Annotated in this window: 413 protein-coding genes, 9 tRNA genes, 3 rRNA genes, 7 pseudogenes and 4 riboswitches (1 of these 436 only partly in view); of the genes and pseudogenes, 277 read left to right on the forward strand and 155 right to left on the reverse strand. The window is 66.1% G+C overall.

Features of this window, described 5'->3' with window-relative positions; translation table 11 throughout:
- From JYG37_RS02385 to JYG37_RS02455, 15 genes are all read right to left on the reverse strand, one after another.
- A protein-coding gene (locus JYG37_RS02385) for a porin (protein ID WP_089488004.1) crosses the window boundary here: on the reverse strand, positions 1-638 show its 5' portion. Its footprint begins 493 nt before the window's first position; only the first 638 of its 1,131 coding nucleotides appear in the window; the start codon lies at positions 636-638; its stop codon lies beyond the left edge, outside the window.
- A 282-nt stretch (positions 639-920) separates the two neighbouring features.
- Entirely contained in the window at positions 921-1,598 is a 678-nt protein-coding gene (locus JYG37_RS02390; RefSeq protein ID WP_089488005.1) for a response regulator, read from the reverse strand.
- A 13-nt stretch (positions 1,599-1,611) separates the two neighbouring features.
- The gene (locus JYG37_RS02395; protein WP_089488068.1) at positions 1,612-2,979 is read right to left on the reverse strand and encodes a sensor histidine kinase; all 1,368 of its coding nucleotides are present in this window, start codon (positions 2,977-2,979) and stop codon (positions 1,612-1,614) included.
- An 88-nt stretch (positions 2,980-3,067) separates the two neighbouring features.
- Entirely contained in the window at positions 3,068-3,916 is an 849-nt protein-coding gene (locus JYG37_RS02400) for an ABC transporter permease (protein WP_179233118.1), read from the reverse strand.
- Between the two features lie 58 nt (positions 3,917-3,974).
- Positions 3,975-4,772 (reverse strand): ABC transporter ATP-binding protein, encoded by a 798-nt coding sequence (locus JYG37_RS02405; RefSeq protein ID WP_089488007.1) that lies wholly within the window; start codon positions 4,770-4,772, stop codon positions 3,975-3,977.
- Positions 4,773-4,891: 119 nt separating this feature from the next.
- A complete protein-coding gene (locus tag JYG37_RS02410; protein WP_089488008.1) occupies positions 4,892-5,896 on the reverse strand; it encodes an ABC transporter substrate-binding protein in 1,005 nt (334 codons plus the stop codon).
- A 187-nt stretch (positions 5,897-6,083) separates the two neighbouring features.
- Positions 6,084-6,866 (reverse strand): flagellar biosynthetic protein FliR, encoded by a 783-nt coding sequence (fliR, locus tag JYG37_RS02415; RefSeq protein ID WP_089488009.1) that lies wholly within the window; start codon positions 6,864-6,866, stop codon positions 6,084-6,086.
- A 23-nt stretch (positions 6,867-6,889) separates the two neighbouring features.
- Positions 6,890-7,162, reverse strand: coding sequence for a flagellar biosynthesis protein FliQ (fliQ, locus tag JYG37_RS02420; protein ID WP_006401718.1), 273 nt, complete (start codon positions 7,160-7,162; stop codon positions 6,890-6,892).
- Positions 7,163-7,178: 16 nt separating this feature from the next.
- Complete coding sequence (fliP, locus tag JYG37_RS02425; RefSeq protein ID WP_089488010.1) at positions 7,179-7,940, reverse strand: flagellar type III secretion system pore protein FliP; 762 nt, start codon at positions 7,938-7,940, stop codon at positions 7,179-7,181.
- Positions 7,941-7,976: 36 nt separating this feature from the next.
- Positions 7,977-8,552: a flagellar biosynthetic protein FliO gene (fliO, locus tag JYG37_RS02430; protein ID WP_213345858.1), complete on the reverse strand. Its 576-nt coding sequence runs from the start codon at positions 8,550-8,552 to the stop codon at positions 7,977-7,979.
- A complete protein-coding gene (fliN, locus tag JYG37_RS02435) occupies positions 8,549-9,052 on the reverse strand; it encodes a flagellar motor switch protein FliN (protein WP_213345859.1) in 504 nt (167 codons plus the stop codon). Before fliN ends, fliO begins: the two co-directional genes overlap by 4 nt.
- On the reverse strand, positions 9,045-10,043 hold the full coding sequence (fliM, locus tag JYG37_RS02440) for a flagellar motor switch protein FliM (RefSeq protein WP_050015744.1): 999 nt from the start codon (positions 10,041-10,043) through the stop codon (positions 9,045-9,047). The genes fliN and fliM overlap by 8 nt, the downstream gene beginning before the upstream one ends.
- 22 nt (positions 10,044-10,065) lie before the next feature.
- Complete coding sequence (fliL, locus tag JYG37_RS02445; protein ID WP_179233119.1) at positions 10,066-10,566, reverse strand: flagellar basal body-associated protein FliL; 501 nt, start codon at positions 10,564-10,566, stop codon at positions 10,066-10,068.
- 246 nt (positions 10,567-10,812) lie between these two features.
- Positions 10,813-11,535 carry an LrgB family protein gene (locus JYG37_RS02450; protein WP_050015748.1) on the reverse strand — a complete coding sequence of 241 codons (723 nt, stop codon included), beginning with the start codon at positions 11,533-11,535 and terminating at the stop codon, positions 10,813-10,815.
- Between the two features lie 13 nt (positions 11,536-11,548).
- Positions 11,549-12,022: a CidA/LrgA family protein gene (locus tag JYG37_RS02455; protein ID WP_050015750.1), complete on the reverse strand. Its 474-nt coding sequence runs from the start codon at positions 12,020-12,022 to the stop codon at positions 11,549-11,551.
- A gap of 142 nt (positions 12,023-12,164) precedes the next feature.
- Here JYG37_RS02455 and JYG37_RS02460 point away from each other — a divergent pair, with 142 nt between their 5' ends.
- A complete protein-coding gene (locus JYG37_RS02460) occupies positions 12,165-13,091 on the forward strand; it encodes a LysR family transcriptional regulator (protein WP_089488012.1) in 927 nt (308 codons plus the stop codon).
- Positions 13,092-13,109: 18 nt separating this feature from the next.
- Here JYG37_RS02460 and JYG37_RS02465 read toward each other — a convergent pair whose 3' ends face one another.
- From JYG37_RS02465 to JYG37_RS02480, 4 genes are all read right to left on the reverse strand, one after another.
- A complete protein-coding gene (locus tag JYG37_RS02465) occupies positions 13,110-13,496 on the reverse strand; it encodes a type II toxin-antitoxin system VapC family toxin (protein WP_176016544.1) in 387 nt (128 codons plus the stop codon).
- The gene (locus JYG37_RS02470; RefSeq protein ID WP_089488013.1) at positions 13,493-13,741 is read right to left on the reverse strand and encodes a type II toxin-antitoxin system Phd/YefM family antitoxin; all 249 of its coding nucleotides are present in this window, start codon (positions 13,739-13,741) and stop codon (positions 13,493-13,495) included. Before JYG37_RS02470 ends, JYG37_RS02465 begins: the two co-directional genes overlap by 4 nt.
- Positions 13,742-13,850: 109 nt before the next feature.
- Positions 13,851-15,407, reverse strand: coding sequence for a DHA2 family efflux MFS transporter permease subunit (locus tag JYG37_RS02475; protein ID WP_050015755.1), 1,557 nt, complete (start codon positions 15,405-15,407; stop codon positions 13,851-13,853).
- 178 nt (positions 15,408-15,585) lie between these two features.
- Positions 15,586-16,074 carry a MarR family winged helix-turn-helix transcriptional regulator gene (locus JYG37_RS02480; RefSeq protein WP_213345860.1) on the reverse strand — a complete coding sequence of 163 codons (489 nt, stop codon included), beginning with the start codon at positions 16,072-16,074 and terminating at the stop codon, positions 15,586-15,588.
- Positions 16,075-16,249: 175 nt separating this feature from the next.
- Between JYG37_RS02480 and JYG37_RS02485 the strand changes: the two genes are divergently transcribed.
- Both JYG37_RS02485 and JYG37_RS02490 read left to right on the forward strand, forming a co-directional pair.
- Positions 16,250-16,534 (forward strand): multidrug ABC transporter ATPase, encoded by a 285-nt coding sequence (locus JYG37_RS02485; RefSeq protein WP_089488069.1) that lies wholly within the window; start codon positions 16,250-16,252, stop codon positions 16,532-16,534.
- A 281-nt stretch (positions 16,535-16,815) separates the two neighbouring features.
- Positions 16,816-18,381: an efflux transporter outer membrane subunit gene (locus tag JYG37_RS02490; RefSeq protein WP_050015760.1), complete on the forward strand. Its 1,566-nt coding sequence runs from the start codon at positions 16,816-16,818 to the stop codon at positions 18,379-18,381.
- A gap of 25 nt (positions 18,382-18,406) precedes the next feature.
- Here JYG37_RS02490 and JYG37_RS02495 read toward each other — a convergent pair whose 3' ends face one another.
- The 9 genes from JYG37_RS02495 to gspG all read right to left on the reverse strand — a co-directional run bounded on the left by JYG37_RS02495 (position 18,407) and on the right by gspG (position 24,389).
- Positions 18,407-19,195: a type II secretion system protein N gene (locus JYG37_RS02495; protein WP_213346078.1), complete on the reverse strand. Its 789-nt coding sequence runs from the start codon at positions 19,193-19,195 to the stop codon at positions 18,407-18,409.
- 36 nt (positions 19,196-19,231) lie between these two features.
- Entirely contained in the window at positions 19,232-19,738 is a 507-nt protein-coding gene (locus tag JYG37_RS02500) for a type II secretion system protein M (protein ID WP_050015768.1), read from the reverse strand.
- Positions 19,735-20,304, reverse strand: a complete 570-nt coding sequence (gene gspL / locus JYG37_RS34725) for a type II secretion system protein GspL (protein WP_502775442.1) — start codon at positions 20,302-20,304, stop codon at positions 19,735-19,737. The genes JYG37_RS02500 and gspL (JYG37_RS34725) overlap by 4 nt, the downstream gene beginning before the upstream one ends.
- Entirely contained in the window at positions 20,250-21,062 is an 813-nt protein-coding gene (gene gspL / locus JYG37_RS34730; protein WP_502775014.1) for a type II secretion system protein GspL, read from the reverse strand. The genes gspL (JYG37_RS34725) and gspL (JYG37_RS34730) overlap by 55 nt, the downstream gene beginning before the upstream one ends.
- A gap of 74 nt (positions 21,063-21,136) precedes the next feature.
- Positions 21,137-22,246: a type II secretion system minor pseudopilin GspK gene (gene gspK, locus JYG37_RS02510; RefSeq protein ID WP_050016009.1), complete on the reverse strand. Its 1,110-nt coding sequence runs from the start codon at positions 22,244-22,246 to the stop codon at positions 21,137-21,139.
- Between the two features lie 2 nt (positions 22,247-22,248).
- The gene (locus JYG37_RS02515; protein WP_089488015.1) at positions 22,249-22,947 is read right to left on the reverse strand and encodes a PulJ/GspJ family protein; all 699 of its coding nucleotides are present in this window, start codon (positions 22,945-22,947) and stop codon (positions 22,249-22,251) included.
- Positions 22,925-23,332 carry a type II secretion system minor pseudopilin GspI gene (gene gspI, locus JYG37_RS02520; RefSeq protein ID WP_050015771.1) on the reverse strand — a complete coding sequence of 136 codons (408 nt, stop codon included), beginning with the start codon at positions 23,330-23,332 and terminating at the stop codon, positions 22,925-22,927. The genes JYG37_RS02515 and gspI overlap by 23 nt, the downstream gene beginning before the upstream one ends.
- Positions 23,329-23,898, reverse strand: coding sequence for a GspH/FimT family pseudopilin (locus JYG37_RS02525; protein WP_050015773.1), 570 nt, complete (start codon positions 23,896-23,898; stop codon positions 23,329-23,331). The genes gspI and JYG37_RS02525 overlap by 4 nt, the downstream gene beginning before the upstream one ends.
- 38 nt (positions 23,899-23,936) lie before the next feature.
- Positions 23,937-24,389 carry a type II secretion system major pseudopilin GspG gene (gspG, locus tag JYG37_RS02530; protein WP_012492990.1) on the reverse strand — a complete coding sequence of 151 codons (453 nt, stop codon included), beginning with the start codon at positions 24,387-24,389 and terminating at the stop codon, positions 23,937-23,939.
- 175 nt (positions 24,390-24,564) lie between these two features.
- Here gspG and JYG37_RS02535 point away from each other — a divergent pair, with 175 nt between their 5' ends.
- Positions 24,565-24,975 (forward strand): type II secretion system protein N, encoded by a 411-nt coding sequence (locus tag JYG37_RS02535; RefSeq protein ID WP_006477247.1) that lies wholly within the window; start codon positions 24,565-24,567, stop codon positions 24,973-24,975.
- A 37-nt stretch (positions 24,976-25,012) separates the two neighbouring features.
- Here the strand turns inward: JYG37_RS02535 and gspF are convergent, their stop codons facing one another.
- From gspF to gspD, 3 genes are read right to left on the reverse strand one after another with little or no spacing between them, the layout of a single operon-like run.
- Positions 25,013-26,230, reverse strand: coding sequence for a type II secretion system inner membrane protein GspF (gspF, locus tag JYG37_RS02540; RefSeq protein WP_050015775.1), 1,218 nt, complete (start codon positions 26,228-26,230; stop codon positions 25,013-25,015).
- Between the two features lie 4 nt (positions 26,231-26,234).
- Positions 26,235-27,734 (reverse strand): type II secretion system ATPase GspE, encoded by a 1,500-nt coding sequence (gene gspE / locus JYG37_RS02545; protein ID WP_050015776.1) that lies wholly within the window; start codon positions 27,732-27,734, stop codon positions 26,235-26,237.
- Positions 27,731-30,076, reverse strand: a complete 2,346-nt coding sequence (gspD, locus tag JYG37_RS02550; protein ID WP_050015777.1) for a type II secretion system secretin GspD — start codon at positions 30,074-30,076, stop codon at positions 27,731-27,733. Before gspD ends, gspE begins: the two co-directional genes overlap by 4 nt.
- A 367-nt stretch (positions 30,077-30,443) precedes the next feature.
- Between gspD and JYG37_RS02555 the strand changes: the two genes are divergently transcribed.
- A complete protein-coding gene (locus tag JYG37_RS02555; protein ID WP_050015778.1) occupies positions 30,444-30,929 on the forward strand; it encodes a lytic transglycosylase domain-containing protein in 486 nt (161 codons plus the stop codon).
- Between the two features lie 153 nt (positions 30,930-31,082).
- Positions 31,083-32,396, forward strand: a complete 1,314-nt coding sequence (locus tag JYG37_RS02560; RefSeq protein ID WP_050016011.1) for a GTP-binding protein — start codon at positions 31,083-31,085, stop codon at positions 32,394-32,396.
- A gap of 129 nt (positions 32,397-32,525) precedes the next feature.
- Here the strand turns inward: JYG37_RS02560 and JYG37_RS02565 are convergent, their stop codons facing one another.
- Positions 32,526-32,804: an HU family DNA-binding protein gene (locus JYG37_RS02565; RefSeq protein WP_006401505.1), complete on the reverse strand. Its 279-nt coding sequence runs from the start codon at positions 32,802-32,804 to the stop codon at positions 32,526-32,528.
- A 388-nt stretch (positions 32,805-33,192) separates the two neighbouring features.
- Between JYG37_RS02565 and mnmC the strand changes: the two genes are divergently transcribed.
- The 7 genes from mnmC to JYG37_RS02600 all read left to right on the forward strand — a co-directional run bounded on the left by mnmC (position 33,193) and on the right by JYG37_RS02600 (position 42,028).
- Complete coding sequence (gene mnmC, locus JYG37_RS02570) at positions 33,193-35,124, forward strand: bifunctional tRNA (5-methylaminomethyl-2-thiouridine)(34)-methyltransferase MnmC2/FAD-dependent 5-carboxymethylaminomethyl-2-thiouridine(34) oxidoreductase MnmC1 (RefSeq protein WP_213345861.1); 1,932 nt, start codon at positions 33,193-33,195, stop codon at positions 35,122-35,124.
- A gap of 672 nt (positions 35,125-35,796) precedes the next feature.
- A complete protein-coding gene (locus JYG37_RS02575; protein WP_050015784.1) occupies positions 35,797-37,011 on the forward strand; it encodes a cation:proton antiporter in 1,215 nt (404 codons plus the stop codon).
- Positions 37,012-37,025: 14 nt separating this feature from the next.
- Positions 37,026-38,141, forward strand: a complete 1,116-nt coding sequence (locus JYG37_RS02580; RefSeq protein ID WP_006490006.1) for a YbdK family carboxylate-amine ligase — start codon at positions 37,026-37,028, stop codon at positions 38,139-38,141.
- A 505-nt stretch (positions 38,142-38,646) separates the two neighbouring features.
- Positions 38,647-39,285: a MarR family winged helix-turn-helix transcriptional regulator gene (locus JYG37_RS02585; RefSeq protein WP_050015785.1), complete on the forward strand. Its 639-nt coding sequence runs from the start codon at positions 38,647-38,649 to the stop codon at positions 39,283-39,285.
- Between the two features lie 28 nt (positions 39,286-39,313).
- Complete coding sequence (locus JYG37_RS02590) at positions 39,314-40,024, forward strand: glutamine amidotransferase (protein WP_124555741.1); 711 nt, start codon at positions 39,314-39,316, stop codon at positions 40,022-40,024.
- Between the two features lie 219 nt (positions 40,025-40,243).
- Positions 40,244-41,356, forward strand: a complete 1,113-nt coding sequence (locus tag JYG37_RS02595; protein WP_089488016.1) for an NADH:flavin oxidoreductase/NADH oxidase — start codon at positions 40,244-40,246, stop codon at positions 41,354-41,356.
- A 177-nt stretch (positions 41,357-41,533) separates the two neighbouring features.
- Positions 41,534-42,028, forward strand: coding sequence for an SET domain-containing protein (locus JYG37_RS02600; RefSeq protein WP_124653723.1), 495 nt, complete (start codon positions 41,534-41,536; stop codon positions 42,026-42,028).
- 145 nt (positions 42,029-42,173) lie between these two features.
- On the opposite strand, the gene JYG37_RS02605 is transcribed toward JYG37_RS02600, so the two are convergent.
- Together JYG37_RS02605 and JYG37_RS02610 are read right to left on the reverse strand one after the other, a co-directional pair.
- Positions 42,174-43,658 carry a sensor histidine kinase gene (locus tag JYG37_RS02605; protein ID WP_089488017.1) on the reverse strand — a complete coding sequence of 495 codons (1,485 nt, stop codon included), beginning with the start codon at positions 43,656-43,658 and terminating at the stop codon, positions 42,174-42,176.
- A gap of 120 nt (positions 43,659-43,778) precedes the next feature.
- Complete coding sequence (locus JYG37_RS02610; protein WP_006401494.1) at positions 43,779-44,471, reverse strand: response regulator; 693 nt, start codon at positions 44,469-44,471, stop codon at positions 43,779-43,781.
- 122 nt (positions 44,472-44,593) lie between these two features.
- Between JYG37_RS02610 and JYG37_RS02615 the strand changes: the two genes are divergently transcribed.
- A complete protein-coding gene (locus tag JYG37_RS02615; RefSeq protein WP_006401493.1) occupies positions 44,594-44,824 on the forward strand; it encodes a DUF3717 domain-containing protein in 231 nt (76 codons plus the stop codon).
- A gap of 91 nt (positions 44,825-44,915) precedes the next feature.
- Here the strand turns inward: JYG37_RS02615 and JYG37_RS02620 are convergent, their stop codons facing one another.
- Together JYG37_RS02620 and phhA are read right to left on the reverse strand one after the other, a co-directional pair.
- Positions 44,916-45,293, reverse strand: a complete 378-nt coding sequence (locus JYG37_RS02620; RefSeq protein ID WP_256122001.1) for a 4a-hydroxytetrahydrobiopterin dehydratase — start codon at positions 45,291-45,293, stop codon at positions 44,916-44,918.
- 61 nt (positions 45,294-45,354) lie between these two features.
- Complete coding sequence (gene phhA / locus JYG37_RS02625; RefSeq protein ID WP_249746023.1) at positions 45,355-46,254, reverse strand: phenylalanine 4-monooxygenase; 900 nt, start codon at positions 46,252-46,254, stop codon at positions 45,355-45,357.
- Positions 46,255-46,391: 137 nt separating this feature from the next.
- On the opposite strand from phhA, the gene JYG37_RS02630 reads away from it, so the two are divergent.
- Positions 46,392-46,877 (forward strand): Lrp/AsnC family transcriptional regulator, encoded by a 486-nt coding sequence (locus tag JYG37_RS02630; protein ID WP_050016018.1) that lies wholly within the window; start codon positions 46,392-46,394, stop codon positions 46,875-46,877.
- A gap of 66 nt (positions 46,878-46,943) precedes the next feature.
- On the opposite strand, the gene JYG37_RS02635 is transcribed toward JYG37_RS02630, so the two are convergent.
- A complete protein-coding gene (locus JYG37_RS02635; RefSeq protein ID WP_050015796.1) occupies positions 46,944-47,477 on the reverse strand; it encodes a class IV adenylate cyclase in 534 nt (177 codons plus the stop codon).
- Positions 47,478-47,659: 182 nt separating this feature from the next.
- A complete protein-coding gene (locus tag JYG37_RS02640) occupies positions 47,660-48,559 on the reverse strand; it encodes a LysR family transcriptional regulator (RefSeq protein ID WP_089488019.1) in 900 nt (299 codons plus the stop codon).
- Between the two features lie 182 nt (positions 48,560-48,741).
- Here JYG37_RS02640 and JYG37_RS02645 point away from each other — a divergent pair, with 182 nt between their 5' ends.
- The 25 genes from JYG37_RS02645 to JYG37_RS02765 all read left to right on the forward strand — a co-directional run bounded on the left by JYG37_RS02645 (position 48,742) and on the right by JYG37_RS02765 (position 77,853).
- Complete coding sequence (locus JYG37_RS02645; protein WP_124631495.1) at positions 48,742-50,427, forward strand: GMC family oxidoreductase; 1,686 nt, start codon at positions 48,742-48,744, stop codon at positions 50,425-50,427.
- A gap of 434 nt (positions 50,428-50,861) precedes the next feature.
- Positions 50,862-51,641 carry an ABC transporter ATP-binding protein gene (locus JYG37_RS02650; RefSeq protein WP_213345863.1) on the forward strand — a complete coding sequence of 260 codons (780 nt, stop codon included), beginning with the start codon at positions 50,862-50,864 and terminating at the stop codon, positions 51,639-51,641.
- Entirely contained in the window at positions 51,638-52,393 is a 756-nt protein-coding gene (locus tag JYG37_RS02655; protein ID WP_050015804.1) for an ABC transporter ATP-binding protein, read from the forward strand. Before JYG37_RS02650 ends, JYG37_RS02655 begins: the two co-directional genes overlap by 4 nt.
- Before the next feature lie 77 nt (positions 52,394-52,470).
- Positions 52,471-53,670 (forward strand): ABC transporter substrate-binding protein, encoded by a 1,200-nt coding sequence (locus JYG37_RS02660; RefSeq protein WP_050015806.1) that lies wholly within the window; start codon positions 52,471-52,473, stop codon positions 53,668-53,670.
- 128 nt (positions 53,671-53,798) lie between these two features.
- On the forward strand, positions 53,799-54,683 hold the full coding sequence (locus JYG37_RS02665; RefSeq protein WP_050015808.1) for a branched-chain amino acid ABC transporter permease: 885 nt from the start codon (positions 53,799-53,801) through the stop codon (positions 54,681-54,683).
- A complete protein-coding gene (locus JYG37_RS02670) occupies positions 54,683-55,660 on the forward strand; it encodes a branched-chain amino acid ABC transporter permease (RefSeq protein WP_213345864.1) in 978 nt (325 codons plus the stop codon). The genes JYG37_RS02665 and JYG37_RS02670 overlap by 1 nt, the downstream gene beginning before the upstream one ends.
- 1,061 nt (positions 55,661-56,721) lie before the next feature.
- Positions 56,722-57,879, forward strand: coding sequence for an ABC transporter substrate-binding protein (locus JYG37_RS02675; protein WP_124594456.1), 1,158 nt, complete (start codon positions 56,722-56,724; stop codon positions 57,877-57,879).
- A gap of 170 nt (positions 57,880-58,049) precedes the next feature.
- Complete coding sequence (locus JYG37_RS02680) at positions 58,050-59,105, forward strand: branched-chain amino acid ABC transporter permease (RefSeq protein ID WP_124653714.1); 1,056 nt, start codon at positions 58,050-58,052, stop codon at positions 59,103-59,105.
- 4 nt (positions 59,106-59,109) lie between these two features.
- Positions 59,110-60,894, forward strand: coding sequence for a branched-chain amino acid ABC transporter ATP-binding protein/permease (locus tag JYG37_RS02685; protein WP_050015816.1), 1,785 nt, complete (start codon positions 59,110-59,112; stop codon positions 60,892-60,894).
- The gene (locus JYG37_RS02690) at positions 60,894-61,649 is read left to right on the forward strand and encodes an ABC transporter ATP-binding protein (protein ID WP_050015818.1); all 756 of its coding nucleotides are present in this window, start codon (positions 60,894-60,896) and stop codon (positions 61,647-61,649) included. Before JYG37_RS02685 ends, JYG37_RS02690 begins: the two co-directional genes overlap by 1 nt.
- A gap of 511 nt (positions 61,650-62,160) precedes the next feature.
- Positions 62,161-64,140, forward strand: a complete 1,980-nt coding sequence (mnmG, locus tag JYG37_RS02695; protein ID WP_213345865.1) for a tRNA uridine-5-carboxymethylaminomethyl(34) synthesis enzyme MnmG — start codon at positions 62,161-62,163, stop codon at positions 64,138-64,140.
- Positions 64,137-64,823 (forward strand): 16S rRNA (guanine(527)-N(7))-methyltransferase RsmG, encoded by a 687-nt coding sequence (rsmG, locus tag JYG37_RS02700; protein ID WP_213345866.1) that lies wholly within the window; start codon positions 64,137-64,139, stop codon positions 64,821-64,823. The genes mnmG and rsmG overlap by 4 nt, the downstream gene beginning before the upstream one ends.
- A gap of 51 nt (positions 64,824-64,874) precedes the next feature.
- Entirely contained in the window at positions 64,875-65,654 is a 780-nt protein-coding gene (locus JYG37_RS02705) for a ParA family protein (protein ID WP_050015824.1), read from the forward strand.
- A 31-nt stretch (positions 65,655-65,685) separates the two neighbouring features.
- Positions 65,686-66,579 carry a ParB/RepB/Spo0J family partition protein gene (locus tag JYG37_RS02710; protein ID WP_011546803.1) on the forward strand — a complete coding sequence of 298 codons (894 nt, stop codon included), beginning with the start codon at positions 65,686-65,688 and terminating at the stop codon, positions 66,577-66,579.
- Between the two features lie 10 nt (positions 66,580-66,589).
- Entirely contained in the window at positions 66,590-67,720 is a 1,131-nt protein-coding gene (locus tag JYG37_RS02715; RefSeq protein ID WP_050015826.1) for an SLC13 family permease, read from the forward strand.
- Between the two features lie 569 nt (positions 67,721-68,289).
- Positions 68,290-68,814: an ATP synthase subunit I gene (locus JYG37_RS02720; protein ID WP_213345867.1), complete on the forward strand. Its 525-nt coding sequence runs from the start codon at positions 68,290-68,292 to the stop codon at positions 68,812-68,814.
- Between the two features lie 110 nt (positions 68,815-68,924).
- On the forward strand, positions 68,925-69,776 hold the full coding sequence (atpB, locus tag JYG37_RS02725; protein WP_213345868.1) for a F0F1 ATP synthase subunit A: 852 nt from the start codon (positions 68,925-68,927) through the stop codon (positions 69,774-69,776).
- Between the two features lie 75 nt (positions 69,777-69,851).
- Complete coding sequence (gene atpE / locus JYG37_RS02730) at positions 69,852-70,121, forward strand: F0F1 ATP synthase subunit C (protein ID WP_006482730.1); 270 nt, start codon at positions 69,852-69,854, stop codon at positions 70,119-70,121.
- A gap of 129 nt (positions 70,122-70,250) precedes the next feature.
- Entirely contained in the window at positions 70,251-70,721 is a 471-nt protein-coding gene (locus JYG37_RS02735; RefSeq protein ID WP_006477283.1) for a F0F1 ATP synthase subunit B, read from the forward strand.
- Positions 70,722-70,723: 2 nt separating this feature from the next.
- Positions 70,724-71,263, forward strand: coding sequence for a F0F1 ATP synthase subunit delta (locus tag JYG37_RS02740; RefSeq protein WP_006477284.1), 540 nt, complete (start codon positions 70,724-70,726; stop codon positions 71,261-71,263).
- Positions 71,264-71,307: 44 nt separating this feature from the next.
- Positions 71,308-72,849, forward strand: coding sequence for a F0F1 ATP synthase subunit alpha (gene atpA / locus JYG37_RS02745; RefSeq protein ID WP_006756467.1), 1,542 nt, complete (start codon positions 71,308-71,310; stop codon positions 72,847-72,849).
- Positions 72,850-72,971: 122 nt separating this feature from the next.
- The gene (gene atpG / locus JYG37_RS02750) at positions 72,972-73,847 is read left to right on the forward strand and encodes a F0F1 ATP synthase subunit gamma (protein ID WP_034209645.1); all 876 of its coding nucleotides are present in this window, start codon (positions 72,972-72,974) and stop codon (positions 73,845-73,847) included.
- A gap of 66 nt (positions 73,848-73,913) precedes the next feature.
- Positions 73,914-75,308 carry a F0F1 ATP synthase subunit beta gene (atpD, locus tag JYG37_RS02755; RefSeq protein WP_031397079.1) on the forward strand — a complete coding sequence of 465 codons (1,395 nt, stop codon included), beginning with the start codon at positions 73,914-73,916 and terminating at the stop codon, positions 75,306-75,308.
- A gap of 121 nt (positions 75,309-75,429) precedes the next feature.
- Positions 75,430-75,855, forward strand: coding sequence for a F0F1 ATP synthase subunit epsilon (locus JYG37_RS02760; protein ID WP_006477288.1), 426 nt, complete (start codon positions 75,430-75,432; stop codon positions 75,853-75,855).
- Positions 75,856-76,125: 270 nt separating this feature from the next.
- Positions 76,126-77,853, forward strand: a complete 1,728-nt coding sequence (locus JYG37_RS02765; protein WP_176016535.1) for an AMP-binding protein — start codon at positions 76,126-76,128, stop codon at positions 77,851-77,853.
- Positions 77,854-78,577: 724 nt separating this feature from the next.
- On the opposite strand, the gene JYG37_RS02770 is transcribed toward JYG37_RS02765, so the two are convergent.
- The gene (locus tag JYG37_RS02770) at positions 78,578-79,396 is read right to left on the reverse strand and encodes a transporter substrate-binding domain-containing protein (protein WP_213345869.1); all 819 of its coding nucleotides are present in this window, start codon (positions 79,394-79,396) and stop codon (positions 78,578-78,580) included.
- A gap of 148 nt (positions 79,397-79,544) precedes the next feature.
- On the opposite strand from JYG37_RS02770, the gene hemE reads away from it, so the two are divergent.
- The 4 genes from hemE (at position 79,545) to JYG37_RS02790 (ending at position 88,887) form a co-directional block, all read left to right on the forward strand.
- Entirely contained in the window at positions 79,545-80,639 is a 1,095-nt protein-coding gene (gene hemE / locus JYG37_RS02775) for a uroporphyrinogen decarboxylase (protein WP_279612901.1), read from the forward strand.
- 451 nt (positions 80,640-81,090) lie between these two features.
- The gene (locus JYG37_RS02780) at positions 81,091-83,352 is read left to right on the forward strand and encodes a primosomal protein N' (protein WP_213345870.1); all 2,262 of its coding nucleotides are present in this window, start codon (positions 81,091-81,093) and stop codon (positions 83,350-83,352) included.
- Positions 83,353-83,730: 378 nt separating this feature from the next.
- A complete protein-coding gene (putA, locus tag JYG37_RS02785; RefSeq protein WP_213345871.1) occupies positions 83,731-87,663 on the forward strand; it encodes a trifunctional transcriptional regulator/proline dehydrogenase/L-glutamate gamma-semialdehyde dehydrogenase in 3,933 nt (1,310 codons plus the stop codon).
- Between the two features lie 84 nt (positions 87,664-87,747).
- Positions 87,748-88,887 carry a branched-chain amino acid ABC transporter substrate-binding protein gene (locus JYG37_RS02790; RefSeq protein WP_050015844.1) on the forward strand — a complete coding sequence of 380 codons (1,140 nt, stop codon included), beginning with the start codon at positions 87,748-87,750 and terminating at the stop codon, positions 88,885-88,887.
- Positions 88,888-89,112: 225 nt separating this feature from the next.
- On the opposite strand, the gene JYG37_RS02795 is transcribed toward JYG37_RS02790, so the two are convergent.
- The 7 genes from JYG37_RS02795 to JYG37_RS02825 form a co-directional block, all read right to left on the reverse strand.
- Positions 89,113-89,520, reverse strand: a complete 408-nt coding sequence (locus JYG37_RS02795; protein WP_080334331.1) for a hypothetical protein — start codon at positions 89,518-89,520, stop codon at positions 89,113-89,115.
- On the reverse strand, positions 89,517-89,996 hold the full coding sequence (locus JYG37_RS02800) for a hypothetical protein (RefSeq protein WP_124631498.1): 480 nt from the start codon (positions 89,994-89,996) through the stop codon (positions 89,517-89,519). The genes JYG37_RS02795 and JYG37_RS02800 overlap by 4 nt, the downstream gene beginning before the upstream one ends.
- Positions 89,997-90,000: 4 nt before the next feature.
- Complete coding sequence (locus tag JYG37_RS02805; protein ID WP_080334332.1) at positions 90,001-90,726, reverse strand: M35 family metalloendopeptidase; 726 nt, start codon at positions 90,724-90,726, stop codon at positions 90,001-90,003.
- 4 nt (positions 90,727-90,730) lie between these two features.
- A complete protein-coding gene (locus tag JYG37_RS02810; protein WP_089488025.1) occupies positions 90,731-91,276 on the reverse strand; it encodes a PAAR domain-containing protein in 546 nt (181 codons plus the stop codon).
- A gap of 10 nt (positions 91,277-91,286) precedes the next feature.
- A complete protein-coding gene (locus tag JYG37_RS02815; protein ID WP_050015848.1) occupies positions 91,287-91,946 on the reverse strand; it encodes a PAAR domain-containing protein in 660 nt (219 codons plus the stop codon).
- Positions 91,947-92,118: 172 nt separating this feature from the next.
- Complete coding sequence (locus JYG37_RS02820) at positions 92,119-93,627, reverse strand: class I adenylate-forming enzyme family protein (RefSeq protein ID WP_213345872.1); 1,509 nt, start codon at positions 93,625-93,627, stop codon at positions 92,119-92,121.
- Between the two features lie 50 nt (positions 93,628-93,677).
- Positions 93,678-95,330: an acyl-CoA dehydrogenase family protein gene (locus JYG37_RS02825; RefSeq protein ID WP_213345873.1), complete on the reverse strand. Its 1,653-nt coding sequence runs from the start codon at positions 95,328-95,330 to the stop codon at positions 93,678-93,680.
- Between the two features lie 120 nt (positions 95,331-95,450).
- Between JYG37_RS02825 and JYG37_RS02830 the strand changes: the two genes are divergently transcribed.
- From JYG37_RS02830 to JYG37_RS02845, 4 genes are all read left to right on the forward strand, one after another.
- A complete protein-coding gene (locus tag JYG37_RS02830) occupies positions 95,451-96,119 on the forward strand; it encodes a TetR/AcrR family transcriptional regulator (RefSeq protein ID WP_050015853.1) in 669 nt (222 codons plus the stop codon).
- Positions 96,120-96,325: 206 nt separating this feature from the next.
- Complete coding sequence (locus JYG37_RS02835; protein ID WP_011694020.1) at positions 96,326-97,480, forward strand: pyridoxal phosphate-dependent aminotransferase; 1,155 nt, start codon at positions 96,326-96,328, stop codon at positions 97,478-97,480.
- A 49-nt stretch (positions 97,481-97,529) separates the two neighbouring features.
- Entirely contained in the window at positions 97,530-98,318 is a 789-nt protein-coding gene (locus JYG37_RS02840; RefSeq protein ID WP_006477297.1) for an ABC transporter substrate-binding protein, read from the forward strand.
- Between the two features lie 15 nt (positions 98,319-98,333).
- A complete protein-coding gene (locus JYG37_RS02845) occupies positions 98,334-99,770 on the forward strand; it encodes an FAD-binding oxidoreductase (protein ID WP_213345874.1) in 1,437 nt (478 codons plus the stop codon).
- A 45-nt stretch (positions 99,771-99,815) separates the two neighbouring features.
- Here JYG37_RS02845 and JYG37_RS02850 read toward each other — a convergent pair whose 3' ends face one another.
- Together JYG37_RS02850 and cadR are read right to left on the reverse strand one after the other, a co-directional pair.
- Positions 99,816-100,388: a PadR family transcriptional regulator gene (locus tag JYG37_RS02850; protein ID WP_089488028.1), complete on the reverse strand. Its 573-nt coding sequence runs from the start codon at positions 100,386-100,388 to the stop codon at positions 99,816-99,818.
- A gap of 68 nt (positions 100,389-100,456) precedes the next feature.
- Positions 100,457-100,888: a Cd(II)/Pb(II)-responsive transcriptional regulator gene (cadR, locus tag JYG37_RS02855; protein ID WP_050015860.1), complete on the reverse strand. Its 432-nt coding sequence runs from the start codon at positions 100,886-100,888 to the stop codon at positions 100,457-100,459.
- An 82-nt stretch (positions 100,889-100,970) separates the two neighbouring features.
- Between cadR and JYG37_RS02860 the strand changes: the two genes are divergently transcribed.
- Both JYG37_RS02860 and JYG37_RS02865 read left to right on the forward strand, forming a co-directional pair.
- On the forward strand, positions 100,971-103,493 hold the full coding sequence (locus JYG37_RS02860) for a heavy metal translocating P-type ATPase (RefSeq protein WP_213345875.1): 2,523 nt from the start codon (positions 100,971-100,973) through the stop codon (positions 103,491-103,493).
- 10 nt (positions 103,494-103,503) lie between these two features.
- On the forward strand, positions 103,504-103,881 hold the full coding sequence (locus JYG37_RS02865; protein ID WP_124594443.1) for a zinc ribbon domain-containing protein: 378 nt from the start codon (positions 103,504-103,506) through the stop codon (positions 103,879-103,881).
- A 159-nt stretch (positions 103,882-104,040) separates the two neighbouring features.
- Here JYG37_RS02865 and JYG37_RS02870 read toward each other — a convergent pair whose 3' ends face one another.
- Complete coding sequence (locus tag JYG37_RS02870; RefSeq protein ID WP_050015865.1) at positions 104,041-104,922, reverse strand: AraC family transcriptional regulator; 882 nt, start codon at positions 104,920-104,922, stop codon at positions 104,041-104,043.
- Between the two features lie 275 nt (positions 104,923-105,197).
- On the opposite strand from JYG37_RS02870, the gene JYG37_RS02875 reads away from it, so the two are divergent.
- The 9 genes from JYG37_RS02875 to JYG37_RS02915 all read left to right on the forward strand — a co-directional run bounded on the left by JYG37_RS02875 (position 105,198) and on the right by JYG37_RS02915 (position 118,476).
- Positions 105,198-106,661, forward strand: coding sequence for a mechanosensitive ion channel (locus JYG37_RS02875; protein ID WP_050015867.1), 1,464 nt, complete (start codon positions 105,198-105,200; stop codon positions 106,659-106,661).
- A 218-nt stretch (positions 106,662-106,879) separates the two neighbouring features.
- Positions 106,880-108,292 (forward strand): ethanolamine permease, encoded by a 1,413-nt coding sequence (gene eat, locus JYG37_RS02880; RefSeq protein WP_050015869.1) that lies wholly within the window; start codon positions 106,880-106,882, stop codon positions 108,290-108,292.
- A gap of 100 nt (positions 108,293-108,392) precedes the next feature.
- Positions 108,393-109,790: an ethanolamine ammonia-lyase subunit EutB gene (locus tag JYG37_RS02885; protein ID WP_050015870.1), complete on the forward strand. Its 1,398-nt coding sequence runs from the start codon at positions 108,393-108,395 to the stop codon at positions 109,788-109,790.
- Positions 109,787-110,581 carry an ethanolamine ammonia-lyase subunit EutC gene (eutC, locus tag JYG37_RS02890; protein WP_050015872.1) on the forward strand — a complete coding sequence of 265 codons (795 nt, stop codon included), beginning with the start codon at positions 109,787-109,789 and terminating at the stop codon, positions 110,579-110,581. The genes JYG37_RS02885 and eutC overlap by 4 nt, the downstream gene beginning before the upstream one ends.
- Before the next feature lie 636 nt (positions 110,582-111,217).
- Positions 111,218-114,775, forward strand: coding sequence for a type VI secretion system Vgr family protein (locus tag JYG37_RS02895; protein WP_213345876.1), 3,558 nt, complete (start codon positions 111,218-111,220; stop codon positions 114,773-114,775).
- Entirely contained in the window at positions 114,750-116,279 is a 1,530-nt protein-coding gene (locus JYG37_RS02900; RefSeq protein ID WP_143328857.1) for a hypothetical protein, read from the forward strand. The genes JYG37_RS02895 and JYG37_RS02900 overlap by 26 nt, the downstream gene beginning before the upstream one ends.
- 1 nt (position 116,280) lies before the next feature.
- Entirely contained in the window at positions 116,281-116,568 is a 288-nt protein-coding gene (locus JYG37_RS02905; RefSeq protein ID WP_046547487.1) for a PAAR domain-containing protein, read from the forward strand.
- 21 nt (positions 116,569-116,589) lie between these two features.
- Positions 116,590-118,029: a KPHS_23130 family T6SS system protein gene (locus tag JYG37_RS02910; protein ID WP_089488031.1), complete on the forward strand. Its 1,440-nt coding sequence runs from the start codon at positions 116,590-116,592 to the stop codon at positions 118,027-118,029.
- 135 nt (positions 118,030-118,164) lie between these two features.
- Positions 118,165-118,476, forward strand: coding sequence for a hypothetical protein (locus JYG37_RS02915; RefSeq protein WP_124631507.1), 312 nt, complete (start codon positions 118,165-118,167; stop codon positions 118,474-118,476).
- A gap of 42 nt (positions 118,477-118,518) precedes the next feature.
- Here JYG37_RS02915 and JYG37_RS02920 read toward each other — a convergent pair whose 3' ends face one another.
- Positions 118,519-119,403 carry a LysR family transcriptional regulator gene (locus JYG37_RS02920; RefSeq protein WP_050015880.1) on the reverse strand — a complete coding sequence of 295 codons (885 nt, stop codon included), beginning with the start codon at positions 119,401-119,403 and terminating at the stop codon, positions 118,519-118,521.
- A gap of 155 nt (positions 119,404-119,558) precedes the next feature.
- Here JYG37_RS02920 and JYG37_RS02925 point away from each other — a divergent pair, with 155 nt between their 5' ends.
- The gene (locus JYG37_RS02925) at positions 119,559-121,148 is read left to right on the forward strand and encodes an MFS transporter (protein WP_050015882.1); all 1,590 of its coding nucleotides are present in this window, start codon (positions 119,559-119,561) and stop codon (positions 121,146-121,148) included.
- A gap of 18 nt (positions 121,149-121,166) precedes the next feature.
- Here the strand turns inward: JYG37_RS02925 and JYG37_RS02930 are convergent, their stop codons facing one another.
- Positions 121,167-121,595 (reverse strand): pyridoxamine 5'-phosphate oxidase family protein, encoded by a 429-nt coding sequence (locus JYG37_RS02930; protein ID WP_050016022.1) that lies wholly within the window; start codon positions 121,593-121,595, stop codon positions 121,167-121,169.
- Positions 121,596-121,926: 331 nt separating this feature from the next.
- Between JYG37_RS02930 and exaC the strand changes: the two genes are divergently transcribed.
- The 3 genes from exaC to JYG37_RS02945 all read left to right on the forward strand — a co-directional run bounded on the left by exaC (position 121,927) and on the right by JYG37_RS02945 (position 125,415).
- Positions 121,927-123,453, forward strand: coding sequence for an acetaldehyde dehydrogenase ExaC (exaC, locus tag JYG37_RS02935; protein ID WP_050015884.1), 1,527 nt, complete (start codon positions 121,927-121,929; stop codon positions 123,451-123,453).
- A 178-nt stretch (positions 123,454-123,631) separates the two neighbouring features.
- Positions 123,632-124,180 (forward strand): hypothetical protein, encoded by a 549-nt coding sequence (locus JYG37_RS02940; protein WP_050015887.1) that lies wholly within the window; start codon positions 123,632-123,634, stop codon positions 124,178-124,180.
- Between the two features lie 218 nt (positions 124,181-124,398).
- Positions 124,399-125,415 carry a helix-turn-helix domain-containing protein gene (locus tag JYG37_RS02945; protein WP_089488032.1) on the forward strand — a complete coding sequence of 339 codons (1,017 nt, stop codon included), beginning with the start codon at positions 124,399-124,401 and terminating at the stop codon, positions 125,413-125,415.
- A gap of 111 nt (positions 125,416-125,526) precedes the next feature.
- Here the strand turns inward: JYG37_RS02945 and JYG37_RS02950 are convergent, their stop codons facing one another.
- On the reverse strand, positions 125,527-126,624 hold the full coding sequence (locus JYG37_RS02950; protein ID WP_050015890.1) for a glycosyltransferase family protein: 1,098 nt from the start codon (positions 126,622-126,624) through the stop codon (positions 125,527-125,529).
- Positions 126,621-128,324, reverse strand: coding sequence for a thiamine pyrophosphate-binding protein (locus JYG37_RS02955; protein WP_050015891.1), 1,704 nt, complete (start codon positions 128,322-128,324; stop codon positions 126,621-126,623). The genes JYG37_RS02950 and JYG37_RS02955 overlap by 4 nt, the downstream gene beginning before the upstream one ends.
- A 203-nt stretch (positions 128,325-128,527) precedes the next feature.
- Between JYG37_RS02955 and JYG37_RS02960 the strand changes: the two are divergent.
- The 3 genes and pseudogenes from JYG37_RS02960 to JYG37_RS02970 form a co-directional block, all read left to right on the forward strand.
- A pseudogene (locus JYG37_RS02960) lies at positions 128,528-128,797 on the forward strand (antitoxin PaaA2 family protein); the annotation flags it as partial.
- Entirely contained in the window at positions 128,794-129,078 is a 285-nt protein-coding gene (locus JYG37_RS02965) for a type II toxin-antitoxin system RelE/ParE family toxin (RefSeq protein WP_176016526.1), read from the forward strand. The pseudogene JYG37_RS02960 and the gene JYG37_RS02965, both read left to right, overlap by 4 nt.
- A 96-nt stretch (positions 129,079-129,174) precedes the next feature.
- Positions 129,175-129,414, forward strand: a complete 240-nt coding sequence (locus JYG37_RS02970) for an antitoxin (RefSeq protein ID WP_050015894.1) — start codon at positions 129,175-129,177, stop codon at positions 129,412-129,414.
- A 59-nt stretch (positions 129,415-129,473) separates the two neighbouring features.
- On the opposite strand, the gene JYG37_RS02975 is transcribed toward JYG37_RS02970, so the two are convergent.
- The 8 genes from JYG37_RS02975 to JYG37_RS03010 form a co-directional block, all read right to left on the reverse strand.
- Complete coding sequence (locus JYG37_RS02975) at positions 129,474-130,862, reverse strand: L-serine ammonia-lyase (protein WP_050015896.1); 1,389 nt, start codon at positions 130,860-130,862, stop codon at positions 129,474-129,476.
- A gap of 30 nt (positions 130,863-130,892) precedes the next feature.
- The gene (locus JYG37_RS02980; RefSeq protein WP_124631509.1) at positions 130,893-132,035 is read right to left on the reverse strand and encodes an alginate lyase family protein; all 1,143 of its coding nucleotides are present in this window, start codon (positions 132,033-132,035) and stop codon (positions 130,893-130,895) included.
- A 153-nt stretch (positions 132,036-132,188) separates the two neighbouring features.
- Positions 132,189-135,116, reverse strand: a complete 2,928-nt coding sequence (gene gcvP, locus JYG37_RS02985) for an aminomethyl-transferring glycine dehydrogenase (RefSeq protein WP_050015900.1) — start codon at positions 135,114-135,116, stop codon at positions 132,189-132,191.
- Between the two features lie 61 nt (positions 135,117-135,177).
- Positions 135,178-135,558, reverse strand: a complete 381-nt coding sequence (gcvH, locus tag JYG37_RS02990; protein ID WP_089488033.1) for a glycine cleavage system protein GcvH — start codon at positions 135,556-135,558, stop codon at positions 135,178-135,180.
- Positions 135,559-135,681: 123 nt separating this feature from the next.
- Entirely contained in the window at positions 135,682-136,800 is a 1,119-nt protein-coding gene (gene gcvT / locus JYG37_RS02995) for a glycine cleavage system aminomethyltransferase GcvT (protein WP_050015904.1), read from the reverse strand.
- A gap of 83 nt (positions 136,801-136,883) precedes the next feature.
- Positions 136,884-137,017: riboswitch (glycine riboswitch) on the reverse strand.
- A 32-nt stretch (positions 137,018-137,049) separates the two neighbouring features.
- Positions 137,050-137,152: riboswitch (glycine riboswitch) on the reverse strand.
- Positions 137,153-137,266: 114 nt separating this feature from the next.
- Positions 137,267-137,632, reverse strand: a complete 366-nt coding sequence (locus JYG37_RS03000; protein WP_050015906.1) for a hypothetical protein — start codon at positions 137,630-137,632, stop codon at positions 137,267-137,269.
- Between the two features lie 209 nt (positions 137,633-137,841).
- The gene (locus JYG37_RS03005) at positions 137,842-138,894 is read right to left on the reverse strand and encodes an oxidoreductase (protein ID WP_124555781.1); all 1,053 of its coding nucleotides are present in this window, start codon (positions 138,892-138,894) and stop codon (positions 137,842-137,844) included.
- 294 nt (positions 138,895-139,188) lie between these two features.
- Entirely contained in the window at positions 139,189-139,896 is a 708-nt protein-coding gene (locus JYG37_RS03010) for an SGNH/GDSL hydrolase family protein (RefSeq protein WP_050015910.1), read from the reverse strand.
- Positions 139,897-140,205: 309 nt separating this feature from the next.
- On the opposite strand from JYG37_RS03010, the gene JYG37_RS03015 reads away from it, so the two are divergent.
- Complete coding sequence (locus JYG37_RS03015) at positions 140,206-142,293, forward strand: UvrD-helicase domain-containing protein (protein WP_124631511.1); 2,088 nt, start codon at positions 140,206-140,208, stop codon at positions 142,291-142,293.
- Between the two features lie 110 nt (positions 142,294-142,403).
- On the opposite strand, the gene JYG37_RS03020 is transcribed toward JYG37_RS03015, so the two are convergent.
- Positions 142,404-143,291: a c-type cytochrome gene (locus JYG37_RS03020; RefSeq protein ID WP_089488035.1), complete on the reverse strand. Its 888-nt coding sequence runs from the start codon at positions 143,289-143,291 to the stop codon at positions 142,404-142,406.
- Positions 143,292-143,542: 251 nt separating this feature from the next.
- On the opposite strand from JYG37_RS03020, the gene JYG37_RS03025 reads away from it, so the two are divergent.
- A tRNA-Arg gene (locus JYG37_RS03025) sits at positions 143,543-143,618 on the forward strand.
- A 54-nt stretch (positions 143,619-143,672) separates the two neighbouring features.
- Here JYG37_RS03025 and JYG37_RS03030 read toward each other — a convergent pair.
- Positions 143,673-143,900 (reverse strand): annotated as a pseudogene (locus JYG37_RS03030) (tyrosine-type recombinase/integrase); the annotation flags it as partial.
- Positions 143,901-144,342: 442 nt separating this feature from the next.
- Between JYG37_RS03030 and JYG37_RS03035 the strand changes: the two are divergent.
- Positions 144,343-144,828, forward strand: a complete 486-nt coding sequence (locus JYG37_RS03035; RefSeq protein WP_050015937.1) for a ricin-type beta-trefoil lectin domain protein — start codon at positions 144,343-144,345, stop codon at positions 144,826-144,828.
- 270 nt (positions 144,829-145,098) lie between these two features.
- Positions 145,099-146,607: a TIGR04222 domain-containing membrane protein gene (locus tag JYG37_RS03040; RefSeq protein WP_213345877.1), complete on the forward strand. Its 1,509-nt coding sequence runs from the start codon at positions 145,099-145,101 to the stop codon at positions 146,605-146,607.
- Between the two features lie 70 nt (positions 146,608-146,677).
- Here the strand turns inward: JYG37_RS03040 and JYG37_RS03045 are convergent, their stop codons facing one another.
- From JYG37_RS03045 to JYG37_RS03075, 7 genes are all read right to left on the reverse strand, one after another.
- A complete protein-coding gene (locus JYG37_RS03045; protein WP_213345878.1) occupies positions 146,678-150,046 on the reverse strand; it encodes a glycosyltransferase family protein in 3,369 nt (1,122 codons plus the stop codon).
- Positions 150,047-150,048: 2 nt separating this feature from the next.
- Complete coding sequence (gene rffA / locus JYG37_RS03050) at positions 150,049-151,206, reverse strand: dTDP-4-amino-4,6-dideoxygalactose transaminase (RefSeq protein ID WP_050015942.1); 1,158 nt, start codon at positions 151,204-151,206, stop codon at positions 150,049-150,051.
- Positions 151,207-151,263: 57 nt separating this feature from the next.
- Positions 151,264-151,911 (reverse strand): class I SAM-dependent methyltransferase, encoded by a 648-nt coding sequence (locus tag JYG37_RS03055; protein WP_050015944.1) that lies wholly within the window; start codon positions 151,909-151,911, stop codon positions 151,264-151,266.
- Between the two features lie 10 nt (positions 151,912-151,921).
- On the reverse strand, positions 151,922-152,644 hold the full coding sequence (locus JYG37_RS03060; RefSeq protein ID WP_089488038.1) for a WbqC family protein: 723 nt from the start codon (positions 152,642-152,644) through the stop codon (positions 151,922-151,924).
- Positions 152,641-154,026 (reverse strand): NAD(P)/FAD-dependent oxidoreductase, encoded by a 1,386-nt coding sequence (locus JYG37_RS03065; protein ID WP_213345879.1) that lies wholly within the window; start codon positions 154,024-154,026, stop codon positions 152,641-152,643. Before JYG37_RS03065 ends, JYG37_RS03060 begins: the two co-directional genes overlap by 4 nt.
- Complete coding sequence (locus tag JYG37_RS03070; RefSeq protein ID WP_014722216.1) at positions 154,023-154,808, reverse strand: class I SAM-dependent methyltransferase; 786 nt, start codon at positions 154,806-154,808, stop codon at positions 154,023-154,025. The genes JYG37_RS03065 and JYG37_RS03070 overlap by 4 nt, the downstream gene beginning before the upstream one ends.
- Positions 154,809-154,952: 144 nt before the next feature.
- On the reverse strand, positions 154,953-155,216 hold the full coding sequence (locus tag JYG37_RS03075; protein ID WP_060733872.1) for a hypothetical protein: 264 nt from the start codon (positions 155,214-155,216) through the stop codon (positions 154,953-154,955).
- Between JYG37_RS03075 and JYG37_RS03080 the strand changes: the two genes are divergently transcribed.
- From JYG37_RS03080 to JYG37_RS03090, 3 genes are all read left to right on the forward strand, one after another.
- Positions 155,215-157,002, forward strand: a complete 1,788-nt coding sequence (locus JYG37_RS03080; protein ID WP_089488040.1) for an O-linked N-acetylglucosamine transferase, SPINDLY family protein — start codon at positions 155,215-155,217, stop codon at positions 157,000-157,002. The two genes, JYG37_RS03075 and JYG37_RS03080, sit on opposite strands and share 2 nt — an antisense overlap.
- A gap of 241 nt (positions 157,003-157,243) precedes the next feature.
- Positions 157,244-159,442, forward strand: a complete 2,199-nt coding sequence (locus tag JYG37_RS03085; RefSeq protein WP_050015959.1) for an O-linked N-acetylglucosamine transferase family protein — start codon at positions 157,244-157,246, stop codon at positions 159,440-159,442.
- Positions 159,439-161,925 carry a tetratricopeptide repeat protein gene (locus JYG37_RS03090; RefSeq protein ID WP_213345880.1) on the forward strand — a complete coding sequence of 829 codons (2,487 nt, stop codon included), beginning with the start codon at positions 159,439-159,441 and terminating at the stop codon, positions 161,923-161,925. Before JYG37_RS03085 ends, JYG37_RS03090 begins: the two co-directional genes overlap by 4 nt.
- Before the next feature lie 241 nt (positions 161,926-162,166).
- Here the strand turns inward: JYG37_RS03090 and JYG37_RS03095 are convergent, their stop codons facing one another.
- The 3 genes from JYG37_RS03095 to JYG37_RS03105 form a co-directional block, all read right to left on the reverse strand.
- Positions 162,167-162,463, reverse strand: a complete 297-nt coding sequence (locus JYG37_RS03095; protein WP_050015963.1) for a flagellar protein FliT — start codon at positions 162,461-162,463, stop codon at positions 162,167-162,169.
- A gap of 31 nt (positions 162,464-162,494) precedes the next feature.
- Positions 162,495-163,910: a flagellar filament capping protein FliD gene (gene fliD / locus JYG37_RS03100; RefSeq protein WP_089488043.1), complete on the reverse strand. Its 1,416-nt coding sequence runs from the start codon at positions 163,908-163,910 to the stop codon at positions 162,495-162,497.
- Positions 163,911-164,103: 193 nt separating this feature from the next.
- Entirely contained in the window at positions 164,104-164,922 is an 819-nt protein-coding gene (locus tag JYG37_RS03105) for a flagellin domain-containing protein (protein ID WP_027783219.1), read from the reverse strand.
- 521 nt (positions 164,923-165,443) lie between these two features.
- Between JYG37_RS03105 and rpsU the strand changes: the two genes are divergently transcribed.
- Positions 165,444-165,656: a 30S ribosomal protein S21 gene (rpsU, locus tag JYG37_RS03110; RefSeq protein ID WP_006401410.1), complete on the forward strand. Its 213-nt coding sequence runs from the start codon at positions 165,444-165,446 to the stop codon at positions 165,654-165,656.
- A 386-nt stretch (positions 165,657-166,042) separates the two neighbouring features.
- Positions 166,043-167,284: a PepSY-associated TM helix domain-containing protein gene (locus JYG37_RS03115; protein ID WP_050015969.1), complete on the forward strand. Its 1,242-nt coding sequence runs from the start codon at positions 166,043-166,045 to the stop codon at positions 167,282-167,284.
- An 81-nt stretch (positions 167,285-167,365) separates the two neighbouring features.
- Here JYG37_RS03115 and JYG37_RS03120 read toward each other — a convergent pair whose 3' ends face one another.
- Entirely contained in the window at positions 167,366-167,968 is a 603-nt protein-coding gene (locus tag JYG37_RS03120) for a DNA-3-methyladenine glycosylase I (RefSeq protein WP_124595638.1), read from the reverse strand.
- A gap of 142 nt (positions 167,969-168,110) precedes the next feature.
- Here JYG37_RS03120 and JYG37_RS03125 point away from each other — a divergent pair, with 142 nt between their 5' ends.
- Complete coding sequence (locus tag JYG37_RS03125; RefSeq protein ID WP_124556824.1) at positions 168,111-168,992, forward strand: glucosamine kinase nucleotide-binding domain-containing protein; 882 nt, start codon at positions 168,111-168,113, stop codon at positions 168,990-168,992.
- 136 nt (positions 168,993-169,128) lie between these two features.
- Positions 169,129-169,953 carry a Cof-type HAD-IIB family hydrolase gene (locus JYG37_RS03130; protein WP_050015975.1) on the forward strand — a complete coding sequence of 275 codons (825 nt, stop codon included), beginning with the start codon at positions 169,129-169,131 and terminating at the stop codon, positions 169,951-169,953.
- A gap of 131 nt (positions 169,954-170,084) precedes the next feature.
- Here the strand turns inward: JYG37_RS03130 and aqpZ are convergent, their stop codons facing one another.
- Positions 170,085-170,825: an aquaporin Z gene (gene aqpZ / locus JYG37_RS03135; protein WP_050015977.1), complete on the reverse strand. Its 741-nt coding sequence runs from the start codon at positions 170,823-170,825 to the stop codon at positions 170,085-170,087.
- A gap of 299 nt (positions 170,826-171,124) precedes the next feature.
- Between aqpZ and JYG37_RS03140 the strand changes: the two genes are divergently transcribed.
- Positions 171,125-171,421 (forward strand): H-NS histone family protein, encoded by a 297-nt coding sequence (locus tag JYG37_RS03140; protein WP_006489320.1) that lies wholly within the window; start codon positions 171,125-171,127, stop codon positions 171,419-171,421.
- A gap of 102 nt (positions 171,422-171,523) precedes the next feature.
- On the opposite strand, the gene JYG37_RS03145 is transcribed toward JYG37_RS03140, so the two are convergent.
- Complete coding sequence (locus JYG37_RS03145; RefSeq protein WP_050015987.1) at positions 171,524-172,588, reverse strand: glycosyltransferase family 4 protein; 1,065 nt, start codon at positions 172,586-172,588, stop codon at positions 171,524-171,526.
- A gap of 666 nt (positions 172,589-173,254) precedes the next feature.
- On the opposite strand from JYG37_RS03145, the gene flhD reads away from it, so the two are divergent.
- From flhD to metF, 25 genes and pseudogenes are all read left to right on the forward strand, one after another.
- Positions 173,255-173,575: a flagellar transcriptional regulator FlhD gene (flhD, locus tag JYG37_RS03150; RefSeq protein WP_011350590.1), complete on the forward strand. Its 321-nt coding sequence runs from the start codon at positions 173,255-173,257 to the stop codon at positions 173,573-173,575.
- Between the two features lie 92 nt (positions 173,576-173,667).
- The gene (gene flhC / locus JYG37_RS03155) at positions 173,668-174,222 is read left to right on the forward strand and encodes a flagellar transcriptional regulator FlhC (RefSeq protein WP_050015993.1); all 555 of its coding nucleotides are present in this window, start codon (positions 173,668-173,670) and stop codon (positions 174,220-174,222) included.
- Between the two features lie 168 nt (positions 174,223-174,390).
- Positions 174,391-175,251: a flagellar motor stator protein MotA gene (gene motA / locus JYG37_RS03160; RefSeq protein ID WP_050015994.1), complete on the forward strand. Its 861-nt coding sequence runs from the start codon at positions 174,391-174,393 to the stop codon at positions 175,249-175,251.
- 13 nt (positions 175,252-175,264) lie between these two features.
- Complete coding sequence (gene motB / locus JYG37_RS03165) at positions 175,265-176,284, forward strand: flagellar motor protein MotB (RefSeq protein WP_050015998.1); 1,020 nt, start codon at positions 175,265-175,267, stop codon at positions 176,282-176,284.
- A gap of 16 nt (positions 176,285-176,300) precedes the next feature.
- The gene (locus JYG37_RS03170) at positions 176,301-176,678 is read left to right on the forward strand and encodes a response regulator (RefSeq protein WP_050016002.1); all 378 of its coding nucleotides are present in this window, start codon (positions 176,301-176,303) and stop codon (positions 176,676-176,678) included.
- Between the two features lie 33 nt (positions 176,679-176,711).
- Positions 176,712-178,974: pseudogene (gene cheA, locus JYG37_RS03175) on the forward strand (chemotaxis protein CheA).
- 48 nt (positions 178,975-179,022) lie between these two features.
- Entirely contained in the window at positions 179,023-179,541 is a 519-nt protein-coding gene (gene cheW / locus JYG37_RS03180) for a chemotaxis protein CheW (protein WP_050016005.1), read from the forward strand.
- 37 nt (positions 179,542-179,578) lie between these two features.
- Positions 179,579-181,546 (forward strand): methyl-accepting chemotaxis protein, encoded by a 1,968-nt coding sequence (locus JYG37_RS03185; RefSeq protein WP_060733873.1) that lies wholly within the window; start codon positions 179,579-179,581, stop codon positions 181,544-181,546.
- A 3-nt stretch (positions 181,547-181,549) separates the two neighbouring features.
- Entirely contained in the window at positions 181,550-182,542 is a 993-nt protein-coding gene (locus JYG37_RS03190; RefSeq protein WP_050011815.1) for a CheR family methyltransferase, read from the forward strand.
- Positions 182,539-183,278, forward strand: a pseudogene (gene cheD, locus JYG37_RS03195) (chemoreceptor glutamine deamidase CheD). The gene JYG37_RS03190 and the pseudogene cheD overlap by 4 nt, the downstream one beginning before the upstream one ends.
- Complete coding sequence (locus tag JYG37_RS03200; protein ID WP_050011817.1) at positions 183,275-184,366, forward strand: protein-glutamate methylesterase/protein-glutamine glutaminase; 1,092 nt, start codon at positions 183,275-183,277, stop codon at positions 184,364-184,366. Before cheD ends, JYG37_RS03200 begins: the two are co-directional and overlap by 4 nt.
- 67 nt (positions 184,367-184,433) lie before the next feature.
- On the forward strand, positions 184,434-184,829 hold the full coding sequence (cheY, locus tag JYG37_RS03205) for a chemotaxis response regulator CheY (RefSeq protein WP_006754880.1): 396 nt from the start codon (positions 184,434-184,436) through the stop codon (positions 184,827-184,829).
- A 2-nt stretch (positions 184,830-184,831) separates the two neighbouring features.
- Positions 184,832-185,563 (forward strand): protein phosphatase CheZ, encoded by a 732-nt coding sequence (gene cheZ / locus JYG37_RS03210; protein ID WP_069618698.1) that lies wholly within the window; start codon positions 184,832-184,834, stop codon positions 185,561-185,563.
- A gap of 274 nt (positions 185,564-185,837) precedes the next feature.
- Positions 185,838-186,341 (forward strand): DUF2844 domain-containing protein, encoded by a 504-nt coding sequence (locus JYG37_RS03215; RefSeq protein ID WP_050012090.1) that lies wholly within the window; start codon positions 185,838-185,840, stop codon positions 186,339-186,341.
- A gap of 16 nt (positions 186,342-186,357) precedes the next feature.
- Entirely contained in the window at positions 186,358-187,587 is a 1,230-nt protein-coding gene (locus tag JYG37_RS03220) for a DUF3443 family protein (protein ID WP_089488048.1), read from the forward strand.
- A gap of 164 nt (positions 187,588-187,751) precedes the next feature.
- Positions 187,752-188,249, forward strand: coding sequence for a VOC family protein (locus JYG37_RS03225; RefSeq protein ID WP_050011820.1), 498 nt, complete (start codon positions 187,752-187,754; stop codon positions 188,247-188,249).
- Positions 188,250-188,688: 439 nt separating this feature from the next.
- A complete protein-coding gene (locus tag JYG37_RS03230) occupies positions 188,689-189,069 on the forward strand; it encodes a DUF805 domain-containing protein (RefSeq protein WP_050011821.1) in 381 nt (126 codons plus the stop codon).
- Between the two features lie 365 nt (positions 189,070-189,434).
- Positions 189,435-190,634: a flagellar biosynthesis protein FlhB gene (gene flhB, locus JYG37_RS03235; RefSeq protein ID WP_089488049.1), complete on the forward strand. Its 1,200-nt coding sequence runs from the start codon at positions 189,435-189,437 to the stop codon at positions 190,632-190,634.
- A complete protein-coding gene (flhA, locus tag JYG37_RS03240) occupies positions 190,631-192,733 on the forward strand; it encodes a flagellar biosynthesis protein FlhA (RefSeq protein WP_050011823.1) in 2,103 nt (700 codons plus the stop codon). The genes flhB and flhA overlap by 4 nt, the downstream gene beginning before the upstream one ends.
- Positions 192,730-194,521, forward strand: a pseudogene (flhF, locus tag JYG37_RS03245) (flagellar biosynthesis GTPase FlhF). Before flhA ends, flhF begins: the two are co-directional and overlap by 4 nt.
- Positions 194,514-195,332 carry a nucleotide-binding protein gene (locus tag JYG37_RS03250; protein WP_050011825.1) on the forward strand — a complete coding sequence of 273 codons (819 nt, stop codon included), beginning with the start codon at positions 194,514-194,516 and terminating at the stop codon, positions 195,330-195,332. Before flhF ends, JYG37_RS03250 begins: the two are co-directional and overlap by 8 nt.
- Before the next feature lie 22 nt (positions 195,333-195,354).
- The gene (locus tag JYG37_RS03255; RefSeq protein ID WP_006484033.1) at positions 195,355-196,089 is read left to right on the forward strand and encodes an RNA polymerase sigma factor FliA; all 735 of its coding nucleotides are present in this window, start codon (positions 195,355-195,357) and stop codon (positions 196,087-196,089) included.
- A 112-nt stretch (positions 196,090-196,201) separates the two neighbouring features.
- Positions 196,202-196,330: riboswitch (S-adenosyl-L-homocysteine riboswitch) on the forward strand.
- A gap of 32 nt (positions 196,331-196,362) precedes the next feature.
- Complete coding sequence (gene ahcY, locus JYG37_RS03260; RefSeq protein WP_050011826.1) at positions 196,363-197,781, forward strand: adenosylhomocysteinase; 1,419 nt, start codon at positions 196,363-196,365, stop codon at positions 197,779-197,781.
- A gap of 96 nt (positions 197,782-197,877) precedes the next feature.
- Complete coding sequence (locus JYG37_RS03265) at positions 197,878-198,231, forward strand: phage holin family protein (protein WP_011882923.1); 354 nt, start codon at positions 197,878-197,880, stop codon at positions 198,229-198,231.
- Positions 198,232-198,265: 34 nt separating this feature from the next.
- Entirely contained in the window at positions 198,266-199,096 is an 831-nt protein-coding gene (gene metF, locus JYG37_RS03270; protein WP_050011827.1) for a methylenetetrahydrofolate reductase [NAD(P)H], read from the forward strand.
- A gap of 105 nt (positions 199,097-199,201) precedes the next feature.
- Here the strand turns inward: metF and JYG37_RS03275 are convergent, their stop codons facing one another.
- Positions 199,202-200,680, reverse strand: coding sequence for an amidase (locus JYG37_RS03275; protein WP_050012091.1), 1,479 nt, complete (start codon positions 200,678-200,680; stop codon positions 199,202-199,204).
- 81 nt (positions 200,681-200,761) lie between these two features.
- Positions 200,762-201,454 carry a dienelactone hydrolase family protein gene (locus JYG37_RS03280; protein WP_050011828.1) on the reverse strand — a complete coding sequence of 231 codons (693 nt, stop codon included), beginning with the start codon at positions 201,452-201,454 and terminating at the stop codon, positions 200,762-200,764.
- Positions 201,455-201,677: 223 nt separating this feature from the next.
- Between JYG37_RS03280 and JYG37_RS03285 the strand changes: the two genes are divergently transcribed.
- Both JYG37_RS03285 and JYG37_RS03290 read left to right on the forward strand, forming a co-directional pair.
- The gene (locus tag JYG37_RS03285; RefSeq protein WP_124556833.1) at positions 201,678-202,760 is read left to right on the forward strand and encodes an NAD(P)H-dependent flavin oxidoreductase; all 1,083 of its coding nucleotides are present in this window, start codon (positions 201,678-201,680) and stop codon (positions 202,758-202,760) included.
- A gap of 437 nt (positions 202,761-203,197) precedes the next feature.
- Positions 203,198-204,340 carry a branched-chain amino acid ABC transporter substrate-binding protein gene (locus JYG37_RS03290; protein WP_050011830.1) on the forward strand — a complete coding sequence of 381 codons (1,143 nt, stop codon included), beginning with the start codon at positions 203,198-203,200 and terminating at the stop codon, positions 204,338-204,340.
- Positions 204,341-204,428: 88 nt separating this feature from the next.
- On the opposite strand, the gene JYG37_RS03295 is transcribed toward JYG37_RS03290, so the two are convergent.
- On the reverse strand, positions 204,429-205,541 hold the full coding sequence (locus tag JYG37_RS03295; RefSeq protein WP_502775445.1) for an MFS transporter: 1,113 nt from the start codon (positions 205,539-205,541) through the stop codon (positions 204,429-204,431).
- Between the two features lie 345 nt (positions 205,542-205,886).
- On the opposite strand from JYG37_RS03295, the gene JYG37_RS03300 reads away from it, so the two are divergent.
- The 3 genes from JYG37_RS03300 (at position 205,887) to JYG37_RS03310 (ending at position 208,599) form a co-directional block, all read left to right on the forward strand.
- Positions 205,887-206,546: a HugZ family pyridoxamine 5'-phosphate oxidase gene (locus JYG37_RS03300; protein ID WP_124631749.1), complete on the forward strand. Its 660-nt coding sequence runs from the start codon at positions 205,887-205,889 to the stop codon at positions 206,544-206,546.
- A 359-nt stretch (positions 206,547-206,905) separates the two neighbouring features.
- The gene (locus tag JYG37_RS03305) at positions 206,906-207,199 is read left to right on the forward strand and encodes an H-NS histone family protein (protein ID WP_006491875.1); all 294 of its coding nucleotides are present in this window, start codon (positions 206,906-206,908) and stop codon (positions 207,197-207,199) included.
- A 242-nt stretch (positions 207,200-207,441) separates the two neighbouring features.
- Positions 207,442-208,599, forward strand: coding sequence for a cation diffusion facilitator family transporter (locus JYG37_RS03310; RefSeq protein ID WP_089488053.1), 1,158 nt, complete (start codon positions 207,442-207,444; stop codon positions 208,597-208,599).
- A gap of 57 nt (positions 208,600-208,656) precedes the next feature.
- Here JYG37_RS03310 and JYG37_RS03315 read toward each other — a convergent pair whose 3' ends face one another.
- The 4 genes from JYG37_RS03315 to JYG37_RS03330 all read right to left on the reverse strand — a co-directional run bounded on the left by JYG37_RS03315 (position 208,657) and on the right by JYG37_RS03330 (position 211,283).
- Positions 208,657-209,127 carry an Lrp/AsnC family transcriptional regulator gene (locus tag JYG37_RS03315; RefSeq protein ID WP_006477376.1) on the reverse strand — a complete coding sequence of 157 codons (471 nt, stop codon included), beginning with the start codon at positions 209,125-209,127 and terminating at the stop codon, positions 208,657-208,659.
- 79 nt (positions 209,128-209,206) lie between these two features.
- On the reverse strand, positions 209,207-209,866 hold the full coding sequence (locus JYG37_RS03320) for a 3'-5' exonuclease family protein (protein ID WP_050011833.1): 660 nt from the start codon (positions 209,864-209,866) through the stop codon (positions 209,207-209,209).
- The gene (locus JYG37_RS03325) at positions 209,863-210,507 is read right to left on the reverse strand and encodes an MBL fold metallo-hydrolase (protein WP_213345882.1); all 645 of its coding nucleotides are present in this window, start codon (positions 210,505-210,507) and stop codon (positions 209,863-209,865) included. The genes JYG37_RS03320 and JYG37_RS03325 overlap by 4 nt, the downstream gene beginning before the upstream one ends.
- 461 nt (positions 210,508-210,968) lie before the next feature.
- Complete coding sequence (locus JYG37_RS03330) at positions 210,969-211,283, reverse strand: hypothetical protein (protein ID WP_162484451.1); 315 nt, start codon at positions 211,281-211,283, stop codon at positions 210,969-210,971.
- On the opposite strand from JYG37_RS03330, the gene JYG37_RS03335 reads away from it, so the two are divergent.
- The gene (locus JYG37_RS03335) at positions 211,165-211,776 is read left to right on the forward strand and encodes a septal ring lytic transglycosylase RlpA family protein (RefSeq protein WP_050011835.1); all 612 of its coding nucleotides are present in this window, start codon (positions 211,165-211,167) and stop codon (positions 211,774-211,776) included. The two genes, JYG37_RS03330 and JYG37_RS03335, sit on opposite strands and share 119 nt — an antisense overlap.
- 90 nt (positions 211,777-211,866) lie before the next feature.
- Here the strand turns inward: JYG37_RS03335 and rsmI are convergent, their stop codons facing one another.
- Positions 211,867-212,754 (reverse strand): 16S rRNA (cytidine(1402)-2'-O)-methyltransferase, encoded by an 888-nt coding sequence (gene rsmI, locus JYG37_RS03340; RefSeq protein ID WP_124556836.1) that lies wholly within the window; start codon positions 212,752-212,754, stop codon positions 211,867-211,869.
- A gap of 46 nt (positions 212,755-212,800) precedes the next feature.
- Between rsmI and JYG37_RS03345 the strand changes: the two genes are divergently transcribed.
- From JYG37_RS03345 to JYG37_RS03365, 5 genes are all read left to right on the forward strand, one after another.
- On the forward strand, positions 212,801-213,229 hold the full coding sequence (locus JYG37_RS03345; RefSeq protein ID WP_176016556.1) for a YraN family protein: 429 nt from the start codon (positions 212,801-212,803) through the stop codon (positions 213,227-213,229).
- A 126-nt stretch (positions 213,230-213,355) separates the two neighbouring features.
- Positions 213,356-213,940 (forward strand): SIS domain-containing protein, encoded by a 585-nt coding sequence (locus tag JYG37_RS03350; RefSeq protein ID WP_209926131.1) that lies wholly within the window; start codon positions 213,356-213,358, stop codon positions 213,938-213,940.
- Positions 213,941-213,957: 17 nt separating this feature from the next.
- A complete protein-coding gene (locus JYG37_RS03355) occupies positions 213,958-214,758 on the forward strand; it encodes a BON domain-containing protein (protein WP_050011839.1) in 801 nt (266 codons plus the stop codon).
- Positions 214,755-215,117, forward strand: coding sequence for a c-type cytochrome (locus tag JYG37_RS03360; protein ID WP_050011840.1), 363 nt, complete (start codon positions 214,755-214,757; stop codon positions 215,115-215,117). Before JYG37_RS03355 ends, JYG37_RS03360 begins: the two co-directional genes overlap by 4 nt.
- A gap of 66 nt (positions 215,118-215,183) precedes the next feature.
- A tRNA-Ala gene (locus JYG37_RS03365) sits at positions 215,184-215,259 on the forward strand.
- Between the two features lie 68 nt (positions 215,260-215,327).
- On the opposite strand, the gene JYG37_RS03370 is transcribed toward JYG37_RS03365, so the two are convergent.
- The 3 genes from JYG37_RS03370 to JYG37_RS03380 all read right to left on the reverse strand — a co-directional run bounded on the left by JYG37_RS03370 (position 215,328) and on the right by JYG37_RS03380 (position 218,588).
- Positions 215,328-215,639, reverse strand: a complete 312-nt coding sequence (locus JYG37_RS03370) for a hypothetical protein (RefSeq protein WP_089488054.1) — start codon at positions 215,637-215,639, stop codon at positions 215,328-215,330.
- A gap of 142 nt (positions 215,640-215,781) precedes the next feature.
- Positions 215,782-217,185: an enolase C-terminal domain-like protein gene (locus tag JYG37_RS03375; RefSeq protein ID WP_050012093.1), complete on the reverse strand. Its 1,404-nt coding sequence runs from the start codon at positions 217,183-217,185 to the stop codon at positions 215,782-215,784.
- A 62-nt stretch (positions 217,186-217,247) separates the two neighbouring features.
- Positions 217,248-218,588, reverse strand: coding sequence for an MFS transporter (locus tag JYG37_RS03380; protein WP_213345883.1), 1,341 nt, complete (start codon positions 218,586-218,588; stop codon positions 217,248-217,250).
- Positions 218,589-219,051: 463 nt separating this feature from the next.
- Between JYG37_RS03380 and JYG37_RS03385 the strand changes: the two genes are divergently transcribed.
- Positions 219,052-219,684 carry a DUF2239 family protein gene (locus tag JYG37_RS03385; protein WP_124638006.1) on the forward strand — a complete coding sequence of 211 codons (633 nt, stop codon included), beginning with the start codon at positions 219,052-219,054 and terminating at the stop codon, positions 219,682-219,684.
- A gap of 15 nt (positions 219,685-219,699) precedes the next feature.
- The gene (locus JYG37_RS03390; protein WP_213345884.1) at positions 219,700-221,031 is read left to right on the forward strand and encodes a carotenoid oxygenase family protein; all 1,332 of its coding nucleotides are present in this window, start codon (positions 219,700-219,702) and stop codon (positions 221,029-221,031) included.
- A gap of 22 nt (positions 221,032-221,053) precedes the next feature.
- Here the strand turns inward: JYG37_RS03390 and JYG37_RS03395 are convergent, their stop codons facing one another.
- The 4 genes from JYG37_RS03395 to JYG37_RS03410 are packed head-to-tail and all read right to left on the reverse strand — an operon-like array spanning position 221,054 to position 225,309.
- On the reverse strand, positions 221,054-222,220 hold the full coding sequence (locus JYG37_RS03395; protein ID WP_213345885.1) for an ABC transporter permease: 1,167 nt from the start codon (positions 222,218-222,220) through the stop codon (positions 221,054-221,056).
- Positions 222,221-222,228: 8 nt separating this feature from the next.
- On the reverse strand, positions 222,229-223,383 hold the full coding sequence (locus JYG37_RS03400) for an ABC transporter permease (RefSeq protein ID WP_050011848.1): 1,155 nt from the start codon (positions 223,381-223,383) through the stop codon (positions 222,229-222,231).
- Positions 223,384-223,401: 18 nt separating this feature from the next.
- Positions 223,402-224,100: an ABC transporter ATP-binding protein gene (locus JYG37_RS03405; protein ID WP_050011849.1), complete on the reverse strand. Its 699-nt coding sequence runs from the start codon at positions 224,098-224,100 to the stop codon at positions 223,402-223,404.
- Between the two features lie 3 nt (positions 224,101-224,103).
- Positions 224,104-225,309, reverse strand: a complete 1,206-nt coding sequence (locus JYG37_RS03410; RefSeq protein ID WP_204383556.1) for an efflux RND transporter periplasmic adaptor subunit — start codon at positions 225,307-225,309, stop codon at positions 224,104-224,106.
- Positions 225,310-225,668: 359 nt separating this feature from the next.
- On the opposite strand from JYG37_RS03410, the gene JYG37_RS03415 reads away from it, so the two are divergent.
- The 3 genes from JYG37_RS03415 (at position 225,669) to JYG37_RS03425 (ending at position 227,666) form a co-directional block, all read left to right on the forward strand.
- Entirely contained in the window at positions 225,669-225,902 is a 234-nt protein-coding gene (locus tag JYG37_RS03415) for a hypothetical protein (protein WP_012327737.1), read from the forward strand.
- A gap of 62 nt (positions 225,903-225,964) precedes the next feature.
- Entirely contained in the window at positions 225,965-226,951 is a 987-nt protein-coding gene (locus JYG37_RS03420) for an NAD(P)-dependent oxidoreductase (protein ID WP_280920983.1), read from the forward strand.
- Positions 226,952-227,027: 76 nt separating this feature from the next.
- The gene (locus tag JYG37_RS03425) at positions 227,028-227,666 is read left to right on the forward strand and encodes a LysE family translocator (RefSeq protein WP_050011852.1); all 639 of its coding nucleotides are present in this window, start codon (positions 227,028-227,030) and stop codon (positions 227,664-227,666) included.
- An 89-nt stretch (positions 227,667-227,755) separates the two neighbouring features.
- Here JYG37_RS03425 and JYG37_RS03430 read toward each other — a convergent pair whose 3' ends face one another.
- Entirely contained in the window at positions 227,756-229,045 is a 1,290-nt protein-coding gene (locus JYG37_RS03430; protein WP_213345886.1) for an MFS transporter, read from the reverse strand.
- Positions 229,046-229,139: 94 nt separating this feature from the next.
- On the opposite strand from JYG37_RS03430, the gene JYG37_RS03435 reads away from it, so the two are divergent.
- Positions 229,140-230,069, forward strand: a complete 930-nt coding sequence (locus JYG37_RS03435) for a LysR family transcriptional regulator (protein ID WP_213345887.1) — start codon at positions 229,140-229,142, stop codon at positions 230,067-230,069.
- Between the two features lie 190 nt (positions 230,070-230,259).
- Here the strand turns inward: JYG37_RS03435 and JYG37_RS03440 are convergent, their stop codons facing one another.
- From JYG37_RS03440 to JYG37_RS03470, 7 genes are all read right to left on the reverse strand, one after another.
- Positions 230,260-231,093, reverse strand: a complete 834-nt coding sequence (locus tag JYG37_RS03440; RefSeq protein ID WP_089488059.1) for an OmpW/AlkL family protein — start codon at positions 231,091-231,093, stop codon at positions 230,260-230,262.
- Between the two features lie 18 nt (positions 231,094-231,111).
- Entirely contained in the window at positions 231,112-232,353 is a 1,242-nt protein-coding gene (locus JYG37_RS03445; protein WP_213345888.1) for a DUF2957 domain-containing protein, read from the reverse strand.
- A 147-nt stretch (positions 232,354-232,500) separates the two neighbouring features.
- Complete coding sequence (locus JYG37_RS03450) at positions 232,501-233,922, reverse strand: DUF2957 domain-containing protein (protein ID WP_124631743.1); 1,422 nt, start codon at positions 233,920-233,922, stop codon at positions 232,501-232,503.
- 434 nt (positions 233,923-234,356) lie between these two features.
- On the reverse strand, positions 234,357-235,307 hold the full coding sequence (argC, locus tag JYG37_RS03455) for an N-acetyl-gamma-glutamyl-phosphate reductase (protein WP_089466425.1): 951 nt from the start codon (positions 235,305-235,307) through the stop codon (positions 234,357-234,359).
- A 178-nt stretch (positions 235,308-235,485) separates the two neighbouring features.
- A complete protein-coding gene (locus JYG37_RS03460) occupies positions 235,486-236,058 on the reverse strand; it encodes a flavodoxin family protein (RefSeq protein WP_050011859.1) in 573 nt (190 codons plus the stop codon).
- A gap of 216 nt (positions 236,059-236,274) precedes the next feature.
- On the reverse strand, positions 236,275-236,871 hold the full coding sequence (locus JYG37_RS03465; RefSeq protein WP_050011860.1) for a YbhB/YbcL family Raf kinase inhibitor-like protein: 597 nt from the start codon (positions 236,869-236,871) through the stop codon (positions 236,275-236,277).
- 239 nt (positions 236,872-237,110) lie between these two features.
- Positions 237,111-237,797 (reverse strand): orotate phosphoribosyltransferase, encoded by a 687-nt coding sequence (locus JYG37_RS03470; RefSeq protein WP_011546659.1) that lies wholly within the window; start codon positions 237,795-237,797, stop codon positions 237,111-237,113.
- Between the two features lie 459 nt (positions 237,798-238,256).
- Between JYG37_RS03470 and JYG37_RS03475 the strand changes: the two genes are divergently transcribed.
- Positions 238,257-240,527: an NADP-dependent malic enzyme gene (locus JYG37_RS03475; RefSeq protein WP_050011862.1), complete on the forward strand. Its 2,271-nt coding sequence runs from the start codon at positions 238,257-238,259 to the stop codon at positions 240,525-240,527.
- 151 nt (positions 240,528-240,678) lie between these two features.
- Here JYG37_RS03475 and JYG37_RS03480 read toward each other — a convergent pair whose 3' ends face one another.
- The gene (locus tag JYG37_RS03480; protein WP_213345889.1) at positions 240,679-244,269 is read right to left on the reverse strand and encodes an indolepyruvate ferredoxin oxidoreductase family protein; all 3,591 of its coding nucleotides are present in this window, start codon (positions 244,267-244,269) and stop codon (positions 240,679-240,681) included.
- Positions 244,270-244,599: 330 nt separating this feature from the next.
- On the opposite strand from JYG37_RS03480, the gene JYG37_RS03485 reads away from it, so the two are divergent.
- Positions 244,600-244,794, forward strand: a complete 195-nt coding sequence (locus JYG37_RS03485) for a hypothetical protein (protein WP_050011864.1) — start codon at positions 244,600-244,602, stop codon at positions 244,792-244,794.
- Between the two features lie 133 nt (positions 244,795-244,927).
- Here the strand turns inward: JYG37_RS03485 and hppD are convergent, their stop codons facing one another.
- Entirely contained in the window at positions 244,928-246,025 is a 1,098-nt protein-coding gene (gene hppD, locus JYG37_RS03490; RefSeq protein WP_050011865.1) for a 4-hydroxyphenylpyruvate dioxygenase, read from the reverse strand.
- A gap of 215 nt (positions 246,026-246,240) precedes the next feature.
- Here hppD and JYG37_RS03495 point away from each other — a divergent pair, with 215 nt between their 5' ends.
- Entirely contained in the window at positions 246,241-246,765 is a 525-nt protein-coding gene (locus tag JYG37_RS03495; protein WP_040143005.1) for an Lrp/AsnC family transcriptional regulator, read from the forward strand.
- Between the two features lie 57 nt (positions 246,766-246,822).
- Here the strand turns inward: JYG37_RS03495 and JYG37_RS03500 are convergent, their stop codons facing one another.
- The 8 genes from JYG37_RS03500 to paaA form a co-directional block, all read right to left on the reverse strand.
- On the reverse strand, positions 246,823-247,470 hold the full coding sequence (locus tag JYG37_RS03500; protein WP_124556854.1) for a GNAT family N-acetyltransferase: 648 nt from the start codon (positions 247,468-247,470) through the stop codon (positions 246,823-246,825).
- Between the two features lie 232 nt (positions 247,471-247,702).
- Positions 247,703-248,308 (reverse strand): TetR/AcrR family transcriptional regulator, encoded by a 606-nt coding sequence (locus JYG37_RS03505; RefSeq protein ID WP_006482923.1) that lies wholly within the window; start codon positions 248,306-248,308, stop codon positions 247,703-247,705.
- A 16-nt stretch (positions 248,309-248,324) separates the two neighbouring features.
- Positions 248,325-249,137: a DUF1835 domain-containing protein gene (locus JYG37_RS03510; protein ID WP_213345890.1), complete on the reverse strand. Its 813-nt coding sequence runs from the start codon at positions 249,135-249,137 to the stop codon at positions 248,325-248,327.
- Between the two features lie 439 nt (positions 249,138-249,576).
- Positions 249,577-250,665: a 1,2-phenylacetyl-CoA epoxidase subunit PaaE gene (gene paaE, locus JYG37_RS03515; protein WP_124631740.1), complete on the reverse strand. Its 1,089-nt coding sequence runs from the start codon at positions 250,663-250,665 to the stop codon at positions 249,577-249,579.
- A gap of 2 nt (positions 250,666-250,667) precedes the next feature.
- Positions 250,668-251,222 carry a 1,2-phenylacetyl-CoA epoxidase subunit PaaD gene (gene paaD / locus JYG37_RS03520; protein ID WP_050018277.1) on the reverse strand — a complete coding sequence of 185 codons (555 nt, stop codon included), beginning with the start codon at positions 251,220-251,222 and terminating at the stop codon, positions 250,668-250,670.
- Positions 251,223-251,247: 25 nt separating this feature from the next.
- Positions 251,248-252,051, reverse strand: a complete 804-nt coding sequence (gene paaC, locus JYG37_RS03525; protein WP_050018276.1) for a 1,2-phenylacetyl-CoA epoxidase subunit PaaC — start codon at positions 252,049-252,051, stop codon at positions 251,248-251,250.
- 10 nt (positions 252,052-252,061) lie between these two features.
- On the reverse strand, positions 252,062-252,346 hold the full coding sequence (gene paaB / locus JYG37_RS03530; protein WP_006482881.1) for a 1,2-phenylacetyl-CoA epoxidase subunit PaaB: 285 nt from the start codon (positions 252,344-252,346) through the stop codon (positions 252,062-252,064).
- Positions 252,347-252,382: 36 nt separating this feature from the next.
- A complete protein-coding gene (gene paaA / locus JYG37_RS03535) occupies positions 252,383-253,381 on the reverse strand; it encodes a 1,2-phenylacetyl-CoA epoxidase subunit PaaA (RefSeq protein WP_050018275.1) in 999 nt (332 codons plus the stop codon).
- A gap of 200 nt (positions 253,382-253,581) precedes the next feature.
- Here paaA and JYG37_RS03540 point away from each other — a divergent pair, with 200 nt between their 5' ends.
- From JYG37_RS03540 to dsbD, 55 genes are all read left to right on the forward strand, one after another.
- On the forward strand, positions 253,582-254,856 hold the full coding sequence (locus tag JYG37_RS03540; protein WP_050018274.1) for an SGNH/GDSL hydrolase family protein: 1,275 nt from the start codon (positions 253,582-253,584) through the stop codon (positions 254,854-254,856).
- A 564-nt stretch (positions 254,857-255,420) separates the two neighbouring features.
- A 16S ribosomal RNA gene (locus tag JYG37_RS03545) occupies positions 255,421-256,953 on the forward strand.
- 63 nt (positions 256,954-257,016) lie between these two features.
- Positions 257,017-257,093: transfer RNA gene (locus JYG37_RS03550), tRNA-Ile, on the forward strand.
- A gap of 91 nt (positions 257,094-257,184) precedes the next feature.
- Positions 257,185-257,260, forward strand: a tRNA-Ala gene (locus tag JYG37_RS03555).
- Positions 257,261-257,548: 288 nt separating this feature from the next.
- Positions 257,549-260,429 (forward strand): 23S ribosomal RNA (locus tag JYG37_RS03560).
- A 186-nt stretch (positions 260,430-260,615) separates the two neighbouring features.
- Positions 260,616-260,728: ribosomal RNA gene (gene rrf / locus JYG37_RS03565) — 5S ribosomal RNA — on the forward strand.
- Together the 16S, 23S and 5S rRNA genes with 2 tRNA genes alongside form the textbook arrangement of a ribosomal RNA operon.
- A 1,755-nt stretch (positions 260,729-262,483) precedes the next feature.
- Positions 262,484-262,569: transfer RNA gene (locus tag JYG37_RS03570), tRNA-Tyr, on the forward strand.
- A gap of 43 nt (positions 262,570-262,612) precedes the next feature.
- A tRNA-Gly gene (locus JYG37_RS03575) sits at positions 262,613-262,686 on the forward strand.
- A 22-nt stretch (positions 262,687-262,708) separates the two neighbouring features.
- Positions 262,709-262,783 (forward strand) — tRNA-Thr (locus tag JYG37_RS03580).
- A 66-nt stretch (positions 262,784-262,849) separates the two neighbouring features.
- Positions 262,850-264,040, forward strand: a complete 1,191-nt coding sequence (tuf, locus tag JYG37_RS03585; protein ID WP_011350666.1) for an elongation factor Tu — start codon at positions 262,850-262,852, stop codon at positions 264,038-264,040.
- A gap of 59 nt (positions 264,041-264,099) precedes the next feature.
- A tRNA-Trp gene (locus JYG37_RS03590) sits at positions 264,100-264,175 on the forward strand.
- Between the two features lie 42 nt (positions 264,176-264,217).
- Positions 264,218-264,598, forward strand: coding sequence for a preprotein translocase subunit SecE (gene secE / locus JYG37_RS03595; RefSeq protein WP_006482892.1), 381 nt, complete (start codon positions 264,218-264,220; stop codon positions 264,596-264,598).
- A gap of 1 nt (position 264,599) precedes the next feature.
- Positions 264,600-265,157: a transcription termination/antitermination protein NusG gene (gene nusG, locus JYG37_RS03600; protein WP_006400672.1), complete on the forward strand. Its 558-nt coding sequence runs from the start codon at positions 264,600-264,602 to the stop codon at positions 265,155-265,157.
- A 141-nt stretch (positions 265,158-265,298) separates the two neighbouring features.
- Positions 265,299-265,730, forward strand: a complete 432-nt coding sequence (rplK, locus tag JYG37_RS03605; protein WP_006477201.1) for a 50S ribosomal protein L11 — start codon at positions 265,299-265,301, stop codon at positions 265,728-265,730.
- Positions 265,731-266,429 (forward strand): 50S ribosomal protein L1, encoded by a 699-nt coding sequence (rplA, locus tag JYG37_RS03610; protein WP_006482906.1) that lies wholly within the window; start codon positions 265,731-265,733, stop codon positions 266,427-266,429.
- A gap of 308 nt (positions 266,430-266,737) precedes the next feature.
- The gene (gene rplJ, locus JYG37_RS03615; protein WP_011546647.1) at positions 266,738-267,235 is read left to right on the forward strand and encodes a 50S ribosomal protein L10; all 498 of its coding nucleotides are present in this window, start codon (positions 266,738-266,740) and stop codon (positions 267,233-267,235) included.
- Between the two features lie 63 nt (positions 267,236-267,298).
- A complete protein-coding gene (gene rplL, locus JYG37_RS03620) occupies positions 267,299-267,673 on the forward strand; it encodes a 50S ribosomal protein L7/L12 (protein WP_006477198.1) in 375 nt (124 codons plus the stop codon).
- Positions 267,674-268,054: 381 nt separating this feature from the next.
- Positions 268,055-272,161, forward strand: coding sequence for a DNA-directed RNA polymerase subunit beta (rpoB, locus tag JYG37_RS03625; protein WP_050013170.1), 4,107 nt, complete (start codon positions 268,055-268,057; stop codon positions 272,159-272,161).
- 21 nt (positions 272,162-272,182) lie between these two features.
- Entirely contained in the window at positions 272,183-276,424 is a 4,242-nt protein-coding gene (gene rpoC, locus JYG37_RS03630; protein ID WP_050013169.1) for a DNA-directed RNA polymerase subunit beta', read from the forward strand.
- Between the two features lie 277 nt (positions 276,425-276,701).
- Complete coding sequence (gene recQ, locus JYG37_RS03635) at positions 276,702-278,549, forward strand: DNA helicase RecQ (protein WP_050013168.1); 1,848 nt, start codon at positions 276,702-276,704, stop codon at positions 278,547-278,549.
- Positions 278,550-278,775: 226 nt separating this feature from the next.
- Positions 278,776-279,156, forward strand: a complete 381-nt coding sequence (rpsL, locus tag JYG37_RS03640; RefSeq protein WP_006400662.1) for a 30S ribosomal protein S12 — start codon at positions 278,776-278,778, stop codon at positions 279,154-279,156.
- Positions 279,157-279,328: 172 nt separating this feature from the next.
- The gene (rpsG, locus tag JYG37_RS03645) at positions 279,329-279,799 is read left to right on the forward strand and encodes a 30S ribosomal protein S7 (protein ID WP_006477195.1); all 471 of its coding nucleotides are present in this window, start codon (positions 279,329-279,331) and stop codon (positions 279,797-279,799) included.
- Between the two features lie 123 nt (positions 279,800-279,922).
- On the forward strand, positions 279,923-282,025 hold the full coding sequence (gene fusA / locus JYG37_RS03650) for an elongation factor G (protein ID WP_044849034.1): 2,103 nt from the start codon (positions 279,923-279,925) through the stop codon (positions 282,023-282,025).
- Between the two features lie 41 nt (positions 282,026-282,066).
- Positions 282,067-283,257, forward strand: a complete 1,191-nt coding sequence (gene tuf, locus JYG37_RS03655; protein WP_011350666.1) for an elongation factor Tu — start codon at positions 282,067-282,069, stop codon at positions 283,255-283,257.
- Between the two features lie 284 nt (positions 283,258-283,541).
- Positions 283,542-283,853, forward strand: a complete 312-nt coding sequence (gene rpsJ, locus JYG37_RS03660; RefSeq protein WP_004199280.1) for a 30S ribosomal protein S10 — start codon at positions 283,542-283,544, stop codon at positions 283,851-283,853.
- Between the two features lie 178 nt (positions 283,854-284,031).
- A complete protein-coding gene (gene rplC / locus JYG37_RS03665; RefSeq protein WP_006482922.1) occupies positions 284,032-284,682 on the forward strand; it encodes a 50S ribosomal protein L3 in 651 nt (216 codons plus the stop codon).
- On the forward strand, positions 284,682-285,302 hold the full coding sequence (gene rplD, locus JYG37_RS03670; RefSeq protein ID WP_006477192.1) for a 50S ribosomal protein L4: 621 nt from the start codon (positions 284,682-284,684) through the stop codon (positions 285,300-285,302). The genes rplC and rplD overlap by 1 nt, the downstream gene beginning before the upstream one ends.
- Positions 285,299-285,613: a 50S ribosomal protein L23 gene (gene rplW / locus JYG37_RS03675; protein ID WP_004199275.1), complete on the forward strand. Its 315-nt coding sequence runs from the start codon at positions 285,299-285,301 to the stop codon at positions 285,611-285,613. The genes rplD and rplW overlap by 4 nt, the downstream gene beginning before the upstream one ends.
- Before the next feature lie 2 nt (positions 285,614-285,615).
- Positions 285,616-286,443 carry a 50S ribosomal protein L2 gene (gene rplB / locus JYG37_RS03680; RefSeq protein WP_006482900.1) on the forward strand — a complete coding sequence of 276 codons (828 nt, stop codon included), beginning with the start codon at positions 285,616-285,618 and terminating at the stop codon, positions 286,441-286,443.
- 10 nt (positions 286,444-286,453) lie between these two features.
- A complete protein-coding gene (rpsS, locus tag JYG37_RS03685; RefSeq protein WP_004199273.1) occupies positions 286,454-286,729 on the forward strand; it encodes a 30S ribosomal protein S19 in 276 nt (91 codons plus the stop codon).
- Positions 286,730-286,741: 12 nt separating this feature from the next.
- Positions 286,742-287,071 carry a 50S ribosomal protein L22 gene (gene rplV / locus JYG37_RS03690; protein WP_004199272.1) on the forward strand — a complete coding sequence of 110 codons (330 nt, stop codon included), beginning with the start codon at positions 286,742-286,744 and terminating at the stop codon, positions 287,069-287,071.
- Between the two features lie 11 nt (positions 287,072-287,082).
- Positions 287,083-287,883, forward strand: coding sequence for a 30S ribosomal protein S3 (gene rpsC, locus JYG37_RS03695; protein WP_006482899.1), 801 nt, complete (start codon positions 287,083-287,085; stop codon positions 287,881-287,883).
- Between the two features lie 2 nt (positions 287,884-287,885).
- Positions 287,886-288,302, forward strand: a complete 417-nt coding sequence (rplP, locus tag JYG37_RS03700; RefSeq protein WP_006482873.1) for a 50S ribosomal protein L16 — start codon at positions 287,886-287,888, stop codon at positions 288,300-288,302.
- A 9-nt stretch (positions 288,303-288,311) separates the two neighbouring features.
- Complete coding sequence (gene rpmC / locus JYG37_RS03705) at positions 288,312-288,506, forward strand: 50S ribosomal protein L29 (protein WP_006400652.1); 195 nt, start codon at positions 288,312-288,314, stop codon at positions 288,504-288,506.
- Complete coding sequence (rpsQ, locus tag JYG37_RS03710; protein WP_006477189.1) at positions 288,503-288,775, forward strand: 30S ribosomal protein S17; 273 nt, start codon at positions 288,503-288,505, stop codon at positions 288,773-288,775. The genes rpmC and rpsQ overlap by 4 nt, the downstream gene beginning before the upstream one ends.
- 309 nt (positions 288,776-289,084) lie before the next feature.
- Positions 289,085-289,453, forward strand: coding sequence for a 50S ribosomal protein L14 (rplN, locus tag JYG37_RS03715; protein WP_006482918.1), 369 nt, complete (start codon positions 289,085-289,087; stop codon positions 289,451-289,453).
- A gap of 9 nt (positions 289,454-289,462) precedes the next feature.
- A complete protein-coding gene (gene rplX, locus JYG37_RS03720) occupies positions 289,463-289,771 on the forward strand; it encodes a 50S ribosomal protein L24 (RefSeq protein WP_006477187.1) in 309 nt (102 codons plus the stop codon).
- Between the two features lie 16 nt (positions 289,772-289,787).
- The gene (rplE, locus tag JYG37_RS03725) at positions 289,788-290,327 is read left to right on the forward strand and encodes a 50S ribosomal protein L5 (protein ID WP_006477186.1); all 540 of its coding nucleotides are present in this window, start codon (positions 289,788-289,790) and stop codon (positions 290,325-290,327) included.
- Between the two features lie 7 nt (positions 290,328-290,334).
- Positions 290,335-290,640, forward strand: coding sequence for a 30S ribosomal protein S14 (gene rpsN / locus JYG37_RS03730; protein WP_006482884.1), 306 nt, complete (start codon positions 290,335-290,337; stop codon positions 290,638-290,640).
- A 14-nt stretch (positions 290,641-290,654) separates the two neighbouring features.
- Positions 290,655-291,050 (forward strand): 30S ribosomal protein S8, encoded by a 396-nt coding sequence (gene rpsH / locus JYG37_RS03735; RefSeq protein ID WP_006477185.1) that lies wholly within the window; start codon positions 290,655-290,657, stop codon positions 291,048-291,050.
- 18 nt (positions 291,051-291,068) lie between these two features.
- Positions 291,069-291,599 (forward strand): 50S ribosomal protein L6, encoded by a 531-nt coding sequence (gene rplF, locus JYG37_RS03740; protein WP_006477184.1) that lies wholly within the window; start codon positions 291,069-291,071, stop codon positions 291,597-291,599.
- A gap of 12 nt (positions 291,600-291,611) precedes the next feature.
- Positions 291,612-291,977, forward strand: coding sequence for a 50S ribosomal protein L18 (rplR, locus tag JYG37_RS03745; protein ID WP_006477183.1), 366 nt, complete (start codon positions 291,612-291,614; stop codon positions 291,975-291,977).
- A gap of 14 nt (positions 291,978-291,991) precedes the next feature.
- Positions 291,992-292,510, forward strand: coding sequence for a 30S ribosomal protein S5 (rpsE, locus tag JYG37_RS03750; protein ID WP_006752931.1), 519 nt, complete (start codon positions 291,992-291,994; stop codon positions 292,508-292,510).
- 15 nt (positions 292,511-292,525) lie between these two features.
- Positions 292,526-292,708 (forward strand): 50S ribosomal protein L30, encoded by a 183-nt coding sequence (gene rpmD / locus JYG37_RS03755; RefSeq protein ID WP_006400644.1) that lies wholly within the window; start codon positions 292,526-292,528, stop codon positions 292,706-292,708.
- 26 nt (positions 292,709-292,734) lie between these two features.
- A complete protein-coding gene (gene rplO / locus JYG37_RS03760) occupies positions 292,735-293,169 on the forward strand; it encodes a 50S ribosomal protein L15 (protein ID WP_006482880.1) in 435 nt (144 codons plus the stop codon).
- Between the two features lie 42 nt (positions 293,170-293,211).
- A complete protein-coding gene (secY, locus tag JYG37_RS03765) occupies positions 293,212-294,561 on the forward strand; it encodes a preprotein translocase subunit SecY (protein ID WP_050013167.1) in 1,350 nt (449 codons plus the stop codon).
- Between the two features lie 7 nt (positions 294,562-294,568).
- The gene (infA, locus tag JYG37_RS03770) at positions 294,569-294,787 is read left to right on the forward strand and encodes a translation initiation factor IF-1 (RefSeq protein ID WP_004521905.1); all 219 of its coding nucleotides are present in this window, start codon (positions 294,569-294,571) and stop codon (positions 294,785-294,787) included.
- A gap of 20 nt (positions 294,788-294,807) precedes the next feature.
- Positions 294,808-294,924 (forward strand): 50S ribosomal protein L36, encoded by a 117-nt coding sequence (gene rpmJ, locus JYG37_RS03775; RefSeq protein ID WP_004199844.1) that lies wholly within the window; start codon positions 294,808-294,810, stop codon positions 294,922-294,924.
- 38 nt (positions 294,925-294,962) lie between these two features.
- Positions 294,963-295,328, forward strand: a complete 366-nt coding sequence (gene rpsM / locus JYG37_RS03780) for a 30S ribosomal protein S13 (protein WP_006477178.1) — start codon at positions 294,963-294,965, stop codon at positions 295,326-295,328.
- 28 nt (positions 295,329-295,356) lie between these two features.
- The gene (gene rpsK, locus JYG37_RS03785) at positions 295,357-295,758 is read left to right on the forward strand and encodes a 30S ribosomal protein S11 (RefSeq protein ID WP_004197937.1); all 402 of its coding nucleotides are present in this window, start codon (positions 295,357-295,359) and stop codon (positions 295,756-295,758) included.
- A 154-nt stretch (positions 295,759-295,912) separates the two neighbouring features.
- Complete coding sequence (gene rpsD, locus JYG37_RS03790; RefSeq protein ID WP_006477177.1) at positions 295,913-296,536, forward strand: 30S ribosomal protein S4; 624 nt, start codon at positions 295,913-295,915, stop codon at positions 296,534-296,536.
- Positions 296,537-296,660: 124 nt separating this feature from the next.
- Complete coding sequence (locus JYG37_RS03795) at positions 296,661-297,638, forward strand: DNA-directed RNA polymerase subunit alpha (RefSeq protein ID WP_006477176.1); 978 nt, start codon at positions 296,661-296,663, stop codon at positions 297,636-297,638.
- Between the two features lie 148 nt (positions 297,639-297,786).
- Positions 297,787-298,182: a 50S ribosomal protein L17 gene (gene rplQ, locus JYG37_RS03800; protein ID WP_006477175.1), complete on the forward strand. Its 396-nt coding sequence runs from the start codon at positions 297,787-297,789 to the stop codon at positions 298,180-298,182.
- Positions 298,183-298,381: 199 nt separating this feature from the next.
- On the forward strand, positions 298,382-298,708 hold the full coding sequence (cutA, locus tag JYG37_RS03805) for a divalent-cation tolerance protein CutA (protein ID WP_050013166.1): 327 nt from the start codon (positions 298,382-298,384) through the stop codon (positions 298,706-298,708).
- Positions 298,701-300,554: a protein-disulfide reductase DsbD gene (gene dsbD, locus JYG37_RS03810; protein WP_124631184.1), complete on the forward strand. Its 1,854-nt coding sequence runs from the start codon at positions 298,701-298,703 to the stop codon at positions 300,552-300,554. The genes cutA and dsbD overlap by 8 nt, the downstream gene beginning before the upstream one ends.
- A 129-nt stretch (positions 300,555-300,683) precedes the next feature.
- Here the strand turns inward: dsbD and hemB are convergent, their stop codons facing one another.
- The gene (gene hemB, locus JYG37_RS03815) at positions 300,684-301,682 is read right to left on the reverse strand and encodes a porphobilinogen synthase (protein ID WP_050013164.1); all 999 of its coding nucleotides are present in this window, start codon (positions 301,680-301,682) and stop codon (positions 300,684-300,686) included.
- 253 nt (positions 301,683-301,935) lie between these two features.
- A complete protein-coding gene (yihA, locus tag JYG37_RS03820) occupies positions 301,936-302,595 on the reverse strand; it encodes a ribosome biogenesis GTP-binding protein YihA/YsxC (RefSeq protein ID WP_050013163.1) in 660 nt (219 codons plus the stop codon).
- A gap of 214 nt (positions 302,596-302,809) precedes the next feature.
- Between yihA and JYG37_RS03825 the strand changes: the two genes are divergently transcribed.
- From JYG37_RS03825 to msrQ, 5 genes are all read left to right on the forward strand, one after another.
- Positions 302,810-303,478, forward strand: coding sequence for a c-type cytochrome (locus tag JYG37_RS03825; RefSeq protein ID WP_213346079.1), 669 nt, complete (start codon positions 302,810-302,812; stop codon positions 303,476-303,478).
- A gap of 191 nt (positions 303,479-303,669) precedes the next feature.
- Positions 303,670-305,883 carry a cytochrome c biogenesis protein ResB gene (locus JYG37_RS03830; protein WP_050013161.1) on the forward strand — a complete coding sequence of 738 codons (2,214 nt, stop codon included), beginning with the start codon at positions 303,670-303,672 and terminating at the stop codon, positions 305,881-305,883.
- A 4-nt stretch (positions 305,884-305,887) separates the two neighbouring features.
- Positions 305,888-307,066 (forward strand): c-type cytochrome biogenesis protein CcsB, encoded by a 1,179-nt coding sequence (gene ccsB, locus JYG37_RS03835; protein ID WP_050013160.1) that lies wholly within the window; start codon positions 305,888-305,890, stop codon positions 307,064-307,066.
- 160 nt (positions 307,067-307,226) lie between these two features.
- Positions 307,227-308,222, forward strand: coding sequence for a protein-methionine-sulfoxide reductase catalytic subunit MsrP (gene msrP / locus JYG37_RS03840; RefSeq protein ID WP_124631185.1), 996 nt, complete (start codon positions 307,227-307,229; stop codon positions 308,220-308,222).
- Between the two features lie 20 nt (positions 308,223-308,242).
- On the forward strand, positions 308,243-308,929 hold the full coding sequence (gene msrQ / locus JYG37_RS03845) for a protein-methionine-sulfoxide reductase heme-binding subunit MsrQ (protein ID WP_176015605.1): 687 nt from the start codon (positions 308,243-308,245) through the stop codon (positions 308,927-308,929).
- 81 nt (positions 308,930-309,010) lie between these two features.
- Here msrQ and lptM read toward each other — a convergent pair whose 3' ends face one another.
- Positions 309,011-309,289: an LPS translocon maturation chaperone LptM gene (gene lptM / locus JYG37_RS03850; RefSeq protein ID WP_050013157.1), complete on the reverse strand. Its 279-nt coding sequence runs from the start codon at positions 309,287-309,289 to the stop codon at positions 309,011-309,013.
- A gap of 36 nt (positions 309,290-309,325) precedes the next feature.
- Here lptM and cyaY point away from each other — a divergent pair, with 36 nt between their 5' ends.
- Positions 309,326-309,652: an iron donor protein CyaY gene (gene cyaY, locus JYG37_RS03855; RefSeq protein WP_050013156.1), complete on the forward strand. Its 327-nt coding sequence runs from the start codon at positions 309,326-309,328 to the stop codon at positions 309,650-309,652.
- Positions 309,653-309,733: 81 nt separating this feature from the next.
- Here cyaY and JYG37_RS03860 read toward each other — a convergent pair.
- A pseudogene (locus JYG37_RS03860) lies at positions 309,734-312,161 on the reverse strand (penicillin-binding protein 1A).
- Between the two features lie 226 nt (positions 312,162-312,387).
- Here JYG37_RS03860 and JYG37_RS03865 point away from each other — a divergent pair.
- The 12 genes from JYG37_RS03865 (at position 312,388) to ugpQ (ending at position 324,535) form a co-directional block, all read left to right on the forward strand.
- On the forward strand, positions 312,388-313,311 hold the full coding sequence (locus JYG37_RS03865; protein ID WP_050013154.1) for a type IV pilus biogenesis protein PilM: 924 nt from the start codon (positions 312,388-312,390) through the stop codon (positions 313,309-313,311).
- Positions 313,308-313,961, forward strand: a complete 654-nt coding sequence (locus tag JYG37_RS03870; protein WP_050013153.1) for a hypothetical protein — start codon at positions 313,308-313,310, stop codon at positions 313,959-313,961. The genes JYG37_RS03865 and JYG37_RS03870 overlap by 4 nt, the downstream gene beginning before the upstream one ends.
- A complete protein-coding gene (locus JYG37_RS03875; protein WP_050013152.1) occupies positions 313,958-314,824 on the forward strand; it encodes a hypothetical protein in 867 nt (288 codons plus the stop codon). Before JYG37_RS03870 ends, JYG37_RS03875 begins: the two co-directional genes overlap by 4 nt.
- Positions 314,821-316,452: a type IV pilus secretin PilQ gene (locus tag JYG37_RS03880; RefSeq protein ID WP_089488076.1), complete on the forward strand. Its 1,632-nt coding sequence runs from the start codon at positions 314,821-314,823 to the stop codon at positions 316,450-316,452. The genes JYG37_RS03875 and JYG37_RS03880 overlap by 4 nt, the downstream gene beginning before the upstream one ends.
- Before the next feature lie 40 nt (positions 316,453-316,492).
- Entirely contained in the window at positions 316,493-317,047 is a 555-nt protein-coding gene (gene aroK / locus JYG37_RS03885) for a shikimate kinase AroK (RefSeq protein WP_050013150.1), read from the forward strand.
- On the forward strand, positions 317,044-318,123 hold the full coding sequence (gene aroB / locus JYG37_RS03890) for a 3-dehydroquinate synthase (RefSeq protein WP_050013149.1): 1,080 nt from the start codon (positions 317,044-317,046) through the stop codon (positions 318,121-318,123). The genes aroK and aroB overlap by 4 nt, the downstream gene beginning before the upstream one ends.
- 40 nt (positions 318,124-318,163) lie before the next feature.
- A complete protein-coding gene (locus JYG37_RS03895; protein WP_050013148.1) occupies positions 318,164-319,372 on the forward strand; it encodes a deoxyguanosinetriphosphate triphosphohydrolase in 1,209 nt (402 codons plus the stop codon).
- 88 nt (positions 319,373-319,460) lie between these two features.
- Positions 319,461-320,795, forward strand: a complete 1,335-nt coding sequence (gene ugpB / locus JYG37_RS03900; protein WP_050013147.1) for a sn-glycerol-3-phosphate ABC transporter substrate-binding protein UgpB — start codon at positions 319,461-319,463, stop codon at positions 320,793-320,795.
- Positions 320,796-320,891: 96 nt separating this feature from the next.
- Positions 320,892-321,776, forward strand: coding sequence for a sn-glycerol-3-phosphate ABC transporter permease UgpA (gene ugpA / locus JYG37_RS03905; protein ID WP_027783324.1), 885 nt, complete (start codon positions 320,892-320,894; stop codon positions 321,774-321,776).
- On the forward strand, positions 321,773-322,618 hold the full coding sequence (gene ugpE, locus JYG37_RS03910; protein WP_089488078.1) for a sn-glycerol-3-phosphate ABC transporter permease UgpE: 846 nt from the start codon (positions 321,773-321,775) through the stop codon (positions 322,616-322,618). The genes ugpA and ugpE overlap by 4 nt, the downstream gene beginning before the upstream one ends.
- A gap of 32 nt (positions 322,619-322,650) precedes the next feature.
- Entirely contained in the window at positions 322,651-323,736 is a 1,086-nt protein-coding gene (locus JYG37_RS03915) for a sn-glycerol-3-phosphate import ATP-binding protein UgpC (RefSeq protein ID WP_089488079.1), read from the forward strand.
- Positions 323,737-323,764: 28 nt separating this feature from the next.
- Positions 323,765-324,535, forward strand: coding sequence for a glycerophosphodiester phosphodiesterase (gene ugpQ, locus JYG37_RS03920; protein WP_050013144.1), 771 nt, complete (start codon positions 323,765-323,767; stop codon positions 324,533-324,535).
- A 187-nt stretch (positions 324,536-324,722) separates the two neighbouring features.
- On the opposite strand, the gene JYG37_RS03925 is transcribed toward ugpQ, so the two are convergent.
- Positions 324,723-325,454: an OmpW/AlkL family protein gene (locus JYG37_RS03925; RefSeq protein WP_050013143.1), complete on the reverse strand. Its 732-nt coding sequence runs from the start codon at positions 325,452-325,454 to the stop codon at positions 324,723-324,725.
- A gap of 193 nt (positions 325,455-325,647) precedes the next feature.
- On the opposite strand from JYG37_RS03925, the gene JYG37_RS03930 reads away from it, so the two are divergent.
- From JYG37_RS03930 to JYG37_RS03940, 3 genes are all read left to right on the forward strand, one after another.
- Positions 325,648-326,361, forward strand: a complete 714-nt coding sequence (locus tag JYG37_RS03930; RefSeq protein WP_027783329.1) for a transposase — start codon at positions 325,648-325,650, stop codon at positions 326,359-326,361.
- A 288-nt stretch (positions 326,362-326,649) separates the two neighbouring features.
- A complete protein-coding gene (locus tag JYG37_RS03935; protein ID WP_050013142.1) occupies positions 326,650-331,353 on the forward strand; it encodes a glutamate synthase-related protein in 4,704 nt (1,567 codons plus the stop codon).
- 85 nt (positions 331,354-331,438) lie between these two features.
- Entirely contained in the window at positions 331,439-332,905 is a 1,467-nt protein-coding gene (locus JYG37_RS03940) for a glutamate synthase subunit beta (protein ID WP_050013141.1), read from the forward strand.
- A 60-nt stretch (positions 332,906-332,965) separates the two neighbouring features.
- Here the strand turns inward: JYG37_RS03940 and JYG37_RS03945 are convergent, their stop codons facing one another.
- Positions 332,966-333,364, reverse strand: coding sequence for a hypothetical protein (locus tag JYG37_RS03945; protein ID WP_124631187.1), 399 nt, complete (start codon positions 333,362-333,364; stop codon positions 332,966-332,968).
- Positions 333,365-333,440: 76 nt separating this feature from the next.
- Positions 333,441-334,574, reverse strand: a complete 1,134-nt coding sequence (locus JYG37_RS03950) for a lipid II-degrading bacteriocin (RefSeq protein ID WP_124631188.1) — start codon at positions 334,572-334,574, stop codon at positions 333,441-333,443.
- A 922-nt stretch (positions 334,575-335,496) separates the two neighbouring features.
- Between JYG37_RS03950 and JYG37_RS03955 the strand changes: the two genes are divergently transcribed.
- On the forward strand, positions 335,497-336,987 hold the full coding sequence (locus JYG37_RS03955) for an alanine/glycine:cation symporter family protein (protein ID WP_124631189.1): 1,491 nt from the start codon (positions 335,497-335,499) through the stop codon (positions 336,985-336,987).
- Positions 336,984-337,553, forward strand: a complete 570-nt coding sequence (thpR, locus tag JYG37_RS03960) for an RNA 2',3'-cyclic phosphodiesterase (protein ID WP_050013140.1) — start codon at positions 336,984-336,986, stop codon at positions 337,551-337,553. The genes JYG37_RS03955 and thpR overlap by 4 nt, the downstream gene beginning before the upstream one ends.
- Before the next feature lie 78 nt (positions 337,554-337,631).
- Here the strand turns inward: thpR and JYG37_RS03965 are convergent, their stop codons facing one another.
- The 4 genes from JYG37_RS03965 to JYG37_RS03980 form a co-directional block, all read right to left on the reverse strand.
- The gene (locus JYG37_RS03965) at positions 337,632-338,915 is read right to left on the reverse strand and encodes a D-amino acid dehydrogenase (protein ID WP_050013139.1); all 1,284 of its coding nucleotides are present in this window, start codon (positions 338,913-338,915) and stop codon (positions 337,632-337,634) included.
- A gap of 25 nt (positions 338,916-338,940) precedes the next feature.
- On the reverse strand, positions 338,941-340,203 hold the full coding sequence (locus tag JYG37_RS03970) for an MFS transporter (protein WP_050013138.1): 1,263 nt from the start codon (positions 340,201-340,203) through the stop codon (positions 338,941-338,943).
- A 125-nt stretch (positions 340,204-340,328) separates the two neighbouring features.
- The gene (locus JYG37_RS03975) at positions 340,329-341,105 is read right to left on the reverse strand and encodes an SDR family NAD(P)-dependent oxidoreductase (protein WP_050013137.1); all 777 of its coding nucleotides are present in this window, start codon (positions 341,103-341,105) and stop codon (positions 340,329-340,331) included.
- Positions 341,102-342,871: an ABC transporter ATP-binding protein/permease gene (locus JYG37_RS03980; RefSeq protein ID WP_213345891.1), complete on the reverse strand. Its 1,770-nt coding sequence runs from the start codon at positions 342,869-342,871 to the stop codon at positions 341,102-341,104. Before JYG37_RS03980 ends, JYG37_RS03975 begins: the two co-directional genes overlap by 4 nt.
- 270 nt (positions 342,872-343,141) lie before the next feature.
- A riboswitch (TPP riboswitch) is annotated at positions 343,142-343,265 on the forward strand.
- 225 nt (positions 343,266-343,490) lie between these two features.
- On the opposite strand from JYG37_RS03980, the gene JYG37_RS03985 reads away from it, so the two are divergent.
- The 29 genes from JYG37_RS03985 to tatC all read left to right on the forward strand — a co-directional run bounded on the left by JYG37_RS03985 (position 343,491) and on the right by tatC (position 365,016).
- Entirely contained in the window at positions 343,491-344,627 is a 1,137-nt protein-coding gene (locus tag JYG37_RS03985; RefSeq protein WP_213345892.1) for an FAD-dependent oxidoreductase, read from the forward strand.
- Positions 344,628-344,659: 32 nt separating this feature from the next.
- A complete protein-coding gene (gene thiS / locus JYG37_RS03990; RefSeq protein WP_027783340.1) occupies positions 344,660-344,857 on the forward strand; it encodes a sulfur carrier protein ThiS in 198 nt (65 codons plus the stop codon).
- Positions 344,858-344,895: 38 nt separating this feature from the next.
- A complete protein-coding gene (locus tag JYG37_RS03995) occupies positions 344,896-345,711 on the forward strand; it encodes a thiazole synthase (RefSeq protein ID WP_011546614.1) in 816 nt (271 codons plus the stop codon).
- Entirely contained in the window at positions 345,708-346,832 is a 1,125-nt protein-coding gene (gene thiE / locus JYG37_RS04000; protein ID WP_213345893.1) for a thiamine phosphate synthase, read from the forward strand. Before JYG37_RS03995 ends, thiE begins: the two co-directional genes overlap by 4 nt.
- An 84-nt stretch (positions 346,833-346,916) precedes the next feature.
- The gene (locus tag JYG37_RS04005) at positions 346,917-347,738 is read left to right on the forward strand and encodes an ABC transporter ATP-binding protein (protein WP_050013134.1); all 822 of its coding nucleotides are present in this window, start codon (positions 346,917-346,919) and stop codon (positions 347,736-347,738) included.
- Positions 347,735-348,502: a lipid asymmetry maintenance ABC transporter permease subunit MlaE gene (gene mlaE / locus JYG37_RS04010; protein WP_050013133.1), complete on the forward strand. Its 768-nt coding sequence runs from the start codon at positions 347,735-347,737 to the stop codon at positions 348,500-348,502. The genes JYG37_RS04005 and mlaE overlap by 4 nt, the downstream gene beginning before the upstream one ends.
- 24 nt (positions 348,503-348,526) lie before the next feature.
- Positions 348,527-349,087 carry an outer membrane lipid asymmetry maintenance protein MlaD gene (mlaD, locus tag JYG37_RS04015; RefSeq protein WP_050013132.1) on the forward strand — a complete coding sequence of 187 codons (561 nt, stop codon included), beginning with the start codon at positions 348,527-348,529 and terminating at the stop codon, positions 349,085-349,087.
- Positions 349,088-349,117: 30 nt separating this feature from the next.
- Positions 349,118-350,080, forward strand: a complete 963-nt coding sequence (locus tag JYG37_RS04020) for an MlaA family lipoprotein (protein WP_050013178.1) — start codon at positions 349,118-349,120, stop codon at positions 350,078-350,080.
- A gap of 111 nt (positions 350,081-350,191) precedes the next feature.
- Positions 350,192-350,821 carry an MlaC/ttg2D family ABC transporter substrate-binding protein gene (locus JYG37_RS04025; protein ID WP_050013177.1) on the forward strand — a complete coding sequence of 210 codons (630 nt, stop codon included), beginning with the start codon at positions 350,192-350,194 and terminating at the stop codon, positions 350,819-350,821.
- Positions 350,818-351,093, forward strand: a complete 276-nt coding sequence (locus tag JYG37_RS04030) for an STAS domain-containing protein (protein ID WP_050013131.1) — start codon at positions 350,818-350,820, stop codon at positions 351,091-351,093. Before JYG37_RS04025 ends, JYG37_RS04030 begins: the two co-directional genes overlap by 4 nt.
- Positions 351,094-351,285: 192 nt before the next feature.
- Positions 351,286-352,212: an ABC transporter ATP-binding protein gene (locus tag JYG37_RS04035; protein ID WP_050013130.1), complete on the forward strand. Its 927-nt coding sequence runs from the start codon at positions 351,286-351,288 to the stop codon at positions 352,210-352,212.
- On the forward strand, positions 352,209-353,030 hold the full coding sequence (locus JYG37_RS04040; RefSeq protein ID WP_235356186.1) for an ABC transporter permease: 822 nt from the start codon (positions 352,209-352,211) through the stop codon (positions 353,028-353,030). Before JYG37_RS04035 ends, JYG37_RS04040 begins: the two co-directional genes overlap by 4 nt.
- 55 nt (positions 353,031-353,085) lie before the next feature.
- Positions 353,086-353,325 (forward strand): BolA family protein, encoded by a 240-nt coding sequence (locus JYG37_RS04045; protein WP_006477131.1) that lies wholly within the window; start codon positions 353,086-353,088, stop codon positions 353,323-353,325.
- Between the two features lie 101 nt (positions 353,326-353,426).
- Entirely contained in the window at positions 353,427-354,689 is a 1,263-nt protein-coding gene (gene murA, locus JYG37_RS04050) for a UDP-N-acetylglucosamine 1-carboxyvinyltransferase (protein WP_486195637.1), read from the forward strand.
- Positions 354,686-355,339, forward strand: coding sequence for an ATP phosphoribosyltransferase (hisG, locus tag JYG37_RS04055; protein WP_050013128.1), 654 nt, complete (start codon positions 354,686-354,688; stop codon positions 355,337-355,339). The genes murA and hisG overlap by 4 nt, the downstream gene beginning before the upstream one ends.
- A gap of 24 nt (positions 355,340-355,363) precedes the next feature.
- Positions 355,364-356,680, forward strand: coding sequence for a histidinol dehydrogenase (hisD, locus tag JYG37_RS04060; protein WP_050013127.1), 1,317 nt, complete (start codon positions 355,364-355,366; stop codon positions 356,678-356,680).
- A gap of 140 nt (positions 356,681-356,820) precedes the next feature.
- Positions 356,821-357,894 (forward strand): histidinol-phosphate transaminase, encoded by a 1,074-nt coding sequence (hisC, locus tag JYG37_RS04065; RefSeq protein WP_124638832.1) that lies wholly within the window; start codon positions 356,821-356,823, stop codon positions 357,892-357,894.
- Positions 357,895-357,958: 64 nt separating this feature from the next.
- On the forward strand, positions 357,959-358,546 hold the full coding sequence (gene hisB, locus JYG37_RS04070; protein WP_011546606.1) for an imidazoleglycerol-phosphate dehydratase HisB: 588 nt from the start codon (positions 357,959-357,961) through the stop codon (positions 358,544-358,546).
- A 60-nt stretch (positions 358,547-358,606) separates the two neighbouring features.
- Positions 358,607-359,227 (forward strand): YchE family NAAT transporter, encoded by a 621-nt coding sequence (locus tag JYG37_RS04075; RefSeq protein WP_050013125.1) that lies wholly within the window; start codon positions 358,607-358,609, stop codon positions 359,225-359,227.
- On the forward strand, positions 359,224-359,865 hold the full coding sequence (gene hisH, locus JYG37_RS04080) for an imidazole glycerol phosphate synthase subunit HisH (protein WP_050013124.1): 642 nt from the start codon (positions 359,224-359,226) through the stop codon (positions 359,863-359,865). Before JYG37_RS04075 ends, hisH begins: the two co-directional genes overlap by 4 nt.
- Positions 359,866-360,029: 164 nt before the next feature.
- Positions 360,030-360,785 (forward strand): 1-(5-phosphoribosyl)-5-[(5-phosphoribosylamino)methylideneamino]imidazole-4-carboxamide isomerase, encoded by a 756-nt coding sequence (gene hisA, locus JYG37_RS04085; RefSeq protein WP_006477123.1) that lies wholly within the window; start codon positions 360,030-360,032, stop codon positions 360,783-360,785.
- A gap of 106 nt (positions 360,786-360,891) precedes the next feature.
- Complete coding sequence (gene hisF / locus JYG37_RS04090) at positions 360,892-361,665, forward strand: imidazole glycerol phosphate synthase subunit HisF (protein ID WP_027783356.1); 774 nt, start codon at positions 360,892-360,894, stop codon at positions 361,663-361,665.
- Positions 361,665-362,081, forward strand: coding sequence for a phosphoribosyl-AMP cyclohydrolase (gene hisI, locus JYG37_RS04095; protein WP_011546604.1), 417 nt, complete (start codon positions 361,665-361,667; stop codon positions 362,079-362,081). Before hisF ends, hisI begins: the two co-directional genes overlap by 1 nt.
- The gene (locus JYG37_RS04100) at positions 362,078-362,443 is read left to right on the forward strand and encodes a phosphoribosyl-ATP diphosphatase (protein ID WP_011546603.1); all 366 of its coding nucleotides are present in this window, start codon (positions 362,078-362,080) and stop codon (positions 362,441-362,443) included. Before hisI ends, JYG37_RS04100 begins: the two co-directional genes overlap by 4 nt.
- Before the next feature lie 70 nt (positions 362,444-362,513).
- Positions 362,514-362,906, forward strand: a complete 393-nt coding sequence (locus tag JYG37_RS04105) for a DUF4870 family protein (RefSeq protein ID WP_050013122.1) — start codon at positions 362,514-362,516, stop codon at positions 362,904-362,906.
- A 31-nt stretch (positions 362,907-362,937) separates the two neighbouring features.
- Positions 362,938-363,303 carry a histidine triad nucleotide-binding protein gene (locus JYG37_RS04110; protein ID WP_050013121.1) on the forward strand — a complete coding sequence of 122 codons (366 nt, stop codon included), beginning with the start codon at positions 362,938-362,940 and terminating at the stop codon, positions 363,301-363,303.
- A 94-nt stretch (positions 363,304-363,397) separates the two neighbouring features.
- Entirely contained in the window at positions 363,398-363,628 is a 231-nt protein-coding gene (tatA, locus tag JYG37_RS04115) for a Sec-independent protein translocase subunit TatA (RefSeq protein ID WP_006477115.1), read from the forward strand.
- A 24-nt stretch (positions 363,629-363,652) separates the two neighbouring features.
- The gene (tatB, locus tag JYG37_RS04120) at positions 363,653-364,186 is read left to right on the forward strand and encodes a Sec-independent protein translocase protein TatB (RefSeq protein ID WP_089488091.1); all 534 of its coding nucleotides are present in this window, start codon (positions 363,653-363,655) and stop codon (positions 364,184-364,186) included.
- 41 nt (positions 364,187-364,227) lie between these two features.
- Complete coding sequence (tatC, locus tag JYG37_RS04125; protein WP_050013119.1) at positions 364,228-365,016, forward strand: twin-arginine translocase subunit TatC; 789 nt, start codon at positions 364,228-364,230, stop codon at positions 365,014-365,016.
- Positions 365,017-365,212: 196 nt separating this feature from the next.
- Here the strand turns inward: tatC and JYG37_RS04130 are convergent, their stop codons facing one another.
- On the reverse strand, positions 365,213-366,418 hold the full coding sequence (locus tag JYG37_RS04130; RefSeq protein ID WP_050013118.1) for a Do family serine endopeptidase: 1,206 nt from the start codon (positions 366,416-366,418) through the stop codon (positions 365,213-365,215).
- 21 nt (positions 366,419-366,439) lie between these two features.
- On the opposite strand from JYG37_RS04130, the gene JYG37_RS04135 reads away from it, so the two are divergent.
- The 10 genes from JYG37_RS04135 (at position 366,440) to JYG37_RS04180 (ending at position 373,355) form a co-directional block, all read left to right on the forward strand.
- Positions 366,440-367,186, forward strand: coding sequence for a Nif3-like dinuclear metal center hexameric protein (locus JYG37_RS04135; RefSeq protein ID WP_050013117.1), 747 nt, complete (start codon positions 366,440-366,442; stop codon positions 367,184-367,186).
- 218 nt (positions 367,187-367,404) lie between these two features.
- Positions 367,405-368,025 (forward strand): ubiquinol-cytochrome c reductase iron-sulfur subunit, encoded by a 621-nt coding sequence (gene petA, locus JYG37_RS04140; RefSeq protein ID WP_050013116.1) that lies wholly within the window; start codon positions 367,405-367,407, stop codon positions 368,023-368,025.
- A complete protein-coding gene (locus JYG37_RS04145; RefSeq protein ID WP_050013115.1) occupies positions 368,025-369,407 on the forward strand; it encodes a cytochrome b in 1,383 nt (460 codons plus the stop codon). Before petA ends, JYG37_RS04145 begins: the two co-directional genes overlap by 1 nt.
- A gap of 21 nt (positions 369,408-369,428) precedes the next feature.
- Entirely contained in the window at positions 369,429-370,187 is a 759-nt protein-coding gene (locus JYG37_RS04150; protein WP_050013114.1) for a cytochrome c1, read from the forward strand.
- Between the two features lie 94 nt (positions 370,188-370,281).
- The gene (locus JYG37_RS04155; protein ID WP_006400565.1) at positions 370,282-370,893 is read left to right on the forward strand and encodes a glutathione S-transferase N-terminal domain-containing protein; all 612 of its coding nucleotides are present in this window, start codon (positions 370,282-370,284) and stop codon (positions 370,891-370,893) included.
- A gap of 69 nt (positions 370,894-370,962) precedes the next feature.
- Complete coding sequence (locus JYG37_RS04160; RefSeq protein WP_089488092.1) at positions 370,963-371,484, forward strand: ClpXP protease specificity-enhancing factor; 522 nt, start codon at positions 370,963-370,965, stop codon at positions 371,482-371,484.
- 18 nt (positions 371,485-371,502) lie between these two features.
- Positions 371,503-371,578: transfer RNA gene (locus tag JYG37_RS04165), tRNA-Thr, on the forward strand.
- A gap of 535 nt (positions 371,579-372,113) precedes the next feature.
- Positions 372,114-372,614 carry a hypothetical protein gene (locus JYG37_RS04170; RefSeq protein ID WP_213345894.1) on the forward strand — a complete coding sequence of 167 codons (501 nt, stop codon included), beginning with the start codon at positions 372,114-372,116 and terminating at the stop codon, positions 372,612-372,614.
- Positions 372,615-372,649: 35 nt separating this feature from the next.
- Complete coding sequence (locus JYG37_RS04175; protein ID WP_213345895.1) at positions 372,650-373,096, forward strand: hypothetical protein; 447 nt, start codon at positions 372,650-372,652, stop codon at positions 373,094-373,096.
- A gap of 10 nt (positions 373,097-373,106) precedes the next feature.
- Positions 373,107-373,355, forward strand: coding sequence for a hypothetical protein (locus JYG37_RS04180; protein WP_213345896.1), 249 nt, complete (start codon positions 373,107-373,109; stop codon positions 373,353-373,355).
- A 131-nt stretch (positions 373,356-373,486) separates the two neighbouring features.
- On the opposite strand, the gene JYG37_RS04185 is transcribed toward JYG37_RS04180, so the two are convergent.
- The 4 genes from JYG37_RS04185 to JYG37_RS04200 all read right to left on the reverse strand — a co-directional run bounded on the left by JYG37_RS04185 (position 373,487) and on the right by JYG37_RS04200 (position 380,130).
- Positions 373,487-376,639, reverse strand: a complete 3,153-nt coding sequence (locus JYG37_RS04185) for a BPTD_3080 family restriction endonuclease (protein ID WP_213345897.1) — start codon at positions 376,637-376,639, stop codon at positions 373,487-373,489.
- A gap of 12 nt (positions 376,640-376,651) precedes the next feature.
- The gene (locus JYG37_RS04190; RefSeq protein ID WP_249746024.1) at positions 376,652-379,384 is read right to left on the reverse strand and encodes a site-specific DNA-methyltransferase; all 2,733 of its coding nucleotides are present in this window, start codon (positions 379,382-379,384) and stop codon (positions 376,652-376,654) included.
- A gap of 114 nt (positions 379,385-379,498) precedes the next feature.
- Entirely contained in the window at positions 379,499-379,657 is a 159-nt protein-coding gene (locus tag JYG37_RS04195) for a hypothetical protein (protein ID WP_213345898.1), read from the reverse strand.
- A 59-nt stretch (positions 379,658-379,716) separates the two neighbouring features.
- On the reverse strand, positions 379,717-380,130 hold the full coding sequence (locus tag JYG37_RS04200) for a DUF6573 family protein (RefSeq protein ID WP_213345899.1): 414 nt from the start codon (positions 380,128-380,130) through the stop codon (positions 379,717-379,719).
- A gap of 907 nt (positions 380,131-381,037) precedes the next feature.
- On the opposite strand from JYG37_RS04200, the gene JYG37_RS04205 reads away from it, so the two are divergent.
- On the forward strand, positions 381,038-381,838 hold the full coding sequence (locus JYG37_RS04205; RefSeq protein WP_213345900.1) for a replication-relaxation family protein: 801 nt from the start codon (positions 381,038-381,040) through the stop codon (positions 381,836-381,838).
- 811 nt (positions 381,839-382,649) lie between these two features.
- On the opposite strand, the gene JYG37_RS04210 is transcribed toward JYG37_RS04205, so the two are convergent.
- From JYG37_RS04210 to JYG37_RS04230, 5 genes are all read right to left on the reverse strand, one after another.
- Entirely contained in the window at positions 382,650-383,753 is a 1,104-nt protein-coding gene (locus JYG37_RS04210) for a helicase RepA family protein (RefSeq protein ID WP_213345901.1), read from the reverse strand.
- Positions 383,750-383,968 carry a DNA-binding protein gene (locus tag JYG37_RS04215; protein WP_213346081.1) on the reverse strand — a complete coding sequence of 73 codons (219 nt, stop codon included), beginning with the start codon at positions 383,966-383,968 and terminating at the stop codon, positions 383,750-383,752. Before JYG37_RS04215 ends, JYG37_RS04210 begins: the two co-directional genes overlap by 4 nt.
- Before the next feature lie 351 nt (positions 383,969-384,319).
- Complete coding sequence (locus JYG37_RS04220) at positions 384,320-385,327, reverse strand: hypothetical protein (RefSeq protein ID WP_213345902.1); 1,008 nt, start codon at positions 385,325-385,327, stop codon at positions 384,320-384,322.
- Positions 385,328-385,361: 34 nt separating this feature from the next.
- The gene (locus JYG37_RS04225) at positions 385,362-386,756 is read right to left on the reverse strand and encodes a tyrosine-type recombinase/integrase (RefSeq protein WP_213345903.1); all 1,395 of its coding nucleotides are present in this window, start codon (positions 386,754-386,756) and stop codon (positions 385,362-385,364) included.
- Between the two features lie 131 nt (positions 386,757-386,887).
- Complete coding sequence (locus JYG37_RS04230) at positions 386,888-387,259, reverse strand: hypothetical protein (protein WP_213345904.1); 372 nt, start codon at positions 387,257-387,259, stop codon at positions 386,888-386,890.
- A 25-nt stretch (positions 387,260-387,284) separates the two neighbouring features.
- Here JYG37_RS04230 and JYG37_RS04235 point away from each other — a divergent pair, with 25 nt between their 5' ends.
- Entirely contained in the window at positions 387,285-387,488 is a 204-nt protein-coding gene (locus tag JYG37_RS04235) for a hypothetical protein (protein ID WP_050013112.1), read from the forward strand.
- 102 nt (positions 387,489-387,590) lie between these two features.
- Here the strand turns inward: JYG37_RS04235 and JYG37_RS04240 are convergent, their stop codons facing one another.
- The gene (locus JYG37_RS04240; protein ID WP_050013111.1) at positions 387,591-388,391 is read right to left on the reverse strand and encodes a cystine ABC transporter substrate-binding protein; all 801 of its coding nucleotides are present in this window, start codon (positions 388,389-388,391) and stop codon (positions 387,591-387,593) included.
- Between the two features lie 366 nt (positions 388,392-388,757).
- Between JYG37_RS04240 and JYG37_RS04245 the strand changes: the two genes are divergently transcribed.
- The 4 genes from JYG37_RS04245 to JYG37_RS04260 all read left to right on the forward strand — a co-directional run bounded on the left by JYG37_RS04245 (position 388,758) and on the right by JYG37_RS04260 (position 398,026).
- Positions 388,758-391,937 carry a type VI secretion system Vgr family protein gene (locus JYG37_RS04245; protein WP_213345905.1) on the forward strand — a complete coding sequence of 1,060 codons (3,180 nt, stop codon included), beginning with the start codon at positions 388,758-388,760 and terminating at the stop codon, positions 391,935-391,937.
- A 52-nt stretch (positions 391,938-391,989) separates the two neighbouring features.
- Positions 391,990-396,597, forward strand: coding sequence for an RHS repeat-associated core domain-containing protein (locus JYG37_RS04250; protein WP_213345906.1), 4,608 nt, complete (start codon positions 391,990-391,992; stop codon positions 396,595-396,597).
- A complete protein-coding gene (locus tag JYG37_RS04255; RefSeq protein WP_124631200.1) occupies positions 396,594-396,989 on the forward strand; it encodes an immunity 50 family protein in 396 nt (131 codons plus the stop codon). Before JYG37_RS04250 ends, JYG37_RS04255 begins: the two co-directional genes overlap by 4 nt.
- 722 nt (positions 396,990-397,711) lie before the next feature.
- Complete coding sequence (locus JYG37_RS04260; RefSeq protein ID WP_124631201.1) at positions 397,712-398,026, forward strand: DUF7716 domain-containing protein; 315 nt, start codon at positions 397,712-397,714, stop codon at positions 398,024-398,026.
- Positions 398,027-398,107: 81 nt separating this feature from the next.
- Here the strand turns inward: JYG37_RS04260 and icmH are convergent, their stop codons facing one another.
- The 3 genes from icmH to tssJ all read right to left on the reverse strand — a co-directional run bounded on the left by icmH (position 398,108) and on the right by tssJ (position 400,947).
- The gene (gene icmH, locus JYG37_RS04265; RefSeq protein WP_050013105.1) at positions 398,108-398,890 is read right to left on the reverse strand and encodes a type IVB secretion system protein IcmH/DotU; all 783 of its coding nucleotides are present in this window, start codon (positions 398,888-398,890) and stop codon (positions 398,108-398,110) included.
- On the reverse strand, positions 398,887-400,233 hold the full coding sequence (gene tssK / locus JYG37_RS04270; protein WP_006477098.1) for a type VI secretion system baseplate subunit TssK: 1,347 nt from the start codon (positions 400,231-400,233) through the stop codon (positions 398,887-398,889). The genes icmH and tssK overlap by 4 nt, the downstream gene beginning before the upstream one ends.
- Before the next feature lie 102 nt (positions 400,234-400,335).
- Complete coding sequence (tssJ, locus tag JYG37_RS04275) at positions 400,336-400,947, reverse strand: type VI secretion system lipoprotein TssJ (protein ID WP_089488118.1); 612 nt, start codon at positions 400,945-400,947, stop codon at positions 400,336-400,338.
- A 373-nt stretch (positions 400,948-401,320) separates the two neighbouring features.
- Between tssJ and JYG37_RS04280 the strand changes: the two genes are divergently transcribed.
- The 9 genes from JYG37_RS04280 to tssA all read left to right on the forward strand — a co-directional run bounded on the left by JYG37_RS04280 (position 401,321) and on the right by tssA (position 412,000).
- Complete coding sequence (locus tag JYG37_RS04280) at positions 401,321-401,962, forward strand: tetratricopeptide repeat protein (protein ID WP_050013103.1); 642 nt, start codon at positions 401,321-401,323, stop codon at positions 401,960-401,962.
- A gap of 46 nt (positions 401,963-402,008) precedes the next feature.
- Complete coding sequence (gene tssB / locus JYG37_RS04285) at positions 402,009-402,524, forward strand: type VI secretion system contractile sheath small subunit (RefSeq protein WP_027783377.1); 516 nt, start codon at positions 402,009-402,011, stop codon at positions 402,522-402,524.
- A gap of 15 nt (positions 402,525-402,539) precedes the next feature.
- The gene (gene tssC, locus JYG37_RS04290; RefSeq protein ID WP_006477094.1) at positions 402,540-404,030 is read left to right on the forward strand and encodes a type VI secretion system contractile sheath large subunit; all 1,491 of its coding nucleotides are present in this window, start codon (positions 402,540-402,542) and stop codon (positions 404,028-404,030) included.
- A gap of 70 nt (positions 404,031-404,100) precedes the next feature.
- Entirely contained in the window at positions 404,101-404,604 is a 504-nt protein-coding gene (locus JYG37_RS04295; RefSeq protein ID WP_006477093.1) for an Hcp family type VI secretion system effector, read from the forward strand.
- Positions 404,605-404,666: 62 nt separating this feature from the next.
- Entirely contained in the window at positions 404,667-405,152 is a 486-nt protein-coding gene (gene tssE / locus JYG37_RS04300) for a type VI secretion system baseplate subunit TssE (RefSeq protein ID WP_089488119.1), read from the forward strand.
- A 75-nt stretch (positions 405,153-405,227) separates the two neighbouring features.
- Complete coding sequence (tssF, locus tag JYG37_RS04305) at positions 405,228-407,063, forward strand: type VI secretion system baseplate subunit TssF (RefSeq protein WP_050013101.1); 1,836 nt, start codon at positions 405,228-405,230, stop codon at positions 407,061-407,063.
- Positions 407,027-408,127, forward strand: coding sequence for a type VI secretion system baseplate subunit TssG (gene tssG / locus JYG37_RS04310; protein ID WP_050013100.1), 1,101 nt, complete (start codon positions 407,027-407,029; stop codon positions 408,125-408,127). Before tssF ends, tssG begins: the two co-directional genes overlap by 37 nt.
- 38 nt (positions 408,128-408,165) lie before the next feature.
- Complete coding sequence (tssH, locus tag JYG37_RS04315) at positions 408,166-410,835, forward strand: type VI secretion system ATPase TssH (RefSeq protein ID WP_204383634.1); 2,670 nt, start codon at positions 408,166-408,168, stop codon at positions 410,833-410,835.
- A gap of 43 nt (positions 410,836-410,878) precedes the next feature.
- On the forward strand, positions 410,879-412,000 hold the full coding sequence (gene tssA, locus JYG37_RS04320; RefSeq protein WP_050013098.1) for a type VI secretion system protein TssA: 1,122 nt from the start codon (positions 410,879-410,881) through the stop codon (positions 411,998-412,000).
- 85 nt (positions 412,001-412,085) lie between these two features.
- Here the strand turns inward: tssA and JYG37_RS04325 are convergent, their stop codons facing one another.
- The 4 genes from JYG37_RS04325 to JYG37_RS04340 all read right to left on the reverse strand — a co-directional run bounded on the left by JYG37_RS04325 (position 412,086) and on the right by JYG37_RS04340 (position 419,121).
- A complete protein-coding gene (locus tag JYG37_RS04325) occupies positions 412,086-413,039 on the reverse strand; it encodes an OmpA family protein (protein ID WP_050013097.1) in 954 nt (317 codons plus the stop codon).
- A gap of 4 nt (positions 413,040-413,043) precedes the next feature.
- On the reverse strand, positions 413,044-414,033 hold the full coding sequence (gene tagF / locus JYG37_RS04330; RefSeq protein ID WP_050013096.1) for a type VI secretion system-associated protein TagF: 990 nt from the start codon (positions 414,031-414,033) through the stop codon (positions 413,044-413,046).
- Complete coding sequence (gene tssM / locus JYG37_RS04335; protein ID WP_124680775.1) at positions 414,030-417,974, reverse strand: type VI secretion system membrane subunit TssM; 3,945 nt, start codon at positions 417,972-417,974, stop codon at positions 414,030-414,032. Before tssM ends, tagF begins: the two co-directional genes overlap by 4 nt.
- A 301-nt stretch (positions 417,975-418,275) precedes the next feature.
- A complete protein-coding gene (locus JYG37_RS04340) occupies positions 418,276-419,121 on the reverse strand; it encodes a M15 family metallopeptidase (RefSeq protein WP_050013094.1) in 846 nt (281 codons plus the stop codon).
- Positions 419,122-419,242: 121 nt separating this feature from the next.
- Between JYG37_RS04340 and JYG37_RS04345 the strand changes: the two genes are divergently transcribed.
- The gene (locus JYG37_RS04345; protein WP_050013093.1) at positions 419,243-420,214 is read left to right on the forward strand and encodes a cell envelope integrity TolA family protein; all 972 of its coding nucleotides are present in this window, start codon (positions 419,243-419,245) and stop codon (positions 420,212-420,214) included.
- Positions 420,215-420,426: 212 nt separating this feature from the next.
- Positions 420,427-421,455, forward strand: coding sequence for a transporter (locus JYG37_RS04350; RefSeq protein WP_050013092.1), 1,029 nt, complete (start codon positions 420,427-420,429; stop codon positions 421,453-421,455).
- Positions 421,456-421,474: 19 nt separating this feature from the next.
- Here JYG37_RS04350 and JYG37_RS04355 read toward each other — a convergent pair whose 3' ends face one another.
- Positions 421,475-421,627 carry a DUF1427 family protein gene (locus JYG37_RS04355; protein WP_080334215.1) on the reverse strand — a complete coding sequence of 51 codons (153 nt, stop codon included), beginning with the start codon at positions 421,625-421,627 and terminating at the stop codon, positions 421,475-421,477.
- 23 nt (positions 421,628-421,650) lie between these two features.
- A complete protein-coding gene (locus JYG37_RS04360) occupies positions 421,651-422,628 on the reverse strand; it encodes a quinone oxidoreductase family protein (RefSeq protein WP_050013091.1) in 978 nt (325 codons plus the stop codon).
- Positions 422,629-422,789: 161 nt separating this feature from the next.
- On the opposite strand from JYG37_RS04360, the gene JYG37_RS04365 reads away from it, so the two are divergent.
- A complete protein-coding gene (locus JYG37_RS04365) occupies positions 422,790-423,710 on the forward strand; it encodes a LysR family transcriptional regulator (RefSeq protein ID WP_050013090.1) in 921 nt (306 codons plus the stop codon).
- A 122-nt stretch (positions 423,711-423,832) separates the two neighbouring features.
- On the opposite strand, the gene JYG37_RS04370 is transcribed toward JYG37_RS04365, so the two are convergent.
- Positions 423,833-426,001: a M1 family metallopeptidase gene (locus JYG37_RS04370; protein WP_124594063.1), complete on the reverse strand. Its 2,169-nt coding sequence runs from the start codon at positions 425,999-426,001 to the stop codon at positions 423,833-423,835.
- A 17-nt stretch (positions 426,002-426,018) separates the two neighbouring features.
- Between JYG37_RS04370 and JYG37_RS04375 the strand changes: the two genes are divergently transcribed.
- From JYG37_RS04375 to JYG37_RS04395, 5 genes are all read left to right on the forward strand, one after another.
- Positions 426,019-426,228: a hypothetical protein gene (locus tag JYG37_RS04375; RefSeq protein WP_160300508.1), complete on the forward strand. Its 210-nt coding sequence runs from the start codon at positions 426,019-426,021 to the stop codon at positions 426,226-426,228.
- Positions 426,229-426,661: 433 nt separating this feature from the next.
- Positions 426,662-427,156, forward strand: coding sequence for an LEA/WHy family protein (locus JYG37_RS04380; RefSeq protein WP_089488124.1), 495 nt, complete (start codon positions 426,662-426,664; stop codon positions 427,154-427,156).
- A gap of 154 nt (positions 427,157-427,310) precedes the next feature.
- Positions 427,311-427,643 carry a YegP family protein gene (locus JYG37_RS04385; RefSeq protein ID WP_124557592.1) on the forward strand — a complete coding sequence of 111 codons (333 nt, stop codon included), beginning with the start codon at positions 427,311-427,313 and terminating at the stop codon, positions 427,641-427,643.
- Positions 427,644-427,777: 134 nt separating this feature from the next.
- Positions 427,778-428,911, forward strand: coding sequence for a methyltransferase (locus JYG37_RS04390; protein WP_176015593.1), 1,134 nt, complete (start codon positions 427,778-427,780; stop codon positions 428,909-428,911).
- Between the two features lie 89 nt (positions 428,912-429,000).
- The gene (locus JYG37_RS04395) at positions 429,001-429,891 is read left to right on the forward strand and encodes a class I SAM-dependent methyltransferase (protein ID WP_050013175.1); all 891 of its coding nucleotides are present in this window, start codon (positions 429,001-429,003) and stop codon (positions 429,889-429,891) included.
- Between the two features lie 46 nt (positions 429,892-429,937).
- Here JYG37_RS04395 and JYG37_RS04400 read toward each other — a convergent pair whose 3' ends face one another.
- Together JYG37_RS04400 and JYG37_RS04405 are read right to left on the reverse strand one after the other, a co-directional pair.
- Positions 429,938-430,510: a DUF1415 domain-containing protein gene (locus tag JYG37_RS04400; RefSeq protein WP_050013085.1), complete on the reverse strand. Its 573-nt coding sequence runs from the start codon at positions 430,508-430,510 to the stop codon at positions 429,938-429,940.
- A gap of 76 nt (positions 430,511-430,586) precedes the next feature.
- Positions 430,587-431,207, reverse strand: coding sequence for a TetR/AcrR family transcriptional regulator (locus JYG37_RS04405; RefSeq protein WP_050013084.1), 621 nt, complete (start codon positions 431,205-431,207; stop codon positions 430,587-430,589).
- Between the two features lie 218 nt (positions 431,208-431,425).
- Between JYG37_RS04405 and JYG37_RS04410 the strand changes: the two genes are divergently transcribed.
- The 3 genes from JYG37_RS04410 (at position 431,426) to JYG37_RS04420 (ending at position 434,909) form a co-directional block, all read left to right on the forward strand.
- Positions 431,426-432,709 carry an MFS transporter gene (locus tag JYG37_RS04410; protein WP_089434493.1) on the forward strand — a complete coding sequence of 428 codons (1,284 nt, stop codon included), beginning with the start codon at positions 431,426-431,428 and terminating at the stop codon, positions 432,707-432,709.
- 156 nt (positions 432,710-432,865) lie between these two features.
- Positions 432,866-433,471, forward strand: a complete 606-nt coding sequence (locus JYG37_RS04415) for a nitroreductase family protein (RefSeq protein ID WP_069619473.1) — start codon at positions 432,866-432,868, stop codon at positions 433,469-433,471.
- Between the two features lie 187 nt (positions 433,472-433,658).
- Complete coding sequence (locus JYG37_RS04420; RefSeq protein ID WP_213345907.1) at positions 433,659-434,909, forward strand: Hsp70 family protein; 1,251 nt, start codon at positions 433,659-433,661, stop codon at positions 434,907-434,909.
- Between the two features lie 109 nt (positions 434,910-435,018).
- Here the strand turns inward: JYG37_RS04420 and JYG37_RS04425 are convergent, their stop codons facing one another.
- Positions 435,019-435,222: a cold-shock protein gene (locus tag JYG37_RS04425; protein ID WP_006477070.1), complete on the reverse strand. Its 204-nt coding sequence runs from the start codon at positions 435,220-435,222 to the stop codon at positions 435,019-435,021.
- A gap of 420 nt (positions 435,223-435,642) precedes the next feature.
- Between JYG37_RS04425 and JYG37_RS04430 the strand changes: the two genes are divergently transcribed.
- Complete coding sequence (locus tag JYG37_RS04430; protein ID WP_050013080.1) at positions 435,643-437,241, forward strand: APC family permease; 1,599 nt, start codon at positions 435,643-435,645, stop codon at positions 437,239-437,241.
- A 118-nt stretch (positions 437,242-437,359) separates the two neighbouring features.
- On the opposite strand, the gene JYG37_RS04435 is transcribed toward JYG37_RS04430, so the two are convergent.
- The 7 genes from JYG37_RS04435 to JYG37_RS04465 form a co-directional block, all read right to left on the reverse strand.
- Positions 437,360-438,151 (reverse strand): DODA-type extradiol aromatic ring-opening family dioxygenase, encoded by a 792-nt coding sequence (locus tag JYG37_RS04435; protein WP_050013079.1) that lies wholly within the window; start codon positions 438,149-438,151, stop codon positions 437,360-437,362.
- A 199-nt stretch (positions 438,152-438,350) separates the two neighbouring features.
- Entirely contained in the window at positions 438,351-438,947 is a 597-nt protein-coding gene (locus JYG37_RS04440) for a UbiX family flavin prenyltransferase (RefSeq protein WP_050013078.1), read from the reverse strand.
- A gap of 24 nt (positions 438,948-438,971) precedes the next feature.
- Positions 438,972-439,283 (reverse strand): Grx4 family monothiol glutaredoxin, encoded by a 312-nt coding sequence (gene grxD / locus JYG37_RS04445; RefSeq protein WP_006477066.1) that lies wholly within the window; start codon positions 439,281-439,283, stop codon positions 438,972-438,974.
- A 67-nt stretch (positions 439,284-439,350) separates the two neighbouring features.
- Positions 439,351-440,193 carry a peptide chain release factor N(5)-glutamine methyltransferase gene (gene prmC, locus JYG37_RS04450; RefSeq protein ID WP_050013077.1) on the reverse strand — a complete coding sequence of 281 codons (843 nt, stop codon included), beginning with the start codon at positions 440,191-440,193 and terminating at the stop codon, positions 439,351-439,353.
- A 7-nt stretch (positions 440,194-440,200) separates the two neighbouring features.
- Positions 440,201-441,283, reverse strand: coding sequence for a peptide chain release factor 1 (gene prfA / locus JYG37_RS04455; RefSeq protein WP_006494405.1), 1,083 nt, complete (start codon positions 441,281-441,283; stop codon positions 440,201-440,203).
- 93 nt (positions 441,284-441,376) lie between these two features.
- Positions 441,377-442,675, reverse strand: a complete 1,299-nt coding sequence (gene hemA, locus JYG37_RS04460) for a glutamyl-tRNA reductase (protein WP_050013076.1) — start codon at positions 442,673-442,675, stop codon at positions 441,377-441,379.
- Positions 442,676-442,701: 26 nt separating this feature from the next.
- The gene (locus JYG37_RS04465; protein ID WP_050013075.1) at positions 442,702-443,466 is read right to left on the reverse strand and encodes a response regulator transcription factor; all 765 of its coding nucleotides are present in this window, start codon (positions 443,464-443,466) and stop codon (positions 442,702-442,704) included.
- Positions 443,467-443,637: 171 nt separating this feature from the next.
- On the opposite strand from JYG37_RS04465, the gene JYG37_RS04470 reads away from it, so the two are divergent.
- From JYG37_RS04470 to JYG37_RS04485, 4 genes are all read left to right on the forward strand, one after another.
- Positions 443,638-443,892, forward strand: a complete 255-nt coding sequence (locus JYG37_RS04470; RefSeq protein WP_089488127.1) for a DUF1129 domain-containing protein — start codon at positions 443,638-443,640, stop codon at positions 443,890-443,892.
- 18 nt (positions 443,893-443,910) lie between these two features.
- The gene (locus tag JYG37_RS04475) at positions 443,911-445,725 is read left to right on the forward strand and encodes an aminopeptidase P family protein (RefSeq protein WP_050013073.1); all 1,815 of its coding nucleotides are present in this window, start codon (positions 443,911-443,913) and stop codon (positions 445,723-445,725) included.
- A 77-nt stretch (positions 445,726-445,802) separates the two neighbouring features.
- Complete coding sequence (locus JYG37_RS04480; protein ID WP_050013072.1) at positions 445,803-446,354, forward strand: cysteine hydrolase family protein; 552 nt, start codon at positions 445,803-445,805, stop codon at positions 446,352-446,354.
- Positions 446,351-446,974: an HAD family hydrolase gene (locus JYG37_RS04485; RefSeq protein ID WP_050013071.1), complete on the forward strand. Its 624-nt coding sequence runs from the start codon at positions 446,351-446,353 to the stop codon at positions 446,972-446,974. The genes JYG37_RS04480 and JYG37_RS04485 overlap by 4 nt, the downstream gene beginning before the upstream one ends.
- A 131-nt stretch (positions 446,975-447,105) precedes the next feature.
- Here JYG37_RS04485 and ettA read toward each other — a convergent pair whose 3' ends face one another.
- The 3 genes from ettA to gcvA form a co-directional block, all read right to left on the reverse strand.
- Positions 447,106-448,773, reverse strand: coding sequence for an energy-dependent translational throttle protein EttA (gene ettA / locus JYG37_RS04490; RefSeq protein ID WP_124594075.1), 1,668 nt, complete (start codon positions 448,771-448,773; stop codon positions 447,106-447,108).
- 167 nt (positions 448,774-448,940) lie between these two features.
- Complete coding sequence (locus tag JYG37_RS04495) at positions 448,941-449,249, reverse strand: DUF3761 domain-containing protein (RefSeq protein WP_050013069.1); 309 nt, start codon at positions 449,247-449,249, stop codon at positions 448,941-448,943.
- 99 nt (positions 449,250-449,348) lie between these two features.
- On the reverse strand, positions 449,349-450,266 hold the full coding sequence (gcvA, locus tag JYG37_RS04500) for a transcriptional regulator GcvA (RefSeq protein ID WP_050013068.1): 918 nt from the start codon (positions 450,264-450,266) through the stop codon (positions 449,349-449,351).
- A 193-nt stretch (positions 450,267-450,459) separates the two neighbouring features.
- On the opposite strand from gcvA, the gene JYG37_RS04505 reads away from it, so the two are divergent.
- The 6 genes and pseudogenes from JYG37_RS04505 (at position 450,460) to JYG37_RS04525 (ending at position 456,210) form a co-directional block, all read left to right on the forward strand.
- Positions 450,460-451,731, forward strand: a complete 1,272-nt coding sequence (locus tag JYG37_RS04505) for an MFS transporter (RefSeq protein ID WP_050013067.1) — start codon at positions 450,460-450,462, stop codon at positions 451,729-451,731.
- Between the two features lie 81 nt (positions 451,732-451,812).
- A complete protein-coding gene (locus JYG37_RS04510; protein ID WP_050013066.1) occupies positions 451,813-452,157 on the forward strand; it encodes an MmcQ/YjbR family DNA-binding protein in 345 nt (114 codons plus the stop codon).
- A gap of 375 nt (positions 452,158-452,532) precedes the next feature.
- Positions 452,533-453,924, forward strand: coding sequence for a GABA permease (gene gabP, locus JYG37_RS04515; protein ID WP_050013065.1), 1,392 nt, complete (start codon positions 452,533-452,535; stop codon positions 453,922-453,924).
- Positions 453,925-454,316: 392 nt separating this feature from the next.
- Positions 454,317-454,397 (forward strand): annotated as a pseudogene (locus JYG37_RS34735) (lysozyme inhibitor LprI family protein); the annotation flags it as partial.
- Between the two features lie 71 nt (positions 454,398-454,468).
- The gene (locus JYG37_RS34740; protein ID WP_249746041.1) at positions 454,469-454,729 is read left to right on the forward strand and encodes a lysozyme inhibitor LprI family protein; all 261 of its coding nucleotides are present in this window, start codon (positions 454,469-454,471) and stop codon (positions 454,727-454,729) included.
- Positions 454,730-454,998: 269 nt separating this feature from the next.
- The gene (locus JYG37_RS04525) at positions 454,999-456,210 is read left to right on the forward strand and encodes an MBL fold metallo-hydrolase (RefSeq protein ID WP_089488130.1); all 1,212 of its coding nucleotides are present in this window, start codon (positions 454,999-455,001) and stop codon (positions 456,208-456,210) included.
- A 74-nt stretch (positions 456,211-456,284) separates the two neighbouring features.
- On the opposite strand, the gene ychF is transcribed toward JYG37_RS04525, so the two are convergent.
- Positions 456,285-457,379: a redox-regulated ATPase YchF gene (gene ychF, locus JYG37_RS04530; RefSeq protein WP_050013056.1), complete on the reverse strand. Its 1,095-nt coding sequence runs from the start codon at positions 457,377-457,379 to the stop codon at positions 456,285-456,287.
- Positions 457,380-457,592 lie beyond the last annotated feature (213 nt).

Here is a 457,592-nt window from a genome sequence, read left to right on the forward strand (position 1 = left end):
TTGTAGCCGAGCGCGGCCTGGTACGCGGAGCCGGTCGCGAATTGCGTCGAGTTGCTGAACTGGTAACCGGCGCTCGCGAAGATGCCGTTGCTGAACAGCTTCTTCCACGCGACGCCGTTGTTGTAGCGCGTGCCGGTCGGGCCGGCCGCGTAGAAGATCATCTGCTTGAAGTTGTTCGAGTTGGTCCAGCCGCCTTCCTCGGTCGTCAGCTTCGAGGAACCGTACGCATCGCCGTAGATCGTGGCCGCGTCGCGCGCGATCGTGTTCTGGAAGCCGGCCGTCAGCTTGCCGAAGCGCTCGTCCTCGACGCCCACCCACGCGTCGCGGTCGAAGATCTGGCCTTCGTCTTCCATCTGGCCGTTCGCGACCACGAATTCGCTTTCGAGGCGGAAGATGATCTTCGTGCCGCCGCCGATGTCTTCAGCGCCGCGCAGGCCCCAGCGGCTGCCGCTGAACCACGGTTCGCCTTCGTTGCCCATGCCGATCACGTGTTTGCCGTTCGCGTCGGCGTGGGTCCGGTAGGTCGGAAAGCTCAGGTCCATCAGGCCGTAGAGCTGCACGCTCGACTGCGCATGCGCCTGGGTGCCGGCGCACAGGCCAGCCGCCGCGATGGAAAGGGCAAGGGTTTTTCGTTTCAAGATCGTCTCCTCCGAGCTGCCGCATTGAAATCCGGTCGTTGGCAGTACGTAATGTATGCCGACTCTTGCCGGCCACAGCGAGAGGGCCGACGCATGGCATCGTAGAGGGGGCAATCCTTCACGACGCTTTCCCGGAGGAAAGAATCGGATCGGTGAAAACACCGAACGCGCAATAATCGCGGATCGGGCAGGCCTGCGGAAGCGGTCCTGCGGGGCGTCCGGCAGGCCGCAATGATGATTCGTGCTACGAATTGATGTGTGGAAGGCGGGAAGCGCGCCGCGTCAATCGTGCGCGCTCTTCATGCGCAGGATGTAACCGAGCCCGCGCAGCGTGATGATCTCGGCCGTGCTGCTGGCGAGATGCTTGCGCAGCCGGTGGATGTAGATGTCGATCGCGTCGGCGCTGGGCTCGTCGTCGAGCGCGAACACGCTGTCCATCAGCCGCGCCTTCGAGACCGTCTTGTTCTGCTGCAGCATCAGCGTTTCGAGGATCGCGTGCTCGCGGCGCCGCAGCGCGAGCACCGCGTCGCCGCAGCGGAATTCGCGCGTGCCGAACGCGTAGACGAGATCGCCGCACACGAGCTGCGTCGTGCCGACGCCGGCCTGCCGGCGGATCAGCGCGCGGATGCGCGCCACCAGCTCGCGCGATTCGAACGGCTTCACGACGTAATCGTCGGCGCCCGCGCCGAAGCAGTCGACCTTGTCGTCGACCGAGCCGTGCGCGGTCAGCATCAGCACCGGCACGTTGTCGTTGCGGCGCCGTAGCCGCGCGAGCACTTCCTTGCCGCTGATGCCGGGCAGGCGCATGTCGAGCAGCACCGCATCGTAGCGTTCGGTCTTGAGCACCGTGTCGGCCCGTTCGCCGTCGCCGACGCAGTCGACCGCGAAATCCTCGCCGCGCAGCAGGTTCACGATCCAGTGCGCGAGCTCGGCGTTGTCTTCGACCAGCAAAAGTTTCATGACGGCGTTCTCTTCAGTCGAAAGCGGGCAACCGCACGGTCACGACGATACCGCGATTGCCGGGCCCCGGCGCGAGCGACGCGCTGCCGCCGTGCGCCTGCGCGATCTCGCGGACGATCGCGAGTCCGAGGCCCGAGCCCTCGGTATCGGCCGACACGCGGTAGAACCGCTTGAATACGTGCGGCCGCGCTTCGGCCGGGATGCCGGGGCCGTCGTCGACCACGTCGAGCACGATCGCGTCGCCGTCGCGCCGCGCGCAGACCGTCACGCAGCCGCCCGGCTGCGTGTAGCGCACCGCGTTGTCGACGAGGTTCATCACCAGCGCGGTGAGCAGGCTATCGCTGCCCGCGACGTCGAGCTGCTCGCCGAGATCGGCGCCGAGGTCGATGTCGCGCCGCTGCGCGAGCACGATCGTCTCCTCCAGCACGCTCGACACCACCGCGGCCAGGTCGACGCGGTGGGTCAGGAGCGTGGACGGCGTCGCTTCCGCATGTGCGAGCAGCAGCAGCTTGTCGGTCACGTCGGCCATCTTGCGGCTGCTGCGCTGCATGCTGTCGAGCACCGCCGCGAGTTCACGATCGTCGTTGCCGCGCTGCTGCGCGTACTGGATCTGTGTGTCGAGCACCGCGATCGGCGTGCGCAACTGGTGCGCGGCATCCGCGATGAAGCGGCGCTGCGTGGCCGTATGCGTGTTCAGGCGCGCGATGCACTGGTTGATCGCGTCGACGATCGGCCGCAGTTCGTGCTGCAGTCGCTCCGGGCGGATCGGCTCCAGTTCCATCGGCCCGCGGTCGGCCACGTCGTCCTTCAGCTTCATCAGCGGGCGCAGCTCGAAGGTGAGCCCGAGATAGACGAGCACCACCGCGAGCACCAGCATCAGCGACAGGCGCACCAACTGCGGCCGCCAGATCGTCGCGACCATCGCGCCGTACGAGCGCGTCGTCTTCGCGACGACCACGGTGACCGTCTCGACCTGCCCCTCGTCGTACAGCTGGCGGTCGTAGGCCACCGCGCGCAGCGGCACGCCGTCGAGCGACGTGTCGTACAACGTCGGTTCGATGCCGTGCCGCGCGGGCAGGTCGAGCACCGGATTGCCGGCGAGCAGGCGGTCGTGGCCGTCGATCACCTTGTAGAACACCGAGTCGCCCGACGGCGATTCGAAGATCTCCAGCGCGGCGGGCGGCACGTCGGCCGCCGGCCGGCCGTTGCGCCATTCGACGTCCTCGCCGATCGTGCGAGCGGACGCGACGAGCGCGCTGTCCTGCACGAGCCCGGCCGTGGTCCGCGCGGTGTCGTACGACATCGCGCCCGCGATCAGCACGAACACCGCGAGCGGCAGCAGCAGCCACCACAGCAGCCGCCCGCGCAGGCTGTGCGCCATCCTGTTGCGCTCCTTCTCGGAAAAGCCGAACCGCGCCGGGGTCGCCGGCGCGGTCGGATGAGTCATGTCAGGCGTCGATCGGCAGCGTTCAGAACGCCGCGGGGCGCCACTTCAGCAGCCGCTTCTCGATCCGCGTCAGCAGGTAGTCGGCGGCCAGCGCGACCACGGCCAGCACGATCATCGCCGCGAACACGCCGCTCGCGTTGAACGCGCCCTGGGCGGTGGAGATTAACAGCCCGATCCCTTGCTTGGAACCCAGGAATTCGCCGACCACCGCACCGACCAGCGCGAAGCCGAAGCTCACGTGCAGGCTCGCGAGGATCCAGCTCAACGCGGACGGGATCACGACCGACGTGGTGATCTGCCGGCGCGACGCGCCGAGGATCTGCGCGTTCGCGATCAGGTAGCGATCCGCTTCGCGCACGCCCTGGAACGCGTTGCCGAACACGACGAAGAACACCATCACGACGGCCAGCGCGATCTTCGACGCCATCCCGAGGCCGAGCGCGATCACGAACACCGAGCCGAGCACGACGCGCGGAATCGAGTTCGCGATCTGGATGTACAGGCCGAACACGTCGGCCATCAGTTTGTTGCGGCCGAGCACGATCCCGCAGATCACGCCGGCCACCGAGCCGATCAGGAAGCCGATCGCGGTTTCCTCGAGCGTGACCCACACCTGCGTGAGCAGCGGGCCCTGCGACGTGCCGTTCACGAACCAGTCCTGGATCTGCTCGAAGATCAGCGACGGCATCGAGAAGAAGAACGGATCGATCCATTTCAGCCGGGCGGCGAGTTCCCACCCGCCCAGCACGATCACGAGTACGGCGATCCGCAGCGTGACGATCAGGTTGCGCCGGCGGCGCAGCCGGCGTTGCGCGGCGCGCTCGTCGTCCTCGAGCGTGGTCGCCGGAAGGGCGGTGGTGGGAAGCGTCATGTCGGTCATGCTCCTGTCCTTGCTGTTTCTTGCCGGTGCTTGTCGTGCGGCGTATGCGTCAGCCGATCTGCACTTCTTCGCGCAGGTCGTGCCAGATGTCCTTGGAAATTTCGATGAAGCGCGGGTCGTAGCGCACTTCCGACATGACGCGCGGGCGCGGCAGGTCGATTTCGTATACGCGCTTGAGCGTCGCGGGGCGTGCGGTCAGCACGAATACGCGGTCGGCGAGCGCGATCGCTTCCTCGAGATCGTGCGTGACGAACACGACCGAGCCCTTGTTCGCGGACCACAGCTGCAGCAGCTCGTCCTGCATCAGCGTGCGGGTCTGCATGTCGAGCGCGGAAAACGGCTCGTCCATCAGCAGGATTTCCGGCTGGTTGATGAAGGTCTGCGCGAGCGCGACGCGCTTTCTCATCCCGCCGGAGAGCTGGTGCGGATAGTGCTTCGCGAACTTGTCGAGGCCGACCTTGCGGATCCATTCCTCGGCCTGCGCGTACGCGACGTCCTTCGAGCGGCCGCGAAACAGCGGGCCCGCCGCGACGTTGTCGATCACGTTGCGCCACGGGAACACGGCGTCGGCCTGGAACACGAAGCCGATGCGCGGGTCGATCCCGTCGACCGGGCGGCCCATCACGCGGACTTCGCCCGACACGGGCTTGAGCAGCCCGGTGATCAGGTTCAGCGTCGTCGACTTGCCGCAGCCGGTCGGGCCGACGATCGCGATGAATTCGCCGCGCGCGACGCTCATGCTGAAGTCGCGCAACGCGACGGTGGCCTTGCCTTCCGGCGAAATGAAGCGGCACGACACATTGCGAAACTCGATCGCCGGTGTGCTCGGGGAGACTGCCTGATTCATCGCATTGATCCTGCGGGTGAGGAGGGCGTCGCAGTGGCGGCGCCGGGCCGGTCAACCGGGCCGGAACGGGGAACGCACGGCGGCGGGATCGCCGCCGCAGGCGCCTTTGCCGGGATTGGTTACTTCGCGTTCACGAAATCGTTCGTATAGGTGCGCGCCAGGTCGATGTGCTTGCCCTTCACCGACGGGTTGAATGCCGACAGCACCTTCAGCACGGTCGCCGGGCCGTCGGCCGGCATCTTGCCGTCCGCGGTGTACATCGGCAGCGACGCCTTCAGCGCGGCCACGTACAGCGCCTTGTCCTTCTGGTAGTCGGCCGGCATCTTCGCGGCGATTTCCTCGGCGCTGTGCGTGTGGATGAACTGCATCGTCTTCGCGAACGCGTGAGCGAGCTTGGTCGCCTCCGCCTTGTGCGCATCGACCCACGCCGACTGCACGTACAGGCTCGCGGCCGGGTAGGTGCCGCCGAGCGCGGCGCGCGTGCCTTCCAGCGTGCGCAGGTCGACCAGCACCTTCGCGTCGCCCATCTTCTCGAGCGCGGACACCGTCGGCTCGGTCGTCATCCCGGCGTCGATGCGGCCCTGCTTGATCGCGGCGATGAAGCTCGCGTCCGCGCCGACCGGCAGCATCGTGTACTGCGTCGACGGCACGCCGTGCTGCAGCGCGAGATACTGGGTGAGGAAGCTCGTCGACGAGCCGAGGCCCGTGACGCCGAGCGTCTTGCCCTTCGCGTCGGCCATCGACTTGAAGGTCGGCGCGGCCTTGGTCGACACCATCTCGACCTCGCCCGGCACCTGGCCGAACACGGCGATCGCCTTCACGTCCTTGCCCTTGCTCTGCAGGTCGATGGTGTGATCGTAGAAGCCGACGACGCCCTGCACGGCGCCCGCGAGCAGCTCGTTCTCGGCGTCGACGCCGGCCGGCTGCGACAGCAGCTCGACGTCGAGCCCTTCGGCCTTGAAATTGCCAAGCTCCTGCGTGAGCCGCGCGGGCAGGTAGATCAGCTTCGCGATCCCGCCGACCATGATCGTGATCTTGCCGCCGTCGTCGGCGAAAGCGGGGTGAGCGGCGAGCGCGCAGCTCAGGCTGGCTGCCACGGCGAGGGTGCGCAGGATGGGTCGCATCGGGTCGTCTCCTTCGTTGTATTCGTATGGCGCGATGCTTGCTGCATCGTCTTAACGAGTATAGGGAGGCGAAACCTTCTGCAACCTTTCGCGGGGGGGCGGATCCTTTAGGGGTTTTCCAGAAAACAGCGGGGCGGCATGCGGGCGGCGGTCGCCGACGCAAGCCGAAAGCGACGCGGCAGCGCGCCTACCGCCACCCGATCAACACCCGCCCCATCGCATCGACCCCCATGTCGAACAGGTGCGACACGAACGGCACGAGGTTCGGGATCATCAGTTGCACGAGCAACAGCCCGACGATCAGCGTGACGGGAAAGCCGATCTGGTACATGCCGATCTGCGGCGCCGCGCGGTTCAGGATGCCAAGCGCGAGGTTCGCGATCAGCAGCGCCACGACCACCGGCAGCGACAGCAGCAGCCCCATCTCGAACACGGTCGCGCCGAACGCGGCAAGCGTGCGCCAGCCCGGCGCGTGCAGCAGCTCGCCCGACACCGGCAGCGACTGGAACGACGCGGCGAGCGCGGCGAATACCTGCAGGTGGCCGTCCACGGCGAGGAACGCGAGCATCGCGACCGCGTTCAGGAACCGCCCCATCGCGGGCGTCGCGCCGTTCGAATGCGGATCGAAGAAGGTCGCGAAGCCCAGCCCCATCGACAGCCCGATGAAGTCGCCGGCCGCTTCGACGGCCGCGAACACGAGCTGCATCGTGAAACCCATCGCGACGCCGATCAGGAATTGGTTGACGAGGATCCAGATGCCCAGCGCGGAGAACACGGTGACGTCCGGCATCGCGCCGAGCGTCGGCGCGACGACGAGCGCCATGAACGCGGCGACGCCGATCTTCACGCGCACCGGCACGGCCGCGTGGCCGACCATGGGCGCCGTCGCGACGAGCGCGAGCATCCGCACGAACGGCCACAGGAAAGCCGTCAGCCAGCCGTTGAGCTGCGCATAGGTGACCGAGAACATCGTCGCCGGGTGCTGCGCGCGGCTCAGCCGGCGCCGAGCGTCGCGACGTGCAGCAGCGTCTGCCGCAGGTAGTCGAGCATCGTCGTCAGCATCCACGGGCCGGCTATCACGAGCGTTGCGGCGACCGCGAGCAGCTTCGGGATGAACGACAGCGTCGCTTCGTTGATCTGCGTCGCGGCCTGGAACAGGCTCACGACGAGGCCGACCGCGAGCGCGACCAGCAGCAGCGGGGCCGCGAGCAGCAGGCCGACCATCATCGCCTGGTGCGCGAGCGTCATCACTTGTTCAGGCGTCATCGCGTGGATCCTCCGCTTACGTGAAGCTCTGCGCGAGCGAGCCGATCAGCAGTTGCCAGCCGTCGACGAGCACGAACAGCATCAGCTTGAACGGCAGCGACACGGTGGACGGCGACACCATCATCATCCCCATCGACATCAGCACGCTCGCGACGACCATGTCGATGATCAGGAACGGGATGAACACCGTGAAGCCGATCTGGAAGCCGGTTTTCAGTTCGCTCGTGACGAACGCGGGCACCAGCAGCGACAGCGGCACGTCCTCGGGGCCCTGCATCGGCGCGGCCTTCGAGATCTTCGCGAACAGCGCGAGATCGGTCTCGCGGGTCTGCTTCAGCATGAAGGTCTTGAACGGCGCGACGCCGCGCTGCACGGCCTGCTCCATCGGCATCGAGCCGTCGGAGAACGGCTTGTAGCCGTCGTTGTACGCGCGGTCGAGCACCGGCGACATCACGAAGAAGGTCAGGAACATCGCGAGGCCGACGAGCACCTGGTTCGGCGGCGTCGTCGCGGTGCCGAGCGCCTGGCGCAGCAGCGACAGCACGATGATGATGCGCGTGAAGCTCGTCATCATCAGCAGCATCGCCGGCAGGAACGACAGCATCGTGAGCAGCAGCATCGTCTGCACGCTCAGCGAATAGGTGGTGCCGCCGTGCGGGCCCGGGCTCGCATTGAACGCGGGCAGGCCGTTCGCCTGCGCGCACGCAAGCGCGGGCGCGAGACAGAGGATCAGCACGGGCGCGACACGCGCCGCGTGATGCAGGAATGCGTGTTTCATCGGAGTGCGGAGACGGAAAGAGGGCGCGGCGCCATGTCAGCGGTCCTTGCCGCGACCGAGGCGTTTCGCGGCTTCGCCCGCGAGCGCGTCGCGAAACCGCGCGCCGAACGTGCCGGGCAGGGTGCCGTCGGACGGGTTGCCGCCGGCGGGCGCGTCGGCCGAGGTCGACCCCGCGGTCGCGGCGGCCGCCACCGAACCGGCCGGCAGCGTATGCAGCAGCCGCACGTTGCCCGGCGCGACGCCGAGCACGAGCCAGGTGTCGCCGATCTCGACGATCGTCGCGCTTTCCTTCGCGCCGAGCCCGACGCTCGACACGACCTTCAGCGGGCCGCCGCGTCGCGCGGGCTGGAAGCCGAAGCGGCGCGCGAGCCATGCGCACGCGAATACGAGGCCGATCACGACCGCGAGCCCGACGAGCGTCTGCAGCACCGCGCCGATGCCGAGCGACGGCACGGCCGAGCCGACCGTCACGCTCGACGCGATCGAACCGGCGTGGTTGACCGCGTTCATGTCGGCGGCGCCGGCCGGCGCGCACGCGAGCGACGCGGCGGCGGCCAGCACCGCCGCTGCGATCGCGCGGCACACGCGCCAGCCGGGCTTCACGACGTTCATCGATTCAGCTTCCGGATGCGTTCGGCGGGCGTGATGATGTCGGTGAGGCGAATACCGAACTTGTCGTTGACGACCACGACTTCGCCCTGTGCGATCAGGCAGCCGTTCACGAGCACGTCCATCGGCTCGCCGGCCATGCCGTCGAGCTCGACGACCGAGCCCTGCGCGAGCTGCAGCAGGTTGCGGATCGCGATCTTCGTGCGGCCGAGCTCCACCGTCATCTTGACCGGGATGTCGAGGATCATCTCGATGTCGTTGTGCGTCGAGCTCGCCGCGGCCTTCGACAGCGGCTGGAACACGCCGGCGCCCGTGGCGCCCACCTGCACCGGCTGCTCGTTCTGCTCGGCGAGCGCGGCCGCCCAGTCGTCGAGGCCCTGCTCTTCGTCGGCCGCGGCCGGCGCCTTCGCGTCGGCGGCCGATGCCGCGGCGGCCGACGCCGCGAGGGCCGCATCGGCCATCGCCTGCACGTCGTCGTCGGGCGTCTGGTTCAGCTCACTCATATCCACCTTCCTTCATCGAATCGCTCGCGCCGATCATCTTCTGCACGCGCAACGCATATTGACCATTGAAAATTCCGTAGCCGCATTCCATCACCGGCACGCCGTCGACCTTCGCGGTGATCGTGTCCTCGATCTCCAGCGGCAGCACGTCGCCCGCGCGCAGGTTCAGGATCTTCTCGAACGTCGCCGAGATCTCGGCGAGATTCGCGGTCAGCTCGACCTCGGCGGCCTGCACCTGCTGCGACAGCACGCGCACCCAGCGGCGGTCGACTTCGAGCGCCTCGCCCTGGATCGGCGAGCTGAGCACGTCGCGGATCGGCTCGACCATCGAGTACGGCATGCAGATGTGCAGCGTGCCGCCCGTCGGCCCGAACTCGATCGAGAACTGCGTGACGATCACGATCTCGTTCGGCGTCGCGACGTTCGCGAACTGCGTGTGCATCTCCGAGCGCACGAATTCGAACTGCAGCGGCCGCACGCTCTTCCACGCGGTCGTGTAGTGCTCGAACACGAGGTTCAGCAGCTTGCCGATGATCCGCTGCTCGGTGGCCGTGAAATCGCGGCCCTCGACGCGCGTGTGGAAGCGCCCGTCGCCGCCGAACAGGTTGTCGACGACGAAGAACACGAGGTTCGGGTCGAACACGAACAGCGACGTGCCGCGCAGCGGCTTCACGTGCACCAGGTTCAGGTTCGTCGGGATCGGCAGGTTGCGGGTGAATTCGCTGTACTTCTGCACCTTCACCTGGCTGACGGAGATTTCCGCCGTGCGCCGCATGAAGTTGAAGATGCCGATCCGCAGCAGGCGCGCGAAGCGGTCGTTGATGATCTCGAGGCCGGGCATCCGGCCGCGGACGATCCGCTCCTGCGTCGCGATGTTGTAGGGGCGGACGCCCGATGTGTCGCGCTGCTCGTCGACCGAATCGGTTTCGCCCGTGACGCCCTTGAGGAGGGCATCGACCTCCTCCTGGGACATGAACTCCTGGTGACCCATACGCGCTCCTTTTGCGGCCGCGTTACTGGACGACGAACTCGGTGAACAGCACGTCGTCGACCTTCGCGCGCTGGTTGCCCGGCTGGGTCGGCTGCTCGATCAGCTCCCGCAGCTCCTTCGCGAGCGAACGTTTGCCGTCCGGCGTCGCGAGCTCCTCGGGATGCTTGTTCGACAGCGCGAGCAGGATCCGGCTGCGGATTTCCGGCATCCGCGCGGTCAGTTGCTCCTGCGCCTTCGGGTCGGTGAGCTTCAGCGACAGGCCGACGCGCAGGTAGTGCTGCGCGCCGTCGTCGGACTGCAGGTTCACGGTCAGCGGGTCGAGCGCGAAGAACACCGGCGCGGCAAGCGGCGCCGGCTCGGCGGGCGCGCTCGGATGGCCGACGCCTGCCTTGCCCAGGAACACGTACATGCCGCCGGCGGCGGCGGCAGCCGCGCCCAGCGCGATGACGGCGATGAGCGCGATGCGCTTGAACTTGCCGGAGGAAGCCGGCTTGTCGGCGGTCGGGGTTGCAGTCGTGGCCATGTGAATGCGTGCGTGATGTCTCGTAGCATGCATTGTTCGGCATCCGGGCCGAGGCCGATGGGCGGAAAAGAGGGGGGAATTGCGGCTATCTCAGCCGATTGTCGGCCGGGCGTCGGCGCGATGCGGGGCAGGAACGGCGGGGGGAAACGATCGGGCGGGAGCGGGACGGCGTGCGGCCGGCGGGAACCGGGCTTTCGGGCAAGGAGTGCGGCCGGCGGGCAGCGGTGCCCGCCCGCGCATCCATCGTCAGATCGGCAGCAGCGACAGCAGCGGCGCGATCAGCACCATCGCGACACCCGCGATCATCATCGTCAGGCTCGACACGACGCCTTCCTCGCTGCCGATCTCGCGCGCCTTCGCGGTGCCCACCCCGTGAGCGGCCGCGCCGAACAGCGCGCCGCGCGCGAGCCGCGTGCGCATCGGCACGAGCGCGAGCACCAGTTCGCCGAGCAGCATCCCGCAGATGCCGGTCGCGATCACGAACAGGGCCGTGAGGTCCTTCGGCGCGTGGATCTTGTCCGACACGGCGAGCGCGAACGGCGTCGACACCGAGCGCGTCATCAGCGAGCGTTGCAGCTCGGGCGACAGGTGCAGCAGCTTCGCGAGCAGCAGCGATCCGCACACGCCCGCGCCGATCCCGACCGCGACGCCGACCGACAGCGACAGCCAGTGGCGGCGGATCAGGTCGCGATAGTCGTAGATCGGCACCGCGAACGCGATCGTCGCCGGGCCGAGCAGCCACATCAGCCAGCGCGTGTCGCGGAAATAGACCGAATACGGGATGCCGGTCAGCAGCACGAGCAGCACCAGCACGCCCGGCACGAACACGAGCGGCGAGAACAGCAGCGTCTTCTTGTACGCATAGAGGCGCTTCGACGCGAAATACAGCACGATCGTCAGCACGAAGCAGCCGACGGAGATGGCGGTATTCACCCGGTCGGCGGGCAGGTTCGATAGCGCGGCGAGCATGGAAGGCTCCGGCTCAGTGCGCGATGGCGCTCAGGCGCGCGCGGCGGCGTTCGGCGAACACGCGCTGCACGGCGAGCCGGCGTTCGAGCTTCGCGGCGAGATCGACGGCGACGGCCACCGCGACCATCACGAACGCGGTGCCGGCGAGCATCACCAGCGCGATGCGCCAGCCGTCCTCGCGGAACAGCCCGCCGTACTGCACGGCCGCGACGGCGGCCGGCACGAAGAACAGCAGCATGTCGGACAGCAGCCAGTTCGCGCCGTCCTTCACCCACGCCGGTGCGACGCGGCCCGAGAACAGCAGCACGAGCAGCACCGCGAGGCCGATCACACCGGACGGAATCGGCAGCCCGACCTTGCGCACGGCCCAGTCGACCGCCATCCACAACACGCCGAGCGCGGTGGCCTGCAGCACGATCCGGCCCGTGTGCGCGAGGCTGCCCGAAGCGGCGGGGCGGGCGGCGGCAGTGGCGGTCGGCTTGTTCATGGCGGGCTCCCTACAGATGTTTCTGTCAATGGAGCAAGTATAGGGTTTCCCCTAACCATAAATAAAATGACTTGTCTCTATCCTTGTCATTCCAATTCGGAATTCGCTTTGAATTCAGCTGCACCAATCTGGGGAGTGATCGATGGAATTGCGCGCGCTGCGGTACTTCGTCGAGGTGGTTCGCCAGCAGAGCTTCACCGCGGCGGCCGACAAGCTGTTCGTCACGCAGCCGACCATCAGCAAGATGGTGAAGGCGCTGGAAGACGAGATCGGTTCGCCGCTGCTGCTGCGCGACGGCCGGCAGATGGTGCTGACCGACGCCGGGCGGATCGTGTTCCAGCGCGGCCAGGATGTGCTCGCCGCGCAGGCGCAGCTGCAGTCGGAACTGAACGATCTCGGCACGCTCGGACGCGGCGAGCTGACGATCGGCATCCCGCCGCTCGGCGGTTCGCTGTTCACGCCGATCATCGCCGCGTACAAGCAGCGCTACCCGAACATCGAGCTGAAGCTGTTCGAGCAGGGCGCGCGGATGATCGAGGCGGCGCTGATGTCGGGCGAGCTGGAACTCGGCGGGCTGCTGGAGCCGGTCGATCCCGGCACGTTCGAGCGACTGCCGATGGTGCGCGCGCCGCTGTGGCTCGTCGCGCCCCGCGAGTCGCGCTGGGAGGACCACGCGGCCGTGCCGCTCGCCGATCTCGCGCGGGAATCGTTCGTGTTCTATGCGGAAAGCCTCGCGCTGCACGACGCGGTGCTGGATGCGTGCCGGCAAGCCGGTTTCACGCCGTCGATCGTGAGCCGCAGCGGCCACTGGGATTTCATGGCCGCGCTCGTGCATGCGGGCGTCGGCATCGCGCTGCTGCCCGAGCCGTATTGCCGGCGGCTCGACGCGAGCCAGTTCACGTGCCGGCCGATCGTCGAGCCGGAAATCACGTGGGCGATCGCGCTCGGCTGGCTGAAGAAGGGCTACCTGTCGCACGCGGCGCGCGCGTGGCTCGACGTCGCGCGGGCGACGCTGCCGCTCGCGCCGGCCGACGATCTGGCGTTTGGAGGATTGCGGGCGCGGGAGTGAGGCCGATGCCCGACGCAATCAGACGTGTGTGATCGGGCCCGGATAGCGCGCGACGGTTTGGTCGTGCGTGAGCAGCGTGACGCCCTCCGAGATCGCCTGGGCGACCAGAAGACGGTCAAACGGATCGCGATGGATCGACGGCAGTTGTTCGACCGCGAGTGCATGCGCGCTCGTGATCGGCAATTCCACGTAGCCGGCATCAAGAAGATTGCGGCGGAGCACGTTTGGGTCCACCTGGAAATCGTCGCGATCCAATCCACGCCTGATGACGATCTCCCAGAGGCTCGCAACGCTGAAAAGCGGTGTATAGGCGGGATCGTTGATCAGTGTGCTGGCGCGGGCGGGCAGCTCGGCTGCACCGGCTGCCGCCCACAGAAGCAAGTGTGTGTCGAGCAGCAACTTCATGCGTCACCCTCGAACAGCTTGCCGATTTCGTCGCCGCCCATTGTGTCGAAATCGTCCGGGACGCGGATCTGCCCCTTCATGAAACCGATCCGGCTCGGCCGGACCGGCTCCGGCGCATTGATCGGAACCACCTTGACGAGCGGCTTGCCGGCTTTTGCGATTACGAACGGTTCGCCGGCATGCACGGCTTCGTCGATCAGACGCGACAGATTCGTTTTTGCGTCATGCATGTTATAGGTATGCATCACGTCCCCCAATTGAACTAAGTTCACTGAAATTATTAGCTTAGTTCAATCCGACAATCCACGCAAGGCGAGCACGTAGCCCGAAAGTACCGTCTCCAGTCCTGCGCCCTCAATGCCCCATCGCCGGCCCCGCGCCCTTCTTCGGCTTCGTGATCCACACGAGCGCCGCGAGCGCGATGAACATCACCGCCGACAGGTGGAAGAAGTCGTTGGTCGCCATCATGAAGCCCTGCTGCGTGACGAGCTGGTTCAGCTGCGCATTGGCCGTCTGCCCGACGATGCCGAGCTGTGCGAGCGCGCCCTGGTAGTCGGTCGTGTTCTGCGCGTAGACGCTCACCGATTCCGACAGCCGCGCATGATGGTAGATCGCGTCGTTCTCCCAGAACGTCGAGCTGGCCGCGGTGCCGATCGCGCCGGACAGCGTGCGCAGGAAGTTCGACAGCCCCGACGCGCTCGCGAGCCGCTCGTCGGAGATGCTCGACAGCGTGATCGTCGTCATCGGCACGAAGAAGCACGCGACGCCGATGCCCTGCACGAGCCGCGGCAGGATCACGTGGTTGAACGGCACGTCGAGCGTAAACGTCGCGTTCCACAGCGACACGCCCGCGAACACGATGAACGCGAAGCTCGCGACCATCCGCAGGTCGAGCCGGTGCATGTTGCGCCCGATCAACGGCGACAGCACGAGCGCGAGCAGCCCGACCGGCGCGGTCGCGAGGCCGGCCTTGCCGGCCGTGTAGCCCATCACCGTCTGCAGCCACAGCGGGAAGATCACGACCGAGCCGAAAAACGCCATGAAGCCGAACGAGATGATCAGCGCGCCGAGCGCGAAGTTGCGGTCCTTGAAGAGCGTGAGGTCGACCACCGGCTCCTTCTCGGTCGCCTCCCACACGAGCATGAACGCGAGCGACACGACCGCGATCAGCGCGAGCGCGACGATGAACGACGAGTTGAACCAGTCGCGGTCCTTGCCGAGGTCGAGCATCATCTGCAGGCACGACACGCCGATCACGAGCAGCGCGAGGCCGATCGCGTCGATCCGCTGCTTCGACGTCTTCGTCTCGCGGCCGCGCAGCAGGAAGTACGCGCAGGTCGCCGAGAACACGCCGATCGGCAGGTTGATGTAGAAGATCCACGGCCACGTGTAGTTGTCGCTGATCCAGCCGCCCAGCAACGGGCCGAAGATCGGCGCGACGATCACCGTCATCGCCCATAGCCCGAGCGCGAGCCCGCGTTTCGCGGGCGGGTAGCTGCGCATCAGGATCGTTTGCGACAGCGGCACCATCGGCCCCGACACGAGGCCCTGCAGCAGCCGGAACGCGATCAGCGTCTCGAAGTTGGTCGCGAGGCCGCACAGCGCGGACGCAATCGTGAACGCGAGCACCGACAGCGTGAACAGCCGCACCTCGCCGACCCGCCGCGCGAGCCAGCCGGTCAGCGGCACCGCGATCGCGGATGCGACCGAGTACGACGAAATCACCCACGTGCCTTCGCTCGTCGCGACGCCGAGGCTGCCCGAGATGGTCGGCACCGCGACGTTCGCGATCGACGTGTCGAGCACTTCCATGAAGGTGCCGAGCGCGAGCCCGACGGTCAGCAGCGCGAGCGCGCCGCCGGTCAGCGGCGCCGGTTCGGCGGCGGGGGCGGATGCCGTGGTGGCGGACATCGGGATCTCCTAGACGCGGCGCGCGCAACGCGCCGGCGCAACGCACGGGCGCGCGACGCAGCGCGGCCCGGCCGGGTGGAATGAAAAAGGGGAAAAGCGGAGCGCGTGCCTCGTCATCTTCTGCCCAGACAGAGAAATAAGCGACTGTTTAAACCTGGACATGGGGTCTCCGCACGCATCAGCAGTCGGGTTCGTCGGGCGTCGGGCAGCCGGTCGAACCGGGCCCGTTGGCGATGAAGCGTTGCAGCAGGCCGATGAGCGTCGCGAGTTCGTCGGCCGAGAAGCCTTCGAGCTGCGCGTTCAGCACGGTCGCGACCAGCGACGGCAGCGCGCGGGCGGCTTCGATGCCGCGCTCGGTCAGCGTCAGCTCGATCATCCGGCGGTCCTGCTCGCTGCGCGCACGCGCGATCAGCCCCTTGCGTTCGAGCCGATCGAGCATGCGCGTCATCGACCCGCTGTCGTACGCCATCTTGCGCGACAGCTCGAACGGCGTACGCGCGTAGCCGCGCGACAGCAGCAGGATCACGCCGATCTGCTGCGCGGTGAGGTCGAGCGGCTCGAGCGCGCGATCCATCCGCTCGACGAGCGCCTGCTTCGCCTTCGACAGGTAATAGCCGAGGCTCGTTTCCAGCGCGATGTTCTCGGGATCGTAGAGGCCGCCGGTCATACGATTGCGCGCGCAGCAATAGTGCGTTTCGGGTTTGAACGCGCCCAGTATCTTGAAAAATGATTGCTTAGTCAATATTATTTGAGTCAACCAGTTACGACGTGCATGTTGCACTGCCGGAGACGATGTTCTGACCGATTGGCCCGCGCTGCCGGGCACCCCGAGGATGTTCGCGATGCTGTTCCTGAAAAATGCCGCCGGCGCGCTGCGCCGCAACCTGACCGATACCGCTCATCATGTGTTCTCCGGGCCGCACCGCGGCTGGAAGATCGCGCTGTACGTGACGATGCTGGTCGTGCCTGGCGGCTCGCTCGCGGCGCTCGGGTTCGCATGGTTCGATCATCGCCGGCAGCGCAACGCGAAGGGCGGCGCCCGCCGCACGAGCCAGCCGGCCGCAACCGAGCCGTCGACATGGCGGGCCGCCGCCGAGCCCGTCCCGGTGCCCGCGCGCTGCCACTGACGTCGCAGCGCTCTCACGCTCCACACTATCCCGCCTGATCGCCGGCCGCGTCACGCGTGACCGGCGTCGTATGCCCGGTCGCACGTCCGTTTTCCCGCAAGCGAGCCGTAATGGCCGGTAAACCGGCCGGCCGCGCCGGTAACACATCCGGGCCGCCGTGCACCGTACCCTTGGGGCTGCGCAGCTTTCCCGCCGTCAGTTACCATTTGTCCGCCAGCGGCACGACGACCGCATCGCGCGACGCCGCTCGCCGGCCGTCACGCCCAGACAGGAAAACCACCATGCCGTACGCCCCCCTCCCGCGCGCCGTTCGCCCGCTGAGCGCCGCCGTCGCCATTGCGACGGCCGTGCTGCTCGCCGGCTGCGCCGTCGGGCCCGACTATCACCGGCCCGACACGTCGATCCCCGCCGCCTTCAAGGAAGCGCCGGCCGGCTGGAAAGTCGCGCAGCCCGCCGATCGTGCCGACCGCGGCGCCTGGTGGACGGTCTACAACGATCGGCAGCTCGATGCGCTGATCGGCAAGCTCAACGCGTCGAACCAGACCATCGCGCAATCGGCGGCCGCCTACCGGCAGGCGCGCGCGCTCGTCACCGAGGCGCGCGCCGCGTATTTCCCGACCGTCGGGCTGACTGCATCGGGCTCGCGCGCGCGGTCGCCGCGCACGTCGCTGTCGTCGGGTTCGTCGTCGAATTTCGGCAGCGGGTCGACCGGGTCGATCAACAACAGCTACAGCGTCGGCCTCGACGCCAGTTGGGAACCCGACCTGTGGGGCAAGGTGAGCCGCACCGTCAGCGCGCAGCGCGCCGGCGAAGCGGCCGCCGCGGCCGATCTCGCGAACGCGCGGCTGTCGCAGCAGGCGCTGCTCGCGCAGACCTATTTCCAGTTGCGCACGTCCGATGCGCTGCAACAGCTGCTCGACGACACCGTGAAGTCGTACGAACGCTCGCTGCAGCTCACGCAGAACCAGTACGCGCAGGGCGTCGCCGCGCGCGCGGACGTGATCCAGGCGCAGACGCAACTGCAGAGCGCGCAGGCCGCGCAGATCGACAACGGCGTCGCCCGCGCGCAGTACGAGCATGCGATCGCGACGCTGATCGGCGAGCCCGCGTCGACCTTCTCGCTGCCGCCGACCCCGCTCGCGGCCGAGCCGCCGATCACGCCGGTCGACGTGCCGTCCACGATCCTCGAGCGCCGGCCCGACGTCGCGGCGGCCGAGCGCCGCGCGGCGGCCGCGAACGAGCAGATCGGCGTCGCGATCGCCGCGTTCTTCCCCACGCTGACGCTGTCGGCCACCGGCGGCTTCCAGAGCTCGGTGTGGTCGCAGCTGTTCACGCTGCCGGCGCGCTTCTGGACGGTCGGCCCGCAGCTCGCGGCCACGCTGTTCGACGCGGGGCTGCGCGCCGCGCAGACCGACGCCGCGCGCGCGACCTACGACCAGGACGTCGCCGCCTATCGCCTCGCGGTGCTGACCGCGTTTCAGGACGTCGAGGACAACCTTGCGTCGCAGCGGATCCTCGCGCAGGAAATCGACGTGCAGCGGCAGGCCGTCGACAGCGCCGAGCACGCGCTCGCGATCGTCACGAACCAGTACAAGGCGGGCACGGTCGCGTATCTGAACGTACTGAACGCGCAAACCACCGCGTTCACCGCGCAGCAGAAGCTCGCGACGATCGCCGGGCAGCGGATGGTATCGTCGGTCGGGCTCGTGAAGGCGCTCGGCGGCGGCTGGGACGTGTCGGCGATGGCGCGCGAGAACGGCGACATGGCGGCGCCGGTGCCGGCGTCCGGTGCGGCCGCGCCCGCGGCTACCGCACCGTCGGTCGCTGCGCCGCTCGCGCAGAAGTAGGCAGGGAAGCGGGCGACGCGCGCAATCAGCGCTGCGCGTCGCCGAAGATCAGCGAAACCTGGTTGTTGCCGATCGGGTGGCCGAGCAGATTCAGCAGCCCGGCGAGGTTCGCCTGCTGCTCGGGCGCCGCATGCGCGGTCCCGCGAAACGATCCCTGGCCGGGGCCGAAGCTGCCGTGCCCGTCGAGAAACAGCGGGCCCTGCGTCGTCGACAGGTCGAGATCGGCGCCCGCGCCCTTCGCCTGCAATACCGCGCGGTACGAACCGAGCGGCTTCACGCGCGACACGCGCGAACTCATCGAATCGATCGTCACCGTCAACTGGCCGAACGCGTTGTTGCCGATGAGCCGCCAGTCGCTCCAGCCGAGCCGCACGTCGCCCTGCAGGTCGAGCGTGTTGAACGGCGTGCCGAGCCCCGCGAGCAGCGACGCGGGCACCGCCATCGTGCCCGCCGACAGCACCGCGCCGCGCCACGTCGCATCGAGCGTGACCGCATCGGGCATCGCTTCCGTCTGCCGCAGGCGCATCTGCACGCGCCCGGTCAGCAGCGGCCAGAAGCGCGTGGTCCATTCGACCCGTCCCGGCAGCAGCGTCGCCGCGCTCTGGTCGGCGCCCGGCGCGAGCATCAGCGTGCCCGAGCCGTGCCACAGCGACCCGTCCGGATCGACGAGATTCACGTGACCGCCGGTCGCCCGCGCGAACTGCGGCGCGATCCACGCGGCCGGCGCGAGCGCGACGAGCGTCACCGCCGTCGCCACGCCGCCCGCCAGCACCCATGGCAACACGGCGACGAGCCGTCTCACCCACGGCCGCATCGGCCGGCCTTCGTTTGCGTCATCCACTGCGGTCATCTATTTCTGGACGGAAGGCTGCATCACGGCCGTCAGGTCCACCTGGCCGTCTTCCTTCAGCGCCGTGGCATGCGCTTCGCCGACCTGCACCTTGAACTGCCGGCGCGCATCGTCGAGCCACTGGGTCCATGCCGGGAACGACACGTTCTTCATCTGGATCTGCACGCCATTGCCGACGATCTGCACCTGCGCGCCCTGCAGCCCGTGATCGGACAGCGACGCGGTCAGCGCATCCTTGAGCGCGAGGCCGGTCGGCGCGACGCCCTGCGCGGCAGCCGACAGCGATTTCGCCTCGTTCGCCTGCGCGGTCATCTGCGCGAGTTCGTGACGCATCGTCGGCAGCGCGCGCTGGATTCGCGCACGGCCTTCCTGCGCGGGCGACCACAGCACCGAATACGCGATCGCGACGGCCAGCACGGCGCCGCCCCAGCCGAGCAGCATCTTCTCGCGCGGCGAGCGCTCGCCCCAGAACTGGGCCAGCGTCTGGTTCAGTTGTTCGGTTTTCATGAGCGGCTCCGGATCGTCCATTTGCCCGTGTTGCTGTCGACTTCGCCGGACAGTCCGTTACGCGCGAGGCGCTGCGTGAAATCGGGATCGACCTTGACCTCCGGCTTGAAGCCGACGTCGAGCCGCCGGTCGTGATAGTCGAGCGACGCGATGCCATTCAGCGGCAGCGCACCCATCGAGCGCGCCAGGCCGCTCGACAGCGCGAGGAAATCATTCGGCGACAGCTCGCCGGCAGCCAGCCGAAGCTGGTCGAGCTGGCGTTGCATCTGCGCGGGCGGGTCGAGCACGGTGGTCGTCTTCGGAAAGGCAGACAGCAGCGTCTCGGTGATCTGCGCGGACAGCGCATCGCGCTCGCGCGACAGCTTCCACCAGTGCACGTTCATCCCGATCACCGCGACGCCGAGCGTCGCCGCGGCGAGCGCGATCGGCACGCGCAGGCGCTTGAGCGTCGCGCGGTCGAAGCGCCACGGCTGCGATTCGAACTCGAATTGGCACAGATCGAATTTCTCGGTCAGCGCCCGGCGCGCGAACGTATCGAACGACAGCGGCGCGGCGCCCGGCAGCAGCGGCGCGTCCGTGCGGCCGACCGACGCGAGCCGCGGCTCCGCGCCCGGCTCACCGAGTTCGTACAGCTCGATGTCGCCGCCGCCCGCGAGCGCGGCCAGCGTGCCGGCGGCGCGCGACGCGGGCGCCGCGAAGCCTTCGCCGAGCGCACCGCGCGCGACCGCCAGCTCGAGGCGCGGCGCACCGGCCGCGGCCGGCAGCGCGCCGGCTTCGACGAGCACCGGCTCGACCGCCGTCGCGAGCCCGAGCACCGCGGCGACCGTCGCCGGGCGGGGGCAGCCGGCTCGGCGACGTCCGCGACGAGGGCGGCGGCGTCGGCGGGCTCGCCGTCGGCCGGCACGGCGGATGCGGCGTCGGCCGACGCGCGCGGCGCCGGCAGGCAGCGGGTCGCGGGCACCGCGCTCAGGTGCCGGTGGCCGGCCGCGGTAAACGCGTCGCAGATCGTGCGGAACCACGCGCGATCGACGACGGCCAGCACGCGGCGCCCGTCGGGCAGCGGGGCCGGATCGAGCGCGATATGGCAGCCGAGCGGATCCTGGATCAGCTGATCCTCGACGATGTTGGGCAGCGCCTGGCGCAGCTTCGGCCCCTTCAGCGGCGGCACGGTCGCGGCCAGCAGCAGCACGTCGCGCGCGGCGACGATCAGCACCGTCGCGTTCGCGCGCGGCAGCAGCGCGAGTGCGGCGCGGCCCGCGCGCTGCACGTGGCTGGCCTTGTCGACGAGCGTGAACGGCAGCTCGGGCCACTGCCATTCCTGCAACGGCACGGCAGGCTCGCGCGGCGGCAAAGAAACAATCAACGTGCTCACAAGAGCTCCTCTCCCGATTGGCGTCGTTATAGCTGGTCGCGGATGCGCACGACCCGCGTCGAGTGCGTGGTCGGATCACGATACACGAGCGAGGTGCGATCGACCTCCGCGCGTTCGTGCTGGATCCGGCCATGCACGATGAAATAGCTCGAATTGACGTCGACGAGGCTCGAGTCGATCGTCACGTTCGGCGGCGCGCCGGCGCCGCGCAGCGCGAGCTGCACGTCGCCGACGTTGCGGAAAAACACCGTCTCGCGGCGCGCCACGAGCGCCTGCGCGGACGACACGCTCATCCCCGGTATCAGCGCGGCGATCACTTCGGCCGGCGCGGTGTTCATGTTCACGGGCGTCGTGGTCGGCAGCACGGTGACGAACGGGCGCAGCCGCGCGACCATCTCCGGCGTCACGCCGTCGACGTCGAGCAGGCTGTCGACGCGCGTCATCATCAGCGGCGCGGGCCCGCGGTCGCCGCCGGCCATCCCCGGATCGTCGGTGAAGCCGCTGCCCTGCATGTCGCCGCTCGTCACCGGTGCGGTCGCGGCGGTCGCGGCGGTCCCGCCGCCGCCGGGCAGGTTCGGCATCTGGAACCGCGTGGCCGAATGCAGCAGCCCCGCACGCACCTGCAGCGCGATGCGCTTCGCGAATGCGCTGTCGTAGCCGAGCGTCGTCAGCAGGCGCTGGAACGCCTGCATCTGCGTGACGTTCAGCTGCAGCACGCCGGGCGCCGGCGACGACACGAGGTTGCGCAGGTTGAACTTCGCCTGCGCATCCTCGATCGAGCCGGACAGATAGGTGTCTTCGGCGTCCGTGTCGTTGGGCGCGCCGATGCGGCCGAGGAAATCCGACAGCTTCGTCTTCGCGATCGGCACGCCCCAGATCCCGCCGAGATACGTGATGCCGGGCGCCGTATCGCCTTCGGAGCGCAGGATCATCCGCGTCCAGTCGAGCGCGCCGCGCGCGACCCACTGTGCCTGCGCGATTACCCGCTGGTTCTCGATGCGGCGAATCTGCACCTGCTGGCGCCACAGCATCCCCGACACGAGGATCGCCGACAGCGCGACCACGAGCAGCGCGGTGATGATCGCGGCGCCGCGCTGGCGGCGGGCCCGGATTCGACGGGAAGGGCGCGCACGCATCGTCATTCCCCGACGAGGAAGATGCGCGTGACCGGCACGCGCAGCGACGTCGCGCCGATGCTGACCTGCAGCCCGGTCACCGCGCGCGCCGGCGGCGCGTTGCCGATCTGCGGCACCTTCAGCGCGTCGTTGTTCTGTGCGAGCGCTTCGTCGGCCGTCTGCAGGTTGGTGGTCCAGCCCACGCGCGGCACGTACAGCTTCGCGTCGATCGCGCCGACGCCGCCCATCAGCGCGACCCAGCTCCAGCCGTCGACGCTGCTGTCCTTCAGCAGGGTGCGCAGCCGGTTCGTGTCGTCGATCGGCGGCGATGCATAGCGCACGACGCGCCCGCCGGCGATCCGGTAGCGGACCACCTGCAGCCGCGGCGCGACGCCCGGCACGTCGAGTTCGCGCACGATCTGCAGCGTATTGCCGGCGACGCCGATCGCCGGCTGGCCGGCCTCGTCGTCGGTCGCGGCGAGCCGCGCGTCGATGCGCATCTGGTCGAACATCTGCGCGAACACGCGCTCGTCTTCCATCGCGGCCGCGACCTTGTCGCGACCGCGCATGATCTGGTCGAGCCCGCGCCATGCGAGGATCGCGACCACCGCGAGAATCGCGATCGCGATCATCAGCTCGATCAGCGTGAAGCCGCGGGCGAGGCGGGCGGCACGGGTGGACGGGCGTCGCATCGGCGCGTCAGAGCGGACGGCTGGTTTCATTCGCGACCACCGTCACCATCTGCGCGAGCACGCCGGCACGGCCGGGCGTACTCACCGAAATCCGCACGCGCCGGAACACCGGGTTCGGCGTGGTGCTCACGCGCTGCGTGCAGACGAGCTGCACGTTGCCTTGCGAGCAGTCGAAGCTCTGCTCCCCGACTTCCGGCCACGCATGCGTGAGCCGCAGCTGCGCAAGCGCGTTGTCGGCGCTCCAGCCGGCGAGCAGCCGGCGATGCAGGTCGGACGCGTTGCTCGCCATCGTGCCGACCGCGCGGATCGACGCGGCGAGCGCGACCGCGATGATCGCGAGCGCGACCAGCACCTCGATCATCGTGAAGCCGCGGGCGGAGGAAACGGGGAAGGGCAGGCGACGACGCATCGTCATTGCACCTCGTAGCGACCGTTGCCGGTGCCGACGATCGTCGCGCTGCCGGCGGCCGAATGCAGCGTCACGCGCACCGGCGTGTCGATGCTCTCGGTGCCGAACACGACGCGGTTCGCGCGCGTGTCCGACCCCGGGTAATCGATGTCCGCGCCGGTGACGCCGCCGTCCCAGTCGCGCGGGCGCAGCAGGTCGTCGCGCAGCGTGCGCCAGCCGTCGGGCGAGCTCACGTCGAACTGGAAACCGTGCGCGGTTGGTTGCCACGCGATCGGCCGCGCGCGCACCTGCGCTTCGTCGCCGGCCGTCTCGAACAGCAGCGCGATCCGCTGCGCTTCCTCGCGCAGGTCGGTGCGCGGATTGCGCGTCAACGACAGCGACGCGAGCGACACGAGCAACCCGGCGATCACGAGCACGACCAGCATTTCGAGCAGCGTGAAGCCGCGCCCGCGACGGCGCGCCGCGCGGGGCTTCATCAAGCCGCCATCGGCACCTGCCGGTACGGACGGCACCGCACCGCGACGCACGCGGCAATCGCGGCCGCAGCGGGAGGTCGTGCGAATGGCGAGCATGAAGAACGGAATGAAACGTCGGGCCGATCAGCGCCGGCTTACTGCCACGAGCCGATGTCGGAGTCGTTGCTTTCGCCGCCTTCCTTGCCGTCGGCGCCGTAGCTGAACACGTCGATCTCGCCGTGCACGCCCGGGTTCAGGTACTTGTACCCGTTGCCCCACGGATCGTTCGGCAGGCGCTCGAGATAGCCGCCGTCCTTCCAGTTGTTCGGGATCGGATCGTTGGTCGGCTTCTGGATCAGCGCGTTCAGGCCCTGCTCCTGGGTCGGATAGCGGCCGTTGTCCAGGCGGTACAGCTTGAGCGCCTGCATGATCGTGCCGATGTCCTGCTTCGCGGCGATGCGGCGCGCCTCGTCGGGGCGGCTCATGATCTTCGGCACGATCAGCGCCGCCAGGATCCCGAGGATCGCGACCACCACCATGATCTCGATCAGCGTGAAACCGCGCTGACGACGCACGGCCGCGTTGCGGCGAGTGATCCACGTTTGCATGACTGACTACCTCTTTCCAAAAAATGTCGTCGATTGAGTGACGCACCCGGCGCACCGGACGATTGCCTGACAGCAACCTTCCGGACCGGCGGGCGCGGAGCACGCATTGTAAGGCGCGCATCGCCGAGGGCTTTCACCCAACGCAAATTTCATATACATCCGTACAATAGCGCGCATGAACGCGCTCTCGATCCGGATCCTTTCCCTCGCCCTCTTCGCGGGTTTGTGCGCGACGGCCACCTACTGGGTCGTCACGCTGTCGGCCCGCGAAGCGCCGCTGCCCGCCGCCGCCGCGCGGCTGCCGATCCGCACCGAGGACGCCGCGGCGCTCTTCGGCGGCCAGCTCGACAAGAATCCCGTCCAGGACATCCACCTGTTCGGCATTCTCGCGCTCGATCATGGCGGCGCCGCGATCGTCGGCGTCGGCGGCGAACCGCCGCGCGCCGTATCGCTCGGCGCGGAGGTCACGTCCGGCGCGAAGCTCGCCGAAGTCCGGCCGCGCTCGATCATCGTCGACCGCAACGGCGCCCGCGCCGAAATCCAGCTCCCGGCGAACACGCCGTCCCCCGCGATCTACATGCGCTGAACGGTAGCGGCCCATCCGTCGGAATCGGGCCGCACCGTCACTGCACCATGTTGTTCAGCTCGATGATCGGCAGCATCACGGCCAGCACGATCACGAGCACGATGCCGCCCATCGCGAGGATCAGCAGCGGCTCCAGCAGGCTCGTCAGGAACATCGTGCGGCGCTCGAGTTCGCGCGCTTCGCCTTCGGCCGCGCGATCCAGCATCGTCGTCACGTCGCCCGTCGCCTCGCCCGAACGAATCAGGTGCACGAGCACCGGCGGAAACGTCTTCACGTTGTTCAGCGCGCGCGACAGCGCGGAGCCTTCGCGCACGCGCACGATCGCATCGTCGATGTTCGCGCGCATCGCGCGGTTCGACAGCGTCTCGCCGGCCGCCTGCAGCGCGCGCAGGATCGGCACGCCGGCCGCGGTGAGAATCCCGAGCGTGCTCGCGAAGCGCACCGTGTTGTAGCCGCGCACGAGCTTGCCGGCGAGCGGCGCGGTCAGCACCCAGCGATCGAACGCGAGCCTGGGCCCGGCGCGCGACAGCGTCGCCTTCACGAACCACACGACGAGCGCGACCGCGATCAGGATCGCCCACCACCAGTGCCGCACGAATTCCGACAGCGCCATCATCACGACCGTGAGGATCGGCAACTGCTGCTTCGTGCTCGCGAACACGTTGACGACCTGCGGCACGACGTAGCTCAGCAGGAACGTGACGATGCCGAACGCGATCAGCGTGACGATGCCCGGATACGTGAACGCCAGCAGGATCTTCTGCTTCAGCGCATTGCTTTGCTCGATGTAGTCGGCGAGGCGCGACAGCACGATGCCGAGCTTGCCGGTGTGCTCGCCCGCGGCAACGAGTGCGCGGTAGATTTCCGGAAAATCGCGCGGATGCTGGCCCAGCGCATTCGCGAGCGAATGGCCGCCGAGCACTTCCGCGCGGATCGCGGCCATCAGTTCGCGGATGTAGTCGCGTTCGGCCTGCTCGGTCAGCACGCCGAGCGCCTCGTCGAGCGGCAGCCCCGCGATCAGCAGGCTCGCAAGCTGGCGCGTGAGGATCGCCTGCTCGCGCTGCGACAGCTTGCGGCCGAACGCGAGCCGCTGCGAACGCGCGCCGCGCGTCGCGCTGGCGGCCGGCTCGACGACGAGCGGCGTCAGCCCCTGCGTGCGCAGCTGGCCGCGCGCGGCTCGCGCGCTGTCGGCATCGATCACGCCTTTCTGCGCGCGCCCCGCCGAATCGATTGCTTCGAAACGGAATGCCGGCATCGCGCTATGCGCCTCCCGTCACGCGCAGCACTTCCTCGAGCGACGTTGCGCCGGACGCGAGCCAGCGCTCCGCGTCGTCGCGCAATGTGCGCATCCCTTCCGCGCGGCCGGCGGCCAGGATCTCGGCATCGGCCGCGTTGCGGTGGATCAGCGTGCGGATCGACTCGTCGACGAGCAGCAGTTCGTACACGCCGCGCCGGCCCGCATAGCCCGAATGCCCGCACTTGTCGCAGCCGACCGGATGCCACACGGTGCGGCCGTCCTCGTGCCGCTCTTCCTTGCAGACGGGGCAGAGCTGGCGCACGAGGCGCTGCGCGAGCACGCCGAGCAGCGACGACGCGAGCAGGTACGGCTCGACACCCATGTCGGTCAGACGGGTGACGGCGGACGCCGCATCGTTCGTGTGCAGCGTCGCGAGCACGAGGTGGCCCGTCAGCGACGCCTGCACCGCGATCTGCGCGGTTTCGAGGTCGCGGATTTCGCCGATCATGATCACGTCCGGGTCCTGGCGCAGGATCGAGCGCAGCGCGCGGGCGAAGGTCATCCCGATCCGCTCGTTCACCTGCGTCTGGCCGATGCCGGACAGGTCGTATTCGATCGGATCCTCGACGGTCATGATATTGGTCGTCGCGGTTTCGAGCCGCGACATCGACGCGTACAGCGTGGTCGTCTTGCCGGAACCGGTCGGGCCGGTGACGAGCACGATGCCGTGCGGACGGGCGATCAGCTTGTCGAACTGGACGAGCGTGTCGCGACCCATCCCGAGCGCTTCGAGGTTCAGCCGCTGCGCGTCCTTTTCCAGGAGACGCAGCACCGCGCGCTCGCCATGCCCGGTCGGCAGCGTCGACACCCGCACGTCGACCGGCCGGCCGCCGACGCGCAGCGTGATGCGGCCGTCCTGCGGCAGCCGTTTCTCGGCGATGTCGAGCTGCGCCATGATCTTGATCCGCGAGATCAGCGCGCCGTGCAGCGCCTTCTTCGGGCGCACGACGTCGCGCAGCGTGCCGTCGACGCGAAAGCGCACGACCGACGCATTCTCGAACGGCTCGATGTGGATGTCCGACGCCTGTTCGCGCGCCGCTTGCGTGAGCAGCGCGTTGATCATCCGGATGATCGGCGCGTCGTCTTCCGATTCGAGCAGATCCTCGACTTCGGGGATGTCCTGCATCAGCCGCGACAGGTCGACTTCGCCTTCGACCTCGCCGACCACCTGCGCGGCGCTGCCGTCCTGGCGTGCGTAGGCCTGGTTGATCGCCTGCGCGAGCTCGTCGGCCGGCACGCGATGCACGGAAATCGAACCGAAGTTGCGCGCGATTTCCGCGAGCGCGGCGTCGCTCGTGCGTTCGCTGATCCACACCTCGAGCGTGTCGTCGAGCTGATGCGCGATCAGCACCTGGCCGCTCTTCGCGAAACCGTACGGCAGCAGGCGAGCGGCGAGCGGCGACGGCGGCTGGCGCTCGCCCGGCGCGCCGTCGTGGGCGGATGACGCGAGCACGTCGCTCACTGCGACGCTCCCGGCGCGGTGGTCAGCGGCTGTTGCGGCACCGCCTGCTGCGGCACGCTCTGCGGCTGCGCGGGCGTTGCTTCCGGCAGCGGCTGGGCCGGTACCGGCGCGACCTGGCGCTGCAACTGCTGGCGGCGCATCTTGTCGAGATCGAACAGGTTGCCGGCCGGCGTGCCGCCCTGGCTCGGACCCAGCGGCATCGGCGGGACGACCGGGTCGTCCTTGTCGCGGATCACGTTGTTGTCCGACTTGTAGGCGCCCGTCACGCCCTGGATGTAGTCGTAGCGGTTCGCGGTGACTTCCTGCGCGGTGCTGCGATCGGAAATGATCACCGGACGCAGGAACACCATCAGGTTGGTTTTCGCGCGCTGCTTCGATTCCGAACGGAACAGCTGGCCGATCCACGGGATGTCGCCGAGCAGCGGCACCTTGCTGTTCGACACCTGGTAGTTGTCCTGCATCAGGCCGCCGAGCACGATGATCTCGCCGTTGTCGGCCAGGATCGTCGACTGGATCGAGCGTTTCGTGAAGGTCGGGCCGGTCTGCGCGTTCGTGGTCCCGCTGACGACCGCCGAATCCTCCGTGTAGAGCTGCAGCTTCAGGATCCCGCCGTCGGTGATCTGCGGCTTCACGTGCAGCGTCAGGCCGACGTCGCGGCGATCGTAGGTATTGAACGCATTGCTCGTCGTGCCGCTCGTCAGGTTCGAGTATGAACCGGTCGCGATCGGCACGTTCTGGCCGACGACGATCTTCGCTTCCTCGTTGTCGAGCGTGATCAGGTTCGGCGTCGACAGCACGTTCGCGTCGCTCACGCCCGAGAAATACTGCAGCAACGCGCCGAGCCCCTGCACGCCGAACATGTTATGCAGCCAGCCGATGTTGAGGCCCTGGGACAACTGCCCGAGATTGGACGCCAGCCCGCCGCCGGTGACCCCGCCGGCCGCGTTGGTCAAGCCGCCCGCCGTCAGGTTGATGATGCTGTTGCCGAGCCCCAGCCCGGGGTTCAGGTTCGTGCCGCCGAGAAACTGGCCGCTCGCGACCTGCCACTGGATGCCCAGGTTGCCCTGCGTCGTCGAGTTCAGCTCGACGATCAGCGCTTCGATATAGACCTGCGCGCGCCGCGCGTCGAGCTGGTCGATCACCGAGCGCAGGTTCCGGTAAACCGGATCGGACGCGGTGATGATCAGCGAGTTGGTCGCCGAGTCGGCCTGGATCATCCCGCCCGGCTGGTTGTCGTCACCGCTCTTGTCCTTGTCGCCGCCGAGCAGGCCGCCCGTACCGAGGCCACCGCCGGACGAGCCGCCGCCATACCCGGACGAGGACGACGAACCGCCGAGGCCGCCCGACGGCAGCGGCGGGGTGCCCGACGTGCCGGTCGAGAAGTTGCCGCTCGCCGACGAACCGCCGTTCTGGTTGAAGCTGTTCGCATCGTTGGACGACGCCGACGCGCCGCTGTCATTGCCGCCGCCCTTGCCGAGCATCCCGCGCAGCGTCTTCGCGAGCTTCACCGCATCGGCGTTGCGCAGCGGCACGACGTGCATGTTGCCGGGCACCGCGCTCGGCGCGTCGAGCTGCAGCGCGAGGCGTTTCGCGGCCGCGAGGCGCGAGCCGTTCGATGCGCGCAGCAGCAGCGAGTTGGTGCGCGGGTCGGCCGTGACCGACACCTTCAACGTCGCGTCGCTGTTGCCGATCGCACCCGGGTCGAGCATCTTCTGCATCTGCGCGGCGAGGTCGATCGCGTTCGCGTTGCGCAGCGTCACGACCTGCACCTGCGCACCCGCGGCGCTGTCGATACCGGAGATGATCTGCGCGATGCGGCGCACGTTGTCCGCATAGTCGGTCACGACGATCGTGTTGTTCGCCGGGTAGGCCGTCACCGTGTTGTTCGGCGAGATCAGCGGCCGCAGCACGGGCAGCAGGTTGTTCGCCGATTCGTTGTGCAGCTCGAACACCTGCGTGATCACCTGGTCGCCACGCGCCTGCGGCGCATTGCCGACGTAGGTCGGCACGCCCTGCAGCTTCGCGTCGGCTTCCGGCACGACCTTCAGCACGCCGTGATCCTGCACGAGCGCGAAGCCCTGCATGCGCAGCGCCGACTGCAGCGTCTTCAACGCCTGGTCTTCCGGCACCGGCCGTTCGGCGACGAGATTGAGCTGCCCCTTCACGCGGGGGTCGACGATGATGGTCTTGCCGGTCGCGGCGCCGATCGCTTTCGCGACCTGGTCGATGTCCGCATTCACGAAGTTGAGCGTGACCTGAGCGTAGGCAGCCTGCGAGACGATGATACCGGCCACGAGCAGGGTCGTGGCGATACGCCGCATAACGAAGCGATTTCTTGTCATGGATGAATGGGTCGATGCCGGCTCAGGCCACTTCCGGCGGTAGTGCTGGGATCCAAGTCCGAAAGAGGCGACATTAGCAGTTTTTCATGTCCGAAATATCACATTGATCCGAAGACTGTCTCACATACGACATGTGTCCGGCGAATCGTATGCGATATGTAAGGATCGGCGTCACCCTCCGCATGCCGGCCGTCGCCCCGATTTCGAGATGAATCGACACGGAAATGCGGTATAACCGGGCTGCCGTATTCCTGCCTGTCGCAATTGGACGGTCTGCCGGTATGATACGGGCGGCGCGTTTCTCGTCGCATTAATAACAGGCACGGGTTTTCCCGAGCTTCGCGCAATTCCTTTCCGTTTCCGCACGATGAACAGACGGTTCGCTTCGATCGCGTTGATCGCCGCCGGCGCGTGGTTCGCCAGCGGCAACGCACGCGCGGATTGTTTCGACGAAGCGGCCAAATATCAGCAGGTCAATCCGCTGATCCTGCGCGCGATCGCATGGCAGGAATCGCGCAACCGGCCCGGTGCGCTGAACAAGAATACGAACGGCTCGGTCGACTACGGCCTGATGCAGATCAATTCGATCCACCTGCCCACGCTGTCGCGTTACGGGATCGGCCGCGACACGCTGATGGAGCCGTGCAAGAACGTGTACATCGCCGCGTGGCATCTCAAACAGAAGATGAACCGCTACGGCAACACGTGGCAGGCGGTCGGCGCCTATCATTCGGAAACGCCGTCGCTGCGCGACAAGTACGCGCGGCAGATCGCCGGCATCCTGACGCAATGGAAGCTGCTGCCGTCCGCGCAGACTGCCCAGGCCGCGCAGCCAGCGCAGCCCGCTCAGTGATTCGGCGCCGCGTCGCCGGTTGACGCAGGGCCGGCCGCGCGCGTTTGATGCACAATGCGGGCTGACGCCGCCGTTTCGCCCGCGTGCGGGCCGATCGCGCCCCGGCAGGGCGCCGCGGCCGCTTTTTCATCTTTTCCGTTGGTGCATATCATCATGAATCCGGCAATGAAACAGCCGTTGCCCGTCACCGTGCTGTCCGGTTTCCTCGGCGCCGGCAAGACCACGCTGCTCAACCACGTGCTCGCGAACCGCGCGGGCCTGAAAGTCGCGGTGATCGTCAACGATCTCGCGGCGGTCAACATCGACGCGTCGCTCGTGCGCGACGCGCAGGCGCTGTCGCACGTCGAGGAACGCCTCGTCGAGATGTCGAACGGCTGCATCTGCTGCACGCTGCGCGACGATCTGCTCGTCGAAATCCGCAACCTCGCGTCCGAAGGCCGCTTCGACGCGATCATGATCGAATCGACCGGTATCGCGGAGCCGATGCCGATCGCCGAAACGTTCACGTTCGTCGACGACGACGGCGCGTCGCTGTCGTCGATCGCGCGGCTCGACACGCTCGTCACCGTGGTCGACGCGTACAACTTCCTGCGCGACTACGGCTCCGACGATGCGCTCGCGACGCGCGGCATCGCCGCGTCGGAAGACGACGACCGCACGCTCGTCGAGCTGCTGATCGAGCAGATCGAATTCTGCGACGTGCTGGTGATCAACAAGGCCGATCTGGTCGGCGCGGACGATCTCGCACGCCTGCAGCACATCCTCGCGCGTCTCAATCCGCGCGCGCATCAGGTCGTATCGACGTTCGGCAACGTGCCGCTCGACGAAGTGCTGAACACCGGCCGCTTCGATTTCGACGAAGCCGCGAACGCACCGGGCTGGCTCGCATCGCTCGACCACGATCACACGCATTGCGACGACCCCGACTGCCATGACGACCATCATGCGCACGTGCACGGCGAAGCCGACGAATTCGGGATCGGCAATTTCGTTTACCGCGCGCGCCGGCCGTTTCACCCGGCACGGCTGTGGGCGCTGCTGCATCAGGAGTGGCCGGGCGTGCTGCGCAGCAAGGGTTTCTTCTGGCTCGCGACGCGCAACGACATCGCGGGCTCGCTGTCGCAGGCGGGCGGCGTATGCCGGCACGGGCCGGCGGGTTTGTGGTGGGCGGCGCAGGATCGCGCTGAATGGCCCGACGACGACGAGCTGCTCGCTGAAATCCGCACCGAATGGCTCGGCGATCTCGACGATCGCACGGTCGGAGATCGCCGGCAGGAACTCGTGCTGATCGGCATCGCGCTCGACGCCGATGCGTGGCGCACGAAACTCGACGCGTGTCTGCTGACGGATGCGGAGTTCGCACTCGGCGCGGCGGGATGGGCCGCGTTCGACGATCCGTTCCCGGCGTGGGACGTCGATTCGCACGACGACGACGATCACGGCGACACGCAGATCGTGCACGCGTGATCGCGTGGTAACGGCTTGTAAAAACAACCGTTAACTTTTGCAAGGGCGGCGCGAACTGTGGCGAAAATGCCGCGCGCGCCCAACAAAAAACCCGCCGAGAGGCGGGTTTTTTCTGGAACAGGCGCGGGTTTAACGCTTGTTGACGGCATCCTTGAACGCCTTGCCAGCCGTGAACTTGACCGTCTTGGCTGCCGGGATCTTGATGGTTTCGCCCGTCTTCGGGTTGCGGCCCGTACGTGCTGCGCGCTTGCCCGAACCGAAGCTGCCGAAGCCGATCAGCTGAACCGCATCACCCTTCGACACGGCCTTCTTGATGACTTCGAGCAGCGTGTCCAGCGTTTCGCCGGTTTGAGCCTTGCTGGCGCCCGTTTGGGCGGCGACGGCGTCGATCAGTTCCTGTTTGTTCATTAAGGTTCCTTTATCAGGTTAGGTTGACACGAACAGCGCGAACGCGCCGATTATACGTGCGCGAACCGTGCCGTCGAGAGTCAGACTCCGACGACACAGCGCCGAATCCTGGCCCGCGCGACGCGCCCTCCGGCTTGCCGGCGGCCACCCCGCGGTACGGCGTTGCTATGATAGCGCAGCGCAAACCCAATAACGACAAGGGTTTCAAAGATTTTCATCGGTATTTCGCCGAATGAATCGTCGATTGCCCGTTTTTTGACCTGCGCCAACCGGACAGGATACGCAGCGTGGTCCGCCCGCCCGTCGCCCCGTTGCCCTTTTCCAACGGCCGATCGGACGGCCTGCCGCAATCCCTTGCCAGGCTTGGCTGCCACGTTTTTTGTTTCGCATGCCCGACCGACTTGTTTACGCCTCGCTCGCGCTTCGCGACGACGGCACGCTCGTCTCGCCCGAGTTCGGCGAGCTTCATCGCGGCGCATCCGGCACGCTCGCGCACGCACATCGCGCGTTCGTCTCCGGCAACGGGCTGCCCACGCGCTGGCAGCGCCGCCGGACGTTTACGATCGTCGCGACCGAATTCGGCGCGGGCGCCGGCTTCCTCGCGGCGTGGGCCGCGTGGCGCGACGATCCCGCGCGCTGCGAACGGTTGCATGTCGTTGCAGTCGAGTCGCATCCGTTCTCGCGCGACGACCTGCGCCGCGCGGTTTCGCATATGGTTGCGGACACAACCATATCGGCAGACACCGATGCATTGATCGACGCATGGCAGATGCTCGTGCCGGGCGTGCACCGGCTCGAATTCGACGAAGGACGCGTGGTGCTCACGCTCGCGTTCGGCGATCCGATCGACCTGCTGAAGAAGCTCGTCGCGCGCGCCGATGCGTTTTTTCTCGACGGCGCCGCGGCGTCGAGCGACGGGATCCGCGCACTCGCGAAACTCGCCGGCGAACACGCGACGTTTGCGACCCATGCAAAGTCCGACGACGTGAAGTACGCGCTCGGCGAAACAGGTTTCACGTTCCGCGAAGTCGACGATCGTCTCGTCGGCGACTATGCGCCGCGCTGGCGCGCGCGCCGGCACGAGCCGCCGCGTGCGCTGCCCGTTGCAGCGCGCCGTGCGATCGTGATCGGCGCGGGCCTCGCCGGCTGCGCGGTCGTCGAACGTCTGGCCGCGCGCGGCTGGGACGTCACGCTGATCGAGCGGCACGAACGGATCGCGAGCGAAGCGTCGGGCAATCCGGCCGGGGTGTTCCACCCGTTGATGACGCGCGACGACAACGTCGCGAGCCGCCTCACGCGCGGCGGCTTCCTGCACGCGCTCGCACGCTGGCGTGCGCTCGAACACGCAGGGCATGCATTCGCACGCAGCACGCACGGGATGATCCATCTTGCCGAATCGGCCGACGATTTCGCGCGGATGCGCGACGCCTTCGATGCGTTCGGCGCGCCGTCCGACTACGTGACGCTGCTCGATGCCGATGCCGCACGCGCACATCTGAATCTGCCGGTCGCGCACGGCGGCCTGCTGTTCCCGCACGGCGGCGCCGTCTGGTCGGCCGGGCTGTGCGCCGCGCAATATGCGGCGGCCGGCGAGCGCGTGCGCCTGCTCGCGTCCACCGGCGTCGCACGGCTCGAACGGCGGGGCGACGCGTGGCATGCGCTCGACGATACGGGCGCCACGCTCGCCGATGCACCTGTCGTCGTGCTCGCGAACGCGGGCGACGCCGCGCGTCTTGCCGGGCTCAAGCATGTCGCGCTGCAACCGGTACGCGGCCAGCTCACGCTGCTGCCGCCGGGCACGACGGCGCCGCTGCCGTGCCCGGCGATCGGCGACGGTTACGCGGTGCCGCTCGACGACGGCACGCTGCTGATCGGCGCCACGTTCGAACCCGACGACACCGATCCCGCGATGCGCGCGGCCGGCCACGCCGAAAACCTCGACCGCGTGCGGCGCCTGCTGCCGGGCCTGATCGGCGAACTGCCAGATCCGGCCACGCTGCACGGCCGCGTGGCGTTCCGCTGGGTCGTCGGCGACCGTCTGCCGCTCGTCGGCCCGCTCGCCGACGAGGCGCAGGCCACCGCGAACGCACGCGCGCTGGGCGGTGCGCAGGCGCGCGACCTGCCGCGCACGCCGGGCCTCTACGGCACATTCGGCTTCGGTTCGCGCGGCCTCGTATGGGCTGCGCTCGGCGCCGAACTGATCGCGTCGCAACTCGAAGGCGAGCCGTGGCCGCTCGAGCGCGAACTCGCCGACGCGATCGATCCCGCCCGCTTCCTGATCCGCGCACTGCGCGCCCGCCGCGTCGGTTCGGCCGGCTGACTGGCCGCCCGCAGCCGTCACAGTTTCCCGATTTTTCCGCGCAAGGTTATCCACGCGACGCTGTGGATAACCGCGCGGAATCCGCGTGCACTCCGTGTGCAATCACAGTGGACGTAAACTGGGCAACTCGGCACAGCTGTGATGCGGCCCGAAAGTTGCTCAACTCAAACTGCTGTGCGCGAACAGCCTGTGCAACCGGTTATGGTTTCGCCAACACCTTGATCTGTCAGCGTAAACCGGAGTTATCCACAGAACTGTGCGTCCTTTGTTAACTTCTACTACGTATATATACAAGTAAACCTTTGAAACCAAAGACCTGCGGCGGCGCACAGCCCCGCGCGTCGATTCAATCGGTTCCGGAGCGAAAAACCTGTGGCACAATCGGTTTCCTTCGCGTTCGTTCGGCCAAGCGCCGGACATGCTTCAATGGAACGGTCGGCACGATTTCGAATCTGAATCTTCGAGACTGCGCAGTCCGTTCACACACCAGGCCGACAATCCAGATCGGCAACCTGAACGACGTTCCGCCTTGTGGCGGAACAGGCGGACCCCATGTACCGCCATCGTCGAGCACAACAATCACATTCGGGGCAATACCCAGCCGGCGCGCATCCATTCCTGTCGCTTGACCCCGCGTCGCTGGCGGTTGCTTCCAAAGGAGAAGTCACCACGATGAAGTCGGCGTTCTCATTCCTGCCCAACTGGCCGCTCGCGCCGGATGCCGTGTTCTGGGCCGGGCTCGCGCTGTTCGCAGCCGGCCTGTGCGGCGAGCTGTGCTATCGCGCGTGGCGCCTGCCGCGCATCACCGGCTATGCCGTGATCGGCCTGATCGCCGGTTCGTTCGGATTCGGCGTGATCGACACCAGCACCGACGAAACCTCGCGGCTCCTGATGGACGTCGCGCTCGGCCTGCTGCTGTTCGAACTCGGCAGCCGCCTCGACCTGCGCTGGATCCGGCGCAATCCGTGGCTCGTCGCGTCGAGTCTCGCGGAGGCCACGCTCACGTTCGTGCTCGTGCTGTTCGTGATGCTCGCGCTCGGCGTATCGGGGATGGTCGCGCTGGTGCTGTCGGCGATCGCGATCGCGACGTCGCCGTCGATGGTGATCCAGCTGAAGACCGAACTGCGCGCGGAAGGGCAGGTGTCGCAACGCCTGATCACGCTCACCGCGCTCAACAGCGTGTACGCGATCGTGCTGACCAAGCTCGTGACGAGCTGGCTGCACCAGGAAGCGTACGGCAACGTTTTCGCGACGATCCTGCAGCCGCTCTACCTGCTAGCCGGCTCGTTCATCGTCGCGTATCTCGTCGCGCGTTCGTGCAACTACCTGTTCCGTCACATGACCGCGACGATGCGCGACGAGCATTCGTTCGTCGCGCTGTTCGGGCTCGTGATGCTCGCGATCGCCGTCGCGCAGGCGTTGAAGCTGTCGACGCTGCTCACGCTGCTGCTCGCCGGCATCATCGTGAAGAACCTCGAAGCGCGGCCGCAGCTGTGGCCCGAGCACTTCGGCACGGCCGGCTGGCTGCTGACGGTGGTGCTGTTCGTGCTGACGCTCACGTCGTTCACGTGGGGCGACATCGCGCTCGGCGGGCTGCTCGCGATCGTGCTGATCGTCACGCGGCTCGCCGCGAAGCTGGCCGGCGTCGTCGCGTTCGCGAAGCCGAGCGGCCTCGGGATGAAGCAGGGCATCGCGCTCGGCATCGCGCTCACGCCGATGTCCGCGCTGTCGTACCTGCTCGTCGACGATACCTACCAGCTTTATCCCAATTTCGACCCGCACCTGCGCGCGATCGTGATGTGCTCGATCGTGATCCTGCAGCTCGTCAGCCCGTTCGTCGTCTATCGCTGCCTGTCGGCGGTCGGCGAACGCAGCGACGGCAACTGATTCCGGAAACTGCCATGGCACTCGAAACCTTCGTCAATTCCGAACCGTTCACGTTCGGCGTCGAACTGGAGATCCAGGTCGTCAACACGCACAACTACGACCTGACCAAAGCGGCGTCCGACCTGATGCGCCTGATCCAGGGCGAGACCTTTCCCGGCAACATCACGCCGGAAATCACCGAAAGCATGATCGAGCTGTCGACCGGCATCTGCCATTCGCACGAGCAGGCCGTCAGCGAGCTGCATGCGATCCGCGACGTGCTCGTGAAGGCGGCCGACCAGCTCAACGTCGGGCTGGCCGGCGGCGGCACGCATGCGTTCCAGCAATGGAGCGACCGGCAGATCTACGATGCGCCGCGCTTCCAGTACATCTCCGAGCTGTACGGCTATCTCGCGAAGCAGTTCACCGTGTTCGGCCAGCACGTGCACATCGGCTGCCCCGATCCCGACAGCGCGCTGTTCCTGCTGCACTCGATGTCGCGCTTCATTCCGCACTTCATCGCGCTGTCCGCGTCGTCGCCGTTCGTGCAGAACGTCGACACGGGCTTCCATTCGGCACGCCTGAATTCGGTATTCGCGTTCCCGCTGTCGGGCCGCGCGCCGTTCGTGCTGACCTGGGACTCGTTCGAGGAGTACTTCACGAAGATGGTGAACACGGGCGTCGTCAACTCGATGAAGGACTTCTACTGGGACATCCGGCCGAAGCCCGGCTACGGCACGATCGAAGTGCGCGTGATGGACACGCCGCTGTCGGTCGACCGCGCGGCGGCGATCGCCTGCTACATCCAGACGCTCGCACGCTACCTGCTGACCGACCGGCCGCTGAAGCTGTCGGAGGACGATTACCTGGTCTACACGTTCAACCGTTTCGAAGCGTGCCGCTTCGGGCTCGAGGGCACCTGCGTGAATCCTCAGACGGGCGAGCGCCGCACGATCGCGGAAGACATCCTCGACACGCTCGACCGGATCGCGCCGCATGCGGCCGCGCTCGGTTCGCGCGCGGCGCTCGACGAGATCGGTGCGCTCGCAAAGGCGCGCGTGAACGATGCATCGTGGTTGAGAACCGTTTTCAAACAGGAAAAATCGCTGAACGAGACGGTCCGGCAGCAGTGCTTACGTTGGCGCGAGTGAAAATATGTTTTGCAGATTGCAGAATCGACCGCGCCGCGATTCGCTGAACGGTTATCGGTGCCCTGTCGCGCCGAAATCGTTGCCGGGCACCGTCGCAATCTGTGGATAACCCGATATTCCGCTGCAAAGTCAATGCTCTGTGGGTGGGATAACCCGGTGGATCATGACCGCGCGGCCGATGGCCGATCCGAACAGGAAAATGCCGGCGCGCCCCGTTTCGCGGGCGCGCGACATCGCGCGCACAACGAAAAAATCCGGTTATCCAGCGATTTTCCACAGCATGCAGGGGATAACTTAGCTGTGCGATTTTCCGCTCTCGCTTAGAATGTCGGCTTTGCGGACACCGGAACGATGCGTGTCTCTCCGGTCGCCGCGAACGCGACCGCCGCGTGTGCCTCGCGACGGCCGTGCTGACGCACTCGAGAGAGGGCGTCTGTTTTGAGATGGATTCGATCTCCACACTACGGCCGCTCGGCCATCCGGGCGGCGGCAAAGCGAAAAGACTATGAGCGAAGGCGTTTACGGGAACCAGGCTGCGGGACGTGTGACCCACAGCCTGCTGCGGTTGAGCACGGCCATGCGGAGCGAGGCATGGGATTGGGCGGAAGGCGCTGGCCTGACGCCGACGCAAGGCGAGATTCTCGTGCTGCTGCTGCAGCGCAAGGGCCCGATGCGGCTCGGCGAGATCGCGCGCGAGACGCAGCTGACCGCGGCCACCACGAGCGATGCGGTCAGCACGCTCGAGACGAAGGGGCTCGTCGAGAAGCGTCGTGCGCTGGACGACGGCCGGGCATTGGCCGTACGCCTGTCGGCGCGTGGCCGCACGGCCGCGAAGAAGGCGCTGCAATGGCCTGAATTCCTGACGAAAGCAGTCGGCAAGCTCGGCGCGGACGAGCAGGGCACGTTGTACCGCGCGCTGCTGAAGACGCTGCGCGAGCTGCAGGTGGCCGGTGCGACGCCGCCGCAGCGCATGTGCCTCACGTGCACGTACTTTCAGCCGGGCAAACCGTCGAAGAAGACGGTGCATCACTGCGCGACGCTCGACCTCGACATGTCCGACAGCGATCTGCGTCTCGACTGCTCGGTGCAGGAAGAAGCCGACGCGGCGACGCAGAAGAAGACCTGGAAGATTTTCGCAGGCTGACGTCCGTCGATCGACCGGGAGGCCGATGATGAACGCTGAAGTCGTGGCGATCCGCCACGTGCATTTCGAGGATCTCGGGAGCTTCGAGCAGGTGCTCGGCGAACGCGGTCGACGGGTGCGCTATGTCGATGTCGGATCGTCGCGGGTCGAGGTGCTCGACGTGCTCGAGCCGTCGCTGCTCGTCGTGCTCGGCGGGCCGCTCAGCGTGTACGACGACGCGCAGTATCCGACGATCGCGCCGCTGCTGGCGCTCGTGCGCCAGCGCATCGACGCGGGGCTGCCGATCCTCGGCATCTGCCTCGGCGCGCAGTTCATCGCGCGGGCGCTCGGGGCGCGCGTCTATCCGGCCGCGCAGCACGAGCTCGGCTGGGCGCCGCTGACGCTCACCGATGCCGGCCGCGCGTCGCCGCTGCGCCATCTCGACGGCGCGACGACATCGATGCTGCACTGGCATGGCGATACGTTCGACCTGCCGGGCGGTGCGATCCATCTCGCGTCGACGCCGGCCTGCCGCCACCAGGCATTCGCATGGGGGCAGCACGTGCTGGCGCTGCAATGTCATCCCGAGATCCGTACCGATCGCTTCGAACCGTGGCTGATCGCGAACGCCGGCGAAATCGCCGCGACGCCCGGCATCGACGCGCGTCAGTTGCGCGCCGATACCGCGCAGCACGGCCCCGCGCTCGAGACGGCCGCACGGCATATGTTCGCGGAGTGGCTCGGTAGCGTCGGCCTCTGACGTCGCGGGCGGTCCCGTCCGCCGGAAAGGATTGGCCCGGCCTGCATCCGTTGAGGGCCGGCGCATCGCCTTCCATCGCCTATTCCGTTTGTTCCACGCCCCGCCGGCGTCCGGCCGGCCATACCTGACCATCCGCTTACTGCGGAGCGCGCTGTCTGCACGCTTCAGGCGTGCGTGCTACGCTCGTCCGCTCTTTCCCTTTCCTGGCGAGCGGCTTCCATGACTGCGCTGTTTTCCCCGTTCACGCTGCGCGGCGTGACCCTTCCGAACCGGATCGTGATCTCCCCGATGTGCCAGTACTCGGCCGAACGCGGCGAAGCGACCGACTGGCACATGATTCACCTCGGCCATCTCGCGCTGTCGGGCGCCGGGCTGCTGTGCATCGAAGCGACCGCGGTGGAACCCGACGGACGCATCACCCATGGCGACCTCGGCCTGTGGGACGACGTGACCGAAGCCGCGCTGAAGCCGGTGCTGGCCGCGATCCGCAAGCATTCGCCGATCCGCATCGCGATGCAGTTGTCGCATGCGGGGCGCAAGGCGTCGAGTGCGGCGCCGTGGGAGGGGGGCCAGCTCGTGCCGGTCGCCGACGGCGGCTGGCTGCCGCATGGCCCGTCGGCCGTTCCGCACAAGGACGGCGAGACGCCGCCGCTCGCGCTCGACGCGGCGGGCCTGAACCGCATCCGCGAAGCGTTCGCGGCGTCGGCCCGGCGGGCCGCGCGGCTCGGCATCGATGCGATCGAAGTGCACGCGGCGCACGGCTACCTGCTGCATCAGTTCCTGTCGCCGCTCGCGAACCGGCGCACCGACGAATACGGCGGCTCGCGCGAAAACCGGATGCGGTTTCCGCTCGAGATCTTCGAGATCGTGCGCGCCGCGTTTCCGGACGATCGGCCGGTCGGCGTGCGCGTGTCCGCGACCGACTGGGTCGAAGGCGGCTGGGAACTCGACGATACGATTGCGTTCGCGCACGAACTGCAGCGCCGCGGCTGCGACTGGATCGACGTGTCGTCCGGCGGCGTGTCGCCGCTGCAGAAGATTCCGCTGTCGCCCGGCTATCAGGTGCCGTTCGCGCAGGCCGTGAAGCGGGCGGTCGGCATGCCGACGATCGCGGTCGGCCTGATCAACGAACCCGAGCATGCGAACCGGCTGATCGAGGCCGGCGATGCCGATTTCGTCGCGATGGCGCGCGCGATGCTGTACGACCCGCGCTGGCCGTGGCATGCGGCGGCCGAGCTCGGCGCGCAGGTGACGGCGCCGCCGCAGTACTGGCGCTCGCAGCCGCGCGAGCACAAGGCGCTGTTCGGCGACGTCGCGTTCGGCCAGCGCTGAGCGCATCGCGCAATATTGCGCGCGATGTTGAACGAAGCAATATCGAACGTGTAGGATGCGGATGATTCGCCGCATGCCCCGACGCGGCACCGACCGGTGCCGCGTTTTCGTTTGGCGCGGCGCCCGGCCGCGATCGCGGTCGCTTCCGTTCAAGTCGTCTTCACAAGGATTGGTTCGATGAGTTCACGCAGGATCGCGGTGCGCCGCTCGGGAGTACACGGCAAGGGCGTGTTCGCCGTGGCGCCGATCAAGGCCGGCGAACGCGTAGTGGAATACAAGGGCGAGCGAATCTCGTGGAAGGAAGCGCTGCGCCGTCATCCGCACGACCCGAGCGAGCCGAATCATACGTTCTACTTCGCACTCGACGAAGGCGGCGTGATCGACGGCAAGGTCGACGGCAACAGCGCGCGCTGGATCAATCATTCGTGCGCGCCGAACTGCGAAGCCGAGGAAGTCAAAGGCCGCGTGTATATCCACGCGCTGCGCGATATCGGCCCGGAAGAGGAGCTGTTCTACGACTACGGCCTCGTGATCGACGCGAAGCTGACGAAGAAGCTCAAGCGCGAATACGCGTGCCACTGCGGTGCGGAATCGTGCCGCGGCACGTTGCTCGCGACGTCCGACGAAGGCGGGAAGAAGAAAAAGAAGAAGGACAAGAAGAACAGGAAGTGATGCAGGCGGCAGCGCATCGCGCGCTGCCGCGGTCGTTTCAGCCCGCGGCTGCCGCGTCGTGGCGGCCCGGCGTTCGCTTTCCTTTTCCGGCGGGCCGCCCGGTCGACGGGCCAGCGGTTGCCCGCCGCGACTCGCTGGTGATCGCTCAGTGCGTCGGCGCCGCAGCCGGCGTTTCGCTGGCCGGTTTTTCCGTCCGCGTCGCGAGCGGCACCCGCACCACGAAGCGCGAGCCGCCTTCCGATGCATCCTCGTACGACACGGTGCCGCCGTGCATCGCGATGATGTCGTGCACGATCGCGAGCCCGAGCCCGGCGCCGGTTTCGACACCGTTGCCGCTTTGCGCGTCGCCGCGGAAGAAGCGCTTGAACAGGTCGGCCTGCTGGTTCGCGGGCACGCCGGGGCCGTTGTCCTCGACGACGATCTCGGCGGCCGGCTGGCTGTCCTCGAGCGCGGCGCGCGCGACGTTCACCGTGATCCGCGCGCCGTCCGGCCGCGCGAGCGGCACGTACTTCAGTGCATTGTCGAGCAGGTTCGCGATCACCTCGCGCAGCAGCACCGGGTTGCCGCGCACGATCAGCTTCTCGTCGTCGCCCGGCTCGTCGCTGCGCTGGAAGCCGAGGTCGACGTGCGACGCGAGCGCGCGCGGCACCCATTCGGCGCCGGTCTCGAACGCCATCGCCGCGAGATCGACGTCGACGAAGCGCGCGGCCTGTTCGCCCGGCTCGGCCCGCGCGAGCGACAGCAACTGATTGGACAGCCGTACCGCGCGGTCGGCGGCCGCGCGCAGCTCGCGCACCGCGGCGAAGGTCTGGTGCGGGTCGCGCGCGACGGCCGCCTGCTCGGCATGCAGCTTCACCGCGGTGAGCGGCGTGCGCAACTGGTGGGCAGCATCGGCGATGAACTTGCGCTGCGCGTCGAGCGCGGTCTTCAGGCGGCCGAGCAGCGCGTTCATCGCGCTGGTCAGCGGCCGGATCTCCAGCGGCACGTCGGTTTCGTCGACCGGTTCCAGCGACGTATGGGTTTGCCGGTTCAGCGAATCGGCGAGATGCGTGAGCGGGCCCAACTGCTGGTTCACGACGCGCCATACGATGCCCCAGCCCGCGAGCAGCAGCAACAGCAGCGGCATCATGATCGCGACGAGGAATTCGGCCGCGATCCGGTAGCGGTGCCGCACCGGCTGCGCGACTTCGACGACCATCGGCCGGCCGCCCTCGACGTTGTCGACGCGCACCTGCGCGACCCGGACCGCGCGATTGTCGTATTCGGCCTCGAACACGTACGCGTGATGCATGCGGCGCACGTTGATGCCCTGCAGCGGCAGCTTCGGATCGCCGGCGAGTTCCTCCTCGCCGTCGCTGATCCGGTAGATCAGCGCTTCGGCTGGATCGGAGAACATCGCCTGCGCGAGCGGCGGCACCGTGAACGGCGCGTCGGGGCCGGCGATCTGGATCTGCTTGGAGATCGCGGTCGCGAGATCGGCGAGCGAGCGGTCGATCACGTGCTGCGTGTATTGCCACGCGAGCCAGTAGGCGATCAGGCCGCTCATCAGCGCGAGCATCGACAGCGGGGCGGCGAGGCGCCGGAGCAGCGAGCGGCGCAGGCTGGTGGTCACAGCCGGATCAGAAGACATTTCGACGGGCAAAAGGATAAGCGCCGCTCACGGGGAGCGGCGCGGTCGTGCGCCGGGAACGGCGACGCAGAGCAGCACGCGTGCGCCGGCGGCACGCGGCCGGCCGGCGCGCGGCGTCGCTCAGACACTCGCCGTCTGGCGGATTTCCTGCAGCAGGTAGCCGAAGCCGCGCACCGTGACGATTTCGACCCGGCACTGCTCGAGTTTCTTGCGGACGCGGTGCACGTAGACTTCGATCGCGGTGTCGCCGAGATCGCCGCCGAAGTGCGTGAGGTGATCCTGCAACTGCGCCTTGCTGACGACGCGGCCGTGCCGCAGCAGCAGCATTTCCAGTACCGCGAATTCGCGCGGCGACAGTTCGAGCGGCTTGTCGTCGTTGAAGATGCGGCGGTCGACGCCCGACAGGCGGACGCCGCCGAGCGACACTTCGGGACGCGGCATGTCGCTGTGCGGGCCGCTGCGGCGCATCACCGCGCGGATACGCGCTTCGAGCTCGGCCGGCTCGAACGGCTTGAGCATGTAATCGTCGGCGCCGGAGTTCAGGCCCTGGATCCGGTCGTTCAGCTCGTCGCGGGCGGTCAGCACGATCACCGGCGTGTGGCGGTTGGTCTGGCGAAAGCGCGTGAGCAGCGTCATGCCGTCGATGCCCGGCAGGCCGAGGTCGAGGATCACGAGTTCGTGGCGGTTCTGTGCCAGCGCCTGTTCGGCAAAGATGCCGTCATGCACCATGTCGACGGTGAAGCCAGCCTGCTCGAGGCTGCTCTGGATACCGCGTGCGATGGGGCGGTCGTCTTCGATCAGAAGGAGTCGCATGAAGTTCGCTCAAGTACAATGGGTTGGCGGTTCAGGCACGCGGACAGCACGAAGCCGTTTCCACAGGAACGCCGCATCGCCTGACATCAAGCATGGCGGCCAGCGAACGATTAAATCCAATCATGTCCGATATTTCGATCCACGACCTCGAAGCCGCGATCAATTTCTGGCGCGCCCGCTCGCCGTCGAGCGGCGACGAACTCAAACTCTGCGAAGAGGCCAGCGCGCTCTCCAAGCCGTATGCGCTGCTGATTGTACAGCGCGAAAGCGCGCTGCAACTGGAAGGTTTGGACCCCAAGGCGCGGAAAGCGTACGAGACTTACGTGCGCCTTAAGGATGGCTTGGAAAGCTGAAGGCTTTCGCTGAGTACATCCTAGAAAACGTTCAGCGAAATGAAAAGTTGACGCGCCGCGCACGGAAAGCGCGCGGCGGCGGAGACGGGATTCAGGCGCCCGGTTGCGCGTGCGCGGCGGCGCCGTCGATGAACCGCGCGAGTTCGATGTCGCGTTCGGTCAGGCCGTCGGCGTCGTGGGTCGACAGCGTGACGTCGACGCGGTTGTACACGTTGAACCATTCCGGATGGTGGTTCATTTCCTGCGCCTTGATCGCGACGCGCGTCATGAAGCCGAATGCCTCGTTGAAATCGGCGAAGCGCAGGCGGCGCTGGATCGCGTCGCGGCCCGGCACGGCCGTCCACTGCGGCAGGCCTTCGAGCCGGGTCTTGCGTTCTTCGGATGTGAGCTTGTGGATCATCTTGCACCTCTCGTTCGGTAACGGCGCCCGCGCGCGGCTGCGCCGCGCGGCGAAGCCGGCATCGTTCATTGTTCCATAGTTGCGGAAAGGACGACGGGCGGCCGGCAACCGGCAGCCGACGGCCGGCGCGTCACGCGTCGGCGTCGGCGTCGTCGGGCCAGCCTTCGCCCGTGCCGCGATGCAGTACGCGATCGGTGTCGAGCACCGCGCCGGCCGCGAATTCGGGCAGCCCCGCGAGCCGGTCGGCCAGCGCGCGGCCATCGACGTCGGCGAGCGCGAACAGCTGCGCGAAATCGTCGATTACGAAGTAGGTCTTCTGGAACGTGTCGATCCGGTACTTCGTGCGCATCACGCGCTCGAGGTCGAACCCGAGCCGGTTCGGCGCCGCGCTTTCGAGGCTGTACAGGCTTTCGCCCTTGCTCGACACGATCCCGGCGCCGTAGATCGACAGCCCGTTCGTGCCGCGCGGATCGCGGATCAGCCCGAATTCCACCGTATACCAATAGAGGCGCGCGAGCCGCGCCAGCGCCGCTTCGTCGTCGGCGACCGCGAGCGCGGTGCGGCCGTACGCCTGCATGTAGTCGGCGAACACCGGGTCGATCAGCAGCGGCACGTGGCCGAACAGGTCGTGGAAGCAGTCGGGTTCCTGCAGGTAGTCGAGCTGGTCGGGACGGCGCATCCACCAGGTGACCGGGAAACGCCGGTTCGCGAGATGCGCGAAGAACACGCGGTCGGGCACGAGGCCGGGCACCGCGACGATTTCCCAGCCGGTCGCGGGCTTCAGCTGGCGGTTCACGTCGGCGAACGACGGCACGCGATCGGCCGGCAGCGCGATCTTGCCGAGCCCGGCGACGAACGGGTCGCACGCGCGGCCGCGCAGCAGCGCCGACTGGCGCGCATAGAGCTGCTGCCACACCGCGTGGTCGACCTGGCCGTAGCGCTGCAGCGGCTGGTCGATGGTGAAATCGGCGCGGGTTTCGAGGCCCGCATCGAACTGCTCCTGCAGTTTCGCGGTGACGACGGTGGACATGATCAGGCTCTGTACGCTGGGTTGGGACCATGCAAGTGTAGAGCGGGCGACGCGCGGATTGGGCGCATAGTTGGCGTCAATTCGCTTAGTGATGCGATAATTGCGCATCAAATAACGAATCAATGCGGAGAATACTCATGCTGGAACTCGATCACTTCGATCTCGCGTTGCTGGACGTGCTGCAGCGCTTCGGTCGCGCGACGCATCAGCAGCTGGGCGAGCAGGTGCCGCTGTCGCCGTCGCAGATCGGCCGGCGGCTGCAGCGGCTGGAGGCGGCCGGCGTGATCGAAGGCTACCGCGTGATGCTGCGACCCGAAAAGCTCGGGCTCGGCGTGACCGCGTTCACGAGCCTGAAGCTCAAGCATCACGGCGATTCGATCATCGAGCAGTTCCAGCAGCAGATCGACGTGCTGCCCGAAGTGCTCGAATGTCATGCGGTGGTGGGCGATGCCGACTACCTGCTGCGGATCGTCGCGCCGGATCTCAACGCGCTGTCGCAGTTCGTGATGAAGAAGCTGATGCGGGTGCCGGGCGTCGACAGCGTGCGCTCGAACATCGTGCTGACGACCTTCAAGCGCAACGGTGCATTGCCGCTCGCGCATCTCGCGCCGGGCGCCGCGTGACGGGGACGCGGCCGCGGCATCGGCGCTGAAGGCGGCACGCGCCGTACCGCCTTCGATGGGGCCGGATCAGGCCGTTTCGGGCTGGGTGTCGGCGTTCAGCAGATCGACGTATGCGACCGCGACGAGATCGTCCTGCGCGACGCCGAGTTTCGCGAACACCTCGTGCGCTTCGGCTTCGCCGCCCGCTTCGTCGTCGTCGGGACCCAGCACGACTTCGAGCTCGATGAAATCGCCGAGGCCGTCGACGCGGTCGAGGTGGATGCGCGTGCGGCCGGCGAGGTACACGTGCCGCTCCTTCGTCACGATCCCGCGCGTGGTCAGCGCGGTCGCGAGCAGCGAATGCATCGCGTCGGGATTCGTCACCGGACTGCGCGTATAGTACGACGCCTTCGGGCCGTCGCGATCGTCGCGCTGGTAGAAGATCAGCTCGGCCGGCGTGCCATCCTCGAAGCGGCGCAGCTTGAGCCGGCCGCGCGGCACGTCATAGAAGAAATCCTGCTGGCGGTAGAAGAGCGGCGCTTCGGTCGCGAGCTGGGCCGCCCGTTCGCGCAGCCGGTCGAATTCGCGGGCGCGGGCTTTGATCTCGATGTTGCGGGCCATGCGGGTCTCCTTCAATCGGGGTCTCGCGGTGTGCGAACGCACAATCTAGCAAAAAGCCTGCGATGGTGGCGTGACGCGCGGACCGGCCGCGGCGACACGACGCGGGGCACGCGATTCGATCCGCGGCATGCGTCAGGCGCCGAAACTCGATGCGTAACGGGCCGCGTCGATATCAGCCGCGCTCATGTCGCCCACTGCGCGTCGATCAACCGCAGCGCAGCCGCGATCGCCGGCTCGTCGCGCCGCTCGGCGAGCGTCACGAACGTCAGCTCGGTCGGCACCGTCATGCGTTCGACGATCGTCAGCGCATGCGCGTGCGCCTCGGCCAGCGCGATCGAATCGCGCGCGAGCGTCAACCCGATCCCCGATTTGACGAGATCGAGCATCGATTGCTCCTGGTCGACCTCGGCGACCTTCACCGGCTGCGCGCCGGCCGCCGCGAAGAGGCGCGACAGCAGCCGGTGATGCGCGGACGCGGGCGGCGTCCAGATCCACGGCAGCGCGGCCAGCGCACGCCAGTCGTGCGCGCGCTGCACGCGCTCCTTCCAGCCGGCCGGCGCGAGCACGCGGTATTCGAAGCGCGTGAGCGTGACGGTGTGGAACAGCGCGCCGTCGCGCGGCGCGTCCTCTTCGGGCCGGCCGATGGTGTAGCCGACGTCGAGCGCCTGCGCGCGCACCTGTTCGATCACCCAGCCCGACATCCCGTGCCGCAGCGCCGTTTCGATCTGCGGATGGGTCTCGACCAGCGCGCGCAGGAAGCCACCGAGCCGCAGGAACCCCGGATCGAGGATCGTGCCGATTCGCAGCCGGCCGCGCACCTCGTGCCGCAGCGCGGCAGCGGCGCGCTGCACGTCGGCGGCGGCGGCGAGCGCGCGCTCCGCGTGCGGCAGCAGCGTCTGCCCGTCGCGCGTGAGCGCGAGCCCGCGCGACGTGCGCGTGAACAGCACGACCCCGAGCGTTTCCTGCAGATGCTTGATCTGCAGGCTGACGGCGGGCTGCGTCAAATGTAGCTGCACGGCGGCGCGCGTCAGGTTGCCTTCGCGGGCGACCGTCGCGAACGCGCGAAGCAGGGTGAGATCCATCGTTGTGATATGAGCGTGGCTTATAACGCAGTTCAGCATAACTCATTGGATCGGCGGCCGGGCGCGGGAGTACGCTTCATCGGATCGTGGCGCGGGGCCGCAGGCGCGGCGCGACGCACTATGCTGAACATGCGCGCGGCATCGCGCCGCGCGGTACACAACAAGCAGGAAGGAGACACGCCGTGAGTACTCAACGCACGCTCGAGGGCGAATTCGACTACGTGATCGTCGGCGCGGGCACCGCGGGTTGCGTGCTCGCGAACCGCCTGACCGAGGATCCCGACATCAGCGTGCTGCTGCTCGAGGCGGGCGGCAAGGACGACTATCACTGGATCCATATCCCGGTCGGCTATCTGTACTGCATCGGCAACCCGCGCACCGACTGGCTGTACAAGACGCAGCCCGAAGCGGCGCTGAACGGCCGCGCGCTGTCGTATCCGCGCGGCCGCGTGCTCGGCGGCTGCTCGTCGATCAACGGGATGATCTACATGCGCGGCCAGCGCGAGGATTACGACAACTGGGCGCAGGAAACCGGCGACGCCGGCTGGTCGTGGGACAGCGTGCTGCCGATCTTCAAGCGCAGCGAGGATCACCATGCGGGCACGAGCGATGCGCACGGCGCGGGTGGCTACTGGCGCGTCGAGAAACAGCGGCTGCGCTGGGAGATCCTCGAATCGTTCGCGCAGGCCGCGCAGCAGACGGGCATTCCCGCCACCGACGATTTCAACCGCGGCGACAATGCCGGGGTCGGCTATTTCGAAGTGAACCAGAAGCGCGGCGTGCGCTGGAATACGTCGAAGGCGTTCCTGCGGCCCGCGATGGCGCGCCCGAACCTGACCGTGATCACCGGCGCGCATGCGCAGCGCGTGATCTTCGACGGTCGGCGCGCGGTCGGCGTCGAATATCACGGCGGCGGCACCGACTACGTCGCGCGGGCGCGCGTGGAAGTGCTGCTGACGTCGGGCGCGGTGAATTCGCCGCAACTGCTCGAACTGTCGGGTGTCGGCGATGGCCGGCGGCTGCAGGCGCTCGGCATTGACGTCGTGCAGGATCTGCCGGGCGTCGGCGAAAACCTGCAGGATCATCTGCAATTGCGGATGGCGTTTCGCGTCGACGGCGTGCGCACGCTCAACACGCTGTCCGCGCATTGGTGGGGCAAGCTGATGATCGGCGCCGAATATGCGCTGCTGCAGCGCGGGCCGATGTCGATGGCGCCGTCGCAGCTCGGCGCGTTCGCGAAATCGGATCCGGACGATCTCGCGCTCACGCGCCCCGATCTCCAATACCACGTGCAGCCGCTGTCGCTCGAACGCTTCGGCGAGCCGCTGCACGGCTTCAACGCGTTTACGGCGTCGGTCTGCCATTTGCGGCCGACCTCGCGCGGCAGCGTGCACGTCACGAGCGCCGATCCAGGCAGCGCACCGACGATCGCGCCGAACTATCTGTCGACCGATCACGATCGTCACGTCGCCGCGAACGCGCTGCGCCTCACGCGCCGGATCGCGTCCGCGCCGGCGCTCGCGCGCTATCGCCCCGAGGAAATCCTGCCGGGCCCGCGGTACCAGACCGAGGCCGAACTGATCGACGCGGCCGGCGTCGTCGGCACGACGATCTTCCATCCGGTCGGCACGTGCCGGATGGGGCGTGCGGACGACGCGCGCGCGGTGGTCGATAGCCGGCTGCGCGTGCGCGGCATCGCGGGGTTGCGGATCGTCGACGCGTCGGTGATGCCGTTCATCACGTCGGGCAACACCAATTCGCCGACGCTGATGATCGCCGAGCGCGCGAGCGACATGATTCGTGCCGACCGCCGTGCGGCGCGCGAAACGACGTCGGTGCGCACCGAGGCCGCGGTGACGGCGGCATGAAGGCTCGCTGACCCGCGCGCCAGCGGGCCGTCATGCGAACGCCCGCTGATTCGCTATGCGAAACAAGCTGCCGGCGCGTCCGCTCTAACGGCAAGATCCGTGCAAGCCGCGCCGTCGCGCGGTTTTTTATCGGGCGCGCGTGTGCCAGATCCTGCGGCAGGTCAACGCGTGATGATGCACGTGTCAAAAAAGCGTGGTGAATAACCGTGCGCCGTCGCATCCGATATGGCGGCCACCCCTATAAGTGCAAATCCCGATGATTGCACTGCACCAACGGCGCGACAATGTTCTGTAATGTGCATACGCGTCGGCGCGGGAGACCACCCTCGAGGCGTACCACGGCGCCCGGGGGCAGCCCGCTGATCCGCTGACCTGTTCGCGGCCGCTTGCGCCAGGCTTCCCGGTGCTTCGCCTGACTTCGTACGGAAGGGAACATGATTCTCGGCGACACGATTCTGGAAACACGCGGACTGACGAAGGAATTCAGGGGCTTCACCGCCGTGAACGGCGTCAACCTGCGTGTGCGCCGCGGCGCGATCCACGCATTGATCGGGCCGAACGGCGCGGGCAAGACCACCTGTTTCAACCTCCTCACCAAATTTCTGACGCCGACGGCCGGCCAGATCGTCTTCAACGGCATCGACATCTCCGACGAGCGGCCCGCGCAGGTCGCGCGGCGCGGCATCATCCGCTCGTTCCAGATATCGGCCGTGTTCCCGCACCTGACCGCGCTGCAGAACGTGCGCATCGGCCTGCAACGCGCGCTCGGCACCGAATTCCATTTCTGGCGCAGCGAACGCACGCTGAAGCGGCTCGACGATCGCGCGATGGACCTGCTCACGCAGGTCGGCCTCACCGATTTCGCGCACGTGCCGACCGTCGAGCTGGCCTACGGCCGCAAGCGCGCGCTCGAGATCGCGACGACGCTCGCGATGGAGCCCGAACTGATGCTGCTCGACGAGCCCACGCAGGGGATGGGCCACGAGGACGTCGACCGCGTGACCGCGCTGATCAAGAAGGTCGCGAGCGGCCGCACGATCCTGATGGTCGAGCACAACATGAACGTGATCGCGGGGATCTCCGACACGATCACCGTCCTGCAACGCGGCGAGGTGCTGGCCGAAGGCTCGTACGCGGAAGTGTCGAAGAATCCGCTCGTCATCGAAGCCTACATGGGCAGCGCCGACGCGGCGCTCGCGGGGGCGCACGCATGAAGCACAGCGAACGGGAGGAACGCGAATTGAGCGGCGTCGAGAGCGGTACGCCTGCGCTGGAAATCACGGGCCTGGAGGCCTGGTACGGGGAATCCCACATATTGCACGGCGTCGACCTGACCGTGCATCGCGGCGAGGTCGTCACGCTGCTCGGCCGCAACGGCGCGGGCCGCACGACGACGCTGCGCGCGATCATGGGCCTCACGGGCCGCCGCAGCGGGTCGATCAAGGTCGCCGGCCACGAGACGATCGGCCTCGCGACGCATCGCATCGCGCATTACGGCATCGGCTATTGCCCGGAGGAGCGCGGGATCTTCTCGAGCCTGTCGTGCGAGGAGAACCTGATGCTGCCGCCGCTGATCGGGCCGCGCGAGCATTCGATGTCGCTCGACGAGATCTACGCGATGTTCCCGAACCTCGCGTCGCGCCGGCAGAGCCAAGGCACGCGGCTGTCCGGCGGCGAGCAGCAGATGCTCGCGGTCGCGCGAATTTTGCGCACCGGCGCGAACCTGCTGCTGCTCGACGAGATCTCCGAAGGCCTCGCGCCGGTGATCGTCCAGGCGCTCGCGCGGATGATCGTCGCGCTGAAGGCGCGCGGCTACACGATCGTGATGGTCGAACAGAATTTCCGCTTCGCCGCGCCGCTCGCCGACCGCTTCTACGTGATGGAGCACGGCAGCATCGTCGAGCATTTCCGCGCGTCCGAACTGGAAGGCAAGATGCCGACCCTGCACGACCTGCTCGGAGTATGACGCCGCCTCGTTTCCGTTGCCGCTAGCCGTGGCGGCCCTCGAATAACCACAACGCATCAGAACAACAGGAGACGTCAATGAAAATGAAGACCCTCGCACAGGCCTGTCTCGCGCTCGCGACCGCCGCACTCACCGCTGGCGCCGCGCATGCCGCGGATAGCGTGAAGATCGGTTTCGTCACCGACATGTCGGGGCTGTATGCGGACATCGACGGCCAGGGCGGTCTCGAGGCGATCCGCATGGCGGTCGCCGACTTCGGCGGCAAGGTGCTCGGCAAGCCGATCGAGGTCGTGTACGCGGATCACCAGAACAAGGCGGACATCGCCGCGTCGAAGGCGCGCGAATGGATCGACCGCGGCGGGCTCGACCTGCTCGTCGGCGGCACGAATTCGGGGACGGCGCTGGCGATGGCCAAGCTGGCCGCGGAGAAGAAGAAGGTCTACATCAACATCGGCGCGGGCGCGGACACGCTGACGAACGAGGAGTGCACGCCGTACACGGTGCACTATGCGTACGACACGATGGCGCTCGCGAAAGGCACCGGCTCGGCGGTGGTGAAGCAGGGCGGCAAGACGTGGTTCTTCCTGACCGCCGACTACGCGTTCGGCAAGGCGCTCGAGAAGAACACGTCGGACGTCGTGAAGGCGAGCGGCGGACAGGTGCTGGGGGCGGTGCGGCATCCGCTGTCCGCGTCGGATTTCTCGTCGTTCCTGCTGCAGGCGCAATCGTCGAAGGCGCAGATCCTCGGTCTCGCGAACGCGGGCGGCGACACGATCAACTCGATCAAGGCCGCGAAGGAATTCGGCATCACGAAGACGATGAAGCTCGCCGGGCTGCTGATGTTCATCAACGACGTGCACAGCCTCGGCCTCGAGACGACGCAGGGCCTCGTGCTGACCGACAGCTGGTACTGGAACCGCGACGCGGCGTCGCGCCAGTGGGCGCAGCGCTACTTCGGCAAGATGAAGAAGATGCCGTCGAGCCTGCAGGCGGCCGACTACTCGTCGGTGACGACCTACCTGAAGGCCGTGCAGGCCGCCGGGACGACCGATTCCGACAAGGTGATGGCCGAGCTGAAGAAGATCAAGATCAGCGACTTCTACGCGAAGGGCTACATCCGTCAGGACGGCAGCATGATCCACGACATGTACCTGATGGAAGTGAAGAAGCCGTCGGAATCGAAGGAGCCGTGGGACTACTACAAGGTGCTCGCGACGATTCCGGGCGAACAGGCGTTCGGCACCAAGCAGGAAACGCGCTGCGCGCTGTGGAAGTAAGCATCGGATAGCGGCGCGCACGGGCGCGCCGCACGGTGGCGGTGGCAGCGACGTGCCCGCTGCGCCGCCCGCGTGCGCGCGGCTGCAAAGTTGCGTACGCAACGAAACTCATTCTGACGGCTAAGTCGATGGAAATCTTTGGCATTCCGTTGCCGGCGATGCTGAGCCAGTTGCTGCTCGGGCTCGTCAACGGCTCGTTCTATGCGATCCTGAGCCTCGGGCTCGCGGTGATCTTCGGGCTGCTCAACGTGATCAACTTCGCGCACGGCGCGCTGTTCATGCTGGGCGCGATGCTCGCGTGGATGGGGCTGTCGTATTTCGCGCTGCCGTACTGGGCGATGCTCGTGCTGGCGCCATTGATCGTCGGCGCGTTCGGGATCGCGATCGAACGCTCGATGCTGCGCTGGCTGTACAAGCTCGATCACCTGTACGGGCTGCTGCTCACGTTCGGCCTCACGCTCGTCGTCGAAGGCGTGTTCCGCTCGATCTACGGCGCATCCGGCCAACCGTACGACGTGCCGTCGCAGCTGTCCGGCGCGACCAACCTCGGCTTCATGTTCCTGCCGAACTATCGCGCGTGGGTCGTCGTCGCGTCGCTCGCGGTGTGCCTGGCGACGTGGTTCGTGATCGAGAAGACGCGCCTCGGCGCGTACCTGCGCGCGGGCACCGAGAACCCGAAGCTCGTCGAGGCGTTCGGCGTGAACGTGCCGATGATGATCACGCTCACCTACGGCTTCGGCGTCGCGCTCGCCGCGTTCGCGGGCGTGCTGGCCGCGCCGGTGATCCAGGTGTCGCCGCTGATGGGCCAGCCGATGATCATCACCGTGTTCGCGGTGGTCGTGATCGGCGGGATGGGCTCGATCCTCGGCTCGATCGTCACGGGCCTGCTGCTCGGCGTGATCGAGGGCTTCACGCGCGTGTTCTATCCCGAAGCGTCGGCCACCGTCGTGTTCGTGATCATGGCGATCGTGCTGCTGTTCCGCCCGGCGGGCCTCTTCGGCAAGGAAAAATGATGCAGAGAAAAGTGCTCTACGGCGTGCTGCTCGCCGCACTGCTCGCCGCGCCGTTCATCGGCGCGTATCCGGTGTTCGTGATGAAGGTGCTCGCGTTCGCGCTGTTCGCGGCCGCGTTCAACCTGCTGATCGGCTATACGGGGCTGCTGTCGTTCGGCCATGCGATGTTCCTCGCGACGGCCGGCTATGCGACCGGCTATTCGATGCAGACGCTCGGTTTCACGCCGGAGCTCGGCGTGCTGACCGGCACCGTCGCCGCGACGCTGCTCGGGCTCGTCGTCGGGCTGTTCGCGATCCGCCGGCAGGGCATCTACTTCGCGATGATCACGCTCGCGTTCGCGCAGATGGTCTACTTCATCTATCTGCAGGCGCCGTTCACGCACGGCGAGGACGGCCTGCAGGGCGTGCCGCGCGGCCGCCTGTTCGGGCTGCTCGACCTGTCGAACGACGTCACGCTGTACTACGTCGTGCTGGCGGCGGTCGTGGCCGCGTGCGCGTTCATCGTGCGGGTCGTCCATTCGCCGTTCGGCCAGGTGCTCGTCGCGATCAAGGAGAACGAAGCGCGCGCGATCTCGCTCGGCTACGACACCGATCGCTTCAAGCTGCTCGCGTTCATCCTGTCGGCCGCGCTCGCGGGGCTGGCCGGCTCGCTGAAGGTGCTCGTGCTCGGCTTCGAGACGCTGTCGGATGCGTACTGGACGATGTCGGGCCTCGTCGTGCTGATGACGCTCGTCGGCGGGATGGGCACGCTGTTCGGGCCGCTGCTCGGCGCCGCGCTGATCGTCGCGCTGGAAGACCGGCTCGGCGACATCGGCGAATGGCTCGCGTCGACGACGGGCGTCGCGTGGTTCCATTCGCTCGGCGAATCGACGACGATCGTCACTGGGCTGATCTTCATCGCATGCGTGCTGGCGTTCCGGCGCGGCATCGTCGGTGAGATGGTCGCGCGTATCAAGCCGCTCAGGGCGTCGTCGTGAGCATGCGGTGCGCGTCGCCCGCGTTGATGCGAAGCACCATCCGGCGCGGCCGGGAAGGGCGTCACCGCGGGCTCGGGCCGTCGCCGCGCGGCCGGCTGGTGCCCCATTTTCGTGCGGCAATGCACCATAGGGGTAAATGCTAAGTTGTCGTGGTGCTTAAGCCTCTTTAAGATTCACTTCAGTTCTGATGCACCGCGAAACGAATTTGCAGGTGGAGAACGAGGAGACAATCGAGGCACAAAGTGCCCGGACCCCAAAGCGCTGTTGGACGGAATCCAACAGCGCTTTTTCATTTGCGTGCACGAATTCCCTCGATGGTGCATCGGCCCGCATGCCAGCCGATGATGCCGCTTTCCGCGTTTGCGTCCGCACCGCGTCTTTTCCGCGCTTTGCCGCGTTGCCCGTTTTTCCGTTTCCCGCGATCCGTTCGCCGACGATGCGCAATCCTGCACAGGCGCTTCGGGCTTACCCGGTTGGCGGGCGCGAAAGGCGTCCGTTACACTCGGCTTTCGCCGACCGTGCGGTCGGGAAAATCGGTCGGCAGTTCTCCTACAAGCACAATGCAGAACAGGGAGTACGGTTGGATGAGCAGCGCAGCACGGTGGTTCGGGGCAGGAGACGCGGCGGACGCCGTTCGTTCGTCATGGGGTGCCCGATGGGTCATCGAGGCATTTCCGAGCCGTTCCGAGGCCTGTATGCGCGTCCCGGCGCCGGCGCGGGTCGTTGCGCTCGCATCCGTCTCTGCATCCGTATGCGCAATCGCATGAGCGGCCGGCTTTCCGGGGTTTCATCGCTTGCCGTGCGTGCCGACCATCGATGCGCGCGCAACGAGCTTGCGCACGCTCCCGCATTTCTTCGCTTTCTTCATCCTGACGACACCGCTGCTGCGCACCGTGACGGTCGGACGGCCGTTTCAATCGGCGCGCGGCGCGTGGCGGCGTGTCGCGGGAAAACGAGCATGGGCGCGGATGGGTGGGATAATTAAGATATTAACTTGTTTGAGGACCGGGAGCCGCCCGAGCAACCGTGGTTTTTTCGAGCAGCGTTTGGAGACAACGTAAATGAAGATGAATCGATGGATGGAGGCCCTGCTTGCCGCGGGCCTCGTGTGTGCGGCGGCCACGGCGTCGGCGCAGGTGAAGATCGGCGTGACGCTGTCGGCCACCGGGCCCGCCGCGTCGCTCGGGATTCCGGAAAAGAACACGATCGCGCTGCTGCCGAAGGAGATCGCGGGCAAGAGCGTGCAGTACATCGTGCTGGACGACGCGTCCGACACGAGCCGTGCGGTGCAGAACGTGCGCAAGCTGATCGACGAGGACCACGTCGACGCGATCATCGGCTCGTCCGTCACGCCGAACTCGCTCGCGATGCTCGATCCGGTGTCGCAGGGCAAGACGCCGACGATCTCGCTCGCGGCGAGCGCGCAGATCATCGCGCCGATGGACGCGAAGCGCGCGTGGATGTTCAAGGTGCCGCAGAACGACCAGCTGATGGCCGACGCGATCGCCGGCTACATGGCGAAGCATGGCGTGAAGACGGTCGGCTTCATCGGCTTCGCCGACGCGTACGGCGACAGCTGGTACAAGACGTTCGACGCGGCGGCCGCGAAGAACGGGCTGAAGCTCGTGTCGAACGAACGCTATAACCGGACCGACGCGTCGGTGATGGGGCAGGTGCTGAAGCTGCTGGGGTCGAACCCGGATGCGGTGCTGATCGCCGGCTCCGGCACGCCGGCGGCGCTGCCGGCCAAGACGCTGAAGGAGCGCGGCTACAAGGGCAAGGTCTACCAGACGCACGGCGTCGCGAATAACGATTTCCTGCGCGTGTGCGGCAAGGATTGCGAAGGCGAGATCCTGCCGGCTGGCCCGGTGCTCGTGACCGACCAGCTGCCCGATTCGAATCCGGTGAAGAAGCCGGCGCTCGGCTACAAGGCCGCGTACGAGAAGGCTTACGGCGCGGGTTCGCTGTCGACTTTCGGCGGCCATGCGTGGGATGCGGGCCTGCTGCTGCAGCGCGCGATCCCGGACGCGCTGAAGAAGGGCCAGCCGGGCACCGAGGCGTTCCGCGAAGCGCTGCGCGCGTCGCTCGAAAGCGTGAAGGACCTGCCCGTCTCGCACGGCGTGATCAACATGACGGCGACGGATCACAACGGCTTCGACACACGTGCGCGCGTGATGGTGCAGATCGTCGACGGCAAGTGGAAGTTGCAGGCCGAGTAAGCGTCACGTGAAACCGGCGTGCGCGGCGCGAACGGCGCCGTGCACGCCGTCGGCAGGGCGGCGCGCGTCACGGCCGCATCCGTGCCGCCTGGAACGGCCGGGGCCCGCCGTGCGCCCCGGCCGTTTCCGCCTTTCGTTTCTCCGCAGCATTCTCTCGATACACGAAACGTATGGATCTCTCGATTGCGGCGATCCTCGCGCAAGACGGCATCACGACCGGCGCCATTTATGCATTGTTGTCGCTGGCGCTCGTGCTGGTGTTTTCCGTCACGCGGGTGATCTTCATTCCCCAGGGCGAATTCGTCGCCTACGGTGCGCTGACGCTGGCCGCGTTGCAGGCGCAGAAATTTCCCGCCACCTGCTGGCTGCTGTTCGTGATGGGCGTCGCATGCTTCCTGCTCGAAGCCGGCGGCCTGATCCGGCATCGCGAACGCCGCCATCCGCTCGGCCGCACGCTCGCGACGCTCGGCAGCCGCTACATCCTGCTGCCGCTCGCGGTGTTCGCAATCACGCGCAGCTTCGCCGCGCAGCCGATGCCGATGCTCGCGCAGATCGCGCTGACGCTCGCGATCGTCGTGCCGATGGGGCCGTTCGTCTACCGGCTCGTGTACCAGCCGATCGCCGAAGGCACGACGCTGCTGCTGCTGATCGTGTCGGTCGCCGTCCATTTCGCGATGGTCGGCCTCGGCCTCGTGATGTTCGGCGCGGAAGGCTCGCGTACCAACGGGTTCTCGGACGCGTCGCTCGCGATCGGCAGCATGACGGTGTCGATGCAGAGCATCCTGGTCGTCGTCACGGCGCTCGTGCTGATCGGCGCGCTGTATGTGTACTTCGGCCGCACGATCGCCGGCAAGGCGCTGCGCGCGACGTCGGTGAACCGGCTCGGTGCGCGGCTCGTCGGCATCGGCACGACCGAAGCCGGGCGGCTCGCGTTCACGTTCGCGGCGGGGCTCGGCGTGTTGTCCGGGATCCTCGTCGGCCCGCTGACGACGATCTACTACGACTCTGGCTTCCTGATCGGGCTGAAGGGCTTCGTCGGCGCGATCATCGGCGGGCTCGTCAGCTATCCGCTCGCGGCCGCCGGCTCGCTGCTCGTCGGCGTGCTCGAATCGTATTCGTCGTTCTGGGCGAGCGCCTACAAGGAGGTGATCGTGTTCACGCTGATCATTCCGGTGCTGCTGTGGCGGAGCTTCGCGACGCCGCATGCGGAAGAGGAAGAGGAGTGACGCGATGAAGACGATGGTACGCAACAAGACCTTCTGGCTGTTTCTCGTGGTGCTGTTCGCGCTGCCGGTGCTGCCCGGCGCGCTGCAGGTGCCCGAATACTGGATCACGCTGCTGAACTACATCGGCCTGTATGCGATCGTCGCGATCGGGCTCGTGCTGCTGACGGGCGTCGGCGGGATGACGAGCTTCGGACAGGCCGCGTTCGTCGGCATCGGCGCGTATGCGACCGCGTTCCTGACGACGCGCTACGGCGTATCGCCGTGGCTCGCGCTGATCGTCGGCGTTGTGCTGACGGCGCTCGTCGCGCTCGTGCTCGGCGCGGTGACGATGCGGCTGTCCGGGCACTTCCTGCCGCTCGGCACGATCGCGTGGGGCCTCGCGCTGTTCTACCTGTTCGGCAACCTCGAACTGCTCGGCAAGTACGACGGGATCAACGGGATTCCGGCGCTGAACCTGTTCGGCATCGTGCTCGACAGCGGCCGCAGCCTGTACTTCCTGATCTGGGCCGTGGTGCTGGCCGCGATCGTGTCGGTGCAGAACCTGCTCAACAGCCGGCCCGGCCGCGCGATCCGCGCGCTGCGCGGCGGCGGCGTGATGGCCGAGGCGATGGGCGTGAACACCGCGTGGATGCGCGTCGTGATCTTCGTCTACGCGGCCGTGCTCGCGGCGGTATCGGGCTTCCTGTACGCACACCTGCAGCGCGCGGTGAACCCGACGCCGTTCGGTCTGAACCACGGGATCGAATTCCTGTTCATGGCTGTGGTGGGCGGCGTGTCGCACGTATGGGGCGCGGTGCTCGGCGCGGCGATCCTGACCGTGCTGCAGGACTATCTGCAGACGCTGCTGCCGAAACTGCTCGGCTCGGAAGGCAACTTCGAGATCATCGTGTTCGGCGTGCTGATGGTGCTGCTGCTGCAGTACGCGCGCCAGGGCGTATGGCCGTTCGTCGCGAGACTGTTCCCGCGCGGGCCCCGTGCGCACGTGCCCGAGCAGGCCGATCCGCTGCCGCAGCGCGCGAAGCCCGTGGCCGGCGAGCCGCTGCTCGTCGTCGACACCGCACGCAAGCAGTTCGGCGGGCTCGTGGCCGTGAACGACGTCAGCTTCGACGTGAAAGCGGGGCAGATCATCGGGTTGATCGGCCCGAACGGCGCGGGCAAGTCGACCACGTTCAACCTCGTGACCGGCGTGCTGAAGCCGACCGGCGGCGCGATCACGTTCCGCGGCGAGCGCATCGACGGGCTGACGTCGCGCCAGATCGTCCGCCGCGGCATCGGTCGCACGTTCCAGCACGTGAAGCTGCTGCCGACGATGACGGTGCTCGAGAACGTCGCGATCGGCGCGCATCTGCGCGGTCATACCGGCGTGTGGCGCAGCATTGCGCGGCTCAATGCGCACGAGGAAGCGCAGTTGCTGGCCGAAGCCGCGCGCCAGATCCGGCGTGTCGGGCTCGAAGCGCACATGTACGACGACGCGGGGAGCCTCGCGCTTGGTCAGCAGCGGATTCTCGAAATCGCGCGGGCGCTGTGCTGCGATCCGACGCTGCTGTTGCTCGACGAGCCGGCGGCGGGGCTGCGTTACCAGGAGAAGCAGCAACTCGCCGACCTGCTGCGGCGGCTGAAGGCGGAAGGAATGAGCGTGTTGCTCGTGGAACATGACATGGATTTCGTGATGAACCTCACCGACCGGTTGGTGGTGATGGAATTCGGCACGCGGATCGCGGAAGGGCTGCCGCAGGACGTGCAGCAGGACCCGGCCGTGCTCGAAGCGTATCTGGGCGGGGTGGAGTGATGACGGACACGACGATGCCGATTCTCGACGTACGCGGGCTGGCGGTGCGGTACGGGAAGGTGGAGGCGCTGCACGGTGCGGCAATCAAGGTGGGGGCGGGGCAGATCGTCAGCGTGATTGGCCCGAACGGCGCCGGTAAATCGACGCTGCTGAACGCGATCATGGGGGCGCTCCCGGTAACGGGGCACGCGTCGGGCGCGGTCGTGTATCGCGGTACCGACGTCAGCGTGTTGCCGGTCGAGCAGCGCGTCGCGCGTGGAATGTGCCTCGTACCGGAAAAGCGCGAGCTGTTCAGCACGATGACGGTCGAGGACAACCTCGTGCTCGGCGCGTATCGGCGCAAGCAGGCGGGGGAATCGAACTTCCTCGATCAGCTCGATCACGTGTTCGCGCTGTTTCCGCGGCTGAAGGAGCGGCGCCGGCAGGCGGCCGGCACGCTGTCCGGCGGCGAGCGGCAGATGCTGGCAGTCGGCCGCGCGCTGATGGGCAAGCCCGACCTGCTGATGCTCGACGAACCGAGCCTCGGGCTGGCGCCGCTGATCGTGAAGGAGATCTTTCATATCATCAGCGCGTTGCGCGGCACCGGCGTGGCGACGCTGCTGATCGAGCAGAATGCACGGGCGGCGCTGCAGATCTCCGACTATGGCTATGTGCTGGAGACGGGCGAGTTTGCGCTGGAAGGGCCGGCGGCCGAGCTTGCGCAGAATCCGCGTGTGATCGAGACGTATCTTGGGTTGGCGAAGAAGACGGCTTGATTGCCGGTGCGGTGGACGGGAAACGGGCGGCGTGTTTCACGTGAAACACGCCGTTTTTGTTTGTGAGCCGGGTGCAGTTTTCGCGTCCACGGTTCAAGGCCGGGGATAAGTCGTGCGGGAACAGTGGGAAGCGCTGTGCGGTGCCGCGCAGGCTGGTTCCACAGGTCGACCATGCTGCACTTCAGTGGACAAGTGCCGGGACAACCGGCGGAAATGCTGTGTGGCGGAGGGCGCACGGCCACGGGTTCGAAGTGTTGCGCTGGCCACAGACATCGGGGAGTTCGGGGTTCCGTACATGCTTTGCACAGGCCCGAAGATGTGCGTTGAATCGCTCACCGACAACGCTGAGACAGCCCCGGCGCGGCAAATTTGCGTGTTCCCGACTAAAAAATCGCCGAAATGCACAGACCCTACCATTCGGACGGCCTTCGGGCGAAAAGCGAACCCGCTATAATTCGGCCCATACATTTCTCAGATAGGTTCGTACGCAGTTCCGCGTACGGAATCCACCATGCTTTTTCCCACAGAATTTGACGTCATCGTCGTCGGTGGCGGCCATGCCGGCACGGAAGCCGCGCTGGCGTCCGCCCGTATGGGCGCAAAGACACTGCTGCTGACCCACAACATCGAAACGCTTGGGCAGATGAGCTGCAATCCGTCGATCGGCGGCATTGGCAAGGGCCATCTGGTCAAGGAAGTCGACGCGTTGGGCGGCGCAATGGCCGCCGCGACGGACGAAAGCGGTATTCAGTTCCGGATCCTCAATTCGTCGAAGGGGCCGGCTGTGCGCGCGACGCGTGCGCAGGCCGATCGCATCCTGTACAAGGCCGCGATCCGCCACCGGCTCGAAAATCAGCCGAACCTGTGGCTGTTCCAGCAGGCCGTCGACGATCTGATGGTCGAAGGCGACCGCGTGGTCGGCGCCGTCACGCAGATCGGCATCCGCTTCCGCGCTCGCGCGGTCGTGCTGACGGCCGGTACGTTCCTCGACGGCAAGATCCACGTCGGCCTGAACAACTACACGGGCGGTCGCGCGGGCGATCCGGCGGCCGTGTCGCTGTCGTCGCGCCTGAAGGAGCTGAAGCTGCCGCAGGGCCGGCTGAAGACCGGTACGCCGCCGCGTATCGACGGCCGCACGATCGACTTCTCGAAGCTCGACGAGCAGCCGGGCGACCTTGATCCGATTCCCGTGTTCTCGTTCCTGGGCCGCGCGGAGCAGCATCCGCAGCAGCTGCCGTGCTGGGTCACGCACACGAACGAGCGCACGCACGACATCATTCGCGGCGGTCTCGACCGTTCGCCTATGTATACAGGCGTGATCGAAGGCGTCGGGCCGCGCTATTGCCCGTCGATCGAGGACAAGATCCACCGGTTCGCATCGAAGGAATCGCACCAGATCTTCCTCGAGCCGGAAGGGCTGACGACCAACGAGTTCTACCCGAACGGGATCTCGACGAGCCTGCCGTTCGACGTGCAGCTCGAGCTCGTGCATTCGATGCGCGGCCTCGAGAATGCGCACATCCTGCGCCCCGGTTACGCGATCGAGTACGACTATTTCGACCCGCGTGCGTTGAAAGCGTCGCTCGAGACGAAGGCGATCAACGGACTGTTCTTTGCGGGTCAGATCAACGGGACGACCGGCTACGAAGAAGCGGCTGCGCAGGGTCTGCTGGCTGGTCTCAATGCGGGCCGCTACGTGCAGGAAAAGGATGCGTGGTGCCCGCGTCGCGACCAGGCATATCTGGGCGTGCTGGTCGACGATCTCGTCACGCGCGGCGTGGCGGAGCCGTACCGGATGTTCACGAGCCGGGCCGAGTATCGCCTGAGCCTGCGCGAAGACAACGCCGACATGCGCCTGACCGAGATCGGCCGCGAGCTTGGGCTGGTGGACGATGCACGTTGGGATGCCTTCAGCCGGAAGCGCGACGCTGTTTCACGTGAAACCGAACGCCTGAAGTCGACGTGGGTTACGCCGAAGACGCTGCCTGCCGAAGAGGCGACCGCGCTGCTCGGCAAGGCGATCGACCACGAATACAGCCTCGCCGAGCTGCTGCGCCGCCCCGGCGTGAGCTACGACGGCGTGTGCGGGCTGAAGGGCGGCGAGTGCGGCCCTGCGGAGCCGTTGACCGACGATTCGGTGCTGCTCGAGCAGATCAAGGAGCAGGTCGAGATCGGTATCAAGTATCAGGGCTATATCGAGCGCCAGGCGTCGGAGATCGAGCGCAACGACGCGAACGAAAACACGCGCCTGCCGGACGGTATCGATTATCGCGAGGTTCGCGGCCTGTCGTTCGAGGTGAGCCAGAAGCTCAACGAGTTCCGGCCGGAAACGATCGGGCAGGCGTCCCGCATCTCGGGCGTCACGCCGGCGGCAATCTCGCTGCTGATGGTGCATCTGAAGCGTCGCGGCCTGGGCCGCCGTAATGGTACGGCCGCAGAGGCCGCCGCGGCCGCGGAGCAGGGGGACGGCACTGTCCCGACGCAACAATGACGGCGCGTCGCGCGCCGGCGGTTAATCGGGACGTACTGGAGGGGATGCTCGTCGAAGGCACGGCGGCGCTCGACCTCACGCTGACGGATACGCAGCGCAACCAGCTGCTGGACTACGTCGCGCTACTCGGCAAGTGGAATGCGGTCTACAACCTGACCGCGATCCGCGACCCGAAGCAGATGCTGATCCAGCACATCCTCGATTCGCTTTCGATCGTCCCGCATCTGCGCGGCCGTACGTCGGCGCGCGTGCTCGACGTCGGCTCGGGCGGCGGGCTGCCCGGTATCGTGCTGGCGACCGTCGAGCCGGGCTGGCAGGTCACGCTGAACGACATCGTGCAGAAGAAATCGGCGTTCCAGACGCAGATGCGCGCGGAACTGAAGCTCGCGAACCTGTCGGTCGTGACCGGCCGGGTCGAATCGCTGCAGCCGGGTGTCGAAGTCCCGAAAAAATTCGACATGATCGTATCCCGCGCTTTCGCGGACCTGTCCGACTTCGTTAAACTTGCTCGACATCTGGTTGCGCCGGGCGGATCGATCTGGGCGATGAAGGGCGTTCATCCGGACGACGAGATTGCGCGGTTGCCGGAAGGCAGCCGCGTGAAGCAGACGATCCGGCTGGCGGTGCCGATGCTCGATGCGGAGCGGCATCTGTTCGAAGTGGCTGTCGACGACGCGAATTGAAGGCGCGCGGTAGCGCGCCGTTTGTTTGAAGGTAAAGGGAACACACCAACGATGGCAAAGATCTTCTGCGTTGCGAACCAGAAGGGGGGCGTCGGCAAGACGACGACATCGGTCAATCTCGCCGCAAGCCTTGCAGCGCAGGAGCAACGAGTCCTGTTGATCGATCTCGACCCGCAGGGCAACGCGACGATGGGCAGCGGGATCGACAAGGCCGCCTGCGAAGCGACCGTGTACGAAGTGCTGGTCGACGGCGTGTCGGTCACCGACGCGCGCGTGCGTCCGGAAGGCGTCACCTACGACGTGCTTCCCGCGAACCGCGAGCTGTCCGGCGCCGAGATCGAACTGATCAGCATCGACAACCGCGAGCGTCGCCTGAAGGCCGCGCTCGAGCACGTGGCCGACGACTACGATTTCGTGCTGATTGATTGCCCGCCGACGCTGTCGCTGCTGACGCTGAACGGCCTGTGCGCGGCGCATGGCGTCGTGATTCCGATGCAGTGCGAGTACTTTGCGCTGGAAGGGTTGTCGGACCTCGTCAACACGATCAAGCAGGTTCACGCGAACATGAACCGCGACCTGAAGATCATCGGCTTGCTGCGCGTGATGTTCGATCCGCGCATCACGCTGCAGCAGCAAGTCTCCGATCAACTGAAAGCGCACTTCGGCGACAAGGTGTTCGACGCGGTGATTCCGCGCAACGTGCGCCTCGCCGAAGCGCCGAGTTACGGGTTGCCGGGCGTCGTGTTCGATCGCAGCTCGCGTGGTGCGCAGGCGTATATCCAGTTCGGTGCCGAGATGATCGAGCGCGTGCGCGCGTTCGAGGTGTCGTGATCCGGACATGAGCGAAGCGAGGAAGAAAGACATGAACGCGGTACCAAAGAAGAAGGGCTTGGGACGTGGCCTCGAAGCGCTGCTCGGCGGCAGCGCCGATATCACCGAAGCGGTGAAGATCGAAGGCGCACCGAACACGCTCGCGCTCGGCAAGCTGCAAGCCGGCAAGTACCAGCCGCGCACGCGGATGGACGAGGGCAGCCTGCAGGAACTCGCGGCAAGCATTCGCGCGCAGGGCGTGATGCAGCCGATCCTGGTACGGCCCATTTCGTCAGACAAATACGAGATCATCGCGGGCGAGCGGCGGTTCCGCGCGGCGCGCCTGGCCGGCCTCGATGAAGTGCCGGTGCTCGTGAAGGACGTATCCGATCAGGCTGCCGCCGCGATGGCGCTGATCGAGAACATCCAGCGCGAGGACCTGAATCCGCTCGAAGAGGCGCACGGCATCCAGCGTCTGCTCGACGAGTTCGGTTTCACGCACGAACAGGCGGCCGAATCGGTCGGCCGTTCGCGCAGCGCGGTGTCGAACCTGTTGCGCCTGCTGAACCTCGCGTCGCCGGTGCAGACGATGCTGCTGGCCGGCGATCTCGACATGGGGCACGCACGGGCGCTGCTCGCGGTCGATGCGGCCACGCAGATCACGCTCGCGCATCAGGTGGTCAACAAGCGCATGTCGGTGCGCGAGACCGAGAAGCTCGTCTCGCACACGACGAAGGAAGCCCCGGCCGTGAAGGCGCGTGCGAAGGACGATGGCGGTCGCGATACGCGTCGCCTCGAAGAGGAGTTGTCCGACCTGCTCGCGTCGACGGTGAAGATCAAGCTCGGCCGCCGCGGGCGAGGGCAGGTGCTGATCGACTTCGGCAACCTCGATGCACTCGAGGGCATTCTCGCGCGACTGCGCGGCAACGTCGCAACAGAAGAATAACGGGGCAGGTATGCAGGAAACGGGCGCACCGCCGCCGCGCCGGTGGCTCGGCTGGCTTGCGCAGGAACCGGTACTATCGGTGCTCGCGCTGGGGCTGATCGTGCTGCAATGGGTGCGTCCGCAACCATTTTCGGTACTCGCCGATCGCGTCGACTGGCAGACGGTCGCGACGCTCGCGGGCCTGCTGATGTTGACGAAGGCGCTCGAGCTGTCCGGCTGCCTGATGTGGCTCGCGCATCGCATCGTGCATCACGTGCATTCCGAGCGCGGGCTCGCGATGTTGCTCGTCGGCTTCGCCGCGGTATTGTCGATGTGGCTCACCAACGACGTCGCGCTGTTCGTCGTCGTGCCGTTGATGGTGTCGCTGCGCGCGCTGACGCCGCTGCCGTTCCGGCGGCTTGTGATCGTCGTCGCGCTGGCGGTCAATGCGGGGTCCGTCGCGACGCCGCTCGGCAATCCGCAGAATCTTTTCCTGTGGCAATTGAGCGGCGTGTCGTTCGGCCGCTTCGTGGTCACGCTCGGGCCGCTCGCCGTCGCGCTAATGGCGCTGCTGCTCGTGCTGACCGCGTTGATGTTCCGCGCGAAGCCGCTCGACCTGTCCGGCGACGCCGCGGCCTTTCCCGTACAACGCATGCACGCGCTGATCGCGGCGGTGCTGTTCGCCGCATTCGTGCTGCTCGCCGATGCGCATCATCCGCTGCCGGGCCTCGTCGGGGTCGCGATCGTGCTGCTCGCCGTCAAACGCGACGCAGTCCTGAAGATCGACTGGCTGCTGCTGCTGATCTTCGTGCTGATGTTCGTCGTGCTGCGCAGCGCGGCCGCGCTGCCCGTCGTGCACGACGCGATCGCGCACGCGCAACTCGATTCGCCGCTGCGCGTCTATGCCGCCGGCGCCGTGCTGTCGCAGGTGATCAGCAACGTGCCGGCCGCGATCCTGCTCTCGGAGTTCACGCGCGACTGGCGCGCGCTTGCCTTCGGCGTATCGGTCGGTGGCTTCGGTTTCGCGATCGGTTCGCTCGCGAACCTGATCGCGGTGCGTCTCGCGAAGGAGCCGCGCATGTGGCTGCCGTTCCACGTCGTGTCGATTCCGTTCGCGCTGGTGAGCGCGGCGCTCGGCGCGTGGCTGCTCATGCACGGTTGAGCGAGGCCGGTGCGTGCGGCGCAGGTGTGCCGTTCGGGTCGGGGGCAGGGCGCACAGCGTCCATCGTGATCGAGCATTGTGGATAAGTGTTGCAATCCACAGTCGAACATCTGTGGCGGCGCGACAACTGACTGGATGAATCGATGCGCGAACATCCGGTCGAATTTCTCGCGTCGCGCGCGCTGTTCGGTTCTCGCGCGTGGCTGATTCGGGCGCGTCGCGCCGAGTCGTTTCCAATGGCTGCATTGCAGCGAATTCCGTGCGGCGATCGCACCGCTTCCGCCTGACCCGCCCCGCGCATCGTTTCCCCGCCATTTACCCCCGTCACCGGAGTTTTTTGCGCACGAAATACCGGTGCAGGAAACCGACCTTACAACTGTCATCGTACGTCGTCGAATCGGGCGTTTTTTCACATCATGAGGCGTCGTTTTATGCAGGTTTTTGTCGCGTCTAAAGCCTTGAATCACTTGCAACTATCGCTTACAATCGCCCGGATTTGTTAGCTAGGCACCCCTGAAAGCTTTCAGAAAGCTTGGGGTCGGGTTCAAGGATTTCAGCGGAAGATTGCGATGGCGGGTCAGGCGCCGGACGACAGGCACGATGATCAGCGCACGCAACGCACCGTTTCGGCGGCCGGCGAGCGGCGTGAATCCGACGACGACTGGGATGTCGAGCAGCAAGATAACAACATCGTTCCGCTGACGCGGGCCGAGGCCGAAAGGCTGTTTGGCCCGAACGTGAGCAAGCCCTCGCGCGTGACCCCCTACAAGGTGGTGTTCGCGCAAGTGGTCCTGTCCCTGGTTGCAACGCTGGCGTGGTGGCTGTTTTCGAAGTCGCCGGGCGCCGCTGCGCAATCCGCGTTTCTGGGCGGAGCGATCGGCTGGGTGCCCAGTGCGGTATTCGTGGCACGACTGAAGGCAGGTGGCTCGGCCACCGTGATGAGCTGGGTGATGGGCGAAGCCCTGAAACTCGCTCTGACGATCGGGATGTTCACCGCGGTGGCGTTCGGCTGGGCCGGCGTGCACTGGGTGCCGTTCCTCGTCACGTACCTCGTCGTGCTGAAGACGTACTGGATCGCGCTGGCCTGGCGGTAAGGAACAAGCAGCGTGCGGTTTCGACAACGAACCGCACCGGCCCGTTCCCGCAATAGCGTGTTGCGGAACGGGGCAAAACGATTTTCGACAATTTGGGTGGCATTAACGATATGGCAGCTAGCGAAGGCACGCGCGGTCCGGATCCGTCCGAGTACATTGCGCACCACTTGCAGAATTTCTCCACCTCGCATCAGACGTCGATTTTCGATATTCACGTCTGGAATATCGACACGCTGTTCTGGTCGATCGTATGCGGCATCGTGACGATCGTCCTGCTGCGTCTGGCCGCCCGCAAGGCGACGTCGGGCGTGCCGGGCCGTTTCCAGTGCGCGATCGAGATGCTCGTCGAAATGGTCGAAGACCAGTCGAAGGCCATCGTCCACGGCAATCGCACCTTCATCGCGCCGCTCGCCCTCACGGTGTTCGTGTGGGTTGCGCTGATGAACTCCCTCGACTTCCTCCCGGTCGACCTGCCGGGCCGCGTGATCGGCCTGCTCGGTCTGTCGGACGTGATTTCCCACCATCGCATCGTCCCGACGGCCGACCTGAACGGCACGCTCGGCATCGCGCTCGGCGTGTTCGTCCTGATGATCTACTACAGCATCAAGATCAAGGGCGCGGGCGGCTTTGTGCATGAGCTGCTGTCGGCGCCGTTCGGCGCCCACCCGCTGCTGTGGATTCCGAACCTCGCGTTGAACATCGTCGAATACCTCGCAAAGACCGTCTCCCTCGGCATGCGGCTGTTCGGCAACATGTACGCGGGTGAGCTGTTGTTCCTGTTGATCGCCCTGCTCGGCAGTATGTGGAGCTTCGGTGGCGACGCAACGTTCCTCGGCTTCGTTGGTCATGTGATCGCGGGTAGCGTCTGGGCAATCTTCCACATCCTGATTGTTCTGTTGCAGGCATTCATTTTCATGATGCTGACGCTGGTGTATCTCGGCCAGGCGCACGACACGCACTAAGCGCGGCGTGCAACAAAGAGTCTTCGTTTTAGTTTTTTAAATCTCAGTTCCAAGTCTTTTCACAAAGGAGTGATCATGCAAGCTTACATCGCCAACATCCAGGGTCTGACCGCCATCGGTATCGGCATCATCATCGGCCTGGGTGCAATCGGCGCCTGTATCGGTATCGCGCTGATGGGTGGCAAGTACATCGAAGCCTGCGCACGTCAGCCGGAACTCATCAACCCGCTGCAAACGAAGATGTTCCTGCTGGCTGGTCTGATCGACGCTGCATTCCTGATCGGCGTTGGTGTCGCAATGCTGTTCGCGTTCGCGAACCCGCTCCTGTCGAAGCTCGCAGGCTAAGGTTCCTCGGAAATATGCGTCCGGCGCGAGCCGGCGCAGGGCGGAACGGAGACTTGGGGCGCTGATCGAATGCAACTCGATGAGCGCCTTACCGTTTCATTTTTCCGGAATAGCAGATAAGGAAACACCGTGAATCTCAACGCAACTCTGTTTGCGCAAATGGTCGTGTTCCTGGTCCTCGCGTGGTTCACGATGAAATTCGTGTGGCCGCCGTTGATCAACGCCCTCGACGAACGTTCGAAGAAGATCGCCGACGGCCTCGCCGCCGCGGAGAAGGGCAAGGCGGAACTCGACGCAGCGCACAAGCGCGTGGACCAGGAACTCGCGCAGGCCCGCAACGACGGCCAGCAGCGCATCGCCGACGCTGAAAAGCGTGCGCAGGCGGTCGCCGAGGAAATCAAGGCCAACGCCCAGGCTGAAGCCGCCCGCATCGTCGCCCAGGCGAAGGCGGAAGCAGAACAGCAAATCGTGAAGGCGCGCGAAGCGCTGCGTGGCGAAGTCGCCGCGCTGGCCGTGAAGGGCGCCGAGCAGATCCTGAAGCGCGAAGTCGATCAAACGGCCCACGCCCAACTGCTGAATCAACTGAAAGCCGAGCTCTGATCATGGCCGAACTTGCAACCATCGCCCGCCCTTACGCAGAAGCGCTGTTCCGCGTGGCCGAGGGCGGTGACATCGCCGCCTGGTCCACGCTCGTGCAAGAGCTGGCCCAGGTTGCGCGTCTGCCGGAAGTGCTGTCGGTCGCGTCGAGCCCGAAGGTGACGCGCACGCAAGTAGCCGAGCTGCTGCTTGCTGCGGTGAAGTCGCCCGTCGCGGCCGGCGCCGAAGCGAAGAACTTCGTGCAGATGCTGGTCGACAATCATCGCATCGCGCTGCTGCCGGAAATTGCCGAGCAGTTCGAGGCGCTCAAGAACGAACGTGAAGGTGCAGCCGACGCCGAGATCGTGAGCGCGTTCCCGCTGAACGGCGCGGATCTCGACAGTCTCGTCTCGGGCCTCGAACGCAAGTTCAAGCGCAAGCTGAAACCGACGGTCGAAGTCGATTCGTCGCTGATCGGCGGCGTGCGCGTGACGGTCGGCGACGAAGTGCTCGACACCTCGGTTCGCGCGCGTCTCGCATCGATGCAGGCTGCCTTGACCGCCTGAGCGCCACGCCGGCACGCAACAGAATTGACTATCAGGAGCGAATAATGCAACTCAATCCCTCTGAGATCAGCGAGCTGATCAAGAGCCGGATCCAGGGCCTTGAAGCGAGCGCAGACGTTCGCAACCAGGGCACCGTGATCTCCGTGACCGACGGTATCGTGCGTATCCACGGCCTGTCGGACGTGATGCAGGGCGAAATGCTCGAGTTTCCGGGCAACACGTTCGGTCTCGCGCTGAACCTCGAGCGCGACTCGGTCGGCGCGGTGATTCTCGGCGAATACGAACACATCTCGGAAGGCGACATCGTCAAGACGACGGGCCGCATTCTCGAAGTCCCGGTTGGTCCGGAACTCGTCGGCCGCGTGGTCGACGCGCTCGGCAACCCGATCGACGGCAAGGGCCCGGTCAACGCGAAGCTGACCGACGCGATCGAAAAGATCGCCCCGGGCGTGATCTGGCGTAAGTCGGTGTCGCAGCCGGTGCAGACGGGCATCAAGTCGATCGACGCGATGGTGCCGATCGGCCGTGGCCAGCGCGAGCTGATCATCGGCGACCGTCAGTGCGGCAAGACCGCGGTGGCGCTCGACGCGATCATCAACCAGAAGGGCAAGGACCTGATCTGTATCTACGTCGCGATCGGCCAGAAGGCTTCGTCGATCATGAACGTGGTTCGCAAGCTCGAAGAAACGGGCGCGATGGAATACACGATCGTCGTCGCCGCTTCGGCATCGGATTCGGCTGCGATGCAGTACCTGGCGCCGTACGCCGGCTGCACGATGGGCGAATACTTCCGCGACCGCGGCCAAGACGCGCTGATCATCTATGACGACTTGACCAAGCAGGCTTGGGCATACCGTCAGATCTCGCTGCTGCTGCGCCGCCCGCCGGGCCGTGAAGCGTACCCGGGCGACGTGTTCTATCTGCACTCGCGTCTGCTCGAGCGTGCGGCTCGCGTGTCGGAAGAGTACGTCGAGAAGTTCACGAACGGCGAAGTGAAGGGCAAGAGCGGCTCGCTGACGGCACTGCCGGTCATCGAAACGCAGGCTGGCGACGTGACCGCGTTCGTTCCGACGAACGTGATCTCGATTACCGACGGCCAGATCTTCCTGGAAACCGACCTGTTCAACGCAGGTATCCGCCCGGCAATCAACGCCGGCGTGTCGGTGTCGCGCGTCGGTGGCGCCGCTCAGACGAAGGTCGTGAAGAAGCTGTCGGGCGGTATCCGTACCGACCTCGCGCAGTACCGTGAACTGGCCGCATTCGCGCAGTTCGCATCGGACCTCGACGAAGCGACCCGCAAGCAGCTCGAGCGCGGCCGCCGCGTGACGGAACTGCTGAAGCAACCGCAGTACCAGCCGCTGCAGGTCTGGGAACTGGCCGTGTCGCTGTACGCCGCGAACAACGGCTACCTCGACGATCTCGACGTCAAGCAAGTGCTGTCGTTCGAGAAGGGCCTGCGCGACAACCTGAAGACCAGCCACGCTGACCTCATCAAGCGCATCGAAGACACCAAGGATCTCTCGAAGGACGACGAAGGCGCGCTGCGCGCGGCGATCGAATCCTTCAAGAAGTCCGGTGCCTATTGATCCGCGAGTGACACACCGAGGCCGTGCGGGCGCGCATGATGCGCCCGCGCCGCTTCGGTGAGCGAGGCATGAGCCCCGAGTAAAGCGCTCAAGCGCTAACTCGGGGCGCAAAGGAGCAAGCTATGGCTGGAATGAAGGAAATTCGCGGCAAGATCAAGAGCGTGCAGAACACGCGCAAGATCACGAAGGCGATGGAGATGGTGGCTGCATCGAAGATGCGTCGCGCGCAGGAACGCATGCGCGCTGCTCGTCCGTATGCAGACAAGGTCCGTGCCATCGCCGCGCACATGAGCCGTGCGAACCCCGAGTACCGCCACCCGTTCATGGTGGCGAACGACGGCGCGCAGACGGCCGGCATCATCCTCGTCACGACGGACAAGGGTCTGTGCGGTGGTCTGAACACCAACGTGCTGCGTGCGACGGTGCAGAAGTTCAAGGAGCTGGAAGAGAAGGGCCAGAAGGTCGAAGCCACCGCGATCGGCGGCAAGGGCCTCGGGTTCCTGAACCGCTTCGGCGCGAAGGTGATGTCGCAGGTCGTGCACCTCGGCGACACCCCGCACCTGGACAAGCTGATCGGCGCCGTGAAGACGCAGCTCGATCTGTACTCGGAAGGCAAGCTGTCGGCGGTTTATATCGCTTACACGCGCTTCGTCAACACGATGAAGCAGGAAGCCGTGATCGAGCAGCTGCTGCCGCTGTCGTCGGAACACTTCGAAGCCGATGACGGTACGCCGGCGACGTCGTGGGACTACATCTACGAGCCGGACGCGCAGGCAGTCGTCGACGAACTGCTCGTGCGTTACGTCGAGGCGCTGGTGTACCAGGCCGTCGCGGAAAACATGGCGTCCGAGCAATCGGCGCGCATGGTCGCGATGAAGGCCGCGTCCGACAACGCGAAGACGGTGATCAGCGAACTGCAGCTCGTATACAACAAGAGCCGTCAGGCCGCGATCACGAAAGAACTGTCGGAGATCGTCGGCGGCGCAGCCGCTGTTTAAGCGCGCGCCCGGGACGACAACTGCGCCTTTGCGCGAGTAAAGAATCAGGTATTTAAAGGAAAAGCGATGAGTACTGCTGCTTTGGTAGAAGGCAAGATCGTACAGTGCATCGGCGCCGTTATCGACGTGGAATTCCCGCGCGACAGCATGCCGAAGATCTACGACGCGCTCATTCTCGATGGCTCGGAACTGACGCTCGAAGTCCAGCAACAGCTGGGCGACGGCGTGGTCCGTACCATTTGTCTGGGTGCATCCGACGGCCTGCGCCGCGGCCTGACCGTGAAGAACACGGCGAAGCCGATCTCGGTGCCGGTCGGCAAGCCGACCCTCGGCCGTATCATGGACGTGCTCGGCCGTCCGATCGACGAAGCCGGCCCGATCGAAAGCGAAACGACGCGTTCGATCCACCAGAAGGCGCCGGCGTTCGACGAACTGTCGCCGTCGACCGAACTGCTCGAAACGGGTATCAAGGTCATCGACCTGATCTGCCCGTTCGCGAAGGGCGGCAAGGTTGGCCTGTTCGGCGGTGCTGGCGTGGGCAAGACCGTCAACATGATGGAGCTCATCAACAACATCGCGAAGGAACACGGCGGTTACTCCGTGTTCGCGGGCGTGGGCGAGCGTACCCGTGAAGGGAACGACTTCTACCACGAAATGAAGGACTCGAACGTTCTCGACAAGGTCGCGCTGGTGTACGGCCAGATGAACGAGCCGCCGGGCAACCGTCTGCGCGTCGCGCTGACCGGCCTGACGATGGCCGAGCACTTCCGTGACGAAGGCCTCGACGTGCTGTTCTTCGTCGACAACATCTACCGTTTCACGCTGGCCGGTACCGAAGTGTCGGCACTGCTCGGCCGTATGCCGTCGGCAGTGGGCTATCAGCCGACGCTGGCTGAAGAAATGGGCAAGCTGCAAGAGCGCATCACGTCGACCAAGAAGGGCTCGATTACGTCGGTTCAGGCCGTGTACGTCCCTGCGGACGACTTGACCGACCCGTCGCCGGCGACCACCTTCGGCCACCTTGACGCAACCGTCGTTCTGTCGCGTGACATCGCTTCGCTGGGCATCTACCCGGCGGTCGACCCGCTCGACTCGACGTCGCGCCAGATCGACCCGAACGTGATCGGTGAAGAGCACTACTCGATCACCCGTCGCGTTCAGCAGACGCTGCAGCGCTACAAGGAACTGCGCGACATCATCGCGATTCTGGGCATGGACGAACTGTCGCCGGAAGACAAGCTGTCGGTCGCACGTGCACGTAAGATCCAGCGTTTCCTGTCGCAGCCGTTCCACGTCGCTGAAGTGTTCACGGGCTCGCCGGGCAAGTACGTACCGCTGAAGGAAACGATCCGTGGCTTCAAGATGATCGTCGACGGCGAGTGCGACCACCTGCCGGAACAGGCGTTCTACATGGTCGGCACGATCGACGAAGCCTTCGAAAAGGCCAAGAAGATCCAGTAAGGGCTTGAGTGGGGCGCAAGCCGGCGTGTGCCGGCCGGAGCAATGAGTCAGCGATGACTTGTATGCCGGCCGCCCGCGTCGGCCGCAATACGCTCAACCTGTGGATGAGATTGGAGTCGATATGGCAACCATCAAAGTAGACGTCGTCAGCGCGGAAGAGCAGATCTTCTCGGGCGAGGCGAAATTCGTCGCGCTGCCGGGCGAAACGGGTGAGCTGGGCATTCTGCCGGGTCACACGCCGCTGATCACGCGGATTCGTCCGGGTGCGGTGCGCATCGAGGTCGAGGGCGGCAACGACGAATTCGTGTTCGTCGCGGGCGGCATTCTCGAAGTGCAGCCGGGCGCCGTGACGGTGCTCGCCGATACCGCGATCCGCGGCAAGGACCTCGACGCGGCGAAAGCCGAGGAAGCGCGCAAGCGCGCCGAGGAAACGCTGCAGAACGCGAAGTCGGATCTCGACCTCGCGAAAGCGCAATCCGAGCTCGCGACCGCGATGGCGCAGCTCGAGGCGATCCAGCGTCTGGCGAAGATCCGCAGCCGGCACTGAGCCGCGCCGCGTATCCCGCGAAAGAAAGCAGCCTTCGGGCTGCTTTTTTTTCGCCCGGCTTTTTCGTCTGTCTTTTTGCGGGCCGGATCGTATCGTCCGGTCGTGCTATTTCACCCGCCCGCCGCGATTCGATGTCAGAGTGTCGTCAGCGGAGCGCGGCATCATCCGCGCTGAGGCCGTCCGTCGCGATCGTCGCGGCGGAGGCGCGCGCGCAGCAGGCAGGCGCAGCACGCGCGCGGGCCGATCAGACAAAAACGGACGGAGACATCGATGGCAGCAGACCTTGGCAAGGGGGCGCTGATCGCGCCCGAAAACGGACTGTCCTACGTGCGCGGCGCGACCGACGTGCCGCTATCCGACGCGACGATCAGCCGGTTCCTGCTCGACACGGCCGGCCGCTTTCCCGACCGTCCGGCCGTCGTGTTCCGCGAGCAGCAGGTGCGCTGGACCTGGCGCGAATTCGCACACGAGGTCGACGTGCTGGCCGCGGGGCTCGCCGCGCTCGGGATCGTGAAGGGCGACTGCGTCGGCATCTGGTCGCCGAACCGCAGCGAATGGCTGCTCACGCAGTTCGCGACCGCGCGGATCGGCGCGGTGCTCGTCAACATCAATCCGGCCTACCGGCTGTCGGAGCTCGAATACGCGCTGAACAAGGTCGGCTGCAAGGCCGTGATCGCGGCCGAGCGCTTCAAGAGTTCCGCGTACGTCGAGATGCTGCAGACCATCGCGCCGGAGCTCGCGACCGCGACGCCGGGCGACCTGCATGCGGCGCGCGTGCCGAGCCTGCGCACGATCGTGTCGATGGGCGAGGTGGCGCCCGCCGGCATGTTCCGCTTCGCGGACGTGATGGCGCGCGGCCGCCGGGCCGTCGATCCGGCGCTGCTCGATGCGATCGGCGCGACGCTCGCGGCCAACGATCCGATCAACATCCAGTTCACGAGCGGCACGACCGGCAGCCCGAAGGGCGCGACGCTCACGCATCGCAACGTCGTCAACAACGCGCGCTCGATCGCGATGGCGATGCGTTTCACCGAACAGGATTCGCTCTGCATCCCGGTGCCGCTCTATCACTGCTTCGGGATGGTGCTGGCCGTGCTTGCCTGCGTGTCGACGGGCGCCGCGATGGTGTTTCCCGGCGAAGCGTTCGATCCGGTCGCGACGCTCGCGGCAGTGGCCGAAGAACGCTGCACCGCGCTGCATGGCGTGCCGACGATGTTCATCGCGGAGCTCGATCATCCGGAATTCGCGAGATTCGACTTGTCGACGCTGCGCACCGGGATCATGGCCGGCTCGCCGTGCCCGATCGAGACGATGAAGCGCGTGGTGGCGCAGATGCATCTGTCTGAAATCACGATCGCGTACGGGATGACGGAGACGAGCCCCGTGTCGTTCCAGAGCTCGACCGACGATCCGCTGGAAAAGCGCACGACGACGGTCGGCCGCATCCAGCCGCATCTCGAAGTGAAGATCGTCGATCCGAGCGGCAACATCGTGCCGGTCGGCGCGACGGGCGAGCTGTGCACGAAGGGCTATTCGGTGATGCTCGGCTACTGGGATGACGACGCGAAGACGCGCGAGGTGCTGGTCGACGGCTGGATGCATACGGGCGACCTCGCGACGCTCGACGAGGACGGCTATTGCAACATCGTCGGCCGCCTGAAGGACATGGTGATTCGCGGCGGCGAGAACGTCTATCCGCGTGAGATCGAGGAATTCCTGTTCCGCCATCCGAAGATCCAGAGCGCGCAGGTATTCGGCGTGCCCGATGCGAAGTACGGCGAGGAGCTGTGCGCGTGGATCGTGCTGCGCGCGGACGAGCAGATGACCGAGGACGACGTGCGCGCGTTCTGCAACGGGCAGATCGCGCACTACAAGATTCCGCGCTATATCCGCTTCGTCGACGAACTGCCGATGACGGTGACGGGCAAGGTGCAGAAGTTCGTGATGCGCGAGCGGATGATCGACGAACTGAAGCTCGACGTGCAGAAGACTGCTTGAAGGGAGACGGTGCGAAAAAACGTGGCGGCCTGTAGGTCGCTACGTTTTCGATGGACGAAAAAAAGCGGGCTTATTAGCCCGCTAAAAACCACACGCTACGGGGTTAGCGCGAGGAGACCAAAGATGAAACCGGATCCGGCGGGGGCCGGAAACGACTCCAACAGGGATGCCCCTCGGAAGGGCTTCGGTACGTGACCGACTGGCTCGCAGCGCTTCGCGTCCGCTCACACTTGGCACACGAGACCGCATCCGTGTTGAAACCGTTGAGGCCCATTGTGGGCGAATTAATGACCCGTGGCGGTAACAAAGTGTTTCAGGTTGTAACGCCCGCCAGATAAGGCTTTCCGGGATTTTTTGCTGTTTTCGGGGTCCTGAAAAAGGTCATATTTACCCGTCTTTTCCGCAGAGTTTTCATCGTATGCGCATCGCGCGTTTTTCCTGCGTTTTCGCGTCAGTGAATTGCCCATTTGCACGCGTGAATGTGCATCGCGCGATAGATACCGCGCATGAGGATTCATTCGTCAGAAAGATTTTGAAACGTGATCGGCGCACGTGGTAGTCGGCCATTCGGCCAATTTTCGCGGTTTTACGCCGGTCGGCGTCACCGCAATCTGTAACGGCGGGGCGCCGGCCCGGCTGCAGAACACACCGCTTTCAGTCTTCGTCGGCGGCAACAACGGGGACGATTTCCATTATTGGCCGCCGAGGCCGCACGCGCTCGCGACTACTTCAGCCACTTGTCCGCAATTGCCTGGTATTCACCGGTGGACAGCGCGAGATGCAGCCACTGGTCGACGTATTGCTGGAACACGACGTCGCCGCGCGGCACCATATACGCCTTCTCGCCGAACTGGAACGGTTTGTCCGGATGCACCGAGCAGAGGCCCGGATTCAGCTTTTGCTGCAGCAGCGTCTCGGACGCATCCGTCACCATCACGTCAGCCTTGCCCGCGAGGATCTGCTTGAAGATCGTCACGTTGTCCGGATAGACGCTCAGGTTCGCATGCGCGAAGAACTGCTTCGCGAAGCGCTCGTTGGTCCCGCCCGGATTCACGATCACGCGCGTATCGGGCCGGTCGATCTGCGCGACGGTCTGGTACTTGTCGGCATCCGCGCAGCGCACGATCGGCGTCTTGCCGTCGACCACGTACGGCTGCGTGAAGAACACGCGCTTCTGGCGCTCGAGCGTCGTCGACACGCCGCCCACCGCGATGTCGCACTTCGCGACGAAGTCGTGGGTGAGGTTCGGCCAGCTCGTCTTCACGTAGTCCGCCTTCACGCCGAGCGATTTCGCGAGCGACTCCGCCATATCGATGTCGATGCCCTCGAAGCGGCCGTCCGCGCGGTAGTACGAATACGGCTTGTAATCGCCCGTCGTGCACACGCGCAGCGTGCCGCGCGCGAGCACGTCGTCGAGCCGCGAGCCGGCGGCCGCAGCGTCCGCGGGCGCGGCCGTGGCCGTGGCCGCTCCCTGCGCGTGCGCGGCAGCGCAGCAAAACGCGGTGGCAGTGGCGAGCGCGGCAAGCGTGGCGAGTGTCTTCATCGTCTCCTCCTTCGTTTCGTTCGATATGAGCGTCCGATCATAACGGAGCCATCGCGCGCGTCATATGGCCGCCATCGCATCGGCATGCGCAGCCCGATCGCGGCTGTCCGGTAAAATGCCGCTTTGCCTTCGCTTCGTCGCTCCTACCGTGGCCCATAACCTGCTCAACGACACCTTCCTGCGTGCGCTTCTGCGCGAGCCGACCGACTACACGCCGATCTGGCTGATGCGCCAGGCCGGCCGCTACCTGCCCGAATACAACGCGACGCGCGCGCGCGCCGGCAGCTTCCTCGGTCTCGCGAAGCATCCCGACTACGCGACAGAAGTGACGTTGCAGCCGCTCGAGCGCTTTCCGCTCGACGCCGCGATCCTGTTCTCGGACATCCTGACGATTCCCGACGCGATGGGGCTCGGCCTCGACTTCCAGGTCGGCGAAGGGCCGAAGTTCGCGCATCCGGTGCGCACCGAGGCCGACGTCGCGAGGCTCGCGGTGCCGGACATCGAGGAGACGCTCGGCTACGTGACGGGCGCCGTGCGCGAGATCCGCCGCGCGCTCACCGACGGCCAGGGCCGGCAGCGCGTGCCGCTGATCGGCTTCTCGGGCAGCCCGTGGACGCTCGCGTGCTACATGGTCGAAGGCGGCGGCTCGGACGATTTCCGTACGGTGAAGTCGATGGCGTATTCGCGCCCGGACCTGATGCACCGGATCCTCGACGTGAACGCGCAGGCGGTGGCCGCGTACCTGAACGCACAGATCGAAGCGGGCGCGCAGGCCGTGATGATCTTCGATACGTGGGGCGGCGCGCTGGCCGACGGCGCGTACCAGCGCTTCTCGCTCGACTATATCCGTCGCGTGGTGTCGCAGCTCAAGCGCGAGCATGACGGCGAGCGCGTGCCGGTGATCACGTTCACGAAGGGCGGCGGGCTGTGGCTCGAGGAGATCGCGGCGACCGGCGTCGACGCGGTCGGGCTCGACTGGACGGTCAACCTCGGCGCCGCGCGCGAGCGCGTCGCGGGGCGCGTCGCCCTGCAGGGCAACCTCGACCCGACGATCCTGTTTGCGCCGCCGGCCGCGGTGCGCGAACAGGCGCGCGCGGTGCTCGACAGCTACGGCAACCATCCGGGCCACGTGTTCAACCTCGGGCACGGCATTTCGCAATTCACGTCGCCCGATCACGTCGCCGAACTCGTCGACGAAGTCCATACCCACAGCCGCGCGATCCGTAGCGGAGCGTCGGGCTGAACGCAAGCGCCGTCATGCTGCGCTGCGGGATGACGATGTTTCGTTTTTGAAACTAAACAGGACGCAACCCCGCTCCCGTTGCCGATTCGGTGCTTGTCAAGACTTGACTTATACACATTTTCCACGTTGCAGCGCGGTAGAGCCCCGTATCGGTCAATTTGTCTCGCTATGGTTGGGTAATTTGAATAGCAGCCTTATGGAATAAGGCTTCGCGGGGCACCGCCGGAAGCGGCGAAAAACAGCGGAAAGCACGGCCCGGCGCGCGTTGCGGCCATTGAGCGGCGAGTTCTCAACAAAGTTATCCACAGGCTGGGCAGGGTATACGGCGATTCCTAATGCGAATCCAAAACTTAGCGCCGAATCTGACGTTTTACTTTAAGTTCGCCGCCGCGATGCGGACGCGGATGCCGGCCGTCCGTATGCTGCGTACCGCCGCTGCCGGAGCGCGCGGATGAGCGGCACCTACCTGCGCGTGGCGCTCGACCATCCGCTCGCGACCCTGTTCGACTACCGCTGCGACGCGCAGCCGATGCCCGTGCCCGGCACGCTCGTGCAGGTGCCGTTCGGCAAGCGGCAGGCCGTCGGGCTCGTCTGCGAAGTCACCACTCACACCGAGGTACCGCCGACGCGGCTGCGCGCGGTCGATGCGATCTGCACGGAGCTGCCGCCGCTGTCGGCGGACTGGCTCGCGCTCGTATCGTTCGCCGCCGACTACTATCAGCGCGGGCGCGGCGAAGTCGCGTTACCGGCGCTGCCGCAGGCGCTGCGCGACGCCGGGCGCTGGGGGCGGTTGCTCGCGCCCGAAGTGCGCTACCGGCCGACCGAAGCCGGCCGCGCGGCGCTGCCCGACGCATTGCCCGCGCGCGGCGCCGCGCTGCGCCGGCTCGCGCAGGCGCTGGCCGATACCGGTTCGTTGACGCTGCCCGACGCGCGTGCGCTGCATCCGAAGGCTGTCGCGACGCTCGACGACTGGGCGGCACGCGGCTGGGTCGACGTCGAAGAGATCGGCTGGGCCGATGCGCCTGTGGCCAACCCTGTGGATAACCTGTCGACAAGCAGTGGGCGCGCTGTGCCGCCGGCGTTGACCGACCAGCAGGCCGAGGCGCTCGACGCGATCCGCGCGGCGCAGGGCTTCGCGCCGTTCCTGCTGCACGGCGTGACGGGCAGCGGCAAGACCGAGGTCTATCTGCATGCGCTCGCGTCGCTGCTCGACGCGCGGCCGGACGCGCAGGCGCTCGTGCTCGTGCCGGAAATCAACCTGACGCCGCAGTTCGAGGCCGCGTTTCGCGCGCGCTTCGCGGGCGCGCTCGCCGACGATGCGATCGTCACGCTGCACAGCGGGCTTGCCGAAGGCGAGCGGGCGCGCAACTGGCTCGCCGCGCACACGGGCCGCGCGCGGATCGTGCTCGGCACGCGGCTCGCGGTGCTCGCGTCGATGCCGACGCTCGCGCTGATCGTCGTCGACGAGGAGCACGAGCCCGCGTACAAGCAGCAGGAAGGATTGCGCTATTCGGCGCGTGACCTGGCGGTGTGGCGCGCGAAGCAGCTCGGCATCACTATCGTGCTCGGCTCGGCCACGCCGTCGCTCGAAAGCTGGTGGCAGGCGGAGCAGGGGCGCTACACGCGGCTCACGCTGTCGCGCCGCGCGGTGGCCGACGCGACGCTGCCGACCGTGCGGCTGATCGATCTCGAAGAGGAACGGCGGCGCGGGCGCGCATCGATGGGCGGGCTGTCGGGGCCGCTCGTCGCGGCGCTGAAGGCGCGGCTCGAACGCGGCGAACAGAGCCTCGTGTTCCTGAACCGGCGCGGTTATGCGCCGCAGCTCGCGTGCGACGCATGCGGCTGGGTGGCCGGTTGCCCGCGCTGCAGCGCGTACGTCGTGCTGCACAAGCCCGAGCATGCGCTGCGCTGCCATCACTGCGGCTGGGAAGCGCGGATTCCGCGGTCGTGTCCCGAGTGCGGGAACGTCGACATCGCGCCGCTCGGGCGCGGCACGCAGCGCATCGAGGAGGCGCTCGCCGAGACCGTGCCGGGCGCGCGGATCCTGCGGATCGACGCGGACAGCACGCGCCGCAAGGGCAGCGCGCAGGCGCTTTTTTCCGACGTGCACGCGGGCGAGGTCGACATCCTGGTCGGCACGCAGATGATCGCGAAGGGGCACGACTTCCAGCGCGTGTCGCTCGTCGGCGTGCTCAATGCCGATACCGCGCTGTTTTCGCACGACTTCCGCGCGAGCGAGCGGCTGTTCGCGCAGCTGATGCAGGTGAGCGGCCGCGCGGGGCGGGCCGGGCTGCCGGGCGAGGTGATGGTGCAGACGCGCTACCCGCGTCACGCGCTGTACCACGCGCTCGGCCGGCAGGATTACGTCGGCTTCGCGAATTCGCAGCTCGGCGAGCGTCGCGACGCGCACCTGCCGCCGTTCGTCTACCAGGCGCTGCTGCGCGCCGAAGGGCGTACGCTCGACGCGGCGCTCGCGTTCCTGCTGCAGGCCGCGGCCGCGTTGTCGGGGCTGCCGGGCGCCGAACGCGTGACCGTGTACGACGCGGTGCCGATGACGATCGTGAAGGTCGCCAACGTTCACCGCGCGCAGTTGCTCCTCGAAAGCGCATCGCGGGCGGCGCTGCAGCATGCGCTGCGCGCATGGTTGCCGGAGTTGCGCGCGCTGAAGGGCGTGCTGCGGTGGAGCGTCGAGGTCGATCCGCTGGATATCTGAGCGACGCCCGCGCGGCTGTCGCGCGGGGCGTTGCCTGATACGGGAAGCCGGGGCCGCCGCGCGCCCGAATCGTCTCCCGTCTCGCGCCCGGCGCCCGCACCCCACCGCGTCACACCGCCCAGTGCAACCCGTTTTCGACTGCTTCCGCGCATGCCGAAGGTTGCACACGCGTACCGAATCGCCCCGATCAGGGAAAACACCGAGCCCCCGACCACGGGCAACCCCTAGGTTGCAACCTCATAAGTGGCTGATTATATTGACTAACTTATGGGTGCAACCCCTCTCTCAATTTGGTTGCACCTTTTTATTGCGTGCCGTAGGATTTCGCGCATCCTCTCACACCATACTGCCGGGCTCGCACCGGCGCACGAACCCACCATGGCAAGCACGACTCTCGGCGTCAAAGTCGACGACCTTCTCCGCTCGCGCCTGAAAGACGCGGCAGCGCGTCTCGAGCGCACTCCCCACTGGCTGATCAAGCAGGCGATCTTCGCGTATCTCGAGCGGATCGAGCACGGCCAGTTGCCGGCCGAGCTGTCGGGCCACAGCGGCGTGACGGAGCTCGCCGACGGTCAGGCCGCGGACGGCGACGACGACAACTCGCCGCATCCGTTCCTCGAGTTCGCGCAGAACGTGCAGCCGCAATCGGTGCTGCGCGCGGCGATCACGGCTGCGTACCGCCGGCCGGAACCGGAGTGCGTGCCGTTCCTGCTCGGCCAGGCGCGCCTGCCTGCGAACCTGCAGGCGGACGTGCAGGCGCTCGCGACGAAGCTGGTCGAGGCGCTGCGCGAGAAGAGCTCGGGCGGCGGCGTCGAAGGGCTGATCCACGAGTTCTCGCTGTCGAGCCAGGAAGGCGTCGCGCTGATGTGCCTCGCCGAAGCGCTGCTGCGCATTCCCGATCGCGCGACGCGCGACGCGTTGATCCGCGACAAGATCAGCAAGGGCGACTGGCGCTCGCACGTCGGCCACGCGCCGTCGCTGTTCGTGAACGCGGCGACCTGGGGGCTGATGATCACCGGCAAGCTCGTGACGACCAACAGCGAAGCGGGCCTGTCGTCGGCACTCACGCGCCTGATCGGCCGCGGCGGCGAGCCGCTGATCCGCAAGGGCGTCGACATGGCGATGCGCCTGATGGGCGAGCAGTTCGTCACCGGCGAAACGATTTCCGAGGCGCTCGCGAACAGCCGCAAGTACGAAGCGCGCGGCTTCCGCTATTCGTACGACATGCTCGGCGAAGCGGCGACGACCGAAGAGGACGCGCAGCGCTACTACGCGTCGTACGAACAGGCGATCCACGCGATCGGCAAGGCGGCCGGCGGCCGCGGCATCTACGAAGGCCCGGGCATCTCGATCAAGCTGTCGGCGCTGCATGCGCGCTACTCGCGCTCGCAGCAGGACCGCACGATGAGCGAGCTGCTGCCGCGCGTGCGCGCGCTGGCGCTGCTCGCACGCCGCTACGACATCGGCCTGAACATCGACGCGGAAGAAGCCGACCGCCTCGAACTGTCGCTCGACCTGCTCGAGGCGCTGTGCTTCGATCCGGAGCTTGCCGGCTGGAACGGCATCGGCTTCGTCGTGCAGGGCTACCAGAAGCGCTGCCCGTTCGTGATCGACTACCTGATCGATCTCGCGCGCCGCAGCCGTCACCGCCTGATGATCCGCCTCGTGAAGGGCGCGTACTGGGACAGCGAAATCAAGCGTGCTCAGGTCGACGGCCTCGAAGGCTATCCGGTCTACACGCGCAAGATCTACACCGACGTGTCGTATCTCGCATGCGCGAAGAAGCTGCTCGCGGCGCCGGACGCCGTGTATCCGCAGTTCGCGACGCACAACGCGTACACGCTGGCTGCGATCTACCAGCTCGCGGGCCAGAACTACTACCCGGGCCAGTACGAATTCCAGTGTCTGCACGGGATGGGCGAGCCGCTGTACGAGGAAGTCACGGGCCGCGACAAGCTGAATCGTCCGTGCCGCGTGTATGCACCGGTCGGCACGCACGAGACGCTGCTCGCCTACCTCGTGCGCCGTCTGCTGGAAAACGGCGCGAACACGTCGTTCGTGAACCGCATCGCCGATAAAACCGTGTCGGTGAAGGAGCTGGTCGCCGATCCGGTCGACGAAGCGTCGAAGATCGTGCCGCTCGGCGCGCCGCACGCGAAGATCCCGCTGCCGCGCCACCTGTACGGCGACGAGCGTCCCAACTCGATGGGCCTCGACCTGTCGAACGAACACCGTCTCGCGTCGCTGTCGTCCGCGCTGCTCGCGAGCGCGCACCACCCGTGGCGCGCGGCGCCGATGCTCGCCGACGACGCGCTCGCCGACGCGCCGGCGCGCGACGTGCGCAACCCGGCCGACCAGCGCGACCTGGTCGGCACGGTCAGCGAAGCGACGTCCGAACACGTGAGCGCGGCGCTCGCGCACGCGGTGGCCGCCGCGCCGATCTGGCAGGCCACGCCGGTCGATGCGCGCGCCGATTGCCTGGTGCGCGCGGCCGACCTGCTCGAAGCGCAGATGCATACGCTGATGGGCCTGATCGTGCGCGAAGCCGGCAAGTCGCTGCCGAACGCGATCGCCGAGATCCGCGAAGCGGTCGACTTCCTGCGCTACTACGCGGCGCAGATCCGCGGCGAATTCTCGAACGACACGCACCGTCCGCTCGGCCCCGTCGTCTGTATCAGCCCGTGGAACTTCCCGCTCGCGATCTTCATGGGCCAGGTGGCCGCGGCGCTCGCCGCCGGCAACACGGTGCTCGCGAAGCCGGCCGAACAGACGCCGCTGATCGCCGCGCAAGCCGTGCGCCTGCTGCGCGAGGCCGGCGTGCCGGCCGGCGCGGTGCAGCTGCTGCCGGGCACGGGCGAGACCGTCGGCGCGGCGCTGGTCGCCGATCCGCGCACGCGTGCGGTGATGTTCACGGGCTCGACCGAAGTCGCGCGCCTGATCAACAAGACGCTCGCCGCGCGCCTCGATCCGGACGGCAAGCCGATTCCGCTGATCGCCGAAACGGGCGGCCAGAACGCGATGATCGTCGATTCGTCGGCGCTCGCGGAGCAGGTCGTCGCCGACGTGATGCAGTCGTCGTTCGACTCGGCCGGTCAACGGTGTTCGGCGCTGCGCGTTCTGTGTCTGCAGGACGACGTCGCGGACCGCACGCTGACGATGCTCAAGGGCGCGATGCACGAGCTCGCGCTCGGCAACCCGGACCGGCTGTCGACCGACGTCGGCCCGGTGATCGACGGCGAAGCGAAGCAGACGATCGACACGCACGTCGCGGCGATGAAGGACAAGGGCCATGCGGTCACGCAGCTGCCGATGCCGGACGCGTGCGCGCACGGCACGTTCGTGCCGCCGACGCTGATCGAGATCGGCAGTATCGACGAGCTGAAGCGTGAAGTGTTCGGCCCCGTGCTGCACGTGGTGCGCTACCGTCGCAGCCAGCTCGACAAGCTGCTCGAGCAGATCCGCGCGACCGGCTACGGGCTGACGCTCGGCATCCACACGCGGATCGACGAGACGATCGCGCACGTGATCTCGAATGCGCACGTGGGCAACATCTACGTGAACCGCAACGTGATCGGCGCGGTGGTCGGCGTGCAGCCGTTCGGCGGCGAAGGGCTGTCGGGTACGGGGCCGAAGGCCGGCGGCGCGCTGTACCTGCAGCGCCTGCTCGCGACGCGTCCGTCGGGGCTGCCGCGTTCGCTCGCGGAGTCGCTGATCGCGGACGGCGCGGCCGATGGCGACGCGCGCGGTAATCCGGCGGCAGCGCTCACGGCACTGCGCGACTGGCTGATCGAGCAGCGCGAGCCGGCGCTCGCCGCACGCTGCGACGGTTACCTCGCACAGGTGCCGGCCGGCGCAACCGCGGTGCTGACCGGCCCGACGGGCGAGCGAAACACGTATACACTCGGCCCGCGCGGCACGGTGCTGTGTGTCGCGGCCACGCCGGGCGGCGCGCGCGCGCAGTTCGCGGCGGTGCTGGCGACGGGCAACCGCGCGTTGTTCGCCGGTGCGGCGGGCGAGGCGCTGGTGGCCGCGCTGCCGGCGTCGCTGAAGGCGCACGCGGCCGTGCGCAAGCAGGCCGACGCGCCGTTCGACGCGGTGCTGTTCGAAGGCGACAGCGACGAGCTGCAGACGCTCGTGAAGGACGTCGCGCAGCGCCCGGGGCCGATCGTATCGGTGCAGGGCGTGTCGGCGGGCGCGTTCGAGAACGGCGACGCGGAAGACTACGCGCTCGAGCGGTTGCTGACGGAACGCTCGGTGAGCGTGAATACGGCCGCGGCGGGCGGCAATGCGAATTTGATGACGATCGGCTGATCATCCTTGCCGTTCGGATCAAACAAAGGAAGCGGCCAGGCGATCCCGAAGCCGCTCCATTTACCCTGGTACCAAGGAGATGCTATGCAACACACGATGAAAAAAGTGGCAGGCGCGACGTTCGTCGCGGTCATGTCGCTGGCGGGGACGGCCCATGCGGACGACGTGAAGATTGGTTACGCAGGGCCGATGACGGGCGCGCAGGCGCACTACGGCAAGGATATGCAGAACGGGATCGTGCTCGCGCTGGAAGACTTCAACGCGACGAACCCGAAGATCGGCGGCAAGGCCGTGAAGTTCGTGCTCGACACGCAGGACGACCAGGCCGACCCGCGCACGGGTACGACGGTCGCCCAGAAGCTGGTCGACGACGGCATCAAGGGCATGCTCGGTCACTTCAACTCGGGCACGACGATTCCGGCTTCGCGCATCTACGCGAACGCGGGCATTCCGGAAATCGCGATGGCGACGGCGCCGGAATACACGCAGCAGGGTTACAAGACGACCTTCCGCATGATGACGTCCGACACGCAGCAGGGCTCGGTGGCCGGCACGTTCGCGTCGAAGGATCTCGGCATGAAGAAGATCGCGATCGTCGACGACCGCACGGCCTACGGCCAGGGTCTCGCCGACCAGTTCGAGAAGGCCGCGAAGGCCGGCGGCGCGACGATCGTCGACCGTGAATTCACGAACGACAAGGCTGTCGACTTCAAGGCGATTCTGACGAAGCTGAAGGCGGCGAAGCCGGACCTCGTCTACTACGGCGGCGCGGATTCGCAGGCTGCGCCGATGGTCAAGCAGATGAAGGCGCTCGGCATCACCGCTCCGCTGATGAGCGGCGAAATGGTGAAGACGCCGACGTTCCTGAAGATCGCGGGCAACGCGGCCGAAGGCACGATCGCATCGCTGGCCGGCCTCCCGCTGGAAGAAATGCCGGGCGGCAAGGCTTACGCCGACAAGTACAAGAAGCGCTTCGGCGAAGACGTGCAGACGTACTCGCCGTACGCGTACGACGGCGCGATGGCGATGCTGAACGCGATGAAGAAGGCCGATTCGACCGATCCGGCGAAGTACCTGCCGGTGCTCGCGAAGACCGACATGGCCGGCGTCACGTCGACGCACGTCGCGTACGACGCGAAGGGGGACCTCAAGAACGGCGGCATCACGATGTACAAGGTCGAGAAGGGCGACTGGAAGCCGCTGAAGAGCATCGGCGGGAAGTAAGCAGCCTTTGATGTGACGCGCGGCCGGCGGCGCATGTCGCTGTCCGGCCGGTCGTGTGAAAAAGCCACCGGGCCGTCGGGCCGGGTGGCTTTTTCTTTGGCGGTGCACGGCCAGGTAGTACATACGGCTCTTGCCGGCGATGATTCAACGGGTTGGGTATGTTCCGACGGGGGCGCCGCGTGTGTACGTCAATGTCTCATCGATGCGACTGGCGGCAGTGCGAGGTTACTTATCTTCACAGCACTTGTTGGGGCAATCGGGCAGGAAGGAAATTTCCACACGCCGCCCATTATCTACGTCCCCATGCGAGTAGACGCGGGCGCTCGTCTTAATGGTTCCACGTAGAAAACCGAATTGCTTCAGCAGCGCATACGCGGTTTGCATTCGCGATTGTGCAAGGGGCAGTGCGCTCTGTTCACTTTCCTCGGCATGGCCGCTAATCAGCGTTGTTTCCTTGGTTACGTGACGTGCGTAGGCGATTTTCTGGTCTGCTGTCCAGTTTGCAGTGCGGACGATTTCAGAATTCGATATATATGAACTGTTTTTCGGAAAATGGATATCGAAATTTTCGCTTGCGACACATGCAGATGCATGACTGGACGCGACGACGCATAGGCCGGCAATTAATTTCATAGTTTATTATTTGGTGAGTTTTGTTGTCGACGAGACGCCGGAGCGTCGCATAAATTTCCACATCCATTTTTGCAGAAAGGCAGAAGACTCACGCCGAGCTGCAAGTATCCTCCATGGCCCGTGCTATCGATTGGGTATGTAATTCGATTGACGTGCGTGTCAACATAGATATATTGAGGCTTGATGCCAAGCTGTATCAGGAAGTCTTTCAGCTGGTCACCTCTCGACTTTGCCAGACTCAAGGAGTTGCGTTCGCCGACATATGCGCTGGCGATGATTTGCGCCTGCACTTCAACATCGGGCCATTGCCGCGCAGCCAAAACCATATCCACTATCTTTATTCGATATGCATTTGGAATGCCGGGATAATTCAGAGGCACGCTTTCGAGCATGTGTTCCGATATCGTACAAGCGCTTGCGTGTTGAATAAAAGCGGCACCAGCAAGCGCAGCAACGGGGATCAGAAGTTTTATCATTCAATCACCAAATATTCTTTTTTAAGAATTCACTTATTTCATCAAAGTGCGCGATGTAGCATGCAATGCTGTCTGCATTTCTATCTGCACCTTCTGGATTGGCTTGTGCCCAATATCCGATTCCTCGAGCAAACCCATAGTTGACGTCGTCCGCATCGAATGTGTCAATGTAATGGGAACATTCGTGAATGAGAATTTTCAATTTGCAGTTTCCAGCAACGTAAACATCCTCGACAGTGCAGAAATGCGGGTAGATCGCGATTATGCGACGTGCCGAATCGGGCTTGCATACAGCCGCGTCATTTGCGCCAGTATCAGGGGCCACTGAGCATGTAAGTTGCCGCTGGCTTTGTTCGTCCCATCTGATGATCTTCTCGGGCTGTAGTTCGCACATAGCCGCAGCGAGCTTGGGGAGGCCGAAACTTAGTTTTTGACGTATCGCTTCGTCGCTTCGGCCAAACCAGAATTGCACTCTATCTCGGGCAGTTTTATCCCATCGCGCCAGATCCGATATGCGCTCCTCAATTAAGATCACCGCGGTGTCCCGTAGTCGCATTATTAGGGATCTGAATGCCTTGTTGCTCATGTTGGGGCAAATTGGCATCGTGTTGATGGACACATAGATCATCGACCCCGGATTGGTATTGGTGACGGCCCCCGAATGGACGAGGACCCATTCTTCGTTTTCCTGATCTTCGAAGTCGTATTTATTTCCCGAAAAACCGCTCATCGCGTCAATGCCCCTTCGTATAGATTTTCAGAGATGCTGCGGCGTCGGTGGCAATTCGATGTGTTTGCCCGGCCGCGTCCGTGATGCCTGCGAAGATCTGCCCGGTGTCGGTGACGATTCGATAGCGAACGTTGACGAGCGGGCGGTGCGCATCATCGAGCAAGGTAAATTGCTCGTCATGTACGGCATCCGATGAGGCAAACGGCAGATGGGCTGCACCAGGTTTGCGCCCATTCAGCGCCGCAATTTCGCCCGCAGTGAAAGTCATCCGCATGCCGCGCTCAGCGTAGAAGATCGGCGGTGGGTTGCATCCGCAGACATTGATATCCCCGCTCAATGCCCACTGTTTGCCGTTCGGGCCGGTACCGGGCCAGCGCGGCCCTTGCGGTGCGATGTATCCTTCGCGCTTGCAGGCCGAACAGTAGGTCTTCATATCGAGCGTGGCGATATGAACCGTCGGCGGCGGATTGGAACAGGTCACGGTATCGAGGCCCTCGACAATCACCGCTTCCCCGGCGCGGTCGCCTTTGGCAAGAAAGTAGCGGATCATGAGCGCTACCTCAGCGGGGCATGGACGAGCGGGTGACGATGCCAAATACAACGGACGACGCCACGCCTCGTCGCTCGGGGCTATCAGTGATCGTGTCGCCGTTATCGAGTTCGCTTTCAACGAATGCGAGCGGCGCGAAGTCGGGCCTGTCTGCCAAACCCAGACCGCTCGTCACGTGCGCGGTTGAACCGTCCGGATAGTGGATCAGGTCGCCCACCGTGGCAGGCTTTCCCAGGTGCGACGCTACTTCCCACGTGCCGGACGGCTCGCGCAATGCATCGCCGCGCGCTGTTGTCGCGCCACGTACCGCCAGTCTATAGGCAGGCGGTGCGGGTGGCGGCACATAGGTGGGATCGAACAGGCCCGCAATGCTTTGCCCCTCCCGCACGTGAATGCCCCATGAGGTGCGCGGCGTTTCGGTAATTCGGTCACCGTTGCTCAACCGGCTGCCGACCAGCGCGAACGGCTTGCCTCCGCTATGGTTGTTTCCCGCGCCGTCGATAATCGCGGCCTCGCTGCCGTCGTCATAGGTCACTACGTCGCCGACGCAGGCGACTTCTAATCCTGCCAGGTTCAGGCCGCTGGTTGCGGTGGTGACGCGTCCACCGCGTTCCGTGAGTGCGCCAACGGTGGCGAAAAGATGGGTCGGTGCTTTGTGTTCGTTTTTCATCCGGCTTCCCTGTCTCAGTAAATGGAATGGCTGCCTAGAGACGCTATTCCAGATAAGAAACGTCGATCAATCGGACGAATATGATTCAGCGCTGGTAACTTCTATTACTTGTTCCGTTCCGCCTGTTGCATTGACCGCGCGTGCGCGAATGCGCTAGCTCAATCGCGGATACTCAGTCCCTGCGCACGCGCAGCAGAAACTTCTGCAACTTGCCGGTCGGCGTGCGCGGCAGCGCCTGCACGAACGCGAACTCGCGCGGGATCTTGTACCCGGCGAGCCGCTCGCCGCAGAACGCGCGCAGCGCGTCCGCATCGGCCGCCGCGTTCGCCCGCGTCACGACGTGCGCGACGACCGTCTCGCCCCAGTCCGGATGCGCGACGCCGACGACGGCCGCCTCGGCGATGTCCGGGTGCGCACCGAGCACGTCCTCCACCTCCTTCGAATAGACGTTCTCGCCGCCGGTGACGATCATGTCCTTCAGCCGGTCGACGATGAACAGATAGCCCTCCTGATCGATCCGTGCGAGGTCGCCGGTGCGATACCAGCCGCCCGGCGCGAACGCGGCACGCGTCGCGGCCGCGTCGTCGAGATAGCCGAGCATCATGCTGTCGGCCTTCAACCAGATCTCGCCGGTCTCGCCCGGCCGCGCATCGACACCGTCCATCCGCACGACCCTCAGGTCGACGCCCGGGCCACCGTGGCGGCCGATCGAGCCGGCCTTCGCGATCTGCTCGTCCGGATACAGCGTCGTGCCGGCCGGCCCCGCTTCCGTCATTCCGTACACCTGAAAGAACGCGTGACTGCGATACGCACGGGCGAGCCGTTCGGCCTGCGCGGCGCCGATCGGGCCGCCGCCGTACAGCCACGCGCGCACGCTCGACAGATCGAACGCCGCGAAGCCGTCGACCGTGTCGAGCGGCAGCGTGTACGACACCGGCGCGCCGAAATACAGCGTCACGCGCTCGCGCTCGACGGTCTGCAGGAAGCGCAGCGGATGGTATTCGCGCAGCAGCACGACGGTGCCGCCCGCGACCAGCGTGCCGCCGAACCAGTTGTTCAGCGGCGACGAATGCCAGATCGGCATCGCCATCAGCGTGCGTTCGTTGCAGCCGATGCCGATGGCGAGCGCCGCTTGCATCGCGGCGAGCGTCACCGTGCGATGACTGTGCACGCAACCCTTCGGGCGGCCGGTCGTGCCGGACGTGTAGAGGATCTGCGCGACGTCGTCGTCGGCCGGCTCGATGCCCGCGAGGCCGTCTATCGTCGCGCACATCGTGTCGAAGTTCGGCACGCCGTCGAGTTCGCCTTCGGTCACGAGCCGCCGCGCCGGATGCACGATGCGCTCGACCACCGGCGCGAGCGCGACGTCGAACAGCAGCACGGTGCTGCCGCTGTGTTCGAGCACGTAGTCGACTTCCGGCGCCTGCAGTTTGTGGTTGATCGGCACGAACGCCGCGCCGAGGCGCCATGCGCCGAACATCAGGTCGACGAAGGCCGGCGTGTTGAAGCACATCGCGGCGACGCGGTCGCCGGCCGCGACGCCGAGCGCGCTCAGCACGGCCGCCGCGCGGTGCGAACGCTCGCGTGCGGCCGCATACGTGATCGTCGCGGATTCGCTGACGAGGAACGGCTTGTCGGGCGTCGCACGGGCGGCGCGGTCGAGGGCGGCGACGAGGTTCATCGGGGCTCCGGGCGGGCGAACGAACGCGAATTCGGTTGAGCGGGCCGGCGTCAGGCCGGGTACGCGCGCTGCAGCAGCGCGGCGACGTCGATCGCGCGCGGATCGAAGCCGCCCGCGATACGGCCCCAGTCGGGCGCGGCGAGCCGCGTCGCGACGAACGCGTCGGCGACGGCCGCCGGTGCATCGCGGCGCAGCAGGCACGCCTGCGCGACGAGCGCGAGCCGCTGCGCGAACACGCGGCCCGACGCTTCGAGCGTGTCGGCCGGGGCGGCGAGCATCGCGCGCAACGCGTCGAGCGCCGCGCGGATGCGCGGTTCGCCCGCGCCGAGGTCGGCGAGTTCGTCGAACAGCGCGGCGGCGGCATCGGGCTCGCGCGACACCGCGCGCAGCACGTCGAGGCACATCACGTTGCCCGAGCCTTCCCAGATCGAGTTGACGGGCGCCTCGCGGAACAGGCGCGCGATCGGGCCGTCGTCGACGTAGCCGTTGCCGCCGAACACTTCCATCACCTCGCCGGTCAGCTCGACCGCGCGCTTGCAGACCCAGAATTTCGCGGCGGGCGTGACGATCCGCTTCCACGCGCGTTCGCGGGGCGAGTCGTCGCGTTCGAACGCATCGGCGAGCCGCATCGCGAGCGACAGCGCCGCCTCGCTTTCGAGCGCGAGATCGGCGAGCACGGTGCGCATCAGCGGCTGCTCGGCGAGCGCGCGGCCGAACGCGTGACGCTGGCGCGTGTACGCGATCGCCTGCACGACGCCCTGGCGCAGCATCGCCGCGCTGCCGAGCACGCAGTTCAGCCGCGTGTAGGTGGCCATCTCGATGATGGTCGGAATGCCGCGGCCTTCATCGCCGAGCATGATCCCCCACGCATCGTTCAGCTCGATTTCGCTGCTCGCGTTGCTGCGGTTGCCGACCTTGTTCTTCAGCCGCTGGATCTCGACCGCGTTTTTCGTGCCGTCCGGCCGCCAGCGCGGCACGTAGAAGCACGACGGGCCGCCGGCTTCGGTGCGCGCGACGACGAGGTGCGCGTCGCACATCGGCGCGGAAAAGAACCACTTGTGGCCGCGCAGCCGGTATTCGCCGCCGCGGCCGCCCGCGCCGACCGGCGTGGCGAGCGTCGTGTTTGCGCGCACGTCGGAGCCGCCCTGTTTCTCGGTCATGCCCATGCCGAACCAGATCGCGCGCTTGTCGGCGACCGGCACGTCGCGCGCATCGTAGTCGTCGCTGTAGAGCTTGTCGCGCAGCAGGTCCCACAGCGCCGGCTCTTTCTGCAGCACGGGAATCGCGGCTTGCGTCATCGTCGCCGGGCACAGCGTGCCGGCCTCGATCTGGCCGTGCAGGTAGAAGCCGGCGGCCGGCGCGGCCCAGCGGCCGCGGCGCGACTCGCGGAACGCGAGCGACACGAAGCCTTCGTGACGATACTGGCCGAGCAGCGCGTGCCAGGCGGGATGGAAGTCGACGCGGTCGATGCGCCGGCCGCGCCGGTCGAACGCGTTCAGTTCGGGCGTGTGGCGGTTCGCTTCGTCGGCGAGTTGCGCGGTGTCGGCGCTGCCGAGCCGCGCGCCGTATGCGTCGAGCTGCGGTACGGCCCAGTCGGCGCCGGCCCGGACGAGCGCGTCGCGCAGCGCGAGATCCGTCGCGAAGAGGTTATAGTCGACGAGTTCGTCGAACTGGTTCGTGACGGCGTGGGTCGAGTCGGTCATCGCGGTCGTCTCCGGTCTTATGCTTCACGGTCAGCCGGCGTCGTGCCGCGCGCAACGCGCTTCGGCGCGGGTTCCGGCTGCCGGTAAAACGTATTCCCTGCTGAATTCAGAGTAGCAAATATGCCGCCGCGACATGTTCAGGTTCCGGCGCCGCCCGGCTCGCCGACGGCGCAACCCGCGCCCGCGTTGCGTCGCCGGCCGCGCCAGTCGCGCGCGCAGGCGAGCTCCGACGCGCTGCAACAGGCGTTCGTTCAGCTTTTGCTCGAACGCGGCTACGCGAAGGCGACGATCCGCGAGATCGCGGCCGTCGCGGGTGTCAGCATCGGCACCTTCTACGAATATTTCGGCGACAAGCAGAGCCTCGCGGCGCTCTGTATTCATCGCCGCGTGCTGGCGCTGGCCGACCGGCTGCGCGACGCGGTGCAGCGGCTGCGCGGTGCGCCGCGGGCCGAGCTCGCCGTCGCGCTGGTCGATCTCCAGGTCGATACGATCGCCGCCGACGCGGCGCTGTGGGGCGCGCTGTTCGCGCTGGAGCGGCAGGTGTCGCCGCTGACCGCCTATCGCCGGCATTACGACGCCTATGTCGCGCTGTGGCGCGACGCGCTGGCCCACGCGGCCGATCCGCCGCCCGCCGCGCGGCTCGACGGGCTCGCGCGGATGGCCCATACGATCTGCTACGGCGGCCTGTCGCAGGCGCTGCTGACGCTCGGGCCCGCGCTCGATTTCGCCGCGCAGCGCCGCGAACTGCGAGCCGTGCTGCTCGCGTATCTCGCGGCCGCGGACGCGTAGCCTTCCCGGGGGAAATGCCTGATTCGCATATCAGGCGCGCAGACCCGCCTTGCCGCCAAGCTCTTCTCCCGGCGAACCATGAGAAAAATGCATGGCCTCCATGACGAACTTTCGATTGTCCGCCGATATTGGTTCGGGCTAAATCATGCGGCAGATGCAGGTCGCGCACGGCGCGGCCCGCCCGAAGGACATCAGGAGGAGGAGTCATGCGAAGCGCCACCGCGCCCCGTTCGAAACTGCCCGACGTCGGGACGACGATCTTCACGGTGATCGGCCAACTGGCTGCTCAACACGACGCGTTGAACCTGTCGCAGGGCGCGCCGAATTTCGCGCCCGATCCGGCGCTCGTCGAAGGCGTCGCGCGCGCGATGCGCGACGGTCACAACCAGTATGCGCCGATGGCCGGCGTGATCGCGCTGCGCGAGCGGCTCGCCGAGAAGACCGAGGCGCTGTACGGCGCGCGCTACGATCCGGCGACCGAGATCACGGTGATCGCGAGCGCGAGCGAGGGGCTGTACGCGGCGATCAGCGCGCTCGTGCATCCGGGCGACGAGGTGATCTATTTCGAGCCGTCGTTCGACAGCTATGCGCCGATCGTGCGGCTGCAAGGCGCGACGCCGGTCGCGATCAAGCTGTCGCCCGAGCATTTCCGCGTGAACTGGGACGAGGTGGCCGCGGCCATCACGCCGCGCACGCGGATGATCATCGTCAACACGCCGCACAACCCGACCGCGACGGTGTTCTCCGCCGACGATCTCGAGCGGCTCGCGCAGCTCACGCGCGACACGGGGATCGTGGTGCTGTCCGACGAAGTCTACGAGCACGTCGTGTTCGACGGCGCGCAGCACCAGAGCGTCGCGCGCCACCGCGAGCTGGCCGAGCGCAGCGTGATCGTGTCGTCGTTCGGCAAGTCGTTCCACGTGACCGGCTGGCGGGTCGGCCATTGCCTCGCGCCGGCCGAACTGATGGACGAGATCCGCAAGGTGCACCAGTTCATGGTGTTCTCGGCCGATACGCCGATGCAGGTCGCGTTCGCGGAGATCCTCGCGCGGCCGGACAGCTATCTCGGCCTCTCGGCGTTCTACCAGGCCAAGCGCGACCTGCTCGCGCGCGAGCTGGCCGATTCGCGTTTCGAGCTGCTGCCGAGCGAAGGCTCGTTCTTCATGCTCGCGCGCTTTCGCCACTTCTCGGATGAAAGCGACAGCGATTTCGTGCTGCGCCTGATCCGCGACGCGCGCGTCGCGACGATTCCGCTGTCGGCGTTCTATACCGACGGCACCGACGCCGGCGTGATCCGGCTCAGTTTTTCGAAGGACGACGCGACGCTGGTCGAAGGCGCGCGGCGGCTGCGTTCGCTGTAGGACAACCGGCGGCGGAGACGTCGCATCGACCGGACACTTGGAGATCACGATGAAGCACACGGCAACCCTGAAACTCGCATTCGCACTCGCGTGCGCCATCGGCTCCGGCGCGGCGCTCGCCGATGCGCCGACGCTGCGCTTCGGCCTCGAAGCGCAATACCCGCCGTTCGAATCGAAGGCGCCGAACGGCGACCTGCAGGGCTTCGACATCGACGTCGGCAATGCCGTCTGCCAGACGGCGAAGCTGTCGTGCAAATGGGTCGAGACCTCGTTCGACGGGCTGATTCCGGCGCTGAAGGGCCGCAAGTTCGACGCGATCAACTCGGCGATGAACGCGACCGAGCAGCGGCGCCAGGCGATCGACTTCACGACGATCATCTATCGCGTGCCGACCCAGCTGATCGCGCGCACCGGCAGCGGGCTGCTGCCGACGCCCGAATCGCTGAAGGGCAAGCGCGTGGGCGTGCTGCAGGCGTCGATCCAGGAAACCTTCGCGAAGGCGCACTGGGAGCCGGCCGGCGTCGCGGTCGTCGCGTACCAGGACCAGAACCAGGCGTATGCGGATCTGGTCGCGGGCCGCCTCGACGCGACGCTCGTGCTCGCGCCGTCCGGCCAGCGCGGTTTCCTGTCGCGCCCGGACGGCAAGGGCTTCTCGTTCGTCGGGCAGCCGGTGCACGACGACAAGATTCTCGGCAGCGGCATCGCGTTCGGCCTGCGCAAGGGCGACGACGCGCTGAAGGCGAAGCTCGACGCGGCGATCGACAAGCTGAAGGCGGACGGCACGGTGAAGTCGCTCGGCCTGAAGTATTTCGGCGATATCGACATCTCGACGAAGTAAGCGGGGGCGCGCGCGATGCCGACTCCGAACCCGAGCGCCGCGGGCAGCGAACCGGGCGGCACGCCGCTGCCGCTGCCGGACGATGCCGCCGCTGCCGTGCTCGCCGACGAACTGGGCGATGCGCTCGTCACGCGTGCGGCCGACATCGAGCCGCGTTACTTCACCGCGTACAACGAGCCGGCCGGCGTGCGGCCGCGCGCGCTGGTGCGCCCGCGTAGCGTCGACGACGTGTCGAGGACGCTCGCGTTATGCACGCGGCTCGGCCAGCCGGTCGTGCCGCAAGGCGGGCTGACGGGGCTCGCGCGCGGCGCGGTCGCGCTGGGCGGCGAGGTCGTGCTGTCGATGGAGCGCTTCGCGGGCATCGACGCGCTCGACGCGGCGGCCGGCACGATCACCGTGCGCGCGGGCACGCCGCTGCAGACGGTTCAGGACGCCGCGCACGCGGCGGGCTTCACGTTCGGCGTCGATCTCGGCGCGCGCGGCTCGTGCCAGATCGGCGGCATGCTCGCGACCAATGCGGGCGGCACGCGCGCGATCCGCTACGGGATGATGCGCGAGCAGGTGCTCGGGCTCGAGGCGGTGCTCGCGGATGGCACGGTCGTGTCGTCGATGAACCGGATGCTGAAGAACAACGCGGGCTACGACCTGAAGCAGCTCTTCATCGGCAGCGAAGGGACGCTCGGCGTCGTCACGCGCGCGGTGCTGCGGCTGCATCCGTTGCTGGCGGCGCCGGCCACGGCGCTCTGCCGCGTGCGCGACTACGAGGCGGTGGTCGCGCTGTGGAACCGCGTGCGCACGCTGCCGGAAGTCGTCAGTTTCGAGGCGATGTGGCCGGCGTTCTACGACTACGTCGCGCGCCATACGCCCGGTGTGTCGGCGCCATTCGTCGGCGACGGCGGTTTCGTGGTGTTGATCGAATGCGCGACGAGCGCGCCGGGCGGCGATGCGCACCATGCGCTCGAAACGGGGCTGGCTGCGGGGCTCGATGCAGGGCTCATCGACGATGCGGTGCTCGCGACTTCCGAGCGGCAGGCGCGCGACCTGTGGACGCTGCGCGAAGGGCTTGCGATCGATGCGCTGCCCCATCTCGTCAACTTCGACGTGAGTCTGCCGACGGGCGAACTCGGCGCGTTCGCCGAACGCTGCGAGGCGGCGTTGCGGGCGCGCTGGCCGGCGCTCACGTGCCTGTTCTTCGGCCATGTCGGCGACGGCAACGTGCATATCGGCGTGTCGCTGGCCGAGATGACCGACACGGATGCCGATGCGCTCGATCGCCGCGTGTATGCGGTGGTGCGCGACATGGGCGGCTCGGTGTCGGCCGAGCACGGGATTGGCGTGCTCAAACGTCCTTATCTGGCGCACACACGCAGCGACGCGGAAATCGGATTGATGCGACGCCTGAAGGCCGCGCTGGACCCGCTTGGGATCCTGAATCCCGGCAAGGTGCTTTGACGCTGCCGACGCCCGTTCCTCACGGAAAACGGCCGGCGCGACGCATCAGCCGTCCACCCAGCGCAGCGCGCCGATCTTCAGGTGTTCGACGACGCTGCGCGCCCACTCGAGCTCCGCATTGAGCAGCACGAGCGCATATTCGTTCTGCAACAGGAACAGGCGCGGCACCTGGTCGGCCTGCGCGGTGGCGCGCAGCGCCTCCAGCCGCTCGCGTTCGGCGTCGAGACGCGCGATGCGCAGCTCGAGCTGGTGGCGCGCATCTTCCGCATCGAGCAGCGGCAGGAACGCGAGGCCGGCGCCGAACGCCGGAAATTCACGCGCGGGCTCCGCGAGCAGCGCATGCAGCCACGCCTGCCCGGCCGTGTGCCCGGCTTCGGTCAGCGCATACAGCGTGCGCTCCGGAAACGCGCCGTCACGCTCGGTGTCGTGCACGACGATCAGCCCGTCGCGCAGCAGCCGGTCGATCGTCTGGTACAGGCTCGTGCGCTGCCGCACGTTGACGACTTCGTCGTAGCCGCGGGCCTTCAGTTGCTGCAGCATCCCGTACGGATGCATCGGCGTTTCGGTGAGCGTCGCGAGGACGGCCAGCGCGAGCGGGGACGGACGAATCATAGATATGAATAGTAAATATATATCTAGTTATAATATAACTATTCTCTACCAGACTATCTTGTTTGACAAGGGTTTCAGCCGAGATGCGAGCGCTTCGCGGCCGGCGCGACGGTTTCCATCGTCGCGAGACCGTGCACGATGCCGCAATCCTCGACCGAGTGCTCGCCGACGCACTGGCGGCGCAGTTCGGTGAGCTGGTCGCGCAGATGCGTGAGTTCCGCGAGGCGCGCGTCGACGTGTCCGATGTGATCGTCGAGCAGCGAATTGATCGAATCGCAGCGGTCGGCCGGCGTGTCGGTGAGCCGCAGCAGCGCGCGGATTTCGTCGTGCGCCATGTCGAGCGCGCGGCAGTTGCGGATGAAGCGCAGCCGTTCGACGTGCACGTCGGAGTAGTTGCGATAGTTCGAATCGGTGCGCTCCGCATCTGGCATCAGCCCCTCTTTCTCGTAGAAACGGATCGTCTCGGGCGTGCAGCGGGCCGCTTTGGCCAGTTCGCCAATCTTCATGCCTTTCTCCCGTGTAAGGGTTGACCTTGTAGTGGCTTCAGGGTGTTAACTCTACACCGTCAAGCCACGAAAGGAGGTTGTCATGACCGACGCCCAGCGTCCCCACGACCCACGACACCGTCATGCCGGCGGCGCCGATACGTGTTGCGCCGATGCGCGCGACACGCAGACGGCGACCGTTGCCGATGCGGCGCCGGCGGCCGGCGAGCGCGCGCACGGCCATGACCACGATCACGGCCACGGCCACGCCGCGCATGGCGATGCGGGTCATGACCGCGATCACGACGAGGCTCACACGGATACGCATCGGCATGGCGCGTCGTGCTCGCACGACCACGCCGCACATGACCATGCCGACCACGACCACGACCACGACCACGACCACGACCACGCGGCCGGCGACTGCTGCGCGCCTGCCGCGCTGACGCTCGCGCCGCTGCCGGTCGCGCAGGCGACCGCGTCGGGTCACGTGCGCTCCGCGTTCCGGATCATGCAGATGGACTGCCCGACCGAGGAAACGCTGATCCGCAAAAAGCTCGGCGGCATGCAGCAGGTATCGGCGCTCGAATTCAACCTGATGCAGCGGATGCTGACCGTCGAGCACGTGCCCGGCGCGCAACCGGCGCTCGAAAGCGCGATCCGCTCGCTCGGGATGACGCCGGAAGCCGCGTCGGCCGATGCACCGGCAGCGCCCACCGCGCCGCCGCCCGCCAAACCGTGGTGGCCGCTCGCGCTCGCCGGCGTCGCCGCGATCGCATCCGAAGGCGCGACCTGGGCCGGGCTGCCGGTGTGGCTGTCGGCGGCGCTCGCGCTCGCCGCGGTGCTCGCGTGCGGGCTCACCACGTACAAGAAAGGCTGGATCGCGATCCGCAACGGCAACCTGAACATCAACGCGCTGATGAGCATCGCGGTGACGGGCGCGATGGCGATCGGCCAGTGGCCGGAAGCCGCGATGGTGATGGTGCTGTTCACGATCGCCGAGCTGATCGAGGCGAAGTCGCTCGACCGCGCGCGCAATGCGATCCAGGGGCTGATGCAGCTCGCGCCGGACACCGCGACCGTGCAGCAGGCCGACGGCGCGTGGCGCACGATCGAAGCCGCACAGGTCGCGCTGGGCGCGGTCGTGCGCGTGAAGCCGGGCGAGCGGATCGGGCTGGACGGCGAGGTCGTCGCCGGCCGCTCGACGGTCAACCAGGCGCCGATCACCGGCGAGAGCCTGCCTGTCGAAAAGGCGAGCGGCGACGCCGTGTACGCGGGCACGATCAACGAATCGGGTTCGTTCGACTACCGCGTGACGGCCGTCGCGGCCAACTCGACGCTCGCGCGGATCATCCACGCGGTCGAGGAAGCGCAGGGCGCGAAGGCGCCGACCCAGCGCTTCGTCGACCAGTTCGCGCGCGTCTACACGCCGATCGTGTTCGCGGTCGCGCTGCTGGTCGCGGTGGCGCCGCCGCTCGTGATGGGCGGCGCGTGGCACGACTGGATCTACCGCGCGCTCGTGCTGCTCGTGATCGCGTGCCCGTGCGCGCTGGTGATCTCGACGCCGGTGACGATCGTGTCGGGGCTCGCGGCCGCGGCGCGGCGCGGGATTCTCGTGAAGGGCGGCGTCTATCTGGAAGAAGGGCGCAAGCTCGCGTGGCTCGCACTCGACAAGACCGGCACGATCACGCACGGCAAGCCGGTGCAGACCGACTTCGACGTGCATGCGGACGGTGCCGATGCGGCGCGCGTGCGGCATCTCGGCGCGAGCCTCGCGGCGCGCTCCGATCACCCGGTGTCGCAGGCGATTGCGGCCGCGGCCCGCGACGCCGGCACGACCGCATTCGCCGACGTGCAGGACTTCGAAGCGATCGTCGGGCGCGGCGTGTGCGGCACGATCGACGGCACGCGCTACTGGCTCGGCAATCACCGGCTCGTCGAGGAACTGGAGCGCTGCTCGGCGGCGCTCGAGGCGAAGCTCGACGCGCTGGAGCGGCAGGGCAAGAGCGTCGTCGTGCTGGTCGACGCCACGCGCGTGCTCGGCATCTTCGCGGTGGCCGACACGATCAAGGACACGAGCCGCGATGCGATCGCCGATCTGCATGCGCTCGGCATCCGCACCGCGATGCTGACGGGCGACAACCCGCATACCGCGCAGGCGATCGCGCGGCAGGCCGGCATCGACGATGCGCGCGGCAACCAGTTGCCGGAAGACAAGCTCGCGGCGGTCGAGGAACTGTCGGCGGGCGGCGCGGGCGCGGTCGGGATGGTCGGCGACGGGATCAACGATGCGCCGGCGCTCGCGCGCGCCGACATCGGCTTCGCGATGGGCGCGATGGGTACCGACACGGCGATCGAGACGGCCGACGTCGCGCTGATGGACGACGACCTGCGCAAGATTCCCGCGTTCGTGCGGCTGTCGCGCGCGACGCACCGCGTGCTGGTGCAGAACATCGGCTTCGCGCTCGGCGTGAAGGTCGTGTTCCTCGGCCTCACGGTCGCGGGGCTCGGCACGATGTGGATGGCGGTCTTCGCCGACGCGGGCGCGAGCCTGATCGTCGTGGCCAACGGTTTGCGGCTGCTGTCGTCGTCCGGGGCGTTCGGCGACGTCCCGGCCAAGCGTTGAGGAGCGGGCGATGAGCTTCCTGAAACGGATTCTCGGCGGCCACGGCGGTGGTCATGGCAGCGGGCACAGCAATAGCGGAAACGGGGGCCACGGCGGCGGGCGTCACGGTGGCCTGCGCCAGGGCGGGCACGGCGGCCACGATGCGCGCGGCCGCGATCGCCACGGCTGGGGCTGGCAGGCGCCGGCCGACGCGGGCAGCGGTGGCCAGGGCGGCAATCTGCCGCTGAGCCAGCTCGCGTGTGCGGGCTGCGGCGCACTCAACGCAGCCGATGCACGCTTCTGCACGCAGTGCGGCGCGGCGCAACGCGGCAAGGCCTGCAGCCGCTGCCACGCGGCGCTGGCGGCCGACGCGCGGTTCTGTCCCGGCTGCGGAACGCAGGCGGCTTGACGCTATCCGCACCTTCGCGCCGGCCACGCATAAGCACAGGCCGGCACGCTTCGTTCGACGGCCGGCGCACCGGCATGCCCGATGTCATCCCCGGCATGCTCGCACCGGCAATATCGTCGCGGTCCGTCCGGATACACGGCTCCGGGACGCACCCTTTACTCAGCGCAGCGGCAGGTGAATTTCGGTGCGCAGGTCGGCCGGAGCCGTATCCATCGGCGTATTGAGGTATAGCTCGAACGGCGGCGCGTCGGCGGCTTCGCGGCCCGAGTGACGCAGCCAGTCGCCGTAGAGCCACTGGTAGGCCGTCTTCAGGTCCGCATACGGCCCGGTATGCAGCAGCACCGCGTATTCGCCGCCCGCGATCGTCGCGCGCTCGACCGGCGGCACGGGCGCGACGTCCGGCGCGCCGTCGGCCGGCATCCAGCACGCTTTCGCGCGCAGTTGCGCTTCGGGTGTCGTGTCCGGATCGTCGTAGAAAATCCCGATCATCTTCGCGCCCGGGCCGATCAGCCCGCGCTGCCCAGCCCACGCGCCGATGCGCCCGAACGCGTCGCCCACTTTCATATACGCACCGGTGTGCGCCACCGCGTAGCCGCGCAGTTCCGGCAGCCGCCGGATCTCGACCTCGTGCTTGAACATGTCTTCCTCTCCTCGCTGTAGTGGATAAATCGGCCGGTGGATGCCGGTGCGCCGGTGCTGCGCGGGCAACACGCCGTACGCGTCGCGAAATGCCCGCGCGAACGCGTGCGTCGAACCGTAGCCCGCGCGCCGCGCGATCTCGTCGAGCGGCCGCGCGGTGCAGACCAGATCCTCGGACGCCCGCACGATCCGCATCCGCCGCACCGTCAGCACGATCGACTCGCCGTACAGCGCGCGGTAGACGCGCTGCCAGTGATACGGCGACAGGCACGCGACTTCGGCGAGCCGGTTCAGGTCGAGCGGGCCGTCGAGATGCGCGCTGATGTACGCGTGAACGCGCGCCACGCTCGCCGCGTAGCGCACCCACGCGGGCGGGTCGGGTTTCGTTTCGGCTGGGGTCATCGGCGTGTCCGGGCTGGAACCGACGCCACGGTAGCACGGGCCGAATGGACAAATCTTGCGGAAATGCCGGACACCCAACGATCAGCCCCTTTTTGATTTCAGCGAAATGGGGTCTTGCCCCTCCGAAATCTATGTCTAAAGTTAAAGACGGTGAAATCGGGTGAACGCGTCATTTTTCTCGGGTAAGTTGCTTGGACGGGGCAGCACGCATTTCGAATTACGCAGGTCGTTCGTCGATGTTCAATCGCCACACCACGTTTTCGGGAGAAGAAGAAATGGATGCTTCCAGCTTCATCACGTCGCTGCAGGCCACACTAGGCGGATACCTGCCCAAGATCGCCGGCGCGATCGGCATCCTGGTGATCGGCTGGCTGATCGCCGTCGCGGTGCGGGCCGGCGCGCTCCGGCTGCTCAGCGCGCTGAAGGTCGATCAGCGGATCACCGACAGCACGGGCCAGGGCGCGTGCGTCGAACGCATCATCGCCGGCGGCCTGTTCTGGCTCGTGCTGCTCGTCACCGCGGTGGGCATCTTCAACGTGCTCAACCTGTACGCGGTCTCCAATCCGTTCTCGCTGCTCGTCACGCACATCGTCAACTACCTGCCGAACCTGATCGGCGGCGCGGCGCTGACGCTGATCGCGTGGCTGATCGCGTCGCTGCTGCGCAGCCTCGCGAACCGGGCGCTGAAGGCGAGCAAGGTCGACGCCACGCTGTCCGAAAGCGCCGGCATGCAGCCGATGAGCGGCTATCTCGGCGACGTGCTGTTCTGGCTCGTGATCCTGATGTTCCTGCCGGCGATCCTCGCGTCGTTCGCGCTGTCGGGCCTGCTGTCGCCGGTGCAGGGGATGGTCGACAAGCTGCTCGCGATCGTGCCGAACATTTTCGCGGCCGCCGTGATCGGCTTCGTCGGCTGGATCGTCGCGCGCGTGCTGCGCGGCCTCGTGACGAACCTGCTGGTCGCCGCCGGCGCCGACCGCCTCACGCAAGGCATCGACAGCCCGACGCCGGTGCGCGTGTCGAGTCTGGTCGGCACGATCGTCTACGTGTTCGTGTTCGTGCCGACGCTGATCTCCGCGCTCGACGCACTGAAGATCGACGCGATCTCGATCCCCGCGACCAACATGCTGAACCAGTTCCTCGGCGCGGTGCCGGACATCGTCGCGGCGATCGTGATCGTGCTCGTCACGTTCTACTTCGCGCGCTTCGTCGCGTCGCTCGCGCAGAAGCTGCTGGAAGCGGCCGGCGTCGACGGGCTGCCGGCCGTGCTCGGCGTCGAGCGCGTGTTCTCGGGCATCCTGCAGCCGTCGGTGCTGGTCGCGCGGCTGATCGTGTTCTTCGCGATGCTGTTCGCGTCGGTCGAGGCCGCGAACCGGCTCGGCTTCACGCAGGTGCGCGACGTCGTCACGCTGTTCATCGAATTCGGCGGCCACGTGCTGATGGGCGGCGTGATCCTCGTGATCGGCGTGTGGCTCGCGGGCCTCGCGCGCCGCGTGATCGAGCAGGCCGACCGCGAGCACAGCGTGCTGTTCGCGCGGATCGCGCAATTCGCGATCCTCGGCCTCGTGTTCGCGATGGGGCTGCGCGCGATGGGCATCGCGAACGAAATCGTCCAGCTCGCGTTCGGCCTCGTGCTCGGCGCGATCGCGGTGGCCGTCGCGCTGTCGTTCGGCCTCGGCGGCCGGGAAGCGGCCGGCAAGCTGCTCGACCGCTGGTTCAACCAGCGCGGCGGCGGCCAGTAACGCCGGCCGGCACGGCCGATCCGGCCCGCATCGCGCGGGCCGGATCGGCGTGGCAACGCGGGCGGCCGGCGTTGCCGCGAGCGTTTTCGAAAGCGTTTCCGCAAGCGAAATGTCAGCCGCGATCTTTGCCGAATTTCGATAACACGTCGTTTAATGACTCTCTAGCATCGATTCTCAGTCGCGCGGGCCCGCAGGCCGGCGCCTTTGAGGAGAGTCCGATGAAAGCAGAGTCGAATGGCCGGCCCGCCGCCGGCGCCAAGTCCTCCGGCCAGCCCGCGCTGCAGCAGACGCTCGGGACCTGGCAACTGTGGGGCATCGCGGTCGGCCTCGTGATTTCCGGCGAATACTTCGGCTGGAGCTACGGCTGGGCGAGCGCGGGCACGCTGGGTTTCGTGATCACCGCGCTGTTCGTCGCGGCGATGTACACCACCTTCATCTTCAGTTTCACCGAGCTGACGACGTCGATCCCGCATGCGGGCGGCCCGTTCGCGTATGCGCGGCGCGCGTTCGGCCCGACCGGCGGCTATCTGGCCGGCGCGGCGACGCTGGTCGAATTCGTGTTCGCGCCGCCCGCGATCGCGCTCGCGATCGGCGCGTACCTGCACGTGCAGTTTCCGGGGCTCGAACCGAAACACGCGGCGATGGGCGCGTATCTCGTGTTCATGGCGCTGAACATCGTCGGCGTGCAGATCGCGGCGACCTTCGAGCTCGTCGTCACGCTGCTCGCGATCTTCGAGCTGCTGGTGTTCATGGGCGTCGTGTCGCCGGGCTTCACGTGGAGCAATTTCACGAAGGGCGGCTGGTCGGGCGCCGATCACTTCAGCGTGGGTGCGTTCCACGGGATGTTCGCGGCGATTCCGTTCGCGATCTGGTTCTTCCTCGCGATCGAAGGCGTCGCGATGGCCGCCGAGGAAGCGAAGAACCCGAAGCGCTCGATTCCGATCGCGTACGTGGCCGGGATCCTGACCCTCGTGGCGCTCGCGATCGGTGTGATGGTGTTCGCCGGCGGCGCGGGCGACTGGACCAAGCTCGCGAACATCAACGATCCGCTGCCGCAGGCGATGAAGTACATCGTCGGCGCGAACAGCGGCTGGATGCACATGCTCGTGTGGCTCGGGCTGTTCGGGCTCGTCGCGTCGTTCCACGGGATCATCCTCGGCTATTCGCGCCAGATCTTCGCGCTGGCCCGCGAAGGCTACCTGCCCGAATGGCTCGGCAAGGTGCATCCGCGCTTCAAGACCCCGCATCGCGCGATTCTCGCGGGCGGCGTGGTCGGGATTGCCGCGATCTACAGCGACGAGCTGATCCAGTTCGGCGGGCAGACGCTCACCGCGAATATCGTGACGATGTCGGTGTTCGGTGCGATCGTGATGTATATCGTCAGCATGGCGTCGCTGTTCAAGCTGCGCCGCTCGCAGCCGAACCTGGCGCGGCCGTTCCGCGCGCCGCTGTACCCGATCTTCCCGGCCTTCGCGATCCTGGCGGCGCTCGTCTGCCTCGCGACGATGGTGGTTTTCAACGGGCTGGTCGCGCTGGTGTTCGTCGGCTTCCTCGCGGTCGGTTACGCATACTTCCTCGCGACCCGTTCGCAGCGCGCGAGCGCACCCGGCGACGCGCTGCTGGAGGAGTGAGCACGGTGACGACGGTGAACGTGAAAGGCCGTTCCTGACGGCATCCGGCGCGCCCCGTCGAACGGGCGCGCCGTCGGCTTTTGGCAAGGAGATTCGAACGATGTCCTATACGGAGACGATCGGTCCGCGCACGTACCGCTTCGCGGACCTGAAGACGCTGCTCGCGAAGGCGAGCCCGCTGCGTTCCGGCGACCAGCTCGCCGGCGTCGCGGCGGCGAGCGAGGAGGAGCGCGTCGCCGCGAAGATCGCGCTCGCGGGCGTACCGCTGAAGGCGTTCCTGAACGAAGCGGTGATCCCGTATGAAGACGACGAGGTCACGCGCCTGATCATCGACGATCACGACGCGCACGCGTTCGCCGAGATCTCGCACCTCACCGTCGGCGATTTCCGCAACTGGCTGCTGTCGCCCGCGGCCGACGGCGCGGCGCTCGAACGGATCGCGCCCGGCCTCACGCCCGAGATGGTCGCGGCCGTGTCGAAGCTGATGCGCAACCAGGACCTGATCGCGGCCGCGAGAAAGCGCCGCGTCGTCACGCGCTTTCGCAACACGGTCGGGCTGGCCGGCCGGATGTCGGTGCGGCTGCAGCCGAACCACCCGACCGACGACGTGAAGGGCATCGCCGCGTCGATGCTCGACGGGCTGATGTACGGCTGCGGCGACGCGATGATCGGCATCAACCCGGCCACCGACAGCCTCGCGGCGATCGTGAAGCTGCTCGCGATGATCGACGGCTTCCGCGAGCGCTACGGCGTGCCGACGCAGTCGTGCGTGCTTACCCACGTGACCAACACGATCGCGGCGATCGAGAAGGGCGCGCCGGTCGATCTCGTGTTCCAGTCGATCGCGGGCACCGAGAAGGCGAACGCGAGCTTCGGGATCTCGCTCGCGCTGCTCGGCGAGGCGCGCGAGGCCGCGTTGGCGCTCAAGCGCGGCACGGTCGGCAACAACCTGATGTATTTCGAGACGGGCCAGGGCAGCGCGCTGTCGGCGAACGCGCACTTCGGCGTCGATCAGCAGACCTGCGAAGTACGCGCGTATGCGGTCGCGCGCAAGTTCGAGCCGTTCCTCGTGAACACGGTGGTCGGCTTCATCGGGCCCGAATACCTGTACGACGGCAAGCAGATCATCCGCGCGGGGCTCGAGGATCACTTCTGCGGCAAGCTGCTCGGCGTACCGATGGGCTGCGACATCTGCTACACGAACCACGCGGAAGCCGACCAGGACGACATGGACACGCTGCTGACGCTGCTGGGGGCGGCCGGCATCAACTTCATCATGGGGATTCCGGGCGCGGACGACGTGATGCTCAACTATCAGAGCACGTCGTTCCATGACCAGCTCTACGTACGCGAGGTGCTCGGCCTGCGCCGCGCGCCGGAATTCGAGGAATGGCTGGAGACGATGGAGATCGCCGACGCGCACGGCGCGCTGCGCGCGGCAAACGCCCGCGTGCCGCTGCTCGCGGGTGCGAACGACTGGATGGGGATTTCCGCATGAGCGACGCCGTCGAGAAGAATCCGTGGGCGCAGCTGAAGTCGTTCACGAACGCGCGGATCGCGCTCGGCCGCGCGGGCAACAGCCTGCCGACCGCGCCGCTGTTGGCCTTCAACCTGTCGCATGCGCAAGCGCGCGACGCGGTGCACCAGCCGCTCGACGCGGATGCGCTGCGGCGCGAGATCGAGGCGGCCGGCATGCTGCCGACGCTGCGCGTCCAGAGCGCCGCGCCCGACCGCGACCACTACCTGCGCCGGCCCGATCTCGGCCGCAAGCTGTCGGACGACAGCCGCGGGCTGCTGGCCGGCTACGGGGCGGCGCTCGACGACGCGCCGGATGTCGTGTTCGTGGTCGGCGACGGGCTGTCGGCATTCGCGGCCGCGAAGCAGGCGCTGCCGCTGTTGCAGGCCGTGCGGCCGCGGCTCGACGCGGACGGCTGGCGGATCGGCCCGGTGGTGGTCGCGACGCAGGCGCGCGTCGCGCTCGGCGACGAGATCGGCGAGCTGCTGCGCGCGAAGGTGGTCGCGATGCTGATCGGCGAACGGCCGGGGCTCAGCTCGCCGGACAGCCTCGGCGTGTACCTGACGTGGGCGCCGAAGGTCGGCTGTCACGACGCGCTGCGCAACTGCATCTCGAACGTGCGGCCCGAAGGGCTGCCGCACGCGGCCGCCGCGCACAAGCTGCATTACCTGATGACGCACGCGCGCCGCCTCGGGCTGACGGGCGTCGGGCTGAAGGACGACAGCGACGCGTTGGCGCCGCCGGCTCATGCGGAGCGGATCGGGGCTGCTTGAATAGCCACTCGCATCGAAAGTCCATCAACACCCGCAGCTTCGGCGACAACTGCCGGCTCGGCGCAACACGTTGATTGCTTGCCGCACGCGGGGACGGCGCGAGCGTTGCAAGTGCCGCGCATCTTGGCATTGCCGCGCTCCGTCTCGATCGGTCCGTCGATTGGGTTTCGCGCACCTGGCAAACCACTACCTCGATCCTTTGCACGGCTTCCGGGCTCATCGGCCCTGAACGCGCGCGACTACTGGCGCATTTGACGCCGGTCAGCGCTCTTGAAAATTCGCATTGCGAATTTCGAATTCGTCTGATTGATTCATCTTTCTCATTCGCGCAAATTTCGTGTGGCGCAACCATCACCGATTTGTCGAGAAAGGAGACCCGATGAGTGACGAGTCGAACGTACCGCCCCATCTTTCCTTCACCAGCAGCTCACTTGCTGCACGCGTGACCAAGGCCAGCAGCACCATCCGGCTGATGCCAAGGCGAAAGCGACTGTTGGATTGACGCACGATTGAATCGGATTGGTTGATTCGGTTGGCCTCATTTCATTTGTTGCAGATTTTCCGCAATGGTTTGTCCATGGATAGCGGCCGCGTTTCGATGTGATATGGCTGGCGCCCGATATAACGAGGATAAGAATGGCGGAATTCGATCGCGTGACAAGTTATTTGACGGGGCGGCAATCCGCGCATCTGACGCTGATGCGGCGCAAGTCGAAGCGCGATCCGGAGACGGGCGAACTGCCTCCCATGCCCACGGTGTCGGTCGTATCGTGGGTCGTGCGCGAGGCGATCTGCGAGCCGTACAGCGTCAAGGCGGTCGTTGCCGCACCGGTTGCGATTCCGAGAAAGACGGTGCTCGGGCAACTCGCGAAATTTTCGGTTCGACCCGAGGACGGACGCGCCAAGCGCGAATTTGCCGGCTTCGTGACGCAGTTCGACTCCGTATCGGAATCTCGTGATGGTTACACCTACCGTATTGTGATGCGCCAGCATCTGGCCGTCATGGACGGCCCGAGCAATTGCGCCACGTACCAGGGAATGGCCTCGTGGGAAATCATCAAGGAGATTTTGGCGCGTTACGACCTCCGCTTCTGGATACAGGTCGAATTCAATCTACGCCGCGAGCATCCCAGGCACCCATTCCGCTTCCAGTACAACATCGGCGACTGGGACTACATCAAGCTCGAGATGGAGCAAGCGGGCCTGTATTGCTACACAAGGACCGGCGAGCACGGCGACGTGCTGGTGATCGCGGACGACGTTGACGGCTATATGCGCCCCGCGATACCTGTACTGGATCGTCCTACTGCCGGGCTGGCGACCTTCGAGGAATCGATTTTTTCCTTCAAGGTCCGCTCGCGCGTCGTGCCGGAATCCTATGTGGTTGCCGACTACAACCCCGAGCAGGCGTGGGAGCGCTTCCGTGCCGAGGACCGCGCCGTATCGGACGACGAGAGCATGATCGGCAAGCCCTATGTCTGGGGCACGCATCACGACGACGCCAAAGGGGCCAAACGCGACGCACAGTTGCGCCATGAAGCGGCACGCGCCAGCCAGATTCGTTACTCGGTGGAGTCGACCGTGCTGGCGATCCGGCCTGGCAGCATCGTGCAGTCTGATCGGGCGCTCGAGGATGCCGGCGCGGCAATGTTCGTGACAGCGGTCGTGCATCGCGGCGCGCGGAACGCGAGCTATGTGAACAGCTTCACGGCGATTCCGGCCGATCGCCCGTACCGGCGGGAAATTGACGAGCGTCGGTGGCCGAAAATTCCCGGCACGCTAGGCGCGACTATTACGTCGCCTGACAAGTACAAATTCGCCTACCTGACCGACAAAGGCGAGTACGTTGCGCGGTTTCACTGCGACTTCGGCAACTGGCCCAAGGGTGGGGAAAGCGTTCCGTTACGGCTCGCCAAGCCGTTCGCAGGCAGGAACCATACGGGCATGCACATGCCCGCGTTGGACGGCGACGAAGCACTGATCGGCTTTCGCGAAGGCAATCCGAACAAGCCCTTTATTGCGGCCTTTATCCACAATAGCGAGTGCCCCGACCTGATTAATTCGTCACGACGGCGCATGTCGCGTAACGAGATCCGAACGCAATCCGGCAACACGTTCTGGATGGACGATTGGGACAATCAGGAAGGCATCGAACTCGGTACGCAGCACTCCGGCCGCTCGCAACTCCATCTCGGCCATATGGTGGACCGCGCACTGAACCAGCGAGGCGCGGGTGCCGAACTGCGGACTTCAGGGCATGCGGTTGCGCGAGGCGGCGCAGGTGTGATGGTGACGGCCTACGACCGGCCGGGCGGCGCGGGCAAGCAGCTTGATATGGCCGAGACGATCGCGCAACTCAAGGAAATGTTGGCGCTAGCCGAATCGCTGGCGAAGTCGGCCGAGGCGTCGAAGGCATCGCCTGCGGATACCCAGGCCCAAAAGGCGATCAGCGACGGGCTGGACGAATTGAAAAGGCCGGGTGCGGTCGTGACTGCGCCGGGACCGGTTGGCGTGGTCTCGGGCGACGGCGTGCAACTCGCCGCCGATGGTTCGATCATCGGGACCGCGAAGAAAGGAGTCCACTTCAGCGCGCTCAAGAGGATCACCGCCGCTGCGGGCGGTCGGTTGTCACTGTTCGCGCGGAAGGGCATGAGCCTGATCGCGTCGGCCGGCGAGGTCATTGTGCAGGCCCAGCGAGGCCGCATGCAGCTTGCGGCGCAGGAAGACATGACGGTCGAAACGGTCAATGGCGTTTTGCACGTGAAGTCGCCGAAGGAAGTCCTGCTCAGCGTCGGCGGCTCGTATATCCGCGTGAATCCGGAAGGGATCGAGATGGGCTCGCGCGGCCGTGTGCACTTCAGGACAAGTGGCTTGAAGAAGACCGGGCCGGCTCAACTGGACCTGAGCGGCGCGGCGTTCGCGCCGGCTTTCGTGCCGTTCAAGACGGAGTGTGAGGTCTGGCGTACCAATCCGAATTTTGTACAAGCGCCGGCCTTGGCACTTGAGCCGAACCCGGCGCAATGGGAGTCACAGGGTAATAGAGGGGGCGTGCCGCCGGTCCGTGCGTCAGATACCGGCGCAACAGTGCCGCCATCATTCCTGGGGGACATCTTCGGTGGGAAATCAAGTGCGAACGCAGGAGTGTCAAGCGATCGCGGCCTGACAGTTAACGATCCGGACAATGAGCAACAAAAGTGCATCAGGCCTGATCCGATTCAGCTATTAAGTCCCGCTCCGTGTAATTGGCAACTGGCTGATTTTAGTGAGTCAGTCAGCATGATGCGGGAGACGGCGACGTATCAGAAATACGGTTGGACGAGAAATGAGCGACTTAAAAATGGTGACGATCCGGTTATGTGTGCCGGAACAGCGCTCACCACATGCCAGTTCAACTACGATTCGAGTAATAAAACGCTGACGGCGAAGGTCGTTACCGCATTGGTGCCGCGACTGCTGGTGAAAATGAATCGGGTAACAGGAGAGCCGTTGCGCGACGAAAATAACCGGTACATTGTAGTGCAATATGAAACGTTCAGGAATGGAGCCAATTCCGGAAAATCGTTTGACGAGCATGGCTTGATGCAGGTCGAACGTGACCCGAAGGAAGTTGACGCTTCAACCTACAAGAACCAGATTGAAAGGACATTGAATCAGGGTAATTACAAGCTGATTCTTGATGGCTGTCAGAAGGGCGGCGCCTGCGGTTGCCGGATCGCCGTCAAATTCTGTGCTGATGTGCATGTGGTAAGGGCGGCTGACTCGCCAGCGCTCAACCCGAACATCACCATTAACCTGTATCCGACGACTGAGCGGGCAGATGCTATGAATTGGCCGGAAAAAGAGTATCAGAAGCAGGTGACAACAGGGCGATATGCGGAAAGATTTACGCAAACAAAAGCGCATGAAATCGGGCATCTCTTTAATTTTCCTGACGAATACTGGCAGCAAGGGGGATTTGTGCACTCGATTTATGTCAGGGATGGCGTGAATATCGATTTTGCGCTTGCCGATGCAAATAAAGATAAGAATACGTTCTGGATTATTGAAACTGAAACCAATCTGATGGGCGGTGGATGTCTTCAGCCGACGGCGACGATCTCCCCGTATTACCTCGAATACATCCGTAGGTGGTTCTCCGCTCATACCAACAAGTTGTGGAGGGTCGGCTATGACGCGCCAGTCAAGAAAGCATGAACAGATAACGAAAGGTGAGCCCAAAATATGGGGGGCACTCTTGTTGGACAGGAGTGATTTGCAGTTTTCTAACGTAGTTCGAAAGCTGGCGCTGTTGATAATTCTTGTATGGATGGGAGATGGATTCGTTATGGCGAATGATTTCAGCAACAGTGTCATGAAGCCGGGTGCGTTTTCCCTTTCGTGGTCTGGTGGCCTTGAATATGGCTCGAGAGAAATGACTTTTGATGGTGAAGGAAGGTTTTATTTTGCCAAAGGGGATACTATCAACGACGAAGCACAAACTGGTGTGGGTGTTTTTGTTCTCAGTCTGCAGAATAAAGATGCGCAGCAACTGAAAGACGTAGCTCACACTTTGTGTGACAAGGATATTCAGTCTGGCGGACCAGAAACCCATGATCCTGCCGCAACGTTCAGCGTTATCTGCCAAGACGAAGGCAAAGCCGTACGGAGATCAGGTTCATTGCGTCTGATTCCAGAGCGCTTCAGGCGTCAGGTTTTTGACGCACCTCTCAGGCTATCCGAGCAAGCACGCTCGGGTGGTCGGAAGATCATCAAGTTGGATTTCGAGACCGTGAGTATCGAGCATAAAGGCGATCATTACATCGTGTCGGTCAGATTTATCAATTCCGGCGATCGATGGATTAAATTTAAAACTCCGGATCTATTGCCTGGTAATACTCGGGGTGGAGGGCTTTCCATTGCGCCGTTTAGTGAGCTTGGGAGGATGCAGCCTCGCGATGATTGGGGTTTTAATTTGGCGGGTAAAACACTGATAAATAAAAATGAATTTCGGGATGGATTTGTCATGCTCAATCCTGGTGAAGGCAGGGTTTTGAGGGTCGAGGCTGTTCCGGATAATAAAATTTCAAAAGGTGTGTACGAGCTTTCCGGTGTGACTTTTATGAAAATAGAATACGAGGGTTATGGCTGGGGACTGTCAACGCATGTCGATTTTAGTCCGATTAAAAGCCAAATAACTTTCGATCGGGACTATCCTTCAACACCACAGGAGCGCGAGCAGTGGGAGACCACGCATCGCGCAAACATGTCATATCACGCGGTGAAGCCCGGTGATACGTTCGCTGAGGACGGCCTGTATCGCGCAGTGCGTCTGAATGCCGGCGGCAGCTACCGCAGCTTGCAAGTGATGCCGTTCAAGGCCGGCGACATCGCCACGACCGACAGCGTGAGGATGCCGATGGAGTCCGGAGACGGCGTCCATCTCAACGGACTGGTGCAATGGGTATGGGAAGGCAGTGCCCCGACCCCCACGAAGCCATTCTCGTCCGCCTACGTCGAAGGCACGGAGCAGTTCAGCTTGCCCGGCGCGGCGTGTCCGCGTGGCGGCCGTTGGGTGGCGCGCGTGCGCACGAATGCGGACTACTCGACGCCGGAATACCGCTATGACCTGTCCCGCATCGTCACGATGCGGCGCGGTCAGCCGATGCCGTCGATTTCGAACGACGCCGGCAACGCTGAATGGGAATGGGTGGGGGGCTGAAATGCGAGAACGTGCGCTGATCTATCAGCATGACCGGACGACGGCGAACGGCGTCGTGCTTGACGGCCTTGATGACGTTGAACTCGACGATCGCAAGTTGAGCCATGTGGGCGCGCGGGTCCAATGTCCTGCGTGCAACACCATTGGCCGGATCGAGCCGGTCGGTGAGCGCTCGGACCATGAACTGAGCGACAAACAGCCCGCGCTCGAAGACGACCTTTGCCGGTGCGCGTGTCATCCGTCGCCGCGGCTGATTGCATCGCAGCGCCACTCGATGATCGAAGCGTGACGCGATATTCACGGAGACGCGATGAAATTTCGCTGGGATCAACGCGTGCCGCCCGAGTGGCAGCACCCCAAACCGCCACCCGTATGGGTCTACCTCGTCTTGTTCCTCGTGATCGCGGGCGTGTGCCTGGCCTATACGGTGATAACGTGGCCGGCGGGCAAACCAGTTGGCTCGCCGGAATTCACGCGCTCCGCGCTGGCGGTCCCGTTTACTTTTTGGCTCACGATCTGCGCCGCGCTTTATTCGTCGTTTTACGACGGCTTGGCGTTTGAGGCAGCGGTCAGGAATGCGGCGCGCTGGCATTTGCTGGTCCGATGGCAGCGACTCAGCCGCGCAGGCATGGCCGTGCTCGACAGTGTCATTCTCACGCCCGAAGCCGACCTGGCCGAACGCATGCTGAAACTGGAAGGCAGTCCACCGGAGAATCCGGGGAAGGTCATGTTGCTTGGAGGCCTCGACGCAACCCACGTCGCGTCACGCGTCAGCAGCCTGCTGGAAACCCTTCTGACGCCACTGGCGGCGCGGCTGGCTGAGGCGTCGCGCAGCAACTCATTCGAAATCGTGATGCAGTGCGACCGGCAGGAATGGTCGACGGACGTCAAGGCTGTGTGGGAGCGCCTGAAGTTGCCAGGGCGGCCCTGTGTTCGATGGATCGACAACGACCGCAACGTGAACTTTGCGGAGAACTGGTTCACGGACAAAAGCGACTCGCCGTTTGCCTCTAGCCACTATGCAGTGGACGGAACTCCGAAGTATCGCCTCGTTGTCGCATGGCATTTGAATGATGACGCCCCCGGCATTGCGCCGGCGACATCGGAAGCCGCGGTTGCGCTTCTGCTCGGTTCGCGCGCGCTCGTACAGGAAAAACCTGAGCTAAAGCGGCAGGCTTGGCTACTTCGTCAGGTCGTCGGGGAAGCCGATCAGGTCGATAGGTCGCTGGCGTTGCTGCTCAACGCGGCGCAGGCGCCACGCGAGCGTATCCGTCACTTCTGGCATAGCCGGCTCAAGGGGCTCGCGCAACATGCGACGCTGGGCGCGGTCAGGGATGCCGATCTGAAGATTGACGCGCATGCGCTAGATCCGGCGATTGGTCCGCAGGCTCCGGTCGCGCGCTGGGTCCTTCAGGCGCTGGCCGGCAAGATGGCGTTATATGGTCAGGGGGCGCAGCTTGTCGCACTGCCTCACGAGGACGGCGTCGCGCTCAATCTTGTCGTCAAGGAGCTGCCGAGCGTGGACGCGCCGTGGAAGACGGACTACGAGTACAACCTGTTCCCAGCCGTCGAACTCGTCGCGTGTGTGGCGATGTGGGTATTCGGGATGCTGCTGTCCCCCGACAAGGCGTGGGGCACGTTCGAAACGGTGTTCACCAGTGTCATGGTTGTCGTCGTGATCTTGTGTGGTGGCTGGCGCATCCTCGCACAGCGGCTCTATGCCGACGACGTGTGGCGCCAATACGGGTAAGCAGCGATGAAGGCATTTCGGCAATTCGGCATTTCCCGGTTCGTGGCGTTGTGGTGGCTCTCGCTGCTGGCGTGTGCCGTCTGGATGACTGCGAGTTAGGGGTATGCGTCGGCAGTACTGGGTACGGCAACCCCTTTGCAATACGCGTTGATCTTTCTGGGCTTCACGGTGGGGCTGATCGCAGACGAACTGTGCGATCGATGGCGATGGCATCTCGCATGCATCTTTCATATAGAGGATGTCGTCGACGGCGTGTGTCCTGACCGGGAACACGAGATTGCGCAGGCGGCGGTGTGGCGCTGGTATGAGCATCGAGGCAAGCCGTGGTGGATCAGTTCACATCGGGAACGGCCCCATGTGCGCACAGCGGATGCGTGGCAGCGTTTTGAGGCGTATGACCGTGCGATGAAGCGGCAGATACGCGCGGCCCGAAACGGCGACGTATGACGTCGCATCGGCGTTCCTGATTCACTGGCGCCGGACTGAACGCTACCTGAACAGCCGCTCGCACAGGAAATCGACGAACACGCGCAGCTTCGGCGACAACTGCCGGCTCGACGGCCACACGATCGAGAACTGCCCGGGCGCGATCCGGTAGTCGTCGAGCACGGTGACGAGCGCGCCGTGTTCGAGCGCGTCGCGCGCGAGGAAGTCGGGCATGTAGCCGATGCCGAGCCCCGCGAGCACGGCGCCGCGCAGCGCTTCCATGTTGTTGCAGGTCATCGCGGTGCGCAGCGTGAGCGGCGTGCCGTCGTCGGCCGCGAGCGCCCAGTCCTGCAGCTTGCCGGTGGTCGGGAAGCAGTAGCGTACGCAGTCGTGCGCGTCGAGCTCGCGCGGCGTGCGCGGCGTGCCGGCCTGCGCGAGATACGCGGGCGTCGCGCACAGCACGAACGCGAACGGGCCGAGCCGCCGCGACATCAGGCTCGAATCCGACAGCGGGCCGCTGCGGATCACCGCGTCGAAGCCGCCTTCGACGACGTCGACCATCCGGTCGTTGAAATCGAGATCGAGCTCGACGTCCGGATAGCGCTGCCGGAATTCGGGCAGCACCGGCAGCAGGAAGCGGTAGCCGATCACCGGCAGGCTCACGCGCAGCTTGCCGCGCGGGCGCTGCGCGGACGCCGTCACGGTCGCCTCCGCGTCGCGGAAATCCTCGAGGATCCGCTGGCAGCGCTCGTAGAAATGCCGCCCCTCGTCGGTGAGCGTCACGCGCCGCGTCGTGCGGTTGAACAGGCGCACGCCGAGCGACTGCTCGAGTTTCGCGATCGTCTTGCCGACCGCCGACGCCGAAATGCCGAGCGCGCGGCCGGCCGCGACGAAGCTCAGCGCTTCGGCGGCGCGGACGAACGCGACGATGCCGGTGAGGTTTTCCATCGAATCGAACGGTGTGCGGACGACGCACGCTAGCGGGGCAATTGCGGAATTGTAGTCCGTTATATGCGGAGCTTCGCGTGGTTTTTCGCGGATTGAATCCGATTTATCTTTTGTCGCTCTGATGGCGCATCCGCGCCGGCTTTTGAGGAGCGATGATGGATCACCCTGTTTCAACTGCTGCAGTCCTGGCCGCGCGCCGGCGCACATGGGTGCTGGCCGCCGTCTGCATGGCCGCCGTCGCGCTGCCGCTGTCGTTTTCGGGCGGCGCGGTCGCGACGCCGGCGATCGGCCGCGACCTGCACGGCAGCCCCGTCGCGATGAACTGGATCACCAACGCGTTCATGCTCGCGTTCGGCAGCTTCCTGATGGCGTCGGGCGCGCTGGCCGACCAGTTCGGCCGCAAGCGCCTGTTCGCGATCGGCGTCGGCGGCTTCACGCTGATGTCGGTCGCGCTCGCGTTCGCGCCGTCGATCCTCGCGGTCGATTTGCTGCGCGCCGCGCAAGGGCTCGCGGCGGCCGCGGCGCTGGCCGGCGGCACGGCCGCGCTCGCGCAGGAATTCGACGGCGCGGCGCGCACGCGTGCGTTCAGCCTGCTCGGCACGACGTTCGGGATCGGGCTCGCGTTCGGGCCGGTGCTCGCCGGCGGGCTGATCGGGCATTACGGCTGGCGCGCGATCTTCGTGACGGGCGCGGTGGCCGGCGTGCTGTCGCTCGCGTTCGGACTGCCGCGCATGCACGAGTCGCGCGATCCGCACGCGACGGGGCTCGACTGGCCCGGCACGATCGCGTTCACGGCCGCGCTGACGCTGTTCACGTTCGGCGTGATCGAGGCGCCCGCGCGCGGCGGGTCGAGCCCGCTCGTGATCGCGCTGCTGGCCGGCGCGGCGCTCGGCGCGTGCGCGTTCGTGACGATCGAGACGCGCGTCGCGCGGCCGATGCTCGACCTGTCGCTGTTTCGCATCGCGCGCTTCGTCGGCGTGCAGGTGCTGCCGGTGTCGACCTGCTGCTGCTACATCGTGCTGCTCGTCGTGCTGCCGCTGCGCTTCATCGGCATCGACGGCTTCAGCGAGATCGACGCCGGCTGGCTGATGCTCGCGATCTCCGCGCCGATGCTGGTCGTGCCGCTCGTCGCGGCGACGCTCACGCGCTGGCTGTCGGCCGGCGTGATTTCCGGGCTCGGGCTGCTGGTCGCTGCGGCGGGGCTCGTGTGGCTCGGCATCGCGCTGCGCGGCGGCGCGGGGCCGGCGGCGATCGCGCCGATGCTCGCGATCGGCATCGGCGCCGGCATGCCGTGGGGGCTGATGGACGGGCTGTCGGTGAGCGTCGTGCCGAAGGAGCGCGCGGGGATGGCGACGGGCATTTTCAGCACGACGCGCGTGGCCGGCGAGGGGATCGCGCTGGCGATCGTCGGCGCGGTGCTGGCCGCGCTCGCGCAAGCGGGGCTTGCGCAGGCGGCAGGGGCCGCCGGCACGCCGGACGCGACGCTGCGGGCCGCCGCGCGGCTCGCGACCGGCGATCTCGCGGGCGCGGCTGCCGCGTTGCCGGGCGTCGGTCGTGCGGCGTTGGTCGCGAGCTACGCGCACGCATTCGACCGGCTGTTGATCGCGCTGGCCGTCGTCACGGTGCTGTGCGCGGTGGTGGTGTTCGGGTTTCTCGGCGGGCGGCCGGCTGTCGACGAAGCGGGCGATGAAGTAGACGGCCCCGCGCAGGCCGACGCCGCCGTGCCCGCATCGTCCGCTCGTTAAAGCCTCACCCGCCGCGCGTCACGCCAGCACGAGCGGCGGCAGCCCTGCCTCCGCGCGAGCTTGCGCGCATTCCACATCGATCACGAGATAGCGCAACGCATCCGGCCACAGATGCGCGCGCGCTTGCGCATCCTCGTCGAGCGTCGCGCGGCCCTGCACGAGCCAGGTCGTCTGACGCACGAAATCGACGAACAGCAGCGCGATGGCCGGATTCACGAGCAGGTTGCCGATCGTGTTGAGCAGGTTGTTGCCCGCGAAGTCGGGCAGCACCAGCGTGCGGCGGTCCGGGATATCGACGAGCGGCGCGAACGAGCCGTCGGCGCGCGGCTGGCGGCCGCGGTACGAACAGTCGGCGTTGCCGGCCGCATCGGCGGTCGCGACGATCAGGAAAGCCTGCTCGCGGATGAATGCGATGGCGTCGTCGGTCAGCGGGCCGCGATCGTTCATGGTGTCGGTCGGCGTGTGCGCCGTGGCGTGTGAATCCGCGACAAGCACGCAAGCGACATGCCACGCGGCGCGGCGCGCGCTGGCGGGCAGCGCGCCGCCGCGCACTGTGGAAATTCCGAACACCGGCCCCATCGTTGCGCAATCGCGGTGTTCAGAATCGGTACACCGGCCGTGTTGCGGACGTGAACACCGCACGGTGCGAACCCGCGCCGGCCGCGATCGACGTGCGCCCGCTCCCGCCCGTTCCGTTTGGCACGCATGTTGCATGAACGGGATCAGCGCATTCCAACCGGCGCTCTACTCACACAAGCACGATGAACAGGAGACATGTATGAACCCGTTTGACCTGAAACAACTGGGCCTCGACGTCGAATACCCGTACCGTCAGCAATACGACAACTACATCGGCGGCAAGTGGGTTCCGCCGGTGAAGGGCGAGTATTTCGAGAACGTGTCGCCGATCAACGGCCAGCCGTTCTGCCGCATCCCGCGCTCCGGCGCCGACGATATCGAACTGGCGCTCGACGCCGCGCATGCCGCGCGCCGCAAGTGGGGCAAGACGTCCGTGGCCGAGCGCTCGAACCTGCTGCTCGCCGCCGCCGACCGGATGGAAAAGAACCTGAAGCTGCTGGCCGTGGCCGAGACGATCGACAACGGCAAGCCGCTGCGCGAGACGATGGCGGCCGACCTGCCGCTCGCGGTCGACCACTTCCGCTACTTCGCGGGCTGCATCCGCGCACAGGAAGGCGGCATCTCCGAGATCGACGACAACACCGTCGCGTACCACTTCCACGAGCCGCTCGGCGTGGTCGGCCAGATCATCCCGTGGAACTTCCCGCTGCTGATGGCCGCGTGGAAGCTCGCGCCGGCGCTCGCAGCCGGCTGCTGCGTGGTGATGAAGCCGGCCGAGCAGACGCCCGCGTCGGTGCTCGTGCTGATGGAGCTGATCGGCGACCTGTTCCCGGCCGGCACGATCAACATCGTGAACGGCTTCGGCAAGGAAGCGGGCGAAGCGCTCGCGACCAGCAAGCGGATCGCGAAGATCGCGTTCACGGGCTCGACGCCGGTCGGCAAGCACGTGCTGCGCGCCGCGGCCGAAAGCCTGATCCCGTCGACGGTCGAACTGGGCGGCAAGAGCCCGAACATCTTCTTCGCCGACGTGCTCGACCAGGACGACGCGTACCTCGACAAGGCGCTCGAAGGGCTCGCGATGTTCGCGCTGAACCAGGGCGAAGTGTGCACGTGCCCGTCGCGGATCCTGATCCAGGAATCGATCTACGACCGCTTCATCGAGAAGGCCGTCGCGCGCGTCGAGCGCATCAAGTCCGGCCACCCGCTCGACCTGCAGACGATGATCGGCGCGCAGGCGTCGCAGCAGCAGCTCGACAAGATCCTGTCGTACATCGACATCGGCCGCGGCGAAGGCGCGCAATGCCTGACGGGCGGCGAGCGTACGGCGCCGGCCGCCGACCTCGGCACGGGCTACTACGTGAAGCCGACGATGCTGCTCGGCAACAACAAGATGCGCGTGTTCCAGGAAGAGATCTTCGGGCCGGTCGCGTCGGTGATGACGTTCAAGGACGAGCAGGAAGCGATCGAACTCGCGAACGACACGTTCTACGGGCTCGGCGCGGGCGTGTGGACGCGCAGCGGCACGCGCGCGTACCGGATGGGCCGCGAGATCGAGGCCGGCCGCGTGTGGACCAACTGCTACCACCTGTACCCCGCGCATGCGGCGTTCGGCGGCTACAAGCAGTCGGGCATCGGCCGCGAGACGCACAAGATGGCGCTGTCGAACTATCAGCAGACGAAGTGCCTGCTGGTCAGCTACCAGGCCGAGGCGCTCGGGTTCTTCTGATCGCCGTAGTCCGTGGCGAAGTGTCGGGGCCGGTTGGGCCCGGCACTTCGCGCGGTTCGATTCCTTGTTCGACAGTCGGCGTCGGTCGCGCTTTGCCGCGCAGCCGGCGCCGCTAACGATTCCGGTCGTCGCGGGCTCGCGGTCGCCCGGTGCGCCCACGCGTGCGACGACAACCAGCATGGCAGACCTGCCCCGATCCTTTCCACGTCACCCGGTATTCCATCCGGGCGAACTCGACGCGCAACACCGCTTCGGCGTCGCCGACGAAGCCGAGCGGATGAGCGACGTCGTGACCACGCGGCTGAGCGTCGGCGTACGGCAGTTCGTCGAATCGCAGCCGTTCATGTTCGTCGGCATGGCCTCCGGCGTCGGCGCATCGATGACCTGCGACATCGTGCAGAGCCGGCGCGACGCGAACGGCGACCTGCTGCCGGTGGTGCGCGTGATCGATACCAAGACGCTGCGGTTCGCGTTGCCGGCCGCGCCTGACGGCGATGGCGGCCGGATCGACGCGGCCGCCTGCGACGGCCGGGGCGTCGGATTGCTGTTCGTCGATGTCGTGCGCGGCCTGCGCTACCGGATCAACGGTCGCGCCACGCTGCGTGCCGATTTGCCGGAAGCGGACGCGGCGCCGTGGGCGGCGGACAGCGCGATCGTCGAACTGGCGATCGCGCAGGCATACGGCAATTGCGGCACACGGGTCGTGCGGCTGAAGCCGGCCCGGTAGCCGGTAGCCGGTGGCCGGGCGCGGGCGCGGGCGGCGGCGCGCATGCGCGGTCGCCGCGCGGATCGCACCGGCGGCGTGCGCGGCATGCCGCCTTCGGGTGCGCCCGCATGGCGAGCATCGGCCGGACAGCGTGGAATGGCGGCTTGCTCGCCGGGCCGTGCGGTTCGGCACGGGACTTGCATGATACGCAGGGTTCCGCGCAGGTGAGGGAGGACACGATGGACCAACACGTGGCGTATACGGAAGAACCGACCGCCGAGGACACGCGGCGCAGCGCGCAAGGCGACGACGCGTTCGCCGGGCAGGCCGTCGTCAGCGTCGCGCACGATGCGGACGAGCAGGCGCGCAACCTGATCGGCTGGCGGCAAACCTACGACCAGCTCGCGGCCGGCCGCTTCGTCGGCACGCTGACCGAGCTGCCGCTCGACACGATGAAGCTGTTTCGCGAATCGACCAGCCACCTGCTGCGCCAGGCGTGCGAAGTGCGCGGCGACGCGTACTGGTTCGGCATCCCGCTCGTGTGCGACGGCTCGGCGCGCGTCGATGCATGCCGCATCGGCCCGGGCGCGCTCGCGTTCCGGCCCGGCAACGTCGAATTCGAACTCGTGACGCCCGCGCAGTTCTCGATCTACGGCGTCGTCGTGCGCGGCGACGTGCTGCGCCGCTACGCGGAGGAAGTCGAGCACCGCGCGCTCGACGAGCGGTTGTTCACGCAGCGCGTGATGCAGGTCGGCGACGCGCGGCTCGCGCGGCTGTGCGCGCTGCTCGGGCGCCGGCTCGACGGCGCGGTGGCGATGGCCGGCCCGCTGCCCGATGCGCAGCGCGACGACCTGCAGGCCGAAGTGCTGGCCGCGCTGTTCGATGCGTGCGCGCAACCGGCCGACGACGGCAGCGGCGCCGCGCCGTCGACGCGCCGCTGGATCGTCGACCAGGCGCGCGACTACGTGCTCGCGCATCGCACGCGGCCGGTCGGCGTGCCCGAGCTGTGCGAGCAGTTGCACGTGAGTCGGCGCACGCTGCAGTACTGCTTCCAGGACGTGCTGGGAATGGCGCCCGCGACCTACCTGCGCACGCTGCGGCTGAACGGCGCGCGGCGCGACCTGTGCGGGCGCGCGGCCGGCTCGGTGCAGGACGTCGCGGAGGCGTGGGGCTTCTGGCATCTGAGCCAGTTCGCGACCGATTACCGACGCCTGTTCGGCAAGCGGCCGTCGGAGACGCTGCGCGATCGCGCGTGAACGTGCCGGTATGGTGAGCCGGGCGGCCGGCGGCGCGCTCACGGCGGTGCTGGCGCCGGGCGCGCGCTGCGGCCGGTTCGCCCCTTCCGCTCGCCGCCGCGCCGGCTTCGCTCAGATGGCCGACGCTGTCCCGTCGCGCGGGGCGGGCCACGCCAGCGCGTCCCAGTCGATCGCGCGGTACGCGGCTTCGACCGACGCCAGATCGTCCGGCCGCTCGCTGCGATGCAGCCCGTGCAATTCGGCCGGTACGTCGAGCATGACCGGTACGCAATACGGATAGTCGCGCACGCGCAGCACCGGCCCGATCGTCGTGAAGCACGCGATCGTCGGCACGTCGAAACCGTCGGCGAGATGCACGGCCGCCGTGTCCGGCGCGAACAGCAGGCTTGCGCCCTTGACCCACGCGATGAAGCGCGCGGTGTCGGTCGCGTCGCGGCTCACATCCACGTAAGCGGGATGCGCGATCGGGCCGAATCCCACCACCGGCAGCCCGTAACGCTGCGCGAGCCGTTCCACGAACGCGACGCGCAGCGCGGGCGGCACGCTGCGCACCGCGGTGCTCGCATTCGGGCAGAACAGCACGTACGGCCGCAGCCATTCGGCCGGCAGCGCGGGCAGCGATAGCCGCGCGAGCCAGCGGTTGCGCTTTGCGGCAGCCGGCACGGCAGCCGGATCGACGCCGAGCGCGTCGAGGAAGAAATCGATCATCGGCAGCCGCGCGAACGCGGGCCAATACAGGTGATTGCCGACATCGATGCAGTGCGCGTCGGCGGGCAGCGCTTCGGCCGGGCACGGCAATGCGCGCGACGGCGCGACGACGTCGGCCGCGAGCGCATACAGCGCATCGACGTAGCGCGGCGCGCGCGCCGGCCGGTACAGCGTGAAGCGCAGGCCCGCATGGGCCGCACGCAGCGCGGCGACGGCCGTCAGCCCGATCACCGAATCGCCGAGCGCGACACCCATCCCGTTGATCACGTGCACGTGCCGCGTAGCGCCGTAATCGAGCCGGAACGGCCGGTGCGCGGCGTGCAGCAGGCCGAGCGCCGGCGCGGCCGCCACGTAGCCTTCGGCGCGCACGTCGCCGTATTCGAGGTCGTACGGCGCGACGAGCGTGCGGTCGGGCGCGAGCAGCGTGCCGGGGCAGGCCAGCGCGTCGTCGTGCGACAGCGCGGCGACGGGCGGCGCGGCGTGCATGTTCACCGTCGTCATGCGCCGCGCGCGCGGCGGCCCTGCTCCCGGATCTGCTCGAGCGTCGCGGCCGGCGTGCTGGCGTCCTGCGGGATGCGGATCTCGATCACCGCGGGCAGCCCGCAGGTCAGCGCGCGTTCGAGCGCGGGCGCGAAATCGGCGGTGCGCTCGACCGTCTCGCCGTGCGCGCCGAACGCACGCGCATAGGCGGCGAAATCCGGATTCGTGAGCCCCGTGCCGTGCACGCGACCCGGGTAGTTGCGCTCCTGATGCATGCGGATCGTGCCGAAATGGCCGTTGTTGACGACGATCGCGACGATGTTCAGCCCGTACTGCATCGCGGTCGCGAGCTCGTTGCCGGCCATCATGAAGCAGCCGTCGCCGGCGAGCGCGACGACGGCGCGCTGCGGATACAGCGACTTCGCGGCGAGCGCGGCCGGCAGCCCGTAGCCCATCGCGCCGCTCGTCGGCGCGAGCTGCGAACGGAAGTGCCGGTACGCGAAGTGGCGATGCAGCCAGATCGCATAGTTGCCTGCGCCGTTGGTCAGGATCGCGTCGTGCGGCAGGCGTTCGCGCAACTGCACCATCACGTCGCCGAGCTGCACGTCGCCGGGCATCGGCAGCGGCGCATGCCATTCGCGGTACGCGCGGTGCGCATCGGCGGCCGCGCCGGCCCAGGCAGGCCGCTCGGGCGGTTCGAGCGCGGCCAGCGGCGCGGCGATCTCGGGCATGCCCGACACGATCGGCAGGTCGGCGGCGTATACGCGGCCGAGCTCGTCCGCGCCCTGATGCACGTGGATCAGCGTCTGGCGCGTTTTCGGGATGTCGAGCAGCGTGTAGCCACCGGTCGTCGCTTCGCCGAGGCGCGGCCCGATCACGAGCAGCAGGTCGGCGTCGCGGATGCGTTTCGCGAGCGCGGGGTTGATCCCGAGCCCGACGTCGCCCGCGTAGTTCGGGTGCGCGTTGTCGATCGTGTCCTGGAAGCGGAACGCGCACGCGACCGGCAATTGCCAGCGTTCGACGAAGGTGCGCAGGTTCGCGCACGCGTCGGGCGTCCAGCCGCTGCCGCCGACGATCGCGAATGGCCGTTCCGCGCGCGCGAGCCGCTCGCGCAACTCGTCGATCTGCGCGACCGACGGCGCGGCCGCGACGCGTTTCGCGGCCGGCACGACGGGCTGCGGCGCGCACGCGTCGGACAGCACGTCCTCCGGCAGCGCGAGCACGACCGGGCCGGGCCGGCCGGACGTCGCGACGTGGAACGCATGGCTCAGGTATTCGGGGATGCGGCGCGGATCGTCGATCTGCGCGACCCATTTGGCCATCTGGCCGAACATCCGGCGGTAGTCGATTTCCTGGAACGCTTCGCGGTCGAGGTGTTCGCGTGCGCACTGGCCGACGAACAGGATCATCGGCGTCGAATCCTGGAACGCGGTGTGCACGCCGATCGACGCATGGGTCGCGCCGGGCCCGCGCGTGACGAACGCGATGCCGGGGCGGCCGGTCAGCTTGCCGACCGCTTCGGCCATGTTCGCGGCGGCCGCCTCGTGGCGGCAGACGACCGTCTGGATGCGGGCGGTGTCGTCCGCGAGCGCATCGAGCACGGCGAGGAAGCTCTCGCCCGGCACGCAGAACACGCGTTCGACGTGATTGGCGAGCAACGCATCGACGAGCAGTCGTGCACCGGTGGTGGCGCGCGACTCGAGGTCCTTGGAATGCGACATGGGCTGCCGTCTCCCTGGGTAGCGGGACGTACAGCTTACGCCGGTTGGCTGCGGGCCGGTACGACGGCCGCTGAAAAGTGTCGGAACGCGGGGCTGGTCGGGGGTTGCGTGCGGGCTTCGGTTGGCCATCCGGCCAGCTTGTGCGCGCTCGGGTGACGGCGGAAAGTGAGCGCTATGGATGGCGGGCTGACGCTTGTCTCGATCTGCGCGACATTGGCATCAGCCGGTTCGATGTGGACGCGTCGGCATTCGATCCGGATGCGGTCGGGCGGGCGACCCGACCCGATCGTGCGGCGGCGTTGAAGGCGGCACACCAGGCGGTGGCTCACGATCGCTGGTTTCGCGAGCAGGTGCAGCAGGCGCTGGATGACCCGCGTGCGTCGATTCCGGACGCCGAAGTCAGCGCCGACTTCGCATCGCGCCGTGCGGCGCTGCGTGAGCGGCTTGCAGGCAAGCGCGGGGATGCTGCTTGACCCTCGCGTTGCAGTGGCATCCGAAGGCGTACGAGGATCGCGCCGCGATCATGGAATACATCGGTGAAGACGATCCGCTGGCCGCGCTCGAACTCGACGAACTGCTGGAAGAAAGGGCGGCGGCGTTACCGGCCCATGCGGAGTTGTATCGGCAAGGGCGGGTGGCCGGCACGCGCGACCTGGTGATCGCGCCGAACTATGTGCTCGTCTATCGCATCCGGCCGGCCGAGGGCATCGTGGAGATTCTTCGCGTGCTGCATGCGCGGCGGCAGTGGTCGTGACGCGATATTTGCACCGGCTGATTCACCGGGTGCGGCGGGCCAAGTCCGGAACGGAAAAGACGGCCGGGGCGGCGGGTGTTTTCGAATCGATGTCGGATGGATGACCATGCGCACGACTGGGCGTACATCAACGCGCAGGCCGTGCAAATTCCTGCCGACCTCGCCTATGAACGCAGCGATATCGCGCTGGAAATCAAGCGCGTCGGCGATGAGATCCGTATTCGGCCGGCGCGACGGCCCTTGACCCACGTGCTCGAGAAGTTCGCGAAATTCGGGCCGAATTTCATGGCCGAAGGGCATGGCAACCAGGAGCAGGCCGAACGCAAGGATGGGTGATTGTGCACCCGACGGTCATGCGAGACGCGGAGCGTCCTCCATGACCGCCGGGTCGGACATCAGCACTCGACGATATTCACCGCCAGCCCGCCGCGCGACGTTTCCTTGTACTTGGTCTTCATGTCGGCGCCCGTCTCGCGCATCGTCTTGATCACGGAGTCGAGCGACACGTAGTGCGAGCCGTCGCCGCGCAGCGCCATGCGCGCCGCGTTGACGGCCTTTACCGACGCCATCGCGTTGCGCTCGATGCACGGGATCTGCACCATCCCGCCGACCGGGTCGCAGGTCAGGCCGAGGTTGTGTTCCATCCCGATCTCGGCCGCGTTCTCGACCTGCTGCGGCGTGCCGCCGAGCACGGCCGCGAGCGCGCCGGCCGCCATCGAGCAGGCCACCCCGACTTCACCCTGGCAGCCCACTTCCGCGCCCGAAATCGATGCGTTGAGCTTGTAGAGGATGCCGATCGCGGCGGCCGTCAGCAGGAAGTCGATTACGCCCTGTTCGTTCGCGCCGGGCGTGAAGCGCGTGTAGTAGTGCAGCACGGCGGGGATGATGCCGGCCGCGCCGTTGGTCGGCGCGGTGACGACGCGGCCGCCGGCCGCGTTTTCCTCGTTGACCGCGATCGCGTACAGGTTGATCCAGTCGATCATCGACAGCGGGTCCTGGAGCGCGCGCTCCGGGCTGCCCGTCAGCGTGCGGTACAGCTGCGGCGCGCGGCGCTTGACCTGGAACGGGCCGGGCAGGTTGCCGTCGGCGTCGGGATTGCCGATCCCGCAGCCTCGCGACACGCACGACTGCATCACGGCCCAGATCTTCAGCAGCCCGTCGCGCGTTTCTTCGTCGGTGTGCCACGCGCGCTCGTTTTCCCACATCAGCTGCGCGATCGACTTGCCGGTCGACGCGGTCAGCGCGAGCAGCTCCGCGCCGGTGCGGAACGGGTGCGTCATCTGCTCGGCCGCGCTCAGCACCTTGGTGTTCGGTGCGCCGGCCGTCACGACGAAGCCGCCGCCGACCGACAGATAGGTACGCTCGACCAGCACCGCGCCGTTCGCGTCGCTCGCGCGCAGCTTCATCCCGTTCGGATGTTCGGGCAGCGCCTGGCGGTAGAACGCGATGTTCTCCTTCAGCACGAACGGCACCGGGTGCGTGCCGAGCAGCGCGAGTTGCTTCGTCTTGCGGACGTCTTCGAGCCGCGCGTCGATCGTGTCGGGATCGACGGTGTCGGGCGCGTCGCCGAGCAGGCCGAGCATCACGCCGCGGTCGGTGCCGTGGCCCTTGCCGGTGGCGCCCAGCGAGCCGTACAGCTCGACCTTCACATGGGCCGTCGCGGCGAGCAGCCCGTCACGCTCGAGGCCCTGGACGAACATCAGCGCCGCGCGCATCGGTCCGACCGTGTGCGAACTGGACGGGCCGATGCCGATCTTGAAGAGGTCAAACACGCTGACTGCCATTTCGATACCTGCCTTGCTGTAAGAATGGTGCTAGCGCGCCTGCAATGGCAGGCACGCGGCGAGCCATGCGGGCGGCGTTGGGGAAAGCTGCTGCGCGACGCGGGCATAGCGCCCGTCGAGCCGCGCGGCCAGATGAAAGAGTTCGGTGGCGTTTTTCGGGTCCCACTGCCCCGTGTAACCCGGCAAGCCGGCCTCGCGGCGCTTCGCGTCGAACGGCACCGGCGAATTCACGAATTCCTCGTGGGTTTTCTCGCCGAGCGCGTACGGCACGAGCCAGTCGAGCGCGGCCGCGAGCGTCGCGCCGTTCGCGCCGCGCTCGCGCAGCCAGTTGCGGTTGAAGCGGCGCGCGGCGAGCGCGGCCGTCACCAGCGGCTGTAGATCGTAGACCGCGTAATGCAGCGCATCGCGTTCCTCGAAATCCCAGGTCTTGCCGTCCGGGCCGATGTTGTCGGCGAGATGCTCGACGAACAGCCGCTGCGCGGCGTTCATCATCTTGCGGTCGCCGAGCGTGAACGCGGACAGCGCGATCAGCTTGATCCGGTGGCTCTGCCAGTTGTTGCGCCAGGTGCCGGTGAGCGGGCGCTTCTGTGCGTCGACCTGCGCGACGTAGCCGGCGCCGAGCTTCGCGATGAACGCGGCGGTCGCGTTGCGCGTCTTCACCGGCAGCGCGCTCGCGGTCATGTCGTACGCGACGATCAGGCTGTCGAAGCGCGTCTCGTCGATCGGGTTGAAGCTCGGCTGGTAAGTCGACACCCACGCGGACAGGAAGCGGTCGACGAGTTGCAGGTAGCGCGGCGCGTTCGTCACGCGCCACGCGAGCGCCGCATCGCGCATCAGGTCCATGTCCTTGAGCGCGGCTTCGCTCTGGTCGTAGATGCCTTCATGCGGCAGCGTGCCCTCGGTGTGCACGCGCGCCATGGCCTTCGGCTGCTCGCCGATGCGCGCGTCGACGCTGCGAATCAGCGCCTGCACGCCCGGCTCGGCGTGCGTCGTCTCGCTCGACTGCAGCGCCGGCGCCGCGCAGAAATTCATCGCGGCGAGCGCATTGCCGGACACGCCGAGGCCGGCGGCGGCCAGCGACAGCGATGCGACGAGCATCGGCACGTTGCGGTCTGCGCGCGGCCGCGGCCGCCGCGCCGTTGCACCCTGGCCCGGAAACATCGGACGCACCATGCGGAACTCCTTCATTGGCTGGATCGCGTGTGATGTTAGCCGGATTGGCGGGTAAGCGTGAAACGGTTGGTCGGGCGGCGAACGTAAAACCGCACGCAACCGGTGGCTGCGTGCGGTGGGGTCACGGTCGGACGCTCCGGCGCGAGGCGGGCGTTATGCGTAATCCGACATCGGCACGCACGAGCAGAACAGGTTGCGGTCGCCGTACGCGTTGTCCGCGCGGCCGACCGGCGGCCAGTACTTGTTCGTGCCGAGCGACGCGACCGGGTACGCGGCCTGCTCGCGCGAGTACGCGTGCGGCCATTCGTTCGCGGTGACGACGGCCGCCGTGTGCGGCGCGTGGCGCAGCGGGTTGTCCTCGCGATCGGCGCGGCCTTCCTCGACCGCGCGGATTTCTTCGCGGATCGCGATCATCGCGGCGATGAAGCGGTCGAGTTCTTCCTGCGATTCCGATTCGGTCGGCTCGACCATCAGCGTGCCCGGCACCGGGAAGCTCATCGTCGGCGCGTGGAAGCCGTAGTCCATCAGGCGCTTCGCGACGTCGTCGACGCTGATGCCGCTCGTTTCCTTGATCGGACGCAGGTCGAGAATGCACTCGTGCGCGACCAGCCCGCCCGGGCCCGAATACAGCACCGGATAGTGCGGCGCGAGGCGCTTCGCGATGTAGTTCGCGTTGAGGATCGCGGTTTCCGTCGCGGCGGTCAGGTTCTTCGCGCCCATCATCGCGATGTACATCCACGAGATCGGCAGGATCGACGCCGAGCCGTACGGCGCGGCCGACACCGCGCCGATGCCGTCTTCCGCGCGGGCGTAGCCGGTCGAGCGCTGGTTCGGCAGGAACTGCGCGAGGTGCGCGCCGACCGCGACCGGGCCGACGCCCGGGCCGCCGCCGCCGTGCGGGATGCAGAAGGTCTTGTGCAGGTTCAGGTGCGACACGTCGCCGCCGAACTGGCCGGGCGCGGTCAGGCCGACCATCGCGTTCATGTTCGCGCCGTCGACGTACACCTGGCCGCCGTGCGCGTGGACGATCTCGCAGATCTCGCGGACGTTCTGCTCGAACACGCCGTGCGTCGACGGATACGTGATCATGATCGCCGCGAGGTTCGCCGAATGCTGCTCGGCCTTCGCCTTCAGGTCGGCGATGTCGACGTTGCCCTGCGCGTCGCACGCGACGACCACGACCTTCATGCCGGCCATGTGCGCGGACGCCGGGTTCGTGCCGTGCGCGGATGCCGGGATCAGGCACACGTCGCGATGGCCTTCGCCGCGCGATGCGTGGTACGCGTGGATGATCAACAGGCCCGCGTACTCGCCCTGCGAGCCTGCGTTCGGTTGCAGCGACACGGCCGCGTAGCCGGTGGCCGCGACGAGCATCTGTTCGAGCTGGTCGATCATCTCGCGGTAGCCGACGGTCTGCTCGGCCGGTGCGAACGGATGGATGCCGCCGAACTCGGGCCACGTGACGGGCAGCATTTCCGACGTCGCGTTCAGCTTCATCGTGCACGAGCCGAGCGGGATCATCGAGCGGTCGAGCGCGAGATCCTTGTCCGACAGGCTGCGCAGGTAGCGCAGCATTTCGGTTTCGGAATGGTGGCGGTTGAACACGGGGTGCGTCAGGTACGCGCTCGTGCGCTCGAGGCCGGCCGGCAGCGCGGCGACGCCGCCGAGGCCCGCGTCCAGCGCATCGACGGCCGGCGCGGTGCCGCCCGCGGCCTGCGCGAACACGTCGAGGAGATCGGCGAGGTCGTCGCGCGTCGTCGTTTCGTCGACCGATACGCCGACTTGCGTGTCGCTCACGCGGCGCAGGTTGATGCGCTTCGCGTTCGCGAATGCGTGAATCTGCGCGGTGCGCGCGCCGGTGTCGATCGTCACCGTGTCGAAGAACGTGTCGTTGACGGTCGCGAAGCCGAGCTGCTTCACGCCGGCGGCGAACAGCGCCGCGATGCGGTTCACGCGCAGCGCGATCGTCTTCAGGCCGTGCGGGCCGTGGTAGACCGCGTACATGCTGGCCATGATCGCGAGCAGCGCCTGCGCGGTACACACGTTCGACGTCGCCTTCTCGCGGCGGATGTGCTGTTCGCGCGTCTGCAGCGCGAGGCGCAGCGCGGGCTTGCCCTGCGCGTCGACCGTCACGCCGACGAGGCGGCCCGGCATCTGGCGCTTGAATTCGTCGCGCACGGCCATGTAGGCGGCGTGCGGACCGCCGAAGCCCATCGGCACGCCGAAGCGCTGCGTGTTGCCGATCGCGACGTCCGCGCCCCATTCGCCGGGCGGCGTCAGCACGGTCAGCGCGAGCAGGTCGGCCGCGACGACCACGTGGCCGCCGGCCGCGTGGATCGCTTCGGTGAGCGCGCGGTAGTCGCGCACGTCGCCGTTCACGCCCGGGTACTGCAGCAGCACGCCGAATGCGTTCGCTTGAGCTGCTTCGGCGGCCGGGCCCGTCTTCACGTCGATGCCGATCGGCAGCGCGCGCGTGCGGATCACTTCGACGGTTTGCGGCAGCACGTCGTCGGCGACGTAGAACACGTTCGACTTCGGCTTGCCGGTGCGCTGCAGCAGCGTCATCGCTTCGGCCGCGGCGGTGGCTTCGTCGAGCAGCGATGCGTTCGAGATCGCGAGACCCGTCAGGTCGGCGACCATCTGCTGGAAGTTCAGGAGCGCCTCGAGGCGGCCCTGGGAAATTTCGGGCTGGTACGGCGTGTAGGCCGTGTACCACGCCGGGTTTTCGAGCACGTTGCGCAGGATCACGGCCGGCGTGTGCGTGTCGTGGTAGCCCTGGCCGATATACGAGCGGAACACCTGGTTCTTGTCCGCGAGCGCACGCAGCGCGGCGAGCGCTTCGGCCTCGCTCTTCGGCTGCGCGAACGGGCCGAGCGGCAGCGTTTCGGCGCGGCGGATCGAGGCCGGGATCACGGCGTCGATCAGCGCGGCGCGCGACGCGAAGCCGAGCGTGTCGAGCATGGCCTGCTGGCTGGCGGCGTCGGGGCCGATGTGGCGTTCGGCGAACGCGTCGTGCGTTTCGAGCGCGGCGAGCGAGAGGGGCGTGCGGTTCATCAGGCGGTCCGGGTGTTCGAGCTTCATGGCGTGACTCTGGTCCCGCGCGGGCCGGCTGCCCGGCCGCACGCGGTTCGGGTAAGGAAAATTAGTCGATCAGCTTGCTGTACGCGTCGGCGTCGATCAGCTTGTCGGTCGATGCGCCGTCCGCGAGCTTGATCTTGAACAGCCACACGCCGTATGCGTCGCCGTTCACTTCTTCCGGCGCATCGGTGGCGGCTTCGTTGATGGCGACGACCTCGCCGGACACCGGCGAGTAGATGTCGGATGCCGCCTTCACCGATTCGACGACGCCGACGGCGTCGCCCGCGCTCACCGACTTGCCGACTTCGGGCAGCTCGAGGAAGACGATGTCGCCGAGCGTGCTCTGCGCGTGATCGGTGATGCCGACCGTCAGCGTGCCGTCCGCCTCGGTGCGGATCCACTCGTGTTCGTCGGTGTACTTCAGATCGGCCGGGACGTTGCTCATCGGATGCTCCTGGATAAAAGGGTGTGTTCGTTTTGCTGGCGCGCCGCCATGGTGCGCCGGATGGGGTTGCGCCGGGCGCCATCTCCCGGCTGGCCGGGGGGCGGCCCGGCCGCCTCCCGGTCGTTACGCAGCGAGGACCTTGCCGTTGCGCACGAACGGCAGTTTTACCACGCGCGCGGGAAGATTCTTGTCTCGAATTTGCACCTGGACGATGTCGCCGATCTGGACGGCCGTCGGCACGCGCGCGAACGCGATCGATTCCTGCATCGACGGCGAGAACGTGCCGCTCGTGATCTCGCCTTCGCCGTGCGGCGTGACGACCTTCTGGTGCGCGCGCAGCACGCCGCCCGCCTTGCCGTTTTCCTTTTGCAGGATCAGGCCGACGAACGCGGCGCGCGTGCCGTTGGCTTCCAGGGCGGCGCGGCCGACGAAGTCGCGCGGCGCGGTGAGGTCGACCGTCCACGCGAGGCCCGCGTCGAGCGGGGAGACGGTGTCGTCCATGTCCTGGCCGTACAGGTTCATGCCGGCCTCGAGGCGCAGCGTGTCGCGCGCGCCGAGCCCGCACGGCCGCACGCCGTTTTGCTGCAGCGCATCCCACAGCGCGACGACGTGCACGGCCGGGACGATCACTTCGAAGCCGTCTTCGCCGGTGTAGCCGGTGCGCGCGACGGTGAGATCGCCGAACGGCGTGCCGGCGACCTGCGCGGCGTTGAACGGCTTGAGCTCGCTGGTGGCGGCGCGCGCGGCGGGCACTGTCGCCCAGACCTTTTCGCGGGCGTTCGGACCCTGCACGGCGACGATCGCGAAATCGCGGCGCGGCGCGATCGTCAGGCCGTAGCCGCCTTGCTCGTTCAGCTGGTTGAACCACGCGATGTCTTTCTCGGCGGTGCCGGCGTTGACGACCACGCGGAAGAATTCTTCGGTGAAGTAGTAGACGATCAGGTCGTCGATGACGCCGCCCTGCGGGTTGAGCAGGCACGAGTAGAGCGCCTTGCCGGGCGTCTTGAGCTTGCCGACGTGGTTCGCGATCGCATGCTCGAAGAATGCGCGCACGCGGCTGCCGGTGAAATCGACGACGCACATGTGCGACACGTCGAACATGCCGGCGTCGGTGCGCACGGCCGCGTGTTCTTCGATCTGCGAGCCGTAGTTGACGGGCATGTCCCAGCCGCCGAAGTCGACCATGCGGGCATTGAGCGCGCGGTGCGCGGCGTTGAGCGGGGTGTGATTCAGTGCAGTCATCGAGGCCTCAGGCAAGGCGCTTGCGCGCGGATCAGAACGGCCATGTGCCGACCGCCGCGGCCGATGGCCTCGAGCGATCCGGTACATGCCCCTCTGTCCTCGATACCTGAGAGATTGCGCTGCGGGCCAAGCCCGGCGAACGCGCGCCCCTTCGGTGGGCAGCTTGCCCGCGCAGCCAATGCGCTGCGGGCTACTGCCGCTCTCCAGAGTGCGGGGAGTGTCGTGCGCGCAGTGCGCGGACGCGGTTCCCCGACGCGGTCGGTCCTTTTGCCTGAGAGTTTGCGGGTGTGCCCCTTCGGCGGCGCAACCGGTGTCGGAACGACCCGGTCACACGCTCTCCCGACGCGTGCGGGCGACTGTACGCGAGCGGGTCGGCATTGTCAATTTGAGCAAAAGAATGTCGCTTCGCGACAAGCGGCGGCGGCCGGCGCCGCCGCTTTTCTCCGCTCCGGCGGGCGCCGGCGCGTCACTCGCCGATCGCGCGTGCGGCCGTGTCGAGTTCCTGGTTCAGCACCCGCTGCTCGTCGCCGGACAGGCCGCCGTTGTGCTGGGCCGACATGTCGTTCGCTTCCTGGCGGATCACGTCGAGGCGGTGGTGCAACTGCGCGCCGTACGGCGGCGGGTAGTAGCCGCCGTTCACGCGCGCGTCGATCCGGCGATGCAGATTGTCGATCCGGCCCTGGACCTCCTGCATGCGGTCGTTCGCGACGACCTGCGGATTCGGTCGCGGCGGCGGAGGCGCCTGCCGGACCGGCCGCTGCGGTTGCACGACACACGCCGCGAGCGAGGAAACCAGGACGCAGCATGCCGCTGCGCGAATCAACCGTTGCATCACATTCTCCTGACGGATAAGTGTCGAATCGACATTTTGAGAAACGCGTCAGACCGGACGACCGCTGACTTTCGTTCCCGCACCATTTGTAACGGAATGTTGGGAGCCGGGCCGACGGGGCGGTGTGGCGGCAGACGCAGCGCCGACGCCGACGCGTGGCGGCGTGGCGCGGTGGGCGGCCGGGGCGGCACCGGCCCGCCCGGCGGCCATCAGACGCTACGGCGCACGAACGGCACCCGGCGGCCGTCGTGTTCGCTCTGCGCGGCGAGCTCGATGATCGTCATCACGTCGACCGCGTCCTGCGCTGTGACCGGGAACGGCGCGCCGTCGCGGATCGACGCGGCGAGCGCGCGGTAGAACTCCGCGTACTGGCCGTCGAGCGTCGGCACCGGACGTTCGACTTCGAGGTCGCCGTCGAGCACGCGCAGCAGGCCGGGCGGGTTGCCGCCGCCGAATTCGACGTCGTCGGCGGTGAGGCCGGCCTTGAGCTGGTCTTCCTGCGTGTCGAGCCCGAATTTCTGATAGCTGCCGCGCGTGCCGTGCAGCGTGAAGCGCGCGGGTTCGATCGCCGACAGCGCGCTTGCATGCAGCGCGACGTCCTTGTCCGGATAGCCGAGCAGCAGGTGCACGAAATCGGGCGCCGTGCCGTTGTCGCGGCGCGTCTTGACGGTGGCGCTCACCGTTTCCGGCGTGCCGAACAGCGCGAGCGCCTGATCGATCAGGTGCGGGCCGAGGTCGAGCAGCAGGCCGCCGCCGCGGGTCGGCTCCTCGCGCCAGCGCGGGCGCGGCGTCGGCCGGAAGCGGTCGAAGTGCGACGCGAAGTAGGTGAGGCGGCCCAACTCGCCCGATTCGACGACGCGACGCACGGTGAGGAAATCGCCGTCCCAGCGGCGGTTGTGGAACGGCGCGAACAGCCGGCTGCGCGCGTTCGCGAGCCGTGCGAGCGCGAGCGCCTCGTCGGCGGTGAGCGTGACCGGCTTGTCGACGACGACGTGGCGGCCCGCTTCGAGCACCTGGCGTGCGAGCGTGAAGTGCGTGTCGTTCGGCGTGGCGATCACCACGCATTCGATATCGTCGAGGCCGAGCAGCGTGTCGAGGTCGGGGACAATGCGCGCGCCCGGATACGCGGCGTGCGCGCGATCGGACTGACCCGTCGCGATCGCGGCGACTTCAGTGCGGCCGCTCGTGGCGATCACGGGCGCGTGGAACGTCGCGCCGGCGAAACCGAAACCCATCAAACCAATCCTGAGCAATGACGACATGGCAATTCCTGGCTGCGAAGGAAACTAAAGGATGGCGCGCCGGAGCGGTGGCGCGGAGACGACCGGCTATTTTGGCATGGCGCCGCCGCCTGCATAGGCGCGTCGGGCGAAACGCGCGATGTGATGCGGCAACTGCGCAAGGAATGCCGGCATTTTGCGCGAGATCGGGTGCCGGGCAGCGCGACTGCCCGGCTTTCGGCTCGGCTCTGCTCGGTTCGCGGCTCTCGGCGTGGCGTGACATGGCGCGCGCCGCGCGGCGAGCCGTGGCGGCCAACCTGCCCGTAGCGTGCCGCGTCATGCGCCCACCCGCTGCCGCACGGCGGCCGCGACCTGCGCGGCCCATACCGCGCACGCCGATGCGCCGGGATGGAAGCCGTCGGCGGCCATCAGGTGACGTTCGAGCGGCAAATCGACCCGGAGGAACGTGCAGTCCGGCTGCGTGCCGGCCCAGCCTGCGAGCACCGCGTTGAGCCGCCTCGCGCGCAGGCCGAGATACCACGCGAGCGGTTGCGGCAGCGCCGGGAAGCGCTCCATCGGCGGCACCGCCGACAGGATCGCGTGCCCGACCTGGAAGCGCGTGGCGAGCAGCCGGACCAGCTCGGCCTGCTGCGCGAGCCAGCGTGCGGGCGGCACGCCGCCCGTCACGTCGTTGACGCCCAGCGACGTGACGGCCACGTCGAACGGCTCGGCCGGCTCGGCGGCGAGCCAGTCGACCAGCTCCCGCGTGGTCAGGCCGGTGCGCGCGAGCAGTTTCCAGCGCACGCGGTGCGTGGCCGCCAGCGCGTTCGCCAGTTGCCCTGCGAGCGCATCGTGCTGCGTCGCGACGCCGACGCCCGCGGCTGCCGAATCGCCGACCACCAGCACGCGCAGCGGCGGGCCGTCGCCGGCCACGCCGTCGCGCGGGCCGGCCGCCTCGGGCAGCCGCGGCGTGACGCGGCGCACGTAGCGCCCCTGCACGAACAGCAGCGGGCCGAGGGCGGCGGTGGCGAACGGGTATCCCATGAGTCGATCCGGTGACGGTTCAGGCAAATTGAAGCGGGCCGGCGCGGACGGCGCCGGGGAGTACATATTGTGTCCGATCCCGGCGCGGACGGGGCCAGATTGGCCGAGCGGACAGGCACGACCCCGCCGGACGGACAGGGGGCGCCCGCCCGGCAAGCCTGCCCGCGCCCGTCCGGCCGCGCGCCCGAAATACGTGCCGCCGACGTGTTAACATGCGCGTCCTGCCTGCGTGTCCGCCTGCTTCCCCAGCCTGTCGCGCACGGCATCCTCCCGGCCCTCCGCCGTCAACCAGCAACACCATCCGCCATCATGTCCGCAGGCCTGAATCCCGCTCAGAATGAAGCGGTGCGCTATCTCGACGGTCCCTGTCTCGTGCTCGCCGGCGCGGGCAGCGGCAAGACTCGCGTGATCACGCAGAAGATCGCGCACCTGATCGAAGCGAAAGGCTTCGAGCCGCGCCATATCGCCGCCGTCACGTTCACGAACAAGGCGGCCGCCGAAATGCGCGAGCGCGTGTCGAAGCTGCTGGAAGGCAAGACGCTCACCACGCCCGGCAAGGAAGGCCGCAAGGTGCCCGTCAACCAGCTCACCGTCTGCACGTTCCACTCGCTGGGCGTGCAGATCCTGCGCCAGGAGGCCGAGCACGTCGGGCTGAAGCCGCAGTTCTCGATCATGGATTCGGACGACTGCTTCGGGATGATCCAGGAGCAGCTCGGCACGACCGACAAGGGGCTGATCCGCAAGATCCAGAGCATCATCTCGCTGTGGAAGAACGGCCTGATCATGCCCGACGAGGCGATGGCGATCGCGGCCAACGAGGACGAGCACCAGGCCGCGCTGGTCTACCGCAACTACGTGGCGACGCTGCACGCGTACCAGGCGGTCGACTTCGACGACCTGATCCGCCTGCCGGCCGAGCTGTTCGCGAAGAACGAGTCGGTGCGCGACCGCTGGCAGAACAAGCTGCGCTATCTGCTGATCGACGAGTACCAGGACACCAATGCGTGCCAGTACGAGCTGCTGAAGCAGCTCGCGGGCCCGCGCGCCGCGTTCACGGCGGTCGGCGACGACGACCAGGCGATCTACGGCTGGCGCGGCGCGACGCTCGAGAACCTCGCGCAGCTCGGCAAGGATTTCCCGAAGCTGCACGTGATCAAGCTCGAGCAGAACTACCGGTCGACGGTGCGGATCCTGACCGCCGCGAACAACGTGATCGCGAACAACCCGAAGCTGTTCGAGAAGAAGCTGTGGTCCGAGCACGGGATGGGCGACTCGATCACCGTCACGGCGTGCAACGACGAGGAGCATGAGGCCGAATCGGTCGTGTTCCGGCTGTCCGCGCACAAGTTCGAGCGGCGCGCGCAGTTCCGCGACTACGCGATCCTGTATCGCGGCAACTTCCAGGCACGCATCTTCGAACAGGTGCTGCGGCGCGAGCGGATCCCGTACGTGCTGTCGGGCGGCCAGTCGTTCTTCGACAAGGCCGAGATCAAGGATCTGTGCGCGTACCTGCGGCTGATCGCGAACGCCGACGACGATCCCGCGTTCATCCGCGCCGTCACCACGCCGCGCCGCGGCATCGGCAACACGACGCTCGAGGCGCTCGGCTCGTTCGCGGGGCAGGCGAAGGTGTCGCTGTTCGAGGCCGTGTACATGGGCGGGATCGAGGCGCGGCTGTCGGCGCGCCAGGTCGAGCCGCTGCGGATGTTCTGCGACTTCATCCAGCGCCTGACCGAGCGCGCGGACAAAGAGCCCGCGACCGTCGTGCTCGACGACATGATGGAGGCGATCCACTACGAGGCGTACCTGTACGACGCGTTCGACGAGCGGCAGGCGCAGTCGAAGTGGCAGAACGTGCTCGAATTCCTCGAATGGCTGAAGCGCAAGGGCACCAAGCCCGAGACGGAGGCCGTCGACGGCGAGGCCGAAGGTTTCCACAACGCGGACGGCCTCGCCGATACGGGCAAGAACCTGCTCGGCCTGATCCAGACCGTCGCGCTGATGTCGATGCTCGAAGGCAAGGATGAAGACCCGGACGCCGTGCGGCTGTCGACCGTCCATGCGTCGAAGGGGCTCGAGTATCCGCACGTGTTCCTGGTCGGCGTCGAGGAAGGCATCATGCCGCACCGAGGCGGCAGCGACGACGACGGCCCGATCGACAACGAACGGATCGAGGAGGAGCGCCGGCTGATGTACGTCGCGATCACCCGCGCGCAGCGCAGCCTGCACCTGAACTGGTGCAAGAAGCGCAAGCGGGCGCGCGAGACGGTCGTGTGCGAACCGTCGCGCTTCATCCCGGAGATGGGGCTCGACGAAGCGCCGCCGCCGACGCCGGAAGAAGCGCCGATGTCGCCGAAGGACCGGCTTGCGAGCCTGAAGGCGTTGCTGCAGAAGTGATGGGTGCGGCGCTGCCTTAGTCACGGCGCGATGAACCGGCGACACCAAAACGAAACCCCCGCGATGCAAAGGCGTCGCGGGGGTTTTTTACGGATGGCCGTACGGGCGCGTTACTTCGCCGCGTTGACCATGTAGTCGACGGCCGCCTTCACGTCGGCATCCGACGCGTTCGACCCACCCTTCGGCGGCATCGCGCCCTTGCCGTGCAGCGCGTAGTTGTAGACCGTATCCATCGATTCCTTCAGGCGCGGCGCCCAGTCTGCCTTGTTGCCGAACTTCGGTGCGCCGAGCACGCCGGCTGCATGGCAGGCCTGGCAGGTCGACGCGTACAGCGCCTTGCCGGCCATTGCTGCATCGGCGCCCGCCGGGGCGGCCGCGGGCTTTTCGCCGGCCTTCGGGATCGCGGCGATCGCGGCCATGGCCGCGGCGGCCTGCGCGTTCGATGCGTCGGCGCCCGACGCGGGGGCGCCGCTGGCGGGCTGCGCGGCGTTGGCGGCCGGCGCGGCCGGTTCGGGGAAGTTCGCGCCGTCGTTGTTGGCCATGTAGACGATCGCGCGGGCGATTTCATAGTCGCTGACGTCGTCGGGGCTCGTGCCGCCGCGCGCCGGCATCGCACCCTTGCCCGCGAGGGCCGTCTTCAGCAGCGTGTCGAAGCCTTGCGAGATGCGCGGCGCCCAGTCGTCCTTGTTGCCGAATTTCGGCGCGCCGGCGGCGCCGGTGCCGTGGCAGGTCACGCAGACGGCCTTGTAGACTTCCTCGCCGGTCTTGTACGTGCGGGGCGCGTTGGCGTCCTTCACGTCGACCTTCGCGATCGGCGCGATACGGGCGGCGACCTGCTGGTCGGATAGCGCGTCGGTGCCGGCGCCGGAACGGAATGCATGGTTCGCGTAATTGGCGAACAGGACGATCAGGACGATCGGAATCGCGAACGACGCGATGATGACGGCAATCAGCTGCCCGGGGGTTTTGACGGGAGATTCGTGGGGTGCTTCGCTCATGCTTGCCTCGTCTCCATGAATAGGAATTGTGAGCGCGGTGCAACGGCAAAATGGCAGTCCAATGAAGCACGGACGATTATAGACGGAACGTTTACATCACGGCGAGCGGCGCGATGGCGCGTGTTTACCCGCACGCAGGGCCGTCCGGCGGCGATTCGGCGGGCGAGGTGGACGCGTCTTGGGAAACCGGGTATCCTTGCCGTCTTGCCAATCGTGGGCGGCCTGTATATGGGGTCGCTTCACTGTCTCACGCGCCCGTAGCTCAATGGATAGAGTACTGCCCTCCGAAGGCAGGGGTTGCTGGTTCGATCCCAGCCGGGCGCGCCAAGTCTAGTCAGGCTCTCAGCGGTTTCCTTCCTTCGTCGTGCAGTACCGTTGCAGCTAGATTGCAGCCGGAATCGGCGCGGGCTCGGCCGTGAGCGGCGCGACGCTGTGCGCCAGATGATCGGCTGACAGGTGGGCGTACCGCTGCACCATTTCCATCGTCTCCCATCCGCCCGGTCCCTTCAGCACTTGCAGCGGCGTGCCGCGTCGCACGTGCCAGCTTGCCCAGGTGCCGCGCAGGTTGTGCCGGCGGAAGTCACTGATACGTGCACGCTTCGACGTCTTTCGCCAGGTTTCGGTCGCGTCTGCGCCGCGATCGCGTCGAGCGAACGCGCGAGCGTGCCCTTCGTGCCGGCGCGGCCGATTGCGGCCTGCACGTCGGTGATGAGGAACGGACGGTTCTCGCCGGCCGACCGACTGCGGCGAGCGTGCGTCCTGCGGCGGGCAGCAGACGGGCATTTGCTGAAGAACAACAGGCAAGTCACCGGTCGCAACATGTAGTCCAAACTCGTCGGCATCGAATATTCAATCGATCTCGATTTTCGTCCCTGTGTAATCAAGTGTAATTGAGCTCGAGAGGCCATTTGTCTATTTTATATCCAGGTGAGAACCGATAAGGGTAGCTTGCCGATACCTCTGGATCGCGGGGCGCTCTGGCCTTGCAATTCAAGGGGATTTTAAGAAGGACGAGGCCGATTATTTTCTCAATTATCTTAAGGAAAATATCATGAGTGACGTGATCATTGAATTCGCCGCGGATCGGAGCCGCTGCATCGGCGTTGTGCCCGATTCTGGCCAGGGCGGCTTTGTAGGTCCCAACTCGCCGTTGGCACTACGCTATCTGACCGAACAGGATGTACTAAACGTGTGGCATTTTCGTGCCAGCCCAGGGTTCTTCATTCTCGATTTCACCAGTCCTGATTCTCCAGCGGAGCAATTGGCGATCGATTTTAAGGACGGAAAGGTTGCTGCCGAGACACCGCTCGTCGTGCGTAAATTTACCGGTGCGGTATCTCAGCGGTGGAGCCTGACTATGCGCCCGGGATATATCACGTCGGTGGCAAATCCGAATCTCGTGATCGACGACCACTTCGACAGTTTGCAAGGCAACAACGTCATTTGGGCGTTTGCCTATAACGGGACTCAGGCGCAGCACTGGAGAGTCACCAAGGTGCTGGATGCGTTAGCCGCCAAAGCGCCCCAATACGCGTAATTGATTTTTCGGGCCGCGGTCGTCGCCGTTCCGGCCGACATTGCCATCGCATCACATCGAAGGGGCTCTTGGGCCCCTTCGATGTGAGTGAATCCAGGCGTCGAATTCCCCGATCCGTTTTCCTGAAGTCGTCCAGGCATAGCGTCACCGCACGGTATCGCGCCGTCATTTCCCCCGCTATTCCCCCGCCTTTCCATTGTGCGAGAATCGCCCGCAACGACAACTCCAAGCGTCGATCGCGGCGGCCGTCCGCGCATCGCGCCGACTCCGATGGCTGCCATTCCGTCCACCCCGACCGCAGTCGCTGCCTGCGCGCTGACCGATGCGCAGCAGGCGCTGCTCGCGCGTCTGAACACCTATTCTCCCGACGATCCGCACGCGCCGCTGCCATACAGCCGCCGCCTTGCCGAAGCCGAAGGCTGGTCGCATGCGCACGCGCTGGCCGTGATCGAGGAGTACAAGCGTTTCGCGTTTCTCGCGCAGGCGGCCGGGCACCCGGTCACGCCGTCGGTCGCGGTCGATGCCGCGTGGCATTTCCACCTGCAGTACACGCTCGAATACTGGGACGTCTTCTGCGCCGGCGTGCTGCGTGCGCGACTGCATCACATGCCCGCCACGGGCGCGCCGGACGAGGGCGCGGTGTACGCGCAGCGCTATCGCGACACGCTCGACAGCTACCGCCGGCTGTTCGGCTATGAGCCGCCGGAATCGATCTGGCCGCGCCCCGTTGACCGGCCGGCCGAAGCGGTGCCGCCGCAGGCAGACGAGCCGGCCCTCGCGCCGACGCAGAGCACGTGGCGCAACCGGCTGCCGAAACTCGCGTGGCCGGCGGCCGCCGCGAGCGTCGCCGCGACCTGCGCATCGGCGCAAGACTTCGACGTGCTGAACTACACGGGGCCGCAGTTTCTCGCGTTCTACATCCCGGCCTGCGTGGCCGCGCTGCTGTTGATCGGGCTTGCGCAACAGATCGAATACCGGTGCCGGCGCAGGCGCGCATTCTCGTCGGACCTGACGGTCGAGCAGGCAGCGTACCTCGCCGGCGACGAGTCGCGGGTCGTGCAGGTCGCGACGCTGTCGCTCGTTCACGCCGGCGCGATCGAGCTGGCGATGGCCGGGCGACTGGGCGGGCGCGTGCGGCTCGTCGATGCGACACGGGCGGGCGAATACGGGGACGAATGTGAATGGCTGGCCGGGCAGCCTGAGGGGGAGGCCAGCTTCGGCGCGTTCCGTCAGTTGCTGGCGCGTCGCGCTGCCGAGCAGGCGAAATCGTTGCGCGCGCGTGGCTGTTTCTGGGCGCCGGGCGACATGCGGACGGCGCGCATGGCCCGCGCGATCGCGCTGGGGGTGCTCGGCACGGGCGCGGCGAAACTGGTGGTCGGGCTGAGTCGCGGACGGCCGGTCTTGTTACTCGTGATCTGCATGGCGGCGTTCGCGATTGCATACCGCATCGTCGTGGGGCGGCTGACCGGGTTCGGGCGGCCCGGCCTGACGGTCGGCGGGCAGGCGTCGCTCGTCGCCCGACGGATTGTGCGCAGCGACGAACACGACCGGCCGGACGCGTTGCTGTGGACCGCCGCGCTGTTCGGCGCGGGCGCGCTGACCGGCACCGCATGGGCCGCGTATTCGATGGTGCTGATGGAGCCGCCGCCGTTGACGCCGACCGCCGCGCGGGCGGGCGGATCGACCGATTCGTCCTACAGTTCGAGTGACTCGTCGTCGAGCTGCAGTTCGTCGAGCTCATGCAGCTCAAGCAGTTGCGGCGGCTGTTCAAGCAGCTGAGCACAGGGCGCGCTGCCGGAACAGCGCGCCGGGTCGCCAGCGTCAGGCAAGCGGCACGGCGCGCGTCGAACTACGCGATCGCGGCATCCGCAGGCGTTCGTGCCTGCGCAGCGCGCCCGTCCCCCGCCTCGACGATCAGCGTCCAGTCGAACGCCGGCAGTGCGCAGACTTGCTCGACGGTGGCCGTGTACTCGTGCTCGGGCGCGTGCAGATAGCGCACCTTGTCGGTCCATTCGGGCAACGGCGCCTGCGACGAGGTCACCACGACCGCCAGCAGATCCTGCTCCGGCCGCCTTGCGATTTCCTGCAGGCTCAGCCGGACCTTGTCGAGGTCGCCCTCGGCGTCCAGGATCAGCGCGCCGGCGATCGGCGCATCCGGCCGGCCGGGCGGGTTGCCGACCGCGCCTTTGTCGATGCACTGCTGATACACATGGCGATAGCGCGGCAGCGCCTGCTGCAGCGCGTGATGCTTGCGGACCTTCGCCTGCGCCGTGCGCGCGAGCCCGCGGCGCAGCGCCGGGTTCGCGATCAGCCGATCGAGCGCGTCGACCCAGGCCTGCGGTTCGTCCGGGACCAGCAGGCCGTCGCAGCCGTCGTGCAGCGCGAGGCGATAGGCTGGCCGGTCGCTGACGATCGACGCGATGCCGGCCGCCGCGTATTCCTGCCACTGGATCGTGCTCGTGCCGGCGTTGTAGTCGTGGTCGGCGAGCGGCAGCAGCGCGACGTCCCAGCGCCGTTCCGGCAGGCGTCGTGCGTGCGCGTCGTAGTCGTGAAGCTCGGGCTCGCACCCGGCGGCCGGGTGGCCGGCCCAGCCCGGCGGGACGTCCGCGCCGACGAAACTCACCTTGACCTTGCCGGGATGGCGTGCGCAGATCGCGTGCAGCGCCGCGTCGACCAGCGCGAAGTTGTCGGCGCGCAGCGACGCGCCGGCGATGCCGATCGTCACGCAGTCGTCGCCGCGCGCCGTCACGGGGCGGTAGAACCGGTCGAAGTCCACGCTGTCGGGCAGCACGTGAACGCGCGGGTGCGACAGCCGGTAGCGGCTGGCGATGAACGGCGTGGATACGATCACGGCGTCCGCGTTGCGCAGCACGAGCTCGATCCCCGCGCGGGCCATCCCGCCTTGCGTGGCGAGCGGATGCGCGGCCGGCAGGTCGGTCAGCAGGTCGTCGGTCTCGTAGATCACCGGCTTTTCATGCTTGAAGATCGTGTACAGGTCGTTGCCCGTCAGCATGCCGGGCGTCAGCCGGTGCAGCAGGATGGCGTCGGCCGTGGCCAGCACGCTGCTGTCGATCTGGCCGTCCCGGATGCCCGGGACGAGTTCCCATTCGTCGTTCAGCAGACCGAACGGCAGCGTGAGGCGAATTCGCGATGACGCGCACGCGTCCGGATCGATCGAGTACACGATCAGGCGCTTGCGGCGCGGTGCGGCGTCCGCCGTCGCGGCGACGGGCGCCAGCGTCCGGTTCTCCGCGAGCAGCCGCGCGTACAGCACGCCGTGGCGCGCGGCGTTGCGGCCGATGTCGTGCTGCGCACGGATCGCATCCTGCGCGGCCGCGGCGAGTTGCGCGCGGGTTTGCGGATGCTCGATCAGGTGCGCGATCGCGTCGACCCACGCGTCGGCGGTGTCGGCGACGAGCCAGCCCGTGCGGCCGTGGACAACCGGGCAGCCTTCCGCCGGCGTGGCGACGAGCACCGTGGCCGCGCCGGCCGCCGAGCATTCGAGCCATGCGCGCGGCGGCGCGTCGTCGTGCAATTTGACCGGCGCCGCGACCAGCGCGATGTCGAGGTCCGCGCGCTTCAGCGCGTCGGCGTAGCTGTCGTAAGGGGCAGGCTCCGCGATCAGCGTGACGTCCGGTTCGCGGTCCCAGCCGGCCGGCAGCGCCGCACCGACGAACGATACCCGGAGCTTCCCCGGAAACCGGCGGCGGAGCTCGACCAGCGCCTGGCGGACCTGCTCGAGACGCACGTCGTCGAGACCGGTGCCGGAAACCGCGAGGTTCACGTGGTCGCGCACGCCGGGCGCCGCGCGGTGCAGACGCTCGAGATCGACGCCGGTCGGCAGCACGTGGACCGATGCGTTGACATGACGGTACTGCCGCGCCAGCGCTTCCGACGGCACGACGAGCGCATGCGCGCGCTGCACGGCGCTGCGGATGCCCGCCTTGCGGCGCGCGTTGTCGGCCGCGCCGGGGATGTCGGCGAGCAGCGTGTCGAGCGGCGTGTCGATCTCGAGGACGACCGGCTTGCCGAGCGAAAACAGGTGTTCCAGCGTGGCGGGAGACAGCAGGCCCGGCGTGTCGCCCTGCAGCACGATCAGGTCAGCGCGCTGCAGCGCGTCGGGATCGATGCCGGCTGGCGTGACAGGGAACGTCAGCGCCCATTCGCGGTCCAGCCGCGCGAACGGCTGCGCGAAGCGCATGCTGGTGCGCGCGTGGTCGGCCGGCTCGGCGGTGACGACCGCGATGCACGAGCGCGGCGCGGACGCGGGCCGTCCCTGGGCGGCGGCGCCCGTCGCGAAGGCCTGCGCATCCAGCGTGTCCGCGTGGGCCTGGGTCCGCTCGACGAAGTTCTGCAACTGCTGCCAGAACGCCTCCTCTTCCTTCAGGTAGACGCTGCGCGCTTCGTGAACGGTGGCCTTCGCGTGGGCGATCTCGTGTTCGTCGAGCCCCCACGCGATGCCCTTGCCGTCCATCACCCACCGGGTCGGCTCCGACAGCGACGCGTCATTCATGATGCACACGACCGGGCAGCCGCACAGCAGCGCTTCGAACACGGCGGTGGACCATTCGTACATGTACACGCACTCGACCTGTCGGAACAGCGCCGCGAGTTCGTGCGCCGAACGTTCCGGCACGCGGGTCGAGATTTCGATCGACTCGGCGGTGACCGGATGCAGCGTGCCGCCGCGCCGCAGGTGGCGATTGATGAAGACGGCCGTGCCGTTGCGGCGGGCGTCGTCGACACCGTCGCTGTTGAAGATGCGCGTGTCGACCAGCGGCATGCGCAGCAGGTCCGCCTGCCATTCTTCGGGCACCAGCGACGGCCCGAACGTGAAGATGAGGTCGTTCGGCTGCAGGGTGATCGGTTCGCCGTTGATGCGGCCGGGCTCGGCCAGCAGGTAGCGTACGACGCAGCGCGCGTTGAACGGATTGCCGGTGACGACGTCCGGGTAGACGACGATCGGGCTGCGATTCGCGCGGGCGTGCGCTTGCACGATGTCGTCGGTCAGCGGCGGCGTGCGCAGGTCAGGATGCACGACCGGCGTGCAGACGTACGCTTCGTGGCCGAGCAGGTTCAGCACGTGGCACAGGTAGTGCATCGCGCGGATCCCGCCGGAGGTTTGCCGGAAATTCGGCGCGAGGATGTAGTACGGGTGGCCGAGTCGCGTAAAAATGCGCGAACCGCCGTGCGCCAGGCCAAGTTTGGGAGTCGTCATCGTTATCGGGTGCGGTAGAAATCGAAGACCACGTCGAGGATGCGATCCTGTTCGGCTTCGGTCATGTCGTGGTAAAGCGGCAGCCGGACGAGCCGGTCGGCGACGAGGTCCGTCACCGCCATGCCGGACCCGCAGCGCCCGTAGCGCTGGCCGGCCGGCGAACTGTGCAGCGGCACGTAGTGGAACACCGCGTTCACGCCCACCGCGCGGATCTGCTGCAGCAACTCGGTGCGTTCGGCGAGGGTGCGTGCGAGGAAATAGAACATGTGGCCGTTGCCGCGCTCGGCGAGCGAAATCGCGGGCAGCTCGATCAGCCCGTCCGCGTGCAGCGGCCGCAGCGCGTCCTGGTAGCGCTGCACGGTCGCGCGCCGCTGCGCGGTGATCACGTCGGCGTGCTCGAACTGCGCGTACAGGAACGCCGCGATCAGCTCGCCCGGCAGGAACGACGAGCCGACGTCGACCCATGTGTACTTGTCCACCTGCCCGCGGAAGAACTGACTGCGGTTGGTGCCCTTCTCGCGGATGATTTCCGCGCGCTCGACGAGGCGTGGGTCGTTGACCAGCAGCGCGCCGCCTTCGCCCGAGATCACGTTCTTGGTCTCGTGGAAGCTGAGGCACGCGAGGTGGCCGAGGCTGCCGAGCGGCTTGCCGTTCCACGACGACTGCAGCGCCTGAGCGGCGTCCTCGATCACCCACAGGTCGTGGTCCGCCGCGAGCTGCCCGATCACGTCCATGTCGCATGCGACGCCCGCGTAGTGCACCGGCACGATCGCGCGCGTGCGCTGGGTGATCGCGGCGGCGATCTGCGTCTCGTCAAGGTTCAGCGTGTCGCGGCGGATGTCGACGAACACCGGCGTCGCGCCGCGCAGCACGAACGCGTTGGCGGTCGACACGAACGTGTAGGACGGCATGATCACTTCGTCGCCGGGCTGCACGTCGGCGAGGATCGCGGCCATCTCGAGCGCGGCCGTGCACGAGTGCGTGAGCAGCGCGCGCTGGCAGCCGATGCGCGCTTCCAGCCAGCGGTGGCAGAGCTTCGTGAACGCCTGGTCGCCGGCGAGGCCGCCCTGCTCGACCGCTTTCGCGATGTAGTAGAGCTCCTTGCCGACCACGAACGGGCGGCCGAACGGAATGACGTCGAGATTGGGTGGGCCGAACATGGTCAGGCTCCGCAGTAAGGGGGGACGTTCGGCCGCGCGACTCGCGCGCGGCGCCGCTCAGATGTCCTTGCGGACGAGAATCGTGAATTCGTACAGGCCGTAGTCGTGCAGCAGCGCGACGTGGCGCGAATAGCGGCGCTTGCAGCGATCGAACAGCGCGCACGGGTCCGCGTAGTACAGGAGGTCCGGGCGCATGAACGGCGGATCGGAATACGACGTCAGGCAGTTGAACGCGAAGCCCAGTCGGCTCGTCGCGTGCAGCGTGTCGAGCGTTGCGTGGATGTAGTCGAGCCATGCGTCGTCGCCGTGACCGCGCCTGACGTTGAAGATGCCGGATGCGATCCCGTAGTCCGACGCGGCCTGCGGCACCGCGCCGACATGAAACGCGACGTTCGCGTCGTCGCGATAGCGCTGCCGCGCGGCGTCGACCATGTCGGACGAGATGTCGTAGCCCGCATACGCGAAGCCGTCCGGCAGCGCACGCGCCTTCAGGAAATCGACCAGCGCGCCGTAGCCGCAGCCGATATCGTTCACCGAGTGGCCGCCGGACTCGGGCAGGATCTTCGTCAGTTGTTCGAAGCGCAGGAACTGGCCGGTTTCGCCGTTCCAGTCGACGCCGCGCGCGGTCGCGCCGTGCTCGGCCAGCCGCGCGCTGTAGTACGCGGCCACTTCTTCCAGCAGGCTCGCATGCCGGGATTCGCTCATGGACATCGCCTCAGTCTTTCGAGGTCAGCGCGTACCGACGCGCGTCGGGACCGCAGTTGAACAGCACGTCGAGCACGGTCACGCCGTGGACGAAGTCGCCCCACTGCTGCGGATACTCGGGATAGCTCGGATAGTCGAACCAGCGCACCGCGACGCCGGCATCGGCGAACAGGTTCTCGTCGAGGTAGCTGCGCGCGGCCGGGCCGGACAGGTACTCGGACGCGCCCGCCTGCACGCACAGGTTCAGCAGCTTCTCGGTGCGGTCGCCGTGGAGCGCATAGTCCGACGTCGACGACACGCGCGTGCCGATTTCCAGTTGCCGCAGGACCCACGTCAGCATCGCGGCATTCAGCTCGCTCAGCATCCCGTAGGTGCGACCGGTGTAGAGCGCTTCGAGCTCGTCCGCATAGCGCGCGAAGTGCGGCGCGCGCGCGTAGTTCTGCTGCAGGGCCTTCCAGTGCAGCGGCGCCCAGTCGGCGCCGTCGATCTCGGTTTCGCGGATCGACTGGTGATACTTGCCCTTCACCTTCACCGGCACGCTCAGCCATTGCACGCCCTGCGGCGTCTTGATCTGGTTGCGGTTGCGCCAGTCGCGGCGCGTGTACTGCGCGTCATCGTAGAGGATGAACTCGTCGCTGGCGGCGATCAGGTCGAAGTAGCCCTTCCACGGAATGTAGTTGGACTGGACGATCGCCACCCGCTTCGCGTCGCGGTTCATGGTCGCACCGCTCATGCCGGAATGTGGCCGTACCGGTACATGTCGACGAGCTCGGGCGGAATGCCCCAGTCCGTTGCGCCCAGCTTGTCGTGCAGCGCCTCCAGGTCCGCGCGCATCGCGTTCCGGAGCTGTTCGACCATGCGGTTGCGCGCCGGCACGAAGTCGTGCTGGTACGCGGCATTGATCTGATGGCGTACCGTCTTCGCGATCGCCGCCTCGCGCGTCATGTTGCGGATCAGCGGGCGTTCGGGCGCGAGTTCCGCGTAGCGCGGATCGATCGGCTCGCCGCGCATCGCCGCGACGAGATCGCGGCTCAGCACCGGCGACAGGTGGAAGCCGTCGCGCTTGGTGCCGCCGAGAATCCACAGGCCGCGCACGCTGGTTTCGCCGAACAGCGGATACAGGTCGGACGTCGTCGGCCGCCAGCCGACGTTGACGTTGACCAGGTTCGCGCGCGAGAAGCGGGTGTTGATCTGGTCCATCGCGGACTTGAGCAGCGTGTACGCGCTGCCGGCGTGGCCGTGCTCGTGCGGCACCGGGCTGATGTAGTTGCTGGCGCCGACGAGGGTCCGGTCGGGCCCGTACGGCGCCGAATACACACCGCACGCGAGGCCGCGGTTGGTCGTGCGCACGCAGTGCGTGTGCACGTTCTCCGTGCTCTGCAGTTCGATCGACATGCCGATGCCGTAGAACATCCGCTGCACCGGCAGCTCGGGCAGGCTCGCCTGCAGCACGCGCGTCACGTTGGCGCCGTTGCAGAGGATGAAGCGGTCCGCGCCGAGCACGCTGCCATCGGACAGGCGCGCCCCGGTGACGCGTCCGGCCGCGGTGTCGAGCCGCTCGACCTCGGCGTCGATGAAGCGCACGTTGCCGGCTTGCGCGACCGACGCGGTCAGCGCGTCGAGAAACTGTTTGGGATTGACCCAGCCTTCGCGCTTCAGGAAGACCGCCTTCAGCGCGCGATAGCGCGGGTCCGGATGATAGTTCGGGATGCCTGACGGATCGACCGCCTCGCAGGGCTCCTCGAATTCGCGGCAGAACCGCTGCATGGCCGCGAAGTTCTCGTCGTCGAGCGCGTCGGTCGCCGCGTTGTTCAGCACGAAGGTGCCGAAGCCGTGCGCGACCGCGCGCGCCGGCGTGCAGATTTCAGCGAATACGGCGGGCCAGGCCGCCGTCGCGCCGCGGCTCAGCTCGAACTTGAAGCGGTCGATCGGCGTGCCGAGCGAATCGCCTTCCAGCTCGGTGAACGAATTGAGCATCGCCGCCGCAGCGCGCGTGGCCGAGCCGGGCCGATGCGCGTGGCCGACGATCACGAGTTCGACGCCCGCGTCGGCCTGCTGCCATGCTCGGGCCGTCATCAGGCCGAGAATGCCGTTGCCGAGGATTGCGATTTTCATTTGCGTGTGCCCCCACCTTCGGGGAATGACAGGTAGCAGAGCGACGGATAGGCCGCAGCCTTGTGGATCTGGTGCGGACGGTTGCCGAGCAGGTCGCGCAGGTAATGGACGCCTTCCGCGGGCAGCTGGCCGCCGCGGGTGAGCTGCCAGAACGCGACGACGCCGCCGGGCACCAGCCGCTCCATCACCGCGTCGAACGCGTGCCGGGTCGGCTCGATCACGTTCAGGTCGAACCACGCGAGCGCGACCATCTCGCCGGGATGCGCTTCGTCGAACGCCGCCAGCGTATCGCGGCAGTCGCCTTCCCACACGTGGTGCTTGTCATGCACGTGTCCCATCGCGTTGCTGCGCTCGTGCAGGTTCAGCAGCTTGCGCAGCAGGTCGGCGTACTCGCCGGACAGCGAGTACGTGCCGTCGGAGAACAGCTTGCGGTCGCGGGTGTCGTGCTCGGCGAAGCCCGTGTAGCCCGTGAACGTATCAAATGCGTGGATCCGGCGCTGGAAGTTCAGCGGCTCGAGAATCGCGCGGAAGTTCTCGCACAGCACGGCGGTCTGCCCGCGCCACGTGCCGAGATCGAGGATCGCGCCCGGCAGCGGCACGATTTTTTGATAAATCTCGAAGGTCGCGAGAATGCGTGCGAGGAGCGAGCCGCGCACGAACAGGCCGAGCGACCGTTCCAGTTCCTCGCGCGTCGCGGGGTAGGTCTGCATCAGGTCGAACAGTTCGCGGCGCGCCGCGAGCTGATCGCCATCTGCGTTGGTGATGATCGCTGATTCGTGCATACACAGGGCTCCAGGCGCAAAGGGTGTGACCGGACGAGCGCGTGTCGGCACGGTGGCATCGGAATGCGCAACCGTCCGAGCGTCGCAGGTCGGACATCTTTCTACGATCAAGTCTAGCGAGCGCCGCCAGGATCGAATGTCGGATTAGCGGGTGGTTTCACCCCGCATTTCGATGGATGCGCGCGTGTCCGGCGCGAATTCGGGGCGCCCGAGGGGGCGGCGTGCAGTCGCGGGAATAGCGACCAATTCCAGCACCTGCTCGCCAAATTGGAACGCGGCGAGCGCGTGGAGAATTCGGACACGTCGGAGACCGTCGGTGCGTGCGTCCGCGGGCGAAGGCGTGTGCCGACGCAGCGGCGCCGGCCGCGATTCGAATCCCGTATTGGCTACCAGGACGACAAAGCTCATGATGCCCACCTCCCCCGCCGCCGCCACGATCGAACAGGCGCTGGCGCACCATCAGGCCGACCGGCTGGAAGAGGCCGAGACGCTGTACCGGCAGATCCTCGACACCGATCCCCGGCACGCGGACGCGCTTCACCTCCTCGGCCTGATCGGCCATCAGTACGGGCGCTATCAGGAGGCATCCGACCTGATCATGGCGGCGATCGAGATCCGGCCGGACGCGATGTACTACTACAACCTCGGCAACGTGATGCAGGCGGACAACCGTCACGCCGCCGCCGCCGAGTGCTTCCGTCTCGCCATAGAGCTGCGACCCGACTACGTCGATGCGTACAACAACCTCGGCAACGCGCTGCGGCTCGCCGGCGACGCGCGCGCGGCCGTCGATGCGTTCTGCCAGGCCATTGCGCTGAAGCCGGACAACGGCCAGGCCTACAACAACGTTGCGAATGCGCTGTTCGACCTGAACGAGATTCCGGCCGCGCTCGAGGCTTACCGGCACGCGGTCGCGCTGCGCCCCGAACTGCCGGAGCCGCGCAGCAACCTGCTGTTCGCGAGCCACTTCAGCGAAGCGTTCGACCACGACGCCTATCTCGCCGAGGCCGCGCGCTACGACGAACTCGTCACGCGGTGCGCGACGCCGTGGACGGACTGGCTCGTCGACCTGGCTCCCCGGGTCGGGCGGCCGCTGAAGGTCGGCATCGTGTCGGGCGACCTGAAGTCGCATCCGGTCGGCTATTTCATCGAGAGCATGCTGAAGCATCTCGACGCGAACCGGATCGAGATGCATGCGTACCCGACGCGCGACGTCGAGGACGACGTGACCGCCCGCATCAAGCCGGCCTTCTCGACATGGACCAGCATCGCCGGCCTGAGCGACGAAGCGGCGGCTGCGCGTGTCCGCGCGGACCGCATCGACGTGCTGCTCGACGCGACGGGCCACACGGTCTACAACCGCCTGCCGCTGTTCGCGTGGAAGCCGGCGCCGCTGCAGGCGAGCTGGCCCGGTTATTTCGCGAGCACCGGCGTGGGCGCGATCGACTACGTGATCGGCGACCGTCACGTGCTGCCGCCCGCCGAGGCCGCGCATTTCACCGAGCGGCCGTGGCACCTGCCGGACAGCTATCTGTGCTTCACGCCGCCGGCCGAGCCTGTCGACGTCGGCGCGCTGCCGATGCTCGCGAACGGCCATCCGACCTTCGGCTATTTCGGCAAGCTCGCGAAGATTACCGATCATGTCGTCGCGGTCTGGTCGCGCGTGCTGCAATCGGTCGCGGGCGCGAAGCTGTTCGTGAAGGCCGAGCATCTCGACGATCCGCGCGAGCAGCAGGCGCTTGCCGCGCGCTTCGCGGCGCACGGCATCGGCGCGCAGCGCCTGATCCTCGAAGGCCGCTCGCCGCGCGCCGAATACCTGGCCGCGTACCGGCGTGTCGACCTGATGCTGAGCCCGTTCCCGTATCCGGGCGGCACGACGACCGCCGAAGCGCTGTGGATGGGCGTGCCCGTGCTGTGCCGGCGCGGCGAGCGCTTCCTGTCGCACATCGCCGAGAGCCTGCTGCATTCGGCGCGGCTGCCCGAGTGGATCGCGGACGACGACGCCGCGTATGTCGCGAAGGCCGTCGCGCAGGTTGGCCAGCCGGCCGAGCTGGCGGCGCTGCGCACGACGCTGCGCGCGCAGGTGCTCGCGTCGCCGCTGTGCGATGCGCCCCGCTTCGCGCGCCACTTCGAGGACGCACTGCACGGCATGTGGGCGCAGCACGTCGAAGCCGCGCCGGTCGCATCCGTGTGAGGCCGCCTACGACTTGACGTGCGTGGGCATTTCCATGGTGGCGGCAAGCGGAACATGGCGGCCCTCGCGCCGAACACCGCGCCGGCCGACGTGATCGTCATTCCGACCGGTGGCGCGTGCGCGACACCGTCGTCGGGATGGCACGCGATGGGATGGCGGCGTCGGCCGTGATGATCGGACACGGCGGCAGGCGGATCGGCTTCGGACGCGATCCGCATTCCTAATGAGCAAAGCAGACGAGATGGACGGAACAGGACAGGCATTGCAGGCGGCGCTCGCGCATCATCAGGCGGGGCGTCTCGCGGAAGCGAAGACGCTGTACGACGCGATCCTCACCGCGCAGCCGGGCCAGCCGGATGCGCTGCATTTCCTCGGGCTGCTCGCGTGCCAGCTGAAGCAGTACGACGCGGGGCTCGCGCTGATGGAGCAATCGCTCGTCGAGCGGCCGGACGCGTCTTACTTCAACAACCTGGGCAACATGCTGCGCGAAAGCGGCCGGCTCGACGACGCGATTGCGCACTATCGGCGCGCGGTGGCGCTGCGGCCGGACTATCCGGAGGCGCACAACAACCTCGGCAACGCATTGCGCGACGCACGCGAGCCGGCGGCCGCGATGCAGAGCTGCGCGCGCGCGATCGAGCTGCGCCCCGGTTATGCGCAGGCGTACAACAACCTCGGCAATGCGCTGCAGGATCTGGGCGACCTCGATGGCGCCGCCACGCATTACGGCCGCGCGATCGAGCTGGATGCGTCGATGGCGATGGCCCACGCGAACCTGAGCGCCGTGCGTCACAAGCAACTGCGCTGCGCGGAAGCGCTCGCGCATGCGCAGGACGCGATCCGGCTCGCGCCGAACCTCGCTGAAGCACATAACCACGCGGGCAACGCGTATCACGGACTGAACCGGCTCGAGGATGCGCAAGCGTGCCATCGCACGGCCGTCACGCTCAATCCGGCGGACGCCGGCGCGTGCCACAACCTGTCCGTCGTGCTGTTGAAGCTGCAGCGGCTCGACGAGGCGCTCGTGTATTGCCGGCAGGCGTTGCAGGCCGGTCCGCCGGCCGTGTTGATGCACGTCAATCTCGGCGACATCCTGCGCGCGCAGGGCAACGTCGATGCCGCGGTCCAGGCCTATCGCGACGCGCTCGCGCTGGTGCGCGACGACGCCGACGACGTGGCGGCGACCGTGCTGAACCGGCTGCTGTTCAGCGCGGCGGCGTCCGCTTGCGTGAACCCCGCCGACTACCTGGCCGACGCGCGGCGCTACGGCCGGCACCTGGCCGCGCGTTCGACGCGCCATGCGCACGATCCGCGCGAGCGGGCCGCGCGCGCGCAGGGGCGGCCACTGCGCGTCGGCTTCGTGTCCGGCGACCTGCGCCTGCACCCGGTCGGGATCTTCCTGGAAAGCGTGCTCGCGCACCTCGAGCGCACGCGCATCGACCTGCGCGTGTACGTGACCACGGACGAGGAGGACGCGATCACCGCGAAACTGAAGCCGCACGCGAACGGCTGGCGCTCGATCGCCGCGCTGGGTCCTGACCTGGCCGCGCGGATGATTCACGACGACGAAATCGACGTCCTCGTCGACCTCGCGGGCCATACGCAATCGAGCGGACTCCCCGTGTTCGGCTGGAAACCCGCGCCGGTGCAGGCGAGCTGGCTCGGTTTCTTCGCGTCGACCGGCTGCGACGCGATCGACTACTTCATCGGCGACCGCTACACGCTGCCGGACGCCGAAGCGCATCACTTCGTCGAGAAGCCGTGGCGGCTGCCGGACAGCTTCCTGTGCTTCACGCCGCCGGCCTGCGACGTCGACGTCGGCCCGCTGCCGATGGCGGCGAGCGGCCATCCGACGTTAGGTTGCTTCGGCCAGCTCGTGAAGATCGGCGACGACGTCGTGCGCGCGTGGTCGCGCATCCTGCATGCGCTGCCGAACGCGCGGTTGCTGCTCAAGGCGCACGAACTCGGTCGCGAGGGCGTGCGCGACGCGACCGCCGCGCGCTTCGCGCGGCATGGCATCGACGCGGACCGGCTGATCCTCGAGGGCGGTTCGCCGCGCGCGGAATACTTCGGCGCATATAACCGCATCGACGTCGCGCTGAGCCCGTTCCCGTACCCGGGCGGCACGACCACGGCCGAAGCGCTGTGGATGGGTGTGCCGGTGCTCGGCATGAAGGGCGGGCGCTTTGTCACGCACATCTGCGAAAGCGTGCTGCACGCGGCGGGCATGGGCGAATGGGTCGCTGACGGCGAGGACAGCTATGTCGCGAAGGCGATCGCGGCGGTGCACGATCGCGAGCGCCTCGCGGCGCTGCGCGCGAGCCTGCGTGCGCAGCTGCTCGCGTCGCCGTTGTGCGACGCGCGCCGGTTCGCGGCGCATCTCGAAGCGGCGTTCCTCGCCATGTGGCAACGCTATACGAACTCGGAGCAGGAAGCATGAACGATATCCACGACACGCTGCAGTCCGCGCTGGCGCATCATCAGGCGGGGCGTCTCGCGGAAGCGAAGACACTGTACGACGCGATCCTCACTGCGCAGCCGGGCCAGCCGGATGCACTGCATTTCCTCGGGCTGCTCGCGTGCCAGCTGAAGCAGTACGACGCGGGGCTCGCGCTGATGGAGCAATCGCTCGTCGAGCGGCCGGATGCGTCGTACTTCAACAACCTGGGCAACATGCTGCGCGAAAGCGGCCGGCTCGACGACGCGATCGTGCACTACCGGCGCGCGGTGGGGCTGCGACCGGACTATCCGGAGGCGCACAACAACCTCGGCAACGCGTTGCGCGACGCACGCGAGCCGGCGGCCGCGATGCAGAGCTGCGCGCGCGCGATCGAGCTGCGCCCCGGTTATGCGGAGGCGTACAACAATCTCGGCAACGCGCTGCAGGACCTGGGCGAGCACGAAGCGGCGGCCGCGAGCTACGCCAAGGCCGTCGCGCACCAGCCGCAGTACGCGGATGCGTACTGCAATCTCGGCAACGCGCTGCATGCGCAGGAGAAATTCGACGCTGCCGCGGATGCCTATCGTCGCGCCATCGCGCTGCAACCGGGCTTCCGTGTCGCGCACCGGGGGCTGAGCGCGACGCTGCGCGCGGCCGGCGATCTGCACGGCGCGATCGACCATGCGCGCGAGGGGCTCGATCCGGGCGACGCAGACGCGCACTGCGTGCTGGCAAGGTTGCTGCAGCGCATCGGCGATTTCGACAAGGCGCTCGAACTGCTCGAGCAGGCGGTCGCGATCGACCCCGCGCATGCACAGGCATGGGCGTGGCTCGGCGATTTGCGCAACCAGCAGGGCGAATACGGGCAGGCGGTGCAGGTGTGCCGGCGTGCGATCGAGCTCGATCCCGAACTGGCCGACGCATACAACTTCCTGGGCTTCGCGTATCACAACCTCAACTTGCTGGCCGCCGCGGAGTTGAGCCACCGGCATGCGATCGACCTGAACCCGGACGATGCCGACGCGCATCACAACCTCGCCGCCGCGCTGTTTCGGCTCGAGAAGCTCGACGAGGCGATGAAGCACACCGAGATCGCGAGGGCGCTCGGCATCGATCCGCTGAAGGTCCAGATGACGCTCGGCGACATCCTGTGGGCGAAAGGGGATCTCGCCGGCGCGCTGGATGCGTTCCGCTCGGCGATCCGGCACGACCTGCATCGCGCGTACTCGCGGATGCTGTTCAACATGTCGAGCTCACCCGCGTTCGAGCCGCAGGAGTGGGTCGCTGAAGCGCGTCGCTACGGCGAGCATCTCGAGCGCGACGCGCACCCGTTCGAGCACGACCGCGCGCAGCGCGTCGCGCAGGCGCAGGGGCGGCCGCTGCGCGTCGGCTTCGTGTCGGGCGACCTGCGGCAGCACCCGGTCGGCATCTTCCTTGAAAGCGTGCTCGCGCGGATCGACCGGTCGCGCATCGAGCCGCATGCCTATGTGACCTTCGTCGGCGAGGACGACGTGACCGCGCGGCTCAGGCCGAACTTCGCGAGCTGGAAGAAGGTGGTCAGCCTGGGCCGCGAGGAGGCCGCGCAACTGATTCGCGACGACGGCATCGACATCCTGATCGATATGGCAGGCCACACCAACTGGAGCGGCCTGCCGATCTTCGGGCACAAGCCCGCGCCGGTGCAGGCGAGCTGGCTCGGTTTCTTCGCGACGACCGGTTGCCGCGCGATCGACTATTTCATCGGCGATGCGCATACGCTGCCGGCCGACGAGGCGCATCACTTCACCGAGCGGCCGTGGCGGCTGCCGGACAGCTACCTGTGCTTCACGCCGCCGCCGTACGATGTCGCGGTCGGCCCGCTGCCGATGGCGGCTCATGGCGGCGTCACGTTCGGCTGCTTCGGCAAGCTGATCAAGATCAGCGACGAGGTCGTCGCGCTGTGGTCGCGCATCCTGCACGCCCTGCCGGACGCACGCCTGCTGCTGAAGGCCCATGAGCTCGGCGCCGGCGACGTGAACCGGGCGACGCTCGACCGCTTCGCGCGGCACGGCATCGGCGCGGATCGGCTGATTCTCGAAGGCGGTTCGCCGCGTGCGGAGTACTTCGCCGCGTATAACCGCATCGACATCGCGCTGAGCCCGTTCCCGTACCCGGGCGGCACGACCACGGCCGAAGCGCTGTGGATGGGCGTGCCGGTGCTCGGGATGAAGGGCAGCCGGTTCGTCACGCATATTTGCGAGAGCCTGCTGCACGCGGCGGGCATGGGCGAATGGATCGCGGAAGACGAGGATGCGTATCTCGCGAAGGCCGTCGCGTTCGCGCGCGACCGCGACGGGCTGGCGACGCTGCGTGCAACGCTGCGCGAGCGGGCGCTGGCGTCGCCGCTGTGCGATGCGTCGCGCTTTGCACGCAACCTCGAGGACGCACTGCATGGCATGTGGACCCGCTACGCGGCCGGCGAGACGGCGCCCCGGGACGCGTGACGAACGGGATCGCGCCACGGCAGGAAGCCGCGCTCGCGCATCGTCGGGCCGGCCGCCCGAGATGATCGACGCGGCCGTCGAGCGGGCGACGCGGGCGTAGCCGGTGCGATCAGGCTCGCGTTCCCGCCTGCAGGCGAAAAAAAAGCCGCATTGAAGCGGCTCGACGGTACGGCGACAACGGACCGCTCGACTGGCGGCGTCTTTTAATTCGACGTGCGCGGCGGGCGACACGCCCGGCCGGTCACAGCATGCCGGCTTTCTGGTACTGGCTCGCGGCCTTGATCCGCTCCCGGGACTGTGCAAATTCCGCAGCCAGGCGGTCTCGGTCCGTCTGCGCATGCTCGGTGATCGACGCGTCGATCGCCATGATCTGCCGCACCTGGTCCAGCACGTCCGGGGTCTGCTCGCCGGACAGGTTCATCAGCAGCGGCGAGCGTTCGTCGACGAGTGCCGCGACGCGCACCCAGTCGCGCGCATCGGCCGCCGACTGCATGGCACGGGTCAGGTCGAAGGCGCGGGACAGGGTGTCGTTCGTCATGGTTCTGCTCCGAAGGGGGGGCGGCCAACGCTTACTTGTTGTTGGCCATCGCGCCGGCGCTGTTCTGGCCGCCGAACAGCTGGGTCAGGTAGCGGGTGTTGTTCGCCATCGTCGCCATCAGCGTGTTCAGCGCGGTGAACTGCGCATTGTATTGCTTGGTCAACTGGTCCGAGTAGCTCTGCAGCTGCGTCGCCTGACCCTGCACACTCTTCAGATCGGCGTTGATCGCGTTGGTGCGCTGGTCGATCAGGCCGGACGTCTGCGTGTACGAGTTGATGTTCGCATTGAGCGCCTGGGCGATGCCGTTCGTCTGGTTGAAGATCGCCGTCACTGCGGAACCGTTCGACTTGAGCGCGGTGGTCAGCGCGGCGGTGTCGACCGACATCGCGCCGGTCGAGTCCACGTTGATGCCGATGCTGCCGAGCGCATAGGTCGTGCCGCCCGTCGTGACGCCGCTGCTGAGCGTCGTCGCGAGCGTGCTCCTGATCGTGTTCAGCATCGCGTCGCCGAGCAGCGGGCCGGCGGTCTTCGCCGTCGCGTCGTAGCTCGACAGCGATTTCGCGGTATTCACGAAGTTGGTATACGCGGTCGCGAAATTGTTGATCGCGGTCGTCGCCGCGGCCGTGTCCTGCGACAGCGTGACGGTTTGCGTCGTGCCGACCGCGGCTTGCGACAGCGCCAGCGTGACGCCCGTCAGCGCGCCCGACACGTTGTTCGACGCGCTCGACACCGGCGTGCCGTCGATCGTCAGCTTCGCGTCGGCGGCCGGCGTGACCGTCGTGTACCCCGACGTCAGTTTCGAATTGACGCCGGTGCCCGTGATCGAGATCGTGTTGGCCGCGCCGGTGGCGTTCGACTGCATCACGAGATGCTGGCCGTCCGAACCTGTGATGACCGACGCGGTGACGCCGGCATTGCCGGACGCGGAGTTGATCGACGACGCGATGTCGGACAGCGACGCGCCGGCCGCCACGTTGACGTTGAACGCGGGATTGCTGCCGAACGTGATGCTCAGCGAGCCGGCCGCGATCGTGTCCGCCGACGTCACGCCGGCCGACGACAGTTTGTTGGCGGTCGCGAGCTGCGTGACATTGACCGAATACGAACCGGCCACCGCGCCGCTGCCGCTCTTGATCGTCGTCGCGATGCCCGTGCCGCTCGCCGTCGCGGCCAGGCTGCCGAGCGCGGTGCCGTCCGAGAGGCCGGTGAGCGCGGTCTGCAGCGCGGACAGCGCGCCCTTCAGCTGGCCGATCGCGGACAGCTGCGTATTGTCGTTCGTCTGTCGGGTCTGCAGGGCCTGCAATTGCCCGGCCGTCTTCGCGTTCACCAGCGTCGTGACGAGCGTATTGACGTCGAGCGTCGAATTTGTCGCGCCGCTGATGATCGATTGACCTGCATTCGCCAGGATGGTGCTGATGTCCGTGCTGCTGACGGGGGTGGTGGCCATGCCGTTGCTCCGGTCGTCCGCGCAATCAACGTGCGCGATGCGGCGGGGCGCCGCGGTTCAATGCAAAGAGGGAGGCGTGCCTCCCTGGAGAATTCCGGTCCGGGCGGTTTCGGCGGCGTCGCGATGCGTCGCATGGCGACGCCGCCGTGCCCGGAGGCGGGCGGGCACGTGGCCCGCCGCGGGTGCTGCTCGATTAGCCGAGGAGCTTCAGGACTTGCTGCGGCAGCGAGTTCGCTTGCGCCAGAACCGAGATACCAGCTTGCTGCAGCACTTGCGCCTTGCTCAGGTTCGCCGTTTCCGTCGCGAAGTCCGCGTCGGTGATCTGCGAGCGAGCGGCGGTCATGTTGGTTGCCTGGGTTTGCGTCGTCGAGATCGCAGCCTGGAACGTGTTCTGTGCTGCGCCCAGCGTTGCCTGGAACGTGTTGACTTGCTTCAGTGCCGCGTCGATCGCCGTGATCGCCGATTGCGCGCCCGACTGGGTGGCGACGCTCAGGCTGTTCACGCTCATGCCCGTGCTGTTCCAGTTCGCCGTGCCGAAGTCGACGGTAACGACCTGGTTCGCTGCTGCGCCGATCTGGAACGTGACGCTGCCGGCGCCGCCCAGGATGGTCTGGCTGTTGAACGTCGTTTGCGATGCGACACGGTCGATTTCGCTGAGACGCGTCGTCACTTCAGCTTGCAGGTTCGCGCGGGCGCTCGAATCCAGCGAGCCGTCGCCCGCTTGTTGCGCCAGCGTACGGATACGCTGCAGGTTGTCGACCGTCGATTGCAGCGCGCCGTTGGCGGTCTGGATCATCGAGATGCCGTTGTTCGCGTTTGCAACACCTTGCGTCAGCGCATTGATTGCCGCCGTTTGCGACGTCGAGATCGCCAGGCCTGCTGCATCGTCAGCAGCGGTGTTGATGCGCTTGCCCGACGACAGGCGGTTGATTGCTTGCGACAGTGCGCTTTGCGAGCCCGACAGATTCGTCTGCGTCGTCAGCGAAAGGATGTTGGTGTTGATGTTCAGCATTTGCTTCCTCGTTTTGGAAAATGCCTGAGATACAGACAGGTTCTGATTTCGGCGTGGCGCTTTTTTGCGTCTGGCGCTGCCCGCCTTTCCTGGTTGACGGCGGCACCCGGCGAAAACTTTAGCGGGATGTTTGAGGAAATTCGGGACCGAAGGATCGGTTTCGCCGGGAAGGCGCACGGGGCATGGCGGGCGGCGTGGCGGCCGTGGCGCGAGAATCGCGCGGTTGGGCGGAACGTTTGCCCGCGACCGACAAAAGGGTGGTTTTGTCTGTGATTCCCTGCTATCATGGCGGGCTGAATTGAGATTTTCTGTCACGCCTTTGCCGGTTTCGGCATGTCTGCTGGCAGTCAAACGCGGCGCTGCACGCGGTTGTGAAGCGTACTCGCGGTGCTTTCCGCCTCTCTTTTCCGGCCTCCGAGGCCGTATTTCCGCTCGTTTCGCCTGTTGTGGGGACGCTCGGATGGCCGGTGCGTGGCGCTTGGCCGCTACGTTTTTGACCGTTTAAGCAATTTAGGAACGACATGACGACGATTCTTCTGAAAGAAAACGAGCCGTTCGAAGTGGCGATTCGCCGCTTTCGTCGCGCTATCGAAAAAAATGGCCTGATCGCTGAACTGCGTGAGCGCCAGTCTTACGAAAAGCCGACCGCAGTCCGCAAGCGCAAGAAGGCAGCAGCCGTCAAGCGCCTGCACAAGCGCCTGCGCAGCCAGATGCTGCCGAAGAAGCTCCACTAAGAGCATCTGACGGTTCGCCGCGAAACGGCGGAGTGTGCCTCGAAAGAGGCCGCTCCGCCGTTTTGCTTTTGCGGGCCGGGAAACCTCGGGATCGTTGCCGTGGGTCGGTTTCCGCCGACTGTCCGGCAGCCGGCTGTCGCGCTCCCGCACACGTGCCCGTGCTTGCGTAAAAACGCAAGTAAGAATCATTCTCATTGGTATAGAATGTCGCGGATCGTATCAACACCCGCCGACCGCGCAACAATTCCATGCCGCGTACAACGGCATCCGGCCTCGCCTGATCGGGCCGGACGATCGCCGCGCGGCGCCCGACATCCAATGGACTGCATCCCGTCGAATCGGGGCCGCCGCGCGTGCCGGCCCGCTTTACTTTCGCTGCGCACGCGATGAATGCGTTCCTGCGACCGTTTCTCGTGCGCCTGCACCGCTGGTTCGGGCTCGCCATCGCGCTGTTCCTGTTCGTCGCGGGGCTCACCGGCGCGCTGATTGCGTGGGACCATGAGCTCGACGCGGCGCTGAACCCGGATTTCTATACCGCGCGCAGCGGCGCGGCGCCGCTTGCGCCGCTCGAACTCGCGGCGCGCATCGAGGCCGCCGATCCGCGCGTGCAGGTGACCTATCTGCCGCTCGCGGTCGAACCGGGACACACGCTGCAGGCGGGCGTGATGCCGCGTACCGATCCGGCGACCGGCCGGCCGTACCCACTCGGTTTCAGCCAGATCGCCGTCGATCCTGCGACCGGCGCGGTGCAGGGCCGCCGCGAATGGGGCGCACTGTCGCTCGCACGGCTCGACCTGATGCCGTTCATCTACCGGCTGCACTACTCGCTGTTCCTGCCCGTGTACGGCGGGATCAATTTCGGGTTCTGGGTGATGGGCGTCGTCGGCATCGTGTGGGCGATCGACAGCCTGATCGCGCTCGTGCTCGCGTTTCCGAACCTGAAAAGCTGGCGCAAGTCGTTCGCGTTCCGCGTGCGGCGCGGCGGCTACCCGCTCGTGTTCGACCTGCACCGCTCGGGCGGCGTGTGGGTGTGGGGGCTGCTGCTCGTCGTCGCGGTCACGTCGATCTCGATGAACCTCGCCGTTCCGGTCGTACGCCCGCTGGTGTCGCTGGTTTCGCCGCTCGCCGAAACGCCGTATACGAATCCCGAACATTTCCCGCCGGCCCGGCCGGGCAGCCAGGCGCTGCCGCGCGAACGGATCGTCGAGATCGCACGCTCGGCCGGCCGCGACGCGGGTTTCGCCGCGCCGCCGGGCGCGCTGCTGTTCGCGCCGGCGATGAATGCCTATGCGGTCGGGTTCTTCACGCCGGGCAACGACCATGGCGACGTCGGGCTCGGCAATGCGTGGCTGTACTGGAATGCGGTGACCGGCAAGCCCGTCGCGGCGCAGGTGCCGGGCCGCGGTTCGGCCGGCGACCTGTTCATGCAGGCGCAGTTTCCGCTGCACTCGGGGCGGATCGCCGGGGTCGCCGGACGGGCGGTCGTGAGCGTGCTCGGCATCGTGATCGCGATGCTGAGCGTGACGGGCGTCTGCATCTGGGTGAAGAAGCGCAGCGCACGCGCGCGGGCCGCGCGGAGCGCGCGGCCGGTCGTGCCGGCGACGTCGTCGTCGCGCGCTGCGCGGTAAGGGTTAGGCGGCAAGCGGCAACCAGCAAGCAGCACGCACCCGCCGCGGGGCAGCGCCGGCGCCACGTTTGCGCCTGCGCTGTCAGCTCGCCTTGCGCCGACGTGCCGGCTGCTTGCCGCCGAGCGCCGCGCACTGCGCGTGGCACGGGCAGCCGGCTTCGTGATCGTTGACCATGCCGGTTGCCTGCATCAGCGCATAGCAGATCGTCGAGCCGACGAACTTGCAGCCGTACGCCTTCAACGCCTTGCTGAGCGCGTCGGACTGCTCGGTCGATGCGGGCGCGTCGCGGTACGACTGCCACGCATTCTGGATCGGCGTGTCGCCGACGAACGACCACAGGAACGCGGCGAGCGACCCATGCTCTTCGCGAATGCGCTGCACCGCGCGCGCGTTGGTCACCGCCGATTCGACCTTCGCGCGGTTGCGCACGATGCCCGGGTTCTCCAGCAATTTCTCGATGCGCTTGGGCGTGAAGCGCGCGACGGCATCGACGTCGAAATCGGCGAACGCTTCGCGATAGCCCGCGCGCTTGTTCAGGATCGTCGACCACGACAGCCCGGCCTGCGCGCCTTCCAGGATCAGCATTTCGAACAGGTGGCGATCGTCGTGCGACGGCACGCCCCACTCGGTATCGTGGTAGTGAGCGTCCGCTTCCGTCTTCACCCAGTTGCACCGCTGCGACATCGTCTGCCTCGTTTTCAGTATCGATTCGATCGCGCCAGCATAGCGGAAGCCCTTTTGGCGGGATAGCCGGCCGAACGGCAGATGGGCGCGCGGCGCCGATCCGGTTAAGCTTGGCGCCTGTTCGAATCAGCGGGATGAAGGCATGGCGGCATTACTTTTTGCGATCGGCATCGACGGCGGCGGCACGGGCACGCGCGCGGTGCTGGCCGACCGGCACGGGCGCGAGCTCGCGCAGGGGCGCGGCGGCCCGTCGGGGCTCGGTCTCGGCATCGAGCGCGCATGGGCGTCGATCGGCGCGGCGTGCGCGGACGCGTTCACGCACGCCGGTCTCGCGTTCGACTGGTCGCAGTGCGCGCTTGGCTGCGGGCTCGCGGGCGTCAACAACGCGGCGTGGCTCGCCGCATTCCGCGCGCAGGCGCCGCTCGACGCGCTCGCGATCGAGAGCGACGCGTATACGACTGTCGTCGGCGCGCATGGCGGCGCGCCGGGGCTCATCGTCGCGCTCGGCACCGGCAGCATCGCGGCGGCGCTCGATGCGGGCGGCGCGTGCCGGATCGCGGGCGGTTTCGGCTTTCCGTCCGGCGACGAGGCGAGCGGCGCGTGGCTCGGCGTGCGCGCGCTCGCCTATGCGCAACAGGCGCTCGACGGCCGCGTGCCGCGCGACGCGTTCGCCACGGCCCTGCTCGCGGAAACGGGCGCGCAGGATCGCGACGCGCTTGTCCAGTGGTCGTGCGACGCGAATCAGACGATCTACGCGCGTCTCGCGCCGATCGTGTTCGCGCACCGCACGCATCCGGTCGCGAGCGCGCTGATCGCGCAGGCCGGCGACGAGATCGGCAAGATGATCGACGCGCTCGATCCTCGGCAGGCGCTGCCGGTCGCGCTGTGCGGCGGGCTGGCGGACGCGCTCGCGCCGGCCGTGCCGGCGCGGCACGCCGCCCGGCTGCGCGCGCCGCTCGACGATTCGGCGCATGGCGCGCTGCGGCTCGCGCTGCATGCGTTGCGGGCGACGGAGGGCGGCTGAGCGGAGCGCGAGCGGGGTGGATGCCGCGCCGCAGCGGCACCCCGGGCGGCGCGTGGCCGGCAACCGCCCGGCGCGCCGCCGGGCACGACGTTAGAATGACGCTTCCTCCGTGCCGCGCGCGCCGCTCTCCCGTCCCATGTACAAAGTCATCGCCACCGATCTCGACGGTACGCTGCTGAACAGCGACCACCAGCTGGACCCGTACACGATCGACACCGTGCGCCGGCTCGACCGCGACGGCGTGCAGTTCGTGATCGCCACGGGGCGCCACTATGCGGACGTCGCGGGCATTCGCGACGTGCTGGGCATCCGGCCGTACCTGATCACGTCGAACGGCGCGCGCGTGCATGCGCCGGACGACACGAGGATCCACGCGCAGGACGTCGACGCAGCGATCGTGCGCCGCCTCGTGCAGCCGGAAGTTGTCGGCGCGCACGGCCGCGTGATCGTCAACCTGTTCACCAACGACGGCTGGCTGATCGACCGCGACGCGCCGCACCTGCTCGAATTCCACCAGGATTCGGGCTTCCGGTACGACGTGACCGACATGGCCGCGCACGACGGCGCGGATATCGCGAAGGTGCTGTATATCGGCGAACCGGCCGATCTGGCGGTCGTCGCCGAGCAGATGCGCGTGCAGTTCGGCGATAAGCTGTACGTCACGTACTCGCTGCCCGACTGCCTCGAAGTGATGACCGCGAACGTGTCGAAGGGGCGCGCGCTGCGCACGGTGCTCGCGCGGCTCGGCATCGATACCGGCCACTGCATCGCGTTCGGCGACAACATGAACGACATCGACCTGCTCGAAACCGCCGGTCACGCGTTCATGATGAACAACGCGAACCCCGACCTGGTGGCGCGGCTGCCGCACATCCCGCGGATCGGCAACAACTTCGACGCGGGCGTCGCCCGCCACCTGCGCACGCTGTTCTCGCTCGAAGACGACGTCGTCGCGTCCTGAGCGTCCGCCCCGGCGCCGTTTCCGTGCGCGGAAATGAAAAACGGGCGCCAGGGGCGCCCGTCGAAATTGCCTGCCTCGTGTTCTTCGACAGCGTGAGGCTCGCTGCTCTGCTCGCTTGACCCCGTAGTGTTTTATTCGCTTGTGCGAGCGGATGCGGGCAGCAGGCCGACGGCGTCGTCACGCCCGGCGACCAGCGGATAGATGATCCCGGCGAGCGCCGCGCCGATCAGCGGCGCGATCCAGAACAGCCAGAGCTGGCCGATCGCGTCGCCGCCGACGAACAGCGCCGGGCCGGTCGAGCGCGCCGGGTTCACCGACGTGTTGGTGACCGGAATCGAGATCAGGTGAATCAGCGTCAGGCACAGCCCGATCGCGATCGGCGCGAAGCCGGCCGGCGCGCGCTTGTCGGTCGCGCCGAGGATCACGAACAGGAAGAAGCCCGTCATCACGACCTCGCAGATGAACGCCGCGGCGAGCGAGTAGTGGCCGGGCGAGCGATCGCCGAAGCCGTTCGTCGCAAAGCCGCTGCCGACCACGTCGAAACCCGGCTTGCCGGTTGCGATCAGGTACAGCACGAACGCGCCGAGCGTCGCGCCGACGACCTGCGCGACGATGTACGGCGCGAGATCGCGTGCCGGGAAGCGGCCGGCGACCGTCAGGCCGACGCTGACCGCCGGATTCAGGTGGCAACCCGAGATGTGGCCGATTGCGAATGCCATCGTCAGCACGGTCAGGCCGAAGGCGAGTGCGACGCCGGCAAAGCCGATGCCGAGGCCCGGAAAGGCGGCGGCCAGCACGGCGCTTCCGCACCCGCCGAGCACCAGCCAGAACGTGCCGAATACCTCTGCAGCGAGACGCTGAGAAAGATTCATGTAAGGACCTCGTCCAGGTGGGTTGAAGACCCGGGGCGACGCAACGGATTTATTGCGCTACCGGGAATTGGTCTGGATTATAGGAAATGAATCGGGCCCGGGAGGGTAAACGATTGTTAAATTTGAATGGCTGGCGAATGCCTTTTATTAGAATAAGTCCGCATTCTCGATATAGGCGATTCGGTTAAAGATGGCAGCATTAATTTCGAAGGGCAGGGCGGCAGTGCGGATGACGTAACGGATGTTGGTGTCCCGGCTGGATTCGCCGGGGCCGCATCATCGAAAAGGGGAGTCGAAAAATGTCTCAATACGCGAAACTCAAGGCGCAGATCGCCGATCTGCAAGCCCAGGCGGACGACGTGCGGCGCCAGGAAGTGGCGGCGGTGATCGCCGATGTCCAGCGCATGATTGCCGAATATGGGCTGACGGCCCAGGATCTGGGCTTCGCGGAGCGAGCGCGGCGCGGGCGTCCGCCGAAGAAGGCGCCGCTGCCGCCGAAATACCGCGATCCGAAGTCGGGTGCAACCTGGAGCGGGCGCGGCAAGCCGCCGAATTGGATCGTCGGCAAAAACCGCGATCGTTTCCTGATCGAGTGACGGAAAGCCAAATGGAAAGAGCCGCATCGACGATGCGGCTCTTTGTTTTTGCGCGCCGATTTCCGCGCGGATTTCCCGCCGATTTCCGCGCGGATTTCCGTGTCAGGCGCCCGCGACCCGGCGCAATGCCGGTTGCTTGGTGGCCGCGCAAAGCGATTCGTAGGTCTCGACGTAGCGCTGCGCCATCGCCTTCGAGCTGAAGCGCGTGTCGAAACGCGCGCGGATCGCGGTGCGCGACAGGCTGTCGATCCGGTGCAGCGCGCCCACCGCGCCCTGCACGTCCTCGACGATGAAGCCGGTCACGCCGTCCTCGATCACTTCCGGCACCGAGCCGCGGTTGAACGCGACGACCGGCGTGCCGCAGGCCATCGCCTCGATCATCACCAGGCCGAACGGCTCCGGCCAGTCGATCGGGAACAGCAGCGCCTTCGCGCCGGACAGGAACGCGGGCTTTTGCGCTTCGTTGATCTCGCCGATGAATTCGACATGCGCCTGGCCGAGCAGCGGCTCGATCACTTCCTTGAAGTAGTCGGCGTCGGCCTTGTCGACCTTCGCGGCGATCTTCAACGGCAGCCCGCTTTGCGCGGCGATCCGGATCGCGGTGTCGACACGCTTTTCGGGACAGATCCGGCCGAGGAACGCGAGGTATTCGGGCTTCACGTCCGGCTGCGGCGTGAGCAGCGTGTCGGGCAGCCCGTGGTACACGGTGCCGGCCCACGCGGCCTGCGGCAGCGGCTTGCGCTGGTTGTTCGAGATCGACACGACCGGCGAATCCGGGAACGCGTCGAACACCGGCTGCAGCTCCGGCAGGTCGAGACGGCCGTGCAGCGTCGTCACGTAGGGCGTGTCGAGGCGCGACATCAGCGGGAACGGCAGGTAGTCGAGGTGAAAGTGCAGCACGTCGAATTCGTGCGCGACCCGCGCGACCTGCTCGAGGAGCCGCATGTGGGGCGCCATCGAATCGCGGACCGACGGGTCGAGCCGCAGCGCGCGCGGCCACGCCGCCTCGAGACGGGCCGACGTGACGGAGTCGCCGCTGGCGAACAGCGTCACGTCGTGGCCGAGTTCGACGAGCGCCTCGGTGAGGTAGGACACGACTCGCTCGGTGCCGCCGTAGAGTTTCGGCGGAACGGCTTCGTAAAGCGGCGCGATCTGGGCAATTCGCATGGGGGTTTCTCCTGTGTCGATCCGAGCGCGCGACGGCGCCGATGCGGATCCCTTACAAGGTTGCGGAACTTGCCGACGCACGCGGTTCGCGATACGTGGCCGGGCCCTGGGCGGGGTGCGCGGAGCGCCGGACGGCAAGCTGCGGGGCGGGCCGGCACGGCTCGCGCCGCCGCCCATTGGAGTCCATTATCGATATCGCCCTGAGGGGTTCGAGTGTTTTTTCAAACACTTAAGGCTTGTTACACGATGAAATACGCGAAAACCCCGACAAAAAGGGCACGGAATCGCGAATCGCGATAGCCATAACTATTGTTGCGCTATCGTGAAAAACCACTATAATTTTTACCGATCCGATTGCCGGCGCCCTGCCGGCAAGCCTTACGCCACCGGCGCGACGGCGATCGGACCCTTTCGCAACCGAATCCGCGTTGCAACCCGTTTTCCCGATGGCTCCTTTCAATTCGCCTTGTCGGAAAAATTCCTACACGGTTTACAGACAAATCCTGCATGGCATACGCCACTTCGCTGATACCGACATAAATCCCGTTTGGCCAAAATTCGCCCTGTAAGACTATAAACGAGCCGACTGAGCGCCCAGTGCGCGCTGATCGAGCAAACGTTTTCATAACATGAATGGCCAAAGCACAGCTTTTTAACGGGGGAATCATGAGCGCTACCAGTGAAATGCTCAGTGAGATCAAAGAGGTCAACCTGTCGTACCTCCTCCTCGCGCAGCGACTGCTGCGGGAAGACAAGGCGATGGGCATGTTTCGCATGGGCATTTCCCAGGAACTCGCCGACGTGCTCGCCAACCTCACGCTCGCCCAGACCGTGAAGCTGGCCGCGTCGAACCAGATGCTGTGCCGCTTCCGCTTCGATGATCACGCGCTGCTGTCGTCGCTCGCCGACAAGGGCCGCAGCGATGTCGTCGCGCACGCCCACTCGGCCATCCTGATGGCCGGGCAGCAGGTCGAAGGCGTCCGCTGATCCATCCCGCCTTGCGTGTGTCCCGGCGTGCCGCGCCGGCCGGCAGCGTATTGGCCATTCATTCGCATAACGTCAAGCGGACGGTTATCACCATGGCAAGCAAAAGCGTCGTGATCGAGGTGAAGGAAATCACCCTCGCCATCGAACTCATCGAACTGGGCGCCCGGCTGCAGTTGCTGGAGGCGGAGACGAGCCTGTCGCGGGACCGTCTGATCAAGCTGTACAAGGAACTGAAGGGCGTATCGCCGCCGAAGGGGATGCTGCCGTTCTCGACCGACTGGTTCATGACGTGGCAGCCGAACATCCACTCGTCGCTGTTCTACAACATGTATCGGTTCATGCAGGACCACGGCCGCTGCGACCCGATCCAGTCGATCGTGAAGGCGTACCGGCTGTATCTGGAGCACGTGAACCTGTCCGGCGACGAGGCCGCGCTGAGCCTCACGCGGGCGTGGACGCTGGTGCGCTTCTTCGATTCGGGGATGCTGCAGATGACGCCGTGCACGCGCTGCGGCGGCCACTTCGTCGCCCATGCGCATGATCCGCATCAAGGTTTCGTGTGCGGCCTGTGCCAGCCGCCGTCGCGCGCCGGCAAGACCCGCAAGGCCGCTGCCGCGCGCGCCGAACTGGCCGCCGCCGTGGCCTGAGCTCGGCCGGGCGGGCCGCGAGCGACGTCCGCGCGCCGCGCGAATCGTCCACGCATTGCTGGTAAACACCGTCGGGCTGCCGCCGGGCGGCCGCGAAAGTTTTCCTGCCGACTGCCGTAAACCTGTTTAACGGCGGTCTTCCCGCCGGTCTTTCGTGAGGGACAGGCAGTGCTGATTATCGTGGGAACACTCGTGACGCTGTTGTCCGTCTTCGGCGGTTATGCGCTGGCAGGCGGGCATCTGGGCGCGCTGATCCAGCCCATCGAGATCCTGATGATCGTGGGCGCCGGCGTCGGCGCGTTCATCCTCGGCAACGGCGGCAAGACCATCAAGGCCACGCTGCGCGTGCTGCCGACGCTCTTCAAGGGCTCGAAATACACGAAGGACGTGTATATGGAGCTGATGGCGCTTCTTTACGTGCTGCTCGCGAAGGCACGCAAGGAGGGCACGCTGACGCTCGAGGCCGACATCGACGATCCGGAAAAGAGCCCGATCTTCACGCAATACCCGAAGATCCTCGCCGATCACCACATCGTCGAATTCCTGACCGACTACCTGCGCCTGATGGTGGGCGGCAACATGAACGCGTTCGAGATCGAAAGCCTGATGGACGAGGAGATCGAGACGCACCACACGGAAGGCGAAGGCCCCGCGCACGCGCTGATGCGCGTCGGCGACGCGATGCCGGCGTTCGGGATCGTCGCGGCCGTGATGGGCGTCGTGCACACGATGGCGTCGGCCGACAAGCCGCCCGCGGTGCTCGGCGCGATGATCGCGCAGGCGCTGGTCGGCACGTTCCTCGGGATCCTGCTGTCGTACGGGCTGATCGGGCCGCTCGCGAGCCTCGCGGAGCAGCGGGTGGCCGAGTCGACCAAGATGTTCCAGTGCATCAAGGTGACGATCCTCGCGACGCTGAACGGCTATGCGCCGGCGATCGCGGTCGAGTTCGGCCGCAAGGTGCTGTTCTCGACCGAGCGTCCGTCGTTCTCCGAGCTCGAAGAGCACGTGCGCCGCGTGAAGGCCAAGTGAGGCGGAGCGAACGATGAGCAAGAGCAAGGATCGCGCGATCGTCGTCAAGCGGGTGGCCCCGGCGAAGAAGGGCCACCACGGCGGCGCATGGAAGCTCGCGTACGCGGACTTCATGACCGCGATGATGGCGTTCTTCCTGCTGATGTGGCTGCTGAGCTCGGTCACGCCGGTGCAGCTGAAGGGGATCGCCGAATATTTCAACATGCCGCTGAAGGCCGCGATTCTCGGCAGCGGCGACCGCAGCTCGCAGGATTCCAGCATCATCAACGGCGGCGGCCGCGACCTGTCGAGCACGGATGCCGGCACGCTGCGCCGCACCGACGGCACGACGTCGCTCGCCGAGCGCCTCGCGAAGGCGGGCGACGAGCATTCGCGGTCGCAGGCGGAGGGCGCGCAGGACCGGCTCGAGCAGACGCGCCTGCACGACCTGCAGATCAAGCTGATGGCCGCGATCGAGGCCAATCCGACGCTGCGCCAGTTCAAGCAGCAGATCCGCATCGATTCGACGCTGATGGGGCTGCGCATCGAGATCGTCGATTCGCAGAAGCGGCCGATGTTCGCGATGTCGAGCGACCACGTCGAGCCGTACATGCGCGACATCCTGCGCGAGATCGGCAAGACGCTGAACGACGTGCCGAACCGGATCATCGTCCAGGGCCACACCGACGCCGTGCCGTACGCGGGCGGCGAGGGCGGCTACAGCAACTGGGAGCTGTCGGCCGATCGCGCGAACGCATCGCGCCGCGAGCTGATCTCCGGCGGCATGGACGAGGCGAAAGTGCTGCGCGTGCTGGGCCTCGCGTCGACGCAGAACCTGAACAAGGCCGATCCGCTCGATCCGGAAAACCGCCGGATCAGCGTGATCGTGCTGAATCGCAAATCCGAAGAAGCGCTGATGCGCGACGACGCGACGACGACGACGCTGTCCGCCGACGCGGCCGGCTCGAAGCTGCTCGCGCAGCAGCTCGGCGGCCCGACGCCGGCGGCGCGCCCGGTCGTGGCGAGCGCCGTCGCCGTGGCGCCGAAACCCTGACGTTTCCGAGACAGACATGATCCGAACCATTCTCGCCATCGACGACTCCGCGACCATGCGTGCGCTGCTGCAGGCCACGCTGGCGCAGGCCGGCTACGACGTGACGGTGGCGCCGGACGGCGAAGCCGGCTTCGACATGGCGGCGACGACGCCGTACGACCTGGTCCTGACCGACCAGAACATGCCGCGCAAGAGCGGGCTCGAGGTGATCGCCGCGCTGCGCAAGCTGACCGCGTACGCGGACACGCCGATCCTCATCCTGACGACCGAAGGCAGCGACGCGTTCAAGGACGCCGCACGCGACGCGGGTGCGACCGGCTGGATCGAAAAGCCGATCGACCCGGGCGTGCTGGTCGACCTGGTCGCCACGCTGTCCGAGCCGGCTGCCTCCTGACATGAACGCGACGATTTCAACCGGTGACCGGGCATGACTCTCGACATCACTCAGTTCTACCAGACCTTTTTCGACGAAGCGGACGAGCTGCTCGCGCAGATGGAGCAGCTGCTGCTGAACCTCGACGTCGATGCGCCCGATCCCGAGGATCTGGCGGCGATCTTCCGCGCCGCGCATTCGATCAAGGGCGGCGCGGCGACGTTCGGCTTTTCCGCGCTGACCGATACGACGCACATCCTCGAATCGCTGCTCGACCGTGCGCGCAACCATGAGCTGACGCTGACCAAAGAGATGGTCGACGCGTTCCTGGAAACCAAGGACGTGCTGTCCGACCAGCTCGTCGACTACCGCGCGAGCGCCGAGCCGGACGCGGCCGCCGCCGCGGCGATCTGCGCGAAGCTCGAACGGCTGAAGGCCGAAAGCGGTGCGGGCGCGCCTGCGCCGGCCGCGCCTACGCCGGCCGCGCCGGTTGCCGCCGCCGTCGCGCCGGCTGCCGCCCGCCGTCGGCGACGACCGGGCGCCCGACCATGTGGTCGAGCAGGCCGTCGCGGCCGCGCATCCGGCGGCCGACGCCGATGCCGGCGCCGACGGCCCGCACCTGAAGATCACGCTGGTCGGCGTCGACGCGAAGGACCAGGCGCTGCTCACCGAAGAACTCGGCAACCTCGGCCGGATCGTCGGCCGCGAGGAAGTGGGCGCGGACCTGACGCTGTGGGTCGAATCGGACGTGCCGTCCGACGACATCGTCGCGGTGTGCTGCTTCGTGATCGACGAAAGCCAGATCCGCGTCGGGCGCGGCACGGCGCCGGCTGCCCAGGCGGCGCCGACCGTCGCGCCGGCCGCCGCGGCCGTGGCTGCTGAAGCTGCCGAACCGGCCGCCGCCGCGCAGCCCGCGCGCGTCGAGGTGTTCGCGCCGCAGGCCGCCGCGCCGCAACCGGCTGCCGCGGCGCCCGCTACGGCTCCGGCCGCCGCAGTGCAGCCGCAGTCGCACCCCCCCGCTCAACCGCAGCCGGCCGATCACGCGGCGCCGGCCGCCGTCGCGCATCACGACGACAAGCGCGCGCGCCCGGCCGCCGCGGCGGCAGGCGGCGCCGAAGGCAGCTCGATCCGCGTCGGCGTCGAGAAGGTCGACCAGTTGATCAACCTCGTCGGCGAACTGGTGATCACGCAGGCGATGCTGGCCGAGACGGCCAGCGCGTTCGATCCGGCGCTGCACGACCGCCTGTTCAACGGGATGGCGCAGCTCGAGCGCAACGCGCGCGACCTGCAGGAAGCGGTGATGTCGATCCGCATGATGCCGATGGACTACGTGTTCAGCCGCTTCCCGCGGCTCGTGCGCGACCTCGCCGGCAAGCTCGGCAAGCAGGTCGAACTGGTCACGTTCGGCCAGGCGACCGAACTCGACAAGAGCCTGATCGAACGGATCATCGATCCGCTCACGCACCTGGTGCGCAACAGCCTCGACCACGGGATCGAAACCGTCGACAAGCGCGTCGCCGCCGGCAAGGATGCGGTCGGCCAACTCGTGCTGTCGGCCGCGCATCACGGCGGCAACATCGTGATCGAGGTGAGCGACGACGGCGCGGGCCTGAACCGCGAGCGGATTCTCGCGAAGGCCGCGAAGCAGGGCATGCAGATCTCCGAGAACATCAGCGACGACGAAGTGTGGCAGCTGATCTTCGCGCCGGGCTTTTCGACCGCCGAGACGGTGACCGACGTGTCGGGCCGCGGCGTCGGGATGGACGTCGTGAAGCGCAACATCCAGTCGATGGGCGGCCACGTCGAGATCTCGTCGCAGGCGGGCCGCGGCACGACCACGCGGATCGTGCTGCCGCTCACGCTCGCGATCCTCGACGGGATGTCGGTCAAGGTGGGCAGCGAGATCTTCATCCTGCCGCTGAACTTCGTGATGGAGTCGCTGCAGCCGTCGAACGACGACATCTACACGGTCGGCAACGGCGAACGCGTGGTGCGCGTGCGCGGCGAATACCTGCCGCTCGTCGCGCTGCACGAGGTGTTCTCGGTCGACGACGCGCGCACCGACCCGACGCAGGGGATCGTCACGATCATGGAAACCGAGGGGCGTCGTTTCGCGATGCTGATCGACGAACTGGTCGGCCAGCAGCAGGTGGTCGTGAAGAACCTCGAAACCAACTACCGCAAGGTGCACGGCATCTCGGCGGCGACCATCCTCGGCGACGGCAGCGTCGCGCTGATCGTCGACGTCGCGGCGCTGAACCGCGAAACCCGTGCGATGCACGGCGCCCGAGCCGGCGCCGAGCTCGCCGTCTTCTGACTCTCGCCATTCAACCGATTGGGGGCAAACGTGTCTGCTGAAGTCCAAATGATCAATACGGCCGCGGCGAATGCGGCGGCGACCAGCCGCCGCGACGCCGAACACGGCGATGCGACGGGCCAGGAATTTCTCGTCTTCACGCTCGGCGACGAGGAATACGGGATCGACATCCTGAAAGTGCAGGAAATCCGCGGCTACGACAGCGTCACGCGGATCGCGAACGCGCCCGAGTTCATCAAGGGCGTGATCAACCTGCGCGGGATCATCGTGCCGATCGTCGACATGCGGATCAAGTTCCACCTCGGCCGCGTCGAGTACGACCACCAGACCGTCGTGATCATCCTGAACGTGTCGAACCGCGTGGTCGGGATGGTGGTCGACGGCGTGTCGGACGTGCTGACGCTGCAGACCGACCAGATCATGCCGGCGCCGGAATTCGGCGCGACGCTGACGACCGAGTACCTGACGGGCCTCGGCACGGTCGACGGCCGGATGCTGATCCTGATGGACATCGAGAAGCTGATGTCGAGCCGGGAAATGGCGCTGATCGAGACGCTCGGCGGGTAAGCGCGCCGCGCGCGCAGCAATTTCGGGAGAATCTGCAATGTTGCATAACTGGTCGATCCGCACGACGCTCACGGCGGTCGGACTCATCCTCGTGTGCCTGACCGCCGCGGTCGGCGGGCTCGGCCTCTACGCGCTCGATCACGCGAGCCGCTCGCTCGACGAGATCGCGCACGTCGACCTGCCGGCGATCCACACGCTCGACGACACGGCCGCGCAGCTGCTGCGCTCGCGCGTCGCGCTCGATCGCTTTCGTACGCTGACCGAAGGCGGCAATGCGGCCGACGCGGCGAAGGTGCTCGACCGCGCGCAGGAGCTGTATGCGAAGTCGAACCAGAACTGGCAGGCGTTCCAGTCGACGCCGAAGCTCGGGGTCGATCAGGCGCTGCTCGACGAGCTCGCCGCACGCTACACGACGATCGTGAAGGAAGGCGTCGAGCCCGAGTTCGCCGCGGCGCGCGCGGGCGACATGGCCGCGTACCACGCGGTCGCGGACACGAAGATCAGCCCGATGTTCGTCGCGTTCGACCAGACGGCGGCGGCCGTGATCGCCGCGCTGCAGAAGCGCGCGCAAGACCGTCAGACCGAGACGCAGTCGCAAATCTCGATGATGATCGCGCTGATCGCGGCCGGCATCGCGATCGCGTTCGTCGTCGTGATCGCGATCCGCTTCGTGCTGCGCGGGCTGATCGTCCAGCCGATCGAGGACGCGATCGCGCATTTCGAGCGCATTGCCGGCGGCGACCTCACGCAGCCGGTGAACGCCTCCAGCACGAACGAGATCGGCCGCCTGTTCGGCGGCATCAAGCGGATGCAGGACGCCGTCACGACGATGGTGCAGGCCGTGCATCGCGGCACCGAATCGATCGATGTCGGCGCGCGCGAGATCGCGACCGGCAACATCGACCTGTCGCAGCGCACCGAGGAGCAGGCCGCGTCGCTGCAGGAAACCGCGTCGAGCATGGAGCAACTGACGGGCACCGTGCGGCAGAACGCGGAGAACGCGCGGCAGGCGAGCCAGCTCGCGGTGAACGCGTCGGACATCGCGACCCAGGGCGGCGACGTGGTCGGCCAGGTCGTGTCGACGATGCAGGACATCGCGGCGAGCTCGGGCAAGGTCGTCGACATCATCGGCACGATCGAAGGGATCGCGTTCCAGACCAACATCCTCGCGTTGAACGCGGCCGTCGAAGCGGCGCGGGCCGGCGAGCAGGGCCGCGGCTTCGCGGTGGTCGCGGGCGAGGTGCGCTCGCTCGCGCAGCGCAGCGCGAGCGCCGCGAAGGAAATCAAGCAGCTGATCGGCGATTCGGCCGAGAAGGTCGACAGCGGGTCGGCGCTCGTCGCGCGCGCCGGCTCGACGATGGAAGAGATCGTGCAGGCCGTGCGCCGCGTGACCGACATCATGGGCGAGATCAGCGCCGCGTCCGACGAGCAGTCGACCGGCATCGAGCAGGTCAATCGCGCGGTCGGCCAGATGGATGCGGTCACGCAGCAGAACGCGGCGCTCGTCGAGCAGGCGGCGGCCGCGGCCGCGTCGCTCGAGGAGCAGACGCGCCAGATGAAGGCGATCGTGTCGGGCTGGCGCGTCGCGGGCGGCATCGCGCTCGCGCCGGCGCGCAGCGTCGCGCGGCCGGTCGCGCACGAACCGGCGGCGCTGCCGTCGGCGCCGCGCCACGATGCGCCGGTCGCCGCGCTGCCGGCGCCGCAGGCTGCGGCCCAACCGGCGGCACGGCGCGCCGCGCCGGCGTCGCGTGCGGCTGCGTCGGGCGCCGCGGCCGCCGCGTCCGAACCGACGCGTGCGGCCGAGGCCGCCGCGCGGACGCAAAAGGATGCACCGGCCGCCCGTGGCGCCGCCGCCGCGGGCGGCTACGGCCCGCGTCTCGCGAAGACGGCCGCGCCGGCGGACAAGCCGGCCGCGAAGCCCGCGCTCGTGCGCCCGGCGCTGAACGGCGAGAAGCCGGCGCTGGCGTCAGCCGGCGCGTCCGACGACGACTGGGAGACCTTCTAAGCCATGCAGCACGCGCGCGCGCCGTTTCGACCCGATGCACCGGATGCCTCGCCTCGCGCGGGCGAGCCGGGGCGCGACTTCGCGTTCACCGGTGCGGATTTCGCACGCATCCGCGCGCTGATCCATCAACGCGCGGGCATCTCGCTGTCCGAGCACAAGCGCGACATGGCCTATAGCCGGCTCGCGCGACGGCTGCGGGCGCGCGGCCTCGACACGTTCCGCGACTACCTCGACCTGCTCGAGCAGGAAGACGATCCGCTCGAATGGGAAGCGTTCACCAACGCGCTGACCACCAACCTGACCGCGTTTTTCCGCGAGTCGCACCATTTCCCGATCCTGGCGGAATTCGTGAAATCGCGGCCGGCGCCGGTCTCGGTCTGGTGCTCGGCGGCGTCGACCGGCGAGGAGCCGTACTCGATCGCGATCACGCTGATCGAGGCGCTCGGCGACGCGGCCGCGCGCAGCGCGACGATCCTCGCGACCGATCTCGACACGCAGGTGCTCGCGAAGGCCGAAGCCGGCATCTACACGTACGACCAGGTCAAGCACCTGTCGCCGGAGCGGCTCAAGCGCTTCTTCCTGAAGGGCACGGGCGCGCAGGCCGGCCGCGTGAAGGTGCGCCCCGAGCTGCGCGCGATGATCCGCTTCGAGCAGCTGAACCTGACCGATGCGGACTACGGGATCGCGAAGCCGTTCGACGCGATCTTCTGCCGCAACGTGATGATCTATTTCGACAAGCCGACGCAGGGGCAGGTGCTGTCGCGCTTCGAGCCGCTCGTGAAGCCGGGCGGGCTGCTGTTCGCCGGCCATTCGGAGAACTTCACGTACGTGACGCAGGCGTTCCGGCTGCGCGGGCAGACGGTGTACGAACTGACGCGCGACGCCGAGCAGGGTGCGCGCTCGCGCGGCGCGCAGGCGAGCGCGGCGGCCGCGATGCCGTCGCCCGCGCGCGCGCGGGCCGCAGGCGGCGCGCCGGCTCTTGGAGAGCGCGGATGAGCGCACTGCCGATCGCGACCAATCGCTACTTCGACAACCACTTCGAGCGCCCCGGCGTGAAGCTGTTGCCGAACGAGTTCTACACGACCGCCGAGGACATGGTGCTGATGACCGTGCTCGGCTCGTGCGTCGCCGCGTGCCTGCACGACCCGTACGCGGGCATCGGCGGGATGAACCATTTCATGCTGCCGGACGACGGCGCCGATCCGGGCGCGGCCGCGTCGGAATCGATGCGCTACGGCGCGTATGCGATGGAAGTGCTGATCAACGAGCTGATCAAGGCCGGCGGGCGCCGCGAGCGCTTCGAGGCGAAGGTGTTCGGCGGCGCGGCCGTGCTGGCCGGGATGACGACGATCAACATCGGCGATCGCAACGCGGATTTCGTGCGCCGCTATCTGGCGCTCGAGCGCATCCGCATCACCGCGGAAGACCTGCAGGGCGTGCATCCGCGCAAGGTCGCGTTCATGCCGCACAGCGGGCGCGCGATGGTGAAGAAACTGCGGCTGCAGGTGCCGGGCGTGACCGAGCGCGAAGCCGCGCTCGCGCGCGAGGCCGAGCGCGCCCGTCGCGCGCACGTCGAGCTGTTTGCCGCGAAGCGGCCTGCCGCGCCGCAGCCGGCGCGTCCGCGCATCGAGCTGTTCGGCGGGCGCGGCGCGCGCGCCGGCCGGCGGCGGTACGCGCGGCCGCAGCCGCCGCCGCGCGGACGGCGACCCTATCAAGAAAGCAGGAGGCATGACCGCAGTGCAGAAGATCAAAGTGTTGTGCGTCGACGATTCGGCGCTGATCCGCAGCCTGATGACCGAGATCATCAACAGCCAGCCCGACATGACGGTGGTCGCGACCGCGCCCGATCCGCTCGTCGCGCGCGAGCTCATCAAGCAGCACAACCCCGACGTGCTCACGCTCGACGTCGAAATGCCGCGCATGGACGGGCTCGACTTCCTCGAGAAGCTGATGCGCCTGCGGCCGATGCCGGTCGTGATGGTGTCGTCGCTGACCGAGCGCGGCTCGGAAATCACGCTGCGCGCGCTCGAACTCGGCGCGGTGGATTTCGTCACGAAGCCGCGCGTCGGGATTCGCGACGGGATGCTCGACTACGCGGAAAAGCTCGCGGACAAGATCCGCGCGGCGTCGCGCGCGCGCGTGCGCCAGGCGCCGCAGCCGCAGGCCGTTGCCCGCACGGCGGACAGCGCCGCGGCCGCGCCGATGATCAACAACCCGCTCGTCAGTACCGAGAAGCTGATCATCATCGGCGCGTCGACGGGCGGCACCGAGGCGATCCGCGAAGTGCTGACGCCGCTGCCGCCGGACGCGCCGGCCGTGCTGATCGCGCAGCACATGCCGCCGGGCTTCACGAAATCGTTCGCGCAGCGGCTGAACGGCCTGTGCCGGATCGCGGTGAAGGAAGCCGAGCACGGCGAACGCGTGCTGCCGGGCCATGCGTACATCGCGCCGGGCCATGCGCACCTGTTGCTCGCGAGAAGCGGCGCGAACTATATTGCGCAACTGTCGGACGAGCCGCCGGTGAACCGGCACCGCCCGTCGGTCGACGTGCTGTTCCGCTCGGCGGCGACGCATGCGGGCAAGAACGCGATCGGCGTGATCCTCACCGGGATGGGCCGCGACGGCGCGGCCGGCCTGCTGGAAATGAAACGCGCGGGCGCTTACACGTTCGCGCAGGACGAGGCGAGCTGCATCGTGTTCGGGATGCCGCGCGAGGCAATCGCGCTCGGCGGGGCGGACGAGGTCGCGCCGCTCGCCGACATGAGCCGCCGCGTGATGGCGCGCCTGGCGACGATGGGCGACCGCGTGCAGCGCGTGTGAATGGACTGTCACGGGGCGCGTGCCACGATACGCGTCCCGACGGAAACGAATCTGGAAAGGAACGACGATGGACAAGAGCATGAAAATCCTGGTGGTGGACGATTTCCCGACGATGCGCCGGATCGTCCGCAACCTGCTCAAGGAACTGGGCTACACGAACGTGGATGAGGCCGAGGACGGCGCGGCCGGCCTCGCGCGGCTGCGCGGCGGCGGCTTCGACTTCGTGATCTCGGACTGGAACATGCCGAACCTCGACGGTCTCGCGATGCTCAAGGAGATCCGCGCGGACGCGACGCTCACGCATCTGCCGGTGCTGATGGTCACGGCCGAGTCGAAGAAGGAGAACATCATCGCGGCCGCGCAGGCCGGCGCGAGCGGCTACGTCGTGAAACCGTTCACGGCCGCGACGCTCGACGAGAAGCTGAACAAGATCATCGACAAGATGGCCAAGGCCGGGAGCTGAACGTGAACGAGCCGATCCATGCGGCGCTTGCCGGCGCGGCGGTCAATGCCGACGGCCATGCCGAAGGCGCCGATTACGCGAGCGACCGGATCCTCGCGCGCATCGGCCACGTCACGCGCACGCTGCGCGATTCGATGCGCGAGCTCGGGCTCGACAAGCATGTCGAGCGCGCGGCGGAAGCCGTGCCCGATGCGCGCGACCGGCTGCGCTACGTCGCGACGATGACCGAACAGGCCGCGGTGCGCGTGCTGAATGCGATCGAGATCGCGAAGCCGATGCAGGAGCGCGTGCAGAACGAGGCCGAGGCGCTTGACGCACGCTGGGCGCAGTGGTACGCCGCGCCGATCGAGCACGCGGAAGTGCGCGAGCTGATGGACGACACGCGCGCGTTCCTGCGCACGCTGCCCGAATCGACGGCGGCGACCCGCGCGCAACTGCTCGAGATCATGCTTGCGCAGGATTTCCAGGATCTGACGGGGCAGGTGATCAAGAAGATCATGGACATGGTCTACCTGATCGAGCAGCAGCTCCTCACCGTGCTCGTCGAGAACATCGCGCCGGAGCGGCGCGAGCAGTTCGCGGCCACCGCGGCGGCATTCGCGGCCGAAGCGATGAGCGCGACCGGCAGCCCCGAATCGCTGCTGAACGGCCCGCAGATCGCGCCGGAAGGCAAATCCGACGTCGTTCAGGACCAGGGGCAGGTCGACGACCTGCTCGCGAGCCTCGGCTTCTGATCCTGCCGGTGCGCATCGCGCGTCCCATTGCCGGGCGCCCCGTTCCGCGGCGCCGGCCGACGCGCGCATGCTCCGTTCCCGCCTCGTTTTCCCCTCGCCCGGCGCCGCTGCGCGGCGCCGCGTGATCCTGCGTCGAATTGACACTTCGACACACTCCGCAGGCATACTACGCGTCAGCAGCAACGTAGCGTCATTCGTACGATTCATCAGTGGGCAGACGGCGCGGGCCGATGGCGGCGCCGTCGGCACCGAAGCCAGTCCCTTGGGGGGGAACGTGAAGCTGAAACGCTTGGGCTGGACCGTCGCGCACGCGACGGCTGCAATGGGTGTGCTGTGGGCCGTCCACGCACACGCGGAACTGGGCGGCGCGCCGATGTCGCCGCCGGCGGACGATCAGGCCGCCACCGTGCGCGCGCTGCAGCGCGCGATGCGCTCGGCGGACGGCGTGCAGACGAGCACGGCCGCCTATACCGTCCGCGAGATCACGCTCGGATCGGGCACCGTCATCCACGAATACACGTCGGCCGCCGGCAGCGTGTTCGGCCTCGCGTGGCGCGGGCCGACGATGCCGGATCTCGCGTCGCTGCTCGGCAGCTATTTCCCGCAGTACACCGCCGGCGTCCAGGCGGCGCACCGGGCGCGCGGCTGGCGTGCGCCGGTGGCCGTCGAGACGAGCGGCCTCGTGATCCGGACGGGCGGCCACATGGGCGCCTTCTCCGGCCAGGCATGGCTGCCGTCGGCGCTGCCGACCGGCGTGGCCGGCACCGATATCCAGTGACAGCGGGAGAGCGATCTTGAGCATGACTCGTACATTCAAGCGCTGGTTCGGCGTGCTGGGCCTCCTGGCCGCGACGGCCGTGCTCGTGACGGCCTGCGGCGGCGGCGATGACGGCGGCGGCAGTTCGGGCAACAACAGCAATACCGGCAACAGCGGCTCCGACGGCAACAGCGGCAACACGGCCGTCGTCACGGTCGCCGCCGGCGCCGCGAACGTGATCAACATCCCGACCATCAGCGTGAAGGTTTGCGTGCCGGGCACGTCGAACTGCCAGATCGTCAACAACGTGCTCGTCGATACCGCGTCCTACGGGCTGCGGCTCGTCGGCAGCGCGGTGGCCGGCGTGCACGACAGCCTGCCGCAGGTGAAGAGCGGCGGCGCGCCGGTCGCCGAATGCGGCAAGTTCGTGTCGAGCTACACGTGGGGCTCGGTGCGCACCGTCGACCTGTCGATCGGCACCGAGCAGGCCGCGTCGCTGCCCGTGCAGATCATCGGCGACCTCGGCACGACGAACGTGCCGAGCTCGTGCACGAACGGCGGCGCGTCGGCCAACTCGACGAGCGCGCTCGGCGCGAACGGGATCCTCGGCATCGGGCCGGCGCCGTACGACTGCGGCACGACCTGCGCGACGTCGACGTCGACGAGCAACAACTACTACGCGTGCCCGAACGGCGACAACGCGAGCTGCGCCGTCACGCTCGTGCCGCTCGCGCAGCAGGTGGCCAACCCGGTGCATCGGTTCGCGAACAACGACGGCGTGAGCGTGCAGATGCCGGCCATCTCGAACAACGGGCAGGCGAGCGCGACCGGCACGCTGACGTTCGGCCTGCCGAACCTGAGCGGCAAGACGGTGCTGACGTCGACCACGACCGGCGACGTCAGCGCGACGTTCCAGGGGCGCAACGTGACCGCGTTCTTCGATACGGGCTCGAACGCGTATTTCTTCAACGATTCGGCGCAGACGGTCTGTTCGAGGAATACGGAGTTCTACTGCCCGTCGGCGACGACGACCTATTCGGCCACGCTGAGCGGCCAGAACGGCGCGTCGGGCACCGTGTCGATGCCGGTCGCGAACGCGGATTCGCTGTTCTCGAACGCGTCGACGTTCGCGTTCAACGACATCGCGGGGCCGTTCGGCTCGTCCAACTGGCTCGACATCGGCATGCCGCACTTCTACGGCAAGACGATCTACTTCGGGATGGACAAGACCGCGAGCGGCGGCGCGCAGCCGTTCGTCGCATTCTGACGCGGCGTCGCCGGACGCAGGAACAAGGGGGCGAGCGATCGCCCCCTTTTTTTATTCCGGCGCGCCGTGCGTGCACTACGGACCGGATCGCTGCCACGCGCCGGCATAGCGCCTACGATGTAAGACCGGCACCGGTGCCGGCACGACATCGAAGGAGACAGCGCATGAACCCGCGTATCCAGCGCATCACGCCGTTCCTGTGGTTCGACCGCGACGCCGAGGCGGCGGCCGGTTTCTACGTATCGGTGTTCGACAACGCGCGCATCGTGCACGTCGCGCGCTACGGCAAGACCGGCGCGCATGCGTCCGGCAACGCCGAGGGCGCGGTGATGACCGTGGCGTTCGAGCTCGACGGGCAGGCGTTCGTCGCGCTGAACGGCGGCCCCGTGTTCCAGATGACGCCGGCCGTGTCGTTCGTCGTCAACTGTCGCGACCAGGACGAGATCGACCATTACTGGGCGCGCCTGTCCGAAGGTGGCGACGCGCGCGCGCAGCAATGCGGCTGGCTGCGCGACCGCTTCGGCGTGTCGTGGCAGGTCGTGCCCGTGCAGATGGCCGAACTGATGACGGGCGACCCGGCCCGCGCCGAGCGCGTGATGGCGCAGGTGATGACGATGAAGAAGCTCGATCTCGGCGCGTTGCAGCGGGCGGCGGCCGGCTAGGGCGTGAACACGCCCTAGGTCGCTTCGGTCGATCACGCCGTTCGGGCCGGCGATGGTCGGCCGTCCCGTCCCGACGCCGCAGGCTGCGATTCGGGCGGAACCGGCGACGCCGAAAGGCGCCGCGACCGGCGCGCCTGCGTATCGCCGGCCGGTCGGTTAATCGAATGCCGGACACTCGAGTCGATTATCGATTCGTGCGATTTCATTCGGCTGTAATCAAAGCCGGATTATTCGCGGCTGCCATTTCTGTCAGATCCTCACGATTATTAAAATGACGCGGCATGCAAGCCGGCACGCCGAAATCCGCTCTTGCAGCCTTTCCTGCGCCATATGGGCGCGTATTGCCCCATATGCGAAAAGAGATGGAATCCACCGAACTTCGATCTTATAATTCCGGCGTTGTTTCCGGGGTGCCAATATAAAACAGGAGGGTAATAAAATGAATTTTTCCGAAGCCGTTCGTACCGTACTGAATAAATACGCAACATTCGAAGGCCGTGCGCGTCGTGCCGAATACTGGTATTTCGCGCTGCTGACCTCCGTGCTGTCGGTCGCCGGTCAGATCATCGGCGCGGCCGGCCGCGATGCGGGCCTGATCACGCTGCTGCTGCTCGGCGTGATCTTCCTGGTGTCGCTCGCGCTGATCATTCCGGGCATCGCGGTCAGCGTGCGCCGCCTGCACGATACGGGCCGCTCGGGCTGGTTCTTGCTGCTCGCGCTGATTCCGATCGTCGGCGGCATCCTGCTGCTCGTGTGGATGTGCTCGCGCGGCACCGAAGGCCCGAACCGTTTCGGCGCGGACCCGATCCCGGCCGTCTGACCGACGCCTGCCCCGACCGACGCGCGACGCCGTTGCGTCGGGGCCTGCTTGCCCCGCTTCTCGCGCTTCTCCCGCTTCTCTCCCGTCTTTCCCGTCTTTCCCGTCCGTCGTTTCACCGTTCCCCGCGCGTGAAGCCGCTGCCGTCCCGCTTGCGGCCGCCGCCTCGCCAATGCGCCGGCCGGTCCCGTTTTTCCGCCACGCCGCGCGTCGCTCCGCCCCCGTTCCGGCCGCGTTCGCGGCCGCTCGCCCGATTCCCCGAAATACCCCCCTTTCCCGGCTTTGCTCGACCGATCGGCGTTTGACGCGTCCATGAATAATCGGTGTCACTGGAAAGCGGCATTCCGCCGTACCCGACTGGAGGCCCCGTGGCAGACGAGAGCGATCTCGACAAGACCGAAGCCGCCACTCCCAGGCGCCGCGAGAAGGCGCGCGAGGAGGGGCAGGTCGCGCGTTCGCGCGAGCTGGCTTCGTTCGCACTGCTCGCGGCGGGGTTCTACGGCGCATGGCTGCTCGCGGGCCCGTCGGGCGGGCATCTGCAGGCGATGCTGCGCGGCGCGTTCACGTTCGATCGCGCGACCGCGTTCGACACCCACCGGATGTTGTCGGCGGCCGGCAGCGCGAGCCGCGAAGGCTTCGCCGCGCTGCTGCCGCTGCTCGCGCTCACCGGCGTCGCCGCGCTGCTCGCGCCGATGGCGCTCGGCGGCTGGCTGATTTCGCAGAAGACGTTCGAGCTGAAGTTCGACCGCCTGAACCCGATCTCGGGCCTCGGCCGGATCTTCTCGATCCAGGGGCCGATCCAGCTCGGGATGTCGATCGCGAAGACGCTGGTCGTCGGCGGGATCGGCGGCATCGCGATCTGGCGCAGCAAGGACGAGCTGCTCAGCCTCGCGACGCAGCCGCTCGGCGCCGCGCTGCCCGATGCGCTGCATCTGGTCGCCGTGTGCTGCGGCACGACGGTCGCCGGGATGCTGGTGGTCGCCGGGCTCGACGTGCCTTACCAACTCTGGCAGTACAACAAGAAGTTGCGCATGACGAAGGAAGAAGTGAAGCGCGAGCATCGCGAGAACGAAGGCGATCCGCACGTGAAGGGGCGGATCCGCCAGCAGCAGCGCGCGATTGCGCGGCGCCGGATGATGGCGGCCGTGCCGAAGGCCGACGTGGTCGTCACGAACCCGACGCACTTCGCGGTCGCGCTGCAATACACGGACGGCGAGATGCGCGCGCCGAAGGTCGTCGCGAAGGGCGTGAACCTCGTCGCCGCGCGCATCCGCGAACTCGCGGCCGAACACAACGTGCCGCTGCTCGAAGCGCCGCCGCTCGCGCGTGCGCTGTATCACAACGTCGACCTCGAGCGCGAGATCCCCGGTTCGCTGTACTCGGCCGTGGCCGAAGTGCTCGCATGGGTTTACCAGCTCAAGCGCTTCCGCTCGGAAGGCGGCGCGTTCCCGGCGATGCCGGTCGATCTCGACGTGCCGGCCGAACTCGACAAGGGTACGTCGGTCGCCGCCGCCGACGAACGTGAAGAAGCCGAGGACGCCCTCGGCCAGCAAGGGAACGCGGCATGAGCACCCCGACCACCGGCCTGTTCGGCAAGCGCGCGAACCCGTTCGCCGGCACGAACCTGCGCGCGCTCGCGGGCCCGATCCTCATCTGCATGATCCTGGGGATGATGATCCTGCCGCTGCCGCCGATGCTGCTGGATCTGCTGTTCACGTTCAACATCGCGCTGTCCGTGATGGTGCTGCTCGTCAGCATGTACACGATGAAGCCGCTCGACTTCGCGGCGTTCCCGAGCGTGCTGCTGTTCTCGACGCTGCTGCGCCTGTCGCTGAACGTCGCGTCGACCCGCGTCGTGCTGCTCGAAGGCCATACCGGGCCCGACGCGGCCGGCCAGGTGATCGAAGCATTCGGCCACTTCCTCGTCGGCGGCAACTTCGCGGTCGGCATCGTCGTGTTCGTGATCCTGATGATCATCAACTTCATGGTGATCACGAAGGGCGCGGGGCGGATCGCCGAAGTGTCCGCGCGCTTCACGCTCGATGCGATGCCCGGCAAGCAGATGGCGATCGACGCCGATCTGAACGCGGGCCTCATCAACGAGGAACAGGCGCGCAAGCGGCGCCTGGCCGTCTCGCAGGAAGCCGAGTTCTACGGGTCGATGGACGGCGCGTCGAAGTTCGTGCGCGGCGATGCGATCGCCGGCCTGATCATCATGGCGATCAACGTGATCGGCGGGCTGATCGTCGGGATGGTCCAGCACGACATGAGCTTCGCCGCGGCCGGCACCAACTACACGCTGCTGACGATCGGCGACGGCCTCGTCGCGCAGATCCCGTCGCTCGTGATCTCGACCGCGGCCGGCGTGATCGTGTCGCGCGTCGCCACCGACGAGGACATCGGCACGCAGATCACCGGCCAGCTGTTCACGAACCCGCGCGTGCTGAACATCACCGGCGCGATCATCGTGCTGATGGGGCTGATCCCGGGCATGCCGCACTTCGCGTTCCTCGCGCTCGGCGGCGGCGCGATCTGGCTGGCGCGCACGCAGACCAAGCGCGCGGCGGCCCGCAAGGCGGCCGGCGACGTGACCGACATCGCGCCGCCCGCCGTGCTGCCGGCCGACAGCCACGAAGCGACCTGGGACGACGTGCAGCTGATCGACCCGCTCGGCCTCGAAGTCGGCTACCGGCTGATCCCGCTCGTCGACAAGAACAGCGACGGCGAGCTGCTCAAGCGCATCAAGAGCATCCGCAAGAAATTCGCGCAGGAAATCGGCTTCCTGCCGCCGGTGATCCATATCCGCGACAACCTCGAACTGCGGCCGAACGCGTACCGGATCGCGCTGAAGGGCGTCGAGATCGGCTTCGGCGAAGTGTTCCCGGGCCAGTGGCTCGCGATCAACCCGGGCCAGGTGACGGCCGCGCTGCCGGGCGCCGTCACGCAGGATCCGGCGTTCGGGCTGCCGGCCGTGTGGATCGACGTCGCGCTGCGCGAGCAGGCGCAGGTGTACGGCTACACGGTGGTCGACGCAAGCACGGTCGTCGCGACGCACCTGAACCATCTCGTCGTCCAGCACGCGGCCGAGCTGCTCGGCCGCCAGGAAGTGCAGGCGCTCGTCGAGCGCACCGGCAAGGACGCGCCGTCGCTCGTCGAGGACCTGGTGCCGAAGACGATCTCGCTCACCACGCTGCAGAAGGTGCTGCAGAACCTGCTCGAGGAAGGCGTGCCGATTCGCGACATGCGCACGATCCTCGAGGCCGTGTCCGAGCATGCGGGCCGCGGCGACGCGTTCGAGATCACGGCCGCGGTGCGGCTCTCGCTCGGCCGCGCGATCACGCAGCAGTGGTATCCGGGCAACGGCGAAATGCAGGTGATGGGCCTCGACGCGAACCTGGAGCGCGTGCTGTCGCAGGCGCTCGCCACCGGCGCGAACCCGGGCCTCGAACCCGGCCTCGCGCACAACCTTCTGACCGGCACGCAGCAAGCGATGCTGCGTCAACAGAATCTCGGGCTGCCGCCCGTGCTGCTCGTGCAGCACGCGCTGCGCGCGATGCTCGCGCGTTTCCTGCGCCGCAGCCTGCCGCAACTGAAAGTGCTGTCGTACGCCGAAGTGCCGGACACACGCACGATCAAAGTCGTTAACGTCATCGGGGGTTCCGCTTGAACATTCGCAAATTCACCGGCGCAACGAGCCGCGACGCACTTCGTCTCGTGCGCGAGGCGCTCGGCGCCGACGCGGTCGTGCTGTCGAACCGCACGCTCGATGACGGCAGCGTCGAAATCGTTGCACTCGCCGATTCGGATCTCGCCGCGGTGGCGCCGCCGGCCGCGCGTGGGCGCCTCGCCACGTCGCGCGCGCCGGACTCCGTGCCGGCCGCCGCCGTGCCGGGCATCGTGTCGCGCCCGGGGACCGCCCCGCGCCCGGCCGCCAATCCGTATGCGGCCGGCGAAGGCGGGCTGCCGGACGTGTTCTCGTCCGTGTTCGGCGCGAGCGCCGACGCGCAAGACGCGGATGCGCACCCCGCGTCGATCGATGCAGACGCGCCCGCGGCGGCAGCGCCGTCGAGCGCTGCATCGGCCGCGGTCGGATCGCCGGCCGCCGGATGGCCTGCCCCCGGATCGCCGGCCGCCACTTCCGAACCCGCACCGTGGCTGGTCGAGCACGCGAAGCGCCTGACGCAGCAGCGCGACGCGCTGATCGCCCGTGCGCAGGCGCCCGCCGAGCCGCAGGCGAGCGAGCGCGCCCGCGCCGCAAGCCGCCGCCCGCGCGACGCCGCCCGACTGGGCGCGCGACATCGTGCGCGACGCCGAGCGCCGGATGCCGGCCGCCGCAGCGCCGGCCGCCGCCAAGCGCGCAGCCGACACGGGCGCCGCGTACGGCGCCAAGCAGACCGACCGCACGCGCCTGTCCGCCGACGCGGCCGCCGTGGTGGCCGATGCGGTGAAGTCGCGCATCGAGCGGATCGTCAACGACACGGTGATGCAGGAGCTGGGCGAGCTGCGCGGGATGATGGAAGAGCAGTTCGACAGCCTGATGTGGCACGACCGCCAGCGTCGCAGCTCCGTGCACGGCGCGCTGACGAAGCACCTGTTCGCGGCCGGCTTCTCCGCGCAGCTCGTGCGGATGCTGGTCGACAACCTGCCGTCCGGCGACGGCGCGCAGACCTTCGAGCAGGCCGCCGAATGGGCGCAGTCGGTGCTCGCATCGAACCTGCCGGTGCTCGACAGCGAGGACGCGCTGATGGAGCGCGGTGGCGTGTTCGCGCTGATGGGGCCGACCGGCGTCGGCAAGACGACCACCACCGCGAAGCTGGCCGCGCGCTGCGTGATGCGCTTCGGCGCGAGCAAGGTCGCGCTGCTGACCACCGACAGCTACCGGATCGGCGGCCACGAGCAACTGCGGATCTTCGGCAAGATCCTCGGCGTGCCGGTTCACGCGGTGAAGGATGCGGGCGACCTCGCGCTCGCGCTGTCCGAGCTGCGCAACAAGCACATCGTGCTGATCGACACGATCGGCATGAGCCAGCGCGACCGCGCGGTGTCCGACCAGATCGCGATGCTGCACGGCGCGAACGCGCCGGTGCAGCGCCTGCTGCTGCTGAACGCGACGAGCCATGGCGATACGCTGAACGAAGTCGTGCAGGCGTACCGCAGCGCGGGCGAGCACCCTGACCTGGCCGGCTGCATCCTCACGAAGCTCGACGAGGCGACCCACCTCGGCAGCGTGCTCGACACGGTAATCCGCTACAAGCTGCCGGTCCACTACGTGTCGACCGGCCAGAAGGTGCCGGAGAACCTGTACGTCGCGTCGACCAAATTCCTGCTGAAGAGCGCGTTCTGTGTGCCGCGCGACGGCTCGCCCTTCGTGCCGCAAGACGAGGACATGCCGACGCTGCTTTCCGCACTGACCGCACGTTCCACCGCCGAGCTGCACGAGGTGCGATTTGGATAAACGGATCATCGACCAGGCCGAAGGGCTGCGGCGCCTGCTGGCCGGGCGCGCGTCGCGCATCGTCGCGGTGACGGGCGGGCCGGCGGGCGTCGGCTGCACGTCCACCGTGGTGAACCTCGCGGCGGCGCTCGCGTCGCTCGGCAAGGACGTGCTGGTCGTCGACGAGCGCGCCGACGTGCATTCGGCCAGCGCGACGCTCGCCGGCGCGTGGCTGCGCGACGGCGAACGCACGCGGGTGGCGGCCGGCTTCGGCCTGTGCGGCGCCGCCCAGCTCGCGCGCGCCGGCTACAGCGACGCGCAGCTGAGCGACTTCATCGACGGCCCGGCCGACATCGTCCTCGTCGACGCGCAGCTCGGCGCCGACGGATCGCTGTCGGCGCTCGCGCGCGAAGCGCACGACGTGCTGATCGTCACGCGGGTTGCCGTGCAGGCGATCACCGAGGCGTATGCGTGCATGAAGCGGCTGCATTTCGCGCACGCGTTCGCGCAGTTCCGCGTGCTGACCAATCAGGTCGCCAGCCACGCGGACGCGAAGACGGCCTTCGACAACCTCGCGGGCGTTGCGAGCCGCTACCTGACCGTGTCGATCGCCGACGCGGGCTGCGTGAGCGCCGATCCGCTCGTCGAGCACGCCCGCGAACTGATGCATGCGGTAGTCGACGCGTTCCCGTCGTCGGCTGCCGCGCGCGATTACCGGCAGATTGCCGCCGACCTGTTGTACTGGCCGATGCGCCCCGGTTCGGGCGCGGGCCGCGCGGTCCACGCCGGCGGCAAGCCGTCGTATGAGGCGGGCGCGGCACACGCCGCGTGAGCGCCACCCGAAGGAGGGAGCCATGATGTACAACGCTCAAGGAAAGATGTCCCAGGCCGACGTGCTCGCGCAATATGCGCCGCTCGTGCGCCGCCTCGGACTGCAACTCGTCGCGAAGATGCCGGCGAGCGTCGATCTCGACGATCTGATCCAGGCCGGCATGATCGGCCTGATGGACGCGGCCGGCCGCTACAAGGAAGACCAGGGCGCGCAGTTCGAGACCTACGCGACGCAGCGCATCCGCGGCGCGATGCTCGACGAGCTGCGCAGCAACGACTGGCTGCCGCGCAGCCTGCGCAAGACGTCGCGCGAGGTCGAGCACGCGGTGCACCAGGTCGAGCAGCACCTCGGCCGCTCGGCGAGCGAGACCGAGATCGCGCAGCACCTCAACATGCCGCTCGACGAATACCAGGGGATGCTGCAGGACCTGCACGGCAGCCAGCTCATCTACTACGAGGATTTCGATCGCGCGGCCGACGACGAGCCGTTCCTCGACCGCTATCGCGTCGATCATGCCGATCCGTTGTCGGCGCTGCTCGACGAGCATCTGCGCGAGGCGCTCGTCGAGGCGATCGAGCGGCTCCCGGAGCGCGAGAAGCTGCTGATGTCGCTGTACTACGAACGGGGTCTGAATCTGCGCGAAATCGGCGCGGTGCTCGAGGTGAGCGAATCGCGCGTATGCCAGCTCCACAGCCAGGCCGTCGCGCGCCTGCGCGCACGGCTGCGCGAACAGGCGTGGGTCGGCGCGGAGTCCTGACCCCGAAGTCCTGCCCTTTCGGCCACGGCCGCGCGTGCCCGCGCCGCGCGCGTCTCGTGCCGACGCGTCGTCGTTGCGCATTTCGCGCGCCGATTTGCTACAATCCCCTCCGTTTTCCGAGGAGCGTTGCGACGGACCATCAGCGTCCGCCAGGCTCGGAAGGCTTCACCAAGCAGCCGTGCGGCGATCGTTTCGAGCGACCGTCGCGCCGGCCCCGCTTCCTGAACGGCGCTCACGTCACCAATCTAGAAACTTTTTAGAAAGGAGGGCGTGATGAACGCCATTATCGATTCCAAGGCTTCCCACGATTACGTCGTCGCCGACATGGCGCTGGCCGGCTGGGGCCGCAAGGAACTGAACATCGCCGAGACCGAAATGCCGGGCCTCGTGCAGATCCGCGACGAATACAAGGCGCAGCAGCCGCTGAAGGGCGCGCGCATCGCCGGTTCCCTGCACATGACGATCCAGACGGGCGTGCTGATCGAGACGCTGAAGGCGCTCGGCGCGGACGTCCGCTGGGCGTCGTGCAACATCTTCTCGACGCAGGATCACGCGGCGGCCGCGATCGTCGAAGCCGGCACGCCGGTGTTCGCGTTCAAGGGCGAGTCGCTCGACGAATACTGGGAGTTCTCGCACCGCATCTTCGAATGGCCGAACGGCGAATTCGCGAACATGATCCTGGACGACGGCGGCGACGCCACGCTGCTGCTGATCCTCGGCGCGAAGGCCGAGAAGGACCGTTCGGTGATCGCGAAGCCGACCAACGAGGAAGAAGTCGCGCTGTACAAGTCGATCGCGGCGCACCTCGACGTCGACGCGAACTGGTACTCGAAGCGCCTCGCGCACATCAAGGGCGTGACCGAAGAAACCACGACCGGCGTGCACCGTCTCTACCAGATGGAAAAGGACGGCCGCCTGCCGTTCCCGGCGTTCAACGTGAACGATTCGGTCACGAAGTCGAAGTTCGACAACCTGTACGGCTGTCGTGAATCGCTCGTCGACGGCATCAAGCGCGCGACCGACGTGATGATCGCGGGCAAGGTCGCGGTCGTCGCGGGCTACGGCGACGTGGGCAAGGGCTGCGCGCAATCGCTGCGCGGCCTGGGCGCGACCGTGTGGGTCACCGAAATCGATCCGATCTGCGCGCTGCAGGCGGCGATGGAAGGCTACCGCGTCGTGACGATGGAATACGCGGCGGACAAGGCCGACATCTTCGTGACGGCGACCGGCAACTACCACGTGATCAACCACGATCACATGAAGGCGATGCGTCACAACGCGATCGTCTGCAACATCGGTCACTTCGACTCGGAAATCGACGTCGCGTCGACCCGCCAGTACCAGTGGGAAAACATCAAGCCGCAGGTCGACCACATCATCTTCCCGGACGGCAAGCGCGTGATCCTGCTGGCGGAAGGCCGCCTCGTGAACCTCGGCTGCGCGACCGGCCACCCGTCGTTCGTGATGTCGAACTCGTTCGCGAACCAGACGCTCGCGCAGATCGAGCTGTTCGTGCGCGGCAACGAGTACGAGAACAAGGTGTACGTGCTGCCGAAGCATCTCGATGAAAAGGTCGCGCGCCTGCACCTCGCGCGCATCGGCGCGAACCTGTCGGTGCTGTCGGACGAGCAGGCTGCGTACATCGGCGTGCAGAAGGACGGCCCGTTCAAGCCGAACCACTACCGCTATTGATGCGCGGCAGCCGCCGCACCGTGCGCGCCCGTTGCGGGTGCACGGCGCGGCGGCGCTCACCGATCGTACCGATCGACAACCGAACCGGAGCCCTCCATGAGCGTCATCCTCACCTGGGTCATCAACGCGCTCGCGCTGCTGATCATCACGTACCTCGTGCCGTCGATCCACATCAAGAGCTTCGGCACCGCGCTGATCGTCGCGGTCGTGCTCGGGCTGATCAACACGGTGATCCGGCCGGTGCTGATCCTGCTGACGCTGCCCGTCACGATCGTCACGCTCGGGGTGTTCATCCTCGTCGTGAACGCGCTGTGCTTCTGGTTCGCGTCGTCGCTGCTGAAGGGCTTCGAGGTGTCGGGGTTCTGGTCCGCGTTCTTCGGTTCGATCCTGTACAGCATCGTGTCGTGGCTGCTGTCCGCCCTGATCTTCGGCCAGCGCGACATCGGCTGACGGCGAGCGGGCGCAGGCTCAACCCCATCGAATCATGAAACCGATCGAACTCTCGTTTGAATTCTTCCCGCCGAAGACGGCGGACGGCGTCGAAAAGCTGCGCGCCACGCGCGCGCAGCTGCTGCCGCTGAAGCCGAAATTCGTCTCCGTGACGTTCGGCGCCGGCGGCTCGACGCAGCAGGGCACGCTCGATACCGTGCTCGACATGCAGAAGGACGGCCTCGAGGCCGCGCCGCACCTGTCGTGCATCGGCTCGTCGCGCGACAGCCTGCGCGCGATCCTCGACCAGTACCGCTCGCACGGCATCCGGCACATCGTCGCGCTGCGCGGCGACCTGCCGTCGGGGATGGGCGAGGTCGGCGAGCTGCGCTATGCGTCCGAGCTCGTCAGCTTCATCCGCGCCGAGCATGGCGACTGGTTCCACATCGAGGTCGCCGGCTATCCGGAGTACCACCCGCAATCGCGTTCGCCGAAGGCCGATCTCGAGAATTTCGCGCGCAAGGTGAAAGCCGGCGCGAATTCCGCGATCACGCAGTACTTCTTCAACGCGGATGCGTATTTCCGCTTCGTCGACGACACGCGCAAGCTCGGCGTGGACGTGCCGATCGTGCCGGGCATCATGCCGATCACGAACTTCTCGCAGCTGATGCGCTTCTCCGAGATGTGCGGCGCCGAAGTGCCGCGCTGGGTCGCGCGCCGGCTCGAGAGCTTCGGCGACGATCGCGAGTCGATCCGCGCGTTCGGCGCGGACGTCGTCACGAGCCTGTGCCAGCGCCTGATCGATGCGGGCGTGCCGGGGCTGCACTTCTATACGCTGAACGCAGCGGTCGCGACGAGGACGATCTGCGAACGGCTCGCGGTGTAACGAGCGCCGTCACGCGGTTGCCTGCGTGAAAGCCCCGCCGGTTTGCGCCGGCGGGGCTTTTTTATCGTGACGCGCCGCGCATGCCGCGTGGCGCAAGCCGCCGAATCAGCGCTGCGCCTGCATCAGCGGCGGACGGCGGTCGAACCACGGCCGCGCGTGTTCGAGCTGCCGCGCGAGCCGGAGCAGCAGCGCGTCGTCGGCGTGGCGCGCGGCGAACTGCACGCCGATCGGCAGCCCACGCGCATTCCAGTACAGCGGCACCGACATCGCCGGCTGCCCGGTCAGGTTGAACAGCTCGGTGCAGCCGGCCCACGCGAACGCCTTCTCCGACGATTTCGCGAGCATTTCCTTCAGCAGCGGCTTCACCGGCAGCGCGGCGAGCAGCTTCATCTGCGCGGATTCGAACGGCGTCGGCTGCAATTCACCGATCTTCACCGGCGGCCCCGCGAGCGATGCGCACAGGATCGCGTCGTAACGCGACACGAGACCGGCGACCTGCACGGTGAGCTGGCGCTGCCATTCGAGCACGTCCGGCAGGCGCGTGCGCGCGAGCCGTCGGCCGACCACCGCCATCGCCCACGTCGCGGCCTCGAATTCGCCGCGCCGGGGCGTGCGGCCGGTCAGCGCGCGTGCGCCGAGCACCATGTCCTCGGCGATCGTCGCCCACAGCGTCAGGAAGGTTTCGGCCGCGCGCGCGTAGTCGATCGGCAGCGTCGCCGGCTCGACGCGGTGGCCGAGCGATTCGAGCAGCGCGGCCGCGTCGTCGAGCGCCGCGCGCGTGTCGTCGGCGAGTGCCGGCGCGAGCATCGGATCGACGACGAGGCCGATCCGCAGCGGGCCGGGCGGCGTATCGAGCGCGCCGAGGAAGGTGCCGGGCGCGCCGGGCGGCAGCGTCTGGCCGGTCGTCACGTCGAGTAGCAGCGCACTGTCGCGCACGCTGCGCGACACCGCGTGCTGGACGACGAGTTCGCCGTTCGACGGCAGGTCGACGAGCACCGGGTTGCGGCTCGGCTTCAGCCCGAACAGCCCGCAGCACGACGCCGGAATGCGGATCGAGCCGCCGCCGTCGGACGCATGCGCGAGCGGTACGATGCCGGCCGCGACGGCCGCCGCCGCGCCGCCGCTCGACCCGCCGGGTGTGTGGTCGAGATTCCACGGGTTGCGGCACGCGCCGAACAGTTCCGGTTCCGTGTACGGCATCTGGCCGATCTCGGGCGTGTTGGTCTTGCCGAATACGTTCAGGCCCGCCGCGCGGCTGCGCGCGATCACCGGCGAATCGTCGGCCGGCACGAAGTACCGGTAGTGCCGGCTGCCCATCGACAGCGGCAGCCCGGCGACCGCCGCGCCGAGATCCTTGACGAGATACGGCACGCCCGCGAACGGCGCGTCGGCGCCGGGTTGGGGCGCGGCCGCCGCACGCGCGCGCGCGGCTTCGTAGTCCTGCAGCACGATCGCGTTGATCGCGCCGTTCACCGCTTCGGCCTGGCCGATCGCGGCGTCGAGCAGTTCGCGCGGGCTGGCGTGGCGGTCGCGCACGAGCGCGGCGAGGCCGATTGCGTCATGCGCGAGATAGTCCGAGTGCATCGCGGTCACCCCCGTTGTGACTCGTGGCGATGGTGCGAGCATAACGCGGGCCCGGCGCGCCGGGCCCGCGGCCGGGCCTTTTCAGAGATGCTCGGCGAGGAAGGTCAGCGTGCGGCCGTGCGCGAGCGCCGCGGCGCGCTGGTTGTACGACGCGCGGTCCGTGCAGTTGAAGCCGTGCTCGGCGCCCGGGTACACGTGGAACGAAGCGTTGCCGCGGCCGGCGAATGCGGCCTTCACCTGATCGACGGCCGTGAGCGGAATGCCGTGGTCGTTTTCCGCGTAGTGGAACAGGATCGGCTGCGTGACCTGGCCGGCGAGGTCGAGCGCATTCTGGATGCCGCCGCCGTAATAGGCCACCGCCGCGTCCAGCTTGCCGGTCGCGGCCGCGCGATACGCGAGCTGGCCGCCGAAGCAGTAGCCGATCGCGGCGAGCTTGCCGGCCACTTCGGGGCGCGCGCGCAACGCGTCGGCCGCCGCGACGATGTCCGCGACCGCGAGACCCACGTCGGTCTTCTTCAGCAGCTCGATGCCCTTGTCGCGATCCGCACCCTCGTAGGTCAGCTCGACGCGCGGCTGCGTGCGCCAGAATACGTCCGGCGCGAGCGCGACGAAGCCGTCGGCCGCGTACTGATCGGCGACCGCGCGGATGTGCGCGTTCACGCCGAAGATCTCCTGGATGATGATGACGGCAGGGCCCTTGCCGCGCTTGGGCAGGGCGAGATAGCCGCCGAAGCTGTCGTTACCGGTCGGGATGTCGATCCATTGGGCAGTCACGTTCTGAACTCCTGGCGTGCGGGGTGCGGGAGGCGCCCCCGGGGATGAAAAGAGGCGGCCTAGTGTGCCACCAATCGCCCGCTGCTGCAGCGCACGCGGCCGCTTCTCGCGCAGCGATCGTTTCGATCTCGATTATTCATTTTTCGGCGCCGCGCCGCTTCGATAGAGTCGATGTACCGGCCTTTACAAAGCGCTTTCGCGCACCGTCATCGAAGGATTCGCCATGTCTGCCCGCTCGTTTTCCACGCCCTTTTCCGCACGCTTCGGCCTGCGTCTGCCGCTCGTGCAGGCGCCGATGGTCGGCGCGACCACGACCGCGATGGTCGCCGCCGCATCGAATGCCGGTGCGCTCGGCAGCCTCGGCGCCGGCGCGCTCGCGCCCGAACGGATCGACGCCGAAGTCGCCGCGATCCGCGCGGCGACCGATCGCCCGTTCGCGATCAACCTGTTCGTGTTGCCCGATGAAGCCGCGCCCGACGCGGCGACCGTCGCGCGCGCGCTGGCGGCGATCGACCCGCTGAATGCCAAGCTCGGCTTGCCGCCGGGCACGGCGCCCGCGCGCTACGCGCCCGATTTCCGCGCGCAGCTCGATGCGCTCGTCGCGCTGCGCGTGCCGGTCGCGAGCTTCACGTTCGGCGTGCTCGACGCAGCCGACGTCGCACGCCTGAAAGCCGCCGGCACCTATGTGATCGGCACCGCGACGCACGTGGCCGAAGGGCTCGCGTGGCAGGCGGCCGGCGCCGACGCGATCTCCGCGCAGGGCGCCGAGGCGGGCGGCCACCGCGGCACCTTCATCGGTGCCGCCGACGACGCGCTGATCGGCACGCTCGCGCTCGTCCCGCAGCTCGTCGACGCGACGGGCCTGCCGGTGCTGGCCGCGGGCGGCATCATGGACGGCCGCGGCATCGCGGCCGCGCTCGCGCTTGGCGCGCAGGCCGCGCAACTCGGCACCGCGTTCCTCACGTGCGCGGAAAGCGCGATCGCCGCGGACTGGAAGGCGCGTCTGCTCGCGAGCGCCGATACGTCGACGCAGGTCACCCGTGCGATCACCGGCCGTCACGCACGCGGGCTGCGCAACATGCTGATGGCGCGGCTCGGCGAGCACGTGGCCGACGTCCCACCGTATCCGGTGCAGAACGCGCTGACCCAGCCGCTGCGGCAGGCGGCCGCGCGCGCGAACGACGGCGACTACCTGTCGCTGTGGGCCGGCCAGGGCGCGCCGCTCGCGCGGCGGCGCGGCGATGCGCTGACGACGTCGCAGCTGGTCGCCGCGCTCGATGCGGAATGGCGCGCATCGGCTGCCTGAACACCGTTTCGGCCGCTTGAGCCGTTCATGTGGGGCGACGAAACGCGCGTGGTGTCACGCGCGTTTCATTCAATGATCCAGGTCACAAAATACCGAATCGAAATGCCCGCGCGACTCGCTTGAAACGACCTTTCGACAGTGCGTCGAAATTAGCGGAAACCCTTATCCGCCGGGGCTTGCAGCGCGATTCGAATCATCCTTCCAAAGCGCGCATATCGGTAGTGTTACCACTATCCTAAAAAAGTCCCACAAATTAATTTGATCGCCTACACTTGCGCGCAAGTACGAGCGGGCGGCTGCTAAAAGCGGCGGTTTTCACGTGCTTGAGGCCAAGTGCATGAAGGATGCAACCGGCGAATCGTCCAGTGATTGCAAACACGGGGATGGCAGCGGGGCACCGGGCGATGGCGTTTTTTGGGACCGAACTGGAGACTTACATGAATATCAAGATGCAAAAGCTGTTGCCGATCACCGCAGCGGCAATGCTGTGCGCTGCAGCTGCAAGCAACGCGTCCGCCGATCAAGTCGTCAAGATCGGCCACGTCGCGCCGTTGACGGGCGGCATTGCACACCTGGGCAAGGACAACGAAAACGGCGCGCGTCTCGCAGTCGAGGAGATCAACGCGAAGGGTCTCACGATCGGCGGCCAGAAGATCACGCTGCAACTCGACCCGCAGGATGACGCCGCCGACCCGCGGCAGGCGACGCAGGTTGCGCAGAAGCTCGTCGACGACAAGGTCGTCGCGGTGGTCGGCCACCTGAACTCGGGCACGTCGATCCCGGCCTCGAAGATCTACAGCGATGCGGGCATCGTGCAGATCTCGCCGTCGGCGACCAACCCGGCCTACACGCAGCAAGGCTTCAAGACCACGTACCGCGTGGTGGCGACCGATGCGCAGCAGGGCCCGGCACTGGCGAACTACGCGCACTCGAAGGGCATCAAGAGCGTGGCGGTGGTCGACGATTCGACCGCGTACGGCCAGGGTCTCGCGAACGAGTTCGAGAAGAAGGCGAAGGCGCTCGGCCTGAAGGTGATGTCGCATGACGCGACGAACGACAAGGCGGTCGACTTCCGCGCGATTCTGACGAAGATCAAGGGCGAAAACCCGGACGCGATCATGTACGGCGGCATGGACGCCACCGGCGGCCCGTTCGCGAAACAGGCGAAGCAGCTCGGCCTGCGCGCGAAGATCTTCGCGGGCGACGGCGTGTGCACGGAAAAGCTGGCCGACCTGGCCGGCGACGCGACCGACAACATCGTGTGCTCGGAGGCCGGTGCCTCGCTCGAGAAGATGCCGGGCGGCGCGGCGTTCAAGGCGAAGTACGAGAAGCGCTTCGGCCAGCCGATCCAGATCTACGCACCGTTCACGTATGACGCCGTGTACATCATCGCCGACGCGATGAAGCGCGCGAACTCGACCGACACGGCGAAGATCCTCGCGGCGATGCCGGCGACGAAGTACACGGGCGTGATCGGCACGACGACCTTCGACGCGAAGGGCGACCTGCAGCACGGCGTGATTTCGCTGTACAACTACAAGAGCGGCAAGAAGTCGCTGCTCGACGAAGTGAAGATGTAACGCTTCAGCGGCCGACAGAAGGGGGGAAAGCGCGCATGCGGCAACGCATGCGCGCTTTCTTTTTGGGCCGGCTTACGCCGCCGCGCCGTCAGATCTTCAGGTGCGCGAGCACCCTGGGTGCGACGAGCGCGACGAGCGCCGCGCACAGTGCGACGACCGACAGGCCGATCGTCAGGTTCGCGGCCTGCGCGACCGCGCCGATCACGACCGGACCGAACAGCAGTCCGAAATACGCGAGCCCGGCCACGTGCGCGAGCCCTTCGGCCGCGTGGATGCCCTTCACGCGCGCGGCGGCCGCGAACAGCACCGGCATCATGTTGGCCAGCCCGAGGCCCATCAGCGTGAAACCGGTCAGCACCGCGACCGGATTCGGCAGCAGCAGCGCGCCGATCATCCCCGCACAGGCGAGCGACGCGCTCGCGAACACGAGCTGCGGCGCGCCGAAGCGGGCGCGCACCGCGTCGCCCGCGAAGCGCGCGATGGCCATCCCGCCGGAGAACGCCGCGTACGCGGCGCTCGCGAGCGCGGGGCTCGCCGCGACGACGTCGCGCATGTAGACGGTCGCCCAGTCGTACATCGCGCCTTCGGCGATCAGCGCAACCAGCGCGATGCCGCCGAGCGTCCACAACGCGGGCGAGCGCCAGCGGTTGCCGCCGCCGTGCGCCTGTTCGTGGTGCGGTACGTGCGGCAGCACGGCCGGGCTCGCGGCCACGAGCACCGCGGCGCTCGCCGCCGCCGCGAGCGCGAGATGCGCGACCGGCGCCATGCCGGCCGACAGCAGCGCGCCGCCGGCCGCCGCGCCGGCCATCCCGCCGATGCTGAACATCCCGTGCAGCGACGACATGATCGGCTTGCCGAGCGCGATTTCGACCGCGCTGGCCTCGGCGTTCATCGCGACGTCGAGTGTCGCCATCGAGAAGCCGAACAGCGCGAGCACCACGAGCAGCATCCAGTAGTCGGGCACGACGAGGATCAGCGCCGCGCACGCGGACATCACGAGCCCGCCGGCGACGCACGCGGTGCGCGAGCCGACGCGCGCGATCCAGCGCGCGATGGTCAGCATCGCGGCGATCGACCCGCCGGCGACCGCGAACAGCGCGATCGACAGCAGCCCGGGGCTCAGCGCGAACTTGTCGCGCACGGTCGGCACGTGCACGCCCCACGACGCGTACATCATGCCGGCGACGAAGAACAGCGCCATCGACGCCGTGCGCGCGCGCTGGCGCGCCGGCAGCGGCAGCACGCGATGCGCGTCGGGCGGCGCGGCGAACGGGGACGGCGATTCGGAGGAAGGGGATTCGGACACGGGAAGGCTCGTCAGGAAAATGCGCGGGCGCACGCGGCGCCGATCGGATTTGTCCGATTCTATCGAACCGCTTACGATCCTGCCGGGCGATGGCCGTTCGGCCGATGCGCGGGCGCTCGGGCCGTCCCGCGGCAGTGGCCTCGTGGCGCATTGGCCGTTTGGCCGATGCGCGGCGTGCGGCGCCCGCGGGTAACATCGAAACCCTGGCCGACGCGCCGCCTTTCGACCGCAGGAGTCACCTTGAACATCGATCCCGCCTTCGCGCTGCATCTGCTGCACCGCTGCACGTTCGGCACGCTCGCCACCCATGCGCGCGAACCGGAGGGCTTCCCGTATCCGACGGTCGTGCCGTTTGCACCCGATGCAAGCCATCGGCCGGTGATCCTGGTGAGCGGTCTGGCCGAGCACACGCGCAATCTCGCCGCCGATCCGCGCGCGGGTTTCCTCGTCGTCGACGCCAGCCCCGGCGATGTGTTGAGTGCCGAGCGTGCGACGCTGCTGGGCCGGTTCGTGCCGCTCGGCGACGATCCGCACGTCGCCGCGCGTTACCTGCGCTACGAACCGGGCGCCGCGGGCTATCTCGCGCTCGGCGATTTCGGGTTCTGGGCGCTCGAGATCGAGCGGTTGCGCCATATCGTCGGGTTCGGGCGGATGGGCTGGATCGACGGCGTGCAGCTCGATGCGCTGCCGCCGCTCGCGTTCGACGACGAACGGGCACTGTGGGCGGCATACGACGCGGGCGACGCCCGCCGCGACGGGCTCGACCTGCTCGGCGTCGATCGCCATGGCGCGGACTGGCGATGCGACGGCCGCCGCGTGCGCACGCCGTTCGACGCGCCGTCGGCCGACATCGGTGCGCTGCGCGAACAGCTGATCGCCCGCGCAAAGGATGTGACGTGACGTCACGGGTCAGTGATTTGTTCGTTTAGCAAACGGCGTCATCTGGTTTTCGCGAAACTCTCGTCCGATGAAAGCTTTGATTTTCTTCAATGCAGGGTAATTGCGTATGTTGAAAGACCTAATAGCCAATCGCTAATGTCCTAATCTCTATGGAGGAGCGTAAAAATTTGAGAAAAGGCCGCGGCCGGTCAAAATGACATGTGCGAATTTCAATTGATCTCGGGATTTTCATGAATCTCGCTTCTATCAAATCTTTTTTGTGCTAATCTCTGCCTTCAAAAATCCGAGGCACATATATTTCATGAATGGTGAGCTGGCTCAGACCGGCGCCATTGGTCAGATAGATAGAAAGGGAAACTATGTCTTCTTACAAGGACCTGCTGGCCCAGCGGGAGAAGCTGGAGAAGCAAATCGAAGAAGCGAAGTCGCGTGAATACGCTGAAGTGCTGAATGACGTGAAGCAGAAAATTGCCGACTACGGCTTTTCGCTCGCCGAACTCGGCCTCAGCCGCGCGAAGGCCGGCAAGGTCGGTCGTCCGCGCGCAGGCGTGGCGGCCAAGTATCGCGATCCGGAAACGGGCGCGACGTGGTCGGGTCGTGGCAAGCCGCCGCGCTGGATCGCCGGCAAGAACCGCGAACAGTTTGCGATTTAAGCGTTCGTTTAGGTTGCCCGCTCTTCGAAAGAGCCGCGTGTCCGTCGAGGAGCGCGGCTTTTTTGTTTTCCGGACACCGGCGGCCCAGCCGGGTCGTCATGAAGCTGTAAGCATGTCCGGTGAATGAAAATGCGACACGTTCGCATAAGCGATTGATTTAAATGAGAAATTTGTGGATATTGGCCGGGCTGGCGGGGCGCCTTTGATAGAATTGCGTACCGCACACCGATATCTCATATTTCATGTCCACGTTTTCCGGCGACGCGCAGAGCGCAGATAAGCACGCCGTTGCGCGCAAGAGCACGCTCGTCAGTATTGTCCTCAATGTCGTACTTGCGACATTTCAGATCGCGGTCGGCGTGATTGCGCATTCGCAAGCATTGATTGCGGACGGTGTGCATTCGATTTCCGATTTGATCTCGGATTTTGTCGTGCTGGTTGCGAATCGGCATAGCGGCGTATCGCCGGATGCCGACCACAATTACGGCCATAGCCGCTACGAGACGGTCGCGTCGCTGTTTCTCGGCGCGATCCTGATCGCGGTCGGTATCGGCATGCTCTGGCGCGCCGGCGACCGCCTCGTTAATCTCGAAAACATTCCGGCCGTGCATTTTTCCGCGCTGATCGTGGCGCTGACGGTACTCGTGTCGAAGGAAGCGCTGTTTCGCTACATGCTGCGCGAAGCGCGGCGCGTGCGCTCGGCGATGCTCGTCGCCAACGCATGGCATGCGCGTTCGGATGCGGCGTCGTCGCTCGTCGTCGCGATCGGCATCGTCGGCAGCCTGGCCGGTGTGCGGCTGCTCGACCCGATCGCGGCGGCGATCGTCGGCTTCATGGTCGCGCGCATGGGCTGGACGTTCGGCTATGACGCGTTGCAGGACCTCTCCGACCGCGCGCTCGATACGGCCGACACGGCCGAGATCCGCGCGCTGCTCGTCGCGACGCCCGGCGTGCGCGACGTGCACGACCTGCGCACGCGCAAGATGGGCGATGCCGCGCTCGTGGACGCGCACATCCTCGTCGATCCGAAGATCTCCGTCTCGGAAGGGCATTACATCGCCGAGACCGCGCGGGCGCGCGTGCTGTCCGACCCGCGCGTGCTCGATGCGCTGATCCATGTCGACCCGGAGAACGATGCGGCGCGCCGTCCGGCGCTCGCGCTGCCGCCGCGCGGCGAACTGGCGGCGCGGCTCGAGGCCGCGCTCGCGCAGCGCGGGCTGCATGCGGCGGCGATCAACCTGCATTACCTGAGTACGGGGCTCGAGGTCGACGTGACGCTCGACGGCGATCCGCGCGACACCGATGCGGCGCTGGCCGCCCGGCTCGACATCGACACGCTGAAGCGCGAGTTCGGCGCACGCCGGATCGGCTTCACGCGCACGTTGACCGGGCAGACGTGACCGGCAACCGGCGGCCGGCACCGGCGAACGCGGCCCGCCGCAGGGCAGGCCCGCGCGTTACAGCGGCAGTTGCGTGTCGAACTTGATTTCGCGCAGCACGACGCTCGTGCGCACCTGCGACACGGCCGGGATCTTGAAGATGCGTTCGTGCAGGAACACGTCGTAGGCCTTGATGTCCGGCGCGACGATCTTGAGGATGTAATCGGCTTCGCCGGTCGTGCTGTAGCACTCGGTGACTTCCGGGCAGGTCGCGATCTCGCGCTCGAACTGCTCGACGCCGCCTTCGTTGTGGCGCGTCAGGTGCACGTGCGCGAGCGCGCAGACGTGCAGGCCGAGCTTCTCGCGATCGAGCAGCGCCGTGTAGCGCTGGATCACGCCCGACTGTTCCATGTCCTTGATGCGGCGCCAGCACGGCGTGCTCGACAGCCCGACCTGGTCGGAGATTTCCTGAACGGAACGGCGCGCGTCGAGCTGCAACAGGCGAAGGATTTTTTGCGAAAAGGAATCGAGCGTCACCTGCGCCTCCATGCGGCAGCTACAACACGCTGAATGTTAGAGCGCCGGGGAACGAAAGGCAATCTGGCGACGCGCCGTTGAGCGAGATTCGCTAATTTGCTCGTGGATCCGTGGGATTTTGTCCCGCCCCCGCGCTTTCCGACCGATCGGTATCCGACACGGCCAGGCCCGCGAGCGCGGCCTGCTGCCGGCGCAGGTCGGCGAGCATGTTGCAGAACAGCGCGCCTTGCTCGATCGCGTCGTCGAGCGCGACGTGCGTGTGCGGATGGTCGTCGAACCAGTGCTTCGGAAAGCGCGGCTTGATCGCCTTGCGGTACGGCAGGCCCGTCATCGCGAACGCGAGCGTCTTGATGTCGAGCGCCGACCACGAGAACGGGCAGCGCCCCGCGAACCGCATCATGTACCAGAACATGAACGTGAAATCGAAGCCGGCCGGCATCGCGACGAACACCGGCTTGCCGGGCAGCGCCTCGACCCATTCGACGTACGCGACCAGCGCCGCGTCGGGCGTCTGCAGATCGCGCCGGCACGCGGCCCAGGCTTCGGGCTCGGTCTTCCACCACGCTTCCTGCACCGGGTGAGCGCTGGCGCCGGGCAGCGTCTCGAGGTTCGCCGAGAACGTCGCGATCAGTTGCTTGTCCTCGGTATAGGCGGCCGACGCGAAGCTCAGCATCGAATGCGGGCCGGGAATCGGGCCGTCGGCTTCGACGTCGGTGCTGACGTAAATTTCCGGGATGGCGGTCTGGTTCATCCGAATACCTTGTCGGATACGAACGGGTTCGTGCGGCGCTCGTCGCCGAACGTCGACACCGGGCCGTGGCCGGGCACGAACGTGACGTCGTCGCCGAGCGGCCACAGCTTTTCCTTGATCGAACGCACGAGATCCTCGTGATTGCCGCGCGGGAAATCGGTGCGGCCGATCGAGCCCGCGAACAGCACGTCGCCGACGATCGCGACGCGATGCGCGCGGCTGAAGAACACGACGTGGCCGGGCGTGTGGCCCGGGCAGTGATAGACCTCGAGCGTCTCGTCGCCGAACCGCACGGTGTCGCCGTCGTTCAGCCAGTGGTCGGGCTCGAACGCGTCGGCGGCCGGAAAGCCGAAGCGCTCGCTCTGCGTCGGCAGCTTCTCGATCCAGAAGCGTTCTTCTTCCTGCGGCCCCTCGATCGGTACGCCGTAGCGCGTCGCGAGCGTCTTCGCGCCCGCGCAGTGATCGATGTGCCCGTGCGTGAGCAGCACTTTCTCGACCTGCACGTTCTGCCGCGCGACTTCCTGTTCGATCCGGTCGAGATCGCCGCCCGGATCGACGACGGCGGCGCGGCCCGTCTTCTCGCAGACGAGCAGCGAGCAGTTCTGCTGGAACGGCGTGACCGGAATGAGCGTGACTTTCATGAGGGCACCGGCGGCTAAAAGGAGCGATTGTACCGGTCGCGCGCGTGGCCTGCCGTGCGTACGATGCATGCCGCAGCACGCGGATCAGGGCATTCCCGGAGCATGCCGATTGTTACAGCCATAGCGAGAATCAATGGTCCGCCGGGGGCCCTTTTCGAGACAAGGTTTTGATTTATGTATAATGCGCCCCATTGCGCGTGAATTTCACGCCATTCGCTGGTGTATCGGCCCCGTTAAACGAGGCGTCCGATCCACCGTCAAGCATCAGCCGCCGGGGAGTCCGGCGGTGTATCCAGCACCGAGCAGTCGGTGCTCACGTCTTGTCCGGCCGGGTGCTGCGCGCCCGCCTGCGGCCCTGCTGCCGCGCCGCCGGATGAGGCCTGTGCCGCCGTTCCTGTGCGTTGGTCGTAGCGACGCGCGCGAACGTGGAGCCATGTTCGATGGCGGCATGTGGGGTCTGGTCAGGCTGTTGGGGACAGGTTGCGCCAGACGTGAAAGCTAATCAGGACGGTTGCGGCCAGGACGAACGCCGCGCCCATGCTAGCCGCCTGCTCGCATTCGAGCGGGGCGTGCACGCATTTGCCGTCCGGGCCGCATATGTCTGCGTTGTGAAGCAGCGTTGTATCGATGCGGCCCGAACCAGAAGGCGACACGTCGATGAATTTACGTTTTCCGAGCCGATTCGGAACCATTGCATTGTTTTTTGCGCTGACGGGCTGTGCGGTGCCATCCAGCCAGACCACCGGCAGCGTGAGCCAGAAGAAGGCGGTCGACAAGACCGCCGCCGCCGCGAAGGCGGACGACGACAAGCAGCCGCTCAATTTCGATTCCGCGCTGGCATCGATGCCGGCTGCCGACAGTAAGGACGCGAAGAAGTCGTCGCTGGCGGATGCCGAGCCGATCGACGGCAAGGATGTGTCCGATTTCCGCCAGAGCGGCCGCGCATCGTGGTACGGGCGGGATTTCCACGGCCGCCGCACCGCGAACGGCGAACGTTTCAACATGAACGCGTTCACCGCCGCGCACCGCACGCTGCCGCTGTCGTCGTACATCAAGGTGACGAACGCATCGACCGGCAAGTGGGTCGTCGTGAAGGTCAACGATCGCGGGCCGTTCAAGCGCGGCCGTGTGCTCGACCTGTCGTATGCGGCGGCCAAGGTGATCGGCCTCGTGCACGCCGGCACGGGCCGCGTGAAGATCGAAGGGCTGTCGCCGCAGGAAGCGCGCGATGCACGCAACGAAATGTTCGCATCGATCTCGGCGAAGTAACGCGACGCAACAACCCGGCGGATCGTCCGCTCCTGCGCAAAGGGCTGCCTTCCGGCAGCCCTTTGTGTTTCCGCGCGGCGGCGTCGCGCGTCAGCCTTCGTCGCCTTCCTTCAGCACGAGCGCACGCGCATACAGCGTGTTGCGCGATGCGCCCGTCAGCGCGGCCGCGAGCTTGGCCGCGCTCTTCACCGGCACCTCTTCCAGCAGCAGCCTGAGCAGCGCGTCGTGCGCGGTGTCGTCGGCTTCGCCGCTTGCCGCCGGCGCGCCTTCGACGACCAGCACGAACTCGCCGCGCTGCCGGTTCGCATCGCCGGCGAGCCAGCTCTGTCCTTCGGCCAGGGTGCCCTGAAACAGTTGCTCGTGTAGCTTGGTGAGCTCGCGCGCGATCAGCAGCCGGCGCGCGGGGCCGAACGCGTCGGCGAGCGCGTCGACGGTTTCGGCGATCCGGTGCGGCGCTTCGTAGAACACCAGCGCGTACGGGTGCGACGCCAGCGCCTGCAGCGCGGTCGCGCGCTGTTTCGCCTTCGGCGGCAGGAAGCCCGCGAACGTGAACGCGCCGGCCCAGTCGCCGGCCACGCTCAGCGCGGTCACGGCCGCGCTTGGGCCCGGCAGCGGAACCACCGGGAAGCCGGCCGCGCGCACGGCGTCGACGAGCCGCGCGCCGGGGTCCGAGATGCCCGGCGTGCCGGCGTCCGACACGTAGGCCACGCGTTCGCCGCCACGCAGCAGTTCGATCACGCGCTGCGCGGCTTCGCGTTCGTTGTGCTCGTGCACGGCGACGAGCGGTTTCGAGATCCCGTAGCGGGCGAGCAGCTGGCCCGTATTGCGGGTGTCTTCGGCCGCGATGCGGTCGGCGAGGCCGAGCACGTGCAGCGCGCGCAGCGTGATGTCGGCCGTATTGCCGATCGGTGTGGCGACCACGTAGAGCGCGGCGTCCGGGTAGTGCTGCGTATGCGCGAGTTCGAGGAGGGCAGTCATGGCAGGCAATGCACGCAATCGCGGCACGAGCGGAACAAGGACGGCATTGTGCCACGCGGCGCCGGCGCGGCCGGAGGGCGCCAGCGATCGGCCGCGTTCGGGCGACAACTTTTCCGGCGCGGCGCGATCCAAACCGGTCGGCGCGGCGTTCGAGCAGCGCGCGCGGCAGTTTCTCGAGCGTCGTGGCCTCGGGTTCGTCGCCGCGAACGTGACGATGCGCGGCGGCGAGCTCGATCTCGTGATGCGCGAGCCAGACGGCATGCTCGTATTCGTCGAAGTGCGCGCGCGGCGCAGCACCCGGCACGGCGGCGCGGCCGCGAGCGTCGGCTGGCGCAAGCGGCGGCGTCTGGTCGCGGCGGCGTTGCAGTTCTGGTCGCGGCACGGCGCCGGCGCCGCGTGCCGTTTCGACGTCGTCGCGTTCGAGGCCGGACGGCTTGCGTGGCTGCGCGACGCATTTCGTACCGACGATGCATAGCCGCGAGCTGTGACGAGATGTAAAGAGTTCTTGCCGGACCGCCGGAGAGGGCGCCGGAGTACGGTAAACTCGCCGCACCCACGATGTCGCGCGAGTTGTGCCGCGCGCCCAGTTCACCAGGAATCGATGTCAGTCGAACGTATTCAGCAACAATTCCGCGACAGCGCCGCGCTTCACGCCGAAGCGGCCGACGCGCTGTCGCTGCCGATCGCAGCCGCGGTCGATGCGATGTTCGCCGCACTGGCGAACGGCAACAAGATCGTCGCGTGCGGTGACGGCCCGTCGGCCGCCGCCGCGCAGTACCTCGCCGCGTCGCTCGTCGGCGGTTTCGAGCGCGAGCGTCCGGGCCTGCCCGCGATCGCGCTGGCCACCGACGCATCGCAGGCCGGCCTGGCGGGCGCGGCGGCGGCCGAGCAGTTGTTCGCGCAGCAGGTGCGCGTGCTGGGCCAGACGGGCGACATCCTGCTGGTGCTCGACGCGCTCGGCGCTTCGCCGCGCGTGCTCGCGGCGATCGACGAGGCGCACGAGCGCGAGATGACCGTCGTCGCGTTGACGGGCGGCAACGACCAGACGGTCGCGGCCGCGCTGTCCGATACCGATATTCCGATCAGCGTGCCCGCCGTTCGCGCGGCGCGCATCCACGAAGTCCATCTGCTGACCATCCACTGCCTGTGCGACGGCATCGACGCGATGCTGCTGGGTGAGGATTGAACGAAGGAGAGCCGTCGATGAATCAAAGCCGCGTCAAACAGACGCTCGTCAGAACCACGCTGCTCGCCGCGCTGACGGCGGGCCTCGCCGTGTCGCTGCAGGGTTGTGTGCTCGGGGTCGTGGGCGCAGCGGCCGGCGGCGGCGCGCTGATCGCGACCGATCGCCGCACGCTCGGCGCGCAGACGGAGGATCGCGAGATCCAGGTCAAGTCGCTCACGCAGATCAACAACGGGCTGCCCGACCAGTCGCACGTGAACGTGACGGTGTTCAACCGCCGCGTGCTGCTGACGGGCGAAGTGCCGAACGATGCGTCGAAGCAGCGCGCCGAGGAAATCGTGCGCGGCATCAACAACGTGAACGGCATCGTCAACGAGCTGTCGGTCGGGCCGGCGTCGTCGCTGTCGTCGCGCGCGAACGACTCGTACCTCGAAGGGCGCGTGAAATCGGAGCTGATCGCGACGAAGGGCATCTCGGCGAACTACTACAAGGTCGTCAGCGAGCGCGGCAATCTTTACCTGATGGGCCTCGTCACGGTCGATGAAGGCAATCGTGGCGCGGAAGCCGCGAGCCAGGTGCCGGGCGTCGAGAAGGTCGTGAAGGTGTTCCAGTACGTGAAGCCGCAGGACGCGCAGGCGCTGCAGGACGCGTCGCCCGCGAGCGGCGCATCCGGCGCGCAGGCGGCTGCCGCGCCGGCGGACAGCGCGACGGTGGGCGCGGTGCCCGACGCGTCGGTGCAGTCCGCGCCGCTGCAGCCGCCCGCGCCGATCTCGAATTCGTCGAGCGTGCATCCGGGCAATCCGAAGGCGAAGGCGCAATGACGGGCAGGCAGATGACGCAGATCAAACGATGGATGGTGCAGGGCGCCGCGGCCGCGGCGCTCGTGGCCGGCACGCTGGGCGCCGCGCACGCGGACGTCGGCGACGGCCTGAAGGTTGCGCGCAGCAACGCGTGCATGGGCTGCCACGCGGTCGACCGCAAGCTCGTCGGCCCGTCGTTCAAGGATATCGCCGCGCGCTACAAGTCCGATCCGCAGGCCGTCGCGAAGCTGTCGAAGAAGGTGAAGGACGGCGGCTCGGGCGTCTGGGGCGCGATTCCGATGCCCGCGCATCCGCGCATGAGCGACGCCGACGTCCGGTCGGTGGTCGAATGGGTGCTGGCCGGCGCGCCGTCAAAGTAATGCGCTGCGGGTGACGTAACCCCTATTGCCAAGCGCGGAAATGCGTGTGTATGATGGTCGACTGTTGGGGCGGTAGCTCAGCTGGGAGAGCGTCGCGTTCGCAATGCGAAGGTCGGGAGTTCGATCCTCCTCCGCTCCACCAACGGAATTTGAAAGGCCTGATCGCGAGATCGGGCCTTTTTGTTTTCCCGCAGGACCGTGGTCGGCGCGCTAAGTCGCCAGTTCGTGGATCAACCTGAACGTCGGCACCGACAACACCGCGAACCCCACCGTCATGACCGCGAGCACGGCGGTCCTCTTCCGCAGCAGCGCGCAGACGACGATCGACAGCCCGCAGAACGCGCAGGTCAGAATGACGATCCACCACAGCGCCGCATAGCCCGCACCGCCTTCGAAATTCGATACGTTCTGCGTGATCCGGGTCGCGGCATACCCGGCGACGGTGATGCTCGCGGGCAGGCACAGCACCGAATACAGCACGAAAACGATGATCTGTCGCGGTGTCGGATCGGATGACGTCATGGAGCGCGTTCTGTTGCGGATGGACGGGGGCCCTCGACCGTCCGCCGCACGGGCCGATCAAGGCAGTCGGCAGGATGCGACCGTTTTCCATGTTTGGCAACCGCCACCGCCTGCCACCCCGTCATCCCGCCCTAAACTACCCCTAAACCCGCCCCAAACTCGGCCGCTTCGGATCGTACGTCCACCCCGGCACCAGATAACGCATCGCCACCGCATCGTCGCGCGCCGTACCGCCCACCGCGTTGTACAACGCATGCGCGGCCTCGACCTGCGCCATATCCAGCTCGATCCCCAGCCCCGGCCGCTCTGGCACGGCCACCTGGCCGCCGACGATCGCGAGCGGTTCGCGCGTGAGCCGCGCGTCGCCTTCCTGCCAGATCCAGTGCGTGTCGATCGCGGTGATCGTGCCGGGCGCGGCCGCCGCCGCATGCGTGAACATCGCGAGCGACACGTCGAAATGGTTGTTCGAGTGCGAGCCCCACGTGAGCCCCCAGTCGCGGCACAGCTGCGCGAGCCGCACCGAGCCCTGCATCGTCCAGAAATGCGGATCGGCGAGCGGGATGTCGACCGCCTGCAGCCGCACCGCGTGATCCATCTGCCGCCAGTCGGTCGCGATCATGTTGGTCGCGGTCGGGATCCCCGTCGCGCGGCGGAATTCGGCCATCACCTCGCGGCCCGAATAGCCGCCTTCCGGCCCGCACGGATCTTCCGCGTACGCGAGCAGGTGGCCTTGCCCGCGGCACAGCGCGACGGCCTCGTCGAGCGACCACGCGCCGTTCGGGTCGAGCGTCGTGCGCGCGTCGGGAAAGCGCGCCTTAATTGCCGCGATCGCTTCCATCTCGTCGGCGCCGGCCATCACGCCGCCCTTCAGCTTGAAATCGGCGAAACCGTAGCGCTCGACCGCGGCTTCGGCCTGCCGCGCGATCGCGGCCGGCGTCAGCGCTGCCTCGTTGCGCAACCGGAACCAGGCGTTCGATGCATGGGCCTCGTCGCGATACGGCAGATCGGTGCGGCGCCGGTCGCCGATGTAGAACAAATACGCGAGCATCGGCACCGCGTCGCGCTGCTGGCCTTCGCCGAGCAGCGCCGCGACCGGCACGTCGAGGTGCTGGCCGAGCAGGTCGAGCAGCGCGGCTTCGATCGCGGTGATCACGTTGTCGAGCCGCAGGTTGATCTCGTGCGGCTGCCGCAGCACCGCCGCCTCGCCGGCCGACGTCACTTCGTGGCGGATCGTGCGGCCGGCACCGGCACCCGCGCCCCCACCGGACAGCGCCGCGCGCACCGCATTGAGCGTCGCCTGGTAGCGTCCGATCGACTGGCCGACCACGCGATCCGTCATGCGCTCGAGCGCGTGGCGGATCCCTTCGCCGCCCGGTACTTCGCCGACGCCCGTGTGTCCGCTGCTGTCGTCGAGGATCACGAGGTTGCGCGTGAAGTACGGCGCGTGCGCGCCGCACAGGTTGAGCAGCATGCTGTCGCGCCCGGCGACGGGAATCACCTGCATGCGCGTGACGCGCGGGGTGCCGGCACGGCTGGGTTCGGACATCGGTTCGCTCCTGGTTCCGTTGGCGCGCGGGCCGCCGGACGCGCCGGCGCAGCCCGCGCCGTTCATTGAAGCTCGACGCGGCGGATCTCGCCGACGACGAACAGGTAGCAGATCACGGCGACGAGCGCATGCGCGACGACATAGACGAGCGCGCCGTTGAACGAGCCGCTGCGGTCGACGATATAGCCGATCGCGATCGGCGTCGTGATGCTGGAAAGATTGCCGCACGTGTTGAGCAGCGCGCCGCTCAGGCCGGCGATCTGGCGCGGCGCGGTGTCGGCGTTGACGGCCCAGCCGAGCGCGCCGAGCCCCTTGCCGAAGAACGACAGCGCCATGAACAGCACGACGAGCACATGCGAATCGGTGTAGTTGCAGACGATCATCGACATCGACAGCAGCATGCCGAACACGATCGGCACCTTGCGCGCGACCGACAGCGACCGGCCCTGCTTGAGCAGCGCATCGGACACGACGCCGCCGAGAATCCCGCCGAGGAACCCGCACACGGCCGGGATCGACGCGACGAGCCCCGCGTTGAGGATCGACATCCCGCGCGCCTGCACCAGATAGACGGGAAACCACGTGATGAAGAAGTAGGTGAGCGCGTTGATGCAGTACTGCGCGACGTACACGCCGACCAGCATCCGGTTCCTCAGCAGCGCCTTCACGTGACGCATCGACGGGCCGCCTTCGCGTGCGCCCGTCGCCTGGTCGATGTTGACGAGCGCGCCGCCTTCGGCGAGGTAGTCGAGTTCCGCGCGGTTGATGGTCGGGTGCGCCTTCGGGTCGTACATCGTGCGGTTCCACACCAGCACGAACGCGAAGCCGAGCACGCCCATCACCGCGAACACCGACTGCCAGCCGAACGCGTGCACGAGCCAGCCCATCAGCGGCGCGAACACGACGGTCGCCGCGTACTGCGCGGCGTTGAAGATCGCCGATGCAGTGCCGCGTTCGGCGGCCGGGAACCACGCGGACACGATCCGGCTGTTGGCCGGGAACGACGGCGCCTCGGCAGCGCCGACCAGGAAGCGCAGCCCGAACAGCAGCGCGAACGCGGCCGCGCCGCCGAAGAAGCCGATGCCGCCCTGCAGCAGCGTGAACAGCGACCAGAAGAAGATGCTGAATGCGTAGACGATGCGCGACCCGAAGCGGTCGAGCAGCCAGCCGCCCGGCAATTGCGCGATCACGTACGACCAGCCGAACGCCGAGAAGACGAAGCCCATCTGCACGTGGCTCAGGTGCAGCGAGCGGGCCAGCGCGGGGCCCGCGATCGCGATCGCCGCGCGATCCGCGTAGTTGATCGTCGTGACCGCGAACAGCACGGCCAGCACCAGCCAGCGCACGCGGGTGCGCCGAGCCGTTGCCGACGCGGACGCCGGCAATGCGTGAAGCGGATTCATGACTTGTCTCCTCCGAAGGGCGGAAGGCGCCGTCGAGCGGCACGCGCGTCGGGTGCGCGCGTAATGTAGTGATGCCGCCGGCGGAGGCCGGGCACCGGACGCCGAGGCAGGCAGAGCGTCCGGGCCATTCTGTCATGTCGATATTTGCGCTTTCATGCCAATTGCTGACTTGATCGATTCAGCATTTGAATCGATCAGCTGACGCGAGCGGTCTCGCGTACGCGCCCGTCCATGCCGCTGCCGTCGTCGGCGTTCGACGGGCGCGTGTTGCTCGACGACGTACTCCCAGCGCACGCTCGACATCGCGGCGCCGCGACGCCGGGGCGGGCGGCCTGATCGGTCACGCCGGTTCTCCCGGCAGGATGGAACCCGTCGACGATGTTTTTACCCGGATAATATTGACATCCAATTAATACCCGGATGAAAATAGCGTCATTCCGATTCCAGCCCCCGGGCGACCACGATGACCTCTTCCACGCTCCTTCCTTCGTACACGGCCTTCGACGGCCATCGGCGGCTCGCATCGGGCCCGCTTGCGACGGTCGCGCTCGCGGTCCGGCAGGCGGCCGGCGACGCGGCGCCCGGCACGATCCTGATCTTCGACGACGCGACGGGCCGCTCGATCGACCTCGACCTGCGCGGTACGGCGGACGACATCCGGGCGCGCTATGCGGCGCCGTCGGGCGACGCAGCCGGCAGCGCCGGCGAGCCGGCAGGCGCGGGAGCAGGCGAACAGCGCGGCCGCGGCCGGCCGAAGCTCGGCGTGGTGTCGCGCGAGGTCACGCTGCTGCCGCGCCACTGGGAATGGCTCGGCGCGCAGCCGGGCGGTGCGTCGGTCGCGCTGCGCAAGCTCGTCGAGGACGCGCGACGCACGCATGCGGCGGCCGACCGGCAGCGCGACGCGCAGGCGCGCGCATACCACTTCATGTCGGCGATGGCGGGCGACCTGCCCGGTTTCGAGGAAGCCGCGCGGGCGCTGTATGCGAACGATCCGGCGCGGCTGGCCGAACTGATCGCCGGCTGGCCCGACGACGTGCGCGACCATGCGCTCGCACTGGCGCGCGGCGATCTGCCGCCGGCCGCCGACGACTGCTGACGGAGCGCCGACGCGATGACGGTATTCGACCTGAACCGCGGCGCGATCGCGCCGGTCGCCGACGAAGTCGACGTCGTCGACCTGCGTGTGACGGGCGCCATTCCGCGCGAACTCGACGGCACGTTGCTGCGCAACGGCCCGAACCCGCCGGGCGGCCGCTTCGACGGCAACGACATGCTGTCGTGGTGGCCGGAGGCCGCGATGCTGCATGCGATCGCGTTCGACGACGGCCGCGCGGCCGGCTACCGGAACCGCTGGGCGCGCACGCGGCGCTGGGCCGCCGTCCATGCACCGGGGCAGGCGCCGCATCTGCCCGACACCAATCCGAACGTGAGCGTGCTGCAGCATGCGGGCGAATTGCTCGCGCTGGCCGAGGGCGGCGCGCCGCTCGCGATCACCGCCGCGCTCGATTCGTTCGGCGTGTCGACGCGGCACGCGGGCTTCGACGGCGCGATGACCGCGCATCCGAAGGTCGATCCGGTCACCGGCGAGCTGATCCTGTTCCGCGCGGACTGGCGCGCACCGTGGCTGCGCTACGGCGTCGCGGATGCGCTCGGCGTGCCGCGCGTCGATTTCGAGATCGAGCTGAGCGCGCCGTCGATGATGCACGACCTCGCGATCACCGAAACCCGCAGCCTGCTGCTCGACCTGAACGTCGGCTACGACTTCTCGCTGCTGAAGCAGGGCCACCGGATGCCGCTGCGCTGGCACGACGACCGGCCCGCGCGCATCGGCGTGTTGCCGCGTCACGGCGGCGACGTGCGCTGGTTCGGCGTCGAGCCGTGCTTCATCCAGCACGTCGTGAACGCGTACGACTGCGACGCGTCGTGCATCGTGCTCGACGCGGTGCGCTATCCGTCGTTCCTGCGGCTCGACGCGCGCACGGGCCGCTTCGCCGACAACCCGGTCGGCGAGCTGTGGCGGTACGTGATCGACACCGCGAACGGGCTGATCGACGAAGGGCCGCTCGCCGACGGCGGCATCGAGCTGCCGCGCATCAACGAAAGCCGGACCGGGCGCGGCTACCGCTATCTGTATGCGGTCGAGCAGCCGAATAACGCGGAAATGCGCGGCGTGATGCGCTTCGACCACGCGCGCGGCACGACCACGCACTACGCGGTGCCGGCCGGCGACCAGAACGGCGAGCCGGTGTTCGTGCCGCGTCCGGGCGGCGCCGACGAGGACGACGGCTGGCTGCTGGTGATGGTCTACCGCGCGGCGACGGACACGAGCGACGTCGTGATCCTCGATGCGCGCGCGATCGACGCGGGGCCGGTCGCGACCGTGCACCTGCCGCGCCGCGTGCCGGCCGGGTTCCACGGCGCGTGGGTGCCGCGCGAACGTTGAACGTGCGCGTCGGCGGCGCGCGTCACTGCGCGCGCAGCGCGTCGACGATCTTCAGTCGTGCGGCGCGCATCGCCGGCAGGAACCCGCCGACGAGCCCCATCACGAGCGAGAACACGAGCGTCTTCACGACGATCGCGGGCGTCAGCACGAAGCGGAACGACAGGTCCGAGAAGGTCTGGAAATTGGTCGTCGAGAACGACGCGAACTGCATCAGCGACGCGCACGCGAGCCCCGCGACGCCGCCGACGAAGCCGAGCAGCAACGCCTCCAGCAGGAACGCGGCGAGCACGTTGGTGCGCTTGAAGCCGAGCGCGCGCAGCGTGCCGATCTCGGCCACGCGGTTCGCGACCGACGCATACATCGTGATCATCGCGCCGATCATCGCGGCGATCGAGAAGATCGTCGACAGCGTGATGCCGAGGATGTTGATGAACGTCGACAGCGCCTTCGACTGGTCGCCGTAGAAGGTCTGCTCGCGCTTCGCCTCGTCGGTCAGGCGCGGATCGACGTCGATGTCGGCCTTGAAGCGCGCGAAGCCGTCGGCGCTCGGGATGCGCAGCACCATCGACGAATAGCTGGTGCGCCGGAACGACTGCATCAGCTGGTCGACGTCGCCCCAGATCTCCGAATCGAAGCCGCTGCCGCCCGCGTCCAAGATGCCGACGATGGTCCAGTCGCGCTGCGCGAAGTGCAGGCTGTCGCCGAGCCGCGTGCCGCTGAAGCCTTTCGCGATCGCGCTGCCGACGACGATCTCCGACGAGCCCGGCGCGAACGGGCGGCCGGCCACGAGCGTCACGTGCGGCCGCAGCGCGAGGCCCGCCGGCGACACGCCGCGGATCACGACGTTCGACGGCTTGCCGGTCGACGTCTTCACGAGCGAGATCAGCACCACGGCCTCCTTCGACACGAGCGGCCGGCCGTCGGGGCCGAGCGCGACGGCCGGATGCATCTCGAGCGCATTGGCCTGCTGATGGTCGATCGAACTCTGGATCTCGGTCTCGGCGCCCTTGCGGATCACCACCGCGTTGTCGGGTTCGCCGGTCGATACGAGTGTCTTCGTGAGCCCCGCATCGAGCATCTGCACCGTCGCGAACACGAAGATCACGAGCGCCATGCCACCGGCGGTCAACGCGGTGGTGAGCCGCCGGGTCCACAGGTTGCGTGCGATGTAGGTGAGCGGGATCGCCATGCGCGTCTCTATCCGATCGCCCGCAGGCCTTCGACCACGCGCACGCGCGCCGCCTGCCACGCCGGCACGATTGCCGCAGCGAAGCCGACCGCGACCGAGCACGCGGCCTGCAGCACGACCGTCTCGGTCGACACCTTGAATACCGGGAAAATGCCGCCCGCCGCCTGCTTGAACAGGTTCGCGGCGGGCGGCGTCGCGAGCATCCCGAGCCCGCCGCCGACCACCGCGATCACGACCGATTCGCCGAACACGATCAGCGCGAGGAACCCGGGGCCGAAGCCGAGCGCCTTCAGCGTCGCGTATTCGGCCGTGCGCTCGCGCGCGCTCATCGCCATCGCGTTGGCCATCACGGCCATGATGATCAGGATCACCACGTACGACACGAGGCGGATCGCCGCGATGATCTGGTTCGACATCGCGACGAAGCCGAGCTGGAACGCCTGCTCGGTCTCGGTCAGCGTTTCGGCGAGCGAGTTCTTGAACACCGCGTCGACGTTGCGCGCGATCGACGCGCCGTCGTCGGGGTTCGCGACGCCGAGCACGAACACGCCGACCTGGTCGGCCTGCTTCGGCGTGCGCTTGCGCACCGTCTCGTTCAGGTAATCCCAGTGGAACACCAGTTGACGCGTGATCGTCGAGTCGTCGCGGCCGTCGAGAATCCCGCGCACGACGAAGTCCCACGTGCCCGGATAGATCGTGCCTTTCAGCGGAATCACGTCGCCAACCTTGAAGCCGAACTGCGTCGCGAGCTGGCGGCCGACGAGGCAGCCGCGGCGGTCGCGATCGTAGTCGGCGCGCTGCTGCGCCGGCAGGATGAATTCCGGATACAGGTCGAGATAGTTCTCCGACACCGCGAAGCTCGCGAAGAAGTTCTTCGGGTCGCGGTAGATGCCGCCGAACCAGTTCGAGCGGACCACGGCCGTCACGCCGTCAACGCCGCGGATCCGGTTCTCGTAGCTCACCGGCAGCGGAAATACCAGCGAGATCGCGTTGCGCGTGACGAGCCGGCCGCTGGACGCGGCCGCCGCGCCCGCGTACCACGCATCGACGACGGTGTGCAGCAGCCCGAACGCGAGCACGGCGATCGTGAGCCCGAGCACGGTCAGCAGCGTGCGCAGCCGGTGCCGCAGCGCGTTGCGCGCGATCAGCTTCAGCACGTACATCGCGCGCGCTCGCGTCGATCAGGCCGCGTGCCCATCGATCAGCTCCCCCTTTTCCAGATGGACGAGCGAGCGCGCGGCGCCGGCCGCGTGCGCGTCGTGCGTCACCATGATGATCGTCTTGCCGAGCTCGGCGTTCATCCGCTGCAGCATCGCGAGCACGTCGGTGGCCGATGCGCGGTCGAGGTCGCCGGTCGGCTCGTCGGCGACGATCAGCACCGGATCGGTGATCAGCGCGCGCGCGATCGCGACGCGCTGCTGCTGGCCGCCCGACAGCTCCGACGGGTAATGGCTCGTGCGATCGCCGAGATTCACCATGTCGAGCACGAGCTCGACGCGTTCGCGCCGCTCGCGGCGCGACAGGTGCGTGAGCATCAGCGGCAGCTCGACGTTCTCGAACGCGGTGAGCACGGGCATCAGGTTGTAGAACTGGAAGATGAAGCCGACGTTCGCCGCGCGCCATTCGGCCAGTTGCGCCTCGGCGAGTTGCGAGATGTCGAGGCCGCCGACGCGCAGTTCCCCGCTGTCGGGCCGGTCGATGCCGGCCACGAGATTCAGCAGCGTGCTCTTGCCGGAGCCCGACGGCCCCATCAGCGCGACGAAGTCGCCTTCGCCGATGTCGAGCGTGATGTCGGTCAGCACGGGCACGATCTGGTTGCCGCGCCGGTACGACTTCGCGACGTGGCTGAGCTCGACGAGGGGTGGCCGGGCGTCGTTCACGCGCTACTTCTTCGCGACGGTCACTTTCGCGCCGTCCTTCAGTTTCGCGCCCGGCGCGAGCACGACCGTGTCGCCGGGTTTCACGCCGCGCACGGCGACCAGCTCGCCGATCCGCGCGCCCTTCGTCACGGCCACCGCATGCACGGCGTCGTCCTTCACGACGAACACGACCGGCCGGCCGTCGCGCTCCACGACCGCGCTCGCCTGCACGGCCGTCACCGGCTGCCGGTCCTGCGCGGTCGCCGGCTTCGACAGGAACGCGATCTTCGCGCTCATGTCGGGCAGCACGCGCTCGTCGCGGTCGACGAAGCGCACCTTCACGAGTACGGTGGCCTTCGAGCGGTCGACGGTCGGCACGATGCGCGACACGCGGCCCGCGAAGCGCATGTCGGGCAGCGCGTCGAGCTGGATCTCGCACGGCTGCTCGGCGCGGATCTTCGCGATGTTCGATTCGGCGACGTCGGCCTCGACCTCGAGCGTCTCCATGTCGGCGATCGTCACGACCGCACCCTTGCTGTCCGACGCGGACGAGAACGGCGTGATGTTGTCGCCGACGTTCGCATGCTTCGCGAGCACGATGCCGTCGAACGGCGCGCGGATCACCGTCTGGTCGACCGCCACCTGCGCGGCCTGCGCGTTCGCTTCGGCCGACACGATCGCGGCCTGGTCGCTGTTGAGCGTCGCGCGCGCCTTGTTCACGCGCGCCGTGTCGGTGTCGAGCTGCGCGGCCGGCACGGCGCCCTTCGGCGCGAGCGCGGCGGTGCGGCGCAGCGCGATCTCCGCATCCTTGAGTTCCGCCTGCGCGACGCCGAGGTTCGCACGGGACACCTGCACCTGCGCACGCGCCTGGGCGAGCGACGCTTGCACGTCGTTGCTTTCGAGACGCGCGATGATCTGGTCCTGCTTCACGCGCGTGCCTTCGAGCACGCCGAGCCACTCGACGCGCCCCTGGCCCTTCGACGCGACCGCGGCCTTGCGCTGCGGCACGACGTAGCCGGTCGCATTGAGCTGCGTATCGTTCTGGTACGGGTAGGCGGACGTGACGGACGTGGTGTCGACGGTCGGCCGGCCGGTGAGCGCGAGGCCGGCGACGATCGCGACGACGACGAGCGCGGCGGCGACCGCATAGCGCCCCCAGCGGCGCCGGCGCGGCACCGGGGCGATCGGACGCCGGTCGATTTTCAGTTTGTCCAGATTGTGATCGGGCAATTTGAGCGCCTCGAGACGGCGGCGGTCGTGCGACCGGCCGCGATCCGGTTTCCGGGGAAAGGGACGGATGGACGCCAGTATAAGCGTCGCTCCGGCGCCGCGCGAGCCGGTTTGCGGCGCCGTGCGGCGGCGGCCCGTCCGGCCCGCTGGCGCCGGCCGACGCGCCCGCCCCCGGGGAAACCCGAGGATGCAAGCAACGTGTCAACTTGCCGCGAATGCGGTGCGTTATGGAACCAGTGCGTCAGGTTTTGTCGCGACGGAACGGCGAAAGCCGGCCTCGCGGCCTGGGGCTCCGGTGCGAATGCCTCGCATCTTTACTTACCGGTACGTTTGATTTTTTCTCCGCTAAAGGAAGAACAATGAAGAAGACGCTCGCTTCGATCATCGCCGCAGCATTCGCACTCGCATCGGTTTCGGCATTCGCACAGGCGTCCGCGCCGGCAGCCGACACGTCGGCTGCCGCATCGGCACCGGCCAAGAAGGATCACAGCAAGCCGAAGCACCAACTGAAGCACCACGGCTCGAAGAAGGGCCAGGCGAAGGCTGCAGCCGCATCGGCCGCCGGCACGAACGACGCAGGCACGCAGAACTAAGCGGTTCCGCCGCCACGGCCGGCGTTGCCGGTCATCGGTCGGCCAACCCCGCATGCTCCGGCATGCGGGGTTTTGTTTTTTCAGGCGCCGAATGCGCACCGCGCCCGGCCGGCGGCAGGCGCTGCAGCGCGCCGGCATCTGTGTTTAACTCGCGGCTTCACGGAGCGAAGGAGCGAGACATGGATCTCGGGTTTATCGGGCTGGGCGAAATGGGGCAGGCGATCGCGACGAACCTGCTGAAGGCGGGCCACACGGTGCGGGTCTGGAACCGGTCGCGCGAGCGGGCCGAGCCGCTCGCGGCATTCGGCGCGCAGATCGTCGACACGCCGGCCGACGCGTTTCGCGGCGACGCGGTGTTCTCGATGCTCGGCGACGATGCGGCCGCGCGCGCGGTGTTCGACGATGCGCTGCTGGCCCAGGCGCCGCGCGGGCTGATCCACGTGAACATGGCGACGGTGTCGGTCGCGCTCGCCGAATCGCTCGCGCACGCGCATGCGTCGCGCGGCATCGACTATGTCGCCGCGCCGGTGATGGGGCGGCCCGACGTCGCGGCCGCCGCGCGCCTGACCATCATGGCCGGCGGCCCGGCCGAGGCGATCGACCGCGTGCAGCCGCTGTTCGACGCGATCGGCCAGAAGACCTGGCGCTTCGGCTCGCTGCCGCAGCACGCGAACGTCGCGAAGATCGCCGCGAACTTCACGCTCGCGTCGGCGATCGAGACGCTCGGCGAGGCGTCCGCGCTGCTCGGCGCGCACGGCGTCGCGATGCGCGATTTCCTCGACGTAATCACCAGCAGCGTGTTTCCGGGGCCCGTCTACGAAGGCTACGGCGCGATGATCGCCGAGCGGCGCTACGAGCCCGCGCGCTTCAAGGCGCGGCTCGGGCTGAAGGACGTCCGGCTCGCGCTGGAGGCCGGCGATGCGACGTCGGTGCCGCTGCCGGTGGCGAGCGTCGTGCGCGACAGCCTGCTCGATGCGCTCGCGCACGGCGGCGGCGACCAGGATTTCGCGGTGCTCGGCGAGGCCGCGCTGCGCCGCGCGGGCCGCTGACACGCGACAGAAGCGCGGTGCGCACGGCATAATCGACAGTCCGTTTTCCCTACATTCATTTCAGGCAGAGGCAGTCATGAACTTGCATACGTGGTGGCTTTTCGTGGCGACGGTGTTCGTCGTGTCGGCGATTCCGGGCCCGAACATGCTGCTCGTGATGACGCACGGCGCGCGCCACGGGCTGCGGCGCTCGTCCGCGACGATGGCCGGCTGCCTGAGCGCGCTGGTGCTGATGCTCGCGGTCTCCGCGGCCGGGCTCGGCGCGGTGCTCGAAGCATGGCCGGCGACGTTCGATGCGTTGCGCTTCGCGGGCGCCGCCTATCTGATCTATCTCGGCGTGAAGGCGTGGCGCGCGCGCGTGGACGACGCGCCGGCGGCCGACGTCGATGCGGTGTCGTCGCAAGCGGCCTCGACATCGCGCGTCGCGCTGTTCCGCAACGGCTTCCTGGTCGCGGGCAGCAACCCGAAGGCGATCCTGTTCGCGGCCGCGCTGCTGCCGCAGTTCATCAACGCGGCCGAGCCGACGCTGCCGCAGTTCGGCATCCTCGTCGTCACGTTCGCGGTGATCGAGGTGAGCTGGTATCTCGTCTACGCGGCGTTCGGCACGCGCATCGGCGCCACGCTGAAGAGCCAGAGCGTCGCGAAGGTGTTCAACCGGCTGACGGGCGGGCTGTTCGTCGGCTTCGGCGCGATGATGGCGCTGGTCCGTCACTGATTCCCGGCCGACCCCGGCGTACCGAATGCCCCATCTCTCGCAAGAGGGTGGGGCGTTCGGCTTTTGGGCGCCGCTTCACCGGTGAGTGCTCACGCACGCGACCGATCCAGCGCCGCCGCGCCGGGCCCGCGTCCGGTCGCCAGCCCGAACACGGTCGCCGCGCCGGCGAACGCGAATCCGACGCCACACACCGCGCTCCAGCCGCCCCATGCCCACGCGCTGCCCGCGAGCGCCGCGCCGAGCGCGCCGCCGACGAAGAACAGCCCGACGAACAGCCCGTTCAGGCGTCCGCGCGCGGCCGGGTTCAGCAGGTTGATCGCGCGGCGACCGATCGTCTGATCGACGATCACGCCCGCATCCAGCAGCGCCGCGCCGCCGGCCAGCAGCGCGAGCGCGACGCCGCGATGCGCGTGCGCATCGAAGCCGAACCAGCCTGCGCCGGCGATGCCGAGCACGACGAGCGCCGCGAGCATCGTGCCGTGCGCGAGCCGTTGCGCGGCCGGGCCGTGGCCGCGGTCGCCCGCGCGGCCGGCGAGCGGCGTGACGATCGCGCCGCTGGCGCCGGCGAACGCGAACAGCGCAATGCCGTGCAGATCGAGCGCGAACGGCGGCTGCGCGAGCCGCAGCCCGACGGCGGTCCAGAACGCGCTGAACGCGGCCATCGCGAGCGCGGCCGACAGCGCATGCCGGCGCAGCACCGGCTCGTCGGCGAGCAGGCGTCCCATCGACGCGAGCAACGCGCAGTAGCTGGCCGTGATCGACGGCGTGCGCGCCGGCAGGCGCAGCGCGAGCACGACCGCGATCGCCGCGTTCGCGAGCGCGGCGAGCAGATAGAACGCGCGCCAGCCTGCCGACCCCGCGATCAGGCTCGCGAGCGGCCGCGACAGCAGGATCCCGAGCATCAGCCCGCTCATCACGTTGCCGACCGCGCGGCCGCGCTGTGCGTCGGGCGCCATCGACGCGGCCATCGGCACGAGCATCTGGATCACGCTCGACGCGGCGCCGGCCGCGAGCGTCGCGAGCAGGAACACGGTGCCCGACTGCGTGAAGGCGGGCAGCGCGAGCGCGGTCGCGCAGACGGCGAGCGTCGCGACGATCAAACGGCGGTTCTCGAGCAGGTCGACCAGCGGCACGAGCAACGCGAGCCCGGTCGCATAGCCGAGCTGCGGCAGCATCGCGACGAGGCCCGCGAGGCCGGGCGGCAGGTGCAGGTCCGCGCTGATCGGGCCGGTCAACGGCTGCGCGGCGAACAGGTCCATCACGATCACGCCGACCGTCGCGGCGAAGAACAGCGTCATGCCGGTGCTCAGTGCGGGCGGCGCGGGCGCGGCGACGGTCGGAGAAACGGGGGCGGAGCAACGATTGGCAGGGCAGTTCATTGCAAACCAAGAGGAGTCGAAGGAACGCCCATCGTAGGCGTCCGATCTTTATGCGACAATTGAAATATGTCTAACATGATTATGCGAGTTTGTTTTGAATACGCGTGATCTCCAGGCGTTCGTCGCGGTCGTCGACAGCGGGTCGATGGTCGCCGCGGCCGCGAAGCTCCACCTGACGCAGCCGGGCCTGACGCGGCGCGTGCAGAACCTCGAAACGCTGCTTGGTGTGCCGTTGCTCGAACGGCAGAGCAAGCCGCTGAAGCCGACCGCCGCCGGGCGCGACGTCTACGCGCTCGCGCGCAACGTGCTCGGCGCGGTCGACGAACTGATGGCGGCGGGCACACCGGACAGCGAGCCGTCGGGCGAGCTGCGCATCGGCGTGCCGCCGTTTCTGTCCGAACTCGCGCTGGAGCGGCCGATCGACCGGCTGCGCGACGCGTTTCCGCGCCTCACGCTGCGCGTGACGGCCGGCTGGTCGCCCGCGCTGGTGCAGGGCATCGAGCGCGGCGCGCTCGACGTCGCGACCGTGATGGTGCCCGCGAGCGCGGCGCTGCCGGACGCATTGACGGCGACGCTGCTCGCCACGCAGCCGACGGTGCTCGTGGCCGCACGCGATTTCCCGCTGCCGGACGGCCCGCTGTCGCTCGACACGCTGTCGGGCTTTCCGTGGGTACTGAGCCAGGACGGCTGTGGGATGCGTTCGGCGCTGAGCCGCGCGCTCGGCGCGGCCGGGCTGCCGTTCGACGTCGCGGTCGAGGCATTCGGCTCGGAACTGCAGTTGTCGCTCGTCGCGCGCGGCGCCGGCATCGGCATCGCGCCGCCGAACGCGGTGGCGCGCAGCGCGCATCGCGATGCGCTGAGGGTGGTGGAAACGGCGGGGCTGGAAACGCGGATCAACGTATGGATCGTGCACGGCACGCTGCCGGGCCGCCTCATGCGGCCGGTCGCGCTGCTGCGCGACGCACTGGGCGAGGTGCTGGAGCGGGAGAGCGGAAAGGGGTCAGGCGCCGTGACGGAGAAGTAGAGGCCGCGTTCGAGGGAAAATCCTTATTTTCTCTACGGAAATGTTGCATTGCGGAAACCGATTCGATATGATTGCACCTGTCTCCTCCATGTCTCCTCTGATATGGATTCAGCCCGCCGATCAGGCGGGCTTTTTTTTGCCTGCGATTGAGTCGCAGCGCTCCATTTCCATTCGCCGACGGCTGCCGCGCTCAGAACTTGTATGTCATCCCGACGTAGCTGATGATCGGGTCCGCCTTCAGGTCCGATTTCGACTCGGCGAGCACCGAGCCGTCCGCCGCCTTGATCGTCACCGTCGACGTCGTCTTCAGCGGGATGTAGGTCACCGACGCGACCAGCCCGAAGTGTTCCGTCAGGTTGTACTGCAGGCCCGCGTTGAACACCGGCTGCCACGACGACGATGCCTTCGCCTCCACCGACGTCGTACCCGGCTTGCCCGCGCCCGCCGCGAGGATCGCGCCGAGGTTGTCCTGCGTCTGCTTGATGAAGTTCGTATTGAGCTGCAGGTCGCTGAACCAGTTGTACGACACGCCGAGGCCGAGGAACGGGCGGAACTTCGCGGTCGCCTGCCCGAAGTAGTACTGCAGGATCACCGCCGGGCTCCACTGCCGTACGCTCTTCACGATCGGATTGACCGAGGCCAGCCCGATGTTCTGCGTGCCGAGCGCGCCGGCCGGCCCCGGCGGCTTGATCGTGCCCTGGCCCGACACCTTGAACACCGGCGGCACGCCGGCCACCGACGTGACCGCGATATGGTCGGTCAGGAAGTGGCTGACCGTCAGGCCGACGGTGTCGGCGCCGCTCGTGTGCAGCCCGGTGCCGGCCGACGTGAACGACGGCGGCAGCCGCAGCGGCGTGTTGATCGGCGTCGGCGCGACGTTGGTCGTCATCGGCGTGCTGCTCTGCTGCGGCATGATGTGGAACCAGCCCAGCGTGACGACGTTGCTGCCGGCGCTCTGCGCGTGCGCGGCGAGCGGCGCCACGGCGGCGGCGCCGGCCGCCGCGCAGAGAAGGGTTTTCTTCATCACGGCTTTCCCCTCCGCTTACTGGACGAATGCGCCGATCGTGAAATACGGCGTCGATCCCGCGTTGTCGAGGAAACCGAACACGCCGCCCGAGAAGATGAACTTGCCGGTCGGCGACGTGCTGCCCGAACCCGTATGGATCGTCGTGACCGTGCCCGGCACCTTCTGCGTGTAGTCGAGGTCGAGCACTCTCGTGAGCGACGCCTGCGACGGCTGGAACGGATCGAGCAGCGTGGCCTGCTTGTCGATCAGCGCGGTGGTCCGGTAATCGAACTGGCTGTCGACGCCGATGTATTCGCCGTTCTGCGAACCGGCCGCGACGGCCGTCTGCGGCGCGAGGATCGAGATGCTCGATTCGTCGTCGGCGGTCAGGCCCGGCACGCCGTTGCTGTCCGGCGTCGGGTTCGGGTTCGCGACCCCCGTGCGCACGAGGATCGGCACGAGCTGGTTGCGCAGCTTGCCGACGACCATGAAGCCCTTGCCCTGCGGCGTGGCCGACAGCGTCGGCTTCAGCTGGCTCGCGTAGTTGTTCGACTGGAACGCGCCGCTGCCGTCGGCCGACTGCACGAAGTTCGTGCCCTGCTGCGTGCACGCGCCGCCGGCGAACTGGCCGGTCGTGTCGCACTTGGTCCACGTGCCGTCCGCGTTGATCGTCACTTTCGCGTCGATCGACGCCGGCGCGAATTTCTGCGACGGCACTTCGCCGAAGCCGATGTGGCTGTACGTACCCGCGACCTTCGTGATGTCGGTTTCGATCGACGAGAAGCCGATGAACGGGTAGTACGGGAATTTCGTGTCGGGCACCGCGGCCTGGCCGAGCACGCCGTCGAACTGGATCTCCTTGCCGGGAATCGTGCCGCCCGCGACGCCGAAGCCGACGAAGATGCGCGCCGGACGCGACGCATCGAGGCTCGCGCCGTTCAGGCGGAACGCGCACTGGTTCAGCTTGTTGGTCGGCAGCAGCGTTTCCTGCGTGAGCGTGCCGCTGTCGACGGTGCCCGCGCGGGTCGGCGTGACGGTGCCGGTCTTTTGCGGCACCGCCGATTCGACATAGGTGACCTGCCAGGTCATCTTGGTCGTGTCGAGCTGGACCTTCGCGAGTTCGCCGCTGCCCGCGCCGCCCGTAAACACGGTGTTGTAGTCGAGCGTGGCAGGGCAAAGCCGCTCTTCGACGAGCGGCGGCGGGTTGTCGCTGCCGCCGCCGCAGGCGGAAAGAAGGGGGCCGGCAAAGGCCGCCGCCAGAATGAGGTTGCGCTTCATGTTGCTCCTCCAGATTTGTCTTGTGCGGCGGCCAGCTCCCTGTCGGCCGCTTCTGTTGGTCGTGCTCGTCTTGTTGGCGCCGTGCCGGGCGCCTTCGTGCCTTCCCTGCGTCACGCGGCGGCAGGCCGGCCGCCGCGCCCCCGATCGCTACTTGCTGATCTGCGCGCCCACGCCGAAGTACGGGGTCGACGACGTCGTCGAATTCGCCGACGTCGACGTGACGCCGCCGTTCACCGTGCCCTGGATCAGCGCCGCGTACAGCCCGCCCGTCGCGATCACCACGCCCGATGCGGACGGGTAGCTCGCGCCGCTCGGCGGGGCGGTTTTCGCGTTCAGCAGGCCCGGTGTCGTCTGGCCGTAGTCGAGCGTGAAGCCGTCTTCCTCGGCCTGCGTGGACGGGTTGATGAACGACGCGTTGCCGCCGCGGATCAGCGCGGCCGTGTACTTGAAGTTCGAGTCCGCGCCCGCGTAGCCGCCATCGATCGCGCCCGACGTGATCGCCGTCGCCGCGCCGAGCACCGCGATGCCCGATTCGTCGTCGACCTGCGCATCGAGGTGCAGTGGCGGCGTGCCGAGGTTCACGTTGCCCGTGCGCACGATCACCGGCACCGTCGCGCCGTTGAGCTGGCCGATCACCAGGTGCGCGGTGGCCGACTTGCCGGTCGCGCCGACGATCGGCAGTTGCGTCTGCGGCAGCGTCTGCGGCGCCTTGGCGCTGTCGAAGTAGCCGCCGTTCGCGCTCGTTTTCCACGGATCGCCGGTCGTCTGGCAGCCACCCGACCCGCTCGACGTGCACGCGCCGTTCGCGTCGAACGTCTCGCTCGAGGTCGAGCCCTTCGTCGCGTAGTTGCCCGACGGCACGAGGTGGTAGAGCAGCGCGTTGTATGTGCCCGGCAGTTTTGACAGATCGGTCGTCGTGTTTGCGAAGCCGAGGAACGGATAGAAGTCGAAGTGACGGTTCGGCACCTGGCCGACGTTCTGCACGACGCCCGGGATGATCGTCAGCCCGTCGTACTGGATCGTGGCGCCCGGAATGCCGCCGCCCGCGACGCCCATGCCGACCAGCAGCATCGGCGGGTTCGCCTGGTTGAAGTCGGCGGCCGTCGAATAGGTCGAGCCATCCGGCGCGGGGCCGGTGCCCGGCGTGAGGACGAACGCGCAGCGCGTCTGCTCGGCGGTCGGCAGCGTGCCGGTCGGCGGATGGATGACCTTGCCGGTGATCGTCGTGCCGACGCGGCTCGGCGTGACGGTGCCCGTCTTCAGCGGAATCGGCGATTCGAGCCACTTGAGCGTGTACGTCATCGCGACCGCGTCGATGTTGACGCTGACGATCTCGCCGCTACCCGCGCCGCCGAGATACGTGCTCTTCACGATATCCGCGTTGGCCGGGCACAGTGCGCCGTTGATCGGTTGCGAAGGCGGCTGCCCTTGCGTGCCGCAGCTCGAGCCGGAACATTGGGGCGCGTTGATCGGCGCGAGCGCGCCGCCTGAGTCCCCCCCACCACATGCAACCAGGAAAGGGGCAATGGCAAAGGCCGTTGCCACCCCCTTCGATAAGGTGTGCGACATGCCGCTGTCTCCAATCGTTTAATTGTGCGAGCTAATGTCGCTGCCTGTGTTTTTGCTGTCAATTGATGAACCCGTCTAAAAAAGGCGATTGAAACGGGATCTGCGAATTGAATGCTTGCCCAATAAGGCAAACGGTAAGAATTTAAACGCGGAACGGGCTACCGAAAGCTGCCGGAGTGGGGAATGCGCGACGCCCGGCACGCTCTCGCAGCACCTTCTGGCGTATAACGGCAGCGTTTAAATCAACGGGTATCCGGTTTATCCCTATTCGGGATTGACTGGATAAGGAAGGGGCGAATTAATCCACTTGTAATCGCGCAATGGAAAGCTTGTAAATATTTGTAAATGCGCGGCGCGGTGTTTTTATATATTGCCTGATACGGGTAAATAAAAAGCCGGCCAACGGCCGGCTTTGCATGGCATGCGATGTTGAATCAGCGTTTGAGACCCGCGTCCTCGGCCGCGCCGATGTTGAGGTTCATGCACTGGATCGCGGCGCCCGACGCGCCCTTGCCGAGGTTGTCGAGGCGCGCGACCGTGACGAAGCGCTCCGCGTTGCCGAACACGAACAGGTCGACGCGGTTCGTGTCGTTGTTCGCCTGCACGTCGAAGAAGCCGCCGTCGAGGTTCGCGTCCGCATCGAACGGCGCGACGCGCACGAACGCTTCGTCCGCGTAGTACTCGGCGAACACGCGCTGCACGTCCTGCGGCGTCGCGCGCTTCGCGAGCTGCTCGGGCGTGAAGTAGGTCGTCACCGCGAGGCCCTTCAGGAACGGGCCGACGATCGGCGTGAAGATCGGTGCGTGCGCGAGGCCCGTGTGCGCGGCCATTTCCGGCAGGTGCTTGTGCGCGAGGCCGAGCGCGTACGGGCGCGGGCTCGCGAGCTTGCCGCCCGGCGCGGCGCTTTCGTACTCGGCGATCATCGACTTGCCGCCGCCGCTGTAGCCGGTGATCGAGTAGCTGTGCGCGGCGAACGTCGGCGCGACGATGCCCGCATCGACGAGCGGCCGCATCGCGAGCACGAACGCCGACGCGTGGCAGCCGGGCACCGCGATGCGCTTCGACGTGCGAATCTTCTCGCGCTGCGCGCGGGTCAGCTCGGGCAGGCCGTACGCCCAGTCGGCGCTGGTGCGGAACGCGGTGCTCGCGTCGATCAGCGTGGTGTTCGGATTCTCGACGAGCGACGCGGATTCGCGCGACGCGACGTCCGGCAGGCACAGGAACGTGACGTCCGACGCGTTGATCAGGCGGCGGCGCTCGTCGACGTCCTTGCGCTTCGCTTCCTCGATGCGCAGGATCTCGATGTCGCTGCGTGCCGACAGATATTCGAAGATCTTGAGGCCCGTCGTGCCTTCCTGGCCGTCGACAAAAACTTTGGTGCTCATTTCGCTCTCACTGAATGAAACGGGAGCCGCGGCGCCCTGAAACCGCCATTTTAAGACGTCATCCGGCGGCACTGCAGCGCGCGGGGCGAAAAAAGACGGCCGGCGGGCCGTCTTCGCGTCCATCTTCGTGTCCCTTTGACGCCCGCCGGCACGCGCGCGGGCCAGGGAACGCGCGCGCTCAGCGGGCGCCGGCGTCCCAGCGGGCGGTCGCTTCGGCGACGCGCCGGCCGAATGCCTTGCCGGTCTCGAGGTCGCCCGGCAGCGGCCCTTCGTCGGGCGTCGCATCGGCCGGCGACTGCGCGAGCAGGCCCGTCGAGCCGCCGAGATAGTTGATGTCGTTGCGCGTGGCCGCCTTCGAGTTCGCCGGCATCAGGCTCGTGCCGACCCACACCATCCCATGCTGCATCGCCAGCGTGACGAAATATTGAATCGTCGAGAACTTGTCGCCGTTCATCGTCGCGGAGTTCGTGAAGCCCGCGGCGATTTTGTCCTTCCATTTCTGCGTGAACCACGCTTTCGACGTGGCATCGGCGAATTGCTTGAACTGCGCGGACGGGCCGCCCATGTAGGTCGGCGCGCCGAAGACGATCGCGTCCGCCGCGTCGAGCGCGGCCCAGCCTGCGTCGTCGAGGTCGCCGACGGCGATCAGGCGCACGGTCGCGCCGGCGTCCTGCGCGCCGGCGTGCACGGCTTCGGCCAGTTTCTGCGTGTGACCGTAGCCGCTGTGATAGACGATGACGATGTTCGACATGAAGCGTTCTCCGGAAAGGGACGGGAACGGCGGGCCGCCGGCTCGCCGCGTCACGCGTCGCCGGCAGGCGGCGCGACGGTCGCGCGGCAGGGGATGCCGCGACCGGTGACGACGAGTCTAGCAAGCCGAAATGACGAGACAACGTGCGCGTGCGGCGCACCGAAATTCGCGGCGGTCTGCAATCGCGGCGCCACTGCCAGGCGAGACGCCGTGCGGCTACTGGCCGTAAGTGACCGTGAGTTGCGCGGTGCCGATCGCGAGCGTGCCGATCTCGTGCTCGAACATCGGCGCGGGGCGACCCTGCGAAATGCGCAGGTCGGTGCCTTTGAGCGCGTAGACGGTGATCACGTAGCGATGCGGCTTGCCGGGCGGCGGGCACGGGCCGCCGTAGCCGTCGATCCCGTAGTCGTTGCGTGCCTCGCTCGCGCCGATGCGGCGCAGGAAGCCGGATGCGCTCGCGTCGGCCGGCAGGCTCGTGACGGTCGCCGGAATGCCCGCGACGGCCCAGTGCCACCAGCCATGCCCGGGCGCATCGGGATCGAAGACCGTGACAGCGTAGCCGCGCGTGCCGGGCGGCGGGTTGCGCCACGCGAGTTGCGGCGAGCGGTTCGCGCCCTTGCAGTCGCCGCGGTCGAACACGTTCGCGGCCCGCACGCGGGCGCCGGGCGTCAGGTCGTCGCTCGTCACGGTGAACGGGCCTTCCGCATGCGCGGGCAGCGCCGCGAAAACGGCAGCGCACAGGAGGGCGGGGAGGCGGAACGCAGACGGGCGGCCCGATGGCGCAGGCGGAGTGATCCGGCGATCCACACGCATATGGCGTTTCTCCCGTCACGTGGGCCGGGCCGCGGCGCCCGGCATTGTTGGCGTTGTGTGTTGCCCGCGCCGCTGAGGGCGGCGATGGGTCAAGTCTAGCATTAGGGTTCGATGAGCGACGCACACCGGCGCCCGCGATCGCGATCGGTCAGCGCGCTAGTCGGCAGACGAAAAAAAACCGCCTGCGATGAAGCAGGCGGCTTTTCAGCCAGTGTGCCGGCGCGTGCGCCGGCGTGGCGTCATTCCTTCGGGGCCGTCGCGCCGCCGTGCGCGGCCGACCATTCGGCCGGTGCGTGCAGGAATTTCTCGACTTCGTCGAGCGTCTTCGTCTCGAAGTAGCCCGACGCCTTCGCGACGCGCAGCACGTCCCACCACGTGGCGAGCGCGTGCAGGTCGACGTCGATGTCCTTCAGGACCGACACGCTTTCCTTGAAGATGTCGTAGTGGAACAGCACGAAGCAGTGGTTCACCGTCGCGCCCGCGGTGCGCAGCGCGTTGACGAAGTTGATCTTGCTGCGGCTGTCGGTCGTCAGGTCTTCCACCAGCAGCACGCGCGAGCCTTCCTCGAGATGGCCTTCGATCTGCGCGTTGCGGCCGAAACCCTTCGGCTTTTTGCGCACGTACTGCATCGGCACCATCATCCGGTCCGCGATCCATGCCGCGAACGGGATGCCGGCCGTCTCGCCGCCCGCCACCGCGTCGATCTGCTCGAAGCCGATGTCGCGCGTGATCGTCGTTTCCGCCATTTCCATCAGCGCACGGCGCACGCGCGGATACGAGATCAGCTTGCGGCAGTCGATATAGACGGGGCTTGCCCAGCCGGACGTGAAGATGAACGGTTTTTCGGCATTGAAGTGCACCGCCTGCACTTCGAGCAGGATTTTGGCGGTCGTATCCGAGATCGACTGACGATCGTAGCCTGTCATGGGCATTCCTTGGGTGATGAGCGAGGAGCGGGCGCGGGCCCGATGGCGCAGCAAGGGGAACCTGCCCGAAGGGCCGGGGCGCGATTGGCGGACCAATCGCATCGCTGCGCGCGTAGCCCGCTATTTTACCCGATTCAGGCCGGTTTTCGGCGGAATTCGCGCGCGCCGCCGCGCCGCTCGCCACCGGCGAAACAAACGGGGCACGACCAGTCCGACACGGACGCCGGGGATGCGGCGGTGCACCAACGGAGGTCATTTAGGGGGTGTACACTAGGCGACCCTAAGAAATCGTTCAGTACTTTGTACTTTCCTCTTGCCACCCGCCAAGGTTCGTTGGCGTGCCCATCCGGCGCGTCGCGGGCCGTCTCGCAGTCGACCATCCCCTCGATTCAGGCAGACGCGGCCGAAGGTGCTGTGTACTGAGTCGTCAATATTTCGCATGTCTCTCGCAGGTCAATCATGGACGAACAACTGAAGCAGGCCGCTCTCGCTTATCACCTGAACCCGAAACCCGGCAAGATTTCGGTCACCCCGACCAAGCCGCTGTCGAACCAGCTCGATCTGTCGCTCGCGTATTCGCCGGGCGTCGCCGCCGCGTGCGAGGCGATCCACGCCGATCCGCTCGACGCGCAGAAGTACACGTCGCGCGGCAACCTCGTCGGCGTCATCACGAACGGCACGGCCGTGCTCGGCCTCGGCAACATCGGCCCGCTCGCCGCGAAGCCGGTGATGGAAGGCAAGGGCTGCCTCTTCAAGAAATTCGCGGGCATCGACGTGTTCGACATCGAACTCTCGGAGTCCGACCCCGACAAGCTCGTCGAGGCGATCGCGATGCTCGAGCCGACGCTCGGCGGCATCAACCTCGAGGACATCAAGGCGCCGGAGTGCTTCTACATCGAGCAGAAACTGCGCGAGCGCATGAAGATCCCCGTCTTCCACGACGACCAGCACGGCACCGCGATCATCGCATCGGCCGCGATCCTGAACGGCCTGAAGGTCGTCGGCAAGAAGCTGTCGGAAGTGAAGCTCGTGTGTTCGGGCGCCGGCGCGGCCGCGATCGCGTGTCTGGACCTGCTGGTGAACCTCGGCCTCACGAAGACGAACATCCTCGTCGCCGATTCGAAGGGCGTGATCTACGAAGGGCGCGGCAACCTCGATCCGTCGAAGCAGCGCTATGCGGCGAACACTGACGCGCGCTCGCTCGCCGATGCGATCGTCGGCGCCGACGTGTTTCTCGGCTGCTCGAGCGCGGGCGTGCTGAAGCAGGACATGGTCAAGACGATGGGCGAGCGCCCGCTGATCCTGGCGCTCGCGAACCCGGAACCGGAAATCCGCCCGGAAGACGCGAAGGCCGTGCGCCCGGACGCGATCGTCGCGACCGGCCGTTCGGACTACCCGAACCAGGTCAACAACGTGCTGTGCTTCCCGTTCATCTTCCGCGGCGCGCTCGACGTCGGCGCGACGACGATCACGGAAGAAATGAAGCTCGCGTGCGTGCGCGCGATCGCCGAGCTGGCGCAGGAAACCGACCAGAGCGAGGAGGTCGCGAAGGCGTATGAAGGCCATTCGCTGGAATTCGGGCCGGAATACCTGATTCCGAAGCCGTTCGACCCGCGCCTGATCATCAAGATCGCGCCGGCCGTGGCGCAAGCCGCGATGGATTCGGGCGTCGCCACGCGCCCGATCCAGGACATGGACGCGTACCGCGAACAGCTCGGCGCGACCGTCTACCGCACCGGCATGGTGATGCGTCCGGTGTTCGCGACCGCGAAGCAGAAGGAGGCCCGCATCGTTTTCGCCGAAGGCGAGGATGAGCGCGTGCTGCGCGCCGCGCAGTTCGTGCTGCTGGAAAAGATCGCGAAGCCGATCATCATCGGCCGTCCGTCGGTCGTCGACATGCGCCTCGCGAAGATCGGCTCGAAGCTGAAGGCCGGCACCGATTTCGAAATCGTCGATCCGGAAGACGATGCGCGCTACCACCGCTACTGGCAGGCGTATCAGGAGATCGGCGCGCGCGACGGCGTGACGCCGGAAGTCGCGAAGGCCGCGATGCGCAAGTTCAACACGCTGATCGGCGCGATGCTCGTGCACCTGGGCGATGCGGACGGGATGGTCTGCGGGATGATCGATACGTTCCACAGCCACCTGAAGTTCATCGAGCAGGTGCTGGGCCGCGCGAAGGGCGCCGAGCACTTCGCCGCGATGAACCTGCTGATGCTGCCGGGCCGCAACCTGTTCGTGTGCGACACGTACGTGAACGAGTTGCCGAGCGCCGACCAGCTCGCCGACATGACGATCCAGGCCGCGGCCGAGATCGAGCGCTTCGGCATCACGCCGAAGGCCGCGCTGCTGTCGAACTCGAACTTCGGCAGTGCGCCGTCGGCGTCGTCGCGCCGGATGGCCGAGGCCCGCAAGCTGATCGTCGAACGTGCGCCGAACCTCGAAGTCGACGGTGAAATGCACGGCGACGCGGCGCTGTCGGAACTGATCCGCAAGCAGGCGTTCCCGGGCACGACGCTGTCGGGCGAGGCGAACCTGCTGATCATGCCGAACGTCGAAGCGGCGAACATCGCGTACAACCTGCTGAAGATGGTCGGCGGCGAAGGCGTGACGGTCGGCCCGTTCCTGCTCGGCGCGGCCAAGCCGGTCCACATCCTGACGCCGGCCGCGACCGTGCGCCGGATCATCAACATGACGGCCGTTGCCGCCGCGAACGTGAACACGAAGTAAGTCCACGCTCGCGTGTGCCGCGCGTCACGCGCGGCACAATGAAAAACGCCACGGAACCTGCGTTCCGTGGCGTTTTTTTTTCGCGTGAACCCTAAGGGCGACGGCGGCGCGGGGCGGGCATCCGGACCGCGAACGCCCGCCGCGCGCACCGTTACGCGACCTGCTGATGCGACTGGCCGCCTGCCGGCGAGCGCCACTTCGCGAGCAGCGTGTCCCACTTCTGCCGCACCGCGCGCAGGTTGTTCTCCTTCACGTGGCCGTAGCCGCGAATGCCGTCCGGCAGCGCCGCAAGCTCGAGCGCGAGCGGCCGGTTGGCCGCGTTCAGCCTGCCCAGCACCTCGCCGATCAGCGCTTCATATTCGCCGATCAGCGCGCGCTCGGTGCGGCGCTCCGCGGTGCGGCCGAACGGGTCGAGCCCCGTGCCGCGCAGGAACTTCGCCTTCGCGAGCAGCCGGAACGCGGACATCATCCACGGGCCGTACGCCTTCTTCACGAGATGGCCGTGGGCGTCCGTCTTCGCGAACAGCGGCGGCGCGAGGTGGAATTTCAGCTTCCAGTCGCCTTCGAACTGCGCGGTCAGCCGCGCGAGGAACGCGGGATCGGACTGCAGCCGCGCGACCTCGTATTCGTCCTTGTACGCCATCAGCTTGAACAGGTTGCGCGCGACCGCTTCGGTCAGCGGCTCCTGCACCGTGTCGCCGTCGGCGAGCGCGCGCTCGGCGGCGCGCACCTTGTCGACGAATGCCGCATAACGCGACGCGTACGCGGCGTTCTGGTACGCGGTGAGGAATTCGACGCGCTTCGCGATCAGCGCGTCGACCGCCTTCTTCGTGTGCAGCGAAATCACCGTCGCGCCTTGCGCGGGCCGGGCGTCGCCGGCTGCGGCCTGCTTCACGCTGGCCAGGTCGTGCGCGGCGCGGCGGCCCCAGTCGAACGCCGCGCGGTTCTTGTCGACCGATACCGCGTTCAGATCGATCGCGCGTTCGAGCGACGCGAGCGTCAGCGGCAGCCAGCCCTTCTGCCACGCGTAGCCGAGCACGAACGGGTTCGTGTAGATTGCGTCGCCGAGCAGCGCGACCGCGAAGCGGTTCGCATCGATGAAGTCGACCGCTTCACCGGCTGCCGCGCGGATGTCGTTCTCTGCGGACACGCCGGGGAACGCCCAGTTCGGGTTCTTGATGAACTCGGCGGTCGGCGTCTGCGCGCTGTTGACGACCACGCGCGTCGTGTCGTGCCGCATCCGCGACGTGCATTCGTCGCCGGCCGTGACGATCGCATCGCAGCCGATCACGAGATCGGCTTCGCCCATCGCGATCCGCGTCGCATGAATGTCGGTCGGCGCGTGCGAGATCTGCACGTGGCTCATCACCGCGCCGCCCTTCTGCGCGAGGCCGGTGACGTCGAGCACGGTCACGCCCTTGTTCTCGAGGTGCGCGGCCATCCCGAGCAGCGCACCGATCGTGACGACGCCCGTGCCGCCCACGCCGGTGACGAGCACGCCGTACGCGCGGTCGATCGCCGGCAGCGTCGGTTCGGGAATCGGCGGCAGCGCACCGCCGTCGACCGCCACCGCCTTCGGCTTCTTCAACTGGCCGCCCTCGACCGTGACGAAGCTCGGGCAGAAGCCCTTCACGCACGAAAAGTCCTTGTTGCAGCTCGACTGGTTGATCTGGCGCTTCGTGCCGAATTCGGTTTCCAGCGGCTCGACCGACAGGCAGTTCGACTGCACCGAGCAGTCGCCGCAGCCTTCGCACACCGCGTCGTTGATCACGACGCGCTTCGCCGGGTCCGGGTATGTACCGCGTTTGCGGCGGCGGCGCTTCTCGGTCGCGCAGGTCTGGTCGTAGATCAGGATCGTCGTGCCTTCGATCTCGCGCAGCGCGCGCTGCACGTCGTCGAGCTGGTCGCGATGGTGGATCGTCACGCCCGGCGCGAGCAGCGCCTTCTGGCTGTCGTACTTCTCCGGCTCGTCGGTGACGATCACGATCTTCTTCGCGCCTTCGGACGCGAGCTGGTGCGTGATCTGCGGCACCGTCAGCACGCCGTCGACCGGCTGGCCGCCCGTCATCGCGACCGCGTCGTTGTAGAGGATCTTGTAGGTGATGTTCGCCTTCGACGAGATCGCCGCGCGCACCGCGAGCAGGCCCGAATGGAAATAGGTGCCGTCGCCGAGGTTCGCGAACACGTGCTTCTCGTCGGTGAACGGCGCCTGGCCGATCCACGGCACGCCTTCGCCGCCCATCTGGCTGAAGGTGCTCGTGCTGCGGTCCATCCACACGGTCATGTAGTGGCAGCCGATCCCGGCGATCGCGCGCGAGCCTTCCGGCACGTTGGTCGACGTGTTGTGCGGGCAGCCCGAGCAGAACCACGGCTTGCGCTCGGTCTGCACGTGCGGCTTCGCGAGCGCCATTTCCTTCGCGTTGATCACCGCGAGCCGCGCGGCGATGCGCGCGCGCACATCGGACGGCAACTCGAACTTCTCGAGCCGCGTCGCGATCGCCTTCGCGATGATCGCGGGCGACAGCTCGTAGTGCGCGGGCAGCAGCCAGTTGCCCATCGGCACCGACCATTCGCCGCCGGCGCCGTCCTTCTCGTCGAACTTGCCGAACACCCGCGGGCGCTGCGCGTCGGGCCAGTTGTACAGCTCTTCCTTGATCGCGTATTCGAGGATCTGGCGCTTTTCCTCGACGACCAGGATTTCGTCGAGACCGCGCGCGAACGCCTGCGCGCCCTGCGCTTCGAGCGGCCACACGCAGCCGACCTTGTAGAGCCGGATGCCGATCCGCGCGCAGGTTTCGTCGTCGAGGCCGAGGTCGGTCAGCGCCTGGCGCACGTCGAGGTACGCCTTGCCGCCGGTCATGATCCCGAAGCGCGCATGCGGCGAGTCGATCTCGATCCGGTCGAGCTTGTTTGCGCGCACGTAGGCGAGCGCCGCGTACCACTTGTAGTCGAGCAGCCGCGCTTCCTGCACGAGCGGCGGGTCGGGCCAGCGGATGTTCAGCCCGCCTTCCGGCAGGATGAAGTCGGTCGGCAGCACGATCTCGGTGCGATGCGGGTCGATGTCGACCGACGCCGACGATTCGACGACGTCCGTCACGCACTTGAGCGCGACCCACAGGCCCGAGTAGCGGCTCATCGCCCAGCCATGCAGGCCGAAGTCGAGATATTCCTGCACGTTGGACGGGAACAGCACCGGCAGCCCGCAGGCCTTGAAGATGTGCTCGGACTGATGCGCGAGCGTGGACGATTTCGCCGCGTGATCGTCGCCGGCCAGCACCAGCACGCCGCCGTGCTGCGACGAGCCGGCCGAGTTCGCGTGCTTGAACACGTCGCCCGTGCGATCGACGCCCGGACCCTTGCCGTACCACATGCCGAACACGCCGTCGTACTTCGCGCCGGGGTACAGGTTCACTTGCTGGGAGCCCCACACGGCGGTGGCGGCGAGATCTTCGTTGAGGCCGGGCTGGAACACGATCCGGTGGGCGGCCAGGTGCTGCTTGGCTTTCCACAGCGACAGATCGAGGCCGCCCAGCGGCGAGCCGCGGTAGCCGGAGATGAAACCGGCCGTATTGAGACCGGCGGCGCGGTCGCGTTCCTGCTGGAGCATCGGCAGGCGCACGAGGGCCTGGATGCCGCTCATGTACGCGCGGCCGCGTTCCAGCGTGTATTTGTCGTCAAGCGTGACGGACTTCAGCGCGGCTTCTAGCGACGCGCGTTGGTCTGCGTCTAGCGGGGCATTCATTAACTGTCTCCTCCACCCGGTCTGGGATCACCAAAACTTCGGTTGCGTCGGCATCTTTTGGACGCGTCCGCAGTGGCCGGCATGTTCGCCGGTTTTAAGGGATGGTAGCACTGGGGCAAACCCGCCGCCCATCGGTCGCAACGCGAGGGAAAGGGCCGCCACGCACCATGAAACAGGGCGAGATCATGCGTTACATCATGTAAAAGCATGTAAAGCGGCGTTGATCTGCGGGCAAATGCCGTTAATCTTGTCGGCCTGCCGGAGGTGCCCGGCCGCGTGGGTTCGTTCCGACGCAGTCGGGGAGGCGCCGGCAGTTTTACAGGAGGTGCAATGAACACACGTCATATCCAGAGTTTCCTGATCGTGTCCGCCGCGTTTTTCTCGATGACGGGCCCGGTGCACGCGCGAGGCGCGAGCGCGCTGGCGGCAGCCGGCGCACAGATGCAGCAGATCGTGCCCGCTCAGGACGCCGCAGCTCAGCCGTCGGTCGAGCGCGCCGCCGCGTCGAAGGCGAACGTGCGTTGATGCGATCGCGCGGCCCGCGGGCCTCGCCGGCATGCAAAAAGGGCGGGAATCCTCGGATTCCCGCCCTTTTTCTTTGTGCGGCCGGATCGCGCGGCCGCCCCCGGTTGCTCGGAGGCGCCGCGCGGCGGGGGCGTCAGGCCTTGTCCTGCACGACGCCGCGGCGGATCTGGTCGAGCTCGATCGATTCGAACAGCGCCTTGAAGTTGCCTTCGCCGAAGCCCTGGTTGCCCTTGCGCTGGATGATCTCGAAAAAGATCGGCCCGATCTGGTTTTCGGTGAAGATCTGCAGCAGCAGGTCGTCGCGTGCGCCGTCGATCAGGATCTTGCGCTTCTTCAGTTCGTCCAGCGATTCGCCGTGGTTCGGCACGCGGCGGTCGACCAGTTCGTAATACGTGTCGATCGTGTCGAGCAGCTTCACTTCCTTGCTGCGCAGCCCGTCGACTGCCTGATAGATGTCGCTCGCGCCGAGCGCGATGTGCTGGATGCCTTCGCCGTGATATGCGTCGAGGTATTCCTGGATCTGGCCGGCCGTGTCCGAGCCTTCCTCGTTGATCGGGATGCGGATCTTGCCGCACGGCGACGTCATCGCCTTCGACTTCACGCCCGTCACCTTGCCTTCGATGTCGAAATAGCGCACTTCGCGGAAGTTGAACAGGCGCTCGTAGAACTCGGCCCATTCCTGCATGCGGCCGCGATGCACGTTGTGCGTCAGGTGGTCGATGTAGGTGAGGCCGTGGCCGACCGGGTTCGGGTTCGCGCCGGGAATCGGCTCGAAGTCGACGTCGTAGATGCTGATGTCGCCGATCGCGCCCGGCTGCGCGCCGTTCTTGCCGCGCCAGCGGTCGACGAAGTAGATCAGCGAATCGCCGATCCCCTTGATCGCCGGGATGTTCAGCTCCATCGGGCCCGTCTTGTTGTCGAAGCCCCATGCGCCGAGTTCCAGCGCGTGCCGGTACGCCTTCGCGGCGTCCTGCACGCGGAACGCGATCGCGCAGATCGACGGGCCGTGCAGCCGCGCGAAGCGTTGCGCGAACGAATCGGGTTCGGCGTTGATGATGAAGTTGATGTCGCCCTGGCGGTACACCGTCACGTCCTTGTGGCGGTGGCGCGCGATCGCGGTGAAACCCATCCGTTCGAACAGTTGTCCGAGTGCTTTCGGGTCCGGTGCCGTGTATTCGATAAATTCGAAGCCGTCGGTGCCGACGGGGTTGTCCCAGGTGGGGATCTGCATGTCGTGTCTCCTGTGCGGGGCGATCGGCCGGGGGCGGCGTGCGCGTGCCCGGCGTGGTTCGATGTCGACGGCCGCGCCCATCACGAGCGTGCGCGGCAAGCCGAGACATGCGACAGAGTGTAGCGGGCGGCCGCGAGCGGAAACTTGCGAACTTAATCGCCCGCGCCTACGATGGCGCAATTTCCAGTCTCAAAACACTCAGTGGAGGGCAGAAGATGGCGCAAGCCGAATTGGATGCCATCGACCGGCGCATTCTCGCGATTCTTCAGGAGAACGGGCGCCTGTCGAACCAGGAGATCGCCGAGCGCGTGAACCTGTCGCCGAGCCCGTGCTTGCGGCGAATCCGGCGGCTCGAGGAAATCGGCGTGATCACCGGCTACGTCGCGCTGCTGAATCCGCAGAAGCTCGGGCTCGACCTGCTCGCCTACGTGAGCGTGCGGCTCGAAAAGCGCGGCGGCCTCGCGCCGGTCCGGGCCGACGAGACGTCGGCGCGCGCGGGCGCGACCCACGCGGAGCTGTTCCGCGCGGCCGTGCAGACCTGGCCGGAAGTGGTCGCGTGCCATGCGATGACGGGCGACATGGATTACCTGCTGCGCGTACAGGTCGAGGACATGGCGCATTTCTCCCGCTTCGTGCAGGAGCATCTGCTGCATCACCCGTCGGTGATCGACGTGAAGACGAGCTTCTCGCTCGATTGCTTCAAGGAAACGACGGCGTTGCCGATTCGTTCGGTGCGCTAGCGTGGCGGGGAAGGGGGGGCGCCGGGCGCGCCGCAGGCGCGGCCCGGCTGGCCGACGTCAGGCCGTCAGTGTGGCCGGCATCAGCGATTCGATGAACTTCGTCGTGCGGCGCGCCTGGCGCTTCATCGCGTAGTCGAACACCGCGGCCTGTTCCTGCAGCATCTCGGCGATGATCGTCGAGTGGTCGGCCGGCGGCAGCGACAGATACGCATCGGCTTCACCGTACGCGTACTCGATCCGCATCCCGGACTTCTTCGCGATGTGCATCATCGTCGCGTTACGCGACAGGCAGTGCATGTACAGCATCGTCACGTGCGTGTTGCGGCTGCGGATCGCCGCGCGCTCGAACAGTTTCGAGCCGACGCCGCGGCCGCGCGCGCTTTCGAGCACCGACACGCCGAATTCGGCCGTGCGCGTGTCGCCCTCGGCCGGCAGGTAGGCCAGGTGGCCGACGCCGATCAGTTCGAGGTCGTGGTCGAACACGCCGAACACCGTATCGCGACCGAAGTCGAGCGTGCGGACATAGTTCTCGATCACGTGATCGGGCACCATCTGGCCGAAGCGCAGCAGGCGGTCCTCTTCGTCGAGCGAGAGAAAGTGGGTGAGCATCTGCTCACGGTCTTTGGAAGCCAGTTCCCTGACGAGAACCGGCGCAGTAGCGACCTTGCCGACAGCAGCGGCACGGCCGTTGAATTGCGTGTTCATCGTGGGTTCCTCAGTGTGGGTGCACAAGCGGGTTGTGCAATGCAACAGCATTTTACCCGAGCGAGGTTGGGGAAAACCCGTATTTGACGTTATTTGTGCTGAGGGGGAATTCTAAAACCGCTTAGTTCATTCTTTAAGTTATTGATTTTAAGCGAATTTAAAATTCATCATATGAAATGCGCGGCGGGCGGTCGGCTGTGCCCGTCGCGCAACGCATGCTGCTGCGCGGCAATCAGGCCGCCGTCGACAGCCCGCGCTCGATGAGGTCGATCACCTGTTCCGCGAAGTCGCGGTAGCCGAGGCGGCCGCCCGGCTTCAGCCACGTGAAGGTCCAGTTGATCATCCCGAACACCATCATCGTCACCGAGGTCTGGTTTTCCTTCGAGATGCGGTCCGGGTACGCACGCGCGAGCTGCCGCGTAAACGCCGCGACGATGTCGCGCTGGCGGTCGAGCACGATTTCACGCTGTGCGTCCTCGAGATACTTCACGTCGTTGAGCAGCGCGACGTGGCGGCTGTGCGACGTCTCGTATTCGGCGAGGAACGCGCGCACGAGTTCGGCGAACGCGTCGCGCTCGCTGAGGCCGCGCCGCTGGCTCGCGCCCTCGACCTCGGCGATGATCAGCATCAGCCGTTTCGTGTAGCGGTCGAGCAGGTCGAACAGGATCGCTTCCTTGCTCTCGTAATAGTGATAGAGCCGCGCCTTCGACGTGCCGCTCGCGGTCGCGAGATCGGACATCGACGTACTCGGGTAGCTCGTCTGCGCGAATTTCTCGGCGGCCAGGTCGAGGATCTGCTCGCGCTGGGATTCGTGGTCGGGCGCTCGGGTTCGGGCCATGGTCGAATGCGGAAGATTAGCGGTGCGCGGCGGCGCGCACCTGCGTGGAAGAGAGGGCGTCGGGCGCGTCGTCCTGCAGCTCGAGCCGGCTGGCGGCCGCGAGTTCGCGACAGCGCCACCACGCGAGCGAGTCGCTGACGAACAGCCCGCCGCGGTCGGCGGCGGCCATGATGCTGCCAACGAGGTGGCGCGCGGGCTGCCAGTCGGTTTCCGCGCGCGCGACGATCAACGCGTCGAGATCGGCGTAGTGGCCGCTCTTGATCGTGTTGCTGACCCAATAACGCAGTTCGGCGTTCAGATGTTTCGCTTCCTGCCATTCGAGCGCGAGGCGGCCGATGCGCAGGACCGAGACCGGCGCGGCCGCCGGCCGCTTGCGCGCCAGTTCCGCGGGCGAGAACATCCCGGTCGCGCAGGCCTGGTCGGTACGCGACAGCGCTGCGCGCTGCGCGGCGTCGAGATCGGCGGCCGACAGCCGCACCTCGTTCAGGCGCTGCGGCACGTTGCGCAGGTGATAGGCGACGCGGCGCAGCAGCAGCTTGTCGCCGACGCTCGGCGCGTGCCACACGACGACCTGGCCGGTCTCCGTCGCGAGCTGGTCGAGGCGCGCGAATTCGGCCTCGATTTCCGCGTTCCAGTCGGGGATCTGGTCGCCGAGCACGTGCTGCCAGAAGGTGGCGCGCGTGTCGGGCGTCTCGTCGGCGCCCTTCAGCGGCCCGACGCCGAGATCGTCGAGCAAACCGACGACGCGCTCGTCGCGTCCGGTTTGCGCGAGGGCTTCGCGCAGCGACGCGGCGGCGGTGCCGCCCTGAATCACATGAATGGTACTCATCGGCCTGTCGTCAACAAAAGAAAACCGCCGGCCGGGCGGACGTTGCGATGTCCAGCCGGCCGGCGGCCCCTAGGGTCTGTTTACATATGGAACGCGCATGCGAATGCCCGAAATCGCTCGTCCCCCAAGGGGACTTCCTCCGGGGCGTATGGCAAGGAGTGAGGAGCGCCGTTTGGCCGAGCCAAACAAGCGACGAGCGACGCCGCCATACGGGCGATTTCGGGCATTCCCGTGGAATGATTTTTTAATTTGGGGTTGCCACGAGAACGGCCGCTCGCCGCGTTGCGCTCCTTGCGAATACGTCAGTATTCGCGGCGTCGCGCGCCTCGCGAGCGGCCGTTCTCGTGGCAACGCATGCGCGTTCCATATGTAAACAGACCCTAGTGTAAGCGAGATGTGTGACGGCGAGAAACCGTCAGGCGCCGCGACGCGACGCCGCTCAACGCTCGTCGAAGCTCACGACGACCTTGTCGCTGATCGGGTGGCACTGGCACGTGAGCACGAAACCGTCCTTCACTTCGTGCGCCTCGAGCGTGTAGTTCTTCTCCATCCGCACTTCGCCTTCGACTACCTTCGCGCGGCACGTGCAGCACACGCCGCCCTTGCATGCGTACGGCAGCGCGAGGCCCGCGCGCAGGCCCACGTCGAGCAGGCTCACGCCTTCGTACGGCAGACGCAGCTTGCGCTTCTTGCCGTCGAGCACGATTTCGAGGTCGGCGGCCGGCGTCTGGTCGGTGATCTCGACGACCGGTGCGCCGGCCTGCGGCAGCGGCGTGCCGAAGCGCTCGACGTGCACCTTCGCCTGCGGCACGCCCGCCGCGTTCAGCGCGGCTTCGGCCGCGTCCATCATCGGCGCCGGGCCGCAGATGAACGCCTCGTCGATCGCGTCGGCCGGCGTCAGCGTCGCGAGGAATTCCGCGCATTTCGCCTGGTCGAGCACGCCGTTGAACAGCTCGACGTCCTGCAGGTCGTCCGACAGCACGTGATAGAGGACGAAGCGGTTCATGTAGCGGTTCTTCAGGTCCTCGAGCTCCTCCGCGAACATGATCGCGTCGACGCTGCGGTTGCCGTAGATCAGCGTGAACGTGCTGCGCGGCTCGAGTTCGAGCGTCGTCTTCACGATCGCGAGCACCGGCGTGATTCCCGAGCCGCCGGAAAACGCGACGTACTGCTTGCCATGGTCGGCGTTCAGGTGCGTGAAGAAGCGGCCGTCCGGCGTCATCACGTCGATCGTGTGGCCGGGCTTCAGCGTGTCGAACGCGAAGTTCGAGAAGCGGCCGCCGCGCACGCGCTTGATGCCGATGCGCAGTTCGCCGTCGCGATCGTAGTCCGTCGTGCCGACGCAGATCGAATACGAGCGGCGCGTCTCCTCGCCGTCGATGTGGGTCTTCAACGTGACGAACTGGCCCTGCGTGAAGCGGTACGCGTCGCGCAGCTCGGGCGGCACGTCGAACGAGACGGTCACGGCGTCGGCGGTCTCGGGCCGCACGTCGCGGATACGCAGCGGGTGAAATTGCGGGGTCGCCATATTCAGTAGGGTTTGAAGTAGTCGAAGGGTTCGCGGCAGTCGACGCAGCGATACAGCGCCTTGCAGGCCGTGGACGCGAATTGCGCGAGACGTTCGGTGCGCGCGGAGCCGCAGCGCGGGCAGGTGGGCGCCGCGACCGGCCGCGGCACGAAGCGCACGACGTTCTCCCGCGGCACGGCGCTGCCGCACTGGCCGACCGGCGGCGCGATGCCGTACGCGCGCAGCTTGTCGCGCGCTTCCTGCGTGATCCAGTCGGTCGTCCACGCGGGGGCGAGCACCGTCTCGATCCGGTGCGGCGGCAGATCGGCGGCCTGCAGCGCGGCGGCGATGTCCTCGGCGATCTGCGACATCGCCGGGCAGCCCGAGTAGGTCGGCGTGATCACGACTTCGAGCTGGCCGTCGTCCGCGCGGCGGACGTCGCGCAGGATGCCGAGCTCGCGGATCGACACGACCGGAATCTCCGGATCGGGCACGGCTTCGAGCACGTCCCACGCGTGGGCGAGCAGCGGATCGTCGCGGTGCGCGGCGGCGGTAGGGGCGGCGGTCTGGGCGGACATCGGCGGGCTCCGTGGCGTGGGCCGGTTACCAGCTCGCGCCGGGGTGCTGGCGCGCGAGGCTCTGCATTTCGGCGAGCAGGTAGCCCATGTGTTCCGAATGCTCGCCCTGCTTGCCGGTCGTCACGTGCTTCACCGGTGCCGGCAGCGCGAGCGTGGCCTCCGCGAGCGCGTCGTCCACGTCCGCGCGCCACGCGGCCTCGAGCGCGGCCGGCGCCGGGCCGATGCCCGCGGCGACGATCGCGTCGTCGATCGCATCGGCGGCGAAGCATTCGCGCGTGTACGGCATCAGGTAGTCGAGCGCGGCCTGCGCGCGGCGGTGCGATTCGTCGGTGCCGTCGCCGAGGCGCACGAGCCATTCGCGCGCATGCTGGACGTGATAGCGGGTTTCCTTCACCGATTTCGCGGCGATCGCGGCGAGCTGCGTGTCGGTCGACGTTTCCAGCGCGCTCCACACGTGCAGCATCAGCGCCGCGTACAGGAAGTTGCGCACGATCGTCACCGCGTAGTCCTTGTCGGCGTGTGCGGTGCCGGAGACGGGCCCGTAGTGCGGCAGTTCGGCGAGCGTGAAGTTCGCGAACTCGCGCTCGGTGCGGAAGTACGCGTAATCGTCTTCCGTCTTCGCCGCGCCGGTGAGCTGGCGCTCGAGCTCGGCCGCGTGCGTATACAGCATGCGCGCCTGGCCGATGAGGTCGAGGCTCATGTTGGTGAGCGCGATGTCTTCCTCGAGGATCGGGCCATGGCCACACCATTCGGCGTTGCGCTGACCGAGGATCAGCGCGTTGTCCGCGAGGCGCAGCACGTAGGAGAGGTGTTCGGGCGTGATCGTCATGGCGCGGGCGTTACATGTGGTTGACTTCGTCGGGCAACGTGTAGAACGTCGGGTGACGGTAGATCTTGTCGCCCGCCGGTTCGAACAGTTCGGCCTTCTCGCTCGGGTCCGATGCGGTGATCGCCGACGACGGCACCACCCAGATGCTCACGCCTTCCTGGCGCCGCGTGTAGACGTCGCGCGCCATGCGCAGCGCCATCGTCGCGTCGGCGGCGTGCAGGCTGCCGCAGTGCTTGTGGTCGAGGCCCTGCTTGCTGCGCACGAACACTTCCCAGATCGGCCATTCCTTGTTCATCGCTTTCTCCTGATTCCTGAATTCGGGGGGTGCCGCTCAGGCGGCGTGCTGTTCGGCGCGGGCGCGACGCTTCGCTTCGTGCGCGAGCGCGGCTTCGCGCACCCAGGCGCCGTCCTCGTGTGCTTTCACGCGAGTCGCGAGGCGTTCCTTGTTGCACGGGCCGTCGCCATTGACGACGCGCCAGAATTCGTCCCAGTCGATCGCGCCGTAGTCATAGTGGCCGCGCGCCTCGTTCCATTTCAGGTCGGGGTCGGGCAGCGTCACGCCGAGCACCTTTGCCTGATCGACCGTCGCGTCGACGAATTTCTGGCGCAGGTCGTCGTTCGAGATCCGCTTGATGCCCCATTTCGCGGACTGGCTGCTGTGGACCGAATCGGCGTCGCTCGGGCCGAACATCATCAGTACCGGCCACCACCAGCGGTCGACGGCCTGCTGGACCATCGCGCGTTGCGCGTCGCTGCCCTTCATCATCGACAGCAGCGCGTCGAAACCCTGGCGCTGGTGGAACGACTCTTCCTTGCACACGCGGATCATCGCGCGCGCATACGGGCCGTACGTGCAGCGGCACAGCGGGATCTGGTTCATGATCGCGGCGCCGTCGACGAGCCAGCCGATCACGCCGACGTCGGCCCAGGTCGGCGTTGGGTAGTTGAAGATGCTCGAGTATTTCGCCTTGCCGGCGTGCAGCGCGTCGATCAGCGAATCGCGCGATACGCCGAGCGTTTCGGCCGCGCTGTACAGGTAGAGGCCGTGGCCGGCTTCGTCCTGCACCTTCGCGAGCAGGATCGCCTTGCGCTTCAGGCTCGGCGCGCGCGAGATCCAGTTGCCTTCCGGCAGCATGCCGACGACTTCCGAATGCGCGTGCTGCGAGATCTGGCGTACCAGCGTCTTGCGATATGCGTCGGGCATCCAGTCCTGCGGTTCGATCTTGCCGTCCGCGGCCATCACCGCATCGAACCGCGCCTGTTCGGGCGACTCGGCTGCGGCATCGAGCGGCGCGACGTTGCCGGGGATGTCGAGGGATTGCGTGTACATGGCGAAAGCTCTCGTCCGGTTGAATGTGTGCGAAGTATAAACCAACCGACCGGTCGGTTAATAAATTTGTTGCGAATTTTCGGCGAGACACGGGTAAACGAGGGACGTCGGGGCGCGATCCGGTCGCGCACGTGTGGCCTCGCACGTGGGTCTCGCGTCTTCTGCGGCACAATGCCCGCTTTCCGATGAGGATTTTGCCGATGTCATTTCGAAGCAGTGTCGCCGCGGCCGTGCTGGGCGCGGCCGTTTTCGTGTCGCCGCTTGCGGCGTCGGCGGCGTCGGGCTCGCCGGTGGGTTGGGTCGCCGCGTGGGCGACCGCGCTGCAGCCGATTCCTGACCTCGCCGCACCGCCGCCGCTCTACCGCGCACCCGACGTGGCCGGGAGAACCGTGCGGCAGATCGTCTACCCGACCGTGTCGGGGCGGGCCGCGCGGATTCGCGTGAGCAACGCCTACGGTCGCGCGCCGCTGGTCGTCGAGGCCGCGAGCCTCGCGCGTGCCGGCGAAGGGGCCGCGCTCGCCGGCGGCGCGGTGGTGCCGGTCCGGTTCGGCGGCAGCGCGTCGGTGACGCTCGCACCGGGCCAGGCGCGCGAAAGCGATCCGGTGTCGATCGACGTGACGGCCGCGCAGCCGTATGCGATTAGTCTCCAGATGGGGCCGAACCAGCGGATGACGGTCTGGCATCGCGTGTCGAACCAGTTCAACTATGTGTCCGCGCCGGGCGATCAAGTGGGCAATCCGGGCGCCGACGTGTTCCGCACCCGCTTTACTCAATATGCATGGGTGACGGAACTTGCCGTCGAAGCTGGCTCCGCACGCGGCAGCGTCGCCGCGATCGGCGATTCGATCACCGACGGGTTGCGCTCCAGCGTGAACCGCAACCGTCGCTGGCCCGACGCGCTCGCACGCCGGCTGATGGCGTCGAGTGCCGATTCGATCGGCGTCGTGAATCTCGGCATCAGCGGGAACCGGCTGCTCAGCGATTCCGCGTGTTACGGCACGTCGCTGGCGTCGCGGTTCGAGCGTGACGCGCTGTCGCGCTCGGGCGTGAAGGCGGTGATCGTGCTGATCGGGATCAACGACATCAACTTTGCGGCGATGCCGCCGCGCGCGGGGCTCGATTGCGATCACCCGCATACGCAGGTGACCGCCGCGTCGCTGATCGACGGCTATCGCCGGCTGATCGACGCGGCGCACCGCCAGGGCGTGAAGGTCTTCGGCGCGACGCTGACGCCGGCGGCGTTGCCGCCCGGACGCGAAGCGATCCGGCTCGAGGTGAACCGGTGGATCCGGAGCGGAGGCGGGTTCGACGGCGTGGTGGACTTCGACGCTGTGCTGCGCGATCCGGCGCGCCCGAGCGTGCTGCAGCGCCGATACGATAGCGGCGACGGCATCCATCCGAGCGATGCGGGCTACACGGCGATGGCCGATGCGGTGCCGATCGAGCAACTGCAGGCTGCGGTGGGCGGCAAATGACGCGGCTCTATATATAGAGGGAAAGGTTGCCGACGGCCTGCGGGCCGGCAGCGCGACATCGTCCGTCGAGCCTGAAGCCTCCGTGTGCGTCAGCGCACGGAGGCTTTTTCAAACTTTCTTCATAAAGGGCTTGCGCGGATGGGGACGGATGCATAGAATCACGCCTCTTTCGCGCTAACGGAAACGCGGCGCGGGAGGAAGGGAAGCGGTGCTGTCGGGTTCGGGATGTAGCGAGCCTTGGCGGTACAGGAAGTTGAGCCCCGCAGTCGCAACGATGTAGTGTAAAAAGTTGTTGACGAGCTGCGAAACACGGTTCATAATCTCGCTTCTCTGCTGCTGAAAACGCAGTGCTGCCGGGAACCACGAAGTTCCTCGCAGAATGCTCTTTAAAAATTAACAGCCGATAAGTGTGGGCGCTTGATGGAAGCGAGCTGATCCTCGGATCAGATAGCGAAAGTATCAAGAGTCTCACACTAAAGTAAGTCAGGTTTATGAAGTGATTCATATTCCTGTCAGCTTTGAGTGAGCGACCGGTTCTACGGAACCGAAAACAGTAACAGGTTTGAACTGAAGAGTTTGATCCTGGCTCAGATTGAACGCTGGCGGCATGCCTTACACATGCAAGTCGAACGGCAGCACGGGTGCTTGCACCTGGTGGCGAGTGGCGAACGGGTGAGTAATACATCGGAACATGTCCTGTAGTGGGGGATAGCCCGGCGAAAGCCGGATTAATACCGCATACGATCTACGGATGAAAGCGGGGGACCTTCGGGCCTCGCGCTATAGGGTTGGCCGATGGCTGATTAGCTAGTTGGTGGGGTAAAGGCCTACCAAGGCGACGATCAGTAGCTGGTCTGAGAGGACGACCAGCCACACTGGGACTGAGACACGGCCCAGACTCCTACGGGAGGCAGCAGTGGGGAATTTTGGACAATGGGCGAAAGCCTGATCCAGCAATGCCGCGTGTGTGAAGAAGGCCTTCGGGTTGTAAAGCACTTTTGTCCGGAAAGAAATCCTTGGCTCTAATACAGTCGGGGGATGACGGTACCGGAAGAATAAGCACCGGCTAACTACGTGCCAGCAGCCGCGGTAATACGTAGGGTGCGAGCGTTAATCGGAATTACTGGGCGTAAAGCGTGCGCAGGCGGTTTGCTAAGACCGATGTGAAATCCCCGGGCTCAACCTGGGAACTGCATTGGTGACTGGCAGGCTAGAGTATGGCAGAGGGGGGTAGAATTCCACGTGTAGCAGTGAAATGCGTAGAGATGTGGAGGAATACCGATGGCGAAGGCAGCCCCCTGGGCCAATACTGACGCTCATGCACGAAAGCGTGGGGAGCAAACAGGATTAGATACCCTGGTAGTCCACGCCCTAAACGATGTCAACTAGTTGTTGGGGATTCATTTCCTTAGTAACGTAGCTAACGCGTGAAGTTGACCGCCTGGGGAGTACGGTCGCAAGATTAAAACTCAAAGGAATTGACGGGGACCCGCACAAGCGGTGGATGATGTGGATTAATTCGATGCAACGCGAAAAACCTTACCTACCCTTGACATGGTCGGAATCCTGCTGAGAGGTGGGAGTGCTCGAAAGAGAACCGGCGCACAGGTGCTGCATGGCTGTCGTCAGCTCGTGTCGTGAGATGTTGGGTTAAGTCCCGCAACGAGCGCAACCCTTGTCCTTAGTTGCTACGCAAGAGCACTCTAAGGAGACTGCCGGTGACAAACCGGAGGAAGGTGGGGATGACGTCAAGTCCTCATGGCCCTTATGGGTAGGGCTTCACACGTCATACAATGGTCGGAACAGAGGGTTGCCAACCCGCGAGGGGGAGCTAATCCCAGAAAACCGATCGTAGTCCGGATTGCACTCTGCAACTCGAGTGCATGAAGCTGGAATCGCTAGTAATCGCGGATCAGCATGCCGCGGTGAATACGTTCCCGGGTCTTGTACACACCGCCCGTCACACCATGGGAGTGGGTTTTACCAGAAGTGGCTAGTCTAACCGCAAGGAGGACGGTCACCACGGTAGGATTCATGACTGGGGTGAAGTCGTAACAAGGTAGCCGTATCGGAAGGTGCGGCTGGATCACCTCCTTTCCAGAGCTATCTCGCGAAGTTGAGCGCTCACGCTTATCGGCTGTAAATCAAAGACAGACTCAGGGGTCTGTAGCTCAGTCGGTTAGAGCACCGTCTTGATAAGGCGGGGGTCGTTGGTTCGAATCCAACCAGACCCACCATTGTCTGACGTGTCGGTGATCGTTAGCGCTTTAGCGCTTACGAGCAGCCCATGCCGATAGGCTGTAGTACCTGAGGTCATCTGTACTCAATGGGGGCATAGCTCAGCTGGGAGAGCACCTGCTTTGCAAGCAGGGGGTCGTCGGTTCGATCCCGTCTGCCTCCACCAATCTTCAATGACAAGCGTTCGAACGAAGCGTTGTTCGAGTCTTTGTCATTGGCGATTGAGCCAGTCAGAGTGATACGTAGTATGTATCGGCTGTCGTTCTTTAACAATCTGGAAGAAGTAAGTAATTTGGATAGCGGAAGCGTCTCGAGATGGACGTGGAAGTTATCCGGGTTGTGATTGTATCGATGTATCTCAAGATGATTCGAACTCTATGTTCGACTCAATTGGAATACGGCACAACGCGAGAACTCAACCTGTAGCGGCTGTCGAGAGACAGACTCGTTATAGGGTCAAGCGAACAAGTGCATGTGGTGGATGCCTTGGCGATCACAGGCGATGAAGGACGCGGTAGCCTGCGAAAAGCTACGGGGAGCTGGCAAACGAGCTTTGATCCGTAGATGTCCGAATGGGGAAACCCGGCCCTTTTGGGTCATCCTGGACTGAATACATAGGTCCAGTGAAGCGAACGCGGTGAACTGAAACATCTAAGTAACCGCAGGAAAAGAAATCAACCGAGATTCCCAAAGTAGTGGCGAGCGAAATGGGATGAGCCTTGCACTCTTTATTTGTATTGTTAGCCGAACGCTCTGGAAAGTGCGGCCATAGCAGGTGATAGCCCTGTAGGCGAAAACAGTATGAAAGAACTAGGTGTGCGACAAGTAGGGCGGGACACGTGAAATCCTGTCTGAAGATGGGGGGACCATCCTCCAAGGCTAAATACTCGTGATCGACCGATAGTGAACCAGTACCGTGAGGGAAAGGCGAAAAGAACCCCGGGAGGGGAGTGAAATAGATCCTGAAACCGCATGCATACAAACAGTCGGAGCCTCGCAAGGGGTGACGGCGTACCTTTTGTATAATGGGTCAGCGACTTACGTTCAGTAGCAAGCTTAACCGTATAGGGCAGGCGTAGCGAAAGCGAGTCCGAATAGGGCGTTCAGTTGCTGGGCGTAGACCCGAAACCAGGTGATCTATCCATGGCCAGGATGAAGGTGCGGTAACACGTACTGGAGGTCCGAACCCACTAACGTTGAAAAGTTAGGGGATGAGCTGTGGATAGGGGTGAAAGGCTAAACAAACCTGGAAATAGCTGGTTCTCTCCGAAAACTATTTAGGTAGTGCCTCGTGTCTCACCTTCGGGGGTAGAGCACTGTCATGGTTGGGGGGTCTATTGCAGATTACCCCGCCATAGCAAACTCCGAATACCGAAGAGTGCAATCACGGGAGACAGACATCGGGTGCTAACGTCCGGTGTCAAGAGGGAAACAACCCAGACCGCCAGCTAAGGTCCCCAAATATAGCTAAGTGGGAAACGAAGTGGGAAGGCTAAAACAGTCAGGAGGTTGGCTTAGAAGCAGCCACCCTTTAAAGAAAGCGTAATAGCTCACTGATCGAGTCGTCCTGCGCGGAAGATGTAACGGGGCTAAGCTATATACCGAAGCTGCGGATGCGAGCTTGCTCGCATGGTAGGAGAGCGTTCCGTAAGCCTGCGAAGGTGCCTTGTAAAGGGTGCTGGAGGTATCGGAAGTGCGAATGCTGACATGAGTAGCGATAAAGGGGGTGAAAGGCCCCCTCGCCGTAAGCCCAAGGTTTCCTACGCAACGTTCATCGGCGTAGGGTGAGTCGGCCCCTAAGGCGAGGCAGAAATGCGTAGCTGATGGGAAGCAGGTCAATATTCCTGCACCATTGTTAGATGCGATGGGGGGACGGATCGCGGAAGGTTGTCCGGGTGTTGGAAGTCCCGGTCGCTGCATTGGAGAAGGCGCTTAGGCAAATCCGGGCGCGCAATTCAAGGGTGTGGCGCGAGCTCCTTAGGGAGCGAAGCAATTGGAAGTGGTTCCAAGAAAAGCCTCTAAGCTTCAGTCTAACGATGACCGTACCGCAAACCGACACAGGTGGGCGAGATGAGTATTCTAAGGCGCTTGAGAGAACTCGGGAGAAGGAACTCGGCAAATTGGTACCGTAACTTCGGGATAAGGTACGCCCTTGTAGCTTGACTGGCCTGCGCCAGGAGGGTGAAGGGGTTGCAATAAACTGGTGGCTGCGACTGTTTAATAAAAACACAGCACTCTGCAAACACGAAAGTGGACGTATAGGGTGTGACGCCTGCCCGGTGCCGGAAGATTAAATGATGGGGTGCAAGCTCTTGATTGAAGTCCCGGTAAACGGCGGCCGTAACTATAACGGTCCTAAGGTAGCGAAATTCCTTGTCGGGTAAGTTCCGACCTGCACGAATGGCGTAACGATGGCCACACTGTCTCCTCCCGAGACTCAGCGAAGTTGAAGTGTTTGTGATGATGCAATCTACCCGCGGCTAGACGGAAAGACCCCATGAACCTTTACTGTAGCTTTGCATTGGACTTTGAACCGATCTGTGTAGGATAGGTGGGAGGCTATGAAACCGGAACGCTAGTTTCGGTGGAGCCGTCCTTGAAATACCACCCTGGTTTGTTTGAGGTTCTAACCTTGGCCCGTGATCCGGGTCGGGGACAGTGCATGGTAGGCAGTTTGACTGGGGCGGTCTCCTCCCAAAGCGTAACGGAGGAGTACGAAGGTACGCTAGGTACGGTCGGAAATCGTGCTGATAGTGCAATGGCATAAGCGTGCTTAACTGCGAGACCGACAAGTCGAGCAGGTGCGAAAGCAGGTCATAGTGATCCGGTGGTTCTGTATGGAAGGGCCATCGCTCAACGGATAAAAGGTACTCTGGGGATAACAGGCTGATACCGCCCAAGAGTTCATATCGACGGCGGTGTTTGGCACCTCGATGTCGGCTCATCTCATCCTGGGGCTGTAGCCGGTCCCAAGGGTATGGCTGTTCGCCATTTAAAGAGGTACGTGAGCTGGGTTTAAAACGTCGTGAGACAGTTTGGTCCCTATCTGCCGTGGGCGTTGGATATTTGAAGGGGGCTGCTCCTAGTACGAGAGGACCGGAGTGGACGAACCTCTGGTGTACCGGTTGTCACGCCAGTGGCATCGCCGGGTAGCTATGTTCGGAAGAGATAACCGCTGAAAGCATCTAAGCGGGAAACTCGCCTTAAGATGAGATATCCCTGGGGACTAGATCCCCTTGAAGGGTCGTTCGAGACCAGGACGTTGATAGGTCAGGTGTGTAAGCGCAGTAATGCGTTCAGCTAACTGATACTAATTGCCCGTAAGGCTTGATCCTATAACAAGTCTGTCTCGATGCCCGTTAGCGCTTTAGCGCTTACGGACATCGAGCGTCGAGTGTGAGGCACTCGACGTACTGCGGTTGAACTACCGCGTACGTGTGAGATACAGCTCACAACCCAACTCAATTACTGCTTCTTCCAGGATTGGTTGTGCTGCGAAGCCAGCACAACAACCCCCTTTGCCTGATGACCATAGCGAGTCGGTCCCACCCCTTCCCATCCCGAACAGGACCGTGAAACGACTCTACGCCGATGATAGTGCGGATTCCCGTGTGAAAGTAGGTAATCGTCAGGCTCCCTTAGCCAGAAACCCCCGCCCGACAAGGCGGGGGTTTTTGCATTTCGGCATTCCAAAAAGCATGTGGCGAGGCGTGACCGAGGCTACGTACGCCGGGCTCCTCTGCCGTAAACCATTGCAGCATCAAACTCCCCCAACCGCTTCCATCTCCGGCGATTCCGCCGATTATCGACCGTATCTTCGATCAAAACCGCAATTTGCTCCCCGCAAACGTATATCGACGAGCGCGATTGCGCGACCCGCTTCCTGCAGCCCGCCACCTCGTCTACTCCATCTTTGATCAAAGAGACCCGACCGAGGGGCCGCCAGCGCCGTGTGCGTAGCGGGCCGGACGAGATCAAAAACCGGCGCAGTCTCTTCTGACGCCCACTCGTTGACCGTCCAGTAGCGCGTAGATTTCCTCGATGAGCGAATAGGCTGCGCCGCCTACGCGGACTCGCTGTTTCCCCGCCGGCGCGGGCTATGTGCTGACTGCGCCGACGCTTGGCGCGCGTTCGGCGCGTATCGTATTCGGACCGCCGAACTGAGAGCCTCCGGCAGGTCAGCTCGTGTACCGCGTTCTAGCTATGATCGCGCGTCAGCTTGAGCATTGCCGGACAGCGCACGTTGGATGTCGACGCTCTGGCGCCATATATCGGTTTTATAACGACTTCGGATGCGTGAGGTACGGCGAAGGCGCCTGCGTCGAATCCGGCGCGGATATTCGTGTCCAGGGGCGAGGCGGGCGCGGCACGAGCAGTAGCGATATCGACTGTACGCAAAGATTCGCTGCGATAAGCCGGCCGGTGGCGTTAGGCGCCTTCCACGAAGGGGCGTAGGGCCGCCGAGCATGAGGACCAATCGATGCGGTGGCGGGAAGGTTATGGGGACGGTTGGACCTCCACGCACGTCGTCGCCGAGTAGCGGCTGTAAGCATCGCAGGGCCCGCAGAATCGCCAGGATTTATCCTCGGGGACATCGTCGGACCAGTGCGTGCCGATTCATCCGTTGTGCGCGCGCTACCCGATGGGCGCCCAACCCGCGCACTCGGCTTCGAGTGCGGTCTTCAACTGCTGATGCGCCCCAGGCGCCGAGCATCCCTCCCGGGCTCCGCGGAGAAGCCATCAGCTAGGCCTGCAGTCGGATCTTCCCGATCGGCCGCGTGTGGCGCCGGGCCCCTGCCGCAGCGTGGCAGGGGCAGCTGCAACCACGAAGAATGTCGTTACAGAGCAAGCGGGCGCATGGAGCCTTGTGCCGGTGTGGGAGAGCGACTCCAGACGAGTATCGTGCGTTCCCATGAGGCCGTCGAACACGACTGTGGCCGAATTCGGTGATGGGGCTGACGCGCTGCAACCGCGAGAAGGACGCCCGCCCGTACACGGCGCCCGCGGCAAATGACCACCAGGCGGTCCGCGGCACCGGCTGCCGGACTGCGATTGCGCGCCGGAAGCACCACCAACCCTCCCGCGAGCGACCACAGCCGGCTCACCAAACCCGCCCGGCACGAAATTTGCCGAAATTTTGTGTCTACCCGCTTGGCATTATGCGAAAGAGATCGTATGATGGCGGTCTTTCGTTTTTAGCGCAGATGCAGATCGGCGTTGAAGGCGGAGTCTGACGAAGATGTGGCGCCGGTCGGCAACATCTCGCGCTTGCCTTAGCCGGGCGAGAGCGGGGATCGGTGGGAAGCGGAAGTCGGGAAGAGAGTGAAAATAATCTTCCAGATATGCTTGACAGGAGTGCGATGCACCCCCATAATCGTCAGTTCTCTACGGAGGGGTGCCCGAGTGGCTAAAGGGGGCAGACTGTAAATCTGTTGGCTTACGCCTACGTTGGTTCGAATCCAACCTCCTCCACCAAGATATCAGCGCAGTGAGCGGCAAGGAATCGTTAGTGGCCCGTGCGGGTGTAGCTCAATGGTAGAGCAGAAGCCTTCCAAGCTTACGACGAGGGTTCGATTCCCTTCACCCGCTCCAGACCGCTAAGTTGAAGCGTAGCGCCCATGTGGCTCAGTGGTAGAGCACTCCCTTGGTAAGGGAGAGGTCGGCAGTTCGATCCTGCCCATGGGCACCAGCAGTAAAAAGTCAGTGTCTTGTTTGCGCGCGGCGCAACCTGTGAAATTCCTTCTGGGAGTCGAAAATGGCCAAGGGTAAATTTGAGCGGACCAAGCCGCACGTGAACGTTGGTACGATTGGTCACGTTGACCACGGCAAGACGACGCTGACGGCAGCGATCACGACGGTTCTGACGAAGAAGTTCGGCGGCGAAGCGAAGGCGTACGACCAGATCGACGCGGCACCGGAAGAAAAGGCGCGCGGCATCACGATCAACACGGCACACGTCGAGTACGAAACGGCTAACCGCCACTACGCACACGTCGACTGCCCGGGCCACGCTGACTATGTGAAGAACATGATCACGGGCGCAGCGCAGATGGACGGCGCGATCCTGGTTTGCTCGGCAGCAGACGGCCCGATGCCGCAAACGCGTGAGCACATCCTGCTGGCGCGTCAGGTTGGCGTTCCGTACATCATCGTGTTCCTGAACAAGTGCGACATGGTGGACGACGCGGAACTGCTCGAGCTGGTCGAGATGGAAGTTCGCGAGCTCCTGTCGAAGTACGACTTCCCGGGCGACGACACGCCGATCGTGAAGGGTTCGGCAAAGCTGGCGCTGGAAGGCGACACGGGCGAGCTGGGCGAAGTGGCGATCATGAGCCTGGCCGACGCGCTGGACACGTACATCCCGACGCCGGAGCGTGCAGTTGACGGCGCGTTTCTGATGCCGGTGGAAGACGTGTTCTCGATCTCGGGCCGCGGTACGGTGGTGACGGGTCGCGTCGAGCGCGGCATCGTGAAGGTCGGCGAGGAAATCGAAATCGTCGGTATCAAGCCGACGGTGAAGACGACCTGCACGGGCGTTGAAATGTTCCGCAAGCTGCTGGACCAAGGTCAGGCAGGCGACAACGTCGGTATCCTGCTGCGCGGCACGAAGCGTGAAGACGTGGAGCGCGGCCAGGTTCTGGCGAAGCCGGGTTCGATCACGCCGCACACGCACTTCACGGCTGAAGTGTACGTGCTGAGCAAGGACGAAGGCGGCCGTCACACGCCGTTCTTCAACAACTACCGTCCGCAGTTCTACTTCCGTACGACGGACGTGACGGGCTCGATCGAGCTGCCGAAGGACAAGGAAATGGTGATGCCGGGCGACAACGTGTCGATCACGGTGAAGCTGATCGCTCCGATCGCGATGGAAGAAGGTCTGCGCTTCGCGATCCGCGAAGGCGGCCGCACCGTCGGCGCCGGCGTCGTCGCCAAGATCATCGAGTAAGCCAGTTATTCGTTGATCGACAGTTTTGGGGCTGGCGTCAGCCGGCCCCAGCATGGTTTAGGGGTATAGCTCAACTGGCAGAGCGTCGGTCTCCAAAACCGAAGGTTGGGGGTTCGATTCCCTCTGCCCCTGCCAAAAATCGCCACGTGTCCCACGTGGCATTTGTTTTAAGGTGTTATGGCGAATCCATCCGTCGAAACTGTAAATACCTCCGGCGATAAGCTGATGCTGGCCCTGGGCGTATTGCTGGTGTTGGCCGGATTCGTGGGCTTCTTCTGGCTGGCCAATCAGCAGTGGTATGTCCGCGGTGCCGCGTTGGCGGTAGGTATCATCGCCGGCGTGGCCGTCGGGCTGATGTCCGCCCCTGGCAAGAGCCTCATCGCGTTTGCCAAGGATTCGTACAAGGAAGTCCGGAAGGTCGTATGGCCCACCCGTAAGGAAGCAACGCAAACCACACTCGTCGTGTTCGGTTTCGTGCTCGTGATGGCGATTTTCCTCTGGTTGAGCGACAAATCGATCGAATGGGTGATTTTCTCGGCGATTCTGGGTTGGAAATGATATGAGCGATACTCCGGCATCCCCGAGCGGAAAGCGTTGGTACGTCGTGCACGCCTACTCCGGTATGGAGAAGAGCGTGCAACGTGCGCTTCAGGAGCGCATTGAACGTGCTGGCATGCAGGACAAATTCGGTCAGATCCTGGTCCCGACCGAAGAAGTGGTCGAAGTCAAAGGCGGCCACAAGGCTGTGACCGAGCGTCGTTTCTTCCCCGGCTACGTGCTGGTGGAAATGGAAATGACGGACGAAACGTGGCACCTCGTGAAGAACACCGCGAAGGTCACCGGTTTCGTCGGCGGTGCGCGTAACCGCCCGACCCCGATTTCCCCGAAGGAAGTCGAGAAGATCATGTCGCAGATGCAGGAAGGCGTCGAAAAGCCGCGCCCGAAAACCCTGTTCGAAGTCGGCGAGATGGTGCGTGTCAAGGAAGGCCCGTTCACGGACTTCAATGGCACCGTCGAAGAAGTCAACTACGAAAAATCGCGTGTACGCGTGTCGGTCACCATCTTTGGTCGATCCACCCCGGTCGAACTCGAATTCGGCCAGGTCGAAAAAGTTTGACCCCGATTCGGTGGGCAGCCTCGGCTGCCCACCTTCGCGCTTACGGCCCGCGTCATGGCCGTTGAGGAGCGTCAGTAGCCAGCGGCGAACGCGCGTTATCACTCACCGAACGCCTTCTCCGGCGTTCCAATGAGGTTTCAAATGGCAAAGAAGATTATCGGCTTTATCAAGCTGCAGATCCCTGCAGGTAAAGCCAACCCGTCGCCGCCGGTCGGTCCGGCACTGGGCCAGCGCGGCCTGAACATCATGGAGTTCTGCAAGGCGTTCAACGCGCAGACTCAAGGCATGGAGCCGGGTCTGCCGGTGCCGGTGGTCATCACGGCATTCGCTGACAAGAGCTTCACGTTCGTGATGAAGACGCCGCCGGCAACCGTCCTGATCAAGAAGGCGGCGAAGGTGGACAAGGGCTCGAGCAAGCCGCACACCGACAAGGTCGGTTCGATCACGCGCGCTCAAGCCGAAGAAATCGCGAAGACCAAGATGCCGGACCTTACGGCAGCTGATCTGGACGCAGCCGTTCGCACCATCGCTGGTAGCGCACGCTCGATGGGTATCACTGTGGAGGGCGTGTAAATGGCTAAGATCTCCAAGCGCCGTCAGGCATTTGCCGCCAAGGTCGACCGTCAGAAGCTGTACGCGATCGAAGACGCACTGAGCCTCGTGAAGGAATGCGCGAGCGCGAAGTTCGACGAGTCGATCGACGTCGCAGTCCAGCTCGGCATCGATGCGAAGAAGTCGGACCAGGTCGTTCGTGGTTCGGTCGTTCTGCCGGCAGGTACGGGCAAGTCGGTTCGCGTTGCCGTGTTCGCGCAAGGCGAAAAGGCCGAGCAGGCACGTGCAGCAGGCGCGGAAATCGTCGGTATGGAAGACCTGGCTGAGCAGATCAAGGCTGGCCAGATGGACTTCGACATCGTGATCGCTTCGCCGGACACGATGCGTATCGTCGGTACGCTCGGCCAGATCCTCGGCCCGCGCGGCTTGATGCCGAACCCGAAGGTCGGTACGGTCACGCCGGACGTCGCAACCGCCGTCAAGAACGCGAAGGCTGGTCAGGTGCAATTCCGTGTCGACAAGGCCGGTATCATCCACGCGACCATCGGCCGTGCATCGTTCGAGCCGACCGCGCTGCGTTCGAACCTGTCGGCGCTGATCGAAGCGCTGCAGAAGGCGAAGCCGGCAACGAGCAAGGGCGTGTACCTGCGCAAGATCGCACTGTCGAGCACGATGGGCGTCGGCGTGCGCGTCGACCAGGCTACGCTGGCAGCGCAGTAAGCAAGTATTCGGGCCGCTTCGTTCGCGAGGCGGCCTACATGGGCTTTGGGCGGTTGTTCGTGCAGCAGGGCGAACAACCGGTTATCAAAGACCGTTGGTGGGGCGCAGCAGGCAGGCGATCCCTTAATTCAAGCCAACGCAGATGGCGAACCCGAAAAAGTTTTGCAGTGGTGAAGCCGCAGGCCGCGAAGCGATTCGCGGCGTGAGGTGGAAATACTCCTAACGAGGTCGGACGCCGTTGTTGAACGAGGTACGTGAGGTTTCGGCCATACCGGCCACGCCGAACGTATCGTTTCTGGAGGCTAACCGTGCCGCTTAATAGAGAAGACAAGCAAGCCGTCGTCGCTGAGGTTTCCGCGCAAGTCGCGAAGGCCCAGACCGTTGTGCTGGCTGAGTATCGTGGAATTGCGGTTGGCGATCTGACCAAGCTGCGCGCGAAAGCGCGTGAGCAACAGGTTTACCTGCGCGTGTTGAAGAACACGCTGGCGCGTCGCGCCGTCGAAGGTACGCCTTTTGCTCCGCTGGCAGAGCAGATGACTGGTCCCCTGATCTACGGCATCTCGGAAGATGCCATTGCTGCTGCCAAGGTCGTCAACGACTTCAGCAAGAGCAATGAAAAGTTGGTCATCAAGGCTGGTTCGTTCGATGGCAAGGTGATGGACAAGGCTGGCGTGCAAGCGCTGGCAAGCATCCCGAGCCGCGAAGAACTGCTCTCGAAGCTGCTGTTCGTTATGCAATCGCCTGTTTCGGGCTTCGCGCGTGCTCTCGCCGCGCTGGCCGAGAAGAAGCAAGCGGAAGCTGCGTAAGCGAACGTGCATCAGCGTTACTGATCGCTGGCTGTATCCGAATTCAATTTAGGAGTATTTCAAATGGCAATCGCAAAAGAAGACATCCTGGCAGCAGTCGAAGGGATGACCGTTCTGGAACTGAACGAACTGGTCAAGGCGTTCGAAGAGAAGTTTGGCGTGTCGGCAGCTGCAGTGGCAGTCGCTGGCCCGGCAGGCGGCGGCGCAGCTGCTGCAGCAGAAGAGAAGACCGAATTCACGGTCGTCCTGGCTGAAGCCGGCGCCAACAAGGTTTCGGTCATCAAGGCCGTTCGCGAACTGACGGGCCTGGGCCTGAAGGAAGCGAAGGATCTGGTTGACGGTGCACCGAAGCCCGTCAAGGAAGGCGTCGACAAGGCTGCTGCTGAAGAAGCCAAGAAGAAGCTGGAAGAAGCTGGCGCGAAGGTCGAAGTCAAGTAAGTTTCGGCGCGCTGTGCGAAGGCTGGCGGTATTTTCACCGCCGGCCTTTTTGTGCTTTGTGGGGTCGTTATTCTGGCACTCATTCGGGAGCCCGAATAATCGGCCCCAGAAGCCAAAGAAAACCGCCTGATCGTTGTGATGGATCACTCACGATTGGCGGTTCTCTTTGTCTTCTGAAGCGACTGCAGAAGGCAAGTTTGGTCGGGTAGCGGGCAACACAGGCATCCGCTGCCGTCAGCCAGCGGTTGGTAGCGGCCAACCACCAAGCTTCTCGGCTCGTTCAAGCCGTCGAACGGCCATCGGGTCTCAGTCGGTGAACACTCGGGTTTGAAACGTCCAGGTATTCCGCCTCGATAGCACCCGCCGTGATTCGGAGATCGTATGCAATATTCCTTCACCGAGAAGAAGCGCATTCGCAAGAGTTTCGCGAAGCGCCCCATCGTTCACCAAGTTCCGTTCTTGCTGGCTACCCAGCTTGAATCATTCAGCACGTTTCTGCAAGCCGATGTGCCCGCGACGCAACGTAAGCCTGAGGGTTTGCAGGCCGCGTTCACATCGGTATTTCCCATTGTTTCGCACAACGGTTTCGCGCGCCTCGAGTTCGTGAGCTATGCGCTGTCCTCGCCGGCATTCAACATCAAGGAATGCCAGCAGCGTGGCCTGACGTACTGCTCCGCGCTGCGCGCGAAGGTCCGCCTCGTCATCCTCGACAAGGAATCGCCGAACAAGCCGGTCGTCAAGGAAGTGAAGGAGCAGGAAGTGTACATGGGCGAAATTCCGCTCATGACGCCGACGGGCTCGTTCGTCATCAACGGCACCGAGCGTGTCATCGTCTCGCAGCTGCACCGTTCGCCGGGCGTGTTCTTCGAACACGACAAGGGCAAGACGCACAGCTCGGGCAAGCTGCTGTTCTCGGCACGGATCATTCCGTACCGCGGCTCGTGGCTCGACTTCGAATTCGATCCGAAGGACATCCTGTACTTCCGCGTCGACCGTCGCCGCAAGATGCCGGTCACGATCCTGCTGAAGGCCATCGGCCTGACGCCGGAACAGATCCTCGCGAACTTCTTCGTGTTCGACAACTTCACGCTGATGGACGAAGGCGCGCAACTCGAGTTCGTGCCCGAGCGCCTGCGTGGTGAAGTCGCGCGTTTCGACATCACGGATCGCGACGGCAAGGTCATCGTCCAGAAGGACAAGCGGATCAACGCGAAGCACATTCGCGACCTCGAAGCCGCGAAGACCAAGTTCATCTCGGTGCCGGAAGACTATCTGCTCGGCCGCGTGCTGGCGAAGAACGTCGTCGACGGCGACACCGGCGAAGTGATCGCGAGCGCGAACGACGAAGTCACGGAAAGCGTGCTCGAGAAGCTGCGCGAAGCGGGCATCAAGGACATCCAGACGCTCTACACGAACGATCTGGACCAGGGTCCGTACATCTCGTCGACGCTGCGTGTCGACGAAACGACCGACAAGACGGCCGCGCGCATCGCGATCTACCGCATGATGCGTCCGGGCGAGCCGCCGACCGAAGAAGCGGTCGAGGCGCTGTTCAACCGTCTGTTCTACAGCGAAGAAGCGTACGACCTGTCGAAGGTCGGCCGTATGAAGTTCAACCGCCGCGTCGGCCGTGACGAGATCGTCGGCCCGATGACGCTGCAGGACGACGACATCCTCGCGACGATCAAGATCCTCGTCGAGCTGCGCAACGGCAAGGGCGAAGTGGACGACATCGACCACCTCGGCAACCGTCGCGTGCGTTGCGTCGGCGAACTGGCGGAAAACCAGTTCCGCGCGGGTCTCGTGCGTGTCGAGCGCGCGGTCAAGGAACGCCTCGGCCAGGCCGAAAGCGAAAACCTGATGCCGCACGACCTGATCAACTCGAAGCCGATTTCGTCGGCGATCCGCGAGTTCTTCGGTTCGTCGCAGCTGTCGCAGTTCATGGACCAGACCAACCCGCTGTCGGAAATCACGCACAAGCGCCGTGTTTCCGCACTGGGCCCGGGCGGTCTGACGCGCGAGCGCGCAGGCTTCGAAGTCCGCGACGTGCACCCGACCCACTACGGCCGCGTGTGCCCGATCGAAACGCCGGAAGGTCCGAACATCGGCCTGATCAACTCGCTCGCACTGTACGCGCACCTGAACGAGTACGGCTTCCTCGAGACGCCGTACCGCAAGGTCGTGGACAGCAAGGTGACCGACCAGATCGACTACCTGTCGGCGATCGAGGAAGGCCGCTACATGATCGCCCAGGCGAACGCCGCGATCGACGAGAACGGCCAGCTGATCGACGAACTCGTGTCGTCGCGCGAAGCCGGCGAGACGATGATGGTCACGCCGGACCGTATCCAGTACATGGACGTCGCGCCGTCGCAGATCGTGTCGGTGGCAGCGTCGCTGATCCCGTTCCTCGAGCACGATGACGCGAACCGTGCGCTGATGGGTTCGAACATGCAGCGTCAGGCCGTGCCGTGTCTGCGTCCGGAAAAGCCGGTCGTCGGTACGGGCATCGAGCGCACCTGCGCGGTCGACTCGGGTACGACGGTCCAGGCGTTCCGCGGCGGTGTGGTCGACTACGTCGACGCAGGCCGTATCGTGATTCGCGTGAATGACGACGAAGCGGTCGCAGGTGAAGTCGGTGTCGACATCTACAACCTGATCAAGTACACGCGTTCGAACCAGAACACGAACATCAACCAGCGTCCGATCGTGAAGATGGGCGACAAGGTCTCGCGCGGCGACGTGCTGGCCGACGGCGCGTCGACGGACCTGGGCGAGCTCGCGCTCGGCCAGAACATGCTGATCGCGTTCATGCCGTGGAACGGCTACAACTTCGAGGATTCGATCCTGATCTCGGAGAAGGTGGTCGCGGACGATCGCTACACGTCGATCCACATCGAAGAGCTGAACGTCGTTGCACGCGACACGAAGCTCGGGCCGGAAGAAATCACGCGCGACATCTCGAACCTGGCGGAAGTCCAGCTCGGCCGTCTCGACGAATCGGGCATCGTGTACATCGGTGCGGAAGTCGAAGCGGGCGACGTGCTGGTCGGCAAGGTCACGCCGAAGGGCGAGACCCAGCTGACGCCGGAAGAGAAGCTGCTGCGCGCGATCTTCGGCGAGAAGGCTTCGGACGTGAAGGACACGTCGCTGCGCGTGCCGTCGGGCATGAGCGGCACCGTGATCGACGTCCAGGTGTTCACGCGTGAAGGCATCCAGCGCGACAAGCGTGCGCAACAGATCATCGACGACGAACTGAAGCGCTACCGTCTCGACCTGAACGACCAGCTGCGCATCGTGGAAGGCGACGCGTTCCAGCGTCTCGCGCGCATGCTCGTGGGCAAGGTCGCGAACGGCGGTCCGAAGAAGCTCGCGAAGGGCACGAAGATCGACCAGGCTTACCTGGAAGATCTCGACCACTACCACTGGTTCGACATCCGCCTCGCGGACGACGAAGCAGCGGCATCGCTCGAAGCGATCAAGAACTCGATCGAAGAGAAGCGTCACCAGTTCGACCTCGCGTTCGAAGAGAAGCGCAAGAAGCTCACGCAAGGCGACGAACTGCCGCCGGGCGTGCTGAAGATGGTCAAGGTGTACCTCGCGGTGAAGCGCCGTCTGCAGCCTGGCGACAAGATGGCAGGCCGTCACGGTAACAAGGGTGTCGTGTCGAAGATCGTCCCGATCGAAGACATGCCGTACATGGCCGACGGTCGTCCGGCAGACGTCGTGCTGAACCCGCTCGGCGTGCCGTCGCGGATGAACGTGGGTCAGGTTCTGGAAGTGCACCTCGGCTGGGCTGCGAAGGGCCTCGGCTGGCGTATCGGCGAAATGCTGCAGCGTCAGGCGAAGATCGAGGAACTGCGCGTGTTCCTGACGAAGATCTACAACGAGTCGGGCCGCCAGGAAGATCTGGAAAGCTTCACCGACGACGAGATCCTCGAACTCGCGAAGAACCTGCGCGAAGGCGTGCCGTTCGCGACGCCGGTGTTCGACGGTGCGACCGAGGAAGAAATGGGCAAGATGCTCGACCTCGCGTTCCCGGACGACATCGCCGAACAGCTCGGCATGAACCCGTCGAAGAACCAGGTCCGCCTGTACGACGGCCGCACGGGTGAAATGTTCGAACGTCGCGTGACGCTCGGCTACATGCACTACCTGAAGCTGCACCACTTGGTCGACGACAAGATGCACGCGCGTTCGACCGGCCCGTACTCGCTCGTCACGCAGCAGCCGCTGGGTGGTAAGGCGCAGTTCGGTGGCCAGCGCTTCGGTGAAATGGAAGTGTGGGCGCTCGAAGCGTACGGCGCGTCCTACGTGCTGCAGGAAATGCTGACGGTGAAGTCGGACGACGTGACCGGCCGGACGAAGGTGTACGAAAACCTCGTCAAGGGCGATCACGTGATCGATGCAGGCATGCCGGAATCCTTCAACGTGCTCGTGAAGGAAATCCGCTCGCTCGGTATCGATATCGATCTCGACCGCAATTAATCGGACTACGGAGAGAAAGCAATGAAAGCTCTGCTCGATCTATTCAAGCAAGTCCAACAGGAAGAAGTTTTCGACGCGATCAAGATCGGTCTGGCCTCGCCCGACAAGATCCGTTCGTGGTCGTTCGGCGAAGTGAAGAAGCCGGAGACCATCAACTACCGTACGTTCAAGCCGGAACGCGATGGTCTGTTCTGCGCGAAGATCTTCGGGCCGATCAAGGACTACGAGTGCCTGTGCGGCAAGTACAAGCGCCTGAAGCACCGCGGCGTGATCTGCGAGAAGTGCGGCGTCGAAGTGACGCTGGCGAAGGTGCGTCGCGAACGGATGGGCCACATCGAACTGGCCTCGCCGGTCGCGCACATCTGGTTCCTGAAGTCGCTGCCGTCGCGTCTGGGCATGGTGCTCGACATGACGCTGCGCGACATCGAACGCGTGCTGTACTTCGAAGCGTACGTGGTGATCGAACCGGGCATGACGCCGCTGAAGGCGCGGCAGATCATGACCGAAGAGGATTACTACAACAAGGTCGAGGAATACGGCGACGAATTCCGTGCCGAAATGGGCGCGGAAGGCGTGCGTGAACTGCTGCGCGCGATCAATATCGACGAGCAGGTCGAGACGCTGCGCACCGAGCTGAAGAACACTGGCTCGGAAGCGAAGATCAAGAAGTACGCGAAGCGCCTGAAGGTCCTCGAGGCATTCCAGCGTTCGGGCATCAAGCCCGAGTGGATGATCCTCGAAGTGCTGCCGGTGCTGCCGCCGGAACTGCGTCCGCTGGTGCCGCTGGACGGCGGCCGTTTCGCGACGTCGGACCTGAACGACTTGTATCGCCGCGTGATCAACCGTAACAACCGGTTGAAGCGTCTGCTCGAGCTGAAGGCGCCTGAAATCATCGTCCGCAACGAAAAGCGGATGCTGCAGGAAGCCGTCGACTCGCTGCTCGACAACGGTCGTCGCGGCAAGGCGATGACGGGCGCGAACAAGCGTCCGCTGAAGTCGCTCGCCGACATGATCAAGGGCAAGGGCGGTCGTTTCCGTCAGAACCTGCTGGGCAAGCGCGTCGACTACTCGGGCCGTTCGGTCATCGTGGTCGGCCCGACGCTGAAGCTGCACCAGTGCGGTCTGCCGAAGCTGATGGCGCTCGAACTGTTCAAGCCGTTCATCTTCAACAAGCTGGAAGTGATGGGCGTTGCCACGACCATCAAGGCTGCGAAGAAGGAAGTCGAGAACCAGACGCCGGTGGTGTGGGACATCCTCGAAGAGGTGATCCGCGAGCACCCGGTGATGCTGAACCGTGCGCCGACGCTGCACCGTCTCGGTATCCAGGCGTTCGAGCCGGTCCTGATCGAAGGCAAGGCGATCCAGCTGCACCCGCTCGTCTGCGCGGCGTTCAACGCCGACTTCGACGGTGACCAGATGGCCGTTCACGTGCCGCTGTCGCTCGAAGCGCAGATGGAAGCGCGCACGCTGATGCTGGCGTCGAACAACGTGCTGTTCCCGGCCAACGGCGATCCGTCGATCGTGCCGTCGCAGGATATCGTGCTGGGTCTGTACTACGCGACCCGCGAAGCGGTCAACGGCAAGGGCGAAGGCCTGTCGTTCACGGGCGTGTCGGAAGTCATTCGCGCGTACGAGAACAAGGAAGTCGAGCTGGCCTCGCGCGTCAACGTGCGGATCACCGAAATGGTCCACAACGAAGACACGTCCGAAGGCGCGCCGCCGTTCGTGCCGAAGATCACGCTGTACGCGACGACCGTCGGTCGCGCGATCCTGTCGGAGATCCTGCCGCACGGCCTGCCGTTCTCGGTGCTGAACAAGCCGCTGAAGAAGAAGGAAATCTCGCGCCTGATCAACACGGCGTTCCGCAAGTGCGGTCTGCGTGCGACGGTCGTGTTCGCCGACCAGCTGATGCAGTCGGGTTTCCGTCTCGCGACGCGTGCCGGCATCTCGATCTGCGTGGACGACATGCTCGTGCCGCCGCAGAAGGAAACGATCGTCGGCGACGCCGCGAAGAAGGTGAAGGAGTACGACCGCCAGTACATGTCGGGTCTCGTCACCGCGCAGGAACGCTACAACAACGTGGTCGACATCTGGTCGGCAACGTCGGAAGCGGTCGGCAAGGCGATGATGGAGCAGCTGTCGACGGAGCCGGTGACGGACCGCGACGGCAACGAGACGCGCCAGGAGTCGTTCAACTCGATCTACATGATGGCCGACTCGGGCGCCCGGGGTTCGGCGGTTCAGATTCGTCAGCTGGCCGGTATGCGTGGCCTGATGGCGAAGCCGGACGGCTCGATTATCGAGACGCCGATTACCGCGAACTTCCGCGAAGGTCTGAACGTGTTGCAGTACTTCATCTCGACCCACGGTGCACGTAAGGGTCTGGCTGATACGGCACTGAAGACCGCGAACTCGGGTTACCTGACACGTCGTCTGGTCGACGTCACGCAGGATCTGGTCGTGGTGGAAGACGATTGCGGCACGTCGAACGGCGTGGCGATGAAGGCGCTGGTCGAAGGTGGTGAAGTCGTCGAAGCGCTGCGCGACCGTATCCTCGGCCGCGTCGCGGTCGCGGACGTCGTGAACCCGGAAACGCAGGAAACGCTGTATGAATCGGGCACGCTGCTCGACGAAACGGCGGTCGAGGAAATCGAACGCCTCGGCATCGACGAAGTGCGCGTGCGCACGCCGCTGACCTGCGAGACGCGTTACGGCTTGTGCGCAGCCTGCTACGGTCGCGACCTCGGCCGCGGCTCGCTCGTGAACGTCGGCGAAGCGGTCGGCGTGATCGCGGCGCAGTCGATCGGCGAACCGGGCACGCAGCTGACGATGCGTACGTTCCACATCGGTGGCGCGGCATCGCGTGCGGCAGTGGCTTCGTCGGTCGAAGCGAAGAGCAACGGTATCGTTCGCTTCACGGCGACGATGCGCTACGTCACGAACGCGAAGGGCGAGCAGATCGTCATTTCCCGTTCGGGCGAAGCGATGATCACCGACGACTTCGGTCGCGAGCGCGAGCGTCACAAAGTGCCGTACGGCGCGACGCTGCTGCAGCTCGACGGCGCGACGATCAAGGCCGGCACGCAGCTCGCCACGTGGGATCCGCTGACGCGTCCGATCATCACCGAGTACGGTGGTACGGTGAAGTTCGAGAACGTCGAGGAAGGCGTGACCGTCGCGAAGCAGATCGACGACGTGACCGGCCTGTCGACGCTGGTCGTGATCGACGTGAAGCGCCGCGGTTCGCAGGCTTCGAAGAGCGTGCGTCCGCAGGTGAAGCTGCTCGACGCGAACGGCGAGGAAGTGAAGATTCCGGGCACGGAGCACGCAGTGCAGATCGGCTTCCAGGTCGGCGCGCTGATCACCGTGAAGGATGGCCAGCAGGTGCAGGTCGGTGAAGTGCTCGCACGTATCCCGACGGAAGCGCAGAAGACGCGTGACATTACCGGCGGTCTGCCGCGGGTGGCGGAACTGTTCGAAGCGCGTTCGCCGAAGGATGCCGGCATTCTCGCGGAAGTCACCGGTACGACGTCGTTCGGCAAGGACACGAAGGGCAAGCAGCGTCTCGTCATCACGGACCTCGAGGGCAACCAGCACGAGTTCCTGATCGCGAAGGAAAAGCAGGTTCTGGTTCACGATGCCCAGGTCGTCAACAAGGGCGAAATGATCGTGGACGGTCCGGCCGATCCGCACGACATCCTGCGTCTGCAGGGTATCGAGGCGCTGTCGCGCTACATCGTCGACGAAGTGCAGGACGTGTACCGTCTGCAGGGCGTGAAGATCAACGACAAGCACATCGAGGTGATCGTTCGCCAGATGCTGCGTCGTGTGCAGATCACCGACAACGGCGATACGCGCTTCATCCCGGGCGAACAGGTCGAGCGTTCCGACATGCTGGACGAGAACGATCGCATGATCGCCGAGGGCAAGCGTCCGGCTTCGTACGACAACGTGCTGCTCGGTATCACGAAGGCATCGCTGTCGACCGACTCGTTCATCTCCGCGGCATCGTTCCAGGAAACGACCCGCGTGCTGACCGAAGCGGCGATCATGGGCAAGCGCGACGATCTGCGCGGCCTGAAGGAAAACGTGATCGTCGGCCGTCTGATTCCGGCCGGTACGGGTCTCGCGTTCCACAAGGCACGCAAGGCGAAGGAATCGTCGGATCGCGAGCGTTTCGACCAGATCGCAGCGGAAGAGGCATTCGACTTCGGCACGCCGAGCGCGCCGGCGGAAGAGCCGCAACACCCAGCAGCCGAGTAAGCGCGGCGCGGCGCAAGCCGCGTTGCCTTGCTATCATCGCTGTCACCGAAACCGCCCGGTTCTGCCGGGCGGTTTTTTTTCATCCTTCGTTCACGCGCATGACGTGCCTGTGCCGCGCCGGCGCTTGCCCCGCGATCGCCTTCGGTATGACCGCGACAGGCCCGTGATGCACGCGAACGAACCCTGACCGAATGGCCAACATCGTGCGATTCGCCACGCGTCGCGCGAGCGGGTTGTTAAAATTGCGGTCATCGTTTAGCCGTCCCTGGTCTCATTCATGTCCCGCGCCCTCGAAATACTCGACGAAGTCTTTGGTTACTCCGCCTTTCGCGGCCAGCAGGGCGAGATCGTCGAGCACGTCGCCGGCGGCGGCGATTGTCTCGTGCTGATGCCGACCGGCGGCGGCAAGTCGCTGTGCTACCAGATCCCCGCGCTGCTGCGCCGCGAGGCTGGGCAGGGCGCCGGCATCGTCGTGTCGCCGCTGATCGCACTGATGCAGGACCAGGTCGCCGCGTTGAGCGAAGTCGGCGTGCGTGCGGCCTACCTGAATTCGACGCTGTCGGGCGCCGAGGCGGCGGCCACCGAGCGCGCGCTGCGCGAGGGCGACATCGATCTGCTGTACGTCGCGCCGGAGCGGTTGATGACCGGGCGCTTCCTCGAGCTGCTCGAGCGCGCGAAGATCGGCCTGTTCGCGATCGACGAAGCGCACTGCGTGTCGCAATGGGGGCACGATTTCCGCCCGGAATACATTCAGCTGTCGGTGCTGCACGAGCGCTTCCCGTCGGTGCCGCGCATCGCGCTGACCGCCACTGCCGATGCGATCACGCGCGACGAAATCATCCATCGTCTCGCGCTCGACGACGCGCGCGTGTTCGTGTCGAGCTTCGACCGCCCGAACATCCGCTACCGGATCGTCGAGAAGGACAACGCGCGTTCGCAGCTGCTCGACTTCATCCGCGCCGAGCACACGAATGCCGACGGCACGACGGACGCCGGCGTCGTCTATTGCCTGTCGCGCCGCAAGGTCGAGGAAACAGCCGAATGGCTGAAGGCGCAGGGCGTGCGCGCGCTGCCGTATCACGCGGGCATGGAGTTCGAGGTGCGGCAGAAACACCAGGAAATGTTCCAGCGCGAGGAAGGCATCGTGATGTGCGCGACGATCGCGTTCGGCATGGGCATCGACAAGCCCGACGTACGCTTCGTCGCGCACCTCGATTTGCCGAAGAGCGTCGAAGGCTACTACCAGGAGACCGGCCGCGCGGGCCGCGACGGGATGCCCGCGAACGCGTGGATGGCGTATGGCCTCGGCGACGTCGTCCAGCAGCGCAAGATGATCGACGAGTCGGACGCGGACGACGCGCACAAGCGCGTGCAGACGTCGAAGCTCGACGCGCTGCTTGGGCTGTGCGAGACGATCTCGTGCCGCCGCGTCCGGCTGCTGAACTACTTCGGCGAGGCGAGCCAGCCGTGCGGCAACTGCGACACGTGCCTCGAGCCGCCCGATTCCTGGGACGCGACGCGCGAGGCGCAGATGGCGCTGTCGTGCGTGTTCCGCGCGCAGCGTGCAAGCGGCTTCAACTTCGGCGCGAGCCATCTGATCGAGATCCTGCGCGGCGGCCGCACGGAGAAGGTGCTGCAGCGCGGCCATGACCAGTTGAGCACGTTCGGGATCGGCGCGGCGCTCTCCGAGCCCGAGTGGCGCGCGATTTTCCGGCAACTGGTCGCGTACGGCTACCTGGCCGTCGATCATGGCGGCTTCGGCGCGCTGGTGCTCACCGAGGCCGCGAAGCCGGTGCTGAAGAACGAGGAAAAGGTCACGCTGCGCCGCTACGTGAAGCCGCAGCGCACGCGCCAGTCGTCGAGCCGCAGCGGCACGCGCGTCGACCCGACGGCCGGCATGGGCGCCCGCGAGCGCGCACGGTGGGACGCGCTGCGCGCCTGGCGCGCGGAAACCGCAAAGACGGACGGCGTGCCGGCCTACGTGATCTTCCACGACGCGACGCTCGCCGAAATCGCGCGCAACGCGCCGGAGACGATCGAGGACCTGCGCCACATCCCCGGCATGGGCGTGCGCAAGCTCGAGCGCTTCGGCGACGAGATCATCGACGTCGTCGAATCGGCCTGACACAGCGTTCCGACCCCTGCTGCAAACCGCGCGCTCGGCCGGCAAATCACGCAAGCCGTTGACTTAGTTGGCATTTCCGGAATATCATGCTGGGTTCCGGTATTCGGTGGGCCGAGTCGCGTTCGACAGTTCGCACCCGATTCGCCGGTTCGGAAGTCAACTGTGCGTCGATTCTCGCTTTGCCCGAAATCGGCGTGCAGATTTTGTTCAATTTCAGGAATAAACAATGCCAACCATCAACCAACTGGTTCGCAAAGGCCGTCAGTCGGAAACGACGAAGAGCAAGAGCCCGGCCCTGCAGGACTGCCCCCAGCGTCGCGGCGTGTGCACCCGTGTGTACACGACGACGCCGAAGAAGCCTAACTCGGCACTCCGTAAGGTCGCCAAGGTTCGTCTGACGAACGGCTTCGAAGTGATTTCGTACATCGGCGGTGAAGGCCACAACCTGCAGGAACACTCGGTTGTGCTGATCCGCGGCGGCCGTGTGAAGGACTTGCCGGGTGTGCGTTACCACATGGTTCGCGGCTCGCTGGATACCCAGGGCGTCAAGGACCGTAAGCAAGCGCGTTCGAAGTACGGCGCGAAGCGTGCAAAGGCTGCCAAGTAAGCAGTTTTTGATCAGGGATCGCCGCAGGGCGGTCAAGGCGGGAGTGCCGGATTGCCGGTGCTGTCGAGTAAGTGGTCACCCGGCCAAGCTGGTTAGTCGTGAAGATGTGATCGGGTTTGTTGGTGGCCGCGGAGCTGAATCCAGCTCCAACTGAACAAGTAAAGGAAGAATCATGCCGCGTCGTCGCGAAGTCCCCAAGCGGGAAGTGTTGCCGGATCCGAAGTTCGGTAACGTTGATGTTGCCAAGTTCATGAACATGCTGATGCTGTCCGGCAAGAAGTCGGTCGCAGAGCGCATCGTTTATGGCGCATTCGAACAAATCCAGACCAAGGGTGGCAAGGACCCGCTGGAAGTGTTCACGGTTGCGCTCAACAACGTGAAGCCGGTGGTCGAAGTGAAGAGCCGTCGCGTTGGTGGTGCCAACTATCAAGTTCCGGTCGAAGTGCGCCCGTCGCGTCGTATGGCATTGGCGATGCGCTGGCTGCGTGAGGCTGCGAAGAAGCGCAGCGAGAAGTCGATGGCCCTGCGCCTGGCAGGTGAACTCTCCGAGGCGGCCGAAGGCCGTGGCGGCGCGATGAAGAAGCGCGACGAAGTTCACCGCATGGCAGAAGCCAACCGCGCGTTCTCGCATTTCCGTTTCTAAGCGCCTGGCTGGGCTGTTTGCGGAAATAAATTCCGGGCGGGTGCGCTTTTCAGGCGCCTCGCCCGTTTGTGTTGAGGCGTGATGCGGCAGGGCTGCATCACGTCATCCCAGTAGAGGATCAAAGTGGCTCGCAAGACTCCTATCGAGCGCTACCGCAATATCGGTATTAGCGCTCACATCGACGCCGGCAAAACGACGACGACCGAGCGCATTCTGTTTTACACCGGTGTGAACCACAAGATCGGTGAAGTCCACGACGGCGCAGCCACGATGGACTGGATGGAGCAGGAACAGGAACGTGGCATCACGATCACGTCCGCTGCTACCACGGCCTTCTGGAAGGGCATGGGCGGCAACTATCCGGAACACCGCATCAACATCATCGACACCCCGGGCCACGTCGACTTCACGATCGAAGTGGAGCGCTCGATGCGCGTGCTCGACGGCGCGTGCATGGTGTACTGCGCAGTGGGCGGCGTGCAGCCGCAGTCGGAAACGGTGTGGCGCCAGGCGAACAAGTACAAGGTGCCGCGTCTCGCGTTCGTCAACAAGATGGACCGTACCGGCGCGAACTTCTTCAAGGTCTACGACCAGCTCCGTCTGCGCCTGAAGGCGAACCCGGTTCCGGTCGTGGTGCCGATCGGCTCGGAAGAAAACTTCAAGGGCGTGGTCGACCTGATCAAGATGAAGGCGATCATTTGGGACGAAGCGTCGCAAGGCACGAAGTTCGACTACGTCGACATCCCGGCCGAGCTCGCGGAAACCTGCAAGGAATGGCGCGAAAAGATGGTCGAAGTGGCTGCCGAAGCCAGCGAAGACCTGATGAACAAGTACCTGGAAGAAGGCGATCTGCCGGAAGCCGACATCGTCAAGGCGCTGCGTGATCGTACGATCGCATGCGAAATCCAGCCGATGCTGTGCGGTACCGCGTTCAAGAACAAGGGCGTGCAGCGTATGCTCGACGCCGTGATCGACTTCCTGCCGTCGCCGGTCGACATCCCGCCGGTCAAGGGCGAACTCGAAAACGGCGAAGAAGCCGAGCGCAAGGCGTCGGACGAAGAGAAGTTCTCGTCGCTCGCGTTCAAGATCATGACCGACCCGTTCGTCGGCCAACTGATCTTCTTCCGTGTGTACTCGGGCGTCGTCAATTCGGGCGACACGCTGCTGAACTCGACCAAGGGCAAGAAGGAACGCCTCGGCCGTATTCTGCAGATGCACGCGAACCAGCGTGAAGAAATCAAGGAAGTCCGCGCAGGCGACATCGCCGCAGCGGTCGGCCTGAAGGAAGCGACCACGGGCGACACGCTGTGCGACCCGGCGAACCCGATCGTTCTCGAACGCATGGTGTTCCCGGAGCCGGTGATTTCGCAGGCAGTCGAGCCGAAGACCAAGGCCGACCAGGAAAAGATGGGCCTCGCGCTGAACCGTCTGGCTCAGGAAGACCCGTCGTTCCGCGTGCAGACCGACGAAGAGTCGGGCCAGACCATCATTTCGGGCATGGGCGAGCTCCACCTCGAAATTCTGGTCGACCGGATGAAGCGTGAATTCGGCGTGGAAGCGACCGTCGGCAAGCCGCAGGTTGCGTACCGCGAAACGATCCGTTCGACGGCGAAGGATGTCGACGGCAAGTTCGTCAAGCAGTCGGGTGGTCGCGGCCAGTACGGTCACGCGGTCATCACCCTCGAGCCGAACGAACAAGGCAAGGGCTACGAGTTCTTCGACGAGATCAAGGGTGGTGTGATTCCGCGCGAATACATCCCGGCGGTCGACAAGGGTATCCAGGACACGCTGAAGTCGGGCGTGCTGGCTGGCTTCCCGGTCGTCGACGTGAAGGTTCACCTGACGTTCGGTTCGTACCACGACGTTGACTCGAACGAAAACGCGTTCCGCATGGCCGGTTCGATGGCGTTCAAGGAAGCGATGCGCAAGGCGAACCCGGTCGTCCTCGAGCCGATGATGGCTGTCGAAGTCGAGACGCCGGAAGACTACATGGGCAACGTGATGGGCGACCTGTCGGGCCGTCGCGGTATCGTCCAGGGCATGGAAGACATGGTCGGCGGCGGCAAGATCGTGCGCGCCGAAGTGCCGCTGTCGGAAATGTTCGGTTACTCGACGTCGCTGCGTTCGCTGACGCAAGGTCGTGCAACGTACACGATGGAGTTCAAGCACTACGCTGAAGCTCCGCGCAACGTTGCCGAAGCGATCATCAGCGCGAAGTCGAAGTAAATCTGCAGCTACCAACCGATAATTTTTGAAAGAAGAGAATCATGGCAAAAGGTAAATTTGAGCGGACCAAGCCGCACGTGAACGTTGGTACGATTGGTCACGTTGACCACGGCAAGACGACGCTGACGGCAGCGATCACGACGGTTCTGACGAAGAAGTTCGGCGGCGAAGCGAAGGCGTACGACCAGATCGACGCGGCACCGGAAGAAAAGGCGCGCGGCATCACGATCAACACGGCACACGTCGAGTACGAAACGGCTAACCGCCACTACGCACACGTCGACTGCCCGGGCCACGCTGACTATGTGAAGAACATGATCACGGGCGCAGCGCAGATGGACGGCGCGATCCTGGTTTGCTCGGCAGCAGACGGCCCGATGCCGCAAACGCGTGAGCACATCCTGCTGGCGCGTCAGGTTGGCGTTCCGTACATCATCGTGTTCCTGAACAAGTGCGACATGGTGGACGACGCGGAACTGCTCGAGCTGGTCGAGATGGAAGTTCGCGAGCTCCTGTCGAAGTACGACTTCCCGGGCGACGACACGCCGATCGTGAAGGGTTCGGCAAAGCTGGCGCTGGAAGGCGACACGGGCGAGCTGGGCGAAGTGGCGATCATGAGCCTGGCCGACGCGCTGGACACGTACATCCCGACGCCGGAGCGTGCAGTTGACGGCGCGTTTCTGATGCCGGTGGAAGACGTGTTCTCGATCTCGGGCCGCGGTACGGTGGTGACGGGTCGCGTCGAGCGCGGCATCGTGAAGGTCGGCGAGGAAATCGAAATCGTCGGTATCAAGCCGACGGTGAAGACGACCTGCACGGGCGTTGAAATGTTCCGCAAGCTGCTGGACCAAGGTCAGGCAGGCGACAACGTCGGTATCCTGCTGCGCGGCACGAAGCGTGAAGACGTGGAGCGCGGCCAGGTTCTGGCGAAGCCGGGTTCGATCACGCCGCACACGCACTTCACGGCTGAAGTGTACGTGCTGAGCAAGGACGAAGGCGGCCGTCACACGCCGTTCTTCAACAACTACCGTCCGCAGTTCTACTTCCGTACGACGGACGTGACGGGCTCGATCGAGCTGCCGAAGGACAAGGAAATGGTGATGCCGGGCGACAACGTGTCGATCACGGTGAAGCTGATCGCTCCGATCGCGATGGAAGAAGGTCTGCGCTTCGCGATCCGCGAAGGTGGTCGCACCGTCGGCGCCGGCGTCGTCGCCAAGATCATCGAGTAAGATCGACGATCCGCGGATCCCGACGGGGTCCGCGATTGCACGGTAAGCAGCTATGTACCGTCGAAACCGGGTGTCCAGTTCGATCTGGCACCCGGTTTTTCTTGGTGGCGTGCGAATCGCTCTATTGACAAACGCCCGCCACCGCGAATTTTCGTGTAGAATCGCGGGCTTAGCAGTGGAAGTCCTGTCCGGAACCTGATGCTTCGCTCCCCGCAGGCGTCATGTTTCACGTTCTTTTAGTGTCCGGCGATGCAACATCGCCTCGCTCTTTTCAAGGAATTGTCATGCAGCAACAGAAAATCCGCATTCGCCTGAAGGCATTCGACTATCGTCTGATCGATCAATCGGCTGCCGAAATCGTCGATACCGCGAAGCGGACTGGCGCAATCGTCCGTGGCCCGGTGCCGCTGCCGACGCGCATTCAGCGTTTTGACATCCTGCGTTCGCCGCACGTCAACAAGACGTCGCGCGATCAGCTCGAAATCCGCACCCACCAGCGCCTGATGGACATCGTCGACCCGACGGACAAGACCGTTGACGCGCTGATGAAGCTCGACCTGCCGGCTGGCGTCGACGTGGAAATCAAGCTGCAGTAAGGCTTCCAGCGCCGGTCGGCATGCCGGGCGGCGCTAAGTCTTTGTATTGCTTGCGGAAATCGAGAAGTCGGGCTATACTGCTTGGCTTTTCGCGTATTCGCGTAAAAAAGTTGGGCCTTGCGTGCCCGGCATTTTGTAAATCAGCCCCGACCAATCGCAGTCGGGAATGGAGAAAATGATGAGCCTTGGACTCGTAGGTCGCAAGGTTGGCATGACCCGTATCTTCACGGCTGAAGGGGATTCGATTCCCGTCACCGTGCTGGACGTGTCGGACAACCGCGTGACGCAGATCAAGACTGTTGAAACCGACGGCTACACGGCCGTGCAGGTTGCATTCGGCTCCCGCCGCGCATCGCGCGTGACGAAGCCGCTGGCAGGTCATCTCGCCAAAGCCGGTGTCGAAGCCGGTGAAATCCTCAAGGAATTCCGCATTGACGCGGCCAAGGCAGCCGAGCTGTCGAATGGCGCCGTGGTCGGTGCAGATCTTTTCGAAGTGGGCCAGAAGGTCGACGTGCAAGGCGTGTCGATCGGTAAGGGCTACGCCGGTACGATCAAGCGTTACAACTTCTCCTCCGGCCGTGCCACGCACGGTAACTCGCGCTCGCACAACGTGCCGGGCTCGATCGGTATGGCGCAGGATCCGGGTCGTGTTTTCCCGGGTAAACGCATGACGGGTCACATGGGTGACGTGACGGTGACGGTGCAGAACCTCGAAATCGCCCGTATCGACGCAGAGCGCAAGCTGCTGCTCGTGAAGGGTGCGATTCCGGGCGCGAAGGGCGGCAAGGTCTTCGTGACGCCGGCCGTCAAGACCAAGGGGGCGAAATAATGGAACTCAAGCTCCTGAACGAAAATGGTCAGGAAGGTGCAGTGGTCAACGCATCGGACGTCGTGTTCGGTCGTGACTACAACGAAGCGCTGATCCACCAGGTCGTCGTCGCTTACCAGGCGAATGCTCGCCAGGGTAACCGCGCACAGAAGGACCGTGAGCAAGTCAAGCACACGACCAAGAAGCCGTGGCGCCAGAAGGGTACGGGCCGCGCTCGTGCCGGTATGTCGTCGAGCCCGCTGTGGCGTGGCGGTGGTCGTATCTTCCCGAATTCGCCGGAAGAAAACTTCTCGCACAAGGTCAACAAGAAGATGCATCGCGCAGGTCTCTGCTCGATCTTCTCGCAGCTGGCCCGTGAAGGCCGTCTGTCGGTCGTCGAGGACATCATCCTCGAAGCGCCGAAGACCAAGCTGCTGGCCGACAAATTCAAGACCATGGGTCTCGACTCCGTTCTGATCATCACGGACACGGTCGACGAGAACCTGTACCTGGCTTCGCGCAACCTGCCGCACGTGGCGATTGTCGAGCCGCGCTACGCTGACCCGCTGTCGCTGATCTACTTCAAGAAAGTGCTGGTCACGAAGGCTGCGGTCGCCCAGATCGAGGAGTTGCTGTCATGAGCGAGATTCGCAAGAACGATCATCGTTTGATGCAGGTCCTGCTCGCACCGGTGATCTCGGAAAAGGCGACGCTGGTTGCCGACAAGAACGAGCAAGTCGTGTTCGAAGTCGCACCGGATGCCACGAAGCAGGAAGTGAAGGCGGCTGTCGAGCTGCTGTTCAAGGTTGAAGTTGATTCGGTCAACGTGCTGGTTCAGAAGGGCAAGCAAAAGCGCTTCGGCCGTTCGATGGGCCGCCGCAAGGACGTGAAGAAGGCGTACGTTTGCCTGAAGCCCGGCCAGGAAATCAACTTTGAAGCGGAGGCCAAGTAATCATGGCAATCGTTAAAGTTAAGCCGACATCGCCGGGTCGCCGCGCGATGGTCAAGGTGGTCAACAAGAACCTGCACCAGGGCAAGCCGTTCGCGGCACTGCTCGACTCGCAGAGCTCGACCGCCGGCCGTAACAACAACGGTCGTATCACCACGCGTCACAAGGGTGGTGGTCACAAGCAGCACTATCGTATCGTCGATTTCCGTCGCACGAAGGATGGCATCCCGGCAAAGGTCGAACGTCTCGAGTACGACCCGAACCGCAGCGCGAACATCGCGCTGGTGCTCTACGCAGACGGCGAACGTCGCTACATCATCGCCCCGAAGGGCCTGACCGTCGGCCAACAGCTGATGTCGGGTTCGGAAGCGCCGATCCGTGCAGGCAACACGCTGCCGATCCGCAACATTCCGGTCGGTACGACGATCCACTGCATCGAGATGCTGCCGGGCAAGGGCGCGCAAATGGCGCGTTCGGCTGGCACGTCGGCCATGCTGCTCGCACGTGAAGGCGTCTACGCGCAGGTTCGTCTGCGTTCGGGCGAAATCCGCCGCGTGCACATCGAGTGCCGTGCAACGATCGGTGAAGTCGGCAACGAAGAGCATAGCCTTCGCCAGATCGGCAAGGCTGGCGCGAACCGCTGGCGCGGTATCCGCCCGACGGTGCGTGGCGTTGCGATGAACCCGGTCGATCACCCGCACGGTGGTGGTGAGGGCAAGACGGCTGCAGGTCGCGACCCGGTGAGCCCGTGGGGTACGCCGGCTAAGGGTTACCGCACCCGCAGCAACAAGCGCACGACGACGATGATCGTCCAGCGCCGTCACAAGCGTTAAGGAGTAGGCAATGGCACGTTCTGTTAAAAAAGGTCCGTTCTGCGACGCCCATTTGCTGAAGAAAGTTGAGGCGGCTGCAGCTTCGCGCGACAAAAAGCCGATCAAGACCTGGTCGCGTCGCTCGACGATTCTGCCGGATTTCATCGGCCTGACGATCGCTGTTCACAACGGCCGTCAACACGTTCCGGTGTACATCTCGGAAAACATGGTCGGCCACAAGCTTGGCGAGTTCGCACTGACCCGTACGTTCAAGGGTCACGCAGCCGACAAGAAGGCCAAGAAATAAGGGGCAATCAAGATGGAAGTGAAAGCAATTCATCGCGGTGCCCGCATCTCGGCGCAGAAAACGCGCCTTGTGGCTGACCAGATCCGCGGTTTGCCGGTCGACAAGGCGCTGAACGTTCTGACGTTCTCGCCGAAGAAGGCGGCTGGCATCGTGAAGAAGGTTGTGCTGTCGGCAATCGCGAATGCGGAGCACAACGAAGGCGCTGATATCGACGAGCTCAAGATCAAGAGCATCTACGTCGACAAGGCTGCATCGCTCAAGCGTTTCACCGCGCGCGCCAAGGGCCGCGGTAACCGCATCGAGAAGCAATCCTGTCACATCACTGTGACGGTCGGGAATTAAGGAGCCATACGATGGGACAGAAAATTCATCCGACTGGCTTCCGCCTGGCTGTCAGCCGCAATTGGGCTTCGCGTTGGTACGCGAACAACAACAATTTCGCGGCGATGCTGCAGGAAGACATCGGTGTTCGTGAGTACCTGAAGAAGAAGCTGAAGAACGCTTCGGTCGGTCGGGTCGTCATCGAGCGTCCGGCGAAGAACGCGCGCATCACGATTTACAGCTCGCGTCCGGGCGTGGTCATCGGCAAGAAGGGCGAGGATATCGAACAGCTGAAGACGGAACTGCAACGCCGCATGGGCGTGCCGGTTCACGTCAACATCGAAGAAATCCGCAAGCCGGAAACCGATGCTCAGCTGATCGCTGACTCGATCACGCAACAGCTCGAGCGCCGGATCATGTTCCGTCGCGCGATGAAGCGTGCGATGCAGAACGCGATGCGTCTGGGTGCCCAAGGCATCAAGATCATGAGCGCAGGCCGTCTGAACGGTATCGAAATCGCTCGTACGGAGTGGTATCGCGAAGGTCGCGTGCCGCTTCACACGCTGCGTGCTGATATCGACTACGCGACTTCGGAAGCGAAGACGACTTACGGGATCATCGGCGTCAAGGTGTGGGTCTACAAGGGCGATACGCTCGGCCGCAACGACGCACCGGTGGTGGAAGAAGTAGCCGAAGACAAGCGTCCGCGTCGCAATGCGCGTCCGGGCGACCGTCGTCCGCGCCGTGACGGCGAAGGCGGCGCTCCGGGTGCTCGTCGTGGCGCACCGCGCCGTGGCGCCGGCAAGCCCGAAGACGGCAAGACTGGAGAATAACGATGCTGCAACCGAAACGCAGAAAGTATCGTAAAGAGCAGAAGGGGCGTAACACCGGCAAGGCGACGCGCGGCAACGCAGTGTCGTTCGGTGAATTCGGCCTGAAGGCGATCGGTCGCGGTCGTTTGACCGCACGTCAGATTGAAGCGGCGCGTCGTGCAATGACGCGTCACATCAAGCGTGGCGGCCGCATCTGGATCCGGATCTTCCCGGACAAGCCGATTTCGCAGAAGCCGGCCGAAGTGCGTATGGGTAACGGTAAGGGTAACCCGGAGTACTACGTCGCCGAGATTCAGCCGGGCAAGATGCTCTATGAAATGGACGGCGTAACCGAAGAACTGGCACGCGAAGCGTTCCGTCTGGCCGCAGCCAAGCTGCCGCTGAAGACGGCATTCATCGTGCGCCAGCTCGGCGCCTAAGGAGAAAACATGAAGGCTTCCGAACTTCTCCAGAAAGACCAGGCCGCGCTCAACAAGGAGCTGGCGGACCTGCTGAAGGCGCAATTCGGCCTGCGCATGCAACTCGCGACCCAGCAGCTCACGAACACGAGCCAGCTGAAGAAGGTTCGTCGCGACATCGCACGTGTGCGGACCGTCATGACTCAGAAGGCGAACCAGAAATGAACGATAGCGTGAAAACCTCGCTGAAGCGGACGCTGGTCGGTCGGGTCGTCAGCAACAAGATGGACAAGACCGTCACCGTGCTGATCGAGCACCGCGTCAAGCATCCGATCTACGGCAAGTATGTCGTGCGCTCGAAGAAGTACCACGCGCACGATGAAGCGAACACCTACAACGAAGGCGATCTCGTCGAAATCCAGGAAACGCGTCCTGTTTCGAAGACGAAGGCCTGGACGGTGTCGCGCCTCGTCGAAGCCGCTCGCGTCATCTAAGCGGGCAGCGCAGTAGGCAGTAACGGGCACTTCGTCACGAAGTGCTTGAAATCGCAAAGTTTTTGCTTGCGGGACCAGGATTATTTGTTATAATCCTGGTCTTCCCTCTTTATGGGAGCCCCGTCGCGGGCGAAGTTGGTGGGGGAAGCGGACTGGCGCCTGCCTGTCCGAAAGATTCACCGAATTGCGATGGCGGGTTTCGTTTGCCGTCGCTGCTGTTCCAACCCAAGCAGCCGATTGGCTGACGGGACCAAGACTGACCGAATGCATCATGGTGGTGCATCCGGATTAAGTTGGGAAAGACAAACCATGATCCAGACCGAATCTCGGCTCGAAGTAGCCGACAACACGGGTGCACGTGAAGTCCTGTGCATCAAGGTGCTCGGCGGCTCGAAGCGTCGTTATGCCGGCATTGGCGACATCATCAAGGTGAGCGTCAAAGAGGCAACGCCGCGCGGGCGCGTGAAGAAAGGCGAAATCTACAACGCCGTGGTGGTTCGCACCGCCAAGGGCGTGCGCCGTCAAGACGGCTCGCTGATCAAGTTCGACGGCAACGCCGCTGTGCTTTTGAATAACAAGCTCGAGCCGATCGGCACCCGTATCTTCGGGCCGGTGACGCGTGAGCTGCGTAGCGAACGATTCATGAAGATCGTTTCGCTGGCGCCGGAAGTGCTGTAAGGAGTCGCGATGAACAAGATTCGCAAAGGTGACGAAGTCATCGTCGTCACTGGCAAGGACAAGGGCAAGCGCGGCGTCGTGCTGGCTGTCGGTGCTGAACATGTGACGGTTGAAGGTATCAACCTCGTCAAGAAGCATGTGAAGCCGAACCCGATGAAGGGTACGACGGGCGGCGTGGAAGCGAAGACGATGCCCCTGCATATTTCGAACGTCGCACTGGTCGACGCGAATGGCAAGGCGTCGCGTGTTGGCATCAAGGTCGAGGAAGGCAAGAAGGTTCGCTTCCTGAAGACGACCGGTGCCGTACTGAGCGCCTGACGCAGCGGAGTAAAAAATGGCTCGTTTTCAAGAGTTTTACAAAGAAAAGGTTGTGCCCGGCCTGATCGAGAAGTTCGGTTACAAGTCGGTCATGGAAGTGCCGCGCATCACCAAGATCACGCTGAACATGGGTCTTGGCGAAGCGATCGCTGACAAGAAGATCATCGAGAACGCCGTTGGCGACCTCACGAAGATCGCCGGCCAGAAGCCGGTCGTCACGAAGGCTCGCAAGGCAATCGCAGGCTTCAAGATCCGCCAGGGTTATCCCATCGGCGCGATGGTGACGCTGCGTGGCCAGGCGATGTACGAATTCCTCGACCGTTTCGTGACGGTTGCCCTGCCCCGCGTGCGTGACTTCCGCGGTGTGTCGGGTCGTGCTTTCGATGGCCGTGGCAACTACAACATCGGTGTGAAAGAGCAGATCATTTTCCCCGAAATCGATTACGACAAGATCGACGCACTGCGTGGGCTGAACATCAGCATCACGACGACTGCGAAGACCGACGACGAAGCAAAGGCTCTGCTCGCCAGCTTCAAGTTCCCGTTCAGAAACTGAGGTTACCGTGGCTAAACTGGCACTGATCGAACGTGAAAAGAAGCGCGCCCGCCTGGTCGCGAAGTTCGCAGCAAAGCGCGAAGCGCTGAAGGCGATCGTCGAAGACCAAAGCAAGTCGGAAGAAGAGCGCTACGAAGCACGCCTGGAGCTGCAGCAACTGCCCCGCAACGCAAACCCGACCCGCCAGCGTAACCGCTGCGCGATCACGGGCCGTCCGCGTGGCACGTTCCGTAAATTCGGCCTCGCGCGTAACAAGATTCGTGAAATCGCATTCCGTGGCGAGATTCCTGGCCTGACCAAGGCGAGCTGGTAATAGGAGAAACGTAAATGAGCATGAGTGATCCTATCGCCGATATGCTGACTCGCATCCGCAACGCGCAGATGGTCGAGAAGGTATCGGTCGCGATGCCCTCGTCGAAGGTCAAGGTTGCAATCGCGCAAGTCCTGAAGGACGAAGGCTATATCGACGATTTCGCCGTGAAGGCGGAAGGTGCGAAGTCCGAACTGAATATCGCGCTGAAGTACTACGCAGGTCGCCCGGTCATCGAACGCCTCGAGCGCGTGTCGAAGCCTGGTCTGCGCGTGTACCGCGGCCGCAACGACATTCCGCAGGTCATGAATGGCCTCGGTGTGGCAATCGTGTCGACGCCGAAGGGCGTGATGACCGACCGCAAGGCGCGCGCTACCGGCGTCGGCGGCGAAGTCATCTGCTACGTCGCTTAAAGCCGAGGAGAGAGAAACATGTCTCGAGTAGGTAAAAGCCCGATCGCGCTGCAAGGCGCGGAAGTCAAGCTGGCCGACGGTGCAATCACCGTCAAGGGTCCGCTGGGCACCATCACGCAAGCGATCAATCCGCTCGTGAACGTGGCGAACAACGACGGCACGCTGAATCTGTCGCCGGTCGACGAAAGCCGCGAAGCAAATGCACTGTCGGGCACGATGCGCGCGATCATCGCGAATGCCGTGCACGGCGTGACCAAGGGTTTCGAGCGCAAGCTGACGCTGGTTGGCGTCGGTTACCGTGCGCAAGCGCAAGGCGACAAGCTGAACCTGTCGCTGGGTTTCTCGCACCCGGTGGTGCACCAGATGCCGGAAGGCGTCAAGGCTGAAACCCCGACGCAAACCGAAATCGTGATCAAGGGGATCAATAAGCAACAAGTCGGTCAAGTGGCTGCGGAAGTCCGCGGTTACCGTCCGCCGGAGCCCTACAAGGGCAAGGGCGTGCGTTATGCCGACGAGGTTGTGATCCTCAAAGAAACGAAGAAGAAGTAAGGGTGCGCAATCATGGATAAGACTCAATCTCGCCTGCGCCGCGCTCGCCAGACGCGTATCAAGATCGCTGAGCTGCAGGTCGCGCGTCTCGCCGTGCATCGCACGAACACGCACATCTACGCTCAAGTGTTCTCGCCCTGCGGCACCAAGGTGCTCGCCAGCGCGTCGACGCTCGAGGCAGAAGTGCGCGCAGAACTGGCCGACAAGTCGGGCAAGGGCGGCAACGTCAATGCCGCGACGCTGATCGGCAAGCGTATTGCCGAAAAGGCAAAGGCTGCCGGCATCGAATCCGTCGCCTTCGACCGCTCGGGCTTCCGCTACCACGGCCGCGTCAAGGCGCTGGCTGAGGCAGCTCGCGAAGCTGGGCTCAAGTTCTAAGGAAGGAATTCGTCATGGCAAAGATGCAAGCGAAAGTTCAGGCTGACGAGCGCGACGACGGCCTTCGCGAAAAGATGATTTCGGTCAATCGCGTGACCAAGGTCGTGAAGGGTGGCCGTATTCTCGGCTTCGCCGCACTGACCGTGGTTGGCGACGGTGATGGCCGCATCGGTATGGGCAAGGGCAAGGCGAAGGAAGTGCCGGTCGCTGTCCAGAAGGCAATGGAACAAGCTCGCCGCAACATGTTCAAGGTGCCGCTCAAGAACGGCACGCTGCAGCACGAAGTGCACGGCAAGCACGGCGCATCCGCTGTCCTCCTCGCTCCGGCGAAGGCAGGTACGGGCGTGATCGCAGGCGGCCCGATGCGCGCAGTGTTCGACGTGATGGGCGTTCAGAACGTCGTGGCGAAGAGCCACGGTTCGACGAACCCGTACAACCTCGTTCGCGCCACGCTGGACGGCCTGCGCAAGCAGTCGACCCCGGCAGACATCGCGGCGAAGCGCGGCAAGTCCGTCGAAGATATTTTGGGCTAAGCCCGGGTGGTCACCATGTCTGAAAAAACTGTCAAGGTTCAGCTCGTGAAGAGCCTGATCGGGACCCGCGAATCGCACCGCGCGACCGTGCGTGGCCTGGGCCTGCGCCGACTCAACTCGGTTAGCGAGCTGCAGGACACGCCGGCGGTCCGCGGCATGATCAACAAGGTCTCGTACCTCGTTAAGGTCATCGCGTAAGCGGCCCTACGGATCAAGGAGTTGATATGGAATTGAATAACCTGAAGCCGGCAGCTGGCGCCAAGCACGCCAAGCGTCGCGTCGGTCGTGGCATCGGTTCGGGCCTCGGCAAGACGGCTGGCCGTGGTCACAAGGGTCAGAAATCGCGTTCGGGCGGCTTCCACAAAGTCGGTTTCGAAGGCGGTCAGATGCCGCTGCAACGTCGTCTGCCGAAGCGCGGCTTCACGTCGCTGACGAAGGAATTCGTCGGTGAAGTGCGCCTGGGCGACCTCGAGAAGCTGCCGGTCGACGAGATCGATCTGCTCGCACTGAAGCAAGCCGGCCTGGTCGGCGAGCTGACGAAGAGCGCAAAGATCATCGCGACGGGCGAACTGAAGCGCAAGATCGTCGTGAAGGGTCTCGGTGCCACCAAGGGTGCGCGCGCTGCGATCGAAGCGGCTGGCGGTTCGTTCGCCGAGTGACACGCGTAGCGCGTCGTCACTTGCATTCATCGGAGAAGGTACTTGGCTAACAGCCCGAGTCTTGCAAAACCCGGTCGAAGCACGGCGAAATTCGGCGATCTGCGCCGGCGAGCGATGTTCCTGCTCCTGGCGCTGATCGTCTATCGCATCGGCGCGCACATTCCCGTGCCGGGCATCGATCCGGATCAACTGGCCAAGCTGTTCCAGAGCCAGGCGGGCGGCATCCTGGGCATGTTCAACATGTTCTCGGGTGGCGCACTTTCCCGCTTCACGATCTTTGCGCTGGGGATCATGCCGTACATCTCGGCGTCGATCATCATGCAGTTGCTGGCGATCGTTTCGCCGCAGCTCGAGGCGCTGAAGAAGGAAGGGCAGGCAGGGCAACGGAAGATCACGCAGTACACGCGGTATTTCACCGTGGTGCTCGCGACCTTCCAGGCATTCGGTATCGCGGCCGCGCTGGAAAACCAGCCGGGCCTCGTCACCGATCCCGGCACGCTGTTCCGTCTGACGACGGTCGTGACGCTGGTGACGGGCACGATGTTCCTGATGTGGCTCGGCGAGCAGATTACCGAGCGTGGTCTGGGCAACGGTATCTCGATCATCATCTTCGGCGGGATCGCAGCAGGGTTCCCGAATGCCGTGGGCGGGTTGTTCGAGCTGGTGCGTACGGGTTCGATGAGCATCATTTCGGCGATCATCATCGTCGTTCTGATCGCCGCGGTGACTTACCTGGTCGTGTTCATCGAACGCGGTCAGCGCAAGATCCTCGTGAACTACGCGAAGCGCCAGGTCGGCAACAAGATCTACGGCGGGCAGTCGTCGCATCTGCCGCTGAAGCTGAACATGTCGGGCGTGATTCCGCCGATCTTTGCATCGTCGATCATTCTGTTCCCGGCAACGATTCTCGGCTGGTTCAGTACCGGTCAGCCGACGGGAAGCTGGATTTCCAATACGTTGCATAACGTTGCGGAAGCGCTGAAGCCGGGCCAGCCGGTCTATGTGCTGCTGTACACGCTGGCAATCGTGTTTTTCTGCTTCTTCTACACCGCACTGGTGTTCAACAGCAGGGAGACCGCGGACAACCTGAAGAAGAGCGGCGCGTTTGTTCCGGGCATCCGTCCGGGCGATCAGACCGCACGATATATCGACCGCATCCTCACGCGTCTGACGCTGGCCGGTGCGATCTACATCGTCTTCGTGTGTCTGCTGCCGGAATTCCTGGTGCTGCGCTGGAACGTGCCGTTTTATTTTGGTGGAACGTCGCTGCTGATCATTGTCGTCGTCACGATGGACTTTATGGCGCAGGTGCAGTCGTACGTTATGTCGCAACAGTATGAGTCTCTGCTCAAGAAGGCAAACTTCAAGGGCGGCAACATCCCGATGCGTTGAAAGGACTATGGCCAAAGACGATGTAATCCAGATGCAGGGCGAGGTGATTGAAAACCTCCCGAATGCGACCTTCCGTGTGAAGCTGGAAAACGGCCATGTCGTGTTGGGGCATATTTCCGGAAAGATGCGGATGCACTACATCCGCATTCTGCCCGGCGACAAGGTGACGGTTGAGTTGACGCCTTACGATCTGTCTCGTGCGCGGATCGTGTTCCGGGCGAAGTGATTTGAAAAAAGGGTATTATCATGAAAGTGATGGCATCGGTTAAGCGCATTTGCCGCAATTGCAAGATCATCAAGCGCAAAGGCGTCGTTCGCGTGATCTGCAGCTCGGATCCGCGCCACAAGCAGCGCCAAGGCTGACCGCGCGTTTGTTTGCGCTTTTTGTTTGAGGAAAAACAATGGCTCGTATCGCAGGGGTTAACATCCCGAATCACCAGCACACCGAGATCGGCCTGACGGCTATCTTTGGTGTCGGCCGCACCCGTTCGCGCAGCATCTGCGTGGCAGCTGGCGTCGATTTTTCGAAGAAGGTCAAGGATCTGACCGACGCAGACCTGGAAAAGCTGCGTGAAGAAGTGGGCAAGTTTGTCGTCGAAGGCGATCTGCGCCGTGAAGTGACGATGAACATCAAGCGCCTGATGGACCTCGGTTGCTACCGTGGCGTCCGTCATCGCAAGGGCCTGCCGATGCGCGGTCAGCGTACGCGTACGAACGCACGTACCCGCAAGGGTCCGCGTCGTGCAGCGCAAGCGCTGAAGAAGTAAGCGGAACTGACAGTTACAGGAAAACGTAATGGCTAAGGCTTCGAACACCGCGGCGCAACGCGTTCGCAAGAAGGTTAAGAAGAACGTCGCTGAAGGCGTGGTTCACGTTCACGCGTCGTTCAACAACACGATCATCACGATCACTGATCGCCAAGGCAACGCTCTGGCATGGGCGACGTCGGGCGGCCAGGGCTTCAAGGGCTCGCGCAAATCGACGCCGTTCGCCGCTCAGGTCGCAGCTGAATCGGCTGGCCGCGTCGCGATGGAATATGGCGTGAAGAATCTGGAAGTGCGGATCAAGGGCCCGGGCCCGGGTCGCGAGTCGGCAGTGCGTGCACTGCACGGCCTCGGCATCAAGATCACCGCGATTTCGGACGTCACCCCGATTCCGCACAACGGCTGCCGTCCGCCGAAGCGTCGTCGTATCTAAGGATGTGCTGGCACGTTCGTGCTAGCGCATTGCCTGTCGCCGCTCAGCGTCGACGGGCGTTGCTTTTTTGATTGACTAAGCCCACCGTTCGCCCCAAAGGGAGCGGACTAGCGCGGATTTCGATCCGCGTGACTGATTGATAAAGGAATGCAAAGTGGCACGTTATATCGGCCCCAAAGCCAAGCTGTCCCGCCGTGAAGGCACCGACCTGTTCCTGAAGAGCGCGCGCCGCTCGCTCGCCGACAAGTGCAAGCTCGACAGCAAGCCGGGCCAGCACGGCCGTACCTCGGGCGCACGTACGTCCGACTACGGTACGCAGCTGCGCGAAAAGCAGAAGGTCAAGCGTATCTACGGCGTGCTGGAACGTCAGTTCCGTCGCTACTTCGCTGAAGCCGATCGCCGGAAGGGCAACACGGGTGAAAACCTGCTGCAACTGCTCGAGTCGCGCCTCGACAACGTCGTGTATCGCATGGGCTTCGGCTCGACCCGCGCTGAAGCGCGTCAGCTGGTGAGCCACAAGTCGATCACCGTGAACGGCGTCGTCGCAAACGTCCCGTCGCAGCAAGTGAAGGCGGGTGACGTCGTCGCGATCCGCGAAAAGGCGAAGAAGCAGGCGCGTATCGTCGAAGCGCTGTCGCTGGCCGAGCAAGGCGGCATGCCGAGCTGGGTTGCAGTCGATGCGAAGAAGTTCGAAGGCACGTTCAAGCAAATGCCGGAACGCGCTGAAATCGCAGGCGACATCAACGAAAGCCTGATCGTCGAATTGTATTCGCGTTAATCCGATTGACGGCCGAGGTACCCCGATTGCGTTGCGCAAGGAGGGGCCTCGGCTGTTTATTTTCTGGTTGTTACCGGTCAGCCTTATCGGTGTAACGAGCCGAGGGTATTGAAAAGGAAAGCCCATGCAAACCAGTTTGCTGAAACCCAAGATCATCGCCGTGGAATCGCTGGGCGAGAACCACGCGAGGGTGGTCATGGAACCGTTCGAACGCGGTTACGGCCACACCTTGGGCAATGCGCTTCGCCGCGTGCTGCTGTCGTCGATGGTAGGCTACGCGCCGACCGAAGTCACGATCGCAGGCGTGGTGCACGAGTACTCGACGCTGGATGGCGTGCAGGAAGACGTCGTCAACCTGCTGCTGAACCTGAAGGGCGTGGTGTTCAAGCTGCATAATCGTGACGAAGTGACGGTTACGCTGCGCAAGGAAGGTGAAGGCGTCGTGACGGCCGGCGATATCGAGCTGGCGCACGATTGCGAAGTCATCAACCCGAATCACGTGATTGCGCACCTGTCGAAGGGCGGCAAGCTCGACGTTCAGATCAAGATCGAAAAGGGTCGCGGCTATGTGCCCGGCAACGTCCGTCGCTACGGCGAAGACACGGCCAAGATCATCGGCCGCATCGTCCTCGACGCATCGTTCTCGCCGGTTCGCCGCGTGAGCTATGCGGTCGAAAGCGCACGGGTCGAGCAGCGTACCGACCTCGACAAGCTCGTGATGAACATCGAGACGAGCGGCGTGATCACGCCGGAAGAAGCGATCCGCCAGTCGGCCCGCATCCTGGTCGACCAGTTGTCCGTGTTCGCGGCGCTGGAAGGCACGGAAACGGCAGCCGAAGCGCCGTCGCGTGCACCGCAGATCGATCCGATCCTGCTGCGTCCGGTGGACGATCTCGAGCTGACGGTTCGTTCGGCGAACTGCCTGAAGGCCGAGAACATCTACTACATCGGCGATCTGATCCAGCGCACGGAAAACGAGCTGCTGAAGACGCCGAACCTCGGTCGCAAGTCGCTCAACGAGATCAAGGAAGTGCTCGCTTCGCGCGGTCTCACGCTGGGCATGAAGCTCGAGAACTGGCCGCCGGCTGGTCTCGACAAGTAATCCCGGTTGTAGCCTGGCTATCGCTGTAGTTGGCAAAGATGCGGATTTTCCTTTAAAATCCGCATCTTGCTTTTTTCGTTACCGGCCCGTGCGCCCTCCGAGGCGCGATAGAAGAGCTGGACCAAAACTTTGAATCAAGGAAACTGAAATGCGCCATCGTCATGGTCTGCGGAAACTGAACCGCACGAGCAGCCACCGTCTGGCTATGCTCCGTAACATGTCCAACTCGCTGATCGAGCACGAAGTCATCAAGACGACGCTGCCGAAGGCGAAGGAACTCCGTAAAGTCGTCGAGCCGCTGATCACGCTTGGCAAGAAGCCGTCGCTGGCAAACCGTCGCCTGGCGTTCAACCGCCTGCGCGATCGTGACTCGGTCGCGAAGCTGTTCGACGTGCTCGGTCCGCGTTTCGCGAACCGTCCGGGCGGCTACCTGCGCGTGCTGAAGTTCGGCTTCCGCGTGGGCGACAACGCACCGATGGCACTGGTCGAACTGCTCGACCGTCCGGAAGTCGACGAAACGGAAAACGTGCAAGAAGCTGAATAAGCTTCCGGTACGCAGCAGGATCTGAAAGGGGCCGAGCGATTGCTTGGCCCTTTTTGTTTTTGGGATGCCGGTTGCGGTCGATTGTCGCAGGCTGGTGCCGGCAGCGTTGCGCGGGCTGCGCTACGATACGGGCAACCGGTGCGGTCCCTGGGCGGGTAACCGGCGCCGGCAGGCGCCTGCAGACCAGCGAGGAGAGCGGATGATAGTGGTGCTGATGCTGACGACGGTCCCCGATGCGCCGACGGCCGCGGCGCTCGCCGACGGCGCGCTCGACGCGCGGCTTGCCGCGTGCGTGTCGGAGCTCGGTACGATCAAGTCGCGCTATCACTGGCAGGGCAAGGTCGAAACGGCCGACGAGATCCAGTTGCTGTTCAAGACGAGCCCGGTTCGGGCGCTCGAACTGGAGCGATTTATTCTCGCGCATCATCCGTACGAGACGCCTGAAATCGTCTCGTGGCAGACGACGGCATCGGCCGCGTATGGCCAATGGGTGACCAACGAAACTCAACGTTTATTTCATGTTTAACGGTATGGCGCTTTCGGTGCGCGTGCGCGCGCTGCGGTTTCTTGCGGTCCTGTTGTCGTTCGTGCTCGTGCTCGTGCTGGGCGGGTTGTCCGCCGCGCGTGCGGCCGACGATTTCCTCGATCCGTCGGTTGCGTTCAAGTTCAGCGCGAGCGAATCGCCGGGACAGGTGGACGTCCGCTTCAAGATCGCCAACGGCTACTACATGTACCGCGAGCGCTTCGCGTTCGCGGTGAAAAGCGGCCAAGCCACGCTCGGCGAGCCGCAATTCCCGGCCGGCCACGTGAAGTTCGACCAGACGTTCCAGAAGGACGTCGAGACCTACCGCGATGAAGTCGTCGTTCACGTGCCGGTGAAGCAGGCGGCCGGGCCGTTCGAGCTCGCGGTGACGTCGCAAGGGTGTGCGGACGAAGGGATCTGTTATCCGCCGGCCGAGCACGTGATGAAGGTCGATGGCGCCGCGCTCGGCGCCGCGTCGCCGTCCGGCGACACGGCTGCCGCGGGCAGCTGGTTCGACAAGGTCACGAGCGCCGATTTCGCGCAGTCGCTGCTCGAAGGCCACGGCTTCTTCACGATCGTCGCGCTCTATTTCGTCGCGGGTGTCGTGCTGAGCCTGCTGCCGTGTTCGTACCCGATGATTCCGATCGTGTCCGCGATCATCATCGGCCAGGGCACGCGCGCGACGCATGCACGCGGCTTCGCGCTGTCGCTGACCTACGTGGTCGGCATGGCGCTGGTCTACACGGTGCTCGGCATCGCCGCCGCGCTGGTCGGCCAGAGCCTCGGCGCATGGTTGCAGAACCCGTGGGTGCTCGGCGCGTTCGGCGTGCTGCTGAGCGCGTTCGCGGTGTCGCTGATCTCGGGCAAGGACATCGCGCTGCCGGAGCGCTGGCAGAACGGCGCGGCCGAGGCATCGAGCGCGCGCCAGGGCGGCCACTTCGTCGCGGTCGCGGCGATGGGCGCGTTGTCGGCGCTGGTCGTCGGCGCGTGCATGACGGCGCCGCTGTTCGCGGTGCTCGCGTTCATCGCGCACACCGGCAATGCGTGGCTCGGCGGCGCGGCGCTGTTCGCGATGGGGCTGGGCCTCGGCGTGCCGCTGCTGGTCGTCGGCGTCGGAGCGGGGACGGTGCTGCCGCGCGCAGGCGCGTGGATGGACGGCGTGAAGGTGTTCTTCGGCATCGTGCTGCTCGCGGCCGCGCTGTGGATCGTGTGGCCGGTGCTGGCGGGCGGGCTGAAGATGGTGCTCGCGGCGTTGTGGCTGCTGATCGCCGCCGCAGCGCTCGGGTTGTTCACGCCGAATGCCGGCGCCGCGTCGATCTGGCGCCGCCTGGGCCGCGGCGTAGGCGCCGCGCTCGCGATCTGGGCCGCGACGCTGCTCGTCGGCCTGGCTGCGGGCTCGACCGATCCCGTCAAGCCGCTGGCCGTGCTGGCGGCGCGTACGGTGGCGTCCGGCGGCGCGGCGACGGCCGGCGCGGCTGCCGCGCAGGACGGCCCCGCGTTTGCCCCGGTGCGCTCCAGCGGCGAACTCGACGCGCTGCTGAAGACGTCGGGCCAGCCGGTGATGCTGGACTTCTACGCCGACTGGTGCGTGAGCTGCAAGGAGATGGAGCATCTGACCTTCACCGACGCGCGCGTGCAGGCGCGGCTCGCGCAGCTTCACCTCGTGCGCGCGGACGTCACCGCGAACAACCCGGACGATCAGGCGCTGCTCAAGCGCTTTAATCTGTTCGGGCCGCCGGGCATCATCTTCTTCGATCGCAATGGCCGCGAGATCGGCCGCGTGGTCGGCTATCAGGCGGCCGACACGTTCCTGCGCAGCCTCGATCGGGCGGCCGTTCCGACGGTATGACGACGGGCGGCTGCGGCGACCGGCGAACGGAAGATCCGCGGCCGGCTGACGGTCGCGATCGACGGTAAACAAAAAACGGCGGAACACCGAGGTGTCCCGCCGTTTTTGCTGGCGCGTGCCGGCGCGCGATCAGCGCTGCGCTTTCAGCAGACGCGCGGCATCGAGCGCGAAGTACGTGAGCACGCCGTCGGCGCCCGCACGCTTGAACGCGAGCAGCGATTCGAGCACGACCTTGTCGTGGTCGAGCCAGCCGTTCATCGCGGCCGCCTTCAACATCGCGTATTCGCCGCTCACCTGGTACACGTAGGTCGGGAAGCGGAACTCGTCTTTCACGCGGCGCACGATGTCGAGATACGGCATGCCGGGCTTGACCATCACCATGTCGGCGCCTTCGTCGATGTCGAGGCGCACTTCGCGCAGCGCTTCGTCGCTGTTCGCCGGATCCATCTGGTAGGTCATCTTGTTGCCCTTGCCCAGGTTGGACGCCGAACCGACCGCATCGCGGAACGGGCCGTAGAACGCCGATGCGAACTTCGCCGAATAGGCCATGATCCGCGTATGGATATGGCCGTCGCTTTCCAGCATCTCGCGGATCGCGCCGATGCGGCCGTCCATCATGTCCGACGGCGCGACGATGTCGACGCCGGCTTCCGCCTGCGCACGCGCCTGGTCGACCAGGATCTCGATCGTGTCGTCGTTGATCACATAGGCGTTTTCGTCGAGCACGCCATCCTGGCCGTGACTCGTGTACGGATCGAGCGCGACGTCGGTCAGCACGCCCAGTTCGGGGAAGTGCTTCTTCAGCTCGCGCACCGCGCGCGGGATCAGGCCTTCCGGATTGGCCGCCTCGCGGCCGTCGGGTGTCTTCAGCGACGGCTCGATGGCCGGGAACAGCGACAGCACGGGCACGCCGAGTTCGACGCACTGCTCGGCGACGTGCATCAGCAGATCGACCGACACGCGCTCGACGCCGGGCATCGACGGGATGGGCTGGCGCTCGTTGGTGCCTTCGACGACGAATACCGGGTAGATCAGGTCGTCGGTGGTCAGGCGGTTTTCGCGCATCAGGCGGCGGGAGAAGTCGTCGCGGCGCATCCGGCGCGGACGATGAAGCGGATGGAAGCTCATGGCGATTTGGCAGAAATCAGGGCAAGAAGGACCTTACGGAACCCTTAGGTCATTTTCGAGATCGTTGGTATATGATAGCGATCGAGCGGCACGCGTTGCGTGCAGCTCCCCGCTTCTCCTCCCTGAGCGGGTGCCTGTCGTTTTTCGATTAGGCTGTTTGACCCGCCGTTCAACGGCGGGTTTTTTTATGAGCCGGCCGAATCCGCAGGCGCCGTCAGGTGCGCACGGCCGATCCCAGCCGCGCGTTGCCCGCTCATTGTGCTACAGGCTCGCTGTTTTCGTCGGCGACGGACGGCCGCAGCCAGCTCTCGATCAGTTCATGGGCCTCGTCGAGCCCCGTGCGCTTCAGCGCCGAGAACAGCTGGACCGTCAGCTTGCCCTTCACGCCCTGGTCGCGATACGCGTCGAGCCCCTTCTGCGTGTTGCGCAACGCGTTGATGCTTTCCTGGCGCGTCAATTTGTCGCACTTGGTCAGCAGCGTGTGGATCGGCTTGCCGGTCGGCGCGAACCACTCGATCATGCGCCGATCGAGATCGGTCAGCGGACGGCGCGAATCCATCATCAGGATCAGGCCGCAGAGCTGCGAGCGCGTCGCGAGATAGGACGACAGCAGCATTTCCCAGTGCGCCTTCGCGGCGCCGGGCACTTCCGCATAGCCGTAGCCGGGCAGATCGACGAGGTTCGCGACGGGCTCGGCGGCCGGGCCGACGGAGAAGTAGTTGATATGCTGCGTGCGGCCGGGCGTCTTCGACGCGAAGGCCAGCCGCTTCTGGTTGCACAGCACGTTGATCGCCGTCGACTTGCCGGCATTCGAGCGGCCCGCGAACGCGATTTCCGGCTGGACCGTCGGCGGCAGGTCGCGCAGATGGTTGACGGTCGTGTAGAAGCGGGCTTGATGGAGCAGAAAGGCCATGGGAACCGGAAGGACGGGCGGCGCGAGCCGCGTGGTGGAGGCGGGGTAGCCCCGATAGGCGCGGGAGCTTTCAGCACGATATTGTACAATACGGCGGTTTTGCCGAAGGCCACCGGGCGCCTGCCTCGCGCTTTTATGTGGCTTCTGCGGTAGACTGAACGCCGTCGTTTTTTGCAGAACCTCAAATTCCCACAAGACGAAACAGGGTGTGCGAATGAATCGACTGTGCAAGTCTCTGATGGTGCTTCAGGTTGCAGCAGGGTTCGTAGGTTTCGTAGCGGAGGCAAACGCGGCAGATGCGGCCAAGCCGGATCTGGACCGCGGCAAGGCGATTGCCGGGCAGGTCTGCGCGTCGTGTCACGGCGCCGACGGCAACAGCGCGTCGGGCAGTTTCCCGAAGCTCGCCGGCCAGCATCCCGAATATCTGGTCAAGCAGTTGAACGACTTCAAGACGCAGCCGGGCGCGAAGGGGCCGGTGCGTAACAACGCGGTGATGGTCGGATTCGCGAGCGCGTTGAGCGCGGACGACATGCGCAACGTCGCCGCGTACTACGGGTCGCAGACGACGAAGCTCGGTACCGCACGCAATGCGGCGACGGTGCCGATCGGCCAGAAGATCTATCGCGGCGGCATCGCGGAAAAGGGCGTTCCCGCCTGCGCGAGCTGCCACGGGCCGACGGGGCAGGGGATCCCGGTCCAGTACCCGCGTCTGTCGGGGCAATGGGCCGATTACACGGTCGCGCAGTTGACCGCGTTCCAGCAGGGTGCCGGCGCGCGCAACAACAACGAGGCGATGCATCAGATCGCGTCGCGGCTGTCGGATACCGAGATCAAGGCCGTCGCGGATTACATCGCGGGCCTGCGTCAGCCGCGAATGGAATGACCGGGCGCCCGAAGGGCGGCCGGAGTCAGAACAAGAAAAGGGTGGGGCGCCGCGCCGTCGCGGTTGCCTCGCCCTTCTTTTTTGCCGGCACTCGCCGGGCCGGGATGGCGCGGCTGGCAGGCGATGGGGAGCTGCGCTCCCCGAGCGAACATAGTGAGCGTGGGGGTGGTTTCCCCTTAGTCGGAGTTTGAATGAGCGTTACCACGTCGGGGTTGCAGTCGAAGTCGGGTCAGGGTGCGTCGAAACGTGCGGTCGAGTTGCTGAGCTCGATGCGTTTCGCGATCGCGCTGCTGGTGGTGCTGTCGATCGCGAGCATCATCGGCACGGTCCTGACCCAGGACGATCCGTATCCGAACTACGTGAACCAGTTCGGGCCGTTCTGGGCGGACATCTTCCGTTCGCTCGGCCTGTACAACGTGTACAGCGCGTGGTGGTTCATGCTGATCCTGATCTTCCTCGTCACGTCGATCTCGCTGTGCGTGATCCGCAACGCGCCGAAGATGCTCGCCGATGCGAAGAGCTGGAAGGACAAGGTCCGCGAAGGCAGCCTGCGCGCCTTCCACCACAAGGCCGAATACACGGCGTCCGGCACGCGCGCGAGCGTCGCGGCGACGCTCGCCGCCTTCGTCACGAAGGCTGGCTACAAGCACGTCGTGCGTGAAACCGACGGCGCGACGCTGATCTCCGCGAAGCGCGGCGCGATGACCAAGTGGGGCTATATCTCCGCGCACCTCGCGATCGTCGTGATCTGTATCGGCGGCCTGCTCGACAGCAACCTGCCGATCAAATTCCAGATGCTGATGTTCGGCAAGAGCCCGGTCAACACGAGCGCGACGATCAGCGATATCTCGCCCGACCATCGGCTGTCCGCGTCGAACCCGACCTTCCGCGGCTACGCGTGGGTGCCGGAGGGCCAGTTCGTGTCGACCGCGATCCTGAACCAGCCGAGCGGCTCGCTGATTCAGGATCTGCCGTTCTCGATCCAGCTCGACAAATTCATCGTCGATTACTACACGACCGGCATGCCGAAGCTGTTCGCGAGCGACATCGTCGTGATCGATCGCGAGACCGGCCGGAAGATCCCGGCGCGGGTGGAGGTCAACAAGCCGTTCACGTACAAGGGCGTGTCGATCTATCAGTCGAGCTTCCAGGACGGCGGCTCGCAGATGCAGATGACGGCCTATCCGATGACGGGCAGCCACGCGGCGACCGTCCCCGTGAAGGGCACGATCGGCAGCTCGGCGCCGCTGCAGGTCCCGGGCGCCGACGGCGACACGATCGAATTCTCCGATTTCCGCGCGATCAACGTCGAGAACATGGCCGACGCGAAAGGCAAGCCGGACGTGCGCGGCGTCGCGACCACCAGCTCGCTGAAGGAAGTGTTCGACGAGCGGCTCGGCTCGGGCGCGAAGACGTCGAAGCCGACACAGCTCCACAACATCGGGCCGTCGGTGCAGTACAAGATTCGCGGCAAGGACGGCCAGGCGCGCGAATTCAACAACTACATGCTACCCGTCGACATGAACGGCGAGCGCGTGTTCCTCGCCGGCGTGCGCGCGAGTCCGAACGATCCGTTCCGCTACATGCGGATTCCGGCCGACAGCCAGGATTCGATCGGCGAATGGATGCGCCTGCGCGCCGCGCTCGAGGATCCGGCCGTGCGCACCGAGGCCGCCGCGCGCTTCGCGCAGCGCTCGCTGCCGGGCGACGCGTCGCTGCGCGGCCGCCTGCAGGACAGTGCGTCGAAGGTGCTGACCCTTTTCGCGGCGAGCGACGACAGCGTCGGCCGCGGCGCGGACGGCCAGCCGATCGGCGGCTTCCAGGCGGTGGCGACGTTCATCGACCGCTCGGTGCCGAAGGGCGAGCAGGAGAAGGCCGCGAGCCTGCTGTTGCGGATGCTCGAGGGCTCGATGTGGGAGGTGTGGCAGATCGCGCGCGAGCATGCGGGCGAGCCGGCCGCGCAACAAGGCGCCGACACGATCCGCTTCGTGCAGAACGCGATCAATGCGCTATCCGACAGCTTCCTGTATGGATCGCCGGTCTATTTGCAGCTTGACTCCTTCAAGCAGGTGCAAGCTTCGGTATTTCAGCTGACGCGCGCGCCCGGCAAGAATCTGGTGTATCTTGGCAGCCTGCTGCTGGTCGCCGGCATCTTCTCGATGTTCTACGTGCGCGAGCGGCGGCTCTGGTTCTGGCTGAAGGACGCCGGTTCGGGCGTCGAGGTGGTGATGGCCATGTCCACGGCCCGCAAGACCTTCGATTTCGAGAAAGAATTCGTGCAGACGCGCGACGCGGCCGGCGCCGCCTTGCACGCCGCACCTCGCGACGCCGCACCCGCCGGTGCGGCTTCGACGGCCCGCGCGCCTGCCGGCGGCGGTTCCGATTCCGAGAATTCCACCCGGTAACATCATGGATCTCACGCAAGTTTCCTCTTCCCGTACGGCGCCGGCAGCGTCGCCGCTGTTCGACGACCGTCCGTTCCTCGCGCGCCTGTCGCTGTTCGACTGGCTGTTCGCGCTGGCGCTGGTGGCGGGCGCGGGCTATGCGCTCGTGCACTACAACGCGCACATGGATTACTACGACAAGGCGGTGATGATCGGCACCGTGCCGGCGCTTGTCGCGCTCGGCTGGCGCTGGAAGCCCGCGCGGCTGATGATGGCGTCGATCGCCGTGCTGTCGCTGCTGTCGATCCAGATCTACCAGGGCGATCTCGCGCGCGCCGATTCGGCGTTCTTCCTCAAGTACTTCCTGTCGAGCCAGTCGGCGATCCTGTGGATGAGCGCGCTGTTCGTGCTCGCGACGATCTTCTACTGGATCGGCCTGCTCGCGCGCTCCGAAACGGGCGCCGCGATCGGCCAGAAGCTCACGTGGGTCGCCGTGCTGATGGGCTTCACCGGGCTGATGGTGCGCTGGTACGAGTCCTACCTGATCGGTGCGGACGTCGGGCATATCCCCGTGTCGAACCTGTATGAAGTGTTCGTCCTGTTCAGCCTGATCACCGCGCTGCTTTATCTGTATTACGAAGGCCACTACGGCACGCGTTCGCTCGGCGCGTTCGTGCTGCTGGTCATCAGCGCGGCGGTCGGCTTCCTGATGTGGTACTCGGTCGCACGCGATGCGCAGCAGATTCAGCCGCTCGTGCCGGCGCTGCAAAGTTGGTGGATGAAGATCCACGTGCCGGCGAACTTCATCGGCTACGGCAGCTTCGCGCTGTCGGCGATGGTGTCGGTCGCGTATCTGATGAAGGAGCGCGGGATCCTCGCGGATCGCCTGCCGACGCTGGAAGTGCTCGACGACGTGATGTACAAGTCGATCGCGGTTGGTTTCGCGTTCTTCACGATCGCGACGATCCTCGGCGCGCTGTGGGCGGCCGAAGCGTGGGGCGGCTACTGGAGCTGGGATCCGAAGGAAACCTGGGCGCTGATCGTGTGGCTGAACTACGCGGCGTGGCTGCACATGCGGCTGATGAAGGGCCTGCGCGGCGCGGTGGCCGCGTGGTGGGCGCTCACCGGCCTGCTGGTCACGACGTTCGCGTTCCTCGGCGTCAACATGTTCCTGTCCGGGCTGCACAGCTACGGCAAACTGTAAGATTTCCGACGCTCGTCCGACTATCGAACCGCCGGTGCACTGCGTGCCCGGCGGTTTTCTTTTGTAACGCGGCGGGCGAACCGGGCGTCGAACGGCGCGTGACGGGCCGGGTCGAACGCTGATGAAGCATGCGCGCCGCGCATGCGGGAGGAACTGCACGATGTGGATCAAACGCCCTTTGCGTAACGTACTGACCGGCGCGGACATCGCGCCGAGCGAGATCACCCCGCGCGCGGTGTTCGAGAACCGGCGGCGCGTATTGCAGGCGGCCGGCCTCGCGGCCGCGGGCGGCCTGTTTGGCGCCAGCGGCGCGGCGCTCGCCGCGTATGCGTCGCCCGATCCGCGCGCGGCGAAGCTCGCGGCAAAAACGAACCCGAAGTTCGTCGCCATCGACAAGGTGACGCCGTTCAAGGACATCACGTCCTACAACAACTTCTACGAATTCGGCACCGACAAGAGCGACCCGGCGCAGAACGCCGGCACGCTGCGGCCGCGCCCGTGGCGCGTGAGCGTCGAAGGCGAGGTGCAGCACCCGAAAGTGTTCGATCTCGACGAGTTGCTGAAGCTCGCGCCGCTCGAGGAGCGCGTGTACCGGCTGCGCTGCGTCGAGGGCTGGTCGATGGTGATCCCGTGGATCGGCGTGCCGCTGTCCGAGCTGATCAAGCGCGTGCAGCCGACCGGCAACGCGAAATACGTGCAGTTCGTCACGCTGGCCGATCCGTCGCAAATGCCCGGCCTGTCGACGCCCGTGCTCGACTGGCCGTATTCGGAAGGGCTGCGCATGGACGAGGCGATGAATCCGCTGACGCTGCTGACGATGGGCGTCTACGGCCAGGTACTGCCGAACCAGAATGGCGCGCCGGTGCGGATCGTCGTGCCGTGGAAGTACGGCTTCAAGAGCGCGAAGTCGCTCGTGAAGATCCGCTTCGTCGACAAGCAGCCGAAGACGAGCTGGAACACGTACGCCGCGAACGAGTACGGCTTTTATTCGAACGTGAACCCCAACGTCGATCATCCGCGCTGGAGCCAGGCGACCGAGCGGCGCATCGGCGAGGACGGCTTTTTCACGCCGAAGCGCAAGACACTGATGTTCAACGGCTACGGCGATCTGGTCGCCTCGATGTATCAGGGCATGGACCTGAAGAAGAATTTCTGAGCACGACGGTGAGAAACGACATGCGTCCTTCGACGCTCACTTCCGAGCGCGCCGCGGGTGTCCGGTCGGCCGCACGCACCGCGCGGACCGGTGCGATCCGTCCCGCCGCGCCGCGCTGGCTCGCACCGGCCAAGGTGCTGGCGTTCGCGGCCGGCCTGTATCCGCTCGCGCGCGTCGTGCTGTTCGGGCTGACGGACCGGCTGGGCGCGAACCCGATCGAATTCATCACGCGCTCGACCGGCTTGTGGACGCTCGTCCTGTTGTGCATCACGCTTGCCGTCACGCCGCTCAGGCGCATCACGGGCTTCGCGTCGCTGCTGCGCTTTCGCCGGATGATCGGGCTGTTCGCGTTCTTTTACGCGACGCTGCATTTCACGACCTACCTGTGGTTCGACAAGTGGTTCGACGTCGTCGCGATCCTGAAGGACGTCGGCAAGCGCCCGTTCATCACCGTCGGCTTCGCGGCGTTCGTGCTGCTGATTCCGCTCGCCGCGACGTCGCCGCGCGCGATGGTGCGCCGGCTGGGGCGCCACTGGGCGACGCTGCACAGCGCGATCTATGCGATCGCGCTGTTCGGCGTGCTGCACTTCTGGTGGATGCGGGCCGGCAAGCACGATCTCGCGCAGCCGAAGCTCTACGCGGCGATCGTCGCCGCGCTGCTCGGCTGGCGGGTGGTTGCGTGGGGCTGGCGGCGCGTGCGTGCGTGACGCGGCGGCCCGAAAAAACAAAAGGCGATGACCGGGGAGTCATCGCCTCGTTGCGCGCGCCGCGCGGGCGGCATCGCGTCGTTACTTCGTGGCTGCCGGGCCCGATGCCGGGGCGGGCATGGTCGATGCGGTGCTCGACAGTTCGGGCGACAGCGTGAGCGGCGAGCCGGACGTGTCGGGCGTCTCGTCGGACGACGCGTTTTCGTCGGTCGGTTTCACGTCCGACGGCGGCGTGTTCTGCTGCTGGATCGGCTTGGGCATCGGGGGTACGGTGGGCAGATAGAGCGCGCCGCTTTGACCGCAGCCGGCAAGAATCGCCAAAGCCGCTACAATCGCGCTCATCCGGAAAACGACTCGCATGATCGTCCCTGAACAATTTAACCGATAGAGTTTAGCATGTCCGATACTGAATACCTGGCCCGTGCCGAGGCCGTGCTGGCGGCCGTCGAGCGTACCGTGGACGTCGCGAACGACGGCGATCACGACATCGATCTGGAGCGCAACGGCAGCGTGCTGACGCTGACGTTCGAAAACGGCTCGAAGATCATCGTCAACCTGCAACCGCCGATGAAGGAAGTGTGGATCGCCGCGAAGGCCGGTGGATTCCACTACCGTTTCGTCGACGGTGCGTGGCGCGATACGCGCACGGGCACCGAGTTCTTCTCGGCGCTCACCGAATACGCGACGCAGCAGGCCGGCCTGCCGATCACGTTCGGCGCGTGACGGCCGGGGCAGCGGGTCCCGAATGTCGTGCCCAAAGAAAAAGCGCCCCGCGGGGCGCTTTTTTCATGGTCGGGCCGCGGGTCAGTGGCCCTGGAACAGGTTCATGATGTCCTGCTTTTCCTGTTCGTCGACGTGCGGCACGGCCTCGTCGACGTTCTGCGCGGCCGGCGCCTGCGGCACGCCGACCGTCGACACGAAGCCGTGCCCCGGCGTGAACTCGGTGAAATACAGCTCGCCGCCGAGCGACTCGACGCCGTCCGGCACCGTCGGCTTGAATTCCGGCACGCCCTTCAGCGCCGCACCCATGTAGTCGATCCAGACCGGCAGCGACAGGCCGCCGCCGGTTTCGCGATCGCCGAGGCTGCGCGGATTGTCGTAGCCGATCCACGCGATCGCGGCGAGCGTGTGCTGGTAGCCGGCGAACCAGGCGTCGTGCGAGTCGTTCGTCGTGCCGGTCTTGCCCGCGAGGTCGGCGCGCTTCAGCACGTTGGTCCGCGCGCCCGTGCCGCGCTGCGCGACGCTCTGCAGCAGGCTGTTCATCACGTACGCGTTGCGCGCGTCGATCGCGCGCGGCGCGTTCTGCTCGGCGACGAGCGGCTGCGCGCGCGCGACGATCGCGCCGTTCGGATCGGTGACCTCGGCGATCAGGTACGGATTGACGCGGTAGCCGCCGTTCGCGAAGACCGAGTACGCGCCTGCCATTTGCAGCGGCGTGACCTGGCCGGGGGGGGGGGGCGCCCGGGCGGGGGGGGGGGGGGGGGGGGGGGGGGGGGCCCCCCCGGGGGGGGGGGGGGGGCCCCCCGGCGTCGAAGCCGAAGCGCGTGATGTATTGCTGCGCGTATTTCGTGCCGATGTGGTTCAGGATCCGGATCGACACGAGGTTGCGCGAGCGCTGCAGCGCGGTGCGCATCGACATCGGGCCCTCGAAGCCGCCGCCGTAGTTCTTCGGCTCCCACGGCTGGCCGCCCGTTTCCGCGGCGCTAAAATACAGCGGGCCGTCGTTGATCACGGTCGCCGGCCCGAGGCCCTTGTCGAGCGACGCCGAGTAGATGAACGGCTTGAACGACGAACCCGGTTGCCGCCATGCCTGCGTGACGTGGTTGAACTTGTTCTTGTTGTAGTCGAAGCCGCCGACGAGCGAGCGGATCGCGCCGTCCTGCGGGACGATCGACAGGAACGCACCCTCGACCTGCGGCAACTGCGTGATCGACCACTTGCCGGCGTCGTTCTTCACCACGCGGACGATCGCGCCCGGGCGGATCCGGCGGTTCGGCTGCGCGTTGGCCGACAGCGCGCCTGACGCGAAGCGCAGGTTGTCGCCGTCGATCGTCGCGGTACTGCCGTCGATGAACGCCACCGTGATCTGGCGCGGGCTCGCGGCCGTCACGACCGCGGCGATCAGCTCGCCGTTGTCGGGATGCTCGAGCAGCGCGTCGTCGATCGCCTGTTCGCGGTCGTCGGCACCGGCCGGCAGCTCGATGAAGCCTTCCGGCCCGCGATAGCCGTGACGGCGCTCGTAATCCATGATGCCCTTGCGCAGCGCGGTGTACGCGACCTGCTGATCCGCGGAATCGATCGTCGTGACGACGTTGAAGCCGCGCGTGTAGGTTTCCTCACGGTACTGCGCGTACATCATCTGTCTGACCATTTCGGCGACGTACTCCGCGTGCACGCTGAAATCGCGGCCCGGACCCTTGACGACGAGCGGCTGCGCGGACGCTTCGTCGTACTGTTCGCGCGTGATGAAGTTCAGCTCGAGCATCCGTTGCAGGATATATTCCTGGCGTACCTTCGCGCGCTTCGGGTTGACGACCGGGTTGTACGCGGACGGCGCCTTCGGCAGCCCCGCGAGCATCGCGGCTTCCGCGAGCGTGATGTCCTTCAGGTCCTTGCCGAAATAGACCCGTGCGGCGCTCGCGAAGCCGTACGCGCGCTGGCCGAGATAGATCTGATTCATGTAGACCTCGAGAATCTGATCCTTCGTCAGCGCGCGCTCGATCCGGTACGCGAGCAGCATCTCGTAGATCTTGCGCGTGTAGGTCTTCTCGCTCGACAGGAAGAAGTTGCGTGCGACCTGCATCGTGATCGTGCTCGCGCCCTGCGACGCGTGGCCGTTCGTCAGCGCGACGAAGCCGGCGCGGATGATGCCGGTGAGGTCGACGCCGCCGTGATCGTAGAAGCGCGCATCCTCGATCGCGAGGATCGCCTTCTTCAGCGAGTCGGGCACGTCCTTGAAATGGACGACGTCGCGGCGCTCCTCGCCGAATTCGCCGATCAGCACGTGATCGGACGTGTAGATGCGCAGCGGCACCTTCGGGCGATAGTCGGTCAGCGCATCGAGCGACGGCATGTTCGGCCAGGCCACGACGAGCGCGTAGCCGAGCACGAGGCCGCCGGCCACGACGAGGGCCACGCACATCGCGGCGAAGCCGAGCAGGACTTTTTGCCACCAGGGCCGCTTCTTCGGCTCCGGGGCGGGAGGCGGGGACGTAGGAGTCGTGGATTGCATAGGCATACCGGAAAACAGTCCCGCGATTATAGCTGCCCGGTAAGAGCGCTCCTGACGCGGGGGCCGCCCGTCGCCAAGCCGCGGGTCGGCGTGCCGTCAGCATAGTCCGTGCACGGCCGCCGTGGACCAATGCTGGCCGTTTGGCCGACTGTCGGCGGCGCGCGTCGCTTTGCAGAATCAGGTCTCGGATGCGCGGCATGGGCCGCGACGATCTCGGGAGGCTGGGATGGCAGGACGATGGGTGGCGCGGTTTGCACAGGGCAGGCACCGGTCGACGGGAATCGACGTCGGTGCGCACGAAGTGAGGGTGGCCGTGCTGAGCCGGCGCGGCAGGGAAGCGGAGGTGCGCGTCGAGGGGCTCGAGCGCGAACCGGTTGGCTTGGCGGGCGGGCCGGAGGACGCGCGTTGGGCGGCGGTCGCGCGGTCGCTGGCGGCGGCCGTGGCGCGGCTGTCGGCGTCCGACGTGCAGTGCGACGCGCGCGGCGTGATGGCGCTGCACGATGACGAGATGCGCACCGCGACGCTCGATCTGGCCGGGCGCGGCGACATCCCGGACGCCGCGCGGCAGGCCGCCGAACGCATCTCGGGGCTCGCGCCGGACAGTCTCGCGTTCGACTGGCGGCACTACGGCGGCGCGCGGTCCGGCGAGATCGCGGTGGCGGTCGCGCCGCTGGCGCTGCTCGAGCGGCGGATCGACGTGGCCGCGCAGGCCGGTATCGACCTGACGGTGATCGACGGCGAGTCGGCCGCCGTGCTGCGCGCGCTGCGCTATGCCGCACGGTTCGAACTCGATGCGCAGGGCGCGTACGCCGTGCTCTGGTTCTGCGACGCGGGCGTGCGCGGCTGGCGAATCGAGGGACGGTCGGCGATGCAGGTGCTCTCCCTGTCCGGCACGTTGCCGGAGGCGCTTCCCGATGCGTTGCGTCGGCGCGTGCTGGGGGTCGTGGGCTGCGTACTCGTCGCCGGGGACGAGCGATGTATCGCCCGCTTCGATACGTCGATTGCCGAGATCGGCGACGTGCTCGGCACGGCAGTGGTCCCGTTCGACTGCACGGGCTGGGACGGCCTGCCGTGCGCGCGCGCCGCCGTGCCAGGCGGCCCGGCGTTTGCCGTCGCGTTCGGGCTCGCGTTGCGTGGGGTGTGGGAATGACGGCCGGTCACGTGGCGGCAAACGGAGACGGCGCGGCGGCGCAGCAGCTCGTACAGGCGGTACTCGGCGACTTCAACCTGCTGCCGTACCGCGAGCGGTTGGCGCGGGCATTGCGGCGTCGGCGGGCCACGCAGTGCGGTGTGGCGATCCTGCTCGGCGTGCTTGGCGCCGGTCTGTGGACGGGCGCTGCGGTGTTGTCGCGGTGGCGGGTGGATGCCGAGCGCGCCGGCGTGGAGGCGCGGCTGCGACAGGTGCAGCCGCGGGTGGCCGTTGCGACGCGCGCGGCCGATGCAGCCGCCGCCGTCGCGCGACGCGACGCGCAGGCGGCTGCGCTGGCCGCACCTTACCGGCGCGTGGCCGGGTTGCTGGCGACCCTGAAGCAGGTGCGCGCCGATCATGTCCGGCTCGATGCGCTGCGCATGACGACGACCGGCGCCGTGCTCGATGCGCGCGCCGCGAGTTACCGGGCGGCTGCGCTGTGGCTCGCCGCGATGGCGCGCGAGCAGCGCGACTGGCGGATCGATATAGATACGTTGAAGCCTGCGTCGGATGCGCCGGCTTCGACGGCCGGGATGCCGTTCCGGTTCTCGGTGCAGTTGCGCTGGCACGATGCGACGTCGTCGCGGACGGTGTCGGGAGGGGGCGCATGACGGCGCTCGCGCATTGGCCGGCGCTGCGCGCGGGCGCCAGGGCGGGCCACATGCCGCGCGTGTCGGCGGCCGCCGCGCATGCCGCGGGTTGCGTGCTGGCGTTCGCGGCCGTGCTGGCAGGCAGCATTCATCTGGCGAATGCGGCCGACTGGAGCGGGCTGGCACGTAGTCGCGCGTTGCTCGCCGCGGCGCAGGCGCGCGCGGCCGACGCGCAGCGCGTCCTGGCTTCCGCCGGACAACGACGCGACGGGCATCCTGCGTCGACGCGTGACGATCGCTTGCCGCCTACGCCGGAATGGGCCGCGCTGATGCTGGCGCTGGCCGATCTCGCCGCGTCGAGCGGGTTGCACGGCGTATCGATCGAACCGCAGCGCGCCGATGGCGCGGCACCGGACGGCCGACGCACCGTACACATCGCCGCGGACGGCGGCTTTCACGCGTTGCTGCATATGGTTGGCGGGCTGGCGCGCTTCCCGGTGTTGGCGGTACCGTCGGCGCTGCGTATCGAGCGTGGCATGTCGGCGGCGCGGGTGGATATGTCCGTCGACGTATTTCCGGCGCTGCAGGCGACAACGGCCGCGGCGGGCAACACGCCGGTTCGCGCCGCTGCGCCCGACGCCGATCCATTCGACGAGGGGGGCCTCGCCGAAGCGGCGGGGTGCGCAGCCCGCCTTGCCGGCACGATTCGCGACGCGCGTACCGGTCTCGCGTTGTTCGACGACGGCGACGGCGCGTTCACGGCCGTCGCACCTGGCGAGGTGCTGGGGGCCGCGCGCGTGGTGCGTATCGACCGCGCGGCCGTGACGCTTGCGACGGCGGACGGATCGCAGCGGCTTGTGCTTGACGACGGAGGCCGGCCATGACGAAGCACGGCTGTTGGATGCTCGTCATCTGGGCCGGCGTGACGGCGGACGGCGCAAGCGCGTCGGTGCCGCCGCTGCCGGCGGTCTGGCCGGCCGGGCCGACGAATGTGTCGGTGCCGCGCCTGCCGCAGCCGCTGCGCGTGGCCGACAGCGTGGACAGCGCGGTAGCGGAGGACGCCGGCCCGCCGCCGTTCGATCAGGCGGCGCGCACGGCGCTGCAGACGGAAGCCGCCGCGCCGGTCCCCGCGCTCGAGGGGCCGCCGATCCCGCTGGCGCCGCCGGCCCGGATGAGCGACGCCGCGGCACGGCAACCGGGCGATGCGGACGACGAGCGGCGGATCTCGCTGAATCTGCAGGGCGTCGGGCTCGCGGCGGCGTTCGACGCGATCGCGCGATTCACGGGGCTCAATATCGTCGTCGGCGAGCAGGTGCGCGGCACGGTCACGTTACGTCTGAACAATGTCCGCTGGCGCGACGCGTTCGACACGCTGCTCGACACGCACGGGCTGGCGATGTCCCGGCGCGGCAACGTGATCTGGGTCACGCCGGCCGCCGAGCTGGCCGCGCGCGAACGCGAGCGCTTCGACATGCATGCGCGGGCCGCCGATCTGGAGCCGCTCGCAAGCCGTACGTTCGTGCTGCACTATCCGCGCGCCCAGGACGTGCAGCGGCTGCTGGCCGGCGCGACCGGCCAGCGCCTGCTGTCGAAGCGCGGCGCGGCGGCGGCCGATCCCCGTACGAACCTGCTGTTCGTGACCGATCTCGCGCCGCGCATCGTGCAGATCGCGGGCCTGATCGACGCGATCGACCGGCCGTCGCGGCAGGTCCGGATCGAGGCCCGCATCGTCGAAGGCGAGCAGGGTTTCTCGCGCAACCTCGGCGCACGTGTCGCACTGCGTGCGCAGGGGCGGCCGTCGTCGGCCGAGGGCACGTCCTTCACGGCGGACGCGCGCAACGCGCTGGATCTCGCCGCGCGGCCGCTCGGCGGCTTCGATGCGGCGACCGCCGGCTTCACGCTGTTCGCCGCGCCGCTCAGCCGCGTACTCGACATCGAGTTGAGCGCGCTGGAAGCGCAAGGCCGGGGCCAGATCGTTTCGCGTCCGCGGGTGGTGACGGCCGACCGCGTGAAGGCCATCGTCGAGCAGGGCGCCGAGCTGCCGTACCAGGCGAAGGTCGGCAACGGCATGAGCGGCGTGCAGTTCCGCCGCGCGACGCTGAAGCTGGAGGTCGAGCCGCAGATTACGCCGGACGGGCGCGTGGTGCTCGATCTCGACGTGACGAAGGACAGCGTCGGCGAGCCGACCGCGGCCGGCCCCGCGATCCATACGAAGCACGTGCAGACGCGCGTCGAGGTCGAGAATGGCGGGACGGTCGCGATCGGCGGCATCTATGAACAACTGAGCCGGAACGATGTGACGCGGGTGCCGCTCTTGGGCAAAATACCGTTTCTGGGCGCGCTTTTCCGGCACCGCGCGCAGCGCGACCAACGCAACGAACTGGTCGTCTTCATCACGCCGACCGTCGTCGATGCGCGTTGCGGCGCACCCGGCGCGGGCGACGCGGATGCCGAGGAAACGGGGCCGGAAGCCGCCGGCGCAGGCTCGACAAGGCAGCCGCTTTGCCAGTAAGCTGCGCCACACACCAGCAAGATTGAAGCAGAGGAAGCCGTTGCAAGCGCGGGACCCACATGCAAACGTATTTTTCGTCGGCCTTATGGGAGCGGGTAAGACCACCGTGGGCCGTGCGGTCGCGCGTCGTCTCGACAGGACGTTCTTCGACTCCGACCACGAAATCGAGGCCCGTACGGGCGCGCGCATTCCGGTGATCTTCGAGCTGGAGGGCGAGGCCGGCTTTCGCGATCGCGAAACGCAGGTGATCGCCGAGCTCGCGCAGCGCGAGAACATCGTGCTCGCGACCGGCGGGGGCGCGGTGCTGCGCCCGGAAAACCGCAACAGCCTGAAAACCAACGGCATCGTCGTCTACCTGCGCGCCAACCCGCACGATCTATGGCTGCGCACGCGCAAGGACAAGAATCGCCCGCTGTTGCAGACCGAAGATCCGAAGGGGCGTCTGGAAGCGCTGTACGAAGTGCGTGACCCGCTGTACCGCGAATGCGCGGATTTCGTCATCGAGACCGGCCGTCCGTCGGTCAACGGTCTCGTCAACATGGTGTTGATGCAACTCGAACTGGCCGGCGTCATCGCCAAGCCGCTACAAGCATGATTACTGTCAACGTCGATCTGGGCGACCGCGCCTACCCGATTCATATTGGCGCCGGCCTGATCGGCCGCACCGAGCTGTTCTCGCCCCACATCAAGGGTTCGTCGGTCACGATCGTCACGAACACGACGGTCGATCCGCTCTACGGCGACGCGCTGCGCGCGGCGCTCGCGCCGCTCGGCAAGCGCGTGTCGACGGTCGTGCTGCCGGACGGCGAGGCATACAAGAACTGGGAAACGCTGAACCTGATCTTCGACGGCCTGCTGACGGATCACGCCGATCGCAAGACGACGCTCGTCGCGCTCGGCGGCGGCGTGGTCGGCGACATGACCGGCTTTGCCGCCGCGTGCTACATGCGCGGCGTGCCGTTCATCCAGGTGCCGACGACGCTGCTGTCGCAGGTCGATTCGTCGGTCGGCGGCAAGACGGGCATCAACCACCCGCTCGGCAAGAACATGATCGGCGCGTTCTACCAACCGCAGGCCGTGATCGCGGACATCGGCGCGCTCACGACGCTGCCCGATCGCGAGCTGGCGGCCGGCGTGGCCGAGATCATCAAGACCGGCGCGATCGCCGATGCGGCATTCTTCGACTGGATCGAGGCGAACGTCGATGCGCTGAATCGTCGCGAGCCCGCCGCGCTCGCGCATGCGGTGAAGCGTTCGTGCGAGATCAAGGCGAGCGTCGTCGCGGCCGACGAGCGCGAAGGCGGCCTGCGCGCGATCCTGAACTTCGGCCACACGTTCGGCCATGCGATCGAGGCCGGGCTAGGCTACGGCGAATGGCTGCACGGCGAGGCGGTCGGCTGCGGAATGGTGATGGCGGGCGACCTGTCGGTGCGGCTCGGCCTGCTCGACGAAGCGTCGCGGCAGCGCCTCGATGCGGTGATCGCGGCCGCGCATCTGCCGACCCGCGGGCCGGCGCTCGGCGACGCGCGCTACATCGACCTGATGCGCGTCGACAAGAAGGCTGAGGCCGGCGCGATCAAGTTCATCCTGCTGAAGCGATTCGGCGATACGCTGATCACGCAGGCGCCGGACGAAGCGGTATTCGCGACACTGGCGCAAACGACCGGCTAACGGCGCCCGGATCCGCCGGCGCGCCTGACATGGAGGAGACGTGAGCGAGACATCCAGCAGCACATTGCCCGAAGCCAGCCGCGCATCCGCTGCGCCGGTGGCCGAGCCGCCGACGCTGGCGGCGCTGGAAGCCCATCTCGCTCCGTATGCCGCGCACGCGTCGCAGTCACGCGGCCGCCGCCATCCGGAAACCCCGCCGGCGGCGCGCACCGAATTCCAGCGCGATCGCGACCGCATCGTCCATTCGACCGCGTTTCGCCGGCTCGAATACAAGACGCAGGTCTTCGTCAATCACGAAGGCGACCTGTTCCGCACGCGCCTCACGCACAGCCTCGAAGTCGCGCAGATCGCGCGCTCGGTCGCGCGCAACCTGCGGCTGAACGAGGATCTCGTCGAAGCGATCTCGCTCGCGCACGATCTCGGCCATACGCCGTTCGGCCATGCCGGGCAGGACGCGCTGAATGCGTGCATGCGCGAGCACGGCGGCTTCGAGCACAACCTGCAGAGCCTTGCGGTGGTCGACGAGCTCGAGGAGCACTACGGCGCGTTCAACGGGTTGAACCTGTGCTTCGAGACGCGCGAAGGCATCCTGAAACACTGCTCGCGCGAGAATGCACGCAAGCTCGGCGCGCTCGGCGAGCGCTTCCTGCAGGGCCGCCAGCCGTCGCTCGAGGCGCAGCTCGCGAACATCGCCGACGAAATCGCCTACAACAACCACGACGTCGACGACGGCCTGCGTTCCGGCCTGATCACGATCGAGCAGCTCGCGGAAGTCGAGCTGTGGCAGCGTCACTACGACGCGGCGCTCGCCGAATTCCCGCACCTCGAAGGCCGCCGTCTCGTGCACGAGACGGTGCGCCGCATCATCAACACGCTGATCGTCGACCTGATCGACGAAACCACGCGCAATCTCGTGCGCGTCGCGCCCGCGTCGCTCGACGACGTGCGCGACGCGCCGCCGCTCGTGTCGCACAGCCCCGAGGTCGCCGCGCAGGCAGCGGCCCTCAAGCGCTTCCTCTTCAAGAACCTGTATCGCCACTACAAGGTGATGCGCATGGCGAGCAAGGCGCAACGCGTCGTCACGGGGCTGTTCGACGCGTTCATCGACGATCCGCGCCTGCTGCCGCCGCCGTACCAGTCCGACGACGCGGCGCAGCAGCCGCGTCTCGTCGCGCACTACATCGCCGGCATGACCGACCGCTTCGCGCTGAAGGAATATCAGCGCCTGTTCGTCATCAGCGACAACTGACTGTCACAAACGATCACTAGACTTCGCCGGTTCAATGGCGACGGGAAGGTTGCACACGCTGTTGGTAACGTTTTCATAGGAGAGGTCGATGAAGAAGAAGCCTGCGGGGACACTGGTTCGTTCGATCGCGCTCGGCGGCGCGCTGTTGTTCGGGGTGCAGCACGTGGCGCTCGCCGCGACGGAAATTCAGTTCTGGCATGCGATGGAGGCCGCGCTCGGCGAGCGGGTCAACGCGATCGCCGACCAGTTCAACGCGTCGCAAAGCGACTACAAGATCGTGCCGGTCTTCAAGGGCACCTACGACCAGGCGCTCGCGGCCGGCATCGCGGCCTATCGCAGCGGCAACGCGCCGGCGATCCTGCAGGTCTATGAAGTCGGCACGGCGACGATGATGCAGGCGAAGAAGGCAGTCGTGCCCGTCTACGACGTGTTCAAGCAGGCCGGCGTGACGCTCGACGAGAAGGCGTTCGTGCCGACCATCGCGAGCTACTACAGCGACGCGAAGACGGGCCACCTCGTGTCGATGCCGTTCAACAGCTCGACGCCGGTGCTGTACTACAACAAGGACGCGTTCAAGAAGGCCGGCCTCGATCCGAACCAGCCGCCGAAGACGTGGGCCGACGTGAAGGCCGATGCCGAGAAGCTGCGCAAGTCGGGGATGGCGTGCGGCTTCACGACCGGCTGGCAGGGCTGGATCCAGCTCGAAAACTACAGCGCATGGCACGGGCTGCCGTTCGCGAGCCGCAACAACGGCTTCGACGGCACCGACGCCGTGCTCGAGTTCAACAAGCCGCAGCAGATCGAACATGTCGCCTTCCTGCAGCAGATGGCGAAGGACGGCACGTTCACGTACGCGGGCCGCAAGGATGAAGCGTCGGCGAAGTTCTACAGCGGCGACTGCGGGATCCTGACGACGTCGTCGGGCGCGCTCGCGAACGTGCAGAAGTTCGCGAAGTTCAGCTACGGCACGGGCATGATGCCGTACGACGCGAACGTGAAGGGCGCGCCGCAGAACGCGATCATCGGCGGCGCGAGCCTGTGGGTGCTGGCCGGCAAGGATCCGGCGACCTACAAGGGCGTCGCGAAATTCCTCTCTTACTTGGCGTCGCCCGCGGTCGCCGCGAAGTGGCACCAGGACACGGGCTACCTGCCGGTCACGACCGCCGCGTACGACCTGACGCGTCAGCAGGGCTTCTACGCGAAGAACCCGAGCGCCGAAACCGCGATCAAGCAGATGCTGAACAAGCCGCCGCTGCCGTACACGAAGGGGCTGCGGCTGGGCAACATGCCGCAGATCCGCACGGTCGTCGACGAGGAGTTCGAACAGGTCTGGGCGCAGAAGAAGTCGCCGAAGGACGCGCTCGATTCGGCCGCGTCGCGCGGCGACGAACTGCTGCGCCGCTTCGAGAAGTCGGGCGGCTGAGCACGCATCGCGTCGTGCCGCCGGCGGCGCCGCGCGCGAGCGCGTGCCGTCCGGCGGCGCGGTTTCCCTTCCGTTTCGCCTGACCGGATATCCGCGATGCAATCCCGTTCCCGTTTCGGTACGAGCCCGGTGCCGTACCTGCTGATCGCGCCGCAGCTCGCGATCACCGCCGTGTTCTTCCTGTGGCCGGCCGGCGTCGCGCTGTGGCAGTCCACGCAGATGCAGGACGCGTTCGGCACGTCGAGCGAATTCGTCGGCTTCGCGAATTTCACGCACCTGTTCGCCGATCCGCTGTATCTCGATTCGTTCCGCACGACGCTTGTGTTCAGTTCGCTCGTCACCGTGAGCGGGCTCGTCGTGTCGCTGTTGCTGGCCGCATGCGCCGACCGCGTGATCCGCGGCGCGCGCGTGTACCGCACGCTGCTGATCTGGCCGTACGCGGTCGCGCCGACGATCGCGGCCGTGCTGTGGGCGTTCCTGTTCAACCCGAGCATCGGGCTGATCACGTATGCGCTCGCGAAGGGCGGCATCGTGTGGAACCACGCGCTGAACGGCGGCCAGGCGATGTTCCTCGTCGTGCTGGCGTCGGTGTGGAAGCAGGTGAGCTACAACTTCCTGTTCTTCTACGCGGGGCTGCAGGCGATTCCGCGCTCGCTGATCGAGGCGGCCGCGATCGACGGCGCGGGGCCGGTGCGGCGCTTCTTCAACATCGTGCTGCCGCTGCTGTCGCCGACGAGTTTCTTCCTGCTGGTCGTGAACCTCGTCTACGCGTTCTTCGACACGTTCCCGGTGATCGACGCGGCCACCGGCGGCGGCCCGGCGCAGAGCACCAAGACGCTGATCTACAAGATCTTCGCGGAGGGCTTCCAGGGGCTCGACATCGGCAGTTCGGGCGCGCAGTCGGTCGTGCTGATGATCATCGTCGTGGGGCTCACGGTGATCCAGTTCCGCTTCGTCGAGCGCAGGGTCCAATACGCATGATCGAAAATCGCAAGGGCTTCGACCTGTTCTGCCACGCGGTGCTGATCGCGGGTGTCGTGCTGATCGTGTTTCCCGTCTACGTCGCGTTCTGCGCGGCGACGATGAACGCGCAGGAAGTGTTCGCGGTGCCGCTGTCGCTCGTGCCGAGCACGCACCTGTTCGAGAACGTCGCGTACATCTGGGGGCACGGCAGCGGCGGCGCGACGGCGCCGTTCGGCCGGCTGCTCGTGAACAGCTTCGCGATGGCGCTCGGGATCGCGGTCGGCAAGATCGCGGTGTCGATCCTGTCCGCGTACGCGATCGTCTATTTCCGCTTCCCGTTCCGCAATACGGCGTTCTGGCTGATCTTCGTCACGCTGATGCTGCCGGTGGAAGTGCGGATCTTTCCGACCGTGCAGGTCGTGTCGACGCTGCACCTGACGAACACCTACGCGGGGCTCTCGCTGCCGCTGATCGCATCGGCGACCGCGACGTTCCTGTTCCGCCAGTTCTTCATGACGCTGCCCGACGAGCTGATGGACGCGGCGCGCATCGACGGCGCGGGGCCGCTGCGCTTCTTCTGGGACGTCGTGCTGCCGCTGTCGAAGACGAGCATCGCCGCGCTGTTCGTGATCACGTTCATCTACGGCTGGAACCAGTATCTGTGGCCGATCCTGATCACGACGGAAGCGTCGCTGTCGACTGCGGTGGTGGGCATCAAGACGATGATCGCGAGCGGCGACGCCGCGACCGAATGGCAATACGTGATGGCGGCGACGCTGCTGGCGATGATCCCGCCGCTCGTCGTCGTGCTGGCGATGCAGCGCTGGTTCGTGCGCGGCCTCGTCGATTCCGAGAAATGAATGACCGACGGTAACCGGGAGAAGGACCAGGTATGGCTGCGCTGAGCTTGAAGGGCGTCAGGAAATCCTACGACGGCAAGCAGCACGTGCTGCATGGCATCGACGTGGAGATCTCCGACGGTGAATTCATCGTGTTGGTCGGCCCGTCGGGCTGCGGCAAGTCGACGTTGCTGCGGATGATCGCGGGGCTCGAGAGCGTGACGGACGGCGAGATCGCGATCGGCGACCGGGTCGTCAACACGCTGGAGCCGAAGGACCGCGACATCGCGATGGTGTTCCAGAACTATGCGCTGTACCCGCACATGACGGTCGCGCAGAACATGGGCTACGGGCTGAAGATTCGCGGGATCGAGCGCGCGACGATCGATGCGCGGGTGGCCGCGGCCGCGAAGATCCTCGAGCTCGAGCCGCTGCTCGCGCGGCGGCCGCGCGAACTGTCGGGCGGGCAGCGGCAGCGTGTCGCGATGGGGCGCGCGATCGTGCGCGAGCCGTCGGTATTCCTGTTCGACGAGCCGTTGTCGAACCTCGACGCGAAGCTGCGCGTGCAGATGCGGCTCGAGATCCAGCGGCTGCATGCGCGGCTCGCGACGACGAGCGTGTACGTGACGCACGACCAGATCGAGGCGATGACGCTCGCGCAGCGGGTGATCGTGATGAACCGCGGCTACGCGGAGCAGATCGGCGCGCCGGTCGACGTGTACGAGAAGCCGGCGACGGTGTTCGTCGCGGGCTTCATCGGCTCGCCGGCGATGAACCTGATGCACGGCCGGCTGTCGGACGACGGCGCGACGTTTACGGTTGCGGGCGGCGGCCCCGCGCTGCCGGTCGCCGGCGCGCCCGGCATCGGCACGGAGATCGCCACCGGGCGCGACTGGGTGCTCGGCGTGCGTCCCGAACACATGACGCCGCAGCCGGGCGTCGCGCAGGCGACGCTGCCGGTCGACTCGTGCGAACTGCTCGGCGCGGACAATCTCGCGCACGGCCGCTGGGGCAATCACGATGTCGCGGTGCGCCTGCCGCACGCGGATCGTCCCGCGCGCGGCACGGCGCTCGCGGCTGCGCTGCCTGCGCACCGGCTGCATTTCTTCGATCCCGAGACCGGCAAGCGTGCCGGCTGAACCTGCTGCACCTGCCGAGAGACCGACGATGACATCCCGTACCGACTGGCCCTATCCGCGCGTCGTCGCCCATCGCGGCGGCGGCACGCTCGCGCCGGAGAACACGCTCGCCGCACTCGACGAGGGTGCGCGCCGCGGCCACCGGATGGTCGAGTTCGATGCGAAGCTGTCGGCCGACGACGTGACGTTCCTGCTGCACGACGACACGGTCGATCGCACGTCGAATGGGCAGGGTGCGGCGGCGGGCATGCGTTATGCGGCGCTGGCCGCGCTCGACGCGGGCGCGTGGCTCGACGCGCGCTTCGCGGGCGAACGGATGCCGACGCTGGAGGCGGCCGCGGCGCGCTGCATCGCGCACGGGCTGGCCGCGAACGTCGAGATCAAGCCGTGCCCGGGGCGCGAACGCGAAACCGGGCAGCGTGTGGCGGCCGACGCGGCCGCGTACTGGCGCGATGCCGCGGTGGCGCCGCTGCTGTCGTCATTCTCGTTCGACGCATTGCAGCAGGCGCGCGCGACCGTGCCGGGCCTGCCGCGCGGGATGCTCTACGAAGTCGTGCCGGACGACTGGCAGGCGCAGGTGATCGATGCGCTCGGCTGCGTATCGTTGCATGTAGACCACAGTCGGCTCGACGAACCGCTCGTGCGCGCGATCAAGGCCGCCGGGCTGCGCATCCTGGTTTACACGGTGAACGACCTCGAACGGGCGCGCGAACTCGCGCGTTGGGGCGTCGATGCCATCTGCACGGACCGCATCGACCTGATTGCGCCCGACGCGCTGGACGACATCGACGCCGTCTGATGGCCGCAGCCACGGCTTGCGCTGCGGCGGCGCTGGCGAAACCGTTGCGCGGAACGTGCCTGACGCGAAAAAACGACGCCCCGACGGGATTCCCGCCGGGGCGTTTTGCATCGTGGCGACGTTACGTCAGGAAAAATCCGCTACAAATTGCAGCAGGATTAACCATTCCCCAAATATTCGACTACGCTTAGAAGCGGTAGCCGACGTTCAGGTACGTGACGATCGGGTTCAGCGAGATCTTCGCCTTCGACGTTTCGGTCAGGGTACCGACCGGCGTCCGGCGGGCCGTCGTGAAGGTCGCGGTCACCTTGACCGGGATGTACGAGAGCGACAGCCCCGCGAACCAGTGTTTGGTGAAGTTGTACGTGAAGCCGGCGTTGAAGACGGGCGCCCACTGGTTGCTGGTCGTCGCGCTGGTCGGGCCGCCGAGCACGCCGTTCTCGAAGCTGCTGTTCGTGATCTTCGCGCCGGTGAACCAGACGTACGTCGCGCCGACGCCGACATACGGACGGAACTTCGCATTGGCGTCGTTGAAGTGGTAGCGCAGCAACACGGCGGGGCTCCACTGGTACGCACGGCCGAGTACGCCGAATCTTTCGAACTGACCCTTGCCGGTAATGTCGAACTTCGGCGGTATCCCCATCACGAGCTCGGTGGAGATATGGTCGGTGACGAAGTAGCCCGCCGCGAGGCCCAGCGTGTCGGCGTCGTTGATGCCGGCGCCGGTGTTGGGAATGGATTGGTTGATGGGCGTGCCGCCCACGCGGTAGACGAACAGCGGGTCGCTGCTGTCCTGCGGCGAAAGGTGCAGCCAGCCGGTGCTGACGTAGAAATCACCTGCGGATTGTGCGTGTGCCGTACCGCCCGCGAATGCGAATGCGAGCGCTGCGGCCCCCGTAATGGCCAGTTTTCGTTTCATTGTGTCTCCTCCGATCAAAGGCGTGCTCATTATGACGACTGCGTTTAAAACCAAACAAGCTCGTAAGTTAGAGTTTTCTCCCTAGGATTCGCACGACCGTACGCTTACGCGCGCCGCTGGGGCAGGCATTCCACGCAGGTGCGCAATTTCGGACCTCCGGGTATTTCCTAACGCGTTCAAACGGACATTCAGCATGGCACGGTTAGCACGACTCTACGTTCCCGACCAGCCGCAGCACGTGATACTGCGCGGCCTGGATCAGCAACCCGCGTTCGTCGACGACCAGGACTACGAACTCTTCATCGATTGCCTGAAGGCCGCCGCACGCGATCACCACCTGTCGGTGCATGCCTACGTGCTGCTGCCGCGCCAGGTGCAACTGCTCGTGACGCCGAGCGACGAGGCCAGCCTGCCGAAGGCGATGCAGGCCGTCGGCCGTCGCTACGTCGCGCATTTCAACCGGCGCTATTCGCGGCGCGGCACCCTGTGGGAAGGCCGCTATCGGGCGACGGTGATCGAAGGCGAGCGCTATTTCCTGCTCGCGAGCCGCGTGGTCGAGATGAGCCCGGTGCGCTCGCAGCTCGTCGCGACGCCCGAGGCCTATCGCTGGTCGAGCTACCGGCATCACGTCGGGCTCACCGTCGACAGCCTGATCACCGACCATCCGCTCTACTGGGCGCTCGGCAACACGCCGTTCGACCGCCAGCGCGCGTACAAGGAGCTGTGCGAGCAGCCGCTCGACGAGCGGCAGGCCGACCAGCTGCAGCAGGCGACGCTGAAGGGCTGGGTGCTCGGCGGCGAGAATTACCGCGAGTGGGCGGCGCGCACCGCGAACCGGCGTGTGTCGCCGTTGCCGCGCGGACGCCCCAGAAAGGTGCGCGAGAACACGCCGCCGATCCAGCAGTAACCCCGGAAAGGCAGGCTGGAAGCGGCGCAGCGAGCGCCGCTTCTTTTTGCACCAAATCGATACGCCCCTAATAAAAAGGCACCACATCAAAGCACTCATTTAATTGGGGTTCGATCAATCGGTTTTTGTTGCTATTCCCTTGATTCGTCGCGTATATTCCGAATTCCGGTGGCCCGGGCGAAGCCTGCCCAACCACCGTCGGCCGCGCCGTCTCCCGCCGGGAGCGGGATCGATGGCAACAAGAAAACGGTTCAACGGCCTCCAGGCCCCCTTTACGACGGTGTCCCCATGAACGACCACCAGCAGCCGCTCGCCGCGGTGCCCGCCGCACAAGGTCTGTACGACCCGCAAAACGAACACGACGCCTGCGGCGTCGGCTTCGTCGCTCACATCAAGGGCAAGAAGAGTCACGAGATCATTCAGCAGGGTCTGAAGATCCTCGAGAACCTCGATCACCGCGGCGCGGTCGGCGCCGATCCGCTGATGGGCGACGGCGCGGGCATCCTGATCCAGATTCCGGACGCGTTCTATCGCGAGGAAATGGCGAAGCAGGGCGTGGACCTGCCGCCGGCCGGCGAATACGGGGTGGGGATGATCTTCCTGCCGAAGGAAAACGCATCGCGTCTCGCGTGCGAGCAGGAGCTCGAGCGTACGGTGAAGGCCGAAGGCCAGGTCGTGCTCGGCTGGCGCGACGTGCCGGTCGACCATGCGATGCCGATCTCGCCGACGGTGAAGGCGAGCGAGCCGCTGATCCGCCAGATCTTCATCGGCCGCGGCAAGGACATCATGGTGACGGACGCGCTCGAGCGGAAGCTGTACGTGATCCGCAAGACGGCGAGCCACCGCATCCAGGCGCTGAAGCTCAAGCACGGCAAGGAATACTTCGTGCCGTCGATGTCGGCGCGCACGGTCGTCTACAAGGGGCTGCTGCTGGCCGGCCAGGTCGGCGTGTACTACCGCGACCTGCAGGACCCGCGCGTCGTGTCGGCGCTCGCGCTCGTGCACCAGCGCTTCTCGACCAACACGTTCCCGGCGTGGGAGCTGGCTCACCCGTACCGGATGATCGCGCACAACGGCGAGATCAACACCGTGAAGGGCAACGTGAACTGGCTGAACGCGCGTACCGGCGCGATCGCGTCGCACGTGCTCGCCGACGATCTGCCGAAGCTGTGGCCGCTGATCTACCCGGGCCAGTCGGATACCGCATCGTTCGACAACTGTCTCGAACTGCTGGTGATGGCCGGCTACCCGCTCGTGCACGCGGTGATGATGATGATCCCGGAAGCGTGGGAACAGCACACGCTGATGGACGAGAACCGCCGCGCGTTCTACGAATATCACGCCGCGATGATGGAGCCGTGGGACGGCCCGGCCGCGATCGCGTTCACCGACGGCCGCCAGATCGGCGCGACGCTCGACCGTAACGGCCTGCGCCCGGCGCGCTACATCGTGACCGACGACGACCTCGTCATCATGGCGTCGGAGGCCGGCACGCTGCCGATCCCCGAATCGAAGATCGTCAAGAAGTGGCGCCTGCAGCCGGGCAAGATGTTCCTGATCGACATGGAACACGGCCGCATCATCGACGACAAGGAATTGAAGGACAACCTCGCGAACGCGAAGCCGTACAAGAGCTGGATCGACGCGGTGCGCATCAAGCTCGACGAGATCGAGCCGAAGGCCGAGGAAGTCGCGGCGGGCCGCACGCAGGGCGCCGCGCTGCTCGACCGCCAGCAGGCGTTCGGCTATACGCAGGAAGACCTGAAGTTCCTGATGGCGCCGATGGCGCAGCAGGGCGAGGAAGCCGTCGGTTCGATGGGCAACGACTCGCCGCTCGCGGTGATGTCGAACAAGAACAAGACGCTCTATCACTACTTCAAGCAGCTGTTCGCGCAGGTCACGAACCCGCCGATCGACCCGATCCGCGAGAACATGGTGATGTCGCTCGTGTCGTTCATCGGCCCGAAGCCGAACCTGCTCGACACGAACAACATCAACCCGCCGATGCGTCTCGAAGTGTCGCAGCCGGTGCTCGACTTCAAGGACATCGCGAAGATCCGCGCGATCGACCAGTACACGGGCGGCAAGTTCAGCGCGTACGAGCTCAACATCTGCTATCCGGTCGCCTGGGGCAAGGAAGGCATCGAGGCGCGCCTCGCGTCGCTGTGCGCGGAAGCCGTCGACGCGGTGAAGTCGGGCTACAACATGCTGATCGTGTCGGACCGCAAGACGGACGCCGAGCACGTCGCGATTCCCGCGCTGCTCGCCACGTCGGCGATCCACACGCACCTCGTCCAGCAAGGGCTGCGCACGAGCACGGGCCTCGTCGTCGAGACGGGCTCCGCGCGTGAAACGCACCACTTCGCGCTGCTCGCGGGCTACGGCGCGGAAGCCGTGCACCCGTACCTCGCGATGGAAACACTCGCGAAGATGGCCGAAGGCCTGCCGGGCGACCTGTCGCCGGAGAAGGCCGTCTACAACTTCACGAAGGCGGTCGGCAAGGGCCTGCAGAAGGTGATGTCGAAGATGGGCATCTCGACGTACATGTCGTACACGGGCGCGCAGATCTTCGAAGCGCTCGGCCTGTCGAGCGACCTCGTCGAGAAGTACTTCAAGGGCACGGCGTCGAAGGTCGGCGGCATCGGCCTGTTCGAAGTCGCGGAAGAGGCGATCCGCCTGCACCGCGATGCGTTCGGCGACAGCCCGGTCCTGCGCGACATGCTCGACGCGGGCGGCGAGTACGCGTACCGCGTGCGCGGCGAAGACCACATGTGGACGCCGGATTCGATCGCGAAGCTGCAGCACGCGACGCGCAGCAACTCGTACCAGACGTACAAGGAATACGCGCACCTGATCAACGACCAGACCAAGCGTCACATGACGTTCCGCGGCCTGTTCGAATTCAAGGTCGAGCCGACCAGGGCGATCCCGATCGACGACGTCGAGCCGGCGAAGGAGATCGTCAAGCGCTTCGCGACCGGCGCGATGTCGCTCGGCTCGATCAGCACCGAAGCGCACGCGACGCTCGCGGTCGCGATGAACCGGATCGGCGGCAAGTCGAACACCGGCGAAGGCGGCGAGGACCAGAAGCGCTATCGCAACGAACTGCGCGGCATTCCGATCAAGTCGGGCGAGACGATGAAGTCGGTGATCGGCGACGAGATCGTCAGCGACATTCCGCTGAAGGACGGCGATTCGCTGCGCTCGAAGATCAAGCAGGTCGCGTCGGGCCGTTTCGGCGTCACCGCCGAGTACCTCGCATCGGCCGACCAGATCCAGATCAAGATGGCGCAGGGCGCGAAGCCGGGCGAAGGCGGCCAGCTGCCGGGCCACAAGGTGTCGGAATACATCGGCAAGCTGCGTTACTCGGTGCCGGGCGTCGGCCTGATCTCGCCGCCGCCGCACCACGACATCTACTCGATCGAGGATCTGGCGCAGCTGATCCACGACCTGAAGAACGTGAACCCGAGCGCGAGCATCTCCGTGAAGCTCGTGTCGGAAGTGGGCGTGGGCACGGTCGCGGCCGGTGTCGCGAAGGCGAAGGCCGACCACGTCGTGATCGCCGGCCATGACGGCGGCACGGGCGCGTCGCCGCTGTCGTCGGTCAAGCATGCGGGCACGCCGTGGGAGCTCGGCCTCGCCGAAACGCAGCAGACGCTGGTGCTGAACCGCCTGCGCGGCCGCATCCGCGTGCAGGCCGACGGCCAGATGAAGACCGGCCGCGACGTCGTGATCGGCGCGCTGCTCGGCGCGGACGAATTCGGCTTCGCGACGGCGCCGCTCGTCGTCGAAGGCTGCATCATGATGCGCAAGTGCCACCTGAACACATGCCCGGTCGGCGTCGCGACGCAGGATCCGGTGCTGCGCGCGAAGTTCAAGGGCCAGCCCGAGCACGTCGTGAACTACTTCTTCTTCGTCGCCGAGGAAGTGCGCGAGATCATGGCGCAGCTCGGCATCGCGAAGTTCGACGACCTGATCGGCCGCGCCGACCTGCTCGACACCCGCAAGGGCATCGAGCACTGGAAGGCGAAGGGCCTTGACTTCTCGCGCGTGTTCTACCAGCCGGAAGAATGCGAGGACGTCGCGCCGCGTCACGTCGACGTGCAGGATCACGGCCTCGAGCGCGCGCTTGACCACGTGCTGATCGAGAAGGCGAAGGCCGCGATCGAGAACGGCGAGCACGTGTCGTTCATCCAGCCGGTGCGCAACGTGAACCGGACGGTCGGCGCGATGCTGTCGGGCGTGATTGCGAAGAAGCACGGCCACGACGGCCTGGCCGACGACGCGGTGCACATCCAGCTGAAGGGCACGGCCGGCCAGAGCTTCGGCGCGTTCCTCGCGAAGGGCGTGACGCTCGACCTCGTCGGCGACGGCAACGACTACGTCGGCAAGGGCCTGTCGGGCGGCCGGATCATCATCCGCCCGACCAACGACTTCCGCGGCAAGTCCGAGGAAAACATCATCTGCGGCAACACGGTGATGTACGGCGCGATCGAAGGCGAAGCCTTCTTCCGCGGCGTGGCCGGCGAGCGCTTCTGCGTGCGCAACTCGGGCGCGACGGCGGTCGTCGAAGGCACGGGCGACCACGGCTGCGAATACATGACGGGCGGCACGGTCGTCGTGCTTGGCGAGACCGGGCGCAACTTCGCGGCCGGCATGTCGGGCGGTCTCGCGTACATCTACGATCCGGAAGGCACGTTCGCGGCCAAGTGCAACAAGTCGATGGTCGCGCTCGAGCCGGTGCTGCAGCAGGCCGAACAGGAGCGCACGGTCGACCGCGCGCTCTGGCACGAAGGCACGACGGACGAAGCGCTGCTCAAGGGGCTCGTCGAGCGTCATTTCCAGTTCACGGGTTCGCCGCGCGCGAAGTCGCTGCTGGAAAACTGGGACGCGGCGCGCCGCCAGTTCGTGAAGGTGTTCCCGCACGAATACAAGCGCGCGCTGGGCGAGATCGGTGCGAAGAAGGCGGCGAAGGAAGTGCTGGCCGCCTGAGCGACGAACGACATAGCGAATGCCGCGCGCGCCTGACGGCCGCGCGCGGCTCCCCCACCCGATACATCGAACAGAAGAGCACCTTATGGGCAAGGCAACCGGTTTTCTGGAGTTCGAACGCCGCCACGAGGCGTACGAAGCACCGCTCACGCGCGTGAAGCACTACAAGGAATTCGTCGCGGCGCTGACTGACGCGGACGCGAAGGTCCAGGGCGCGCGCTGCATGGATTGCGGCATCCCGTTCTGCAACAACGGCTGCCCGGTCAACAACATCATCCCGGACTTCAACGATCTCGTTTACCGCCAGGACTGGCAGCAGGCGATCGAAGTCCTGCACTCGACCAACAACTTCCCCGAGTTCACGGGCCGCATCTGCCCGGCGCCGTGCGAGGCGGCGTGCACGCTCGGGATCAACGACGACCCGGTCGGCATCAAGTCGATCGAGCACGCGATCATCGACAAGGCTTGGGGCGAAGGCTGGGTGAAGCCGCTGCCGGCCGAGCACAAGACCGGCAAGAAGGTCGCGGTCGTCGGTTCGGGCCCCGCGGGCCTCGCCGCCGCGCAGCAGCTCGCGCGCGCGGGCCACGACGTGACGGTGTTCGAGAAGAACGACCGTATCGGCGGCCTGCTGCGTTACGGGATTCCCGATTTCAAGCTCGAGAAGTGGCTGATCGATCGCCGCATGCGCCAGATGGAAGCGGAAGGCGTGACGTTCCGCACCAGCGTGTTCATCGGCAAGGAGCCGCTGCCCGAGTCGATCGGCAGCCTCGCGAAGGAAACCATCTCGCCGGACACGCTGAAGGAAGAGTTCGACGCGGTCGTGATCGCCGGCGGTTCGGAAACGCCGCGCGACCTGCCGGTGCCGGGCCGCGAGCTCGCGGGCGTTCATTTCGCGATGGACTTCCTGCCGCAGCAGAACCGCGTGAACGCGGGCGACAAGCTCGTCGACCAGCTGCTCGCGAAGGGCAAGCACGTGATCGTGATCGGTGGCGGCGATACGGGTTCGGACTGCGTCGGCACGTCGAATCGCCACGGCGCGAAGCAGGTCACGCAGTTCGAGCTGCTGCCGCAGCCGCCGGAAGAGGAAAACAAGCCGCTCGTGTGGCCATACTGGCCGATCAAGCTGCGCACGTCGTCGTCGCATGAGGAAGGCTGCGAGCGTGATTGGGCGGTCGCGACGAAGCGTCTCGAAGGCAAGAACGGCAAGGTCGAGAAGCTGATCGCGGTGCGCGTCGAGTGGAAGGACGGCAAGATGCAGGAAGTGCCGGGTTCCGAGTTCGAGATGAAGGCCGATCTCGTGCTGCTCGCGATGGGCTTCACGCAACCGGCCGCGCCGGTGCTCGACGCGTTCGGCGTCGCGAAGGACGCGCGCGGCAATGCGCGCGCGGCGACCGAAGGCGATCGTTCGTACTACACGTCGGTCGACAAGGTGTTCGCGGCAGGTGACATGCGTCGCGGCCAGTCGCTCGTGGTGTGGGCGATCCGCGAAGGCCGCCAGTGCGCGCGCTCGGTCGATGCATACCTGATGGGGCATTCGGAACTGCCGCGCTGAGCTGAATCGCGCGAGCGGGTTTCGATGAACGCCGGGCGTCCGAGAGGGCGCCCGGTTTTTTTATTTCTGAAGCTGTGGGCGATCGTGGGTTTGTCTGGTTGGGGCGCCCAACTGCTCGATGGCTCGCCCGTAGCTTGCAAGCTGCTCGTTGCAATCGATCATTGCGGTGTATCGGGTTTCGTCAACGCGCAGCGAGAATTCCCACACACCGAGCTTCCACGCGTGATACTGCGGCGCGCCGTCGAACCGGATGCTGTCCGGCGGTATTCCATGCTCTTCGAGAAGACGGGCCTGGACTTTTTTCCGTAGTGCATCGACGGACATGTCGGGGCAACTGCCTTCGGTCCGCTCATATCGGGATGTCGCGACGACGATGAACAGTAGTGTATAGGCGCAGATTACTGCGCCAACCAGCCAAAGAACTAGCCTGAGAACGCCTCGCATGGCTTTGGAAATCATGAAGGGCTCGATTGGACGTAAAGAACATGTGAGATTGACTCGGGCAGCCACATTTCCGGAGCCGCCCGGCCGCATGTTAGCGAGGCGGGCGCATTAGTCCACCGAGCGACGGTCTATGGACTGCCTGAGGGGGGCGTGTGCCTGCATTCTTCACCGGCCGTTGGCCTGAGAACGACAGATGTTTTTCACCGAAAAAATTGATTTGATAGTCCTTGTGTCCCAAGACGGCGCCGAGCTTGGCGAGAAACGTCGTCGCAGCCTCCTGCAGGAATGGTCGGTTTGAAGGATCTGCATCGAACCGATCGGGATTGAGTGAGTAGTAGCCGTCAAACCGATATGTATCGTCCTCAAGCATCACAAGCGTGCCACGTATTCTGCCGGATACTCGTCCAAAGACTGAGGCGCTCCAGAGGTCCTTTGTTCCGTGATTGAAGATGTTGGTGCTGAAAGCGGTGTCGAACGAGTAGGTGCCGGGGCCGTACCCAGGATTCTCAACGGCTTTCGTTATTTCTCTGAAATCTGCAATGCTCATTTTCAAGTTGAGAGATTCAATGTTGATGGTTTGTTGGGTTCCATCTCCGTGTATCCAGTGATTAATTGCTTCGACGAACATCAATGGGTTTCCATACGATGAAAATGTGCTCGTCGGAGGGATGCCGTGTGACTGACCAATGTATATGCCGAATAATGCAGTGATGTTGGCATATTGCCCCGGCTCGAAGCTAAATCCATATTGGTTGGCGCCGGGTAGATGCTTGTAGCCACCAAGGGCCAGCCACGGAGTGAAGCCGCCCACCAGTGTTAGTTGATTTCGCCAGAACGCTGTGTCGTTTTTGCCAAATATCTCAAGGTGTTTGAGGAACATCTCGGTGGCGCGGATCATGTTTCCCGTGTTTGCAAAATGCAACATGAAATTTGATGTGCAATACTGATTGAAGCAAACCGTCGGTGCTGGAATTCCGGCACCCGGATTGGCGCCGGGAATGTCGTTTACCTTGACGCCGAAATCACCGAAATTGAAATCCGGTGGTTTTGGTGTTGTGATCGTGATGGGCGGAAGAACATTGTTCTGAGCCATGGCCGTCGCGTGCTTCAGCAGCGTGCCAAATGGGAGCACTGTTGACGCAACCAGCAAACGTCGTCGCATCAAAGGCTGTTGTTCTTCTTTGGAGGATTGGTTTATCTGTTTCCAAGGATTACGTGTCGTCATTTCATATCCCATGCAGTGGTGATTTCGATGATTGATTCGCAGGCCTGAACGTAAGACGGTTATATTTTTTTCTACGGTCGGCAAGGAATTTCCCCTGCACGTCTTCGTGACGAAGTCATCTGGATCGATCCTGCAAACTGGTACGAAACGAGATTCATGGAGGCATGCGACGGCCGCGCCTTGTCTCGTAATCCCCCGTATGCCGGCTCTGGGCAAGGGAAAGCTGAAGATGCAGAGGCGGCTGGCTGCTCCGTTCCCATTGCGTAGCGCTCTGACAAGCGTCGAGAAAAATCGAAATGCGGGAACGCTTTTCTCGACATGTCCTGTTGGCGGGAAATGTGTCCAACAGTTACGAGGTGGTCTAAGGCGAAGAAGGGTATTTGTTCAGGAGACGTATAACTGACGGGGATTCAAACCTGCTGCGGCAAGCGCGGTTTGAGGATTACTGCCGTATCAGCCGGTCGCCGGAAATCATTGCGCTGGGTTTGCTGAGTGAAGCATCCGAGTTTCTTTCGAACCCGGTGATGTGATCGTCGCGACGCAGCGGGTCCGATCGCCGATCGAATCCGGACCGGCCGGGCGTGCCGGCATGGCAGCGGGGCGCCGACGAATCCAAGTTCGTCGATGACGATCCCTGCTTTATGCGAACGGCAAGAATGCCTGTTTCGAACTTCGTGATCGATGTGTTGGGACAGCGTACGATTCATGATGCTTCCGGCATATTGCGCGCCAGGCTGCTGCCTCTGGCAAGCGCCCGCATTTCCGCCGAGCGGCGCCTAACCTGATCACATCGGGTGCCGATTTTCCGTGATTCTCAATCCTTTCATTTTGTAATGATCCTTGAGAACTGTCATATCATGTCGCCCCTCGGGCCGCGCTCGCGGTCGCCGCACATGACTGACGCTATTTACAAGGACTCTGGATGGAAGCATTCGTGCATGGCCTGATCGCCGCCGTCAACGGCGTGTTGTGGAACTACGTGCTGATCGCGCTGCTGCTCGGCGTCGGTGCGTGGTTCACGTTGCGATTCCGGATGATCCAGCTGAAGGCGCTGCTCCTCAGCATGAAGCTGGTCGGCAGCAAGGGTGAACCGGGCAGCATTTCGTCGTTCCAGGCGTTCGCGACCGGGCTCGCGAGCCGCGTCGGCACCGGCAACATCGCCGGCGTCGCGGTCGCGCTGACGGTCGGCGGGCCGGGCGCGATCTTCTGGATGTGGATGACCGCGCTCGTCGGGATGTCGTCCGCGTTCGTCGAGGCGACGCTCGCGCAGATCTTCAAGGTGTCGCACCCGGACGGCAGCTATCGCGGCGGCCCCGCGTACTACATCCAGACGGGCCTGCGCTCGCGCGGCTTCGGCGTGCTGTTCTCGCTGTCGCTGATCCTCGCGTTCGGCTTTGTGTTCAACGCGGTGCAGGCCAATGCGATCGCCGATGCGTTCCATACGTCGTTCGGCTGGCGCCGCGAGACGGTCGGCGTCGGACTCGTGCTGCTCTCCGCGCCGATCATCTTTGGCGGAATCCGCCGCATCGCGACCGTCGCGCAGGTGATCGTGCCACTGATGGCGATCGGCTACCTCGCGCTCGCGGTCTACGCGGTCGCGACGCACATCGCGCTGGTGCCCGGCGTGATCGCGCTGATCGTGAAGAGCGCGTTCGGCCTCGAGCAGGCGGCCGGCGGCCTGACCGGCTATGCGGTCAGCCAGGCGATCGCGATCGGCGTGAAGCGCGGGCTGTTCTCGAACGAGGCGGGGATGGGCAGCGCGCCGAACGCGGCCGCGACCGCGAGCACGCGCCACCCCGTCACGCAGGGGCTGATCCAGATGCTCGGCGTGTTCGTCGATACGATCGTGATCTGCAGCGCGACCGCGTTCGTGATCCTGCTGTCGGGCCAGTACGCGCTCGGCACCGGGATGGAAGGCGCGGCGCTCACGCAGCGCGCGATCTCGAGCCACGTCGGCGACTGGGGCGGCATCTACATGGCCGTCGCGATCTTCTTCCTCGCGTTCTCGTCGGTGATCGGCAACTACGCGTATGCGGAAGGCAACGTCGAATTCATCACGAAGCGGCGCGGCGGGCTGCCGCTGTTCCGCATCGCCGTGCTCGGCATGGTGATGTTCGGCAGCGTCGGGCAACTGCCGCTCGTGTGGGCGATGGCCGATACGAGCATGGGGCTGATGGCGATCATCAACCTGATCGCGATCCTCGCGCTCGGCAAGTACGCGCACGCCGCGTGGGCCGACTATCGCCGCCAGCGCGCGTCGGGCGTCGCCGATCCGGTGTTCACGCGCAACACGATCCCCGAACTCGCGCGCGTGCTGCCGGCCGACGTGTGGGGCGAGCATGGCCCGCTGCCGCGGCGTCCGGCGTCGATCGATGCGGTGGCCGAAGTGCGCGTGGTGGTGCGCGAGTCATGAACGGCGACCGGCTCCGTGCGTTCGTCGCGCTGATGCCCGATGCGGCATCGCGCGACGCGCTGCACGCGTTGCCGGTCACCCGTGGCGCGCGGCGCACACTGCCCGCGCAACTGCACATGACGCTCGCGTTCATCGGCGCAATCGAGCGGGAGCGGTGCGACGCGCTGGCCGCGTACCTGCCCGCGCTCGCCGCCGCGCATGCGCTGCCGTCGTTGCCGGTCGAGCGGATCGCGTGGTGGCCGAGCCTGCCGCGCGCGCGGCTGATCGTTGCGGAGCTCGCTTCCGATGCCGCTTGCGTCGCGCTGAATGCGGGGCTGGCGGCGCTGATGCAGGAACTCGGCGTGCCGGCCGACCGGCGGCCGTTCCGGCCGCACGTGACGCTCGCGCGCCTGCCGCACGATGCGGTCGGCCAGCCCGCGCACGGCGGCGCGCCGGGGCGGCCTGTCGAGGTGCGCGTCGAAGCGCTGACGTTGTTCGAAAGCCGGCTGTCGCAGGAGGGCGTGTCGCATCGGCCGATCATGTCGGCGCCGATCGCCCCGGCCGAATGCCGGACGCCGCCGCGGTAGCGACACGCGCTGACGACCGCGCGCCATGCCGCCGGTCGCGACCGCGCATCGCTTCGACGGCATGACCCGCCGGCTGCACTACCGGTCGTAACGCGCGAGCGTCAGCCCGGCCAGATCGATCTCCGGTACGCGCCCGGTGACGAGATCCGCGACCACCTTTCCCGACCCCATCGACATTGCCCAGCCTGTCGAGCCGTGGCCGACGTTGAGCCAGAGACCCTCGATCCCGCTCGCGCCGAGCAGCGGCGGCCCGTCGGGCGTCATCGGCCGGCGGCCGACCCAGAAGCGCGCCGACGCGCGGTCGGCCGCATGCGGGAACCAGTCGTCGAGCACCTTCATCAGCGTGTCGAGCGCCTGCTGCCGCAGCGCCGCGCGGCGGTTGCCGAGCTCCGCGGTGCCCGCGACGCGCAGCGCCGGGCCGAAGCGCGTGATCGCGGTCTTCAGCGATTCGTCCATCAGCGCGGCGCACGGCGCCTTTTCGTCGTCGACGACCGCGAGCGTGGCCGAGTAGCCCTTCACCGGATACAGCGGCACGTCGATGCCGTGCGGTCGCAGCAGGCCGGCGCTGTCGACGCCGAGCGCGACGACGATCGCGTCCGCAGCGAGCAGCGCATCGCGCTGACCGGCCGCGCCTGCTTCGAGCGAGTCGACCCGCACGCCGCGCACCTTGCCGCCCGCGACATCAAGCGCTCGAATGCCGGTGCGGAACCGGAACGTCACGCCGTTCGCCTCGCACAGCGTCCGCAGTTCGCGGGTGAAGCGCGCGCAGTCGCCGGCTTCGTCGTCGGGCAGGTAAATGCCGCCGACGGGGGCCTGCCTGGCCCAGCGCAGGCCCGGCTCGATCGCGGTGCAGCCGGCCGCGTCCAGTTCGCGAAACGCGATGCCGGCATCGCGCAGCACCTTCAGCGCGGGCTGCGCCATCTGGACGTCGAACGCGCCGCGCAGCAGTTGCAGGTAACCGCGGCTCGCGCCGTAGTCGAATGGATAGCGCTCGCGAAACGCATGCAGGCACGCGCGGCTGTAATACGCGATGCGCTGCATCCGCTGCTTGTTCACGCGGAACCGCTCGAACTCGCATTCGCGCAGCCAGCGCGCGATCCAGCGCCACTGGGCGGCATCGAGCGTCGGCCGGAAGATCAGCGGCGACGCGGGCTTGAACAGGTACTTGAGGATCTTGCCGGGCATCCCGGGCGCGGCCCACGGCGTCACGTAGCCGGGTGCGATCACGCCCGCGTTGCCGAGGCTGGTCGCTTGCGCGACGTCGGCCTCGCGTTCGATCACGGTGACGTCGCAGCCTGCTTCGCGCAGGTGCCAGGCGGTGGTGACGCCGATCACGCCGGCGCCGAGAACGATCACGTGCATGCGGTGTCCGGGATGAAACGGTGGCTCACGACGCGACGGCCGGATCGTCGGCGAGCGACTTGCCGCGCGTTTCCGGCAGCACGAGCGCCGCGACGATCACGAGCAGGTAGCCGCCGCCCGCGACGAGGCCGATCGCCTTCACGAGCGACATCGATTGCGACAGCGCGCCGACGAGGATCGGGAAGAACGAGCCGAGCCCGCGGCCGAGGTTGTAGCAGAAGCCCTGGCCCGAGCCGCGGATCGCGCCCGGATACAGCTCCGACAGATACGCGCCGACGCCCGCGAAGATGCCTTGCACGACGATGCCGAGCGGAAAGCCGAGCAGCAGCATCGCGGTATCGGTGATCGGCAGCATCGTGTACGCCATGCCGAGCGAGAAAGACCCGATCGCGAACAGGATGAACGACGCGCGGCGGCCGAGCCGGTCGGACAGGATCGCGCCGACCACGTAGCCGACGAACGAGCCGACGATCAGCACGACCAGATAGCCGCTCGTGTTGAACACCGACAGGTGACGCACGGTTTTGAGATAGGTGGGCAGCCACGTCGTGATCGCGTAGTAGCCGCCGAGCATGCCGGTGCACAGCGCGCTGCCGAACAGCGTCGCGCGCAGGTGCGGCGGCGAGAAGATTTCGAGGAAGTGGCCCGACACACGGCCTTCGTCGCGCGCGCGGCGCGTGGCCGTGTAGATGTCGGGATCGCTGACGTTGCGGCGGATGTACAGGATCCACAGCGCGGGCACGATGCCGATCCAGAAGCACGCGCGCCACGCGACCTGCTCGGGCAGCAGTGCGAAGAACGCCCAGTAAAGGATCGCGGCCGCGCCCCAGCCGAACGACCAGCTGCTCTGCACGGTGCCGACGGCCTTCGCGCGATGCTCGGGCGAGCGGATCGTCTCGGCCATCATGATCGTCACGACCGACCATTCGCCGCCGAAGCCGAAACCCTGCAGCGTGCGCGTGGCCAGCAACTGCCAGAACGAATGCGTGAAGCCGGACAGGCACGTGAACAGCGCGAACGTCGCGATCGTCCACTGCAGCACGCGCACGCGGCCGTAGCGGTCGGCGAGGATGCCGGCGACCCAGCCGCCGATCGCCGACGAGATCAGCGAACTGGTCGCGATCATCCCGGCTTCGCTCTTCGTCATGCCCCAGGTGGCGATCAGCGTCGGAATCAGGAACGAATAGATCATGAAGTCGAACGCATCGACCGCATAGCCGCCGAATCCGGCGTACAGCGTCCGGCGCTCGCGCGTCGACAATGCGTTGAACCACTGGAATGCCTGCATGCTTGCCGCCCCCTCTCTTGTCTCGTCCCGCGCTGCCGCGTCGCGGTTATTTTACGGGCGCGTTCCGGCGCGCCAAAAAGGCGGATGCAGGGTCGTGCGGGAAAGCGGGGAGGAGGAAAGACGCGTCAGAGCGTCAGGCCGCCGTCGACGTGGATGACCTGGCCGGTGATCTGCCGCGCCGCATCCGACAGCAGGAACGCGATCAGCGCGGCGACGTCGTCGGGTTCGGCGATGCGGCCGAGCGGCGTCGCCTGTTCGGCCTGCGCCCACGCGGCGGCGTTGCCGGCGCTCGGCCCGTGGTCCTTGCGCGTGAAGCCCGGTGCGACCGCGTTGACGGTGATGCCGGGCGCGGCGAATTCGGCGGCTGCGCTACGCACCAGCGATTCCAGCGCGGCCTTCGCGGCGGCGGTCGCCGCGAACGGCGCATCGGCGCGGTAGCGGTGTGCGACGAACGAACTGACCGCGACGATCCGCGGGGCGGCCGACGCTTCGAGCAGCGGCCGCGCGCGGCCCGCGAGCGCGGAGAACGCACCGGGCATCACCGCGAACGCGGACGCGAGCGCATCCGCGGACAGATCGGAAAAGGATTGCCGCGCGGCGAAGCCGGCGTTTGCGACGAGCTGGTCGAGCCGGCCGAAGCGGGTGGCGACGGCATCGACGAGCGTCGCGGCAATACCCGGCTCGCCGAGATCGCCGGTCAGCGTCAGGCATTCCGCGCCGGCCGCCGTGCACGCTTGTGCGACGTCGGCGAGCCGTGCGCGTGCCGCATCGTCCGCGCCGCGCGCATGCAGCGCCAGCGCGACGCCGGGTGCCGCGAGCCGCCGCGCGAGCGCCGCGCCGATCCCCGCACCTGCGCCGGTGATCAGCGCAATCCGCACGAGGTGCGCGGCGCGTGGGCTCACGCAGCGACCTTGTCGTCGTCGTTCACGCGCTCGACGTTGATCGTGCCGACATGGAACGCGGCCAGCGATTCGCGGTGCGCGATGCTGACGATCGCGGCCTTCGGCAGCCGTTCGGCGAACAGGTGATAGAGGCGCGCTTCGTTGTCGGCATCGAGCGCGCTGGTCGCTTCGTCGAGGAACAGGAAGTCGGGCTTGTGCAGCAGCACGCGCGCGCCGGCCAGGCGCTGCTGTTCGCCCGGCGACAGCACGCGGGTCCAGTGCGCGGTTTCGTCGAGGCGCTCGACGTAATCCCCGAGGCGGCACGCGCGCAGCGCATCGCGGCACGCTTCGTCGCTGAACGCGTCGGGCGTCGCCGGATAGGTGAGCGCGGCCTTCAGCGTGCCGATCGGCAAATAGCTGGTTTGCGGCACGAACATCATCCGCGCGCCGACCGGCGCGTCGATCGCGCCGTCGCCGAACGGCCACAGGCCCGCGAGCGCGCGCATGAACGTGCTCTTGCCGGAACCCGACTTGCCGATCACGAGCCAGCGCGAACCGGGCTCGATCGTGACGTCGCCGATGTTCGCCAGCGCGTTGCCGTTCGGCAGCGCGAGCTTCAGCGACGACGTGGACAGTTCCGCTGCGTCGACGTAATGCAGGTTGATGCCGCCGTGCTCGGTCGCGGGCGACAGACTTTCCTTCAGGTGCGACGTGCCCATCACGCGCTTGAATTCGCGCAGACGGTTGACGGTGGCGCGCCATTCGACGAGGGTCGAGTAGCTGTTGATGAACCACGAGAACGAATCGCTGACGGTGCCGAACGCGGACGAGATCTGCATCAGCACGCCGAACGAGAACGCACCGGCAAAGTAGCGCGGCGCGGCCACGACGAGCGGGAAGATGATCGCGATCTGTCCGTAGAAGCTCAGCACGAACGTGAGCCGCTTCGTGTACTTCATCACGCGCCACCAGTTGTCGCGGATGCGCATGAAGAGGGTCTGCGCGTTGCCGGTCTCGGTCTTCTCGCCGTCGTAGAACGCGATCTGCTCGGCGTTCTCGCGCACGCGGATCAGCCCGAAGCGGAAATCGGCCTCGACGCGCTGCTGCTGGTAGTTGATCGACACGAGCGGATGGCCGACCTTCTGGATGATCAGCGAGCCGACCACAGCGTACAGCGCGGCCGCCCACACCATGTAGCCGGGAATCGCGATCGGCGTCGCGCCGAGCGTGAACGTCAGCGCGCCGGCGAGCGACCACAGGATCGTGATGAACGACACGAGCGTGACGACCGTCGACAGCAGGTCGAGCGACAGCGCGAGCGTCGTGGTCGCGAACGACTGGAGGTCGTCGGTGATCCGCTGGTCGGGGTTGTCCGCGAGGCGGTCACGCTCGATCCGGTAGAACGCGCGATCGCCGAGCCACTGGCCGAGGAAGCGGTCGGTGAGCCACTGGCGCCAGCGGAAGCCGAGCATTTGCCGCAGGTAGCGGCCGTACACGGCGAGGATGATGAATGCAAAGGCGAGCGCGGAGAACTGCATCAGCAGGTTCGGGAAGTCGTGGACGTCCTTCGACTGCAGCGCGTTGTAGAACTGCGCGTTCCACTTGTTCAGCCGGACGTTGATCCAGACCACGCAGAGATTGATCGCGATGATCGTGACCAGCAGGCCCCACGCGATTTTCCATTCGGACGATACCCAGTAGGGCTTGATGAGGCTCCATGCGGATACCGGGCGCTCGTCCTGCGGCGCGTCGGAGGCGGAGCGGACGGGATCGATCGATTGGGTCATGTGCTTCCTGATGATGAGCCGGCGCGCGGGCCGGGCGAAACCGGGCGCGCGCCGCGATACGGCATGCCGGGGCGCGGCGCCGACTGACGGCGGGCGTCCGGATGGTCGCCCGTGCGTCTTAAACGGCACTTAAAAACCGGCGGTGACGCGGCAACCGGCCGCTCGTGCGGCCGGCCTGCGGGCATTGTGCCAGAGCGGCGCGACACGCCGGCGAAATTGCCGCAAGGGGGACAGTTTGCGGCGCTTTCCGCTTTTATGGTCTAATGGCCGACGACGAAACAGGGGTGCTTCGTGGCGCGGCCGGCGGATGTTCCGGGCAGCGCGGCGAGGCTGAGAAAGACCCTTCGCACCCGATCCGGGTAATACCGGCGAGGGAAGTTTCTGATCCCGCCGGGCCGCGCTGGCCGCCATCCCACATGGTCAGCGCCCGAGTCCCGCCCGGCCGGCCTTTGCTGCCGGTTTCGTCCTTTTGGGTACGCGCATTGCGCGTTACGGAAGGAATGATGGCCGCACAATCTTCAGTCTTTTGCAGGGTCCCCGGCCCGATATCGCATGCGTTCGCATGCAACGGCGCGCGCGCGTCGGCGTTCGTCGCGCGTGACCGCGCGGAGGGCGCGCGATGAACGTCCGCGATGCACGGCCCGATTTCGCGGTGCTCGGCGGCGGTCTCGTCGGCCGCCTGATCGCGTGGCGCCTCGCTGGCGACGGGCACCGCGTCGCGCTTTACGAGCGCGGCGGCCCCGACGGCGAGCAGTCGGCCGCGTGGATCGCGGCCGCGATGCTCGCGCCGCTCGCGGAAGCCGCCAGCGCGGAGCTGCTGATCACCGAGCTCGGCGCCGCGTCGCTCGCGCGCTGGCCGCAGTGGCTCGCGGAACTGCCCGAACCCGTCTTCTTCCAGCAGCACGGCACGCTCGTCGTCTGGCATCACGCGGACCGCGCGGAGGCGCCGTTGTTCGAGCGGCGCGTGCGCGCGAATGCACCGGCCGACTTGTTCGACGGCGGCTTCGTGACGCTGGCCGGTGCGCAGGTCGACGCGGCCGAACCCGCGCTCGCGGGCCGCTTCGCGCGCGGGCTGCTGCTGCCGCGCGAAGGCCAGCTCGACAATCGCCAGGCGCTGCGCGCGCTCGCGGCGGGCCTCGCCGAACGCGGCGTCGCGCTGCACTGGCACACGCCGGTCGACGACGCGAACCTGCCCGCCGCGCATTTCACGATCGATTGCCGCGGGCTCGGCGCGAAACCCGCGCTGCCTGCGCTGCGCGGCATCCGCGGCGAAGTCGCGCGCGTGCACGCGCCCGGCATCGGGCTCACCCGGCCCGTGCGGCTGCTGCATCCGCGCTACCCGCTGTACGTCGCGCCGAAGCAGGACGATCTCTATGTGATCGGCGCGACCGAGGTGGAGGGCGAGGACATGTCGCCCGTCAGCGTGCGCTCCGCGCTCGAACTGCTGAGCGCGGCGTTTTCCGTGCATCCGGCGTTCGGCGAGGCGCGCATCCTCGAACTCAACGCGCAGTGCCGGCCGACGCTGCCCGATCATCGCCCGGCGGTGATCTGGGACGGCGCGTCGACGCTCGCCGTCAACGGCCTGTACCGGCACGGCTTCATGATCGCGCCGGAAGTCGCGCACGCGGCCGTCGCGTTCGCGCAGGCCGCGCTCGGCGGCGCGCTCGGCAATCCCGACACGTTCGCCGCGTGGCGCGACGCCGCGCGCTGGCCGACGCTGCTTCATCACCGCAACGACGCGCGCCAGCCGGCCTGACGCGCGCCGCCGACCGAATCCGACCGAGCCTCATGGATATCCAGATCAATCAACAGACCCTGACGTTGCCCGACGGCGCGACCGTGGCCGACGCGCTGGCCGCGTACGGCGCGCGTCCGCCGTACGCGGTGGCGCTGAACGGCAACTTCGTCGCGCGCACGCAGCATGCGGCGCGCGCGCTCGCGGCGGGCGACAAGCTCGACGTCGTGCACCCCGTTGCGGGCGGCTGAGCGCCGCCGGTCCGTCCCCGCTCTTCCAGGAAAACGACATGACGTCCCACCCCTCCGCCGATGCGCTGACGCTGTACGGCGAAACTTTCGCAAGCCGCGTGCTGCTCGGCACGTCGCGCTATCCGTCGCTGCAGTCGCTGTCCGATTCGATCGCCGCGTCGCGTCCCGGGATGGTGACGGTCGCGCTGCGCCGCCAGATGACGGGCGGCACCGCCGAAGCCGGCTTCTTCGACCTGCTCAAGCGCCACGCGGTGCCGCTGCTGCCGAATACGGCCGGCTGTCAGACCGTCGCCGAAGCGGTGACGACCGCGCACATGGCGCGCGAGGTATTCGATACCGACTGGATCAAGCTCGAACTGATCGGCGACGACTACACGCTGCAGCCCGACCCGGTCGGGCTGATCGAGGCCGCCGCGCAACTGGTCAAGGACGGCTTCAAGGTGCTGCCGTACTGCACCGAGGATCTCGTGATCGGCCGGCGCCTGCTCGACGTTGGCTGCGAGGCGCTGATGCCGTGGGGCGCGCCGATCGGCACCGGCAAGGGCGTCGTGAATCCGTACGGGCTGCGCGTGCTGCGCGAACGGCTGCCGGACGTGCCGCTGATCGTCGACGCCGGGCTCGGCGTGCCGTCGCACGCGTGCCAGGTGATGGAATGGGGCTTCGACGGCGTGCTGCTGAACACTGCCGTGTCGCAGGCCACGCACCCGGAGATCATGGCGCGCGCGTTCGCGCAGGGCGTCGAGGCCGGCCGCGCCGCGTATCTCGCCGGCCCGATGGATGCGCGCGACACCGCGCACGCGAGCACGCCGGTCGTCGGGATGCCGTTCTGGCACCAGGACGGGGGCGGCGCATGAGCGCGCGCTTCGCCGATGCGTTCTGGCCGCCGGCCGACGAGCTGGCCGAAGCGGCCGAGCGGATTCGCGCGCGGCTCGGCGACTGGCCGGACGGCGCGGTGCCGTGGCGGCTCTGCGTGGCGGCGCCTGACGTGCCCGCCGATGGCGACGTGCTGATCGTGTCGGCCGGCGATCGTGCCGCGCAGGCGCGCGCGTCGGCCGTGTCGCGGCCTGCGTCGCCGGACGCGGTGGCGATCGAATTCGACGAGCAGGGCGCCGTGCTGCATGCGGCCGGCGTGCGCTACGCGCTCGACGCCGCGCATCCGCTCGCGGACGACTGGATCGCGGCGCTCGCCGCGTTCCTCGATTGCGGCTTCGCGCCGGTCGACGCGCTGGTGCTCGCGCTGGCGTGGCGCGACGGCGACGAGACGGGCGCCGCCGATGCATGGCCGGTCGATGCCGCGCAATTCCCGCGCGTCGCCGGGCTGCCGCCTGCGCCGGAACCGGCATTTGCGCCGTGTCCCGCGCGGCTCGGCCTCTATCCGGTCGTGCCGAGCGCCGAATGGGTCGAGCGCGTGCTCGACGGCGGCGCGCGAACCGTGCAACTGCGCGTGAAGGACGCGACGCCGGACGCGCTACGCCGGGAAATCGCGCGCGCGGTCGCGGCCGGGCGCCGCTATCCCGATGCGCGCGTGTTCATCAACGATCACTGGCAAATCGCTGCAGAAGAAGGCGCATACGGCGTGCATCTCGGCCAGGAGGACCTCGAAACGGCCGATCTGGCAGCGATCGCGCGCGCGGGCCTGCGGCTCGGACTGTCGAGCCACGGTTATTACGAGATGTTGCGGGCGCTGCACGAGCGGCCGAGCTATCTCGCGCTCGGCCCCGTGTACGCGACCGCCACCAAGGCCGTCGCCGCGCCGCCGCAGGGCCTCGCCCGGCTTGCCCGCTACGCGCGCTTCGCCGGCGCGAGCGCGCCGCTCGTCGCGATCGGCGGGGTCGGGCTCGACACGCTGCCGGCCGTGCTGGCGACGGGCGTCGGCAGCGTCGCGGTGGTCAGCGCGGTCACGGGCGCGGACGACTATCGGACGGCGCTTGTTGCGCTGCAGCAGTGCTTTGCCCGACAATTTGACAATCATTGACCGCAGGGCCCGGAACGGCGTCACGACATCATTCCAATGCAGGCCCTATAATTCGGCGTTCTGCGTAAAAGGACTGTCAGCTCCGTGAGCCCCACTCCTACCGAGACTCTGCTGGAACTTCGCGACGTCGACTTCGGCTACGGCGACCGCCTCGTCCTGTCCAACCTGAACCTGCGCTTCGGGCGCGGGCAGGTCGTCGCGGTCATGGGCGGCTCGGGTTGCGGCAAGACCACCGTGCTGCGCCTGATCGGCGGCCTCGTGCGCGCGAACCGCGGCCAGGTGCTGTTCGACGGCGCCGACGTCGGCGCGCAAACGCGCGACGGCCTGTATGCGCTGCGCCGCAAGATGGGCATGCTGTTCCAGTTCGGCGCGTTGTTCACCGACATGTCGGTGTTCGAGAACGTCGCGTTCGCGCTGCGCGAGCATACCGACCTGCCCGAAGACCTGATCCGCGATCTGGTGCTGATGAAGCTGAACGCGGTCGGGCTGCGCGGTGCGCGCGACCTGATGCCGTCCGAGGTGTCGGGCGGGATGGCGCGCCGCATCGCGCTGGCGCGCGCGATCGCGCTCGATCCGCAGCTCATCATGTACGACGAGCCGTTCGCGGGCCTCGATCCGATTTCGCTCGGCATCACCGCGAACCTGATCCGCACGCTGAACGAGGCGCTCGGCGCGACGTCGATCCTCGTCACGCACGACGTGCCGGAATCGTTCGCGATCGCCGACTACGTGTATTTTCTGGCCAACGGCGGCGTGCTTGCGCAGGGCACGCCCGACGAGCTGCGCGCGTCGACCGATCCGAGCGTGCGGCAATTCATCGACGGCGCGCCGGACGGCCCGTTCAAATTTCATTACACGAGCCCGCCGCTTGCAGCGGATTTCGGCCTCGGCGGAGGGCGCGCATGATCAGCGCGATCGGACGTTACGTCATCGGCGGCCTCGAGCGGGCGGGCTACGGCACGCGCCTGTTCGTGCGCCTCGTGCTGGAATTCTTCCCGCTGCTGCGCCGGCCGCGGCTGGTCACGAAGCAGATCCATTTCCTCGGCAACTATTCGTTCGTGATCATTGCCGTGTCGGGGCTGTTCGTCGGCTTCGTGCTCGGCCTGCAGGGGTATTACACGCTGAACCGCTATGGTTCCGAGCAGGCGCTCGGCCTGCTGGTCGCGCTGTCGCTCGTGCGCGAGCTCGGCCCCGTCGTCACCGCGCTGTTGTTCGCGGGCCGCGCGGGCACGTCGCTGACGGCCGAGATCGGCCTGATGAAGGCCGGCGAGCAACTCACCGCGCTCGAGATGATGGCGGTCGACCCGATCAAGAACGTGATCGCGCCGCGCATGTGGGCGGGCATCATCGCGATGCCGCTGCTGGCCGCGATCTTCAACGCGGTCGGCGTGCTCGGCGGTTACTTCGTCGGCGTCGTGCTGATCGGCGTCGATCCGGGCGCGTTCTGGTCGCAGATGCAGGGCGGGGTCCAGGTCTGGGCCGACGTCGGCAACGGCGTGATCAAGAGCATCGTGTTCGGGTTCGCCGTGACCTTCATTGCACTGTTTCAAGGGTATGAAGCGAAGCCCACGCCCGAAGGCGTGTCGCGCGCGACCACCAAGACGGTCGTGTTCGCGTCGCTCGCCGTACTCGGCCTCGATTTCCTGCTGACCGCGCTGATGTTCAGCTAAGCCTCAGCCAAGCCAAATTTTGGGATGACGATGAAAAAGACTGCTCTCGACTTCTGGGTCGGCCTGTTCGTGGTGGTGGGCTTCCTTGCGGTGCTGTTCCTGGCGCTGAAGGTCGGCAACATGAGCTCGCTGTCGTTTCAGCCGACCTACTCGGTGAGGATGAAATTCGACAACATCGGCGGGCTGAAGCCGCGCGCGGCCGTGAAGAGCGCGGGTGTCGTGGTCGGCCGCGTGAAGTCGATCGGCTTCGACACGAACACGTACCAGGCGCTCGTCACGATCGACGTCGACGGCCAGTACCCGTTCCCGAAGGATTCGTCGGCGAAGATCCTGACGTCGGGCCTGCTCGGCGAGCAATATATCGGCCTCGAGCCGGGCGGCGACACCGAAATGCTGAAGGCGGGCGATACGATCACGATGACGCAATCGGCGATCGTGCTCGAGAACCTGATCGGCCAGTTCCTGTACAGCAAGGCCGCCGATGCGGGCGGTGCGAAGCCGGCATCGGGCGCGCCCGCCGCACCCGCCGCGCCCGCACCAGTGGCGGTGCCGGCATCGGCGGTGTCCGGTTCGGCCGGCCAATAACCACACGAGAGAAAACAAGAGGGAATGACCATGCACACGATCCGCATCAGGCACGCCGCGCTGGCGATGGCGGCAGTCGCCGCGTTGAGCGGCTGCGCGACCGTGCAGACGCCGACCAAGGGCGATCCGCTCGAAGGCTTCAACCGGACGATGTACAAGTTCAACGACACCGTCGATACGTACGCGCTGAAGCCGGTCGCGAAGGGCTATCAGTACGTGGTGCCGCAGCCGGTGCGCGACAGCGTGACGAACTTCTTCTCGAACATCGGCGACGTCTACATCGCGGCGAACAACATCGTGCAGCTGCGGATCGCGGACGGCGTCGGCGACATCATGCGCGTCGTGATCAACACGGTGTTCGGCGTCGGCGGCCTGTTCGACGTCGCGACGATCGCGAAGCTGCCGAAGCACACGGCCGACTTCGGGATCACGATGGGCCGCTACGGGATGCCGTCGGGCCCGTATCTCGTCCTGCCGCTGCTTGGGCCGAGCACGCTGCGCGACACGGCTGGCCTCGGCGTCGACTACGTCGGCAACCCGCTCACCTACGTGAAGCCGGACGGCCTGAGCTGGGGCCTGTTCGGCGTGAACCTGGTCAACACGCGCTCGAACCTGCTCGGCGCGGGCGACGTGCTGGATGCCGCGGCGCTCGACAAGTATTCGTTCGTGCGCAACGCGTACCTGCAGCGTCGCCAGATGCTGATCAGCAACGCGCGCGGCGAGGCCGCCGCGACGTCGAGCAACGACGCGCTGCCGAAGTACGACCTGCCGGAAGACGGCGCGGCACCGGCGGCAGCCGGCGCGGCCGGTACGGCGGGCGCGGCAGCGGTGGGCGGCGCGGCGCCGGCGCCCGCGTCGGGCGCGGCGGTTGCTGCGCCGGCCTCGGGCACGGCCGAATCGCCGAACCCGGCCAGCGAGACGAACGTGCCGGCGATGCAGGTGGCGCCTCCGTCGCCGGGCGGGTTCCGGTTCCCGAGCATCCGGCTGCACTGACGGATTTACATTCGTTACAGCCGGAAACGATTCAGTCGGTAGCGTATGCGAACTTGCGCGTAAGCTACCTGCTCCAATCTTCGCATCGACTCATTCATGCAGGCCACTATGATGAAAAAACTGTTCCTGATCCCCGTTTTCGCGGCGCTGTTCTCGTTCGGCAGCGCGGCTCACGCGCAAGTCGACCAGTCGAACCCGCAGGCGCTGATCAAGACGGCGACGCAGCAGGTGCTCGACGAAGTCAAGCAGCAGACGATCAAGCAGGGCGACACCAATCGCATCATCACGATCGTCAACAAGGACATCCTGCCGTACACCGATTTCCGCCGCACCACGCAGCTCGCGATGGGTCGCAACTGGCGCACCGCGACGGCCGAGCAGCAACAGCAGGTTCAGGAGCAGTTCAAGCTGCTGCTGATCCGCACGTATTCGGGTGCGCTCGCGCAGCTGAAGCCGGACCAGCAGATCCAGTACCCGCCGTTCCGCGCCGATCCGGCCGACACCGACGTCGTCGTGAAGACGGTCGCGATGAACAACGGCCAGCCGGTCCAGATCGACTACCGCCTGTACAAGACGGCGAACGGCTGGAAGGTGTATGACCTGAACGTGCTCGGCGCGTGGCTGATCCAGACGTACCAGCAGCAGTTCAACGAGAAGATCCAGCAAAGCGGCGTCGAAGGGCTGATCCAGTTCCTGACGCAGCGCAACCAGCAACTTGCCGCCGGCAAGCAAGCGTCGTGAGCGGCTTCGAAGCCGGCTCCTCGCTGACCGTCGCGAGCGCGAAGTCCGCGCTCGCGGACGGTCTTGCGCGCATCGGCGCGGGCGCGACCGCCGTCGATTGCGCGGCGCTCACGCAGTTCGATTCGTCCGCGCTCGCCGTGCTGCTCGCATGGCAACGTGCCGCCAAAACGCGCGGCGCAGCTCTCGACATCCTCAATCTCCCTCCGAAGCTCGCCAGCCTCGCGCGCGCGTACGGCGTCGACGCGCTCATCGAAGGCACCGGCCGACATTGACGCTGTCCGATCGACGCCTGCCGCGCCAGCCGGCGCGCGCACGCTTCAGGCCGCGCGCCGCCGGCGCCGGCTCCCCCAGCCGGTTTGCCCTATAATCAAGCGTTTTGCGGGGCAGCCAATCGGCGTCCGGCCCCCATTTTCTTTCGCAGCAAGCACAAAATAGGCGTCGCGGCCCTGGCGTCGCGCACAGTCATGTCAGCCATAGAAATCCGTCACGTCAAGAAGCGCTACAAGTCGCTTCAGGCGCTCAAGGGCGTCAGCCTGTCGGTCGAGGAAGGCGAGTTTTTCGGTCTGCTCGGCCCCAACGGCGCAGGTAAGACCACGCTCATCAGTATCCTCGCCGGACTCGCCCGGGCCGACGAAGGCAGTATCTCGGTGCGCGGTCACGACGTCGTCCAGGATTTCCGCAACGCGCGCCGCTCGCTCGGCGTCGTGCCGCAGGAACTCGTTTTCGACCCGTTCTTCACCGTCCGCGAGACGCTGCGGATCCAGTCCGGCTATTTCGGGCTGCGCCGCAACGACGACTGGATCGACGAAGTGATGGCCAATCTCGATCTCACCGAGAAAGCCGACGCGAACATGCGCGCGCTGTCGGGCGGGATGAAGCGCCGCGTGCTCGTCGCGCAGGCGCTCGTGCACCGGCCGCCGGTGATCGTGCTCGACGAGCCGACCGCCGGCGTCGACGTCGAATTGCGCCAGACGCTGTGGAAATTCATCTCGCGCCTGAACCGCGAGGGCCACACGATCGTGCTGACCACGCATTACCTCGAGGAAGCCGAGTCGCTGTGCGACCGCATCGCGATGCTGCGCCGCGGCGAAGTCGTCGCGCTCGATCGCACCGACGCGCTGCTGCGCCGCTTCGCGGGCCTGCAACTGTACCTGCGGTTCGCGACTGGCGCGCTGCCGGCCGAGCTGCGCGGGCTGGAAACCGACCCGGCCGCGCGCGCGCCGGGCGAGCACCTGCTGCGCCTCGCGAGCTACGACGAGGTCGAACGCATCCTCGCGCAATGCCGTGCGGCCGGCTGCACGTTCGACGAGATCGAGGTCCGCAAGGCCGACCTCGAGGATGTGTTCGTCCAGGTGATGAACGGGGCCGAGGTCATCGAGGGTCTGGCATGAATCAACACTCCCCACGCGAACTGCGTTCGCTGCCGCTCGAAGGGGCGGCCCGGCGCGTGCCGGGAAACGGGTTTCGAACGCTGTTCTACAAGGAACTGCTGCGTTTCTGGAAGGTGTCGTTCCAGACGGTGTGCGCGCCGATCGTCACGGCGTTGCTGTACCTGACGATCTTCGGCCATGCGCTGTCGGGCCGCGTCGAGGTGTATCCGGGCGTCGAGTACGTGAGCTTTCTCGTGCCGGGCCTCGTGATGATGAGCGTGCTGCAGAACGCGTTCGCGAACAGCTCGTCGTCGCTGATCCAGTCGAAGATCACCGGCAACCTGGTGTTCATGCTGCTGCCGCCGCTGTCGTATCGCGACATCTTCGGCGCGTACGTGCTCGCGTCCGTCGTGCGCGGGCTCGCGGTCGGCGCCGGCGTGTTCGTCGTGACGATCTGGTTTATCCCGATGCACTTCGCGGCGCCGCTGTTCATCATGGCGTTCGCGCTGCTCGGTTCGGCGATTCTCGGCACGCTCGGCCTGATCGCCGGGATCTGGGCCGAGAAATTCGACCAGCTCGCCGCGTTCCAGAACTTCCTGATCATGCCGCTGACGTTCCTGTCCGGCGTGTTCTATTCGACGCACTCGCTGCCGCCCGTGTGGCGCGAAGTGTCGCGTCTCAACCCGTTTTTCTACATGATCGACGGCTTCCGTTTCGGGTTCTTCGGCGCGTCCGACATCAACCCGTTCGCGAGCCTCGCGATCGTCACCGGTTTCTTCGTGCTGCTCGCGCTGATCGCGATGCGGCTGCTCGCGACCGGCTACAAACTGCGTCATTGATATCGACAGGCAGCGGCCGCCCCGGGGCGGCGTGCGCCGACAGGAGCCTTACACCATGTTGCCGACTCCCGAACAGGTCAAGCAATACATCGCCGGCGGTCTCGCCTGCACGCATCTGGAAGTCGAAGGCGACGGCCAGCATTTCTTCGCGACGATCGTGTCGGCGGCCTTCGAAGGCAAGCGGCCGATCCAGCGGCACCAGCTCGTCTATGCGGCGCTCGGCGATCGCATGAAGCAGGAAATTCACGCGCTCAGCATGAAGACGCTGACGCCCGCCGAATGGCAGAACGCATAAACGGAAATCACTGAGTGCAAGTCACCGTCAACGAGCGCGACGCCGTCCAGAGCGTCGCCACGGCACACCCGGCCGCCAACGGGGAATCGCAGGGACAGGGGATGGACAAACTCGTGATCGAAGGCGGTCGCCGCCTGGCCGGCGAGATCGTCGTGTCGGGCGCGAAGAACGCCGCGCTGCCGATCCTGTGCGCGGGGCTGCTCAGCGCCGAGCCGGTCGAACTCGACAACGTGCCGAACCTGAAGGACGTGCGCACCACGCTGAAGGTGCTGAACCAGATGGGCGTGAAGAGCGAGACCGACGGCGCCCGCGTGCAGCTCGACGCGTCGCGCGTCGACAACCTCGTCGCGCCGTACGAGCTCGTGAAGACGATGCGCGCGTCGATCCTCGTGCTCGGCCCGCTGCTCGCGCGCTTCGGCGAGGCGAAGGTGTCGCTGCCGGGCGGCTGCGCGATCGGCGCGCGGCCGGTCGACCAGCACATCAAGGGCCTGCAGGCGATGGGCGCCGAGATCAGCATCGAGCACGGCTTCATCGAAGCGCGCGCGAAGCGCCTGAAGGGCGCGCGCATCGTGACCGACATGATCACGGTGACGGGGACGGAAAACCTGCTGATGGCCGCGACGCTCGCCGACGGCGAGACGGTGATCGAAAACGCCGCGCGCGAGCCGGAAGTGAGCGATCTCGCACACTTGCTGGTCGCGATGGGCGCGAAAATCGACGGCATCGGCACCGATCGCCTCGTGATCCAGGGCGTCGAGCGGCTGCACGGCGCGCGCCATTCGGTGATCCCCGACCGTATCGAGGCCGGCACGTTCCTGTGCGCGGTCGCGGCGGCCGGCGGCGACGTGATGCTGACGGGCGTGCGCCCGCACATCCTCGATGCGGTGATCGACAAGCTGCGCGAAGCCGGCGTGTCGATCGAGGAAGGCGACAGCTGGCTGCGCGTGAAGATGGACCGCCGCCCGTCGGCGGTGACGATCCGCACGTCGGAATACCCGGCGTTTCCGACCGACATGCAGGCGCAGTTCATGGCCCTCAATACGGTCGCGACGGGCACCGCGCAGGTCGTCGAAACCATTTTCGAGAACCGCTTCATGCATGTGCAGGAGCTGAACCGGCTCGGCGCGAACATCACGATCGACGGCAACACGGCGCTCGTGACCGGCGTCGACAAGCTGTCCGGCGCGAACGTGATGGCGACCGACCTGCGTGCGTCGGCGAGCCTTGTGATCGCCGGGCTGCGTGCGGACGGCGAAACGCTCGTCGACCGCATCTATCACCTGGACCGCGGTTACGACCGCATGGAAACCAAACTGACCGCCGTTGGCGCGAACGTGCGCCGCCTCTCCGGGAGCCAAGCATGACCGCGCCGCTGACCCTCGCCCTGTCGAAGGGCCGGATTTTCGAGGAAACCCTGCCGCTGCTGGCGGCGGCCGGCGTGCAGGTGGCCGAGGATCCGGAAACGTCGCGCAAGCTGATCCTGCCGACGACCGACCCGAACCTGCGCGTGATCATCGTGCGCGCGAGCGACGTGCCGACCTACGTCGAATACGGCGCGGCCGATTTCGGCGTGGCCGGCAAGGACGTGCTGGTCGAGCACGGCGGCTCCGGCCTGTACCAGCCGATCGATCTGAACATTGCGCGCTGCCGGATGTCGGTGGCCGTGTCCGCCGGTTTCGACTACGCGAACGCGGTGCGCCAGGGCGCGCGCCTGCGGGTCGCGACGAAATACGTCGAAACGGCGCGCGAACATTTTGCCGCGAAGGGCGTGCACGTCGACCTGATCAAGCTGTACGGGTCGATGGAGCTCGCGCCGCTGGTCGGGCTGGCCGACGCGATCGTCGACCTCGTCAGCTCGGGCGGCACGCTGAAGGCGAACAATCTGGTCGAGGTCGAGGAGATCATGGCGATCTCGTCGCGCCTCGTCGTGAACCAGGCCGCGCTCAAGCTGAAGCGCGCGGCGCTCAAGCCGATCCTCGACGCGTTCGAACGCGCGTCGCAGAATGGCGGTTGAGCGCATCACCGTAACGGAACTCCCATGTCCATCACCATCCGCAAGCTCGATTCGACGAACGAAGGCTTCGGCGCCGCGCTGCGCGCCGTGCTCGCGTTCGAGGCGAGCGAAGACGAAGCGATCGAGCAGTCGGTCGCGCAGATCCTCGCCGACGTGAAGTCGCGCGGCGACGCCGCGGTGCTTGAGTACACGAACCGCTTCGACCGGCTGAGCGCGAACAGCGTCGCCGCGCTCGAACTGCCGCAGGACGCGCTGCAGACGGCGCTCGACGGCCTCGCGCCGAAGGCGCGCGCGGCGCTGGAAGCGGCGGCGGCGCGGGTGCGCGCGTACCACGAGAAGCAGAAGATCGAGTGCGGCACGCATAGCTGGCAGTACACGGAAAGCGACGGCACGGTGCTCGGCCAGAAGGTCACGCCGCTCGACCGCGTCGGCCTGTACGTGCCGGGTGGCAAGGCCGCGTATCCGTCGTCGGTGCTGATGAACGCGATTCCCGCGCGCGTCGCGGGGGTCGGCGAGATCGTGATGGTCGTGCCGACGCCGGACGGCGTGAAGAACGACCTCGTGCTTGCCGCGGCGCTGCTCGGCGGCGTCGATCGCGTGTTCACGATCGGCGGCGCGCAGGCGGTCGGCGCGCTCGCGTACGGCACGGCGACGGTGCCGGCCGTCGACAAGATCTGCGGCCCCGGCAACGCGTACGTCGCGTCGGCGAAGCGCCGCGTGTTCGGCACGGTCGGTATCGACATGATCGCCGGGCCGTCGGAAATCCTCGTGCTGTGCGACGGCACGACCGATCCGAACTGGGTCGCGATGGACCTGTTCTCGCAGGCCGAGCACGACGAACTCGCGCAGTCGATCCTGCTGTGCCCGGACGGTGCGTTCCTCGATCGCGTCGAGAAGGCGATCGACGAGCTGCTGCCGACGATGCCGCGCCAGGACGTGATCCGCGCGTCGCTCGAAGGCCGCGGCGCGCTGATCAAGGTGCGCGACATGGCCGAGGCGTGCCGGATCGCGAACGACATCGCGCCGGAACACCTCGAAATTTCGGCGCTGGAGCCGCAGCAATGGGGCCAGCAGATCCGCCACGCGGGCGCGATCTTCCTCGGCCGCTACACGAGCGAGAGCCTCGGCGACTACTGCGCGGGCCCGAACCACGTGCTGCCGACGTCGCGCACCGCGCGCTTCTCGTCGCCGCTCGGCGTGTACGACTTCATCAAGCGCTCGAGCCTGATCGAGGTCAGCGCGGAAGGCGCGCAGACGCTCGGCGAGATCGCGTCCGAGCTCGCCTACGGCGAAGGGCTGCAGGCGCACGCAAGGAGCGCCGAGTTCCGGATGAAGGGCTGACCGCGCAGGGTGCGCGGGCCCGGCGGGCGCCGAGGCGCAGGCGCCGGCCGCCCCGGATCGGGGCAGGGGACGAGCGCAGGGCGGCAGCCGCCGCCTTGCCGACCATTTGATGCCGGCGCGATGCACGCCGGCTTGAGACCATGACGACGCCACAAGACATCATCCGCCGCGACGTGCTCGCGATGACGAGCTATCCGGTTCCCGACGCGAGCGGGTTCGTGAAGCTCGACGCGATGGAGAACCCGTATTCGCTGCCGGCGCCGCTCGCCGTGGCGCTCGGCGAGCGGCTCGCGCAGGTCGCGCTGAACCGCTACCCGGCGCCGCGTCCGGCCGCGCTGCTCGACAAGCTGCGCCATGCGATGCGCGTGCCGGCCGGCTGCGACGTGCTGCTCGGCAACGGCTCCGACGAAATCATCAGCATGATCTCGGTCGCGTGCGCGAAGCCGGGCGCCAAGGTGCTCGCACCGGTGCCGGGCTTCGTGATGTACGAGCTCTCGGCGAAGTTCGCGCAGCTCGAATTCGTCGGCGTACCGCTGAAGGCGGACCTGACGCTCGACGCCGACGCGCTGCTTGCGGCGATCGCCGAGCACCGGCCGGCGGTCGTCTATCTCGCGTATCCGAACAACCCGACCGGCACGCTGTACGACGACGCCGACGTCGAGCGGATCGTCGCGGCCGCGCGGCACAGCCTGATCGTGATCGACGAGGCGTACCAGCCGTTCGCCGAGCGTTCGTGGCTGCCGCGCGCCGGCGAGTTCGACAACGTCGTCGTGATGCGCACGGTGTCGAAGCTCGGCCTCGCGGGCATCCGGCTCGGCTATCTGGTCGGCTCGCCCGCGTGGCTGAACGAATTCGACAAGGTGCGCCCGCCGTACAACATCAACGTGCTGACCCAGGCGACCGCCGATTTCCTGCTCGACCACCTCGACGTGCTCGACGCGCAGGCGGCCGAATTGCGCGCGGAACGCGCGCGCCTCGCGCAGGCGGTGGCCGCGCTGCCGGGCGCGACGGTGTTCCCGAGCGCCGGCAATTTCCTGCTGGTGCGCGTGCCGGACGCCGCGGCCGTGTTCGATGCGCTGCTCACCGAGCGGGTGCTGGTCAAAAACGTGAGTAAAATGCATCCGTTGCTGGCCGAATGCGTGCGGCTGACCGTCGGTTCTCCCGACGAAAACGCCCGCCTGCTGGCCGCCTTGAAACTCGCGCTGCCCGGTTGAGCCCAGGGCGCGGCGGCGCGCGACGATCAATCCCCATTTACATAGACTCAATCAAGGAATTGCCATGCGTGTGGCGGAAGTCGTTCGCAATACCAGCGAAACGCAGATCCGTGTGAAGCTCGATCTCGACGGCACCGGCCGGCAGAAGCTGGCCACCGGCGTGCCGTTTCTCGACCATATGCTCGACCAGATCGCGCGACACGGTCTGGTCGATCTCGAGGTCGAAGCGCACGGCGACACGCATATCGACGATCACCACACGGTCGAGGATGTCGGCATCACGCTCGGTCAGGCCGTCGCGAAGGCGATCGGCGACCGCAAGGGCATCCGCCGCTACGGCCATTCGTACGTGCCGCTCGACGAGGCGCTGTCGCGCGTCGTGATCGACTTCTCCGGCCGGCCGGGCCTCGAATTCCACGTGCCGTTCACGCGCGCGCGGATCGGCACGTTCGACGTCGACCTGTCGATCGAATTCTTCCGCGGGTTCGTGAACCACGCGGGCGTCACGCTGCATATCGACAACCTGCGCGGGATCAACGCGCACCATCAGCTCGAGACCGTGTTCAAGGCCTTCGGCCGCGCGCTGCGCGCGGCGGTGGAGCTCGACGAGCGCGCGGCGGGGCAGATTCCGTCGACGAAAGGCAGCCTCTAACTTCCGAACGGACGACGCCAAGGACAACCTCACGGCTTCGGCGCGGCGCGCCGGCTTGCGATGGATCTGCTCAAATCGTTCATTTCGCTGCTCGCGCTGATCAATCCGGTCGGCGCGGTGCCGTTCTTCCTGAGCCTGACGGCGCAGCAGACGGACGACGAGCGGCGGCGCACGATCCGGATCGCATCGGTGTCGGTGTTCTGCGTGATGACGGTGACCGCGCTGCTCGGGCAGCAGATCATCAACTTCTTCGGCATTTCGGTCGGGTCGCTCGAAGTGGGCGGCGGGATCATCATGCTGCTGATGGCGATCAACATGCTGAACGCGCAGATCGGCAACACGCGGTCGACGCCGGAGGAGCGCCACGAAGCCGAGCTGAAGGACAACATCGCGGTCGTGCCGCTCGCGATTCCGCTGCTCACGGGCCCCGGCTCGATCAGCACGGTGATCATCTATGCGGCGAACGCGCATCACTGGTATGAGCGGGCCGGGCTGGTCGCGATCGGCGCGGTCCTGGCTTTTCTGTGTTTCGTCGCGATGCGGCTCGCCGAGCCGATCGCGACCTGGATCGGCCGCACCGGCATCAACATCGCCACGCGGCTGATGGGTCTGATGCTGTCGGCGCTGGCGGTGGAATTCATCGTCAATGGACTGAGGGCGCTACTGCCTGCACTGAGATGAAAACTTCGATTGCGATTGTGGATTATGGGATGGGTAACCTGCGCTCGGTCGCGCAGGCGCTCAAGAAGGCCGAACCGGCCGCCGACGTGGCGATCGTCGACACGCCGGCCGCGATTCGCGCGGCCGACCGCGTCGTGCTGCCCGGCCAGGGCGCGATGCCCGACTGCATGCGCTGCCTCGGCGAGTCGGGCCTCCAGGAGGCCGTGATCGACGCGTCGCGCACGAAGCCGCTGCTCGGTGTGTGCGTCGGCGAGCAGATGCTGTTCGACTGGAGCGCGGAAGGCGACACGAAGGGCCTGGGCCTGCTGCCCGGCAAGGTCGTGCGCTTCGATCTCGACGGCCAATTGCAGGACGACGGCTCGCGCTTCAAGGTGCCGCAGATGGGCTGGAACCGCGTGCGCCAGGCGCAGCCGCACCCGCTGTGGGACGGCGTGCCCGACGACGCGTATTTCTACTTCGTGCACAGCTATTACGTGAGCCCGGACAACCCGGCGCACACGGTTGGCGAAACGGCCTACGGCGCGCCGTTTACGTCCGCGGTCGCGCGGGACAACATCTTCGCGACCCAATTCCACCCGGAGAAAAGCGCGGAGGTCGGATTGCGTCTGTATCGCAACTTCGTCCACTGGAAGCCGTAAAACGTGGCGCGCGAGCCACAGTCGACCTGGCCGAACGGCCTGTCGCGCGGGGCGCTCGCGCGTAAGCGCCGAAAGAGTTGTACTAAACTAGCGAGACGGCGCGGCACCGGTTTGGCCGGTACGCGCCTGATTCTTTTCATTTTCCACGACGACACCCGATTGCTATGTTGCTGATTCCGGCCATCGACCTCAAAGACGGTCAGTGTGTGCGCCTCAAACAGGGCGATATGGACCAGGCCACGATTTTCTCCGAGGACCCGGCGGCGATGGCCCGCAAATGGGTCGATCTCGGCGCCCGGCGGCTCCATCTCGTCGACCTGAACGGCGCATTCGCCGGCAAGCCGAAGAACCTCGAGGCGATCGAAGCGATCCTCGACGAAGTCGGCGACGAAATCCCGGTCCAGCTCGGCGGCGGCATCCGCAGCCTCGAGACGATCGAGAAGTATCTCGACGCCGGCCTGTCCTACGTGATCATCGGCACCGCGGCCGTGAAGAACCCGGGCTTCCTGCAGGACGCGTGCACCGCGTTCTCCGGCAGCATCATCGTCGGGCTGGACGCGAAGGACGGCAAGGTCGCGACCGACGGCTGGAGCAAGCTGACCGGCCACGAGGTGATCGACCTCGCGAAGAAGTTCGAGGACTACGGCGTCGAATCGATCGTCTACACGGACATCGGCCGCGACGGGATGCTGCAGGGCATCAACATCGACGCGACCGTGAAGCTCGCGCAGGCGGTCGGCATCCCGGTGATCGCATCGGGCGGCCTGTCGAACCTCACGGACATCGAGAGCCTGTGCGAGGTGGAAGAGCACGGCGTCGAAGGCGTGATCTGCGGCCGGGCGATCTACTCCGGCGATCTCGATTTCGCGGCCGCGCAAAAGCGCGCGGACGAACTGAACGGCGAACTCGACAACGCGTAACCGCGTCCGTCCCGTTCGCCGGGGCCGCCCGCGGGCGGCCCCGACCGGAAGCCTCGCGCGAGGCTTCCGCAACCGGCCGTCCCAGCGCGGCATTTGGCGCAACATCATGGCTCTAGCTAAACGCATCATCCCCTGCCTGGACGTGACCGCCGGGCGTGTCGTCAAGGGCGTCAATTTCGTCGAGCTGCGCGACGCCGGCGACCCCGTCGAAATCGCCCGCCGCTACGACGACCAGGGTGCCGACGAACTGACCTTTCTCGACATCACCGCGACGTCCGACCAGCGCGACCTGATCCTGCCGATCATCGAAGCCGTCGCATCGCAGGTCTTCATTCCGCTGACCGTCGGCGGCGGCGTGCGCGCCGTCGAGGACGTGCGGCGCCTGCTGAACGCGGGCGCGGACAAGGTCAGCATGAATTCATCGGCGGTCGCGAATCCGCAACTCGTGCGCGACGCGGCCGACAAGTACGGCTCGCAGTGCATCGTCGTCGCGATCGACGCGAAGCGCGTGTCGGCCGACGGCGAGACGCCGCGCTGGGAAGTGTTTACGCACGGCGGCCGCAAGAACACGGGCCTCGACGCGATCGAATGGGCGCGCAAGATGGCCGAGCTCGGCGCGGGCGAGATCCTGCTCACGAGCATGGACCGCGACGGCACGAAATCGGGCTTCGACCTCGCGCTCACGCGCGGCGTGTCGGACGCGGTGCCGGTGCCGGTGATCGCATCGGGCGGCGTCGGCTGCCTGCAGGATCTCGCGGACGGCATCAAGGACGGCCGCGCCGACGCGGTGCTGGCCGCGAGCATCTTCCACTACGGCGAGCACACGGTCGGCGAGGCGAAGCGCTTCATGTCCGACCAGGGCATCGCGGTGAGGCTGTGATGAATACCGAAACGAAATCCTTGCCCGCGTGGCTCGACAAGGTCCGTTGGGACGACAACGGCCTCGTGCCGGTGATCGCGCAGGAAGCGTCGACGAACGACGTGCTGATGTTTGCGTGGATGAACCGCGAGGCGCTCGCGAAGACGATCGAGACGCAGCGCGCGGTCTACTATTCGCGTTCGCGCAAGCGCCTGTGGTTCAAGGGCGAGGAGTCGGGCCACGTGCAGCACGTGCACGAGGTGCGGCTCGACTGCGACGAGGACGTCGTGCTGCTGAAGGTCGAGCAGGTGTCGGGCATCGCGTGCCACACCGGCCGGCATTCGTGCTTCTTCCAGAAATTCGAAGGTACGGTGGACGGCGGCGACTGGGTCGCGGTCGAGCCGGTGCTGAAAGACCCCGAACACATCTACAAATGACGCAATCGACCGAAGACACGCTGCTGCGCCTCGCGGCCGTGATCGACAGCCGCAAGGGCGGCGATCCCGATCAATCGTACGTATCGCGCCTGTTCCACAAGGGCGACGACGCCGTGCTGAAGAAGATCGGCGAAGAGGCGACGGAAGTCGTGCTGGCCGCGAAGGACGTGCGCCAGGGCGGCGCGCCGAGCGCGCTCGTCGGCGAGGTGGCCGACCTGTGGTTCCACTGCCTCGTGATGCTGTCGCATTTCGACCTGAGCCCGGCCGACGTGATCGCCGAGCTCGAGCGCCGCGAAGGCTTGTCGGGCATCGAGGAAAAAGCGCTGCGCAAGCGCCGCGAGCGCGAGGAAAACGGCGGCTGACGAACAGGGTCCGCCGCGGTGGCAACAGTGCGGTAAGCTGTAAGAATTGTCATCTAACGGGGGTAGCATCATGAACGATACGTCGAACCAGTTTCCGACGCCGGCGGTGCCGGGCGCCGCGGATGCCGAGCGCCTGAACGGGCTGCGCACGCTGACCCACGTGCTGTACGGTCTTTATGCGTTTCACTGGCTGACGGGCGGCGTCACGGGCATCATCGCGATCATCATCAACTACGTGAAGCGCGGCGACGTGGCCGGCACGCCGTACGCCGATCACTTCGAGTGGCAGATCCGCACGTTCTGGCGCGCGCTGATCGCCTACGTGATCGGGTTCGCGCTGATGTTCGTCGTGGTCGGATTCGTCGTGATGTTTGTCACGTGGATTTGGACGCTGTACCGTATCATCAAGGGTTGGCTGTACCTGAACGACAACAAGACGCTCGATCCGCAGGCGTGGTTCTGACCGGCCGCACGCGGGCGTTTGCAGGAGCAACATGAGTCACGATCCGAATTGCCTGTTCTGCAAGATCGCGGCAGGCGAGATCCCGAGCACGAAGGTGCACGAGGACGACGAATTCGTCGCGTTCCGCGACATCCGCCCGGCGGCCGACACGCACGTGCTCGTGATTCCGCGCCGGCACCTGCCGACACTGTCGGCGGCGGTCGACGCCGATGCGCCGATGCTCGGCCGGCTGATGCTGCTCGTCGCGCGTCTGGCCGACCAGCTCGGCGTCGCGTATACGGGCGGCGAAACCGGTTTTCGCACGGTGATCAACACGGGCCCGGGCGGCGGGCAGGAGGTCTACCACCTGCACGCGCATATCCTGGCCGGCCCGCGCCCGTGGCAACGGATGGGTTGACGACGCGGGGCGTTTCCCCGCATCCGATAGTCGAAGCCGGCGCGTCGCCGGCGATTTACGCCGCACCGCGGCGTGGTTGAGGAGAGGTTTCATCATGGGTGGATTGAGCATTTGGCACTGGCTGATCGTGCTGCTGATCGTCGCGCTGGTTTTCGGTACGAAGAAGCTGCGCAACATCGGCAACGATCTCGGCAGCGCCGTGAAGGGTTTCAAGGACGGCATGAAGGAAGGCGAAACGCCGGCCGACGCGCAGCAACTGCCGCGTTCGGGCGCGGTCGACGTCAACGCGAAGGAAACGACGCGTTCCGATTCGAACAAGGCGTAACGCCGGCACGCTGAGGCATTCGCGATGCTGGATCTCGGTCTTTCAAAGATGGCGCTGATCGGCGTCGTCGCGCTCGTCGTGCTCGGCCCCGAGCGCCTGCCGCGCGTCGCGCGTACGGCAGGCGCGCTGTTCGGCCGCGCGCAGCGGTACATCAACGACGTGAAGGCCGAGGTCTCGCGCGAAATCGAACTCGACGCGCTGCGGACGATGAAGACCGATTTCGAATCGGCCGCGCGCAATGTCGAGACGACGATTCACGATAACCTGCGCGAGCACGAGAAGGAACTGAACGATACGTGGCATTCCGCGGTCGGCGGTCTCAACGAAGGCTCGGTCGATGCCGGCCTGCACGGTAGCGACACGCCCGCGGCGCCGTCGTGGCGTGGCGGCAGCACGGCCGCGCTTGCGCCGAAGCGTCGCAACTGGCGCATCAAGCAGGCGGCGACGCCTGTCTGGTACAAGCGCGCGACGACCCGCCGCACGCACGTGCAGTCGGGCGCCGCGCGTGTCGCGCGCCACCAGCCGGCCAGCCTGCGCCGGCCGACGCGCTTCTTCTGAGTCGAGCGCATGCTCGCTCGTCAATCCTACCGAGGGCCGGTGTGAGCGACCCCCAGCAGAACCCGGGCGACGCCCCGGAAGAAACCTTCATTTCCCATCTCGTCGAGCTTCGCGATCGCATCATTCGCGCGGGGCTGGCCGTGATCGTCGTGTTCGTCGGGCTCGTGTACTGGGCGCCGGACATCTTCAAGCTGCTCGCGCGGCCGTTGATGGAGAACCTGCCGAAAGACGGCAAGATGATCGTCACCGACGTCACCGGCTCGTTCTTCGTGCCGATGAAGGTCACGATGCTCGTCGCGCTCGTGATCGCGCTGCCGATCGTGCTGTACCAGATCTGGGCGTTCGTCGCGCCGGGGCTGTACCAGCACGAGAAGAAGCTCGTCACGCCACTCGTCGGCAGCAGCTACGTGCTGTTCCTGTGCGGGATGGCGTTCGCGTACTTCCTCGTGTTCCCGACGATCTTCCGCGTGATGGCGCATTACAACGCGCCGCTCGGCGCCGAGATGACGACCGACATCGACAACTACCTGAGCTTCGTGCTCGGGATGTTCATCGCGTTCGGGGTCACGTTCGAGGTGCCGATCGTCGTCGTGCTGCTCGTCAGGATGGGCGTGCTGTCCCTGAAGAAGCTGAAGGAGATGCGGCCGTACGTGATCGTCGGCGCATTCGTGGTCGCGGCGGTCGTCACCCCGCCGGACGTGTTCTCGCAACTGATGCTCGCGCTGCCGCTGATCGTGCTGTTCGAGATCGGCCTGTTGGCCGCGCGGTTCTTCGTGCCGAAGAAGCCGGTAGAAGAGGGCGAGGCGGGGAACGGCGAAGCCGCGAGTTGACGGCGCGGCGCCGGGGCGGCTTTCCGGCCCGGCCGGAGGCGCCCGGTACCGCGGTGGGCCGCCAGCCAGCGCATCGCAAAGCTACCTTCCGGCACCGGACGTCGTTTGGAGCAAAGCAAAAGGGCAGCCAACCGGCTGCCCTTTTCCGTTTCCGCGTCACATCATGACCGACAGGCGGCGTGCCGCCCGCCGACCGTCATTCGCTATCGCCGTCCTGCTCGTCGAGCGTCTGCTTCGGCGGCGGCGGGCGCTTGCCGATCACGACGTTCACGTCGAACTGCTTGCCCTTGCGTACGACGTGCACCTTGGTCGGCGTGCCCGGCTTGATCTGCGCGACGACGTTCAGCAGCTTCGTCGTGTCGGTGATGTCCTCGCTATTGACGCTCACCAGGATGTCGCCCGGCTTGATGCCGGCCTTGTCGGCCGGGCCGCCTTGCAGCACGCCCGCGACGATCGCGCCCGATTTCTGCTGGAGCCCGAACGACTCGGCGATTTCCGGCGTGACGTCCTGCGGCTCGACGCCGATCCAGCCGCGCGTGACCGAACCCGTCGTGATGATGCTTTCGAGCACCGTGCGGGCGGTCGAAACCGGAATCGCGAAACCGATGCCGAGCGAGCCGCCCGAGCGCGAGTAGATCGCCGTGTTGATGCCGAGCAGATTGCCGTTCACGTCGACCAGCGCGCCGCCGGAGTTGCCGGGGTTGATCGGTGCGTCGGTCTGGATGAAGTTCTCGAACGTATTGATGCCGAGGTGGTTGCGGCCGAGCGCGCTGATGATCCCCATCGTGACCGTCTGGCCGACGCCGAACGGGTTGCCGATCGCGAGCACGACGTCGCCGACGCGCGACTGGTCGGAGCGGCCGAGCGTGATCGTCGGCAGGTTCGTCATGTTGATCTTCAGCACCGCGAGATCCGTTTCGGGATCGCTGCCGATCACCTTCGCGGTGCCCGTTCGGCCGTCGGCGAGCGCGACTTCGATCTGGTCGGCGCCGTCGACGACGTGCTGGTTCGTTAGAATGTAACCTTCAGGGCTCACGATAACGCCCGAGCCGAGGTTGGCGGCCGGCTCGTCCTGCTGCTTGCGGGCGTTGCGGTCGCCGAAGAAGTAGCGGAACAGCGGATCCTTCGCGCGCGGGTCGGGCGGCAGCGAGCCGTCCTTGCTGGAGAACACGTTGACGACGGCCGGCATCGCCTTCTGCGCGGCTTCGGCATACGACGTGGTCGCCGGAGCGCCGCCGATGCCCGGCGCGACCTCGCGCAGCGCGACGATCGGCGTGGCGAGCTGCTTGCCGAGCTGTCCTTGCCGTTGCAGCCATTGCGGCTTGAGCGTCACGACGATGAACATCAGCGCGAGCAGTATGGTTACCGCCTGCGCGAAGAACAGCCAGAAGCGTCTAAGCATCTGAATGGATTAGAGGTTTATATGGATCGGATCGAACTCGAATTGTACTTGAACAATACCCTTGAAACCGCGCGCTTCAAGGACTATTGCCCGAACGGCCTCCAGGTCGAAGGGCGCCGCAAGATCGAGAAGATCGCCACCGGCGTGACGGCGTCGGTCGCGTTCCTCGAAGCCGCGCTCGAATGGGGGGCGGATGCCGTGCTCGTCCATCACGGCTATTTCTGGCGCAACGAGGCGCCGCAGATCACCGGCCGCAAGTATCAGCGGCTGAAGCTGCTGCTCGCGAACGACCTGAACCTGTTCGCGTTCCACCTGCCGCTCGACGCACATCCCCAACTGGGCAACAACGCGCAGCTCGGCGAAAAGCTCGGCCTGATCGGCGAGCAGCGTTTCGGCGAAGGCGATCTCGGCTGGATGGCGACGCTGCCGATGCCGGTCACGCTCGAGCATTTCGTCGCGAAGGTCGAGCGCACGCTCGGCCGCACGCCGCTCGTGCTCGGCGATCAGGACACGCAGCTGCGCCGCATCGCGTGGTGCACGGGCGCCGCGCAGAGCTACTTCGACGCCGCGATCGACGCCGGCGCGGACGTGTTCCTGACCGGCGAGGTGTCCGAGTCGACCACGCACGCGGCCGCGGAAAGCGGCGTCGCGTTCGTTGCGGCGGGGCACCATGCGACCGAGCGCTACGGAATCCAGGCGCTGGGGCGCCACTTGTCCGAGGAATTCGATCTCGAACACCTTTTTATCGATATTCATAATCCGGTCTGAGCGACGGATTTGCGGCGGTGCATCGAAATTTCTCTATGTAGCATCCGCTTAAAAGCGAAATGATTTAATCGCTCCGATAGTGGGGGATAACCCTTAACTATCAAACACTTCGAAGGGATTTTCATCTCCGGGCCTTGTAAATGGCGACTCCATTCGCGCAAACTAGCGGCGGAATGGAAAGTCGTGACGGAAAATCCAACTCAGAAGTGGGGCGTGTGATGCGAGACAAGGAAGAGAAACGCGTCGACAGCGGCCGCCGTACCTGGCTGATTGCGACATCCGTAGCAGGTGGCGTAGGAGGCGTAGCCACCGTCATACCTTTCGCGGCGTCGCTTGCGCCGTCCGCGAAAGCGAAAGCGGCCGGTGCACCGGTCGAGATCGATATCAGTGGCCTGAAGCCCGGCGAAATGGTCACCGTGCCGTGGCGCGGCAAACCCGTCTGGATCCTGAATCGCACCGATTCGATGCTGGCCGACGTGGTCAAGGCCGACAAGGAAGTGGCCGATCCGACCACGAAATCCCCGTATTCGATGCCGTTGCCCGCGTATTGCGCGAACGAATATCGGGCACGGGCCGATCGCAAGAACATTCTCGTCGTGATGGCCGTGTGTACGCATCTCGGCTGCACGCCCAGCCAACGCTTCACGCCGGGTCCGCAGCCGAACCTGCCGGACGACTGGCCGGGTGGTTTCCTGTGCCCGTGTCACGGTTCGACCTACGACCTCGCCGGTCGCGTGTTCAAGAACAAGCCGGCGCCTCAGAATCTCGACATCCCGCCCTACATGTTCACGTCGGCGACGACCCTCGTGATCGGCAAGGACGAGAAAGGAGAAGCGTGATGGCCGCCGACAACAAGGAAGTCTCCACGACAGGTTTCACCGGCTGGATCGACCAGCGCTTCCCGCTCACGTCCACCTGGAAGAAGCACGTATCCGAGTACTACGCGCCGAAGAACTTCAACTTCTGGTACTTCTTCGGCTCCCTCGCGCTGCTGGTGCTCGTGAACCAGATCGTCACGGGCATCTTCCTGACGATGAACTACAAGCCCGACTCGACTCTCGCGTTCGCGTCGGTCGAGTACATCATGCGCGAGGTGCCGTGGGGCTGGCTGATCCGCTACATGCACTCGACCGGTGCGTCGATGTTCTTCGTGGTCGTCTACCTGCACATGTTCCGCGGGCTGCTGTACGGGTCGTACCGCAAGCCGCGCGAGCTCGTGTGGATCTTCGGCTGCGCGATCTTCCTGTGCCTGATGGCCGAGGCGTTCTTCGGCTACCTGCTGCCGTGGGGCCAGATGTCGTTCTGGGGCGCGCAGGTGATCGTGAACCTGTTCTCGGCGATCCCGTTCGTCGGCCCGGACCTGTCGCTGTGGATTCGCGGCGACTACGTCGTGTCCGACGTCACGCTGAACCGCTTCTTCGCGTTCCACGTGATCGCGATCCCGCTCGTGCTGGTCGGCCTCGTCGTCGCGCACCTGGTCGCGCTGCACGAAGTCGGGTCGAACAACCCGGACGGCATCGAGATCAAGGCGAAAAAGGACGAAAACGGCATTCCGCTCGACGGCATTCCGTTCCACCCGTACTACTCGGTGCACGATTTCCTCGGCGTGTGCGTGTTCCTGATGGTGTTCGCGCTGATCGTGTTCTTCTCGCCGGAGATGGGCGGCTACTTCCTCGAGGCGAACAACTTCGTCCCGGCGAACCCGCTGCAGACGCCGCCCGAGATCGCGCCGGTCTGGTACTTCACCGCGTTCTACGCGATGCTGCGCGCGACCACCGACCCGTTCAAGATCGTGCTGATGATCGTGATCGCGCTGCTCGGCGTGCTCGCGCTGATCCGCGCGCGCGGCAAGTGGAAGATCGGGCTGCCGGTGCTGGCCGCCGCGATCGTCGTGTTCATGTATCTGACCGAGTCGAAGTTCTGGGGCGTCGTCGTGATGGGCTCGGCGGTGATCTCGCTGTTCTTTCTGCCGTGGCTCGACCGCAGCCCGGTGAAGTCGATCCGCTACCGGCCGCTGTTCCACAAGGTGTTCCTCGGGATCTTCGTCGCGGCGTTCCTGACCCTCGCGTTCCTCGGCACGCGGCCGCCGTCGCCGGCGGCGACGCTGATCGCGCAGTTCTGCGCGTTGGTCTACTTCGCGTTCTTCCTCGGCATGCCCGTCTGGACGCCGCTTGGCACGTTCAAGCAGCCGCCGGAACGGGTGCGCTTCAAGCCCCATTAACGTGAGCGAGGAGAGAACGACATGAAGAAACTGCTTTCGACACTCGCGCTGATCGGGGCCACCGCCTGTGCGCTGCTGGCGGCGCCGGCCGTGCGGGCGGAAGGTAATTTTCCGCTCGACCGGGCGCCCGATAACACGGAAAATCTCGTTTCGCTTCAGCACGGTGCGCAATTGTTTGTAAACTATTGCCTGAACTGCCACAGCGCGAACCTGATGCGCTACAACCGTCTGACGGATCTGGGCATATCCCAGAAGGAGATCGAAACGAATCTCCTGTTCACGACCGACAAGGTCGGGAACACGATGTCCGTGGCGATGCGGTCCGACGACGCGAAGAACTGGCTCGGCACCACGCCGCCCGACCTGTCGGTCGAGGAGCGTGCGCGCGGCCGCGACTGGCTGTACACGTATCTGCGGAGCTTCTACCGCGACGATACGCGGCCGACCGGCTGGAACAACGCGGTGTTCGAGAACGTCGGCATGCCCCATGTGTTGTGGCAGCTGCAGGGGCAGCGCGTTGCCAAATTCGAAGACAAGACGGACGAGGAGACGGGCGAGAAGGCCCACGTGCTCGTCGGCTTCCAGCAGGTCACGCCGGGCACGCTGTCGTCGCCCGACTACGATGCTGCGGTGGCCGACCTGGTGGCCTATATGACATGGATGTCCGAGCCGGCCCAGCAGACCCGCAAGCGCCTCGGCGTGTGGGTGCTGATCTTTCTCGGTGTCCTGACTTTCCTGGCCTGGCGGCTCAATGCCGCGTACTGGAAAGATATCAAGTAAACACGCCTGACCGGCGTGGGGCCGGCGCAAGGCGGAACCCGTGAAAGGGGTTTCGCCGCGTGCCGGCCCTCGGCTTTTTTGAGGAAACGCAAATATGATGGTTCTGTATTCCGGCACAACTTGCCCGTTCTCCCAGCGTTGCCGGCTGGTGCTGTTCGAGAAGGGCATGGACTTCGAAATCCGCGACGTCGACCTGTTCAACAAGCCGGAAGACATTTCGGTGATGAACCCGTACGGTCAGGTGCCGATCCTGGTCGAGCGCGACCTGATCCTGTACGAATCGAACATCATCAACGAGTACATCGACGAGCGCTTCCCGCATCCGCAACTGATGCCGGCCGACCCGGTGCAGCGCGCCCGCGCGCGCCTGTTCCTGCTCAACTTCGAGAAGGAACTGTTCGTCCACGTCAGCACGCTCGAGAACGAGAAGGGCAAGGCGGCGGAGAAGAATCACGAGAAGGCACGCCTCGCGATCCGTGATCGCCTGACGCAGCTCGCGCCGATCTTCGTGAAGAACAAGTACATGCTCGGCGAAGAGTTCTCGATGCTCGACGTCGCGATCGCACCGCTGCTGTGGCGCCTGGATCACTACGGCATCGAGCTGTCGAAGAACGCCGCGCCGCTGATGAAGTACGCCGAACGGATCTTCAGCCGTCCGGCCTACATCGAAGCACTGACGCCGTCCGAAAAGGTCATGCGTCGTTAATGTTGCAATGAAGGCATGACGGAGCGGGCGGCGGCGTGCCGCGCGCCCGCTCCGGGTTCGAGGATTGTGATGCAAGAGATTTCAACGAAGCCTTATCTGCTGCGCGCGTTGTACGAGTGGTGCACCGATAACGGTTACACGCCGCATATCGCGGTGAGGGTCGACAACTCGACGCGCGTGCCGCGTCAGTTCGTGCGTGACGGCGAGATCGTGCTCAACATCAGCTTCGAGGCGACGAGCCAGTTGCAGATGGGCAACGAGTGGATCGAGTTCACGGCCCGGTTCTCCGGGAAGGCGCACAAGATCGAGATTCCGGTGGCCAACGTGCTCGCGATCTACGCGCGCGAGAACGGGCAGGGCATGGCGTTCCAGGTCGATGCGGTCGCAGGCGAGGGTGCGGATTCGGGTGCGTTCGACGATGACGCCGCGCCGGCCGATGACGCGCAGCGCGACGAGTCCGTATCGCCGTTGGCGCCCGTCGCCGACAGCGGGGCGAACGAGGAGCCGTCCGAAGGCGTCGACGAACCGCCGAAAACCGACGGCGACGGCTCGAAAGGCGGTAGCAGACCTCGCCTCAAGATCGTGAAATGAGGTAGAATCTCGCGCTACGCCGGCTTAGCTCATCTGGTAGAGCAGTTGATTTGTAATCATCAGGTGGCGGGTTCGAGTCCTGCAGCCGGCACCAATAAAATCAAGGGGTTACAAGATTATTCTTGTAACCCCTTGTTCCTTTCTAAAGCCGTGTAGGCGCCATGTAGGCATTTCGTGCCATCTTGGCCGCGCTGCGCGGCTGTCGTCAGAGCGGGCGCTGACCAGGACTTTTCTCAATTGAGATGGTCAAGCTGCTTCACTTGGCCAGCCGAGAGCCGCCCTCCGATGTCGGTGTCCCGATGGCATCGGACGATTACGCCGCTCCTCACCCCGCCGATAGTAGCCACGTTAGTTCGGTTCCCATCGCTTCCCCTTGCCGGTCTCGTAGTCCTTATGGCGTTTGAGCTGCGCTTTAACCAATGCACGCAGCAGCTCAAGTCTCGTCACGGTGGTCACACGCCATCACGCGGTTTTCTCCCGGTGGTGGGGCACAAATGCCCCACCACCCGACTCTTGCGCCCCCACTGGCACCCCACCTGATTCTGTCGGTGCTGTGAGCGATGCCACGTAAGGCGAAATGCTCAGACGCACAAAGGCAAATTCAGCTAACTACCAATGGAGAAGTGACTATGCTGCCGCAAGAAAAACTGACCGACCCGAGCGTGCCCTTCATGCAAACGATGATGAGCCTCTATTTCACCAACGAGGTCACACCGTATGCTGGTCAAAGCGAAGTCGAAGCGCTCCCGCCAATGGAGGCGCTCGTACTCGGCATGATGTGCCTGACCCAAACGTACAACAGCCAGCATGTCAATAACCTGCTCTATCGCAAGTACCGCATGTTCAGTTCGCGGGAGTGCGGCATCTTCGCCGAAGTCGGCATCCTCGGGCTGGTGGCACGCGGATACCTGCGGCCTGCTTCAAAAAAAGCTGAACAGGCCATCTGCGAGCGGAACGAGAGAGTCTGGGGCCTCGGAAACGTGCCGTTCGTCGTGACTGCGAAAGGTGCCCGCCGCATCGGCTACCTGGTAGCTAACCTCCGGGGCGGGCTCTACAAAGATGTCGTCAAGGAGTTGCAAGCCGAGTCGCGCGCAGCCGCAAAAGGCTGGCGAGCCGATGTCCCTGCCTAACTGGTCAATTTCGATACGACTTTACGGACCTCACCATGATGGCCTGGCACTACACGACCGGACAGAAATACGAACTCATCAAACAAACCGGCATCCTTCTACCAGCCGACATCGGCGTTGAGCCCCCGGAACAACCGATTCTCTGGTTCTCTACGCATTCAAAGTATGAACCGTCGGCCATGAAACCTATCAGAGACGCAAACGGCAACTTCATTCGGCTGACACTAGATGAACTTCGAGACGTAGGCGGCGGTCTTTACCGACTTGGCTACCCTATCAACCAGCTCAAATGCGGCGAGAAATTGCGCAAGGCAGCGAAGATGTCGTCAATCTGGTGGCGACGCCTTGCGAACGGCGGAGCAAATCTCAAGGCGGACCCGGCTGACTGGTGGGGGCATGTTGGGTCGCTGCCCCTGAGCGAAGTCACTGTCGAAACGATGGACTCGAACAAGCGATGGATTCCCATTGGCGACCGTGGCTAGGAGCACCAAGATGTCGGAATTCGAAACCCTCGAAGAATTCTCGGTTGCATCGGAGATTAGCGACGCCACTGTCACCGTGAGGCTGCGCCGTATGCTTAACCACAAGCCGACCCGCTTCAGTCCCGCGCCATGCTGCCTCGACTTGGCGGTCGGCAGCGTCGTCCAGCAGCATTTCGGTATTGATGAGTCACGTGCTCGCGAGACCACTGCTCGGTTCTTGCTGAAGCACGTCAAGGGGATTGCTCCGCCGCTACATTGAAGGCAACTTGATTGCGAGAAAGCCGCCCCAAAAAGGCCAACCGTTGCTCAACAATTCAAATCGAAAGGCCACGGAAACAGCGAGTTCCGTGGCCGTCTAACTAAACCGACCAGCTTGACCGGGAAACTGGGTCAATTTTGCTGGTCAAGCAGCTTCATCAGGTCAGCCGGGTGTTTCATCAGGTGATAACTCCAGCGGCCGAATCGGCTGTCGCGGTTTACTGCCTCGCACCATCTCTTCGCTGCCGCTTCTTTTATCAGCGCGTCGTCAATCACCTGCCCCTTGATTTCGACCACCAGCTTTTTGCCCGACACCAGCTCGACGATGAAATCCGGCAAGTAGTTCCGCTTGGTTCCGTCTTTCCGATACGGCACGCCGAAGCCGAGATGGTCGTTCTTGACCCAGGCTCGAACCTGCGGGTGCGTATCGAGGCAGTAGGCGGCGCTCTGCTCCCATTTTTTTGTATCTGCCACCATCGCGTTCAGGTGGCTGCGGGTAACCGGCCATAGGTCACGCCCTGTGGCGAATTCAACGAAGCGTGTCGAACGCATACCCGCTGCGCCTGCCGATATGATGGGTAGCTCCTGGGCCTGTCCGCTCTCATCGACGGCCTGCAAGTTGTCGATGATGCAGCCGACCGCCTTGCCGAAATACGGGTTCAGCGCCACGTCCTGCGGCGCACGGTTTCCCTTGCAGACGAGCTTGGTCGTCAGAAACTGCTGCGCGTAAGCCAGAAGCTGCGGAAAGAGTCGATGCGTCGGAATACTGTCGCCTTTATCTTTCTGCCATTGTTTCACCAGCGTACTTGCAAGGGTGAAGGCGACTTGCTGCACGCGAATACGTGCGCGCCACGCTTCCAACGTCACCAGTTCAGCAGCGCCAGGGCCATAAGCGGCAAGGCTGCCATCGGCACCTGCGAGCCCCTTCATGAGGGTGGTATCCGGCACCTCAAGCGGGTCGAGTGTGAGCGTGGGAATCTTGTCCCAATCCAGCGAAATCCGAGTGATGCCGGGGTCTGCGTAGCCTTCGACCACCGGGAACGTGATTTCAAAGTCAGCCTTGGCCGGGTCAGCGTATATCTGGTTAGACGGCGGCGTCGGCGGTGGGGCTGCGCCACCTTCAACCTTGAACGGAATCAGCTCGAACGGGACACCGAAAACCTTGGCGGTTTCCTCTCGGAAAAAGCCTGTGGCCTCGTCGAGAGCGTAAGACGTGCGACGCAGCGCGCGGCCCACCACCTGCTCGCAAAGCAACTGTGAGCCAAATGGCCGCAGTCCAACCACGTGGGTCACGGTGTTGCAGTCCCAGCCTTCCGACAGCATCGCCACACTGATGATGCAGCGCACGTCGCGTCCAGGCGGAATACTGGGGTCGATGGTTACCAGGCCGCTCTCTTCGTCGTCCAGTGCCTTGCGGTTGTGTTTCTCGACCAGTACCTCGTATTCCTCGGGGATATGGCCACCAGGCCAAGCAGTTTTGCCGATGGTGTCCAGCACAAAGCGCAAGCGCCGAGCTTCGTCGCTGCCGCTCGCACCAGAGGCGATGTCCTCCGCAATTTTGCTGTCCACGCGGATGGTGTTTTCCTGGCCGGGCCTATTGCGGAACTCAATCGGAGACTGGCCGTAGTCTGGCTTGCCATTGGCCAGCCATTCATACAACTCCTTGGCCAGCGCAGTATCGCGACACACGACAATAAAGACCGGTGGCACGTCGGTCTTACGGAATCCCTCTTTAAATTGGGCTGACCACGTATCCAGTGTCTTGCGCCACTCATCGGCAAGCTGAGTGATTGGGGTCGTCGCATAACGCATCACCATGTCCGGGCTGAGCTTCGCCTTGCCGCCGCCATCCTGCTCGATACGCTCTTGAACCCAGCGCCACACATTGAAGTAGGCCGGAGTTTCACCACCGGTAATGTCCTGGGTCGGCAACTGCGGAATTTTCACAAGCCCAGCTTCAATACCTTCCAGCAAGCTGAAATCGGACACCACCCAAGGGAAGGGCTTGCCCACTTCATTGCCGGAACCCTGGATGAAGAACGGGGTGGCAGACAGGTCTACGCAGAGACGCACGCCGTTCTTCGCCCCATTCAATGCCTTGTTGATACGGTCCAGGCCTTCAATCCAGACGGTCGCTTCGCGCGCATCGGCGTCCGCGGTTTCCTCATCCAGTGCGTATTCGTCATCGGGCTCCGCCTTGCCGCGCCGGTAAGCGTGGTGGGCCTCGTCATTCATCACCATGATGGCGGAACTGCGCCCCTTGCGGTTGCCCAGCACCCGGCGCAGGAATGCCGTGTCGCTCTCGTAGTATCTGGTTTCCTTGACCTCGAAAGCCGTCAGAGCACCGTTGCGGTCTTTGACTTCGCCGACGATTTCAAAAGCGCCCGTCAATGCCTGCTGGCGAATGTCGGCCTCAGTAAGTTGGTCTTTACCGCCGAGCTTGACCGTGCGCCGCTTCTCTACGGGGGTGCCGCGTTTCACCACCTTGGCCGACGTGCCATTCACGTCCGAAAGCTCGCGGCGCTCAAGGTTGTGCCAGTTGGTGACGAACACCTCGCCGCGACGCAGGTCGGGCATGCGATGCAGCGGTACCAGCTCACGAGTGCGATAGAGGCTGATTTCATCCAGATTGGGGTCGAGTTCGTGCAGCCGGTCGCGGACCGTGACGTTAGGGCAGACGATGAGCACCGTGTCCGAGTAGTTCGGATTGCCTGAGTCCGCGACTTTGTTCAGAATCGACCACGCGGCCAGCATGCCCATGACGGTGCTCTTGCCCGACCCGGTACACATCTTCACCGCGTAGCGGATGAATGCCTTGTATCCGGCTGCCTTAGCGTCATCGCCGGGCTCGTCGGTCGGGATGCGAATGCCCTGCTTCAGGTCGTCCGGCCCTTCAATGAGAAGGAGTACCGTTTCGACTGCCTCAAGCTGGGCGAAGAATAGTCGCTGCTTGCGGTCGGCCGAGTTCCACAGAGCTATCAGCTCCCTGGTGACTTTCGTCGCTCCGCTGTACTCGCGAGCACGCCATTCCTTCAGGCGCTGACGGATGAGGTTTGCTGTATCGAGCAGGTACTCATTGCCTTTTGCGTCCTGGTCGAACAGCACGGTCTGCTTCTTGGCCTTCTTGCCCCGACCTGCATGCTCTGGCACGCGGAAGAAGTAGCTCGCCGGGCGGCGACCTTCCCGCTTTTGTGGCTGCTTCCCTTCCTGGATGTGCCAGTGGAACTTCGGCTCCTCGAACGGGGAATTGATGATGGGCGCTTCGACGGCGTTGATTTGCGACATTGCTCGGTCCCCTTACGCAATGTGTTCGATAACGCGCATCAGCTCGTTACCACGCTCGTCAATGACCTTCACCGCAATCCGGCGCCGCTCGCCCAGCGCAAACGGCTCGCTCGTGGTGCCTGCCAAGTGCGCCCACACCGATTCATCGAAATCAGCCTTGAGAGATTTCTGCAGATTGTCCCAAGCTCCGGTCTTTGGGAAGAACACCTGCGTGGCATAGAAGGAACCGGATGGGTCATAGTCGGTGTCCAGCATCCAGCACGGCAGGTTTTCACCGTCGACAGACTCCGGTGCCATGGTGGACGGATTGAAGATGTCTAGGCCCTTCACATCCACTTGGTAGAGTGCTTCGCCCGCGTTGTTCTTCTGCGGTAGCTTGGTCAGCTGCACGTCCGGCAGACCGGTAACCGAGAAAATCTCCGATGCGCGTGTGGTCTTGAGCAGGTCGCTCATTGCAACGTCCGGCGTCACAGCAACGTAGGTGCAATGGATGCGCAACTTCGGAACACCGTCTTTGTTGCGTTCCTCAATGAGTTCGCGCGCCTTGGCTTGAATCGCGAAAGCAAAGAAGTACAACTGGTCGTAGCGGAGGAAGTGGGCCTCGCGCGCAGCTTCGAACACCACGTCTGCCGAAATGGCACCGGATTCGGGGCCGAAGACGATGGCTATGCGCTTGCCGTCGGCATCCGTCGCTTCGGCGTGCAGGATGTCGCCGTCACTCGTGCGGCGAATCTGGTCCAGTACCAGCTCCCGATTGCCGGGCAGGCGCAGGGTCTTAGACTGTCGAAGCACCTGCACCATGCGTTCAATGTGGGTTGCCGCATCACTTGTAAAGACCCGCTGCGGCAATCCCTTAGCTTCGGAAGCATCGGACGGCTCGACGGTCTCAATGGTCTGCGCTGGCGCAATTGTGCCCTCGACCACAAACGGACCCGCTACGCGAGTTACTCCCTTAACCTTCTTGGGCTTATCGACCAAGATTTCGATTTTGCCTTGCTCATCGTATGTGACTGTCGAGAGGGTCTTGTGAGGAACAAGCCCGCCTTCCTCCTCTCCTTTTTTGCTGACCTTGCGCTCGTAAGCGAAGCCGCCAATCGGTCCCGATGTGGGCGTTTTCAGCTCAAAATATGGATAGGTTGCGGTTAGCAAGCGTTGTCTAGCGATTGCAAGAGGCACTCTAGACGTATCACAGGTTATCCACCGTCGCCCCCACATTTCAGCCACGTACGCGGACGTACCTGAGCCACAGGTCGGGTCGAATACCAGGTCACCGGGGTCGGTTGCCATCAGCATGCAACGTTGAACTATTTTTTGGTTGGTCTGGACAACATAAGCCTTGTCCCCAGCATCGAAGCCCCACTTGGTATCGTCCCAAATGTTGTTTATCGGCTCAAGTGGATACCAGTCTAGGTACAAGAAATACGCTAAGCTTTTATCTCTTGCAATGAGAAGCCCCTTATCTGCCAGTTTCTGCATGCCATCAAGACCAACTTTCCAATGATTGTTGGCTCCGGGAGAATAAGATTTGCCTTCAAAAATAAATGGCTTACTGCCTTCCGGGCTGGCGCCAGATGATGTTAACGGGCCATAACGAAAAGCTCTCGCCCCCGCAGGGAGAGGCTCCTTTCCGGTATATTCATCTTTAGTCATTGGCCTAAATGAGCCATCGGCCAGATGGACATATTTGTATTCGGCGGCTCCGTCGCTACCAATTGTTTTCGGCCTAAAAAGGCGTCTATACTTGACTTGATTTTTGTCCTTGGCGTACCAGACAACATAATCGCCCGCACGCGATAACGTTTCGCTATTGAATCCGCTCGTCGTCACGTAAGAGATGACGGTGAGGAAATTCTCGGCACCGAATATTTCATCGAGCACTTCCCGAACGTGGTGAAGATTCTTATCTGAAATTTGAACGAAAATACTGCCGCTTGACGAAAGCAAGTCTTTCGCAATCAACAACCGGTCGCGTAAATACGTGAGGTACGAGTGGAGTCCCAGCTCCCATGTATCTCGATACGCCTTCACCATTTCTGGTTCCCGAGTCATGTCGGCGTCTTTATTGCCGTCGTCAAGCTTCGGCTTTCGAACGAACGGCTGAAAGTTCGAACCGAACTTCACTCCGTAGGGCGGGTCGAGATAGACCATCTGCACGTGACCACCCAAGCCCTCGAACTCCAGCATGGAATTCATGACCTGGAGGCTATCGCCGAGAATCATCCGATTTTGCCAAGGGCCCTTGTGTTCGTAGGCGTCGAGCCGGTCGGTCACATCGAGCTGAGGGTCGCCGAAGAGGTCGAGGTTGGTGCCTTTGGCCTTGCGGTTCTTGATGCCTTCCAGAATGGCTTTGGTGGAGTGTCGCTCGTGTACGAATAGTGGGGTGGTCGGTACACTGAGCTGATGCCGTTCCGCTTTGCCGGCCCAGTTCAGGAAGGGCTGAGAGATGGTCCGTAGCAGGCTCGCGGCCGCCTTTAGGGACTGCACTTGGACACCGCCGCCGTGCCAGACCTGCGGCGATTGAAAGACCGCAGCTTCGCCTTCCTCCGCGCAGCGGGCAACCAGGCCAATGAGCCACTCGCCGAGTTCGCGTTCGCGGCTCTCGTCCCACGACAGTGCCGGGTCAAGGCTGGAATCGTAGCTATAGACACGGTTCGGCTTTTTGATGCTGAACTGGTCCTGAACACCTACGTCGGGGCGTTGCACCGCTTCTTGCTTATGTTGGTATTGGGCGGACGTGTCGTTCACCGGGGGCTCCTTTATCCCATCGCTGGTCGTCTAACTAGCCTGAGATAATAGCGCCTCGGCTTGGCGCGGTCATTCATTCGCCGAGGCGTCGTGCAGTGATACGACTAGGCAGGCTTAAAAGCCGTCGCTAGTCCAGCCAAAATCGGTGGAAATCCACGGATTGTGATGCGCGTAAATGTCGGTGCCGTAAGGGCTGCCGCCGACATCGACGCCGCCGTAACCGTCACCGGTCATCGGCAGGCCAGTCGCGGGGTTAATCGGGGTATGTGACATGGTCGCTCTCCTATTGAGCAGTGGCTAAATGCCCCGCTGAAATCAACGGGGCGGAAAAATCAGTCGTCGCTTGGGAACATGAGAGTCACGACCGGCTCGGCGTTATCTCCCGGTCCGATGGTCATCACGAGGGCTATCGGTGTGCGACGCACGCCATCCCCACCGCGCGGCACGCGATGATGCTGGAAAGGCATACGGCTGCCCGTGTGATGACGTGCCAAGGTGGCGGCGGCCCAGAGCAGGTCGTTCAGGCGCCCGTGTTCGTCCTGTTGGATTTGTCGGGCGCTGTCCTCGGCTGACCACGCCACCACGTCCGCCCAAACCGCCGCTGTGAGTGCCACGGGAACCTTGAAGCCCGCGTCGTTTGCCTCTGCCGTGACATCAATCAGCACGCCGTCCGTGATTGCCTGCGCGCGCGTATACACCGAAATGACTTCACTGAAGAGGTCTTGCAGACAGTCTTGTTTTTCCATAGTGCTTTCTCCAAAGCTGACCGGATTCCAAGATGTGAGCCCGCTTTGCACCGATTCCCGGTCTTCGGCGTGCGGGGTGGCGTGTTGCTTGTGCCACCGTTTTTCCTGAGTGTTTCGCCCTGAGCGCACTGCCCGCCAGTCAGCCAGATAGACAATGTCGCGAACGGAAGCCGCAGCCCGTAGGGACCGGGTGAGTACGCGCGCGAAGCGCTCGGCGTTGTCTATCTGGCTGACTGGCGGAAGGTCGCTGTGGGTCGGGCGGGACAGTCGGGAAGTACGGCGGCAACGCCACTCCACACGACGAAGACGCTGTCGCGGTCGTAGACCGCGACCTATGCACGACGTATGTCGTGCGTGGCTCGCAAGCTGGAGGCGCGCAGGAGTCGGCCAAAGGACGGCGACGTAGAGGTGCCGCAGCGCGATACGTGCTGTGGGGCAAGGCGTTCAGCCGCTGCCCAGGTCATTGCGCCAATGCCCACATTGGTCCAATGACGTGCATCAGGGGGGCCGTCCGGCGCTGGAGACCCCAGTCTCCAGAGTGGTGCCCTAAGCACCCGGCAGCTGGATGGGGACGGAGTCCGCGCCCCGAGCAGCGCGCGGGCAAGGTAGTCAAGTCGGCGCGTAGCAGAGACCGAAGGCCATTGGGCCTGAGCCAGCGGCGCGTTCAGCGATGCAGGGTGAGTACCTTGCCCGCGCGCAGCGCGGGGCGCCCCGCAGTTGAGACATGAGCTACGTCCAGTAGCGAAAATGCCCGGCAAAACGTCCAGTTTTGCGAAGAGGGCATGGTGGCTCGCCGCGTAAGCGGCTACGCCTTCCGTGTTCGTCCTCCGCCGTCCAGGAGGGCGAACACGGGATGCTGCGTCTTTCGCGCTATACGAAATATCGACACGTTTTTTGGAGATACTTCGTGAAGGCGCGCGACGGACGCATCATTGCTGCGGAGAATGAGACTCGCATTCTCCGGGCGCTTCACCGTTTTGGCTGGCTGCAAACCCGGCTGGCATCGGCGCTGGTCTGGCAGACCTGGCTGTCGCGGCCAGTTGGCGAGCCAGACCTGGCACCGCCGCTCGCGCGGGCGTCCGATGTGCGGATGGCACAACGCACGCTGAGGCGGCTCGCCGAAGCGCACCAGGTACTGCGAGGGCAGGGAGCGGATGGCAGCGTGATTTATGCGCTGTCAGAAGCGGGGGCGCGCCGCTTGCAGCAGTCCGGCGTACCGGCTGTGTCGGGCAAAGACCTGATTCGTACCTTCAGTTCGGCGCACTTCCGCCATCGGACGATTGCCAACGAGATTGCGATTCGCGGCATCCTGACTGGCTATCGTGTCTCGACCGAGCGCGAGATTGCTCAGGACAGGTGGCTGGGCGGCGTCGAAGGCATAGCGGGCAAGAAACCTGATGTTCTGCTGCGCGGCGATGATGGCACGGTATGGCTCGTGGAAGTCGAACGAAGTCGTAAAAATGCCTCCGAGTACACCAAGTTATTGAAGTGGCTCGACGCTGTTGCCGCCGATGCGGCCAGCGCGTCGGGCTCCAAGCTGCTGGGCAATGGCCTGAAATGGGGCAAGGTCATCTTCGTCTGCACGCCTGCGTTCCGTGCGAAGCTCACGCGTGACCTGCTGGCAAAGGGCTGGAAAAAGGGTGCGCTCGATGCGCTCATAGCCTTCTCGACGGCGCTATACAGATTTGAGGACATCGTGTTTGCCTGATGGCCTGGGCGTTCATATCCAGGCCATCAGCAGGACAGGCAATCGACGGGGGGAGACGCCTCCCTAACCTGCGGTACTGACCCGCCGCTTGTACTCGTGAACTCCTTCGCGGACACCTTTTAATTTGAAGCTGTCCGCCGCGCAGAATGCATCTCGGTCTCGGCACGGAAAAAGAGGATTGGGCCGCGTCCCCGCCGGAGGCATCTGGTGGGGACGTTGCTTTTTTGTGCGTCCAGTTTCTGCGCGAACCCGGTCAGTCTGGTCATCGCGGTCATGAGAGCTTTCGTCTCGCCGCTGCTCAATGAAGCATAGGCTTACCCGGGTCCTGGTTTGTGCTGTTATCGCGCGTCCGCAATCTGCGAGCAGGTCACTCGCCCGCGATGGGGCGCGTGACTGGCGGCTCGCCGATTTGCTGGCGCTGTGAGAAGAATGGGTAAGCCCGCTGGCTAGGCCCGTGATTGCGCTGTGCCGGATGCCTGTGGCAGCGCGGCGGCTTGCCTCCGCTCACTGCTCTTCCTGGTTGCCCATCGCCCGCGCAGAGAGGGCGAATGAAATCGCTGTCTTGCACGATGGATTATGCGTTGCGCCAAGATGGAGAGGAGGGCAGCCAGGAAGCGATGCTGATGGCGTGGTGCCGTCCATCGTTTTCCTGGTCAGCCGGGTTTTCATAACACTTCCCGCACATCTTGTTGCGAACACAACGTTCAGGTACGTAGGTACACATCTATATATAGATGTGTACCTACGTACCTAGATGTACGCCGGGTGCGTATTCGGCTTTGGTACCTGCACGTACCTCTATGTACCTGATTTACGTCGCAGTGCCTGTGGCGGACACGACATCATCGGCCTCGCGAAGTTGCTCTGCCGTTACCAGGTCCTGGATGACGCGATACACCGATGATGCTGCGCCGCCGCCTTTGACGATATGCTCGACAACATCAGCTTTCTTCATCCCCGTGGTGTGCTCACGCAGGAGCGCCATGACCCTGCTCTCGATTGTGCCGCGCTTCGTGCCATTGCTGCGTTTTGGACTGCTGCCGGTTCTTGTGCCACTGCGGCGCTCGGGTGCTGCGGCTGGAGCAACAACGCAGGTTGTCGCCGTTTCTCCCCACTTCGTCGTGCCAGCCTCGACCACGTCCAGAGCGAAGCCAATGCGCTCGCCTTTTGAGCCGAGGTCACGATTCTTTGTCACTTCAGCGCATCGTCCGCCCGCATGGTCAGTTACTTCGAGTTCGACATCAACGGCCGCTCGCACGCCATTCCATCCTCGGGCACCAGCGGCGGCGTTCTTGCCACTGTGATGAATCAGCATGAAATGCGCTCCGCACTCGATGCGAATGCGGTCGATACGCGAAACGACGACCCCCATGTCCTGGCCCATGTTTTCGTTCGCACCTGCGCTCAGGCGGGCCAGCGTATCGCCGACAATCAGGCGCACCGGCTGTTTGCGTCGAGCCTCCACCATCTTGACCGTTTTGATGATGGCGTCGGTATCGGTGTCGTCTGCGAATAGGTTCATCGGGCTCTTGACGACGGCGAAGTTGGGCATGCATACACCGTAATGCCTCTTATACGCCTGAAGCCGAGAGCGCACCGAATCAGGGGATTCGGCAGCCAGGTAGAGCACCAATCCTGGCTCGGTTCGCCGTCCCATCCAGTCGATACCGAGAGCGATTGCAGCCGCCAAGTGGATGACGAAGAATGTCTTGCCACTATTCGAGTCCCCATACACCAGGCTGCTGCCGCCAACGGTCAACAGCCCTTGTACCAGCTCGTCGGGAGCTTCATAGGTGTCTGGAAGCTCATCTGCAAACACGACATCCAGAGGAAATTTCTCCTCATTTTTCACGGGTGCGGATGCGGGCGTGGTGGTGCGAGCAACCAGGTCTTTCACGTTGGTTTTTGCGCTCATGCTGCCACCCCGCCCAGCAGAGCCTGAATATCGGCGACTCGCCACGCCAGGCGACCGTTGATACGGACAGGGCGGATGGGGCCGTTTTCAAGACAGGCCCATTTGCGCAAAGTTTGCGGGCGGCGGTTCAGCGCGGCGGCGGCGATGTCGGTCGGAACGACAGCCTGGATGGCATCACGGTTGAAGCTCGACGAAATACGGTTGGTCGTGTTCATATCAACGATTGCATCTTGCCGTGCGCAGCGGGGCTCGAATGTCTGTTGATAACGCGCCGAATTCGTTTCAACGTTCATCCGAGTGTTCCGCTGTGTGCGGCGGTTTTCTTCGGCGTTGACGAACTATCAAGTCGGGGGAAGGTGGAGTCGCAAGACTGGAGGGGTGGGGTATTTGCGCCCCACTACTGGCGGGACGGTGTCTGGTGTTTCGCCGCGTGACCGTGGTGACCAGACTGACCGGCTTTTGCAGAAAAGCGTTACACGTGGATTGCCGTTGCGGCGAGGGGCGTACAGGCAAATAAAAAGGCCATCGCAAACCGCGATGGCCTGGGTTGCATCTGGGCGATGCGCCTACCGACCGGCGAACTTGTTTCGGTTCGCCATCACGATTCGGTCGGCTTTGCTTGCCGCTTTCCAGGCATCATCGAACGGAGAATCACCCGCGCCGAACAGGCTTGGATGTGCAGCTTTGCATAGGTCACGAAGCCTCGCTTTGCCGCCATCCGGGATTTGCTTGCGTGGATACCGCTCTTTGTCGGCCATGTCCTCGATGGCTCGAATCTGCTGCTCTCGCCTTGTCATCCCGCCATCATGCTCACCGGGCGTCCTGGCCTGTTGCATTTGCTGGTCTGTTGGCGGCCCGGCATTCGCTTCGTTATCTGGTTGTGCTTCTGGCGCTTCGAGCGGCCACGCGTGGCCCTGGTGCGCAAACCAGGCGCGCACGTCGGCGTGGGCTAGCATCCGCTTCCCGGAAGCCGTCGACTCGCCAATAGTCCCGTGCTCGACTGCGTCGGACAGCGCCTTGCTCCATCTATCAAAGACATCGTCATGGTCGGGCGAATGGCGTTCGGCGGCGACCGTACTGGCTGTGAGAATTCCCACGGCCCGGCTGTATGGAATCCAAGCCTGGCAGTCGTAGCCCAGTATCCAGCCAGGAATACGCCGCCCATCAGGAAAGACTCGGTTCTCGGAGTCCTCGTCACCTGGGCGCGAAATGGCAATGTCGTGGCGGGCAAGGAATGGGTAGATGTCGGACGTGTAGAACCCGAAGCGCTCGAATGTCGTCGGAGCTTCGTCGTTCGGTATGCCGTCATCATCGAACAGCGTGCCCTGGCTTCCGAAAATATTGAGCAGCCGCACTAGGCGCAAACGGCCATCTATGTCGAGTGGACAAAGAATGCCCAGTTCGTCACGGCGACGGATGAAGTTCATGCCTACAGGGTCCTCGGACAGACACGAGGCAAAATCACGAGCAGCCTCGTAGCCATATATCGCCTCAGCTTTTCCAATCTGAGCAAACAGTTCCCACAAGCTGATAAATTTACCGCCGTCGCCCGGGCGGTTTGCCGCTTCACTCACTGCTTCCTCGCATGTACCAGGTTAATTTCGGCAGCTATTCTAACGGCGGGAGTTCGGTGGTTTCATTGGTGACCGGGGCTTTGAAGTCGATGCCAGCCTGCTCAAGCATCCACGCCTCAATCTGGTCATGCCACTTGCGTAACAGGTCAATCGTCCGACGGCGGTAATGCTTCTCGGCAAGTGCGCTCGGCTTGTGACCCTGGATTTGTGCCACGATGCCCACGGGCGCATCGCACCATTCCGCTAGCGTGCCGAACGAACGGCGTAGGCCGTGCAGCGTGATATGGGGGAGGCCTGCCGCCTCGATTGCCGCCTGGTGTGCATAGCGGGGTTCCGCGATGTGACCGCTTTTGGACGTGGCGCTTGGAAATACCCACGGCGATGGCTCCCACGTTTTGCCCTTGGCTGCCATGACCTTCAATTCGATGACGCCGGGCGGTGTCTCGTTGGCGGTCTTGAGACCAAGCAGCAGAGAACGGAAATAGGGCGTCAGAGGAATTCTGCGAGAGCCTTCTACCTTGTCGCGAAGCGTGATGCTGTTCCAGTCGAAATCGACGTCTTTCCACTTCAGTTCAGCCATTTCCTCTCGGCGTGGGCCATTGATGAGCAAGCCTTGCAGATATGCCGAGAGGACAGGGTTACTCAGGCCGCGCACGGCGGAAAACCACACCGCCAGTTGTTCGCGCTGTAGGCTGTCGCCATCCTTGGTGCCTGCGCTGGGTAGCAGGGCTGTCACTTTCTGGGACGAATAGCAATCAGCCGGAATCAGGCCAGAGAATTGTTCTTGACCCTCGCACCACCTCGCCCAGGCCTTAAGCATGCGGTAGGCGTAGGCTGCACTGGTCGGGCGTTCGGCCACTTCATCTTCTAGCCATGCGGCTATCTTCGTGCCGGTCATTGCCGACAGTTTTAGTGGCATGAGCGAATGAAGCGGACCCTGCGAAGTCAGTCCTTTACCCCGTTTCTTTTCCGTGCCGCCCGCCGCTGCTAGCTTGCGATGGTCCTCAATGTATTGCGGACTGCGCGGCTTTTTTGTCTTTGGGGAAACCTTCTTCTGTAGGTCGGCGAGATAAGCATCCCATGCGTCTGCAAAAGTCACGCTTTGGCGCACCACTTCCGCCTTTCGGGCGGAGTGTGCCGCTTGCTGCTCGGCGGCCTGCTCGCGAGGGTCATGGCCGCCGTCAATAACGGTTTTCAGGCGGGCCGCCTCGGTGCGGGCCTTGGCGAGTGGCCACGCCTGAGCGGTGCCGATGGTCACTCGGATGGTTTTGCCAAAGAGGCGGGACTCGAAGATGTATGACCGTGCCCCGCCTGGGGTCACGCGCAGGCCTAGCCCCGCCGCTTTGGCATCCCAGTAAATCGTCTGTGTCTTGCCGGGAGCTGCCTCGAATGAGGACACCCTTTCTGCCGTAAAGCTGACCTTTGCCATCTCTCTTTCCGTGTAGGCATCATGTAGGCAAATTGTGTGGCAAACGGTCGACTCTGGTCAACACGAAAATCATCGGGTATCCATCATAGTCCTTGATTTATATGTATTCTTCATGCCTACATGATTGAGCATCAACACCGAGGAATACATATTTTCGTTGATTTGTAATCATCAGGTGGCGGGTTCGAGTCCTGCAGCCGCACCAAATCCGAAAAGGGGTTACGGAGTTTTCCGTAACCCCTTTTTCGTTCATGGGGCTGCGCGCCGTGATGTCGCGAGCGCTGTCGTTCCCCCCTTTTTCTTGTCACGCCCGCGTCACGCCGCATCTCTAATGTTGCATGTTCCCGCCGCGGCAGCATTGTCGCGATCGGGGTGTGCGTGATCGCATCCGACGCCGTGCCCGCGTCGCGCAGGATCACCCGGGATCTCGCTCCCGGCAGCGCATCGGCTTCGGCCTCCCATCCATTCCATTCGAAAACGTGATCGACGCCGATCGAATGCATCGCGGACGATCAGGAGACATGGACCATGTTGAGTCCGCATGAATTCTCTATGCTGCTGCGCATTGCGCGCGCGCCCGACAGTGTCGACCTCGCGAACCCGGCGTTCGCCGTGCTCGTCGAAAAGCAGCTGGTCGACGACACGCAGGTACGCGTAGACGAGATAGCGGCGCGCCCGGCGCTGACGCCGATTGGCCAGATGCTGCTTGCCCGCTTCGACGAGGCGGCCTGACGGAAAACGGAAAAGAGGAAGAAGGAGGCAAGACGCTTGCATCTGCGCGTCACGCCTTCGCCGCAGCGAAAAGCGTGACACATTGATCGCGCGCCGAACCGCTTACTGCGCGACCGGCACCGTCACGTCGCTGCCGAACCAGTGCGTCGAGATCTTCTTCAGCGTGCCGTCCTTGCGCAGCGACTCGAGCGCATCGTTGATCGCCTTCTCGAACTTCGGGTTGCCCTTGCGGAACGGGATCGCCATCTCCTGCTTGCCGCCGTTCAGCACCGCCCCCGAGCGCAGCGGCAGGTTCGACGTCTTGATCATGTACGGCAGCATCAGCCGATCGTCGAGCGTCGCCTCGATCCGACCCGCGGCGAGGTCGCGCAGCTTCTCCGGCGCGCCCGGATACGTCTGCACCTCGATGCCCGGCACGCTGCGCGCCATCTGGTCGTAGTTGGTGCCGAGCGTCACGCCGAGCTTCTTGCCCTTGAAGTCCTCGAGCGACTTGAAGTTGCGCGTGTCGTCCTTGCGCTGGATCAGTTGCGCGGCCGAGTACGTGTACGGCTCGCTGAAGTCGAGCGCTTCCTTGCGTTGCGGCGTGATCGTGACCTGATTGACGATCACGTCGAACTTGCCGGCCTGCAGCCCCGCGATGATGCCGCTCCATTCCGTCGGGACGAACTGCGTCTTCACGCCGAGCTTGCCGGCGACCGCGTTCGCGACGTCGACGTCGAAGCCCTCGAGCTGGCCGGACGTGCCGCGCGAGTTGAACGGCGGATACGTGCCTTCGAGGCCGACCCGCAGCACGCCGGCTTTCTTCACGGAATCGAGCAGGTCGTCCGCGTGCGCGGCGACGGCCGTGAAGCCGAGGGCCGACGCGAGCAGCAGGCCCGACAGCAGGAACTTCGAACGTTTCATCGCAGATCTCCAGTGGTCAGCAGGGTGTTGTGGTGAGCGCCGGGCACCGGGCGCTGACCGGCCTCGGTGGGCCGCAATACGGGCACGTAGACACTACTCGCAACCGCGCCGCACCGGAAGTCGAATTGGCCCTGATTGCACTCGATTTCAGCGGATTGAAGGTGGCAATGCAGTGTGACGGCAACCGCTGTGCACGGCGCCTGCCTGTTCGAGCGTTCGCCGCGGGCATTCGGAATCCGCTTAAAAATAGTCTTTTAAATCAGGTCATTTTTCCGATTCGGGCCGTAATTTGTCTGTAAAATCGCGCGAGCGAAATCGCTCAGCGCGCCATCCGAGGGCGCGTCAAAAGAAGAAAAGGCCGTTGCCATGAACATGCAGAACACTGTTGCCGCATTGCGCGGCGGGTTGCTTCAGCAGGACCGGCTGCTGAAGCTCGACACCCCGTTGGGGGCGAACGTGCTGACCGTGCAGCGGGCGGTCGGCCGCTCACGCATCGGGCGCGCGTGCGAATTCACGCTGGACGTGCTGTCGACCGACAGCGATGTGGAACTCAAAAAACTGATCGCGCAGCCGGTCACGTTGTGGATCCAGCAGGGCGATCGCAGCTACCGGCCGGTGAATGGCTATGTGCACACCGCGCGTCGTCTGGGCGCCGACGGCGGGCTCACGACCTATCAGCTCACGTTCGCCGATTTCACCCATTTCCTGAAGTTCCGTCGCGACCAGCGGATCTGGAACGATACGACCGTCGACCAGATCATCAGCGACGTGCTGGACCAGCATCCGCAGGCGAAGGGCCATTTTCGCTTTGCGCTGTCGAAGCCGTTGCCGAACCGTTCGTACACGCGCCAGCACGACACCGACTGGCATTTCGTACATCGGCTGATGGAGAGCGAAGGCCTTTACACCATCTGGCAGCAGGCCGACGACGGCAAGTCGCATACGCTCGTGATCACCGACAACCTGCAGGCGTTTGCGCCGCTGTCGCCGCAGGCCGTGCGCTTCTATCACGGCGGCGCGGCGAGCGAAGCCGACGCGCTTACGCAATGGTCGGGCACGCGCACGCTTCAGAGCGTCACGCGATCGACACGCACGTTCGACTACAAGAATCCGTCGCAACCGTCGAACCCGAAGGGCACGACGCTGCCGACGATGGCTGGCCAGGGTGAATTGCCCGACCAGCTCGAAGTCTACGAATACACCGGTGCGTACACGTATCTGGACCAGACGCGCGGCGACCATCTGACGAAGATCCGGATGGAGCAGTGGGAGTCGGAGGCGAAGCGCTTCCACGGCGAGGGCGGCGTGCGTGCGATCGATGCCGGCCGGCGCTTCACGCTGGCGGACCATCCCGAACACGATCGCGATCCGGCCGATCAGCGCGAATTCGCGACGATCGGCGTCGAATGGTGGATCGAGAACAATCTGCCCGTGGCGAACAGCAGTGCGGACTTCCCGTACAGCCTGCGCGATGCGCTGACGCAGGCGCAGGACGGCTATGGCGCCGACCCCGCGTTTCGCGTGCAGCACGACGACGGCTCGGTCGGCTTCTATCTCGTCGAGGTCGAAGCGCAGCGCGTCAGCGTGCCGTATCGCAGCCCGTTCGAACACGAGAAGCCGAAGATGCATCTCGAGACGGCGATCGTCGTCGGGCCGCAGGGCGAGGAAGTCTATACCGACGAGTTGAACCGGATCCGCGTGCAGTTCGTGTGGGATCGCCTGAACCCGGGTAACGAAAACGCGTCGTGCTGGGTGCGCGTCGTGCAGTCGGACACGGGTGGCGGCTACGGCGGCGTGCACGTGCCGCGCATCGGCGAGGAAGTGCTGATCGACTATGTCGGCGGCGATTGCGACCGACCGCTGGCCGTCGGGCGCGTGTACAACGGCGCGAACCAGCCGCAGTGGCATAGCGACGGGATTCTGTCAGGGTATCGGTCGAAGGAGTATTCGGGCGGCGGCTACAACCAGCTCGTGATGGACGACGCGACGGGGCAGAACCGCGTGCAGCTGATGAGCAGCAGCGCGAACAGCCTGCTGCATCTCGGCTACATCATCGACCAGAGCGGCAATTCGCGCGGGTCGTATCTCGGCAGCGGGTTCGACTTGCGCTCGGATGCGTACGGCGCGGTGCGGGCGAGCCAGGGCCTGTACGTCACGACCCATCCGAAGGCGGCGAACAGCCAGCCGCTCGACGTGAAGGAAGCGCAGCAGCAGCTCGTGACGGGCGAGAGCCTGATCGAAGCGATGTCGGGCGTGAGCGAGCAGCATCAGGCGGAAAGCCTGAAGGAAGCGCACGACACGATGCGTGCGTTCACCGACGCGACGCAGGACAGTGCGTCGGGTAACGCGTCCGGCGGACGTACGGCGGGCGGCGGCACCGGCAGCGCGAACGCATTCAAGGAACCGGTGATGCTGTTCGGCAGCCCGTCGGGGATCGGGATGTCGACGCAGCAGTCGATGCACGTGGTCGCGAACGATCACGTGAACGTCGCGAGCGGGCAAAGCGTGCATGTCGCGGCGGGCAAGTCGCTGATCGGCAGCATCGGGCAGAAGCTGAGCCTGTTCGTGCAGAACGCGGGGATGAAGCTGTTCGCGGGCAAGGGCAAGGTCGAGATCCAGGCGCAGTCGGACAACGTCGAGGTGACCGCGCAGAAGGCGGTAAAGGTTGTGTCCGCAACCGACCGGATCGAGATCGCGGCCGATCAGGGCATTTTGCTGACGAGCGGCGGCGGGTATATCCGCATCAAGGACGGCAACATCGAGATTCATGCGCCGGGCGCCATCGATGTGAAGGGGGCGTCGCATACGTTCGCGGGTCCGGCGAGCATGGGGTATCCGTTGCCGAGCCCGCGGCCGGATCAGCCGGGGCAGCTCGAACTGTTTCACAAGTACGTGAACGGCGAGGCGGTGAAAGGCGGACTGTTCACGGTGAAGGACGTGAACGGCGCCGTGCTGAAGAAAGGCGCACTCGACAACAGCGGTCATACGGTTGTGAGCGGGTTGCCACCCGGCGCGGTGCGCGTCGAATTCGGGAAGGACCCACGCGAGTCGGATCAGCCGGCGAACTATTTCAAGCAGGCGAAGTGGCCGGCGGAGCCCGTGCAACCGTCGGCGGAAGCCGCGCAGGCCGCGGCGAGCGGACAGCTCGCGAGCCAGTTGCAGGGGATGGCGCCGGCCGCGACGACGGCGGCGATGGGGCTGGTGAGCGGCGGCAGCGCGGGCGCGGCCCTCGGCGGGCTCGCGAGCTCGGCATTGCCGGCTGCGGCGACCGCGTTGGGCGGAGCCGGCGTTGCGTCGGCGTTGCAGACGGCCTCGACCCTGAGCGGTGCGGCGAAGCAGGTGGCCGGGATGGTTCAGGCCGCCCGTCAGGGCGGGCTTGCCGCGCTTGCCGCGCCGGCTGCGAATGCCGCGTCGGGCGCGTTGCAGAGCGCATTGCCGGGCGTCGCCGGCATCGCGGGCAAGGGCGCCACGACCGTGGCGTCGGCCGCGGGCGCGACAGGTATGAAGCTGCCGACGAGCGGGTTTGGCGGACCGCTGAAATCCTGAGAGGGCGGCTTGTCGGCCGTCTTTAAAAAATACGAATTGAACGAAGAACGACATGGCACAACAACTTCCACCGGGCGCGGAGAAGGAACAGGCTGTTACGTGGCTCAGCGATGTTTCCGCCAAGGACGTCGCGGCGGTCGGCAACCGCTTCGACGCATGGTTGCGCCGTATCAGCGGCAATCACATCACGTTCGAGGACGTGAAGACGTTTGCCGGCGCCGTACCGATCGTCGGCAACATCATGGCGATGGTCGACGCGCTGGGTGATATTGCCGAAATCGTCGAGAAGCGCGGTGGCCAGGTGCTCGACTACATGAGCCTTGCGATCAACCTGCTCGGCATCATTCCGATTCCGCCGACACTCGCGCCGTTCCGGATGTCCGCGCGCCCGCTGCTCGCGCTCGTCCGTCACGAATTGCTGGCGACCCGCAACAATCTCGGCGCGGCGATCATCTCCGTGCTGGTCACGCATATCAATGCGACCTGCGCGACCGAGATCGAGGATTTTCTGAACAAGCTGAAGGCTGGCCTCGTCGAACTGCTCGACGGATGCGCGTCGAAAGCCGAGGAGCTCATGATCGCGCTGGCGACCGGCATGGACAAAGCGCTGCACGGACAGCTCTTCGATGCCAACGCCAATCTGAAACGCCAGCAACAGCTTGCGCAGAAGATGGCGGACAACCGGCCGTGGTACAGCCCGAGCCGGGTCGGTGACGGCATCCAGTTCGCGTACGAGGGGACCAAGGCGCTGGGGAAGAAGGTTGTCAACAAGGCGGCGGGCACGGCGGCGAAACTTGCGCCGGATGCGTGGCTCGAGCCGTTTCGCAGCACGGTGACCTTCCTTCGGACCGAGGCGCCGAAGATCGCGAAGTCGATCCGTTCGCTCGCCGGCAGCGAAGAAGGCAAGATGATGTGGCTGGTCGTGCAGCTGATCGAGGCGGTCGGGCGGGTGAAGGCACGTGCGAAGCTTCATGAGCAGACTGCGGACGTCAAGGCGAGCGGGAAAAGCCAGGCGAAGAAGACGCGCGGGCAGGAGGGGCTCGAGAAAACGGAGGGGCAGGCGCCGGCCGAAGGGCCGGGGAAGAGCACGTGCAAGGCGTGTGGGGTCGGGGCATCGCCGGCATCGATCGACTTCGCTTTCGGTGACGAAACGTTCTCCCACGTGGATTTCGACCTGCCGGGCGCCATGCCGCTCGTTTGGGAGCGTACGTATCGCTCCCGGCTGTCGGCCTATGACAACGGAGAGCTGGGCGCGCGGTGGATTACGCCGTACACGACGCGAATCGACATCAAGAACGGTCAGTGGATCTATCGCGATGTGGAAGGGCGCAGCATCGAGTATCCGGCACTGGCGGCCGGCGCGGCGCACGATGATCTGTCCGAGAATCTGACGCTGTCGCGGCTCGACGATACGTGGGTGACGATCGCATACGGCCATGACGCGCTGCATGTATACGAGCGCCGTGGCGACGCGTTCCGGCTCGCGATGCAGAAGGACCGTGCCGGCAACACGATCACGCTCGACTACGATGCGCTTGATCGCGTTGCACGCGTGATCGATGCGAGCGGCAATGTGCTCGCGTTCGAGCACGACCGGCATGGCCGGATCGTACAGATCGAGCATGTGCTCAAGGACGGTGCGCGTCGCACGCTGGCTCGCTACGAATACGATGCGAACGGCGATCTCGTGCGCGCGGTCGATCGTCATGGCAACGCGCGGACGTATCAATATCACCGCCACCTGGTGACGCGCTATACCGATCGCACGGGCCGCGGGATGACGCTCGAATGGGATGGCGCGGATGCTGAAGACAACGCAGACGCGAAATGTATTCGCGAATACGCCGACGACGGGAGTCTCGATCTTCGGCTCGCATGGAATCCGAACATCCGCCTGACCTACGTGACCGATGCCCTCGGTCAGACGACGCGGTACTACTTCAACATCCACGGCTACGTGTACCGGATCGTGTATCCGGACGGTAACCAGGAGTGGTTCCGGCGCGATGCCCACCACAATCTGGTATTGCATATCCGGCAGGATGGCAGCATCGAGCGGCGCGAATACGACGCGCGCGGCAATCTGGTTCAGCACGAACGGGCGGACGGCAGCGTTGTCGAGATGGCGTATGACGACAAGGATCAGATGATCCGGCTCGTCGATCCGAACGGGCATGTGTGGCAGCGCAAGTATGACGATGCCGGAAACCTCGTCGAGGAAATCGATCCGCTCGAGCATTCGACGAAGTACGAATACAACGACAAGGGTTTGCCGACGCAGATCATCGACGCAAAGGGCGGCTCGAAGACGATCGAGTACAACAATGCCGGGCAGATGACGAGCTATACGGACTGCTCCGGAAAGAAGACGGAGTGGCGCTATGACGACATCGGGCGTGTGATCGAGACAAAGGACGCGGCCGGCGGTGTGGCTGCCTATCGGTACGGACCGAACGGGCAGCCGACTGAAGTTCGCTCGCCTGCCGGCGTCGAGCAGCTCCAATACGATGCTGAAGGCCGCTTGCTCCGGCATACGGACCAGCTCAATCGTTCGACGCGATATGGCTACGATGCGGTCGGTCGCATTGCGAGTCGCGCCGATGCGCTCGGGCAGACGGTCGCGTATCGCTATGACCGTCTCGGGCGCTTGACCGCGTTGACCGATGCGAACTTTGCGACGTACCAGTTTCACTACGATCCTGCGGGGCGGCTGATCGAGGAAGTCGGCTTCGACGGCAAGTCGACGCGCTATCAGTACGATCCGGACAGCGGCAGTCTCGTTTCGATCGATGAAGCGGGTTGCGTGACGTCGGTCGACATCGATGCGAATGGTCGCTTGCTCAAGCGTGTTGCGGGGGAAAGCGAGGAACGGTTTGCCTACGATCCGAGCGGCAGGTTGATCGACGCGGTGAATCGGTACAGCCGCGTGCAGTTCTTCTTCGATCCGGTCGGCAATCTCGTGCGTGAACATCACGCCTACGATCTGTTCGGCGACCGGCGCAGCTACGTGTGGCATCACGAATACGACGAACTCGGCAATCGTCGGCGGACCGTTCGGCCGGACGGGCATACGGTCGACTGGTTGATGTATGGCTCGGGACATGTGCACGGAATGTTGCTCGATGGCGAGGAGCGCGTGCAGTTCGAGCGTGACGATCTTCATCGCGAGACGGTGCGCGTGCTGTCGAGCAAGGTCGGGCAGCGCACGCACTACGATCCGGCCGGACGCGTGCTGCAGCAGACGATCCAGCGGTCGACGTCACCCGCGCCGCTTGCCGAGCGGCGGTATCGCTATGACGCGATGGGGCAGTTGTCGCGAATCGAGGACAGCCGCAAGGGCGGGACCGACTATCGATACGATCCGGTCGGACGGTTGATCGAAGCGATCAGTCCCATCGCGAAGGAACGGTTTGCATTCGATCCGGCGAGCAACATCATCGATCCGGTGCGGACCGCGGAGACGCCGGCATCGCGTCCGAGCCCGGTGCGGCCGGAAAGTACGTTGCCGGTCGAGGTGCCGAAGGTGCTCGGTAACCTGCTGAAGGCGTATGCAGGGATGCACTTCGAGTACGACGCACGCGGGAATCTGGTGCGCAAGCGTACGCCGGCGGGTGAGCAGGAATACGAGTGGGATGAGTTCAATCGCATGCTGTCTGCGCGCGTTGCCGAGACGTCGCGGCAGAGTCAGGTGCGGTATTTCTATGACGCATTCGGTCGGCGTATTGCGAAGGAGGTGAACGGCGAGCGGACGGTGTTCGGGTGGGATGGTGACACGCTGGCGTACGAGAGTGATGGCGAGCGCGGCACGCACTATCTCTACGAGCCGGGGACGTTCGTGCCGCTGGCGCAGTATGTGGCGGAGCGGGTCGAGGGGATCGCGACGCCGGAGTGGAAGAGTACCGACCGCTATGTGCCGGAGGAGGATCCGCTGCAGAAGGTGCCGGAGCGGCGGGGCAATGCGGCGGTGTTCTATTACCACTGCGATCAGATCGGTACGCCGCAGATGCTGACGGACGACGACGGCGACGTTGTGTGGGAAGCATCGTACAAGGCTTGGGGCGAAGCGCGGGAGGTGATTGAGCGGGCGTCGAAGGCGGCGGGAATCGTGCCTAAGAATTCGTTGCGATTCCAAGGGCAGCAGCTTGATGAGGAGAGTGGACTCGCTTACAACCGATATCGATACTATGATCCGAGCAGCGGCCGTTTCATCAGCAAAGACCCAATTGGGCTGGCTGGCGGGATCAACGCGTATCAATATGCTGACAACCCAACAGGGTGGATCGACCCGCTTGGCCTTGCTCGCTGCCCTTGCGATCCGTGTGGTAAGTCTCGTCGTTCAAGTCTGAGGGATATTCGTCGGCAGCTCGGCATCCCCTTGTCTCAGCAGCCCATCAACCAGAAAATGGTCCCGTTGACGGATTCCAGCGGAAATTGGCTTCTTGGCGACAACAACAAGCCCATCATGACGCGGGAATTGACCTATCAGGTCGGTGGTAAAAACGTGGTCATCCAAGACCATTCTGCAGGTCACGTATTTGGAGAAGGGGGGATCGGCGATCAACCATCACACCACAACGTACGCCCCGAAGAAAACACCCGCACAGGAAAGATTCAGGGAATGGATGATCACTATTACTTTGACTGCCGGAACAAGAAATGAACCTGATACAGCGGATCATGAATCCACAAGCCCTTACGGTGCTTTATGGGAGCGAAGCACCACTTGATGGCGCCGAGATCCTTGAGGTTCAACTCAAGCGGGACGAACCTCGACTGTCGGTGAGAATCATGACCACTCAGAAGCCTGTTTCGCAGCCGAACCGATGGCCGAAAGACTATGACGTCGTCTATCTAAGCTTGTCATTTATCGGTGTTTCCGGCCTCTCCATCGGAGGGTGGGGGTACGATAATATTGTTGCGGCGTTTGTATCGACCGTCGCCGATAATGTTGCTGCGATAACGATCAATTGCAAGGAAGGCGCGTCGATTGCGTTGAAGTACGACTGGGTTCGCGTAGAGGGAATCACATACGGCTACCTAGGTAGCGCCTAATTTTTCCAGTCAGCGCGTAACCCGGTGCGCTGAATCGACCCACTTGGGCTCGCTCGTTGTTCTTGCGAGCCCTGCTCAAAATGGGACGTTGGTCAGTGCGACGAGCTCAAGTGAACCGCCCCGGATTTTGTGGAGGCTCCAACTCTTGAGAGTGATTCATCGGACCTGTCCGACCCCGAAGTATGAAGCGCCACCGCATCGATCTAGTATTTCGAGGTAGCGGTTGCCGAGGTCGGCCCATTGTCTGGTGCACTGAGCCCGTTTGAGAGTTGGACCCGCAGCCCTGCGAGCACCCCAAATTGTGACCTGGGGCAGTCTGTCGCCCTACCGGATCACGCTTACCAGAATCCGATTGACCTGCCCCCTTCAATAGGGCCAATGGGCTTCTAGCAAAGTCCCTTTAAACCAGCTCCTGGAAAGCGGCAGGAGCATCCACTATTGCCCGGTGTTTCGCAGCAAACTCTGCTGGCGACAGGTAGTTCAGTGCGGTTAAACAGCGCGTTATCCGGAACGATTCAAGTCTGAATCTCAACCCGCCTCACACCCGAAATTCCGGATACCTCCTCCCGGGGTGTTGTCGTCGAGCCGGTCCCCTCGACACTCGCACGACGCAGGATGATCAAGCCGACCAATTTCCCCGTCGTGGAATCGGCATAATGACGGCCTGCCAACGTGACACTGCGGCGCCCAGCAAAACTCATCCTCGTTACAACGCACTGCCCATGTCGACCATCACCGCGACCACCGCGTCGCTGAAGCACATTCTCGAACACCCCGGCGACTTCTCCGGATGGCTATGTCTGCCGCCGACGCCATGGACGCTCGATACAGAAGGCGCATTCAAAGACGCCGACCACACTGAAGCCGACATGCCGCCCGCCACCGCCCCGCACCCCGGCTGGCGCGTGACACTGACCAGCGCGACGATCGAGGACATCGTGATCAATGCGCATGACCAGGTCGACGAACCGAGCGTCGCGCAATTGTTCGATGCATTCGTGTTCTACGTCGACAACGACGATTTCATCCTGCTCTGACGATGCACGCCACGCGCCACAGCAACGAAGGACCGCCGGGCGGTCCTTCTTTCATGAATCGACACGTTCGTACGAAGCCCCTCAAGGCAACGAAATCGTCAAATTAGCCGACTCCGGCCCCACCTTGATGACTTGCGAATAAGGCGCCAACGCCTGCAGCGTCTTGTCCTTGAGATAAGTATTGAGCCCGAGATACCCAAGCAGCGCCACAAGCGCGAACACCGCCCCAATCGCCCAAACCGGCACCTCCCGCTTCAACCGATGCGCGATCTGATCCGGCAGCGGCCAATGCGGAGCAAACGCAGCGCGCTTGCCCTTCATATGCGCGATCTCGTCGCCTAGCCGTGCGGTGAGATAAGCGAGCTTTTCCGGCCCCTCGAGCAGATACTTGCCTTGGAACCCGAGCAGCAGGCACATGTGAAACACCTCGAGCGACTGCAACCGCGCCGCGCCCTGCGCACGACATTCCTCGAGATACTGGAAGAACTTTTCCCCCGCGAGCTGCTCGCCGAACAGCACGAGCTGCAGCGGCCGGCGTTCCCAGTCCGCGCGGATCTTGAACTGCGACGACAGCACCATCTCGTCGATCGCCGCGCAGAACGCGAACTTCGCGCCGTACACGTCCTCGGCGGCGATATTCAGCTTCTTCGCGCCGCGCTCGAAATCCGACAGGAATTCCTGGATTCGCGTGCTGAACTCGCTGGCGCTGTCCGGCTCCCGCTTGTTCTTGAGCAGGAACAGCATGAAGAACCCGTCGTACAGCAAATCGAGCAGCGAACGGGCCTGGAACGCGGAGTCCGTCGACGCCGGGCTATGCAGGGGCGGCGGCACGTTGTCGCCGAACAGGGAGGGCGCGTAGCTCATGATGTGACCGCGATCAGTTCGAATTTCAGGTCATTGATGCCAGTCGGCGCATAGATCATCGCGGACTGGGCCTGCAGCATGCGCTCGTACAGCGGGCTGCGCGAATCGAGCGCGAAGTAGCACGCGCCGGGGCGCACCGGAATCGCGGGCGGCACCTGCGGCGTGTACGACAGCCGCACGCCCGGCATCGCCGACAGCACGAGCTTGTCGACGTCGTCGGGCGCGCCGACCTTGAAGCGGGCCGGCACCGCGTCGACGAGCTCGACGCTCGGCATGTCCGCGGACACCGCGAGGTAGAACTCTGTCTTGTCGTCGATCTTGCCGGAATCGAGGCGGCCGAGGTGGAACGACGGGCGCACCTCGTCGAGCGTGATCGCGAAATAGCGCGTCGAGATCACGGTGTCGAGCAGTTCGCGCAGCATCAGGTCGAGACGCGCGAAGCTCGGGCCCGGATCGTCATGGCGATACACGGGCAGGTCGGCGAGCGTATAGCCCTTCGAGAACGTCATCAGCTGGCCCGCGAGGCGCAGCAGTTCCTGGAACAGCCGTTCCGGATGCAGCGCCGCGTGCTGGTGCAGGTGCGCGAGCGTCGCGAATGCGGCGTTCGCCGTGTGCAGCAGCCAGAACGACGCGATGTCGCCCGAGCGGAATTCGATGATGTTCTTCGACGGCTCGCGGTGGAAGCCGTACAGCGCGTTCACCTTCGCCTGCAGCGCGTCGACCAACTGGCGCAGCCGCTGATGCAGGATCGGCGACGCTTCGATCGCGAGGCACGGCGGCACGAAGCTGTCGTCGATCTCGAAGCCGGACGTCGCGGTGCGGCGCACGCGCACGAGCGGCACCGACAGCAACTGGTCGCGCGGCTCGCTGTGCGCGATCAGCTTGACCTGCGTCTTCAGGAACGTGATGTCGGCTTCCGCGGCGTCGGTGAAGTTGTCGGCGACGCTCGTCTGCTCGCTGACGAACCGCGTCATGAAGCCGGCGGCCGGATCGTCGCTGTAGTTGGTGCCGTTCTCGCGCAGCGGATGCAACGCGAGATAGAACACGAATTCGTTGATGCCGTCGGGCAACGTGTCCAGCGCGATCGGCGGCGGCAGGTCGTCGGCCTGCGGCGCGGCATACAGCGCGCCGTCCGGGAACACGAGCGCGAGTTCGGCTACCCGCAGCACGTTGCTGCCGAGCGCGTCGCGATCGATGCGCACCGAGCGCACGCCCCAGTTGTACGGCTGAATCGCCTGGATGGACTCGAACAGGCGCGCCTCGTGGTACGCGTCCTGCCGTTGAAAGTGTTGAGGCCGGAGGAACAGTCCTTCCCCCCACAGCACCTTGGCCGAATAACTCATGTCAAATCCGGTTAATGTGGCGTTGCGACGTAATCGATTTGTTCGTGCCCGAATTAAATCGCCAATTGTTAACTCTTGTTAATTGACATTCGTGCGTCATGTTTATCCGCAGGACACCGAAGACAGCATATTCAGCGGTTGCGAAGGCGCACCCTGTTGCGGTGCGATGACCGTGCCGTCGGTGACCGTCATCGCGCAATTATGCAGGCCGACGATTATGCCGGATTTCTCCGACTTCGCCGGATCGAACGTCAGTTTCCATCGTTGCAGTGCGGGATCGCGGAACAGCGCGACGATACCGAATGCCTGCGCCTCGCGCGACACCTTCTCGGTCGCCGTATAGCGCTGGCCCGGAATCAGCGTGATTTCGCGCACGTTCAGTAGATCGGCGCCGAGTGCGGCTTTTTCCTTGGTCGGATCGGTAAAGGCGTCGAACGGCGCCTGCTGGAACGAGGTCGGGTCCTTCAGCGCATAGAGCCGGACGACGAGCGCGAGCGGCTTGCGGTCGGTCGCGGCATTCAGGTTCGGCGCGGCGGCCAGCGTGAGCCCGATGTTGCGCGGCGGCTTCTGCGCGTCGGGAACCTCGGGCTTGCCGATGCCGGCCGCGGACATCACGGCGCTCGCGGCCGAGCCGAGCAGCGGGGCGGCCGCGCATCCGGCCAGGAGGGCGCACGCAAGCAGCGGCAGCGCGTAGCGAATCATGGACGATCTCATCGTTTTTCCGGCGTGCGGCCTTTATCCCTGTCAAAACTGCCGGGCATTGCCGCGTGCGCTGCGTATCCCCGACGTTGCATCGTTCAACTATTAAGCACGCCCGCGTCGTGGCAAGCGCCCGGAAATTTTTTCCGCCGCCCCGGCGGCGCGTCGTGCGATCAGTAAAACTTGCGCGCTCCAGCCCGAGGAAAAACCGCTGCGAGCCCGCAGCGAGAGGCCATTCGAGGGGGTAGCGCCCGGTTTTAAAAGGAATTACTCTTCACACGACGATTGAATTATGAAAAATTGATCGGTACTATACCCGCGCGCTTCTTGCAAAGCAAAAGAACCAGATTCTCAACGATTTAAAACTCACGCGCCGGTGGATATAACGATGAAAGACCGTCTGTTCGCAAAACTGTCTGGGGTGGTGGTGGCTTGCGGCGTGATCGCCGGCTGTGCGAGCCAGCCGTCCGCGCCGCCGACTGCGGAAGTGTTCAACAAGTCGCTGGCCGATGCAGACGCCGTCGCGAAGGCGGGGGATCAGGACAAGGCGCTGGGCCTGTACCAGCAGCTCGCGAAGTCGGATCCGACGCGCGAGGAGCCGTGGTCGCGCATCGCGCAAATCCAGTTCGCACAAAACCATTACGGGCAGGCGATCGTCGCCGCCCAGGAAGCGCTGCAGCGCGACGCGACCGATCGTCAGGCGAAGAGCGTGCTGGCCGTCGCCGGCCTGCGGATCGCGACGCAGTCGCTCGGCGAGCTGCGCCAGGATGCGTCGCTCGCGGGCGACGCGAAGTCCGACGCGCAGGCGCTCGCGAAGCAGCTGCGCGACACGCTCGGCGAGTCGGCGCTGTTCCCGCCGGAGCAGCGGGCGCAGTCGAAGAAGTACGGCGGCCGCCGTGCGGTTCATCGTGCGAAGGCGGGGGCCGCGCCGGCCACGGACACGGCCGCGAGCGCCGCCCCGACGCCGACCCCGACGCCGCCCGCCGCGCAAAAGGGCAGCGCGGATCCGTTCGGCGCACTGCGCAACTGAAACCGCAACTGACGCGATAACCACAACTAACCTGGGAGCCGTCGAGATGGCCAAGAAAGAAAGCATTCAGAAAAGCTTGCAGAAAATACGGCCGCCGCGCGTCCAGCTGACCTACGAGGTCGAGAAGGGCGATGCGATCGAGGTGAAGGAACTGCCGTTCGTCGTCGGGGTCGTCGGCGATCTGGCGGGCCAGTCCGAAATCGAGCAGCCGAAGCTGCGCGACCGCAAGTTCGTCAACATCGACCGCGACAATTTCGACGACGTGATGAAGGCGATCGAGCCGCGTGCCGCGTTCCAGGTGGAAAACCGCCTGAGCCCGGAAGGCGGCAAGTTCGCGGTCGACCTGAAGTTCCGCTCGCTGTCGGATTTCAGCCCGGACGAAGTCGTCGAACAGGTCGAGCCGCTGCGCCGCCTGCTCGAGGCGCGTTCGAAGCTCGCCGACCTGCGCAACAAGCTCGCCGGCAACGACAAGCTCGAGGATCTGCTGTCCGAGGTGCTGAAGAACACGCAGCAGCTGCAGGAGCTCGCGAAGGGCACCGGCAGCGACAAAGACGGCGAATGACGACGGAGTGTTGAGATGAACCAGCAAACGGCTGCGGCCCAAGCGAGCGGCGCGGAATATGCCGCCGGGACTTCGCTGCTCGACGACATCGTCGAGAAGAGCAAGGTCGCGAAATCCGATTCCGAGCATGCGCGTGCGAAGGACCTGATCGGCGAACTCGTGCACCAGGTGCTCGACGGCACGGTGATCGTGTCGGACAACCTGTCGGCCACGATCGACGCGCGCGTCGCGGAACTCGACCGCCTGATTTCCACGCAGCTTTCCGCCGTGATGCACGCGCCGGAATTCCAGCGCCTCGAAAGCACGTGGCGCGGAATGGATTATCTGGTCAAGGAAAGCAACACGGGCCAGACGATCAAGATCAAGGCGCTGCACGCGCCGAAGCGCGACCTCGTGCGCGACTTCAAGGGCGCGAGCGAGTTCGACCAGAGCGCGCTGTTCAAGAAAGTCTACGAAGAGGAATTCGGCACGTTCGGCGGCTCGCCGTTCGGTGCGCTGATCGGCGATTACGAGATCTCGCGTCAGCCCGAAGACATGTACTTCATCGAGCAGATGTCGCACGTCGCCGCGGCCGCGCATGCGCCGTTCATCGCGTCGGCGTCGCCGGAGCTGCTCGGCCTCGAGTCGTTCTCCGACCTCGGCAAGCCGCGCGACCTCGGCAAGGTGTTCGACACCGTCGAATACGCGAAGTGGAAGTCGTTCCGCGACGCCGAGGATTCGCGCTACGTCGGCCTGACGCTGCCGCGCTTCCTCGGCCGCCTGCCGTTCAATCCGAAGGACGGCCAGACCGCGGAGAACTTCAACTTCGTCGAGGACGTCGACGGCACCGACCACGACAAGTACCTGTGGTGCAACGCGGCATGGGCCTTCGCGGCCCGCCTGACAGCCGCGTTCGACGACTTCGGCTGGTGCGCGGCGATCCGCGGCGTCGAAGGCGGCGGCCTCGTCGAGGATTTGCCGACCCACACGTTCAAGACCGACGACGGCGAAGTCGCGCTGAAGTGCCCGACCGAAATCGCGATCACCGATCGCCGCGAGAAGGAGCTGAGCGACCTCGGCTTCATCCCGCTCGTCCATTGCAAGAACTCAGATTACGCCGCGTTCTTCGCTGCGCAGTCGGTGCAGAAGCCGAAGAAATACAGCACCGACAGCGCGAATGCGAACGCCGTCCTGTCCGCCCAGCTTCAGTACATCTTCTCGGTATCGCGCGTCGCGCACTACCTGAAGGCGATGATGCGGGACAAGATCGGCAGCTTCGCATCGGCGCAGAACGTGGAGACTTTCCTCAACCGGTGGATTTCGCAATACGTCCTGCTCGACGACAACGCCTCGCAGGAACAGAAAGCGCAATTTCCGCTGCGCGAGGCATCCATACAAGTGTCGGAGATTCCGGGCAAGCCGGGCTCGTATCGTTCGGTCGCGTTCCTGCGCCCGCACTTTCAGCTCGACGAACTCTCGATTTCTCTGCGACTTGTCGCTGATCTGCCCAAACCGGCAAATTCATAAGCGAGTAGATCGCCCGGGCGGGCCGCCTGGGTAGGACGTTAAAACCACCTCTTTGGGGAGTCGAAGGGCCATGTTACATATGCACTTGCAGTTTGGTAGTCCCGCGGTGAAGGGCGAATCCGCGGACAAGGACCACCAGGGCTGGATCGAACTGAAATCGTGGGATCACTCGATCGTTCAGCCGCGTTCGGCAACCGCATCGACCGCTGGCGGTCACACGATGACGCGTTGCGAGCACGGCGACATGATCTTCACGAAGGAAATCGATTCGTCGAGCCCGCTGCTGTACCAGCACGCTTCGGGCGGTACCACGTTCGACGAAGTGACGGTCCATTTCTCGCGCGCGGACGGTGAAGGCAAGCGCGTGCAGTATCTGGAAGTCAAGCTCAAGTACGTGATCATCTCGAGCATCGCCCCGAGCGTTCGCGAGGAAGGTCTGCCCCTCGAGACGTTCTCGTTGAAGTACGCAGCCGTGCAGTGGAAGCAAACCCAGCAGAAGATCGGCGGCAACCAGGGCGGCAACACGCAAGGCGCCTGGAGCCTGACGAAGAACGACAAGACCTACGCGGTCTAAGGTCGGTTGCGGCAACGGGGCGCTTCGCGTCCCGTTGCCGTTTTCGCTGTCCACCCCGGCCGATGAAACGATTCGAACCCAGTTTTCTCGACAAGCTGTTCGACGACGAACCGCACCTGCCGGCCTCGGCAGCGATGCGGCAATTGTCGCTGGAAGAGCTGAAGAACACGGTCGCCCGCGACGTCGAGGCGATCCTCAACACCCGTATCGCCCACACCGAGAACGAGCTGGCCACGCTGCCGGAATGCCAGAAATCGGTGCTGACCTACGGGCTGAACGATTTCGCGGGGCTGAGCCTCGCGAGCCACTACGATCGCGCATTCATCTGCAAGTCGATCCAGCAGGCGATCGCGCGCCATGAGCCGCGCCTGCAGCAGGTGCAGGTGACGTTCGAGCTGAACGAGCAGGCCACCAACGCGCTCTACTTCGCGATCCAGGCGCTGCTCGTCGTACACCCGGCCGAGGAGCCGGTGAGTTTCGACGCGATGCTGCAACCGTCGACGCTGCAATACTCGGTCACGCGCGCACGCGCGGCGCGAATGCAGTAAATCAAGCCGCCGAGCGGGCCGGACCGCCCGGTGGTCAATCAGGTCCGGCAGAAATATTGAGGTTCGGGGTCGTCGATGGAAGAATTGCTGCCGTATTACGAACGCGAATTATCGTTTTTGCGGCGCTATTCGCGCGATTTCGCCGAACGCTATCCGAAGATCGCCGCGCGTCTCGCGGTGTCGGGCGAGCACTGCGAGGATCCGCACGTCGAGCGGATGATCGAGTCGTTCGCGCTGCTCGGCGCGCGCATCAACAAGAAGCTCGACGACGACTACCCGGAATTCACCGAAGCGCTGCTGGAAGTGCTGTATCCGCACTACCTGCGGCCCTTCCCGTCGTGCTCGATCGCGCAGTTCACGCCGGCTTCGCCCGGCCAGCAGACCGAGCCGGTCGTGATCGATCGCGGCACCGAGCTCAAGAGCCGCCCGATCCGCGGCGTGCAATGCCGGTTCCGCACCGCCTACGACGTGACGCTCGCGCCGATTCGCATCTCGGAGGCGCGCTATACGCCGGTCGCGCTCGCGCCGAGCGCGACGGTGCTGCCGTCGAACGCGACGGGCGTGATCTCGATCACGTTCGAATCGCTCGCCGCGCAGCTCGATCTCGGCGCGCTGAAGCTGTCGACGCTGCGCGCGCATCTGCACGGCGAGCAGTCGTTCGTCGCCGCGCTGACCGACTGCCTGTTCGTCAACGTGCTCGGCGCGTATGTCGAGCCGGAACGCAACGGCCGCTGGACCGCGCTGCGCAAGCTGCCGATCGCGCAGGCCGGCTTCGACGAGGACGACGCGCTGATCGACTATCCGGCGAAATCGCATCCCGCGTACCGGCTGCTCACCGAATACTTCGCGTTTCCCGACAAGTTCGATTTCGTCGACTTCGACCTCGCGGCGATCGCACGTGCATCGGGCCGCTGCCAGCGCGCGACGCTGCATCTCGTGCTGCAAGACGTGCGCAGCGATTCGCACGTCGCGCGCCTGCTGGAGTTGCTGACCGCAAGCCATTTCCGGCTGTTCTGCACGCCGATCGTCAACCTGTTCCGCCAGCACGGCGAGCCGATCCGCATCACGCACCGCGCGGTGTCGTATCCGGTGATCGCCGAGGCGCGGCGCGCATTCGCGTACGAGGTGTACTCGATCGATTCGGTGAAGCTCGTCCGGCAGCAGGCGCACGAGGAATCGGTGATCGAGTTCCGCCCGTTCTATTCGCTGCATCACGGCGAATCGGCGCGGATCGGCCATTACTGGTTCGCGCGTCGCAACGACTGGGTCGCGCAGAAGAGCCCCGGTTACGAAACCGAGATCTCGATCGTCGACATCGACTTCGAGCCGACGTCGCCGCAAACCGACACGCTGAGCCTCGACCTCACCTGCACGAACCGCGACCTGCCGGCGATGCTGGCGTTCGGCCTCGAAGGCGGCGACCTGTTCCAGGAAGGCGGCGCGCAGACGAGCGGCATCTCGATGCTGCGCCGCCCGACGCAGAGCGTGCGCTTCGAGCGCGGCCGCGCCGCTCACTGGCGGCTCGTGTCGCACCTCGCGCTCAATCACGTGTCGCTCGTCGCGCACGGCCTCGCGCCGCTGAAGGAAATGCTGACGCTGTACGACCTGCGACGCACGGCCGTGTCGATGCGCCAGATCGACGGCCTGGCCGGCGTCGAGCAGCGCGGCGCCGTGCAGTGGCTGCCCGGCAAGCCGTTCGCGACCTTCGTGCGCGGCATCGAGATCCGGCTGACGATCGACGAGGAACACTTCGTCGGCGCGAGCCTCGCGTCGTTCGTGCGCGTGCTCGACAGCTTCTTCGGGCTGTACGTCCACCTCAACAGTTTCGTTCAATTGGTCGTCGTGTCGAAGCGCACCGGCGAGGAGATCATCCGATGCAAGCCCCGAACCGGCGAATCGATCCTGGCGTAGTCGACGCGCTGCTCGACGAGCCGCATCGCTTCGAGTTCTTCCAGGCGGTGCGCGTGCTCGAAGGGCTGTTCGCGCGGCAGGCGTCGGATGCGCCCGGCGCGTGGCGGCAGGGCGACGTGGTCGCGCAGCGCATCGCATTCCGCAACACGCTGTCGCTCGGCTTCCCGCCGAGCGAGATCGAAGGCGCGCGCTCGTTCGACGGCGACGGCGCGCCGCTGAACTCGGACGAGCAGCGCGGCGCCGCGCTGGCCGCCGGCGAGCTCGGTCGCGTCGAGCTGACGCCCGCGTTCTTCGGGCTGCTCGGCGGGCAGGGCGCGCTGCCGCTGCACTACACCGAACAGATCGTCGCGCGCGAGCACCTGCGGCGCGACCACGCGGCGCGCGCGTTCTTCGACGTGTTCTCGAACCGCGCGACCGCGCTGTTCTATGCGGCGTGGAAGAAATACCGACTGCCGTTCCATTACGAACTCGACCGCGACGAGCGCTACCTGCCGCTGTTGCTCGCGATCGCGGGCGTGCCGAGCGACGAGGTGCGCGACAGTCTCGCGGCCGGCCCGGGCGGCGTGCTCGACGAAGCCGTGGCCGGCTACGCGCTCGCCGCGCGGCACCGGCCGATGTCGGCCGCCTACCTGCAACGCACGCTGTCCGATTACTTCCGCGTGCCGGTGAATATCGACCAGTTCGTCGGCAAGTGGTACGACGTGCCGCCCGACCAGCTGAGCGTGCTCGGCGAAGTCAACGCGGTGCTCGGTGCGACGGCGCTCGTCGGCGAGCGCGTGTGGCAGCGCGACATGCGCGCGCGGATCGTCGTCGGCCCGCTGTCCAAGCGCGACTACGAGGCGTTCCTGCCCGGCGGCGCGCACGCCGTCGCGCTCGAACGGATGCTGACGCTGCTCGCCGGCGTCACGCTCGAGTACGAGGTGAAGCTCGTGCTCAAGCGCACGGAAGTCGGCGCGAGCGTGCTCGGCGCGGGTTCGCGGCTCGGGTGGGACGCGTTCCTGTGCACGCGCGACGCGCTCGAGGACCGCTCGGACGCCCGCTACGAACTGCACGTGATTCACTGACCTAACAACAACACGCAATCGAACCTGAGATCGACGCCATGAGCACGCCTCTGAAGACCCTGATCACGAAACTGAACCCGCTGTGCCGCCACGCGACCGAGCGGGCGGCGAGCGCGTGCCTGGCGCGCGGCCATTACGAGGTCGATCTGGAACACCTGTTCCTCGCGTTGCTCGACGAAGCGACGGGCGACCTGCCGCTCGCCTTGCGCGCGAGCCGCGTCGATCCGCATGCGCTGCATGCCGATCTCGAACGCGAGCTCACGCGCCTGAAGACGGGCAACACGCGCACGCCGGTGTTCTCCGTGCACCTGATCGCGCTGTTCGAGCAGGCGTGGCTGATCGCGTCGCTCGATTCGCAGCTCGGCCGCATCCGGTCGGGGCATCTGCTGCTCGCGCTGCTGACCGCGCCGGATCTCGCGCAGTTCGCGCAGCGGATGTCGTCGCGGTTCGCGGAAATGAACGTGACGGACCTGAAGCACAAGTTCGACGAAATCATGGCCGGCTCGAGCGAAGCCGAGCCGCACCAGGCGGACGACGAGGGCAGCGACGCCGCGCCGGCCGCCGACGGCTTTGCACCCGCGGCCAGCCCGTCGAAGACGCCCGCGCTCGACACGTACACGACCAACCTCACGCAGCGCGCGCGCGACGGCAAGATCGACCCGGTGATCGGCCGCGAAGCCGAGATCCGCCAGGCGATCGACATCCTGATGCGCCGCCGCCAGAACAACCCGATCATGACCGGCGAGGCCGGCGTCGGCAAAACGGCGGTCGTCGAAGGGCTCGCGCTGCGGATCGCGGCCGACGACGTACCGCCGCCGTTGCGCGGCGTCGCGTTGCACGTGCTCGACATGGGGCTGCTGCAGGCCGGCGCGAGCGTGAAGGGCGAGTTCGAGAACCGGCTGAAGAGCGTGATCGACGAGGTGAAGAAGAGTGCGCACCCGATCATCCTGTTCATCGACGAGGCGCACACGATCATCGGCGCGGGCGGCCAGGCCGGCCAGAACGACGCCGCGAACCTGCTGAAGCCGGCGCTCGCGCGCGGCGAGTTGCGCACGATCGCCGCGACGACGTGGAGCGAATACAAGAAGTACTTCGAGAAGGATGCGGCGCTCGCGCGGCGCTTTCAGGTCGTGAAGGTCGAGGAGCCGAGCGAGCCGCTGGCCGCCGCGATGCTGCGCGGGATGTCGGGCCTGATGGAGAAGCACTTCAACGTGCGGATTCTCGACGATGCGATCACCGAGGCCGTGCGCCTGTCGCACCGCTACATCAGCGGCCGCCAGCTGCCGGACAAGGCGATCAGCGTGCTCGACACCGCGTGCGCGAAGGTCGCGCTCGCGCACAGCGCGACGCCGGCCGCGATCGACGATACGAAGAAGCGCATCGAGCGCATCGATGCGGAAATCGCGTCGCTGGAGCGCGAGGCGGCGGGCGGCGCGGCGCACGACGAGCGGCTCGGCGAGCTGCGCGGCGCGCGCGAAACGGCGCTCGAACACCTGGCGAAGGACGAAGCACGCTATGAGGCCGAGCGCGTGATCGTCGCCGAGATCACCGAACTGCGCGACGCGCTCGACAAGGCGCGCGGACCGTCGGAAGACGGCGAACCCGTCGATGTGCCGGCCACGCGCGAGAAGTTGACCGAACGCGTCGCGGCGCTGCATGCGCTGCAAGGCGGCGAGCCGATGGTGCCGCTGCAGGTCGACGGCCACGTCGTCGCCGAGATCGTCGCCGCGTGGACGGGCATTCCGCTCGGCCGGATGGTGAAGGATGAAATCGACACCGTGCTGAACCTGCAGCCGCTGCTGACCGCGCGCGTGATCGGCCAGGACCATGCGCTGGAGGCGATCGCGCAGCGCGTGCGCACCGCGACCGCGAACCTCGAGGATCCGAACAAGCCGCGCGGCGTGTTCATGTTCGTCGGGCCGTCGGGCGTCGGCAAGACCGAGACGGCGCTGGCGCTGGCCGACATCCTGTACGGCGGCGAGCGCAAGATGGTCACGATCAACATGAGCGAGTACCAGGAAGCGCACAGCGTGTCGGGCCTGAAGGGCTCGCCGCCCGGCTACGTCGGTTACGGCGAGGGCGGCGTGCTGACCGAGGCCGTGCGCCGCAACCCGTATTCCGTCGTGCTGCTCGACGAGGTCGAGAAGGCGCACCCGGACGTGCTCGAGATGTTCTTCCAGGTGTTCGACAAGGGCACGATGGACGACGCGGAAGGGCGCGAGATCGACTTCCGCAACACGCTGATCATCCTGACGTCGAACGTCGGCTCGGCCGCGGTGATGCAGGCCTGCCTGAACAAGCCGGCCGAGGAATTGCCCGATCCGGACGCGCTCGCCGAGACGCTGCGTCCGCAGCTGTACAAGACCTTCAAGCCGGCGTTCCTTGGCCGGATGAAGGTCGTGCCGTACTACCCGATTTCCGACGACGTGCTGGCCGAGATCATCGAGCTGAAGCTCGAACGCATCCGCCGCCGGATCGAGGCGAACCACAAGGCCGCGTTCGAATGGGACGAATCGCTCGTCGACGCGGTGCTCGCGCGCTGCACCGAGGTCGATTCGGGCGCCCGCAACGTCGACCACATCCTGAACGGCACGCTGCTGCCGGAGATCGCGGGCCACGTGCTCGGCCGGATCGCCGACGGCGCGGCCATCGCGCGCATCGCGGTGCGTGCGGACGAGGCCGGCGAATTCGCGTACACCGTCGAATGAGCCCCACGCGCGACATCTGATGCATCAACGGATTCACTGAACCATGCCGATCAATCTCCCCGAGCTGCTGACGCCGATCAGCGACGCGTCGCCCAGCGGCGACGACCTGCTGTTTTCGAACGAATTCGACGCGATCCAGGACGCGCGGCGCTACGACGACCCGACGCTCGACCAGGGCGAATGGGTGACCGAGATCAAGGAGGCCGACTGGGGCTTCGTCGTCGATCATGCGGGCGAGCTGCTGCGCACGCGCACGAAGGACCTGCGGCTCGCCGTATGGCTGACCGAGGCACTCGCGCTCGAGGACGGCATCACGGGCCTCACCGAAGGCTATGCGCTGCTCGAGGGCCTGTGCCGCGACTTCTGGGACACCTTCCACCCGCTGCCCGAGGACGACGACATCGAGCACCGGCTCGGCAACGTCGCATGGTTGTCCGGCCGCACGGCCGAGCTGCTGCGCGCGGTGCCGCTGACGGACGGCGCATCGAATGCGTTCAGCACGCTCGACTGGGAAGTCGCGCAGCACGTCGCGCAGTCGATCAAGCGCGATCCCGAGCACGCGGACGACATCGCGCGCGGCAAGCCGTCGATCGAGCAGATCGATGCGTCGCGGCGCGTGACGTCGATCGCGTTCTACACGGCGCTGCTGGCGAACCTGAAGGCGTTCGAATTCGCGCTCGATGCGTTCGAGGAGCGGCTCGTCGAGCGAGCGGGCGATTCGGCGCCGAGCTTCCGGCAGGCGCGCGACGCGTTCGAGACCGTGTACCGGCTCGCCGAGCGCTTTGCGCGCGAACAGGGCTATACGGGCAGCGCGCCGCACACGCAGGCGGCGCCGCAGGCCCAGTCAGAACGCATCGAGCCGGTGTTCGGCCAGCCGATCCAGACCGAGGAGACTCACGTGCAGCAGCAGACCGCTTCGCGTCCTCCGGTGACGCAGATGATCGCCGGCATCCAGAACCGTGCGCAGGCCGTCGACCAGTTGCGTGCGGTGGCGCGCTATTTCCGTCAGACCGAGCCGCACAGCCCGGTCGCGTATCTCGCCGACAAGGCGGCCGAATGGGCCGACATGCCGCTGCACAAGTGGCTCGAGAGCGTCGTGAAGGACGACGGCTCGCTGTCGCATATTCGCGAGCTGCTGGGGGTGAGGCCCGACGAGCAGGCGTGAACGCACGACGGGCGGCGCATCGCTGCCACCGCCCGTCGTGTGCCGCGCCGCTTCGCCGTTGAGCCAGCGGTCGGCCGAATCCCCGTTACTGCCCCACCCGGAACTCGATCCGCCGATTCCTCGCCCTGCCATCCGCCGTATCATTCGGCGCGATCGGCTGATCCGGCCCGACCCCCGTCGTCGTCATCTGCTGCGGCGGAATGCTCTTCGTGATCAGATAACCCTTCACCGCATCCGCGCGCGCCTGGCTCAGCGCGATGTTCGACGTCCGGTTCCCCGAATTGTCGGTGTGGCCGATGATGTCGACCGTGCGGTTCTGCATCTTCGCGAGCGCGGCCGCCATCTGGTCGAGGATCAGCTTGCCTTGCGGCGTCAGCGTCGCGCTGCCGGTCTCGAACTCGATCGTCCGGTTCGCGAGCGTCTGGTCGAGCACGCCCTGTTCGGACGCCGACACGCGCAGCCCGTTCTTGATCGTGTACGTCGGGTTCAGCGTGTTCGCCATGTCGCTCGCGAGCTGCTGGCGCTGCGCCTCGTTGTGCACCTCGCCCTTCATCTCGATCTGCGTGCCATTGATTTTCAACTGGCCCTTGCTGATCTGCTTGAGCTGCGCGCCGAGCAGCTTCTGCACGTTCGCGCTCCAGTTCGGCGGCGTCGCGACGTCGCCCACCTCGACCTGGTCGACGACGTTCGTCGCGCCGTAGGTGTCGCGCAGCTTCTGCAGCACGGCGGCCTTGGTCGCTTCGTCGGGCACCTTGCCGCCGACAACCACCTGGCCGGGCGTTGCATTCGCGGGCGGCGGCGCGATCGTGCCGGCGGTGGTGCCGTGCACCACCGTGCCCGACGCGCCGCCGGCGTTCGGGTTCGCCTGCGGCAGCGCGGTCGTCGCGACCGTGCCGTTGCCGACCGGCGTGACGGTCGCGCCCGTGTTCTGCGCGAAGGCCGCGCCGCTCGCGACGAGGCCGGCCGCGAACAGCGCGGCGAGGGCGGGCGAGACGGCGGACGACAGGCGCGCGCGCCGGACCTGAATCGTGCGATGCATGCCGTCAGCCTCCGATGAACGCTTCGCGGAACGCGTCGATGGCGACACGCAGCGAGAGTTGCGGTTGGTCGAGGTAGCTGACGAGCTTGCTGATCTGGTGATCGTTTTGCGCATGGGCGTCGATCCACTCGGGATCGTCGATGTCGATGTTGTGGGCGGCGTAGGTCTGCGGGTCGACGACGCTCAGCAGCGTCTTCGCCGACGCGCCGTTGAAGCCAATGATGAGCCGTTCGCGTTCGGCGATCGTGCCGATGAAGATCGCCAGCTCGAAGTCGGCCTGCGCGACGAACGGCGCGATCAGCTCGAGCCAGAACGCGGCGACGAGGCTGCGGTAGAACGGATCGACCGGCAGCGGCAGCGTGAGGCCGCGTTCGATGTGCGACGAGCCGCTCTGCATCACCGGCCGCAGCAGCGAGCCGAGCGCGAGCATCGCGCCGCGCAGCCGCACCGGATGACCGCTTTCGAGCAGCATCTCCTGCAGGCCGTGCAGCGACTGGTGTTCGACGAAATCGTTGAAGGTGCCGTCATGCGACGTGCCGGGGCCGCCGACGTCGATCGGCACCTGCGTGTCGCCGAGCGCCTGCAGCGCGCCGGGCGGCTCGTCCTTGCCGAGCAGCGGCGGGATCTGCGCGGCGACGCGCGACCACAGCCGCGCGAACGCGAGCGGGCTGCGCGCGAGGAACGCCAGCGGCCGGTCGACCTCCAGCGCGGTGGCGCCGAGGAACGGGAAGCGGCGCATCGACACGTCGTGGCTCGCGACCATGTGGCCCGCGATCGCGAGCTTGCTGCGCGAACCGAGGAACGCGAAATGCATCGGCTTCGCGTCCTCGTAGACGATCTTCCAGCGCGGATCTTCCGCGAGCAGCTCGAGCGCCTGCGCGATCCAGCGATCGAGCGTCTGCAGCAGCTGCGGATTGTGCGCGCTCTTCACGAAGTCGCCGCGCGACGGAATCTTGCCGAAGTAGGCGATTTGCGCCTGTACGGTTTGCGTCATTGCGCCCTCTGTGCATTCGTTGCGTTGGCGGCCGCGACGGCCGGCGCGGCACCCGGCGTGCCGGTGCCGGCTTGCGTCGCGTTCTGCGCGGCGCCTGCGCTCGCGTCGGCGACCGACGACGGCAGCTGCAGGCCGCGCAGGCTTTGCTGCTGCGGCTGGTCGCCGCCACCGGCCGACGGTTGCGACGTACTGATGATGCGCATCGTCACCGACACGTTCACGCTGCCCTGTGCCCACGTCAGGTCGAAGGTGCCGTCCGGACGGCGCTTGCGCTGCGCCGAGTTGATCAGCTTCTCGAGACCGTAGCGGCCCGGCTCGTTGACGAGCTGCACCGTGCGGCCGTCGAAGGTCGTCGCGGACAGCGTCGCGCCCGGCGCGCCCTGCGGGTTCGGCCACACGAAGTTGGTCCACTGCGGCGGCGTGTTGCGGTAGCGCAGTTGCTGGCCGTCGATCGCGATCGTGTATTCCGTCGTGCCCGTGCTCGGTTGCGGCAGGATCTGGAACACGGTCTGCGGCTCGGACGACGCGGCCGCGCTGCCGGCGGCGCCGCCCGCGAGCGGCGCGACCCAGCGTGCGAAGCCGTTCGTGAAGTCCGGCGTGAGCCCGATGCCCATGTCGCCCCACGTGCGGGCGGCGAGCGTGTCGCCGCGGCGCACCGCGAGCGGCCCGAGCGTCGTGCCGACGAACTTCGCGATCGAGCCGTCCGGGCCGAACACCTGCGCGATCTCGCCGGCGCCGGCCTCGACCTTCGCGTTCGCCGCGAACGGGTACTTGGTCGCGAGCGAGCTCTGGAACGGCTGGTAGACCTGCGCGTTCCACACCTTGTTGACTTCGGCGCTGGCCGGCTGGATCACGACCGCGAACGCCTGCATCAGCGGCCGCACCAGCAGCGGGCGCAGCGACTTGCGTTGCGAATCGGTCAGGCCCGTCAGCATCTGCTCGTCGACGAGCTTCAGCGAATCGGCGAGTTCCGAACCGCTGCCGTCGAGCGTCTGCTGCATCAGCTGGCGCGCGCCCGGCCCCGGGTCGCCCTGGTTCTTGATCACGTTGAAGCGGGTGCGGACCTTCGACAGCGACTCCATGTAGCCCTTCAGCATCGACGTGCCGTCATGCGTCGCGACGATCCGCGCGAGCCCAACGAACTCCTGGCCGACCGGACCCATCGGCACCTCGGCCGGATTGCCGTTGATGTCGATGTTGGCTGCCGCCATCTGGCCGGCCTGCGAGCGCGTGAACAGTTGCTTGACCCAGTTCACGACGCCCGTCTGCGCCTTCTTGATCGTCACGTTCGCGAGCGACGGGTTGTCCCACGACGTCTGGTCGTACGCGGTCTCGAGGATCTTGCGGATCGGCGAATCCTGCGGGTCGCCGAGGCGGTTCATCCCGTCGACGGCCTGGCCGAAGCTGGTGAAGCCCTGGACCGCGATGCCCTGCATGAATTTCTGCCAGTGCTGCGCGTACTCGGTCTTGTACATGCCGACGAGCGTCTTCTGGATCTGCTCGGGGCTGCCCTCGAGCGTCAGGTCGTCCTGCGTCGACGTGTTGAGCACCCAGTCCTTCGCCTGCAGTTCCTTGGTCGCCGCATCGCGGATCGCCGGCTGCACGTAGTCGAACCACGCTTCACGCGTGAACGTGCCCGGAATCGCATAGCTGCCTGCCACGAGCCCCTGGTTGCCGTCGCCGACGATGCGCGCGATGGTCATCGGCGCGAAGCGGGTCGACGCACGGGCCTTGATTTCCTCGTACACGCGCTGGCGGGCCGGCATGCCGCGCACGACGCGGCGCAGGTTCTCGCGGGTCTGGTCGACGAGCGCGAGGTTCGCGTCGATCATCGGCCAGTCGTTGTCGTTCACGCGCGACAGGTAGAACGAGATCATGCGCTCGGCGCTCCGGATCATCTCGTCGCGCGGCATGTTGCCGCGATTCGTCTCGAGCCAGCCGCGCCAGAAGCGGGCGAGCTGGTCGGTCAGGTGCGCCTGCTCGACGTGACGCTTGTCGGACAGCATCAGGTAGGTCTTCAGCGCGTTGTACGCGTCCTGCACGTTGGTCGGCGACGCGTCGCTGTAGAGGCCGCCCTGCGGCGCGGCGGGCTGCTGCGGGGCGGCGGCCGGCGCGGCGCCCGACGCGGCCAGCACGGCGCCGGCCTGCGGCGCGGCGCCTGCCGCGTTCGTCGACACCGGCATCGTGCCGCCCTGCACGGCGCCCGATTCCGGCGGGCGCGTCATCGGCACGAGCTGCTCGGGGTGCGCGTTCACGTCCTTCATGAACGACGCGAGGTTCTGCGATACGGGGGCCAGCAGGATCTGGCGCACGCCGTTGTAGTACTCGGTCAGCAGGTGCTGCTCGAGACGGTCGCCCTGGTACAGGCCGAGCGACACCGACAGCGGCTTGTCGCGGCGGAACTGTTCGAGCTGCTCGATCCGGTCTTCCAGGATGTCCATCGCCTGCAGGCGCGACTGCAGGTCGTTGCGGCCCTGCTGCAGGCGCGTGACGTTGTCGAGGTCGGCCTGCACGTTCGACACGAGCTGCTGGTTGCCGATCGTCGACCAGGTCCAGCCGCCGAGCGCGAGCGCGAGCGCCGCGACGAAGCCGAAGAAGGTCGCGTAGCGCAGCCGCGTCTTGGTCGGGCTCGCGAACTGGCGCACCGTCTGGCGGTCGGCGAAGATCACCTTCGAGAACAGGTCGCGCAGGAAGAAGCCGTTCTTCGAGAACGCGCTGTGCGGTTTCGGCAGCGCGCTGCCGTCGAGGCCGAAGCGGTGCGCGATGCGCTGCGCGGCCGCGCTGTTGGTTTCGCCTTCCTGCAGCGCGCTGGTGAAGTAGAAACCGCGGAAGATCGGCTTGTACTGGAACGGGTTGTTCTCGAACAGCGTCGCGAGGAATGCGCGCAGCGACGGCTTGATCGTCGAGAATTCGAGCGGGAAGCTCAGCTGGCCCGGCGACAGCTGGTTGCCGCGCGACAGCGACAGCTGCGCGACGCTGATTTCCTTCAGCCCTTCGTAGAGTTCCTCGAAGTGCGTGTCGAACTGCGCGACGACGTCGCGCTTGTCGTCGGGCTCGTAGGGCAGCGTCGCGCCCCACACGCGGTCGTACTCGTGCTTGTCGCTGCTGCTGAAGAATTCGGTGAAGCCGGTGATCAGGTCGGCCTTCGTGAACATCACGTAGACCGGCGCGAACACTTCGAGCTTTTCCGTCAGTTCCTGAACGCGCTGACGAAGGTTTTTCGCGAGGTTGATCGCGAATTCCGGGCGGTTGCCGGTGAGTTCGGCGATGCTGGCCGTGACGATGATGCCGTTGATCGGCGCCTTCGGACGGTAGCGCTTGAGCAGCCCGAGGAAGCCGAGCCACTCGCTGCGGTCTTCCTCGTGCACCGAATAGCGGCCGGCCGTGTCGAGCAGGATCCCCTCGGTCGTGAAGAACCAGTCGCAGTTGCGGGTGCCGCCGATGCCGTGGATCACGGCGCTGTTCTTGTCCGCGAACGGGAATTGCAGGCCAGAATTGAGCACGGCGCTGCTCTTGCCCGCGGCCGGGTTGCCGATCACGATGTACCACGGCAGTTCGTACAGCGCGGAGCCGCCCGACACCTGGCCGATCTTCGACGTCTTGATCGTCTTCACCGCGTCCGACAGGCGCGTGCGCAGCACGTCGAGGTCGGCCGTCTTCGCGTCCGGCGCGAGCGCGGCGGCGGCCGGTGCGGCGATCTTGCCGGTTTCCGCCTGCTCTTCCAGCACCTGGCCGAGCTGCTGGTTCGCGCGCTTCACGCGCCAGCGGCGCCACAGCGCGACGACGAGCCACAGCGCGAGGACCGCCGCGAACGCGATCGCCGCCCACAGGAGCGGCAGCTGCAACATGTCGGCGACGATGAACAGGATGGCCGCTAGCGCGACGATCCCGACGATCGAGAGCGTACGCGGATGAGTCAGCACGTTGAGGATGCGTTGCATAGGACGTTCAGGTTCCGGTGCGATTCGATGAGGCGACGCAGGCGCGCCGAGCGGCAAGGGTGGCGCCGCGATGTGTCGCCATGCTGTCAAACGGGATGAAGGAGGCTGGCATCAATGCGCTCGCGGCATCGGAGCAGGCGCGCGCATTAACGAAAGGACGCTGTGAGATTTAAAACGGAAGCGGCGGCCGGAAAAAATCGCGCACCGGAATGCCCGATTGTTTGCGCCGCCCAAATCGTTTCCTGCCGGGTGATTAAAAAGCCCCATGCCGCCCTCATTATTTCTTGTCCGGCAGCGCTGACTAGCTGCCGCGTCCCAGTTTAAAACCGGGTTTATGGTATTCCACGTGCCCGAGATCCATCATTTTCCATCGGCCGCCCCAGGTCAGGCCGACTTGCTCGGCGACCTGGCCGTACAACTGGTAGCCGCGCATCGCCCACGGATCTTTCTCGGAAATGACCAGCTTGCCGTCGCGCAGGAACGCGTTGTCGGCCGCCAGCCCGAACTGGTGATAACTCTGGAAGGCCGCCGCATTGGTCACGTTCGTGCCCATCTGCGCAAGCCGGTTCTGTCGTTCCGGGCTCCGGTAGCCTTCCAGCAGCGCCATTTCATAACCATGTTGTTCGTGCATGATCTTGTAGACCAGCAGCAAACGCGTCCGGAAATCCGGGTCCAGCAGGTTCCAGTCGCGGCTTGCGTCCTTCAGCGCCGGGCGGACCTGTTCGACTTCCTTCGTGGCAAAGACTTCCGGCGGCAACGGCGGCGGCGGCACGAGTTGTTCGCCCTGCAACAGCGCGGCGATCTTCTCGTCGGGCACGCGCGCGGTGTCGTCGTACTGAAATAATTGCCGACCGCGTAACGCAATGGCCACCAATGGCGGCGTCGCAAGAATACCTGCCGACACCATAATCATCAAGCGCCGCCGAACCAGTAAATTTTGCACGTCACTAAATGCACCGCGCGTCACGCTTGCCGATTTAACAATCTGACTCCGCGCGCGGGCGGCGCGAGCGTTCGCACGGCGCGTGAGACGGCCGTGAAACTGGGCCACGGATTCGAAAACGGTCGCGCGGATACCCGGTAAAAGCAACAGTGCCGCGATGGCGACGGCAAGGGCGAAATAGGCGACGAGTGCGACGGCAATCAACGAAATCCCCGGAAATTGGAATTGATTGTGTTTTGCAATGCTTGCTCTTAGAATCAGGCTGCTTCGAGAGGCCGGGCTATATTATCGCGGTGAATTAAACCAGGATTCAATGAGACGCTGAATGAGTGCGCCGGAAAATTCAAATTCGAAAACTCCGCCCAGCCTGCTGTCCGATACTAAACCGGCAGGCGAGGGAGGACCTCGGCAGTCGCGCATTCTCGCGGATCTGGAAGGGCGTGTCACGCCGCCCGCCGAGCCGCCGCGCCGTTCGCTGAAGGCGCCGATCGCCGCCGTCGTGGCGTTGGTCGTGGCCGTCGGCGGCTGGGGCGCGTGGCGCATGCAGCAGTCGCCGGGCGAGCAGCCTGCCGCGATCGCGGCCGCGCCGGCACCGGCGGCGGCTGCGCCGGCCAAGGCCGCACCGGCCAGCGGCGGCGCCGCGCAGGTCGCGCAGAATGGCGCATCCGCTGCACCGGCCGCGCAACCGGCCACGATCGTCAACGACGATTCGGCGTCCCAGACCGTTGCATCCGCATCCGCTTCCGCCGCGGACAACAGCCGCCTGTCGCGTGCGCTCGCCAACGGCACCGACGAGGGTTCGGGCGCGGCGGCCACGGCCGGCGTCGCCGCAACGGCGGCTGCCGCGGCAGCGGCGACGACCAAGACGGCGAAGGCCGACGCGTCGAAGAGCACGAAGGCCGCGGCCCACGGCAAGACCGATGCGAAGGCCGACACGAAGGCCGAAGCCCGCAAGCATCGCAAGGAACAGCAGGCCGAGCTCGCGCAGGCGAAGAAGCGCCGCGAAGCGGCGCCGACCCGAACCGCGAAGGCGGGCGCGAAGGACGATCCGGATGCCGATCTGCTCGCCGCGCTCGTCGCGCGCACGAAGCCGGCCGACAAGAAACTCGCCGCCCAGAAGGCGCAGGCCGTGCCGACCAAGACGGCCGCGACCGGCGGCTCGCTGGGGACGCGCGTGAAGGAGTGTTCGGAGCGCGGTTTCTTCGAGGATCAGCTGTGCCGCTGGCGCGTGTGCGACGGCCACTGGGGCAAGGATCCCGCGTGCCCGAGCGCCGCGCAGTCGGAGACGCGGCAGTAACGCGCGTCGCGCACGCCACGATGCTTCCCTGTCAGCGCCGCCCATCGGGCGGCGCGTTGATTTCGGAGGCGCGGAGAAGCTGCCGGTATGATGCCGCGTGACGCTGTCACGAACGCGTCACGCCCGTCGGGCATACGTTTCCTTTCTTTTCCCGGCGCGGGTCCGCGACCCGCGATGTGCGGCGCGCCGCGCGCCGCACCCCCTTCGACACGATGGACCTGATCGTACAGACTTACGGCGCCGATACGTCCGGCATGGTGTGCGGATTCCGCTTCGTTCCGGGCGGCGCCGGCGCGCTGCTCGATGCCGACGCGGCCGCCGCGTGGCTGCGCACGTGCCGCGAGCACGGCGCGGCCGCATCGGGCGATTTCGTCTGGCTGCATTTCAATCTCGCGCACGGCGCGAGCGAGCGCTGGATGCGCACGCATCTCGGGCTGCCCGACAGCTTCTTCGAATTCCTGCACGAAGGCTCGCGCTCGACGCGCATCGAGCAGGAGGACGGCGCGTTGCGCGCGATCGTCAACGACGTGATGTTCAATCTCGAGCTCACGCCGTCGGAGATCGCGACGCTGTTCGTCCACGTCGAGCGGCGCATCATGGTGACCGCGCGGCTCAAGCCGCTGCGCTCGGTCGACACGCTGCGCGCGTCCGTGCGCGACGGCGAGCTGTTCCGCTCGCCCGCGGAGCTGCTCGTGCATCTGCTGCGCGATCAGGCCGACCTGCTGATCCAGATCATGCGGCGCACGAGCATCGACGTCGACCGCATCGAGGATCGCTTCCTGTCGCAGCGGCTCACGTCGAGCCGCAGCGAGCTCGGCGCGATGCGCCGCACGCTGACGCGCCTGCAGCGCATGCTCGCGCCGGAGCCCGGCTCGGTCTTCCGGCTGCTCGCGAAGCCGCCCGCGTGGCTGCACACGGAAGACGTGCAGGAGCTGCGCGAGTCGACCGAGGAATTCTCGCTGGTGCTCGCCGATCTGGCGGGGCTCAACGAGCGGATCAAGCTGCTGCAGGAAGAGATCGGTTCGCGCCTCGACGAGCAGAACAACCGGACGCTGTTCACGCTGACGCTCGTCACCGTGATCGCGCTGCCGATCAACATCGTCGCGGGCTTCTTCGGGATGAACGTCGGCGGCGTGCCGTTCTCGGAGAACAAGCACGGCTTCTGGCTGATGGTGCTGCTCGTTGCCGGCTTCACCGCGCTGGCCGCGTGGTGGGCGTTCCGACGCCGCGACGATCGCTAGCGCGGCATCGGGCGTCGCATCAACGCAGCAGCGCGATCGCGCGTTCGCCGATCACCATCCCGAGCAGGCCGACGAGCGCAACGAGCGGCGGGGCCGGCGAGCGCACGTGCAGCAGCGCGTACAACACGCCGACACCGATGCCCACCGCGAGCGAGGTCACGTAATCCATCATGGCGGTCTCCTGTAGGTCCGGCGTCAGGGCTTGAGGATGACGCGCTCGCGCGCGCCGGCCAGCACCGCGCGATACGCGTCGTGCGCACGCTCGAGCGGGTACACGTGGTCGTCGCCGATCGGGAACGGGCGCAGCGTGCCGTTGCCGAAGCCGGGCGCGAGCGTGTCGAGGATCTGCGCGACCGCGGCCGCGCCGAGCTGCAGCGAATCGATGCCCACGAACGTGTGCTGGCCGCGATAGAACGAAAAGATGTCGAACGGCACGCTGCGCTCGATCGTCGAGATGAAGATCTGCCGCGCGCCGATCGCCATCGACGCGTTCGCCGCGTCGAAATACGGGCTGCCGACCGTGTTGTAGACGACGTCCGCGCCGTGGCCGCCGGTCAACTCGCGCACCGCGTCGGCCACCGTGCGGCTCGACGCGTCGATCATGTGGACGTCGCCCGACGCGTGACCGCGATAGTCGCCGGGCCCGCGCTCGACGCCGATCACGGTCGCGCCGCGCGCGGTGGAGAGCTGGATCGCGGCCTGACCGACCTTGCCGTTCGCGCCGAACACGAGCACGACGTCGTCGGCCGTCGGCATCCCGGCGCGACGGAGGCCTTCGTACGCGGTGACGAACGGCACGCCGACGCCGGCCGCCTCGTCGAGCGTCAGCACGCCCGGCTTGCGACGCACGTGCGCGGCGTCCAGCACGAGCCATTCCGCATGCGAACCGTCGCGCCCGACGCCGAGATCGCCGCCCGAGCCCCACACCGGCGCGCCGATCCAGTCGTCGGGGCCGCTGCGCACGATCCCGGCCCAGTCGCGCCCTGGTGTGCGCGGCCACACCGCATGCGGCATGCGGCCGAGCGCGGCCTTCACGTCGCTCGGATTCACGCCGGCCGCGCGCACCTCGATCAGCACCTGGCCGTCGGCCGGTACGGGCGGGGCGATGTCCCGGACCCGCGCGTCGAGCGACTCGATGTCGGCGGCGGGGGTGTCGAAGCGGATGCTGCGCATGATGATCTCCGTGAAGATGGCGGCTGCCCGGCCCGGCGGGCCGGCGCGTGCGGCGGATGAAACCGGTGAATGCAGTCTAGTGGGCCCGGTTTGACACGGAAACGTGCAAAGGTGGATGATTGTTTTGCGTTATCCGCATAGCCAAATCAGCAGGCCCCCGCATGGACGACTTCCTTTCCCCGCACCTCGCGCTGTTCGTCGACGTGGTCGATCAGCAGAGCTTCTCGGCGGCCGCGCGCCGGCTCGGCGTCGCCGCGTCGTCGGTCACGCGGCGCATCGACCGGCTCGAGACGCAGCTCGGCATCCGGCTCCTGCATCGCACCACGCACGCGCTGCGGCCGACCGAGGCCGGGCAGCTTCTATATGGGCGCGCGGCCCGCATGCTGGCCGAACTGCGCGGACTACAGGAAGACCTGCACAGCCAGCACGACGAACCGGGCGGCCTGCTGCGCATCGACTGTCCGGCGCCGTTCGGCCGGCGGCACCTGATGGCTGCGCTGGCCGCGTTCATGCAGCGTCATCCGGCGCTGCAGGTCGATCTCGTGCTGACCGACAGCATGGTCGACCTGCAGGGCGCACGGCTGGGCTCCGACGTCGATCTCGCGGTGCGCATCGGCCCGCTCGAGGACACGCGTTTCGTCGCGACGGTGCTGGCGCCGCAGCGGCGCGTGCTGTGCGCGAGCGCGGCCTACCTCGCCCGGCGCGGCGAGCCCGCCTCGCCCGACGCGCTCGCCGGCCACGACTGTCTCGCGTGGCATGGCGCACCGCCGCCCGGCGCATGGCGCTTCGGCGAGCGCCGTCACGTGCCGGCGCAGCCGCGGTTTCGCAGCAATCATTCGGAAGCGTTGCTCGAGGCGGCGATCGACGGGCTCGGTCTCGCGCACCTGCCGACCTGGCTCGTGGCGGACGCGCTGCGCGACGGACGGTTGCGCGCGCTGCTGCCGCAGTACGCGGCGGCGCCCGAGCCGGCGACGATTCACGTGCTGCGTCAGCAGCCGCGCGGCAGTGCGCGCACGTCGCGGCTCGTCGCGTTCCTCGCCACGTGGTTCGCGCAGCCGGCGTGGGATGCCGCATGGGCGTGACGGTCGGCGAACGCCGTGCCGCATGAAAAAAGGGCCTCGCATGCGAGGCCCGTCAACAGGTCGGAGAAACCGGTACGCCGGCCGGCGCCGCGGGGCGCGCGGCGCCGGCCGGATCTGCACCGTTACTGCGTTACTACCTTGCGCGGCTTGAAGAGGCCCTGGTATTGCCGTGCCGGGCGTTCCTTCGTCACCGGCTCGATGCCGCCGAAGGTCGGCGTCTGGCGCAGCTTCATCGCGGCCGGCGAAGCGACCGAGCCGATCGACGTCGAGCGCGAAGCCGGCGCGAGGTTGTTCGCGACGAGCAGCGCCGCTTCGCTCTTCAGGTTTGCCAGCAGCACCGGATCGGTCGAGCCGTTCACCTGCGTGAGCAGCCCGCTCCACGCCGCGTCGCTGTAGTTCACGACGTAGTAGTCGAGACCGCTCGGGTCGGCGACCACGCCCGTGCAGCCGTCGATCCGCGTCTGCGCCTGCGTGTCCTTCAGCGCGAGCGTCGTGCGTTTCGCGAGACCCTGGCCGTACGCGAGCGTGATCGGCACCGTCCATTGCAGGCCCGGATACGCGTTCTTGTTCGGGAACGGCTGCTGTTTCAGCGTGACGATCGTCTGGTTCTTCGTCATGTCGCACTGCGTGTCGAGCGAGATCAGCGGCACGCCGGTCTGACGCACGTAGCTGTCGCCGATCGGGCCGACCGACTGGCCGCTTTCCTTCGACAGCGCGTCCCACAGACGCTTCGGCGTCCCGTTGCCGAACGAGTAGTCGACCAGGTACTGCTGGAGACCCTTGCGCAGCGTCTGCTCACCGAGATAGTTCTCGAGCGTCTTCAGCACGTGGCCGCCCTTGTCGTACGTGAACGCGCTCGCGCTCAGCACGAAGTCGTTCGACGCCCAGTCGTTGAAGTTCGGCGCGACCGGGAACGCGTTCGGGCCGATGTCACGATTGATCACGCGATACTTGTTCTTCACCTGGTCGAGCCAGCTGAACTCGTCGGGGAAGAACTGGATCGTCGTCTTCGTCTCGAAGAACGTCGCGAACGATTCGTTGAGCCACACGTTGTCCCACCAGTCGGTCGTCACGAGATCGCCGAACCACTGGTGCGCCACTTCGTGCGTCAGCACTTCGTTGCCGTAGCGCGACATCGGCTGGCCCGGCTGCGGCAGGATGTCGTCGGCGAATTCGAGGATCGAGCCCCAGTTCTCCATTCCGCCGAAATTCAGGTCCTTCTGCTCCTTGAACGCGTCGTTCGCGGCCACCGTGTCGAACTTCGTCAGCGGCAGCGGGATGCCCGTGTAGCGGTAGTAGTAGTCGAGCGCCTGCTTGGTGCGGTCCATCGCCGGCTTCGCCCAGTCGCTCATGCCCGGCGGCGTGAACACGCGCAGGTGCAGGCCGCCCTTGCCGCCCGGCAGCGGGCTCGTGAAGTCGTCCTCGTAGGTGTCGAACAGGCCGCCGCCGAAGAACAGCAGGTACGACGGCATCGGCGGGGTCTTCTCGAACTGCACGAGCTTGTAGCCGCCGCCGACGTTGGTCGACGGCTTCTCGGCCGCGTTCGACACGACGCGCCAGTTCTGCGGCACTTCGGCCGTCACTTCATAGGTCGGGCGGAACGCCGGCTCGTCCCAGCCCGGGAACCACTGGCGCGACAGGTTGGTTTCGCCCTGCGTCAGGATCGCGCCGCTCGTCTTGCCATCCGTGCCCTTCAGGTCGACGCGGAACACGCCTTCTGCGGCCGAGCAGCCCGGGTACGGATCGTCGCCGCAGCTGCCGCCCGTCTGGTTGACCGGATCGTCATACGACTTGAAGTTGATGATGCCCGACCACTCCATGTGCAGCGAATAGTTGCCCGGTGCGATCGTGCCGGCAGTGGGGCGCAGCTGATAGAAGTCGCCCTTGTCCTGCGGCGTCGCGATCAGCTGGATGTTGCCCGGCTGCAGCGTGATGCGGCCGTTGGTGAACTTGATCCGGTGGCCGGCGATCACGATGTTGTTGACCGGCTTCAGCACCTTGATCTCGACGTCGGCGCGGCCGTCGAACGCGTTCAACGCGTCGTTCGGGCGGAACCACAGCCGGTAGTTCACAGGCACCACGGTGTCCGGCAATTCGACAGGCGGGACGCTCTTGTCGATGTTCGAGGCGCTCGGCGGCGCGGTGACGGCGGGCGACGAGCCCGTATGCGGCGCGCCGGCGGAGCTGAGCGCGGAAGCGGAGCCCGCACCGCCGTCGTCGCCGCCGCACCCGGCGAGCGCGAGTGCGGCGACGAGCGGCAGATAACGCATCTTGCGAATATGAATCGACATGACTGAAACCTCGATTGTTGAATGAATCGTTCAGTGCTGCGAAAACACCGGCAAAAGCGATCCCCTCGCCGTTTAATCAACAGCGAAAAAATGCCAATGACGGATTATTCGAAAAAGACGGCGGCCGACTACGTGAAGGTAATCATGGTTTACTGCCCCCTCTGAATTTCCGGATGTCGTTTAACTGGCCGGTTCAAAATGGCCGGGCGCGTGTTGTACTGAATTGATTTCGCGCGCACGACACGGGGCCGCGCGCCCGGCGCGGGCGCGCAATCCCTTTGAACCGACGACCTACGGGGCTGGCCGGGCCAGGCCGCAGGACGGATGGACAGCGTGTCGCCGTCCCGTAAATTCGCCGTCATGCGGCTTCAAGGTTTGTCGGCTTGCTCCAAGGATGCGTAAATATACTTGATGGTTTTGGGTAAAGGAAACGAAAAATTTAGAAAGAGCATCTATTGAATTCCGGGCGCTTCATTGAATGCTGGAAGTCATTAATGCGATTTCCGTTTAGCCGGAAATTTCGTAGTTTTAATCTATTAACGATCTTGCGTTGCCGCGGAAACTACGAAATCCGGTGACGGGCGGCACGGCCGGTACAGGCTCGGTCGGTACAATGCAGCGACGCGCCCCGTTCACCGCTTGCCGCGAGGAGACCTTCCCATGCCACGTACCCTATCCCGTCTCGCGCCGCTGCGCGCCGTGCTGCTGCTGTTCGTCGTCGGGTTCCTGCTGGGCGGTTGCGCGGGGCTCATGCGCGAGCCGGTGCGCGTGTCGGTCGCCGGGCTCGACCCGCTCGTCGGGCAGGGTCTCGAGATGCGCTTCAGCCTGAAGTTGCGCGTGCAGAATCCGACCGATGCGCCGATCGACTACGACGGCATCTCGGTCTCGCTCGACCTGAACGGCACGCCGTTCGCGAGCGGCGTCAGCGACCGGGCGGGCACCGTGCCGCGGTTCGGCGAGGCCGTGCTCGACGTGCCGGTTTCGGTGTCGGCGTTCGCGGCTGCGCGGCAGGCGTGGAACCTGCCCGGCGCGGCCGCGAACGGCGAACTGCCGTATGCGCTGCGCGGCCGCCTCGCGGGCAGCGGGCTGGGCACCGTACACTTCAGCGACGCGGGCACGCTGCGCCTGCCGACCCTGCCGGGGTGGGGCGGATAGATCGTTCGGCCAACTTCAACGTCGGTCAAATGTGTCTGAAAATTCACCATTTAACATTCTTTGACGCTTATCTTTGTGATATGTCGACTTTTGTCGATGGACCTCCTTACACTTGCGGATGTCCGAGGGTCGGACATTCTTTTAGGGGAATTCCATGGCGGCAAAATTCGAGCTCAAGAAGGCCACGAACGGCCAGTACTACTTCCACCTGAAGTCGGCGAACGGCGAGATCATCCTCGCGAGCGAGCGGTACGAGGAGAAAAGCGGCGCGAGAAACGGGATCGCGTCCGTGCGGGAAAACGCGCCGCTTGACGAGCGCTACGAGCGCAAGCTCGCCCACAACGGTGAGCCCATGTTCAACCTGAAGGCAGCGAACCACCAGGTCATCGGCACGAGCGAAACGTACAGCAGCGCGCAGGCACGCGACAACGGCATCGCGGCCGTCAAGCGCGATGCGCCCACTGCGGAAACCTACGATCTCGGCTGATTGACGGTGGCGCCGCGCGGATGCCTTCGGGCGGCCGTCGCGGCGCCCGTTTTGCCGGGTCGGGCAAAGCGCGGTATGGTGTGGTCCGCGCGGTGAATTCTCGCCGCCGTTGAAGCCAACCGTACCGAGTTCGCGTGACCGATTTCCCCCTTTTCCACTGGACCGACGCCGACGGCGTCGATCATGCCGTGCGCTGGCGTTCCGAAGCCGGCGTGCAACCGCCGAAGCGCGCGGTGCCCGCCGACGACCGCCTCACGGCCGATGCGGCCTACCGTCTCGCTTGCGAGGGCGCCGCGCTCGTCTGGCAGGGCGACTTCCAGAATGCGCGCCAGCTCCTGCAGGCGATGGCGCGCCGTGTCGAACGCAAACCGAAGAAGGCGAAAGCCGCGGCCGGCGTCGATGCGTTCAACCTGCATCGTCTCGCGCAATCGCAGCGCGCCCGCACGCTCGGCATGCTGCTGATCCCGCTGGACGCCGATTACACGATCCCGCTGCGCCGCGCGCCCGACGTGCGGGCGGCCTGCGAGGAGGCGTACGGCCCCGGCGGTGTGCCGTCGGTCGTGTCGCTGCGCGAACTGCTCGGCCTCGTCGGCGCGCACGAGTGGCGCAAGAAGGGCGTGCCGATCCCGGCGCTCGGCGGCGCGCCGATCCATCCGCACTACGGCGTGTTCTCGCCGGTGCGCGGCGAATACGTCGAGCTCGTCGCGCGCGCGCCGCTGCCGGCGACGTCGCTCGCGTTCGATATCGGCACGGGCACCGGCGTGCTGGCGGCGGTGCTCGTGTCGCGCGGCGTCGAGCGCGTCGTCGCGACCGACCAGGATCCGCGCGCGCTCGCCTGCGCGCGCGAGAACGTCGCGCGGCTCGGCCATGCGGGCCAGGTCGAGATCGTCGAGGCCGACCTGTTTCCTACCGGCCGTGCGCCGCTCGTGGTCTGCAACCCGCCATGGGTGCCGGCCCGGCCGAGCGCGCCGATCGAATACGCGGTCTACGACCCGGACAGCCGCATGCTGCGCGGTTTCCTCGCGGGGCTGGCCGCGCATCTGGAGCCGGGCGGCGAGGGCTGGTTGATCCTGTCCGATTTCGCCGAGCATCTCGGGCTGCGGCCGCGCGACACCTTGCTGCAATGGATCGACGAAGCCGGTCTCGTCGTGCTCGGCCGCGACGACATCCGCCCCGCGCATCCGAAGTCGACAGACGCCGACGATCCGCTGCATGCGGCGCGTCGCGCCGAGGTCACGTCGCTGTGGCGGCTGGGCGCCCGGGCCTGACCGCGTATTTTCGGTAAACTACCGCCATTCCTCACGAATTTCCGCCGCCGGGCCGTGGTCGACCGACCGTGGCCCGGCGGCGCTTCACGATGTCGAACAAGACCCACGAAATCCGCCCGGAGCAGTCCGTCGAGCTGCTGAAGGAACTGCACATCCTCACCCGCGACGGGAAGCTGAACCAGGACAGCCGCCGCAAGCTGAAGCAGGTCTATCACCTGTTCCAGTTCATCGAGCCGCTGCTCGCCGGCGTGCAGGCCGACAAGGGCCACGTGACGCTCGTCGATCACGGTGCCGGCAAGTCGTATCTCGGTTTCATCCTGTACGACCTGTTCTTCAAGCAGCAGCCGGGGCACGGCACACCGGCGTTCGCGTCGCACGTGTACGGCATCGAGACGCGCGAAGAACTCGTCGCGCGCTCGACCGAGCTTGCCGCGCGGCTCGGGTTCGGCGGCATGTCGTTCCTGAACCTGTCGGTCGCCGATTCGATCACGTCGCCGCAACTGCCCGACACGGTCGACGTCGTCACCGCGCTGCATGCGTGCGACACGGCGACCGACGACGCGATCCGCTTCGCGCTCGCGAAGCGCGCGCAGCACATCGTGCTGGTGCCGTGCTGCCAGGCGGAAGTCGCGGGCGTGCTGCGCAGGAACAAGGGCAAGTCGCTCGCGAATGCGCTGACCGAGGTGTGGCGGCATCCGCTGCATACGCGCGAATTCGGCAGCCAGATCACCAACGTGCTGCGCTGCCTGCAGCTCGAGGCGCATGGCTACCAGGTCAGCGTGACCGAGCTCGTCGGCTGGGAGCATTCGATGAAGAACGAGCTGATCATCGCGCAGTACAAGAACCTGCCGCGCCGCAAGCCGGGCGAGCGATTGAACGAGATCCTCGCGATGTTCGGGCTGGCCGAGCTGAACGAGCGCTTCTTCGTCGCGCAAGCCGCCGCGGCGGGCGACGCCGCCGTCGAGCCGGCCGAAGGCTGACGCGGTCGCGCGGGCATGGCGCCCGCGCCGCGCGTGGCACGCCGCATCACACGTCGTCGCCCGGCCGGCGCATCCATTCGCGCCAGCCTTCGTGGCCGAGGCGGCGCAGCGTTTCCTGATTCTTTTCGTAGATCGCGGACGCGTCCGGGAACGCGTCGACCGCGCGTGCGATGCTGTCCTCGCGCAGCAAGTGCAGGATCGGATACGGCGCGCGGTTCGTGTAGTTCTCGATGTCGTCGGGTTCGGTGCCGTCGAACCGGTATTGCGGATGGAAGCTCGCGATCTGCAGCACGCCGTCGAGCCGCAATTGCCGCACGAGCCGCTCGGCGAAGAACAGCGCATCGTTGTAGTCGACGAAATCGGCGAACGCGTGCGGGTAGATCACAAGCGTCGTATCGACCTGCTGCGGGTCCGCCGCTTCCAGCGCGCGCAGCTCGGTTTCGAGTTCGGCGAGCGCGTCCTCCAGCGTCGTCGCTTCGCTGATCGCGTAGCGCACCTGTTCCTTCACGTAGACGCTTTTCGCGAACGGGCACAGATTGAGCCCGATCACCGCGCGCGCGAGCCAGTGCCGCGTGGCGGCGAGGATGTCGTCGTGCGAATCGGGGCGGGTGTCGGTCATCGTGATACCAGTCGGGCGGAAGGGCGAAGAGGGCCGCATTGTAGCGGGCGCGCCGGGGACGAACGCGCGCGGCCCGTCACGCGCAGGCCGCCTCGATCAATTGCGTGACGAGTGCGGGCGCGGTGCCGATCGGCGTTTCGCCATGCCGGTAGGTCTGGCTGGCCGCATAGATGCCTTCGACCACCAGCGCGAGCGCATCGGCGAGCGCCTTCGGCTGCCGCGCGCCGGCGCCTTCGCACAGCGCGACGAGCCGTTTCATCAGCTGCTCCTTGTTCTGCGCGACGCGTTCGCGCGCCGGGTGCGACGCATCCGGGAATTCGGCGGCGACGTTGACGAACGGGCAGCCGCGATAGTCCTTTTGCGTCGCGCGCTCGGCGAGATCGGCGAAGTACTGGATCAACTGCGCCTTCGGCTGGCCCGGATGCTTCGCGGCGCTCGTGTCGAGCCGCTCGAAGAAGCACGCGTCCATCCGTTCCAGATACGCGAGGATCAGCTCGTCCTTCGACGAGAACTGGCGGTACAGGCTCATCTTGTTGACGCCCGCGCGTTCCACCACCGCCTCGACGCCGACCGTGCGCACCCCTTCCTTGTAAAACAGCTCCTCGGCGGCACGCAGCAGATGCTCCTGCGCGGTGGCGCCGTCGATCGGCCGGCGCGTGCGCCGCGCCAGCGGTTTGGCGACCTCGATGCCCGACATGATGGCCCTCGACTACGTAATGGATTGCTTGACATGTTACCGACTGGTAACTACGATCGCAACACAGTTGTGACCGGTCGGTAACAATCGCGGCCGGATCGACAGACGAATGCCAAGCGTCGGCCCGGGTCAGCCGATGTTGAAATGCGCGGCGGAGGTGGCCTGGTCGGGGCGGCGTGGTGCGATGGCGCCGGAACCGCCAACTGGAGAACGTGAAGATGAACTGGGCAGTGACACGAATCGGCGGGCGCTTCCATTACGGATGGCTCGCGGCGGCGGTGGTATTCCTGATCCTGCTGGCGGCGGCCGGCACGCGCGCGACGCCGAGCGTGCTGATGGTGCCGCTCGAACGCGAACTCGGCTGGAGCCGCGCGGCGATTTCGCTGGCGATTTCGGTGAACATCGCGTTGTACGGCCTGACGGGCCCGTTCGCGGCCGCCGCGATGCAGCGCTTCGGGCTGCGTCCGACGATCCTCACCGCGCTCGTGACGATGAGCGCGGGCGTCGCGCTGTCGTCGATGATGACGCAGAGCTGGCAGATGGTGGTGATCTGGGGCCTGATGGTCGGCTGCTCGACGGGCGTCGTCGCGCTGACGCTGTCCGCGACCTTCGTCACGCGCTGGTTCCATGCGCGGCGCGGCCTCGTGATGGGGATCCTGACCGCGAGCACGGCCACCGGCCAGCTCGTGTTCCTGCCGATGCTCGCGGCGATCGCGCAGCGCCACGGCTGGCGGCCGGTCGTGCTGGTCGTCGCGGTGGCGGCCGCGATCGTGATTCCGCTGGTCGCGTTCCTGCTGCCCGAGCGGCCGGCCGACGTGAAGCTGCGCCCGTACGGCGAGCCGGCCGATACGCCGGCGGCGCCCGATGCGACGAAGGAGAATCCGCTCGCGGTCGCGTTCCGCACGCTGCTGATGGCGAGCCGCTCGCGCGACTTCTGGCTGCTGTTCTTCAGCTTCTTCATCTGCGGCGCGAGCACCAACGGCTATGTCGGCACGCACCTGATCGCGATGTGCAGCGACTACGGGATGACCGAAGTGCAGGGCGCGTCGCTGCTCGCGGCGATGGGCGTGTTCGACCTGTTCGGCACGACGCTGTCGGGATGGTTGTCCGACCGTTACGACAACCGCGTGCTGCTGTTCTGGTACTACGGGCTGCGCGGGCTGTCGCTGATCTACCTGCCGCATGCGTTCGGGATCGATTTCTTCGGGCTGCCGCTGTTCGCGATGTTCTACGGGCTCGACTGGATCGCGACCGTGCCGCCCACCGTGCGGCTCGCGACCGACGTGTTCGGCAAGGCCGCCGCACCGGTCGTGTTCGGCTGGATCGTCGCCGGCCACCAGCTCGGCGCGGCGTTCGCGGCGCTCGGCGCCGGGCTGCTGCGCGCGAGCCTCGGCACCTACACGATCGCGTCGATGATCTCGGGCGGGCTGTGTATCGTCGGCGCGCTGATCGTGCTGCGGATCAATCGCGGCCCGTCGCGCGCGGCCGCGCAGGCGGCCTGAGCGCGGCGGACCGGCCGGCCGCACACGCTGCGGCCGGCCATTGCACGCGCGGCGATTTGCATAGCGCGGCAGGATCGGGCGCGCTGTCGCTCAAGCGGGTATGCTTGCGGTTCGCCGGGCGTTCGCGCCCCTTCATCGATGTCAGCGAGGAACCGCATGTCCGTCAAACCTGCTCCCACCACTGTTTCGATTCACGATCTGATCGCGGGCCGCTGGAGCCCCCGCGCGTATTCGGATGAAGCCGTCAGCGCCGGTGATCTCCACGCGGTGCTCGAAGCGGCACGCTGGGCCCCGTCCGCGTACAACGCGCAACCGTGGCGTTTCATCGTATTCGATCGCACCCAGGACGAAGACGCGTTCAAGCGCGCGTTCGCGACGCTGGTGCCGTTCAACCAGGGCTGGAATGCACCGGCGCCGGTGCTGATCGCGGTCACCGCGCACACGCTGACGCCGAAGGGCGAGCCGGCGCCGACCGCGCTGTACGACGCCGGCGCCGCCGCGATGTCGCTGGTGCTGCAGGCGCACGCGCTCGGCCTCGCCGCGCACCAGATGAGCGGGTTCGACGCGAAGGCATTCCGCGACGCGTTCGCGATTCCGGCGGATGTCGCGATCGTGTCGATCATTTCGCTCGGCCACTACGGCAATGTCGACAAGCTCGATCCCGTGCTGCGCGATCGCGAGAAGGCGCCGCGCACGCGCCACGCGCTCGGCGAAGTCGTCTACGCGGGTGCGTGGAAGAAGAGCTTCGACGCAGCGGCCTGACCCCGCGGGTGGGCAGGCTGCGTCGCGCATCCTGTCCGCGCCCGTTTCCGGCGCGCCACGCCGCGCGCCGTCGCCACCGGCGCCCGTTGCGCGGCCCCGGTGGCCGGCCCCGGTTGTGATCCCGCGGGCTTCATGTTAAAAAGCCGGTCCTTTCCGTTTTCGCGCCGGCCTGCTGCGGCAATTTCCCATGACTTACTGCGCGATCGATTTCGGCACGTCCAATTCCGCCGTGGCGCTGCCCGACGGCGATGGCATGCGCCTCGCGCCCGTCGAGGGCGACCACCTGACGCTGCCCACCGCGATCTTCTTCAACAACGACGAAGAGACGGTCGAATACGGCCGGGCGGCGCTGGCTTCCTATATCGACGGCTTCGACGGCCGGCTGATGCGCTCGATGAAGAGCATCCTCGGCTCGCCGCTCGCGGAAACGACAACCGATCTCGGCGACGGCAGCGCGATCGCGTACACCGAAATCATCGCGCGCTTTCTGACGCACCTGAAGCGTAAGGCCGAAGCGCGCGCGGGCGCGCCGATCGGCCGCGCGGTGCTTGGCCGGCCGGTGTTCTTCGTCGACGACGATCCGCGCGCCGACCGTCTCGCCCAGGATCAGCTCGAGGCGGCCGCGCAATCGGTCGGCTTCGCGGACGTTCACTTCCAGTACGAACCGATCGCCGCCGCATTCGACTACGAATCGCGCCAGCCGGCCGAGCGTCTCGTGCTGGTCGCAGACATCGGCGGCGGCACGTCCGACTTCTCGCTGGTGCGCGTCGGCCCGGCGCGGATGGCGCGGCTCGAGCGCAAGGACGACGTGCTGGCGCACCACGGCGTGCACGTCGCGGGCACCGACTACGACCGGCGTGTCGAGCTGGCGGCGATCCTGCCCGCATTCGGCTACCGTTCGCTCGACCCGGAAGGGCGCGAGCTGCCGAACAAGATCTACTTCGATCTCGCGACCTGGCATCTGATCAACACCGTCTACACGCCGAAGCGCGTCGGCGAGCTGAGGCTGATGAAGCACCTGTACCAGGACGTGCGGCAGTACGACCGGCTCACGAGCGTGGTCGAGCAGCGGCTCGGGCACGCGCTGATGGCGCGTGCGGAAGAAGCGAAGATCGGGGTCGCGGCGGGCGGGGAGACGATGATCGACCTGAACGACGTGGAAGAGGATCTGCTGATCGCATTCGACGCGAATCGCCTCGTCGACGCGAGCCGCGACGATACCGCGCGCATCGTCGACGCCGCGCGCGAGACGGTGCGGCTCGCGGGCGTGGCGCCGCGCGACGTCGGTGCGCTGTATTTCACCGGCGGTTCGACGGGGCTTGCATTCCTGTCCGGCGCGCTCGCCGGTGCGTTCCCGGATGCGCAGCCGGTGTTCGGCGATCGCCTCGCGAGTGTCGCGACGGGGCTCGGCATTCACGCGCAGCGACTGTTCGGCTGAACGGCGGGCGGCTACGGGCCGCCATGCGCCACCATGTAGGACGACCGGCGCGCAAAAACAAAAAGCCCCGCCGAAGCGGGGCTTTTTTACACGAATAATCGCGCCAAGCTTAGACCGGACGGATGTTCGCAGCTTGCAGACCCTTCGGGCCCGTCTTCACTTCGAATTCAACCTTCTGGTTTTCTTGCAGCGTCTTGAAGCCTTCGACGCGGATTTCCGAGAAGTGCGCGAACAGATCGTCGCCGCCGCCTTCCGGGGTGATGAAGCCGAAGCCCTTTGCGTCATTGAACCACTTGACGGTACCGGTTGCCATGTTACTTGTTCCTAAAAAAATAAAACGGGGCCGAGGCCCATGGGGTGCGGAAAATCAAGGAAGGGGTAATAGGACCAACCGGAGTACCGTTGATGGGCGAACTACGAAAGAACCAATTCACTCGCCGCTTGAAATCCTGCGAAGTCCTTTATACGGCTAATCCTTCTGACGGTCAACCGTATTCCCATGCTCTCAGGGTTATTGCGGATATCTGGTTTACAAAGCTTGCAAGCGATGCGAATTTTTTGTAGGGGGCGATCGATTTTGGCGCCACGTTCGAGGTGCAACCGTTAAACTACGCGCCGCGTGGACGGGTTGCCCCGATCGGGTAACCCTCCTCCCCAAGAATGCGTGCGCGGCGCGCTCCGAGCCGATCCCGGATCGCAGGCCGACCATGCTTTTTGAGACACAGGAGAGGATGTGAAGAGTTCTATTCAACGGAACATCGGCCCGTTTGCATTGATGCTGACGGGGCTGGGTTCGATTATCGGCTCGGGTTGGCTGTTCGGTGCCTGGAAGGCCGCGAAGATCGCCGGTCCGGCGGCGATTTGCGCATGGATCATCGGCGCCGTCGTGATTCTCGCGATTGCGCTGACGTATGCGGAACTGGGGGCGATGTTCCCCGAATCGGGTGGCATGGTGCGTTACGCGCGCTACTCGCACGGTTCGCTGGTGGGCTTCATCAGCGCATGGGCCAACTGGATCGCGATCGTATCCGTGATCCCGATCGAGGCCGAAGCATCGATCCAGTACATGAGCACGTGGCCGTATCCGTGGGCGCACGCCCTGTTCGTGAACGGTGAATTACAGACGCTCGGGCTGCTGCTGTCGGCCGTGCTGGTCGTCGTCTACTTCATGCTGAACTACTGGGGCGTCAAGGCCTTCGCGCGGGCGAACACCGCGATCACGATCTTCAAGTTCCTGATCCCCGGCCTCACGATCCTCGGCCTGATGCTGTCGAGCTTCCATTCGGAGAACCTCGGCACCGCATCCAATGCCAGCTTTGCGCCGTACGGCTGGTCGGCCGTGCTGACCGCGGTCGCGACGAGCGGCATCGTGTTCGCGTTCAACGGCTTCCAGAGCCCGGTGAACCTGGCCGGTGAAGCGCGCAATCCGTCGCGCAGCGTGCCGTTCGCGGTGATCACGTCGATCCTGCTCGCACTCGTGATCTACGTGCTGCTGCAAATGGCGTATATCGGTTCGGTGAACCCGGCCGACGTCGCGAAGGGCTGGGAGCACTTCAACTTCTCGTCGCCGTTCGCGGAGCTCGCGATCGCGCTGAACCTGAACTGGCTCGCGATCCTGCTGTACGTCGACGCGTTCATCAGCCCGAGCGGCACCGGCACGACCTACATGGCGACGACCACCCGCATGATCTACGCGATGGAGCGCAACAACACGATGCCGAAGATGTTCGGCAACGTGCACCCGATCTACGGCGTGCCGCGCCAGGCGATGTGGTTCAACCTGCTCGTGTCGTTCATCTTCCTGTTCTTCTTCCGCGGCTGGAGCTCGCTCGCGGCGGTGATCTCGGTCGCGACGGTGATCTCGTACCTGACCGGCCCGATCAGCCTGATGGCGCTGCGCCGTTCGGCGACCGACATCGAGCGCCCGCTGTCGATTCCGCTGATGAAGCTGATCGCGCCGTTCGCGTTCGTATGCGCGTCGCTGATCCTGTACTGGGCGAAGTGGCCGCTGACGGGCGAAATCATCCTGCTGATGATCGTCGCGCTGCCGGTGTATTTCTACTTCCAGGCGAAGTCGGGCTGGACCGGCTGGGGCGCCGACCTGAAGGCCGCGTGGTGGCTGGTCGCATACTTGCCGACGATGGCCGTGCTGTCGCTGATTGGCAGCAAGGAGTTCGGCGGTCATGGCTACCTGCCGTATGGCTGGGACATGCTGATCGTCGCGGCGATTTCGCTGGTGTTCTACTTCTGGGGCGTGAATACCGGCTACCGGACCCAGTATCTCGACGAGCGCGAGTCGCACGACGAGATCCTCGAAGGGGTCGGTGTCTGACGCGTGACCTGTCGCCGGATTCGGCGGCGACAGGATGCAGCGCAAAAAAGCCCGCCCGAGCGCGATGCTCGGGCGGGCTTTTTGCTGACTGGCTCGGCGGTTGCACCGCCGTCCGGGTTCAGGCGTCGGCGTTCGCGAACACGTAGTTCGTCATCGCAAGCACGCGCTGGTACGTGCCGAGCGACTGGATGCCGAGCTGGTAGTCGTCATCCGCCGCGCCGAGCGCCGTGAAGACCGGCAGCAGGTGCTCGTCGGTCGGATGCATCAGCGCCGCGTGCGGCGCCTGCCGGCGATAGTCGAGCAGCGCATCGACGTCGCGCGCGGCGAGTTTCGCCTCGAACCAGTCGGTGAATTCGGCGACGCGCGGGTCCGCATCCTCGGGCGCCGCGCCGAAATCGGCGGCGCGCAGGTTGTGCGTGATCTGGCCCGAGCCGATCACCATCACGCCTTCGTCGCGCAGCGGCCGCAGCGCGCGGCCGAGCGCGAAGTGATGCGCGGCGTTCGCGCGCGGCTGGATCGACAGTTGCGCGACCGGCACGTCGGCTTCCGGAAACATCAGCAGCATCGGCACCCACGCGCCGTGATCGAGCCCGTGTTCGGTCGTCGCGGTCGCGATGCCGGCCGCGTTCAGCAGCGCGGCCGCGCGTTCGGCGACGTCCGGTGCGCCCGGCGCCGGATAGCGGATGTCGTACAGCGCCTGCGGGAAACCGTAGAAATCGTGGATCGTGTCCGGATGCGCGGCGACGCTCGCGACCGGCTGTTGCGTGCCCCAGTGCGCGGACAGCATCAGCACCGCGCGCGGGCGCGGCAACTCGGCGCCGAGGTGCGTGAACGCGCCGGACGGCAGCGCCGGGTCGATCGGCAGTGTCGGGGCGCCGTGGGACAGGTAGAGCGAAGGCAAGCGGTTCATGGTGGTGACCTGCAAAAGGGGTTGCCTGTGACTATAAGCGCGTACCGTGCATTGATAAATCGGCGACCGAGAATTTGATTGACGCTTGTTTGTTGATAATCGTGGCGACGACCGGCGCTCGAATGCGGATTCGCATCCGAAGGTGAGAAATCGATGGAGTTGCAGTGCGAATAGAAGGAGATCCGCGCAGAAGGATGACTTACTGCGCGTGCCGGATGCCGGCCCACGGCGTCGTGAGCGGGGCGCTGAGCGCGAATAGGTCGAGCACGCGCGTGACGGTCTGGTCGACGAGTTCCTCGATCGTCTTCGGCATCGCGTAGAACGCGGGCAGCGGCGGGAAGACGATGCCGCCCATTTCGGTGACGGCGGTCATGTTGCGCAGATGCGCGAGGTTGAACGGCGTTTCGCGCACCATCAGCACGAGACGGCGGCGTTCCTTCAGCGTGACGTCGGCCGCGCGCGTGATCAGGTTGTCGGACAGCCCGTGCGCGACGCTCGCCAGCGTCTTCATCGAGCAGGGCGCGATCACCATGCCGTCGGTCGCGAACGAGCCCGACGCGATCGTCGCGCCGACGTCGCGCACCGAATGCACGACGTCCGCACGGCGTTCGACATCGGCCTTCGGCAGCTTCAGTTCATGCTGGATGTTGAGCCAGCCGGCGTTCGAGATCAGCAGATGCGTTTCGACGCCGCCGGCGGCGCGCAGCAGGTCGAGCAGCCGCACACCATAGATCGCGCCGGTGGCGCCGGTGATCGCGACGATCAGCCGGCGTGGCGGCGCGCTGGGAGATGCCATTGAAAAGGGGACGGGTGCCGCGTGTTAGGCGGCGGCGAACAGTTGCTGCAGTTCGCCCGACTGGTACATCTCCATCATGATGTCCGAGCCGCCGATGAATTCGCCCTTCACGTACAGCTGCGGGATGGTCGGCCAGTTCGAGAATGCCTTGATGCCCTGGCGGATTTCGTCGTCCTCGAGCACGTTGACCGTCTTGAACTGGTCGACGCCGCAGGCCTTCAGCACCTGCACGGCGCGGCCCGAGAAGCCGCACATCGGGAATTGCGCGTTGCCCTTCATGAAGAGCACGACCTGGTTTTCGTCGACGATTTGCTTGATACGTTGTTGGGTGTCCATGACTGACCTTGCGTTTGCGGGGCGTTAGATCGAAATGATAGCGGATTTCAACCGGGCGGGCCGGCCATCAACCCGGCAGGCGGCCGCCGGTCGTGCGTTCGATGGCGGCGAGATCGGCGAGCGATTCGACCGCGACGAAGCCGTGCGACGCCAGGATCGCGCGGACGGCTTCGGCCTGGTCGTAGCCGTGCTCGATCCAGAGCGTGCCGCCCGGTTTCAGATGTGCGCCGGCGCCCGCGACGATCGTGCGGATCGCGCTGAGGCCGTCGGCATCGTCGGTGAGCGCGCCGCGCGGCTCGAAACGCAGGTCGCCTTGCGCGAGGTGCGGGTCGTGCTGCGCGATGTACGGCGGGTTGCTGACGATCGTATCGAACGCGAGCGCGGGATCGAGCGCCGCGTACCAGTCGCTCTGCAGCCAGTGCAGCGGGCCGCCGGGGCGCCGCGCGTCGAGCAGTTTGTCGGCGTTGCGTTGCGCGACCGCGAGCGCGGCCGGCGAACGGTCGAGCGCCCAGACGCGCGCATCGGGACGCTCGGCCGCGATCGACACGGCGATCGCGCCGCTGCCGGTGCCGAGGTCGAGCACGGCGGCATGCGGCAGCCCGCCGATCGCGTCGAGCGTGGCTTCGACGAGCAGCTCGGTTTCGGGGCGCGGGATCAGCACGTCGGGCGTCACGTCGAACGGGCGGCCGAAGAACTCGCGCATCCCGACCAGTTGCGCGACGGGCTCGCCGGCGACGCGGCGTGCTTCCAGTGCGCGGAAGCGTTCGACCGCGGCGTCGTCGAGCGGCGCGTCGCCGCGCGTGATCAGCTGCGTGCGGGTCCAGCCGAGCGCATGCGCGAGCAGCACGCGCGCATCGACCGGATCGAGCGGCGATGCGCGTAGCAGCGCGTCGGCGGTGGTGTCGGACATCGCGGCCTCAGTCGGCTTCGCCGAGCGACGCGAGCAACTCGGCCTGATGCTCGGTGACGAGCGCGCCGATCAGTTCGTCGAGATCGCCGTCCATGATCGCCTCGAGCCGGTACAGCGTCAGGTTGATCCGGTGGTCGGTCATCCGTCCCTGCGGGAAGTTGTACGTGCGGATGCGCTCCGAGCGGTCGCCGGAGCCGATCAGGCTCTTGCGCGTCGCGGCTTCCTTCGCATGCTGCTCGTGATACTGCTTGTCCTTGATGCGCGCGGCGAGCACCTTCAGCGCGCGATCCTTGTTCTTGTGCTGCGAGCGGTCGTCCTGGCATTCGACGACGATCCCGGTCGGGATGTGCGTGACGCGCACCGCCGAATCGGTCTTGTTGATGTGCTGGCCGCCCGCGCCGGACGCGCGGAACGTGTCGATGCGCAGGTCGGCCGGATTGATCTCGACCTCGCCGATTTCGTCCGCTTCCGGCATCACGGCGACCGTGCACGCGGACGTATGGATGCGCCCTTGCGTCTCGGTGGCCGGCACGCGCTGCACGCGATGGCCGCCCGATTCGAACTTCAGGCGCGAATACGCGCCCTGGCCCGCGATCCGCACGATCACTTCCTTGTAGCCGCCGAGATCCGACGCGCTCTCCGACATCATTTCGACCTGCCAGCGCTGGCGTTCCGCGAAGCGCAGGTACATGCGCAGCAGGTCGCCCGCGAACAGCGCCGATTCGTCGCCACCCGTGCCCGCGCGGATTTCGAGGAAGATGTTGCGGTCGTCATTCGGATCCTTCGGCAGCAGCATCTTCTGCAGCTCGGTCTCGAGGCGCGCCATGCCTTCGCGCGCGCTGCGGATCTCGTCTTCCGCGAAATCGCGCATCGACGGATCGGCGAGCAGCTCCTGCGCGGCCGCCTCGTCGCTGCGCGATTGGCGCCATAACGCGTATTGCTCGACGACCGGGCCGAGTTCCGCATGTTCGCGTGTCAGCTTGCGGTACTGGTCGAGGTCGGCCGTGACGTTTTCGCGGCTCAGCAGGTCGTTCAGTTCGGCCAGCCGTGTGGACAGCTGGTCGAGCTTGCGTTGCATGCTCGTCTTCATGGTGTGGAGCGGCGCTCCCGGGCAAGGGGTATTCGGAAAGGATAGGCCGGCGGCAGGACAACGACCGGCCGGCGGCAGGGCGACCGGGCGGCGCTAGTGGCCGGATGGGTCGTTCGAGCGCGGCGCGTGCTGGTAGAAGCCGCGCATCAGGTCGATCAGCGAATCGCGATCGGCGCCGTTGACGCGGTTGAGCGCGCTCGTCGGGCCGTGGATCAGCTTGTTGGTCAGCGCCTGCGACAGCGCTTCGAGCACCGCAGCCGGATCGTCACCGCGCGCGAGCAGCTTCTGCGCCTTCTCGACTTCGGCCCGTCGCAGCGCGTCCGCCTGCGTATGCATGTGACGGATCACCGGCACGACGCTGCGCGTGTCGAGCCATTGCATGAAATTCTGCACGCGCGTCTCGATGATCGCTTCGGCCTGCGCGACCGCGGCCTGGCGCGATGCGTTGCCCTCGCGCACGATCGCGCCGAGATCGTCGACGGTGTAAAGGAACACGTCCTTCAGCTTGCCGACTTCGGGCTCGATGTCGCGCGGCACCGCGAGGTCGACCATGAAGATCGGCCGGTGGCGGCGCGCCTTCACCGCGCGCTCGACCGCGCCGAGGCCGATGATCGGCAGCGTCGACGCGGTGCACGACACGATGATGTCGAATTCGTGCATGCGCGTGGGCAGGTCGGCCAGCGGCATCGCGCGGCCGTTGAAGCGTTCGGCGAGCCGCTGGCCGCGTTCGGCCGTGCGGTTCGCGACGACGAGTTCGCGCGGGCCTTGCGCGGCGAAGTGCGTCGCGCACAGCTCGATCATTTCGCCGGCGCCGATGAACAGCACGCGCTGATCCGACACCTTTTCGAAGATCCGCTGCGCGAGGCGCACCGCGGCGGCGGCCATCGACACCGACTGCGTGCCGATTTCGGTCGTGCCGCGTACTTCCTTCGCCACCGCGAACGTGCGCTGGAATAGCTGGTTCAGGTAGGTGCCGAGCGCGCCCGCTTCGGTCGCGGTGCGAACGGCATCCTTCATCTGGCCCAGAATCTGGGTTTCGCCGAGCACCATCGAATCGAGGCCGGACGCGACGCGAAACGCGTGCCGGACCGCTTCCGACTGCGGCAGCGCATAAACGTGCGGCGCGAGCTCGTCGACCGGAATCCGGTGATATTCCGACAGCCAGCGAAGCGCGCCTTCGCGGGCCGCGCGATCGTCGGTCGCGCAATACAGTTCGGTGCGGTTGCAGGTGGAGAGGATCGCCGCCTCGGGCGTATTCGGCGCTTGCGGGCCGAGAAACACGTTCTTGAACGTGACGAGAGCCGGTTTGATTTGCTCGAGCGGAAACGCCACGCGTTCGCGCAGGGCGACAGGCGCAGTGTGATGGTTGATTCCGATCGTGAGGAGTTGCATATCGAGGGCTATCGTTTAGCCCCATATTATAGCGTTTCAGTGATTTCCTCACTCGCTGCATACCGGGCATCGGCGTGGCGGGGCCGCGAATTTGGGGGTTCGATCGGCACGCGGTCGAGCTGATAGCCGAAGCCATAGAGCGGCAACAGCCGGTAGCCGCGCTCCGGAAGCAGCTGCAATTTGCTGCGCAGCCGGGACGCGTGCGTGTCGAGCGTGCGCGACTTCATGTCGCGGCGGCGGCCCCATACCGTTTCGAGGATATGGGCGCGCGACACGGGCCGCGACACGTTCGTGAGCAGCAACTGCGCGAAACGGAACTCCTTCGGCGTGAGTGAAACGATTGCGTCGCCGAAACGCACGAGGCAATGCGTGGTGTCGAATGCGTATTCGCCATACGTTTCGCGCGAGCGGGCGGGTGCGCGCCGTACGCCCGCGCGCCGGCTTAGCGCGTTGACGCGCGCGAGAAACTCGGGCCCGCTCACGGGGCGCACGAGGCAATCGTCGGCGCCCGCGTGCAGGCACGAGACGATTTCGCTTTCGCGCGCCGACTGCATCATGGCAATGGCCGGCAGCCCGGGCAGGACCGCCTGCGCGCGCGGAATGACTTCCTGCGCCGGCTGGTCGCCGGCCCAGTGGCCGGTGACCAGCATGTCGCAGGTGTTGTCGGCGGCGAGCCATTCGAAGAATGCGGTGCTGGACGGAAACGCATGGCACACATGACCGCCCGCGAAGAGCAGGCGGTTCAGGAGTGCGCTATGACGCGACTCCGGATCGATCAGAGCGATTCGCATGACGATTTCTTCAATACGGCAGCCGGTGTGCGCTTGCCATAACGTCGAGTCGGCCCCTACACTCGAACGTTCGCGGCGCCCGGCTGGTCTCGGGTTCGATGGATGAATCGATGCTAGCCGCTGGCAACGTTCACGCCTATGGGACGAATCTGAATTTATAGAAGGCGTTGAATGAACTGGTTTGGAATCCTTGTCCTGGGAGCGGCCGTCGGGCTGTTCGGCCGCTGGCTGCATCCGATGCGGCGCACGCGTCGGCCGGCGTGGTGGATCGCGGTGCTCGTCGGCATCGTGGGCGCGGCCGCCGCCCGCATGGTCGGCAATCTCTCGGGACTGTTTTACGATGGCGAGACGCTCGAATGGCCGGTCTGCACCGGCGTCGCGTTCCTCGCCGTAGCCGTGACGGTCGCGCTGTCGGCCCGTCGCTGAATGCTCTCAGGTGAAATCATGAATGCCCGTCTCCCCGAAGTCTCGCCGGTGCCGGCCCGTCTCGCGCTGCTGCGTGACGCGATGGCCCGCGAGAACCTGGCCGCCTATCTCGTGCCGTCCGCCGATCCCCATCTGTCCGAATACCTGCCGGAACGCTGGCAGGCGCGCCGCTGGCTGTCGGGTTTCACGGGCTCGGTCGGCACGCTGGTCGTGACCGCGGAGTTCGCGGGGTTGTGGGTCGACAGCCGCTACTGGGTGCAGGCCGACGCCGAGCTGGCGGGCACGGGCGTGCAACTGATGAAGATGACGGGCGGGCAGCAGAGCGCACCGCACGTCGACTGGCTCGCGCAGAACGTGGCGACCGGCGCGACGGTCGGCGTCGACGGCGCCGTGCTCGGCGTCGCGGCCGCGCGCGGGCTGACGGCCGCGCTGAGCGCGCGCGGCATTGCGCTGCGCACCGACGTCGACCTGCTCGACGCGATCTGGCCGGAGCGGCCGGGGCTGCCCGCCGACGCGGTGTTCGAGCACGTGGCGCCGCAGGCCGACACGACGCGCGCGAGCAAGCTGGCCGACGTGCGCCGCGCGATGCACGCGCAGGGCGCGCAATGGCACTTCGTGTCGACGCTCGACGATCTCGCGTGGCTGTTCAACCTGCGCGGCGCCGACGTCAACTTCAATCCGGTGTTCGTTGCGCACGCATTGATCGGTGCCGATCGCGCGACGCTGTTCGTCGCCGACGGCAAGGTGCCGCCGGCGCTGGCCGCGTCGCTCGCGCGGGATGGCGTCGACGTCCGCGCGTACGACGCCGCGCGTGCGTCGCTCGCGGCGCTGCCCGACGGCGCGACGCTGCTGATCGACCCGCGCCGCGTGACGTTCGGCACGCTCGAGGCCGTGCCGGCCGGCGTGAAGCTCGTCGAGGCCGTGAATCCGTCGACGTTCGCGAAATCGCGCAAGACGTCCGCGGAGATCGAGCACGTGCGCGTGACGATGGAGCACGACGGCGCCGCGCTCGCGGAGTTCTTCGCGTGGTTCGAACAGGCCGTCAATCGCGAGACGATCACCGAGCTGACGATCGAGGAAAAGCTCACGGCCGCGCGCGCCCGGCGCCCCGGCTACGTGTCGGCGAGCTTCGCGACGATCGCCGGCTTCAACGCGAACGGCGCGATGCCGCACTACCACGCGACGCGCGAGTCGCACGCGACGATCGTCGGCGACGGCCTGCTGCTGATCGATTCGGGCGGCCAATACATGACGGGCACGACCGACATCACGCGCGTCGTGCCGGTCGGCACCGTCAGCGACCTGCAGCGGCGCGATTTCACGATCGTGCTGAAGTCGATGATGGCGCTGTCGCGCGCCCGCTTCCCGCGCGGCATCCGCTCGCCGATGCTCGACGCGATCGCCCGTGCGCCGATGTGGGCGGCCGGGCTCGACTACGGCCACGGCACCGGGCATGGCGTCGGTTACTTCCTGAACGTGCACGAAGGCCCGCAGGTCATCTCGCACTACGCGCCGGCCGAGCCGTACACGGCGATGGAAGAGGGGATGATCACGTCGATCGAGCCGGGCGTGTACCGTCCGGGCCAGTGGGGCATCCGGATCGAGAACCTGGTCGTGAACCGGGCGGCCGGGAAGACGGAGTTCGGCGATTTCCTCGCGTTCGAGACGCTGACGCTGTGCCCGATCGACACGCGCTGCGTGCTGATCGAGATGCTGCACGACGAAGAGCGCGCGTGGCTGAACACGTATCACGCGACGGTGCGCGAGCGTGTCGGCCGGCACCTGGGCGGCGACGCGAAGGCGTGGCTCGACGCGCGCACGCAGCCGATCTGATGCAACGCGCGGCAACGGCCGGATGGCGATTCGGTCAAGATCGAACGACGGCCGGACGATAACAGCGAGGGCAAGCAATGGCGGATACGGCGGTGATCGTGGTCGACATGCAGCGCGGGCTGGTGGAGCGGGCGCGGCCCGCGTACCGGCTCGACGACGTGGTGTCGGGCATCAACCGGTTGACGGCGGCGGCGCGCGCGGCGAACGCGCCGGTGTGCTTCGTGCAGCACGACGGCGACGCGGACGACGACGTCGTGCCCGGCACGCCGGGCTGGGAACTGCATGCGAGGCTGGTCGTCGGCCGCGACGACTGGCGCGTGCGCAAGCAGGCGAGCGACGCGTTCCACGACACGCCGCTCGCGGCGCAGCTCGATCGCCACGGCATCCGCTCGGTGCTGATCTGCGGCTATGCGACCGAGTTCTGCGTCGATTCGGCCGCGCGCCGCGCCGCGCTGCTCGGCTATCGGACGACCGTCGTGTCCGACCTGCACACGACGAACGAGCGCGCCCACCTGTCGGCGGCGCAGATCGTCGCGCACCATCACTTCATCTGGAACAACAATTCGCTGTCGGGCAACGCGGTGACGCCGCGTCCGCTCGCGGACGTGCTCGCCACGGAGTTCGCATGACGATCAAGGCAGTGGTGTTCGATTTCGGCGGCGTGCTGATCGACTGGAGTCCCGAGTACCTTTATCGTGAACTGATTCCCGACGACGCCGAGCGGCGCTGGTTCCTCACGCACGTGTGCGCGATGGACTGGGTGGTCCGCCAGGACGGCGGCCAGACGATCGAGGAAGGCACGGCCGAACTCGTCGCGAAGTTTCCGGAGCACGAAGCGCTGATCCACGCGTTCTACGCGCGCTGGCACGAGATGATCGGCGGCGTGCTCGACGAAGGCGCGGCGCTCGTCGACCGGCTGGACGCGCAGGGGATGCCGCTGTTCGGGCTGACGAACTGGTCCGCGCAGACGTTTCCGTATGCATGGGACAACTTCCCGGTGCTGCGCCGCTTCAAGGACATCGTCGTGTCGGGCCGCGTGAAGCTCGTGAAACCCGATCCGGCGATCTACCGCGAGATGCATGCGCGGATCGATCCACACCTGCCAGGCATCGCACCGCACGAGCTCGTGTTCATCGACGACAACGCGCACAACGCGGCGGCCGCGACGGCGCTCGGCTGGCATGGCATTCATCACACGAGCGCGGCGGCGACCGAAGCGCGGCTGCGCGAACTGGGCGCGCTGGTGTAAGCGGCGGGGAAGCCACGCGGGATAAAAAAAGCGAGCCAAGGGCTCGCTTTTTTTATCGTGCCGTTCCGGAAGCGGCACCGTTCGGCGCCGGCCCCGCGTGATCGCGGCGCCGGGCGACCGGGCCGCGCCGCTCAGCGGCTGATCGGCTTGTAGCGCAGACGCTTCGGCTTCGCGGCTTCCTCGCCGAGGCGCGCACGCTTGTCGGCTTCGTACTCCTGGTAGTTGCCGTCGAAGAACGTGACCTGCGAATCGCCTTCGAACGCAAGGATGTGCGTCGCGATCCGGTCGAGGAACCAGCGATCGTGCGATATCACCATCACCGAGCCCGCGAATTCGAGCAGCGCGTCTTCCAGCGCACGCAGCGTTTCGACGTCGAGGTCGTTCGACGGTTCGTCCAGCAGCAGCACGTTGCCGCCCGAGATCAGCGTCTTCGCGAGGTGCAGGCGCCCGCGTTCGCCGCCGGACAGGTTGCCGACGACCTTCTGCTGGTCGCCGCCCTTGAAGTTGAAGCGGCCGATGTACGCGCGCGACGGCGTTTCGTACTTGCCGACCGTCAGCACGTCGGCGCCGCCCGAGATTTCCTCGAACACCGTCTTCGAACCGTCGAGCGCGTCGCGGCTCTGGTCGACGTACGCGAGCTTCACCGTCGGGCCCATCACGACTTCGCCCGAATCCGGCTGTTCCTTGCCGGTCAGCATCTTGAACAGCGTCGACTTGCCGGCGCCGTTCGGGCCGATGATGCCGACGATCGCGCCGGCCGGGATCTTGAAGCTCAGGTTGTCGATCAGCAGGCGGTCGCCGAACGACTTGCTGACGTTCTTGAACTCGATCACTTCATTGCCGAGGCGCTCGCCGGCCGGAATGAAGATTTCCTGCGTTTCGTTGCGCTTCTGGTATTCCTGGCTGCTCAGCTCCTCGAAGCGCGCGATACGCGCCTTCGACTTCGCCTGGCGGCCCTTCGGGTTCTGGCGCACCCACTCCAGTTCCTTCTTGATCGCCTTCTGGCGTGCCGATTCCGACGCTTCTTCCTGCTTCAGGCGCTCTTCCTTCTGGTCGAGCCAGCTGCTGTAGTTGCCCTTCCACGGAATGCCGTGGCCGCGGTCGAGTTCGAGAATCCACTCGGCCGCGTTGTCGAGGAAGTAGCGATCGTGCGTGACGGCGACCACGGTGCCCGGGAAGCGCACCAGGAACTGCTCGAGCCAGTCGACCGATTCGGCGTCGAGGTGGTTGGTCGGTTCGTCGAGCAGCAGCATGTCGGGCTTTTCGAGCAGCAGCTTGCACAGCGCGACGCGGCGCTTTTCGCCGCCCGACAGATGCTCGATCTTCGCGTCCCACGCCGGCAGGCGCAGCGCGTCGGCGGCCACTTCGAGCTGCTGCTCGGGGCTGCCGCCGTCGCTCGACGCGAGGATCGCCTCGTACTTCGCCTGCTCGGCCGCGAGCGCGTCGAAGTCGGCGTCCGGCTCCGCGTACGCCGCGTAGATCTCTTCCAGCTTCTTGTTGGCCTGGAACAGGTCGCCGAGGCCTTCCTCGACGGCTTCGCGCACGGTCTTCGTCGGGTCGAGCTGCGGTTCCTGCGGCAGGTAGCCGATGTTCAGGTTCGGCATCGGCGTGGCTTCGCCTTCGATGTCCTTGTCGACGCCCGCCATGATGCGGATCAGCGTCGACTTGCCCGAGCCGTTCAGGCCGAGCACGCCGATCTTCGCGCCGGGAAAGAACGACAGCGAGATGTCCTTCAGGATCTGGCGCTTGGGCGGCACGATCTTGCCGACCCGGTTCATCGTGAAAACGTATTGGGCCATTTCGGTGTGAAAGTCAGAAGTGGTTGAGACGGCCGCGCAGCGCGCGCGTGGCGGCGTCGGGTGATTCGGTACGGAGCGTGCCGCGCGGGGCGCGGCGGTGCGAGCGCGTATTGTACTTCGCCGCCGGCTGCCGCTGGCGCGGCGCAGGCCATTCGGCCGACCCGCGCTCACAGCCACGCGGCGACGCCGCCGTGCCCCGAGCACGTGCCGCGCCGGTGGCGGCTGAAGCTGTACGTGCCGTCGCGGCAGCGCGCGCTCGCGCCGTCCGGCACGCGGCCCGATTTCGAATGCGCGGGCGCATGCACGGTTTCGCCGTCGCGGTTGCGATACGTGTCGTGACGGTCGAGATCGGCTTCGTTGCCGTAGCCGGGCGGCGCGCGATAGGCGTGGGCGGAAAGGGGCAACGCGGCGCCCGCGACGAACAGCGCGGCGGACAGGGTCGCGACATGGGTCGCGCGGCGGAGCAGGGCATGCATGGTCTCTCTCGTTTCCTTCGTTGTTGTCGATGCCGGGCGATGTCGGACCAATCGCCCGCGCCGCATGTTAGCGGATCGGCGCCGGGTGCCCGCACGACGCTACGCCGCGCCGGACATCGACGCCGCGCCATCGGCCTGCGCGGCGTCGAGAATCCACCGGCGGAACGCGGCAACCTTCGGCCGTTCCGCGTGATGCGGCGGATAGACGAGGTAGTACGCGAAATCGTCGAGCCACGCGACGTCGGCAAGCTGCACGAGCCGGCCGCTCGCCAGCTCGCCGCGCACCATCGCGGCCGGCAGCAGCCCGGCGCCCTGGCCCGCGACGATCGCCTGCAGCAGCAGGCCCGAGTCGTCGAACGCGGGGCCGCGCGGCGGGCCGAAATCGTCGATCCGCTGCGCGCCGAACCAGATGTGCCAGCCCTTGCGTTCGGCATCGTGCAACTGCGGCCAGCCGACGAGTTCGGCCGGCGCTGCCGGCATGCCGAGCCGCGCGACGAGTTCCGGCGACGCGAGCGCGACGATTTCCACCGTCAGCAGGCGTTCGCTGCATAGCCCGATGTAACGCCCGAGGCCGTGACGGATCGCGACGTCGACGCCGTCGCGCGCGAAGTCCGCGAGCGCGTGGCTCGTGACGACCTGCAGATCGACGTCCGGGCACGCCTGCCGGAACTGCGCGAGGCGCGGCACGAGCCACGCGGACGCGAAGAACGGCGTGACGCTCACCGTCAGCACGCCGCTGTCGGCGGCGCCCGACACGCGCTGCGACGCATCGGCGATCTGCCGGAACGCATTGCGCACGGGCGGCAGGTAGTCGCGGCCGGCGGCCGTCAGCAGGATGCCGCGGTTCACGCGCTCGAACAGCTGCACGCCGAGATGCGTCTCGAGCGTACGGATCATCTGGCTCACCGCGCCGGGCGTGACCGACAGCTCCTCGGCGGCCGACTTCACCGACAGGTGGCGGGCGGCGGCTTCGAAGGCGCGCAACGCATTGAGCGGCGGCAGGCGGGAGCGGTTCATTCAGTTTTTCTAAAGCGAAAGCTCGACGAAATATCGTTTGAGACGACGCGTACGCGCGAGTACCGTTGACGCATCGGATCGCATGTTTCGCGGCTGCCTGTCGGCGGCCGATGCGATCAACATAGTTCAACTATATCCACGGGGCAATCCGGACGCCGCCCGGCAGCCGGTGGAACCCGAAAGGAGCATCGTCATGAACCGCCCGGGCGCGTCGCGCATTTTCTACGGCTGGTACGTGGTGGCGGCCGCGTTCGCCGTCACGTTCGTCGGGTTCGGCAGCGCGTATACGTTCAGCGCGTTCGTCGAGTCGCTGCAGCGGGATTTCGCCGCGTCGCGCGGCCAGATCTCGCTCGTGTTCTCGCTCGCCGGCTTCCTGTACTTCGGCTTCGGCATCGTCAGCGGGCCGCTGGCCGATCGTTTCGGCTCGCGGCGGCTCGCCGTCGCCGGAATGCTGCTGACCGGCGTGGGGCTCGCGGCCGCCGGCGCCGCGCATACGCTGCTGCAGGTCTATGTCGCGTACGGGCTCGGTGTCGGTTTCGGCGTTGGCTGCGCGTACGTGCCGGCCGTCGGCGCGGTGCAGCGCTGGTTCGTGCGCCGGCGCGGGTTCGCGTCGGGGCTCGCGGTCGCGGGGATCGGCGTCGGCACGCTCGTGATGCCGCCGCTCGCGTCCGCGCTGATTGTGCAGGTCGGCTGGCGCGGCGCGTATTTCGCGCTGGCCGCGCTCGCGATCGTACTGGGAGCCGGCATGTCGCTGCTGATCGAGAACGATCCGCGCAGGCGCGGTTTGCTGCCGGACGGCGATGCACCCGGCGGCGGCGGTTGGCATGCCGCTGGCGCTGCTGCGTCGACCGGCGCGAGCGTGCATGCCGGCGCGACGGTGCGCGAAGCCGTCACGTCGCGGCCGTTCGCGAGCCTGTACGCGGCTTGCCTCGTCTGCTCGTTCGGCGTGTTCGTCCCGTTCGTTCACCTCGTGCCGTACGCGCTCGATCACGGCGTCGCGCCGTCGACGGCCGTGCTGCTGCTCGGCGCGATCGGCGTGGGCAGCACGGCCGGCCGCTTCTTCCTCGGCGGCCTCGCCGACCGCTTCGGCCGCCGCGCGTCGCTGCTCGCGATGTTCGCCGGCATGGCCGTTGCGCTCGTCGCATGGGCGGGCGCCGGCAGCGTCGCGACGCTGGCCGCGTTCGCGCTCGTGTTCGGCGTGTTCTACGGCGGCTGGGTCGCCGTGCTGCCGGCGGTCGTGATGGACTATTTCGGCGGGCGCAACGTGAGCGCGATCATCGGCATCCTGTACACGAGCGTCGCGTTCGGCACGTTGATCGGGCCGGCCGCCGCAGGCTTCATCTACGACGCGGGCGGCGGCTATCTCGTGCCGATCCTCGCGAGCGCCGCCGCGAATGCGATCGCGTTCGCGATCGTCGCGACCACCGGGCGGGCGCCGGCCGCCGCGCGTGCGGCTGGCGGATAACGCCGCCCGGCTGGGCGCGTCGCGCGGTTTCCGGTAGGGTGACCGGACCGTCAACCATCGACGCACGGTCGGGGAGGCATCGTGACATTCGACGAAGTCCGGCAGATCGCACTGGCGTGGCGCGGCGTCGAGGAACGCACGTCGTACGGCACGCCCGCGCTCAAGGTGAAGGGCAAGCTGCTCACGCGATTGCGCGAGGACGGCGACACGCTCGTCGTGAAGGGCGTCGGCCCCGACGAGCGCGCGTGGCTGATCGAGTCGGCGCCCGACGTGTACTACGTGACCGATCACTATATCGGCTGGCCGATCGTGCTGGTGCGCCTGTCGGCCGCGCATCCCGACGCCGTGAAAAACCTGCTCCTGCGGGAATGGCGTGCAATCGTGCCGGCGAAGTGGCGGGACGAAGTCGCCGGCGACACGAACTGAACGGCGCGCGCAGCACGCGAGCCGCCGCCGAACCGGATCAAGCGTTGCATCGGTTCGTATCGATGCAACGAGTGGTTCCATCGAAATTCTTCAATTGGTTCTTAGTGAAGAACCGTTTGATGCTTACACTCCTTCGCTTCGAAGGCGGCTGACGACAGCCGACGGAACGGGCGTACGCGATGCGCCGGCGCTTGGTGCGCCGCATCGCACCCGCAGCTTCGCAGATTGCGCGGACGACCCGACCGGAACGGCCCCATCCGGCCTCATGCCCGCGTGCGGCGCACGCGCGGCCGCGGCCGGATTCAACAACGACAACGCCCGCGCCGCCTTCACGCGACACCGGTCGTACCGGAACCGTTTTTTGGAGAGAGACAGATGAGTGGAAGCAACACAGGCCTCGGCACCGGCCTGAAGCAGCGTCACGTCACGATGATGTCGATTGCCGGCGTCATCGGCGCGGGCTTGTTCGTCGGCTCCGGCCACGCGATCGCGGAAGCCGGGCCGGCATCGATACTCGCGTATGCGATCGCGGGCGTGCTGGTCGTGCTGGTGATGCGCATGCTCGGCGAGATGGCCGTCGCGCATCCGGACAGCGGGTCGTTCTCGACCTATGCCGACCGCGCGATCGGCCACTGGGCCGGCTTCACGATCGGCTGGCTGTACTGGTGGTTCTGGGTGCTGGTGATCCCGATCGAGGCGACCGCCGCGGCGACCATCCTCAATGCGTGGTTCCCGGGCATCGCGACATGGATCTTCGCGCTCGGCATCACGCTGCTGCTTACCGTCACCAATCTCTTTTCCGTCAAGAACTACGGCGAATTCGAATTCTGGTTCGCGCTGATCAAGGTCGTCGCGATCGTCGTGTTCCTGTGCATCGGCGGCGCGGCGATCGTCGGCATCATCCCTGCGCCGGCCGTGTCGGGCGTGTCGAACCTGTTCGTGCACGACGGCTTCATGCCGCACGGCGCGAGCGCGGTGCTCGCGGCGATGCTGACGACGATGTTCTCGTTCCTCGGCACCGAGATCGTGACGATCGCGGCCGCCGAATCGGACAACCCGCAACGCCAGATCGTGCGGGCGACGAACTCGGTCATCTGGCGTATCACGCTGTTCTATCTCGGCTCGATCCTCGTCGTCGCGGCCATCGTGCCGTGGAACGACCCGCTGCTGCCGAAGCACGGCTCGTATCAGCGCGCGATGGAACTGATCGGCGTCCCGAACGCGAAGGCGATCATCGACGTGATCGTGCTCGTGTCGGTCGCGAGCTGCCTGAATTCGGCGCTGTACACGGCGTCGCGGATGCTGTTCTCGCTGTCCAGGCGCAAGGACGCGCCCGCCTTCCTGCATCGCACCGATTCGACCGGCACGCCGCGCGCGGCCGTGCTCGCGTCGACCGCGTTCGGTTTCCTGACCGTGATCGCGAACTACCTGATGCCGGAGCAGGTGTTCGGCTTCCTGCTCGCGACGTCGGGCGCGATCGCGCTGCTCGTGTATCTCGTGATCGCGATCTCGCAGTTGCGGATGCGCAAGACGCTCGAAGCGGGCGGCGCGGACCTGACGTTGCGGATGTGGCTGTTCCCGTGGCTCACGTGGGCGGTGATCCTGTTCATCTGCGGCACGCTGACCGTGATGTTCGTCAGCGAGGAACACCGGATGGAGGTTGGTGCGACGGCCGTGCTGGCGTTGATCGTGCTGCTCGCGTCGTGGCTGAACAAGCGTGGGCGCGATGCGCGGGCGGATGCGGGGCGGCGGGTGTCGGCGACGTGATCTGATCGAATGAGGTGACGACGGGGCGCGAAGTCCCGGGCGTGAATATGGCCTGATCGGCGGTTGCCGGTCGGGCCATTTGTCTTTTTGCGCGAGCACGCGGATATACGTCACGTCACGTTGCCCGGTCTTTCGTACCCCGCGATCGTTGATGTATGAACGCGTCAAAATCGAACTCGTCTGATTTCATCGCGAACGGCAACGCCATACATTGATCGCTTCGAGAACCGAGGTGAACGATGGCGTCGATGCCGACAACACAGTTCCGTTCAGCGAATCAGAGCGATGACGCGGGCGTCGTCTGGCGCCCGTTCGTTCAAAGGGCTTGTCAACCGGCGCCGACTTGAATCGGCGCCGTTCCAGTCCCAACAGAGGGCACCGTGAGAACAGCCATGATCGATCTGCTCGTGCTGGCGTCGGCGCATGCATTTGCCGGCCCGACGGCGGCGGACGAGATAGCGGCGCGCAGCGGCTTGCCAGCAAGCGAGGTCAATGCACTGCTCAGCGACTGTGACTCGAGCCAGACGAGCATGAATTTTTGCGCGTGGCGCGATCAGATCGTCGCCGAGCGGGAATTGCAGCGGATCGTCGACAAACAGGTGAGCGAGCAGCCACGGCGCAAGGCGGCGCTCGACGCGCAGATGGCGAGTGGAAGAAAGCGCGCGACACATCCTGCGAAAAATCGGCGCGTCACGCATGGGGCGATGGGTCGATGCGACCTGCGGCACAGGCGATCTGTGCAACGGCGGCAACGAAGGAAATGGTGAAAAGGTTGTCCGCTCGCGCTTCCCGCAAACCTTCATGAATCGGTCCGATATGACAAAGGGCCGCTGCGTTCGCGATCTCGTCACTGCCGATGCGTGTTCGCCATGTCATGCAGGAGTGACGCCCTGGCGTACTCGCGTCCTGTTATCAGGAGATCAGGTCCGCCGGCGTTCGCTTAAACGGCCGTGTCCCGATGTGTGACGATCGATTCGTTCCTGTTGGGAAATGAAGTATCGACAAGTCGGACATTTGTTACTAACGTAGTTTCATTTAATCTACGGACACTCACCACCCATCAAGAGTCCAACCATGTCGATCCGTCATCTGTTTTCTTCCGCATTCGCGGCGACTGCGCTGCTCGGCGCCGCATCCGCGGGCATCGCCGCCCCGCTCACCGTCGATGTCTACAATCCGGGCGCGCATGCGATCTTCCCGGTTTCGTCCGAAATCGTTTCGGGCAAGACCGAGGCGATCCTGATCGACGCCCAGTTCCAGCGCAACGACGCGCAGGCGCTGGTGAGCCGGATCAAGGCGAGCGGCAAGACGCTCAAGGCCGTCTACGTGAGCCACAGCGACCCCGACTATTACTTCGGGCTGGAAACCGTTCACGCAGCGTTCCCGGATGCGAAGATCGTCGCGACGCCGCAGACCGTCGCCGCGATCGAGGCCAGCAAGGACGGCAAGCTCGCATACTGGGGCCCGATCCTGAAGGACAATGCGCCGACTTCGGTGATCGTGCCGCAGCCGCTCGACGGCAATACGCTGCGCGTCGACGGCGAGCCGCTGCGCATCGTCGGGCTCGACGGCCCGACGCCCGATCGCACGTTCGTGTGGATTCCTTCCACACGGACCGTGGTCGGTGGCATCCCGGTCGCCGCGAACATTCACGTGTGGATGGCCGACACGCAGACGCCGCTGTCGCACGCGAACTGGCTGGCAACGCTCGACCGGATCGATGCGCTGAAGCCGGCGCGCGTCGTGCCCGGCCACTTCCTGCCGAACCGTGACGGCAGCCAGCCGTTCGCCACCGGCGTCGCGTTCACGCGCAATTACGTGAAGGCGTTCGACGACGAAGCGGCGCGCGCGAAGGATTCGGCGGCACTGATCGCGGCGATGGAGGCGCGCTACCCGGATCTCGGCGAGAAGTCGTCGCTCGAGCTGAGCGCGAAGGTCGCCAAGGGCGAGATGCAGTGGCCTGCGCCGGCGCCGTTCCCCGCGGCGGGCAGGACGGTGCGCGTGCAGTTCGGCGCTACCGCGTTCGACCTGCACTTCCAGGACGACAAGACGATGTCGTTCGTCGGTACGGCCGGCCAATTCAACGGTGTGACGGATACGGTGCAGTACACGGCGCGCGAGATTCGTCCGCAGGTGTACATGGTGTACTGGCATGAGCCGTCCACCGGCTCGAACGTCGTGCACGTCGAGGATTTCGAACGCGGCGCGGTGGATACGAACATCGCGACGAAGGACGGACAGTTCCTGCATATGTCCGGGACGCTGAAGATCGTCGGCCGGGAATGAGCCGGTCTTCCGCCATCGAAAAGAAAAGGCCCGCATTCAGCGGGCTTTTTTTACGCGCGATGCAGCAGCAACGCTTAAACGTTGAACAGGAAGTTCATCACGTCGCCATCGTGCACGACATATTCCTTCCCTTCCGCGCGCATCTTGCCGGCTTCCTTCGCGCCTTGCTCGCCCTTGTACGTGACGAAGTCGTCGAACGCGATCGTCTGTGCGCGGATGAAGCCGCGCTCGAAGTCGGTGTGGATCACGCCGGCCGCCTGCGGAGCGGTATCGCCGATATGGATCGTCCACGCGCGCACTTCCTTCACGCCCGCGGTGAAGTAGGTCTGCAGGCCGAGCAGCTTGAAGCCCGCGCGGATCACGCGGTCGAGGCCCGGCTCTTCCATGCCCATGTCGGCGAGGAACGCTTCCTTGTCCGCGTCGTCGAGATCGGCAATTTCCGCCTCGATCGCCGCGCAGACGGCGACCACCGGCGCATTTTCGCTTTCCGCGTACTTGCGCACCGCCTCGAGGTGCGGGTTGTTCTCGAAGCCGTCGTCCTTCACGTTGGCGACGTACATCGCCGGCTTCGCGGTGATCAGGCAGAACGGCTTGATCAGCGCTTCTTCGTCGTCCGACAGCGCGAGGCCGCGCACCGCCTTGCCCTGGTCGAGCTGCGCGCGCACCTTTTCGAGCACCGCGACGAGCTTCGCCGCTTCCTTGTCGTTGCCCGACTTCGCCGCCTTCGAATAGCGCGTGAGCGCTTTCTCGATGGTGCCGAGGTCGGCGAGCGCGAGTTCGGTGTTGATCACTTCGATGTCGTCGATCGGGCTGACCTTGCCGGCGACGTGAATGACGTTGTCATCCTCGAAGCAGCGCACGACGTGCGTGATCGCGTCGGTTTCGCGGATGTTCGCGAGGAACTGGTTGCCGAGGCCTTCACCCTTGCTCGCGCCCGCGACGAGGCCCGCGATGTCGACGAACTCGACCACGGCCGGCACGACGCGCTCGGGGCTGATGATTTCGGCGAGCGCCTTCAGCCGCGTATCCGGCACTTCGACGATGCCGACGTTCGGCTCGATCGTGCAGAACGGGTAGTTCTCGGCGGCGATGCCGGCCTTGGTCAGCGCATTGAACAGGGTGGACTTGCCGACGTTGGGCAAGCCGACGATGCCGCATTTGAGACTCATGGAATCCTTCGGACGGGTGAGGCGGCGCGGCCGGACAGGGCACGGCGGCGCGGGAAAAAGGGCGGCCGGCGCGTGGAGCGCGGCGGGCCGACGGTCAAAGACGCTATTGTACCGTGCCGGCGCTCCGGATTCCGGGCTTGCCGCCGAACGGCCGATGCGGCGGGCCGCCGCGCCGGCGCACCGGCCTGCGATTCTGCTGATTTCCCGCAAAGT

It is taken from the genome of Burkholderia sp. LAS2 (genome assembly GCF_018417615.1).
Lineage (GTDB): Bacteria > Pseudomonadota > Gammaproteobacteria > Burkholderiales > Burkholderiaceae > Burkholderia > Burkholderia sola.

Coding starts and splice junctions, on each gene's coding strand:
- JYG37_RS04040 (WP_235356186.1), top strand. CDS start 352,209: ATGAATCAACACTCCCCACGCGAACTGCGTTCGCTGCCGCTCGAAGGG.
- JYG37_RS02900 (WP_143328857.1), top strand. CDS start 114,750: ATGACGCGCCAGTCAAGAAAGCATGAACAGATAACGAAAGGTGAGCCC.
- JYG37_RS04410 (WP_089434493.1), top strand. CDS start 431,426: ATGAACTGGGCAGTGACACGAATCGGCGGGCGCTTCCATTACGGATGG.
- rpmJ (WP_004199844.1), top strand. CDS start 294,808: ATGAAAGTGATGGCATCGGTTAAGCGCATTTGCCGCAATTGCAAGATC.
- tssC (WP_006477094.1), top strand. CDS start 402,540: ATGAACCAGCAAACGGCTGCGGCCCAAGCGAGCGGCGCGGAATATGCC.
- JYG37_RS04345 (WP_050013093.1), top strand. CDS start 419,243: ATGAGTGCGCCGGAAAATTCAAATTCGAAAACTCCGCCCAGCCTGCTG.
- JYG37_RS03485 (WP_050011864.1), top strand. CDS start 244,600: ATGAACACACGTCATATCCAGAGTTTCCTGATCGTGTCCGCCGCGTTT.
- prfA (WP_006494405.1), bottom strand. CDS start 441,283: ATGAAGACGAGCATGCAACGCAAGCTCGACCAGCTGTCCACACGGCTG.
- JYG37_RS03935 (WP_050013142.1), top strand. CDS start 326,650: ATGAACGACCACCAGCAGCCGCTCGCCGCGGTGCCCGCCGCACAAGGT.
- rpoC (WP_050013169.1), top strand. CDS start 272,183: ATGAAAGCTCTGCTCGATCTATTCAAGCAAGTCCAACAGGAAGAAGTT.
- JYG37_RS02770 (WP_213345869.1), bottom strand. CDS start 79,396: ATGAAGACACTCGCCACGCTTGCCGCGCTCGCCACTGCCACCGCGTTT.
- JYG37_RS02925 (WP_050015882.1), top strand. CDS start 119,559: ATGGATCACCCTGTTTCAACTGCTGCAGTCCTGGCCGCGCGCCGGCGC.
- JYG37_RS03035 (WP_050015937.1), top strand. CDS start 144,343: ATGAGTGACGTGATCATTGAATTCGCCGCGGATCGGAGCCGCTGCATC.
- JYG37_RS03075 (WP_060733872.1), bottom strand. CDS start 155,216: ATGAGCTTTGTCGTCCTGGTAGCCAATACGGGATTCGAATCGCGGCCG.
- hemB (WP_050013164.1), bottom strand. CDS start 301,682: ATGAGCTTCCATCCGCTTCATCGTCCGCGCCGGATGCGCCGCGACGAC.
- tatB (WP_089488091.1), top strand. CDS start 363,653: ATGCTGGATCTCGGTCTTTCAAAGATGGCGCTGATCGGCGTCGTCGCG.
- hisA (WP_006477123.1), top strand. CDS start 360,030: ATGTTGCTGATTCCGGCCATCGACCTCAAAGACGGTCAGTGTGTGCGC.
- JYG37_RS03430 (WP_213345886.1), bottom strand. CDS start 229,045: ATGAACTGCCCTGCCAATCGTTGCTCCGCCCCCGTTTCTCCGACCGTC.
- rpsQ (WP_006477189.1), top strand. CDS start 288,503: ATGAACGATAGCGTGAAAACCTCGCTGAAGCGGACGCTGGTCGGTCGG.
- JYG37_RS03795 (WP_006477176.1), top strand. CDS start 296,661: ATGCAAACCAGTTTGCTGAAACCCAAGATCATCGCCGTGGAATCGCTG.
- fliP (WP_089488010.1), bottom strand. CDS start 7,940: ATGAAACACGCATTCCTGCATCACGCGGCGCGTGTCGCGCCCGTGCTG.
- rplD (WP_006477192.1), top strand. CDS start 284,682: ATGGAACTCAAGCTCCTGAACGAAAATGGTCAGGAAGGTGCAGTGGTC.
- JYG37_RS04465 (WP_050013075.1), bottom strand. CDS start 443,466: ATGCGAATCGCTCTGATCGATCCGGAGTCGCGTCATAGCGCACTCCTG.
- rplP (WP_006482873.1), top strand. CDS start 287,886: ATGCTGCAACCGAAACGCAGAAAGTATCGTAAAGAGCAGAAGGGGCGT.
- flhA (WP_050011823.1), top strand. CDS start 190,631: ATGAGCACCCCGACCACCGGCCTGTTCGGCAAGCGCGCGAACCCGTTC.
- JYG37_RS03965 (WP_050013139.1), bottom strand. CDS start 338,915: ATGCACGTGATCGTTCTCGGCGCCGGCGTGATCGGCGTCACCACCGCC.
- hemA (WP_050013076.1), bottom strand. CDS start 442,675: ATGCAACTCCTCACGATCGGAATCAACCATCACACTGCGCCTGTCGCC.
- JYG37_RS04110 (WP_050013121.1), top strand. CDS start 362,938: ATGAGTCACGATCCGAATTGCCTGTTCTGCAAGATCGCGGCAGGCGAG.
- rpmD (WP_006400644.1), top strand. CDS start 292,526: ATGTCTGAAAAAACTGTCAAGGTTCAGCTCGTGAAGAGCCTGATCGGG.
- JYG37_RS02895 (WP_213345876.1), top strand. CDS start 111,218: ATGGCGGAATTCGATCGCGTGACAAGTTATTTGACGGGGCGGCAATCC.
- JYG37_RS03420 (WP_280920983.1), top strand. CDS start 225,965: ATGCGGGGTTTTGTTTTTTCAGGCGCCGAATGCGCACCGCGCCCGGCC.
- rpsC (WP_006482899.1), top strand. CDS start 287,083: ATGGGACAGAAAATTCATCCGACTGGCTTCCGCCTGGCTGTCAGCCGC.
- JYG37_RS03095 (WP_050015963.1), bottom strand. CDS start 162,463: ATGACGAACGACACCCTGTCCCGCGCCTTCGACCTGACCCGTGCCATG.
- petA (WP_050013116.1), top strand. CDS start 367,405: ATGCGAGACAAGGAAGAGAAACGCGTCGACAGCGGCCGCCGTACCTGG.
- JYG37_RS03955 (WP_124631189.1), top strand. CDS start 335,497: ATGGAAGCATTCGTGCATGGCCTGATCGCCGCCGTCAACGGCGTGTTG.
- fliN (WP_213345859.1), bottom strand. CDS start 9,052: ATGAGTGAGCTGAACCAGACGCCCGACGACGACGTGCAGGCGATGGCC.
- JYG37_RS03495 (WP_040143005.1), top strand. CDS start 246,241: ATGGCGCAAGCCGAATTGGATGCCATCGACCGGCGCATTCTCGCGATT.
- exaC (WP_050015884.1), top strand. CDS start 121,927: ATGAACCCGTTTGACCTGAAACAACTGGGCCTCGACGTCGAATACCCG.
- JYG37_RS03930 (WP_027783329.1), top strand. CDS start 325,648: ATGGCACGGTTAGCACGACTCTACGTTCCCGACCAGCCGCAGCACGTG.
- JYG37_RS03945 (WP_124631187.1), bottom strand. CDS start 333,364: ATGATTTCCAAAGCCATGCGAGGCGTTCTCAGGCTAGTTCTTTGGCTG.
- JYG37_RS03350 (WP_209926131.1), top strand. CDS start 213,356: ATGTCAGTCGAACGTATTCAGCAACAATTCCGCGACAGCGCCGCGCTT.
- JYG37_RS03445 (WP_213345888.1), bottom strand. CDS start 232,353: ATGAAGCGCAACCTCATTCTGGCGGCGGCCTTTGCCGGCCCCCTTCTT.
- JYG37_RS04425 (WP_006477070.1), bottom strand. CDS start 435,222: ATGGCAACCGGTACCGTCAAGTGGTTCAATGACGCAAAGGGCTTCGGC.
- JYG37_RS04130 (WP_050013118.1), bottom strand. CDS start 366,418: ATGCTTAGACGCTTCTGGCTGTTCTTCGCGCAGGCGGTAACCATACTG.
- gspG (WP_012492990.1), bottom strand. CDS start 24,389: ATGCAAACGTGGATCACTCGCCGCAACGCGGCCGTGCGTCGTCAGCGC.
- paaC (WP_050018276.1), bottom strand. CDS start 252,051: ATGACGATCACGCCCGAACACCTCTCCTACGTGCTGCGCCTCGCGGAC.
- JYG37_RS02910 (WP_089488031.1), top strand. CDS start 116,590: ATGAAATTTCGCTGGGATCAACGCGTGCCGCCCGAGTGGCAGCACCCC.
- JYG37_RS03865 (WP_050013154.1), top strand. CDS start 312,388: ATGGCAGGACGATGGGTGGCGCGGTTTGCACAGGGCAGGCACCGGTCG.
- rplE (WP_006477186.1), top strand. CDS start 289,788: ATGGCTCGTTTTCAAGAGTTTTACAAAGAAAAGGTTGTGCCCGGCCTG.
- JYG37_RS04155 (WP_006400565.1), top strand. CDS start 370,282: ATGATGGTTCTGTATTCCGGCACAACTTGCCCGTTCTCCCAGCGTTGC.
- JYG37_RS02690 (WP_050015818.1), top strand. CDS start 60,894: ATGACGGACACGACGATGCCGATTCTCGACGTACGCGGGCTGGCGGTG.
- tssM (WP_124680775.1), bottom strand. CDS start 417,974: ATGCAACGCATCCTCAACGTGCTGACTCATCCGCGTACGCTCTCGATC.
- JYG37_RS02480 (WP_213345860.1), bottom strand. CDS start 16,074: ATGACCGGCGGCCTCTACGATCCCGAGAACATCGCGCTGGAAACGAGC.
- rplB (WP_006482900.1), top strand. CDS start 285,616: ATGGCAATCGTTAAAGTTAAGCCGACATCGCCGGGTCGCCGCGCGATG.
- JYG37_RS03090 (WP_213345880.1), top strand. CDS start 159,439: ATGAACGATATCCACGACACGCTGCAGTCCGCGCTGGCGCATCATCAG.
- JYG37_RS02495 (WP_213346078.1), bottom strand. CDS start 19,195: ATGCGGCCGTGGGTGAGACGGCTCGTCGCCGTGTTGCCATGGGTGCTG.
- rplN (WP_006482918.1), top strand. CDS start 289,085: ATGATCCAGACCGAATCTCGGCTCGAAGTAGCCGACAACACGGGTGCA.
- JYG37_RS02790 (WP_050015844.1), top strand. CDS start 87,748: ATGCAACACACGATGAAAAAAGTGGCAGGCGCGACGTTCGTCGCGGTC.
- ugpB (WP_050013147.1), top strand. CDS start 319,461: ATGAAGAAGAAGCCTGCGGGGACACTGGTTCGTTCGATCGCGCTCGGC.
- hisB (WP_011546606.1), top strand. CDS start 357,959: ATGCGTGTGGCGGAAGTCGTTCGCAATACCAGCGAAACGCAGATCCGT.
- JYG37_RS03480 (WP_213345889.1), bottom strand. CDS start 244,269: ATGAATGCCCCGCTAGACGCAGACCAACGCGCGTCGCTAGAAGCCGCG.
- JYG37_RS03020 (WP_089488035.1), bottom strand. CDS start 143,291: ATGAGCGAAGCACCCCACGAATCTCCCGTCAAAACCCCCGGGCAGCTG.
- JYG37_RS02405 (WP_089488007.1), bottom strand. CDS start 4,772: ATGAATCAGGCAGTCTCCCCGAGCACACCGGCGATCGAGTTTCGCAAT.
- JYG37_RS02580 (WP_006490006.1), top strand. CDS start 37,026: ATGGCACTCGAAACCTTCGTCAATTCCGAACCGTTCACGTTCGGCGTC.
- JYG37_RS02840 (WP_006477297.1), top strand. CDS start 97,530: ATGAAGCACACGGCAACCCTGAAACTCGCATTCGCACTCGCGTGCGCC.
- JYG37_RS02955 (WP_050015891.1), bottom strand. CDS start 128,324: ATGTCGCATTCCAAGGACCTCGAGTCGCGCGCCACCACCGGTGCACGA.
- JYG37_RS04495 (WP_050013069.1), bottom strand. CDS start 449,249: ATGCATGCCCTGCTCCGCCGCGCGACCCATGTCGCGACCCTGTCCGCC.
- JYG37_RS03070 (WP_014722216.1), bottom strand. CDS start 154,808: ATGCACGAATCAGCGATCATCACCAACGCAGATGGCGATCAGCTCGCG.
- hppD (WP_050011865.1), bottom strand. CDS start 246,025: ATGCAGATCCCCACCTGGGACAACCCCGTCGGCACCGACGGCTTCGAA.
- msrQ (WP_176015605.1), top strand. CDS start 308,243: ATGCGTCCTTCGACGCTCACTTCCGAGCGCGCCGCGGGTGTCCGGTCG.
- cutA (WP_050013166.1), top strand. CDS start 298,382: ATGATAGTGGTGCTGATGCTGACGACGGTCCCCGATGCGCCGACGGCC.
- cadR (WP_050015860.1), bottom strand. CDS start 100,888: ATGAAGATTGGCGAACTGGCCAAAGCGGCCCGCTGCACGCCCGAGACG.
- ccsB (WP_050013160.1), top strand. CDS start 305,888: ATGGATCTCACGCAAGTTTCCTCTTCCCGTACGGCGCCGGCAGCGTCG.
- JYG37_RS03140 (WP_006489320.1), top strand. CDS start 171,125: ATGTCTCAATACGCGAAACTCAAGGCGCAGATCGCCGATCTGCAAGCC.
- JYG37_RS03475 (WP_050011862.1), top strand. CDS start 238,257: ATGGACGAACAACTGAAGCAGGCCGCTCTCGCTTATCACCTGAACCCG.
- hisD (WP_050013127.1), top strand. CDS start 355,364: ATGTCCATCACCATCCGCAAGCTCGATTCGACGAACGAAGGCTTCGGC.
- JYG37_RS02930 (WP_050016022.1), bottom strand. CDS start 121,595: ATGAACGATCGCGGCCCGCTGACCGACGACGCCATCGCATTCATCCGC.
- JYG37_RS02720 (WP_213345867.1), top strand. CDS start 68,290: ATGGCGGGTCAGGCGCCGGACGACAGGCACGATGATCAGCGCACGCAA.
- JYG37_RS04185 (WP_213345897.1), bottom strand. CDS start 376,639: ATGTCGCAAATCAACGCCGTCGAAGCGCCCATCATCAATTCCCCGTTC.
- thpR (WP_050013140.1), top strand. CDS start 336,984: ATGAACGGCGACCGGCTCCGTGCGTTCGTCGCGCTGATGCCCGATGCG.
- JYG37_RS03925 (WP_050013143.1), bottom strand. CDS start 325,454: ATGAAACGAAAACTGGCCATTACGGGGGCCGCAGCGCTCGCATTCGCA.
- JYG37_RS02845 (WP_213345874.1), top strand. CDS start 98,334: ATGCCGACTCCGAACCCGAGCGCCGCGGGCAGCGAACCGGGCGGCACG.
- tssH (WP_204383634.1), top strand. CDS start 408,166: ATGAGCACGCCTCTGAAGACCCTGATCACGAAACTGAACCCGCTGTGC.
- JYG37_RS04150 (WP_050013114.1), top strand. CDS start 369,429: ATGAAGAAACTGCTTTCGACACTCGCGCTGATCGGGGCCACCGCCTGT.
- ugpQ (WP_050013144.1), top strand. CDS start 323,765: ATGACATCCCGTACCGACTGGCCCTATCCGCGCGTCGTCGCCCATCGC.
- JYG37_RS02615 (WP_006401493.1), top strand. CDS start 44,594: ATGTCCGATATTTCGATCCACGACCTCGAAGCCGCGATCAATTTCTGG.
- dsbD (WP_124631184.1), top strand. CDS start 298,701: ATGTTTAACGGTATGGCGCTTTCGGTGCGCGTGCGCGCGCTGCGGTTT.
- JYG37_RS04435 (WP_050013079.1), bottom strand. CDS start 438,151: ATGAACCGCTTGCCTTCGCTCTACCTGTCCCACGGCGCCCCGACACTG.
- infA (WP_004521905.1), top strand. CDS start 294,569: ATGGCCAAAGACGATGTAATCCAGATGCAGGGCGAGGTGATTGAAAAC.
- putA (WP_213345871.1), top strand. CDS start 83,731: ATGGCAAGCACGACTCTCGGCGTCAAAGTCGACGACCTTCTCCGCTCG.
- gabP (WP_050013065.1), top strand. CDS start 452,533: ATGAGTGGAAGCAACACAGGCCTCGGCACCGGCCTGAAGCAGCGTCAC.
- JYG37_RS02680 (WP_124653714.1), top strand. CDS start 58,050: ATGGATCTCTCGATTGCGGCGATCCTCGCGCAAGACGGCATCACGACC.
- JYG37_RS04415 (WP_069619473.1), top strand. CDS start 432,866: ATGTCCGTCAAACCTGCTCCCACCACTGTTTCGATTCACGATCTGATC.
- JYG37_RS03470 (WP_011546659.1), bottom strand. CDS start 237,797: ATGACAGGCTACGATCGTCAGTCGATCTCGGATACGACCGCCAAAATC.
- JYG37_RS02560 (WP_050016011.1), top strand. CDS start 31,083: ATGAATCCGGCAATGAAACAGCCGTTGCCCGTCACCGTGCTGTCCGGT.
- JYG37_RS04400 (WP_050013085.1), bottom strand. CDS start 430,510: ATGACCGACACCCGCCCCGATTCGCACGACGACATCCTCGCCGCCACG.
- rpsG (WP_006477195.1), top strand. CDS start 279,329: ATGCCGCGTCGTCGCGAAGTCCCCAAGCGGGAAGTGTTGCCGGATCCG.
- JYG37_RS02760 (WP_006477288.1), top strand. CDS start 75,430: ATGGCAACCATCAAAGTAGACGTCGTCAGCGCGGAAGAGCAGATCTTC.
- JYG37_RS03390 (WP_213345884.1), top strand. CDS start 219,700: ATGACGGTATTCGACCTGAACCGCGGCGCGATCGCGCCGGTCGCCGAC.
- JYG37_RS03500 (WP_124556854.1), bottom strand. CDS start 247,470: ATGAACACGCAATTCAACGGCCGTGCCGCTGCTGTCGGCAAGGTCGCT.
- JYG37_RS03065 (WP_213345879.1), bottom strand. CDS start 154,026: ATGAAAATCGCAATCCTCGGCAACGGCATTCTCGGCCTGATGACGGCC.
- JYG37_RS04475 (WP_050013073.1), top strand. CDS start 443,911: ATGAATGCCCGTCTCCCCGAAGTCTCGCCGGTGCCGGCCCGTCTCGCG.
- JYG37_RS02835 (WP_011694020.1), top strand. CDS start 96,326: ATGCGAAGCGCCACCGCGCCCCGTTCGAAACTGCCCGACGTCGGGACG.
- atpG (WP_034209645.1), top strand. CDS start 72,972: ATGGCTGGAATGAAGGAAATTCGCGGCAAGATCAAGAGCGTGCAGAAC.
- JYG37_RS02555 (WP_050015778.1), top strand. CDS start 30,444: ATGAACAGACGGTTCGCTTCGATCGCGTTGATCGCCGCCGGCGCGTGG.
- JYG37_RS02975 (WP_050015896.1), bottom strand. CDS start 130,862: ATGGCAGTCAGCGTGTTTGACCTCTTCAAGATCGGCATCGGCCCGTCC.
- JYG37_RS02390 (WP_089488005.1), bottom strand. CDS start 1,598: ATGAAACTTTTGCTGGTCGAAGACAACGCCGAGCTCGCGCACTGGATC.
- hisH (WP_050013124.1), top strand. CDS start 359,224: ATGAAAACTTCGATTGCGATTGTGGATTATGGGATGGGTAACCTGCGC.
- JYG37_RS02630 (WP_050016018.1), top strand. CDS start 46,392: ATGCTGGAACTCGATCACTTCGATCTCGCGTTGCTGGACGTGCTGCAG.
- JYG37_RS02875 (WP_050015867.1), top strand. CDS start 105,198: ATGGATGCTTCCAGCTTCATCACGTCGCTGCAGGCCACACTAGGCGGA.
- JYG37_RS02980 (WP_124631509.1), bottom strand. CDS start 132,035: ATGGTGCGTCCGATGTTTCCGGGCCAGGGTGCAACGGCGCGGCGGCCG.
- JYG37_RS02795 (WP_080334331.1), bottom strand. CDS start 89,520: ATGAAATTAATTGCCGGCCTATGCGTCGTCGCGTCCAGTCATGCATCT.
- rpsU (WP_006401410.1), top strand. CDS start 165,444: ATGACGACGATTCTTCTGAAAGAAAACGAGCCGTTCGAAGTGGCGATT.
- fliL (WP_179233119.1), bottom strand. CDS start 10,566: ATGGCCACGACTGCAACCCCGACCGCCGACAAGCCGGCTTCCTCCGGC.
- JYG37_RS03305 (WP_006491875.1), top strand. CDS start 206,906: ATGTCTTCTTACAAGGACCTGCTGGCCCAGCGGGAGAAGCTGGAGAAG.
- JYG37_RS03875 (WP_050013152.1), top strand. CDS start 313,958: ATGACGGCGCTCGCGCATTGGCCGGCGCTGCGCGCGGGCGCCAGGGCG.
- fliD (WP_089488043.1), bottom strand. CDS start 163,910: ATGGCCACCACCCCCGTCAGCAGCACGGACATCAGCACCATCCTGGCG.
- yihA (WP_050013163.1), bottom strand. CDS start 302,595: ATGGCCTTTCTGCTCCATCAAGCCCGCTTCTACACGACCGTCAACCAT.
- rpsS (WP_004199273.1), top strand. CDS start 286,454: ATGGCACGTTCTGTTAAAAAAGGTCCGTTCTGCGACGCCCATTTGCTG.
- ugpE (WP_089488078.1), top strand. CDS start 321,773: ATGATCGAAAATCGCAAGGGCTTCGACCTGTTCTGCCACGCGGTGCTG.
- eat (WP_050015869.1), top strand. CDS start 106,880: ATGAAAGCAGAGTCGAATGGCCGGCCCGCCGCCGGCGCCAAGTCCTCC.
- phhA (WP_249746023.1), bottom strand. CDS start 46,254: ATGTCCACCGTCGTCACCGCGAAACTGCAGGAGCAGTTCGATGCGGGC.
- JYG37_RS03255 (WP_006484033.1), top strand. CDS start 195,355: ATGATGTACAACGCTCAAGGAAAGATGTCCCAGGCCGACGTGCTCGCG.
- JYG37_RS04525 (WP_089488130.1), top strand. CDS start 454,999: ATGTCGATCCGTCATCTGTTTTCTTCCGCATTCGCGGCGACTGCGCTG.
- atpE (WP_006482730.1), top strand. CDS start 69,852: ATGCAAGCTTACATCGCCAACATCCAGGGTCTGACCGCCATCGGTATC.
- hisC (WP_124638832.1), top strand. CDS start 356,821: ATGACGACGCCACAAGACATCATCCGCCGCGACGTGCTCGCGATGACG.
- JYG37_RS03170 (WP_050016002.1), top strand. CDS start 176,301: ATGATCCGAACCATTCTCGCCATCGACGACTCCGCGACCATGCGTGCG.
- JYG37_RS02590 (WP_124555741.1), top strand. CDS start 39,314: ATGAACGCTGAAGTCGTGGCGATCCGCCACGTGCATTTCGAGGATCTC.
- JYG37_RS02595 (WP_089488016.1), top strand. CDS start 40,244: ATGACTGCGCTGTTTTCCCCGTTCACGCTGCGCGGCGTGACCCTTCCG.
- tssB (WP_027783377.1), top strand. CDS start 402,009: ATGGCCAAGAAAGAAAGCATTCAGAAAAGCTTGCAGAAAATACGGCCG.
- thiE (WP_213345893.1), top strand. CDS start 345,708: ATGAGCGCGCGCTTCGCCGATGCGTTCTGGCCGCCGGCCGACGAGCTG.
- JYG37_RS02635 (WP_050015796.1), bottom strand. CDS start 47,477: ATGGCCCGCAACATCGAGATCAAAGCCCGCGCCCGCGAATTCGACCGG.
- ahcY (WP_050011826.1), top strand. CDS start 196,363: ATGAACGCCATTATCGATTCCAAGGCTTCCCACGATTACGTCGTCGCC.
- JYG37_RS02905 (WP_046547487.1), top strand. CDS start 116,281: ATGCGAGAACGTGCGCTGATCTATCAGCATGACCGGACGACGGCGAAC.
- JYG37_RS02410 (WP_089488008.1), bottom strand. CDS start 5,896: ATGCGACCCATCCTGCGCACCCTCGCCGTGGCAGCCAGCCTGAGCTGC.
- eutC (WP_050015872.1), top strand. CDS start 109,787: ATGAGCGACGCCGTCGAGAAGAATCCGTGGGCGCAGCTGAAGTCGTTC.
- metF (WP_050011827.1), top strand. CDS start 198,266: ATGAAACCGATCGAACTCTCGTTTGAATTCTTCCCGCCGAAGACGGCG.
- JYG37_RS04350 (WP_050013092.1), top strand. CDS start 420,427: ATGGACCTGATCGTACAGACTTACGGCGCCGATACGTCCGGCATGGTG.
- JYG37_RS03450 (WP_124631743.1), bottom strand. CDS start 233,922: ATGTCGCACACCTTATCGAAGGGGGTGGCAACGGCCTTTGCCATTGCC.
- JYG37_RS02650 (WP_213345863.1), top strand. CDS start 50,862: ATGATTCTCGGCGACACGATTCTGGAAACACGCGGACTGACGAAGGAA.
- paaA (WP_050018275.1), bottom strand. CDS start 253,381: ATGTACACGCAATCCCTCGACATCCCCGGCAACGTCGCGCCGCTCGAT.
- JYG37_RS02460 (WP_089488012.1), top strand. CDS start 12,165: ATGGAATTGCGCGCGCTGCGGTACTTCGTCGAGGTGGTTCGCCAGCAG.
- JYG37_RS03880 (WP_089488076.1), top strand. CDS start 314,821: ATGACGAAGCACGGCTGTTGGATGCTCGTCATCTGGGCCGGCGTGACG.
- JYG37_RS04480 (WP_050013072.1), top strand. CDS start 445,803: ATGGCGGATACGGCGGTGATCGTGGTCGACATGCAGCGCGGGCTGGTG.
- JYG37_RS03360 (WP_050011840.1), top strand. CDS start 214,755: ATGACGGGCAGGCAGATGACGCAGATCAAACGATGGATGGTGCAGGGC.
- JYG37_RS02685 (WP_050015816.1), top strand. CDS start 59,110: ATGAAGACGATGGTACGCAACAAGACCTTCTGGCTGTTTCTCGTGGTG.
- JYG37_RS03295 (WP_502775445.1), bottom strand. CDS start 205,541: ATGGCGCTGTTCTTCGTCGCCGGCATGATGTACGCGTCGTGGGGCGTG.
- JYG37_RS02825 (WP_213345873.1), bottom strand. CDS start 95,330: ATGACCGACTCGACCCACGCCGTCACGAACCAGTTCGACGAACTCGTC.
- tatA (WP_006477115.1), top strand. CDS start 363,398: ATGGGTGGATTGAGCATTTGGCACTGGCTGATCGTGCTGCTGATCGTC.
- JYG37_RS02500 (WP_050015768.1), bottom strand. CDS start 19,738: ATGAAAACCGAACAACTGAACCAGACGCTGGCCCAGTTCTGGGGCGAG.
- JYG37_RS04145 (WP_050013115.1), top strand. CDS start 368,025: ATGGCCGCCGACAACAAGGAAGTCTCCACGACAGGTTTCACCGGCTGG.
- JYG37_RS02525 (WP_050015773.1), bottom strand. CDS start 23,898: ATGCTCGCCATTCGCACGACCTCCCGCTGCGGCCGCGATTGCCGCGTG.
- JYG37_RS02610 (WP_006401494.1), bottom strand. CDS start 44,471: ATGCGACTCCTTCTGATCGAAGACGACCGCCCCATCGCACGCGGTATC.
- JYG37_RS03505 (WP_006482923.1), bottom strand. CDS start 248,308: ATGGCCCGAACCCGAGCGCCCGACCACGAATCCCAGCGCGAGCAGATC.
- rplC (WP_006482922.1), top strand. CDS start 284,032: ATGAGCCTTGGACTCGTAGGTCGCAAGGTTGGCATGACCCGTATCTTC.
- JYG37_RS03830 (WP_050013161.1), top strand. CDS start 303,670: ATGAGCGTTACCACGTCGGGGTTGCAGTCGAAGTCGGGTCAGGGTGCG.
- gcvT (WP_050015904.1), bottom strand. CDS start 136,800: ATGACTGCACTGAATCACACCCCGCTCAACGCCGCGCACCGCGCGCTC.
- ugpA (WP_027783324.1), top strand. CDS start 320,892: ATGCAATCCCGTTCCCGTTTCGGTACGAGCCCGGTGCCGTACCTGCTG.
- JYG37_RS04280 (WP_050013103.1), top strand. CDS start 401,321: ATGAAAGACCGTCTGTTCGCAAAACTGTCTGGGGTGGTGGTGGCTTGC.
- JYG37_RS02655 (WP_050015804.1), top strand. CDS start 51,638: ATGAAGCACAGCGAACGGGAGGAACGCGAATTGAGCGGCGTCGAGAGC.
- flhD (WP_011350590.1), top strand. CDS start 173,255: ATGAGCGCTACCAGTGAAATGCTCAGTGAGATCAAAGAGGTCAACCTG.
- rplO (WP_006482880.1), top strand. CDS start 292,735: ATGGAATTGAATAACCTGAAGCCGGCAGCTGGCGCCAAGCACGCCAAG.
- JYG37_RS03055 (WP_050015944.1), bottom strand. CDS start 151,911: ATGAGCGAATCCCGGCATGCGAGCCTGCTGGAAGAAGTGGCCGCGTAC.
- rplL (WP_006477198.1), top strand. CDS start 267,299: ATGGCAATCGCAAAAGAAGACATCCTGGCAGCAGTCGAAGGGATGACC.
- JYG37_RS02485 (WP_089488069.1), top strand. CDS start 16,250: ATGCTGTTCCTGAAAAATGCCGCCGGCGCGCTGCGCCGCAACCTGACC.
- gcvH (WP_089488033.1), bottom strand. CDS start 135,558: ATGAGCAACGTCCCGGCCGATCTGAAGTACACCGACGAACACGAGTGG.
- JYG37_RS03120 (WP_124595638.1), bottom strand. CDS start 167,968: ATGTCGCAGCGGTGCAACTGGGTGAAGACGGAAGCGGACGCTCACTAC.
- fliM (WP_050015744.1), bottom strand. CDS start 10,043: ATGGGTCACCAGGAGTTCATGTCCCAGGAGGAGGTCGATGCCCTCCTC.
- JYG37_RS02670 (WP_213345864.1), top strand. CDS start 54,683: ATGCAGAGAAAAGTGCTCTACGGCGTGCTGCTCGCCGCACTGCTCGCC.
- JYG37_RS03995 (WP_011546614.1), top strand. CDS start 344,896: ATGACGTCCCACCCCTCCGCCGATGCGCTGACGCTGTACGGCGAAACT.
- JYG37_RS02860 (WP_213345875.1), top strand. CDS start 100,971: ATGACCGACGCCCAGCGTCCCCACGACCCACGACACCGTCATGCCGGC.
- tssF (WP_050013101.1), top strand. CDS start 405,228: ATGGAAGAATTGCTGCCGTATTACGAACGCGAATTATCGTTTTTGCGG.
- JYG37_RS02600 (WP_124653723.1), top strand. CDS start 41,534: ATGAGTTCACGCAGGATCGCGGTGCGCCGCTCGGGAGTACACGGCAAG.
- paaD (WP_050018277.1), bottom strand. CDS start 251,222: ATGTCCGCCCAGACCGCCGCCCCTACCGCCGCCGCGCACCGCGACGAT.
- JYG37_RS02620 (WP_256122001.1), bottom strand. CDS start 45,293: ATGAACGATGCCGGCTTCGCCGCGCGGCGCAGCCGCGCGCGGGCGCCG.
- JYG37_RS03950 (WP_124631188.1), bottom strand. CDS start 334,574: ATGACGACACGTAATCCTTGGAAACAGATAAACCAATCCTCCAAAGAA.
- rplQ (WP_006477175.1), top strand. CDS start 297,787: ATGCGCCATCGTCATGGTCTGCGGAAACTGAACCGCACGAGCAGCCAC.
- JYG37_RS03440 (WP_089488059.1), bottom strand. CDS start 231,093: ATGAAGAAAACCCTTCTCTGCGCGGCGGCCGGCGCCGCCGCCGTGGCG.
- hisG (WP_050013128.1), top strand. CDS start 354,686: ATGACCGCGCCGCTGACCCTCGCCCTGTCGAAGGGCCGGATTTTCGAG.
- JYG37_RS02515 (WP_089488015.1), bottom strand. CDS start 22,947: ATGAAACCAGCCGTCCGCTCTGACGCGCCGATGCGACGCCCGTCCACC.
- JYG37_RS03080 (WP_089488040.1), top strand. CDS start 155,215: ATGATGCCCACCTCCCCCGCCGCCGCCACGATCGAACAGGCGCTGGCG.
- JYG37_RS02400 (WP_179233118.1), bottom strand. CDS start 3,916: ATGACGCTTCCCACCACCGCCCTTCCGGCGACCACGCTCGAGGACGAC.
- gspF (WP_050015775.1), bottom strand. CDS start 26,230: ATGCCGGCATTCCGTTTCGAAGCAATCGATTCGGCGGGGCGCGCGCAG.
- JYG37_RS03005 (WP_124555781.1), bottom strand. CDS start 138,894: ATGTCGTCATTGCTCAGGATTGGTTTGATGGGTTTCGGTTTCGCCGGC.
- JYG37_RS04260 (WP_124631201.1), top strand. CDS start 397,712: ATGTCGACCATCACCGCGACCACCGCGTCGCTGAAGCACATTCTCGAA.
- JYG37_RS02920 (WP_050015880.1), bottom strand. CDS start 119,403: ATGGAAAACCTCACCGGCATCGTCGCGTTCGTCCGCGCCGCCGAAGCG.
- rplA (WP_006482906.1), top strand. CDS start 265,731: ATGGCTAAGATCTCCAAGCGCCGTCAGGCATTTGCCGCCAAGGTCGAC.
- paaE (WP_124631740.1), bottom strand. CDS start 250,665: ATGGCGACCCCGCAATTTCACCCGCTGCGTATCCGCGACGTGCGGCCC.
- JYG37_RS03415 (WP_012327737.1), top strand. CDS start 225,669: ATGAAGAAGACGCTCGCTTCGATCATCGCCGCAGCATTCGCACTCGCA.
- rpsM (WP_006477178.1), top strand. CDS start 294,963: ATGGCTCGTATCGCAGGGGTTAACATCCCGAATCACCAGCACACCGAG.
- JYG37_RS03315 (WP_006477376.1), bottom strand. CDS start 209,127: ATGGAGGCGCAGGTGACGCTCGATTCCTTTTCGCAAAAAATCCTTCGC.
- ychF (WP_050013056.1), bottom strand. CDS start 457,379: ATGAGTCTCAAATGCGGCATCGTCGGCTTGCCCAACGTCGGCAAGTCC.
- JYG37_RS03285 (WP_124556833.1), top strand. CDS start 201,678: ATGTCTGCCCGCTCGTTTTCCACGCCCTTTTCCGCACGCTTCGGCCTG.
- JYG37_RS04250 (WP_213345906.1), top strand. CDS start 391,990: ATGGCACAACAACTTCCACCGGGCGCGGAGAAGGAACAGGCTGTTACG.
- JYG37_RS04440 (WP_050013078.1), bottom strand. CDS start 438,947: ATGGCATCTCCCAGCGCGCCGCCACGCCGGCTGATCGTCGCGATCACC.
- motB (WP_050015998.1), top strand. CDS start 175,265: ATGAGCAAGAGCAAGGATCGCGCGATCGTCGTCAAGCGGGTGGCCCCG.
- flhC (WP_050015993.1), top strand. CDS start 173,668: ATGGCAAGCAAAAGCGTCGTGATCGAGGTGAAGGAAATCACCCTCGCC.
- JYG37_RS02820 (WP_213345872.1), bottom strand. CDS start 93,627: ATGAACCTCGTCGCCGCCCTCGACCGCGCCGCCCGTGCGACGCCCGAC.
- mnmC (WP_213345861.1), top strand. CDS start 33,193: ATGCCCGACCGACTTGTTTACGCCTCGCTCGCGCTTCGCGACGACGGC.
- fliO (WP_213345858.1), bottom strand. CDS start 8,552: ATGAACGTCGTGAAGCCCGGCTGGCGCGTGTGCCGCGCGATCGCAGCG.
- JYG37_RS03940 (WP_050013141.1), top strand. CDS start 331,439: ATGGGCAAGGCAACCGGTTTTCTGGAGTTCGAACGCCGCCACGAGGCG.
- JYG37_RS04100 (WP_011546603.1), top strand. CDS start 362,078: ATGACGCAATCGACCGAAGACACGCTGCTGCGCCTCGCGGCCGTGATC.
- atpD (WP_031397079.1), top strand. CDS start 73,914: ATGAGTACTGCTGCTTTGGTAGAAGGCAAGATCGTACAGTGCATCGGC.
- JYG37_RS04235 (WP_050013112.1), top strand. CDS start 387,285: ATGTTGAGTCCGCATGAATTCTCTATGCTGCTGCGCATTGCGCGCGCG.
- mlaD (WP_050013132.1), top strand. CDS start 348,527: ATGACGATGAAAAAGACTGCTCTCGACTTCTGGGTCGGCCTGTTCGTG.
- JYG37_RS04025 (WP_050013177.1), top strand. CDS start 350,192: ATGAAAAAACTGTTCCTGATCCCCGTTTTCGCGGCGCTGTTCTCGTTC.
- rplK (WP_006477201.1), top strand. CDS start 265,299: ATGGCAAAGAAGATTATCGGCTTTATCAAGCTGCAGATCCCTGCAGGT.
- gspD (WP_050015777.1), bottom strand. CDS start 30,076: ATGACAAGAAATCGCTTCGTTATGCGGCGTATCGCCACGACCCTGCTC.
- aqpZ (WP_050015977.1), bottom strand. CDS start 170,825: ATGAATCTTTCTCAGCGTCTCGCTGCAGAGGTATTCGGCACGTTCTGG.
- JYG37_RS02475 (WP_050015755.1), bottom strand. CDS start 15,407: ATGTCCGCCACCACGGCATCCGCCCCCGCCGCCGAACCGGCGCCGCTG.
- JYG37_RS03325 (WP_213345882.1), bottom strand. CDS start 210,507: ATGAAAGTCACGCTCATTCCGGTCACGCCGTTCCAGCAGAACTGCTCG.
- tssJ (WP_089488118.1), bottom strand. CDS start 400,947: ATGAGATCGTCCATGATTCGCTACGCGCTGCCGCTGCTTGCGTGCGCC.
- rplF (WP_006477184.1), top strand. CDS start 291,069: ATGTCTCGAGTAGGTAAAAGCCCGATCGCGCTGCAAGGCGCGGAAGTC.
- gspK (WP_050016009.1), bottom strand. CDS start 22,246: ATGCGTGCGCGCCCTTCCCGTCGAATCCGGGCCCGCCGCCAGCGCGGC.
- JYG37_RS02815 (WP_050015848.1), bottom strand. CDS start 91,946: ATGAAAAACGAACACAAAGCACCGACCCATCTTTTCGCCACCGTTGGC.
- JYG37_RS04405 (WP_050013084.1), bottom strand. CDS start 431,207: ATGTCGGGCATCGAGGTCGCCAAACCGCTGGCGCGGCGCACGCGCCGG.
- JYG37_RS03425 (WP_050011852.1), top strand. CDS start 227,028: ATGAACTTGCATACGTGGTGGCTTTTCGTGGCGACGGTGTTCGTCGTG.
- JYG37_RS02395 (WP_089488068.1), bottom strand. CDS start 2,979: ATGGCGCACAGCCTGCGCGGGCGGCTGCTGTGGTGGCTGCTGCTGCCG.
- JYG37_RS04255 (WP_124631200.1), top strand. CDS start 396,594: ATGAACCTGATACAGCGGATCATGAATCCACAAGCCCTTACGGTGCTT.
- JYG37_RS02885 (WP_050015870.1), top strand. CDS start 108,393: ATGTCCTATACGGAGACGATCGGTCCGCGCACGTACCGCTTCGCGGAC.
- JYG37_RS02970 (WP_050015894.1), top strand. CDS start 129,175: ATGGATGACCATGCGCACGACTGGGCGTACATCAACGCGCAGGCCGTG.
- JYG37_RS02565 (WP_006401505.1), bottom strand. CDS start 32,804: ATGAACAAACAGGAACTGATCGACGCCGTCGCCGCCCAAACGGGCGCC.
- rplR (WP_006477183.1), top strand. CDS start 291,612: ATGGATAAGACTCAATCTCGCCTGCGCCGCGCTCGCCAGACGCGTATC.
- rpsK (WP_004197937.1), top strand. CDS start 295,357: ATGGCTAAGGCTTCGAACACCGCGGCGCAACGCGTTCGCAAGAAGGTT.
- JYG37_RS04365 (WP_050013090.1), top strand. CDS start 422,790: ATGGACGACTTCCTTTCCCCGCACCTCGCGCTGTTCGTCGACGTGGTC.
- JYG37_RS02675 (WP_124594456.1), top strand. CDS start 56,722: ATGAAGATGAATCGATGGATGGAGGCCCTGCTTGCCGCGGGCCTCGTG.
- JYG37_RS02450 (WP_050015748.1), bottom strand. CDS start 11,535: ATGCTCGCCGCGCTATCGAACCTGCCCGCCGACCGGGTGAATACCGCC.
- JYG37_RS02640 (WP_089488019.1), bottom strand. CDS start 48,559: ATGGATCTCACCCTGCTTCGCGCGTTCGCGACGGTCGCCCGCGAAGGC.
- JYG37_RS03145 (WP_050015987.1), bottom strand. CDS start 172,588: ATGCGAATTGCCCAGATCGCGCCGCTTTACGAAGCCGTTCCGCCGAAA.
- JYG37_RS04470 (WP_089488127.1), top strand. CDS start 443,638: ATGAACTGGTTTGGAATCCTTGTCCTGGGAGCGGCCGTCGGGCTGTTC.
- JYG37_RS04075 (WP_050013125.1), top strand. CDS start 358,607: ATGGATCTGCTCAAATCGTTCATTTCGCTGCTCGCGCTGATCAATCCG.
- JYG37_RS03335 (WP_050011835.1), top strand. CDS start 211,165: ATGAATTTACGTTTTCCGAGCCGATTCGGAACCATTGCATTGTTTTTT.
- JYG37_RS03000 (WP_050015906.1), bottom strand. CDS start 137,632: ATGCAACGGTTGATTCGCGCAGCGGCATGCTGCGTCCTGGTTTCCTCG.
- JYG37_RS04385 (WP_124557592.1), top strand. CDS start 427,311: ATGGCGGCAAAATTCGAGCTCAAGAAGGCCACGAACGGCCAGTACTAC.
- rplX (WP_006477187.1), top strand. CDS start 289,463: ATGAACAAGATTCGCAAAGGTGACGAAGTCATCGTCGTCACTGGCAAG.
- JYG37_RS03510 (WP_213345890.1), bottom strand. CDS start 249,137: ATGAGTACCATTCATGTGATTCAGGGCGGCACCGCCGCCGCGTCGCTG.
- tuf (WP_011350666.1), top strand. CDS start 262,850: ATGGCCAAGGGTAAATTTGAGCGGACCAAGCCGCACGTGAACGTTGGT.
- rpsJ (WP_004199280.1), top strand. CDS start 283,542: ATGCAGCAACAGAAAATCCGCATTCGCCTGAAGGCATTCGACTATCGT.
- JYG37_RS03980 (WP_213345891.1), bottom strand. CDS start 342,871: ATGACCCAATCGATCGATCCCGTCCGCTCCGCCTCCGACGCGCCGCAG.
- JYG37_RS02605 (WP_089488017.1), bottom strand. CDS start 43,658: ATGTCTTCTGATCCGGCTGTGACCACCAGCCTGCGCCGCTCGCTGCTC.
- JYG37_RS03085 (WP_050015959.1), top strand. CDS start 157,244: ATGGACGGAACAGGACAGGCATTGCAGGCGGCGCTCGCGCATCATCAG.
- JYG37_RS02535 (WP_006477247.1), top strand. CDS start 24,565: ATGAACGCGCTCTCGATCCGGATCCTTTCCCTCGCCCTCTTCGCGGGT.
- JYG37_RS03105 (WP_027783219.1), bottom strand. CDS start 164,922: ATGCTGAACATCAACACCAACATCCTTTCGCTGACGACGCAGACGAAT.
- JYG37_RS03015 (WP_124631511.1), top strand. CDS start 140,206: ATGTCCGCAGGCCTGAATCCCGCTCAGAATGAAGCGGTGCGCTATCTC.
- JYG37_RS02800 (WP_124631498.1), bottom strand. CDS start 89,996: ATGATAAAACTTCTGATCCCCGTTGCTGCGCTTGCTGGTGCCGCTTTT.
- rpsE (WP_006752931.1), top strand. CDS start 291,992: ATGGCAAAGATGCAAGCGAAAGTTCAGGCTGACGAGCGCGACGACGGC.
- ettA (WP_124594075.1), bottom strand. CDS start 448,773: ATGGCCCAATACGTTTTCACGATGAACCGGGTCGGCAAGATCGTGCCG.
- JYG37_RS03265 (WP_011882923.1), top strand. CDS start 197,878: ATGAGCGTCATCCTCACCTGGGTCATCAACGCGCTCGCGCTGCTGATC.
- murA (WP_486195637.1), top strand. CDS start 353,427: ATGGACAAACTCGTGATCGAAGGCGGTCGCCGCCTGGCCGGCGAGATC.
- JYG37_RS03465 (WP_050011860.1), bottom strand. CDS start 236,871: ATGCGTGTGGATCGCCGGATCACTCCGCCTGCGCCATCGGGCCGCCCG.
- JYG37_RS04180 (WP_213345896.1), top strand. CDS start 373,107: ATGTCGGAATTCGAAACCCTCGAAGAATTCTCGGTTGCATCGGAGATT.
- tssE (WP_089488119.1), top strand. CDS start 404,667: ATGAAACGATTCGAACCCAGTTTTCTCGACAAGCTGTTCGACGACGAA.
- JYG37_RS03225 (WP_050011820.1), top strand. CDS start 187,752: ATGAACCCGCGTATCCAGCGCATCACGCCGTTCCTGTGGTTCGACCGC.
- rplW (WP_004199275.1), top strand. CDS start 285,299: ATGAGCGAGATTCGCAAGAACGATCATCGTTTGATGCAGGTCCTGCTC.
- JYG37_RS02830 (WP_050015853.1), top strand. CDS start 95,451: ATGCCGCCGCGACATGTTCAGGTTCCGGCGCCGCCCGGCTCGCCGACG.
- gcvP (WP_050015900.1), bottom strand. CDS start 135,116: ATGAAGCTCGAACACCCGGACCGCCTGATGAACCGCACGCCCCTCTCG.
- mlaE (WP_050013133.1), top strand. CDS start 347,735: ATGATCAGCGCGATCGGACGTTACGTCATCGGCGGCCTCGAGCGGGCG.
- JYG37_RS03915 (WP_089488079.1), top strand. CDS start 322,651: ATGGCTGCGCTGAGCTTGAAGGGCGTCAGGAAATCCTACGACGGCAAG.
- JYG37_RS02810 (WP_089488025.1), bottom strand. CDS start 91,276: ATGATCCGCTACTTTCTTGCCAAAGGCGACCGCGCCGGGGAAGCGGTG.
- JYG37_RS03395 (WP_213345885.1), bottom strand. CDS start 222,220: ATGGCGATCCCGCTCACCTACATCGCACGCAACCTGTGGACCCGGCGG.
- JYG37_RS03310 (WP_089488053.1), top strand. CDS start 207,442: ATGTCCACGTTTTCCGGCGACGCGCAGAGCGCAGATAAGCACGCCGTT.
- JYG37_RS04420 (WP_213345907.1), top strand. CDS start 433,659: ATGACTTACTGCGCGATCGATTTCGGCACGTCCAATTCCGCCGTGGCG.
- atpB (WP_213345868.1), top strand. CDS start 68,925: ATGGCAGCTAGCGAAGGCACGCGCGGTCCGGATCCGTCCGAGTACATT.
- JYG37_RS04225 (WP_213345903.1), bottom strand. CDS start 386,756: ATGGCAAAGGTCAGCTTTACGGCAGAAAGGGTGTCCTCATTCGAGGCA.
- JYG37_RS03320 (WP_050011833.1), bottom strand. CDS start 209,866: ATGAACCAGACCGCCATCCCGGAAATTTACGTCAGCACCGACGTCGAA.
- rsmG (WP_213345866.1), top strand. CDS start 64,137: ATGACGGCGCGTCGCGCGCCGGCGGTTAATCGGGACGTACTGGAGGGG.
- JYG37_RS04505 (WP_050013067.1), top strand. CDS start 450,460: ATGAACCGCCCGGGCGCGTCGCGCATTTTCTACGGCTGGTACGTGGTG.
- JYG37_RS04135 (WP_050013117.1), top strand. CDS start 366,440: ATGGATCGGATCGAACTCGAATTGTACTTGAACAATACCCTTGAAACC.
- nusG (WP_006400672.1), top strand. CDS start 264,600: ATGAGCGATACTCCGGCATCCCCGAGCGGAAAGCGTTGGTACGTCGTG.
- rffA (WP_050015942.1), bottom strand. CDS start 151,206: ATGTTCGGCCCACCCAATCTCGACGTCATTCCGTTCGGCCGCCCGTTC.
- JYG37_RS02780 (WP_213345870.1), top strand. CDS start 81,091: ATGAGCGGCACCTACCTGCGCGTGGCGCTCGACCATCCGCTCGCGACC.
- JYG37_RS03045 (WP_213345878.1), bottom strand. CDS start 150,046: ATGACGACTCCCAAACTTGGCCTGGCGCACGGCGGTTCGCGCATTTTT.
- hisF (WP_027783356.1), top strand. CDS start 360,892: ATGGCTCTAGCTAAACGCATCATCCCCTGCCTGGACGTGACCGCCGGG.
- JYG37_RS04215 (WP_213346081.1), bottom strand. CDS start 383,968: ATGAACACGACCAACCGTATTTCGTCGAGCTTCAACCGTGATGCCATC.
- JYG37_RS02660 (WP_050015806.1), top strand. CDS start 52,471: ATGAAAATGAAGACCCTCGCACAGGCCTGTCTCGCGCTCGCGACCGCC.
- grxD (WP_006477066.1), bottom strand. CDS start 439,283: ATGGACACCCAACAACGTATCAAGCAAATCGTCGACGAAAACCAGGTC.
- JYG37_RS04230 (WP_213345904.1), bottom strand. CDS start 387,259: ATGCATTCGATCGGCGTCGATCACGTTTTCGAATGGAATGGATGGGAG.
- JYG37_RS03115 (WP_050015969.1), top strand. CDS start 166,043: ATGAATGCGTTCCTGCGACCGTTTCTCGTGCGCCTGCACCGCTGGTTC.
- JYG37_RS03060 (WP_089488038.1), bottom strand. CDS start 152,644: ATGAGCGGTGCGACCATGAACCGCGACGCGAAGCGGGTGGCGATCGTC.
- msrP (WP_124631185.1), top strand. CDS start 307,227: ATGTGGATCAAACGCCCTTTGCGTAACGTACTGACCGGCGCGGACATC.
- gcvA (WP_050013068.1), bottom strand. CDS start 450,266: ATGAACCGCTCCCGCCTGCCGCCGCTCAATGCGTTGCGCGCCTTCGAA.
- thiS (WP_027783340.1), top strand. CDS start 344,660: ATGGATATCCAGATCAATCAACAGACCCTGACGTTGCCCGACGGCGCG.
- JYG37_RS03355 (WP_050011839.1), top strand. CDS start 213,958: ATGAATCAAAGCCGCGTCAAACAGACGCTCGTCAGAACCACGCTGCTC.
- JYG37_RS04355 (WP_080334215.1), bottom strand. CDS start 421,627: ATGATGGATTACGTGACCTCGCTCGCGGTGGGCATCGGTGTCGGCGTG.
- JYG37_RS04360 (WP_050013091.1), bottom strand. CDS start 422,628: ATGCGCAGCATCCGCTTCGACACCCCCGCCGCCGACATCGAGTCGCTC.
- JYG37_RS02490 (WP_050015760.1), top strand. CDS start 16,816: ATGCCGTACGCCCCCCTCCCGCGCGCCGTTCGCCCGCTGAGCGCCGCC.
- JYG37_RS04210 (WP_213345901.1), bottom strand. CDS start 383,753: ATGAGCGCAAAAACCAACGTGAAAGACCTGGTTGCTCGCACCACCACG.
- JYG37_RS03190 (WP_050011815.1), top strand. CDS start 181,550: ATGCAGCACGCGCGCGCGCCGTTTCGACCCGATGCACCGGATGCCTCG.
- JYG37_RS03290 (WP_050011830.1), top strand. CDS start 203,198: ATGAATATCAAGATGCAAAAGCTGTTGCCGATCACCGCAGCGGCAATG.
- JYG37_RS02805 (WP_080334332.1), bottom strand. CDS start 90,726: ATGAGCGGTTTTTCGGGAAATAAATACGACTTCGAAGATCAGGAAAAC.
- fliQ (WP_006401718.1), bottom strand. CDS start 7,162: ATGACGCCTGAACAAGTGATGACGCTCGCGCACCAGGCGATGATGGTC.
- JYG37_RS04395 (WP_050013175.1), top strand. CDS start 429,001: ATGTCGAACAAGACCCACGAAATCCGCCCGGAGCAGTCCGTCGAGCTG.
- JYG37_RS02575 (WP_050015784.1), top strand. CDS start 35,797: ATGAAGTCGGCGTTCTCATTCCTGCCCAACTGGCCGCTCGCGCCGGAT.
- JYG37_RS03385 (WP_124638006.1), top strand. CDS start 219,052: ATGACCTCTTCCACGCTCCTTCCTTCGTACACGGCCTTCGACGGCCAT.
- JYG37_RS03985 (WP_213345892.1), top strand. CDS start 343,491: ATGAACGTCCGCGATGCACGGCCCGATTTCGCGGTGCTCGGCGGCGGT.
- JYG37_RS03380 (WP_213345883.1), bottom strand. CDS start 218,588: ATGAATCCGCTTCACGCATTGCCGGCGTCCGCGTCGGCAACGGCTCGG.
- JYG37_RS02455 (WP_050015750.1), bottom strand. CDS start 12,022: ATGAACAAGCCGACCGCCACTGCCGCCGCCCGCCCCGCCGCTTCGGGC.
- JYG37_RS02665 (WP_050015808.1), top strand. CDS start 53,799: ATGGAAATCTTTGGCATTCCGTTGCCGGCGATGCTGAGCCAGTTGCTG.
- icmH (WP_050013105.1), bottom strand. CDS start 398,890: ATGAGCTACGCGCCCTCCCTGTTCGGCGACAACGTGCCGCCGCCCCTG.
- rpmC (WP_006400652.1), top strand. CDS start 288,312: ATGAAGGCTTCCGAACTTCTCCAGAAAGACCAGGCCGCGCTCAACAAG.
- JYG37_RS04020 (WP_050013178.1), top strand. CDS start 349,118: ATGCACACGATCCGCATCAGGCACGCCGCGCTGGCGATGGCGGCAGTC.
- JYG37_RS04240 (WP_050013111.1), bottom strand. CDS start 388,391: ATGAAACGTTCGAAGTTCCTGCTGTCGGGCCTGCTGCTCGCGTCGGCC.
- cheW (WP_050016005.1), top strand. CDS start 179,023: ATGATCAATACGGCCGCGGCGAATGCGGCGGCGACCAGCCGCCGCGAC.
- tagF (WP_050013096.1), bottom strand. CDS start 414,033: ATGACGCAAACCGTACAGGCGCAAATCGCCTACTTCGGCAAGATTCCG.
- JYG37_RS04170 (WP_213345894.1), top strand. CDS start 372,114: ATGCTGCCGCAAGAAAAACTGACCGACCCGAGCGTGCCCTTCATGCAA.
- JYG37_RS03460 (WP_050011859.1), bottom strand. CDS start 236,058: ATGTCGAACATCGTCATCGTCTATCACAGCGGCTACGGTCACACGCAG.
- JYG37_RS04200 (WP_213345899.1), bottom strand. CDS start 380,130: ATGGAAAAACAAGACTGTCTGCAAGACCTCTTCAGTGAAGTCATTTCG.
- JYG37_RS02585 (WP_050015785.1), top strand. CDS start 38,647: ATGAGCGAAGGCGTTTACGGGAACCAGGCTGCGGGACGTGTGACCCAC.
- fliR (WP_089488009.1), bottom strand. CDS start 6,866: ATGTTCTCGGTCACCTATGCGCAGCTCAACGGCTGGCTGACGGCTTTC.
- JYG37_RS02945 (WP_089488032.1), top strand. CDS start 124,399: ATGGACCAACACGTGGCGTATACGGAAGAACCGACCGCCGAGGACACG.
- rpsL (WP_006400662.1), top strand. CDS start 278,776: ATGCCAACCATCAACCAACTGGTTCGCAAAGGCCGTCAGTCGGAAACG.
- JYG37_RS03230 (WP_050011821.1), top strand. CDS start 188,689: ATGAATTTTTCCGAAGCCGTTCGTACCGTACTGAATAAATACGCAACA.
- prmC (WP_050013077.1), bottom strand. CDS start 440,193: ATGTCCGACACCACCGCCGACGCGCTGCTACGCGCATCGCCGCTCGAT.
- paaB (WP_006482881.1), bottom strand. CDS start 252,346: ATGAACAAGGAATGGCCGATCTGGGAAGTGTTCGTGCGCAGCAAGCAG.
- JYG37_RS03370 (WP_089488054.1), bottom strand. CDS start 215,639: ATGACGTCATCCGATCCGACACCGCGACAGATCATCGTTTTCGTGCTG.
- gspI (WP_050015771.1), bottom strand. CDS start 23,332: ATGACGATGCGTCGTCGCCTGCCCTTCCCCGTTTCCTCCGCCCGCGGC.
- rpsH (WP_006477185.1), top strand. CDS start 290,655: ATGAGCATGAGTGATCCTATCGCCGATATGCTGACTCGCATCCGCAAC.
- JYG37_RS04035 (WP_050013130.1), top strand. CDS start 351,286: ATGTCAGCCATAGAAATCCGTCACGTCAAGAAGCGCTACAAGTCGCTT.
- JYG37_RS04160 (WP_089488092.1), top strand. CDS start 370,963: ATGCAAGAGATTTCAACGAAGCCTTATCTGCTGCGCGCGTTGTACGAG.
- JYG37_RS04325 (WP_050013097.1), bottom strand. CDS start 413,039: ATGCATCGCACGATTCAGGTCCGGCGCGCGCGCCTGTCGTCCGCCGTC.
- JYG37_RS02765 (WP_176016535.1), top strand. CDS start 76,126: ATGGCAGCAGACCTTGGCAAGGGGGCGCTGATCGCGCCCGAAAACGGA.
- JYG37_RS02940 (WP_050015887.1), top strand. CDS start 123,632: ATGGCAGACCTGCCCCGATCCTTTCCACGTCACCCGGTATTCCATCCG.
- JYG37_RS02470 (WP_089488013.1), bottom strand. CDS start 13,741: ATGCATACCTATAACATGCATGACGCAAAAACGAATCTGTCGCGTCTG.
- JYG37_RS02710 (WP_011546803.1), top strand. CDS start 65,686: ATGAACGCGGTACCAAAGAAGAAGGGCTTGGGACGTGGCCTCGAAGCG.
- JYG37_RS04380 (WP_089488124.1), top strand. CDS start 426,662: ATGCCACGTACCCTATCCCGTCTCGCGCCGCTGCGCGCCGTGCTGCTG.
- JYG37_RS02950 (WP_050015890.1), bottom strand. CDS start 126,624: ATGACGACGGTGAACATGCACGCCGCGCCGCCCGTCGCCGCGCTGTCG.
- JYG37_RS02705 (WP_050015824.1), top strand. CDS start 64,875: ATGGCAAAGATCTTCTGCGTTGCGAACCAGAAGGGGGGCGTCGGCAAG.
- cheY (WP_006754880.1), top strand. CDS start 184,434: ATGGACAAGAGCATGAAAATCCTGGTGGTGGACGATTTCCCGACGATG.
- JYG37_RS04295 (WP_006477093.1), top strand. CDS start 404,101: ATGTTACATATGCACTTGCAGTTTGGTAGTCCCGCGGTGAAGGGCGAA.
- JYG37_RS04370 (WP_124594063.1), bottom strand. CDS start 426,001: ATGTCGATTCATATTCGCAAGATGCGTTATCTGCCGCTCGTCGCCGCA.
- JYG37_RS03540 (WP_050018274.1), top strand. CDS start 253,582: ATGTCATTTCGAAGCAGTGTCGCCGCGGCCGTGCTGGGCGCGGCCGTT.
- JYG37_RS02865 (WP_124594443.1), top strand. CDS start 103,504: ATGAGCTTCCTGAAACGGATTCTCGGCGGCCACGGCGGTGGTCATGGC.
- JYG37_RS03040 (WP_213345877.1), top strand. CDS start 145,099: ATGGCTGCCATTCCGTCCACCCCGACCGCAGTCGCTGCCTGCGCGCTG.
- JYG37_RS03970 (WP_050013138.1), bottom strand. CDS start 340,203: ATGCAGGCATTCCAGTGGTTCAACGCATTGTCGACGCGCGAGCGCCGG.
- JYG37_RS03870 (WP_050013153.1), top strand. CDS start 313,308: ATGACGGCCGGTCACGTGGCGGCAAACGGAGACGGCGCGGCGGCGCAG.
- rplV (WP_004199272.1), top strand. CDS start 286,742: ATGGAAGTGAAAGCAATTCATCGCGGTGCCCGCATCTCGGCGCAGAAA.
- JYG37_RS04195 (WP_213345898.1), bottom strand. CDS start 379,657: ATGTCACATACCCCGATTAACCCCGCGACTGGCCTGCCGATGACCGGT.
- JYG37_RS04045 (WP_006477131.1), top strand. CDS start 353,086: ATGTTGCCGACTCCCGAACAGGTCAAGCAATACATCGCCGGCGGTCTC.
- rsmI (WP_124556836.1), bottom strand. CDS start 212,754: ATGACTGCCCTCCTCGAACTCGCGCATACGCAGCACTACCCGGACGCC.
- tssA (WP_050013098.1), top strand. CDS start 410,879: ATGCCGATCAATCTCCCCGAGCTGCTGACGCCGATCAGCGACGCGTCG.
- lptM (WP_050013157.1), bottom strand. CDS start 309,289: ATGCGAGTCGTTTTCCGGATGAGCGCGATTGTAGCGGCTTTGGCGATT.
- JYG37_RS04485 (WP_050013071.1), top strand. CDS start 446,351: ATGACGATCAAGGCAGTGGTGTTCGATTTCGGCGGCGTGCTGATCGAC.
- JYG37_RS03010 (WP_050015910.1), bottom strand. CDS start 139,896: ATGGGATACCCGTTCGCCACCGCCGCCCTCGGCCCGCTGCTGTTCGTG.
- JYG37_RS03185 (WP_060733873.1), top strand. CDS start 179,579: ATGTTGCATAACTGGTCGATCCGCACGACGCTCACGGCGGTCGGACTC.
- tuf (WP_011350666.1), top strand. CDS start 282,067: ATGGCAAAAGGTAAATTTGAGCGGACCAAGCCGCACGTGAACGTTGGT.
- mnmG (WP_213345865.1), top strand. CDS start 62,161: ATGCTTTTTCCCACAGAATTTGACGTCATCGTCGTCGGTGGCGGCCAT.
- JYG37_RS03375 (WP_050012093.1), bottom strand. CDS start 217,185: ATGTCCGAACCCAGCCGTGCCGGCACCCCGCGCGTCACGCGCATGCAG.
- JYG37_RS02715 (WP_050015826.1), top strand. CDS start 66,590: ATGCAGGAAACGGGCGCACCGCCGCCGCGCCGGTGGCTCGGCTGGCTT.
- JYG37_RS03275 (WP_050012091.1), bottom strand. CDS start 200,680: ATGCACTCGGACTATCTCGCGCATGACGCAATCGGCCTCGCCGCGCTC.
- tssG (WP_050013100.1), top strand. CDS start 407,027: ATGCAAGCCCCGAACCGGCGAATCGATCCTGGCGTAGTCGACGCGCTG.
- JYG37_RS03825 (WP_213346079.1), top strand. CDS start 302,810: ATGAATCGACTGTGCAAGTCTCTGATGGTGCTTCAGGTTGCAGCAGGG.
- JYG37_RS02465 (WP_176016544.1), bottom strand. CDS start 13,496: ATGAAGTTGCTGCTCGACACACACTTGCTTCTGTGGGCGGCAGCCGGT.
- JYG37_RS03400 (WP_050011848.1), bottom strand. CDS start 223,383: ATGTACGTGCTGAAGCTGATCGCGCGCAACGCGCTGCGGCACCGGCTG.
- JYG37_RS03130 (WP_050015975.1), top strand. CDS start 169,129: ATGTACAAAGTCATCGCCACCGATCTCGACGGTACGCTGCTGAACAGC.
- JYG37_RS02740 (WP_006477284.1), top strand. CDS start 70,724: ATGGCCGAACTTGCAACCATCGCCCGCCCTTACGCAGAAGCGCTGTTC.
- tssK (WP_006477098.1), bottom strand. CDS start 400,233: ATGAGTTATTCGGCCAAGGTGCTGTGGGGGGAAGGACTGTTCCTCCGG.
- recQ (WP_050013168.1), top strand. CDS start 276,702: ATGTCCCGCGCCCTCGAAATACTCGACGAAGTCTTTGGTTACTCCGCC.
- JYG37_RS04105 (WP_050013122.1), top strand. CDS start 362,514: ATGAACGATACGTCGAACCAGTTTCCGACGCCGGCGGTGCCGGGCGCC.
- hisI (WP_011546604.1), top strand. CDS start 361,665: ATGAATACCGAAACGAAATCCTTGCCCGCGTGGCTCGACAAGGTCCGT.
- JYG37_RS03200 (WP_050011817.1), top strand. CDS start 183,275: ATGACCGCAGTGCAGAAGATCAAAGTGTTGTGCGTCGACGATTCGGCG.
- JYG37_RS02870 (WP_050015865.1), bottom strand. CDS start 104,922: ATGACCCCAGCCGAAACGAAACCCGACCCGCCCGCGTGGGTGCGCTAC.
- argC (WP_089466425.1), bottom strand. CDS start 235,307: ATGAGCACCAAAGTTTTTGTCGACGGCCAGGAAGGCACGACGGGCCTC.
- atpA (WP_006756467.1), top strand. CDS start 71,308: ATGCAACTCAATCCCTCTGAGATCAGCGAGCTGATCAAGAGCCGGATC.
- JYG37_RS04245 (WP_213345905.1), top strand. CDS start 388,758: ATGAACATGCAGAACACTGTTGCCGCATTGCGCGGCGGGTTGCTTCAG.
- aroB (WP_050013149.1), top strand. CDS start 317,044: ATGATTACTGTCAACGTCGATCTGGGCGACCGCGCCTACCCGATTCAT.
- JYG37_RS04175 (WP_213345895.1), top strand. CDS start 372,650: ATGATGGCCTGGCACTACACGACCGGACAGAAATACGAACTCATCAAA.
- cyaY (WP_050013156.1), top strand. CDS start 309,326: ATGTCCGATACTGAATACCTGGCCCGTGCCGAGGCCGTGCTGGCGGCC.
- rpoB (WP_050013170.1), top strand. CDS start 268,055: ATGCAATATTCCTTCACCGAGAAGAAGCGCATTCGCAAGAGTTTCGCG.
- JYG37_RS03125 (WP_124556824.1), top strand. CDS start 168,111: ATGGCGGCATTACTTTTTGCGATCGGCATCGACGGCGGCGGCACGGGC.
- secE (WP_006482892.1), top strand. CDS start 264,218: ATGGCGAATCCATCCGTCGAAACTGTAAATACCTCCGGCGATAAGCTG.